This is a genomic window from Flavobacterium sharifuzzamanii (assembly GCF_003254585.1).
GTDB lineage: Bacteria > Bacteroidota > Bacteroidia > Flavobacteriales > Flavobacteriaceae > Flavobacterium > Flavobacterium sharifuzzamanii.
In genome coordinates, this window is the sequence record NZ_QJGZ01000042.1 from 1 (window position 1) to 461,373 (window position 461,373).

The window sequence follows — 461,373 nt, forward strand, 5'->3', positions numbered from 1 at the left end:
TAACATCACTAAAACAAGCGGACAGTTCGTTGCCTCTGAAGGTTGCGGAAATGCAGGAACTTACACCAACACTTGGACAGTTAAAGATGACTGCGGAAATACTTCCGATACTTTCACTCAAGTGATCACAATACAAGACACTACAGCGCCAACTTGGAATACTATTGCTGGCACTTTAAATGTAACTTTAGAATGTAGTGATGCAGAAGGACTTGCAGCTGCTCAGGCTCAGTTCCCTGTTGCTTCTGACCTTTGCGATGCCGACGTTCTAAACATCACTAAAGTAAGCGGACAATTTGTAGCTTCTGAAGGATGCGGAAATGCAGGAACTTATACCAACACCTGGACAGTTAAAGATGACTGCGGAAATACTTCTGACACTTTCACTCAAGTGATCACAATACAAGATACTACAGCGCCTACTTGGACAACTTCTCCAACAGCTTTAAATGTAACCTTAGAATGTAATGACACAGAAGGTCTTGCCACTGCTCAGGCTCAGTTCCCTGTTGCTTCTGACCTTTGCGATGCTGATGTTTTAAACATTACTAAAGTAAGCGGACAGTTTGTAGCTTCTGAGGGATGCGGAAATGCAGGAACTTACACCAACACTTGGACGGTAAAAGATGACTGCGGAAATACTTCCGATACTTTCAGTCAAGTGATTACTATTCAGGATACTACAGCGCCAACTTGGAATACTGTTGCTGGCACTTTAAATGTGACTTTAGAATGTAGTGATGCAGAAGGACTTGCAGCTGCTCAGGCTCAGTTCCCTACAGCTTCTGACCTTTGCGATGCTGATGTTTCTAACATCACTAAAACAAGCGGACAGTTTGTAGCTTCTGAAGGATGCGGAAATGCAGGAACTTACACCAACACTTGGACAGTAAAAGATGACTGCGGAAACACTTCCGATACTTTCACTCAAGTAATCACTATTCAAGACACAACAGCGCCTACATGGAATACTGTTGCTGGTTCTCTAGATGTAACTTTGGAATGCAGTGATGCGGAAGCTCTTGCCACCGCTCAAGCTCAGTTCCCTACAGCTTCTGACTTATGCGATTCTGATGTTCTAAACATCACAAAAGTAAGCGGATCATTTGTTGCCTCTGAAAACTGTGCAAATGCAGGAACTTACACCAACACTTGGACGGTAAAAGATGATTGCGGAAATACTTCTGATACTTTCACTCAGGTGATCACAATTCAGGATACTACAAAACCAACTTTCGTTGGTGAACTTCCTACAGATATTACCGTTTCTTGTGACGCAGTTCCAGAACCATTTAACATGGAAGCCTCTGATAATTGCAATGGAAACTTACCAATTGTTTTCAATGAAACTAAAAGCGATATTAAAAACGAATGCGGTACAGAATATACCTTAACTCGCAATTGGTCAACAAGTGATTGTGGCGGAAATTCAGTTTCTTATACTCAAATTATAACAGTAAGAGATACTACACCTCCAACAGGTACTGCACCTGCAGATGTTGCTAATCTACAAAGCGCAGCTGACATTCCAGCAGGAAATCCAGCTGACATCAAAGATGCGGCAGACAATTGCTCAGGAACTGTAAATATCACTGTAAGCGACACTAACAATGGAGGAACTGGATGTAATGGACAATCTTACATCCTAACAAGAACTTATACTCTAACAGACTGTGCAGGTAATAAAACTGAATTAGTGCAAACCTTTACAGTTGAAAATAAAGTTTCTGTAAGTGGTATTGCTACAAATGTAAGCTGCCAAGGAGAAAGCGACGGTTCAATTGCAGTTACTAGCACTGCTGGAGCTACTGTAGTTATTACCAATCAAAATAATGAGGTGGTTGGAAATACTAATCTACCAGCTGGAACTTACACGCTTACTGCAACATCTTCAGTAAATACTGAAAATGAAACTTGTACAGCAACTGCAACAGTTGTGATTACAGAGCCAAATTATAGAGTTAAAATATCTGGACAAATTATAAATGTAGATACTAATACTCCTCTTGCAAATGTACCTGTAACATTGATTCCACAGGGAACAACCACAGGACCAATACAAATGCGCATTACAGGTGCAGACGGAATGTACAGTTTCACAGGAATGCCAGCCGGAAGTTATTTGGTACAAGTACAAGATGCTAATTTAAATAGTGCATATCAATTATACCCTGTTGATTCTAGCTTATTCTTTACTACTTTAGAAGAATGTGCTTTCCAAGTTCACAACTTCAAATACGGAGCTTCAAAACTTCCTGTTCTTGGAGATTATGTTTGGTACGATACCAATAGCAACGGAATTCAAGATGAATGGTATGATGCTAATAATGATGGAGTAGTTACCAAAAACATTCCAGATTCAAATGGAGCTATTGACTACAGCTTATGGGAATGGATTGATCTTAACGGAGACGGAAGCTATGCTGGCCCTCAAAATGTTGGGGAATTAAATGCCGGTGGTTTTGGAAATGCACTTAGTCCAAATGTAATTGTTGATGGTCCAAATGGATACCACAAAGATGTTATTGTAGGAATTGCAGGATACTGGAGAGATCGCCCAGAAACAGAAAATCCTTACGGACAATATACAGTAAAATTGGTAAGAGATGCTAATTTCGATACTGTGGCTGCAAATTTAGGATTTACCGGTTTAGTAAAAGTGCTTCCTTCTGTATCTGGAAAAAACATAGCTGGAAAAACAAGTAAAGCACAATTGCACACCGTTTGTAAAACAACAACAGAAAGTGGCTATGTCGTGACCATTACACCAGAAGATTTAGTTCATTTAGATCTTGATTTCGGCGTAAGCTGTAAAGAATACAAAGACATTGTAGCTAATGACGACAGCGCAGGTCCGATTGCAGGTGTAAACCATACTACTACTAATGTATTAAATGTATTGCCAAATGATACTTTAGAAGGAAATCCTATAACTGCATCTGATGTAATCATAACAACTGTAACACCAAACGAATTCTTACAATTAAATGCTGATGGCTCAGTTGATGTATTGCCAAATGCTCCAGTAGGAACATTAACAATGGTATATCAAATCTGCGAAGCTGATCAGACAGATAACTGCGATACTGCGACTGTTACAGTTACAATAGAAGCTCCTGTAATGACTGTTACTGCTACATCAATATGCGTAAATGATGTTCCATATCTTGACTATACAGTAACACCAGGAAACTTTACTCCTATAAATGGCGTGACCATTGCATGGGCAGACAGCAATAACAATGTAATAACAACAATGACCGATCTGCCATTAAGCGGACGTGTACTATGGCCAGGAGCTGTAGTAGATGATCAAGGAAAAGGAATTGACTGGCCAGGCTGGATTTTTGAAAACAACAGATGGATTGAAGGAGCTGACGGATTTGAAAAATTACGTCCAACAGCAAATGTGATCCTATCTCTAAATCCTAGTCAAACTATCACAGTTAGCTATCCTCCTGCAGATCCTTTCTGTACTGCTAGACCAACATTTGCTATTGTAGCCAATGACGATACTCCGGCACCAATAATTGGAGACTCAGGACAAACTAATGTGATTAATGTTTTAACAAACGATACATTAAATGGTTCTACAGTAAACATAAATGATGTTACATTAACAACTGCTGTTCCAGACCCAACAGGTTCATTAACATTAAACCCTGACGGATCTGTAAATGTCGCACCAAATACGCAAGGTGGAACTTACACATTAACATACCAAATTTGTGAAAAAGCCGATTTTGGAAACTGTGATACTGCTATTGTGACTGTTACTGTAATTTCTCCAGTAATTGCAAATGACGATACGTATAACAATATAGGATGTAACACTTTTGGATTGGTAGGCAATATATTAAGCAATGATTTAAAAGGAAAAACTCCTGCGACAATAGAGTTAGTAAACTTTACACTTATAGCCGAAGGAAGTAACACCAAAACAGATCCAAACATCACTGTTGACGCTTCTGGAAATGTAAATGTATCAAGCTTAACACCAGCTGGCACTTATATTTACAGCTACACAATCTGTGACAAATTAAGTTCTCAAAATTGTGATTCTGCAACTGTTACTATTACAGTAATTCCAAATGGTGTTGTTGAAATAAGTGGCACAGCATGTACCGATGATTCGACATTAGTTAACTTGAACAGCCTACTTCCTCAAGGAAGTCCATTAACAGGAGTTTGGCAAGATAAAAACAATACTAATGCCCTTCAGGGAAGTGTCCTTAATCCGTTTGGTTTAGCATTAGGCAATTATGCTTTTGAATACATAATAGCTGACGAAAAATGTCCGAGAAGCATTCTATTAAACATGGAAGTCAATGATGACTGTAAAGTTCTAGCTTGTGGTAATGTACTAGTACATAATGCTTTTTCTCCAAATGGCGACAATATAAACGATTTCTTCAAAATTGACAATATCGATGACACAACTTGTTATCCTGGCAATACTGTCGAAATATATAATCGCTGGGGAGTTTTAGTTTTTGAAACTACAAACTACAATAATACAACAAATGCTTTTGATGGAACTTCAAGAGGAAGAACAACTGTTAAGCAATCTGACGGACTACCAACTGGAACTTATTTTTACATTATTAACTATAAATCTCTGGATGGAAACAACAATGTTCAAGAACATAAATTAGACGGATATTTATATCTATCCAAATAGTAATTAAAATACGCTGCAAAATATCTTTTGCAGCGTATTTAAAAACATCCGTAAAAATTGACTACTTTTGAAATAGAACACGTTGATTTTCAAATATTTAAAAGTCAATAGTAATTATTAAACTAATAAAATCTACTATGAGAACAAAATTATTTTTCTTCGTCATTCTGTTAGTTACATGTTCAGGGTATTCACAGCAAGATGCACAGTATACACAGTATATGTATAACACAATAAATATAAATCCTGCCTATGCGGGTTCTCGTGGAGTATTTAGTGTTTTTGGTCTCTACCGTACCCAATGGGTAGGTCTTGACGGAGCACCAGAAACAAGCAGTTTTTCAATTAATACACCAATAAACAATAGCAGACTTGGTGTAGGAGCTTCATTAGTTAATGACAAAATTGGTCCTACCAATGAGAACAATATCTCAGTCGATGTCTCCTATACAGTTCAAACATCTGCCGATTTTAAACTATCATTTGGTATTAAAGGAACTGCAAATATCTTCAATTTAGATGTAAACAAACTAAATCCTGCAGATCAAGGTGATCCTCAATTTCAGGATTTAAATAATAAATTCAGTCCAAATGTAGGAGCTGGTGTTTACTGGCACTCTGATAAAGCTTATATCGGTTTGTCTGTACCTAATTTTATCGAAACAAATCGTTATGACGACAATGATGTAGCAATTTATAAAGATAAGATCAATTATTATTTAATTGGAGGTTATGTATTCAATCTTGATAAATATCAATATGTAAAATTTAAACCCGCCATTTTAGCAAAAATGGTTCAAGGGGCACCACTTCAGGTAGACCTATCTGCCAATTTCATGTTCTATGATAAATTTATGCTTGGTGCAGCCTATAGATGGAGCGCTTCTTTAAGTGCTATGGTAGGATTTCAGATCACAGACGGACTTTATTTAGGGTATGGCTATGATCGAGAAACCACCAATTTAAATAATTACAATTCAGGTTCACATGAGATATTCCTGCGTTATGAATTCTTCTCAAACAAAGGCAAAATGACAACTCCTCGTTTCTTCTAAAAATAAGGTATCATGAAAAACTATACACTACTTTTCGTTACAATTATAGGCGCTTTTTCATTTAGCAGTTATGCACAGCAGGCCAAAATAAATAATGCAGACAAAAAATATGACGGCTATGCATATATTGATGCAATAAAAACCTATGAAAAAGTTGCTGCAAAAGGCTACAAATCTGAAGACATGTTTAAAAAACTGGGAAATGCCTATTATTTTAACTCGGATTTTCAAAATGCTGCAAAATGGTATGGCGAATTGTTTGCAATGAACACAAAGGTTGAACCAGAATACTATTTTAGATATGCGCAATCTTTAAAATCTACTGGTGACATTAATAAAGCCAATAAACTTCTGGATGAGTTTAATGCCATCTCCAAAAATGACAGCAGAGGAAAACTTTACAAAGAAGACGTAAACTACTTGGACCAGATTAAAGCAAATTCTGGGAGGTACCAGATAGAAGACGCGGGTATAAATAGTAAGTACTCAGATTACGGATCATTTATTTACAACAACAAAATATATTTTGCTTCAGCTCGAGATACAGGAAATTTTACCCAACGTAAACACAAATGGACAGGAGAATATTTCACTAACATTTACAATGCTGATCTAGATCCTGCAACAGGAGGCATGTCAAAAGTAAATAAATTTAAATCGGCTATTAATACCAAGTTCCATGAGGCATCTCCGGTATTCACAAAAGATGGGAAAACAGTTTATTTTACCAGGAACAACTACAATGATGGAAAAAAAGGAAAAGACGAAAACAAAGTCACATTAATAAAACTATATAAAGCAGAGCTGGGAAAAGATAATAAATGGACCAATATTACCGAGCTTCCTTTCAATAGCAATAATTATAGCACAGCTCACCCAGCTCTTAGCCCAGACGAAAAAACACTATATTTTGCTTCTGATATGCCAGGATCTATTGGAGAATCAGACATATATAAGGTTAGCATCAATCCAAATGGAGGTTATGGCCCGCCAGAAAATCTCGGAAATAGTATCAATACAGAAGGAAAAGAAACATTTCCGTATCTGACCAGCGAAAACGAGATTTATTTTTCATCCGATGGACGCCCAGGTTTGGGAGGTTTAGATGTTTTTGTGGGTAACATTGACAATAACGGAAAAGTTAGCGATATCCAAAATGTAGGAGCAGATGTCAATTCTCCAAAAGATGATTTTGCTTATATAATTGATCCCGAAACAAGAAGAGGATTTTTCAGCTCCAACAAAGATGGCGGGCAAGGTTCTGATGATATCTATAAATTCCTAGAAACCCGAAGACTCAAATGTGTTCAGGAATTATATGGTGCCATAACAGATGCTGAAACTGGAGCTGTGCTTCCTGGAGCAAAAGTAACTTTGTATGACGATCAGATGAATCTTAAAAATTCTGCTGTTGCAGATGGTTCCGGTCTTTATTCTTTTGATGTAGAATGCGGTAAAACATACTACGTAAGAGCCGAAAAACCAGAATATACAACTAGAGAGTTAAGCGTAACGATTGAAAAAACAAGCGGTAAAACAAACTTGCCAATTGCATTGGAAAAAGCAACCTGCAAAGTTACCGTAGGCGATGACTTAGGAAAATGTTTCGGCATCAAAATGATTTATTTCGATTTAGATAAATCGAATATTAGAACAGAAGCTGCATTGGATCTAGAAAAAATATTGGCTGTTCTGAACGATTATCCTAATATGAAACTAGACATTCGTTCACACACAGACAGTAGAGCATCTCACCAATACAACGAAGCTTTATCTGACCGAAGAGCAAAATCAACTATTCAATGGCTGGTTAAAAATGGAGTTTCTCCTAAACGTTTAACAGGAAGAGGATATGGCGAAACAGAGCTCGTAAACAAATGTGCTGATGGTGTACCTTGTACAGAAGAAGAACATCAGGCAAACAGACGAAGCGAATTTATTATCACAGCTTTATAATCTTATAAATAAATAAACAAAAAAAGCTGCCTAAAATGGCAGCTTTTTTTAATTTAAAAAGTCGTTACATTTCTATGAATTGCAACGACTTCTAAAAAACCAACCTGTTCAATAAATCTTTAAAGCTTAACAAATATGTTAGTATAATATTTTTTTCCTGTAGCTGGATCTGTCGTTACAGACAATCCAAAATGAGTATAATCTCCTACTATATTTTCTTTGTGACCAGGACTATCCAACCAAGCTCTTAAAGCCGCTTCTGGAGTTTTATAATTATAAGCAACATTCTCTCCTACTTTCTTTGCGCCCAATACACTAGTCATATTACTAGATCTTGCCACAAAATCGTTATGATCCACAACATTATTTGCAATCATATATTTATTATGCTCTTCACATTTAAATGATATATGATTAATTCTTTCCAAGGCATTCAAACCAATACTCACACGGTATTCGTTTATTAGTCTCATCGTTTCTATTTCGGTATCGTTGTATGTGTAATTTGCAACAAGCGTTTCTGTTGGAGTAGCAGTATCCAAGCTTGCGTCGGCAGAATCAGCAGAACATGCGTTCATTGCGAACAAAATCGCAATGAACAACATGGTGCGCGTAATCTTTTTCATAATCATCAGCATTTTAGCGGTTTAAAGTAAATGTTGGGGCAAATCCTTTAAATTTATCTTTGAATAAATATCGTTTGCTTTATTGTATTCCAAACGTATTCAATTTACCGTTAAAGTGCAAAAATAATCGATGAAATGCACTTATTTTTTAATTTTAAATATAAAATTCCTACGTAAAAATACTTTTACGAAGATAACCTTTCAATCTTCCAAGAAAAATCTGACTGACTAGTATAACGAATCCTATCATGAAGCCTATTTGGTCTTCCCTGCCAGAATTCAACTTGTAGTGGAGTAACAATATAGCCTCCCCAATTTTCAGGTCTCGGAATTGGTTTTCCTTCAAACTCCGTTTCCAGTTTTTTTAAGTTTTCTTCTAAAAATGTTCTTGAAGGAATCACTTCGCTTTGGTGAGAAACAATCGCTCCAAGTTTGCTTCCATCAGGACGAGAATCAAAATAATTATCTGAAATAATTTCAGATGTTTTCTGAGCAATTCCTTTAATAATCACTTGACGTTCTGCTTCCTGCCAAAAAAAAGACAAACAAACATTTGGATTAGCTTCTATTGCTTTCCCTTTTTCCGAATTATAATTGGTATAAAATATAAAACCTTCCTCGGAAAATTTCTTCAATAAAACCACACGCGATTTAGGAAAACCATCTAATCCAATTGTCGAAACTGTCATAGCATTTACCTCTCCGCTTCCGCCAAAATCTTCCACTTCATGAAACCATCTGTTAAAAAGATTAATTGGATCTTCTGGAATGTTCGTTTCCAGTAATTCACTTTTCTCGTAAGATTTTCTATAATTACTTAAATCATTCATAGTTTTTGATTTTAGTTTATTTTATTTCAAGTTTCAAGTTTCAAGTTTCAAGAAAACTTAGAACCTCAGCATCTTAGAATCTTAGCATCTTTTTTTAAAACTCAAAACTTAAACCGTCATCTGCCAAAAGCACATTTGAAAATACTTCCTCAGCTTCTTTTTTGAAAGACTCCAAACCATCATAACGCGTTGAATAATGACCTAAAATAAGCTGTTTCACATTGGCTTTTAAAGCAATATTTGCTGCTTCTTTTGCTGTCGAATGCAATGTTTTTTCGGCCAATCTTGCTTCCGATTCCAAAAATGTCGATTCGTGATATAAAATATCTGTATTCTGTATAATCGGAATTATCTCTTCATTATAAACTGTATCAGAGCAGAAAGCATAACTTTTTGCTGGTGGCGGATCAAAAGTAAGTTTTTCGTTTTCAATTACTGTTCCGTCGTCAAGTGTAATATCTCCGCCATTTTTTATTTTCTGATAATACGCAACATGAATATTATAGCGTTGAACAGCTTCAACGTCTAATTTTCTTTCATCTGGTTTTTCCTGAAAAAGATAACCATTTGTGTAAACACGATGCTTTAGCGGAATTGTTTTTACAATAACTTTCTTGTCTTCAAAAATGACTTCGCTTTCTTTCGATTCTAATTCGTGAAAAAACAAAGAATAAGTTGTCCAAGATTCTGTCAGTTTTAATTGAATTAAAACAAATTCCTTAATCCCTTTCGGACCATAAATATGTAAATCTGTGGTTCTTCCTAAAAGCGAAAATGTCGAAATAGTTCCAATTAATCCAAACAGGTGATCTCCATGAAGATGCGAGATGAAAATATGATTAATTTTTGAGAATTTAATCTTGTTTTTACGAAGCTGTACTTGAGTTCCTTCTCCACAATCAATTAAGAACAATCTGTTCTTAATTTCTAAAACCTGCGAAGTCGGATTAGTAAGTGTTCTAGGAGTTGCGGCATAACAGCCAAGTATAGTTAACTTCATTTCTCAATTAAAAATTGATAATTGACAATTATTAATTTTTAATTATCAATTGTTAATTATTAGAAACCTAGGTCTCTTTCGATTTCTTCCATTTCGATAATATCGTGAGCTTCTAAAAGAGAAGGCACTACAACCAATTTATCTGAAATAGCATTAAAATCAAGATCGGTTGCTACAATTACAAACGATTTTTTTGCTTTTTTCTGAACTTTAGAAAGCGGTAAAAAAGCTTTTAAATCATTTTCTGAAATATTAGAATCTGATGATAAATCGATTATAATATTTTGTTTTTCAAAGGTTTTAAATTGTTGCGTTACTTTTTCCAAGAAAGCATTTACATCTCCTTGCGTATCTTTAATCGTAACGGTATGTCCTTTTTGATCTACTTTCATTTTATAATTTATTGGGGCTTATAATTTATGATGCTAATTTACTAAGTTTTTTTGTTTCAGGTTTCAAGTTTTGTACACCATTGTGGCAAACTTGAAACATTAAACTTGAAACAAAATTATTGCTGTATCTTAGAAGCCAGCAAATAAATAACCGCCATTCTAATCGCTACACCGTTTTCAACCTGATTCAAGATCACCGAATGATCAGAATCTGCTACTTCAGAAGTAATCTCTACTCCTCTGTTGATTGGTCCCGGGTGCATGATTACAATTTCTTTTCCTAGAGAATCCAAAAGCGGTTTGTCTACTCCGTATTGCTGTGCATACTCACGTGTCGATGGGAAGAAATTCACATCCATACGTTCGTTTTGTACACGAAGCATATTGGCAACATCGCACCATTCTAATGCTTTTCTTAAATTCGGTTCAACTGTAACCCCAAGCGATTCAATATATCTCGGAATTAATGTTTTTGGTCCGCAAACTTTTACTTCAGCGCCTTGCATCTGCAAAGCATATATGTTTGAAAGCGCTACACGCGAGTGCAGAATATCACCTACAATAACTACTTTTTTTCCAGCAACATCACCCAGTTTTTCTCTTATCGAATAACTGTCTAATAAAGCCTGAGTTGGATGTTCGTGCGCTCCATCCCCAGCGTTTACGATGCTAGCTTTTACATTTTTAGATAAAAAATAAGCCGCTCCAGGATTAGAGTGGCGCATTACAACCATATCAACTTTCATCGAAAGGATATTATTTACAGTATCAATCAAAGTCTCTCCTTTTTTAACCGATGACTGAGCTGCAGAAAAACTGATTACATCAGCAGATAAACGTTTCTGCGCTAATTCGAAAGAGAGTTTGGTTCTTGTACTGTTTTCGAAGAAAATATTGGCAATGGTAATATCTCGTAATGAAGGAACTTTTTTAATCGGTCTATTAATGACTTCTTTAAAATGATCTGCCGTTTCAAAAATCAGGTTAATATCATTCTCATTGATATATTTTATTCCTAATAAATGATTTACGCTTAATTCTTTCATTGTGTGTGTTTATATGTTTAATCGTTGAATTGTTTAATCGTTTTTTGTCAAATTTGTTAATCGGAATTACTACCGATTAAACAATTAACCGGTTAACCGATTAAACTTAATTCGTCACTAGGTGAACAACATCTTCACCATCATTTTCTTTCCAGCTTACAATTACTTTTTCACCATTAATAGCATCTACCTGACGGCCTCTGTAATCAGGTTGAATTGGCAAATGACGGCTGAAACGTCTGTCTATTAAAACCAATAATTCAATTTCTGAAGGTCTTCCGAAAGATTGAATAGCGGTTAGCGCAGAACGAATGCTTCGTCCGGTAAACAAAACGTCATCTATAAAAATGACTTTTTTGTCTTCGACTATAAAATTGATTTGGGTTTTATTGGCTTCAAGCGGTTTATCAGTACGACGGAAATCATCTCTAAAAAAAGTGATATCCAAGTATCCTAAAGAAATTTCAGGAACTTTGTATTCGTTTTCTAATATTTGTTTTAAACGTTCAGCTAAAAAAACACCTCTCGGCTGGATTCCAACTAAAATAGTATTAGAGAAATCAAGATGTTTTTCGATTAACTGACAAGCCAAACGATGGAGTATGATAGTAACTTCTTTCGAATTAAGTAATACTTTTTGACTCATAAGTGATTGTAATGTTTGGTTGCGCAAATATACGGAATCTGATTTTATTTGTTGGGGTGTTGGGTTGGGAAATATTTTCTAGTAAACAAACTTAAAAATAATTCATGCGTTGATATAGCGTTGGCAAGCTAATTTATAAAACATAATATTTATCCTACGTTATTTAATCAATAAATAACAGATTAGACACGAAAAAGCAAAATAATTATCCTACAAATAATTAATTTACAATAGTTTAAATAAATTAGCTAAGTTTTTTCTTACCCACAAAATTAAATTAACTGATTTTTTAACCAAAACAAATTATCTATGCAAGTATCTAAAATTTTGGAAATACTAATTGCGTTAGGTTTATTTTACTTTCTCTTTAGTACTCTCGTTTCGTTGCTTTTTGAGTGGTATTCACACAAAACTCAAAAAAGAGGCCGATTTCTTTACGAGACAATTTTTAAATTATTAAATGACCCCGTCAACAAAAGCTATGGTGCCAGTTTATATAGTCACTTTAGCATTGATCAATTGAAAAAAAACAGAGATTCATATCCACAATACATTTCATCCGAAATGTTTGCTAATGCTCTGATCGACATTATTGGAAGCCAATCTGAAATTACACAATTTACAAACGTTTTCCAATCCAATGATTCTAAAAATCTAATCAAAGTTGAAATGGAGGAATTCCGTTTTCAAGATCCGTATGAAAGATTTCAAAAAGGATTAGACGCTATGGAATATAGTCCATTCAAGAGCTACTTGAGAGGATTCTTTGAAAAAACGGAAAATTATTCAGATTTGAAAAATGCCATTTCAAAGTGGTTTGATGATTATATGGAAAGAGTAAGTGGCTGGTATAAAATAAGAACAAAACGAAGTATCTTTATTATAAGCCTATTAGTATGCTTTGCTCTAAATGTTGATTCTATAACTCTTATTAAAAAACTAAATACTGATGACAAGTATCGTAAAGATTTAGTTTTATTAGCAGAAAAAAAAGTACTCGAAAATAAATTTAATGATCAAAAAATTGACTCGGTAGATCTTGCGAAAAACCTAAATAGCATTAAATCAATAATTAATGAAATAGAAGATAATTCTCTGCCAATTGGTTATCAAGATGACTTTAAGGAATTAAATAAAAAGAATCATTATATAATGTGGTTTGTCGGAATCTTAATCTCAGCATTTGCTTTAAGCTTTGGAGCTCCTTTTTGGTTTGAAGTTATGGTAAAAGCAATAAATATTAGAAGAGCCGGAATAAAACCTTCCTAAAACTATAAAATCATGAACGATATATACAACATTCACTCACACATATTTACAGGGAAATGTGCTCCGAAAGATTTTTTACAAGTAGGTGCCAAACTTGGAGACGGAGCTTCTAGTTTTCTTAAATGGCTAATATTAACCAGACCTGTATCTTGGATAATTGTAAAATTAGGGAATTTAATACCTAAAAGAATTTTACAATTCTTAAAAATTGGTGTCATGGCTTCGCAAGAAGAAGTTTTCCTAGACCTGAAAGGAGCTTATGACAACTCTCAATATAGCGGAATAAAAATTGTCGCACTTACTATTGATATGGATTACATGAGTGATCCTGATAAAAAGCCAGAAAAGGATTTTAATTCGCAAATACAAGACGTCTATAAATTAAAAAAAACATATCCGAATATATTATTTCCCTTTTATGGCGTAGATCCAAGGAATCCAGATATTAAAAATCTACAAAATCTTAAAAGAGCACTTGAAAGTAAAACTTTTGCAGGAATTAAATTATATCCTCCAAATGGTTTTTTCCCTTTTGACATACGACTAGACAGTCTTTATAAATATGCTGAAGAAAACAACATACCTATTATGACACATTGCACAAGAGGCGGCAGTTATTACATAGGTAAAAATGTCTGGTCTGTAATTCCTGACAATCCTACATCATTAAACCCTACACACCCTTTAATGCCAATAATTACCGCACGAATTGCAGCTTATAAAAATGCCTCTGACAAATCATTTCGTGAAAACGCAAGAGCATGTAATCTTTTTACGCATCCTGAAAATTACATCCCAGTTTTAGACAAATACCCTAACTTAAAACTTTGTATTGCACATTTGGGTGGAGATATAGAGATATTGGGATTAAAAAACCCAGACGCAAAAAGTGCTAAATTATTTCAAACAGCAAAAGACATTGAAGGTAATACAAAATCATGGTATGACATTATTAAACAAGATATTCTTATTGAAAAATACCCTAATACGTTTACCGACATTTCTTATTCGTTGTGTGATGAAAATTGCATGAAACAATTATCTAGTGATTTGATTAATAATCTTATTGATCAAAAGCGAGTTTTATTTGGAACAGATTATTTTATGGTCGCAAAAGAAAATGCAGAACTTAAAGTTGTTGCTGTAGGTGAAAATAATTTAAAAGTATATTTCCCTGATTTAATGAGCAAAAACAATCAAAGCTACTTATTTTAAAATGCATTTTGCTATTTTTAATATTTGGGACTGTTTTTAAATTCAGTCCCAAAATATTGTTCAAACTAATTGTTTTTTTTCAACTATCTTTTTAAACAAATCTTAAATGAAAAAACTGTAGAATAATGAGGCAAAATTTAAGTCATTTCTCAAGTAAACCTAAAAACATATTTTTATTAGATAGCTTTGGAGCTTTGCTTACTACTCTATTACTCTATTTTATCCTTAGACATTTCAATGCTTTTTTCGGCTTATCTAAAAACATTTTCGAATACCTTTCAATCACTGCATTCACATTTTTCGTTTATTCATTCAGTTGCTTTTTTTTAGTCAGGCAAAATGAGAAGTTATTTTTAAAGATAATATGCACAGCTAACATTCTTTATTGTCTTTTGACATTTGGCATAGTCTTACATAACCACAAAACTATTTCGGTTTACGGCATTGTTTACTTTCTGGCAGAAATAGCTGTAATTATTGGACTTGCGGTTTTAGAAATGAAAATTATAAAATCCAAATCCTAAAACATTTCCAAAAAATTCTATAACACATTTCGCTGATTCGTGAAGTAATTTTAAGTGTCAATTTAAAATATCAGAATCATGCAAAATAAAATACTAAGATTGTTAATGGTATTTGTAATACTATTTTCATTTACAAGCTGTGAAGTTATTGGAGACATTTTTAAAGCCGGAATGGGATTCGGGATATTTATCGTAATTTTTATTATTGCGATTATTATCTGGATTTTCGCTAAAATGTTCGGAAGCAAATAATCATCAATAAACAATAAAAAAATCCCAAATTCCAAATTAAACTTGGAGTTTGGGATTTTTATTTATGTATAATAAAGTCCAATCTTTGTCGAGCTTCTTGCGAAGATTTCTCCTTCGTCGAAATGACAAAAATGCGCAAATCAACTTTATGATTTATCTTTTATCAAAACTCACAAGTTAAAAAATTGGAATTTGGAATTTTCAAATTGAAATTTAAAGATTAAAGATTATACATCTTCTTTCTTTGTTCCTGAATTTTTTCATCATCAAGATATTCGTCAAATGTCATATAACGATCGATAACTCCGTTTGGTGTCAATTCTACGATTCTGTTACCAACAGTTTGCGCAAACTCGTGGTCATGTGTTGTGAAAATTACAGAACCTTTAAAGTTTTTCAATGAGTTATTGAAAGCTGTAATAGACTCCAAATCTAAGTGGTTTGTTGGTTCGTCTAACATTAAAACGTTAGCACGCTCCATCATCATTCTAGACAACATACAACGTACTTTTTCTCCTCCAGATAAAACTCTTGAAGTTTTTAAAGCTTCTTCTCCAGAGAAAATCATTTTACCTAAGAAACCTCTAATAAATACCTCATCACGCTCTTCTTCTGTTTTAGCATACTGACGTAACCAATCTACTAAAGTCAAATCATTTTCAAAATATTTGTGGTTCTCAGCTGGCAAATACGCTTGATTTGTTGTAATTCCCCAGTCAAAACTTCCAGCGTCTGCTTTTTGTTCTCCGTTTAAGATTTCGTAGAAAGCTGTTGTTGCACGTGAATCTTTAGAGAAAAGAACGATTTTATCACCTTTTGCCATATTCAAATCAACATCTTTGAATAAAACTTCTCCATCTACAGAAGCTGCTAAACCTTCTACATTCAAAATCTGATCTCCAGCTTCACGATCCTGATCGAAAATAATCGCAGGATAACGGCGGCTAGATGGTTTGATTTCGGCAATGTTCAATTTCGAAATCATTTTTTTACGAGAAGTTGCTTGTTTCGATTTCGCTACGTTTGCACTAAAACGACGAATAAATTCTTCCAACTCTTGTTTCTTCTCTTCTGCTTTTTTGTTTTGCTGTGCACGCTGTTTTGCCGCTAATTGGCTAGACTCGTACCAGAAAGTATAGTTTCCTGAATAGTGATTGATTTTTCCGAAATCAATATCAGAAATATGTGTACAAACCGCATCTAAAAAGTGACGGTCGTGAGATACAACGATTACAGTGTTTTCGTAGTTTGCTAAGAAGTTTTCTAACCAAGCGATTGTCTCGAAATCCAAATCGTTGGTAGGCTCATCCATAATTAGCAAGTCAGGATTTCCAAAAAGTGCCTGCGCCAAAAGCACACGAACTTTCATTTTTCCTTCCATATCAGCCATTAAAGTATAATGATCTGCTTCTGTGATTCCTAAGTTAGATAACATTGCAGCAGCATCAGAATCGGCATTCCATCCGTTCATTTCTTCAAACTGAACTTGCAACTCCCCTATTCTGTCTGCATTAGCATCATTATAATCTAAATAAAGTTCATCCATTTCTTTTTTAACAGCGTATAGAACTTTATTTCCCATTAAAACGGTTTCCAAAACAGTATGCTCGTCGAACATGTTGTGGTTCTGGTTTAAAACCGACATACGTTTTCCTGGCTCTAAATGAATGTGCCCTGAAGTTGGATCAATATCCCCTGAAATCACTTTTAAGAAAGTAGATTTTCCTGCACCATTTGCTCCAATAACGCCGTAAATATTTCCGTGAGTAAACGTAGTATTTACTTCGTCGAATAAAATTCTTTTACCAAACTGAACTGATAAATTATTGACTGTTAACATGAATGTCTTTTTAATTAATTTGGTGCAAAAGTAGTGAAAAAGGTTCTAAGTTGCAAAGATACTAAGGTGCTAAGGTTTTTTATGCTTGTGTTGGTTTCTCGCAGAGTTGCAAAGGCGCAGAGTTTTGTTTTATGCTGATGGTAGTCACGCAACCTTGTCATTTCGACGAAGGAGAAATCTCCACAAGTAGCTCGACAAAGATTGACAATTATAGGGACGGAGTTTCTTGCGAAGATTTCTCCTTCGTCGAAATGACAAAAATGAGGTTACTTTGCCATAAAACTTTGCAACTTCGCTCCCGATATCTATCGGGATTGCGAGATTAATTAAAACTTTACAACTGACTTTCTTTAGCTAAAGCCACTTCAAGACTCTCAAAATTAGGAAGCACTTTTGCAATCATTCCTTCTTTGTTTAGAATAAAATGTGTTGGGAATGAATTCAATTGCAGTGATTCATTCATATAAACTTTCATGTCTGGAATTACAGAATACGAAAGTGGTTTTCTTGCTAAGAATGTTTTTAATTGTTCTGCTGAATCTTCGGCTAAACTCATAAAAACAATGTCTTTTCTGTCTTTGTATTCTTCAACTAATTTGTTGACTTGCGGAAATTCTCTAATGCATGGCGTGCAGTGAATGTACCAGCATTTTATCACGATAATTTTTCCTTTCATGGATTCGTTGGTTACCAGATTTCCATTTAAATCTTTAAAAGAGAATTGCGGAAAAGCAGTTCCTTCCATTTTATAGTTTTTATAAGCATCAAAACCTATTTGATTGATTGTCGCTTTTATACTTGTATCTGTTTTTGGCTGAATTTTAAATAGCTTATAAACATAAATATTCGCTTCTGATTTCAATCGAACTGGAATAAAATTTCCATTTGCAAGCTGATCTAAAAAAGCTTCTTTTGAGATTTCTTTTGAAGATGAATCAAGTGCAGTGAAATCTCTTGAAAGCATAATTCTTTTATTATAAACCGACCATTGCTCGTAAGTTTTCTGGATTTGAATGGGATCAACTTCTGGATTTCCGAATTTATTTTGGCTGAAAGAAGTAGTGAAACTTAAAAAAGTGATTAAGAGGGCAAATATTTTTTTCATGAAGTTTTATGCGATAATTGAAAATTCAAAAGTAATTAAAATAGTTTTTTAATTTGGGGCAATTGTGAAGAAATAGTAGGCGGATGATACAGATTCGCTATCGCGAAAACGCAGATAAAAACAGATTTTCTATTGATATATCTAAAAAAATTAAGTACAAAAATCCGTTTTTATCCGCGTCTTTACGAAGTAAATCCGCCTCATCCGTGTACTATATTGAGTTATTAGTTCATTTATCGAAAGTCATAAAAAAAACCTGGCAACAAAAATTGCCAGGTTCATAATGCGCTACATGAGGCAAAAACCAAATAACAAATTACCTCACTTCACAGCATTTAAGAAATAAAAATTAGGCTAAAAAATAAATAACCAAACTCAATTTTAACCGTCCCAACTTTTTTATTTCTAAATTTTCAATTCTTTTATTCTAGTTTAAAAAGTTCATTACTTTCAATGACTTTTTATGACCTGATTTATCTGTTACGATCACAACAAAAATCTGTTTACTAGCAAAACTTGGGCTATTAAGCAATACTTCTTTATTGTTTTGAATATTTCTATGGCTTGTAACATTCTGTCCTATCGTATTGAATACGTCAACCTGAGCAATTTCTTCTGTTTCATTAGATACAGATAGTGTATTATTTCTAAAATAAGCCACAGTCGTATTGCTTTCAGCAGTTATATCTTCTGCCGCCAACATTTTTGCTGCTCCTTGCGATGCAAAATAAGCCGCATACGCTTTAGACAATTCAGATGAATTACCGCAAGAAGAGGCATCCCAGTTTACAGACCAAGTCATTAAACCTCTTAAAGAAGGATATGGACCGCCTGGCTGCATAGTATATGTTCTTCCAGTGAAATTGGTTCCGTTTCTTAAATAATCCATAGCATTAATTCCTTCTGTCGGAGTTAAATAACCGCTACCTGCTGCACTCGGACAAGCTGGTAATGCAATAAGAACTTTTGAAGCTGGCAAACCATCAAAATGCATTCCTGTTGAAGCAATGTTATATCCTTTTATAATCATGTCAGTCAAAGCAGTAACCATGTTTGCTTTCTTAGCCGTGCCATAATATTGACCATCTAATCCGTTTTCTCCTCCTGTGTTATACAATTGCACCGCTAATAAATCTAACTCGTTACGCAAGTTTTGAATAATTGGCAAGAATGAACCGAAAGTATCAGTATAAGTAGTATATCCTCCTTGTACATATTGTGTTTCTGGAGCTGCAGTTAACAAGAATCCAGGACCGTAATATGCTTTTAATTCTTTAAACGCATCTACTACGTTTTTCAATCTTGGATAAGCAGAAATACCCGCATAAGAAATATCTCTTAAACCTCCTGCGCTAAAATTCATCGATCCGCCTTCAAAATCAATATCAACTCCATCAAATTGATATTCGTCGATAATTGCTTTTAGACCATTAACAAAAATATTTTTCTGAGTAACATTTTCCAGAACAACATGACCATTTTGACCTCCAATAGAAACAATAACAGGAACACCGCTATCTCTTAAAGTTTTGATATCATTTTTCAATAATTGCTTATCGAAAACTCCATTGGTCAAATATCTAGCGTCGTTTGTAGTTAGTATTGGCGTATAACCATCGCGATTAACGGTTTCTACGAAAGAATAATCAACTACGTTAAATTTACTTCCCTTTATTTGAGAGAAATATAAAAATGGAGCTGAAGTATTTTCCCAAGAATGTGCATACCCTAAAATAATTTTAGACGGAAGTGGTATGAACCTATTACCACTTATTGTAGCAATTTTAATAGTATTGTTTAATGTAGTTACCGCAGCTTTATTATCTGTTGCTTTAATTACAATTGGATAATCCTGATAAGCAGTTGGCGTAAAATTATACGTATAAGTATTATTTGTACCTGCTGTCATGTTGAATGTACCTCCATTTATAGTAATAGTAACGCCTGAAACTGTTCCGTCACTATCAACAGCTGTAACTGAAATTGGCACAGCTTGGAACGAACTTTGGTACACAGTAGTATTCGATGGTGAATTCCAAGTAATTACAGGTAATGTATTTGGACAATTTGCACCTGAACAAGTTAATGTAAAGCTATAAGTTTTTGCATCTGTTTGTCCGTTTGATGCTGTAGCAGTAACGGTTAAGGTATGAGAAACTCCAAACTGATTAGCAACCGGTGTCCAAACCGATGTATAAGTTTCTGATGAATTGGCAGCACTTATAGTTTGTCCGTCTAAACTAAATACAACAGATGAGATTGTAGTGGCGTCAGCTGCACTTAATCCAACACTTGCAACAAAATTAATTGATGATCCTAAATTGATAGCAATCGTCGAAGCTGTTGGTGCTGTAATGGCAACCACTGGCTTAGTCACAACTGTTGTTTGTGTATTAAAATTATAAACTGTTGGCGTTGTTGGAACAGCAAAATTTGCCAAGTTATTTGGGTAATAAGCCACTTCCCCATTTTGCCATGAATTTAATTTCAAGCTTAAAATTTGTGTATATCCTGCTACAACTGCATCATCAAAAGCATAATTTCCTGATGCATCTGTTGTTGCTAGAACGCTTTTCCAGTTGTGGGTGTTATCTGTCCAAGGCAAAACGATTTCCACTTTTGCATTCGCAACAGGCGTAGAACCATTTTTCACAGTTCCGCTGATTAAGTTTGTCGCTGCTGCCAATGCTGCTTTAGCCGTTGAACTTGTATTAAAGTTATAAACTGTTGGAGTTGATGGAACAGGAAAGTTTGCCAAATTATTTGGGTAATAATTTACTTCTCCGTTTGACCAAGTATTTAATTTTAAACTTGTAATGGTTGTATAACCGTCTGTAACAGAATTATCAAAGCTGTATTTACCTTGTGCATCTGTTGTTGCCAGAACACTTTTCCACGGATGTGCATTATCTGTCCATGGCAAAACAATCTCTACTTTTGCACCCGCAACAGGAATAGTTCCGTTTTTAACTGTTCCGCTAATTTTACTTGTAGTTGTTGCAACATCCTGAGTAAAATTCAATGTTTTATTTGCATTCAAATTAGAATATACTGTTGAAGCTGGTGTAAATGTTTGGCCTGTTAAAGCAGCCGTTACTGTATAATTTCCTCCTGAAGCTAAAGTCAATGAATAAGCTCCGTTTGAATTGGTTGTTGCAGTAACATTTCCTGCTGTAGAAGATGCAGTAACTGTTACGCCAGAAACTGGAGTTGTTCCATTAAGAACTGTTCCGCTTACGGTATACGTTACCACCGCTGCTCCTTGAGTGAAATTAAGCGTTTTGTTGGCATCAATTGCATTGTAAACTGTTGAAGCTGGAGTATAAGAGAATCCAGATTTTGCAGCGGTAACTGTAAAGTTTAAACCTGCTGTTAATCCTGCTACGCTGTAAGCTCCGCTTGCATTTGAAACTCCTGTTAATGTTGTCGTTCCAGAAACTGCTGAAACTGTAACACCAGAAACTCCTGCTGTTCCGTCTAAAACTGTTCCGCTTACAGTATATGTTGGCTGAGATCCGTTGATTATAACTCCTGTCTGATTAACAGTAACATTCGTTAAACTTACAGGAACAAAAGTGTAACTAGCTTTTGCAGCTGTTAACGAATAATTTTGCCCAGAAGTTAAATTGTTGAATGTGAAATTTCCTGTTGCAGAAACTACTGTCTGAATTACTGCATTACTTGCATTTCGTAATTCAACTGTAACGTTGGTAACTAATGCTGCTCCATTTTTAACAGAACCAGAAATGCTTACTGTTCCTGGAACAACGCTTCCAAATGAAGTGTCAACTTGGCTTAATAATGAATTCGGAATTGAACCTCTTGTATCTTGAGATAATTCCCAAATCATACCACCAGCTAAATTTCTAGATTTAATGTATTGCACTTTTAAATCCATTGATTGCTTATCTTCATAAGAAATAAATTCTTTTGTAGTAGCATTATATAAGTAAGGAACTTTAGTAGTATTATCAAAATAACGAACCCATCCTGCCGAAGCTGCAGACGGCGTTACCATCATAGTATTTGGATCTAAGTAAGCGTGAGAATTGGTAACTGGATTTCCGACTAAATCGCAAATTTCGATACTTCCTGATTTTTCACAAGCTCCAGAACCATCCCATGTTCCTGTTGGGTTTTGCGGATTTGTACATCCAGGAACTACGTATCTTGGTGCTGAAACAAACAATCCGTTAGTTGAATTTGCAGCAACATTATCGAATTTTTTTCCGTAGAAAGGCAATCCCATGATTAATTTATTAGCAGGAAAACCAATTACATTTAAATATTGATTCGTTAATTCGTCTAATGATTCCGATTGCGTTGCACCATACAACGGATCATTTGGGTTTCCACTTGCGTATAAAGGTGCGTTGTAACAGGTTTTATCGTACCAGTTTCCACCAAAATCGTATCCGAAATACGTGATATAATCACAATAAGTAGAAATGTCTTCTGTCATTCCGTATTGTGCTCTGTTATTTGGTCCTAAATACTGTTTAGAAACATTTCTAACGTTGTTTCCAGCAGCAATAGTAATTAGTTTATTTGGCATTGCCTGACGCATCGCTTTCAATAAAAGCACTAAATTTTTATTATCATCAGGACTATATTTTTGAGGAGGAACAGGCGAACCATTTACTATTTCTGTACCATCAGTTCCGCCAGAAAGAGGATATTCCCAGTCGATGTCGAAACCATCAATAAATGGATATGTAGTAATGAAGTTTGCCATATCTGCTGCTAAAGCTGCTCTTGCTACAGGACTTGCAGCAATTGGAGAAAGATCTTGACCTTTTGTCCAGCCTCCAACAGAGATTAAAACTTTTAAATGAGGATACTTTTCTTTCAATTTCATTAAATCATAAAAGTTCCCTTTTACTGGCGCATCCCACGGAATACCGCCTTCCATATGCTCAAAATCAGCATAAGTGTCTAAACATTTTAATTTTGTATTCTCAGGATGGGCAGGATCATAAGTGGTCCCATAAAAAGAATAATTTAAATGCGTCAATTTACTTCCATCGATTTTCGGAACATTGAAATCCCGGGCATAGATAGACCATTGAGCATAATACCCTACTACTTTTTTTCCGTGGGCTGGTTGCGCCAACGCAAGTAAGGGAAACAGTAACAAAAAGAGCAATCTGTAATAATGTTTCATAATTAATAAATATTAGTTAATAGAAAATAAATAATTGGGCCACAGCAGCATAAAAACTTCTGGGTTTCGCTCAACTGCAGGTTGGAAGGCTGCTGTCGATCGGAAATAAACTCAAATTACATTCTATAGATAAATATTACTATTACTGATTTTTACATAATCATTAGCCAATAGTAGTGATTGATATTTATTTATAATTTTTTAAAAAATTAATGTTAAATACAAATGATAAACTTGGGACGACTCATCAATCTATACTCTTTTTTTGTCATGTTTTATTCTATTCTTTCTATTTGGTTTTTAAAAGGTTAATACTCCGTTATTGGTTATTTTTAGTTTGTTATAATTTATTACTTAATTGTTGTCTCGGTCTAAAAAAACAGAATTCAAAATTTTAATCGTAATTACCTCTGCCATAAGTATGGCAGAGATAATCAACACTCTAAAAAAACATTAGTAACTCAAAAACGTACTAAATACTAATTCAAATCCAACTCTAAATTAATTTCTTTAAACTCTCATAAACAGACAGTTCTACATCTGCATGATCTTTTGTATTGCATTGTTCAATCAATTTTTTCAGATCTGCCGGTGCTAAAGTTGATTTATTATCCAAAACCAATAACAATTCTTGAGAAGCATCATTTAGTTTTTTAGATAGTGGTAATATTGGCTGCACTAATGGTGCATTATTGCTTAATTCTGTTAATCCTTTGTGAACTGCAATCCACTTGGTAAAAAATGCAGCTACTTTGGCTTTGTTATCTGCCGACTTATTTGTTAAATATTGATTTACAGCTGCATCAAATGCAAGAGAATCTTTGGCATCTGGACCACAGGCATCTGCAAATAGGGTAAATGGAGAATACATTTGGTATTCTGTTCCTCCTTTATTACGAGTATATCCTTTCAATGGTTCGCTTACATTCGAAAACTCTTCTAATGATTTGATATCCTGATTATTTGCAATATTTCTTAAAATCACATCTTTGTTACGAATATGCGTAATACCTAATTCTTCTAATCTAAAAGAAATCGTTTCTAAACGTTTGCGCATATTCTCAACATCTACTACATCTTCTGCAGACCATAATCTTTCAGCAATTGCAGCTGTTCTTGGCCAAATTCTAGAATCTATAGTTGTTGGTGTAGCCAATTCTGACCACATTGTAGCTTCTCCGCCTAGAATTCTTGCTTTTTCGTCACTCGTTAAATTAGCTCCTTTTGGCATCGGATCGTTTAAGTAATGGCTCGCAATTGGATACATCAAATCGATATAATATCCATTAGACAAAACCGTTTTATATCCTTTTTTAACTGCATCTACAAGAGATTGTCCAGCTGGCATTCCTTCGTTTGGACCTCTCCATGAATGTACAATAGCTTCTTTTGATAAATCTTTAGTCAAAATTTCTTCCCAACCCATCAATTGTTTTCCGTGTTTCTTTAACATCGGAGCTAACTGCATTGTAAAATACGTCTGAAGTTCGTGGTTGTTTTTTAAATTATGCTTCTTTTTGAACTCTTGAATTTTAGGATTTGCATCCCAATCTTTTCCTTCGTTTTCATCTCCTCCAATGTGGAAATAAGCTCCTGGAAACAACGGACAAACCTCATCAAAAACTTCGCTTAATAATTGATATGTTTTAGGATTTGAAGGATCTAATGTTGGTGAAAAAATACCAGCATTTCTTTCAATTCCATAGGTAGCAATTGCTGTACCTTGAATATTTTTTTCGGATGTTCCTCCTGTCAGCGTAATCACTTTGCTTCCAATTTCTGGATAAGCTGTTAATATTGCAGATCCGTGACCTGGAACATCTATTTCTGGAACAATTAAAATACCGCGCTCATCAGCATATTTTACGATATTTTTAATTTCCTCTTGTGTGTAATACATTCCATCTGAAGCTACTTGCGTAAACCTTGGATGTTTTTTCATTTCAATTCTCCAACCTTGATCGTCAACCAAATGCCAATGGAAAACATTCATTTTCATTGCTGCCAATGCATCAATATTTCTCTTAACTACATCAATAGGCTGAAAATGTCTTGAAACATCCATCATTAAACCTCTCCATGTAAATCTTGGAAAATCTGCAATTTTTGAAACTGGAAAATAAAATGTTTTTGAATTGTTTTGAAGCATTTGAAGCAATGTCTCCAAACCATGTAATGCTCCCAAATCGCTTGAAGCATTTAAAGTGATTTTGTTTGAAGTGATATCTAAATGATAACTTTCGTCTTCATACAAACCAATTTTACCACTTTTGGTACAATTAATTTGTAATTCTGCATTTGGCACTTCGTTTAGCTTTTCAATAAAACCTTGTTCGAAAAATATACCTGTTCTACCATCTAAACGGCGCAAAAAACGAGTTACTCCTCCAAAAATTCTTGGATTTGGATTTCCTGTAATGTTAACTTTAAAGTTTTTACTTAAGTTAAAATTACCTTCATTAATAACAACATTCTGAGGCCAAGGCATAAGATTCAGCTGCTCTTTCTGGACTTGAGCTCCTGCTGATATACCTGCAAATAATAGTACAAATAGATATTTCATTTTTCTTTTTTTTGGTCGGATAGTTTTAAGTATCCTAAATTTATATAAAAAACAAAACTCAGAGTGATTTCAGCTTTACCTCACTTTTGCTATGAGATCATTCTGAATTTTGCTATTTGATTCATTAAAAAACGAATCGGATTCTTTTAGTAATCAAAACGTTTAAAGGCTTCAATCGCTTCGTATTCAGCCAAACCTAGTTCATCATATAATACGGCTGTGTTTTTATTTCGATCTTCTGCCCTAACCCAGAATTCACGAGAATCATTTCCTTGAAACATCACTCTATCTTTTTGAGACTGGTGGTGTAAAATGGCATGACGTTTTAATAAAACTTCAGACGGACTTAATGGAACGGCCATATCGATTTCATGAATATCCCATTCATGCCAAGCACCTCTATAAAGCCATAACCAGCAATCATCCATATACGGTTCTGGTTTAAGCTCTTTTAATGCAGCAAAAATGGCATTTAAACAAACCTCATGTGTTCCGTGCGGATCTGCAAGATCTCCAGCAGCAAAAACTTGATGTGGTTTTATTCTAGCAATAATTTCTTTTACGATAGCAATATCTTCTGGTCCTAACGGATTCTTTTTAACTTGTCCTGTTTCATAAAAAGGAAGATCTAAAAAATGCGTATTTTCATCTTTCAATCCAATATATCTTGTTGCACCGTAAGATTCTCTTCTTCTAATAAGGCCTTTAAGTTTTCTAACTTCCAAAGAATCGATTTGGTTTTCGGATTTGTTATTTAAAAATTCGATAACCGATTTGAAATTGATATCAGCAAGTCCTTCTCCGATAAAATCACTGGCAACTTCTGCAAATTTTAATGCTTCATCGTCTGAAACTGCAATATTTCCTGAAGTTTGGTACACCACATGAACATCGTGTCCTTGCTTGATTAATTTTGAAAATGTTCCTCCCATAGAAATCACGTCATCGTCTGGGTGCGGACTAAAAAGAATAATTCTCTTTTTTGCCGGATTTGCCCTTTCTGGACGAAATGAATCATCTGTGTTTGGTTTTCCTCCTGGCCATCCGGTAATAGTGTGCTGTAAAATATTAAACATATTAATGTTCATATCATAAGCAGAACCTTCTTGAGCCAATAGGTCAGACATTCCGTTATTGTTGTAATCACGGTCTGTCAGTTTTAAAATAGATTGTTTTGTTTTTTGACAAAGCCAAACAATAGCTTTACTTTTTAATTCAGGTGTCCAAAGACATTCACCAACCAACCACGGCGTTTTGAAACGGGTTAATTCTGATGCCGCTGACTGATCTAAAACAAAAGTTGCATTTGGATGATTCTGTAAAAATGTAGCAGGAACTTCTGAACTGATATCTCCTTGAATAGTTCTCTTGATAATATCTGCTTTATTCTGTCCCCAAGCCATCAAAACAATACGCTTTGATCTCATAATAGTCGAAACTCCCATTGTAATAGCGCGTTTCGGCACATTATCAATACCATTAAAAGCAGATGAAGCATCAACTCTTGTGATATGATCTAAGGTAATAATTCTTGTTCCTGAATTGATGTGCGAACCAGGTTCGTTAAATCCAACGTGACCTGTTCTACCAATTCCAAGCAATTGAAAATCAAGACCACCCGCATTTTTAATATTCATTTCATAGTCAATGCAATATTGATTAATTTCATCAATTCCCACTGTACCATCAGGAATATTAATATTTTCAGGTTTGATATCAATATGATTAAAAAGATGCTCATGCATGAAATAATGATAGCTCTGATTGTTCTCCTTAGTCATTGGATAATATTCATCCAGATTAAAGGTGATTACATTGCTAAAACTTAGTCCTTCTTCTCTGTGCATTCTCACTAGTTCCTCATAAACTTTGATAGGAGAAGAACCTGTTGCCAGACCTAAAACACAAGGTTTATTTTTTTCTTGCTTAGATCTAATTAGCTGCGCAATTTCATGCGCCACAATTACAGAAGCTTCAATAGAATTTTTGAAGATTTCGTTATGAATTTTCTCAAAACGAGTTTCTTCAAATTTCCCAGCGCTTTTGTAACTAATATCAGGTTTTATTTCTAAAGCACTTTTCATTTTTTCCTTTTTTGTAGTATTTACCATTTTGGTTTTAAGAATGGTATAGACAGCTTTCACCATCTATACCATACCACTAACCAAACTTAATATTCCATTTTTTTTCTAGAATTTGTTTACTCCAGTATCCCACCAAAGTCTTGTTGCTCCAGTATCAGGACCTCCTAAAAGCTGAACACCTTGCGCGTAACCTGTTGGATTCGAAGTTTTCTCATTTACATAGAAATTCAATCTTCTTACAAAAGTTCCATTAGGAATTTTTCCTCCAGAGAAATTATTTGCTGGCAAGAATAATTTTGGATATCCAGTTCTTCTTGTCTCAGCCCAAGCTTCTTGACCGTCAGGGAAACCAGCGATCCATTTTTGAGTAATAATTTTTTGTAGTTTAACTTCATTAGAAGCCGATTCTGACCATTTTACTGTCACTAAATTTTGCGCTGCAATATTATTCGCTGCATTTAATGGGTCAGTAAAGTTTGCTGGCATTGAAGTATCGTCATTAATGTAAGTAGACGCATCACCTGCTGCTAACTGAGCAAATGAAACTGCAATTCCTGCTTCGTAAAGTGACTGAGCAGATCCACCAACATTCCATCCTTTTAATGCTGCTTCAGCTTTTAAGAAATAAGATTCAGATGCATTAAACCAAGGAATCAAGTTGTTTTCTACGATTGGTCCAACTTTAGAGAATAAATCAGCTTTTGCTGTTCTATAATTAGCATCAACTAAAGTTCCCATTCTAATACCTTGATAGACACCTCCAGTAGCTTTATGGAAGAATACATCTCTTCTTGGATCATTATAACCATTCATAATAGATGTAATTGCTCCACCTGCATTGATATCTGCCCAAGGGCCAGTGTATGTTTTAACAGGATGCTCAGCAATATAAGCCATGTTATCAGCATTAGAAGTAATTACTCCTAAACCTGCCAACGCAGCTTCTCCTTCAGTTTTTGCTTTTACAGGATCAACGTTAGAAATACGCAATGCTAAACGTAATCTTAAAGAGTTAGCAAATTTTACCCATTTCTGAATATTTCCAGCTGCAGTAGTTCCGTCTGTTGCGTCTCCTGCTGCAAAGAAAGTTGCAGAAGCATCTGCCGCTTTTGGAGTTAAAATATCAATCGCAGTTTTTAACTCTGTAAAAAATTGATCATAAACCGCTTTTTGAGAATCATAAGGAGTTGTTCCATCAGGATTTCCGAAACCAGAATAAACGATTGGCCCGTAGTAATCTGTAGTTTTATGCATTGCATAAACTTTCAAGATCAAAGACCAAGCATAAAACTGAGGATACTTCTCTTTTGTTAATTTCTCAAGATTATATGCATTTACCATCTCTTTTTGGTACTTCTGAACCCATTCAGCACCATTCCATCCATCCAAAAGCGCATAAGTTGAGTTGTTTGCGTTTCCTTCAAAATCATGAGGCGTTCCCATATATCCTGAAAAGATGTCTGCATTTAAGTTAAACTGAATATCTCCCTGCCAATCATCTGCAACCAAGATATACATTCCTCTCTGCATTGTTTTAAGAGGCGCTTTAACTTGATTAAAATCTTGTTCCAATTGTTCGTTGCTAAAGCCACTCTCATTGGTGTTTATTTGTTCAAAGTCTCCCGTACAGCTACCTAATGAAAGAGCTAAAACTGAACCTAATATTAATAATTTATTTTTCATCTGTGAATTTTTATCGTTAATTAAAATCATTTTTATTGATTTATAAGCCAACCCATTCAAAGGGTTACTTGTTTGTTATTTTACACTATTTCTACATTCAATCAACAAACAAGAGTCTTACAACAACCAGAAGGTTTTGTCCTTTTATTAATTATTTTAGAAAGTTAAATTCAAATTAACACCTATACTTCTTGTTGAAGGCAATCCGAAAATATCAACACCTTGCAATCCTTCTCCTGAACTTAATGTTACGTTTGGATCAAACGGAGCATCTTTGTAGAAGAAAAATAAGTTTTTACCAACAAGAGAAACATTCACTGCTTTGAAGATTGTAGTTTTACTGAAATCAAAAGTATATCCTAGAGAAAGCTCGCCTAATTTAACATTTGTTGCTTTGTACATATACTCTCCAGTAGCACCCGCTCTATCTCCAACTGAACTATAGTAATTTTGTGCAGACATTGTAGTTACTGCAGCTCCGTTAGCATCTATTGCATCAACTTTAACTCCTCCAGCAGCTCTTGCATCACCACTAGCTTTAGACACACCATAAGAATCAAGCATTGCTTCTGTCATACTCATTACGTTACCACCAAATCTTCCATCAATAAGCACGTTTAAGAATACTTTTTTGTATTTGAAAGAGTTTGAAAAACCTAACATAAAATCAGGGTTTGAGCTTCCCATGTCTACCCAGTCCGTTTTTTGAACTCGAACATCATTTCCAGAACCAGCAAGTAACATCTGACCTTGTGCATTTCTCAAAATATTCTTTCCTTGAATTGTCCCGAATGGCTGTCCTTCTTTCATAACGTATCTATAGCTATTTGGGTCACCATTAGTCAAGATAACTGTATTAAGTTCTCCATTTGCACCTGTACCTAAGTCAAGTACAGTATTTTTATTTGAAGCATAATTCAATCCAAGATCCCAAGAGAAATTATCATTTTGAACTGCTTTAGCAGTTACTGTGATCTCAAAACCTTTATTTTCAATACTTCCTGCATTAAATGCATAGTTAGTATATCCTGTAGTATTTGGAATTGGAGCTGGAGACGTGATTAATTGATTTTTAGTTTCGTTATGGTAGTAAGTAAAATCAAATCCGATTCTGTTGTTTAAGAATCTCCACTCTGTACCAAATTCATAAGAATTTTGCATTTCTGGCTTCAAAGAAGTTCCTGGTTGTGGACCAACTAATGGTGGTGTAAGAATACCACCAACTAAAGTATTTACTGGTGAAGTTAAGAAAGGAGAAATATCATTACCCACTTGAGCAAATGAAGCTCTAACTTTTGCATAACTAATTGCTTCAGGTAAAGATACCATTTGGCTTAAGACAGCTGATAGACCTACTGAAGGATAAAAGAAACTTAAATTATCTGTATTTACCAAAGTTGATGACCAGTCGTTTCTTCCAGTCACATCAAGATAAAGCATGTCTTTGTAACCAATAGTTGCACTTGCAAAAAGTGATTGAACTTCTTTTTTACCTCCAATAGTATGAGCATTTCTTTCTGCAGATACAAAGTTTCCTGTATTAAACCAGTTTGCATATACAAGTCCATTTTTTTGACCTGAATCGCTTAAATAAGCATCATTGATTGTAGATTTTGTGATACTTGTACCAAGGTTAGCGCTGAATGAAAAATCTTCACTAAATTTTGTATTGATAGTAGCGATTAAATCTCCATATAACTGATTACTTTCACTATCTGAATAAATATATCTACCTGTAGATGGTGCCAATGTTTCATTTGTACCAGCATACATTCTCTTATCAAAAATGTTATCAAATTTATTATAACCTCCTCTTGCTTTAATACTCAACCAGTCAGTTGCTTTATAAGTAATAGCTGCAGAAGTAATTAAAGATTGGTTTTTATCAATAGATTGATTTCTATTTAAAATCCAACCTGGGTTCTGAATGATGTCCGATGTTTGAGAAGGCCATCTTTGAGTCATTAAGTTTCTTGTTGGATCGAATACTTCAAAGTTTTTATAGTAATCGTTAAAATCATTTCCTCTTGGGAACAAATAAACTCCTGTCAATGGGTTGAAGTACAATCCGTTTGTTGGTTTATTTATGATTTTTTGCTCCGCATAAGATATCGCACCATCAATAGTTACTTTATCATTAAATAATTTAACGCTTTGACGAAGTGCAATGTTATTTTTCTTAAACTCGTTTGTTGGAATTACACCGTCAACTTTAGTGTTTGCATAAGTAAGACTAGTTGACATTTTATCAGATCCACCATTTACAGATACAGAGTTGATCATAGTAAGACCTGTATTGTAAAAATCTTTTACGTGGTCAGGAGAATTTTTAGGATCTCCCCAAGTTTTATCAGATGATGGCGCTGCTCCATAACTAGTTTGGAATTTAGGTAATGAAACTACATTATCAACAAATACACTCGCGTTGTAAGATGCTGTTACGTTTCCTTCTTTTCCTTTTTTAGTTGTAATTACGATAACACCATTTGCTCCTTGAGAACCATATAAAGCAGCTGCAGAAGCTCCTTTAAGAACTGTCATCGATTCAATATCATCAGGGTTCATCATAGAGATTGCATCTCCACCATCTCTATTTCCTCCAGCTGTATCACCAAAAACCTGATTTGCTTGAGATGAGTTAGAGTTTAACATTGGAATCCCGTCAATAACATATAATGGCTGGTTATTTGTCGCAGATGAGTTACCACGTATAGTCACTTTTGCTGCACCACCAGCTCCAGCTGAACTTTTTCCAACAATAAGACCAGCAACTTTACCAGATAAACTGTTCATTAAGTTGGCATCCTTAACTCTTGTAACCTCTTCCCCTTTAACTTCCTGGGCTGCGTAGGTCAAAGTCTTTTTTGATCTTTTAAGTCCCAATGAAGTTACCACTACTTCATTTAGTGCATTTGATGCAGCCTGTACCATTTTTACATTTATTGTAGCAGCATCGCCTACAACTATGTTCTGTGTTCCAAGACCTACATAACTAAAAACTAATGTCTGTCCTTTTTGAACTTCAATCGTATACAATCCATCAAAATCGGTAGTTGTTCCTTTTTGACTTCCTTGTACCAAAACAGAAGCTCCTGGTAATGGCATACCTTCAGAATCTGTAATCACACCTTTGACACTTTTTACTTGTGCAAGCGAAACTTGCGCCGTAAAAACAATCATAAAGATTAAGAAAATTTTTTTCATGTTTATTTTATTTTGTTAGTTATGAAGTAAAATTATTCTTAAGGCATTGTTAAAAAAAATAAATTAAACCAACGACAACAAAATTTAAACGAACGACATAAATCATTCAATAATACGCTTTACGAAAACGTTCTAATAGAAAAATTAAGCACTAATATCCTTTTTTTGCGAAATTTTATTCAAAAAAATTGGCATATTGCAGTTAATTGTTTAAAGTTGCACAATATTTCAATATTGTTAAGAAAAACTAAATTTATCTAACTAACCCAACCAATTGAAAGAAATACGAAAAGTTAAATTTGACATTAAACTGCAAAACCATATTTGGTTCTGGGGAGTATATTTTACTTTGAACTTTTTAAGATGGGGGGCTTACTTTAATGATTATCCTTATTCTTTCAAATCCAACTTAATCGAATTTTCATTGGTTATTCCTTTAGTGTATCTTAATTTGTTTGTTTTGGTTCCGAAGTATGTATTGAAGCAAAAATATATTATGTATACATTTTTATTGCTTCTAAGTCTATTTGCAATTTATTTGGCCAAAACTGCCCTTACCTATTATATAATATCTGAAAATATCTGGCCAGAAGCCAATAGAGAATATCATCCTTTTGAAATCAACCATATTGTTGCCGTTTGCATTGGTGAGTTGTATGTACTAGCAATGGCATCATCTGTTTATCTCACTTTAACATGGTTAAGAGAAAGAGAAAGAAATCGATCTTTAAGAGAAAACCAGTTCAAAATAAAACTTAAGTATCTTGAAAATCAGATTCAGCCACATTTCTTCTTTAATACATTAAATAATCTATATGCTTTATCACTGGAATCCTCAAAGAAAGTTCCAGATGTAATCATCAAACTTTCCAACTTGATGGAGTATGTTTTGTATGATGTAAAAGGAACCAAATTTGTTCCTCTAATAAAGGAAATCGATTATATCCAGAATTATATAGAAATTGAAAAGCTTCGTTTTGAAAATGTCGAAGTAACGATAAACCTTGAATCAAATATAGATGATGTCGTCGTGCCTCCTCTAATTTTTATCTCATTGGTTGAAAATGCCTTCAAACATGGCGGATTAAACAATAAAAACCTAAAAATTAAGATCAATTGTAGAGTTTTAGACAATAAGACGCTTGATTTTGAAATCTTAAATAATTTTGTAATTTCACAAACTCATAATCCAAAACGAGGAATCGGTTTAGTTAATACAAAAAAGAGGTTAAAATTAATTTATAAGAACAATTTCAGCCTTAAACATGCTACTAAACTAAATTTCTACATAATCCGATTACAAATACCTACCCAGAATGAAGATTAAATGCGTGTTAATTGATGATGAGCCTTTAGCTATCAAAGTCCTGCAAAATTATTTCACCAATTTTACAGATTTTGAAGTTATAGCAACATTCAATAACTCTTTAGAGGCGCTTGATTTTATCAACAGTACCCCTGTTGATGCCGTCTTTTTAGATATTAACATGCCTATGATGACTGGTTTTGAGCTTATCAGTCTAATTGAGAACAAAACTAAAGTTATCATTACTACTGCATTTAGAGAATTTGCTGCAGAAAGTTATGATTTGGATGTATTAGATTATTTGGTAAAACCAATTCCGTTGCCAAGATTTATAAAATGCATCAATAAAATCACCACCGAGTACAATCTCAAAAACAATATTAAAGTAGAAACCACAAAAGGCGATTCTCATATTTTTATCAAAGTCGATAAAAAAATGATGAAAATTAATATTGAAGAAATTCTATTCGTTGAAGGAATGAAAGAATATATAAAAGTTGTCACTCCAGATAAAACCTACATTACTCATAAATCTCTTACATCGCTATCGGAAGAATTACCAGCAGATCGTTTCCTAAGAATTCATAAATCGTATGTAATCGCACTAAATAAGGTGAAATCTATAGAAGGAAACCGCGTTCAAATTCAATCATACAACATTCCAATAGGTCGAAACTACAGTAAAGAAGTTAAAAACAAGATATTAGAATAAAACACAATTACGAATTACATTTTCTAACTAGGTTAAAATTAACACTTTGTTGAAAAAACATAGTCGTTGGTTTAAATTTAACATTATTTATACCTTTTTATTTTTTTTTGATAATCCTAACAAATATATTTACGGTCTTCAAAAAACAATAAAATAAAAAATTAACCTTATTATTATGAGTTCAGAAAATGTGCAAACCAAATGGGGGCAATTTATCTCTTTGATAATCGTCTTCTTCTTTTGGGGTTTTGTTGGGTCAGCCAATGACATCCTGATTCCAGTATTCAAAAAAGTATTTACGTTATCGCAAGTACAATCTCAATTAGTAGCTTGGGCTTTCTACGCTGCTTATTTTGTTGGATCAATTATATTCTTTATCGTTTCTTTAAAAGTAGACGTTTTACAAAAATACGGCTATAAAAGAACCTTATCTGCAGGTCTAATTTTATCTGCTATAGGTTCATTTTTATTCGTTCCAGCTGCTACAATTCAAAGTTTCCCTTTCTTCCTAACAGCTTTATTTACAGTAGGATTAGGATTTTCAATCCAACAAATTGTTGCAAACCCTTTAGCTATTAAAATGGGAAGTCCAGAAACTGGAGCACACCGTTTAACACTTGCAGGAGGAATCAACTCTTTCGGAACAACAATCGGAGCTATTTTATTAGGTATCGCCTTATTCGGAATGGGAGACAACAAAAAAACAGCTCTTTCATTAGACGATATTAAATTGCCATTCATCATTTTAGGTCTTGCATTTATTGCTGTTGCTGTTTTTATGAACTTTTCTAAAATCGAAGATCCGGTAAAAGAAGAAGAAGCAATCATCAAAGACAAACACAGTAAATTCAACATTCTTGACTATCCACAATTATACTTAGGTATGTTAGGAATTTTTATTTATGTTGGAACTGAGGTAACTATCATCAGTAATCTACCTGCCTTATTACACACTCACGAGTTCGGAAATGTACTAGAAGATGCTGTTGCACCATTTATTGCGCTTTATTGGGGAAGTTTAATGATCGGCCGTTGGAATGGTGGAGTAAACGTATTCAATACTTCTAACTTAGTAAATACCGCACTTAAATTTATCGTACCAGCTTTAGCTTTTGGAGTAATTATTGGAGCAAATATCTTTGCTGCACACGATGTTTCTTCATTCTATATCTACCCAATCTGGATTTTACTATTTATTGCAGTAAGTTTTGTTGGTGGTAAAAACGCTGGAAAAACCTTAATGCTTTTCGGAATTTCAGGATTAACAATGATGGTTTTAGGATTGGCTTGGCCAAACCCAGAAATAGCTAAATTCTTCTTTATTTCTGGAGGATTGTTCTTATCTATCATGTGGCCTTCAATTTTCGATTTAGCGATTGCAGGATTAGGAAAAAACACAGGAAAAGCATCTTCTTTCTTGATTATGATGATTTTGGGTGGTGGAGTTATTCCATTAGTTCAAGGAAGTATCTGTGATTTGGATGCAACAAATCCAAACGGAATTTTCGGTATCACTTACACTCACTTCTCTTACATAGTACCGCTTATTGGTTTTGCATATTTAGGATTCTACGGTTTCTACTGTCCTAAAATCCTGAAAAAACAAGGAATCAGCCACGTACAAAGCGAAGGTGGTGGACACTAAAAATTAAAAAATAACAATATAAAAAATCCAAATTCCAATTTACTAATCGGAATTTGGATTTTTTATATTTCCAAAGAAGAAAAACCTTAGAACCTCAGTATCTCAGAACCTTAGCCCCTTACTTCGCATTAATAATATTACTCAAATTCTTCTTAAAAACAGCTTTATTTTGCGCCGATAAAGGATAAACAACATCTTTGTCTGCATGAATAATTACCTTGTCAATATCAGCATTTAAAAGCGCTTGCGGATCTTTTATTTTCAAAGTGCAAGCTCCATCAAAAAAGCCATCATCTTCAATTGTTTTTCTTGCTTCTATTTTTGTGCCATCACTCAAAACTGCCGAGATCGTCATTTCACTATTTAATGTTTTCGAATAAAATCCGTCCATTACCAATAAAAGTCGATACGTATTTTTCAATTCCGGACCTTTAAATTCGTGTCTCGTTATATTATATCGCAGACCTTTGGCAAGAGTTTGAAATTTAACCGAGCAATCCAACTCATAAGTTGCAACGTCTCCAGCCTCATTAACCGAAGTAATAACTTTAGCAGCTTGAGCGTTTATAGAAAAACTCGCTGCAAAAAATGACAACATAAATAAGATAACTTTCATATTTAACTATTTAAGATTCAATATAAAAGTAAAAAAAAATCGCCTTTTCTCGTTAGAAAAAAGACGATTTTAATTTTTTAAATATCTAAGGATTATTTATTTCCTTTTTCGAAATCAGCAACAAACTGAGCTAAACCGATATCTGTCAATGGGTGTTTCAATAAACCGTAAATTGCAGAAAGAGGTCCAGTCATAACATCAGCACCAATTTTTGCACAGTTTACAATATGCATAGTGTGACGTACAGAAGCTGCTAAAATTTGAGTTTCGTAACCATAGTTATCATAAACTTCTCTAATTTCTTGAACCAAGTTCAATCCATCAGTAGAAACATCATCTAAACGACCAACAAACGGAGAAACATAAGTAGCTCCAGCTTTAGCAGCCAAAAGCGCTTGTCCTACAGAAAAAACAAGAGTTACGTTAGTTTTAATTCCTTTATCAGAAAAATATTTAGCTGCCATAACACCTTCCTTAGTCATAGGAAGTTTTACAACGATTTGCTCATGTAATTCAGCAAGCTCCTCACCCTCTTTAACCATACCTTCAAAGTCAAGAGCATTAACTTCAGCACTTACATCACCTTCAACAAGATTGCAAATATCAACATAATGCTTAAGGATATTATTTTTTCCAGTGATTCCTTCTTTTGCCATTAATGACGGATTAGTAGTTACACCATCCAAAACACCTAAAGCTTGTGCTTCTTTAATTTGAGCTAAATTAGCTGTGTCAATAAAAAATTTCATAATTTATATTATTTAAATTGTGTTGATTTATTCAGGGCGTGACCAGATTTGCAAAAGGCGCACCAATCAAACCGCTTACAAGCGCCTTTTCCAAATCCGGTCGGGCTATCCGTACTACTTCGGTAGTTTACTCCTATCCCTCACGCAAACGCAGCTGCAAAATTACGAAATCAATACCAATAACAATTTCAAAAATCAAATCAATTTGTGATTTAAATCTAAAATCAAGTAATTAATTGCGATTTATAACTTATAATGATTCATCAGCATCTTCTCATACATTTTATCTGGAAGTGCACGTTTCAATACAATCGAAAACTTCTGCATAAAAGCACCCAATTTGTAATGTACGTTTTTTGTAATCTAAATGATTTTATAATCGTAAAGAATATCGTAAGTTTATTCTTTAAAATTTTACTTTATTATAAAAAACTCATGAAACTCTTTCTAAATACCAATAATGGCTTACTTCCTGTCAAAATAAAAAAGGAAAAAACATTATCTGGAAAAATTTATTGGCCTTTTTTAGAAGTATGTGCTGGCGAAAATATAGAATCTAACAATTTGCATCAAGCATTTAATTCAGATTTTATTGGCTCTAGCCATTTTTTAAGTGGTGAAGGATTTACATTTAATAAAAATTCGCTGATTCTGACGAATATTTTTTTACATGTCCCTGAAGAAAACATCAAAAACACTTCAATTATTGATAAATGCCTTCAGAGCATTTCAATCACTGGATTACTTTCATTATCACAACAGCAAAAATTTTCATCATATTCACTGGCAAATTATAGATATTTAGATTGTAATAGAAACTTATTAATAGCAATAGATAGTGACGATTTAAAAACAGATGAAATATTAAGAGTTAAAATACATGACCGAATAGATTTACTATTCAAAAACAAAATTCATTGTGGATTTATCTTATATGACCCCATTAGAAGTCTTGTTCGTTTTACAAATGATTTTGAAAAAGGAGATGAAAATTACAATTACATTTTTTTAGCAAATGATCTTTCTGATTATTTAAATTCTATTACTGAATCTAATTGGTACAAACTAGAACAGAAAAATCCCGAGTTAAAAAATAGACTTGAAAAAATATGTGAAAATTTAAAAGATAAAGATCACTCTCTTGAACCTGTATTTGCTTTAGACAATCAATGTAAAAATATTCTAAATGATTATTATTAAAACTAATAATCAAACAATTCTAAAGATATTTTTATTCTAATACAATCTTACTTTTTTATTACTTTATCGATAATTAAACCCAAGATTCTTTGAATTACAAGTCAAAAATAACAAATAAAAATCCTCTCTTTAACTAAAATAGACGGTACAAATTTACTAAACTTTTCAACACATTAAAGCTTATAATGATTCATCAGCATCTTCTCATACATTTTATCCGGAAGTGCACGTTTCAATACAATCGAAAACTTCTGCATAAAAGCACCAACTTTATAATGCACATTCGGTTTTTTGGTCTGAATGATTTTATAAACTGCCTCTGCCATTTCATTCGGATTACTTCCTGCATCAACGTGATCATTCATAGTCGCTAAAACATCACTATACACTTTTTCATAAGCCGAATCTTTAATAACTGGCGCATGATAACGGCCTGCTGCAATATTGGTTGCAAAATCTCCAGGCGCAACATTCGTAATCTCAATTCCAAAAGATTTCACTTCCATTCTTAAGGCCTCAGTAATCAATTCTAAAGCTCCTTTTGAAGCAGAATAAACACTTCTGTATGGCAATCCCATATAACCAGCAATTGAAGTAATATTGATTATAAGTCCCGAATTTTGTTTACGCATCTGCGGAAGAGCCGCTTTCATAACTTCAATTGGACCGAAAAAATTCGTTTCAAAATTATTGCGAATTTCTTCAGTAGGAATTTCTTCTAATGGTCCTGTAATTCCAACTCCAGCATTATTAATTACAATATCTAATCTTCCAGAAGTTGAAATAATTTTATCGACAGCAATTTTAATCGAATCAGAATTTCGAACATCTAAAGCTACCAAAGGAAAAATTGAATTTAAAACTTTCTCAGGATTTCTGCTTGTTCCGTAAACCACAAAACCTTTTTGATGTAAAAATTCACCAATAGATTTTCCAATTCCTGATGATCCTCCGGTAATTAAAACAACTTTACTCATTTTCTTTTTAGTTATAAGTTTTTAATGGTCTAACCAATATTTAAATTCAAGTTTAGATTCCAATTCTTTTATCAATATGGAATCTTTAATCTCTTTAGAAAAATCTACAATAATCTTATTCGGATCGATAGCAGAATAATCTACTAGATAATATTTATTTAAAGCAGATTCGCTATTTTCTGGACATCCACCTGGACTATTTCTATACAATTTACCATCAACACAATACTTCACATATGCTTCAGTAGATCTTGGAAATTGTTTGCAAAAAGTATATTTACAAATTGTCTCGCTTCGATTATCTTTAATTTCTTTTCTATAATTAAAATGCTTTACAAAAAGATATCCAAAACCAATAGCGAGAATTATTAAACATATTTTTGAAATCTTATCGCTCATATTGAATTTACATATGCCCAAAAATAAAAAAATCCTCCTGAAAGGAAGATTACAAACTAATTAAATTCTAAAAAAAATGGCAAGCGACCTACATCGCACCGCTCAACCACGTACCCTTGCTATGTTCCCATCCTGGGGGAGTCTGCAGGAGCTGGTCGTGTAGGACTTGCCGGTGCAAATATACAATCTTTTTATATTTTTGCAAGAGCTTTGCTGCTATAAAAATAACATCGTATATTGGCTTATTGAAATTTTAAACTATGAAAAAATATAACTTCCTAGCTGTCATTTTATTAGGAATCACATTAATCGGATGTGGAGACACAAAAAAAGGTGAAAATTCTTTGTTTACTATCGACGATTCTGCTTTTCCGGCTCATTTTACACAAAAAGAAGTGCTTAATATCGGAATTTTAAACCCAAATTCGAAAGAAATCGACAGCGTTGCTTACTTCATAAACGACCAAAGAGTTGGAGGAACAAAAGGCGCTGAAAATTTTAGATTTGAATTAATCGACCAAAAATTAGGATACCAATACCTAAAAGCTACTGTTTATTTTGGTGGAGATTCTTCTGATGCCACTAAAAGAATTGAGGTGGTTTCAGACGTTGAGCCAAAACTTTTAAATTATAAAATCGTAAATACTTTTGCACATGACTCTTTAGCTTTTACTGAAGGTTTAGAATTTCATGACGGAAAACTTTTTGAAAGTACAGGACAAAAAGAAGATTCATACTTCAGGGAAGTAGATTATAAAACTGGAAAAGTAATCAAGCAAGTTGATCTTCCGAAAGAATATTTTGGAGAAGGAATCACTTTCTTCAATGGAAAACTATATCAGCTTTCATGGCAGGAAAAAACTGGTTTTATTTATGATGCTAAAACTTTTAAACTGGAAAAAACATTCAAATACGATAAAGATATTGAAGGTTGGGGAATGACGCATGATGACAAATACATTTACCATTCTGATGGAACAGAGAAAATTTGGAAAATGGATCCTGCTAATCAAAAGCTAATTGATTACATTAATGTTTATTCTGGCAGTTCAAAAATTAAAGCATTAAATGAATTAGAATTAATCAATGGAAAATTCTATGCTAATGTTTGGCAAAAAGATGCCATTGCGGTTGTAGACCCAAAATCTGGTGCAGTTGAAGGAATTATCAATTTATCTGGACTACGTAAATTTGTAAAAAGCAAAAATGCTGAAGTTTTAAACGGAATAGCTTACAACCCTGCTACTAAAACCATTTTTGTTACAGGTAAATATTGGGATAAAATATTCGAAATAACAATTTCTGAATAATCTTTAAAGAAAAACAATTTTACGAATTTCACAAGTTTTCACATATTTATCCGTGAAAATTTGTGAAATTTGTGTTTTATAACAATTCTTACTAATGATCACTTTAATCACAAACATACAAGAGTTACTACAGGTTCGCGAAACTTCAATTGCTAAAGTTTCAGGTTCTGAAATGGCTAATCTTCCAACAATTAAAAATGCTTTTTTAATACTAAAAGACAATTTAATCGAAGATTTCGGCTCAATGGATAATCTTCCAAAAATCAATGCCGATAAAACTATTGATGCAACAGGAAAAGTCGTTCTTCCATCTTGGTGCGATAGCCACACACATATTGTCTACGCAGGAAATCGCGAGCAAGAATTTGTAGACCGCATCAACGGACTTTCTTATGAAGAAATCGCTAATCGTGGCGGCGGAATCCTTAATTCAGCTAAAAAATTAAACGAGACTTCAGAAGAAGAAATTTACGAGCAATCTAAAATTCGCCTAGAAGAAGTAATGCATTTAGGAACTGGAGCTGTCGAAATTAAATCAGGCTACGGCTTGACAGTTGATGGCGAATTAAAAATGCTTCGTGTAATCAAAAAACTAGCCGAAAACTACCCTATTGCAATTAAAGCAACATTTTTAGGCGCGCATGCATTTCCTTTGCATTACAAAGACGATAAAGCAGGTTATTTGGACGAAATTATCAACAAAATGCTTCCTGAGATTTCTAAAGATAAGCTAGCAGATTACGTAGATGCTTTTTGCGAAAGCGGTTATTTTTCTGTAGAAGAAACTGAAAAAATTATGGAAGCAGGTTTAGCATTTGGCTTAAAACCAAAAATTCACGTAAATCAATTTAATTCTATTGGCGGAATTCAGGCTGGAGTTAAATTTAACGCCCTTTCTGTCGATCATTTAGAAATAATGACCCCAGAAGATATTGAAGCATTAAAAGGGACTGAAACAATGCCTGTTGCATTACCTTCATGTTCTTACTTCCTAAGCATTCCATACACTCCTGCCCGCGAAATGATAAAAGCTGGTTTACCTTTAGCATTAGCAACAGATTTCAACCCTGGCTCTACTCCATCAGGAAATATGAATTTTGTGGTGGCAACAGCTTGCATCAAAATGAAAATGACGCCGGAAGAAGCAATCAATGCAGCAACAATAAACGGAGCATACGCAATGGGACTTTCAGAAACTCACGGAAGTATTACAAAAGGCAAAAAAGCCAATTTAATCTTGACAAAACCAATTTCATCTTATTATCAAATTCCTTACGCTTTCGGAAGCAATCTTATTGAATCTGTTTTTGTAGAAGGAAAAATTGTAGAATAATTATTTCAACGATTTAAATTTAAATATAGCCCGTGGTTTCAACCACGGGAAACATATTGTTTTTCAAACATAACTATACAATTTCAAGCATAAAAAAAGGTCTGTGAAAATCACAGACCTTTAATATCTTAGTGGTATTTTATCCCTTCGGCAAAATTATCTTAAACTGAAACTAGTTTTAGAAACTAACTCATCATTATCAAATACATTGATAAAATAAGTTCCTTTAGCAAAATCTTTTCCTGGAAGATCTTCACTTACTTGTACAGTTTTATTTTCATATTTTACTGTAGTTTTAAAACTGTAAGTTAAAGTGTTATCACCAAAACTTTCTGTTTTCTTTTCTCCTAAAACATTGTTTTTAGAATCGATAACTTGAACATAATACGTTTTGTCTCCAGATTTAGCAATTTGATTTTCAGCAATTGTAAAACTAACTTTCAAAACATCAGCACGGCTTGCTTTATCAGTTTCGATTTGTTTACCTGAGCTTTTCAATTTGTAAGCTGAAGTTTTAGTATTTAAAACAGATAATTTAGAACCTTTTTCTACAGTTTTAGCTAGTTCTTCGTTTTGACCAACTAATACTTCATTATATTTTTTAGATTCTCCTAAAACTACAATAGTACTATCTCTTTGAGTAGTTAAAACACCATTTTGTTTTTTCAACTCATCGTTTTCAGCAACTAAAGTTTTCATTTTACTTTGCATTGCCTGAACTTGCGATCTGTATTTAGAAACATCTCCTTTAGACTTATTCAAATCATCCATTAAAGCTACTACTTTATCTCTTTCTTGGATTAATTCGTCAGACATCGAAGTATTTTCAGCAATTGCAGCATCATAAGTTGCTTTTAACTCCTGTAAATCTTTCATTACAGATTCTTTTTCTGTCAAAGTCGTTGTAAGCTCAGTCTTAACAACCTCTGTATCAGAAGATAATTTAAAAATATACACTAAACTACCGATCAGTAGGACTGCTAAAACTGCGATTACCGCCTTTAGACTTGAATTGTTGTTCTTTGGGTTTTCCATATTTAAATAATTTTCTTTAATAACAAATTTAAGAATTAATATAAGGTAATAACGTAAGTTTCTACAATTATATTATTTTTGGAAAATAAATTTTTTTCATGGAAAAATTAATCCCTTTCACTATAAATGATTTAGCAAAAGTCACAAATCACAGAAGTGGTGAATTAAAGTTCGGAGAAAAAATGATTGTTATTCCATCAGGAGTTGACAAAGTCAATTTTCTCAAAGAAAGTGAAGCAAAGTATGTACTATTAGGAATTCCTGAAGACATTGGCGTGCGTGCCAATTATGGAAGGCCTGGAGCTGCATCAGCATGGCAATGTGCGATAAAAAGCATTGCAAACATTCAGCATAATAGATTTTGTAAAGGAAGCAACATTATTGTTTTAGGACAAATCAACGTTGCAAATGAAATGCGAGAAGTAGAAAACCTTGATTTTAATGATATTGATGATCGTTCAAAATTAAGCCAACTGGTTGAAAAAATAGACAAAGAAGTATCTCATATTATCTTTACCATAATTAAAGCAGGAAAAGTACCAATTATTATTGGCGGAGGCCATAACAACGCCTACGGAAATATTAAAGGTGCCGCTCTTGCAAAAGGAAAACCCGTAAATGCAGTAAATTTTGACGCGCATTCTGATTTTAGGATTTTAGAGGGTCGTCATAGCGGAAATGGCTTTTCGTATGCTTATGAAGAAGGTTTTTTAAAAAAATATTTCATTTTTGGACTTCATGAAAACTACACCTCAAAAAGTGTTTTAGACATTATCAAAAAACTGGAAGATCGTGTTCGCTATAATACTTACGATAGTGTCAATATTAGAAAAGAAAAAGACTTTAATCGTGAAATGATTACAGCTTTGGATTTTATTAAAAATGATGCTTTTGGAATCGAAGTCGACTTAGATGCAATTCCAAACATTGCAAGCAGTGCCATGACAATAAGCGGGTTTTCTGTCGAAGAATTGAGACAGTTTGTTTCTTTCTTTGGTGAACATAAAAATGCAGCGTATTTGCATATCTGCGAAGGCGCGCCAGATTTAGACAATTCACCAAACAATAACTTAATCGGCAAGTTAATTGGCTATTTAGTGACCGATTTTGTTAAAGCAAATATTGAAAAAGACTGATTCAAAAAAGCTTGTTTCTAGTATAAAACAAACTGGTTTTGCCAAATAAAAGCCAATTCAAATAAAGGATTAACCGAATAAACCTATCTTTGCACGGCATTTTAGAATTAAAACTAAAATAGTTAACACCTAAGATATGTTATTCGAAGATTTATCACTTTCAAAAAGTATACAAAAAGCCGTATTTGAAGAAGGCTATTTAAATCCGACTCCTATTCAAGAAAAAGCAATTCCGATTGTTTTAGAAGGTCGTGATTTAATTGGCTGTGCGCAGACAGGAACAGGAAAAACAGCAGCTTTTGCCATTCCGATCATACACCAATTACATCGCATTGTTGGTTCGTCAAAAAAAGCCAAACAAATTCGTGCGCTTGTAGTTACACCTACTCGCGAATTAGCCGTACAAATTGGACAAAGTTTTGACACTTATGCTAAGTATACCAATTTAACACAGCTGACTATTTTTGGAGGAGTTTCACAAAACCCTCAAGTAGACGCTTTAAAAAATGGGGTTGATGTTTTAATTGCCACTCCAGGACGTTTGCTTGACCTTCACAAACAAGGTTTTCTTGATTTAAATCATCTGCACACTTTAGTGCTTGATGAAGCAGATCAGATGCTGGATATGGGTTTTATAAACGATGTAAAAAAAATCGTAAAGCTTACACCTAAAAATAGACAAACTTTACTTTTCTCTGCAACAATGCCAATCGCTATTCGCGAGCTTGCAGAAATGTTTCTTCAAGATCCAGCAAAAGTTGAAGTTTCACCAGTTTCGTCTACTGCAGAAAATGTAGAACAGCGTATTTATTTTGTTGACAAAACAGAAAAAAGAAACTTGCTATATACTTTAATTAAAGAAGAAAATTTATCTAACGTACTTGTTTTTTCTAGAACAAAACACGGTGCAGATAATGTTGTTAAAGCACTTCGTAAAAAAGATATTCCTGCAGAAGCAATTCACGGAGATAAATCACAAAATGCAAGACAAAGAGTTCTAGACGCTTTTAAAAATAAAGAAGTTGGTGTTCTAGTTGCAACTGATATTGCAGCTCGTGGAATTGACATCGAGCAATTACCTTATGTAATCAACTTTGATTTACCGAATATTCCTGAAACTTATGTTCACCGTATTGGCCGTACAGGTCGCGCTGGAAATGGCGGAATTGCAATTTCTTTCTGTGGAAAAGATGAACTTCCTTATTGGAAAGACATTCAGAAATTGATTAAAGTAGATGTAAAAACAATTGCAGATCATCCGTATCAATGGCATTCTGGAAGTCCAGAAGCTGGAGAAAAACCTAAAAATTCAAACAGAAGCGGTGGTGCTCATAAATCGAGAAAATCAACAAACGCAAAGAAAAACAAAAAACGCTGGTACTAAACAGCGTTTTTTTCTTTTATAAGGAAATTGATTATTTTAAATAACTTAACTGGCTCAAAAGGTTTAATAATAATATCATTCATTCCAGACGAAATCGCTTCATCTGTAATTTCATCTTTATCAAAAGCCGTTAAAGCCACAATTGGAGTTTCTATACCTTGAAGACGGATTCGTTTAGTGGTTTCAAATCCATTCATTAAAGGCATATTAATATCCATTAAAATCAAATCGAAAGTTTCCTTTTCCAAAGCCTTAAGTGCAGCAAAACCATCGTCGACTACTTTGCAGGAATAATTATTTTTTTCGATAATCTTTTTCGTCACGAGCTGATTAATCAAATTATCTTCGACTACTAAAATTTTATAAACCTCGCTTGAAGTCAGATCAACTTCAATTTCATCAATAATACTTTTTGTTTTCGCTAAATCATGTTCAAAGGCAATTGTGAATGAAAATGCAGTTCCCTTTCCTAAATCACTGTCAAGCGTAATTGTACTTCCGAAGAGCCCAAGTAATCTTTTTACAATACTAAGCCCCAAACCAGTACCTTGATAATCTTCATCTCGTCTGCCAACTTGGACAAACTTTTCGAAAATTTTATTCTGATCTGCAACTGCAATTCCGATTCCGTTATCTTTAATTAAGAAATCTAAATAATACAGCTTTCCTTCCACTTTATTCAACTTTACGTTAATTTCAACTTGTCCGTCTTTCGTAAATTTTAATGCATTACTTACCAAGTTCATTAAAATCTGTGCAAGACGCAGTTTATCTCCAATTAAGTACTCAGGAATATTTGAGTCAATATTAGTAGAAATTCTATTATTATTTTTCTGCGAAAGAAAAGAAAGCGAATTTTTGATTACTGTAATTTCATCAGAAATATTAAAAGTTAGGTTTTCAAGTACAATCTTGTTCTCTTCGATTTTATTAATCTGAAGAATATCATTTACAAGAGATAGTAAATATCTCGCGGAGAATTTAAGAGAACTTAAATGCTGGCTTCTTGAAATTTCTTTATGTTCTTCAAGAAGCATATTTGTAATGCCCACAACACCATAAAGCGGAGTCCTCAATTCGTGGCTTATAGTCGATATAAACTGAGTTTTAAGCAAAGAGGCTTCCTCTGCAATTTCTTTGGCTTTAAGAAGCTCTAAATTGTGTTTCTTTTTATATCGAATGTTCCTTATTAGTGTAATAATTAAAACTAAAAGAATAAGAGAAATTAAAATGAAAAGAATTACAATAATTTTTGATTTCCTTAAGCTCTGCGATTGCTCTACTTTTTCTCCTTCAACCTTATCGATTTGCCTCTTATACTCATCCAACTCAAGACTTAAACCAGCTTGCGATGCCTTTTTAATCTTCTTAACATCGTATAGATTATCTGAAAGATCATAATGTTTAACAAGTGCATCATACGCTTCTTTATGCCTGTTTGTTTTATTCAAAAAATGCGAATATTCTAAATAAGCATGTGACAGATCTATTTTTTCCTGACATTTTTTACCTGCTTCAATGGCACTCAAAAAATAAGCATTTGCCGCTTTATTATCATTTTTATAGCTAGAGTAAATACCATTCAGCATAGCAACAATAACCTCTGTCGATTCGTCATTGTACTTTATTTTAGTGCTGTTTACATACTTTAAAAAGAGATATCCCTGATTGTAATTTCCAATATCAAAATAAGCCCATGCAATATTTACGTTTGTAAAATAAACCTCTTTTAAATCATTTATTTTCAAAGCATAAGCTACTGCTTTTTTATAACTACGGATTCCTTCATCAAATTGTTCTTTTCCGAAACAATACATGTTTCCTAAATTATTATAAAGGTTACATTTTAAAGAATCGTTATTGGTCTTATTGGCATAATACAAACCTTTTTTATAGAAAAAAATGGCTTTATCATACTCTGTCAATTCGTTATAATTTGCAGCTATAATATTATAAGAGCGAGCAATAAGACAATTGTCTTTTATGGCTGTTGCAGCACTTAAGGCAGCTCTCGAATAGATTAATGATTTCTCGAAATTAGATTCCCTAAAATTTAAAAGTGCTTTCTTTACCGTCTTATCAATTTTAGGATCGAGGTTGCAATTAGATTGCGCGATTGCTGAATTGGCAAAGCAATTCAGAACCAAAAATAAGAGTAAAAAAATCCGTTTGTGGGGCATTAATCGGCTAATTTGATCAAATATACACTTTAAAATAAAAAAAAGCTGTATTTCACAAAAAAATACAGCTTTTCAAATATTATTTCAATAACTAAGATAAAAAAATTAAAATCTCAGTATATTTTTATTCTTTATTCTCTTCCCATTGTCCTACAACAGAAGTTGCTAATGCATTTCCTAATACGTTTGTAGCACTTCTAAACATATCGCAGAAGTGGTCAATTGGAAGAATCAATGCGATACCTTCAATCGGAATATCAAACATACCGCAAGTTGCAGCAACTACAACCAAACTTGCTCTTGGCACACCTGCAATACCTTTACTAGTAAGCATTAAAACTAAAAGCATTGCCATCTGCGTTCCTAAATCTAAATGCACATTGTAGAATTGAGCAATAAAAATACTTGCAAAAGTCATGTACATCATACTTCCGTCAAGGTTAAACGAATATCCAAGCGGCAGCATAAAAGAAACAATTTTATCTTTTACCCCAAAACCTTCTAATTCTTCTGTTAATTTTGGAAATACAGCTTCACTACTTGTTGTTCCAAAAGCAATTGCTAAAGGTCCAGTAATACGTCTTAATAATTCAGTCATTCTTCCTTTAAGGAAAATATACCCGATGGCAATTAAAATAACCCATAAAGTACTAATTCCGATTAAAAACGAACCGAAAAACTTAAAGTAAGTAATCACCAATTCTTCTGCATCTCGTATAGCAAACACACCTGCAATCGCTCCAAAAACTCCAATTGGCGCAAATTTCATTACATAGTTTACCATTTTTAAAACGACATGCGATAATTTATCAAAAGCACCAATAATAGGCTTTACTGTATCTCCTAAAGAAGCTGCCGCCAATCCGAAGAAGATTGAGAAAACTACAATTTGAAGAATCTCATTAGTAGCCATTGCTTCAACTATACTTTTTGGTACGATATGCTCAACAAAATTATCAAAAGACAAATTTTGTGTTTTACCAGTAACTTCAGAAGCTGCTGCCATATCAACGTGATCTAATTTTAGACCAACACCTGGCTGCAAAATATTCACATAAAACAATCCGATTAGAAGCGAAATAAATGACGCTGTAAAAAACCATCCAATAGCTTTTCCTCCAATTCTTCCAACAGTTTTAATATCACCCAATTTCGCAATTCCAACCACCAAAGTCGTAAAAACCAATGGAGAAATAATCATTTGCACCAAACGAATAAAGATGGTTGCCAGCATTTTAATTTTACTGCTAAATGCCTGCGCTGCTTCGGGCGAAATGCTATTGTGCAGAATAATTCCTAAAATGGCTCCTAGAACCATCGCAATAATAATCTGCCCTGTTAATCCCGAAAGAAATGATGTTTTTTTAGTTTCTGTAACTTCTTGCATTAAATTATTTTTTGATTATTAAAATATAAGACCCTCACTGTCTTACCTTTTATTAATATGTTTTGTTGATTAAATAAAAATCTGCCAAAACAATTGCAGCCATCGCTTCTACGATTGGCACTGCGCGAGGCACTACACACGGATCATGACGTCCTTTTCCTGTCATTGGTGTAATGTTTCCTTTATTATCTAACGAATCCTGAGTCTGCATGATAGTTGCAACAGGTTTAAAAGCAACTCTGAAATAAATATCCATTCCGTTACTTATTCCGCCTTGGATTCCGCCAGAAAGATTTGTTTTTGTTGTTCCGTCTGGATTGTATAAATCGTTATGTTCGCTTCCTTTCATTTCAGATCCAGAAAAACCGCTTCCGTATTCAAAACCTTTTACCGCATTAATAGAAAGCATTGCTTTTCCTAATTCTGCATGAAGTTTATCAAATACTGGTTCTCCTAAACCAACTGGAACATTCTGAATTACACAAGTCACAACACCTCCAACAGTGTCTCCCTGTTTGCGGATGTCGCGAATATATTCTTCCATGATCGCTGCAGATTTCTCATCTGGACAACGAACTGGATTGCTTTCAATTTTAGAAAAATCCAATTCCTGATACGGTGTTTCTAAATGAATTGGTCCAACAGAAGAAACATAAGCATTGATCTTAATTTCAGGCAACATTTGCTTTGCAATTGCACCCGCTACTACTCTACTCGCTGTTTCTCTTGCAGAACTTCTCCCGCCACCGCGATAATCACGAAAGCCGTATTTCTGATCGTAAACATAATCGGCATGGCTTGGTCTGTAGTTATCTTTTATATGAGAGTAATCGTCTGATTTTTGATTGGTGTTTGGAATAATGAAACCAATTGGAGTTCCCGTTGTTTTTCCTTCAAATATTCCTGATAGAAATTGAACGCTGTCTGGTTCTTTTCTCTGTGTAACAATTGCCGACTGACCTGGCTTTCTACGAGCCATATCTACTTCAATTGCTTCAAAATCTAATTGTATTCCTGGAGGGCATCCGTCAATAATTCCGCCTAAAGCTTCACCGTGAGATTCTCCAAATGTAGTTACTTTATATAGTGTGCCGAAGCTGTTTCCTGCCATTGTGTTTTGTTTTGAGCAAATGTAAGTTTTATGAATTAAATTAAAAAATTTAAAACTGGTATTATTAACGAAACATTAAATGGAATAAAAATCACAATTTGGTAAAATTATCCTTCTTTTAATAACCTTTTAATAAAGTCAGATTTCACAAACTTTCTTTCATTTGTAAAACTTCAAATCAAGAAAAATTGAAAAAAAGAAATGTCGAATTGGTCATTCTTTCTGATGTCCATTTAGGAACTTACGGAAGTCACGCAAAAGAACTAAACAACTATCTTTCAAGCATTAAACCCAAAACTTTAGTCTTAAATGGCGATATAATTGATGCTTGGCAGTTTCGTAAATCTTATTTTCCAAAAGCCCATTTGCGCGTTATCCAGCGTATTATTGGAATGGCTTCTAAAGGAACAAAAGTGTATTATATCACTGGAAATCACGACGAGATACTTCGCAAATTCAGTGATATGAATATGGGAAATTTTGCACTTGTTGATAAATTGGTTTTAGAATTAGACGATAAAAAAGCCTGGATTTTTCACGGAGACGTTTTTGATGCCTCTGTACAGCACTCAAAATGGATTGCAAAACTAGGTGGCTTAGGTTACGATTATCTGATTTTAATGAACCGTTTTGCTAATTGGTGTCTGGCAAAATTAGGACGCGAACCTTATTCTTTTTCTAAAAAAATAAAAGCAAGCGTTAAAAAAGCGGTAAAATTTATTTCGGATTTTGAAACAACCGCAACTGATTTGGCTATTGAAAAAAATTACGATTATGTTATCTGTGGACATATTCATGAACCCAAAATCATAACCAAAGAAAACAAACACGGCTCTACTTTATATCTAAATTCGGGCGACTGGGTGGAAAACTTAACTGCTTTAGAATATCATAAAAAACGATGGAAATTGTTTTCTTATAAGGCCAGTAATTTTGTCGAAGAAGAAAATCTTTTAGAAATGGAAGACCTTCTCACCTCTCAGCTAATTTCGTCCATAATCCTAAAATAAACACCTCAAAAGCAGGTTTTTAAGAATTTTAACGCTCCAAATTCCTGAAAATGTAAATTATGTAACAATTTTCAAAAATATTATACGTTTTGTATCTAACTGTAATAATACATTTGATTAAAATTAATTTACCATTTTTATGAAAAAGATACTTTTATCTGCCATTATGCTTCTTGGTTTAGCATTTACGGCTCAATCACAAGAAATTTCGAAACATGCTTTAGGATTACGTTTAGGAGACAACAACGGATTTGGAGGAGAAATATCGTACCAATTAGGTTTAAATCAAAAAAATAGACTTGAGTTCGATTTAGGATGGAGAAACAGTAGTGATGTAGACGCAATAAAAGGGGTTGCTCTTTACCAATGGGTTTGGAACATCGACGGAGGTTTTAACTGGTATGCTGGTGTCGGAGGAGGACTAGCAGCTTGGGATCACGATTATTACAACAATAATTACAGATATAGCGATAGCGGAACTTATGTTTTTGCAGCTGGAGATATCGGTATAGAATATAGATTTAAAGAAGTGCCAATTACTTTATCATTGGACGCGAGACCAGAAATTGGTTCAGGATATTATGATGATGATAACTTTGGATTTGACGTTGGTCTAGGTGTCAAATTTAGATTCTAAAATAAATTAAAAAATAATTGTAAAAAGAAGCCTGTCGTTTAAAATAGACAGGCTTTTTTTTACTTCAAAACATTAAGCTCTTAATTAATGATAATCGCTTTTTTAGAATGGATCTTTACAACTGTATAAGGATATGAAATCACCTGCATAGTCATCGCATCTTTTGCAGGACTGTTTTCTTTTACAGTGATAATGATATTTTTATCTGTTTCTTCAACCTTTTCAACATCTATCGTATAGCCGCTTGTGTTTTTTTCGCCCATATTCAGAATCACATAATTATAATCTTGAACATCTGGATCTTTCATCTTATGAGCCAAATTCGGATCGTTTTCAAGCATTTTGATTTCATTTGGTTCAGTCAGAATTTCAAAAAATTTAATATTCCCGCCACCGTCAGATTGTGTTGTCAAAACCTCGTACAGCGCTGCATTTGAACTTCCAGTCTTCTTCACTCCGCAAGAAATCAAAACAAAAACCGCTAAAACAGAAATTACTTTTTTCATTTTTATCCTTTTAAATTAGTGCTTCTCCAATTTGTAATCATCAACCGCTTTTTGGTACAAAGCTTCATATTTAGGTAATATGTTTTTAATATCAAATTTTTTTGCTACCTCTAATGCATTTGCTTTAAACTGACTCAAAACAGCGTCATCTTTTAAAATCTTTAAAGCATTTTGCGCCATTTCTTCAACGTTCCCAACATTGCTTAAGTAACCCGAAAAACCATCGTAATTAACTTCAGGCAAACCTCCAGAATTACTTGAAATTACCGGAACCCCACATGCCATCGCTTCTAATGCCGCCAAACCAAAACTCTCAGTTTCTGAAGGCAGTAAAAACAAATCGGTCATACATAAGATTTTATCAATCTCGTGGCTATTTCCAAAGAAAATCACTTTGTCTAAAATCCCTAATTCCTGACATAAAATTTCTGCTTTTTCTTTTTCAGGTCCATCTCCAACCATCATTAGTTTAGCTGGAATTTCTTTCTGAACATTATAGAAAATCTTAATGATATCTGGAATGCGCTTTACTTTTCTAAAGTTACTAATATGCGTTATAATACGTTCATTCTCATTCGCCATTACATAGCGGTGACAAGGCGCGTTCGGATCTTTTTTGACTTTGTCCAATTCAATAAAATTCGGGATCACCTTAATTTTATTTTTGATTTTGAACAATTTCAAAGTATCATCTTTCAAACTCTGAGAAACCGAAGTCACGTAATCTGATTTATTAATGCTAAAAGTCACCGCAGGTTTGTAAAACGGATGATTTCCAACAAGTGTAATATCAGTTCCGTGAAGTGTGGTAATCATCGGAAGATTAATTCCTTCGTTTTTAAGCATTTGCTTTGCCATATAACCTGCATAAGCATGTGGAATAGCGTAATGAACGTGCAGAAGCTCAATTTTGTACAATTTTACCATATCGACCAACTTGCTAGACAACGCTAATTCGTACGGCTGATAATGAAACAAAGGATATTCCGGAACATTTACTTCATGGTAATGAACATTCGGATTTAAAAGTGCCAATCTAACTGGCTGACTATATGTAATAAAATGTATTTCGTGTCCTCTTCTGGCTAATTCGAGACCTAACTCTGTGGCTACTACACCACTACCTCCAAAAGTAGGATAACAGACTATTGCTATTTTCATGGATTAAATTTAATTCTACGAAAATACTCAAAAATAGCGTTTAATTAACTGTTTAAATTGTTAGATTTTTGTGAATCTTACTTCCATACATTTCATATTTCGGCAATCTAATTTTACCTTTAACTTTTAAATCCACAATATCTTACTAGCATTTACATGGACAATTATAATTTATTGCAAGAAAACATTCGAAAACGTATTGAGGTAACTGAGGATGAAATGTCGTATTTTATTTTTCTTTTACAACAAAAAAAATATAGTCGGAAAGAATTGATACTTAGAGAAAGCGAAATATCTCATAATTTTACTTTTATCGTTTCTGGTTGTGTAAAAAGCTATCTCATCGATAACAAAGGAGAAGAACATATTCTCACAATTGCACCGAGTGACTGGTGGATTACAGATATAAATAGTTTTGTTTCTGGCACACCTGGAAATTTGTTTTTGGAAGCACTTGAACCGACTACTGCATTACTATTAAGTCGCGAAAAGCAAGAATTGCTACTTGCAAAAATCCCTAAATTTGAAAAATATTTCCGTATTCTAACAGAAAAGGCTTTTGCTGTAAGCCAGCAAAGAATTATAGACTATATGAGTTTAACTGCTTTAGAACGTCTTGAAAAATTTGTAGCCAGTTATCCTTCTGTAATTTCATCTTTAACACAACAGCAAATTGCCTCTTATATTGGTGTTACTCCTTCATTTTTCAGCAGGATGATTAAAGGAAAAAAAATATTTTAACATCTCAGTTGACCTAGGTCATTTTTCAAAAACAGGCTTGATTCTACTTTTGCTGTCAATAATAACAATTAAAAATATTTTATATCATGATTAGAATTACATTCTCCTTTTTAATCACATTATTGTCTTTTGCAACTATTTATTGTCAACAAAAAAATCAAGAAAAAATGAAACAAGCACTAATTATCGTAGACGTTCAAAATGATTATTTCCCAGGTGGCCGAATGGAACTTTCAGGATCCGAAGCAGCCGCAGATAACGCCAAAACTATTCTGGAATACTGTAGAAAATCAAAAATAGAGGTAATTCACATTCAGCATATTGCAACAGCTCCTAATTCGACCTTTTTTCTTCCTGAAACAGATGGCGCAAAAATCAATGTAAAAGTAGCCCCAATTTCTAATGAAAAAATTATAACCAAACATTATCCTAATAGCTTTAGAGAAACCAATCTTTTAGCTTATTTACAAGAAAAGAAAATAACAAATCTCATAGTTACCGGTATGATGACTCACGTTTGTATTGATGCTACGGTAAAAGCTGCAAAGGATTATGGATTTGACTGTACAGTCATTTCAGACGCCTGCGCCACAAAAGATCTTGACGTACAAGGCAATAAAGTTGCCGCTAAAGAAGTTCAAAATGCATTATTAGGTGCTATGGCATTTTATTATGCTGAACTTAAAACAACTTCAGACTTTATTGCTCATTAAATTATTCAACTTTGTCAAAGTTTTAAACTTTGACAAAGTTCTTTATACAACGAAACCCGACAGGCTTTCTTTGAAACAAAAAAGGCATGAAATCTACATTTCATGCCTTTAAATATATTTTAAATACTCTTAGAAAAATCTGCTGTGCCAACTGTCAGCAGCAGGAACTTCCCAAGATTCATTAAATTCTTCGATATTGTTTACCAAATTATTGAAAACAATTGTATTCTCAGAAACCGACTTATCTTTTACCATTTTCTTGAAATCAATCAATGGTTTGTGTGCAATATGTTCTCCAAGTTTAAAAGTAACGTTCATTTTATCCAATAAATCAACATTATACTTTTTCTCTAGACTTTGAATAAATTCAACAGAACTATCAATAGAGCATCCTGTCGCAGCTTGCACTTCTTGATTTACTGCCAATATTATAAATCGATTATATTTCAATAAAAACGAAGCTTCAAGACTTGTACCGTGTGCGGCCCACTGTTCTACAAAAGCTTTTAAATCTGTTTCGATTTCAGAAAACTCTTCCTCAGAAAATTTTCTGTTCGATTGGTAAATCCAGACTCTAGATTCACCTGGTAAATTTTCAAAAGGTATATACATTTTTTCTTTTTTTTTGTTTGTTTTTGTTTCAGGTTTCAAAACTTAGTAGCTTAGCATCTTAGAACCTTAGCACCTCTTTTACAAATCCTGTGCATTCGCTATTAATTCAGCGATATCTAAAACTTTAACCTGACCTTCTTTTTCTTTATTTTTAATTCCGTCTGTCAACATGGTGTTACAGAATGGACAACCTGCAGCAATAATATCAGGTTGAGTTTCTAAAGCATCTTCTGTACGAAGAACGTTCACTTCTTTATTTCCAGGTTCAGCATCTTTAAACATCTGTGCTCCTCCTGCACCACAGCATAATCCGTTTGCTTTAGAACGTTTCATTTCAACTAATTCAACATCTAATTTCTGAATTAAATCTCTTGGCGCTTCGTAAACTTTATTTGCTCTTCCTAGATAACAAGGGTCATGGAAAGTAATTTTTTTACCTTTAAACTGTCCACCTTCAACAGTTAATCTTCCTTCATCAATTAATGATTTTAGAAACTCCGTATGATGAATAACTTCGTAATTCCCTCCTAATTCAGGATATTCATTTTTCAAAGTATTAAAACAGTGCGGGCAAGCTGTAACAATTTTTTTAGCTTCATAAGCATTCAAAACCTCGATATTCATCATGGCTTGCATTTGAAACAAAAATTCATTTCCAGCTCTCTTTGCAGGATCACCAGTACAACTCTCTTCTGTACCTAAAACTGCAAAAGAAACATTAGTACGATTTAAAATACGTACAAACGCTTTAGTAATCTTTTTTGCTCTATCATCAAAACTTCCTGCGCAACCTACCCAAAACAAAACCTCTGGCTGTTTTCCTTCGGCAAGCATTTCTGCCATTGTTGGTACTACTAAATTTTCTGACATTTCTCTCACTTTTGTTTAATCGGTTAATGGTGAAATTGTTTAATCGCTAAAAGCAAAATGACAAATTCTGTAAAAACCGAAATATTATTTTAAAATCGATCAAACGGTTAAACAACTAACCGATTAAACAATAAATCTTAATTCTCGTTTTTCCAATTTAAACGGTCTTGCTGGCTATATTGCCAAGGCGCACCGTTATTTTCAATATTAGTCATCATAGCGTTTAATGACATTGGAGCAGCACTTTGTTCCATAACCAAATAACGACGCATATCCATAATGATAGACAATGGACTAATATTTACAGGACATTCTTCAACGCAAGCATTACAAGACGTACAAGCCCATAATTCTTCTGGCGTAATATAATCGTTTAAAAGTGATTTGTTATCTGGAACAAAAACACCTTTATTGGCGTCAATATTTTTACCAACTTCTGTCAAACGGTCTCTTGTATCCATCATAATCTTACGCGGAGACAATTTTTTACCAGTTTGATTTGCAGGACATGAAGAAGTACAACGCCCGCATTCTGTACAAGTATATGCATTTAATAACTGAACCCAGTTTAAATCCTGAACATCACTTGCACCAAATTTAGCTGGATGTGCATTTTCATCAGCTGGAGCAGCTGCAAAAGGATCTGCATTTGGATCCATCATTAATTTCACTTCTTTTGTAACTGAAGCAAGATTATCAAACTGCCCTTCTGGTTTTAAGTTTGCAAAAAAGGTATTCGGGAAAGCCAAAAGAATATGCAAATGTTTTGAAAAGTACAAATAGTTCATAAAAACTAAAATACCAACAATATGCAGCCACCAGAAAACTTCAAATAATAATCCAACAACTTCGTTTGAAGTGCCATTAAAAATTGGCGCTATAAACTGGCTTATTGGGTAACTTCCTGCTTTATGAAAATGAGAATATCCCCCTGGAACATTCTGTAAATGCAAATCAGATGCATTCATCAATAAAAACAGAATCATCAAAACTGTTTCAAAATACAAAATGTAATTAGCATCGCTCTTTGGAAAACCAGTTAGATCTTTGCTTACAAAACGTTTCAAACGGATTACATTTCTTCTGATCCAGAAAGTAACTACAGCAATAATTACAAGTATCGCTAATATTTCAAATGAAGCAATTAGAACATCATAAACTACACCTAAATAAGGCGCAAAAACTCTATGCGTTCCAAAAAGTCCATCAATAATAATTTCTAATAATTCTATATTAATTATTATGAAACCAACATATACAAAAATATGAAGAATTCCTGCAACAGGGCGTCTCACCATTTTTGACTGCCCTAGCGCAATCAATGCCATGTTTTTCCAACGAGCTTTAGGATTATCTTTTCGATCTACATCGACTCCTAGATTAATATTTCGGATGATTTTTTTTACGCTCGCTGTAAAAAAACCGAAACCTACTATAAGAAGTATTGCGAATAAAATATTATCTAAATAACTCATTTATAATTATTTTTTATCGGTTGAGTTTGTTTCTTCTGTTGGTGCTACGTATGGCTTATTTTTCTTTCCAAAAAGAGAAACATTTACGTAACGTGTTGGGTAAAGACGAAGGTCTTGCAATAACAATTCAAGTTCTTTTGAAGTTTTAGTCAAGTTATTATACAAAGCCTCATCGTTAAGTATTTTTCCTGCCGTACCTTTTCCAGAATTCAAGTTGCTCATTAAAACATCAACTTTAGCTAAAGTTTGGTTCAAGTTGCGAACCGTTTTTCCTAAATCTGCTTTATTTAATGAATCTGAAATTTTATTGAAGTTGCCAGACATCTTATTGAAGTTTGTAACCATTCCATTAATCTGTCCTTTATTAGTATCCAAGATATTATTAAGACTTCCAGAAACTTTATGAAATTGTTCCATTGTCTGACTTAACTCAGCAATTGTTTTCTTTAGATTTTCTTGAGTATTTTTATCTAAAGTGTTATTTAATCCTGTAACCAAATTATCTATATTCAAAAGCATTTTATCAAGCTTTTGCTGAATTGGTTCAATTTTTCCTCCTAATGATTCTGTCAATCCTAATTCAACAGAAGAAACTAATTTCTGTCCGTCTTCTGCCAATTCTTTATCAGCAAAATTTGGAATAATTTTAATTTGTTTCCCTCCAATCAAACTTGGAGAATAAATAGAAGCTGTACTTGTTTTAGAAATTGGAAAATCTGTTTTAAGCTGAAGCTCAACTAACAATTTACCTGTAACTTCATCAATTGTAATTTTATTTACTTTACCAATCGCAAGTCCGTTAAGTGTAACTGGTGCAGATGGTGATAAATCTTCAACATTATCATATTCAGCATATAATATTGTATAATTAGTAAAAAGGTCTCTTCCCTTTAAAAAACTATATCCCCAGATAAATAGTAGAATGGATGCGATGACTAAAATAGCCGTTTTAATTTCTCTTGTTAGTTTCAAAATTCTAAGTGTTTGTACAAAATTAATATAAATATTCGAACTTACGCTTATTATTTAATCGCGTCCTGAATACTGATTTTTTCGCCATCTTTAGTTGCCACTAAAAACGCTGCGCCATATCCTTTACTTTTAGCTTCTTGCAGATATTTTTGCGCTGTTTCGTAACTTGGAGTTTCTTCGTAGAAATATTTATAAATATTATTTTCGTACACCATCGTTACATTTTTAAGTCCTTTAAAGTTTTTTGGCTCTAAAGGTGTTTTTTTGATGCTTGCAATAAGCTGTACTTTAAAAAACGTTCCTTTTGGAACATTTTTAACAACAGCAACTGGAGTATTTGTTTTTGGTTTTGCCTTAGTTGAAGTATCTCTTATGGGCCGACTATCGTCTGACTCAGTTCCTGAACCAAAGTATTCTCTTTTATAACTTAAAATGGCTTCTGCAATTGCTCTTGCAATATCATCCTGACCTTCTTCTGAATTCAAGATGTTTCCTTCTGTTGGATTAGAAACAAATCCAGTTTCAACCAAAACTCTAGGCATATATGCTTTATGAAGTACCATAAAAGGCGCTTGTTTCACACCTCCATGACGAAGTTTTTTTCCTAACTTTTCAAAGTTTTCTTCGATTTTAGTCGCGAGAGTAATACTGTTATCTAAATATTCTTCTTGCATGAGAGTCATACCAATCATCGATTCTGGAGAATTTGGATCGTACCCTTCATATTTACGCTTATAGTCTTTCTCTAATGTAATTACCGAGTTCTCTTTTTTCGCAGCTTCAAGGTTTGATGCTACTTTACTTAAACCCATTACATAAGTTTCTGTTCCGTCGGCTGCCGTATTTTTATTGGCGTTACAGTGAATCGAGACGAAAATATTTGAATTTGCTCTGTTTGCAATATTGGCTCTTTCGACCAAATCAACAAAAACATCAGTTTTACGGGTATAAATTACATTAACATTTGGATTAAGTTCCAAAATCTTCCCTACTTTCAAAACAATAGCTAAAGCAATATTTTTTTCAATTCGTCCGCTGTAAACAGCACCAAAGTCATGATCTCCATGTCCAGCATCTAGTGTCACTTTAAATACATTTGACTGACTGTGAGCACAAAAAGACGATATCGTTAGAAATAAAGCAAATATTACTTTAAATTTGTTAATTCCATTCATAAATCTAAAAGTTAATTTTAATAAAACGCAGCTGTTATAATTTTTAGAATTGATTATTTTTGCCAAAAAATTATATGTAAGTTTGACGTGTCAAAAAACAAGCCATAATTTTACAAAAATAGCATTTAAACCTTTGCATACAAACTTATTTAATATCGTTTTAATATCATTTTTCCTAACTATAGGTTGTGGTAATTTATATTCGCAAGAAATAAAAAACAAAAAAAAGCCTTTACCTGCTGTAAAACAAACAGATAAAGAAAATACTGCGATTACAGACACCATAAAACTAGATACTGTTAAACCGAAAAAGACTTTTTTAGACGGAAAAGTTAGATATAAAGCTAAAGATTATGCTAAAATTGACCAGAAAAAAAAGCTGATTACTTTATATAATGAAGCTGAATTATACTATAAAGATGTAGAATTAAAATCAGGTATAATTGTACTTAATTATGAAAAAGATGAAGTTTATGCCGGAAGAATTAAAGATTCTGCTGGCGTATTAACCCAATATCCTAATTTCAAACAGGGATCAAGTGAAGTGCAGCCTGATTCTATCCGTTTTAATTTTAAAACCAAAAAGGCTTTAATTTATAATTCGAGAACAAAACAAGGCGAGCTGAACATTAAGGCCTCTGTTACTAAAAAAGAAAACGACTCTGTATACTTTTTAAAAGGAGCTCGTATTACAACTGCTCAAGATATTGACAATCCTGAATACTACTTTCAAACTAGCAGAATTAAATTTGTGCCAGGCAAAAAAATCGTTGCTGGATTAACACAATTAGTAATTGCTGATGTTCCTACACCACTTGCATTGCCTTATGGATTTTTCCCATTAAGTAAAGAAAAAAGCGTTTCAGGTATAATCATTCCAAGTTATAACGATTCTAACACAAGAGGTTTTTCATTACAAAATGGAGGTTATTATTTTGCTCTCAGCGACAATTACGATTTAACTGTACTTGGAGATTATTACACCAACGGAAGTTACGCCATGCGATTTGAATCGGCGTATGCTAAGCGATATAAATATAGAGGAAATGTCAATATCCGTTTTGAGAATTTAATTAACAGTGAACGTGGTTATCCTGATTACTCAAAACAGAATATTTACAATATTCAGTGGTCACACTCTAAAGACACAAAATCAAATCCAAATTCTACTTTCTCTGCTTCTGTCAACATGGGTAGTAGTAAGTACTTTAAACAGTCTATCAACCAAGCGAATATTGGATCAAACTTAAACAACACTTTAAGTTCTTCTATTTCATACAATAAGACTTTTAATACTATTCCTGGTTCTCGTATTTCGCTATCTGCAACTCATAGCCAGAATACGCAGACAGAAGACATTATTATGACACTTCCATCTTTACAAGGAAGTATTGACCGTGTATATCCGTTTGTTGGAAAGGATGGCGTAAAGAAAGGATTAATCAAGAATATCAACTTACAATATAATGTAAGCGGTAAAAACTATTTTAAAACAAAAGATTCGCTATTTTTCAAACCTCAGATGTTTGACGATGCGCAATTAGGTTTACAACAAACTATTCCGTTGAGCACCAACTTTAAGATTTTTAAATATTTTAGTGCTGGAGCTTCTACAACTTATCAGGAAACATGGGTTAACAAAACCATCCAGAAAGAGTATGATCCAGCTGCTGGACAAACCATTAATAAAACTGTAAATGGTTTTGATGCTTTTAGAACTTACAATTTCAGCACCAATTTAGGTACTACAATTTACGGAACTTTCAATTTTGGAGCTGATAAAAAAATTCAATCTATTCGACACGTCATGCGTCCGAGCATAACGTATGCATATACACCAAGTTTCGAGAAATATTATGATAGTTATGCTGTAGACGCTTCTGGAAGAATTACTTCAGAGTACACCAGATTCGAAAACGGATTATATGGAGCGCCAGGAAAAGAGAATTCTAATATTGTAGGCTTTGCTTTGAGCAATACTTTTGAAGCTAAAGTAAGAGACCGTGACAGCACAAAAACAGAACCTAAAAAGATTATGCTGCTGAACAACTTGAACTTCAGTACAAGCTATAATTTCAATGCTGATGGAAAATCGACATTTGGGTGGCAGCCTGTATTAGTTAGCGGTGGAACGCAGTTTTTTGACAACAAAATGAACATGAACTTTGGTGCCACATTAGATCCGTATGCGATTGATAATGGAGGTAACAAAATTGATAAATTCAACATTGATAATGGCGGAAGTTTGTTTAGAATGACAAGTGCAAACGTAACTGTAAACTATTCATTCACGAACAAAGGAACCGGAAAAGAAAAAGAAAAAAATACCCAGAGTCAGCGAAACGGTGGTCGAAATGACGATTTGTTTGGTACAAATACAGATTTGAATGACAGCCGTAACAGCCAGTTTGCCAATGAACCTGAGAAAGAAGATGCCATTACAGAATTCTTTAATTCTAAAGTCCCGTGGGACATGACACTTGCTTACTCATTAACGTATTCAAACGTAAAGCGAGAAAATACCATTTCTGGAAACTCCATCATGGTTTCCATCAATACCGACCTTACTCCTAAATGGAAAGCGGGGGTTTCAACTGGTTACGATTTTGTACAAAAAGGAGTTACCTTTACACAATTCCGTTTTGAAAGAGACTTATTAAGCTGGAGAATGGCTTTCAACTGGCAGCCATTAGGAACCAATTCTAACTGGAACTTCTTCATCGGAATCAAATCTGGTATGCTTAGCGATATCAAATGGAACAAACGTAGCGTTTCAAACAGATAAACTACTTTCGAATCAAAATAATTTCATTATGAAAAAAATCATTTTTACCGAGAAAGCTCCAGCTCCAATCGGACCTTATAATCAAGCTGTATTATCTGGAAACACACTTTATGCTTCTGGACAGATTGCAATCAATCCAGAGTCAGGAGAATTGGTTACAGACAATATTAATGACGAAACTACTCAAGTTATGAAAAACATTGCCGCGATTCTTGAAGCTGCAGGTATGACTTTTGAGAACGTTGTAAAGTCAACTATTTTCATCATGGACATGAATAACTTTGGAGCAATAAATACCGTTTACGGTTCTTATTTTAACGAAAAAACCGCTCCAGCTCGTGAAACGGTTCAAGTGGCTTGTCTGCCAAAAAATGTTAATGTAGAAATTTCTATAATTGCTGTGCAATAGCATCTAATAATAATTGTGCCGTTGCTTCATTGGTTGCCAGCGGCACATTATGCACATCGCAAACACGAATTAGCATATTAATATCTGCTTCATGCGGATGACTTGACAAAGGGTCTTTAAAAAAGAAAACCATCTGCGTAATTCCTTCCGCTACTCTTCCTGCAATTTGCGCATCGCCTCCAAGCGGACCAGAAAGCATTCTCTGAGTTTTAAATCCAGCAGCTTCTGCTTTTCCTCCTGTAGTACCAGTACCAATCAGTCTTATTTTTTCATTATGCAAAACAGCTTCATTTCTGATTAAGAAATCAATTAAATCCGCTTTTTTTCCATCATGAGCAATAATGGCAATTTCCATAAAACCAGAACTATTGATTAGCGACATGGTAAGCAATTAATCCATCAATAGGTCTTCTTAAAACATTCCCTAATTGAAGTTCATATTTATTAAATGTCTCTTGTAATTCATCTTTCAAATAGAATGCAATAGAACCAACAAAATGTACTGGAACTTCTTTGCAGTTATCAAATTGTTTGATGTAATTCTTAACGAAAGACTTCATTCCTTTGAAGATGATTTTTCTGCAGAACTCAGTGTCTTTGTGCTTAATCAAGAATTTAGCATAAGTAGCTAAATAAGCATTTGGATTTGGTTCTTTATATAATTTGTTTTTAATAAAATCTGGATCAACGTCGTACTCTTTTTCAAGCTCAACAGCCAATTCTTTAGGCATTTTATTAAAATAGTATTTTCTAATTAATTCTTTTCCAAAAACGTTACCACTGCAATCATCCATTACGATATAACCTAATGATTGAACTTTTTGATGCAATACTTTTCCATCAAAATAACTGCAGTTAGAGCCTGTTCCTAAGATAGAAACAATTGCTTCTTCCCCTTTTGGAGTTGTTGCATAAACAGCAGCGTAAGTATCTTCTTGAACGTCTACAATTGCGTTAGAAAAATATTCTTGAAAAATTCTTTTCAACCACTCTTTCATTCTGTCTGTACCACAACCGGCACCATAAAAGAATAAATGTGTAGCATTTTTTTTATTTTGTAAGATATCAAAACGGTCATTTAATCTTTCGATAATTTCTGGCTCGTCTAGAATTTCAGGATTTAATCCTAAAGTTTGTGTTGTGAATAATACTTTTCCATTATCATCTATCGCAATCCAATCGGCTTTAGTAGATCCACTGTCAACTATTAATTTCATTTGTTTAGTTTTTGGAATTAGGTTTCTCTATTTTTAATTTAAAAGTGTAATTTTTACATTAATTATAGAAGTAACAAAATAAGAAAATCCCGTTATTGTAAAGTAACGGGATTTTGCAAAAATATATATTATTATTTTAAACCTGCAATATGTACAGATAAATCAATTAATTTGCTTGAGTATCCGTACTCATTGTCATACCAAGATACTAATTTGAAGAAAGTAGAGTTTAATCCGATTCCTGCACCAGCATCAACGATAGAAGTTCTTTTGTCTGAGATAAAATCTTGAGATACAACAGCATCTTCAGTATATCCTAAGATACCTTTCATTTCGTTTTCTGAAGCTTTTTTCAATACAGCTAAGATTTCTTCGTAAGTAGTTTCTTTAGCTACTTTTACAGTTAAATCTACAACAGAAACGTCAGCAGTAGGTACACGGAAAGACATTCCAGTTAATTTTCCATTCAAAGATGGGATAACTTTTCCAACCGCTTTAGCAGCACCTGTTGAAGAAGGAATGATGTTGATTGCAGCAGCACGTCCACCTCTCCAGTCTTTTCTAGAAGGTCCGTCAGCTGTCATTTGAGTTGAAGTAGTTGCATGAACAGTTGTCATTAAACCTTCAACGATTTCGAAATTATCGTGGATAACTTTAGCTAAAGGAGCTAAACAGTTTGTAGTACAAGAAGCGTTAGAAACAACTAAATCAGAAGCTTTTGCAGTTTCGTGGTTTACTCCCATTACAAACATTGGAGCATCAGCAGAAGGAGCAGAAATGATAACTTTCTTTGCACCACCTTTTAAGTGCTCACTTGCAGTTTCGATAGTTGTGAAGATACCAGTACATTCAGCTACTACATCTACATCAACTTCGTTCCATTTTAAATCAGCTGGATTTCTTTCTGCAGAGATACGGATGTTTCTTCCGTTTACATAAAGTTTTCCTTCTTTAACTTCTACAGTTCCGTTGAAACGACCGTGAACTGAATCATATTTTAATAAATAAGCTAAGTGATCTACATCTAACAAGTCATTGATTGCAACAACTTCTACATTATCTCTATTGAAAGACTCTCTAAAAACGATTCTTCCGATACGTCCAAATCCGTTTATTCCTAATTTTACTTTTGACATTTTACTAAATTTTTTGCTTTTGTTTTTATTACACTATTTCAAAGTCTAATTTCCTCACAATAAACTTCTCTTCTTTTTTAAACTTTTTATATTAGTTATGTCGACATAATGTCTGACACTCTTAACAATTCTTTGTCAATTTCTGATTTCCCTTTGATAGCTTGCTCAAGCGGAGTCAAAATCACTTTATCTTCACGAAGTCCAACCATATAATTTGATTTTCCTTCAATTAAAGATTCTACTGCTTTTACTCCTAAACGGCTTGCTAAAACACGGTCAAAACAAGATGGAGAACCACCACGCTGCATGTGTCCTAAAACAGAAACTCTTACGTCGTACTCAGGAAGGTTGGCTTCAACATAATCTTTTAATTCGAATACATTTTTACCAATCTTATCTCCTTCAGCAATAACAACTATACTTGATGATTTTCCTGACGCTTTACTTTTTTGAAGTGAATCTAAAAGACGATCTAAACCTAAATCTTCTTCAGGAATAAGGATTTCTTCTGCTCCTGCACCAATACCTGCATTTAGAGCAATGTGACCAGCATCTCTACCCATAACCTCTACAAAGAACAAACGGTTATGAGAACTTGCTGTGTCTCTAATTTTATCGATACAGTCTACAACAGTATTTAAAGCAGTGTCATACCCTAAAGTAAAACTTGTACCATAAATATCATTATCAATTGTACCTGGAATTCCCATTACAGGGAAACCAAATTCTGCATTAAAAATTAATCCTCCAGTAAAACTTCCGTCTCCACCAATAACAACCAAAGCATCAACACCAGCCTTAACAAGATTCTCGTGTGCTTTCTTTCTACCTTCAGGGGTTCTAAACTCAACTGAACGAGCCGATTTTAAGATCGTTCCACCTTTGTTTACAATATTATTTACGCTACGTGGTCCCATCTCTTTGAAGTCACCCTCAATCATTCCCTGGTACCCTCTATAAATTCCGATACATTCGATATTGTGATATGCGCAAGTTCGAACAACTGATCGTATTGCAGCATTCATTCCAGGTGAATCTCCTCCTGAGGTAAGAACACCTACTTTTTTTATTGTTTTTGGCATTATTTAAGTATTAAAGTGTAAAATTAGCAAACATTCAGCACTTTTCGGGTTACGATTATCATAAATTAATAAAATCTGTTAAATTCAAACGTTTTCGTTAATAAGTTTTTTCTAGGAAAAAATTTCATTAAAAATAATAAAACGCTATTTTTTTAATTAAATCGTCAAAATTAACAATACCCTAATGAAGTGTTATAAAAATAGAATTTCCCGCTCACATGGAAAATTTTAAAAGAGTGCCTAAATTTAGCACAAAAAAAACCATTATGAGAATAATGGTTTTATAAAAGGTTATTTTTAACAAAGTGTTAATAATCGTTGTCAGGAATTAGTCCTTGATTATTGCTTGGTGTTTGTTCCTGTTCTTTTTTCTTCTTTTTTTCTTCTTCTTTCTTCCTTTTCTCTTCATCTTCTTTTGCTTTCTTCTTATTTTTTTCTGAATCTTTCTTGCTTGAAAAGTTCATATATTCAGGAAGATACGAATCTTGAAGATCGTCATGAGAAGAATTTTTTACAGCTTTTTCAATTTTATGGTCTTTAAACAACTTGTTTACAAGCTCGCTAAAGGTATCAAAATCTACTTCATAAGAAATACCGACACCTTGCGTATATCCAATTCCTTGTCCTATATAATTAATGTCGTTTTCTTTATTAAACAGACGAAGGTTCATTGTTCCGTCTTCATTTACACGATATAATATTTCAATATCTCCAACAATCGCAGATTCATTCACACCTCCAACAGGAACTCCTAATTTTCCATTGATAGTGATTCTTTCATTTATCTGAGAAGATATATTGGCCACAAACTGACCGTCAACCTCCTGCCCAGTTCTTCTATCTGCAGCAATGTAATTTAAGTCAATATTCACTTTATCATTATCCGACTTAATAATGCCTCCCAATAAACTTGAAGCAGTTTCTGTCAATGTTCCAGAGAAATCTCCTTGGCTAAATCCGTCGGTACTCATAAAGGAACCTGTTGACAATAAATAGAGTGCCTGTGTTTGGCGAATATCTTTATCGTCTAATTTATATTGTATCTCCGATTTTAAAACATTACTTACGGATGGAAACTGAATATCAAAATTAGGTTCTGGACTCGCCAAATCTCCCCTTAATCCAATAACAACTTCTACAGGAACTTTTTTATTGAATGAAGAAGTATTATCTAAAAGTACAGCCGGATTGGCTTGTGTTTTATAAACTGCTTCTAAATTCAGCTGGGCACGCATTGGGTTTCCTTCCCAAATAATCGAACCTCCTTTTTTAACCGTAAACTTTTTATCGATAAGTCCGCCGTATTTAAAATTATAAGTTCCTTCGTATGCCTGGAAATCTCCCCACATATTAAATTTACCTAAAGTGTTGATTTTAAACAAAAGCGATCCATATCCCCTACCTTTCATACCATGACCTGAATTTCGATCTAGAATAACTTCTACTTCGGCATCTGGCGTAATATCAAAATCAAATTCTAGTTCAAGTCCGTTATAATCCCTTGTTTTTTCAACAATTCCATTCTCTAGATTATACTTTTCTTTCGGCGTTACAAAATGAATCCAACTACTTTCCCCAACGCTTTGCGCATTATTAATTGGAATCTTAACTTCGGTACCTTTTTCAGATTTCGCATCTACCTTAATAAAGAGACCTTCTACAGGTCCTTTTATACTGGCTGTTCCGTTAATAAATGCAGTTCCAAAATAAGCAGCATCTTCACTATCTTTTGTATCCAATGCCACTAATCGTTTAGAAGTGATATTTAAATCCAGTTTCCAATCGCCAAAATTATTATGCTCGATAGTTCCATTCAGCAAACCTTTTGTACCATATTTCGTGTCTGTCAATTGATTATTTCTAAACAAGAATTTTTCATTGGTTAAATCAATAACCGTTCGATCGCTTAATTCGTAATCGGTATTTAAATACGGAATTGTCATTCCAGCTTTTTCAACGTACAAACGACCATTGATTTCTGGTTTTTTCAAATTTCCGACAACAGCGGCATTTCCAGAAACAGAACCGCGTACATTTGACAAAACATCTCCGCCAATAGTTCCTAGAGTAGCCAAATTAAAGCCTTCCAATTTCAGGCTCATATCCATGATAGTCTCTTTATTCTCTATTGCAAAAGTTCCGTTGGCTCTAAACGATTCGGTAAAACCATTCTGAATCGACGAATTAACAGTGAATTTTCTAAAAGATTCATCTCCCGAAATATCAAAATTAAGCGTACCGAGTTCCGTCTTGTTCATCACCAGATGATCAATTTTTATGGATGCAGTAGGCTGATAAACATTTTTGTTCTGTTTATAATTGACACTTCCATTCAAATTACCATTAAATACAAATTTGGAATTGGCGGGGGTTATTTTATTAATATCAACATCTTCAAAGGTCAACTCAAGATCTTTATAATCTTTTCCTTTTATAACTCCGTTTAAATCAATTTTCTGATTTTCATGAGACAAAACGATGTTATCGAATGTAAAATTTTTAAAATACTGATCAATAATAATCTGATTGTCTTTTTCAGCATCTTCGTTTAAGTACCAGATATAGTCCTTAAACTTCATTTCCGATTTCTTGATTCCGACAATATTATTTTTGCTCTTGTCTATTGTATGAAACAAATCCAGATTAAAGTAATCTTCGCCTTTATCTCCCCCTTTAAACTCAGAACGAACAAAAAGCGTGTCATTTGCTGTAACATTAATCAAATTAAAATCACGTATTTTATAATACGGCGTTTTTATACTGTCTAATTCGACATAAGCATTGTAAAGCGGGTTTTTATTATCAATGTTAATTCGAATGTTATCGAATGTATTTTTGTCGGCTGTAATTTTTTTAGATCTGAAACGAAATTTAAACTCTTGCAAATCTGAATCTATTTTTCCTCTAACGACAGTTGAAGAATCAATATTTATTTCCGGATAAAGCATTTCAACCACTTTATCATAAACACGGAAATTAAAATTCAAGAATTGTCCTTTTCTAACTTTATAAGGCTTATAATTGGTATATAAGCTACCAACAGAATTCATGACCAATTTATCCAACTGATCAAATCTAAATTTACCAACAATTTTTCCGTCTACAACATCATTCGAACTTACTGTAATGGTTCTTAGTCGATCTGCATCAAAACTTGAATTTAAATTTACCTGATCAAAAACATAAGTTGTTTTTGGATTCTGATATTCTGCATCGTTTATAAAAATATCTCCTTGCAGATTTTCAATAGAATTTCCAGACAATTGAACTACAACATCTCCTTTAAAGTGTGAAATAGAATCATTTATAAACTTAAGCTTTCTTAAATCTGAATTTTCAACATTAATATGAAAATCATAACGGTTTTCTCTTTTGCTTAAATCCAGCAAACCATCAAAATTCAAATTTAAGTTCGGGTCGTTTATTGCAATTTGACCTTTATAATACGGTAGTTTAAAATTCCCGTTTACTACTATATTATTATAGGTGTATTTATTGTAATCTAATTTAGAGATATCTCCTTTTATAACGGTATTCAAATACTTCTCAGTAAAACCAACTCCATCTACATCAAGATTCAAAGTTGTTTTACCAATATCTTTTCTATTCAGAACCGCACCGACATCAAAATTATTTAAAATAATATTTCCAGAATAAGAAGCCTTGTCAATAAAATCCATATTATTCAAATGAAGATCGACTTCTCCATTTCCTACATCTGTAGCGATTTTAAAAGCAGTTTCTAATTCTGTTGTTGTTACTTTTGCTTTTCCGACAATATTAAACTTGCCGATTCGCTTCATTTCTACAGGAAGTCTTTTTCCTAAAACCCCTGGAAGCAAAACCACTAAATCGTCATAACTAGAAAGCAGTTTGTTAAACTTTCCATCCATAGAAAATTTCTGCGTTTTACTGCCCAAAAGATTTCTGAAATTGATTGTTCCGTTAATTTTTGATCCATTTGTGTCGCTTAGTCTCAATCCTGTAAGCGTCATATTATTTAACGGACCGTCTAATTTGGTTTTCAGTTTAAAATGCTGATTTTTACCCAAACCATCATAAAAATGACGAATATCGTTTGTTGCAATAGAAGAAGAATCTATTAAAACATCAAATCGAACTTTATCTGTAAAATCAAGAAAATCTGATGGTTTATAATTTAAAATTGCAACACCATAAATAGAAGATCTTTTGGTTTTTATAGCCAGATTTTGAACTATAATCTGTTTTTTGGTATAACTGAATTTCCCTGCAAAATTAGAAACATACAAACCGCGATGATCCATAAATGAGAATCTGTGAATGTTTGTATTGACATCTGGACCATACAATTTAAACTCGCTGATATAAGCGTTTAATTTTGTAAAATCCAGAAATTTAGGAGTAGTTTTATTTTCATCGACAACAGAAAATCTCCCTTTTTCGATGTAAGCGTTTTTAGCTGTTAAAAGGAAATGTTTAGTCGATTTTTTCTTTGGCGTATTCTCTACTTCAAAAGCTTGAATAAACTTATTAATATTGTTTTCATCTTCACCTTTATAAGTTTTCAGATTAAAAATCAAACCTGTCAAACGCAAATCTCCAAAAATTAAATCTCCGTCTAATAACCTACTGAAACTGGCAATATCTGTAGTAATAATATCCGAATAAATCATCGTTTTTTTATGATGATCTAAGATTGTTACATTTTTTAATTTTACTCCGCCAAAAATATTAATTGCTGTTTTTTCAACATTAATATTAACCTTATAATCTTCGTTTAACGAGTTGGTAACATAATTGGCTATCTGTGTTTGAACCACAGGAAGAGATAGTATGATAGCAAGTGCTAACAAAAGTAAAATCAACACAATTAAGGTTCTTGATATTATTTTCTTTACTTTTTTGATAGCTTCTTTAATTTTAGTTTTTCTTTTAATTTATTTGAACAGACAAAGAACGGCTGTTTTTGATAAAAATTCTTTAATTTTGGGGCACTGCTTAAATCAAAGAAATATAATCTATTTGATTTGTCAAATATAATTCAAAATTTGTGCCTTTATATGCAAAATCCAGAGGTTTTTATTCTAGCCATCGAAAGTTCATGCGATGATACTGCTGCCGCGGTTTTACATAACGACAAAGTATTGTCAAATGTTGTAGCCAATCAATTAATTCATAATCAATACGGAGGTGTTGTTCCTGAATTGGCTTCCCGAGCGCATCAGCAGAATATTGTCCCTGTGATAGATGCTGCACTTCGTAAAGCAAATGTACAAAAAGAACAGTTAAGCGCAATCGCATTTACACAAGGTCCAGGATTAATGGGCTCTTTATTGGTGGGGACTTCTTTCAGTAAATCATTATCATTAGCCTTAAATGTGCCGCTAATTGCTGTAAATCACATGCATGCCCATATTTTAGCTCATTTTATTGATGAAGAAGGCTACGATAAACCTGAATTTCCTTTTTTAGCTTTAACCATTAGCGGAGGACATACTCAGATTGTAAAAGTGAATAGTTTTTTTGATATGGAAATTATCGGAGAAACTACAGATGATGCTGTAGGTGAAGCATTTGATAAAAGTGCCAAAATTCTTGGACTTCCTTACCCTGGCGGACCTTTGATTGATAAATATGCGAAAGAAGGAAATCCGAAAGCGTTTCCTTTTACAAAACCGAAAGTTCCTGGTTTAGATTTTAGTTTCTCGGGACTAAAAACAGCCATTTTATATTTCATTCAAAAAAACAAACAGCAGAATCCGAATTTTATCGAAGAAAATCTGAATGATATTTGTGCTTCTATTCAGCATACGATTATCGAAATTTTGATGGATAAAATAAAATTGGCTGTAAAAGAAACTGGAATTACACAAATCGCTATTGGCGGAGGAGTTTCAGCCAATTCAGGAATCAGAAATACACTAAAAGAAACCGAAAGCAAATACGGATGGAAAACTTTTATTCCGAAATTTGAATACACAACCGATAATGCTGCAATGATTGGAATTGTAGGATACCAAAAATACTTATCTAATCGTTTTGAAACTTCTTCAGTGGTTTCTAAAGCAAGAATCGAATTTTAAATCATGCAGTTATTTTTTAATCCGAATATAGACGAGACAACTGAAAGTTTTTCTTTTGATAAAGAAGAAAGCCGTCATATTATAAAAGTCCTTAGAAAAAAAGACGCAGATATCCTGCATGTTACCAATGGTTTTGGATTATTATTTGAAACTCAGATTACTCTGGCTTCAGATAATAAATGTACCGTTGAAGTGCTTTCTATAACAAATGCAGAAAAACCTAAATTCCATTTGCATTTGGCTGTTGCTCCAACCAAAATGAACGATCGTTTTGAATGGTTTCTGGAAAAAGCCACAGAAATTGGAATTCAAGAAATTACGCCAATTTTCTGTGATCGCTCTGAACGAAAAGTAATTAATCGTGATCGCTTTGAAAAAATCATTCTTTCGGCAATGAAACAATGTAACGAAACGTTTCTTCCAAAATTGAATGAAGCCATTTCGTTTAAAGAATTTATTAAACAAAAACAAAATGGTTTACAGTTAATTGCGCATTGCGAAGAAACCGATAAAAAGTCACTGAAAGAGGTCTTAAAACCAAATGAAGACGTTACCATTTTAATTGGTCCAGAGGGCGATTTTTCTGAAAAAGAAATTGCATTGGCATTAGAAAACAATTACAATCCTGTAACTTTAGGAAATACACGTTTAAGAACAGAAACAGCTGCTGTGGTGGCTTGTCATAGTGTTGTTTTTTTTAATGAATGAATTAATCGCAAAGTTTGTCATCCTGAGGAACGAAGGATCTCACTCGATTAGACAAAGATTAGCGACAAACGATGAGGAATTTCTAGTGTGATCCTTCGTTCCTCAGGATGACAAAAAAAAGGCTTTTACACATATCAGAGCACTAAAACTATTATGAAAAAAATATTTTACTTATTGTTACTCTTTTCAAGTATTTCTTTTTCACAAGAAATTGCTTTGCTTAAATACAGTGGTGGCGGCGATTGGTATGCAAATCCGACTTCGTTGCCCAATTTGATCAGTTTTTGCAATGCCAATATTAATACCCGTATAAAAAGCAAACCTTCTACTGTAGAACCAAGCAATCCAGATTTATTTTCGTACCCGTTTGTACATATGACTGGGCACGGAAATGTTGTTTTTAGCGATGCTGATGTAACCAACCTAAGAAATTATCTAACGGCTGGGGGTTTCCTGCATATTGATGATAATTATGGAATGGATCAATATATTCGAAAAGAAATCAAAAAGATATTTCCGAATAACAATTTAATCGAGCTTCCAGCAAATCATCCTATTTTCCAGAAACCTTTTCCTTTCCCAAACGGATTGCCAAAAATTCACGAACATGACGGAACACGTGCACAGGCATTTGGTATTTTTATAGACAATAAACTGGTTTTGCTTTATACTTACGAATGTGATTTGGGCGATGGCTGGGAAGATCCAGAAGTTCATAACGATCCTGCAAACGTAAGAGACAAAGCCTTGAAAATGGGTGCCAACATTATCAATTATATTTTTACTAATTAAATTTTAGAAAGTGCAGCTTACTCACGAAGAAAATCAATTTGAAAGAAAAACATTTCCCATTACTTTAGTATGCGATCATATTTACTTTCAGCAGAATATTGGTTCTTTATTTAGAATTTCTGAAGCTTTCGGAGTTGAAAATATTATCTTTTTCGGAAAAGATATTCCGCTTACACCTCGTAAAATCAATAAAACTTCTAGAAGTACACATCTTCATGTTTCACATTCGGTAATTGAAAATTTCAACGAACTTCATTCCTATTTAACTGGTAATAATTTCGAAATTATTGCTTTAGAAATCACTTCTAATAGCAAACCTTTAAAAGAAGTTATGATCCCTTTCGACAAAAAAATCGCCCTTTTGATTGGAAGTGAAATAAACGGAATTTCAGACGAGCTTCTACAACTTTCTCATCAAATTGTCCATATTAATATGTTTGGAAAAAACAGCAGTATGAATGTAGTTCAGGCTGCAAGTATTGCACTTTATGAGATTACTTCGTTGTAAAAAATTGACCCTTAAAAATCTCTTTTAAAGCAACACTTCAATTTTACTTCAAATTTATTTGTTAAAATCTATCGTTAAACGACAGATAATCACGATGAAATGCATTCAAAAAACAAAAAGAAAGAAAATACTGTATAATATTTTTAAATAAATTTTTGTAGGAATCAATGTTTGTAAGGGGTTGTAAAATTTCTTACAAAATTTTTGATCTAATATTTTGCAAGAAAGGTATTTTGTTATAAAATTGCTACATTATTCAACTAATCAACAATTTTATAACAAAAACCCAAATTATTATGAAAAAAGTTATTATTACCACATTTACAGCATTGATGCTGTTTGCTTGTCAAAATGAACAATCTGATTCTGCTAACGCAGATGCAAGCGTTCCTGCAAGAAGAGGCTGTGCAACGCAAGAAGTTTTAGAAGCTCAATTGAAAGCCGATCCTATGTTGGCAATTAGAATGAACGAAATCGAAACTTTTACTGCACAACACGAAGGTTCAAATTTCACAGGCCGTTTGGTAAATGGAAAAATTGAAATTCCAGTTGTAGTAAACGTTTTATACAAAACTGCTGCACAAAACATTTCAGATGCACAAATTCAATCACAAATCGATGTTTTAAACAAAGATTTCAATGCTTTAAACTCAGATTACAATAATGTACCAGCATTATTCTCAGGAGTTAAAGCTAACATCGGAATTACATTTGTTTTAGATCAGGTTATCAGAAAATCTACTACAAAAACTTCTTGGGGAACAAATGACGCTATGAAGAAAACAGCTCAGGGCGGAATTGCTCCTACTTCTCCAACTACAAAATTAAACCTGTGGTCATGTGTTATTGGTGGCGGAATTTTAGGTTATGCACAATTCCCTGGTGGCGCTTCTGCTACAGACGGAGTAGTAATTGATCCTAATTACTTTGGATTATCTGGTTCTGCAAATGCACCATATAACCTAGGAAGAACAGCTACACATGAAGTAGGTCACTGGATGAATTTACGTCACATCTGGGGAGATGCAACTTGCGGAAGCGATCTTGTTTCTGATACTCCTACTCACAACACAGCAAACTACGGAGTTCCTGCTTACCCTCATTACAGCACTTGTACAGGTACACCTGTAGAAATGACAATGAACTACATGGATTATGTTGACGATGCTGCAATGTACATGTTCTCAACAGGTCAGAAAAACAGAATTTCAGCTATTTTTACAACTGGAGGAGCAAGAGCTGCTTTTGCACAATAAGCTGAAACAAAAAATATCAATAAAGCGAGATGATTCATCTCGCTTTTTTTGTTTATCCATAAATTTTAGAATGCTTTTTCCTATATTTATAGTCTAAATTTTAAGCATGATCACATCAAAAACTATTTCTAACGGAATATTAAGAGCTTTAGCTACAATTTTAATAATTGGCATCGTTTTATATTTTTTATATGAAATTCAGACTGTAATCGTTTATTTGTGTATTTCGCTAATATTGTGTTTGATCGCCAATCCGATGGTGCTGTTTTTAAAGAACAAATTAAAATTCAGCAACTCAATGGCGGCCTCAACTACCATTATCTTTTTCATTTTTCTAATTGTGGGCTTTATTCTATTATTTGTTCCTTTAATTATATCTCAAGCAAATAATCTTGCCCTTCTTGACACGGCACATCTACAAGCTCAATTTATAGAGACAGAAAACAGTCTCGAAAAATACTTTAATATTCCGCATATTGATTTGAATAAAGTTATAAAAGATTCTAAGCTTATTTCTTTCTTAGATTTTAGCTATTTTACAGGATTCATCAATACTATAATCAACTTTATGGCCGATATGGGAATGGGATTGGTGTCTGTATTTTTTATTACTTTCTTTTTCATAAAAGATCAGGATATCTTTAAAGATCAAGCAAGAAGAATATTGCCAGATTCAAATGAAGACAAAATTTTAAATTCCATCACAAAAATAAACCATTTATTGACCCGCTATTTTATTGGTTTGTTATTGCAATTAATTGTGGTGTTTATTCTATATCTGATTGTATTGCTAATTTTTGGAAATAAAAATGCTTTTGTAATTGCCTTTTTATGTGCCATTCTAAATATAATTCCATATTTGGGACCAATTATCGGAACTACTTTAGCAGCGATTCTGACTATGATAAGCATGATTGGAAAAGATTTTCAATCAGAAATTCTTCCAACAACAATTTATGTCGTTATTGGTTTTTTATTGGTTCAAGCAATTGACAACAATATTAGTCAGCCAATAATTTCGTCAAAAAGTGTAAATTCGCACCCGTTAGAAATCTTCTTGGTTATATTAATCAGCGGTATTACGTTTGGAATTGTGGGTATGATAATAGCAATTCCAGCATTTACGATGATTAAAGTAATTTTAAAAGAATTTTTTCCTGACAACAAAATCGTCTCCGTATTAACCGAAAGAATTTAGCTTTGAACAATCCTATTTTGCATCCAGAAATTCAAGAATATATAATTCAAAATACTGGTGCAGATATAACAAAATTGGCGCTCCAAAAAAATCCATTCCCAGAAATGGATTGGATTTTAATCTTGAATCAGATTGAAGCCCGAACAAAAGCAAAAGAAAAACTTCCGACTTGGTTTGATACAGAAAATATAATTTATCCAAGCAAAATCTCTGTAGAACAAACCTCTTCAGAAAAAACAGCTGCTTACAAAGCTTCTTTAATAACTGGTGAATCCCTGATTGATTTAACTGGAGGTTTTGGTGTTGACGACTATTATTTTTCGAAGAAATTTAAATCGATAACGCATTGCGAAATAAATGAAGATTTGTCAAAAATTGTATCGCACAATTTTAAACAGCTGCAAGTTGAAAATTGTACTTTTTATGCTGGTGATTCTATTCATTTATTAGAAGAAACCAAACAAAAATACGATTGGATTTATATTGATCCTTCACGAAGAAACGACAGTAAAGGCAAAGTTTTTATGCTGAAAGATTGTCTGCCAAATGTTCCGGAATTGCTTGATTTTTATTTTGAAAAATCAGATTCTATTTTAATTAAAACCGCTCCTTTATTAGATATTTCAGCAGGATTATCAGAATTAAAAAATGTAAAGAACATTCACGTAATTGCATTAGAAAACGAAGTTAAAGAACTGCTTTTTGAAATTCATAAAGGATATGCGGGCGAAATAACTTTAAAGACTGCTAATATTCTAAAAGAAAAAGTAGAAACTTTTGAATTTATTCTAGGCGAAGAGTCTTTTCCTGTTTATAATTTACCTCAACAATATTTATACGAACCAAATTCGGCAATTATGAAATCTGGAGGTTTTGATGAAATCAGCACCGCTTTTCAGATTAATAAGCTGCACAAACATTCTCATTTATATACTTCAGAAGACTTAATCGATTTTCCGGGAAGGAAATTTGAAGTTCAAAAAGTCATTCCATACCATAAAAATGAGATGAAAAACGAACTAGCCAATAAGCAAGCTAATATTACCACTCGTAATTTTCCTGAGACTGTAGAAAACATCCGAAAGAAGTGGAAAATAAAAAATGGAGGAAATTTGTATTGTTTTTTTACGACAGATGTAAAAGATAACAAAATAGTTTTAATTTGCACCAAAATAATCTAACACAATGAAACAATTAATTACGCTAACTCTATTTTTATTAACCTTTACCGCATTTGCCCAAAAACCTTGTGAATACAGTGTAAATGTAAACGACTCCATCGGATCTTATAAAATAACAAATGAATATTTGATGAGTGAGAAATATTTTGGCGGAAGCTTTAATTATATCTTCTTCTCTTTGGCTCAAACAGATGGTTTACCAACATTGAACCTACAATCTATCCAAAAAAGCAAAGATTTCATCAAAGCAAACTGTTTTGACAAAAACTCAAAAATATTTTTGCAATTAGAAAACGGAAAAATTGTAACCCTAATGCACATCAATCAAGAAAACTGCGGAACACTTGTTCGTGACGAAAAAGGGTTTGATAATCGTATCAATACTGGTATTTTTATGTTTATGAAAGATAATTATGAGGAATTGAAAAAATCTCCAATTTCAATAATGAGAATTAAATATCTTACCAATACAGAAGATTATATTGTAAAACGAGAACTTACTTCTGAATTAACCGGAAAGGTAACTAATCCGAATACTTATTTTATGGATAATATCAGGTGCGTTGAGTAATCAATTGCACTTCCATTTCTGGTTGGACACATTATCTTTTAAACCGGTTTTTAAATTGTAATGCCACCACTCAGAATCAAAAGAGTTAAAACCATTTTTAATCATGGTCTTTTTTAAATAAGCTCTATTAGAAAGTATTTCTTTTGAAAGCTGTTTAAAATTATGACTCGCCATAATACCGAAAAAATCAAAAGAAGTTCCCATATCAACTTCTTTTCCGGTTATATCCACCAAAGAAATATCTACGGCTCCTCCTCTATTATGAATGGAGCCTTTTTTTGGATCTGCAACATAAATAGGATTCGATACAATCTCCCACATTTTTTTCTGAATATCCAAAGGCCTGTAACAATCATATAATTTGATTCTATAACCTTTCTTCAAAAAATCCTTATTGGCGGCAATTAATGCTTTTACAGTCTTTAAGCGAAGCATACATTCCGCACAATCGTAAACTTTAGTTTTTAAAAAATTATCCTCTGTTGCGTATTTCATATCATAGACAAAATCATTGCTGTAATCTCGCAGATTGACAAATGCAGTATCAGAAACCTTTACTTCAGCTGAAGCTGTATAAGTTTCATTTTGCGCATGTAAACAGCTTATTCCAAAAAGAAAAAAGACTAATATTTTGAAAATATAATTCATTGTAATACGATTTTAAAAATTGAAATTAAACAAAAAAACTTAAAAACCGATTGAACATTTTCTCTTTAAGGGTAAAAAGTTTGTTTTTATAAATCTACAATTCGTCATAAATTCCTTTCAAACCAAACATTATTTTTAATATCTTTATGAAAATTAGCTCTTTACGACTTTGTAAATTAAATTATTAATTCTAAAAACCAGTTAAATTATGAATTACAGAGCCAAACACATTTCAGCAGCACTTGTAAGCAGTTTAATCTTATTTTCCTGCAAAAAAGAAATTATAAAAGAAGTTCCTAAAACAGATTCCACATCTATTAAAGCTGAAGCTTTACAGGCAGACAGTACTGTTTTGAATCCAAATGATACTTTGTATGGTTTAGTAGATAAAAGTGTCATTGGAATACAGTTTTTAACCAAAAGCAGTTTAGCTCCGAGATTAAAAAAATTACTGGGAGCAGATTACGATCAAATGATAAAAAACTGGAACACAGAAACTCCTTTTGAAAAACAAGACAATATACTTCATGCGTGGGGCTGCAAACAGCATGACTGCAGTACTTATTCTTATGATTTGTATATTGATGTTAAAAACAATAAAATCAATGTCTACAAATTTTCCGAATCAAAACTGACGGTTTTTAAAGAAGATAATTTTGATATTGAAATAAAAGATAACTTCTTAAAAGATTTAAATATTAAAAAGGAGAATATTCAAAATAAAAAATAATGCAAGCATAAAAAAAGCGGTTCAAAAAACCGCTTTTTTTATTGATATTTTTAGAGTTATATTTCTCCTGTAATCAAAATATTTTCTTTTACACCTTTGTCTCTCAACATTCTAAAATGAGAACGAACAGCGTGGTAAAACGGATACGAGGTGTATGGCAGATTGTATTCTTCTGCGTAACGTTTTATAATTGGCGTAATATACGGATAGTACGTATGTCCAACAGCTGGAAAAAGATGATGCGCTACGTGATGCGTAAATCCGCCGTAAAGAAAATTAGCCAGTTTGCTTTCTGTACTAAAATCTTTAGTCACAATCATTTGATGCATTACCCACGTATCAGAAAGATTTCCATCTTCATCAGTATGTGGAAAGTGAGCGTCTTCATCAACGTGTGTAGAAACTAATGCCACAACACCAATTGCACTACCGCATAAATGCATAGATAGCCACGCAAAAAGCACCATATACCAAGGCTGGCTCAAGAGCATCATTGGGATAAAAAGCAAATAGATGAGATTGATAATCTTAGCCGCAAACAGTCTATAAACTTCTTGTCTCGGAATTTCATCTACTACTTTCTTCACATAGTTATCCTTTGTTCCAAAAAAGTCTTTAAAATCTCTAATATAAAGCCAATTGAGGCTATAAAGAGGATAAATGAACCACATGTAAATGTGCTGATACTTGTGGTAATTAAATAGCGGACTGTTTGGAAATATTCTAATAATATCGCTCTGTTTAATATCTACGTCCCAATCTGGCACGTTTGGATAAGCATGATGCAGACTTATATGACGTCGCATCCAGAGCCAATGATTACTCCCAAAGAGTTCTAAAACATATAAAAACCATTCATTGTGCTTAGGCTTTTTAAACAAAGCTCCATGTGCAGCATCATGAAAAGCATTTATAAATAAAACGATCATTGTAATACCAGACAAAATATAAAAAAGAAACAACAATGGCGTCTGGTTGCCAAAAATTAAAATACAGGCGTAGAACAAAAAAAATACTGCCAGAAGTCCTAAAGACTTCACAACATTTAATACATACAAAGACGAGTTTTTTAAGACCGTTTCATTCACTTCTAAACGCATCTTTTTAAAAAAATCATCTGCTCCAGGTTTAACATAAACCGGTCGTTTTAATTTTTCCATATTGGTTACTGCTAGAAATTGTTAACCAAATTTAGTAAAAAAAAACTTAAAGTGTAAGTGTAGATTTAAATAAAAAAGGAGTATTTTAAACAAAAAAACCACTCTAAAAGAGTGGTTTAAATTAATACTGTGACATTTTAACTGTTAGAAACTTTTTGGAAAAATTTTTACTATTCCTCAAACTTTTTATCTGCCAGACGTAGGCGAATATTATGAATGCGTCCTTCAATTTCTTGCAAGTCATTCAAAATATTCTGCTTCTCATAAACAGGCCCAGCTTCATTAACCTTATTTTGCTCATCGGCAAAAAGATCATTCAAATCCACATCTGGAAAATTTTTACTTAAGCTAAGTATAAATTCAGAACCTATACTAGCCGTTCCATGTAAATATCTTCCAATCATTGCAGGGCTAAATCCTAAAATTGCCCCAACTTCCTTCTGCTTTAATCCTTTATCCCTAAAGAATTTACTTAGTTTCTCGTGATACATCATTATTAAAATTCAAACAAAATATAGCTATAATATATTTTTAACATTAAAAAGAATAAATAATATAATATTATTCCTACATTTACACGTAATAAAATACATACAAATAATTATTAGCAAATATATGTCAAAATTAATCAATAATAGCAATTTTAAAGAAGATAATTCTCACAATAAAAAAGCTTATGAATTTATAGATAAGCATTTACCTGTTACCTATGTTGATCTTACTATTGCCTGCATCATTAAAAAAGGCCATCCTGCTCCAAGCAAATCATTAATTAGAAATGTTAGAAACAAAACCATACTTAGAAACGATATTTTACTTGCATTAGTAGAAGTTGCCAATGAGAATAAACAGGCTATAGAAAAAATAAAACTCTTAACCTCACAATCTTAAAAAGTACATTAAAACCATTTTCAACCAAAACCCAGATTTTATGATAACCCATAATAGCAATAATAAAGAAAACAGCCATTCAGATTCCATTCAAAATCAATTTAAAATCTCTTCTTCAAACGAAACCAATTTAGAAAATACTCCAAATTTATACGGAATGAGCCTTGAACAATACAAAGAAGGTCTTGAAATTCATTCTAGATGTTTTAACCAAATAGAGAAAGCGCAAAGGGTCAGTAACTAAAAAAATCCGAATCATTCGGAAAAATCACATCAAATACACATCATTGATTTTTTAACTATGGCATGAACCCTCATAAACCTTGTTATAGTGCAAATTTTATGTTTTTAGCACAAAACTATTTAGCTTAGAAAAATTTTCTCTTTTTTGTAATTTGCCACTTCTACTAGCTAAAAAAAAACTAAAACCATGCTAAAAATTAGAAAACAATTAAGATGTGTTCTAATAGTTTTGTTTATTTCTATTTCAGCTTACAGCAAAACTATCATCTTTGTAAATCAAGTAGGCTTTGATCCAAAAAGTCCAAAAATTGCTATTATTGAATACCACAGCAATCTTTTGAACTTAACTTTTGATATTGTAGATGCTGATTCTGGAAAAACAGTTTTTACTTCAAAAATTGGAAAAGCTGAAAGTGTTGACGACTGGAAACTTGGTAACTTTTATTATAAAGCCGATTTTTCGTCATTTCAAAAACAAGGAAATTACAAGGTATCATTCAAAATTGCAGATCAAATTTATACCTCTGCCCGCTTCTCAATTGAAGAAGATATATTAGCAAAACGCACCATTTCTTCAATTGTACATTATTACAACAAACAGAGAGCCAACACACCCGAAGAACTCGAAGCCGACAAAAACATGTTATTATTTGGAAGCACCAAAAAAGTAGATGTTCACGGTGGATGGTGCGATGCTTCTGGAGATGTAAGCAAGTATTTTTCGCATTTGGCTTACGCTAATTTTGTTTCTCCCCAACAAACCCCTTTGGTAACTTGGTCTCTTATAAATACATCTGAAACCATTTCAAAAAAACTGACGCAATGGAAAATAAAAGACTCTTTGGATAATGAAGCCATTTGGGGAGCCGATTATATGATGCGTTGCCTATCTGATAAAGATTATTTTTACATGATAGTTTTCAGCTATTTTGACAAAAACCCAGCTGCAAGAAGAATTGTGGGATTAAAAGCCAACAGTGTTACTACTGACGAATATCAATCTGCTTTTCGCGAAGGCGCTGGAATGGCAATAGCCTCACTTGCTAGAATTTCAAAATGGAAAAAAAGCGGAGATTTTACTTCAAAACAATATTTAGACGCGGCTAAACGAGCTTACGCACACCTACTAATCAATAATACAAAATATGATGATGACGGAAAAGAAAACATCATAGATGATTATTGCGCTTTGATGGCCGCGACAGAATTATGGATCGCTACCAATGATAATTTTTATAAAGATGAAGCCAGAAAATGGGCTCATAAACTCGAAAACCGAATGACAGATAAAGGTTGGTTTAGAAGCAATGACGGAAATCGTCCGTTTTGGCATGCTGCCGATGCTGGTTTGCCTGTTGTAGCTCTAACTAGATATTTGAAAAAAGAATCTGATAGCAAAGAAAGAGCTGCTGCAGAAAATGTCATCAAAAAAGCTTTAGAATACAATCTTGCAGTTACAAATAATGTAGCTAATCCGTTTGGTTATGCGAGGCAAAGTTTTTTATTTAATGATAAAATACAAGACGGATTTTTTATTCCGCATGATAATGAAACTGGCTGGTGGTGGCAGGGCGAAAATGCCCGATTGGCTTCATTGGCAACTGCGGCTATTGAAGGCGGAAAAAACATTTCATTTCAAAAAAACAGCGATGCAAAAAAATCGCTTGATTTATATGCGTCACAGCAATTATCTTGGATTTTAGGTTGCAATCCATATTCAATGTGTTTCTTGTACAAATTTGGAGAAAATAATGTGCCTTATATGCATTCTAATTACGGACATGGATCTGAAAAAGGCGGCATTTCTAACGGAATTACAGGTAAAGACGGAAACGGAGACGGTTCTGGAATCGATTTTAAAATGGAAGACAAAGGCAACGAATGGCGCTGGACCGAACAATGGATTCCACATTCAGCATGGTTTTTACAAGCGATAACTGCAATGGTTGAACCATAATTTATTTCATCATCACAAAATCGCTTTCATGAAAAATTCAATAGTATTTATTTTACTCATTTTAAGCTGTTTCTTTCAGCTAAATTGTTTGGCTCAGAAACAAAAAAAATCACGATTTAAAGCTTTAGTTTTATATGAAAATGGCGGACATCATCTTCCATTTACTAAAGTAGCTAAACCTTGGCTAAATAAACTCGCCATTGACAGCAGTTTTACTATTGATTATATTGAAAGTACCAAAACAATCAATGAAGCACTTTTAAAACGATATCAGGTTTTCATTCAATTAGATTATCCGCCTTATACTTGGAGCGAAGAATCGATGCAGGCGTTTCAGAAATATATGAACAGCGGAAAAGGCGGATGGGTTGGTTTGCATCATGCTACTTTGCTTGGCGAGTTTGACGGATATCCTATGTGGAGATGGTTTTCTGATTTTATGGGCGGAATCAGATTTATGAATTATATTCCAGACTTTGCAAGTGGAAAAGTAAATATAGAAGACAAATCTCATCCTGTAACTAAAGGCCTTCCATCTGATTTCATTATCCAAAAAGAAGAATGGTATACTTATGACAAAAGCCCGAGACCAAATGTTCATGTTCTGGCTTCAGTTGATGAGTCTACTTATCAGCCAAATTCAAAAATAAAAATGGGCGATCATCCCGTTGTGTGGACAAATGATCGTTTTACTTCACGAAACGTTTATATTTTTATGGGGCATGCTCCAGAATTATTCGAAAATGAAGCTTACACTACTTTACTTCGAAATTCTATTTTCTGGGCAGCAGGCAAAAGATAGATTCGATATTACACATAATTGCTATTTTTGCCAGTCATCAAAAAAATTAAATATTCAAGATTGTGATTCAAAAAGTAGATAAAACGGAATATCCTGAATTAATTTCAGTTTGGGAATCTTCAGTTAAAGCAACACATGACTTCTTAAAACCTGAAGACTTTATATTTTACAAAGAGCTTATTCCAAACTTTTTTGACAATGTTTCTTTGCACTGTATAAAAAATGAGCAACAAGAGATTATAGGTTTCCTAGGAACTCATGAAGAAAACTTAGAAATGCTATTTGTGAGAGCAGAACAAATTGGAAAAGGAATTGGTAAAAAGTTACTCTTATACGCCATTGAAGAACTTAAGATCTCGAAAGTTGACGTGAATGAAGATAATCAAACAGCAACAGCATTTTATAAGCATTTTGGATTTGAGGTAAAATCTACCTCTGATTTAGACGGTTGCGGAAAACCATATCCGATTTTGCATTTAGAACTAACAAAATAGCCACTTCATTAAAGTGGCTTTTTTTATTTATAACAGACCATTTTTATTTTTTCCAATACTTTAAAAACAGCTTATATAATTCTTCTGCATTAATTTCAATTTCTGAAGCCGAGTACATTATATTCAATTTCGAATTTTGCTCGTCATGAGCCATTTTCCAGAGAAATTTAGAAACACGGCCATCATATTTGTCCACGTTATTAGTTGTAACCGCAACCAAAGTGTCTCCTCCTACTTTATTTAGTTGCAAATCGGTAACATCTTGCCACTCTATTCTTCCGAAAGCCTTCGCTACTGGAGTTGTTCTTCCAGAAAACCCATTTGCATCTATTTGAATTAATGGAGATTTGTCTTTTATACTTGCAAGCATTTTAAATATCAAAACAAGCATTATTAAAAGAATAGCGCCAGAAGCAATCGATAGTTTTATTTTAAATACTCCATCAAAAGTTCCTATTCCGTATAAAAGCATAATCGCTACTAAAACACAGATTCCGCCAGCATATAAAAGTAGGCTTCTTGTTTTTTTGGCATTTCGGTAAAAATTTATTTCTTCATTCATGGGGTGTAGTAAAAATTTTATTTGTTATTAGAATTAAAAATGAAGATGCAATTTACTACAAAATAATTAAGAAAGAGCCAGTCTATTTGGCAGGAAAATGTTGCGATTTAGAAACGGCCACAACCCGTTTTATTGGATTTGTTTTTAAAACTTTAATACTGTATTTTACTTTGAATTTGATCCAGTCTTTCGGATAAACTTCCTTTTACTTCAATCACTTTCAAATCAAAATCAACAATTAATTCGCTAATAATATTATTTACCTCATCTCTAAGCTCAGGCAAATCAGAGTCTGAACATAGAATTTGATCCGGTTTTTCAATGGGAACAAATACAAAAACGTCAATCTCTTTAATCACATTTTGAATTTTATTAAATACCGAGGAAAAGTTTAATGTATTGTCGACTGCTAAAGCATATCCTAAAAGATCAATCGGACAGCGATCAAAAATAGCATTCCTATTACTTCTCACGATTTGTTTTATAGAATGTTCCAACTGCATTATGTAATCGTCAGCAGTAGGCATTTCAGAAAAATTAAAACCCATTTCCTGCAGTTCAAAATACGGTTCTGGATAAAACTCGTAATCAGAAAAAGATTCATACAGTTTTTCTGCCAATGTGGTTTTTCCAACCATATGAGCTCCTAGTATTGCTATTCTCATAACGTTAATGTTTCTAAATCTACACTACTTAAACTTGTATCCGCAAGACGATATTTGGACAAAATAATCAATATCATTTTTCAATTTCATAAACTAAGTGGTTTGAAAGTAACCCAGATGGCGTTTTACTTGTTTTATCCAAAATATCTGTATTTGCAAAAACAATAAAATTGTCTTTAGCTCTTGAAACCGCTACATTTAACATATTTGGTTTATTATCTCTGTCGAAAAACATTGTTCCTGAATCGCCTTTTCCGTAGACCATAGAGAACAAAACAATAGGTCTTTCAGCTCCTTGAAGTGCATGAACAGTTCCCAGTTTTAATCTATCAATATTAAAGCCTGCATTTTTCAAAGCGTATCTCAAGTTGTTTTTTTGTCCAACAAAAGGGGTAATAATGCCGATAGAATCTTCAACCTTTCCATATTTCTCCTCTATTATCGTTTTATTTTTAACTAGCCAATTAACTATTGCTGTTACTTCATTCTCATTATACCTACTGGAATTTTTTACTGTAGAATTTCCTTCAACATGGACACAATACATTGGAGGAAATAATAAATCACCTTTTGCAGGCCCTTTAAGTGGTACTAACTTTCCGTCATATGCTAGTAAATTGCAATAATTAATAATCTCATCAAAGCAACGTCTATGCTCAACTAAAGTAACTCCTTTTTCCTTTGAGTCTAACTCTCTAATATCACTCGCATTTTGAGCCATTTTCATTATACTTCCAGTTGAAGCGAGAAAACCTTTAGGATCAAACTCTTTTTCATAAATAGGATCATCATAACTTTTAATGATATCACATTTTTTTAAATTACCTATATCTATTTTATTCGTTATATTCCAAACAGGTTCAATTTGCTTGACATCCCCCACAATAACTGCCTGCTTAGCAAGTGAAAATGTTGCTGTTCCAACCTCTGGAGAAACCTGGCCTGCCTCATCAACAATCAATAAATCTATAAAACTATAAAGAGGTGGAGTATCAAAAATATTTTTACCATCTTCTCCTCTTTTGAAAAATCTAAAAAAACTAAAGAATTTTGGAGCCATGTAAAATGTACTTACAAAGCAAGGGGTTAACATGGCTTGTCGCTGCCATCTATTTTTGGTTGCATCTAAACCTTTTTTGTCGAAATTTTCATCTCTCAAATCAGATTCTAATTTCAACAACCATCTTCCTTCCCAATAATGTAAAGCAAGCTGAAATGCTTTATGACGAAGCGTAACATCTAACTCGTCATAAAAACAATTTGGTTTAACACCATTTTTAATTTTTAAATACTCTAATTCCCAGTATTCTTCTTCCGTTTTAGGAGGATTTCCAGTAATTGAATTAGAATTTTTCCAATCTTTCCATTTACTAATTGAGTCAATAATATTTTTTGCAACTCTTATTTTATCATCAATCTTTTCAAGTATAGAACTTTTTGTATAAACAAAATCTTTGGATTCACTTATTAATGAGTCTCTCAATAAAATTTTAACTTCGGATGCTCTACTTGCTAAAGCTGATTTCAGCCCAAAAAAGCAAAACAACTTTCTAAAGAATGGTTCATTATTGAAGTATGAAATAATTTTTTCTTCTAATTTATTTAAAATCTCAATGTCAGATTTAAATTCTATTTCATTTAAAATATTTTCAGAATAATATTTCTCAACAATGCTGTCATTACGTAGATAATCTTTTAAAAATAGGTCTTCATTTTTTAAATACTCTTTCCATCTAGCAGATGCTTCATTTAATATTTTCTGGATATTTAAAATTTCCTTCTGAATCTTTTTTATAGCGTCATTAATATTTAAATTTTTATCTTCTAAATATTTTGAACACTTTTCAATGAAATAAGGCTTAGCTACTTTTAAATAAGAATCGTTTTCAACTCTATTGAATAAGCCATCACCATATTGTTTTTTGTAATTTATTCCTTTTAGTTCTGCTTCTGTCTTTCCATTAGCCGGCAAATAAGTTGCATAACCTTCAATTTCCGGCAACCATCTGCCTTCTAAAAAATTACCCGGCTTTGTATTTGATTTCGAAAAACTATCTATAATATTTGTTACAGCTTGATTATTGGTTGAGCAGGCAAGAATTATGGGAGGTTGATTTCCTTTTATCGCACTTTCTACAAATTTATTAGCAACAATACTTTGCAGCAAAGTTGTTTTTCCTGTTCCTGGAGGGCCATTAACAGCAAAAATTTTATCATTAGTCTTTAAAAAGGTGTTTAAACTTTTGCGTTGCGATATTGAAATTGGGAAATCAAATCCCATTTGTCCTGTATGTAAAAAGTTTGAATCAATAAATTCAGATACACTTAATGGATTATTCTCTTTAGGATTATTTAACGTTATAAATGTCTTTAACAATTCAGGAATAGTGTTTTCTTTTAATATCTTTTCATACAAATGAATTATCCCAATAGCCGCGTTTATATCTTCATCTGGTAATAAAACAATTGCACTTGTTAAAGTTTCATATCCCTCTGCTTTATAACTTTCAACATTCTGATTTATTGCTAATAAGAAAACATGTTTTATGTAATCTATATACTCCTGATAATTCAAATATTGTTCTCGGCCTATAGCAGTTGCATTATCAGTATTTTCAACAGTGCCGAATACAAATTCAGTTTTTTCATCAGCTAAGGGTTCTAAATATTTTCGTTGGAAAACTGGAAAATATTCTTCAGGAATCTGCAACCTTCCTTCCCTATTTAATTTTGCAAAATACCAAAAAGGAAATTTAGGCTGTTTATCTTTTAGGAAAACAAGATTTTCTGTTGTGGGTTTTATTTTTATCGGAGAAATCAAAACTTCAATTTCATCTAAAACAACCCAATTTTTACTTTCTTTGCTTAAAGCGCCTTTCTTCTTATTTATTCGCTCTTCTTCAAAGTCTATTAATTTATTTACATTGATCAAATCTTCTATTTGCTGTAAGTCAACATCAAAACTTTCAACTTCAAAATGTTGAAGTTTATCAACATTGATATCTGCTTTCAAAGAATCAGATAAACTTTTTTTCCAATATGTTAACCACTTTTTATACTCCATAATTTCCCAATCTCTCATTAATAACTAATTATAAATAAATCTCACACATAATTAAACATTAAAAGCAAATATTATTCTTTTGAATAAATCTTCTTTACGGAAAACCATACTCATCCTTTCAATATATCTCAGAAAGTGGTATTTTGTGATAATAAATATAGAAATAAAAAAGTAGTAAAAACAAGAAAACCCACCAAATAGTGGGTTTACAAAGTGATCCCAGAAGGATTCGAACCTTCGACCTACGCATTAGAAGTGCGTTGCTCTATCCAGCTGAGCTATGGAACCATTATTTCAAAATTTCTAAAGATAGAAATCAAAACTATTTACATAAGAACAAAAAAGCCATTCAATTTGAATGGCTTCTTGTGAACGCAGAAGGATTCGAACCTTCGACCGCCTGCTTAGAAGGCAGGTGCTCTATCCAGCTGAGCTATGCGTCCATTATTTCAATTGTAGTCGGGGTGGCAGGATTCGAACCTGCGGCCTCCTGCTCCCAAAGCAGGCGCGATAACCGGGCTACGCTACACCCCGAGGCAAAATTTAAGCGGAGAGACAGGGACTCGAACCCTGGCGACGGTTACCCGTCGACAGATTAGCAATCTGCTCCATTACCGCTCTGGCACCTCTCCTTGCTAGTGGAATTGCTTCCGTTTTGCGAGTGCAAATGTATAACAACATTCCTTTTCTCACAAGCTTTTTTTTGAGTTTTTTTAGTTTTTTTTTATCTTTTTTCAAAACCGCTTCACAATCAAACAAATAGAATTAACAAAAATTTCACCTTAAATTTAAAATTCGTCTATTCAATACAAAATTTGAATTTATTCAAATAAACAGTAAATTTGCTTACTAACTATTATTAAACAGAAAATGAACAAAAGAGTTGTTATCGTTTCTGCCGTTAGAACACCTATCGGAAGTTTCATGGGCGGGTTATCTAGTGTACCTGCACCAAAATTAGGAGCTGCTGCCATAAAAGGAGCGCTTTCAAAAATTAATCTTGACCCAAAATTAGTCGATGAAGTTTTCATGGGGAATGTAATTCAGGCGGGAGTTGGACAAGCTCCAGCGCGCCAGGCTGCATTGTTTGCCGGATTATCTGAAGAAGTTGCTGCTACAACAGTAAACAAAGTATGTGCTTCTGGAATGAAAGCTGTAATGTTTGCTGCACAAGCAATCGCATGCGGAGACGCTGAAATTGTGGTAGCGGGCGGAATGGAAAGCATGAGCTTAATTCCTCATTACGTACAAATGCGTGCCGGAAACAAATTTGGTCCTGCAACTATGCTTGACGGAATGCAGAAAGATGGTTTGACAGATGCTTACGACAACAACGCAATGGGAGTTTGTGCTGATTTGTGTGCTTCTGAATATAAAATCAGCCGTGAAGAGCAAGACGCGTTCGCAATTCAATCTTATGAAAGAAGTGCAAAAGCTTGGGATGCTGGAAAATTCGACAATGAAGTTGTTCCTGTTGAAGTGCCACAAAGACGTGGCGAACCAATTATATTCTCTAAAGACGAAGAATATACTAATGTGAAATTAGATAAGATTCCATCTTTAGCACCAGTTTTCACAAAAGACGGAACTGTAACTGCTGCAAACGCTTCTACAATCAATGACGGAGCTGCTGCTTTAGTTTTAATGTCTGAAGAAAAAGCAAATGCATTAGGATTAAAACCTTTAGCTTACATAAAAGGTTATGCAGATGCAGCGCAAGAACCAAAATGGTTTACAACAAGTCCAGCAAAAGCATTACCAAAAGCTTTGAACAAAGCAGGAATCTCAATTTCAGATGTTGATTTCTTCGAATTTAATGAAGCATTCTCTGTAGTTGGATTAGCCAATGCAAAAATATTAAACCTTGATAACGATAAAGTAAACGTAAACGGTGGTGCAGTTTCTTTAGGACATCCTCTTGGAGCTTCTGGAGCACGTATTATCGTAACTTTACTAAATGTTTTAGAACAAAACAATGCTAAAACCGGAGCCGCTGCAATTTGCAACGGTGGTGGTGGCGCATCAGCAATTGTTATCGAAAGAGCTTAAAATAATATCTCAAAAAATCAGGAGTTATAACATGGCTCCTGATTTTCAACTTTATAAATTTCCTTAGATGTTTGGAATTTGCAATTTAGCCATAGTACCTGTTCGAGCTGAAGCCAGCGACAGAAGTGAAATTGTTACACAGCTCTTGTTTGGCGAGCATATCGAAATTTTAGAACGTCATAATCAATGGGCGCGAATCAGAATTCAATATGATGATTACGAAGGCTGGGTCGATTCAAAACAATATCAGGAAATTACCAAAGAGCAATTTGATCTTTTGAGCAAAGAGTCCATTATTTTAAATGCTGACTTAATTGATTATATCACAGCTCCCAACAATCTTCTGCTTCCTATTCCCCTTGGAGCTTCCCTATCTTTTTTAAATAATAGCGAAATCAATACTTCAAACTTTGATTTTGAAGGAACTAAAACCAGCGGTATAAAACCTAAGAGCGCCTTGATAAAAACTGCTTTTATGTATTTGAATGCTCCATATTTATGGGGTGGAAAAACACCTTTTGGAATTGATTGCTCAGGTTTCACCCAAATGGTTTACAAATTAAACGGTTATAAAATTCATCGTGATGCATCTCAACAAGCGCTTGAAGGAGATCCGTTAAGTTTTATTGAAGAATGCGAACCAGGTGATTTGGCTTTCTTTGACAATGATGAAGGAAATATTACTCACGTAGGCATCATCATGGAAAACAACTACATCATTCACGCAAGTGGAAAAGTACGCATTGACCGTTTAGATCATACTGGAATTTACAATCCTGAATTAAATAAACACACTCACAAGCTTCGCGTAATTAAGAAGATTATATAATTAGGACTTTGAGTTAAAGTACACGGATAAAACGGATTCGCTTTGCGAAAACGCGGATTTATACGGATTTTTTTCTTTTTTCTCTCTCAGATTTTGGAGATTTATTCTTTTCTACAATATTTTTTTGCACCATTTTTATCAACAAAGCCTAAAGAGTCTTTGTTGATTGCACCAAATTTTTCGAAATTAAATTTAGCCTGCTCCAAAGTCATATGATTTGGTCCTTCTCCACCGTTTTCCCAAAAACAAACAGGACAAATATCCCACAAACCATCTTCTCCATAATCAATAGAATAATATTCGCAGCAAGGACATAAACCTGCTCTTTCTACTTCTCCAAAAATTTTATCTTTGAAATTTGGATTTATACTTTTTAGCTTTGTCTGCAAATATAAATTGGTTACATATTTTAATCCGTTTACAAGATAATCAACCACCAAACCTTCTGATTCAGCATTAAGAAACGGATCTGGAGTTTTATCAATTATCTCTATTAAATCCTCTGAAATTTCAGGATAAGAACCTTCTTCTATAGCCTCAGTTATTCCTTCTTTGTCTCCAAAAAACCAATAATTACATTCTAAAATTTCAAGTTTTTCATCACTTGACAAGTTCTGCATTTCATAAACTGCAATAACTTTTTTCGCTTCTTCCCTATTCATTAATTCAACTTTATAGAATCCGCCAAAATCGGCGTCATCAGCGTCCATTACTAAGCACTCAATCGAATCGTTTTTCTAAACTCAGACGGACTATACCCTTTTTGCTTTCTAAAAAACTTATTAAAATGGCTTTCATCCGTAAAGCCAAATTCATACGCAATTTCATTAATACGCTTCTCGCTGAATTGTAAACGGTGTTCTATCAACTTCGTTTTATAATTACTGATATACTGTTGCATCGTTTCACTGGCATGTTTCTTAAAATAACGCCCTAAATACGTATTCGAAATTCCGAAATAATCACTAATAGATTCTGCTTTAATTTTTTCAGGATAATAAATATTGTTCTGAATATATTGCAGAATATCCATTGCTTTAGCCTCAGTATTTATGGTCACTTGCTCAGGCAAATATTTCGCAATATTTCTCGCCACAATAATAATCAGCGTATTGACCAATTGCTGAATCAATTCTTGATTGTAAACATCTTTATCCTGATGTTCACGGCAAATCGCTTCAATCATTACTTTCACCAAACATTTATCAGGATCATTTTTTAAAATACAACCGGGTTGGTGATTCGCATTTTGAAGAATATATTCTAATCGCTGAATATTTTCATTCTGCAGACTCGAATTTTTCAAATAAATATCATTAAACCTTAAAAAGAAAAATTTTGTTTTAGTTTCAATGGTAAAATTATGGCAATCCTCAGGCGTTAATAAAAACAAATGTCCTGGATCATATTCAAAAATATTCTTATTAATACACTGTCTTCCTGTTCCTTCTAGAATATAAACCAGTTCGAAAAAATTATGACGATCTCCAACATCTGGATATTCATTCAGCGTTTCAAAAGAAACCGTAAAAGGTTCGTATAAGTTTTCTTTTTTCATAATTCAATTTATTTGAAGATGCAAATATACCTAAAAAAGACAAATATATACCAAATAAGAATCATAAAAACAGTATAATTTTGCCTCATCAATTTTAAACATAAAAAATCACAATCATGGAATATAGAAAACTAGGCAACTCAGAACTTGAATTATCAGCTATTACTTATGGCGCATTCGCTATCGGAGGAACCATGTGGGGCGGAACAGAAAAGAAAGATTCAATAGAATCTGTTCAGGCTTCAATTGACCACGGCGTTACTACAATCGACACTGCTCCTTTTTACGGATTTGGTTTAAGCGAAGAAATGATCGGAGAAGCTATAAAACCTTACGATCGTTCTAAAATTCAATTACTTACTAAATTCGGTTTGGTTTGGGATGGAAGCAATAACGGAAAAGGTGATTTCTTTTTCGACGCTGACAACAACGGTAAAAAAGTTCCGATTTACAAATATTCATCAAAAGCAAACGTCATTAAAGAAGTTGAAGAAAGCTTAAAACGCCTTCAAACCGATTATATCGATTTACTGCAAATTCACTGGCCAGATTCAACAACTCCAATTTCTGAAACCATGGAAGCTGCTGAAGCATTAATCCAACAAGGAAAAATAAGAGCTTTTGGAGTAAGCAATTACAATGTTTCACAAATTCAGGAAGCACAAAAAACAATTCAAGTCGCTTCAAATCAAGTGGCATACAGTATGTTGAACCGCAAAATTGAAGAAGAACTAATTCCTTTTACAGTATCAGAAAACATCGGAATCATTGCTTACAGTCCTATGGAAAGAGGTCTATTGACTGGAAAATATTTTACAGACAGCAAATTAAAAGAAAACGACCATAGAAATGGGTATTTCAATCAGTTTGATCTTCAAAAAGTAAAAACTTTAGTCGAAGAATTAACTTCTTTAGCTCATGCAAAAGAAGCAAGCTTATCACAATTAGTATTACGCTGGACATCTTTACAAAAAGGAATTGCAATTGTTCTAGCAGGATCGAGAAATGCAGAACAAGCTATTTCAAACGCCAAAACAATGAATTTCGACTTATCAGCTTCAGAATTGGAGTTTATTAATCAGGCAATTGCTAAAATAAAATAATTCTCTTTTTATAGACACAAAATCTGCGCAATCTTGTCATTCCGAGGAACGAGGAATCTTCGCGAGAAACTCCACAAAGCTTGGCATACTCTATGCGGAGCTACTTACGGAGATTCCTCGTTCCTCGGAATGACAAACTTTGACAGTCTATGTGTTTAAAAAAAAATCTCAAAAATTAAATAAATAGAATTTGGGCGTGTTCGCCGCGGCGAATCGGGCTTTCGGCTATATTTTTTGCTCCATTTCATTACGCAAAAAGATACCGCCTCTATCCCTCACGCATCCATTTTCAAAAGAAACAACAATAAAAATGAAAAAGATATTTATAATTAACGGCGGACAAAAGTTCGCACATTCAGGAGGACAATTCAATAAAACCGTTCAGGATTGGACAGTTGAATTTCTTTCTAAAAACAATGATTACGAAATAAAAACAACTCACATTGAAGACGAAATTGATCTTCAAAAAGAAGTAGAAAAATTCGTTTGGGCAGATTTAATTATCTATCATACACCAGTTTGGTGGTTTCAAATTCCGAATCTTTTCAAAAAATATATCGATGATGTTTTCACGCAAGGACACAACAACGGAATCTATAAAAACGACGGAAGAAGCCGTGTAAATCCAGACATTAATTATGGAACTGGCGGACTTCTGCACGGACGCAAATACATGCTTACTACAAGCTGGAACGCACCTGCAACCGCTTTTACACTTCCGGGAGAATTCTTCGAAGAAACTTCGGTTGATGACGGCGTAATGTTTGGCTTCCACAAAATGAACAAATTTACAGGAATGGAAAAAATAGATGGATTCCATTTTCATGATGTAGAAAAAGGCGCAACACCAGAAAATATTGCTATCTTTAAAGAGAGTTATACGAAACATTTAGAGCAAACTTTTAAAAACTTATAATTATGATTTCGATTACAGCAATTTTAAAAAGTAAACCAGAGCATTTAATTGAAGTTCAAAACCTGCTGACACATCTAGTAACCGAAACTAGAAAAGAAGCTGCATGTATTCGTTACGATTTACACACTTTCGAAAATGTTTTTATTCTTTGGGAGGAATGGAAAGATCAACCAGGATTAGAACTACATAACAATCAATCCTATTTGCAAGAATTTATCAAAAAAACCGAACACCTAGTTTCAAGCCCAATTCAGGTATACAAAACTGAACAGATTTTATAAATCATCACTCCCTGCAAGGTTTTCAAAACCTTGTAGGTATAATTTCAACATCTTCTCAAAAAAGACCTATAAGGTTTTGAAAACCTTGCAGGAAAAGCTAAATTGCCTAAAATTCAGAAACATATATTTTATGAGCAATTATCACCTTGCCGAAATTAATATTGCCAAGATGAAAGGAGTCGATATTAACGACCCAATCATGAAAGAATTTGTAGATAATTTAGATGCTATAAATACTATAGCTGAAGAAAGTGGAGGCTTTGTCTGGCGCTTAAAAGACGAAACTGATAATGCTACAAGTCTGAATCCGTACAATGATGAACAGATTATCATCAATGTTTCTGTTTGGGAAAACATAGAAACTTTAGAACATTACATGTACAAAACTTTTCACAGTGACTTTTTAAAACGTCGAAAAGAATGGTTTCAAAAATTCGGAAAAGCGCATACCGCTATGTGGTGGATTCCTAAAGGACACATTCCTACTCTTGAAGAAGCTGTAGAAAAATTAGATTATTTACAGCAAAATGGAGCTTCAGAATTAGTTTTTGATTTTAGATCTAAATTTCCTGCTCCAAAAGTAAAAAACACTTCAGAAATAGAATAAATATATTTATTAAGACAAAAAAAGACTGCAATCCATTACGATGCAGTCTTTTTTGTTTCATTTAATTTTAAGCTATTGCTTTATTATTTTCTGGCTAAAAGTCTTTTTAGATGAAGAAGTTAAATTTAAAAAATATACTCCTTTTGCTTGCTCTACCAAGTTAATAGCTTTGTTGTTATTATTTTTAGCTTGGAATTTTTCGTTATAAATAACTTGCCCAGCAACATTAAGAACCGTAACAGTATAATCATCTCCAGATGACGGTGTTATCAAATAAAAGACATCACTTGATGGATTCGGATATATTTGAACACCATCTAAATTAATTGGCTTCTGAGGTTTTGCAGCAGATAAATTTGGTCCATTGTCTATTTTTAAATTATCAAACCAAATCCTTGTTCCATAACCAGAACTGTTCTTTATTTTAAGCAGCACATTCTTTTGATTTTTTACAATACTTAAATCAATTTTCTCTTCTCTCCAATCAGAATTCTTGGTTGGAATCCAATCATTTGTCTCATTTGTTGATGTAGTCGACTTATCATCTTCAATTGGAGGCGAAACAGTTTGCAACTGCAATTGATTTTTTGAATAAACTGAAGTCCATGTTGCTCCACAATCTGAAGATGCGAATATCTCTATTTTATCGGGAGCAGGTGTTGGGTCAAAGGCATTTAAATATTGCGTATAAGCCAAATCAAAATATAAAAATGGAGTTGAAGCCGAAGAAAAATCAAATGGTTTTAAAATCAGTTCATCAATCAAACCTGAAGGATTATCTGCATTATTAATAACCAGACAAGACAAATCTCCTTTTCCAACATCTGAACGTTTCTCCCAAGTTATAGCATCTTTATCTGGGTTAATAATTTCCCAATCCTGAATAGGAAAACTAGATTCAAAATTCTCAAAATACGGAATACTATTTTTTCCTTTTACAACCACCACTCCGGTTTTATGCATCACCGTTCCAGTTCCAAAGGAATTCGTAGCCGTTAAAGTAACGTCATAAGTTCCTGGGTTTTCATAAATAACAGCTGGCGTTTGGCTTGTAGAAGTAGACGGAGAACCACCTGGGAATGACCATAACCACGATGTTGGTTCTCCTGTTGAAATATCCTTAAATGCAATTGGCAAATCACTGCATATTTTATCATTCTCTATAGTAAATTCTGAGAACGGAGTTTCTTTACTATTAAAAGTAAATTTAACATTGTCGATCCATATTCTAGATCCATATCCCGAAGTATTTTTAAATTTAAGCAAAACATTCGAAGAACCTTTAAATTCTGTCAGCAATACTCTTTCTGTTCTCCAATGCGAATCTGCTGTTGGAATCCAGTTATTTGGGTCGCTACTTACAAATGTTTCCAACTCCATGTGCGTTTTCAGATAAACACTTTTCCAAGTAACGCCACAATCTTTAGAAGCAAGAATTTCTAAAACATCAGGACTATCAGCATCAAATTTTGCATAAGCAACATCAAATGAAAAATCGGTTACTCCTACAGACATATCGACTGGTTTTAGAATAATTTCATCAATTGCACCAACCTTATCATTATCAGCATTATTCATTACCATACATGATGAAGAATTATGCCCTGCATCTGCTCTTTTTTCCCAAGTCAATTTATTGTCTGGATTAACAATTTCCCATTCTGCCGGCGGAAAAGAATTTTCAAAATTCTCAGTATAAGAAATCCTATCTGGATCAACTATCTTTACAAAATCCGTTTTAGTCAAAACCGTTCCTGTTCCGTTTGCATTTTTTGTCGAAAGAGTAACAGCATAAGAACCTGGCGAATTATAAGTTACAACAGGATTTCTGTCTGTAGAAGTGGTTGGTGTTCCTCCAGGGAAAGACCATTCCCAAGATGTAGGATTACCTGTTGAAACATCTAGAAACGGAACAGTAAGATTTGTACATCTTGTATCTCTAATATTTGAAGTGAAATCAGAAACTGGTGTCGTTGCTTGTGTTACAGCTACATTCACGTTATCAATCCAGATTCTGGTTCCATATCCTGAAACATTAGCAAATCGAATAGAAACATTTCCATTTCCTTGATAAGCACTCAAGTCTACAACTTCTTTCCTCCAATTGGCATCTGCAGTTGGCACCCAGTTATTTGCTAAAGCAGTTGGCACTTCTGTAGTCTGCAAAAGCGTATGCGTTTTAGAATAAACATCATTCCAAGTCTGTCCGCAATCTGTTGAAACCTGTACTTTTAGAACATCTGGACTCGAATCATCAAATTTTGTATAAGCGACATCAAAAAACATCTGACTATTTTGTCCTGCAGTAAAATCAAAATATGGCAATCTAATATAATCTAATGAACCCAAAACTGCATTATCAGCATTGTTCATGATCATACAAGAACTATCATTATGTCCGATATCATTTCGTTTTTCCCATGCTAAACCATCATCAGGATTAGAAATTTCCCATCCTCGTGGAGGAAAAGTGCCTGAAAAACTCTCCGCTAAATTTACAGCTGATTTTTGATCTACTTCAGTATAATTAGGCATTTCTTTGGTATTTGTTCCTAAAGAATTTGTAACCTCCAATTTTACCTTGTACACTCCAGAAGTATTATAAACAACAGTCGGATTTAATTCTGTAGATGTTGAAGGAGTTCCGCCTTCAAAAGTCCATAGTCTTGAAGCAGGCAAACCTAAAGAACGATCTTTAAAAACAATTGCTTTTCCAGAACAAACTGCTGTAGTACTACTAGTAAAATTTGCTACGGGTACAGATTCTATCACTCCAACAGAACTAAGATTACTTTGCTGCCATAAAAAACCTCTTGGATATCGTGCCACAGAAGTATCATCTAACCAATACGTCATTGCATTGGTCTGATCTCTGGTAAACATATTTTGACAATCTGTATTGTAATCCATATGATTCTCAGCATTGGCATAAACTCCACAGCTATTGAGCACATTTCTAGTACAGCCTTCACCAACTTTAGTGGGCGGAGTGTCAGCCATACCATCATTTATAGGATCGCAATCATCTTGAAAAGTGTGTTTTAATCCAAAATAATGGCCGAACTCATGTGTCATTACTTTTGCAAAAGTAGCACTAGCATCAGATCCACATGTGCTTCCTATATATCTATGATTGTAAGTTACTCGCGGAATAGCGTCTTGAATTGGTAAAAAAGCATGTCCAGAACCAACAGAACCCTGACCTGTATTAGGCTCATCAACAACTAAAACATCCAGATAATATCTGCTATTTTTACCATACCAGATATAATTGTAAATTTTAGGGTCATATCCATCACTTACATGTGCCTCTGGATGCCAGTCTAAACCAGGAATTTCCAATGGATTTCCATCTGGATCAACAGTTGCCAAAACAAACTGAATATTCATCTTACTTTTAACACCATCAAAACGCGGATCAGTATTAGCATATTCTGGAAACAAACCATTAAAATCTTTATTGACTGTGAGTAAAGCATCATCGATCCTGCATTTCATCTGCGCTTTGGTCAAACCACTGCTAACATTGGTCCCATCAGTTAGAATATGAAATACAACTGGAATAATATAGGGGACTGAAGTCATTTTAGAAGTACTGCCTTTTTTCCAAGTCTTAATTTTTGATAATGATTTTACAAAAGCGGCTTCTTCTTTTTGAGATAATTGTGTTCCACATCGGGTTGGATTCTGTCCAAAGGATACAAAAAACTGGAGCAGAAAAACTGCTCCAAAAAAGTAGTGTTTTTTCAAAATGATAGTTATTAGGTTAGTGGTACTAGTTAATTTCCATAAATCAATAAAAAGACTTATCACTTTATCTTTTTATTATTTTACAGATTGTTATTTTTTTTGATAAAAATATTTAAATGAGATACAAGAAATTGATATTATCTTATTGTAAAACAATTGTATCTTAACTAGTTCCGAATAAATTTTAATTACTATCAGAAAACAAAAAAACTGCCTTAAAGGGCAGTTTTCTTAAAACATCTATATTTTTTTTCGATTCTTTTCAATCTTATTTTATACCTCCAAAAGCTCCAAAACACATATTCTTATGTAAAATTTCAACTTTAGAAAAACCTACTTTTTTCATCAAATCCAATTGATAATTCATAGATCTTGGAGAATCTTCTTTCTCGATATAATCTAAAACTTTCCGGCGGTACTCCGCCCCTCCTATTCCTTCCAAATACTCGCCATAACGCTGCCAAGTATACTCATTTAATAATTCCGTGTCTTGCGTTATTAAATCAGAAATCATCAAACAGCCGCCTGGCTTCAATAATTTAAACAATTTTGTAAAAGTAGTTTCCCAATCCTTGTCATCTCTTAAATGATGCAAAACTGCTCCTGCCAAGATAATGTCAAAACTATTTTCATCTAAATCTATTTCTCGAATATCACCTTGTTTGATTTCAACTTTTCCTTTTGTTTCTGCTGAAACTCTTTCAAAAGCACGATTCAACATTGGCAAACTCAAATCGACCAAAGTGCAATTCAAGTTTGGCACTTTAGATAGCATTTTTAAAGTATAATTACCAGCTCCGCAACCCACATCCAAAATAGTTGCAGCATTTGGAACAATGCGTTTTGAAGCTTCAGTTATTAATTCTAAAGAAATAGTAGCGTCAATTGTTGCTACTTGTCCAGTCTCTAAATTTGAAAATCGTTCGACATCATTGTCAAATCGTTCTTTGATTTCAGCAATAGTTGATTTTTTCATGATCTTTTGTTTTTTATCTCTCGCAGATTTCGCGAATCTTTTGCTATTATGGATTGGAAATATTATGGTTAGATGATTTTTTATCTAAATTAATAATCTGCTTTATCTGCGAGAGATTTATTTTTTCTTTTCCAAAACTATCTTTTTCATAAATACTTTAAAAATACTATTTTTATCAATTAATAATACTTTAAAAGTATCATGGAATTACGTCATCTAAAATATTTTTTGGCTGTAGCCGAAGAACTGAATTTTACCAAAGCTTCAGAAAAACTCTTTATTTCTCAACCTCCATTAAGCCGACAAATTGCAGAACTGGAAGAAGAACTTCAAGCAAAGCTTTTTATCAGAAACAATAAAAAAGTAGAATTAACCGAAGCAGGTAAATATTTTAAAGAAGAAGTTACAGCGATTTTTCAGAATCTAGAACGTATTTCTGTGAAAACAAAAAAGATTGCAGAAAATGTTTCTGGGGAATTCAGAATAGCTTATATCAGTTCGATTTATTCGGCAGTAATTTCAGATTTAATCAAACATCTTAAAGCGCAGTTTCCTTATGTGAGTTTCAAACTTTTTGAGGTTTCTACCACCAAACAAATTGATGCTTTAGAACAAGGAAAAATCGAAATGGGAATCATTCGATCGCCCATTCATTCACCCAAAATAAAATCGCTTTTATGGTTTAAAGATGGTTTTTCATTGGTTTACAATAAAAAAATCATTCAGATAAAATCAGAAAATGAAATTGTAAAACTGAAAGACGAAACATTTGTATTCTTCAATAAAGATTATGCCCCGCATTATCATGAAGTTTTATTGGAATTGTGCGCCTTTTATAGTTTTACACCGAAGATTATTCATGAAGCAAATAATATAAACTCCATCGTACAATTGGTCAAAAATGGATTAGGAATTTCGATTGTTCCGTCAAACATTGCCAAAAACAATCAAGATTCTGAAATTGGTTTTATTGAATTGGAAAAAGTGAATCTTTTTACCAATGTTTCGATTATTACTTCAAAAGACGATTATTCTGAAATCACGCAATCTGCTGTTGAGTTTTTATTGACGAAAAATAGTTCTCGCTAAGTTTTGATTTTTTAATCTCGCAAAGACGCAGAGTCACAAAGTTTGTCATTTCGACGAAGGAGAAATCTTCCCAAGTGGCTCTGTTCCTATAAGCCAATCTTTGTCGAGCATCTCGTGGAGATTTCTCCTTCGTCGAAATGACATACTATATGAATAATGTGGCTAAAAAAACTTTGCGTCTTAGCGCCTTCGTGGTCATAACAAAAAATCGTTACAAATTAGTACAGAAATCCGCATTACAAAAAGAGAACTTTTAAATATCTTAGCAAATTCAAATTCTACAATAAAAATTTCAATATAAAATGGCTGAGCAATCTTCAATTCAGTGCCCAAACTGCGGAACTCCTATCGATGTAAATGATGTATTAAAACATCAATTGGAAGATAGCATTCGTAAAGAATTCCAGCAAAAAGCTACTATTCAAAATCGTGAATTAGAGCTTAAAAATGAACAATTGGATAAAGCCAAAGCCGAATTTGAAGCAAAGAAAAAACAAGAAAACGAGCTTTTTGCCGAACGCTTAGAGCGCGAGAAAAAAACAGCCGAAAAAGAAATCTCCGAAAAGCTAAAAGCCAAACTTGAAGAAGAAAATAAAGATCGTTTGCTTTTAATGGAAAAAGAACTCTCTGAAAAATCGGAAAAAATCAGAGAATTAAATAAAATGGAAGGTGAAATCGCCAAATTACAGCGCGAAAAACTGGAAATGAAAGAAGCTATTCAAGCCGAAGCCGAAAAACAATTGAATGCCCAATTGGCTTTGGAACGCGAAAAAATCAGAAAACAGGAAGACGATAAAAACGAGTTAAAATTTAAAGAACTTCAAAAACAGCTCGAAGAACAAAAAAAGCTGACGGAAGAAATGAAACGAAAGCAGGAACAAGGTTCTATGCAATTGCAAGGAGAAGTAATGGAATTAGCGATTGAAGAATGGCTTGCCAGTAACTTCCCTCTTGACACCATTGATGAAGTTAAAAAAGGTGCCAATGGTGCCGACTGTTTGCAGATTGTGAACACTCGTGAGCATCAAAACTGCGGTTCTATTTATTACGAAAGCAAAAGAACCAAAGCATTTCAGCCTTCTTGGATTGAGAAATTCAAAAACGATATTAGAACCAAAAGAGCCAATATTGGGGTTTTGGTTACCGAAGTAATGCCAAACGGAATGGAAAGAATGGGTATGCGCGACGGAATCTGGATATGTACCTATGAAGAATTTAAAGGTTTGAGCGCTGTTTTGCGTCAGTCTTTAATACAGATAAGCCAAGCTGTAGAAGCGCAGGAAAATAAAGGAGATAAAATGTCGATGCTATACGATTTCCTAACCAGCAACGAATTCCGTTTGCAGATTGAAGGAATTGTAGAAGGATTTACCCAAATGCAAAACGATTTGGATTCTGAAAAAAGAGCAATGCAGAGAATCTGGAAACAGCGCGAAAAGCAAATCGAGAAAGTAGTTCACAATACTTTAGGAATGTACGGTTCGATTCGCGGTATTGCAGGAAATGCTGTTCAGAGTGTGAGAGCTCTTGAACTTGATTTTATTGAGGATGAAAGCGAAGAAGATGAATCCAAAGAGTTATTAGAATAAGTTCACCAGAATATTTAAATAAAAAGGCTTCGAAATTATCGAAGCCTTTTCTTTGAATTAACCTTTTTTGAAAGACATTGTAAGCCCAAACTGATTAGAAAGGTACAATTTGTTGTTTTCAATAGAATAGCCTGAAGTTGTTCTTAATAGCTGTAGAAATTCACCTTTTTTTTTGGCTTCACATTTTTTAGTTTCAGCAGTAACAGCAGAAAATTGAAGTTTTCCGTCTCCCTTTGAAAGCAAATTCCCATTAATTGCATTACATCCTATAAATCCAGTAAAGTTTGAAGAATTCATTACTAATTTTGGAAAGCTTGAGAAATCTTTTTCAGTAATTACCTTTCCGTTTAAATTCTCCAAAATCCAGGTTTGCTGTAATTTTTTTTCAGTAGCATTTTCATTAGTTGCAACAGCCGAATTTGCAGTTTTACTTGATTTGCAGCTACAAACAACTGTTACTGCAATGATCAGCATTAAAATCCTTTTCATTTAAAATAAATATTATAAGTTTTATTTTACAAAAATATTTTAAACGAAAAGTATGGATACTTACTATAAGTTATTTTTAGAACACATTAAGACATTTTATAAATCCATCTTTACTAATCAACCTTCTTAAAAACAACCAATTTCCCAGTAGGATTTGACAAAGTCAACTGATTATTTCCAATCTCATAAGTTGTCGTGCTTTGAAGTGCTTTAGTAAATTCATTTTCTTTATTTCCCGAAGGACAAGCCATGAGAGTTGAAAGTACTTTTGAAAATCGAAGCAAATCCTTTTCATAAAAGATAGAACCGCTTATTGCATTACAACCGCCATAGCCAGAAAATCTATTCTCAGATGAATTAATTTCAATTCGAGGCATTTCTTTCTGAAAATCTGTTGCAAAAACTTTATAGCCATTTAATTCTTCTAAGACCCAAATATCGTGAAGTCGATAATCGGTAATGTATTTTCCGCACCCGTTAAGCTTTTTTGTTTCTAATTCTGAGTTATTTCTAATTTCGACTTTTACGCTATAAGGCGAAATCGCTCCAGACATAGAATCCTGGCAATCCAATTGCTGAATCGTAATCGTTGCCGAAGTGGTTTCATTACTTGCCTGATACATTTTCACATTAGCATCCATTGCTCTAATCGCGTCAACGGCTGGAAAAATGATTTTTTCTTTTCCCGGTATTAATGAGGTAAAAACAATTTCCTCATTTCCTATTTTAATTCCCCAAAACGGCTCGTTTCCTGTTCCTTTAAAATAATATTTTAAATCCTCTTCTGTAGAACTTGTCGAAGTACTTCCGGCAGTTTCTTTATTTGCAGCCGTTTTACATCCTATTATTAAAAATGAAAACAACAATATTGAAAGTATTTTTTTCATGAGATTTTAGTTTAAAAAAGTTCTTGCGCATAAAATACCTGTAAAATTCTTATGAATTTACAACATTTTTTTGAAATGCTTATTTAGAATCCTTTCAAATTTAAAAAACTAAGTAAGTAAAAAATCATTCGAAATCCGCACTACGTAAAAGATTAAGCCAAAATACGTAGTACTCAAAACATACTTATTGCTCAAAAAATAATAACATACGTATTTTTATAAGTATAAATACTTATATTTGCATAGTAATACTTAATTAAAGAAATCATGATTAGAGTAATAGTAGTTGGAAACGGCATGGTTGGTTATAAATTTTGCGAAAAGTTTGTTGCAAAATCTGGACAAGAAAAGTATCAAATCACAGTATTTGGAGAAGAACCAAGACGCGCCTATGATCGCGTTCACTTAAGCGAGTACTTTGGAGGAAAGACGGCAGACGATCTATCATTATCTACAACAGATTGGTACGCAGAAAACAATATTATTCTAAATACATCAGAGTTAATTACAGATATTAATCGTGATGTAAAAACTATTCATACACACTTAGGCAAAACACATACGTACGACTACTTAGTTTTAGCAACTGGATCTTCGGCTTTTGTACCTCCAATTGAAGGCGTAGAAAAAGAAGGTGTTTTTGTTTACAGAACCATCGAAGATCTAGACGCTATTATGGCCTACGCTAGAAAAATAAAACAAAAAGGAGCAACAGAAGCGGCGGTTCTAGGTGGCGGTTTATTAGGTCTTGAAGCAGCAAAAGCTGTTAGAGATTTAGGCTTAAATCCGCATGTCGTGGAATTTGCGCCACGTTTGATGCCGAGACAATTGGATCAAGGCGCGAGTGATATGCTTCAATCAAAAATAGAAGAATTAAATATTGGAATTCATCTTAACAAAGCAACGCAATATATTGACGGAAAGGAAAGTATAACAGGAATGATGTTTGCAAACGACGAATTGTTAAAAGTAGACATGTTGGTTATATCTGCTGGAATTAAACCTCGTGACGAACTGGCAAGAGTTTCGGGACTTGAAGTTGGCGTAAGAGGTGGAATTGTGGTAAACAATCAAATGCGAACATCAGATCCTTCTATTTTTGCGATTGGAGAAGCAGCTCTTTATAATCACAATATTTACGGACTTGTCGCTCCAGGTTACGAAATGGCCGATGTAGCTGCCGAACAAATCTTAAATGGTGATAAAACCATGAGAGAAACCATCGATATGTCAACACAATTGAAATTAATTGGTGTTGAAGTTGCGAGTTTTGGTGATCCTTTTATCGAAAACAATGACGTTACTGCTATTGTTTATGAGAATAAATTAAGTGGCGTTTATAAAAGAATCAACGTTACAAAAGATTCTAAAAAACTATTAGGAGGAATTTTAGTTGGAGATTCCAGCGATTACAATTCGCTTTTCCAGATTTACATCAACGAAATGGCGTTGCCTAAAAATCCAGAAGATTTGATTTTAGGTTCTCGCGACGGTTCTGAAGGTTCTTCTTTAGGAAGCGTAATGGATTTGCCAGATACAGCCGTAATTTGCTCTTGCGAAAATGTTACAAAAGGTGCTATCTGTTGTAAAATTCTAGACGAATCTTGTGCTTCTCTTTCAGATGTGGTCAAAACAACAAAAGCAACCTCAGGTTGTGGAGGCTGTAAACCAATGGTTTCTGATTTGGTTAAAGCAACTCAAAAATCTTTAGGAAAAGAAGTAAAAGAAGTTATCTGCGAACATTTCAGTTATACACGTCAGGAATTATTCGATTTGGTAAAAATCAACAAATACGAGAATTTCTACGACGTTTTAGATCATCACGGAAAAGGAGACGGATGCGAGATTTGTAAACCAGTTGTTGCTTCTATTTTCTCAAGTATTTACAATGATACCGCTAATAAACACGTAACTACACAAGATACAAACGATAGATTTTTAGCAAACATTCAACGAAACGGAACCTATTCTGTTGTTCCAAGAGTTGCGGGAGGAGAAATTACTGCCGAAAAACTAATCGTAATTGGCGAAGTGGCAAAACAATTCGATTTGTACACTAAAATTACTGGAGCACAAAGAGTTGATTTATTCGGAGCACATTTAAGCGATTTGCCAAAAATCTGGAAAATCTTAATCGATAATGGTTTTGAAAGCGGTCACGCTTACGGAAAATCACTTCGTGCTGTAAAAAGCTGTGTCGGAAACGCGTGGTGCCGTTACGGAATGGACGACAGCGCCGGATTTGCCATCGAACTTGAAAATAGATATAAAGGAATCCGTTCTCCGCATAAACTAAAAGGTGGCGTTTCTGCCTGCATTCGCGAATGCGCCGAAGCGCGTGGTAAAGATTTCGGATTAATTGCTGTTGAAGGCGGATGGAATTTATACATCTGTGGAAATGGTGGAGCAAATCCAAAACACGCTGTTTTATTGGCTGAAAAAATAGACAAAGAAACTGTAATCAAATATATGGATCGTTTCTTAATGTATTACATCCGCACCGCTGGTCCGCTAATTAGAACTTCAACTTGGCTAGAAAAACTAGATGGAGGTTTAGAATATTTAAAACAAGTAATTATCGAAGATAGTTTAGGAATCTGCGAAACGCTTGAAGCTGAAATGCAGACTTTAGTAAACACTTTCGAATGCGAATGGAAACAAGTGCTAGAAAAACCAAGATTATTGAAACGTTTCAATCATTTTATAAACTCAGACGAAAAAGATGATAATGCTGTTTTCGTACCACTAAGAGATCAAAAAATGCCAAAAGCTTGGTTGTAAACTTAAAACATGAATTTTTAAACACATAGAGACATAGATTTTAAAAACTTAATAAAGGCGTTTCACTTGCATAAACACACATAGCTATGTGTTAGAAACTAGTTTCTTTTAATTTTCTATTTCTCAAACAAAAAACAAAAAAAATCTATGTTTCTATATGTTTAAAATAAAAGCCACAGATTATAAGGATTAAAAATAAAATCGGCTAAATCTGCCAAATCTGCGGGAGAAAATAACAGCTCCAAAAAAAAGAAAAAAAATCATTAAACGTTTGCTGTCCTTCTTACCCTCTTTTTTACTGCGCCATCAAATCTCTCTTGATTGTAAAAAGAGGGCTAAGAAACAGGAACCAAAAATTTAATCAAAATGGAAGAAATCTTAAATCAATACGAAACAGTTCACGCGAGCGATGCAACAATTTGGTTCAAAGCAGGTAAAGTTGAAGATTTCCCAACCAACCGAGGCGGATGCATCAAATACAAAAACAAACAAATAGCTATTTTCAATTTCACACGCAGAAACGAATGGTACGCTTGCCAAAACGCCTGCCCTCATAAAATGGAAATGGTACTTTCAAGAGGAATGACAGGATCTGCAGATGATATTCCGAAAATTGCCTGCCCGATGCATAAAAAAACATTTTCACTTGTAGATGGTTCTAACTTAAACGGCGAAGAATACAGCATTGCAACGTATCCTGTTAAGATTGTTGAAGATGAAGTTTTTGTTGGATTTATAGATTAGTTTACACAAAGCAACACACACAATCTTGTCATTTCGACGAAGGAGAAATCTCTACAAGAAACTCTACAAAGATTGGATTTTCGTGACGGAGCTACTCGTGAAGATTTCTCCTTCGTCGAAATGACAAAACTATCGTAATTATTATGTGAATTAACGCAAGTGAAACGCCTTTAACCACAAACAAATCTATGTTTCTATGTGTTAGAAAAAAGCACACATAAAAACTTAATTCCGTATCTTTGAAATTCTATTATCAAACCAAAAAATGACTACACCTTTTCAAAAAGCAAGCGAATGGATTGATGCTGAAAATGCTCAAGATCCAAACATCGAATTAGACCAAAACAAAGAATATCCGAAAGAATTATTGTATTCAGACAGGATGTATAAAAAACTAATGGAGTTTGAACCTAATGCATCAGAAGAGGTTCAAATTGCTTCAAAAGCACAACACATCTGTCGATGGAAAGTCGCTCGCGAGTCATATCCTATGGATCGCGTAGGCTATTTGAAATGGAGAGAAGAACTGAAAAAATTTCACGCAAAAACTACAGCCGAAATCTTGGTAAGAGCAGGTTACGATCAAACTTTCATCGATCGTGTTTCTTTCTTAATTGAAAAAAAATTACTTAAAAAAGATGCCGAAACCCAATTATTGGAAGATGTGATCTGTCTGGTATTTTTAGAATATTACTTAGAACCTTTCGTACACAAACATGACGAAGAAAAGCTAAAAAATATCATCAAAAAAACTTGGGACAAAATGTCCGACAAAGGACATCAGGAAGCTTTAAAAATCAATTATTCTGAAGAAAACTTAAACTTAATAAAAGCTTCTTTAGGATTGTAAAAAGATATGAAGAAAAGCAATCAGGAAGCAGCAGAAAAAATCACTTTCAAAAATTTACGCCGTCTGTATTTTTTTGCGCTTCTTACTATTGCCTTAACTATAATTGTTAGTCAATTTTTAGTTCAATACAATCTGAATCAGCAGTTAAGCGATTCCAAAATCATTAATTTCTCTGGAAAGCAAAGAATGTTGAGCCAGAAAATTGTCAAAGAAGTTCTGATTTTACATTACGTTTCTGATTCGGCTACAGCCAAAAAAACTTCGCACTTAAAAGAGGTTTTAGAACTTTGGAAAAAGAATCAAAACGCTTTGGAAAACGGCAATGACAGTTTAGTTTTTCCAAAAGAAAAATCAGAAACACTTTCTAAATTATATCTAGAAATTAATCCGATTTTCAATAAAATTACTCAAACTACAGATTCTTTTCTGTTGAATTTACAGCAAAAAAAATCGGTCTCTGAAAATCAAAAACTAGTTCAGATTATTCTAGAGAACGAGGGAATCTTTCTATCGAAAATGAATCAGATTGTAACCCAATACGATCTTGAAGCGCATGAGAAAGTGACTGAACAACGCAAAATCGAATATTGGATTTTTGGCTTTACACTTTTGGTTCTGCTTTTAGAATTCCTTTTTATTTTCAGACCTACAAATAAGAAAATTGAACGATTAATTACAAGACTTTTATCTTCAGAAAAGAAAGCCTTAAAGCTCGCATACGACACCGAAATCCTGAGTGAAATCAAAGAAAACTCAGTAAAAGAATTGAAATCGCTCAATTATGCGATGGAAAATACTTTGCTGTATTGCCGAATTTCGCCAGACGGCTCCATCATTCACATTGGAGAAAAATTCGCAAAACTTTTAAATTACACCAAGTTTTCTTCCAATAAAAAATTCTCTCAAGTACTAACAGAAGACGAAAAAGAACAGGTTAATTTTGACCGTTTAATTTTCGAAAAACAACGCAGCGGCTGGCAAGGCGAAATCAAAATTATAAATAAAGACGAAAAAGAAATCTGGCTCGATTTATCGATGGTTCCCGTAATGATCAAAAAAGACGAATTGGAACTTTTGATCGTTTGTTTTAACATCACCGAACGCAAAAAAGCACAGCGCGAAGTTGAACGTTTGAACCTTGAAAACACTACCGAAAAAATCAACCAGCAAAAGATTATTTCTAGTAAAATTGTTGAAAATCAGGAAAACGAACAAAACCGAATCGCCAAAGAAATTCATGACGGAATTGGCCAAATGCTTACCGGTTTAAAGTTCAGTTTAGAAAGCATCAATCTGGATGACAGAGAAAAATCAGAACAAAAAATTGAATATTTAAAGAAACTTTCTTTAGACATTATAAAAGGTGTCCGTACAGCAACTTTCAACTTAATGCCGCCAGAATTAAGCGATCACGGAATCGTTTCGTCATTATCAAAACTAACGCAAGAACTTTCAAAACTTACGGGAAAAGAAATCCTTTTCTACAACAAAACCGATTTCGACCAGCGCTTAGATTCCTTGATCGAAATCAATATTTACAGACTTACACAAGAAGCAATTAACAATGCCATAAAATATGCAGAATCCTCTCATATAATCGTCCAGCTTTCACACAGCGATACACTTTTAAGTATTATCGTAGATGACAACGGAAAAGGTTTCGACGTCAACTCAGTCGATAAAAAGCGTAACAGTGAATCTGGAATGGGGCTTTTATTTATGAAAGAAAGAATCCAATACATCAACGGCCGCGTTTTCATGAACTCTATTCCAGGTGAAGGAACGAGAATTACGTTCAACATTCCGATCTTAAAATAATGTGACAATGTGCCAATTAGAAAATTAGATAATTATTTAACACATTCATAAGAATTATCTAATTGACACATTAACTCATTATCTAATTATCATGGCGAGCCAGTATTAGAAAAAGTGGGCAAACAAACTTTGTCTATATTCGCCCACTTTTCCTAATACTGTCGGGCTATCCGGGCTACTTCGGTAGCTTCCTCCTATCCCTCTCGCGGGCAGTTGTTTTCAGAAGAAAATCTAAGTTAATACAAGATCTTTTTTCAGCATTTTTTGTCATCCTGAGAAACGAAGGATCGCACTAGAAACTCCACAATCGAAATCCACAATATTTGAAAATCATTTGACAGTTTTAAAATAAAAAAAACTGTTTAAATCTGCGGAATCTGCGTGCAAAAAAATGACAATCTAAATCGTCAATCTTTGTAGAATCCCGCGTGTGATTCTTCGTTCCTCAGAATGACAAACTTTATGATTAGAAAACTTTGAAAAAGTTGACCATCCAATGAAATTTAAAATTTCCAACATTAGAAATTTTAATATTGAATTTTAAAATCTAAAAAATTACGTATATTAGCGTCTTCTTTTTAGATGAATATACGTAAAAATCGAGAATCAAAATTAAGTAAACTATGAGCAATATCATTCGTGTAGTACTGGCAGATGACCATGTTTTTGTTAGAGACGGAATCAAGTCTTTACTTGAAAACGAAGCAAACATCGAGGTTGTAGGCGAAGCAATTGATGGTGAAGATGCACTTGAAGTAGTAGCGGCAACACAGCCAGATTTACTTATAGTAGATATTCGTATGCCAAACTTAACAGGTATCGAGGTAGTAGAAAAACTTAGAAACGAAAAAAACAGCGTAAAAATCATCATGCTTTCGATGCATGAATCAGAAGAATATGTCTTGAAATCAATAAAAGCGGGAGCCGACGGATATTTGCTAAAAGGCTCAAGCAAAGAAGAATTCTTAAAAGCATTGCATACAGTTTCTGCTGGAGGAAAATATTTCAGCGGTGATATTTCTTCTATTTTAATCAGTCAACTGACTAATTCTTCAGCATCTTTAGAACCAAAACAAACTTTAGGTGAAGAAATGATGATTACCAAAAGAGAAAAAGAAATCCTAACCCTTCTTTTATCTGGAAAAGGTAACAAAGAAATCGCCGAAGCGCTTGATATCAGTAAACGAACTGCCGAAGTACACCGTTTTAACTTAATGAAAAAGCTGAAAGTGAAAAACCTTATGGAACTTTCTAATAAAGCGGCTGAGTATTCTTTAATTTAAAAAATACGTATAAATACGTAATTATTTTTCAAAAACTGCGTTTTAGCAGGTTTTAACTAAGTCATAGTACTTATTTTTACATAAAAATATAAGTACTATGAAAAATACAAACTCACTATCACAGTCACACAAAATTTTATTTTTGAACACATTGGCATTTACAGTGTGTTTTGCCTGCTGGACATTAAACGGGGTTTTAGTAACCTTTTTAGTTGATAATGGAATTTTCCATTGGGATGTTATTCAAGTTGGATGGCTTTTGGGAATTCCAATTTTAACAGGATCAATTATGCGTCTTCCAATCGGAATCTTGACCGACAAATTTGGCGGAAAATATGTCTTTTCACTTTTACTGCTTCTAAGTTCAATTCCGCTTTTCCTTCTTCCTTATGCTGACAGCTTTTTTATGTTCGCTTTACTTAGTTTCTTCTTCGGAATGGTCGGAACCAGTTTTGCAGTTGGAATTGGATATACCTCAATTTGGTATCCAAAAGAATGGCAAGGTCGCGCACTAGGAATCTTCGGAATGGGAAATGCTGGCGCAGCAATTACAACTTTTCTGGCTCCTTCGCTATTAAATCATTTCTCAGCAAATGATCCACAAAATGGTTGGAAAGTTCTCCCTGTTATTTACGCTATTTCATTGGTAGTAATTGGTGTTGCTTTTTTAATTTTCGCTCAAAACAAAAAAATAGAAAGTAATGGTAAAACTATTTCGCAAATGCTTACGCCATTAAAATCGCAAAGAGTTTGGCGCTTTGGGGCTTATTATTTCTTAGTTTTCGGATGTTTTGTAGCGTATTCTCAGTGGTTATTGCCAAACTTCATGAACGTTTACCAAACGAGTTTAGTTATGGGCGGTTTATTTGCAACAATGTTCAGTTTACCATCTGGAGTAATTAGAGCTTTCGGAGGCTATTTATCTGATAAATTCGGAGCACGAAAAGTGATGTACTGGGTCTTGGGTTCATCAGTAATTTTAAGTGCTTTATTATCGATTCCTAAAATGGAAATCACTACTTCAGGACCAGGAATTTTAGCCGCTAAAAAAGGTGTGGTAAACGAGATCAATGATAAAACTGTAAAAATTGGCGATAAAGAATATCCGATTGCACAAAAAACTGCCAATACAAATAAAAATGCTATTTTCCCAACTTCTACAAGCTGGCAAGATGTTGTTGTAGCACACAATCAAAGTGTTGCTAAAAAAGAATTGATTGCAAAAGGTGTAACTGTTATTAAGTTTGATGCCAATATGTGGGTATTTCTGGTATTAGTAATTCTAATCGGGATTTCTTGGGGAATCGGAAAAGCGGCTGTATACAAACATATTCCCGAATATTTCCCAACAGAAGTTGGTGTTGTAGGCGGAATGGTTGGAATGATTGGCGGTTTAGGCGGTTTCTTCGGCCCAATTATCTTCGGATATTTGCTGACTGCTACCGGAATCTGGTCAAGCTCATGGATTTTTATTCTAGCCTTTTCAACCATCTGTCTAGTTTGGATGCATTATACTATAACACAACTATCTAAGGAAAAACGAGTAAAAGTAAGCAAGGCAAAATTAGAGCCTGCATATTAGACTTAGATTAAAAAAAGTTATAAATATGATTTCAGTCATAAAAACACATGGCTTTTTCTTATAAATTTACTTTCGATAAAAACCTAATAATTTTATGAAAAAACTTAAACTAATTTTAATACTTATCGTAGGATTAAGTTTTGAAATACAAGCCCAAGAATTAGATGTAAATCTACAAATTAGGCCACGTTTTGAATATCGTAACGGCTACAAAACCCTTCTTCCAGAAGGACAAAAAGGAACTTCTCAAATTTCACAGCGTTCTCGTTTAGGAATCAATTTCAAACAAGACGATTTAATTGTAAAATTAACTTTTCAAAACACCAGAACATGGGGCGATGTTCCTCCTGCAACGGTTGCCGATAAAAATGGTGTAGCAGTTTTTGAGGCTTGGGCACAATATAATTTTACCGAAAAATGGAGCGCCAGAATGGGACGTCAGGTTCTTTCGTACGACAACCAGCGTATTTTGGGTGAAATGGATTGGGCACAACAAGGGCAAAGTCATGATGCGCTTACCGTTACTTATCAAACTGAAAAGCAAAAATTAGATTTTGGAGGCGCCTACAATTCAACTGCTGAAAATGTTTTCCAAACTCCTTATACAGTTGCCAATTATAAAGCAATGCAATACGCTTGGTATCACAACCAATTTAGCACTGATTTAGGTTTAAGCTTCTTATTGCTTAATACTGGTTACGAATATGCAAACGCAGATGCAAAATTATTAGTTGATTACAAACAGACTTTTGGGCCTTATCTAACTTACAAAACAAGCAAAATAGATAGTAACTTTTGGGTATATGGACAAACTGGAAAAAGTACTGATTTACAAGTAAGCGCTTGGAATGCTGCAGCAAATTTTAATTACAACATTACAGAATCATTCAAGGCTGGTTTAGGATACGAATTTTTATCTGGAAAAGCTTCAAATGACGGAAGTACAGTAATTAAATCTTTCAATCCTATTTTTGGAACCAACCACGGTTTTAATGGTTACATGGATTATTTTTATGTTGGAAATCACCTAAATAATGTTGGTTTGCAAGATGCTTTTATAAAATTGAATTACAATATAAACAAATGGCAGTTTGCCTTGATTCCGCATGTCTTTTTATCAGCAGCTGATGTAGTGAATGTTCCTCTTAACGAAAAAATGGATTCGTATTTAGGAACTGAGATTGATGCAACTTTTGGTTATAATTTTAGAAAAGACATCACACTAACAGGCGGTTATTCTCAAATGTTTGGCTCTAAAACGATGGAATTCATCAAAAATGGAGATGCAAACCACACCAACAATTGGGCTTGGTTAATGATTTCTGTTAATCCTAGAATTTTTAGCTGGAAAAAATAATTTTTCTTAAAAATTAACTTGAATATTTTACCCTTTTTCTATTTCTGGAAAAGGGTATTTTTTTTATTTCACAATAGTGCGGATTATACATTTAATTATTTATATTTGAAGTGATTATGAACCCCCAATTCTATCCTAATGAAACCATTTCTAAAATTGTCATTGCTGACTTTTATTGTCACGCAAACAGGTATTGCCCAAAAATACGATGATGCCTTAATTTCTAAAAACTCAGAAATTAATTTTGCTAAAACGCAAAAAAGAGGAATTAAAAAAAACAACATCGTTTATTATGTTGAAAATGATTTGCAAACCATTTCTGCTTACAAAAGAAAAAAACTGAAATGGCAAACCAATGTAATTTCTATCTGTGGAAAACCTAAAAAAGGAGAACCTGAAATTAGATATGTTGGCTACAACTCAAACAAACTGCTTATCGTGATCGGAAAACACAATTTTGCTGAAATTGACGTAAATAGCGGAGAGACAAAATTTGTTGGTTAAGACTAAAGAAATTTAAATATATAAACTGCCCTTTTTCTTTTTTGAGAAAGGGTATTTTTTTTGATCAATCAAAAAAAATTCTCCTCATTAATCGGTATATTTGAGTAAGAAACAATTAAATTTTCAAATGAAACTCATCGCTTGGAATTGCAACATGGCATTCAGGAAAAAAGCAGAATTCCTTCTCGCTCATAATCCTGATATCGCTGTAATTTCTGAGTGTGAAAGTCCTGAAAAATTAAAATTCCCAACCGAAATTCAGACACCAAACGATATTCTTTGGTATGGCGCAAATCCGCATAAAGGAGTTGGCGTTTTCTCTTATAGTGATTATCGGTTTCAGTTGTTAGATTGTCATAATCCCGATTTCAAAAATGTTCTACCAATTGCTGTTAATGGTGGAAAAACAGATTTTATACTATTCGCAATATGGGCAAATAATCCAGCAGATAAAGATGGTGCTTATGTAACGCAAGTTTGGAAGGCTATTAATTATTACGAAAACCTAATCAAAGAAACTAAAACCATTTTAATTGGAGATTTCAACAGCAATGCGATTTGGGACAAACCACGTCGCGAAGGAAATCATACAACCGTTGTAAACAAATTAGCCGAAAAGAATATTTTCAGTACATACCATAAATACTTCAATCAGATACAGGGCAAAGAAGAGCATCCAACTTGGTATTTGTATCGTCATGAAAACAAACCCTATCATCTTGATTATTGTTTTGCTTCAAATGATTTTATAGAAGTTATAGAAAGTGTTGAAGTCGGCGCTTACAAAGATTGGACTTTGTATAGCGATCACAAACCGTTAATAATTAAATTCAATATATAAACCATGAACAACTGGACTCAGCGTTGGGACGACCGTTATAAAAGCGAAGAATTTGCATACGGAGAAGAACCCAACAATTACTTAAAAGAACAACTAGAAAAACTAAACCCTGCCACTATTCTTTTTCCTGCCGAAGGCGAAGGGCGAAATGCCATTTTTGCTGCAAAATTAGGCTGGAACGTTTCGGCTTTTGATATTAGCGAAGAAGGAAGAAATAAAGCATTAAAACTTGCAGAAGCAAATGATGTTTCAATTGATTATCAAGTTGGCGAATTGGAAACTCTTGATTTCGAAGTAGAGCAATTTGATGCAATTGCTTTAATTTATGCACATTTTCCAGCAGGAATTAAATCGGAAATTCATCAACAATTAGATAAATTATTGTGCAAAAACGGCATTATCATTTTTGAAGCTTTCAGCAAAAAGCATTTAGAATATGTAACCAAAAATGAAAAAGTCGGCGGACCAAAAGACATTGAATCTCTTTTTTCAATAGAAGAAATTAAAGCCGATTTTTCTAATTATGAAATTATCGAATTAGAAGAAAAAGAAATCGAACTAAACGAAGGTTTATTTCACAATGGAACTGGTTCTGTAATTCGATTCGTAGGAAGAAAAAAATCATAAATACGAAGTAGAGACGCATGCGGTAAAGACGCACTGCAGTGCGTCTCTACAATAAGAAACCTTAGCATCTTAGAACCTTAAAAATACTTATGCTCCATAATTTCAGATCTCAATTCTGAAACTCCCAAAATCCCAACACGTTTCCCTTCCGTTTTAATCAATGCTTCTTTTTTAAGACTTGACAAAATACGTATTGCCTGTTCTTCTGTAGTTCCTGCAAAGTCGGCAATTTCCTTTCGCGAAAGCTCGATATCAATCAAACCATTTGTCTGTCCGAATTTGCGATGAATATAAAGCAACAAATCAATCACACGCTCGCGAACATTCATGTGTGCAATCTTGCGGATATTGTTTTCGCTCTTGTTCAATTCTTCGGCATAAAACAACATTAATGCGTAGGTAAATTCTGGAATATGCTGTAAAATTTCGACCATAGTTTCGTTGCTGAAATTACACAAAACTGTATCTTCAAGCGCATAAGCTCCAATTAAGTATTTTTTGCTTGTTCCAAATCCGCGGAAACCGATTATATCACCATTTTTGGTTAAGCGAACGATTTGTTCACGACCGTTAATTCCCGTTTTTACTGTTTTGGCTTTTCCTTTGCAAATAAAATAAAGTCCCTGCAAAGGCGCACCTTCCGTTATAAATCGATCAGATTTTTTACAAGCAATACTTCGTTTTTTAGAAACATAACCTGCCATCTGTTCTAAATGCAGATGTTTCTTGATAAAACAATTTTCATTGACGCAGGAATAACAAACGGTTTGCTCTTCTTTCATGAGTTCTAATTTTTAGCAGTTAAAAACTAATTTGTTGTTCCTCATTTATTTCCATCAAAAGTAAAAAAATAAATTTAAAAATTACGTATTAATACGTAAAAATACTTATTTTTGCATAAGTACTTTTGTAAAGTCAGACCATTCATAAGAAGTAGCATCTCTAAATAGAACACTAAATGCAAACTACGAAGATCAAAACTACCTGTTCCTACTGCGGCGTTGGCTGTGGCATAATCGTGACCAACGATGCTAAAAATGGTGTAATGGTCGAAGGCGATAAAGATCATCCTGTAAACAAAGGAATGCTGTGTTCTAAAGGAATGAACCTGCATTACGTAGTCAACGATACTTCCGATAGAATTTTATATCCTGAAATGCGAGGAAGCAAAAATTATCCTTTAGAACGCGTAAGCTGGGATACGGCTCTTGATCGCGCCGCTGCTGTTTTTTCTTCTATCATCAAAAAACATGGACCAGATAGCGTTGGATTTTATATTTCTGGACAATGTCTAACCGAGGAATATTACTTAGTCAATAAATTGGTAAAAGGTTTTCTTAAGACCAACAATATAGACACCAATTCAAGACTTTGCATGAGTTCCGCGGTTGTGGGTTACAAAAAAACTTTCGGAGAAGATTCTGTGCCAATTGCTTATGATGATATTGAATTAGCAGACACTTTTTTAATTACAGGCGCAAATCCGGCTTGGTGCCACCCTATTCTTTTCAGAAGATTAGAAAAACATAAAGAGAAAAACCCGAAGACGAAAATAATTTGTATTGATCCAAGACGAACAGATACTGCAGTTTTCGCCGATTTACATTTGCAGATTATTCCTGGTTCAGATATTATTTTGTATCATGCGATTGCAAGACGTATTATCGAAAAAGGTTACGTTGATCATGATTTCGTTAAAAATCACGCAGAAAATTTCAAACAATATAAAGACCTTGTTTTAGGAACTTCTCTTGAAAAAGCCTCTAAACTTTGCGGAATTTCTGTAAATGATATTAAACTTGCCGCTGATATTATCGGGAAAGCAAAAGGTTTTATTTCGCTTTGGGCAATGGGATTAAATCAAAGTGCTGTTGGCGTTGATAAAAATACAGCATTGCTGAATTTATCTTTACTGACTGGACAAGTTGGAAAACCAGGTTCTGGGCCATTTTCATTAACAGGTCAGCCGAACGCAATGGGCGGACGAGAAGTGGGCGGAATGGCAACACTTTTGGCCGCGCATAAAGATATTGCCAATCCCACACATCGAAAAGAAGTTGCTGATTTTTGGGGAGTCGATGAGATTTCAGATAAACCGGGTTTGACGGCAACAGAAATGTTTGAAGCTCTGGAATCTGGAAAAATGAAAGCCGTTTGGATTATCTGCACCAATCCGTTAGTGAGTTTACCCGATTCTAGAAGAGCTGAAAAAGCACTTCAAAATGCTAAATTCGTGGTTGTTCAAGATATTTCGCATAATGCAGATACAGCCAAATTTGCCGATTTATTATTGCCTGCTGCGGGTTGGTTAGAAAAAGAAGGAACAATGACCAATTCGGAGCGTCGTATTTCGTATCTGCCAAAAGGAATCAATGCGCCCGGAGAAGCACTTCCAGACATTGAAATCTTAATTCGCTTTGCAAAAAAAATGAATTTCAATGGCTTTAATTTTAACAGCGCAGAAGAAATTTATAAAGAACATTGTGCGCTTACCAAAAATACGAATATTGATATTTCATTCTTAAATTATAACCGCTTAAAAAACGAAGGCACTTTTCAGTGGCCGGTTCCTGATTATAATCATCCGGGAACTCCTAGATTATTTACAGATAAAAAATTCTATACGCCTTCTGGAAAAGCAATTTTTAATCTGCCTGTTTCTATCGAAAATACATCTGTTCAGCCAAATGACGAATTCCCTTTTATTTTAACCACAGGAAGAATTCGCGATCAATGGCATACGATGACAAAGACTGGAAAAGTCTCTCGTTTGTTAACACATATTCCAAGTCCAGTTTTAGAAATAAATCCGATTGATGCTTTTAAAAATGATATTAAAAATGGTGACATTGTCGTCGTTTCAAGCAAAAACGGAGAAGTTCGTGTAAAAGCAAAAGTCACCGATTCAATCAAAGAAAAAGTCGTTTTTCTACCAATGCATTGGGGAAAACAACTCGAAAATGACTTAAACCGAACAAATAATTTAACGAACACTGTTGTTGATCCAATTTCTAAAGAGCCCGATTTTAAGTTCACCACTGTTTCGATTAAAAAATACGTAAAACCATTTCAGAAAATTGCGATTGTTGGCGCTGGAGCAGCTTCTTTCCGATTCATTCAAAACTATCGCGAATTCAATTCAACTGATGAAATTATTGTTTTTTCTAATGAAATGAATCCGTTTTACAATCGTGTTTTGCTTCCCGAATATATGACGGGAGAATTTACTTGGGAACAGCTTTTAAAAGTTAAAGATGGAGAAGCTTTCAGTAAGTTGAAAATTACCATGAAAGCTGGAGTGGCAATTGAAAAATTAGATCCAAAACAAAAAACAATTATAGATAGTCAAGGCGAAATTCACACTTTCGATTCGTTGATTATGGCAACCGGAAGCCGTCCTTTCGTTCCTGAAAATGCACAGCTTCATCTTCCCGGCCGTTTTACCGTTAGAAGAAAAGAAGATGCAGACCGTTTGAAAAAACATTTAGACAGCACAAATCTTCCGCCAGAAGAACAACATGTTGTCATTATCGGCGGTGGATTATTAGGATTAGAATTGGCCGCGGCTTTAAAGCATAAAAAAGTAAAAACTACGATTATTCAGCGCGCTTCGCGTTTGATGGAGCGTCAGTTAGACCGAATTTCAAGCAAATTATTAGCCGAAGAAGTTCAGCTTCGTGATATTCAAATTTATTTTGATAATGAAGTCAGTACTGTTTTTGAAACTGATAATCCGAATGAAATTGAAATTGCTTTAAAAAGTGGAAAAATCATAACGGCAAATGCGATTGTATATACAATTGGAACTATTCCAAATATCGAAATTGCTCGCGAAAGCGGTTTAGCCTGCGGACGAGGCGTGAAAGTAAATCAGTATTTGCAGACTTCAAATCCAGATATTTTTGCGATTGGAGAAATAGCAGAATTCGATAATAAGCTATTCGGAATAACGTCTGCAGCTGAAGAACAAGCCGATATTCTAGCTAATTTCCTTGCAGGCGATATTAGCAGTTATTATAAAGGTTCGATTTTAATGAATATTCTAAAATTAGAAGACATCAACCTTTGCAGCATTGGAGATATTACGATTCCAGAAAATGATGACTCGTATGAAGAAATTGTTTTTACCGATTTGAAAAAACGCTATTACAAAAAGTGTATTGTAAAAGATGATCTTTTAGTCGGTGCGATTTTAATGGGAGACAAAAATGAGTTTGCCGAATTCAAAACGATGATCGAAAGCAAAATCGAATTGTCTGACAAACGAAATACGCTTTTGAGAGGAAGCTCAAATGCAAAACCGGTTTTAGGCAAATTAGTTTGTTCGTGCAGTCAGGTTGGAGCTGGAAACATCGAAGAAACCATTAAAAGTGGCGTAAATGATTTCACTGAATTATGCAAAAACACAGGAGCTGGTTTAGGATGTGGAAGTTGTAAAACAGAAGTTAAGGAGATATTAGCGAAATGTAAATAGTTTGGTTTCAGGTTTCAAGTTGCTTTACTTTGAACATAAATTTTAACGCAAAGAGCGCAAAGGTTTTTCGCAAAGTTTCGCAAAGTTTATTTTTTTAAGTAGACAAAGTTCACAAAGCTTTGAACAAAAATTTTAAGTATTGTTTTGTGAACTTTTTTCGATAGAAAATAATTTTGCACAGAATATAAACCTTCAAAACTTTGCGAAAAACCTTTGCGCTCTTTGCGTTTAAATCAACACAATCCAGAAACTTGAAACCTGAAACAAAGAAAACCTGAAACAAAAAGAAAAAATGGAACTAACAAGATTAATAGTAAAAGGAGGCGTTATTTCGCCAGGAGAATTACAGGAAGTTGTAAACATCGCTTTGGAAGAAGGTTTGGATTCGATTTCGTTTGGTTCTAGACAGGATATTATTTTTCCGAAAGGATTTAAATCTTTGGATAAAACCACTTTAGGAAAACATCATTTTGTTTATCCAGATCAAAAAAGCGGTAACAATATCGTTTCTTCTTATGTTTCGACTGATATTTTTAGAAATACCAACTGGCTTACAGGAAACCGTTTTTTATATATTTTGGAAGAGTTTAAAGAACAGCCAAAACTTAAAGTCAACATAACCGATCCGAAGCAGCAATTGGTTCCTTTGTTTACAGGACATTTGAATTTTATTGCTTCAGAACACGAAGATTATTGGTATTTATACATTCGTCTTCCAAAATGGGAAAAAATAGAAGTTTACCCTGTTTTGCTTTACAGCTGGGATTTGGCTAAAATTTATTACGAAATCGAAAAAATATCAGAAGAAGATTCAGTTGATATTGAAACACTTTTCGCTTTGGTAAGTGAAGCTTTAGATACTAATAATCGAACAATCGACAAACCATTAAATATTCCATTTTATCCATTTCCTTATTATGAAGGAATGAACCGAATGGGAATCGATCAATATTGGCTGGGATTGTATTGGAGAAATAATTTATACGATTTGGATTTCCTGAAAGAAATGTGTGATCTGTGTTTTGAATGCAAAATTGGAAAAATCTGTATTACACCTTGGAAATCTTTCATAATCAAAGGAATTCCGAAAGACCGAAAACTGGAATGGGAAAAGTTTTTAGGAAAACGCGGCATCAACGTTCGCCATTCTTTATTAGAATTAAACTGGCATTTACCAGTAGCAATGGAATGGGCACTAAGTCTAAAGACTTTTCTAGTTAGAACTTTAGATCAATTCGATATCAGCACTTACGGATTGAATTTCGGGATTTCAGAATACAATCGCGACGGGCATTATTTTACTTCGATTGTCATCGAAAAAAATGAACTTCCAGCAGCTTTAGAATCGATCAAAATCAGAGATACTTATAATGTATTGTTCGCCAAGAATTTCGACCCAAATACTCGCGAATATATCGTGCATTCACAAGATATTGATAAACTAGAGCTTCCGACAATTTTAATTGAGTTAAGCCGAAAATATTTCGATGAACTCGGAAATTCAACTTCAGAGACAACTGAAAATTCTCAGAAAAAAGAAAAACCGCAGTTAGACATTTATCAATGCCAGGAATGTTTAACGCTTTACAATTCGGAATATGGAGATGAAACCCAAGGAGTTCCAAAAGGCATTTTATTTGAAAATCTACCCGAAAATTATTGCTGTTCTCTTTGCGAAGCACCGAAAAGTAATTTTAGAATTTTGGAAACGGTTGAAAATTAATGAGTTCTAAAAAAGTGTCGTATTTTGTATTCAAAAATTGTGTATATTTAGCTTAACTAAGAATTTATCGTAAAGCTACATACTTCAAAAGCTTTAAAACCACTTGGTTAACATCTATTTATTCAATAAAAAAAATACAGTTATGATAAAAAGAACAACACAATCTTCTGCTGAAAAAGCTACCGATATTCCAGCAGAAACAGCTGTAGAAAGTACTACAGAAATACAACCAGAAACTAAAACAACAGTTAGAAGAACTACCAGAACAGCTGTGAAACCAGCAGCTGCTAAGACTTCAACAACGAAAACGACAGCTACAAAATCACCAGCTGCGAAAACAACAGCCACAAAAGCACCAACCGCTACTGTAAAACCTGCAGCGAAAACACCAGTAAGAGCTGCCTCCAAAGCGACTCCTAGTGCAACTGTAAAAAAAGTAGCGACAGCACCTGCAAAAAAAGAATCGATAGTTTCTGAAATTGTAGAAATTAAAACCAATGATGCTGCAGAAAACAAACCTGTTGTGACTGTTGAAAAAATTGGCAAAGAAAAAAACGATATAAAATCTAAGCTTAAAGCAAAACTTAAAGCCAAAAAAGAAAAAGAAAAGAAAAGAGAAAAAGCAATAAAAGCTGTTATTAAAAAATTAGAAAAAGCTAAAAAGGCAAAACTAAAAGCAGCTGAAAAGAAAAAAGAAAAGGCTAAAAAAGCGAAAGAAAAAGCTAAAGCTAAGAAAGTTGCCGACAAAAAAGCTAAAGCTCAGAAAAAGGCAAAAGCTAAAAAGAAAAAATAGGTTTGAGAAAGGTTTGACTTTAAGAAAAGTTAAACCTTTTTTTATTTTCATTAGCAATGTACATACAGTTTGTCATTCTGAGGAACGAAGAATCGCACTCGTAAATTGACAAAGATTGGAGAATTACTATGGCGAGCTTCTAGTGTGATTCTTCGTTCCTCACAATGACAAAGCTATGCAGTTAAGACGTCGACTTCACTAAGCCAGACAATTCACAATTCACAATTAATTACCCCCCAATCGCAATCATACTACGATTGTCAAAATGTTTTTTAGGATCGTCCATTTCATCCATCGTAACCATTCCTGCACGAACTTTCTTTTTATTTTGAATTGATTCTGAAATCAAATCAGTAATGGATTCTCCATTTCTAAAAGCAGTTAATAGATCAGTTTCTGAATTAGAAAAAAGGCAGTTTTTTATTTTTCCGTCAGCCGTCAAGCGGATTCTGTTGCAGCTATCACAAAACGGATTTGTGATGGAACTAATAATTCCGAAATCGCCTTGAAAGCCTTTTATTTTGTAATTTCTTGAAGTGAAGTTTTTTTCATCTTCCAGTTTTTGAATTGCTTCAGAATGAAATTTCGTTTCCAACAAAGATAAAATTTCTTGTTGAGAAACCATTTTGCTTCTGTCCCACTCGTTTCCTGCGAACGGCATGAATTCGATGAAACGAACAGAAATAGGCAGAAACTGTGTTAGTTTTACAAAATCAACAATTTCGTTATCATTGAAACCTTTCATCAAAACGACATTTACTTTTACCTGAAAATCATTATTCAAAAGCAAATGCAAATTATCAATTACTTTCTCAAACTGATTTCTAAGTGTTATCGTATGAAATTTAGATGAAACTAAGGTATCTAAACTCAAATTGATTTTTTTGACATTAAATTGCTTCAAAACCTCAATATGACGATCAATTAAAATTCCGTTTGTGGTAATGGAAAGTGAAATATCTAGCTGAGATAGTTTAGAAACTATTTCTGGGAAATCTTTTCTTAGCAAAGGTTCGCCGCCAGTTAATCTTATTTTGTCAACACCATTTTGTACGAAAGTCTGAGCGATAGCAAAAATCTCATCGCCCGTCATTAAACTGGCTTTTGGAGAAAGCGCAATTCCGTCAGCCGGCATGCAATACGTACAACGCAGATTGCATTTTTCCAGCAGCGAAATACGCAAATAATTATGTTTGCGCCCAAAGCCATCCGTCAAAATAGTATTAGAGGCTGTCATGATTTTTTCCTTTTAAAATATGAAAAACGTGCATTACGTGCGGAAAAACAGCATCCATCGATTCTCTTACACCGTTTGTTGAACCTGGCAAAGCCAAAACCAAACTTTTTCCTAAAGTTCCCGCTACGCTTCTAGAAAGCATTGCATACGGCATTCTTTGCTGACCGTAATTGCGAATGGCTTCTTCGATTCCAGGAATTCTGCTTTCTAATAATGGTTCTAAAGCTTCTGGTGTAACATCTCTCGGAGACAGTCCCGTTCCGCCTGTAAAAATTACCAGCTGATTATCTTTAGCGAAAGCTTTAGTTTTTTCCTGAATAATATCTAATTCGTCTGGAATGATTTCGTAATGAGAAGTTTCAACTCCGTACGAATCCAACTTTTCTACAATTGTTTTACCGGAGCGATCTTCTTTATCTCCTGCAAAAATGGAATCAGAACAAACGAAAACTGCTGCTTTAATTACATTCGGGAATTTATTTTTGAAAGACGATTTTCCGCCTTCTTTATTAATTAATTTGATTGTTGAAATCTCAATTTCTTTATCAATTGGTTTCAACATATCGTACATTGTTAACGCTACAATAGACGCGCCGTGCATAGCTTCAACCTCAACTCCTGTTTTATAAACTGTTTTTACTTTGAAAATAATATGGATTTCTAATCCTTCAATATTGTATTCAACCGAAGTAAATTCAATTGGAAGCGGATGACAATCTGGAATGGACAAATGCGTATTTTTTACCGCAAATAATCCAGCAGTTTTTGCCATTTCAAACACGTTTCCTTTTGGCACTAAATTATTGACAACAGCATCAATTGTTTCTTGTTTGCTGACTTTGACAATTGCCGTTGCTGTTGCGACTCTTAAAGTGCTTATTTTATGCGTAATATCTACCATTATAATTTCTTAGGTATTTTGTTTCCAAGTGAATGTATCGTTTTCAAACATTTCTTTACCAAAAATCGGAACGTCTGTCTTAATCCAGTTTACAATGGCTTCTGTCGCTTCATAAACCTGCTTGCGGCGTGTTGCGGAAACAAAAACAAACAGACAAATTTCGCCTGCTTTTACAACGCCTAAACTATGGTAAATGTGCATGCAAGTTAAATCGAATTTAGCAAAAGCTTTTTCTCGAATTGCGTACAAAGCTTCATTTGCCATGTCTTTATATGCCGAATAATCAATTGCTACAACGGTGTTGTCATGAATAATATCGGCACGGACTTGTCCTAAAAAAATATTATGCGCCCCAATCGTATGTTTAGATTGATGTTTGGCAATTGATTCTGCAATAAATTCTGGAGAAATCGGTCCTTCTACAAATACATTTTTACTCATTTTTTATTTTTTTTTAGCCACGAATTACACTAATTTTCACAAATTAAAATCTATTTTAAAAAAAGTTAATCTCAATATTGTCATTTCGACGAAGGAGAAATCTTCGCAAGGAACTCCTCTTAGTAATTCGCCAATCTTTGTCGAGCTACTTGTGAAGATTTCTCCTTCGTCGAAATGACAAACTAGACGAACATTTTAAAATCTATGACTATATTTTTATTTCTTGTAACAACTGTTTCATTGCCAAAGCGCCTCCAGCAATACTTTTTATATTTTTAAATCGATGCTTTTGAAGCAGTTCGACTGCAATTTTACTTCTAATTCCAGATTGGCAGAAAATGTAAATGGTTTGTTTTTTATCTAGATTTTCCAACTTACTTTCTAAATGCATTAACGGAATCTGGATTTGATTTTTTAAGCTGATTTTTGGCGATTCATCTGTATTTCGAACATCCAGAAAAAGAACCTCATTATTATCCATTTCATTCAAAACCGATTCAAAACTCACTTCTTCAACTTCACATTTATTGTATTTTTCTTCGAATGCTTCTCTGGTTATGGTTTGAATATTGCTTTTATCGAAATCATATTTTTGCTGTTCATTCTTTAGAATATTATAAACCAATATTTTTCCACTTAAAACCTCTCCAATTTCAAGAATCATTTTTAAAACCTCATTGGCCTGAAACATTCCGATAATTCCAACTGAAATGCCTAAAACTCCCGCTTCTTCACAATTTACTGCATTTAAATTTTCATCGGGATACAGGCATCTATATGTTGGTCCATTTTGATAATTTAAGACTGAAACTTGCCCTTGAAATCTAAAAATAGATCCATAAACCATTGGTTTATTAGTTGCTAAACAGGCATCGTTTATTAAATATTTGATTGCAATATTATCAGTTGCATCAACTATTATGTCATATTTTTCAAATAGCGAAATAGCATTTTTTCCTGATAATTTTTCAGAAATCGCTTTTACTTTCACTAAAGGATTCAATTCAGCAATCATCGCTTTTGCTTCTTTTGCTTTTGATTTTCCGATAGCATCAGTTTTGTAAATTACTTGTCTTTGAAGATTAGAAATTTCAATAACATCATGATCTACAATTCCGATTTCTCCTACTCCAGCTGCAGCAAGATAAGGCAAAATCGCAGTGCCCAAGCCTCCTGCACCAATTACTAAAACCTTTGATTTAGCTAATTTCTGCTGGCCTTCCTCTCCTATATCAGGAAGTATAATTTGTCTATTATATCGGGTCGATGAACTCATAAATTATTTTTTATCCTCCTGCAAACGGCGGTAATAATGCTACAATATCGCTAGTCTGCAAAGTGTAATCTGAAGTTTTTGAAACTATTTTTTGATTTACTGCAACGCTGAAAGTCAACGCTTCGAATTCATATTTTTCGTTTAAATCCTGCAACAGCTTTTGCAATGATAATTCTTCTGAAAAAGATAATTTTTCGAATTCACATTTCGTCTTTTCAGCGACAGCGCCAAAATACTTAACCTCAATCATTTTTATAAATTTAAATTTTGAAAAATAAATTCGTCATCAAAGTACTCTTGAAAATATGAAATCCAACTTGATGTGTTTCTAACGACTTCGCCAATAACGATAATTGCCGGCGATGATATATTTTTTTCAGCTACCAATTTAGTAATTGTATTGATAGTTCCGATTACCTTTTGTTCTGAATTTTTCGTTCCGTTTTGGATAATAGCAATTGGCAGATCATCATTTCTGTTTTCCTGATAGATTGAAATAATTTCATTCAATTTATGCATTCCCATTAAAATCACAACAGTCGCTGCCGATTTTGAAGCCAAATGAACATCTTTTGATAACTCATGAGATGAAGTTGTTCCTGTAATAACCCAGAAACTTTCAGCCACTTTGCGCTGTGTCAAACTGATTCCGACTGAAGCAGGAACTCCTAAAGCAGATGAAATTCCAGGGACAATCGCAGTTTCGATTCCAAAATCTTCTGCAAATTCGATTTCTTCACTTCCTCTTCCAAAAACAAACGGATCACCGCCTTTTAAACGAACCACATGTCCGTGAGTTTTTGCCATAGAAACAATTAAATCGTTAATTTGATCTTGTGTGTAAGCATGGCAGCCTAAACGTTTTCCAACAAAAACAACTTCTGCATTAGGTGCATATTCCAGTAATTCTTCATTTACTAAAGCATCGTACAAAACAACATCGGCACTTTTTAAAGCTTTAATTGCTTTTATAGTAATCAATTCAACGTCGCCTGGACCTGCGCCTACAATCGTCAATTTTGGTGTTTTAAAATTTTGCATAGTCTTTAAGTTAAATTGATATTCAGGTCGTTTAATTCGTCGGCCGAATTGATATTGGTCAAATGATAATTTTCACTTTCTTCTATATAGATAATCTGATGCGGCAGTTTGGCTAGCAGATCCATCATTTTTAATTCATCAGAATCAATTGCTTTTTTTATAACTGGAACAATATTTTTTGAATAAATTCCAATTAATGGATGAGTTTTACTTTCAGATGCAAAAACTGTAATTCCTGCTTCACTTGTATGTTTTGAAATTAATTCTTGTAATAATTCAGTTGAAATTAACGGAATATCACAGCTTAAAATCAGATTGAATTCGGTTTCAGAATTTGATAATGCGGTGTAAATTCCTCCTAGCGGACCTTTGTCTACTACTAAATCCTGTATTTTTTGATAGGGCAAATAATCGTATTCTTTTGATCCTGTAATGAGCTTAATTTGATCTGTTATTGGTAAAATGGCCTGAATGATATGTTCGATAAATGGTTTATCTTGAAACAAAACCAATCCTTTTTCTGACTGCATTCTGGTGCTTTTTCCTCCGCAAAGAATAAATACTGTTAGTGTTTCCATTTTCTTTTTGTTTCAGGTTTCAAGTTTCACGTTTTGCCAATCTTTGTCTCCAGCGGTTGAAACCGCTGGCTATATTTATATAGCTTCTTTTTCGTTTAATTTTCAAATATAGCCCAAGGTTTTAACCTCGCGGACGCAACGATAAGCATATTAGTCCTTTCAAGGAAAAATTAATTTAACGCTTGCCATTAAAATTACTGTTCCTAATACCATTTTTAATGTTTTGTTAGAAAAAGAGCCACTTCCGTAGAATCCTCCCAACATTCCTCCTACTACAGCAATTGGAACGAGATAGAAACTTTCCATCGGAATTGTTTTTCCTCCTAAAAAGAATCCTAGCATTCCGGCAAATGAATTCACAAAAATGAATAAACTCGAAATCGCTGCCGATTCTTTCACCGAAGCCCATCCTAAAAATAACAAGATTGGACTTAATATAATTCCACCACCAATTCCCAGCATTCCAGATAATAATCCGATGGCAAAACCAATTGCTAAAGCAAACGGAAGGTTTATTTTTACTTCTTCTTTTTCTTTAAAATTAAATACTCCAAACAATCTTAAGGCTGCAAAAACCAATACAATTCCTAAAACAATTTTATAAATCGCATTATCTAAAGTGATAAAACCCCCAATAAATGCTGCTGGTATCGATGCAATGGCAAACGGATAAAAGAGCTTTGGTTTGAAATAATTATTCTTATAATAAAACAAAAACGAAATACTCGAAACAAACAAATTCAATAACAGAGCCGATGGTTTCATTACCGAAACTGGAAAAGCAAAAATGCTCATCAAGGCTAAATAACCCGAAGCTCCGCCATGCCCAACGCTTGAATATAAAAATGCAATTACAATTAAGGCGAAACTGAATAATAGTATATTTTCGGAATTTAGGAGACTCATTTTTTGTTTAATCGTTTACTTGGTTAACTGTTTAATCGGTTAGCTATGTGTTTTTATTTATACAGCGCTTTTCGTTCTTTATCTAAAAATCTTTTTCTCTGATCTTTAATCTATCTGTCTAAAAAAAATTAATCAATTGGCAGGATTGTTACTGACGCTCCTTTTTTAATGTTTTCGGTATCATGCTGAACAATTACCAAACCATTTGCAATAGCAAAAGAATTTAGCATTGAAGAAGCCTGTCCTTCTAAAATTGTAACACTTGTTTCATTATATAATGCTTTTAAAAAAAGTGTTTTTCCTGTGTTATTGATAATGTCATTTTCTAATTTTCGAACAATTTTTGGCAAATGTGTATTCGAGAACCCCATTTTATTTTTGACTGCTGGATATACGTAAATATAAAAATTAGTCAGAGACGAAGCTGGGTTTCCAGGTAACGCGAATACCAAAGTGTCTTTTTTAGCACCAAAAAACATTGGCTTTCCAGGTTTCTGATTAATCTTATAAAAAAGCTCCTCTACTCCATTTTTCAATAATGCTTCTTTTACAAAATCATAATCTCCAACAGAAATTCCGCCAGAAATTAACACGATATCATTCTTTTTAAGGATGGATTGCAATGCTTTCTTAGTAGCTTTTAGATTATCCTTTACTGTATGAACTTTTATTTTATTAATTCCAATAGTCTGCAAAGCTGCTTGCAGCATTACAGAATTGCTTTCATAAATTTTTCCTTTTGAAAGTTTTTTACCTGGTTTTACTAATTCGTTTCCTGTAACTAAAATAGCCACCTTCGGCTTTCTATAAACTGTGATTTCCGTGATTCCTAAACAGGCCAAAAATCCAATTGCTGCAGGAGTTATTAATGTATTAGCATCAAAAACCACATCTTCTGCATTAATCTGCTCGCCTTTATTTCTAACATTTGCGAAAGGTTCTGGCATCTTTGCAATCAAAATTGAATCTCCATTTACCATTACATGTTCCTGCATTACTACAGTGTCTGCGTCATTAGGAACATACGCGCCGGTAAATATGCGAACAGCTTGGTTTTCTTTTAGTTTTATATTGGCATGATCTCCTGCCTGAGAAATTCCAACCACATCAAATTGATGTCTTCTTGAATGAGTGAAAGCGTAACCATCCATTGCCGATTGGCGAAAGGGAGGCATTGAAATTGGCGAGTAAATCGTTTCTGCTAAAATATATCCAAGTGCCTTTTGTACAGAAATTTTCTGAGTCGACAAAACTGAACTATTTGCTGCAACAATTTCTAAAGCTTCTTTTACTTCTATCATTTCTGCTAATTATAAAACTAAGTATAAATACTTACTACAAATATAAGTATTTATCATTAGGTTGATTAAAAAATTTTAATTTTCTTTTTATTTTCTATAAAATTACTCTAATTTATTCAAAATCAATTTCAAAATTCTCATTTAGATTTTACAAGTAAGTACAAAAGAGCTTCTTTTGACCCTTTTTAAGCTTTACATTTCATTTATTTTTTTTTAAAGGCTCGTTCTTTCGATTAAAAAACAAGTATAAAATACTACAATTTTACCCCGTCTTTAAAATTTATTTTAACATTTACATGAATATCAAATCCTCTGTAAAGCCTTTTAAAATAAGGGCTATACAGCAACTCTTCTTTTTACAATGCTTCTATATGCAGATATTTTTCAAAAAAAAGTCAGCAAACTTTTGGTTTTTATTATATAAAATTTAACTTTGTCTATAGGATTAGTAGAGTTTAAAATAATATTTCCAACTGTAAAAAACTATTATTGTGAAAACAACAGAAAGCATATCACGTTACATTCTTCCTAAAAAATACACTTATAGCACTATTTGTTATATGTGTTTCTGTTGTTAATAATCTACTTTTATTTTGTTTGCCTTTAGAACCTATATCGAAGCAAAACATAAAAAACATCACCAAAAATATTTACTGAATTTTAACCAAGAAATCTTTCCGATGCATTCAAATGTGTTGGACCAGATTCTTGAAACCATATCTATTATTCAACAAATTAAATAACTAACAACTAAAATGACTAAAATGAAAACAATGCAAAGCTGTTGCTGTAAATAAAAAAAGCCATTTCTGCGGCAACAGAAATGGCAAGGCTTAAAGAACATTTATCACTAAATCAAGAACACCTTTTAGAGTGCTGTATAAACAGTGCTTAGGGCGTCTTGTTAATTACTTAAAACCAACACAAAGAAATGAAAAAAAAGTTAAACATACACATACTGCTGTTTCTACTCTTCATTACAGCAGGAATACAAGCCCAGAATACCACCCCGCTCATTCAATCAAAACTAGACGGAACTGTTGTTGATGATATTACAAATCAGCCCATTATAGGCGCTTCTGTAACCATTAAAGGAACAACTCACGGTGTTGTGACAGATGCAGAAGGAAAATTTTATTTTCAGACTGGACAGAAATTCCCTTATACTTTGATTGTAAACTACATCGGATATAAAAAATTGGAAGTAATTGTTGAGAAGAATCCAGTCATTATTAATCTTAAAGAAGAACGCCAAGAACTAGACGAATTGGTTGTTGTAGGTTACGGAACTCAAAAAAGAAAAGACATTACAGGTTCTGTAGCTTCTGTTCCAAAAGCCAATTTATCTCAGGTAACTTCATCGGCAGATAATCTTTTAAGAGGTGCTGTAGCAGGAGTTGTAGTTACACAAAGTTCTGGACGTCCAGGAGCTTCTTCTAGTGTTCGCATTCGCGGAGGAAACTCTATTACTGCTGGTAACGAACCGCTTTATGTTGTTGACGGAATTTTAATTTACAATGATAATAGCAATAGTGGTGCTGGAGTAACTTACGCTGGAGCAAGTGTAAACGTTCTATCTACTATAAATCCAGCAGATATAGAATCAATAGAGGTGCTAAAAGACGCTTCGGCGACAGCAATTTATGGTTCGCGTGGTGCAAATGGAGTTGTAATTATTACCACTAAAAAAGGAACGAAAGGACAGGATAACATTTCGTACCAAGGCTATTTCGGATTTCAGAATATTTCAAAAAAACTGAGATTAATGAATGCAAGCGAATGGGCAAGTTTAAGAAACGACGTTCAGGCAAGTATTGGCCAAGCTCCTTCTTTTTCTCCTGAGCAGATTGAAAGTTTGAAAACTTCTGGAAATTATGATTGGCAATCGGCAGCCTTTGTAACTGCGGCACCAGTTCAAAACCATAATTTATCTTTTTCGGGCGGAGACGAAAAATCAAGATATGCAGTTTCTGCGGGATATTTTGATCAGGACGGAATTGTTTTGGGATCTGATTTTAAACGTATTTCGCTTCGAGCAAACTATGAACGAAATTATTCGCAGAAATTTAAATTTGGGGTAAATGCCAATTATACCAATTCGATTGCAAATGGTGTCGGTACCAATGGAGGCGCCGGAGCTGGAAGGAATCCAAATCCATTGGTTAGTGTGGTTTTGACAGCTCCTGTTGTTCCTATAAAAAATGCAGACGGGAGTTATAATGTAACCAACAATCCTTATGCAACTTCTATAAATGGCTATGTCCCAAATCCTATTAACGATTTGGATAATACAACCAACGAAACCAAATTAAATAGAATTCTGACCAGTTTATTTGGCGAATATAAATTCAATAAAGAATTAACTGCAAAAGTCGCTGTAAGCGGTGATGTTTTGAATACGAAACAAAATTACTACGCGCCTTCAAACACCACTACTGGCGCAGGAACAAAAGGTTTGGCATCTATTGGAGAAAGATTGGTAAGCTCTGTTCTAAATGAAAATACGCTGAATTACAATACTCATTTTGGCGAAAATCATAAGTTTTCTGCTTTGGGTGGTTACACGCTTCAATATACAAAAGGCGAAGTTGTGAATGCTGGTGCTCAGACTTTCGTTAATGATGCCAATACTTACAATGCGCTTCAAGATGGTGTGGCAGTAAAACCATATAGCGAAGCTTATGAAAGTGTTTTAAAATCTTGGTTGGCAAGGGTTAATTATTCTTATAAAGGAAAATACAACTTTACGCTTTCGGGGCGTGCAGACGGTTCTTCAAGATTTGGTTCAGAATCACGTTGGGGTTATTTCCCTTCAGCTGGATTTTCTTGGAATATTACTGATGAAGAATTTGCCAACAACATTAAAGGTGTGACAGAAGCTAAATTGAGAATTACAGCGGGAACCACAGGAAATCAAGAAATTGGAAACTATCTTCCGTTAGCTTCAATGGGCTCTGTAAATTATTCCTTCGGAGGAACTTTGTACACAGGTCTTGCTCCTACCCGATTGGCAAATCCTGATTTGAAATGGGAAAAAACCAATCAGTATAACGTTGGATTGGATTTATCATTATTAGACCGAAAAATCAATTTTGTTTTTGATGTGTATTATAAGAAAACAAAAGACTTGTTGATTAATGTTCCAGTACCGTTGAGTTCAGGTTATGCAACAGTTCTTCAGAACATTGGAGGAGTTGAAAATAAAGGTTTTGAAGTTGGTTTAACAACTGAAAACATTAAAACAGAAAACTTCGCGTGGAACTCGAACATCGTATTTTCTTTAAATAGAAATAAAGTTACCGAAATCGGAAATGGTGTAAACGAATTTTTTCCTGTAGTTCCAAATGGTTCTTTATTACAGCAGCAGCCAGTTATTGTAAAAGTAGGTTTGCCTTTGGGAACTTTCTGGGGGTACAAAACCAACGGAATTTTCCAGACTCAGGAAGAAGTTAATACACAGCCAAAAATCAACAGTTTGGCAAATACCAAAGTCGGAGATAGAAAATATGTCGACACAAACGGAGATGGTATAATTACAGCTCTTGATAAAGGAAATCTAGGCACTTCTCAGCCAAAATTTGTTGGAAGTTTCAGCAACACCGTTTCGTACAATGATTTTGATTTGAATTTCTCTTTTCAGGGAGCATACGGAGGAAAAATCTTCAATGCTTTAAATCAGCAGTTAGAAATTTCTACCCTTGGAACTAATGCTGCTGCGACTTTAAATGATCGCTGGACACCAACGAACCCAAGTAATGAAATTCCTAGAGCTTCTAGTTCTCCGCTAGGAATTGTTTCTGAACGCTATGTTGAAGATGCTTCTTTCTTACGATTAAAACTAATCACGTTAGGATACACTTTACCTAAAAGCGTTTCTAAAAAACTGGGAACAAAAAGCGTAAAAGTTTATGTCTCAGCAGAAAACTTAATTACATGGACGAAATATACTGGCTATGATCCAGAGGTAAGTTCATACGAACAAAACAATTTATATCCGGGAATTGATTTTGGCTCTTATCCAAACTCCAAAACATTCATCTCGGGCTTGAACGTAACTTTCTAAGTAAAAAGATATTAAAATGAAAAAGATAATTATAACATTCCTTTTAAGTGCCGGTCTATTCATATCGTGTGCTGATCTTGAGGTAACGCCTACCTCGTTTGTAACCGAAGACAATTATTTTATCACTCAAGATGATGCTACAGCAAGTGTAACTGCGGTTTACGCTTCTTTAAGCCTTGATCCAGGTGAGCAGAGCTTGTTTGGAAGAAACCTTTATTTCTTAACCGATATGGCTTCAGATTATGCGGCTGCGGGAGTTTCAGCAACCAATCCGCAAGTTAGAGCATTAAGCAGTTTAACGCATGATGCAACTTCAGATCGTGTTCAAGTGGCGTGGAGACAAATTTATAACGGAATCAATAGAGCCAATGTTTCTATTGATAATATTCCGAAAGTTTCTGGTTCAGAATTAATTAAAACCAGATTGATCAATGAAGCCAAATTTATTAGAGGGCTATTGTATTTTCAGGCAGTTCGCCTTTGGGGCGGAGTTCCGATTGTTTTGCATGAAGCGACTTCTATCAATTTAGGAGATTTAAAAACCAATCGTTCTACCGTTGATGAAGTTTACAATCAAATCATTAAAGATTTAACAGACGCTGAAGCTCTTCCAAAAACGTATACAGCGGCAGATGCTGGGCGCGCTACATCAGGAGCTGCAAAAGCGATTTTAGCAAAAGTGTACCTAACTAGAAAAGACTGGCCAAATGCGATTGCTAAATCTAGAGAAGTAATCGATGGCGGTTACGGATACGCTTTGTTTGAAGATTTCCAAGATATTTTTACTAAAACCAAAAAGAACGGTAAAGAGCATATTTTCTCGGTTCAATTTGAGCCAAATCAAGCAGGAAACGGTTCTAGCGGAAGCACTTTTCAAGCAACCTCTTTCACTGGTTTTACAGCAACAGAACCAGCAGATATTATCTCAGACGTTGCTTTATTCTATGACATTTATGCGCCTGGCGACAAAAGAAGAGATGTAAGTTATGCCAAACAATTGCTTAACCCAGCAACAGGAACGCTATATACTTTCCCGAAACCAATCTTCAAAAAATACTTGGATTTATCCAATTTGGCTACTCCAGGAAACGTAGCGATCAACTTTCCTGTTATTCGTTATGCTGACATTCTTTTGTCTTTAGCGGAAGCGATAAATGAACAAGGCGGACCAACTGCTGAAGCATACGAATTAATCAATCAAGTTCGCAGAAGAGCTTTCGGAAAAGCTATTACTACTCCAGACGCAACCGTTGATTTAGTCGGATTAAATCAGACCACTTTTAGAGCAGCAATTCAAGAAGAGCGTAAAAAGGAATTTGTTCAGGAAGGACAAAGATGGTACGATTTGGTAAGATGGGGAACATTGGTTACCGAAGTGAAAAAAGTAACAGCTAAAAACTCAGTTTCAGAAAGAAATAATCTTTATCCGATTCCGCAAAGCGAAAGAAATATCAATCCTGATGGATTGCCTCAGAATCCTGGATATTAAAAAATTTAAACACATAGAGACATAGATTTCAAATTATAAAGAAAGAATGCAAAAAAGAAACTCGTTTCTCCACACATAGTTGCTATGTGAATTGAAAGAAGTGAAACGCCTTCTATCGGCTCTAAAACTATGATTCTATGTATTGGAAAATAAGAACCATTATTTAAAACCATATAACTAAAAAACTATAAAAAATGAAAAATTTAAAAAATAGCATTTCAATCAAAGGCTCTAAGAAAGGGCTTTTGATTACTGCTGTCCTAATTGCACAATTGGGATTTGCACAGGACAAACAAGAATTTAAGGGTTCAATTGGGAAAACATTGGCTGATTCGAAAGAATATTGGCCAGATCCAGTAACTGCACCAAAAGGTGCTCCAAATATTGTTTGGATTCTTTTGGACGATGTTGGATTTGGAGCTTCAAGCGCTTTTGGAGGTTTAATCAATACGCCAACTTTTGATAATCTAGCAAATAATGGTTTGCGTTATACCAACTTTCACACAACAGCAATTTGTGCTCCTACTCGTGCCGCATTATTGACAGGAAGAAATTCTGGAAGAGTTCACGTAAGCGGATTTTCTCACACAATTCTATCAGCTGGTTTCCCAGGTTGGGATGGAAGAATTCCTTCTGATAAAGGAACCATTGCAGAAATTTTACGTGACAACGGTTACAACACTTTTGCAGTTGGAAAATATGGTGTTACACCAGATGAAGACGCTACAGATGCAGGTCCGTTTGACAGATGGCCGACTGGAAAAGGTTTCGATCATTTCTACGGATTCTTAGGTTCTCAAACCGATCAATACAATCCTGATTTGGTAGAAGATCAAGTTCACATTAAGCCTGACGGACGCCATTTAAACGAACTGATTACAGACAAAGCCATCAGCTACATTCAAAAACAGCAAAAAGCAGCACCGGGAAAACCGTTCTTCTTGTACTATGCGCCAGGAGCGGTTCACGCACCTCATCAGGTTGCCGAAAAATGGGTTGAACCGTACAAAGGAAAATTTGACGAAGGTTGGGATGTTTACCGCGAAAAAGTATTGGCAAACCAAAAGAAATTAGGAATATTTCCTCAAAATGCAGGACTGCCAGATCGTAACGCTTTAATTACAGAATGGAAAAAATTAACTCCAGACCAAAAGAAAGTATACGCCAGATTCATGGAAGTTTACGCTGGATTCTTAACCTATACAGATTATGAAATTGGACGAGTTGTGGATTATTTAAAACAAAGCGGACAATTGGATAACACTTTAATCTTTGTTGCTATTGGTGATAATGGAGCCAGTAAAGAAGGAACACTGCAAGGAACCATCAACCAAAGTTTATTTGCTCAAGGAAAAACAGATGAAGAAAACTTCCAAAGCAATTTGAATAATATTGGAGAAATCGGAACAGCAAAAGGTCTAAATACCAATTATCCTTTGGGATGGGCACAAGCAACGAATGCTCCTTTCAAAAACTGGAAACAAGATGCACATTCAGAAGGTGGAACTCGTAATCCGTTGATTGTTTTTTATCCAAACGGAATTAAAGATAAAGGCGGAATCAGAAATCAATATAGTCACGTAACCGATTTACTTCCTACAACTTTGGCTATTGCAGGAATTAAAGCTCCAGAATATATCAAAGGAATTAAACAAGACATTATTCAAGGTTCTTCATTCCAAGCTTCTTTAGATAATCCGAAAGCAGAATCATTGCACAAAGTTCAGTATTACTACATCTTCGGAAATAGAGCCATTTATAAAGACGGATGGAAAGCTTCGGCTGCGCATTTACCAGATTCTTTTGCAGTAAAAAAATCTTTGGGAAGCAACGAAAAACCTGCTCCGAGTAACTTCGACACAGATGTTTGGGAATTGTATAACCTAAACGAAGATTTCAACGAACGTAATAATCTGGCAAAAAAATATCCTGAAAAACTGGCTGAACTTCAAAAATTATTCGATGAACAAGCCAAAGAAAACAATCTATATCCTTTGATTGACTGGCAGGATGTTTACAACAGAAGAATCCACAACACGGGCGTTGATAAAGGAAAAACAGTTTCTGATTTAATCAAACAAGCCACTAAACCTGGAGGAACCAATAACTAATAAATAACTATATAACCTGCAAGGTTTTCAAATTCTTGCAGGTTTGACTATAAAAAAATTATGAAACGAGTAGATTATGAAATTATAGGAAAAAAGATTGTCGTGGGGATAATCTTGTTTTTAGTTCCACTAGCTATTCTAGCTGGCGGATTAGCAGTAGTAAATCAATTTTTAAAGTAAGAAATCATGGCAATAGTTCAAAAAGAAAAATTAACGAGAGACTTAACAATAAGTTTCTTCATTTATTCATTGCCGGTAGTGGCAATTTACCTTTATTTTAAATTAACAGGCGGAGCTATAAATGAATCGCATATTACACTGCCTTCATTTTTAGAATTTGCACAACCTGTTTTTGCTAACATCAGAACTTGGGGATTAACGGTATTTATGATCGTTTTAGGAATTATAGAATTTGCCGCTGGTTTGTATGATGACGAATGGACTGGCGAAGAACGTAAAATAGATATTGTTTGTTTCTTAGCTCCAAAATTGCTTTTACCTCCTGTAATTGCTTTTTTCAGTTTAACAGCTTTGCCTTATTTATTGCCAAATTTGGCTAATTCATTGTCATGGGTTCCATTTTGGGGAGGCTTTTTCTTAATCGCCATTGCTGATGATTTAACACAGTATTGGTATCATAGATTGCATCATCAAGTTCCGTTTTTATGGCGTTTTCATAGAACACATCACTCTGCTCCATATATGGGAATGGCGATGGCTTCTAGACAGAACTTTATTTATACTGTTTTCTTCTCTCAAATTTACTTGACAGCAACTTTAACGTATTTAGGTTTAGGACTTCCTGCTTTATTTGTTTTAGTAATCAAAAGTTTCATCACTTTGGGAGCGCACTCAAGCATTCCGTGGGATAAACCTTTTTACAAATACAAAGTATTGCATCCAATTGCATGGATTTTAGAAAGACTGATTTCTACTCCTGCAACACATCAAGCGCATCATGCAGACACAAGCGGAGATGGCGTTGGTCACTTTAAAGGAAACTTTGGAAATATGTTTTTTATCTGGGATATCATTTTCGGAACCGGACTAATAACACGTAAATATCCAAAAACATTCGGAACAAAATCGTACAAGCAAGAAGAATGGTACGCTCAGTTTCTTTGGCCAATTTTTAAATCTAAAAAAGAAGGAAGCTCTCTTGCTGAAGGAGTACTATCATTTCCATTAAAACCTAAAACGGTTCCTGTTGAAGAAACTCCTGCTCCAGTATTGGAACAAGTATAATACTTCTAGATATGAAAAATCAAATCTTAAAAAACAGTATAACAGCAATTGCCTTTTTATGGGCAGTTGCTGCTTTTTCGCAAAATGAAATCCATAGCTCATTGTCGCTAGATTCATTTTATTCGAAAATAAAAAGTCAAAAAAATCCGCAGATTGTTGACGCGCGAACTCCTGAAGAATTTGCTTTGAATCATATTGAAGGCGCTGTAAACTTTAATCTTCAATCTGAAAATTATGCGCAAGCTGTTGCTAAACTAGACAAATCTAAACCCGTTTTTATTTATTCTATCGGAGCTGGCCGAAGTGTGGCCTTAGAAAAAGAATTATTAAAAAATGGTTTCTCAGAAGCTTATAGTTTAGAAGGCGGAATTGCAAATTGGATTGGAAACGGAAAACCTTTTTATTCTAATCTAAAAAGTAAATTGTCTTTGGCAGAATTCAATAAAATCATTGCTGATAATAAAACAGTTTTAATTGATATCGGCTCCAAATATTGCGGAGCTTGTAAAAAAGTAAAACCTGTTTTAGAAACCATAAGATCTGAATACGCTTCGAATTTAAAAATCGTAGAAATTGAGTTGGAAGATAGTCCGCAAGTTATTGCCGATTTAAAAACAGTGAAAGTTTTCCCGACTTTGATTTTATATCAAAACGGAAAAATTGTTTTTAAGAAAGAAGGTATCAACGATTTGAAAAGTGAAGTTGATGTTGCGTTGGCTTCTAAGTAATCACAATCTTTTACAGAGTTTCAACGCAAAGTATGTCATCCTGAGGAATGAAGGATCACACTAGTAATTCCCTAATCAGAGTCGACAATCTTTGTAGAGTTACGTGTGTGATCCTTCATTCCTCAGGATGACAAAATACTGGCAAAAGCAATACGAACTAACCAAAAACCATACTATGGCAACCTATAAAAAAATAACCAAAATTGGGATCTCCATTTTAATCGTGCTTCTTATTATAGCAGCATTTTTATTCTGGCCAATTAACACAGACGGAACATTAGTAAAAGAAGACCAAAAACTAGCAGAAGGGAAAAAAGAATTTTTAGCTTCAAAAGCTCCGTCCGATTCAACAGTAAAAAAGCCAAACATCATTATTCTTCTGGCAGATGATTTAGGCAAATACGACATTTCGCTTTACGGCGGAAAATCGACTCCTACTCCACAGATTGATTCTTTGGCGGCTTCTGGAGTTACTTTTACTGATGGTTACGCATCTGCTGCAATTTGTTCCCCTTCACGCGCCGGATTAATCACAGGAAGGTATCAGGAACGTTTCGGACATGAATATCAGCCTGGAGATCGCTATCCGAAGAACAATTTAGAATATTATGGTTTTAAATATTTAATCAATACAAACGGTTGGAGATTAAATGATAAAATCAATTATCCTAACGAAGCTTCGATTAAAACGCAAGGGCTTCCGAAATCTGAAATCACATTTGCCGATCTTGCTAAAAGACAAGGCTACAGCACTGGAATTATAGGAAAATGGCATTTAGGTCATAACAAAGGATTTTTCCCTCTAGATCATGGTTTCGATTATCATTACGGATTTTATCAGGCGTTTTCTCTCTTTGCTCCTGAAGATGATCCTGATATCATCAATCATCATCATAAAGATTTTACAGATAAAACGATTTGGGGAAATGGTCGCGTTGGAATTGGACAAATCCGCAGAGACACTACCATCATTGATGAAAAAGCCTATTTGACCGAAAAATTTGCTGAAGAAGCCGAAGCTTTTATCGATAAAAATAAAAACAAACCTTTCTTGCTTTATATTCCGTTTAATGCGCCTCATACTCCGTTTCAGGTCCGTAAAAAGTATTACGATCGTTTTCCAAATGTTAAAGACGAAAACAAACGTGTTTACTTTGCTATGATTAGCGCTTTGGATGACGCCATTGGCAGAATTCGCGAAAAAGTCAAAAAGGAAGGATTAGAAGACAATACTTTACTCATTTTTGCAAGTGACAATGGCGGTGCCGATTATACTTTTGCCACAACGAATGCTCCGCTAAAAGGCGGTAAATTTTCTCATTTTGAAGGCGGAATCAACGTTCCTTTTGCACTTTCGTGGAAAGGAAAAATTAAACCCCATACAGTTTACAAACAGCCTGTAAGCACTTTAGATTTTTTTACAACCATTGCAGCGGCAATTGGTTCTGATTTACCAAAAGACCGAATTTATGATGGTGTCGATTTAGTTAAAACAGTAAATGAAAATAAAATCGCTCACAAAGATTTATACTGGCGTTCGGGCAATGCAAAAGCGGTTCGAAGCGGCGACTGGAAATTAGTCATTAGCGGAAAAACGCATGAAAAATGGCTTTATAATCTTGCGAAAGATAAATCGGAAACTAAAGACCTCTCACAACTAAATCCTGAAAAAGTAAAAGAATTGCAAACTGCGCTGCAAACTTGGGAAAAAGGTTTAATTAAACCGCTTTGGCCTAATTTAACGTATTATGAATTCAACTTTGGAAAACAAAAGTACTTTGTTGATTTGTAATAAAAGTATTCTACAAACCCGACAGGTTTTAAAAACCTGTCGGGTTTAATCCTAAAGATCAATTACCTCCAGCTAAAGCTGGAGGCAATTCAACTAACATTCTTTAAAAAGAATTAATTTATCACTTAATGTCAACCTCAACAAAATTTACCATTCACGAAGACTGGACCGTCGTTATTCTCGGTTTTCTAATTATCGGAATTTCGCTTTTTATATTTCTTCCAGAAGTGCCCGTTTTCAATTGGTCAAATACTTCTGATTTATTAAAAAACATATTTGATTTCACTAACCTAAAAATCCTTTTTATTCAATTTTTATATCTACTTGGTATCGGGTCTTTTGGTGTTTTTTTAATTGGAAAATCAATCAAAGCTTTTTTGTTTACTTTTCCGATTGTTTATTTTTTAACATTGATTGCACTTATTCTGGCAGGAAATTCGGCAATAAAATCCATCAATTTAGAAGCTGTGATTTTCAGTTTGGCTATCGGATTAATTATTGGAAATTTCTTCCAACTTCCGCAATGGTTTCGTTCAGCCCTATCAACTGAACTTTTTGTTAAGATCGGATTAGTCTTATTAGGAACGAGTGTTATTTTTTCGGATATTTTAAAAGCAGGTTCATTAGGATTGATTCAGGCTTTGGTTGTGGTTTTATCGGTTTGGTATTTTGCTTTTTGGCTTTGCCGAAAACTAAAAGTCGATGACGAATTAACCATGATGATATCAAGTGCCGTTTCCATCTGTGGCGTTTCGGCGGCAATTGCAACTTCTGGCGCGATCAAAGGTGACTCAAAAAAATTATCTTATGTAATCTCGATCGTTTTGGTCACTGCAATTCCAATGATGATTTTCATGCCTATTATTGCTAAATATTTTAATTTTCCTGAAGAAGTAACTGGCGCCTGGCTCGGCGGAAGCATTGATACTTCTGGAGCAGTTGTGGCTTCAGGAACTTTGGTTGGAGAAACCGCTTTAAAAATAAGTACGATTGTAAAATTTTCTCAAAATGTATTATTAGGATTAGCCGCTTTTGCTATTTCAATTTATTGGACTTACACTCACAACAATTCTTCAGAAGCAGTATCTAAACCGACTTTAAAAGTCATTTGGGAACGTTTTCCTAAATTTGTTATCGGTTTTATACTAGCCTCTATCCTATTTTCATTTTTTATAAATCCAGAAGTTCGAGATTCCATCAAAGACAATTTGAAAAATCTACAAGGAGTTTGGTTTGCTCTAGCTTTTACAAGTATAGGTTTAGAAACCAATTTTAAAGATTTATTTCAAAATAATAGCAGGAAACCTTTATTTGCCTTCTTAATTGCACAATTATTCAATATTATTATTACCCTTTTTATTGCTTTTTTACTTTTCAATAAATAAAAAACCAATGAAAGTTAACAACAAAACAACACCATGAATACCAAACTAAAAAACATTTTACTGTCTTTTCTTGTATCTGGAACGGTTGGTTTTTACCAATCGAATGCACAGAATAATTCATCAAAACCAAATATCATTTTGATTATGGTAGACGATATGGGATATTCAGATTTAGGGAATTATGGCTCCGAAATTAGCACGCCAAATCTAGATCGATTGGCAAAAGAAGGAACACGCCTTCGCGAATTTTACAACAACTCAATCTGCGCGCCTACAAGAGCTTCATTATTAACTGGACAATATCAGCATAAAGCTGGCGTTGGCTTTTTTGATGTAAATCTCGGATTACCAGCTTATCAAGGCTATTTAAACAAAGAATCTCTAACTTTAGGTGAAGTCTTTCGCTCAGGCGGATATAGCACGCTTTTATCAGGAAAATGGCATGTTGGCTCTGAAAATCAAGCACAATGGCCTAACCAAAGAGGCTTTGATAAATTTTATGGCATCTTAAAAGGCGCTTCTAACTATTTTGACACCAAACCTTTGCCTTTTGGAAAAACTCCTTATCCAGTAAAATTAATTCGCAATAACGAAGAGCTCCATCCAAAAGATGATTCTTATTATTTTACAGATGAAATCGGCAATAATGCAGTCACTTTCTTAGAGGAACAAAACAAAGAAAACAAACCTTTCTTTTTGTACTTAGCATTCACAGCTCCACATTGGCCATTGCAGGCAAAACCTGTTGATATTGCAAAATATAGAGGTAAGTTTAATGAAGGCTGGGATGTTTTAAGAGAAAAAAGAATTCAAAAATTAAGAGAAAACGGCATTTTGCTTCCTAACCAAACTATTGCTCCTCGCGATCCAGAAGTTCCAGAATGGGATAAATTGACTTACGATGAAAAACAATTTTGGAAAGCCAAAATGGAAGTTTATGCCGCAATGGTAGACAATATGGATCAAAACGTGGGCAAAGTGTTGAACAAGCTAAAAGAACTGAAAAAAGATAAAAACACATTAATTATTTTTATTTCTGACAATGGTGCTCAAGGCGGATTTAATACTTACAATCCGTTAGGAAGAGGTTTGGTTCGAAATGACGGACCTGTGGGTTCTTCTGGCTCTTTTGATTATCAGGAACAAAACTGGGCATATTTATCGAATACGCCTTTGCAGGATTATAAAAACAACATGCACGAAGGCGGTTTTAGTTCGCCATTTATTGCTTGGTATCCTTCAAAAATTAAAGCGGGAAGAATCGATAAAGGAACTGGACATATTATAGATCTTGCTCCTACTTTCTACGAATTGGCTGGAATTGAATATCCTAAAACTTTAAATGGAGTAACTTCTAATCCGCTTTCTGGAAAAAGTTTGTTGCCTGTATTATTCGACAATGCTTCCGAAGTAAACCGTGGTGCGCCGTTATTCTGGGAAAGAGCTGGAAATAGAGCCGTTAGAGAAGGCAAATGGAAATTGGTTTCTATTTATCCGTCTTACCAATGGGAACTTTATGATCTTGAAACAGACCGAGGAGAAACTACAAATGTTGCAGCTCAAAATCCTGGAATTGTAAATGATCTTTCGGCAAAATACTTTGACTGGGCAGATAAAACAGGAGTTGTCGAATATAGCAAATTCAAACAAAAAGGAGAATTGATTCCGGGCGCTGCTCCAAAAAAATAATTACTTTTTTGATATTTTAGTAATTATAGCAAAAAGCGATTGTTGCTAATAGCAGTCGCTTTTTAAAACAAAAATGGTCTACAAAAAAAGCAGCAAGTAATTTGCTGCTTTTTATTTTTAAAATATTAGAAAGAATTATTTAAACTCATTCAAAGATTTCTCGATAATATCAAGACACTCATTAATTTGCTCTTCGGTCATTACCAAAGGCGGTGCCAATCTAATTTTGTTTCCGTGAGTTGGTTTTGCTAATAATCCATTGTCTCTGAATTTCAAGCAGATTTCCCAAGCCAAATCAGACTCTTCATCTGTGTTGATTACAATCGCATTCAAAAGTCCTTTTCCACGAACCAGCGTAATTAAGTTATTTTTTTCAGCGATTTTATTTAATCCATCTCTTAAAATAACTCCTAAACGTTCTGCATTTTCAGCCAGTTTCTCATCTTTAATCACTTCAAGAGCTGCAATCGCAACAGCCGCTGCAACAGGATTTCCTCCAAAAGTAGATCCGTGCTGTCCTGGCTTAATCACATTCATAATTTCGTCATTACATAAAACAGCCGAAACTGGATAAACTCCTCCAGAAATTGCTTTTCCTAAAATCAAAACATCTGGCTGTACATTTTCGTGATGAACTGCTAAAAGTTTTCCTGTACGAGCAATTCCTGTCTGAACCTCATCAGCAATAAAAAGTACATTGTGTTTTTCGCAAAGTGCTTTCGCTTTCGCTAAATATCCTTCAGAAGGAACATAAACTCCTGCTTCACCTTGAATTGGCTCAACCAAGAATCCCGCAATATTTTTAGATGAATTTAACGCGTTTTCAAGCGCTTCTAGATTATCATATTCGATTTTGATAAAACCATCTGTAAAAGGTCCGAAGTTTTTACGAGCCGTCTCATCATTTGAAAATGAAATGATAGTAGTGGTTCTTCCATGAAAATTATTCTCACACACGATGATTTGCGCTTGATTTTCTGGAATTCCCTTTACTTCATATGCCCATTTTCTTGAAATTTTTAAGGCTGTTTCAACTGCTTCAGCTCCTGTATTCATTGGAAGAACTTTATCGAAACCAAAATAGTTCGTTACATATTCTTCGTAGTTTCCTAATTTATCATTGTAAAAAGCACGCGAAGTCAAAGTCAGTTTTTGTGCCTGCTCAACCATTGCATTCACAATTTTAGGATGACAATGACCTTGATTTACTGCAGAATAAGCAGATAAAAAATCATAATATTTCTTTCCGTCAACATCCCATACATACACGCCTTCTCCACGCTCTAAAACTACAGGAAGCGGGTGATAATTATGAGCTCCATATTTGTTTTCTTTTTCAATCAAAACCTCTGATTTTGACGAAAGTGTTTTTTCTGTACTTATCATAATATGCTTTTTATTTATACAAAAATATTAAATTTAAACAAATAACAATCCGAAAAACAATATTTTGACTTAAATATAACAAAATTAAAGTCAAAACTTAAAATTTACCACCTATAAAAAAGCATATTTATTTTTTTGAGAAGTATGATTAGATGACCGTTTATTAAAAAAAAGAATTACTTTTATGAATCGCAAAAGACTCAATTTAAAAAACGATTTTTACTGAATGGAATTATTAGACGAATTTGATATTAGTATTCTTAAAGAATTAGAAAAAGACGGAAGAATGGCTTATTCTGCGATAGCCACTAATCTAAAAATATCAAATACAATGGTGCATCAGCGTATTAACAGAATGATCGAACAAGGTGTAATTGGCGGGATTAAACCAATTATCCAAGAAAAGAAAATTGGCTACGACTGGGCTTCTTTTACTGGACTCACATTAAACAAAGATTCTGATTCTGAAAGAATTATTGAAGCTCTTAAAGAAATCCCTGAGATTACAGAATGTTATTATGTAACAGGTTCTTTTACGCTTTACATCAAAATCATTGCGAAAAATCATGAACACATGCGCCGCATTCTTTACGAAAAAATCGATGGAATTCCAGGTATTGATAAAACAGATTCTATTGTAGAATTGGGTTGCGCTTTTAAACGAAACATATCATTATAAAAAAGAAAAACATTCTTTTAAAGTATTGGTTACAAACCTCACAAGAATTTACTTGTGAGGTTTTTTTGTAACATAATATTTCTGATATTTGTTAAAAATTGAAGAAATCATGAAAAACACCATAATTATTTTATTCAGTGCAATCTTATTCTCAAATCTTATGAATGCGCAATTAAAACCAGTAAAATATACCGAAGGAAGCCAACAGCTAAATGGCTTATTTATAAAATCTGCTAAAAAAAGCAGTAACAATCCAGGAATTTTGCTTTTACCGGCGTGGCTTGGAATCGATAATGCTTCTAAAGGAATCGCAGGAGAATTATCTAAACTAGGCTACCATGTTTTTATCGCTGATATCTATGGTGAAGGAAATTATCCTAAAAATACTGGCGAAGCTGGAAAACAGGCTGGTTTTTACAAAACAAATTTCGAAGCTTACCAAAAACGTATTGATGCTGCTTTGAAAGAATTGGTTAAATCTGGTGCAAATGCAGACAATATTGTGGCAATCGGTTACTGCTTTGGCGGAAGCGGAGTTCTTGAAGCTGCCCGTGGACATTTGAATGTAAAAGGTATTGCTTCCTTTCACGGTGGTTTAGGAAAAGATGCGAGTAGAAAAAACGAACCAATTTCTACAAAAGTCCTTATTTGCCATGGAGCTGATGATCCGTTTGTTTCAAAAGACGAAATTGCTGCTTTCCAACAGGAAATGCGTGATGGCAAAGCAGACTGGGAAATGATTTATTATGCAAATGCCGTACACTCTTTTACAAACCCTGAAGCAGGAAGTGATAATTCTAAAGGTGCTGCATATAATGCTGTTGCCGCAAAAAGATCTTTTGACCATTTGCAGCTTTTCTTAAACGAAGTCCTTAAAAAATAATTTCAAAAAAATAAATAACACCTAAAAACTACCAAAACAAATCAATTAATATAAACCAATGTCACATAATAAAATTAGAGAAGACAAAACTTGTCTAAACTGCAGACATGTTGTAGAACAAAAATTCTGCCCTAACTGCGGACAAGAAAATAGTGATTCTAGAAAGACTTTCCATCATTTATTTGTTCATTTTTTTGAGGATTTAACGCATTATGAAAATGCATTTTGGAAGACCATAAAAAATCTGCTGTTCAAGCCTTCAACGCTTACCAAAGAATATCTTTCGGGAAAACGTTTGTCTTATTTAGCTCCTGTAAGATTGTACATTTTCATCAGTTTTATTACTTTTTTATTGATAGCAATGTTTCCAAGCAAAATCAATGGTGATATTGATAAAAGCGAAAAAGAATTAAATAAGGAAATCGAAAAAGCTACTAAAGACCTAAATATCAAAAAAGAAGACAAAAAATACTTCCATTTTTTGAATATGAGGAAAATTGATTCTATTCAGAAATACGGAAAAGAAAATGAGAAGCTCAATGCTAGCTCCTATTGGTTTATTGAAAAGGCAAGTCACGTCACTGAGAAATACACCAAAAAAGAGATTTATGAAAAATTCGTTGAATCGTTCTTTCATAATCTTCCTAAAATCCTCTTTATAATAATGCCGTTTTTTGCTTTTTTCTTGTGGCTTTTCCATAACAAAAAGAAATGGTATTATTTTGATCACGGGATTTTTACACTCCACTATTTTTCTTTCCTATTATTGATTTTTCTCATCATGTTTATTGTTGACAGAGTAATTGGTCTTTTCGGAGAGGATAGTCCATTATCTTTTATTTCTGGTATTACCACTTTTGCGGGAACTATTTGGATGTGTTACTATTTTTATCCTGCACACCACCGTTTTTATGGCGAGTCAAGAATAGTATCTTTTATAAAAAGCTTCTTCTTGTTTATAATAAATTCTCTTTTTATCCTATTTTTACTCACTTTATACGTTCTTTACACATTTATTAATTTACACTAACTACTAGAATGAAAAAAATACTCATTTTATTCTTAATTGTCTCTGCGTATTCTTGTAAAACTGCACAGTCAACTACAGTCAAAGACAATTCGGATCCAACAAAATACGTAAAAGCTATCAGCGAAAAAGATCTTAAAAAAATGCTTTATACTGTTGCCTCTGACGAAATGGAAGGCCGCGAAACTGGTTCTAAAGGACAGAAAAAAGCTGGTCTTTATATGATTGAGCAATACAAAAAAAGCGGAATTTCTTTTCCAAAAGGAGCTAAAGATTTCTACCAGCCTGTTCCTGCTGCATTTATGAATGCAAGACGTAATCAAAATCTTCCAGATTCTGAAAATATCTGGGCTTACATTGAAGGTTCAGAAAAACCAAATGAAGTTTTGGTAATTTCTGCGCATTACGATCACGTGGGTATTAAAGATGGTGAAGTTTACAACGGTGCCGATGATGATGGTTCTGGAACTGTAGCGGTTATGGAAATGGCTAAAGCTTTTGCTAAAGCTAAAAAACAAGGTCATGGTCCAAAACGTTCTATTTTGTTTCTTCACGTAACTGGTGAAGAACATGGTTTGCATGGATCGCGTTATTATTCTGAAAATCCATTATTTCCAATCGAAAATACAATTGCAGATATCAATATTGACATGATCGGACGCCGTGATGTTGAACATGCAAATACAAACAACTACGTTTATGTAATTGGTGCTGACAGATTATCTTCTGATTTACACAATGCTGTTGTCGCTCAAAACGAGAAATACATTAAAATGGACTTAGATTTTAAATTTAATGATCCTAAAGATCCAAACCATTTCTATGAGCGTTCTGACCATTATAACTTCGCAAAACACGGTATTCCAGCTGTTTTCTTCTTCAACGGAGTTCACGAAGATTATCACGGAAAAGGTGACGAACCTCAAAAAATTGAATACGACGCTTTAACCAAAAGAACAAAACTGGCTTTCGTTGTAGCTTGGGATTTAGCTAATAGAGAGAATAGACCGGTAGTTGATAAAAAATAATTTTTAAAGGCTCAAAGGTTCAAAGTTGCAAAGGTTTCTAAACTTTGACTTTTAAACAAAATAAAAAAGGATAAGCTAAGCTTATCCTTTTTTATTTTTTAAATATTTTTAAGTTTAAAGCCTTCTAATAAAACCTTTGCACCTCCAAACCTTTGTACCTCGCCTAGTCATTCATAGAAATCAAAAACTCTTCGTTATTCTTTGTTTTCTTGAAACGATCGTTTACAAAATCCATAGATTCTACTGGGTTCATATCTGATAGATACTTACGCATAATCCACATTCTTTGTAATGTTTTCTCGTCTAATAATAAGTCATCACGACGAGTACTAGACGATGTAAGATCGATTGCAGGGAAAATACGTTTATTAGCTATCTTACGATCTAATTGTAACTCCATGTTACCAGTTCCTTTAAATTCTTCAAAGATTACCTCGTCCATTTTAGAACCAGTTTCTGTTAATGCGGTTGCGATAATACTTAAAGAACCACCGTTTTCTACATTTCTTGCAGCTCCAAAGAAACGTTTTGGTTTTTGCAATGCATTAGCATCGACACCTCCACTTAATACTTTTCCAGATGCTGGCTGAACTGTGTTGTAAGCTCTTGCTAAACGAGTGATAGAATCTAATAGAATCACAACATCGTGACCACATTCAACTAAACGCTTTGCTTTTTCAAGAACGATATTTGCGATTTTAACGTGTTCTTGTGGCTCTCTGTCGAAAGTTGAAGCGATAACTTCACCACGAACACTTCTTTGCATATCTGTAACCTCCTCAGGACGCTCATCAATAAGAAGAACAATTAAATAAACTTCAGGATGGTTAGCAGCAATTGCATTTGCAATATCTTTAAGAAGCATTGTTTTACCTGTTTTAGGCTGTGCAACGATCATACCACGCTGACCTTTACCTATTGGCGAAAACAAATCTATAATTCTGGTTGAAATAGAACTGCCTTTTTCGGCTAGTTTGAATTTTTCTGAAGGGAAAACTGGTGTCAAGTGTTCAAAAGAAACTCTATCGCGAACAACTTGCGGATCGTGTCCATTAATTTTTAATACACGAACCAATGGGAAAAACTTCTCTCCCTCTTTTGGAGGGCGAACCACTCCTTTTACTGTATCTCCAGTTTTTAAACCAAATAATCTGATTTGTGACGTTGATAAATAAATATCATCTGGAGAAGCTAAATAATTATAATCTGAAGAACGTAAAAATCCGTAACCGTCAGGCATCATTTCAAGAACACCTTCACTCTCGATAATTCCATCAAATTCAAAATCAGAATCTCTGAAATTATTATTATTCTTTTTATTCTTATGATTAGGATTTTGGTTATTGTGGTTTCCGTTTCCATTGCCATTCCCGTTTTGATTCTGATTCGGGTTTTGATTTTGGTTCTGGTTCTGATTTTTATTCTGATTCGGATTAACCTTTTTTGCAGGAGATTGTGTAGTTTTTTCAGCTGTTTCTGCTGTTGGCTCAGAAATAATTGATTCAGATGGTGTTGATTCTACAACTTCTTCAGCAGTTACTTCTTTTACTGCCTCTTTCTCTTTTTTAAGAGCTACTTTTTTCTCGTATGCCTGCTTATTAAATTTTACCGCTTTAGGTTCTTTTTTTCCTGCTGCAGGCTTATTTTCCTGTACTGCTTCTGTTGCCGTTTCTGCAATTGGCTCCACTTTTTCTGCAGTTTCATTATTCTGAACAGTTTCCTCTACTTTATCAAATTCTAAAACAGGTGCATTTTTGGTATTTGCTGCTTTTGCTTTGACTGGTGCAATTCTAGCACGTTTTGGTTTCTCTTCTTTAGTTTCTGCTGCTTCAGTTTTTGGAGTTTCTGTCGACGCAAGAGATGCCTCTTGGTGTGCTAAAATCTGACTAATTAAAGTCTCTTTTTTGACACCAGTAATCTTTATTGTTTTAGCTAACTTAGCTATTTCTTGAAGCTCAGAAAGCTTCATTTCTTTTAATGCAGAAATATCAAACATGAATGTTCTATGAATTTAATTATTTTAAGGAATACTGTAAAAAGAATAGGTAGATAATTAATTTGAATTGACCGCAGTATGAAGTGCTTACGGTATTATGATGCAATAATACGAATAAAATTTTATCATACAATAGCATTTTAAAAAAAGAAAATATATTTTTGTAAAACATTTTTAGACCATGATACAAAGAATTCAGACTGTATATTTATTTTTAGCATTTGCTGCAACTGGCATTTTAATGCTTTTTGTTCCGCTTTGGACAACTAGTGCAGGAAAGCCATTCTTTTTTATGCAGGATCAGCTTTATACTGTTTTATTAGGCTTAACAACTATGCTTAGTATTATCAGTATCATTTCATTCAAAAAGAGACAAAATCAGTTTGTGTTAAACAGACTAAATATAATATTAAATTTAATTTTATTAGGATTATTTGTATATCGATCACTAAATTTATCTGGAGGGACTGAAGTCTCTGAGAAAGGTATTGGGATGTTCATGCCGATTGTCGCTATCGTGTTATTAGTTTTAGCTAATAAGGCCATCAAAAAGGACGAAGATCTTGTAAAATCTGTTGATCGTTTGAGGTAAACCTATAAACTTAGTTTATTTTGTGCGAAGAAGAACCCGAATTTATATTCGGGTTTTTTTTTACCCTATTATATTACAAATCAAACTTAAAGAGTATACTCAAAACGTGATTTACATGATAATTTTGTATTTTCAAATTCAAATAATCATGGCACCAAAAATAAAGGTTCATCTTGCAGACGATCATCAAGTCTTAATTGATGGACTATCCAACTTACTTCAAACCGTTTCAAACTTTGAAGTGGCAGGAACTTCACTAGACGGCACTACTGTCTATGAAGATGTTATGAAAGACAATGCTGATGTTTTAATTTTAGATATCAGTATGCCGAAAAAAGATGGCATTGAAACACTAAAAGAATTTAATGAGAAACAATTGCCTTGTAAAGTCATTATTCTATCTAGTTATGATGATTTAAAAATCATTAAAGAAGTAATGAAACTGGGCGCAAAAGGCTATCTTACAAAAAATTGCGCTGGAGAAAATATTATTGAAGCTGTTAAATCTGTTTATCAAGGTCAGGAATATTTTAGCGACGCGGTAAGAGAAAAGATCTTCAACTCTTTTATGGACAGTCCGAAACTGAACCACAGTGCAATTATAGAAAATCCTATTTTAAGCCCGCGAGAAATCGAAATTATTATTTTGATTGCTTTAGAACATAGCGGGAAAGAAATCAGTGAGAAGCTTTTCATTAGTTCACACACCGTAGAAACGCATCGTAAAAACATCATGAAAAAACTGAATATAAAAAGCACAATCGGTTTAGTAAAATATGCTCTTAAAAACAATCTAATTAATCCTTAACAATTTTATGTCTGTTTTCCGTTTTTTTATCGCTTTACTACTATTTTTAACTGTTAAAGGAACTAGTCTTGCACAGCCCAAAGACACTGTAAACACAAAGACGGTGCAAACTCAAGTTGATAATAAAACTGTTCTTAAATCTATTAGCAAATCAGAACAATTACGAAATAAAAAAATTGTTAGTTTATCTATCATACTAACCATCATTGTTTTTCTTTTGTTTTACTTTTTATATCAAAACAATAAACTAAAGCAAAAAATAAAACGAAAAGACACCAAACAGAAAATCCTTCTCAACATCATCAATTCAGGCATCGATTCTCAAGAGGCAGAACACAAAAAAATTGCTTCTTTTCTTCATGATAATATCAATTCGCTATTATCTTCAGCTGGATTGCATTTAAATACATTTACAGCTCAGAACAATATAAAATCGGAAGAAATACAAAAAGCAAAAACCATTTTATCTGAGGCTCACGAACTCTTAAGAGATATGTCTCATGATCTTGTTCCAGCTCTTTTGGTACGCTTTGGATTAATTTATTCTTTAGAGGATTTATGCGAAAAGAATTCCAATTCTGTGATTGAATTTGAATTTTCAAGTTCAGTCCCGACCAACAGACGATATGCTGAAAAATTCGAAATGAAAATTTATTTTATTGTAAGCGAATTGTTCAGCAATATCACTAAGCATAGCAATGCCCAAAAAGCAAAACTTACATTAAATGAAAAAGAAAACCAATTAATTCTGCGCATTCATGATGATGGTATTGGTTTTAAAACTCAAAAACTAAAAGATGCAGAAGGCTTTGGCTTAAATAGAATCAGAGCGCGAATCAAAAAATACAAAGGTTCTTTATCCATTGTTTCAAAAGAAAATCACGGAACCAAAATAAAAATTCAGATTCCTTTACCACATTAATTACTTCGCTCCTATTTCGACAATTTCTAGATCTTTGATTTTATCATCGTCAATTACAAATCGAAGCATGGTTCTTACTTTATGAAAACCGCTTTTCCCAGCCGCACCTGGATTCATGTGCAGTAAATTGTTCTTTTTATCAAACATGACTTTTAGGATATGTGAATGCCCGCAAATAAACAATTTCGGCGGATTCAAAGCCAATTCTTCTCTAACATTCTGATTATACTTTCCAGGATAACCTCCAATATGCGTAATCCAAACCGACACATTTTCGCATGAAAAACGATTATTTAACGGAAATTCTAATCGTGCCTTTGCATCATCAATGTTTCCATAAACCGCCCTTAACGGTTTTAGTTTTTTAATAGCATCTGTAACGCTCAAATCTCCAATATCTCCAGCATGCCAGACCTCATCTGCTTGAGCAACATATTTTAAAATTGTATCGTCGATATGGCTGTGGGTGTCTGAGAGAAGTAGGATTTTGGTCATTTCTTTTGAGGCGCTAAGGTTCTGAGGTGCTAAGGTACAAAGGTTTTTTTTTAAAGACGCTAAGATTCTGAGGTGCTAAGGTTCTTTCTTTTTTGGGTACTGTGTGTTTTTTTTTATAAAAAAAAATCCGATTTACTTTCGCAAATCGGATTTCTAATATTATAAATTATTAAATGATTATTACTTTTTAGGATTTTTACCTTCCTTCAATTCTTTGGTATCCATCATTTCCATCAATTTCAATCCTAATAGACCACTGATTGAGCCGTCAGAACCTCCGTTTCCTGAAATTAATACATCTGGAATCACTTTGATATTTCCTTTACCAATTTCTTCGGTTACTTTGTAGCGGGTAAAGTTGTCTCCACCCATTGCGCTAACTTGCAATTGATATGCTTCTGCAGTAGATTTACCAATCGCCATAATTTTCTCTGCTTCAGCCAAACCGGTTTTTGAGATTTTTTCAGCTTCTGCACTTGCGTTCAGTCTTGTTGCTTCAGCTTGTGCTCCTGCTCTTGCTTTTGTCGCTTCGGCTTCAGCGCTTGCACGCATTTTTGTAGCTTCAGCTTCAGCATTTACATTCAGTTTTAAACTTGTTGCATCTCCTTCAGCTTTCTTAACAGTTGCATCTGCAGTACGTTGTGCGATTTCAACACTTTGCGAAGCTCGTACAATTTCTTTCTGCATATCTGCAATTGCCGTTTCTTTTTCCATTCCCTGACGCTGTTCTTGCGCCAATTTTTGGGTCTGATATGTTTTCTGCTCTTCTTCGGCCAATTTTCTGTCTGTCAACGTTTTCATTAACGAATCTGGCGGAACAATATCTCCAATTAGGGTATCTACAGCATTTACGTTATATTCATCAAGAACTAATTTAATATGGTTTTTAGCCGATTCTTGACGTTCTTTTCTTGTAGTCAAAAACGAAATCACATCGCTGTCCTGAGCTGAGTTTCTGAAATAGTTACCAATTGTTGGCTCTAAAACCTGAGAAACTAAGTTATTCATACTTCCGAAACGTGCAATTACTTTTGGCGCTTCGGCTGCCGGAACGTGAATGATTTGCGCAACGTCAAGATTGAACGGGAAACCGTCTTTTGAACGAACTGTAATCGTAGATAAGTTTTTATCCAAATCATGCGATTCACTTCTAGCGTTAGCCCAGTTTAAGACTAAATTTGTTGTTGGTACAGGTTCTAACTTGGTTGTATACTTATTCAAAGCATATTTTCCTGGTCCAAAAGGCTCCATCCAAACACCACGCTGTCCTTTTGAAACGATATTTCCGTGTTTAAAAGTGTCACCTGTAACGTCTTGCCCATCTTCTCCAATATAAGAAATCACAACACCAACATAACCAATTGGAACATCTGTCATTGGGTTTTGTTCAATTAAAATTCCCCAAGTATTAATATAGTAAGAACCTGCTAACATAACCTGTGGCTGCAAACCACGGTTTCCGCCATGTTCAAGGAATTTATCAAAATCCTGAAAATTGTTATGACTATCTACAAATTTACCTGCAATCTGTCCTTGCGGAATTGGTTCACCATCTAGAGCTGTAACAATACCAATCATGTTTTCATAAATTTTGATTTGATCTGTAATTACAATCTCAAACAAAAACGTATTGATACGATACGATCCTGTTGTGATAAAAGCAGTCTGACGTCCTTTTTGTCCGCCGTTGTCTAAAAATGCTGTTGCATCTTGAAAGTTGTCACTTTCTACTTTTCTAGCTAAGATTCTTCCTGTCGGAATTTCTTTTCCATCTTTACTTAAAACCAGTCCAATTTTTCCTTCCGGAATTAATGTAAAACTAGTCATATCAATTGAATACTGCCAAATCCACATTCCCCAATATAATCCTGGAGCAAGTGTTTTGGCCTGATAGCCTGCCTCGCCTTTTGTAGCGATAATTCGGCCGTCGGGTAATGATTTGTCTGCGCCAAACAAAACAAACTTTTTGGTTACTAGACCAATTTTATCTTCAGGAACAATCACCATTCCGAAGAAAACGCGCAAAATAAATTTGTAAAAAAGAATGGCAAATACAATTAAAAGTATCCACCAATAAGAGGTAATTTCATTCATAGTTTTTGATATTTAGTGATGCAAACATAGGAGAAATATGATGTGTTAAAATGAAAAATTTTAAAATTTAACATTTAGAAATTTCTGACTAAAAATGTTAAAAAATAGTTTCAATTATATCGTTGGAATTGTCAATTTCTGACACGATTTTTAGCTGAACAAACTATGATTTGCATTTTAGGTTTTAAAGGATTTTAACAAAGTTTCTTAGATTCTGAGATACTAAGAGACTAAGTTTTTGTTTTTAGATTTTATAGAAATGGATGTTTATTAGTTAGAAATTATATCGAAAAATATACCTATATATAAGTACAATTTTTCTAATCTGGCGTTAGACGCACTGCAGTGCGTCTCTACAGATACAAACAATCGAAAAACCTCTGCAACTCTGAACCTTTGCAACTTTGTCACTAAAAAAGTTAGACGCACTGCAGTGCGTCTCTACAGATACAAACAATCAAAAAAAACCTCTATTACTTTGGACCTTTGCAACTTTGTCTCTAAAAAAGTTAGACGCACTGCGGTGCGTTTCTACAGATACAAATAATCAAAAAACCTCTGCCACTCTGAACCTTTGCAACTTTGTCACTAAAAGAAAAACTTAGAACCTTAGCATCTTAGCATCTTAGAACCTTTTTTTCATACCTTTGCCACTCAGAACCTCTGTCCCTTAAAATGAGATATTTTATTCAATTCGCTTACAACGGAACACATTATCATGGCTGGCAAATACAGCCAAATGCTTCTTCAGTTCAGGAAACTTTAAATAAGGCTTTTTCGGTTTTATTAAATGAAACTATCAGCATTATGGGTGCTGGAAGAACAGATACTGGCGTGCACGCAAGTGAAATGTATGGGCATTTTGATACAGAAAAAACTTTGGATATTCCGGTTTTGGTTTATAAATTGAATTCGTATTTGCCAAAAGACATTGCGATTTTTGATATTAAACTAGTTCACGATGATGCGCACTGTCGCTTTGACGCAACAAAACGGACTTACGAATATCATATCAATACCGTTAAAAATCCGTTTTTACAGGAATTGAGCTGGTATGTGACGCAAAAACTAGATGTGGATTTAATGAATGAAGCGGCACAATTATTATTGAAGCATACCGATTTTCAATGCTTTTCAAAAGTTAATACTGATGTAAACACATTTGATTGCACGATTTTTGAGGCGTTCTGGAAACAGGAAAACGGAAAACTGATTTTTACCATTTCGGCAAATCGGTTTTTAAGAAATATGGTTCGTTCAATTGTGGGAACTTTAATTAATATAGGATTACACAAAATCACACTGGCAGATTTTGAAAACATTATTGCCAGCAAAAGCAGAGAAAAAGCTGGATTTTCGGTTCCGGCACATGGTTTATATTTGACCAATATTTATTACGATTATTTATAGCTATAAGCTATAAGCTGTAGGCTTTAAGCACTAAGTGTTAAGCCTAAAGCCTAAAGCCTAAAGCTTAAAGCTTGAAAAAACAAATGAAAGCAAAAGCATTCGACACAGGATTATTCAAACGAATTTTAAAATATACCCGCCCTTATAAATGGCGTTACTATGGCGTAATTATTTTCGCCATTTCGCTGTCTATTTTTGCCGCACTTCGCCCTTATTTACTGAAAGAAACGGTCGACGGCTACATCAAAACTCATGATAAAATGGGATTACTGCTGTACATCATTTTGATGGGAGTGGTTTTACTTATGGAGGTCTTTTCTCAATTTTATTTTGTGTACTGGGCAAACTGGCTCGGTCAGGATATTGTAAAAGATATTAGAACCAAACTTTTTCAGCACATTTTGAGTTTCAGAATGAAGTACTTCGATCTGGTTCCGGTGGGACAATTGGTTACTCGTGCCGTTTCGGATATTGAGTCGATTGCTCGAATTTTCAGCCAAGGTCTGTTTATGATTATAAGCGATTTGATGAAAATGGTGGTGGTGTTGATTTTTATGTTTTACATGAACTGGAAACTAACTTGGATTGTCGTAATTGCTATGCCAATTTTGGTTTATGTTACGAGAATTTTCCAACGCAAAATGCAAGTTGCTTTTGAGGAAGTAAGAACACAAATTGCCAATATGAACTCGTTTGTTCAGGAGCGTGTAACAGGAATGAAAATCGTTCAGCTTTTTAACCGCGAAAAAATCGAAGCCGAAAACTTCAAAGAAATCAATAACAAACATAGAGTCGCTTGGATAAAGACGATTTTGTACAACTCGATCTTCTTCCCGATTGCCGATATTATTTCGTCTATTACTTTAGGTTTGGTTGTAGTTTACGGTGGTTTTAGAATCTTGAACGGAGATCATTTTACGACTTTTGGAGATTTATTTTCGTATACCATGTTTATCGGAATGCTTTTTAATCCGTTAAGGCAAATTGCAGATAAATTTAACGAGATGCAATTGGGAATGATTGCTGCCAATCGTGTTTTTGATATTATCGATACACAAGATCATATTCAAGATACGGGAACAATTGAAGCGCCAGTTTTTAACGGAAGAATTGACTTTAAAGATGTTCGTTTCAGTTATATTCCAGAAGAAGAAGTAATAAAAGGAATTGATTTGTCGGTTTCAGCTGGACAGACTGTTGCTATTGTAGGTTCTACGGGCGCAGGAAAATCGACTATCATTAATTTATTAAATCGTTTTTACGAAATCAATAGCGGAACAATATGTATTGACGGAGAAAATATCGAAAACTACACTTTGGCTTCTTTGAGAAAACAAATTGCTGTTGTTTTACAAGACGTATTTTTATTTGCCGATACGATTTATAACAATATTACTTTGCATAATCCAGCAATTACGAGAGATCAAGTAATTGATGCGGCAAAGAAAATTGGTGTTCATGATTTTATTATGAACCTTCCAGATAATTATGATTTTGATGTAAAAGAGCGAGGCGTTATGCTTTCTTCGGGACAGCGACAGCTTATTGCTTTTTTACGTTCTTATGTGAGTAATCCAAGTATTTTGATTTTGGATGAAGCCACTTCTTCAATTGATACCTATTCGGAAGAAATGATTCAGCGTGCAACAGAAACGATTACAAAAGGAAGAACTTCTATTATAATTGCACATAGATTAGCAACAATTGTAAATGCAGATAAGATTGTGGTGATGGATAAGGGATTGATTGTTGAACAAGGAACGCATCAGGAATTATTACTGAAAACTGATGGTTACTATAAAAATTTATATGACTCGCAATTTGCTGTGGCAAACTAAGTCATAATGTTACTTTTTGAAATTTAGATTAAAAAATATTACTTCTAGGCGTGCTTTTTTAATATACGTTGTTGTCTCGATTCTGATTACGGTTTCGTCGGTTTACATTCTGAGCAATCTGATTACAGATTTGACCGAAAAATCAAATGATGATATAGCAACGCGCAACTTCCTTAAAAAACAAGAATTCATGTCCGAAGAACTTTCGAAGTTCTTGGAACAGGAAAAAAAGATTGAACAAGTTCTAAAAATCAGCACTTCGGGAAACCTTGACAACAATTTAAAGCTTTTGTCTTCTCTTCAGGCAAGTAATAAATTGATTGTGAATAATTGGTTTCAGATTAATGAAAACACTATTCAATACGGAAATCCTTCTATTTCTAACGAAATTAAAAAAGATATAAAAGCATTTCTTCTTCAAAATGAAAATGCCAAACATCTCAGTGTAATTCTTCCGCAAGGAAAGGAACGGGTTTGGCGCATTTATTTTAAATTAGTTTCAGAAAACAAAACTGTGGTAAAATATGGTTATGACATCAATTTAAGACTGCTTCATAGTTACATTTCTAAAATAGACAAAACAAAAACAGCTACTAACTACGCTTTTGTTTTTGATAAAAATGGAACCTGCATTTACCATCCCGAAATTGCTTTTCTTGGAAAAAACATCTTTAAGATTTCGTCTCTTAATCCGTCTGATACGATTTATAGCAAAAAACAAGATTTCGTCAAAAGAACCACTTTATCTGAGTACTTGCAATTGGATGTTATTCGTTTTACCAAAAAACTGGATATCAAAAACTCAAACTGGTTTGTCTGCGTTAACGTTCCTAAAATGGTCGCTGACGAAAATGTAGCTTTGGTTAAAAAATATTCAACTTCGATTTATTCGATCACAACAGTAATGTTGCTTTTGATTTTTTATCTTTTCTCTTATGCCAACAGACGTGCTTACAGAGAAAAGGGAATGGTCATCAAAGAGAAAAATAAACTCTTGGTTGAGAATGAAAAAATCATCAAAGAAAAAGCTTTGATTCAGTTGCAACAATTAAAAGAGCAGATTAATCCGCACTTTTTGTTCAATTCGCTCAATTCGCTTTATATGCTTATTGGAAGTGATATTAAAGTTGCGCAGAAATTTACTTTAAACTTATCCCGTATTTATCGTTATTTAATTGATCCGCCAGAAAAGAACATTGTTCCTCTGAAGGACGAATTATTATTTATCGAAAAATACATCTTTTTGCAGCAAACCCGTTTTAAGGAAGAGTTATTCTTTTCTATCCAAATTGAAAACGAAGCCGCATTAAACAAACACATCCCCTATCTTGCTTTTCAGATTGTGGTCGAAAATGCTATTAAGCATAATAGAGCCACACAGGAAAGTCCACTTACTACAAAAATCCTGATTAAAGAAGATCAGGTAATTATCAGCAATACTCTTCAAAAGAAATTGACTGCAGAACCGAGTACTAAATTTGGGTTAAACTACCTAAAGAGTATTTACAATTATTATTCAAAAACAGAATTTAAGACATCAGAAAAAGATGGCTATTTTGTTTGTATTCTTCCATTAATATCCATTCACTCCTAAAAAAAAGCCACTCACTCCTTTTTGTTTTTTTTCCGAACTAAAATAAAATAGTTTCGGATCGAAAATTAACCTAAACTTAACATCTAATGAAGGAAAAATCATTCCTGCATAATTTGATAATATTTTGCATATCCTTATTACTATTATCGTCACTTACTGTTCATTCTCAAAAGAAAAAGAAAGACAAAAAAGAGGACAAAACTGAAATTAAAAAAGATTCTACCGATTCTAAGAAAGGTAAAAAATACGACGACCTTGTCAAAAAAGGTTCTGTCAAAAAAGGACTGTTCAATGTCATTCAGGTAAAAACCGATGTTTATTTTGAAATTCAAGACAGTTTATTCCAAAGAGAATTTTTAGTAGTAAACAAATTATCTCAAGTTCCTTTTCAAGTAAATGAAGCTGGCTTAAACAAAGGAATGAATTATGAAAACAAAGTCATTAGTTTTTATAAAGATACAATTGCAAAGAAGGTTTGGGTAAAATCGTATGTTCCTAAGGTTTCTTCACCAAAAGAAGATGCGATTACACAATCGGTTCAAAATAATTTTGCCGAATCTATTATTGAAGTTTTTGATATTGAAACCAAAAACAACGATTCGACTTCTGTTGTTATTAAAGTAAACAAGATTTTTGACGGAAAACAAAAAAGCTTCAATGATGTTTTGAGCAACATTGGTTTTGGAGGATCTGTAAAATCTGATCTTTCTTATATTGAAGGAGTAAAATCTTTCCCTAAAAACATTGTTGTAAAATCACAACTGACAACTTCTGTAAGCGAAGGCGGGCCGGCATTGTCGGTAACGCTTGGCGTAACAAGCAATATTATTTTACTGGATAAAACGCCAATGAAACCACGTTTTTCTGATAACCGAATTGGTTTCTTTTCTGAAAAACATTGGTATTTTGCCGATGCACAGCAGGCAATGGTTGAAAAAGAACTTATTACACGTTGGAGATTAGAACCTAAAAAAGAAGACGAAGAAAAATATTTGAAAGGTGAATTAGTAGAGCCGAAAAAACCAATCGTTTATTACATCGATCCATCGACTCCAAAACAATGGAGAAAATACATTATTGATGGAGTACACGATTGGCAGGCAGCTTTTGAAAAAGCGGGTTTCAAAAACGCTATTATAGCAAAAGAACCTACTGATAAAGATTTGGATTTTGATATTGATGACGTACGTTACTCTGTAATTACGTATGCTGCTTCTCCAAAATCAAATGCGATGGGGCCATCTGTGGTTGACCCAAGAAGCGGTGAAATTATCGAGGCTGATATTATCTGGTGGCATAATGTAATGACTTCGCTTCAAAGCTGGATGCGCATCCAAACAGGACCAATTGATCCGAAAGCTAGAGGAAATAAATTTAGCGATGAACATATGGGAGAAGCAATTCGTTTTGTTTCGTCTCACGAAGTGGGCCATACTTTTGGTTTAAAACACAATATGGGTTCTTCTTTTGCTTATGATGTAGAATCGTTACGTTCTAAAGAATTCACAGCAAAAATGGGCGGAACTGCTCCATCAATTATGGATTATGCGCGTTACAATTATGTGGCACAGCCAGAAGACAATGTTACAGTAATTACTCCAAAAATTGGAGAATATGATAAATATGCTATTGAATGGGGTTACAGATGGTACTCGCCTAACGACAACGAAACAACAAAACTAAACGCCTTAATTACCAAACATCAAGATGACCCCATTTATTTTTATGGCGAACAGCAGGGAAATGTAATTGATCCTCGTTCTCAGTCTGAAGATTTAGGGAATGATGCTATGAAAGCAAGCGAATACGGTTTGAAAAACTTAAAGCGTGTTGTAGATAATATTTTAAGCTGGACTTACGAAAAAGATCAGTCTTACTACGAAACAGGCAAACTGTATATTGGAGCTATTGGCCAGTGGCAAACATACAATGAGCACGTATTAGCTAATATTGGTGGTGTTTATTTAAATACGACGGTTCACGGCGATAACAAACAAAGTTATGTTCCGGTTCCTGCTGCAATGCAGAAAAGAGCTGCAGATTATTTAGTTAAAAATGTACTTACAATTCCGCAATGGTTGTTTTTCAATGATATTTTAGAGAAAACAAATCCGCTGAAAGATTCTCCTTTTGGACCTTATGAGTATACACCATACACAATGGCACGAGGATTACAATACGATGCTATGTACAGCTTGTTCAGAGATGACCGTTTACTTCGAATGACAGAGAATGAATTATATCAGCGAAATAAAACTAAAGAACCAGTTTTTACCGTAAATGATTTGTTTAAAAAAATGCATCAAAACGTTTTTGCTGGAACAATTGCGAATAAATCACTATCAATTCTGGAGCGTATGACACAAAAGAATTATGTAGATGTATTAATTATTTCGACAAATAAATTATTTGAAAAAACCGAAGCGAAGAAATCAATCGAAATTCAGGAGACTTTAAGCATGCCGCATTTATGCAATTATTTAAATGATGCACATACAGCAAGAAATATCAATAATGCTTTTTTAAGTAGAGTTGCAGAAGTAACCTCAGATAAAAAAGGCGAATTAATAAAAGTCCTTCAATTATTAAAAACTAAAAAAAGTACAGGAGACCAATCTACCCAAAACCATTACCGCGATTTGATCCAACGAATCGAAAAAACCCTAAATAATACAACCTTTTAATACACAACCCAAAAACATGAAAAAAATTTTACAAGCCTTACTGCTGTTCCTGGCCATCGCAGGATACTCGCAGGAAACCCGAACCATCACGGGGATCATTCAAGATGCAGCAGATTCATCACCAATTCCTGGCGCATCGATCTTCGTTGAGAATAATTCGATATCAAACAAAACTGCTATGGCAGGTATTATCCATAGTGAAGCAATTGGAACTACCTCAGATTTTGACGGTAAATTCAGCTTGAAAATCGCAAAAAACGTTACTACTTTGAGAGTTACATTCATGGGATACAAATCGTATACTCTTGAATTATCTGCTCAAAAAGATTATACTATTGCCTTAAATTCTGAAACAGCAAAACTTCAAGAAGTTCTTATAACAGGTTATCAGAAAATTGAAAAAAGAAAGTTAACATCTGCTATTACAAAAGTAGATATGGCTTCTATTCAACAGACCGGTGTATCTAGCATTGACCAATTATTGATTGGACAAGTTGCCGGAGTTGCTGTTACTACTCCATCAGGAGCGCCAGGAGCTGCAGCAAAAATCAGAATTAGAGGTACTGCTTCTTTAAATGGAACACAAGATCCTTTATGGGTATTAGACGGACTTCCGTTAGAGAACAATGATGTTCCAAAAAATTACGATAAAGAGAATATCGATTTATTAAGCAACTACTCTATTGCTGGTTTAAATCCAGACGATATTAAAGATATCACCATTTTAAAAGATGCCGCGGCAACTGCTATTTATGGTGCTCGTGCTGCAAATGGTGTAATCGTTGTTACGACTAAAAAAGGAAGAAGCGGTAAAATGACTGTTAGCTTCAACACCAATACTTTTATCACGCAAAGACCAGAATTTTCAAAATTAAACTTGATGAACTCTAACCAAAAAGTTGATCTTGAACTTAATATGGCGAGCCGTGCAGATTTGACTTACAGAGACACCGGTGGGGATGTTGCTCGTATCCTAAATGGAGCGAATGAATTAGACGCATACAGAGCCGGTGGATTCTCTTCTTTGAGTCCGCAAACACAACAGTCAATCAATAACCTAAGAGGTATCAATACAAATTGGGGTAATTTATTATACCAAAATGCGATCAACACACAACACGGATTAAGTTTGTCTGGAGGTAGCGAAAGATCTGACTACTATTTCTCTTTAGGATATTATGATGAAAAAGGAACAACTATTGGCACTGGCCTTAAACGTTACAATTTAACTTTAAAAAACAGCTACGACATTACTGATAAATTTAAAGTGGGTGTAGGTATTTTTGGTTCAGATACAAAAACTACTTCATACGTAACAGATACTGATGGTTTTACAAATCCTGCAAACTATTCAAGAAACGTAAACCCGTATCTTACTCCTTATAATGCAGACGGAAGTTATAAATACGATCCAGACATTGCTTCTTATTCTGATATTAAATTGCCTTTTAATTTCTTAGAAGAAAGAAACAATACTTCTTACGATTTAAAAACAAGAGCTATAAAAGCATTGCTTGACGCTGAGTACAAAATCACAAAAGATTTAAAAGTATCAAGTCAATTAGGTTTACAATTGGATAATTCTTCTAGCGAGAAATTTGCTGGCAAGGAAACTTTTTACACTAGAAAACAAAAAGAAAAAACAAGCTATTATTCTGGAGGAGTTCAAAAGTATTTCCTTCCTGAAGGTGGCATTATTCAAAATACAAACACAGACTTTTTTCAGTACAACTTAAAAACAATGGTGAACTATTCTAAAACTTTAGGAGAGAAACACGAAATTGAAGTAATGGTTGGTAATGAATTAAGAAGAAATAAAAACACTTCTATCTTGACAAGAGGTTTTGGTTATGACGAAAAGAATTTGACAACACAGCAAATTATTTTCCCTAACTCGAATTCTGTTAATGACGCTATTTACAAAACATTCATAAAAACAGAAAAAGAAAATGCCTTTGCATCATTCTTTGCAACAGCGGCCTATACTTACAATAGAAAATATAGCTTCTACGGAAGTGTGCGTTATGATGGTTCTGACTTGTTTGGTGTAGATCCAAAATACAAATACTTGCCACTTTGGTCAACATCTGGATCTTGGTTAGTATCTCAAGAAAATTTCTTAAAAGACAGCAAAACGATTTCTAACTTAAGACTTCGTGCTTCTTACGGTTTACAAGGTAATATTGATAAAAACACTTCACCTTATGTAGTTGGAGAAAATAAAACTACTACTATTTTACCAGGACAGACAGAACCTATAATTGAAGTAATGACTCCTCCAAACAGCAAATTGCGTTGGGAAAAAACAGAAAATACCAACTTAGGTTTTGATCTTGGTGTGTTCAACAACCGTATCAGCATTGTAACTGATTTCTACGGAAGAAAAAGTACCGATTTAATTGGTATGAAAGCGCTTCCTTTAGAAAATGGTTTTGAATTTACCAATATGAACTGGGCGCAAGTAAGCAACAAAGGTTATGAAATTGCCTTGGCTACAAAAAACATAGATCGTCCTAATTTTAAATGGAATACCACAATTAATTTTGCTCATAACAAAAGTAACATTGACCGTTTAGAAATAAGAGACAACAGTTACTTGCCAAACCAAGAAGGTCATGCTGTAAACGCTGTTTTCGGATTTAAAACAAACGGAATTGACGAAAACGGTTACCCATTATTTGTAAACAAAAAAGGAGAAACTGTAAATGCACAGACTTTCTTTGGTCTATTTGATCCTTATGCTGAATTCTTGCCTGGAGAAATTACACAGTCAAGTTTAACGCCTGCAGAATTTAGAGATTTATTTGTTTACCTAGGAGACAAAGATCCTAAATTTACTGGAGGTCTTACAAACACGTTTAAGGTTCGTAATTTTGATCTTACGATTGCAGCGTCATTCAATATCAAACAAACAGTTACCAAAACGCCTCCTTACAACGGAACAATAGTAGACAGAGGACAGAATTATACAACTGATATTTTAAACGCTTGGTCACCAACCAATACTTCATCTAATTTACCTGGTATTACAAGTAAAGATTCTGGTACAGGTGATTCATGGATGGCATATAGCTGGTTTTCTGGTGCAAATCAGATCAATACTTATAACTACCTAGATACTTGGGTTAGCGAAATGAGTTATATGAGATTAAGTAGTGTTCGTTTTGGTTATACATTTCCAAAAACATTCACAGATCACATCAATATTCAAAGTATTCGTTTAAATCTTGAAGCAAGAAACTTATTTGTGATAAGCTCAGATTACAAAGGTTATTTTGATCCTGAAACTTACGGAAACATTTATGCACAGCCAGTTCCTAGATCATTTACTTTAGGACTTAATGTTACTTTCTAAAAACTAAAAAAGATGAAAAAATTCTCAAAATATATAACATTATTCGTTGCTGCTATTGCCCTTAGCAGCTGCGATGACTATCTGGACATTACTCCAGTAGGAAAAGTAATTCCAGAATCGCTAGAAGAATTTCGTGCAGTTCTAACCAAAGGATATGCTTCATATCCAGAGCACAAATCATTGTCTACAGTTCGTACAGACGAATTAGTAATGAACGAAGACAACAGTGAAGTTTCTATTTATAAAGATATCTATTTATGGAAAGATGCAAATCCTGATAAAAGCACATTAGAATTTCACTATCAAGATTTATACAATGTCATTTTTTACACGAATGTTGTTATAAATGAAGCTTCAAAAAAAGTAGAAGCATCTGAGGAAAAAGATCAATTATTAGGAGAAGCTTATGCTTTGAGAGCAATGGCAAACTTTGATTTGGTTAACCTTTTCGGAAAACCTTACAATCCTTCAACTGCAGCTACAGACAAAGGAGTTCCGTTAGCCTTAGAAATTGACTTAGAACAAGTTTTTGTCCCACAGAGTGTAGAAGCTGTTTACAATCAAATTATTTCTGACACTAAAGAAGCCGAGAAATTAATCAACATAAGCAAGCAGACAACAGGATTAAACTATCGTTTCTCAAAAGTTGCTTTATTTAGTTTAGAAAGCCGTATCTATTTGTATCAGCAGCAATGGCAAAAATCATTAGATGCTGCCAACAAAGCTTTGGAATTCAACAATACTTTAATTGACTTAAAAGCAACTCCAGTTCTGGCTACAAAATTTGACGGAAAAGAATCAATTTTAGCATTAGAAGATGGATATATAGTCGGTATTCAAAGAGCTTCATTTGCTTCTCCAGATTTAATTGCAGCGTATAACAAAACAACAGATTTACGTTTCTCGCTTTATTTTTCAGCTAGCGGAAGCCGTTTCAAAATTCTAAAAGGAGGAAATGACAATCAAAAGTCATCTTTCAGAACTTCAGAATTGTATTTAACAAAAGCTGAAACCTTGCTGAAACTGGACAATATTAACGATGCTAAAGCAACAGTTTTAAATTTCATTAAAAACAGATACTCAGCTACTGGATATACACAGCTAGAAGGTGAAGTTAATGCAATGAATGCTGCAGATTTGACGAACTTCATTTACGAAGAAAGACATAGAGAATTTGCCGTAGAAGGTCACCGTTGGTTTGATTTAAGAAGAACAACTCAAAAACAAATCGTTCATAAATTCTTGAGCACCGAAAGCACTTTAATACAAAATGATCCGCGTTATACCATTATTTATCCAGCAAACGCGAGATTGAACAATCCCAATCTATAATTTTACCTAATTGTTTTTTTTAAAAGGTCTAGTTTTTACAGCTAGGCCTTTTTTTTATAAAATCGATGCAACAAAATGCACTCTTTATTGCGTATAAAAATTCCTGATTTTATCTTTGCACTACAAATACCTGCAAAATGAAAATTGCTATTGTCGAAGATGAACATCTTGCTTCCAGCTATCTAAAATCTATTTTAGAACAGCAGGACGTTTTGTCGATTGCAGCAATCAGCGTTTTAAAATCTGTAAAAGAAGCTGTCGCATTTTTTAGCGAAAACAAAGTAGACCTCGCTTTTATGGACATTCATTTGGGCGACGGAAAAAGTCTTGAAATCTTCGAAAAAGCAGATATCTCCTGCCCTGTTATTTTTGTAACGGCTTACGATTCTTATGCCATTTCGGTTTTCAAACATTTTACAATAGATTATCTTTTAAAACCGTTTGAAGAAGAAGAATTATTGGAAGCGCTTCAGAAATTCAAAAAAATAAAAGACAGTTTTAACAGCGATTCTACGCTTCAATCTTTAGTTGCAATAGAAAACCCCGAAAGCAATAAAATACAGCGCCATTTCTTAGTAAATCACGGCTATAAAATGATTTCTATTAATGAGAACGAAATCACCTATTTTGCTGCCACTGGAAAGCATCTTTTTATTCATATAAAATCTGGAAACAGCTATTTGTACAATAGCACTTTGACAGAAATTATAAATAGTCTTGATCCATTTCGTTTTTTCAAAATAAACCGGAAATATATTGTTAGCCGAGACAGCATTAAAGAAGTTATAAAACATTCTAATCAGAAAGTTGAATTGATTTTGACGGTTCCTGCAGCTGAATCTGACGCTATTTTCATCAGTAAAAAGGAAATCAACAACTTCAAAAACTGGCTGGATCAATAATTTAATAATTATTTAGCTATAAAATTACATTAATTCAAAAAACAGAAAAACTGCGTTTTTGATAAATTGTGATTTAAAATCCGACTAAAAACTATCAAAAACACTTTAAAACGTTAAATTAGCGTTATAGAAATCATAAAATTGCCCTTTCACAATCAGTAAGATAGCTGAAATTTTTGGTTTATTATTTATCTTTGAGAATATAGAAATCAAATGTAAAAGACAATGCCACAAAATAGATTTTATCCTGATGAAAAATTCAAAGAAATAGAAATAAATGCCTCATTACAATTAAGATACGCCATTTCAAATCGAGGAAGATTAATAAGTTTTACCGACGATATTGAAAACGGACGCATTCTTAAAGGCGGTTTAAGCGACGGATATCCAACTTTCCGTTTTAAGGTTAAAAAAGACGATAAAATCGTAAACAAATATCTCTTCTTATACAAACTAGTTGCCCAATATTTTATTCCGAAAGAATCGGAAGAACAAACTTATGTTCTGCATTTAGATTACAACAGAGCCAACGATGATGAAAAAAATCTTCGCTGGGCAACCAAACAAGAAATGATGGCGCACAGTCGTAAAAGTCCGCGCGTGATTCAAGCAAAGAAGAACTTAATCGAACACAACTTAAAAGCTGACGGCCGAAAATTAACCACTACAAAAGTGATGTTAATCAAGAAAATCCTTGCAAGACCAGAACAAAAAACACGTCTTAAAATGATTGCAAAACAATTCGGCGTAAGCGAAATGCAAATTAGAAGAATTGCCAGCGGAGAAAACTGGGGACACGTTAAGATTTAATGGTGAATGGTGAATTATTAATTCATAACTCATAATTATATAAGCCACAGATTAAAAAGATTAACACAGATTTTTTAAAAATCATTTTAATCTTTTTAATCTGTGGCTTATTTCTTTACCATCAACTATCAACTATCAACTATCAACTATCAACTATCAACCATCAACTATCAACCATCAACCATCAACAATTACTCACCAAATCACAAAAATCAATTCATAATTCACAATTTACAATTCACAATTACTTCGGTTTCTGTGAAAAGACCAAAATCTGTACGTGTAAAACCAAATTTTCAGGCGTTCATTTAAAATAAATCCTTAAATTCGCAAACACAAATAACAAAAGAAGAAATCGAAAGATGAGTTTCGGAAATATAAACTTCATTTTCGATAGTTAATACTAAAAGCAAAAAAAATGAAATACGACGTTATTGTTTTAGGAAGTGGTCCTGGAGGATATGTAACAGCGATTAGAGCTTCACAATTAGGCTTTAAAACAGCTGTAGTAGAAAAAGAAAATCTAGGTGGAGTTTGCCTTAACTGGGGATGTATCCCAACAAAAGCGCTTTTAAAATCTGCTCAGGTTTTTGATTACCTTAAACACGCTTCTGACTACGGATTGAAAGTTTCTGAATTTGATAAAGATTTCCCTGCAGTTATTCAACGCAGCCGTGGTGTTGCTGAAGGAATGAGCAAAGGTGTTCAATTCTTAATGAAGAAAAACAAAATTGACGTTATCGAAGGTTTTGGAAAATTAAAACCAGGAAAAAAACTTGACGTTACTGATAAAGACAATAAAGTTACAGAATATAGCGCTGATCACATTATCATCGCAACTGGTGCCCGTTCTCGCGAGTTGCCAAACTTACCTCAAGATGGTGTAAAAGTAATTGGATACCGTCAGGCAATGACTTTGCCAACTCAACCAAAATCTATGATTATTGTTGGTTCTGGAGCAATTGGAGTTGAGTTCGCTCACTTCTACAACTCAATGGGAACTGATGTTACTATCGTAGAATTTATGCCAAACGTAGTTCCTGTAGAAGACGAAGATATCTCAAAACAATTTGAGCGTTCTTTGAAAAAATCAGGAATTAAAGTAATGACTAACTCTTCTGTTGAGCGTATCGACACAACTGGAGCTGGAGTTAAAGCTTTCGTTAAAACTGCAAAAGGAGAAGAAGTTCTTGAAGCTGATATCGTACTTTCTGCAGTTGGAATTAAAACTAACATTGAAAACATCGGATTAGAAGAAGTTGGTATCGCCATTGACAGAGATAAAATCTTAGTAAACGCTTACAACGAAACTAATATTCCAGGATACTACGCAATTGGAGACGTTACTCCAGGTCAAGCTTTAGCTCACGTAGCTTCTGCTGAAGGAATCAACTGTGTGGAGAAAATTAAAGGTCTTCACGTAGACCCAATCGATTACGGAAACGTTCCTGGTTGTACTTATGCAACTCCAGAAATCGCTTCTGTTGGTTTAACTGAAAAACAAGCAAAAGAAAAAGGTTACGAATTAAAAATTGGTAAATTCCCATTCTCAGCTTCTGGAAAAGCAAAAGCTGCTGGAAATGCTGACGGATTCGTAAAAGTAATTTTCGATGCTAAATACGGAGAATGGTTAGGATGCCACATGATTGGTGCTGGTGTTACAGATATGATTGCTGAGGCAGTTGTAGCTCGTAAACTAGAAACTACTGGTCACGAAATCCTTAAATCTATCCACCCTCACCCAACAATGAGCGAGGCTGTTATGGAAGCTGTTGCTGATGCTTACGGCGAAGTAATTCACTTGTAAAAATATACCGTTTTACGGTTATATATAATTCTCAATTTATAAAATCCGATTTGTGAAAACAAGTCGGATTTTTTTATTTCAATATATTTAAAGTTCGTCTAGTTTGTCATTTCGAGGAACGAGAAATCACACGCGAAAATCTACAAAGAAATACCGCAAAATAAATCTCCAATATTTGTCATTTCGACATATTCAAGTTTCCAAGATAACCGTCTAGTTTTGTCATTTCGACCGAAGGGAGAAATCTCCGTAAGTAGCTCGACAAAGATTAGTAAAAATCATTGCTAATAACTTTACTTTATGGAGTTTCTCGCGAAGATTTCTCCTTACGTCGAAATGACAATACTTTATCTTAAAATCAGATTTGCAAAACAAATTCTATTTTAAACATTGAAAATTGTTAATAAAAATCCTTTCTGTCATATTTTAAGTTGACAACATTCTCAATTATTCATTAGAAATTTGATTCATCCTAAAAACATCTAGTTTTTAGGATGAATAACAATACTGTATCTAAAAAAAAAAATAAACTCTTAAAGTAATGTTTGAAAAAAACTCGAAAATGAAAAATCAAAGAAAGTTAAAAATTCATAGTAAATTTCAAACAAGAACTTTCAACGACATAACAATTCCGTCAATAAAACTGGAAGGAAAATGGCTCGAGAAAATTGGGTTTGAGAAAGGAAAAATGGTGATTGTTGAACAAAAGAAGAACAAAATCACAATTACGTTAGAAAAATCATAAATCCTTCAATATCATTTCTTCCAAAGTAATAAAAAGATTACTTTTATCAATCATTACAAAAATTCACTTTATGGAAGAAACAAAAATATTCTACGCCGACGGAGAAAACCCAAAAATGATTGAAGCTTACAAAAAAGCTCAAGAAACCTTTAAATATTTCTGGAGAGAACTATCTTGGGAATACCGAAGAATAGTTCCAGGATTGGATGTTGCCTGTGTAAAACTAGCTTTTACTCAAGAAATTGACAATGAAACCGTAGTAGAACACATGTGGATTAACGATGTAAATTTCGATGGAGAAAACATTTACGGAATCTTAGTAAACGATCCTGATGAATTAACAAACGTAAATAATGGAGACGAAATTGCAATTCCAATAAATCAAATCAGCGATTGGTTATTTGCCATTAATGGACAGACATACGGAGCATTTACAATTCAAGCCATGCGTTCTGAAATGAGTGAAGGCGAAAGAGAATCTCATGATGAGGCTTGGGGACTAGATTTTGGCGATTTTAACGACATTTTGATCATAAACGAACAAAAAGAAAAACCCGAAAATCTCATTGAACATCCAATGAGCAAAAACATGAGGGAAAGCCTTATTGAATTTGTAACCAATAACCCAGAAGAAGTATCCAATCAAGATGAATTAGGCTATACTTTTCTACATCGCGAAACTATTGCAGGAAATCAGACTTCTGTAGAAGTTTTACTGGAATCTGGCGCAGATAAAAATGCTACAACCGCGACTGGCAAAACTGCTTTAGATTTTGCCAAAGAATTAAAGTGGGATCATTTATTGCCTTTGCTTCAATAGAAAACTTTAAAATCCGATTTGTGAAAGCAGGTCGGATTTTTATTTTAATATGAGTCAATATTTTTCAATATAAAACAAAAACTATTCTACTTTTCATCTGTTTAAAATTAAAGAATGTGCTACTTTTGCTGCACCAAATCTAAACTGCCACAGAATGAAAAAATTATTCTCTACGCTAGTACTGTTAACCTCAGTTCTTTTATCTGCCCAAACAAAAAACGACACCGATTTTGCTGCTCAATTAAAAAGCTCTTTTTCAGGATCTACAGACTGTGTCAATGACTTCGAAAAAATATTAACACCAGTCGAGCTTAAATCTTTGAATACCACATTAAACGGTTTCGAAAAAAAATACCTTTATAAAATTGTTGTCATCACAACTCCTTCTTATTCTCCCTTTAAATCATTGGAAGAATATACATTGGAACTTGATAAATTTCTATCAAAAGACCCGCGATTAGACCCTACTCTTTTAATAATTGTAAGTAAAACATTAAGACAAATTCAGGTTATAAGTGTCGATTTTATAAGATACAAATTAAGCACTGAAGACACGCAAAACATAATTGCCACTTATTCTGTTCCAGAACTTAAAAAAGGAAACTATTATAAAGCACTAGAACTGGCTTCAAATGAGTTCATGAAAAAGTTACAGCCATAAAAAATACCAAAATCCGATTTGCATAAACAAGTCGGATTTTTTATTTAACTTTCATACGCTTAACGAACAATAAATGCAAATTCAAAATGGTAATTGTAGAAGAAGCGAAAAACATCAACTTACCACGTTTAAGAACCATTTTCTTAAACGAAAGACAGCGAACATTTACAGAGCAGGACACATCTGAATTTAAACTAGAAGATTTTGACAAACAAACGCAGGGAGAATATATTCTTACTGCATTTGTAGGTGATATTCCCGTCGGATTTATTTCGATTTGGATGCCTAACCATTTTATCCATCATCTTTATGTTGATAATGCATATCAAGGAAAAAACATTGGCACCCAATTACTAAAAGCCGCAATACAGAAAACAGCATTTCCAATTACCCTAAAATGTCTTGTAAGCAATACCAAAGCAATTGAATTTTACTTAAAAAAAGGGTTCACAGAAAAATCGAGAGGTCAGTCAGGCAACGGAACTTATATTTTATTTGAACTCACAAAAGATATAAATTAACTTAAATGCTAAAGATATGAATCAGATTCAGGATTACAACGATTCTCAGACAGCAGAAAATAAAGAAATCTGCAATCTTCTTTATGACATTATAAATAAAAACTTAACTGAAGCCGAAAACAAAATCTGGCATGCGCATCCTGTTTGGTTTCTAGACGGAAATCCGATTGTAGGTTACAGTAAACTAAAAGGTTCTGTCAGATTACTTTTCTGGAGCGGACAATCTTTTGAAGAAGAAAAACTTCAAAACGAAGGTTCATTTAAAGCTGCTGAAAAGCGTTATACAAACATCGATCAGATAAATGAAGAAGATCTAAAACGCTGGCTCGAGAAAAGCAGAGAAATTCAATGGGATTACAAAAACATTGTCAAACGAAAAGGCCAATTACTTCGGTTAAAATAAACAAAAACATTTTAACCATTTAGTTTCCAAAACTTTATTTTAATTTTATTACTGACATACTGTTGTCATAAAACCATTTTACTTTTATAAAATAAAAATTAGAAAGATGGAAACTAAAGACGGAAAATTAGCTGTTTATGCTCCAACCAGACAAGATTGGCGCAACTGGCTCGAAGCAAATAGTCAGACAGAAAAATCAGTTTGGCTAATCTTGTATCATAAAAAAAGTAAAACACAAAGTGTAAATTTAGTCGAAGCAACCGAAGAAGCACTTTGTTTTGGCTGGATTGACAGTCTCTGCAAAAAAAGAGATGCCGAAAGCTATTACCTCACCTTCTCTCATAGAAATCCCAAAACCAGCAAATGGAGCAAACCCAATATCGAAAGAGCCGAACGCATGATTCAGCAGAATTTAATGACAGAACATGGCCAGAAATTAATCGATATTGCAAAAGAAAAAGGAAAATGGATAACTAATGAACCATTATAAAAGCATATTTCGTCATGCCGAATTAGGATTTTGCAAGAACATTTTGCTTTAAAATAATTTGTATTTTAGTAAGACCAGAAACCTAACCCAAAACCGTCTAAATCATGCTAAAACATCTTTTTGTTGCCTTATTTTTTTGCATCGGAATCCAATTAAACGCTCAAGATCTCGGTTTTACAAAACCTGATTATAAAGCAATCGAAAAAGAAATCAGTGATAAGAATTCTAAATTCTTCTATCCAAAATTGATGGAAAGGCTGATTAAAAATGATACTCTTTTATCACATGATGAATATCGCCACTTATATTTAGGTTACTTTTTTCAACCCAAATACAATGCTTTTTGGACTTCTCCCAACGACGAAAAACTTCGCACTTATTATGCTAAAGAAAAGCTCGAAACTTCAGATTATGACGAAATTATAAAACTAGCCAATAATTCCTTAAACGATTTTCCATTTGACCTAAGACAGCTCAACTATCTAGCTTACATTTATCATTTAAAAGGTGACGAAACTGCAGCAAAAATTGCTTCCTTTAAATTTCACAGTATTATGAATGTAATTCTTTCTTCTGGAGATGGCAAAAAATGCGAAACTGGTTTTCATGTCCTAATGGTAGATCACGAATACATATTGCTCAGCCTTTTTGAAATTGAATCGAAAGGGCAATCATTAGTTGAAAATTGCGATTACCTAAGTTTCGAAAAAGGTGTTTACAATGTAGATGGCATTTATTTTAATATTGAAAAAATGCTCGAAAACGAAAAGAAAGTCCTCCGATAACAAGATTTTGAAACATATAAAAATAGCTTCAGCATTGAAATTGCTGAAGCTTTTTTTTTGATAAAAACTATTTATTTATTGTTTATCGATAAATTTTTATTATTTTAGTAACATAACTTCTAATCTTAAATAGTATGGAAATTAAAATTGGAACACCACAGATTCTAAAAATCCTGAATATTTTATCGTGGATTATTTTTATTGGCTTATGCGTAGAAGCCGGTATGTATCTTTTTAACGGAATTTATACTATGACTATAAATTCCTATAATGCTCGTTTTCTTAACTTACTTGATCTCTACAATTATAGTCCAAGTTTCTATATTCAAGAAATATGTTTTATCAGCATTGTGGCAATATTAAAATCGATTATGTTTTATCTGATTGTAAAAATGCTGCACGAGAAAAAATTAAATATAGAACAGCCTTTTACTCCAGAAACAGGACGCTTTATATCTTACCTCTCCTATTTGGCTTTCGGGATAGGACTGTTTTCTTTTTGGGCTTTCAAATTCAACAATTGGCTAATTGCTAAAGGAGTCAAACTTCCTTCTTTAGAATCACTTAATCTTGAAGGCCACAGCATTTGGATTTTTATGTCCATTGTAATGTTTGTAATTGGACAGATTTTTAAAAGAGGAATCGAAATTCAATCGGAAATTGACCTAACCATTTAAACCAAAATTATGCCCATTATAGTAAATTTAGACGTCATGATGGCAAAAAGAAAAATGTCATTAAATGAACTTTCAGAAAAAGTAGATTTGACATTATCAAATCTCTCTATATTAAAAACAGGAAAAGCAAAGGCCATTCGTTTCAGTACGCTCGAAGCAATCTGCAAAGTTTTGGATTGCCAGCCTGGTGATATTTTAGAATTTTCAGAAGAATAACTAATAGTTTTTACACAATCTTGTCATTTCGACGAAGGAGAAATCTTCGTTAGAAACTCGACAAAGATTGGGAATTACTTTGCGGAGCTACTTGCGGAGATTTCTCCTTCGTCGAAATGACAAACTGTACTTAGCTCTGACAGATTTTAAAATCCAATTCAACATCTTAAAATAAAATATTTTACTTTTAATTTGTATTTTCGTACAGAACTGATTTAAACTTTGAAACGATTACAAATCTAAAAAGTCTAAAAATGAATGTTTTAATTGTTTATGCACATCCAAGCAAAAAATCATACACCTTTCAGGTTTTGGAAAGACTAAAATCTGTTTTAGGCAATGAAAATTGGCATATTGAAGTCTCCGATTTGTATGGATCTAATTTCATCAGCGATATGTCTGAAGCAGAATATGAGCGTGAAGGTTTTGTAAAAACTCAACTTCCGATTCCGCAAGATGTTTTGAACGAACAAGAAAAAATAGAAAAAGCAGACTGCATTATTTTCCTTTATCCAGTTTGGTGGAGCGATTGTCCTGCAAAATTAAAAGGCTGGTTTGATCGTGTTTATTCTGTTGGATATGCTTACGGACAAAATGAAACTTCAAGGAAAATGAAAACCATTCCGTACGGACTTGCAATCTGTACCGCTGGCCATCCGAATGAATTTTTGCTTGAAATTGAAATGGCTCAAAGCATGGAAAAAATTATGCTCGAAGACCGTTTAGGAAAACGTTTTACACATAAAGAAATGATTATTTTGGGCGGAACACTAGAGCTTGAAAATGTAATGGCAAAGCATTTTGAACTGATTAATAAAATTCCAGAAAAAATTAAGGCAACACTATAAATCACAAATCTTACTTTATAAAAAATGATTGAAGACAATAATTCAGAAAAATCAGTTTTTGAAGAAATTCCAACCGAAAAAATATATTCAGAAAAAGCCATAAGAATAGGAACTTTTTTTGCTGGTCCACTAGTTGCAGGTTATTGCATTGCAGAAAATTTTAAAGCATTTAATGACGCTGAAAAAGCAAAAAACACATGGATTATTACAACACTATCAATGATTGCAATTATTGGACTTATTTTTATCATTCCCGATAACTTTCCAAATATTCTCTTCCCAGTGCTTTATTCAGCTGTGGCTTCTTATTTCTTGAAAAAATTTCAAGAGCAGAACATTCAAAAACATATTCAAAATGGTGGTGAAACTTTCGGCGGATGGAGAGTTACTTTGATTGGTTTGTTGAGCATACTTATATTTTTTGGAATTATTATGAGTGTAGTTCTATTAACAGAAAGTTCCATATAACTTTTGAAAAAAATATTATAACAAAACATTTCGAAGTACGTTAAAGACATTCTTAAAAAAATAATACAATAGATTATGCCTTTCAACAAAATAAAAGCTTACCACTTATTTTGGATTGTTTCTATTCTAATTTTAATTATTGGTTTTATAAAAAGTTTTTATCCCCACTCTTTTCTGGATATTAATATTCATGACACTTATTATATAATTTCCAATCTTGAAATTACTGCTAGTCTTTTTTTTCTCTATTTCTTTGTGGGCTCAGGTTATTGGTTAATTCAAAAAGTTTTCAAAAAACAGCTTACAAAACCTTTGACCGTAATTCACTCTATTATTTTGATTGGAAGTCTTATGATTTATTGGTTTCTTTTTCTTTATTATAAACTAATTGCAAATAATGACTTCTCACTTGTTGATGGTTCTTTAGTGCTAAATTTAGTATTAATCTTAGAAATTTTTATTATCCTTTTTATTGCCACTCCTATTTACATTGCAAATTTTATGATGGCTTTCTTACGAAAAGAATAAGAACAGAGTTTGTCCGAAAATCACCTCAAAATTGTCTTTTAAGCACCTTAATCAATTGATTTTAAGATTGTAATTTTACATTACTAATTTAAAAAATCAATTGATTATGAACTCACACGATTTTACCACAACAATACTTGTCAACCAATCGCCAGAAGAAGTTTTTAAAGCTATACAAAACGTTAAAGGCTGGTGGTCCGAAGAAATTGAAGGAAAAACAGCAAACAAAGGTGATGAATTTAAATATCATTACGAAGATGTTCACCGTTGTAAAATAAAATTGACAGAAGTCATTCCGAATCAAAAAATTGTCTGGCTGATTGAAGAAAACTATTTCAGTTTTACCAAAGACGACACCGAATGGACCAACACAACAGCAATTTTTGACATTTTGAAAGAAGGCGATAAAACGAAACTCACTTTCACCCATGTTGGTTTGGTTCCAGAATACGAATGTTTTGATGTTTGCACAAAAGGTTGGAGCAACTATGTCGAAAACAGTTTGAAAAAATTAATAGAAACTGGAAAAGGACAACCTAATGCAACTGGAAAACCTCAAATAGAAACCGAAAGAGCATTATCATCAAAAGAATAAATTTCTTACTTTCGTTATACTAATAAAAACGAAAGCTATGAACCCATTTTTAAGAAATACTTTGGCCGTAATTGCAGGTCTTGTTATCGGAAGCATTGTCAATATGAGCATTATTTTAATAAGCGGTTCCATAATTCCGCCTCCAAATGGTGCTGATGTTACTACAACAGAAGGTTTACAAGCTACTATGCACTTATTCGAGCCAAAGCATTTTCTTTTTCCATTTTTAGCCCACGCAATCGGAACTTTTGCTGGAGCGCTTACAACTGCATTATCTGCTGCCTCTAACAAAACCAAATTAGCTTTTGTTATTGGGGCTTTCTTTTTATTTGGCGGCATCACAATGGTTTTTACACTTCCATCTCCAATTTGGTTCAGCATTGTTGATTTAGTTTTTGCTTATCTTCCAATGGCTTATCTGGCTTCTAAAATTGCTGTAAAAAAGAAAATATAAAGGAAAAATGGAAGCAAAAAAGAAGCTTCAAACAAACATTTTTACGTTACCAAATTAGGCGGAAAAGAATTTACTAAATTGGGCATTGATCTTTCTAAAATTAAATCGGAAGAAGTTTAATTTTATAAATTCCGTAGTATTTTCTGCAAAATTTATAGCGCTTTATTTCATAACTTAGTTTGTTTTTAAATTTTGAATTATGACTAATAAAGAAATCGCTAAAAACTTCCTGAAACTAGCAGCAAAAGGGCATCCTCACGAAGGTTTTCGATTATATGTCGGAAAGAATTTCAAACACCACAATGCCTACTTCAAAGGTGATGCACAGACATTAATGCTTGCTATGGAAGAATCAGCCAGAACAAACCCAAATAAAGTTTTTAAAATACATCATATTTTAGAAGACGGGAACCTTGTTGCTGTACATTCGCATCTCAAACAAACGCGCTCAGACATTGGTTTTGCCGTCGTGCATATTCTCAAATTCAAATCGGATAAAATCGTCGAACTTTGGGATCTTGGTCAACCTGTTCCCAAAGATTCTATTAATGAAAACGGAATGTTTTAATTTAATTATAAATTGTTAATGGTGAATTATTAATTATAAAATACTATGAAAAATCATTAACCATATTCAATTGAACAATCATTAAATATTAACTATTTACAATTCACCATTAACAATTATAAATGAACTTCATCGTCAAAATTTCCTTATTATTTGTTTTAATTTTCGCTTCTTGCAATTCATCGGCTCAAAAAAAAGACGATTATAGAAAAAGTATTGATAGTATACTTCAAAACTCAAATCCTAAATTTAATGGCGTGGTTTTGATTTCTCAAAACGGAAAAACACTGTATTCAAAAGTTGAAGGTTTTTCAAATTTTGAAACTAAAAAACCTTTAAAATTAGATACCCAATTTGAAATCATGTCAAATAGCAAATTAATTGCTGCCGTTTTGCTTTTATTGGAAGTTGAGAAAGGAAAAGTAGATTTGAATGCACCAATCAAAAGATATCTTCATGAATTAACTCAAACTTGGGCAGATTCGGTAACGGTTCATCAGCTTTTAAATCATTCTCACGGAATTGTCGATTTACAAAAACCGTTGGCATTTAAACCTGGAACCGATTTTAAATACGGAAATCTAAGCTTTAATCTGGTTGCAAAAATTGTCGAATTCAGCTCTAAAAAAAGCTATACAGAGGTTGCCGAATCGCTTTTTAAGAAATTAAAAATGAATCACACTTTTTGCTATTCAAAAGATAAAGAACAAAATCTGGCAACAGGTTATTATAATGAAAAAAATCAATTGGAACCTGATACCTCACGACAAATCACAGATGAAACTTTAGGCGCAGACGGCATAATTTCAACCGTTTCTGATTTAGCAATTTGGAACAATAATCTTCATAAAGGAAAGATTCTAAAACCAGAATCGTATCAATTGTTAATTAAAAATACCATTTTATCTCAGCATAATTTCTTCGGAAAAGAAAAACAGCCTTATGGGTACGGAATTCGAATTGTAGAAGAAGAATCTGTTAAGTATCTTGGACATACAGGTTTGGGAGACGGGTTTTCTGGCGTAAATTTGTATTTCCCAGAAAGCGATGTTAGTTTGATTGCATTGGAAAATCAAATGCCTGAAGATGCTAGTTTGTTTTATGCGACTGAATTTAAAATCAAAAACATTCTTTTAAAAAGCAATTTATTAAAGAAAAAGTAAGCTAAAATGGCAAAAAATAAAACTACAGAAACTCAAAACAGTGTTACTGATTTTATTAACGCTGTTGAAAATGACGTTAAAAGAAACGATGCTTTTGAACTTCTAAAAATAATTGAGGAAATAACAGGTTTTGAACCCAAAATGTGGGGCCCAAGCATTATTGGTTTTGGAAGTTATCACTACAAATATGAAAGCGGACATGAAGGAGATGCGCCACTTGCGGGGTTTTCGCCAAGAAAAACAGCAATGACAGTTTACTTCTATTTGCCAGAAGAAAAAAGAGAAGCACTTTTATCTAAACTAGGAAAACATACTTCGTCAAAAGCCTGTATTTACATTAAAAAATTGGCTGATATTGATATCGAAACCCTAAAAAAGATAATTTTACTTTCAATTGAATATACCCAAAATTTATATCCACAAAATAAATGATAACATTCCTAATTCTATTATGCCTGATTGTTTTTGCAATTTATATGTTTCTACAGCATCCAAAATTCGGAAAAGCACCTTCGGGCGCAAGATTAGTCCAGATTCAAAATTCGCCACAGTATAAAAACGGAAAATTCGAAAATCAGAGTTTTACGCCAGATTTAGCTGAAGGAGCAAGTATGGCTGGAGTTTTGTTTGAATTTTTCTTTAAAAAAGTAGATCGAAAAATCCCGACAGATTTGATTCCGTCAGTAAAAACCAATTTATTAGAACTTCCTTTAGATCAAGATGTTTTAGTTTGGTTTGGACATTCGTCTTATTTTATTCAGCTGGAAGGAAAACGTTTTTTGATTGATCCCGTTTTCAGCGGTAACGCCTCTCCTATTCCTGGAACAACAAAATCGTTTAAAGGTTCTGATATTTATACAGTTGAAGATCTTCCAGAAATTGACTATTTATTGATTACACACGATCATTATGATCATTTGGATTACGATACGATTTTAAAATTAAAACCTAAAACCAAAAAGATAATCACAGCTCTTGGAGTAGGTTCTCACTTAGAATTCTGGGGCTTTTCTCCTGAAATTATTATTGAAAAAGATTGGTATTCAAAAATCGAATTAGATCAAAATCTAACCATTCATACTGCTCCTTCCCGTCACTTTTCTGGCAGAGGTTTTAAAAGATGCAACACGCTTTGGACTTCTTTTATTCTGGAAACCAAAGATTTTAAAATGTATTTGGGTGGAGACAGCGGTTACGATTCGCATTTTGCAGCAATTGGTGAGAAATATGGCCCGTTTGATATTGCTTTACTTGACAATGGCCAATACAATGAGAAATGGAAATATATTCACAACATGCCTGAAGATGTAATAAAAGCGATGAAAGACTTGAAAGCTAAAAGGGTATTTCCTGTACATTCTTCGAAATTTGCTTTATCGCTACATTCTTGGGATGAACCTTTAAATAAAGTGACTGAATTAAATAGTTTATCAGAAAACCCGATTCCGCTAGTAACGCCAATGATCGGTGAAGCTGTTGAATTAAAAAATGATAAACAAGAATTTAAACAGTGGTGGCGTAATGTTCGTTAATTGTTAATTGTAATGTCACCTTGAGTAAAACAAAGGATCTAACACAAACAAAAAAATGAATACGTCAAGCTATATTATACGAAATGCTTTTCCTTCAGAATTTGAAGAAATTGGAAAGCTTTTAATTCATGTTTATTCACAATTAGAAGGTTTTCCAAAAGAAAATGAACAACCCAATTATTATAAAATGTTGGCGAATATCGGCGATTTTACTAAACTTCCTGATACTGAACTTCTGGTTGCTACAGATGAATACAGTACAATTCTTGGAGCGGTTGTCTTTTTTAATGATATGCAATATTATGGTTCTGGAGGCATTGCAACGCAAGAAAAAAATGCTGCCGGATTTAGGTTATTAGCTGTTGATGCCAATACTCGCGGAAAAGGAATAGGAAAACTATTAACTCAAGAATGCATTAAAAAAACAACCGAAAACCATCAAAATCAACTTATTATCCATTCGACTTTATCAATGAAAACGGCTTGGAAAATGTATGAAAATCTTGGTTTTAAAAGATCTGAAGATTTAGATTTTATGCAAGGAGAACTGCCCGTTTTCGGATTTAGACTGAAGATCATTTCATAACCAAAACAAATAAAACTTAAACCTTGAAACTAAAACTAACCTACATAACCATAACGTTTCTCCTAACATTTAATATCTTTTCTCAAAGCACTTACGTCTTTTTGGGTTCTTATAATCGTGATAAAACGGCTGAAACAATTCAGGTTTATCAACTGGATACTTTGAGCGGAAAATTGACTAAGTTCACTTCGGTTAAAAATATTGTGAATCCATCATATTTAACGGTTTCTCCAAACGGTAAATATGTTTATGCTTGCACAGATACTAAAACTCCAAATGCAGGAAGCGTGAGCAGTTTTGAATTTAATCCCACAGCAAAAACTTTGACTTTTTTAAACAGCCAGAGAAGCGGTGGCGAAAATCCAGTCTACGTCAGCGTGCATAAAAACGGAAAATGGCTTGCCAATGCCAATTATACAGAAGGAAGCGTTTCGGTTTATCCCATTCTAGAAAACGGTAAAATCGATTCGATTGCGCAGAATTTTCAATATGCAGATGGAAGTGTAAATAAAGACAGACAAACCAAATCTCATGTGCACTCGGCAGTATTTTCTCCAAAGTGCGATTATTTATTTTTACCCGATTTAGGTGCCGATAAAATTCGCAGTTATGCTTTTGATGAAAATCAGAAAAAACCTTTAATAGAAACTCAAAATCCATTTACGAAAACTGATTTAGAAGCTGGGCCAAGACATTTTACTTTTCATCCAAATCAAAAATGGGGATATTGTATTGAAGAAATGGCGGGACAGATAAGCGTTTACAATTATGAAAATGGTGTTTTAAACAAAGTTCAGCGCATTGCCACACATCCTGAAAAAATTAAAGAAGGCTTTGAAAGTTCTGATATTCATATTTCTCCTGATGGGAAATTTCTTTACGCGACAAACCGAGGCAAGGAAAACAATATTGCGATTTTCTCTATTGATGAAAACGGATTATTGAAAAACATTGGTTATCAATCTACGCTAGGAAAACATCCGCGTATTTTTGCTATTGACGAAAGCGGAAAATTTCTAGTGGCTTCGAATGTTCAAACCAATAATGTTGTTGTTTTTAAAAGAGATTCTAAAACCGGATTATTAAAGAAAGTAGGGAAACAGATTAAAATGCAAAATGTTTCTTGTGTTCAGATTAAACAGATATAATTTTTTTATAAATATATTATAGATAATCTTGTTATTTCGAGGAATGAGACCCGAGCGCTAGCGAACTGGCGAAGCAAATCTCCATAAGTAGCTCGACAAAGGTTGAACTCTCGTTATGGAGTTTCTTGCGAAGATTTCTCGTTCCTCGAAATGACAAACTTTGTGTTATTAATTATTAAACAATTAAAAAATATGACAATAAACAACTTCAATTTACAGCCAGATTTCTTAGAAAATGAAATTTCAAAATTAATTCCTTTAGAAGAAAAACATTTTGAAGCATTATTTGAAGCTGCTTCTGATCCTTTAATTTGGGAACAAAATCCTGTAAAAGACCGATATACAAGAGAAGGTTTTAAAACTTATTTTGATATAATAATCACAAAAAGTTCGTTTCTAATTCTCGACAAACAAACCAATGAAGTAATGGGAACAACAAGTTTTTATGACTATAATCCAGAAAAATCGAATGTTGGAATTGGCTACACTTTCATTACAAGAAAATATTGGGGCGGACCATATAATAGTTCAAATAAAAAATTAATGATGGATTATGCTTTCCAGCATGTTAATTCGGTGCTTTTTCATATCGGAGCAGAAAATTTCCGTTCTCAAAAAGCGGTATTAAAACTCGGAGCAGAAAAAATCAACGAACTGACATTTACCATTAACGGCGCTGATTTTCCTTATTTTGAATATGAACTACAAAAAAAATGATGAGTTATAAGTTGATTTTTATCTCATAACTCATCGTTTATAACTTATAATTAAAAACAATGAAAAGAATAACTGTTTTCTGCGCCTCTAGTTTTGGCACTGAAAAAATTTATGAAGAACAAGCCACTGCTTTAGGAAAAACTTTGGCTGAGCAAAATATAGAATTAGTTTACGGTGGCGCCAACGTCGGCTTGATGGGTGCAGTTGCAGACGGAGCTTTAAATGCAGGCGGAAAAGTAATTGGCGTGCTTCCGGACTTTTTAAGATCAAAAGAAATTGCTCATCTAGGCTTAACCGAATTAATTTTGGTAGAAAGCATGCACGAAAGAAAAACCAAAATGAACGATTTATGCGATGGTGTAATTGCGCTTCCTGGAGGTTTTGGAACACTTGAAGAGCTTTTCGAAATGCTAACTTGGGCACAATTAGGATTACATAAAAAACCAATCGCTGTTTTAAACGTAAACGGTTATTATGATTCCCTGATTGAATTATTGCAAACTATGACCAAAAAAGGATTCCTGAAAGAAGTAAACCGAGAAATGCTTTTGGTTAGCGAAAATATTGACGATTTACTCAAACAAATGAAGAATTATGTTGCGCCAACTGTTGGGAAATGGATTGATAAAAAACAATCTTAAATTTCAGAATTAGACCTTGTCAACACTTTTAAACTGCTTTTTATAGTCACTTGGATTTACTCCATTATGTTTTTTAAACAATCGATTCAAGTGACTTGCATCACTAAAACCAAATTCATATACAATCTCATTAATTTGCATATTGGTATATTTCAGTCGTGTTTCAATTAGTTTTATTTTGTACGCGATTGTATACTCCTGTATGCTTTGCCCCGTTTTGGTTTTAAAATACTCACTTATATATTTAGGCGAAATATTAAATGCTGATGCCATATTCGTTGCTTTTAATTGATCTGGACGATAAATATTTTGATGAACATAGTTCAATAAATCTAGACTTGGCACTGCATTAACCTCACTTACAGAGAGAGGAGTCATAAGCGAAATATTTCTCGCTGCTATCGTTATAATTGTATTTATAATTTGCCTTATAACTTCTTGCTGCTGCGGAAACTGACTTTTTTCTTCTCTAATAAGCGCTTCTATCATTGCTCTTATTAAAGGTTTGTCTATTATAGTTTTTAAAATACAGCCCGGCATATGATTGTGGTTATGGAAAATAAATTCCAACTTCTGAATCCAATCACTGTTTTGTGTTTTAAGATAACTGTCATTAAAGCGTATAAAGAAAAATTTGGTTTTCTCAGTGACTTCAAAACTATGTGTATCTTGAGGAAAAATTAGAAAAAACTTATCACTGCTATACGGCAATCGGTGATCGTTGATAATTTGAGTTCCTTTTCCTTCTAAAACAAACACCATTTCAAAGAAGGTGTTTTTACGTTCTTTTGGTTCGTATTCTAAAACTTCTAAAAACTGAAGTTCAAAAGGACGGTGTAAGTTTCTAATTTCCATCTTCCAAAAATACAAATTATTCCAATGATTGTACAAATTTTAAAAAGTCGTTATCAGCAACTTTGTATTATAAAATCACATCAATATGGAAACAACCTCTTTTTTATTATTACGTCTTGCAATCGCTATCAGTATGTTTGGCCACGGATTAGTTCGTCTGCCAAAACTTGTCTCTTTCAGCAATTGGATGGTTGGTAGCTTTGAAAATTCAATGCTGCCTAAAATCATTATAACACCATTCAGCTATATTCTACCAATAGCCGAATTTGCAATCGGCCTTTTCTTATTATTAGGTATCTTTACTAAACCTTCTTTAGTTGCTGGAGCAGTCGTTATGCTCATCTTATTATTTGGCACTTCGATGATTGAGAACTGGGAAGCTATTCCGTCGCAATTAATTCACATCGCTTTTTTTGCTTTGCTTTTGCATTTTGCAGATTATAACAGCTGGGCAATTGATACTTTAATTAAAAAATAAACATCATGAGTTCAAGAAGAAATTTTATTAAACAAACTGGAATAATAGGAATGGTTGGAATGATAAATCCCATTGAAACCTTTTCGGAAGTTTCGAAAAATACACCTCTTTTCTCCCCGCAAAAAACAAAATGGGCAGATGGTTCCAGATTAGTGGTTTCGATCTCAATGCAATTTGAAGCTGGCGGACAGCCTCAAAATGCTGAAAGCCCGTTTCCACAAAATATACAAAAAGGTTTTATAGACCTACCTTCTGCAACTTGGTATGAATACGGATACAAAGAAGGCATTCCGCGTATGCTTGATAATTGGGATAAATTAGGCGTAAAAGTAACTTCGCATATGGTTGGAACCGCTGTGTTAAAAAATCCCGAACTGGCGAAAGAAATTGTCCAAAGAGGCCACGAAGCTGCCGCACACGGAATGAGCTGGAGTACGCAATACACCATGCCGTATGACGAAGAAAAAAAGTTTATAAAAGATGGAGTCGATGCCATAAAAAAAGTCACAGGCTTTACTCCTGTTGGCTACAATGCTAACTGGTTACGCCGAGGGCAAAATACGTTGGATATCTTACAAGAACTTGGTTTTAAATATCACATAGACGATCTTAGCCGCGATGAACCTTTTATTATACAGGTAAAAAATAAAGATTTTACAGTTGTTCCCTATACGCTCAGATGTAATGATATTGTTTTGATTGAAGGGAAAAACTTCTCGGCAGATCAATTCTTCCAACAAGTTAAAATGGAATTTGATCAATTATACGCCGAAAGTGAAACGCAACGCCGACAAATGTCAATTAGTTTTCATGATCGTATTGGAGGAACTCCGCAAATGGTAAAAGCAACAAACGATCTTATCAAATACATGCAGCAACATGCAGGCGTAAGCTTTAAACGAAAAGATGAAATTGCCGAAATAGCATTGCATGATAAAACTACAATAAGAGAATAGATTTTAAATTTAGTATAACAAATCCATACAGGTCAAAATACTTGTATGGATTTTTTTATTCTCTTTTCAAAATTTCTTTCTTAAATTAGAAGTCCGAAAAAAAACTCCTGTTTTACCTTACACATTTTACACATTAAACCATGAAAACAGAAAACAATAAATATGCAAAGGCCGAAATGCTGATTAGAAAACCTGTTTCAGAGGTTTTTCAGGCTTTTATTGATCCTCAGATTACGAGTAAATTTTGGTTTACGAAAGGATCAGGAAAATTAGAAGAAAATCAAAAAACCGAATGGACTTGGGAAATGTATGGTTTTTCGCTTTCAGTAACCACACTTGTTGTGCAAGAAAATAAAAAGATTGTAATCGAATGGGGAAATCCAGACGAAATTACTTTAGTCGAATGGGTTTTTAGTCCATTAAATGAAAATGAAACTTTTGTGAGTATAACCAATTCTGGTTTTCACGGAGATTCGGATAAAATAATCGATCAAGTTCGCAACTCAACTGAAGGTTTTACTTTGGTTCTTGCTGGAGCAAAAGCTTATTTAGAGCATAATTTACGATTAAATTTGGTCTTGGATCGTTTTCCTAAAGGTCTTGCTTAAACATATGATTTAACCGCAAAATCTGTATGCTATTTTTACCGCAAAGATCGCAAAGGGTTACGCAAAGTACACTAAGTTTTTTTGTGGGTCATTTAAAATGAAAAAGTTCACAAAGCTTTGTGCAGATAAAACTTTTTACAGACAACGCTTTGCGAGCTCAATATACAGGATCTAACTTAAGTATCTAGTTAAAAACATCTTAGCAAACTCTGCGTAAAAAATTTTACTGTAAAGAAAGGCAACTTGAAACCTGAAACTTGAAACCTGAAACTTGAAACTCGAAACTTCAAAAAACAAAAGAAAATGGAAGTTAAAAAACCCGAAAACATAGACGAATACATTGGCGGATTTCCGAATGAAGTCCAGGAAATTCTAGAAAAAGTCCGAATGACGATTCAGAAAGCGGCTCCAGATGCTAAAGAAAAAATCAGTTATTCGATGCCAGCTTTTGAGCAGAATGGAATTGTGGTTTATTTTGCGGCTTTCAAAAACCATATCGGACTTTACGCTCTACCTTCTGGACATAAAGCATTTGCAGAAAAACTTTGTAAATATAAATCCGGAAAAGGTTCTGTCCAATTTCCTCTGAAAGATCCAATGCCTTTTGACTTAATAGCAGAAATTGTTAAGTTTAGAGTAAAAGAAAATCTTGAAAAAGTAAAAAAGAAGTAATCTTAAATCCTATTTTCTTATTATTTACAAAATCTTAGTTAATGAAAAAAATAAACCTTCTTTTTTTGCTTTTTACCTTTTTTGTAAACTTTTTGGGTTTCGCTCAAGACGAAGCTGCAGTTGAAAAAGAAATTTTAGAACTTCATAAACCCACAAAAAAAGTTCATGATTCAATCGTAAAACTGCAAAAAGAAGTGTATTCGAAAATTGCGATTGAAAAAGACTCCATACTTAAAAATCAATTAAATCTTCGTTTGGATGAATTGGAAAATGCAAAAGATCAAAATGATATTGAAGAATTAAAACTTGATTTTGTTTTTGCTGAAAATCATCCTAATTCATACCACGCTTTACAACTTATACGACTTCATGTTAGTCGTTTTATTGGAATGAATTTTTATGACACTTTCGTGGAAGTTTTTGAAAATTTCACGCCAGAAATAAGAAACTCTGAAAAAGGACAAGAAATGTCCGAGAAATTAAAATACTTTAAACAAAGCAAAGTTGGGAGTCCAGCGCCCTATTTTAATCTGAAAGATATTGACAATAAAGACATTTCGCTTGCCGATTTTAAAAACAAACAATATGTTCTAATTGATTTCTGGGCTAGCTGGTGTGCTCCTTGCCGCGAGGAATTGCCATATATTAGAGAGTTATACAAAAATTATAAATCGCTTGGTTTTGAAATCATAAGCATTACAAAAGACGAAAAATCAGATGCTTGGAAAAAGGCCATTGAAAAAGATAAAATCGAATCTTGGAAACACATTTCAATTTTAGAAAATAACAGTTCTATAGATAAAGATTATTTCGTAAGCGGAATTCCTCACAAAGTTCTTATTGATAAAAACGGCATTATTATTGGGAAATGGAAAGGTGGCGGAGAAAACAATAAACATGATTTACAAAAGCTTCTAAAATCGATTTTTGAGGCAGAATAATATACAGAAATGAATTTAACCGAACATTACAATCAGCTTTATAAAACATCTTCTGAAATTATTTCGGCAGGAAAATATTCTATTGACTCTGAACTTAAAAATGAATCAGATTCCCGTTTCGGAATTACACTGCTTATTCGCCCAAATGATGAAATCAAAGCTAATATTCAGTCATTTATCAGTGAATTAAAAAAAGCTGAACCCGAGCAGTATTTTTATCCCGATTCAGATATTCATATTACAGTAATGTCGATTATTTCTTGTTCGGATAAATTTACTTTAAATCAGATCTCACCAAACGAATATATCGAAGTAATTTGCAGAAGTCTGGTCGATGTTGAGAAAATAAAAATTCACTACAAAGGTATAACTGCTTCGCCTTCGGCAATTATGATTCAGGGTTTTCCAAGCGATGAAACTCTGAATAATCTCCGAAATAAACTTCGAGAGAATTTCAAAAATTCAGGATTACAGCAATCTATTGATAGTCGATATGAAATTTCTACCGCACATTCTACAGTAATGCGTTTTCAGGAAAAACTTCAAAATCCGAAAAAATTAATTGAAATTGCAGAGAAATTCCGTGATTATGATTTTGGAGAATTTGAAGTCAAAAATTTAGAATTGGTTTATAATGATTGGTATCAGCGAAAAAACACTACTCGTATTTTGGGTGATTTTGGATTGAGATGATTTTTTTTTGCTTGCCACAAATTTCACAAATTTACGCGAATTTGTCAACTCTATAATTTGAATAATAATTGGTGGAAATTCGTGCAATTCGTGGCAAAAAATATTGCCTATTTAAACTTCCCAAAATGCCATAAAACTCCAGCTGGATCATGAAGAAAACACTCGCTTCCCCAATCTAAATATTTTATCGGAGTTAATTTTGCTCCTTCATATTTCTCGGGAAGATTCAAAGCTAAAAGTTCGTTGTAATAACGTTCAACATTATCAACTTCTAGAAAAATCATCGTGTTTTCAATCCAGCTTTTATCGTAATAATCTTGAAGATAAAAAGCGATTTCTCCCGTTTTAAAAACCGAAAAATTAGATTCTAAAACCGTTTCTTCAAATCCTAAATCGCGATAGAAACTTCTTGATATTTCAAAATTTTTAGAACCTATAAATGGACGTATTGACTTAGCATTGTGATTCATATTTATGTTCTTTTGAAATTATTTCAAGCTTTATTGTCCGAAACCAATTTGTTTTCTTAAATCAAGATTTAAATTGTATTGCTCTTGAATTGGGATAACTTTTCGTGTATTTTTATTAATATCACTTCCTTCAGCTGTCCATAAAAATGGATAAAAATTAAAAACTTCATCACCTTTTAACTTTGACACCTCTTCACGCCATCCATTCCATCTATTCCCTTCATAGAATTTATCCAAGTCATTATTAAAACAAAAACCTAAAAACTCCGAGTACGTAATATCAAGCGGTTCATATTCTAAATTATCAGGCGAGAAATAATAGATCTTTCCAAGATCATTTCCTAATCCGCCTCCATTCAATAAATAAAATCCGCCAATTGCGTCATCAGCAATCAGCAGGAAACTTGGTGTTTCGCCAAATTCATTAAATGATTTTCCTTTATTCCAATCTGGCAATGTTCTATTAAATTTTGAACTTCCAGAACCTAAAATTCTAATCCATCCATCATCTATTAAAAGACCACCTGTCATAAAAATTACAGCTCCCATAGTTGACCTTGTTGTAACTTGGGTTTTATACAAGGTCTCATTTGCTCTCGCTTGATCAACTGGTAGAATCTCTACTTTATTTTTTGCAGTTTTAATCCACTCTTCCACAATTGGCCAGCCTGGATCGGCTTTATCTATAAGTTCTTTTGTGCTTTTCATCTTATTCTGTGCACTTACTGTAAAAGTAATTGCGATCAATACAATTAACAGGACTTTTTGTTTCATTTATTCGATTTGCAGCTTTTAAAGATTGCCTAATTTTTCTTCAAAATACTTCCAATGCCTCGTCCAATCTGTTCTATAGCTTCAATTCCTTTTGCTAAAGGCGATGCCGTAAAATCTTCGTAAGCATCCATTGCGCTTTCTTTGCGATCGTCTTGCGGATAGACCAATATTACATTATTGCTGTCAAAATATTTCTCGAATTTCTGTGGCAATTTATCAAAAATAGACTGATACGAAACAGAGCCTTTTCTAGAAAGGTTGAAGACAACTAAATCAGTTGGTTTTATTTCGTCTGAGATACTTTCAAAATCTTCCCAATCCGAAACATTTTTGAATCCTAATTTTGCATTTAGTTTTAAATTATTAGCAAGCTGCTGAATGGTTTCATGCGTTTTGTATTCGGCATGAAGCACAATCGGAATGCTTAATTCCTGTGATAGACGGCATATTTTCTGAAGAAGCAAATGAAAACCAACGCCTCTTTCAGAAAATGGAGGGCAGATAAAAACCAGTCTTTTTTCTTCGATAAAATTTTTCTGAAACCTACAGATAAACAAAGTTTTATCAACATTATTGATTATCGAATCTACATTTTCTCCAAAAATTTTATCAATAAATCCTGTTTTTCTAGGCCATCCCACGATCACAATATCAGACATAATTTCTTTTGAAGTTCTGGCAATTCCACTCGCAGGATTATGATCAATTCTGGCAATGGTATTGATTTTAACTTCTGAAGCGGAACCCTGAATAACAAATTTATCAGCTGCTTTTCTGTACTTCAAAATATTTTTTTCCGCCTGATTATTATTAGGAACAATGGTCAGCAAAGTAACTGGGTTAGATGATTTTTTATCTTTTATCAAAAGCGCAAAATCTAGCAAACTTGCCGCTGCCGAGGTTTTAGCCAATGGAATAAGAATGTGTTCGTCTAAAATTTGATCTCTTCCTGTATCGTCATGTGAAAATTCTTCTTCACAGATTGCAATTTTCTTAGCAGCTTTTTCAGTAGCAAATGACGCCACAATACATGTAATCAGAATCAGGATAATTGTTCCGTTTAAGATATTTTCGTCTAAAATTTTAGCTTTATAACCCACCAGAATTACAGCTAAAGTTGCCGCTGCATGCGCACTGCTCAATCCGAAAATTAGCTGTCTTTCAGTTCTTGTATATTTAAAAACAATCTGAGTAAAAAATGCCGCAATCCATTTACCAAATATGGCTACTACACTTAAAGTTCCTGCTACAATTAAGGCAGTTGGTCCACTTAAAATAACGCTGACATCAACTAACATTCCTACTGAAATCAAGAAGAACGGAATGAATAATGAGTTTCCAATAAACTCAATTCTATTCATTAATGCCGAAGAATGCGGAATAAGCGGATTTAATGCCAAACCTGCTACGAAAGCACCTATGATTGGCTCTACTCCAGCTACTTCAGCCAAAAAAGCGGCAAAGAAAACGACAGAAAGCACAAAAATATAATGGGCATGTTTTTCACTCTCTAATTTCTTGAAAAACCATTTTGCAACACGTGGAATAATTACAAACATTATGGCAGAAAAAATAGCTAAAGAAATTATTAATTTTACCCAAAATGCTTGGTTTAAATTTCCCTGAGCGCTTCCCATAATTACAGCCAGAATAATCAAAACGGCAGTATCGGTCAAAATAGTTCCTCCAACGGTAATGGCAACCGCCTGATTTTTGGCAATTCCCAATTTACTTACAATAGGATACGCAACCAAAGTGTGAGTTGCAAACATACTAGCTGTCAAAAAACTAGCATTAAAATCATATTGAAGCAAATAAAAACAAACTGGAAATCCGATAGAAAGCGGTAGAATAAAGGTAAAAAGACCAAAGAGCAAACTCTTATTTCTGTTGGCTTTAAACTCATTCATATCCAATTCCAATCCTGCAATAAACATGATATACAAAAGTCCGATTGTCGAAAATAAATCGACCGCAGAGTTTTTTGCCAAAATATTTAATCCATGAGGTCCAATAATAACTCCCGAAATAATAAGTCCAATAATTCCTGGAATATTAATCTTTTTAAGTAAAATTGGTGAAAGCAGAATTATAAAAAGTATTAATGAAAAAATTAATACAGGGTTACTTAAAGGTAATTCGAATTCTTGTAATAGATGTCTGAAAAATTCTATCATATGGTAACTTTATCTTCTTGTGGCATTATAATTTGTAAAAAGACATTTTCAGAATTCAAACAAAATCCATGAAGTATTAATATTGACGAATCGAGTATTTCTAATAACTCGTTCTTTTACAAAAATACCTAAAAATAGCTAACTTTTTACGTAAAGCGCATATTAAGGTTTTAAATTTATTTCGTTGCCGAATTATTAAATTTTAATATCTTTTTTAACAAATATGCAAGATTAACATTCAAAAAATAATCATAATTGCATTATTCGATTATCTTTGTCTTAATAAAAATTGAACAATGGAAGAATGTATCTCTGTTTTTGATATGCTTAAAATTGGCGTTGGTCCTTCAAGCTCACATACTTTAGGTCCTTGGCGTGCTGCTGAACGTTTTCTTGAAGAGCTCAAAGACGAAGCAATTTTAGACGATATTACTAGAGTAAAAGTCGACTTATATGGCTCACTTTCTTTAACTGGAAAAGGCCACGCAACAGATCTTGCCGTAATGCTCGGATTGAGTGGACAAGATCCTGAATATATTCCTGTTGAAGATATCGCAGGAATTATTAAAAAAATCGAAACTACAAACGAAATCAATTTGGGTAACCAAAAAATGATTCCGTTCTTTTTTCTTCAAGACATTGTTTTCAATAAAGACTTTCTTCCGTTTCATGCCAACGGATTAAAATTTACAGCTTATAAATCGGATGACTCTGAATATGAATCAACTTTTTATTCTATCGGAGGCGGATTTGTTGTAAAAGAAGAGCGTACCAATGCTAAGGAAAAGAAAGCAATAAAATGTGCGTTTCCTTACCCAATTCAAAACGCAGCTGAATTATTGAATTATACGATTACTGAAAACAAGACAATTTCTGAAATTGTATATCAAAATGAAATTTCAATGCGTCCAGAAGCCGAAGTGCATTCTGAACTAATGCGTATTTGGAATACTATGCTGGAGTGTATGTACATTGGCTGCCACTCAGAGGGTATTCTTCCTGGCGGACTTCACGTGCGCAGAAGAGCTTTTGACATGCACCAAAATTTAATTGGATTATCAAATTATACTGACCCACAAAGCTGGCTGGAAGAAATTAGAAAAACTGAAGTTAAATTTCGCCAGATTTTAAAATGGGTTAGCTGTTTTGCACTTGCCGTGAATGAAGTAAATGCTTCTCTAGGTCGTGTTGTTACAGCTCCAACAAATGGAAGTTCTGGAGTAATTCCGGCCGTTTTAATGTATTATATGGTGATTGAAAACCATAGTGCAGGCGAAAAAGAAATCAAACAATTTTTGATGGTCGCTGGCGAAATCGGAAGTATCTTCAAAAAAGGATCTACTATTTCTGCAGCAATGGGCGGATGCCAGGCTGAGATAGGCGTTTCTTCTGCGATGGCTGCTGGAGCTTTATGCGAATTGATGGGCGGAACTCCTGCTCAGGTTCTTATGGCTGCTGAAATCGCAATGGAACATCATTTGGGTTTAACCTGTGATCCAATTGGAGGTTTGGTTCAGATTCCTTGTATTGAAAGAAATACAATGGGCGCAATTAAAGCGATAAATGCTGCTGAATTAGCTCTAGAAACTGATTCCAAAAATGCTAAAGTACCTTTAGACAAAGTGATTAACACGATGTGGGAAACAGCAAAAGACATGAATTCAAAATACAAAGAAACTTCTGAAGGAGGTCTTGCAGTTGCCGTAAATATGGCTGATTGCTAAAATATTTGTTTGCCACAGATTAAAAGGATTCGCACAGATTTTTTATTTCACGCAGATTTAAAAAGATTTAAGTAGATATTCGCAGATTTTTTATTTCAATCAGCTAGAATCTGCCAAATCTGCGTAAAAAAATCATTTTAATCCTTTTAATCTGTGGCAAAAAACAAAATCAACTTTATGAAAAAACTTTACTTCTTACTCTTTTTCTGCTCCATTCTACTTCATTCTCAAGAACGTTATTTTTTAAATTCAGACACAAGACTTTTCACTTCGCCTAATTCATCTGCAGATTTTTTAGGATATTTTAAGTATGGCGCTGAAGTCCGTTTGTTATCAGAAAATCAAAATGGCTGGTACAAAATACAAGCCGATAATTTGAGCGAAGGATATATCCAAGAAAAATATATCGCTAAAAGTCTTAATGCAAAAGATATAAAAATTAAAGATCCTAAGAACCCAATTCTTGAGGGCGGCGATGCTTACTATGGAGGCAATCATCTTTTTGTTCTCGCTGCAGGACTGAAAGCGAGAGCTTTGCCCGATAAGAGTTCAAAAATCAGAGAAATTTTATTTACCGGAGATCCTGTTCCCGTAAACTATCTTCCCATAAATCCTGATGAATGGGTAAATATAAATGGTAGTTTTAATGAAGAATATTCGAAACATACACTTAGAAAATTTCTTGGTTCAAGACCTAATTTTGATGCTCTTTTAAAAGAATTTGACAATCTTGATGCTAATGCTCTTAACGAACGTAAAACAGTTAGTGAAAGAATTGTAGAATTGGCTTGGAACAGCGAATACGCTAAACTTACACCAGCATATCAAAGATATTATGAAGTTGTAAAACAAATCAACGACCCAAAATTATTAGAAGAAACCGAACTAAATATGGCCTTAGCCAAAGGGCTTGCTAATCATAAATTAAACGAACAGATTATCGCATTTACTCAAAAATCGCATTATTCCTTAAAAGGATTTAAAACAAAATCGGTTACCATTTCTAAAACTGATTTGATTAAAACTATGGGAAATCCCAATAAAAAAGCTCAGATTTCAGACGAATGTGGTATTTACTTAAGTGATTTATTTTATTACTACCCAGATTTGGAAGTTTCTGTTGATGAAAAACAAAATCAAGGAGAAATCATTAAAGTTTTCATTAACGAAAACAATAAATTCATTGTAAATTCTAATGCTATTTTAGACCATACACTGTCTGAAAAAGCTTTCATTGAAAAATATGGAACTTATATTGAAGCTTCTCTAAAATCACCTCACATTTACAGTATTATAATGGAAGAGAGTCAATTTCGCTTAGAATTTAAAGACGGAAAACTATTTTCTGTCGAAATATTCTATTATTGCTGATTCCCCTTTTACAATTATTCAATACTTTTACATTATCAAAAAAACAATAAAATGTCAGTAGCAAAAAAAGATTATAAAAGAATCACAACAAAGTCATTAATTGAAATGAAAAGCAATGGAGAAAAAATCTCTATGCTTACTGCGTATGATTATACAATGGCTAAAATTGTTGATACCGCTGGTATTGATGTAATTTTAGTTGGTGATTCGGCATCAAACGTAATGGCTGGTCACGAAACTACTCTACCTATTACTTTAGATCAGATGATTTACCATGCTTCGTCTGTAGTTCGCGCTGTAGAAAGAGGTTTGGTTGTAGTTGACTTACCTTTCGGAAGTTATCAGTCAGATTCAAAAGAAGCCTTACGTTCTTCTATCAGAATCATGAAAGAAAGCGGTGCACATGCTGTAAAACTTGAAGGCGGAAAAGAAATTAAAGAGTCTATCAAAAAAATATTAAATGCTGGAATCCCTGTTATGGGACATTTAGGTTTAACTCCTCAGTCTATCTATAAATTCGGAACTTATACGGTTCGCGCTAAAGAAGAAGAAGAAGCTGAGAAGCTAATCGAAGATGCTCAAATGCTTGAAAAAGTAGGGTGCTTTGCTGTTGTTTTGGAAAAAATTCCAGCAGCACTTGCTAAAAAAGTAGCTGATAGTATTTCTATTCCTGTTATCGGAATTGGAGCTGGAGGCGGTGTTGATGGTCAAGTTTTAGTTATTCATGATATGTTAGGAATGAATAACGAATTCAGTCCGCGTTTCCTTCGTCGTTACTTGAATCTTTACGAAGAAATGACAAAAGCAATCGGACAATACGCTGCTGATGTGAAGTCTAGTGATTTCCCTAATGCTAATGAACAGTATTAATTTTTTTTTAAGGTACTAAGGTTCTGAGTTGCTAAGGTTCTAAGGTTTTTTTTAGATACAAAGAGGCAAAGTAACAAAGGTTCAAAGGTTTTATAAATTGCCTCCAGCTTTAGCTGGAGGTTTATTTTTAATCCTCCTTAAAGGCTTTAGCCAAATCTACACATATAATTCGAAATTCTCATCATGAAAATTATTTCTACCAAAGACAATTTACAAGTTTTACACGAAGACAATCACATTATTGTGGTTAACAAACGTGTGGGAGATATTGTGCAGGGAGATAAAACTGGCGACAAGCCATTATCTGATGTAGTAAAAGAATACATTAAGACAAAATACAACAAACCTGGAGATGTTTTCTTGGGTGTTATTCATCGTTTGGATCGACCTACAACAGGAATTGTAGTTTTTGCTAGAACCAGTAAAGCTTTATCTCGAATGAACGAATTGTTCAGCAATCGAGAAACTAAAAAGACATATTGGGCTGTTGTAAAGAATAAACCTAATGAAGCTTCAGCCAAATTGGTTCATTATTTAAAACGAAACGAAAAAAACAATACTTCAAAAGCACATTTAAAAGAAGTTCCCGATAGCAAATTAGCAAGTTTAGATTATACCATAATTAAAGAACTTCAAAATTATACTGCGCTCGAAATCAATTTACATACAGGGCGTCATCACCAAATTCGTGCTCAATTATCCGCAATTGGTTCTCCGATTAAAGGTGATCTCAAATACGGTGCAGACCGAAGCAATCCCGATGGCGGAATTCATCTTCACGCCCGAAAACTAACTTTTACACATCCTGTTTCTAAAGAAAACATTACTATTATCGCGCCTACTCCAGACGACCCGATTTGGAATGCTGTATGATTTTTATGATTTAATTGTTAAATTTTTAAATTTTATCGATTAACTTGCATGGAGTAAAAAACAAGCTAATCGGAAAATGGACTTCAAAAACGACATCGGGTATCGAAAGGAAACTCTAAAAAAGTTATTATACAATATTCAGAAAAGTGAAGATTTAATCGTAAAAGCTTTACATGATGACTTTAAAAAACCAGAGTTCGAAGCTGTTTTAACCGAAACCAATTATGTAATTTCGGAGCTTAAAGATGTTATAAAAAACATCAATAAATGGGCAAAACCTGAACGTGTCTTTCCATCTATTCTTAATTTTCCTTCTAGCGATTATATCTACAAAGAGCCTTACGGAGATGTATTGATTATTGCTCCTTGGAATTATCCTTTTCAGCTTGCTTTATGCCCATTGGTTGCTGCAGTTGCTGCAGGAAATCGAGTAGTTTTAAAGCCTTCTGAACTTACACCCCATACCTCTGCCGTAATTGCAAAAATTATAGAAAAAACTTTTCATATTAATCATGTTGAAGTTTTTGAAGGCGGAATCGAAGTTTCTAATAAACTGCTGGCACAACGTTGGGATTATATCTTTTTTACTGGAAGCGTCGCTGTAGGTAAAATTGTTGCAAAAGCAGCAGCTGAAAATTTAACTCCAGTTACACTCGAATTGGGAGGAAAAAATCCATGTGTTATTGATGAAACTGCCAACTTAAAACTTGCAGCCAAACGAATTGTTTGGGGAAAATTCATTAATGCTGGTCAGACTTGCATTGCTCCCGATTATATTCTGATTCAGAAAAATATGAAGGTGAATTTCATTTCGTATTTAATTGAAGAAATCATTAAAGCTTACGGCAAGAAAATTGACAAATCTCCTGATTTTGCTCGAATTATAAATACAAAAAACTGGTACCGACTGACCAATATGATTCAGAACGAGCATATTTTATTTGGAGGAGAAAGCGATGCCAACAAACTTTATATCGCACCAACGCTTCTTGAAGAGCCAGATTTAGATAGTCCCGTTATGAAAGAAGAAATCTTTGGTCCCATTCTGCCGATTTTAGTTTACGAAAATGAAAACGACATCGAAAAGGTTGTCAGCCGTTACGAGAAACCTCTTTCGTTTTATATTTTTAGCGAAAATAATTCATTTACACAGAAACTAATTTCAAAATACTCTTTCGGAGGTGGTTGTATCAATGATTCTGTCATTCATTTTTCTAATAATAGATTGCCTTTTGGCGGTGTCGGCCATAGCGGAATTGGAGCATATCATGGTAAACGAAGCTTTGATACATTTTCGCATCATAAAGCAATTGTAAAAAAAGGAAACTGGCTAGATTTACCAATGCGTTATGCACCATATAAAAACAAACTAGCTTCTATAAAAAGGATTTTAGACTGGCTATAAATCAGTTAAAAACATTTCGGAATGTTTTATAGATTTTTATATAGAATTGATTAAAAATATTATATTTACGTCAAGATACCTTTCAAATATTATAAGTCTATAAAACAATTCTACATACAAATGAAATCTACACGTGATCAAATTGAAGACATTAAAAGAAATGGCTTTTCCCTTGATTTTTCTACAGTTTTTAACCACGCTTTCGAAAACTATAAAAAAATAGCTCTTTATTCGGGACTTATCATTTTGGTCTTAACCATTATCATTGTGATGGCGTATGTAGGGATATTGATCGCTTATTTTGGAATCGAAAGCCTAAAGCAAGATTATCTAAAGGAATTCGCAAATCAAAATTTTACAGCTGTTGAGCTTTTAGTCCAAACTATCGGATTTTCTGTGCTAGCAGCATTAATAGCTCCTTTTGGCGCAGGATTTTTAAAAATGGCAGATTCTGCAGATAAAGATATTGAATTTAATGTCTCTACGATGTTCTGCTATTACAAAGGAAAATATTTTGCACAGATTTTCATCGCTGCTATTATCGCCGCTATTACAGGGAACTTAATTTCTAATTTAATTAGAAGTTTAAATATTCCATTTGGAGAATTAATTGCATTTGCAATTCCCTACATTATATCTTATTTCGTTTATTTATCAACCCCTCTAATTATCTTTGGAAATTTAACAGGAATAGAATCCTTAAAAGCTAGCATTATTATAGTTACTAAAAATCCGCTAAATATATTTGCATTTTTCATCATAGGTTTTTTGGGTGCTTTAGTAGGGCTTGTAGCATGCTGTGTAGGAATAATATTTACTGCAGTTTTTAACAGTTCAATGCAATATGCTACATATTTTGCCATTTTTGGAACACAATCTGAAGAAGAAGAAGATTCAATTGATTCAATCGGAAAATACAATGTAGATTAAAATAGAAAATTCTTAATTATAGAGAATCTAACCACTTCTTTTCAAGAATTTTCAAACGCTATTTACTTAACTAACATACCCCAAATTCTATGGCCGCAAACTATAGTATTTTCAATTCGGTTATCTCAGGAATTTCCGCTAGTGGAAGTGCCTTTGAATCAATTATGACCGGATGGTATGTATTTAATCCTGATATTATTTATTACAACAACCATAAACTTGTTGTTTTAGGGTTATCGCTCTTTGCTTTTCTGTCGCTTTTGGTGTATCAATTTTTCAAAATCAAAGCAAAAATTGGGTATTTCATAGAAAAAAAGAAAGAACAAGATACTGTTAGCAGAGAATATCAGCTTTATATTTTATTTTTTGGCATTGCGGTAATTGTTATCGAAATTATCAATGAAATCTTCAAAATTAGACCCAAAAGCCTATTGGTAGTTAATGTTCTCATTGGCTTTTTTGTTCTTTTTATTTACACTATAACAAATAGAATCAAATGGGTAAGAGATAAAATTCAGCAGATTTTTATTTCTTGCTTCTTTATTTATATCAGTTATGTCGCTTACAACATTGTTACCTTAAGAAATGATGTTGTACCTATAATTGTTTTTCTGATTTCTTTTTTCTTTTCGTACAACATCCTCAAGCCTATAAAAATTTACTGGACTTTTATCGGATTAACCTTTGCTTTTTTAATTGCGACGTTAGCATTTCACCTTATTCCAATAAAATCCTCTATTTTATTGCTTAACTTCTGCATTCTGATTTTCATTATAAATCAGGTAAAATATGCTGTTTTATTAAACAATCGTGACAATTTTAGATTTGCAAATGAAATAGTTCACAAAGGAAATTCACTTACAATAGCCTCCAATCAAAAAAGCGAAATTCTTTTTTGCAGCGAAACCATAACTCCCATTTTAGGCTATCTGCCCGAAGAAGTTATGGGAGTAAAATTCTGGGAATTAACTGAGGATTCAGAAGAAAAATTAGATCCGATCAAAAATCATGAAAACAAGCTGTACATCAGGAAATTAAAAACAAAAAGTGGCGAATACAAATATATCCAATGGAAAGATAAAAAGTTCTCAGAAGATTTAATCATAAGTATCGGACAAGATGTTACAGAGCAGGTTATCGTTCAGGATCAATACAAAAATCTAATTCAGACCGCAACCGATATCATTTTTGAAATTGACGCAGAAGGTTATTTTACTTTCATCAATGAATTTGGCTTTTCTACTCTTGGCTATACTGAAAATGAAATCATTAAAAAACACTATTCTAATTTTATTCACGAAAACTACATCACCAGTGCAGTAGATTTTTATGAAAATTTAGTGCTAAATGAAAATAATTATCCAATTATTGAAATTCCAATTCTGAAGAAAAACGGAGAAGAAATATGGATTTCGCAAAAGATTATTGTACGCAAAAATGATTTAGGATTAACAACTGGCTTTTCTGGAATTGCAAGAGATATTACCGAAAAAAAGAATATCGAAAAGGAGAAAAAAAGACGTCTTAAAAAAATTGAGGCCTATAATAGTTCAACCAAAAAATTATCTACTACAGACTTTAGCAAATATAACGAACTAAACACAATCATTGATTTAATACTAAAAGAAGCTGCTATAATAAGCAATGTCAATCGTGTAAGTTTCTGGAAATATGACAATGACCTCATAACTTGCAAAAATCTTTTTAGCCTTGACAATCAAAGTGTAAGTGACAAAAATATTTTAAACAAGGAATCCTATCCTATTTATTTTGAAACACTAAACAACAAAGCCATTATAAATGCTCCAGATGTATTCAACAAACTGGAAACATCTGAATTTCAAAAACTTTACTTTACAAAAAACGACATAAAATCAATGCTGGATGTGCCTATTTTCTTGACAGGACAATTGACAGGTGTGGTCTGTTTTGAAAGCACGGAACATAAACGCGAATGGGACAATGAAGACATTAACTATGCCAGAACCATTTCAGATGTAATTTCGCTTGCCATTTCTTCACAAATGCGATTAGAGGCAGAAAGAAAATTAGAACTTAAGGGACAGCTTTTGTCTGCACTTTCTTTGTGTACCGAAAAGTTTCTGCTAAGCAAAACTACTCATCAGATGTTTGAAGAAACGTATAACATTATTGGAAAAGCAGCCAAAGTAGATCACATGTACTACTACGAAAAAGATGCTATTTACAATACTGTAAGCCAGAAATACAAATGGTCGCGTGAAGGGGTTACGCATCAGATCACGCCATTGCGATCTATGACCGAAGAAAATCTGCGAGAGATTTACGATGCCGCATCACAAAGAAAAATCCTAAATACGCTAACCCGAAACCTTAATGACGGTTTTTTCAAAAAGCTTCTGATCGATAACGAAATTCAGTCGATTTTAATTTTACCAATTTACATAAATGACATTTTCACTGGTTTTATTGGCTTTGATGATTGCACGACAGAAAGAGAATGGTCTGAGGACGAAATTAATATCTTTCAGGTTTTAGCAAATAACATTTCGTCTGCATTAGAAAGAAACCGAAATGAAACTAAAATTATCCAAAGCGAGGAAAAATTCAAATTGATTGCCAACAATATTCCTGGAACGGTTTATTTATCAAAATTTGACGCTTTCTCGACCAAAATATTCTTAAACGACGAAGTCTCAAACCTTACAGGATATTCAAAATCTGAATTTATTGAAAATAATTTATCTTTTCTATCGTTAATTCATCCTGATGATAAAGAAGATGTAATTAACAATCAAATCGATAATCTCCAAAACGGAATGCCTTTGCATAATGTCTATCGCATTAAGCGCAAAAGCGGAGAGTATATTTGGATAGAAGAATTTGGAGACGTAATTAAGCGAAATGATGAAATTGAATTTGTTGGCGGAATTTATTTTGATATTACAAGCAAAAAAGAAATTGAAGATGCCATAAAAGCCAAACAGCTGGCAGAAGCCGCAAGCAAATCAAAATCTGACTTTTTAGCCAATATGTCTCACGAAATTAGAACTCCTCTAAACGGAATTATTGGTTTTACACATTTATTAATGAAAACAGATTTAGAGGAAATTCAAGAAAAATACATGACCACAATTAACCAATCGGCTCATTCTCTTCTTGAAATTATTAATGACATTTTAGATTTCTCAAAAATTGAGGCTGGAAAATTAGAGCTCTTTATTGACTTATATGATATCAAAAAAATCTTAGGACAAATTTTTGATTTAATTATCTACGAATCCAACAAAAAGAATCTAGAACTTGAGTTGAATATAGATCCTGAAGTTCCAAAATATATCTGGACAGATATTGTCCGCATCAAACAGATTTTGATCAACCTACTTTCTAATGCAGTTAAATTTACAACTGAAGGCTCCATCAAATTAAATGTTTCCGTTTTAGAAAAAAACAAAAACAACAATTGTGTCATTCGCTTTGCGGTTATCGATACTGGAATTGGTATTTTGGAAAAAAATCAGAAAAGAATTTTCAGAGCCTTTTCTCAGGAAGACAGTTCTACAACCAGAAAATTTGGAGGAACTGGATTAGGTTTAACCATATCTAATCAGTTGCTTGCTTTAATGGAAAGCCGTTTACAGCTTGAAAGCAAAATTGACGAAGGAAGCACTTTTTTCTTTGATTTGAATTTAAAGACCAGCAACCAGAGCATTAATGATAAATACAATACCGAACTCAAAAGTTTAAACATCAATCTGGATTCTGATGAAATAGAAACAAACGGTAACAATATTACTTTTTTAATTGTGGAAGACAACAAAGTAAACATGCTTCTTCTTAAGACAATTATAAAAAATCTGTACAATAATGCTTTTATTTTCGAATGTGAAAATGGGTACGAAGCCATTCAGCAATTTGAAAAAATTAATCCGACCATTATTTTTATGGATATTCAGATGCCAATTATGAATGGTTACGAAACAGCCAAAGCAATTAGAAATACTAAAAAAGGACGCGATGTTCCAATAATAGCCGTTACTGCTGGCGCAGAAAAAGAAGAACGAAACAAATGCATTTCTGCAGGAATGGACGATTACATTTCTAAACCAATTATGAAAGGAAGTGTTGAAGAAGCTTTAATTAAATGGCTGGGATAATTTTTTAGTTGTAAGTCGCAGTCGCAGTTTTCAGTTTCAGATTGTTTGCTGGCACTGAAAAGTGTGACCAAAAACTAAACATTAGCGTTTCAATTGTAAAATTTATCATAAAAAATCTATAAATTCGTACAACGTTTCAATCAAAAAATAAAAAAAACAATTCAATATGAAATGGCAAGGCAGAAGACAAAGTGATAATGTCGAAGACAGAAGATCAATTTCCGGCGGGGGTAAAGCAATAATTGGCGGTGGAGTTATCGGAATCATTGTTTTACTGCTTAATGTTTTTGGCGGTGAAACTGGCCAGCAGATAGCACCAATTCTAGAACAAATGCAAGGCGGTCAAGGCCAACAGACAGAAGCCGCAGCGCCTTTAAGCAAAGAAGACGAAGAAATGGGGAATTTTGTGAGAGTTGTTTTAGCAGATAACGAAGATATTTGGAGTAAAGTTTTTGCAGAAAATGGCATGACATACGAAAAGCCAAAATTAGTGCTTTTTAAAGGTAGCGTACAAACTGCCTGCGGAGGCGCATCATCAGCCTCTGGTCCGTTTTATTGCCCAGGAGACAGAAAAGTATATATGGATTTAGGTTTCTTTGAGGAGCTAAAAAGTAAATTTGGCGCAAAAGGTGGCGATTTTGCCATTGCTTATGTTATTGCCCATGAAATTGGTCACCACATACAAACTTTGCTCGGTACGTCTGCAAAAATGCGTCAGGAACAGCAAGGAAAAAGTGAAGCAGAAGCTAATAAATTATCTGTTGCTTTAGAACTACAAGCTGACTTCTACGCTGGTGTTTGGGCACATTACAATCAAGAAAATCTAGATGTTGGCGATATCGAGGAAGCATTAAGTGCAGCAAACGCCGTTGGAGACGACGCAATTCAAAGTAAAATGCAAGGACATGTAGTTCCAGATTCTTTTACCCATGGAACTTCAGAACAAAGAATGTATTGGTTTAAGAAAGGTTATAAAACGGGCGATATTAAACAAGGTACTACATTTGAAGAAATTCGATAATACATAAACCAAATATAATAACCACCAGAAAAGCACAACTTAAGCAGTTGTGCTTTTTTAATTTCCAATATTCTAAAAATTCCAAACTCTTTAAGATTAGATTCAAAATAAAAAATTCCAAATTCCAAACTTTAATTTCAGTGAAGAACTAGTAATCACAAAAATGATTTCATATACTCCTTAAATTACCCATTAGCATATGAAAACATAACAAGCGGCTTCAACCGCTGGAACACAACGATTGCGCGATCCATGCCCTTACATATGCGAACGTTCCCGTGGTTGAAACCACGGGCTATATTTAAACATTTGGAATTAAAAATAGATCAAAATTTTAGATATTAAAAAATTTTGACCCCCTCCTCTTTTTAAACCAAGTAATTTTCAGTCTTACTCTAAAATAATCTTATATAACTTATATGGTTCACAAAATTAAACGCACAAAAAAAGCCTTGAATTTCTTCAAGGCTTTAAATCTGGGTGGCTGACCGGGTTCGAACCGGCGACCCGCGGCACCACAAACCGCTACTCTAACCAGCTGAGCTACAACCACCATTTTTCTGCTTAGCGAGTGCAAATATAGAACAAAGGTTGAGTTCTACAAAGAAAAAAATGAAAAATTTTTATAAAAATTATATCAAATTTTCTAAACTATTGACTGCCAAACACCTTTCAACTGTAAAACCTTCAGCAAAATCTTTACCAACAAGTCTTCCTAAGTCTTTTGCACGATAATTTAAGCTTTCAAAGAAGTTTTTGCTGGTAATTGGTGTTGCAGGTTCATTTGAATTCGGATCATAAAATTGGGTTTTATAAGCCATAATCGCTTCTACTTTCTTTTCTTCGAATCCTGTAATATCAACAACGAAGTCTGGAGTAATATTTTTCCACTGAATATAATGATATACAACTTTAGGTCTCCATGCTTCTTGTTTTTCACCATCAACGATAGTTTCAATTTTCATTAATCCTGAAAGAAAGCAAGCATCAGAAACTAATTTACTTCCTTTTCCATGATCAATGTGGCGATCGTCAATTGCATTGCACAAAACAATTTCTGGTTTATACTTACGAATCATTTTAATGACTTCTAATTGATGTTTTTCATCATTAACGAAAAATCCGTCGCGCATTGCTAAATTTTCACGAACAAGAACTCCTAAAATCGCGGCGGCGTCTTTTGCTTCTTGATCTCTAATTTCTGCAGTTCCACGAGTTCCTAACTCACCACGCGTTAAATCTACAATACCTACTTTTTTACCAAGTGATACTTCTTTTAAAATGGTTCCAGCACAACCTAATTCTACATCGTCTGGATGTGCGCCAAAGGCTAATATGTCTAATTTCATTTACTTTTTGTTTCAAGTTTCAAGTTTCAGGTTTTAAGTTGTCACCAGAACGTGAAACTTGAAACCTGAAACTTGAAACAATTTAATAAGCTATTTTCTCAAAACTCTTTTCATCGTCATCGATTTGTTGACGCTTTCTTCCCATTCTTTTTCGGGAACGCTTTCTTTTGTGATTCCGCAGCCCATATACAGAATGGCTTTATTTTCCTTAATCTGCATGCATCGTAAATTTACAAATAAATCAGAACTTGCATTATTCCCTGCAAAAGTGCTGTTTAATTCACCTAGAAAACCAGTATAGAAAGTTCTATCGTAGTTTTCATTTTCCAAAATGAATGCTTTCGATTTCTTTTTGGGAAGTCCACAAACGGCAGGCGTTGGATGCAAGGTATCTATTACTTCTTCTAAAGTCGAATTATCTTTTAAAACACCAGAAATATCAGTTTTAATATGCCAGATTGATCCTGCTTTTAAACTGTATGGTTCAGAAACTACAACCGAAGCCGTAAACTCTCGAAGTCTTTTTACGATAAAATCAGTTACAAATTGCTGTTCGTCTTTTTCTTTTTGTTGCCAAACAATTTCTGTTTCCTGATTATCTTTCTGCGTTCCTGCCAAAGCCATTGTCTCAAAAACATTTCCGTTTGCTTTTAAGAGTTTTTCAGGCGTTGCTCCCATCCAAAGTCCGATTTTAGGATGAAAGAAACAATAACAGAAAGTCGCGGGATATAATTGAACCAAATACTGAAAAGTTTCGATGAAGTCAAATTCGGCCAAAGGAACTTCTTCACTTCTTGATAAAACTACTTTTTTGAATTCTTCATTTTTAATCGCTTGAATTCCCTTAGCAACTAAATATTCATATTGAGACTTAGCTTCTAGATCAAAACTAAAATCGTCTATTTCAATTGGTTCGAAAGAAGTTTTTTCTTTTTCAGCAGTAATAATTTCCGATTCATTTTCAGGAATCAGCACCAGCTGTTTTTCATCAAAAGAAGCAAAAACAAACCCTTTTTCGCTGTAATCAGAAACGGTATTTAAATTATTGTTCTGTTGTAAAATCCCAACAAAATTTGTTGAGTTAGGTTTTGAATAAAGTACAAAAGGTAAATTTTGTTCTTTATGATTTTTAATTTTTAAGAAAAATGGATTCATAATTTACTCACTTTTCTTTCTATCCAAAACCATATTCGTCAGTTTGCAAAGCGAAACCAAGTTTCCTTCTTCATCGGTAATTTTAATTTCCCAAAGATGAAGGCTTCTTCCTTTGTGAATAATTCTGGCTGTTCCAAAAACATAACCTTCACGAATACTTTTTAGATGATTTGCCGAAATTTCGATACCTCTTACCTCCTGCTCTTTCGGGTTAATAAAAAAGAATGAAGCCGCACTTCCAACGCTTTCTGCTAAAGCTACAGAGGCGCCTCCATGCAACAATCCCATTGGTTGATGAACGCTTGGATTTACAGGCATTTTTGCAGTTAAAAAATCTTCTCCGGCGTCGATATATTCAATTTTCAGCGTTTCCATTAATGTATTTTTAGAAAACTCATTACAGCGCGCTAAAATCTGTTCTTTTGTATAATTCATTAAAATAAACTTTAAAAACGTAAAATTAAAGAAAGATAAGACATAAATCTAAAATTCGGATTCTAAAATTAAAAATCAATTATGAACTTGTCAGTTTTTTGCTATTTTTACAAAAACAATCAAATCTTTGGCTAAGATTTTTTCGCCACAGATTACACAGATTAACACAGATTTATTTTTTATCTCATTACGGAAAATCTTTTTAATCCTTTTAATCTGTGGCAAAAAAAAAAAAAGAAAAACAACAATGCGTCAATACTTTTCAATCTTCGTTCTGGGTTTAATTTTAGCGTTCAGCTCTTGCCGAACTGACTTTGATACTGTTGCCAGTTCCGGAGATTTGAAGTTCTCAAAAGACACCGTTTATTTGGATACTGTTTTTAAAAACATAGGTTCAAGCACTTATCAATTGAAAGTTTATAACCGAAGCAAAAACGATATTTCGATTCCGACTGTTCAATTTAAAAAAGGCTTGAATTCTAAATACAGAATGACGGTTGACGGAATGAGTGGCAACGAAGGAAAGATTTTTAAAGATGTTACGCTTTTAGCAAAAGACAGTTTGTACATTTTTATAGAAACTACAGCAGATATCACAGACGCCAATCCATCAGATTTTTTATATACCGATGAAATTCAGTTTGACAGCGGCGCTAATCTTCAAGAAGTTGCTTTGGTAACCTTAATTCAAGATGCGGTTTTCTTATATCCCAACCAAAATCCTGACGGAACCAAAGAAAAAATTAAAATCGACGGCAAAGATGTTGATGGATTTTATTTAAGCGAAAATGATCCAACAAACGGAAACGAACTTCTTTTTACAAATGACAAGCCTTATGTGATTTACGGATATGCAGGTGTTCCTGAAAACAAAACAGTAGCCTTTGAAGCTGGCGCAAGAGTTCATTTTCACGCCAATTCTGGATTGTATGTTAGCAATAAAGCCTCTCTAGAAATTAATGGAACAACTTCTACAACTGATAAACTCGAAAACGAAGTGATTTTTGAAGGCGATCGTTTAGAATCACTTTATTCCGATATTCCAGGACAATGGAAATCGGTTATTTTTGAGAAAGGAAGTATGAATCATTCTATTAATCATCTGACTTTAAAAAATGCCGTTACTGGTTTAGAATTCAGAAGTCCATTAAATACAATTGAAATTAAAAATTCGCAGATTTATAATTGTGTCGAGTACGGAATCTTAGCTCAAAACGCTCAAATTATTGGAGAAAACATAGCCATTAATTATGCTGGATTAGCTAGTTTATCTTGTGTTTATGGCGGAAACTACAAATTTACGCATTGCACTTTCAACAACAACTGGTCGACACCTTCTCAATTTGCGGTTAACTTAAGTAATTCTTTGGCAGGGGCAACTCCAGAAACCAATCCGCTTACTCAGGCAACTTTTAATAATTGCATTATTTACGGTTCGGCTACAAATGAATTTAATTTAGATAAAAATACAAGCGCGCCATTTGTATATCAATTAAACAATTGTCTACTAAAATTTAGTAGCTCAACTAAAGATCCTAATTATCAATTTAAAACCGATACAGAACATTACACGAATATTATTCTGAATGAAAATCCGAAATTTTATAATGTTTCTGAAAACAAATTAAATATTGATAAAACTTCTGCCGCTTTCGCGAAAGGGAATCAGGCCTATATAATTCCAACAGATATTTTAGGAATTGCAAGAACTTCGCCTCCAGATTTGGGTGCTTATCAGAGTCAGGATTTCCCTAAATGATGATTTTGCCACGAAGGTTTTTTATGTCACAAAGTATATCGTAGAGACGCACTGCAGTGCGTCTACGCAACGAATATCCACAATACCTTAGACGCACTGCGATTCAATATTTGAACCAAAATCTAATCTTTATCAAGCCTCTTGCAAAGATTGGCGACATTCTGTGCAGAGCTACCTGTGGAGATGTGCTTCGCCTGTTCGCTATCGCTCGAGTCTCCTTCGTCGAAATAACAAAAATTGAGCACAACTAATCTGCGTAAGAAAATATATCTAAAATTAAACATCGCTTAACGTTTTGCTTTCATAAAAATAGTAGATTTGTTATAACACATTTTTAAAAACTTAATAATCAAGTTTTTAAAACAATCTTATCAACCAAATCTTAAACCTATTAATTATGAAAAAAAACTACTTTTTACTGTTATTGTTTCTTACTACAATTGGTTTTGCCCAAATTCCATCTGGATATTACAGCACGGCGACAGGAACGGGATACACTTTAAAAACACAATTGTATAACATTATTAAAGGTCATACTGATAATGGATATGCAGGTTTGTACACTACTTACCAAACTTCAGACGTTGACAATTTCTACGAAAATGACGGAACTGTTTTAGATATGTATTCTGAAAATCCTTCTGGAACAGATCCGTACACTTATACAACTGGAACTACTCAAAGATGTGGCAGTTATTCTGTTGAAGGCGATTGCTACAATAGAGAACACATTATTCCGCAATCGGTTTTTAATGAACAATCACCAATGGTTGCCGATGCCCATTTTATAACTCCAACCGACGGAAAAGTAAACGGAATACGTTCGAACTATCCGCACGGAAATGTAAGTTCCGCAACATACACTTCTCAAAACGGAAGCAAATTAGGATCAAGTGCCGTTTCTGGATATTCGGGAACAGTTTTCGAACCAATCAATGATTTTAAAGGCGATATTGCCCGAATGTATTTCTATTTTGCAACGCGATACGAAAACACTGTCGCAGGTTATTCTTATGCTATGTTTAATGGTTCAAGCAACCAAGTTTTTACAACAGCTTTCTTGAATATGCTTTTAGCTTGGCACGCGCAAGACCCCGTTAGCGCAAGAGAAATTGCGAGAAACAACGCAATTTATTCACGCCAAAATAATCGTAATCCGTTTATTGATCATCCAGAATATGTAAATCAAATTTGGGGTGGAGCTCCTTCTGGCGATACTCAAGCACCGACTGTACCAACAAGTTTGGCTTCGACATCAAAAACTGCAACCTCAATTACACTTTCGTGGACGGCCTCTACAGATAATGTAGCCGTTACAGGTTATGATGTTTATGCAAATAGTGTTTTAAAAACAACCGTTTCTAGCACAAGTACAACAATTACAGGTCTAACAGCTTCAACAGCTTATTCTATTTATGTAAAAGCAAAAGATGCAGCAGGAAATGCTTCTGCGTCAAGCAATACAATAAACGTTACAACAGACAGCAACGGAACTGGAACTGCAACCGATCTTCTTTTCTCTGAATACATTGAAGGCTCTGGAAACAACAAAGCTTTAGAAATTGCAAACAATACTGGAGCTTCTATTAATTTATCGGCTTATACAATTAAAAAACAAACAAATGGAGCAGGTTCTTGGAGTACAGGTTTAGCTTTGAGCGGAACTTTAGCTACTGGAAGCAAATTTGTAATTGTAAACAGTTCTATGTCATCTAGCTGTTTTTCTACGAGTGCTGCCAATATTTCGACCACCGCAACTGAACTTACTTTTAATGGAAATGATGCTGTAGGTTTATTTAAAAATGGAGTTTTAATTGACATTATCGGAACTTTCAATGGCGGAACAGCCAATTTTGCCATCGATGTTACTTTAAGAAGAAAATCTACTGTGACTACTCCGAGCACAACATTCAATTTAAGCGCACAATGGGATTCGTATTCTCAAGATACTTGCAACAACTTAGCGAGCAAGATGGTTCAGACTGCTGAAATCGAAGAAGAGGTCATTGCAGGCGAAATTGCGATTTACCCAAATCCGTCTAATGGAAATTTCAATATTCAGCCAGGTATTATAAACAGTCCTTATTCTGTTGAAATTTTCTCATTCTCTGGTCAGAAAGTTTTCGAACAACAAAACACAACTTCTCCAGAGGTTTCTGTACATAATCTTTCAACAGGAATCTATATTATTAAAATTGTAAAAGGAGAAAAAACAGCTTTTAAAAAGGTCATTATTAATTAAAATTTAGATTTTCATCAACCAAAAAAGCGGCAAATTGCCGCTTTTTTCATTATCTGTGAAAGATTTTTCTTTAGAAACGTATTTTTAATCACTTTCTGCGTTTCGTAAATTTTGCAGATTTGCTCATGTATAAATGCCAAAACTGTATCATTTCAGTTCTGACTTTTTCCTTTCTAAAAGTTTAATATTACAGAACATATCAAAAAAGAAAAATTACTAAATCTTTAAATTTTCTCATAGATCGAAACCTCTTGATATTGCGTCTTTTTGGTAGAAAAAATGCAAGAAAAAAGCAATTTCATTTTTTTTGAAAAGAGATGGTTTTCAAATTTGCGCTTACTATTTATTTACATTAAATTTGCAGCTCAATACAACAAACTACACAAATGATCCATTTCTTTGAAAACCAAAGCAAAACTGTTTTTGCCGTACAAACGCAAAACGAAATTTCAGCTCAAGACATTTCAAAATTAAACTGGCTTTTTGCCGACGCAAGTAAGATCGAAAAATCTGCATTACCTGGTTTCTTTGTTGGCCCACGCGCTACCATGATTACACCTTGGAGTACAAATGCTGTAGAAATTACTCAAAATATGGGAATTTCTGGCATTATCAGAATCGAAGAATTTCATCCTGCAACGGAAGATTTTACTGATTTTGACCCAATGCTTTCTCAAAAATTCAACGAATTAGATCAAGAAATCTTCACTATCAACATTCAGCCAGAGCCAATTCTAGAAATTGATGATATTGCTGCATACAACAAAGTAGAAGGTTTAGCTTTAAGCGAAGAAGAAGTTGAGTATTTAAACAATCTTTCAACTAAACTAGGAAGAAAATTAACAGATTCTGAAATTTTTGCTTTCTCTCAAGCAAACTCAGAGCACTGCCGTCACAAAATCTTCAACGGAACATTTGTAATTGATGGCGAAGAAAAAGAAACTTCTCTTTTCAAATTAATCAAAAAAACATCTCAAGAAAATCCTAACGATATTGTTTCTGCTTACAAAGACAACGTGGCTTTTGTAAAAGGACCAAAAGTGCAGCAGTTTGCACCAAAATCGGCTGATAAACCTGATTTTTACGAAATAAAAGAATTTGATTCGGTTATCTCATTAAAAGCCGAAACACACAATTTCCCAACAACAGTTGAGCCTTTCAACGGAGCTGCAACAGGTTCTGGAGGAGAAATTCGTGACCGTTTAGCTGGAGGTCAAGGATCATTGCCATTGGCTGGAACTGCAGTTTACATGACTTCTTACTCTCGTTTGAAAGAAGATAGAAAATGGGAAAATGCTGTTGAAGAAAGAAAATGGTTGTACCAAACACCAATGGATATTTTAATCAAAGCTTCAAACGGAGCTTCAGATTTCGGAAATAAATTTGGTCAGCCACTTATTACAGGTTCTGTTTTAACTTTCGAACACGAAGAAGAAAACAGAAAAATTGGTTACGACAAAGTAATCATGCAAGCGGGTGGAATCGGTTACGGAAAATTAGATCAATCTATCAAACACAAACCAAAAGAAGGCGATAAAATTGTAATTCTTGGAGGTGAAAATTATAGAATCGGAATGGGTGGTGCTGCAGTTTCTTCTGCAGATACAGGAGCTTTCGGTTCAGGAATTGAGTTAAATGCGATTCAGCGTTCGAACCCAGAAATGCAAAAACGTGCTGCAAACGCGATTCGTGGTTTAGTAGAAAGCGACAATAACCCAATTGTTTCTATTCACGATCACGGTGCGGGTGGACACTTAAACTGTCTTTCTGAGTTAGTTGAAGAAACTGGAGGTTTGATTGATTTAGATAAATTGCCTGTTGGAGACCCAACACTTTCTGCAAAAGAAATTATCGGTAACGAATCTCAAGAAAGAATGGGATTAGTTATTGGTCAAAAAGATATTGATACATTACAAAGAATCGCTGACAGAGAGCGTTCTCCAATGTATGAAGTTGGAGATGTTACGGGAGATCACCGTTTTACTTTCCAATCAAAAACTAACGGTTCAAAACCGATGGATTATGCTTTAGAAGATTTCTTCGGAAGTTCTCCAAAAACGGTTATGACAGACAAAACAGTTGATAGAAAATATGCTGATGTTGCTTACAACGCAGGAGATTTCGAAACCTATTTAAAAGACGTTTTACGTTTAGAGGCTGTTGCTTCAAAAGACTGGTTGACGAACAAAGTTGACCGTTGCGTAGGTGGAAAAGTAGCTAAACAACAAAATGCTGGACCGTTACAATTGCCTTTAAATAATGTTGGAGTTATGGCTCTAGATTATTTAGGAAAAGAAGGTATTGCAACTTCTATCGGGCACGCTCCTATCGCTGCTTTGATTGATCCAGTTGCAGGATCTAGAAATGCTATTGCAGAATCATTATCAAACATTATCTGGGCTCCAATTAAAGATCAATTGAAAGGAATTTCATTATCTGCAAACTGGATGTGGGCTTGTAAAAACGAAGGTGAAGATGCTCGTTTATACGACGCTGTACAAGGATGTTCAGATTTTGCAATTGAATTAGGAATCAATATTCCGACAGGAAAAGATTCACTTTCAATGAAACAAAAATATCCAAACGATGAAGTAATTGCGCCAGGAACGGTTATTATTTCAGCTGCCGGAAACTGTACAGATATTAGAAAAGTAGTTGAACCTGTTTTACAGAAAAACGGAGATTCAATCTATTATATCAATTTGTCTCAGGATGATTTCAAATTAGGAGGTTCATCTTTTGCACAAATTAGAAATACAATCGGGAACGAAACTTCTACAATTAAAGATTCGGCTTTCTTCAAAAATGCATTTAATACGATTCAGGAATTAATCGGCGACAACCAAATTTTAGCAGGTCACGATATCGGAAGCGGTGGTTTAATTACTACTTTATTAGAATTGTGTTTTGCAGATGTAAATCTTGGAGCAAAAATTGATTTCAGCGCTTTCGCGGAAAAAGATTTATTAAAAATCCTTTTCGCTGAAAATATCGGAATTGTATTCCAAGCTAAATCTGATGCAGCTGTTGAAGCTAAATTAAATGCTAATAATGTTGAATTCTTCAAAATTGGTTCTGTAACTTCTACAGCAACTTTAGAAGTTGCAAATTGGAAGTTAGATATTCCAACTTACAGAGACGTTTGGTTTGAAACTTCTTATTTATTAGATCAAAAACAATCTAAAAACGGAAGAGCTCAGGCACGTTTTGAAAACTATAAAAATCAGGTTTTAAACTATACTTTCCCAACACATTTTACAGGAAAGAAACCGGAAATCGACAATTCTAAACCAAGACCAAAAGCAGCTATTATTCGTGAAAAAGGAAGTAATTCTGAGCGTGAAATGGCAAATGCTATGTACTTAGCTGGATTTGATGTAAAAGACGTTCACATGACGGATTTAATTTCTGGTCGTGAAACTCTTGAAGACATTCAGTTTATTGGAGCAGTTGGAGGATTCTCTAACTCAGACGTTTTAGGTTCGGCTAAAGGTTGGGCTGGAGCTTTCTTATACAATGAAAAAGCAAAAACAGCTTTAGATAATTTCTTCAAAAGAGAAGATACTCTTTCTGTTGGAATCTGTAACGGTTGCCAATTGTTTATGGAATTAGAAGTTATTAATCCAGAACATGAAGTTCACGGAAAAATGCACCATAACGAAAGCCAGAAACACGAAAGTATCTTTACTTCTGTAACAGTTCAAGAAAATAATTCTGTAATGTTATCAACTTTGGCAGGAAGCACTTTAGGAGTTTGGGTTTCTCACGGAGAAGGTAAATTCAAATTACCTTATGCAGAAGACCAATATAACATCGTTTCTAAATATGCTTACGAAGGTTATCCTGCAAACCCTAACGGTTCTGATTATAACACAGCAATGATGTGTGATAAAACTGGAAGACATTTGGTTATGATGCCTCATATTGAGCGTTCTACTTTCCAATGGAACTGGGCTCATTATCCAAAAGACAGAAATGACGAGGTTACGCCTTGGCATGAAGCTTTTGTTAACGCCAGAAAATGGATTGAGAAAAACTAAAAATATATTTTTACTAAAAGCGCCCGGATTTATCGGGCGTTTTTTGTTTGCCACAGATTACACAGATTAACACAGATTCTTTTTCATCAATTAAAAAATCATTCTAATCCTTTTAATCTGTGGCAAAAAATTACTTTTCCTCAATCTTGTCATTCCAAGGAACAAGGAATGACAAACTTTGTATGAATGGATATTAAACCGAAATACAAAACTATTTAAAACTATTCTAAGATTAATTTAATGGTATCTTAAGACAGCTTAAGGAAGCGTAAACAATCGGATAAATATCTTTGTCACATGAAAAATATGACACAAAAAATATACCTACCGATTCTCTTATTTATTATAAGCCAATTTTCCTTTGCGCAAAAAAGCACAGCTATAAAAGGAAATATTACTGACGGAAAATTTCCTGTGGAATTTGTTGATATCGTTTTAAAAAGCGTCAACGATTCTACTAAAGTTGCCAATTACGCTGTAACGGATGCTCTGGGCAATTTTGCTTTAGAAAATGTTGCTTCAGGAGATTATCATCTTCAATTTAAATTAATTGGCTTTAAAACTATTTCTCAAAAAGTAAAAGTGTCTGAAAGTCCAATTTCCTTAGGAACAATCAAATTGCAAAACGACACTAATTTACTTAATGACGTTGTTGTAAAATCACAGAAAAAACAGATTCAGAAAACAAACGAAGGCTTTATTTTTAATGCTGTTTCGAATATTTCACAAACGGGCGGAACCGCTACAGATATGCTAAAAAGCATTCCAACTGTTGCCGTTGATGCTGAAGGTGGCATTACCTTGAGAGGAAAATCGCCTATGATTTTGATAAACGGGAAAAATTCTGCCATTACCAACATGGATCAGATTGCTGCAAGCAGCATCGAAAGCATCGAAATAATCAGTAATCCAACGGCTAAATATGATGCAAATGCCGAAAGTGGTATTATTAATATAAAGCTTAAAAAGAACAACCAAAGCGGTACAAATGGCGCTGTAGCTTTAGGCGCAGGTTTTGGAGCAAAAGGGAGAATCAATAGTTCTGTTCTTTTTAATCACAAAACAGAAAAATGGAATTTTGGTTTAGGATATGACAATCGTTTTGCCGGAAGAACAAAAAAAATAAATGCTGACCGAACCAATTATTTTATTGATGACGAACATTACATTCATCAAAATAGAAATGATGAAAGAACTGAAGGTCTGCAAAATCTAAAATTGAATATTGATTTTTCTCCAAATGAAAAAAACAGCTTTTCTTTTGAAGCATTGGGAAATATTGAAACTCAAGACAACGACGAAACTTTATACACGCAAGTAAATACAAGCTCCAATGCATTTTTCTCTAGCAACAGAAGACATTCTTTAGAACTGGAACGTTCAAGAGTTGGCGAGCTCGCTTTTACTTATGATCGTAAATTTGATGATGACCGAAGAAGTTTGAATACCTCTATTACTTCTTCTTTCGGAAAACACAGAGAAAACACCGATATTGATACTTACAATTATGATCAATACCAGCAGCAGATTGGCGACGCACAATTACAGCGAACACACAATTACGAAAATCAAAATATTTCTAATGCAATTGTAAATTATACTTTTCCCGTTTCTGAAAAATCGATTATAGAAACTGGCTACAAAGGAACTTTTCGATTTTTTAATTCAGATTTTGAAAGTGCTGATATGATCAATGGCGATTATGTTGTAAATCCGTTAGCGAGTAATAGTTTTGAATTTAACGAACAGATAAATGCCGTTTATGGCCTAATGAATTCTTATATTGGCGATAGCGAAAACCCAAAATGGAAATACAATTTAGGATTGCGTGCAGAAAATGTTTCCAATACAGGCGCAACGCAAAATAACAGTGACCGATTCAGCAATAATTATCTAAAACTCTTTCCGTCAGCTTCTTTACAATTAAATTTAAAATCAGATGAATTTATAAAGCTAGGATATAGTAAACGTATTAATCGTCCTGATCTCGATGATTTAAATCCATTTATTGATATTACAGATGCACTGAATCCGCATGGAGGAAATCCGTACTTAAAACCAGAGATTATTCATATTGCTGAAATAAGCTATAATAAAAACTGGGAACATTATTCCTTTTCGACCAATGCTTTTTACAGAAATGCAACTGATGCAATTAGACAATATGCGCAGCTTTTAGACAATGGAGTAGTTTTGCTCCAACCACAAAACATTGGAAGCACTGTTACTTATGGTTTGGAAACAATTTTCACCCTTAAACCATTTTCTTTTTATGATGCCAATATTAGTTTGACAGCTTTTCAGCAAAACATCAATGCAGACAATCTTCCGCAAGCACAAGATATTGTGAGCAGTGCATTTAGCTGGTACGGAAAAGTGATTAACAACTTTGTTCCGTGGAAAGGCGGAAAGCTTCAGATTATCGGAAATTATAACTCTGCTGTTGCTACTCCGCAAGGAAAAAGAATTCCGATTTATAATGTTGATATGGGATTCCAACAGAAACTCGGAAAAGGAAATGCTCGATTAGGCTTGGTTGTAACCGATATGTTCAACACTTTAGAAAGCGGTTATAAAAACAATACGCTTTTGTTTAGCAATCACCGCACCAACAAATCAGACACGCGTGCTTTAATGGTTACTTTTGCTTACACTTTCAGATCTGATTTTAAAGAAAAATTACTCGAAAATCAGTTTTCTACAGAGTAAAAACTTATCTAAAACAAATAAAACATAAAAATTTCATTCTTGTATTTTTAAGCTTCCATTCTATAAAAAAAATGGATTATATTCGCCCAGCAAAAAATCAGCCACTCGATTTTTTAGGCCCAAAAACACTTAAACCTACATAGAATGAAATTTTTAAAATTACTTTTAGTTTTCAGCTTATTCTTTGCTGTTACACCATCACATTCACAAGTTCACGTAGATCCGATTATTCATAATTCTAAAGAACGTTATATTACTACAACAATCGGATACCCGGTTCCTGGAACTTACGCTCCTTTAAATCAAAAACAACCTATTACGGTATTAAATCCTGATGGAACAGGTTTCATTCAGGCTGAAGATTTGAGCAAGCAAAAAATTAACTGGGGAATAGAATGCACACAAGAAGGCGTTCCTGTATTCAAAGAAGGGTTTAACAGTGCCTCTTATACTTTCTGGTACAGACCAAATGATAGCGAAGAATGGTATTATTCTCAATTTTCTATTCATTTTGCCAAGAAGAAAATGTTCTTAATGGGTGAAAGAGTGAAAGAATATGTAGATTACAACGTTCAATAAACTGTAAAAACAGTCGCCTTATTAAATATTTATTCAATTTTACCCTCATTTTCTACCAAAAAGAAAACGTTTTCGTTGAATTTTAATCGTACCCATAAATTTTCCGATTAAATTTTATAAATTTAAAAATCATACCTGATTTTTATTTAATTTGCAATAATAATTCAATATATTAAACATGGTTTCAATCACACGCCTTTTTGATTTTCCCTATTATCAACAAGAAACTTACAACCTTCCAGTTGCTCTCGCAACCAAAAAAAATGGAGTCTGGGAAAAAACATCTAGCGAGGAATATATTGCAAAAGCAAATGCTATTTCGAGAGCATTATTGCGCATGGGCGTTCAGAAAGATGATAAAATTGCTTTAATAAGCTCAAATAACCGCACTGAATGGAATGTAATGGACATTGGTATCTTACAGACCGGCGCGCAGAACGTTCCAATTTATCCAACTATTGCAGAAGAAGATTACGAATATATTTTAAACCACAGCGGCAGTATTTATTGTTTTGTTTCTGATGAAGAAGTTCTGCAAAAAGTAAATGCTATTAAAGCCAACGTGCCTTCTTTAAAAGAAGTTTATTCTTTTAATGAAATTAATGGCTGTAAACACTGGTCAGATTTATTGATTTTAGGCGAAGATGACAGCAATCAAAGTGAAGTGGAAGCTAGAAAAGACAGCATTCACACAGATGATTTAGCTACTATTATTTATACTTCAGGAACAACAGGAAGACCAAAAGGTGTTATGCTTTCGCACAAAAATATTGTGTCGAATGTTTTAGACAGTTCGCCAAGAATTCCGTTTGATCCAGGAAAAAGCACAGCATTAAGCTTCTTGCCTATCTGCCATATTTTTGAAAGAATGATTTTGTACATCTATCAATATTATGGTGTATCTGTTTATTTTGGAGAATCTATTGATAAAATCAGCGATAACTTAAAAGAAGTGCGTCCAACTGTAATTACAGCTGTGCCAAGACTTTTAGAAAAAGTTTACGATAAAATTTATGCTAAAGGAGCTGAATTGACAGGAATCAAGAAAAAACTGTTTTTCTGGGCTATCGATTTAGGTTTAAAATATGAACCATACGGAGCAAATGGCGCTTGGTATGAATTTCAATTAAAAATTGCCCGCAAACTGATTTTCAGCAAATGGAAAGAAGGTTTGGGCGGAAATTTAGATTTAATGGTTTCTGGAAGTGCGGCTTTACAGCCACGTTTGACAAGAGTTTTTGCTGCTGCAGAAATTCCAGTTATGGAAGGTTATGGTTTGACTGAAACTTCTCCAGTAATTGCCGTAAACGATCAAAGAAACAAAGGTTTTAAAATTGGAACTGTCGGAAAACCAATCCGTAATGTAGAAGTGAAAATTGCCGAAGACGGAGAAATTCTGTTAAAAGGGCCAAACGTAATGTTAGGCTACTACAAAGATCCTGAAAAAACTGCTGAAGCTGTAATTGATGGTTATTTCCATACAGGAGATATCGGAGAAATTGACAGCGAAGGTTTCTTAAAAATTACAGATCGTAAAAAAGAAATGTTCAAAACTTCTGGCGGTAAATATATTGCTCCGCAAATGATCGAAAATGCAATGAAACAATCTCGTTTTATTGAGCAGATTATGGTTATTGGCGAAGGCGAAAAAATGCCTGGAGCTTTTATTCAGCCAAACTTTGAATTTGTAAAAGAATGGGCAAAAATCCATAAAATCACTTTAGGAAGTTCTGATGCAGAAATCAGCGCAAATCCAGATGTGATTAAACGTATCGATGAAGAAGTAGAAAGCATCAACAAAAAATTCGGACACTGGGAACAAGTAAAACGTTTTGAACTTACTCCAGATGTTTGGTCTATTGATGGCGGACAGCTTACTCCGACTCTAAAATTGAAACGTAAAATCATTAAAGAAATTTATAAAGATCTTTACGGAAAAATCTACGGAAACAATTAATAAATCAGAATAATATAAACCAAAAAGAAAAGCTGTCTTAGAAATTAAGACAGCTTTTTTTAGTTTATAAAACAGGTATTTTTACTTTGAATACTAAACCGTAAATCGTTTATTTTAGCTTTTCTCTAAAACTGAAAGCCATGCCTTGGAATGTACTAGAACAAATATGGAAACGTACCGTAAATCAGGAAAACTCCAATTCGAATAATACCAACTGGGATAACGAGGTAAAAACCCTTTATCGATTAGGCATTGGCATGGAAGATACTTTGCAGTTTTTATATTTCGAAAAACCCGATTTTGAAACTTTTAAAATTTGGATTAATAACCGAAAACGCGATACTGCTCTCGAAACCGAAGATTTAGCTGAAAATGTCCTATCTGAACAAGATTTAGAATTCTGGAATCAAAACGGCTATGTTGTAGTCAAAAATGCCATTTCTAAAGAAGATTGCGAAGACACTCAAAAAGCCATTTGGGAATATCTCAAAATGGATCCTAATAAAAAAGAAAGCTGGTACGAAGCGCATGAAGATTTAAAAGGCCTTATGCTTAATTTTTCTGATCATGAAACTTTAAACCGTAACCGTTTTTCTCCAAGAGTAAAAAAAGCGTATGAACAGCTTTATAAAACCTCTAAAATTTACAAAACGATTGATAAGGTAAGTTTTAATCCGCCTGAAACAGAGAATTTTAGTTTTCTAGGAAGTCCGCTCCATTGGGATATGAGTTTAAAAAAGCCTCTGACTTTTGGACTTCAAGGCCTGTTTTATTTAACTGATTGTGGACCAGATGATGGCGCTTTTCATTGCGTTCCAGGTTTTCATAATCAAATCGATCAATGGCTAGACGAAGTAGAACCCCATGAAGATCCAAGAACAAAAGCATTACAGACTCTTAAAGCAAAACCAATTGTAGGTGATGCAGGAGATTTTATTATTTGGCATCAGGCACTTCCGCATTGCGCGACACCAAATAGAGGTGAAAAACCGCGAATGGTTCAATATCTCACTTATCTTCCAGATGATTATAATGCAGCTGGAGAGTGGATTTAAACCATTCTAGTTTTTCAGACACCAATGCAAAATCTTAGCAATGTTTTTAGCATCATCAATTCCGCGGTGATGTGTTCCTTCTAGCGGAATATTCAGCAATGCAAGCGCGCCGTTCATTCCGGTTGATTTAACCAAGCCAAACTTTTCGGCAAAATGCTCTTTTACATTGATATGCTCCTCTCCCATTGGATAGGAAACACCAAACGATTTACATTGTTTTTTCAGCATATTCAAATCGTACTGCCCATAACTTGCCCAAGTGTACAAATCAGGATTATATTCGTCAATTAACAAATCAACAGCTTCTTCAAAACTTACTCCATTTTTATCCAGCAAATCCTGAGTAATAGTGGTCAGTTCAGTACAAAACGGACTGACATTAGAACGCTGTGGTTTGATTAAAATTCCTTTGTTCTTTGAAATTTCTCCAGTTTCGGTATCTAAAACCGCCAATCCGATTTCAATAATTTCATTTTGCTGTCCGCTAGGGACTGCACCTTGCCAACATGTGGCTTCTAAATCGATAATAATAATTTTATCTGTTGTTTTCATTTTTTAAAATTTTATAATTCTCTCAAAAAGAGATTTTATTTCACGAAGATTTCCTTCAATTGACCAATTACGTTTCCGCCGCCAGAAATGGTGATTTCACCAATTTTATCTGCGATTTTTTCAACGTACTCCATCTCTTTCAACTTCCATAACATTTCGTTTTCTTCCATCAGCTTAGCTGTGTTAAGCAAACTTCTTGTTGCAGCCGTTTCTTCTCTTCTCATAATGCTATTGGCCTGCGCTTTTTTCTCAGCAACCAAAACCTGATTCATGATTTCTTTCATATCTCCTGGAAGAATTACATCTCTTATTCCAGCATCAGAAATTTTCAAACCTAAATCTTCGATTTTAGTTTTTGCTTCTTCTAAAATAGCTTCGGCAATAGCATCTTTTTTAGTTAACAATTCATCTAAAGTCAAGCCTCCGATAAAAGCTCTCAAAGCCAATTGCATTGCTACATACAACTGTTTTTCAAAGTCCTTGTTTTCTATCAAAGCTTTCATAATATCAACCACTTGGTATCTCACAAAGAAATTGATTCTCAATCCTGCTTTATCTTTAGTCAACAATTCCTGACCAGAAATTTCTAATTGTTGTTGTCTTACATCAACAGTTTTCACTTCGATTGTAATGGCGTTATTCCAGAAATAATGTGCCCCAGATTTCAATTCTTTCACGAAATTGCCATTCACAAATAACAAAGCTTTGTCATTACTTGCCACAATGAATTTTCTTGTAAAGTATCTCATCTTAACATTTTCCAATAAGTTTACTGGAATATTTTCTGTGATTTCAATCTTAGACAAATCTGCTTTAATGAATTCATTTTTTACAACTCCTTTCCAAAAAGCATATTTCCCTGGCGTTAAAACTTCTTTGAAATTTCCTTTTACGAATTGCAATACAATTTCGTTATCCGCAACCTCAACAACTTCCAAAAGAGATGCTAATACCTCATTTTGCAATAAAATATCCAACTCAAAAGGAGCTTGAAAAGATCCGTTTAGATCGTAAATCATAATGTTTTTGTTTCCAAAAATCCAGTGTAATCCTTCTTCTAATACTTTTTCTAATTTTCTATTTTCAAACACCAAGCCTACTTGGTTAGTTTCGATTTTAATTCTTTTTATCATGGTTTATGTTTGGTTTTATTTGTTTCAAGTTTCATGTTCCAAGTTCTAGTATCTATAAAACTTCTATTTCTTCTTTATTCTATTCTCTTTTTTCTATTTTCTTCTTAATAAAAAAACCTCTTTGCCTTTCTCCTCTAAGAAAAACGGACGAATAGTTTGCTATTTGTCTACCTGAATTGTTTCTGATGCTATTTTATTGAGAGAATCCCCAAATTCTCTTAACAATCAAATCAAAAAGAAAACAAACTTTTCAAAACACATTTCGATTCGCACTGGCTTTATCAGAGTGTGAAACATCAGATTTTAAAATCATAATTTCACTGACAAAGACAAATCAGTTTTTTCTAATGGTCATCTTTTTAAGAGTGATGGTCTCTACTGTTTACAGATTTTCAATCTGTTGACTTACCGGATTCGTCCAACCGAAACGTGTTCGGTGCAGGATTCGAACCTGCATAAACATTCTATTACTCTAACCAACTGAGTTACCGCATTACTACGGATGGGAATCGAACCCACGACAAATAGATTGTGAGATAGTTTTTTGGAAAACCATCAAAAACCTCCAAACCAAGTTGCATAGAAAAACATAATTCGCTTTCGCGGAAAGTTCTCTACAATGGTGCTATACAGAAACACGCAACTGGACTTGTTTGATATTTTTAATCAAAGCCGAAACTTTGATGCATTTCATTTTATAAAAGAACTTGTTTTATTTCTTGAACAAATATTCAAATCAAACTGCGCAATTATTCTGCGTAGAAAATAAAAAATTGAATTCGGATAAATTTATATTACTCGGTGATAGACGCACTGCTGTGCGTCTCTACCGAATATCTCCAGTTTTTAGAAGAACATGCTTTTAAAATCTAGAAAGAAACTTCTTTTCTTAGACTTCTTTTCATGCTTTTCCTTTTTAGCAGATTTCTTTTTTTCGAAAACTGCTTTAGCTTTCTCAATCCGTTTAACTGGTTTTATTTCTTCAGTTTTAGACATTTCATAGAACTTTTTGAAAGGACGTGGCTCAAAATCTACCAAAATAGCTGCCATGTTTATAGCATCAATGTTTGACGGATCTGTTTCTCCCTTGAAGAAAGTTTCGATAGGTCTGAACTTATCTTTTTTCTCTTTAAACTTATTCTTTTTGCTATGATCGAAATCTAAGCCCAATAGGTTGCTGAAAACGTTCAAGTCATCCTTTGTTGGGTTGTTTTCGAAAATTAGCCAGCACAAATCACGAAGTTTTCCACGAGAAGGCTTGTACAAATAATCAAAGTATTTGCCTTCTTTTTCTATTTCGTATTTTTTTCTAATTGCTTTTTTATATTGTTGTAATGTATTGTTTTGCATGGTATTTTGATTTTGTAATTCTTGGGAATCTCAGGAAATCGAAGGCTTTTCTAAGAAATCCAATATCACATAACTTCAAAAGCACCATTGCTTCACCAGAGAAAAATCTCTATATGATATATATAATTTCCTTAAAATTTACCTTTTCCTTCCACAGGTTAATCAGTTCCAAATCTTTCTTTTTAATTGAGGCAAATGACGGTTCACTTGACTCCAGTTTGTCTGTTCGACCACTATGGCCCGACGCAAATCCTATTTCTTGATTCATCCTTAAATTTTTATTGTTAAACTTCTTTTTAAGTTTCTGAGGCACTAAGATGCTAAGCTTCTAAGCTTTTTAAACCTTTGTTCCTCTGCCCTTTTTCCTTTGTCCCTAAGACAAAAAAAAGCACCCGATTAAAGGTGCTTCTATAACAAATAAGATATAACTATCCTATTGCCTATATTGATGCACCGACATGTAAAAGCATTCACGATCCGAAGTCGCGGCTACTAATCCTGGGTTGTGTATGTATAATTTAAAACTCATTTTATTTATTTTTTATAATGGTTGTTGTATTGTTGTTATTGTTTTCTGAAACGCATTGTTTCAAATTTGTTCGGCAAAGATATGATGGAAAAATTCATATTTCCAAATATTTTTTAAGAATAATTTTCTGATTATCAATTAGTTAACCATAAAAATAAAACAAAGAAATTCCTGTCCGCAAACTAGTGCAGATCTCTATTTTGTATCAAATGACTGTTACTCATCGGATTACTTTCCAAGACTATATCTTTCTATTTTTATTAATCATTAAACATTTTGGCTAAATATTTTTTTAGTTTTTTTAGTTAAATCTTCTTTTTAATCATTTTCAATCTCTTTTTTTTGTCATCATCAGCAAATTCAAATTGCTCTAAAAGCAAAAAAAGCGTCCTCAAATGAGGACGCTTTTTTATTTTATGATGAGTTTGACTCTAATTTTTACATTACAATTTCATAAAAATACATATAGCATCCTGTACAATCAGCTGGAATATCTCCGGCCGAACGTTCAAAATTTTTGCTTACTAAAAGTTTCATATGTATTTTCTATTATTAATTACAGATACAAATGTAGTATATTTTGTCTTAATTTAACAAATATTTCCAAAAATCATAAAATTATCACAATTCCACACGCTAAGAAATCGTCATTTTTACTGCCAAAATATGTTTGCAAATTCCTCTCTTTCCTTGATAAGCCGTAAACCAATCACAAGTACATCTTTGCAAACCATTGTCGATAATCACTTTATGAACCACGCCAGAACCTTTTACTTTAGCTTCAATATAATTTGCTTTTCGTTCAACGATTTCAATCTCTTCATTATCGATTAGTTTTTTAGCATTCTTTAATCTCGGATTTAAAGACAAAATGCGTTCTGTTTTAAATGGTAAACGACGGTAAAAATGTGCTTTTTCACTTAAATCGTAACCCAATAATCCCATAGAAGACAAATTGGAAGTCAGATTATCCATTGTTCCAAAATCAATATCGTTTTCTATAGAAAGCATCGTTGGGTCAAACATTTCGTTTGATTTTAATAAACTGTTCAATCCGTAAACCCATTCTATCGGAAGGTTTTCCGTCATGGTTTCCAGTACATTTCCCTCGCCCGAAAATCCGCGATAAGAATCTGGAGAAAAAGCCATTAATAACTGCATTTTACCAAATTCGCATACAATCGCGCAGGTTTGTTTATCATCAGATTCGTAAACAAAAATCTTATCTACAATTGCCAAAATCCCTTCTAATAAACGTAATCTTTGCACACCGCCAATTCTAACACTGTCTGCAGTTGCCAAAGTCGAAAACATAAATTTTCCAGCTCTTTTGGTTATAAAGAAATCGCCTTTTACACTTCCTTTTGGCAGACTTTGAAAAAGCTGAATTGTCTGTATTTTATTCAGTTCAAATTTTAAATCCATATCGGCCAAATACAACTGAACACTAGTTAATCCTTTTATCCAGCGCATTGGTAGAGTCACTTTTTTCTCTACCACTTTTGCTTTACTAGTAATAACCTGAACGTCCTGCTGACCAACGGCAAGAGTTACTTTTTCGTTTTTTTGAATGGCATTTAATGCATTTAGCATTGGATCGTTAAAATCTACATTTGTAGTTCCGTTTGCAATAAATTCTCCGTCAATAGCTTCTGGTTTCATGTCTAGTCTTACATAAACTCCGTTGCAAGAAGAAAATCCTTCAAAACGAAGTCTTTCTGAACCCGCAGAAACAATTGGATCGCGAAGACTTGGCGGAATCGGACCAAAACTCGAACGAACTACTTTTGCAATCGTACTCCAGCATTTTGCCGTAACGTAAGGATCGGTTAAACTTCCCCAGAAAAAGCACGGAATATTATTGACTTCTTCAATTTCGGTTTGATGTGCCAAAACCAAATTGTTGATGCCTTTTGTTTTACTATAAGTTGAAACTCCTTTATAATTATATTCTAAATCTGTCATTTTCTTTATTTTAAAATCTGCTTGATTAATGGTTTAAGAGAAGCATTATCTTTCCATTGTTCGAAGAAAACAATTGCTTTTTCTGATGATTTTTGGTTCGTTTTAATTAAAACATCGACATAATTTTCGACCATCTTCTTGAAATTTGTCGGCAGTTTATCTTTTACATCCAAATTAGCAAAAAAGGCATTAAAAAACTGAAGCAAAGCATTATTATGCAAAGGCGAAATATCTTTTAAGGCAATTATTGCATCTGTCAATCTTGAAAAAGCTCCATATTTTTCTGAAGCCAAAAAGGACGCTTTTTCAGCAAGCTTTTCAATATTAATAGTTTGCTTTTCAATTAAGTTGATTAAAGTTTCAGAAGCCAATAATCGTAGATCTTTTTTCTCTTGGAAAAAACATGTAGCAAATAAAATCAGAGAATTTTCAGAAAATCTAAATTCTGGTGTACTCATTATTTCAATAAAACCCCTCAATTCTGGTTTTGAACCATCTGCAAGTCGACAATTATTTAATAAAGTCAGAGCCAATGCGTCTGAATTTTGAGGCGTTAAACTATGCCAATAATAGGTATTTCCAGCATAATTTAAATTGTAATCCCAGCTGTTTGATCTAGTGTAAATATCTTGGCTATAAATTAAATAATTTGGAATTTTGGTATAATTTGGCATATCAAAACGGAGTTCATACCATGAAGGAGTTCTTTCCAGCTCTTTGGTTTGATAATTTCTCCATTCGTTCCATTGTTCCTTAAATTTAATTTCTGGTGTATAAGGCGAAACCACAAAAGGAACATCTTTCAAATAAGTATTTTCAAATTCTGCAAAGGTTTTGTCTGGATAAAACGTTCTTGCTGCAACCGCCCATAAAGATAAATTTCCTGTTTCTTTTGTCGTTTTGCCCAATGTTGCCAAAAGTTTTGAAACTACCGAAATAGAATCAATTGTCAGTTTGTCTTCTACTCCTAAAGCAAATGATAAAAGCGGTTTTAATTCGCCTTCAATCTGATCTAATAATGGAATCGCTTCTTCTGTATTTTCTCTTGGCATTCTAGCAATCGCAATGGCCAAATCAACATTATCAATTTCTTCGTTTGCTTTTTGATATGCAATCACTCTTTCCAGTAAAACTTTTGGCGCGACCCAATACGGTTTATGACTTGGAAAAGAAAGCATTGGCAATTTAGAGTTTGATTCTATTTTCTGCTGTACTTTTTCTAATAAAGGTTTGATTAATGCAGGAGTATTAATTTTTGAATAATGCTGTTTTCTACTGTCAAACTTGCCATTAATATTGGCTATTTTTTGAGACAAAAACGAACTCATAAAATTTTTATGAATACTTTCAAAATAATGTTTATTCAATTGTTTTTCATAAGGTTGCAATTGTGCATTATAATCGTCAGGAAATAAATCTCGTTGCTGAATATAAGTATTCAGCAGGATTTCGGTATCGAGAACTTCTTCTGAAGCAATAAAATTTCCAAACTGAAACAAAATCTCATTCCAATCCTGAGGCAATTGCACTTCTTCGATCAATAACAATTCTTTTTTAGGCTCAAAATGATATTCTTCAAAACCATTTTCATCAACTGCCAGCGAATCTTCATCCATAAACTGACTTAAACCAGATTTGATATTTCCCTGCATCAAAGTCGCGTACGAAGATAATTTCTCTTTTAGTACTTTATCTTTTGCAGAAGCCATTTTTACAAGAATTTTACTTGCACGTTCCTGTAAAGTTAAATCGGCAATTACATAAACATCGGCAATAATTGAAGCAATCTGATTGTTTAATTTCGGATTTGCTTTACTCATTTTTTCTAAAATTGGCAATACGCTTTTAATACCCGCTTTGCAGTCGCTTCGCATCATCATTGGCTCTAGCCATTCTAAAAATGATTTAGTTTTGAATTTTGGATGATTATAAATTTTCTTCACCAATTCGATTCCGTAACTCGTTATGGGCGGATATGCATTGTGCAAAAGCGAAAATATATTTTCCTGAAAAACAATCAATTCATCTTCTGTCGCGTTAAATTCTTCAATTCTTTTTCTAAAGAAAGATTTCAGATTGTTATTCCATTCTTTAGTCTGAATCTGGATGGCGTTTTCGAAAAAGAAACTGCGATCCATTTTTTTCTGCTCTAATAATTCTTTGTAGATAACTGCCCATGTACTAAACTCATCATGTTTTTGTTTATCATTATCTCTAAAACAAAGATTTTGAAGACCAGTTTCATAATTAAACAACTCAGGAACATCTCTCTGATACGTAATTTTATCTTCTAAAATATTACCAATAGAAACTCTGGTTTTCACTTTAGTACGCCATTCGTTTATATTTGCCAAACTTAAAGCGTACAACTCTGGATTAAACTGCATCAATCCCAATTCTTCAAACTGACGCAAAATATCGTAATTAAAACTCACCCAATCTTGTCGTTTTACTTTATCAAGAATAAAAGTTTCTAGCCAGTTTGGTTTTGCCCAAAGCAAAGTTTCCATTACGTAGGGCTTCTTATCTACTTCCTCTAATAATTGAAGTGCTTCATCCCACGAATTAATATCTGTTTTATCAAACAATGCAATGGCACTCAACGTGATAATATTGTTTTGTTCCATATCTCCACGACGTCCCCAGCCATAATCGTGTTTATCTTTTTTCACATATCCAGGATCTTTTGACAAATCAGTATATGTCATCCAGTAACGTTTACATTTTTTGATGTGCTTTTTTAACGCTTCAATATTACCTTTTGATTTTTCTTTTAGAAACGGCAAAAGATCAGAAATCCTTTTAGATTTTATGATGCTGTCGTATTCTTCAATAACCTCATCGGAGTTTTTGCTTTTAGCCGATTTTGGTTTCGAAGCCAAATCTACTTCTCCAGATTCAGAATATCCTTTTTTTACTTTTTCGGCCAATATTTTCTCTGCCATTTTCAAGCATTCTTCGTCTGAACCAAAGCTTTTGGTCTGCGTGGTTCCCGAAGTTCCGTTTTTACCGTAAGTCACGGTATAATTTGATCCTGTAACTTCGATTTCCCAGAATTTATCCGAAGTTCCGTCGATGTATTTAAGATGTTTTTTCATTATTATTTTATAGTGTAAACAAGTGTAATTTTCTAAATGTATAATGCAGTTTGTAAAAGAAATAAGGAGTTTTAGCTAAGAAAACTGTTAGCTTTCGCATTAAGCGTATATTTTTTAATATTCAAATCTTGGTCTATTGTGCTTCTATTCATCTTTATCGGCTTTTATTTTGAGGTGGTAATGTAAGAATTTTAGAATGATTTTACATTAAATAATTTCTTCTAAATGTTAAAAAATTAGCACTAAAAATCTATCAAGAAAACGCATTGAGGACGCAGATTATACGGATTCGCTAACACGAAGACGCGGATTAAAACAGATTTTTTATTAATTGTTTTTAGATAATCCGTTTTAATCTGCGTTTTTACGAAGTAAATCTGTTTTATCCGCGTCTCATTACACGGATTTTCATAAAGACTGATACTAAAAAAATATCCCGACAAATAGACATTGTCGGGATTTGAGTTTTTATTGAGATAATTTACGATTGCTACTACAAGCCTTATAAATCTGCTTCTCTGAAAATGGCGATAACGTTTCTGCCAGATTTCGGCTGGTTCTTAAACAGCTCAGTATTTTTTGCCTTAAATTGATATCGTCGCCAAATTCTGTATGCATTAATAGCTCGAAGATTTCCTGCAAATACATGGGCTGTTCTTTGTAATCTCCCTCAAACAATTCGTCTGAAAGGAAATTAATTACGGATGGCACTACATCACGATGTGTTGGTTTTTGATTTTCTTTTTGCATAATAGAAAATTTAGATGCGCGAATACCTCGCTTTAGGTGTGCAAAACATTCAAAGGAATGATTTAGGACAGTTTCCTGTTCCTTCACCATGACGAGGTATTCGTTTATGTTAACTTAAAAAAGTTTTAAGGATTTCTCCTTTGATTGTTTTGCATCGCAAAGATATACTTTTATTTCAAAAAAGAAAGAAATAACTTACTTTTTAATGTTTTGGATTTTAATTCTGAGTTTAGGTTGAAAACAAAGATAGAAATTATTATTGGCGCATGATTATCCTTGTTGTAGAGAATCAACTTTATATTTTCTACACAATAACCTTATTCTATTATTTAAAAGTCTTTTAGAGGCTTTCGAAAAAATCTCTTAAGCATATTTTTAAATAAACTAATCAAAATACAAATCAAAACTATGGCGCATTTCTCAGACCAAGTACATATTACAATTGGAGGCTTTACCCAAAATATAATTTATTATGATCTAAAGTTGTCGCAAAAAATGGCAGATCATCATTATTTTTCATTTGTCTGGCAATATACAGGAAAAGCAGTTATAAACCCAGTAGATCAGGCAAAAGCGATAAGAAGTTATAATGGAAATGAAGTTATTTTCACCTTTAAAAGCTTAACAGGCATTAAGCTTATGAGTAAAGGCATCATAACAAAAATAACTTCTATCGATTTAAACGGAAGCGCTGTCAATCTTCATGTAAGCGGTATAAGCCACACTATCGTTTTAGACGACAGACCAAAATCAAGGACATATCTCGAAAGAGGAATGGATGATATTGCCTTAGATATCCTCTCCGAAGGACCTGCTGAGTTTTACCAAAGAGAAGCTATCAGATCAACCTATTTGAAAGAATTCAATTATATGGCTCAGTATAATGAATCTAATTTTAATTTTCTAAAAAGATTAGCTTCTAGATACGGACAATGGTTTTATTTTGATGGTATGCGCATGCAATTCGGACAACTTAAAAACTCCACAATTAAACTTATAAACGGAGCATCATTGCATAGTTTTAAGATTGAAGTTAATATGAGTGCACAAAGCATTTCTCTAAGAGGTTATGATTACAATAATGCCGAAAATATTCAGAAAGCATCTGAGAGAACTTCTAATGGCAGTAAAGATACTTTTGCTGTAAATGTGGGCTATAACCAAGGAACCGTTACTCAACCTGAATTGAGCCTAGGTGCTTACACCAATAATGCGCAGACCAGACAAGAACTAGAAGAAATGGTAGAACTGCAAACCGCAGGAAACGATGCAAACAGTGTTTATTATAGTGGAGTATCTTACTTTCCTTTAGGATTAGGACAGACATTTACAATTGTTAACCAAACCGTAGAACATCAGCTTGTTGTTATCGAAGCTGTTCACTGCTCAGAAGTACACGGAAATTACACCTGCGAGTTCAAAGCCATTCCTTTCGATGTTACTGCACCTCATTATACCGATGTTCATGTTTTTGTAAAAGCAGAAACACAGCCTGCAAAAATAAGAGATAACAATGATCCAGAAGGTTTGGGACGTGTAAGAGTTGATTTCTTTTGGGGAGCAGGCAACAAAAAAAGTCAGTGGATAAGAGTCGTACAAAATTATGCAGGTTCAGGAAGAGGTTCGTATTGGAGACCCGAAATTGATGATGAAGTATTGGTAAGTTTTGAGGGAGGCAATGCTCAGCGCCCTTATGTCATAGGCTCACATTATAACGGACAAGCGAAACCAGAATTCTTTGACCCAAATAACATGATAAAAGCGATAAAAATGCGTTTTGGACAAATGCTGAAATTTATAGAAAAAGTAGGAATCTGGCTTTCTGACCCGAGTGGAAATGAAATTCATTTGGATGAAGAGGGCAAAAATATAAATGTTACTTCTCCCAAAACTGTAACTATACATGCTAAGAACATCATTTTTGAAGCAACTGAGAGTATCACATTTACAGCAGGCACAAATATTTCTGAAAAAGCTGGAATTGATAAATCAACAACAATTGGAATGATGCATAATGTTAGTGTTGGAGGCAATAGTACACTAAATGTAACAGGAGATTTTATGGAGCATATTGAAGGGGATTTTAAGTCAACAACAGAAAAAGACAGACATGATAATAGTAAACAAGGATTAAATCATTACACCGAAGGTGATTTAAATAAAAATGCCCAAAAAGAAATACAAAATAATAGTGGAGAACAAACCAGACAAAATTAATTATGAGCAGAATAAGAATTGTTGAAGGAACAACCACAATATATACAAAAGGAAATCATTACATGTATTCGCAAGGAAATATTACTTTTAATGCAGGTGGTTTTATTAATGAAACAGCAGAGAGTCATTCTTATGGAGATCCCATTGAAGCTCCAACTTTTTTACTTGAAGATCGAATAGTTTATGTAAATGGTCATTTTTATAATAAAGACGGAACTTTTGAGGGAAAAATTAATGAACCTGATTTTGAAGGAAGTGTTGAAGATGTTTATGTTTGTGATGGAAAATCTACTCATAAAAATAAAAATGGAGATGATTTTGTTACTTATAATAACGCCAAGATTTTGAAAGAGAACGACATTAATATTTTACATGACAAATTTATAAACAATTCCTATTTAATTTGGCACGAAGCATCTTTAACAGGAAATAAAGAAACGGCTTTATGGATTGCTCACACAGTAAATAATGCTTTAAATTCTAAATATAAAAGAGGAAAAAATACTTTTAATGAATTATTTAAAACAGGTTATTCTTCTGTAAAAGAATCTGACAAAATCAAAACTATTCCTATAACTTCAAATACAGAAAATCATTGTTTTGCCAGGTCAGCGATGATTAGCGTTTTAAGTGGTCAGAATGATCCAACTAGCGACTCATATTTTTGGGATGGTTTGGATCTTTTTACTCGAAGTGGAGAGTTAGATCATCCTAAATTTAAACAATACAAAAGTGTAACAATCATAAAAAATCATTTAGACCTAGCTATCGATTTTTGGAGTGTAGATTCGAATAAAGCTAAAGTGAACAAGAATGCAATAATTAACTCGATTTTTTCAAAAGAAGAATATACTCTTAAAAATGTAACTGATGGATCAATTTTAAATGAGAATGGAGTTTTTTCAGGAGCAAGAACAAATTCTCAAAATAACAGTGCAGTACATGAAAGTTTAAAATCAACAGGATTCAAATCTGGAACAATGTTTTGGACCACTTTTAAAATTTAATTATTATGAAATATAATTTATATCTCCTTTTATTATCTGTGATTTTTTTTTCGTGCAACAAGAAAACTGAAAAAAATGTGATTTTACATTCACATGATTTATCAAGCGACACTTTATTTAGTCCAAAGAATAATTTGTTAGAAGAAAAATGTTTGGATCAAGTTAAGGGCTACAAAAATAAATATGGAATTATATTCTCAAATTATTACAGAGACCAACCTATTCCTTTTGATTTTGACAATAATAAAACAATAGATACAATTGTGGTTTTAAAACCTTATTATGAAAGTAGTAATGACGATTGTTTTCCTAATAATTCAGCGTTTGATTTTCCAATACTTTTAATCAGTAAAACAACACATGGAAAAAGTAAAGTTTTTAAAACTTATAAAAATGCCTTGAATTGTAATACACCTGCTTATTATGAAGAAATAATCACTACTAAATATGGTTTTGTTATCTCCAAAGATATTACGGGAAACAATAGTTTTCATACCAAAACCTATATTTCATTCAAGGATAATGAATTTTATGTGGATAGTATAAATGTTGAGTCTTGGGGATGGAAACAATACAAAAAAACATTAAAATATACTGACACAAGCTTTCCTCTTTCTAATTTCAAAAGAACAGATATTGACTCTTTAAGAACATTATTAGATAACAATAATCAATAAACAAACACATTTCAGTTTTAAAAATAGCTCAACAGGTAAATTATGAGAATTACAACATTCTTTTTCTGTCTTTTTCTTAATACATTAATTGCACAAAAGAATACACCTGACTTTATTCAAAAGGAAATAAAATCATGTAGAATAGCAATTAATGATTCTTTAAGTGTTTATGAAATTCACGAGAATCTGTTTAACAATGAAATTATTTTTTTTCTAAAAACTGAAAATGTAATTACCCCAGAATGCAATAAAAATTCGCTAACAAAAAAGCTAATTGAAAAACTAAATTTATCACAAAACCCAATAGTAGAGATAAATAATTATGATGTTAAAAATATTGTTATCAAAGATTTTACAAATCTCATTCCGACGAAGATTGTAGGATCAAAAAAACAAAATTATACAAGCATTATTATTGAAATAAATAGTTTTTCATATTCAACAATAGGCAATGGGTATATTTATATTTGCCTTAAAGTTGATAAAAAGGGAAAAGTAATTAAGAAAAAAATATTTGAATCAAAACTATCTTTAAAAACAAATAGTTATAAAAGAATTTTCTAAAACCTGTTAGGAAAACAAACCTAAATCCCAAAAAAGCTTTTAGAATTCCTAGTTGTTTCCTCCGCGACTTTAGCCAAAGTAATTCCTTTAAACTGTGCAATAGTTCCAGCAACATACGGTAGAAAAGCAGGTTCGCAACGGCGTTCGTGGTATTTCTTCAAAAGGCTGTTCGGGACATTTTTAGGAAGCATAAACGGTGCATCGGTTTCAATCATCATTCGGTCGAGCGGTACGTATTGAATGACTTCTTTTAAATGACTAAAACGCTTTGCATCTGAAATCGCTCCCGTAAAACCCAGATAAAATCCGTTATCGAGATAGGTTTTGGCTTCTTGCAATGTTCCCGTAAAACAATGCACAACGGCTTTTGGCAATTGCGGTAAATAGTCTTTGGTAATATTCATAAACGAACTAAAAGCACTTCTTTCGTGCAAAAACAAAGGTTTCTGTACTTCAATCGCCAATTCTAATTGGGCTTTATAACATTCTTCCTGTTTGTTTCGGGGCGAAAAATCACGATCAAAATCAAGTCCGCATTCGCCAACCGAAACGACGTGTTTCAGTTCTAATAATTTCCTGAGTTTCGAAATACTCTGCGCATCAAAACTCTTCGCATCATGCGGGTGTATTCCCGCCGTAGCGTACAACACGCCTGGATACTGTCTCGCAATCTTCGCCGATTCTTCACTATTTCGTACGCTGGTGCCTGTGAGTATCATTTGCGATACATCGGCGTCGAGCGCGTCTTGTACGACATCGTCTATGTCGTTTTGGAATTGTTTGTTGGTTAGGTTGATTCCTATGTCTATATAATTCATTTTTTTTTTAAGTTGCTAAGGTTCTGAGAGGCTAAGGGGCTAAGTTTTTTTCTCTCTGTTGCCTTAAATTATTATTTTTTTTGCCACTAAGGGGCTAGGACGCTAAGTTTTTTGTTTTTAATCTCGCAAAGTCGCGGAGTCGCAAAGTTTTTTTTGCCACAGATTATTAAGATTAAAAGGATTAAAAAAAAATCTGCACAATCTGCGAAATCTGCGTGAAAAAATCTTTAATCACACAGTTTGTCATCCTGAGGAACGAAGGATCACATCCAATATTCCTCAAAGAGAATCGCCAATCTTTGTAGAGTCTCTTGTGTGATCCTTCGTTCCTCAGGATGACAAACTGGGCGTTAGACGCACTGCAGTGCGCCTCTACACTGAAAACTGTGACCGAGACTGAACACTAAAAAACTGACCACTGACCACTAGTCCTCACGGCTCCCATCATCTGCCATTCTAACCAGTTTCGGCGTAAATTTGGCAACAACATCTACTAACTCTTTCTGCGCTTCCATAACCTGATTAATATCTTTATACGCCATTGGGGCTTCGTCAAGACCTGCTCCGATAAGCGTAACACCATGATCTCTCAGGATTGATTTCATTTCGGATTGCGTAATGTTTTTTATAGCTTGAGTTCTACTCATTTGTCTTCCTGCTCCATGCGAAGCCGAATTAATGGCGTTCTCCTCGCCTTTTCCTCTCACCAAAAATCCCGGTGCGGTCATACTTCCCGGAATGATTCCCATAACGCCTTTTCCGGCTGGAGTAGCTCCTTTTCTATGTACGATTACTTCTTCGCCATTCCAGATTTCTTTCCAAGCAAAATTATGATGGTTTTCGACTTTGGCTAAAATTGTCGCACCCAGAGCACGTTCCATTTTGTTATGGATAATCTCGTGACAAGCCGAAGCGTAATCTCCCGCCAAATTCATCGCCAACCAATATTCTTGTCCTAATTGTGAATTCATATCTAAATACGCTAAGTTTTTTGCCACCTCTGGAAGTTTGCACTCGTCTTTGGCAATTTTGGTATAATGTCCAGCAATGGTTGCTCCCATTCCGCGTGAACCGGAATGCGTTAACAAAGCGACGTATTTTCCTTTTGGGATATTCAAAACCGCATCGTCTTGCGCAAATTCCATGATTCCGAATTCAACAAAGTGATTTCCACCACCCGAAGATCCTAATTGCGACCAGGCTTTATCTTTCAGATTCTTCACAAACGGATTCATATTGAAAGTCTCATTCTCCAAAACCGCATGATCTGATTTGTACTGACCGTGAAATCCGTGACCTGCTCCAAAAATAGAATTCGCAATTAATTCTTTTTTGAATTTGGCTTCGTTTTCAAAATAAAAATCCTCTGGAATATCATAAACCGATAATGCCATTCTACACCCAATATCAACTCCAACACCATACGGAATAATGGCATTTTTTGTCGCTAGAACTCCGCCAATCGGTAATCCGTAACCTTGGTGCGCGTCTGGCATTAAAGCTCCGGCAACCGTAACAGGCAGTTTCATGGCAACTTCCATTTGTTTTCTGGCTCCGTCTTCGATATGATCCAATCCGTAAGCCGAATACGCATTCGGATTCTGATTTAAAGCGATGAAATCTTCTGGTTTTTCATTCGATTTTTCGATTAAAGCCACAGCCAGTTTGCTGAAGATTTTATCGTCTATATAATTTTCCGGAGTTTCTAAGACGTTTTTGAAATTTGCAATCATTTCGTCTCTTGTGAATCCGTTTCTTTTGCTGTTTATTTTTAATGCGATTCCGATTATTTTTCCTTCTGGAAATCCTAATTCTAATATATCTGTTCCGTTTATTTGTGTTTTCATTTTTTTTTTAAGGGGCAAAGGTTTTGAGGTTCATAACTGCAAAGGTTTCTTACTGCTTCGCATTTATTCTAATGTAAATCGATCACCTTTTTCTTGTTGCCTTAATAAAATTTCATGAATTCTATTAATTTCCTCTATAATGGGTTCTATTTTATATTCAACATTTAAAATTTTAAAAATAAATTTATCATAAAAAAATGCTCTAAAGAATATTGTTGTATCATCTATATGCGTCGATAACCCTGTATAATTTAACATCACACGTCCAGTATTAAATTCGTTTAAAAAATCATCAAGATTTTCATCAAAATGTTCAATAAGATTTCTCATATCTCGATTTTTCAAAACATTTAAATCATTCACAAGATAAATCTCACGTAATCTTTCGCCTCTAGCTTTGTAAAAACCACTATTCTTTGCGGGCCAAAAAAAACGTGAAATTCCAGCCACATTAATAATAATATTTTGAAATATATTTAAAATTTCTTCATCGTTTTGATCGACATAATCTGCATTCTCCCAAATAAAATTTAATGATTCAACATCATTCAAAATTGAACTTGTTTTGGTTAATAAAGCTTGGATATAAAAAGCTTCATTAAAAGGATGGATTTCAAATTCTGATTTTCTCATAACAATCATTTTTTTAATTAATAATTTTTAAAAGAGGTAACACTTAGGAATGGTCTAATTTTCTTGGAACGAAGGAACCATTTCCTGACGACACTCTTTTTTTAAGAGCAATATTCTATAAGCGACTTTAGGATTCGAACCTAATTTATCAACCAACGAAGTAGCGCTTTATAGACGGCATCTTATTTTTTGAAAAAGTAATAATTTATAAGAGTTAATATTCAACCTAAACGAAGTAGCTCTCATACACGACATTTTTCAGTTTTAAAAAGAAGTAAAAAGCAATAAGAGAAACGGGGCTTGTCTTGCCAGAGTCGAACTGGATAACCTTGCTGATTTTACAACTTCGCTATTCCTCCCCAAATTTGAGACGAAGTAACTCTTATTTACGAATTCTTTTTTATTTTTAAAACAAGGCAACAAACGATAAGTGACATATCCTGCTCTAACCACTGAGCTACATTTCTGTCATTAAACAGAATTGGTGGGATTCGAACCCACGTCCCGGGCGTTATCAATGCGAAGTAACACTTATCTACGACACTTGTTTTTTATTCTATTTTCAATGAACTTATTTCTTTTACAAATATTCAAATCATACTGCGCAGTTATTTTGCGCAGTAGATTGAAAGTTTACAATTCTATTCGATTAATGTAATTCAAAGCGCTGCTTTTATCGTCTAAAGCATTCAAAACATCAAACACTTTATCTGACCAACCGGCTATTAAATATACATCGTTTTTTTCGATGTTTATTGGTGACTGACCGTAACCAGCCAAATCAAATAAATACAATTTTGCATTTGGTGCGATACTTTTGTATCGGTTCCAGGAGTTTGCAAATGAATCTTTTGTGTAAGCATTATTCCACATTTGAACGTCTGTAAACAACATTACTTTGTCTACAATTTCTTTTCGGGCGATTAAATCTTCCAAAACCAAATGACCGTTTGTAGCATAACCTACTTCACCTTCACGTTTGTAATATTCGTTAACATTGGCCAATATGCTTCGTTTTGGCATATTGATTATTTTCCAACGATCACCAAACATACCGCTTACCACATTTTTACAACGGCTTTGCATTAACATACCCAACATCAAACCGATATCATAAAGCAATACTTTACTTTTTGGTGAAATCGGCTGTTGCATCGAACCCGAAACGTCGCAAGCAATTACGACCGATGTGTTTACATCAAAACCTTTTATGTTTTGTGAACTCGCCATAACAGCATCTTCCAAGGCATCTAAAACCATTGAAGTGTATTTAGAATTCAAGTCTTTCACTTCACGATAAGCGGCTAAAAATCGGAATGGCAATTGTTTTGAGTTTGCGACTGCTTTTTCGTTAGAAAGATAATCGCATACTTTTTGCATATGAAAACCAGAAACATTTGCTTCTAAGATGTTTCGTAAGTTACGCAACAAAGCCATGTAACCTATTTTACCGCTATCAATCAATTCTTCCCATTTTTGAGTAAATGCTTTTTGTTTTTCAAATTCGTTATAAAACTTTATCTGACCTAATTGCGACAACTCAGTTTCCCAAGTATATGGCGTTTGCAAAGTGTTATTTACCAATTTATCAAAGATTGCCTGCTGTGCTTCATCTTTTGCTTTTGGGTGAACCAAAAACAAAGCATCTTTTAATTTTACAGCACCATCACGATTGTATTTGGCAAATTGATATTCGTCAAATTCATTGAATGAAACCGCTAAACCTTTTTGGATTTGTTTTGATAAACGGTTTAATTTCTTAACGCCATTACGTTCGTTTGCCATTTGATAATAAGCCAATAATTCTGTGATTTCATCTGCACGCTGAATTACATTGATTATCATTTTACTGATTAACGAATCGCCAGAATAAATTTTAGCCAATTCTACAATCAAAACCAATGGAACAGAACGCATGTGCATTTCGTTACGGGCATAAACTGCCAATTTTGCCACAAATACTGGATTACATTTTTTAATCAAGTTTTTGATTCGTTCTAAACGAGTTGTATCTTTTTCATAAAATGAAGCGCTTAAGCTTGTTGTTACAACTGCTGCGTACAATTCGTATTCTGATGTTAAAGAAAAAGCTGGTGCATTTTCGTGATTAACTATATTGTTTTTCTCTTTTGCTAAAAAATTGAATTTCATAATTTCTGGTTTTTAAAATTAGACAATGGTTATTGTTTTATTTCTTGAGCAAAGATTTCAAAACCACTACGCAATTATTTTGCGCAGTAAAAAAAGAATTTTAAATTTGAGTAAAACATTTATTTACAAAAGTCACATAAGTCCCAACGGGACGGAATATTTATAGCTTTTTGATTATGCCTAAAAAGAGCCCCAGCGGGGCGACATATTTTTTGATAAAGCCAAACTTAAGTGTCGCTCCGCTGGAACTTTATGGTAGGGGCTTATAAATTAGCTATAAATATTTAGCTCCTCTGGAGCTTAATTAAATCCACTTATGATTATGAATTTAGAAAAAATTTATTCTGAATTACTCTCCAATATTGGCTTTTCTGCAAATGAAATTCAGCAGAACTGGTTGAATTTAGAAAAGGCATATTCCAAAAAATCAAGACATTATCATAATCTTACGCATTTAAAAGAAATGATTGCCAGTTTTGAAACCTATCGAGACAAACTTCAAAACCCAAACGAAATATTATTTTCGATTTTCTATCATGATTTTGTGTATTCGGCTTCTAAAAAAGATAATGAACTTAAAAGTGCCGAATTTGCTTTGTCTATTTTTACAGATGTTAAATCCGACAGGTTTTTAAAACCTGTCGGGTTTGCGGAATTTGATCATCACTTGGTTTTTGACGCGATCTGCGCAACACAGCAACATCAACAAAATGCAATTGAAGATATTAATTGGCTAATCGATTTTGATTTGAAAATCCTCGCTAAAGATTGGGGAGATTATAAAATCTATTTTGAACAGATTCGAAAAGAATATCGCATTTATCCTGATTTTCTTTACAAACCTGGACGTGCAAAAGCGTTGAAGCATTTTTTGGAGAATGAATTTATTTTTCAGACTAAGGAATTCAGAGGTTTGTATGAAAAGAAAGCGAGAGTGAATATTGAAAAAGAAATAAAGTTATTAAGCTAAAAATTGAATCTCGCAAAGACGCGAAGTCGCAAAGTTTTTATTTAAAGTATTAATTAAACGCACAGTTTGTCATCCTGAGGAACGAAGGATCACATCCAATATTCTTCAAAAAAAATCGTCAATCTTTGTAGAATTTCTTGTGCGATCCTTCGTTCCTCAGGATGACAAACGTTGGGTATAGTCTTTAAATAAAAACTTTACGCCTTCGCGCCTTTGTGGCAAAACAACACAAGAATGTCACAAAACAAAAACGCCTTAATACGATACAAAACAATCGATAAATGCCTTCAGAATAAATACAGACAATGGACATTAGAAGATTTAATCGAAGAATGTTCTGAAGCTCTATTTGAATACGAAGGACGTCAAAACCCAATTAGCAAGCGAACCATCCAGATGGATATTCAGCTGATGCGAAGTGAAAAACTGGGTTATAATGCGCCAATCGTAGTTTATGATAAAAAGTATTATAAATATGAAGACGAAGATTTTTCGATAACCGATATTCCGCTGACGGAAACCGATATGAATGTTTTGACAGAAACGGTTTCTATGCTAAAACAATTTAAAGATTTCTCATTATTTAATGATGTATCGGATATTTTACAGCGATTGGAAGATAAAATCTACGCCGAAAAATCGCATACTAAACCCGTTATTTATCTGGATAAAAATGAGAAACTAAAAGGACTGCATTATCTGGACGAAATCTATCAGGCGATTATCAAGAAAATGGTTCTCGTTATTACGTATAAATCTTTTAAATCAAGAGAAGAAACAAAATTCCATTTTCATCCTTTTATATTGAAGGAATTCAATAACCGCTGGTTTTTAATTGGAAAGAAAAAAGCCTCACAGCCGATTACAAATTTAGCATTAGACAGAATTATTTCTATTGATTACGATTTTAATCATCCTTATTTAGAAGAAGATTTTGATGCTGATAATTTTTATAAAGATGTAATTGGTGTTACGGTGAATTCAGGATTGAACGCAAGACGAATTGAATTATGGGTTGATGCTTCGAATGCGCCTTATGTACTCACAAAACCTTTACATACCTCCCAGAGATTAATTAAGGAAAATGAAGACGGAAGTATTATTATACATATATATGTAATTCCAAATTACGAAATGGAAAGACTTTTATTAGGTTTTGGAAGCTGTTTGGAAATTTTAAGACCCGAAGGTCTGAGAAATCGTATGAAAAAGATCCTTCAAGACGCTATTTCGCGCTACGATTCTGAAAAACCAACTGAAATAAATGCATAATTTTTTACAGAATACAGAATTAAATGCGTTTTAAAAACTAAAAAAGGATTTTTACAGCATCAAAAATGTTAAAATCTAAAAAAAGAATAGTATATTACACTTAAAATAAACAACCAAAACCCTCTAAATCAGGGATATTTTACAACTAACCAAAAAATTATTAAAAAATTATATGCATGCATAGTATTTTTTAATTATATTTGAAATCGATATAGTTACCTATGAAAGACAAAACGATAGATTATATTTTGAGAGCTACATGGCAGGCTGTTTCAAGAATGTATAACGAAGAAGCTGCTAAATACGATGCAACAATGGCGACAGGGTTTGCTCTCTTAAGTATGGATAAGGAAGAAGGAACTCCATCAACCGCTTTAGGTCCGAGAATGGGCATGGAAGCAACCAGCTTGACAAGAACACTTAAATCTATGGAAGAAAAAGGTCTAATTGTTCGCAAAAAGAACCCAAGCGACGGCAGAGGTGTTTTGATTTACCTGACCGACTTTGGAAAAGAAAAGAGAGATTTATCTAAAAATACCGTTCTAAAGTTTAATGAAACCGTTAGAAAACATGTCTCGGAAGAAAAACTGAATCATTTTATCGAAGTTTCTGAAATCATAAATGAACTGATTCACGATAAAAACATATTTAATCAAACAGAAAACACAGAAAAAGAATAATATTCTTTTCCTCCTATAAACAAATAGTAACAAATTATGAAACGCACAATTAAAAAAGTTGCTGTAATTGGATCCGGAATTATGGGTTCAGGTATAGCTTGTCATTTTGCTAACATTGGTGTCGAAGTTTTACTTCTTGACATTGTACCGCGTGAATTGACCGAAGCTGAAGCTAAAAAAGGGTTAACACTTGAAAGTAAAGCCGTTCGTAACCGTGTGGTAAACGAACATTTGGCGAATTCATTAAAATCGAAACCATCTCCTATTTACAGTCAGAAATTCGCAAATAGAATTACGACTGGAAATACGACAGATGATATGGCAAAAATTGCTAATGTTGACTGGATTATCGAAGTTGTTGTTGAGCGTTTAGATATCAAAAAATTGGTTTTTGAACAAATCGAGAAATTCCGTAAACCAGGAACTTTAGTTACTTCAAACACTTCTGGTATTCCAATTCACTTTATGAGTGAAGGAAGAAGCGAAGATTTCCAACAGCACTTCTGCGGAACTCACTTTTTTAACCCTGCGCGTTACTTAAAATTATTTGAAATTATTCCTGGTCCAAAAACTTCTACTGAAGTATTGGATTTCTTAAACGAATATGGATCTAAATTCTTAGGAAAAACTTCGGTTGTTGCTAAAGATACTCCGGCGTTTATTGGAAACAGAATTGGGATTTACGGAATCCAAAGTTTATTCCACTTGGTAAAAGAAATGGGATTAACGATTGAAGAAGTTGATAAATTGACTGGACCAGTAATTGGTCGCCCAAAATCGGCTACTTTCCGAACGGTTGACGTTGTTGGTTTGGATACTTTGGTACACGTTGCCAATGGTATTTACGAAAACTGCCCGAATGACGAACAACACGAATTGTTCAAACTTCCTGATTTCATCAACAAAATGATGGAAAATAATTGGTTAGGAAGTAAAACTGGACAAGGTTTCTACAAAAAAGTAGATAAAGATATTCTTTCTTTAGACTTAGATACATTAGAATACCGCGCTGCAAAAAAAGCAAATTTTGCAACTTTAGAATTAACTAAAACTATCGATAAACCAATCAATCGTTTTAAAGTTTTAGTAAAAGGAACAGACAAAGCAGGAGAATTCTACCGTAAGAGTTTCGCCGGAATGTTTGCTTACGTGTCAAACAGAGTTCCTGAAATTTCAGACGAATTATATAAAATTGACGATGCCATGAAAGCTGGTTTTGGATGGGAAAATGGTCCATTCGAAATCTGGGATGCTATTGGTGTTGCCAAAGGAATTGAAATCATGAAAGCTGAAGGTTTAGAGCCTGCTGCATGGGTTACTGAAATGTTGGCTTCTGGAAGCGATAGTTTCTATACTGTAAAAGAGGGAGCGACTTATTTCTATAACATTCCAACAAAATCGCAAGTAAAAGTTCCTGGACAAGATTCATTTATTATTCTGAACAACATTCGCGAAAGCAAAAAAGTTTGGAGCAACAGTGGCGCAATCATTCAGGATTTAGGAGATGGAATTTTGAACTTAGAATTCCAATCTAAAATGAATACAATTGGTGGCGACGTACTTCAGGCTATCAATAAAGCAATTGACTTATCTGAAAAAGAATATCAAGGTTTAGTTATTGGTAACCAAGCAGCGAATTTCTCTGTTGGAGCTAATATCGGAATGATTTTCATGATGGCGGTTGAGCAGGAATACGACGAATTGAACATGGCAATTAAATTGTTCCAAGATACAATGATGCGTGTTCGTTACTCTTCTATTCCAGTTGTGGTTGCCCCTCACGGAATGACTTTTGGCGGTGGATGCGAAATGAGCTTACACGCTGATAAAGTGGTTGCTGCTGCAGAAACTTACATGGGATTAGTTGAATTTGGTGTTGGAGTTATCCCTGGTGGTGGTGGTTCTAAAGAAATGACTTTAAGAGCTTCAGATTTATTCCGCAAAAACGATGTGGAATTGAATGTTCTTCAAGAGTATTTCTTGACAATCGCAATGGCTAAAGTTTCGACTTCTGGTTATGAAGCTTTTGATACTGGACTTCTTCAACATGGAAAAGACATTATCGTAGTAAACAAAGATCGTCAGATTGCTGAAGCTAAAAAACATGCTTTGTTAATGGCTGAAGCTGGTTATACGCAACCAATCAGAAGAAACGATATTAAAGTTTTAGGAAAACAAGCTCTTGGAATGTTCTTAGTCGGAACTGACCAAATGCAGGCTGGAAAATACATTTCTGAGCACGACAAGAAAATCGCTAACAAACTGGCTTATGTAATGGCTGGTGGTGATTTATCTGAAGCAACTTTAGTATCTGAACAATATTTATTAGATATCGAACGTGAAGCTTTCTTATCTCTTTGCACGGAGAGAAAAACATTAGAAAGAATTCAATACATGTTGACTAAAGGAAAACCGCTAAGAAATTAGTATTTTGAGTATTAAGATCTGAGTATTAAGTATTAAGATTAAAAAGAATTATGCATCAATTTGAAAAGTTGAAAATCTGGCAGAAAGCTATGGATATAACTGAAAATGTATATAAAGTTTGTTCAGAATTACCCTCAGATGAGAAATTCAACTTAATAAGTCAAATAAAAAGATGTGCAGTATCTATTCCTTCAAATATTGCGGAAGGCTCTGGTAGAAATTCCAATAATGAGTTTGCTCATTTTTTAGGAATTGCAAATGGTTCGACTTATGAATTAATCACTCAATTAATGATTTCAAAACGTTTGAAATTAATAGCTGAAGAAAAAATATCAACTATAATAAATGAATTAGTAGAAGTCAGCAACATGAATTTTGCGCTTCAAAGATCTCTAAAAAAATAATAACTATATCGATTGGCAGTCTTAATACTTAATACACCAATCTTAATACATTTTATAAATGAAAACAGCATATATAGTAAAAGCTTATAGAACAGCAGTTGGAAAAGCTCCAAAAGGTGTTTTTAGATTTAAAAGACCTGATGAATTAGCTGCAGAAACGATCCAGTTTATGATGGACGAACTGCCTAATTTCGACAAAAAACGAATCGACGATGTTATGGTAGGAAATGCCATGCCAGAAGCAGAACAAGGTCTTAACGTTGGACGTTTGATCTCTTTAATGGGATTAAAAGTGGAAGATGTTCCTGGTGTAACTGTAAACCGTTACTGCGCATCTGGATTAGAAACTATCGGAATGGCAACTGCTAAAATCCAATCAGGAATGGCAGATTGTATCATCGCTGGTGGTGCAGAAAGTATGAGTTATATTCCGATGGGAGGTTACAAACCAACTCCAGATTATAAAGTTGCTGCAGCAGGTCACGAAGATTATTACTGGGGAATGGGTTTAACTGCTGAAGCGGTGGCTAACCAATACAAAATCTCAAGAGAAGATCAGGATGAGTTTGCGTACAACTCTCATATGAAAGCTTTGAAAGCGCAGGCAGAAGGAAAATTTGACAAACAAATCGTTCCAATTACTATTGAGCAGACTTTCATCAACGAAAATGGTAAAAAAGAAACAAAATCATACGTTGTAAACAAAGACGAAGGACCAAGAGCAGGAACTTCTAAAGAAGCTTTAGCAGGTTTAAGACCAGTTTTCGCTGCTGACGGAAGCGTAACTGCTGGTAACTCTTCTCAAATGAGCGACGGTGCAGCATTCGTTTTAATTATGAGCGAAGAAATGGTAAAAGAATTAAACCTTGAGCCAATTGCACGTTTGGTAAACTTTGCTTCTTCTGGTGTTGAGCCAAGAATTATGGGTATCGGTCCTGTAAAAGCAATTCCAAAAGCTTTGAAGCAAGCGGGATTAACATTAAACGATATCGAGTTAATTGAGTTAAACGAAGCTTTTGCTTCACAAGCTTTAGCAGTAACCCGCGAATTAAACATAAACCCAGAAATCGTAAACGTAAACGGTGGAGCAATCGCTTTAGGTCACCCTCTAGGATGTACAGGCGCTAAACTTTCTGTTCAGTTATTTGATGAAATGAAACGTAGAGGTAACAAATACGGAATCGTTTCAATGTGTGTGGGAACTGGGCAAGGTTCTGCGGGGGTTTACGAAGTATTATAAGTATTATCAAGTAAAGTATACATATAGTTTGTCATTTCGACGAAGGAGAAATCTTCACGAGAAACTCGACAAAGATTGGAATCTCGATGTAGAGCTACTTGCGGAGATTTCTCCTTCGTCGAAATGACAAGATTGTGTACAAAAACCATAAATAAAAAACATACAAAAAAACATTAGCAATGGCAGATACAATCCAAAAAAACGTGACTCGTGGCGGTCAGTTTTTAGTTAAAGAAACAAAATGCGAAGATATCTTCACACCAGAAGATTTCTCGGAAGAGCAGTTAATGATGCGTGACTCTGTAAAAGAGTTCGTTGACAAAGAATTATGGGCGCATAAAGATCGTTTTGAGAAAAAAGATTACGCTTATACAGAATCATCTATGCGTAAAGCTGGAGAACTTGGACTTCTTGGAGTTGCGGTTCCAGAAGAATACGGCGGATTAGGAATGGGATTTGTTTCTACAATGTTGGTTTGTGACTACATTTCTGGAGCAACAGGTTCATTCTCAACTGCTTTTGGTGCTCATACAGGAATTGGAACTATGCCAATTACACTTTACGGTACTGAAGAACAAAAGAAAAAATACGTTCCGAAATTGGCTTCTGGAGAATGGTTTGGTGCTTATTGCTTAACTGAGCCAGGCGCAGGATCTGATGCTAACTCAGGAAAAACTAAAGCTGTTTTATCTGAAGACGGAAAATACTACTCTATCACAGGTCAAAAAATGTGGATTTCGAATGCAGGTTTCTGCAGTGTTTTCATCGTTTTTGCTCGTATTGGAGATGATAAAAATATTACAGGTTTCATCGTAGAAAACGATCCTTCAAACGGAATTTCTATGAATGAAGAAGAGCATAAATTAGGAATTCGTGCTTCTTCTACTCGTCAGGTTTTCTTTAACGAAACAAAAGTTCCGGTTGAAAACATGTTGTCTGAAAGAGGAAACGGTTTCAAAATTGCAATGAATGCCTTGAATGTTGGTCGTATTAAATTAGCTGCGGCTTGTTTAGATGCTCAAAGAAGAGTTACTTCTGGAGCTGTAAAATATGCTAACGAAAGAATTCAGTTCAATACTTCTATTTCATCATTTGGAGCTATCCGTTCTAAATTAGCTGAAATGGCGACTAATGCTTACGCTGGGGAAAGCGCTTCTTATCGTGCAGCAAAAGACATCGAAGATAGAATTGCTGCTCGTGAAGCGGAAGGAACTTCTCACCAAGAAGCAGAATTAAAAGGTGTTGAAGAATATGCTATCGAGTGTTCTATCTTGAAAGTAGCGGTTTCTGAAGACGTTCAATCTTGTTCTGATGAAGGAATTCAGATTTTTGGTGGAATGGGATTCTCTGAAGATACTCCAATGGAAAGTGCTTGGAGAGATGCTCGTATCGCTCGTATCTACGAAGGAACAAACGAAATCAATAGAATGCTTTCTGTAGGTATGTTGATCAAAAAAGCAATGAAAGGACACGTTGATTTACTTGGACCAGCAATGAAAGTTCAAGAAGAATTAATGGGAATTCCATCTTTTGATACACCAGATTTTTCTGAATTATTCTCTGAAGAAAAAGGAATCATCGCTAACCTTAAGAAAGTTTTCTTAATGGTTGCAGGAAGCGCTGTTCAAAAATACGGTCCAGAATTAGATGCTCACCAACAATTATTGATGGCAGCTTCAGATATCTTAATCGAAATCTACATGGCTGAAAGTACAATTTTGAGAACTGAAAAATTAGCAAAAGCTCAAGGCGAAGACAAAGTTCAGGAGCAAATTGCAATGGCAAAATTATACTTATACAAAGCGGTTGATATTGTAAACTTAAGAGGAAAAGAAGGAATCGCTTCTTTCGCTGAAGGTGACGAGCAACGTATGATGTTAATGGGACTTAAACGTTTCACTAAATACACTAACCTGCCAAATGTTGTGGCACTTAGAGAAAAAATTGCAGCAAAATTAGTAGCAGAAAACACTTACTGCTACTAATTTCAAAATAGTTTTTAGCTTTTAATTTGTTATAAACCCGCGCAAGTCCGAAACTGCGCGGGTTTATTTTTTCTGATATTTTAGGTGAAAGATATTTCTTATTTGTCGCAATATTTTTGCAGTTATTTGCAAAATATTTGTTAAAATTAGCTTTCAGATTCATGCAGAATAGTTAAACATCAAATGGATTACAGTATATTTAACATTCTAAAACTATAAAAAACAAAATAATGAAACAAATTAACCTAATTGCATCATTTTTATTGTGCTTTTGCTTTGCTACTACCTTCGCTCAAAAGAACAAAAAAATGGACATTATTGCTTATTACACTGGCGATTCTCAACTTATTGATAAATATGAAGTTGAAAAATTAAACCAGATTATTTTTAGCTTTTGCCATTTAAAAGATGGTAAATTAAGTGTCGATTCTGCAAAAGATTCTATCACAATAAAGCATTTAGTTTCGCTTAAAGCAAAAAATCCGCAACTTAAAATCGTTCTATCACTTGGTGGCTGGGGAGGCTGCGAACCTTGTTCTCAGGCATTCTCAACTGCTGAAGGTCGCTTAAAATTTGCAAAATCAGTAAAAGAAGTAAGCGATTATTTTAAAGCTGACGGTTTAGATTTAGATTGGGAATACCCATCAATTGAAGGTCTTCCTGGGCATTTGTACCAACCTGCTGATAAACCTAATTTTACTGAATTGATTAAAATATTACGTTCTACTTTAGGTAAAAAATATGAATTAAGTTTTGCTGCAGGAGGTTTCCAAAAATGTTTAGATGAATCTATAGATTGGAAAGCTGTTGCTCCTTACGTAAACCGCATTAATATTATGAGTTACGATTTAGTAAACGGATATTCAAAAGTTACTGGGCACCATACTCCATTATACAGCACAAATCCGAAAGAAGAATCTACAGATAGAGCTGTTGAGTTTTTATTAAAAGCAGGCGTTCCTGCTGAAAAATTAGTAATTGGTGGTGCATTCTATACTAGACAATGGAAAAATGTAGAGAATATCAACAACGGATTGTATCAGGCAGGAGAACATTTTCAAGGTGTTGACTTTAAAAACTACGCTACAACATACACAGAAGCAAACGGCTGGAAATATTTTTATGATGAAAAAGCTCAAGCACCATATTGGTACAATGCTTCGACTAAAACTTTTGCAACATCAGATGATTTAAAATCTATAAAAGCAAAAGCTGAATACGCAAAAGCTAAAAAATTAGGAGGAATTATGTTTTGGGAACTTACTCTAGATAGTTTCCGTGACGGAATGGTAAATGAAATTTACAAAGTTAAAACTGAAAAATAAAAAAAAGAGGGAATCAAATTGATTCCCTCTTTTTTTATAGATGAATATTTTACATCATTTTAGTCTTATTTTTATCCATTTCACCAATAAAAGGAATAGCTTCCAAGATTTCGCTTCTAATTATAGTTTGAAGATAAACCTCAAGTTGAATAAACTTCGCTGCATTTATTGACCCAATTGCTTTTTTCGCCTGATTATAAGTTTTAGAGTAAAGCTTCTCATAGTCAACATGATTTTTTAAAGTAGCTTTTGCCAATTCATCCGCTTTTGCATCAGTTAAAGTTTCATAATTAGCTGCATAATCATTTAGCAATTGAAACTTTGTCTGCCCTAAAGCTTTTCGGGAGGTTTCATAATCGTCGTACACTTTAGTAAAAGCTGCCGCTTGAGCATCAGATAAATTCATATACTGTTTTACCAGGTCAGCTTTAGATTTTCCATAAACACTTTGTACTACTTCTAAATCTTCTTTATAAGAAGACTGCGCATAAGATGAAAACGAGGCTGCCGCCATGATAAGAATAAGTCCTAATTTTTTCATAGTTTTAATTTTAAATTTGTTTTTAAAAATATATGCATACTCAAATATACTGATTTTAAACACATTAAATCATAATCATGTTTTAAAAGAAAGAATATTGGTAAACTGCTGATAAGGCATAGTAATTTAGTCCGTTGTTGGTATATGCTCCAATATGATATTGAAATCTAATAGACTGCCCCTTTGCAATTGGAGTAGAAAAAGTTCCTCCTACTCGCCAGTTATCAATCTGGCTATCATCTGAAACTCCATCAGTAATAGTTCGTCCTCCAAAAAACCAAGTCGTATTGAAACCAACCCACATTTGGTTTTTAAAATAATAGCTTGCATGCGCTTGAAGGCTATAGGTTGGTTTTTGCTCCAATTTTTTTCCTAGATAGTCGTTATTATCCGTATAAAACCACATTCCGCCATAGGCCTCGGCATAAACATGGGCAAACCTTTTCGATACCCCTATTTCAGGCTTAAAAGCCCAGCGGTTTGTTCCAATATTTACTTGTTTATCGCCATAATACCTTCCTGTTGGGATTGAAGTAACCAAACTAACTCCAAGAATTGTTTTTTGCTCAAAACTTCTGAATTCAGATTTATCAAGTGCAGGAGAACCTAATAAATTAATTCCAAAACGCACTTTCATATCTGCAAAACCAGTTCTTGAGCCAGTAACCAGCTGATCACTAACTACAGCAGATCCATCCATAAACGTAAAAGGTAGCGCTACCTGTACACGAGCCAGTTTATCTGCCATCCCAAAAGTTCTAATATAATTTACAGCCATGTTGTGGCTTTGAAGTGTAAAATCTTTTATGGGTAGAGAAGGATCTGTCAGCACATTCCCATTCATAAAAACATAACCTGCAGCAATTACATTTAAACCTTTAGGAACATTTGCATAGACTCTGGGTTCCAAATCCTGACCAAATACGCTGCACACACCAAAAAAGAAAAACAAAACCGAAAACTGCCACTTTAATAACAAAAAAAAGATTCTTACCATATAATACTCAGACGAATTTGTGACAAGTTTAGTATTGAATTATATCATTGTTTCTCTGCTGTTTTTGGAGCATATACTACTCCATCATAACTAATTGGACCTCTATTATTACTACTCACAGAAAGTGTTGTGCTTCCGTTATAAAAGATAGAAAACGTTAAATCGTACACATCACTGGCTCCTCTTACTGTTGCTTTTAGAATGGTATTATTCTTTTTGCTTTCGACTCTAACATTTTCAGGTTTTCCTTCAAATTTTATTCCGCCATCAGTACTGTATCCAACATTATAACCACGTCCAAAAAAAGGAAGATCACAAGTTGTGTTATCAATTTTAAACTTTAAAAAATAAGTATTATAGTCCAACTGAATCAATCTACCGCCTTGAGGCGTTGCCTTTTGTGCTTCAAAAACAAAATTTTGACTATTTATAATCGCTTTGATTTCATTTTGTTTCTTGAGTTCTCTTTCTTGTTTAAGTTCTTTTTTTGTTTTTTCCTGTCCAGAAACCGAAAAACTAACAATACTTAGTAAGAACAGTAAAACAGACATCGTAGTTTTCATAACATCATTTTTTAGTGAAGCGCATCATGGCAATATCCCCAGAAATAAAGTTTAAAGTCTTACCATCATCTGTTATATCGTAAGAAGTTATTTTTTGAAGTGTACTCAAATAAGTTTGTTCACCTTGCAATCCATCCAAACACATCATTTTGGTTACTGCCATTGGCTGAGTAAAATCGATTTTGTTGCCATCAATAACCAATTTTCCTGAGTATGTATTACAGCTCGCATTACCAGAAACCTGAGTTGCTTTGGTATCAAAGTTTATTGTTGGTTTTTTATTTGGGTATAATCCATCAAAAGTAATTCGTGGTCCAGAAATGTAATTCAGCTCCCAAGTTCCATCAAGTTTAGAAACTGAATCTGTTTTTGCGCATTTGCAGGAAATTAAAAACGAACTAAAAAAAACGAGGGTAAAAATCTTTTTCATCATAACATTAAGGATTAAATGTGAGCGAATTAGACAAATGGCTTTCAGAAATTATTCGTTAAAAACCTATACGAATTTAAACAATATTTTCGGTTTTTAACTCAATCAATATCAAATTATAACGTATAGTTTGACTTTTTTTTAACTTTTAGAGTTAATCAAATCCGTTATTTTATGTTAAATTTACTTAATCTTTAACTAAAAATGCCCGTAGATATGAAAAAACTAATTGTTTCTTTCGCTATAATTACAGCCTTAATCATTGGCTGTAAAACAAATAATAAATCAAATGATGCTAAAACTCTGACTGTTGCATTAGAGCCAAAAAGCAACAGTAAAGTAGCTGGAACTGCTACTTTTGTTGAAAAAAATGGCAAAGTAACTTTTACAGCAAAAATCACAGGATTAGAGCCAGGAGTTCACGCAATTCACATTCATGAAAAAGCAGATTGCAGTTCTGCAGACGGAAGTTCTGCTGGAGGACACTGGAATCCGACCTTCAAAAAACATGGAAAATGGGGAGTTGGAGAATATCATAAAGGCGATATTGGAAACTTTACCGCTGATGCAAAAGGTAACGGATCTATCACTTTAACTACCGACGAATGGTGCGTTGGATGTGGAGATTCTAACAAAGATGTTCTTGGCAAAGGTTTAATTGTACATGCTGGAACAGATGATTTTACCACTCAGCCAACAGGAAATGCAGGAGGAAGAGTTGCTTGCGCAGGAATCATTAAATAAGAAAAATTTGAATAACCGCTATTTTTAACAAAATCTAGCGGTTATTTCATTTTAAAATGAATCCTAAAACAAGAAAAAGACATAGCTTTGCATCAGCAAAATAAAGTCAATGATTAACCCATCAGCACCAGGCTGGATCGATAAGTTTTTTAGTGAACAGAAGTTTTCAGAAGCAATTCCTTTTGAAACAGTGGATTCGTTTTACTATAAAGTGAGAGAAACGGGTTTTATTTACGGCCATATTATTGCTATTGATTCTCAAATTCCGATTCCAATTAAGGGGTGGTTTAAAACCGAAATTTCAAAAGTAGCTTTACTTAATACACTCTATCATGTTTTTTGTTTAGAGAAAAGAAATTCGGAACCTAAAAATTTTATTTCTGAAGTTTTAAAGTTTTACAAACAGATGAATCCAGAAGGATTTAATTTGTTTAAAATTTTATTGCCAAAAGACACTCCTTCTCTATCTCTAGAAAATATTATTGATCAGAGAGTTCAAACCAATGACAGTATCATCAGTAAAAACTTTTCACATTTGGTAACGAATGCTCTTTTGTTTATTGATGTTTTAGCTTTCAGACAATATTTGGAACATGGAGAAATTCCTGAAAAATATTTAAAGAGAATAGAAGAAACAGTTCTAGGAATTGTTGGTTTGGCTTTAAAAACCAAAACTGTAAAATCGCAGCACGACGATCTTTTAATCAAACTTTTTGAAGCTTCTATACGTTATTCAAAATTTTCAAAAGTCACTGTAGAAACTTTAGAAACTTTGAATCTTGATTACTTTAAAAACAGACTTGAACAATATTATCTGATTGACATGGCCGGAATGGCCTTGTGGAGCGATGGTGTAGTAGAAAACGAAGAATCGTATTTTCTATATGCATTAGGATCAACAATGGGAGTTCCTGATGATTTTGTGACCAAAAGTATGGACACAACCAACACTTTTATCACCACACATAAAAAGAAGATTCCATACTTTAATTATTCAAATCCTGTCAAACATTTTTATGATCAAATGACACACAGTGTGGTCAAATTAATCATACGAAATAAAAACAGACTGATTAAAGAAATCGTTCAAAGCAAAGAATTAATGGTACTTCTCGCCTATTCTACAACGAGAGATTTGGATGCGAAGGAAAAGAAAAAGGTAAAAAAACAGCTTTTAGACATTTGTAAAACCATTCCATCTCTGACCATATTTTTACTTCCTGGAGGAAGTTTATTACTGCCGATATTGATTAAGTTTATTCCAACAATGCTTCCATCGGCATTTAATGAGAATTTAGACGAAAACGAATAAAAAAAAATCGCCCTTTTTCAAGGGCGATTTCTATTTCTATCTATTAAAGATCTAATTGGTAAACTTCATCAAGTTCATCATTCGAAGCGATGTTTACATCTAAATCGGTTACAAAACCTGAATTTAATCCGTAAACCCATCCGTGAAGCATTAAATCTTGACCATTTTTCCAAGCATTTTGTACAATAGATGTTTTTGCTAAGTTGTAAACCTGTTCTTTAGTATTGATTTCAACAAAAGCATTAAAACGCTCTTCTTCATTCTCAATAGAATTCAAGTATTTATCATGCAGACGGTATTCATCTTTAATATGACGTAACCAGTTATCGATAATTCCAACAGACTGATGTCCCATTGCAGCTTTAACACCACCGCATCCGTAGTGTCCGCACACAATAATATGCTTTATTTTTAAAACATTTACAGCATAATCCAAAACACTAAGCATGTTCATATCAGAATGCACAACCATATTGGCAATGTTACGATGAACAAATACTTCTCCTGGTTTTGCACCAACAATTTCGTTAGCAGGAACACGGCTGTCAGAACATCCAATCCACAATAATGGTGGTGATTGTCCTTTTGCTAAATCAGCAAAATAGTTAGGATCTTTTGCCAATGACGTTTCTACCCACTTTTTATTGTTCTCTAATAACTGCTCATAAAATTTTCTCATTTTTTTATTTTTTTGTGTGGTAATTTCTAAGTTATAATAGTCTCAAAAAATGAACTTGATGTAAAGTTACCTAAATTTTGACATTTCTTCGGTCTTAAAAACACCTTATTTTAATTATTCGCTCTTAACAACTTCTCTTTTAACAACTTCTCTTTTTGCCACATCATAATAATGTTCTATTGTAACGTGATTACTATTTTCGGGCGTATTTTCCAATTCGTAAGCTTCTTTGAAACCTTTAAGCTTCACTTTGATGTTTTCATCTATAGCGCGAGTTTCTTTAAATTCTCTAATTAAATCTAAAACATCATGTGCAATATACTCAGTATCATGAGCATTGATAATTACTTTTGAATTTTCTGGAATTTCTGCCAACGTTTGTTTGATCGCCGCTTTATTTAAAAATGAAACTTCCTGAGCTAAATCGATGTGAATGATATCACCATCTTCGTATTCTTCTTTCTTAAAGACATAAGCTCTTTTTAAGTTTCCTCTCAAAACAAAAATAATACTGATGATAATTCCCAACGCAACCCCTTTTAGCAAATCTGTCGCAACAACAAAGACCAAAGTTGCAATGAAAGGAACAAACTGGTATTTCCCCTTTTCCCAGAAATGCATAAAGGTTGCTGGTTTTGCTAATTTATATCCTACCAAAATCAAAACAGTAGCCAATGTTGCCAATGGAATTTTGTTTAAAATTGCTGGTATAGACAATACACTTATTAATAAAAGCACACCATGAATGATGGCAGACATTTTAGATTTTGCTCCTGCATTGTTATTTGCTGAAGATCTTACTACTACAGAAGTCATTGGTAAACCTCCTAAAAGAGAGCTCACAATATTACCAACACCTTGTGCTTTTAGCTCAACATTGGTATTGGTATAACGCTTTTGCACATCCATTCTATCAGAAGCCTCAATACATAAAAGAGTTTCAATAGAAGCGACAATGGCAATTGTAATAGCAACTACCCAAACTTGCGGATTTGTAACAGCAGTGAAGTCTGGCGTAATTATAATTGATTTAAAGTCTTCAAAAGATTTTGGAACTGGCAAAGAAACCAAATGTTCTTTTGCAATTGCCAAAGTGCTTCCTGTAGATACAAATATTTCGTTTAAAACTACTCCAGCAATAACAGCAACCAAAGCTCCAGGAACTAGTTTTATTCTTTTTAAGAAAGGAACTTTATCCCAAGCTAACAAAATCACTAATGAAACGGCAGAAATTACCACAGCCCCTAAGTGAATATGATTTAGAACATCAAATAGAAATGAAAACGAATTACTTCCATCATTTTGAATAAAAGCCTGATCTCCTTCGAAATCTGCATCATAACCAAATGCGTGCGGTATTTGTTTTAAGATGATAATAATTCCGATTCCCGCCAACATTCCCTCAATTACGTTTGTTGGAAAATAGTTTGATATACTTCCCGCTTTTAAAAATCCTAATGCCAATTGAATTAATCCAGCAATAAAAACAGACATTAAAAATACATCGAAAGCTCCTAAATCGGTAATTGCGGTTAAAATGATAGCTGTTAACCCAGCAGCTGGACCTGATACACTAATATGTGACTGGCTCAAATATCCTACAACGATACCACCCACAACACCAGCTATAATTCCAGAAAATAATGGTGCTCCAGAAGCCATTGCAATACCTAAACACAACGGAAGAGCCACCAAGAAAACCACTAAACCTGAAGCAAAATCAGATTTAAGGTTGGCAAAAAGATTGATTTTTTTTGTCATAATATAATACTAAAAAAATTATTCATTAAAGATTTACCCCATCTCGGTAGAAATGCGGCTAAAGATCAAAATAATCGGAAAGTATTATGCTACGTTAGGTGGTGGAGCAAAAATGCTCGGAGAGATGTTGTCTAGTTTGACAATGTTTTCAGAAATGATTGTTTTTTTCTCGATGTAAACCGGAATCAAAACTTCATGCTCAAGAATAGTAGGATGAACAACATTTTTAAGTTCTTTATGCACTTCTTCTTCAGCAATACTAAAAGATATAGTCGTACTATTTCCTTTCTTAATCGCCTGAACAATTGTCGGGGTCGATAAGAAGGCAATAAATATGAATAATAATATGCGAGCTATAAATTTCATCGAAACAAAAATAGCGTTAAACAAATAAAATCAAAGAGATTTTTATAGAAATTTAACATAAACAAAAAAGCAGAATGGAATTTTCATTCCATTCTGCTTCTATTTTATTAAAAACCAATATTTTATAATGATTCTTCTAACCAAGCATTCATCATCCAAATTGTTTTTTCCTGCTCAGCAATGAAGTCGCTCATCATAGAATTGGTTCCTTCATCATTAATCTCATCAGATTTGTTCAATATTTCTCTTTCAATTTTTAATAAATCTGACAAAGAGTGAACAATCAATTGAACTGCTTTTTCATCATTAGAAATATTTTTTCCAACGGTTAATTTATTGTTTTTAATATAATCTTCAAAAGTATGCAAAGGCGTTCCTCCAATTGTCAATACTCTTTCTGCAATCATATCTATTTTTAATTGTGCGTCTGTATATAACTCTTCAAATTTTACATGTAAATCAAAGAAACGTTTTCCACGAATATTCCAGTGAATTCCTCTCAAGTTTTGATAATACACTTGAAAGTTTGACAATAAAACATTCAGTTCTTTTACTAACAATTCTGATTCTTTTACAGGTAATCCTAAAATATTTGTCTTCATAATTTAATTTTTTACACTAATTTACTACAAAATTAAAGTAACTTTACTAAAATAAACATAAATAAAAATTATATTTTCTTATTTTTGCATCACAAATTACTATCAACATGACTATAACTCAATTGCAATATGTGTTAGCGGTTGCTGAGCATAAAAACTTCACTCTTGCTGCTGAAAAATGCTTCGTAACACAGCCAACTTTAAGTATGCAAATACAAAAAATTGAAGAAGAACTTAATATTTTAATTTTCGACAGAAGCAAAAAGCCGATTCAGCTTACTGATATAGGACAGAAAATTGTAAGTCAGGCCAAAAATATCGTAAACGAAGCTGATCGTATAAAAGATATTGTAGAACAGCAGAAAGGTTTTATTGGCGGAGAATTTCGTTTAGGAATAATTCCAACGATTATGCCTACGCTTCTACCCATGTTTTTGAGTAATTTCATTAAAAAATATCCAAAAGTAAAACTCTTAATTGAGGAGTTGAATACCGAGGAAATTATTCTGAAACTAAAAAACGGTCATTTGGATGCTGCAATTGCTGCAACGCCGCTTGAAGACGAAAAAATTAAAGAAATTGTATTGTACTTTGAGCCATTTGTAGCTTACATTCCTGAGCATCACGCTAGTTTCCAGAAAGAAGAAATTGAAGTAGCCGACTTAAATCTGAACGAAATTCTGCTTTTACAAGACGGTCACTGTTTTAGAGACGGAATTTTGAATTTGTGCAAAAGTGTCTCAGACGTCGACCAGACTAATTTCCAAATTCAAAGCGGTAGTTTTGAAACCTTAATTAAATTGGCAGACGAAGGCCTTGGTACAACGTTACTTCCGTACTTGCACACCTTAGACTTAAAAGAATCCGATAAACTGAAACTCCGTAACTTTAAGGAACCAAAACCGGCTCGAGAGGTAAGTTTGATTTACCCAAAGAGCGAATTAAAGATGCAAATCATTGACGCATTAAGATCTACAATTGCAGGCGTTGTAAAAGGCGCAATTGTTTTTCAGAATGTTCAAATCATTAGTCCGTTACAAAAGAAAGCGTAATAAAAAAGGAGCCAATTTGGCTCCTTTCTTTTTATACTTTAATTAGTTGTAGACTTTGTTTTAATTCTGGTTTTCCGACAACGAAATTCAGTAACCACTCTTGCAATTGTTCCATTTCGTAAGGTAACAGTGTTTTGATAGCTTTTTCTAACTCTTTGCAGAAAAGTACCGGATCGAAACTAACTCTTTCAAGTATTGATTTCGTGTAATCAAACATCATTTTTGACATAATAAAATAAGATTTTCGGGGGTTATCTATTTTTTTAAACTCGAACCAAATTTAAACAAATAACTAACATAAATATTACTTTTAACTTATTTTTTTAAAAACTTTAGCAGCGAATACGTTTTCTTAAAACAAATAAATCAATGTAGAATTATTCTAAATTACTCATTTAAACCTTTTTAAAAGCTCTAAACATTTCTCTTTTTCCTGGAGGCCCTGTTAATTTTTCTACGGTAAATCCAACTTCGATCATACTTCTTTTAACAACTCCTCGAGCTGCGTATGTAACTAAAACGCCGTTTGGTTTTAAACTATTGTACATTTTTTGAAAAATTTCAGTACTCCAAAGCTCCGGTTGCACTCTATATCCGAAGGCGTCAAAGTAAATCAAATCAAAAATTTCAAAATCGTTTATATCGTGAAAAAATTGTTTCCTTTTGGTTAACGAGAACAAGTCGCAAATTTCTGTTTTTTCATTCCAATCCGATTTATGCATTTTTTCAAAAATGTTATAAAATTCCGATGCCTCCAATTCTTCAGCATAATTCATTTCCAAAATCTCATCTGCATCAACAGGGTATGCTTCCACTCCAACATAATCTATTTTCTGATTTTTTCTAATGGCTTCCAAATACGTGATAAAAGCATTCAAACCAGTCCCAAAACCTATTTCTAATATACTTATAGGATTATCAAATAATGAAAGTCCGTTTTTAATAAAAACATGCTTTGCTTCCTGAATTGCACCATGTTTAGAATGATAGCATTCGTCCCATTCTGGCAAACGAATTGTAGTTGAGCCATCTAGCGTTTTAATTATTTCCCTTTTCACCTTTTTAAGATTTTAGTAATGGCTTTTTATTGATTTTCAAGCCATTTTAATATTCAAAATTAGTCAAAACAAATGCGTAAAGCCTTAAAAAACGATACTTTTTTCATAAAATCTTTATAAAAATCAATTAAATATTTGAGTTTATTATAGGATAAATAAATCTCAGTCAAAACGAGTAAATAATGAATTTTCGCCAAGCTTTTTACAGATTTTTACGTAATTTTGCATTCAATAAATTCCATTTTACACGATATCATCACTTTAGATTTTCTGATAGTGAAAAATATCTCACAAAAAACTTACATAACTATGAGTACAACTCAAACGAGCAAAATTGAAATCATTAAAGCTACTTCTACAAAAATAAATGAAGTAGATTTTGACAACTTAAGTTTTGGTGCTGTATTTACAGACCATTTATTCGAATGCGATTTTAAAAACGGGCAATGGCAAAATCCTGTCATTAAGCCTTATGCTCCTATTTTGATGGATCCATCTTCAAAAGTCTTCCACTACGGACAAGCTATTTTTGAAGGAATGAAAGCTTATAAAGACGAAAATAATGACATTTGGTTGTTTAGACCAGATGAAAATTATAAACGTTTCAATAATTCTGCTGTTCGTATGGCAATGCCAGAAATTCCAGAATCTATTTTTATGGATGGTTTAAATGAATTATTGAAAATTGATCAAGAATGGATTCAGAGAGGAAACGGAGCTAGTATGTACATTCGTCCTTTTATGATTGCTACAGGTCCTGGAGTTATCGCAAATCCTTCTGACGAATATAAATTTATGATTTTACTTTCTCCTGCAAAAGCATATTATGGAGGCGAAGTAAAAGTTATCATTGCTGAGCATTTCAGTAGAGCTGCAAATGGAGGAATCGGTGCTGCAAAAGCTGCCGGAAACTACGCTGCTCAATTTTACCCAACTAACTTGGCAAACAAAGATGGTTTCCAACAAGTTATCTGGACTGATGATGCAACGCACACAAAATTAGAAGAAGCTGGAACAATGAACGTTTTCTTCAGAATCAATGATACTTTATTAACTGCTCCAACAAGCGAAAGAATTTTAGATGGTGTTACTAGAAAAAGTTTGATCGCAATGGCAGAAAAAGAAGGATTAAAAGTTGAAGTTCGTCCAGTAATTGTTTCAGAATTAGTTGAAGCTGCTAAAAACGGATCTTTGAAAGAAATCTTTGGAGCAGGAACAGCTGCTGTAATTAGCGTTATCAAAGGATTCTCATATAAAGATGAATATTTTGAAATGGCTCCAATCGAAAATTCTTATGCTTCTTTCTTAAAAGAAAAACTAACAAGTCTTCAAAACAAACTTTCTGAAGATACTTACGGATGGACAGTTAAAGTTCAATAATCCAAAACCATATTAAAAAGAAAACCCGATAAATTTAGTTTTATCGGGTTTTTTATTTTTCACTATTAAACATTTAACGTGGAGATAAGATAAAACTCAATCTTGTCATTTCGACGAAGGAGACCCGAGCGATAGCGAACAGGCGGAGCAAATCTTCGCAAGTTGCTCGACAAAGATTAGCTTCTCGTTGCGGAGTTACTTGTGGAGATTTCTCCTTCGTCGAAATGACAAAAATAACGTAAAGCTTTGCGAACTTTGCCTTTTTATAAGAACTGCAGAAAAAAAACTTAGCGTTCTTTGCGTTAAAAAAACTTCTTTACAACAATTTCGAAAAATCAGGTTTAAAATAATTTGGCCCTTTCATTACTTTTCCGTCTTCGCGATAAATTGGTTTTCCATCTTCACCCAATTTACTCATATTACTACGTTGAATTTCGTCAAAAACAGCTTCAATTTTATCTTGAAGTCCGTGCTCGATAATGGTTCCGCACAGAATATACATCATATCACCAAGTGCATCTGCAATTTCAACCAAATCATTATTTTGAACTGCCTCGTAATACTCTTCATTTTCTTCCTTCATTAAATTATAACGAAGTAATTTTTTCTCTGCTCCTACATCGGCAATTGGAGTTTTACTATGTCCAATTTTAAAAGCAGTGTGAAATTCGGTTACGGCGTCAAGTTGTTTTTTCATATAGTAGTTTTCTTTTTTTGCTAATTTAAGTCACTTTCTAATAAATATGAAAATTTATTGAATGAAATGAAAAGGCAATTTAGCAGCAAATCGTTTACAAATCTCTAAATTTGCTAAAAATTTTTATAACTATGTTTAGTCAAGGACAAATACTATTTGGAGTATGTTTTTTTATTGCATTTGTAATCATTATGATATTTGCTTATCGAAAAGATTTGAAATTACACAAAGTTTTCTACAAAGGAAACTACAAAGTACTCCTTGCCTTTCTGCTTTTCATTGTCCTTTTGTTCGTAATTAAAATCTTTTTAAAAAGATAAATTATTCTGGTCCCAATAAAATAAAACCTAATAATTATGGGTTATTAGTAAGACTCATAATAAAATTTATAACTTTACCGAAACCAATTAATCTGCCATGAAAATTCTAAAGTATTTATTTCTTTTTGCACTTTTAAGCTTTGTTGCTCTTACTGTTTTTGTTGCTACTCAGAAAGGAGATTTTTCTGTAGAAAGAAGTAAAGTTATCAATTCGCCTCGTGCAACGGTTTATAACTACTTGAACGACTTTAGAAATTACGAAGATTTTGAATCATGGTCTATTGAAGATCCTTCAATCAAAATGACTTATGCTAATAAAACTAGTGGAAATGGCGCTACATTTTATTGGGATGGTGCTGACGGAAAAGGAAATTCTATTATCCTTAAAACAAAAGATGGCGAAAGCATTGACCAAAAAATGCAATTTGACGGTACTGAAGCCGATGTAAACTGGACTTTAAAAGATACTTTGAACGGAAAAACAAAAGTTACCTGGAAAGGAAAAGGAACTATGAGTTTTCTATTTAAAATATACACTGCTCTTCATGGAGGTTCAGATAGGGTTATTGGAACTATCTACGAAAAAAGCTTAGCCAATATTGATAAAAACTTAGATTACGAAACCAAAACTTTTGCTGTAACAGTAGACGGAGTGGTAAAGAAAACAGAAACTCCTTATATCAAACAGACTTTTACTAGCGAAATTGCCAAAATAAGCAAAAATATTAGAATTGTAATTCCGAAACTTATTCACTTTAGCGAAACAAATGGTTTGTCTGCAGTAGGAAAACCGTTTATCATTTATCATACTTACGACACTAAAACCGGTTTAGCAAAGATTTCAATCTGTCTGCCTATCAATAAAGAAATTTCAACAAGCTCTGGAAGTGATATCTTAGCAGGAAAATTGAATGGTTTTGATGCTGTAAAAACAACGCTTAACGGAGATTACTCTCATAGAAATGAAGCAATTGCAAAAACAACGGCTTATATCAACAATCAGAAGATCATTCCAGATTTAAGCTGGTCTCATCTTGAAATCTTGAATCTAAGCAAATTGGATGTAAAAGCTTCATCTAAATTGGTAACTGAGATTTATTTCCCAATAAAACCAAAAGTAGTTCCTGCTGCTACTGTTGTGACTGATCCTGTTTATGCTCCAGAAAGCACTAGTGGAGAAACTACAAGTGAGCCACGCACTGAACAGCCGCGTACAGAACCTGTAAAACGCAAACCAGCTGCGCCAGCTCCTGCTCCAACGCAAACACCTGCACAAGAAGAAGATTCAGAATTTTAAATAATTTCAAAAGTCTATTAAACCTTTTGCTTTAAATTCTGTCTTACTTCTATAAAAAAAGTTTACAAAACAAAAAGTTTGATAGACGAGAAAGAATTTATAAAACAATTATTAACCCCTGAAACGCAAAATGTTGCGTTTCAAAAACTCTTGTCTGATTATCAGCGGCCTTTGTATTCTCATATACGAAACATTGTTTTGAATCATGATGATGCAGATGATGTTTTACAGAACACTTTTGTAAAAGTCTTTCAAAATCTTAAAAACTTTAAAGGAGAAAGTAAACTTTTTTCCTGGATGTACCGTATTGCGACAAACGAAGCTTTGACTTTTTTATCGCAAAAAGCAAAATTGAGCGGAATTTCATCTGAAGATCTGCAAAACAAAACTATTGATGGCTTAAAAGCCGATCTTTATTTTGATGGAGATGAAATTCAAATCAAGCTTCAAAAGGCAATTGTAACACTTCCAGAAAAACAGCAATTGGTTTTCAAAATGAAATATTTTGAAGAATTAAAATATGAAGAAATTGCAGATATTTTAGGAACATCTGTTGGAGCTCTTAAAGCTTCTTATCATCATGCAGTAAAAAAAATCGAATTATATGTTACATCAAATTAAACCTTTTGTAACCAAAACTGTCTTATAAGTATTATGAAAACATTTAAATTAGAAAACGAACCCAAAATAAAATCTGGTTTTAAAACTCCGGAAAATTATTTTGATGATTTTTCAGAAAAGGTTTTACAGCAATTAAACGAAAAAGAAGTTAAAGTAATTCCTTTTTTCAAACGCAAAAAAACACTCTGGACGGCCGCAGCCGCTGTAGTTGGCTTTGCATTATTGATTCCTGTCATAAATAATTACAGAGCAAATTCAAACGATCTTGATGAAGCTACTTTAGAAAATTATTTATCCTATCATTCTAATATTAGCCAATACGACTTGATTCAAAAATTAGATGATAGTGATATTGAAAAATTAGGCAACGATGTTACTTTGGAAGATGAAACTCTTGAAGATATTTTAGCGACAAGCCCAAACATCGAACACTTAATATCAGAACAAAATTAAATCAAACTTAACTCAACAACTTAGCTTAACAATGAAAATAAAAAACATTTTACCGCTATTGCTATTTCTGACAAGTTTTTCATTTTTTGCCCAAAATGGAAAAATTGATGAAAAGCGAGAAAAGATTAAAGCTTTTAAAGTGTCATTTTTAACGACAGAATTAGAATTAACTTCAACAGAAGCCGAAAAATTCTGGCCGATTTATAATGCTTATGATGACAAGCAGTATGAATTAAAATATTTGAAAATGAAAACTTATCTGAGACAGTTAAAAGACGACAATCTTAAAAATCTTTCAGATAAAGAAGCAGCAACGTTATTATCTCAAATTGAAAGTACAGATAAAGAAATATACCAGCTTCGTGAAAAATACATGAGCAGTTTAAAAAAAGTGCTTCCTGCAAAGAAAATATTATTGCTTAAAAAATCTGAAGACGACTTTAATCGAAAATTATTGCAGCAATATCGAGACAAAGGAAATAAAGATTAAACTTAACAATACAACAGCGATAAGAACCCTATATAATAATACTTACTTTATTATTTAGGGTTCTTATTTTTTTATTTAAAATTAAGTCGAACTACTTTATTATGTCCGGCTGCGATTGCCGTATTTCTGTTCACAAATCGAATCGTGAAAAACCTATTATCTGTAGAAAGCTGCATCCAGTTTTCTCCTCCATTTTGAGAATACTGTATTCCTTCAGAACCTACGCAAACAATTTCTCGTCCATTTCCACCAGGAACATATTGTACACAAGATGCATAACCAAATCCCATATTCTGACCAATTAATTGCCAGGTGTTGCCCCCATCTTTTGTAAAAGCTTTATTATTGGCTTTAATATTAGGAAGATCGTAATCTCCTCCTGCAATAAAACCTTGTTTAGAATCGTAAAAATCGGCAGTAAAAATTCCTGTCATTTGTTTTCCCTGCACAATTGGAGTTTCGACAACTTTCCATGTCTTTGCTTTATCTGGAGAATAAAAAACACGTGCTTTTTTTCCGCCCGAAACTAGCCATGTATCGTTTCCTTTTATAACAATATTGGTATTACTTGCTGCAAAAGCTGCCTCTCCTGTGCTATTTGTTGGTAATTTATCTGAAAGCAATTTTGTCCAAGTTTCTCCGCCGTCTCGTGTAACAATAATTGAAAAAGTATCCTCAGTCGGGTCTCCAATTGCAATTCCTTCTTTATCGTTCCAGAACTGCATGCTGTCGTAAAAAACTTTTGGGTTAATTTCTTTATAAACCAATTTAACTTTTCGGTCTTTTTTTGAAACCGAATATAGAAGTGCTGGATTTGCTACACTCAGCAAAAAAATATCTTTTGAAGTTTGCGCAATACTTCTAAATTCTAATTTAAGTGTATCACGATAAATATGTTCTTCAAATTTTTCTTTTTTATCCAAATCATAGTATCCAAAACGAGAATTATCTGCCCCGTACCAAACTTTATTTTTATCAATTAGAATTGCTCTAATACTAATTCTGTCTTTAAATAATGTATCTACTGTCATTGATGTAAAGCCATTATTATAAACAATGTCAGTTTTATAATTAAATGTCTTAAAAGACATCAGCAAAATAAAAATAACACAAAATAAAGCGATTTTTTTCATAGGAAATTTAAAATTTGGTTAACGCTAAAATACGATTATTTATAAAATATCAAAATCATTCTGTATTCTTTTCTGGCATGATAGTTGTTTTCTTACAAAATAATTTTAACAAGTAAAATATGAAAAATATATTGTTTATAGCGTTTTTTATACTATTAGTAAATTACATTAATGCCCAAAAAGTAAATGTTTACGCCAAAAACTCTTATGTAGAAGACAATTTAGACTTAAATGCTGTGGCTTCAATTTTTGAAGAATCTAAAGATCTTGTCGATTTTGAACAGAAATTAAATTATCCTCAAGATCGAATTTCAAACCTTGATTTAAACAACGATGGTAAAGTTGATTATTTAAAAGTTTCTGATAAAATCGTAAACAACATTCAAATAATAAAAATTCAATCTGAAGTAAGTCCAAATATATATGAAGATGTTGCTTCTATTAATATAATATTAAATAACAAAAATAGAAGTTCAAATTTTGCTTTAAATACAACTCATTGCAATGAGATTCCAAACAAGAATAAAGAAAAAAATAAAAGCTCCTATTATAATCAATCTGGACTTCGAGCAACAGACATTGTAATTCCATTTATATATACAGCACTAAATGTCTATTTATCTATAAGAAGATAGATCAACAAACAAACAAACAAACAAACAAACAAACAAACAACTGTTTATCAGCAATATACAACCAAATAAACAATAGAAATATTTTGTGGCACAGTAATTGGATATCTCATAACACAAAATAATTTAATACAAATTAGCCATGAAAGCGAATTTACTTTTAATAGCAATATCAGCCTTAGTTCTTGCTTCTTGCTCTGCACAAAGTCAAACTACTGTTTATGCAAAAAACTCAGATATAAGCGATAACTTAGATTTAAGAGCTGTTGCTTCGATGTTTGGAGAATCAGCTAACCTTCAAGATTTTGAAAGACGTTTAAATGATCCAAAATATCAAATATCAAATCTTGACCTTAACGGTGATGACGAAGTGGATTATCTTCGTGTAATCGAAAGTGTTGAAAACAGAACTCACGTTGTTATTATCCAAGCAGTTCTAGATCGCGATGTTTACCAAGACGTTGCTACTATTGATGTAGAAAGAGATAATTACAACAAAGTAAGTGTTCAAATTGTTGGAAACTCTTATTTATATGGAGCAAATTACATTTATGAACCTGTTTATAGTGTTGTTCCTGTAATTTATACTTCATTTTGGGTGACAAATTACAGACCTTATTATTCAACTTGGTATTGGGGTTACTATCCAACATATTACAGCGCTTGGAGACCTTACCCAGTTTATAGATACAGAAATAATATCAATGTTTGCATCAATGTACACAACACATACAATTATGTCAATACGAGAAGAAGCTATAGAGCTCCTGCAATTTATGAAACTAGACGTACTTACGGTTACGAAAGAATGCGTCCAAACTACAGCTTTGCTGAAAGACATGCAAACACATCTAATAGATATGAACTAGACCAAAGACGTGTAGCAAACAGAGAAACTAGCCGAAATACTTACAACACAAACAGAAATTATACAGGAAGAACAACATCTGACAACGGAATTTCTAACAGAACATATGCAGAAAACAGAAATGCGACAAATAGATCAACTGTTGACAGAAGCAGCAATAGCGGCAACAATAGCAATAGAAGCTATAACCCTACAGGCAGAAGTTCTGAAAATGTAAGCACAGAAAGAAGCACAAATCGTGGTGGCTATTCAAATAATGGCTATAATTCTCAAAGAACTGAAAATAGCGCAAGAGTACAAAATACTCAGAGAACAGATTATGGAAACGGAAATACTTCTAGCACTTCAAGAGATTATTCTAATCGTGAAGTGTCTGCTCCAAGAGCTGAAAGAAGTACAAGAAGTTATTCTGAAAACCAGTCTAGCAATTCAAACAGAGATTACTCTGCTAGACCACAGCAAAGCCAACGTTCAGAATCTCCACGTATGAGCCAAGAATCTTCTAGAGGAAACCAAGAGTCTAGAGGCGGACAGAGCCAAAGAGACAATGGCTCAAGCTCTAGAGGAAATGGCAGAAGAGGCTAATTTTCAAAATAAATAATACTCAAAAAAGAAAGCACAATTTTACGATTGTGCTTTTTTTTATCTTTTTAATTATAATTGCCGCTAATTTGTTTTAAAACAGTAAATTTGCAACCGTCTTTTTATAAAACTATACATGAGCGCATCGCATAAAAACTTACATAGTAAGTTGTCTATTGGGGGTTTATTGATTACTTTAGGGATTATTTATGGAGATATAGGAACTTCTCCATTGTACGTAATGAAGGCTATTTTGGGCGATCACACGATAAATGCCGATATTGTTTTAGGTGGTATTTCTTGTGTTTTTTGGACCTTAACATTACAAACTACAATTAAATATGTACTTATCACATTAAGTGCAGACAACCACGGCGAAGGAGGAATTTTTGCATTATATGCATTAGTCAAGAAAACAAAAATTCAATGGCTCATAGTACCCGCGATTATTGGAGGTAGCGCCCTGCTCGCCGACGGAATTATAACCCCGCCAATTTCGATTTCTTCTGCTGTAGAAGGAATTAGAGCATTCTATCCAACGATGCAGACACAAACTATTGTGTATATTGTAATTACAATTCTATTCGTTCTATTCACTATTCAGCAGTTCGGAACTAAATTGGTTGGTAAATTCTTTGCCCCAATGATGTTAATCTGGTTTGCTATGTTGGGAACTTTAGGAACAATTCAGGTATTGAATTATCCGGAAGTAATTAAAGCAATCAATCCGTACTACGCTTATCATTTATTATCGATACATCCTGATGGTTTCTTTGTTCTTGGTTTTGTATTCTTATGTACAACTGGAGCTGAGGCTTTGTATTCTGACATGGGACACTGTGGTAGAAAAAACATCAGAATTAGCTGGATGTTTGTAAAAACGACTTTAGTTCTAAATTATTTCGGACAAGCAGCTTATTTAATTCACCATGAAGGAAGCACATTACAGCAATTAGGAGGCGAAAACGGAAATCCGTTTTACTTAATTATGCCACATTGGTTTTTACCATTCGGAATTGTAGTTGCAACTCTTGCTGCAGTAATTGCGTCTCAGGCACTTATTTCTGGCTCGTTCACTTTAATTAATGAAGCGATGCGTTTGAACTTCTGGCCAAAAGTAAAAATCAAATATCCTACTGAAGTAAAAGGTCAATTATACATTCCGTCAATCAACTGGTTATTGTTTTTTGGTTGTGTTGGAATCGTTTTACATTTCGAAAAATCAGGAAACATGGAACACGCATATGGTCTTGCTATCATTTTGTGTATGATCATGACTACCATATTATTGAATTATTACTTAATCATGAAACGTGTAAAACTGTACTTCATGGTACCGTTGATTACCATTTATTTATTGATTGAGTTCAGTTTCCTTTTCGCTAATATTACCAAATTTGCAGAAGGTGGTTATGTAACTTTAATCATTGCTAGTTTATTGATTTCTGTAATGACAATCTGGTATTTGGCTAAGAAAATCAACAAAAACTACACTAAAGTCGTTAAGGTTGACGATTACAAACAAGTTCTTGTAGAGTTGAGCCAAGATTTATCTATTCCGAAATATGCTACGCATTTGGTTTATATGACTAATGCAAATCGCGTGGATGAACTGGAGGAAAAAATCATTTATTCTATTCTTCAAAAACGCCCAAAAAGAGCAGATATTTATTGGTTTGTTCACGTTAATATTTTGACAGAACCTTATAAAACGCAATATAAAGTAACCGAAATTGCTAAAGACGATATTTATAGAATTGATTTCAACTTAGGTTTTAGAGAACCAACCAAAATCAATTTGATGTTTAGAGAAGTTATCAAAGACATGGTAAAACGTGGCGAAGTAGATATTACGAGCCGTTACGAATCTTTAAACAAAAATAATATTATTGGAGACTTCAAATTTGTATTGTCTGAGAAATTCTTATCAAATGACAACGATTTAAGATGGCATGAAAACATTATCATGAATTCTTATTTCTTCATCAAAAAACTGAGTTTGTCTGAAGAAAGAGCTTTTGGCTTGGACAGCAGCTCTGTTAAGATAGAAAAATTCCCGATGGTGCTTCATGCTCCAGAAAATATTGGATTAACGCGAATTATTTCAAAAGAATAAAAAGCTTAACAATAATTTCAAAAAACACTCTAAATTAGAGTGTTTTTTTCATTTAGTGAAAGTCTAAAGTAAGATTCAGTATTAAAAATTTAACTTTCAATCAATTAATAGTACCTTTGCAACTCAAAATATAGAAATGAGATTACACAGAAATTTAGTTTATACTACCATTGACTCTTTAAATGCAATTTTCAACGAAGGAGAATATGCTGATAAAGTGGTAGCAAGAGCATTAAAAAAAGACAAACGTTGGGGAAGTTCTGACAGGAAGTTTGTTGCTGAAACGATATACGAAATTGTTCGCTGGAAACGATTATACGCAGAAATTGCCGAAGTAAAAGAACCTTATGACAGAGACAATCTATGGAGAATGTTTGCGGTTTGGGCTGTTTTACGCGGTTATCCAATTCCAGATTGGAGACAATTGGAAGGAACTCCGGAAAGAAAAATAAAAGGGCGTTTTGACGAATTATCTAAAACTAGAGCCATTAAAGAATCTATTCCAGATTGGATGGATGAATTGGGCGTAAAAGAACTTGGAGAAAAAGTTTGGGCAAAAGAAATTGCGGCACAAAATCAACCTGCAAAAGTTATCTTGAGAACCAATACTTTAAAAGGTACTAAAGAAAGTCTTCGCAATACTTTAATGGATTTAAATATTGAAACTGAATATTTAAAAGACCAGCCAGAAGCTCTTGTTTTAAAAGAAAGAGCAAATGTATTCTTGACAGAAGCTTTCAAACAAGGTTTATTTGAAGTTCAAGATGCCAACTCGCAATTAGTTGCTGGATTTTTGGATGTAAAACCTGGAATGCGTGTTGTAGATACGTGCGCTGGTGCAGGTGGAAAAACATTGCATATGGCTTCTTTAATGGAAAATAAAGGGCAATTGATTGCAATGGACTTGTACGAAAGTAAATTGAAGCAATTGAAATTAAGAGCCAAAAGAAATGGCGCTTTTAATATTGAATACCGCATTATCGACAGCACAAAAGTGATCAAAAAATTACACGAAAAAGCAGACCGTGTTTTAATTGATGCACCTTGTAGCGGATTAGGAGTTTTGAAAAGAAACCCTGATTCTAAATGGAAATTACAGCCTGAGTTTATTGATAACATCCGTAAAGTTCAGAGTGAAGTTTTGGAAAGCTATTCTAAAATTGTAAAACCAGGCGGAAAATTAGTTTATGCAACTTGTTCAGTTCTTCCATCAGAAAACCAAGAACAAGTAGAAAAGTTTTTAAAAACAGAAATCGGACAACAATTTACTTTTATTGAAGATCGTAAAATGTTAGCTTCAGAATCTGGTTTTGATGGATTTTATATGGCTTTACTGGAACGCAAAAAATAAATTCCAAATTCCGATTTATTTCGGAATACTCAATATTAAAATTCCAAATTCCAATCTTAAAACTTGGAATTTGGAATTTTTTATTTTTTCTAATGCCATAGCTTTGTCATTTCGACGTAAGGAGAAATCTTCGCAAGTAGCTCCGCTCCAATAGGCAAATCTTTGTGGAGTTTCTAACGAAGATTTCTCCTTACTTCGAAATGACAAAATTGCGAAAACTTGGAATCTAATCTTGCAAAGTAGGTTTTCGCAACAGCTTTCCATTTTCGTTTTCTTTGAATTTTGAAACGAAAACTATTTCTTTTGGTTTTTCATACTTCCCTAAAACGTCAAAGAAATCAGGAGCAAATTCTTGTTTTTCCCCTTCTACAACCAAAACTAATTTTTCTCCTAAAGTAGTATCTGGAAGTCCTGTAACAAAAAATCTGTTAGCTATCTTTCCAATAAGTTTAGCCTCAATCTGTTCTGGAATCAGCTTCACTCCTCCACTATTGATTACGTTGTCAATTCGACCTAAAAACTTAAATTGCTGCTCATTGACTAATTCTACCAAATCATTGGTTACAATTGGCTCATCAGAAATAGAAGCTACTTTAATAACCAAACACTGACGATCGTCTTGAGATATTTTTACGTTTGGAAGAATTGAGAAAACAGAATCTCCCAAACGCTTTGCCGCGATATGCGTAATCGTTTCTGTCATTCCGTATGTTTCGTAAATTTCTGTTTTAAGCGGCAAAAGCTTTTCTTCTAAAGCAGAATCTAATTTAGCTCCTCCTATAATTAACTTACGTACTTTTGAAAGTCCAGCAATAGAATTTTGAACTTGTAGCGGCACCATTGCCACAAAATCGTATGTCGTTGTATTGAATTGCAATGGATGCAAACTTGGTGAAACCACATCTAATTCTAATCCTAAAATTAAACTTCTCACCAACATCATTTTCCCTGCAATAAATTGCGTCGGCAGACACAATAAAGCTTTATCTCCTGGTTCCAGATCAAAAAAATCGCCTGTTGCTAAAGCTGACTGAATCATGGCTTGCTTCTTTAACTTAACTAGTTTTGGAAGTCCTGTTGTTCCAGAAGTCGTCATTTCGATATAGTCTTTTTTATCAAACCAATCCAAAAAGAATTCTCCAATTGACTGTTCGTAAGCATCACCTTCTTTTATGTAACTATAAGCAACACGGCACAAGTCTTTTGCATTTAAATGGTATCCATTTAATTTGAAATAATTGTGAACGTTATTTTGAGTTAAGTTTTGCATATTCTTAAGCATTTAATTCGATTTTACTAATTTTTCCTGTTAGTTTTTCTTTCCAATTTGTCCAACCATATTTTTTACTAAAAATAAAAAGCAGAATTGGATAAATAACAACAACTGGCAGAATTACATCAATTCCTGCCGAAGGTTCTGAAAGATCTTTAAATATAGAATTCGTCTGAAAAACGGTCCAATCTGAAGTAACTAATAATGCTCCAACAAGATTGTTTGCGGCATGAAATCCGAGTGCCAATTCCATTCCTTCATCCATCAAAGTGATAACTCCTAAAAACAATCCAGTTCCTATATAATAAATCATGATAATACTTCCCATTTTTTCAACCTCTGGATTGGCCCAGTGCATAGAGCCGAATATAAGAGAAGTCATTAAAAGCGGAAACCATCTATTCTGAGCTAAATTGGCAAACCCTTGCATTAGATATCCTCTAAAAACATATTCTTCAGTAGAAGTTTGAATCGGAATTAAAACACATCCTAAAACTGCCAATATCAAAAAAGGGACTAATTTAAACTGAAATACAAATTGCTCAGGAGATCTTAAATATACAAACAAAAAACTGAGCACTGAGAAAAATGACCATAAAAAGAAAGAAAACCAGATTCTTTTCCAATCTACTTTAGATCTTGATGTTGTCACCGACAAAAGAGTTTGATGGTGAATATATTTGACCACAAAATAAATTCCTGCAAAAGCAAAAACAAATGAAATCATTATTAGAAAAAGAGTGGTATTAGACTCAAACATTTTCATAACGCCATCGTTTGTAGTTGGAAAAGCTGTATGATCTATAAATGTTTTACAAAATACGGCTGCAGTAATTGGAATTTGCCCTATAAAAGATGCTGAAATAATAAAGACTGACCCTAAAAGATATTTCCAAAATTTGTTTTCGGGTTTAATCCCTTGTTCTAAAAACATAAAATTAAAATTTTAAAAAATGAGAATTCAAATTCGATAAGTTAGTCTTACTTTTGATATTGCTAAAATACCTCCTTTTTTATTGTACGAATATTAAACGTTTAAATATAACAAAATGATACAAATTTACCACAATCCGAGATGCGGAAAATCAAGAAATTGCCTTGCTTTTATTGAAAAATCAAATCAGGATTTTGAAATCATACCTTACTTAACTGAAACTCCATCTTTTGACCAGTTAAAAACATTATTGGGTCAACTAAATCTTGAACCAATCCAGCTAATTAGGACAAAAGAAAAAATCTGGATCGAAAATTTCAAAGGCAAAACTTTAAGTGACGATGAGATTATCAATGCTATGGTAGAAAATCCTATTTTAATCGAGCGTCCAATTGTTGTAAAAGATGGAAAAGCTATTATTGGTCGAGATCCAGAACTTGTTGCTTCTTTTTTAGATTGATTCTAAAATACCCTATTAACATTTTTTTGTGATTTTTCTCTTTAAACCAAAAACTACATTTGGCGTCTAAAGAGAAAAAGAAAACCAGAAAATGAAAAAAATCAAATTTGCTGTATTACTTGTATTCTTGTTTACAAGTTTTTACAATTACTCTCAACAAGGTCCGGGAGGCAGACCCAAAGTAAAAGTCACCGGAAAAGTTTTCGAGAAAGTAAGCAAGCAACCATTAGAATACGCTACAATTTCGCTTACCAAACCAAATGACACAAAAGTTGTTGCCGGTGGTATCACAAACCCGAAAGGAGAATTTGAAGTTGCGGTTGCACCCGGAACTTACGATATAAAAGTGGAGTTTATTTCATTTAAATCTACTGAAATCAAACAAAAAAGCATTCAGGATGACACCAATTTAGGTGTTGTAAACCTATCTGAAGATGCTGCACAATTGAACGAAGTTGTAGTTCGCGCTGAAAAATCGACTGTAGAAATTAAACTTGACAAAAAAGTTTACAATGTTGGTCAAGACATGATTGTAAAAGGCGGAAGTGTTAGCGATGTTTTAGACAACGTTCCTTCTGTTTCTGTTGATACTGAAGGAAACGTAAGCTTAAGAGGAAGCGATAACATTCGTATTTTAATTGACGGAAGACCTTCACAGGCGATTAATGTTGCAGAAGCTTTGAGACAGCTTCCAGCTGATGCTATTGATAAAGTAGAAGTAATCACTAATCCATCAGCACGTTATGATGCAGAAGGTGGATCTGGAATTATCAACATCATTCTTAAAAAAGGTAAAAATCAAGGTTTTAACGGAACTTTTATTGCCTCGACTGGTTTACCAGAAACGTATGGCGCAAGTGCCAACTTAAACTATAAAACTGAAAAGTTAAACTATTTCACAACTGCTGGTTACAACTATAGAACTACTGAAGGAGCTGGTAAAACAAACTCAGAATATTTTGATCAAAACGAAGTAACAAAAAGCTATTTAGACGAAAACCGTGATACAAAACGTGTCAGAAACGGATTTAACGGACGAGCTGGTGTTGAATGGACACTGACTCCTTCTACATTTTGGACAAATGCCATCAATTACCAAAAAAACACTGGTGATGACAGAGATTTGATCAATTATTACAACTACGATGCTGCACATAATTACACTGGAACATCTTATCGTTTAAATGACGCAGATACTGGAAGTGAAAACTTTGAGTATACTTCGAACTTGATTAAAAATTTCAACGATAAAGGACATAAACTTACTGCAGATCTTTCTATTTCAAGAAATACAGATGACAGCTATAGTACCATTACAGCTTCACCAAATTTCAATAATACGCTAAATGATCAGGTACAAAAGCAAGTATTATTTCAAGCAGATTACGTTCTTCCACTAGGCAAAGGCGGGCAGTTTGAAGCTGGTTACAAAGGAAGTTTTGGAGATTTGAATAACGAATATTATGTAAGCACTATCGAAAATAATGTTCCCGTAAAGGATCCTAATTTATCAAACACATTAGAATACAAAGAAAATATCAACGCACTTTACACTCAATATGGCTTCAAAGCAAATAAATTCTCTTATTTATTTGGCCTAAGATGGGAAGACACAGATATTCATGTAAACTTACTAGACAACAGTAATTTCAATACTAAAAAATACAACAACTTGTTTCCAAGTGCTTTTATTAGTTACGAAATCTCAGATCAAAGCAACTTCTCAGCAAGTTATAGCAAACGTTTATCTAGACCAAGAGGACGTTTCATGAACCCTGCTGTAAATTATGCGAGTAATATTAATATTTTTCAAGGAAATCCAGATTTAGATCCTTCTTTAACAGATAAATATGATATTGGCTACATCAAAAAATGGGATAAAGTAACCTTCAATACATCTGCTTATTTTGAAGACACAAAAGACGTTTTCAGCTTTGTAAGATCTCCTACCGGCGATTATGTAACTGCTGATGGTGAAGTGGTAACGCCTGCACCAGGTGAGGTAGTTGACGGTACTCCAGTAATCAAAAGTCAGCCTATTAACTTAGGAAAAGAACAAAAATTTGGTTTCGAATTTACATTTAATTACACTCCATACAAATGGTGGAAATTAAACAGTAACTTCAATTTCTTTAATGTAAAAACTACCGGAGAGCACAGTTACGTAGATACGCAAGGAAATACTATAGTTCAAAATTTAGACAATCAGGCTACATCTTGGTTTGCAAGAGTAAACTCTAAAGTCACTTTACCATATAAAATTGACTGGCAATTGACAGCAATGTACAACGGAGAGCAAAAAACGGCTCAAGGTAAAAATTTAGGTCAATTCGGAATGAATACTGCTTTAAGCAAAGATGTCATGAAAGATAAAGCGACAATTGCTTTCAACATTAGCGACGTTTTCAATTCAAGAAAAATGAGATCTTATACTTATTTAGATGGAGTGACTTCGTATAGCGAATTCCAATTCCGTAAACGTCAGTTCAATTTATCATTCACTTACCGTTTCAACAAACCAAAAAGCGAAAGAGATAAAAACGCACAGCCAAGAAATGATGGCGGTGGAGACGGCGGTGGAGATTTTCCTGGATAATTTTTTAAATTCTAATATTGAAACTCCAAATTCCAATCTAATTGGATAACTTCTAAAATTTAAAATCCAAATTCCAATTTAAAGTTGGAATTTGGATTTTTTTATTTATAACGAAACCCGACAGGTTTTAAAAACCTGTCGGGTTTAAATAAGCTCATCAAATTGGAATTTGGAATTTTTTATATTGGGATTTCCTTTTTTTTTGGAACAAAAAAAAAGAACCCTTTTGGGTTCTTTTCTTATGACATCAATCTAAAATTAAATAGATTGTTCTTCTTGTCTTTTTCTGGCTCTTTTCTCTTTGATCATTTCCCAGCTAGCACCCGTAACCCAGTAAGATACGAAACCAACTAAGAAAAACATTAACCAAAACCCTATAGTAAGTATGGTTAAGAAAAGTAAAAAGCCTAAGTACTGTGAAAATTCAAACATGTTTTCCGGAATTTTTGAATGTTACGACAAATGTAGGGTATATATTTTTTCTCAGCAATAAAATCTAAATCAATTTTCGTTAAATAACATTTATCCGTATATTTATACTCATTTTAAATAAGGACTTTTTTCCGAATATTATTCAACTGTCTAAATTCGAAGAATATGAGTATTTTAAGGAGCTATTTCCCGCTATCCGCTACAATCTTTTATGTTTTTAAAGAAAAAACATAAAAGGATTTCCACTCCTATCGGGGCTAGAATTCATATTCAAAAGAAATTTGAAAAAACACCAATATAAAAAATCCGTTCTAATCCGCGTTTTTACGAAGTAAATCAGCATTATCCGTGTTCCTTTTAATCTCAAAGATTGCAACCTAAATTCAACAACTCACATTTTACAGATAACATTTTACAAATAACATAATGAAATATAGAATAGAAAAAGACACCATGGGCGAAGTTCAAGTCCCAGCAGATAAATATTGGGGTGCACAAACAGAACGTTCCAGAAACAATTTCAAAATCGGACCTGCGGCATCTATGCCAAAAGAAATCATTGAAGGTTTTGCTTACTTAAAAAAAGCAGCTGCTTATGCCAATTTTGATTTAGGCGTTTTACCAATCGAAAAAAGAGACGCAATTGCAACAGTTTGCGACGAAATCCTTGAAGGAAAGCTAGACGATCAGTTTCCATTAGTAATATGGCAAACAGGCTCTGGAACACAAAGCAATATGAATGTAAACGAAGTAATTGCCAACCGTGCTCAAGTTCTTAAAGGTTTTGAAATTGGCGAAGGCGAACAATTCATAAAAGCCAATGATGATGTAAACAAATCACAATCATCAAATGATACTTTCCCAACTGGAATGCACATTGCTGCTTACAAAATGGTAGTAGAAACTACTATTCCTGGAGTAGAAAAACTTCATGCGACTTTAGCCAAAAAAGCAGCAGAATATAAAGATGTTGTAAAAATCGGTCGTACACACTTAATGGATGCAACACCCTTAACGCTTGGACAAGAAATTTCTGGTTACGCCGCTCAATTAGCCTTCGGATTAAAAGCTTTAAAAAACACTTTAGCTCATTTATCTGAAATTGCTCTTGGAGGAACCGCTGTCGGAACTGGATTAAACACGCCAAAAGGTTACGATGTAAAAGTCGCAGAATATATTGCCAAATTCACAAACCATCCTTTTATAACAGCAGAAAACAAATTTGAAGCGCTTGCAGCACACGATGCAATTGTTGAAACACACGGAGCTTTAAAACAATTAGCCGTTTCTTTAAACAAAATTGCCAATGATGTTAGAATGCTTGCATCAGGACCACGATCTGGAATTGGTGAAATTCATATTCCTGAAAACGAGCCTGGTTCTTCTATTATGCCTGGAAAAGTAAACCCAACACAATGTGAAGCTTTAACCATGGTTTGTGCTCAAGTTATCGGAAACGATATGGCAATTGCCGTTGGTGGTATGCAAGGACATTATGAATTGAATGTTTTCAAACCTGTAATGGCAGCTAACTTTTTACAATCGGCACAATTACTTGGTGATGCTTGTGTTTCTTTTGATGAACATTGCGCGCAAGGAATCGAACCAAATCATAAACGCATCAAAGAATTAGTAGACAATTCGTTAATGCTTGTTACAGCTTTAAATACTAAAATTGGGTATTATAAAGCAGCAGAAATCGCCCAAACCGCTCATAAAAATGGAACTACTTTAAAAGAAGAAGCTGTTCGTTTAGGTTATGTAACTCCAGAAGATTTTGATGCTTGGGTAAAACCTGAGGATATGGTTTAATTTTAAATTATGAGTTAGGAGTTAGGAGTTATGAGTTATGAATTAAAAGTTAGCCAACTTTGTCTATGAAATAAAAAGGAGAAATATTTACATTTCTCCTTTTTATTATTTACGATAGAGTAAAAATTCATAACTCATAATTCATAACTCATTTACCGTCTACATAATCCTGCAAATAACTAAATCTTTCCGTCAGTTTTCCATTTTCTGTGATTTTGGCGCGTTTTAGAATTCCGTCTTTATCTCCGTTGAAGAAAGCTGGAATTACATGCTCCATAAACTGTTCACCAAAACCTTCGCTGGCATCTTTTGGAATTTCACAAGGTAAATTATCTACTGCCATTACAGCAACAGCAGCAGGATGGAAGAAATCGACTTCACGATCTTCTAAAGGAAAATACCCATATAAAGGCTCTTCGATTGTCGACGAACGTATTGTACAAGCAATCGGTCCATTAACATCACAAGAAATATCTGCCACCACTTTCAATTTACAGTCACTAGCGTTCAGCATTTCTTTGGTTAAAATCATTGGAGCATTATTGGCATGAAAATGCCCTGCGAAATAAATATCCGAAACCTTTGTGAACCTTTCAAAATCAGATTCATACTCTTCTGGATGATTCACAAAATCTATAAAATCTAAAACCTGACCGTCTTTTCTTTTGTTATATTCTAAAACATCCAACTGAACGTAAACCGCTTGCGCATATTTTTTAGTCAAATAATTATCAATCGTAATTTCTTTCACTTTTATAGCATCCAAAATTTCTTTTGCTCCACTCCCAACCTTTCCTGTTCCAGTAACCACAAATTTTAAAGCAGGCATTGTAATGCGTTTTAAGTGCTTTATCAAATCTTCTTTTCCTGAAAGTGATTCTGCTTTTGGAAGTTTAAACAATTCGAATTTAATTCCGAATGCACGAATTCCGTTATAAACACCAACCATTCCCGCATATTTTCCGAAACCAATCAAACGGTGATCATGTTCGTTTACAATTGTTTCATGATCGTACAAATCGATATTTTTTTCTAAGATCGCCTGAAGCAGTTTTCTGTTATGAGGCTGTTTTTTAATTGTATGAGAGAAAAAGAAATAAGCTTTATTTGGAATTAAATCGTCTACAGGAACTTCTTTTACACCAAATAAAACATCACAGTCAGATACATCATTAGCGACGGTAATTCCCATATTTTTATAATCATCGTCAGAAAATATTCTAATATCAGAACTTTCAACTTTTACAGAAGCATCGTGATAAAGTTGCTTTAATCTTGTCAATTCATTTGGAGAAAAAACTACTCTTCTATCAGGTGGGTTTTTTCTCTCTTTTATAATTCCAAATTTCATTTAATGTGGTTTTTTAGCATTTAATAATATAACTTTTTAAAACATATTTGTTTCAAATATAACAAATTTAGTTAAAATTTTGTTTTAAAAATTCTATTTGGAATGCTTAAAAACCGTTAAAAGCTGAAAAACAATTGACTAAAATTTACTTTTCTTAAAAATATGTTAAAAAACACAAATTAGAGCCACAGAACCAAGAATACAACAAAATTGAATTCGATATATTTGTTTTTAAAGAACGATGCAAATGATTTTCCTTAAAAAGACAAAGATACCACAATTACTTTTTTCAATACTTGTTTTAAGTTCTTGTGGTCAAAACAAAACAACAGCAACAGATACAACTCAGACAGTCGAAGATACTTTACCGAAAATGAAGCCGTTAGGAGCTGAACCGAAAGTTTCACAGGCTTATAAAAACTCGGTTGTTGGCAGAATAAATCACTTTTACAACAAAAACTGGCCAAACAATACCATGAATGGAAGCTTTTTAGTAGCCAAAAATGGACAGATTTTATTTGAAAGATATAACGGTTTTGCCAATAAAAATGAAGGAACAAAAATAACTTCTGACACGCCTGTACAAATTGCTTCTGTGAGCAAAGTGCTAACTGCTACAGCGGTTTTAAAATTGGTAAATGCAGGAAAAATTGACCTAGATCAGAAAGTAAATACTATTTTAAAAACTTTCCCATACGAAGAATGTACCATCAGAATGTTATTGGATCATCGTACAGGAATGCGCAATTACGCTTATTTTACAGATCGCGATAAATCGATCTGGGACAGACATAATCAATTGACTAATAAAGATATTTTAGATATTCTGGCAACAAAAGATATTGGATTAGAATCTAGAACTGGAACTCGTTTTAGTTATTGCAATACCAATTATGCAATGTTGGCTCTGATTATTGAAAAAATAACAGGTTTAAGCTATAAAGAGGCAATGTCTCAAATGATTTTCAAACCACTTGGAATGACCAATACGTATGTTTTTGATGATGATAAAGACAGAAAGAAAATTGTTCCTTCTTATAAAGGTAACGGTGTAGAAATCGGTTTTGATTATTTGGACAATGTCTATGGCGATAAAAACGTATTTTCTACAGCAAGAGATCTTTTAAAATTTGATCGTGCAAGACAGTCACCAGATTTCCTAAAACCTGAATTATTGAAACAAGTTTATACAGGTTACAGTAACGAACGCAAAGGAACTAAAAATTATGGTCTTGGAATTAGAATGATTAATTGGGAAACAGGACAGAATTTCTATTTCCATAACGGTTGGTGGCACGGAAATACCTCATCTTACATTACTTTAATGAAAGAAGGAGTTACGATTATTGCACTATCTAATAAGATGACGAGAAATACTTATGCGGTTCGTAAACTAGCTCCTATTTTTGGAGATTACCCTTTTAATTTTAAAGATGAAGAGTAAAAATATTGTCGTAAAGCCGAAAGTCAAAAGTCGTAAAGTCTTAAAAACATTTGCCAATGCTGACTTTGGACTTTCTACTTTGGACTTTATGACTTTTTTTTAAATTTTTAGCTGAAAGTAATTTCAAATACTCTAAATTTGCAGACTTATTTTTTGGGGTCGACTGGTTTTGACAGCAAGTCGAATTGAACAGTAAGCACGTCGAGCATTGAGACCTTGCTCGTAAATATAAGATCTCAAACTTTTACACGGCGAAAATAATTACGCTTTAGCTGCATAATCCGAATCATAGTACGATTGCGCCACGTCTCTACAAGGTAGAGAAGCTGGATTCTCCTGGAAAGCCTTGGTTTGTGGCGTTCCGTTCAGGGGAACCGTAAAAATAAACCTAGATTTCCATGAGCTTCGGGTGGATTTCGAAAATTAAGAAGATAAGTGTTGGGTGGTTGTTTCTGGCCTAGCTCAACATCGAAAATCTAATCAGGAAATAAGCGTGTAGAAAGCTCTTTAGTTGCTTGTTTGGACCCGGGTTCGATTCCCGGCGACTCCACTAAAAGGAAGGTGTCGAACACCTTCCTTTTTTATTAATATCTCAAAAAACATACCTAAATCACCTAACAAAACATAACTATTCTCAATATTTTAGTAAATATTAACTTTAAATTAAGTAAAATATTTTGAATTGAAATAAAAAGTCGACGGGAATCGAACACCCTAAATGATTAAACAACAACAACTTACAAAAGTGTTCGATTATACATACTTTTTTATGCAAAACATGTTTGATTAGTTTGAATCAAATTTTGTCATTTATATTTTCCTTATTATTTTCATTGATTTCCTTCATTGTCTTACCCATAATAACCCTGACACACCAATCAACGAATGCAGCTTCTTGTTTCTCTTTCTTCCTTATTTTTTCTTCTGTCTCTTTTGAAGATTTTGTGGATTTCGATTTCATAACCGTCTTATTAAAAAATTATTTCCTTAAATATCAAAATTCATTTTAAATTGAAGATTATGAAATGATGATTAAAAAAATAATTTGTATTTAGTTTCTATATTCAAACAGTTATTTTCACTTAATTCTTTATAAAACTTAATTCATATTTTTGATAACACCTATGAAAGCCTAGAATTACGTTTTTCCGTAAAAATGGATAAAATTAAATTTCAATATTTGTAATATATTTAACGTAATTGATTAAACAGTAAAGCAACTCGTAATTAGAGCTAAAATAATACAAATTTAAATCGTGAGAATAATTAGAATTAATACAAATTTTATAGTAATATTTATTACATCAATAGCACTTTCCCTTTTTTTTATTGAACCTATTAGCAACCTAATTATTAAAATTGGAGAAGTTGTTGATAGCAATTCACTATCATTTCAGCTGGGGTATTTCTTGAGTATAGGATTGTTAATGACAGGTTATACTTATTCTCTAAATAATAGATTTATTCAAAATAAACAAATAACTTTTTTTTTATTCTATATAACTTCATTGTACCTCCTATTTCGCTTCTTATTCTGTAATTTGATTTTTTTTTCTAAAATTTATGAATCACTTAGATATGCAGATATAATCATAATTATTTGTCTATTCCATATTTTAAATCTAATCATAGTTGAGTTAAAATATAATTTCATATTACAAAAAACTAAAAATAAATCATACTTTATAGAAGATGGAATTTATATAGATGGGGAAATTGATAATGAAAAGATACTACAGAAACTAATCGATGTTGTCACTAATTTCAAACCAGATTCAGCCTTTAGCATTGGAATCAATGCAGTTTGGGGTTACGGAAAGAGTAGCTTTTTACACAGATTTAAAAATGAATACCAGAGAAAAAACATTAATGCCATTATTTTTTGGAACAGGATATGGAAAAACAAGGGATCAGTTGCGATAATTGAAAATTTCTTTGAGGAGCTTAAAAATAATCTTAAACCTTTCTCTTCTGAAATATCTGGAGATATTAATAATTATGTTGATTCTATATTAAAGCTATCAGACACGGATTTACATAAAATTATTAGTTCAGGAAGAACAGTTCTTAATGAAAATTCGACATTGGAAAAATTTTACACTGGAATAAATGATAATATAAAAAAAATAGATAGACAGGTAATTATTCTTTTAGATGACTTAGATCGATTAGAAAAACCTGAAATAATGGATACATTAAAATTAATTAGGACATTATCAGATTTTAACAATGTGATATTCATTGCTGGTTATGATAGAAAATATATTGTAGAAACTATTGAAAGTCCAAAAAATAATTATTTGGATAAGATTTTCAATGTCGAAATCAATTTATTACCTTTTGATGAACAGTTAATAATAGATGAATTAATTAGATTAGTTGAAATTTCATTTCCTCACAGCCAAAAAGAATCTGATGAAGTAGGCTTTAACAAATCTTTTAAAGAGCTTTTTAGCTTTGAAAGTATTTCTTTAAGCGATATAAATCTCGGTAATTTATTACAGACACAATCTATCTGTACGGTTCGAGATTTAAGATATCAAGATTTTTTAAAGACATATCGTGATGTTAAAAGATTTTTTAATGAATTTAAATTCAATTCGGATTTTTTAGATAGTGAATTTGATGTAGTTGGAAAAGAATATATACTACTAAAACTTTTGAATTATCGTTTTCGAGATTTAAATAATGTCCTCTTTCCTCATATAAATAGATTATTAACCAAGAGTACTTTAGATGAAGTTAATAATAATTTGCATTTTGAAAATTCATCTACTAATAATGTCTACGTTTATGACGCTGAAGCACAAAAAAGAATAAGTGCAATATTAACAAATTATAATACAGACGATATTGAGATAATAAATTCTGTCTTATGCCGATTATTTGGAACTAAACCTGTGTCTTTTTATCAGAACAATCAAAACTCAATTTCTAAAATATACTACACTGAAGTTTATATAAGAAATAATATTGCTGGTGGAAAAATTTCATTATCTGATTTACAACATAAATTTTCAACTTCATCATTAATAAAAATAGCGAAAGACATCAATAGATCAACAGATTCAAAATTTCAAATTTCAAACGAATTGAAACAATTTATTTTTAATAATGAGCCACAATCTAAAGATCAATATTTAGACTCATTAAGAACTTTGAATATCTTAGTACAATATGGAACCTCAATTGATGATCAAAAAATAATTGATATTTTGCGTTTAGGATTTCATAGGTTCTATTTAAAAGATAAAAACACATTTTTATTTGAACTTTTAAAAATATTAAAAAATGAACCTATTGGGTATTTAGATAAGCTTTTGAGTGAAATTAATATGAATTTCAAACGCAAGGAAAGTAATTCCGATTATGACGAAAAAATTAAGCAATTTGAAAACAATGAATTTTTAACATCTGATATAAAACATATATTTTATGAAAAGATAAAAGACCTGATTGAAAAAAAGCAGAGCCCTGATATTATAACAACAATTTATAATTTATTTGTAGAAAAAATTGTCGCGGATAAAAAAATAATTAGAGATAAGGATCTTAATAAATTATTAAAGCTAGATATTACCCATCGTTTCAAAGATTACTTTACTTCGGTACTTTTTGAATCTGTTAGAGAAAAAATGGATGAAACGATTGGTGAATTTATTGGTTATGAACCAAATTTTACACTTTCACAAATTTTTTCTAATCCAAAAACTCAAGAATTAGTTATTAAAAATCCGAATGATATATCTATACTTGAAAAATTTTATCATGAAGGATGGGATAATTTCAATTCGTTTATTAATAACTTAAATGTAACTGAGCAGAATTTCGGAGCAGACATTCAACAAAAAATAGAGTTTATGAAAAAATTTGTACATGCATACATTAAAAATAATTATAAACCACTGAATAACAAACAATATGAGGGGATTATTAATGAATTGCCCTTTTAAATAAAACGTCGGAAAATATTTTACGAGAATTAATTAAAAAAATGAGTTTTAAATAATAGCTCATCTTAGAGCTATAAAAAAGAGGATAAATGTTTATATGTTTTTTGTAAAGCTCTTAATAATTTAAATATGAACAAAATCACAAAAGAACATATACTATCTGCAATTAAGGAAATTGATCAAAATGGCATCCCTACAAGCAGGCAATCAAGCACATATGATTTAATCTACGAGAATAAGTTTTATCCTCCAAAACTAATAATTAGTATAGCCAATCGTTTTGCAACCGGAACAGAACTCGACCCGAATACTTTTGCAGGAGGCCTCGATACGCCAGCTTTTCAATTATTAGAAAACGAAGGATTCAAGATAATAACTAAGTCAAAAAATAAATTAGCTTCTATCACGAATTTTATTAGCCTTATAATTCCATTAAAGAATCATCTAAAAAATAGTACTTCAATAACTCGAGATTTTACAATCAGTGAACATAAACCTAAAGCTAAATGGGTATGGATTTCTGATGCTGTAAATGTAATTGGTGACTATAATTGTCATTATGAAATAATAGAAAGAGGGGATAATGTTAAAAACGAAATAAAAAAAGTATCAGTCGAAATTCATTTTGAAGATAAATTCAAAAAAAACTATTTTGATAAGCTAAAAGATATTTTACCAAATAATACTTATCGAAATGACAAACATCGGCCAGGTATCAGTATTAGCTATAAAGACAGCTTTTCTTATGATGATCCTGATCTTTTAAATAAAATTGAGGATGCACTTCTTTATTTTGAAGAAAATTTGGGAGATACAATTCGTAAAATAAAAACTGAAATGAACAAAATAAATGTAAAGGAAAAGTTTATTAAATGGTTTGTAGAAAACGATGGTAAAGCAACTAACTATTTCTCTCAACAATTCAGTTCAAATTTAGATCGCTTAAAAACAGAAATAAATCAATATGAAGAAGTTTATAAAAATGATTTCAATGCTGAGCTATTTGTTATAGAAATTAAAAATTATAAAAGGCAAATAGAGGTAATTAAATCTAATATCTACAATAAGTCTTTAAGTTTCGCAAAATATAGTAAAGAGAAAAGTAATGATCGACCAAGGGCAATTTTAGGCAACAAAAACTATATTAAGTTCTTGAATCAATATTTTGAAAACAATCAAAATTCAGAAGATAATGCAACCAAAAATAACAATGTGAAAATGTATTTAAATCAAATTTTATATGGTCCACCTGGAACAGGAAAGACTTATAGTACAATCAATGAAGCATTATTTATTCTTGATCCTTCAAACCATGAAAACTTAGATTCTAGGAGAAGAAAAGAATTAAAAGAAAGATTTGAAAGTTATATTAAAAATGAACAAATCGTTTTTACTACTTTTCACCAAAGTATGTCCTATGAAGATTTTATAGAAGGAATAAAGCCACATACAAAAAATGAAAAAGTTACTTACGCTGTAGAAGATGGTGTCTTTAAATCTTTGGTAAAAAAAGCATTGGTTGAATACATTAGAAAAGACGATGTAAGTGTAGAAACAAACAGTTTTGATACCCTTTATAATGATTTTGTAGAAAGTATAAAGCCTTTAGAAGGAAAAAAAGAAGGAACGTTTACAACAAAAACCGGTGTTGAAATTATGCTTGTGGAGGCAAGTAAAACTTCAATTCAAGTTAAATATGTTTGGAGTAACAACAAAAAAGAAGCTGAAGGGGTTAATGTTTTTACAGTTAGCAAAGAGAAGCTAAAAAAGGTATTATTAGAAGAAATTGACCCTTCCAAAATTAAAAATCTAAAAACAGAACTGCATCCGCTGATAGGTCATATTCATTGCGAGCTTTTTGCCGTTTATAAAAAATTCTATGAGTTTGTTACAGCAAACAAAGGAGTAATTGAAACACTACATTATGATTATGACGATTTATCTTACGAAGAGATTAAAGAACAATTTGATTTACTGAGTAAAGAAGAAATTAGACAAAAAAATGTAAAACCCCACATAATAATCATTGATGAAATTAATCGTGGTAATGTTTCTCAAATCTTTGGAGAACTAATTACCTTGATTGAAGATGACAAACGTTTAGGAAAAGAGGAAGCCATAGAGGTAACTTTGCCATACAGTAAAGAAAAATTTGGAGTTCCGTCCAATGTTTATATAATTGGAACGATGAATACCGCAGACAGAAGCATAGAAGCGTTAGATACCGCATTACGACGACGTTTTTCATTTACAGAAATAATGCCTGAACCTGAACTATTGGAGGAAATCTTATTTAGTGATTTCACTTTAGCTGAAGTTTTAGAGACTATTAATCAGAGGATTGAAATATTACTTGATCGAGATCATACTATTGGTCACTCTTATTTTTTAAAAGTCAATAGTAATGATACGGAAGAATTAACATCAGTTTTTCAAAATTGTATCATTCCATTACTACAAGAGTATTTTTATCATGATTACGAAAAAATAGCATTGATTTTAGGAGAAGGATTTGTGAAGATAAAAGAAAATAAAAATATTCGATTTGCTTTTATTGATGGCTTAGGGCAACCAGAAATAACAAAACAGTTTGAATTAATCAACTATATTGAAAATATTGAAGAAGCCATAGTATTACTTTTGAATAAAAATGATTAATAAAACTTTAAGAATACAAGTTTTTGAACACAGTACTCTCCATTACGGAAGGGCATATAAAAATGTACCTTTTAAGGAAAAACATTTTAATTCATTAGTAAAACTAAATGAATTACATGATAGCAAATACTTTACTGTAATTCACAAAGGATTAAAATTCAAGCATTTTGTTGGAGTTGTTCAGGTTGATGGTCTTACAATTGAAATTTTACCCAAAATTGACAATAACAGCGAAGATGAAAATGTTTGGCAAAATGTTTTAATTGAAATGCTTCGAGTTACTAAGAAGCTTAAGGTACAAAAAGTAGGCGAAGCAAACGTAAGCAAACAAAACATTCATCTGCTCGATATTTATTTCGAGTGGTTTTTAAATGAAGTACAATTATTAATTCATCAAGGTTTAATTAAACAATATTACAAGGAAATCAATAATGTAAAAGCCTTAAAAGGGAAACTGGAATTTTCGGGACATATAAGTAAAAACCTTGTTCATAAAGAACGATTTTACACCACACATCAAGTATATGGCAAGGATCATTTGGTTCATCAAATACTTTCACAAGCATTGTGCATTGTGGAAGAATGTTCTAAAGGAAATTATTTATACAGTAAATGTAAAACAGTGCAATTGGATTTTCCAGAAGTAAAAACCATTAAAGCCAATGAATCTACTTTTACTAAGATTCCTAAATCAAGAAAAACAGCTCCGTATGAAACTGCTTTAGCAATAGCAAGGTTAATTATTTTGAATTATGCCCCAAGTGTTTCCCGTGGATCTGAACGTATGCTCGCCTTATTATTTGATATGAATACTCTTTGGGAGGAATATATTCTAACTAGACTCAAACACGCCTCTAAGGATCTAACCATTCTTGGCCAGGATTCAAAAGTACTTTGGAATGGGATTACAATTCGTCCAGATATTGTAATTAAAAAAGACAATGAAAAATTTATAATTGATACAAAGTGGAAAAACTTAGATTATAGCAAACCATCTACACATGATTTACGTCAAATGTATGTCTATAATGATTATTGGGAATCTACAAAAGCAATGTTACTTTATCCCTCAAATAAGACGGAATTTAAAGGATTTAAAAAATTTGAGGGAGACGATTCAAAACATAAATGTGGTTTATGCAAAATTTCTATCTTCAGAACAGGTGAAAATAATTTAAACGATAAAATTGGAGAGGAAATTATTAATTGGTTTATTGAAAAAATTCACTGAAAATACATAATCTATTTCTTGTAAAAATAAATTAGACTTAAAACTTCTTTATAAGAAATTTTCAATATTTGCTAAAAAATAAAGTTATTATTATTCTTATCGTTTATTTATCAATATATTATTGGATAAAAAAAGTGAGGAGTCGATGGCATTTACATTTATTGTAAGTTTAAAATATTCAACTTTTTCAAGGTGTTCAACTGTCGAACACCTTGAACCATTTTTTTGGGTGTTTTTAATTCTAAAAAAGCTATTTTATAACAAAAAAATCAAAGAGAAAAAAAGATTGAAAATTTAAACTAAGTATCAAAAACCAAAAACTCTCTAAATATAAGGCTTCACGGCTTTTTCTCAAGCTTATCTATGAACATTAATATAGGTATTAGGTGTTCGATTGTAATCTCGTCAAGTCCACAAAAAAGCCTGTAAACTCTTTGTTTACAGGCTTTTTTTTATGCTAAAAAACATACTTTTCATTATCAAAGATCAAGGCAAGTATAATTCGCTTATATCTTTAATGGAATAATAACCTAATTTACGATAACTCTCAAACTGTGCTTCGTCAAAAAATTGATCTCCTGTTGATTGTTGTGGAAAATCTGGATTCGCCAAAGCATATTCCCTAATATCAGCTGGTTCCTCACCTGTCACAACAGTTTTGATATATATGAGCGTTCCAATATCTTTTTTATCGCCTGGATACTTAATAGCTCCTTTGGCTATATGACTCTTTCCTTTAATAATATCATCAATTGAAATATCAATATCAACTCCAAAATCTATTCGGCATCGTCTTATCGCATTTGCAAGCCCTTCGCATGTTCCTTTATTATCCTGCTCTGCATCACCCAATAAAATATAGTGACAACGTCTTCTTATAAGTTCATATAAACCTGTATTGTCAAAATGACCGCCATCGGAAAGACAAACATACTTCATATTAATATCTGACTTACCAATAAGATCTCGCATTAAATACAATAAGCCAAATACTGGATCAGGATTCTTCCATTTAGCTAGTCTCGGATTACCAATCCACCAGCCTAGACGCAGATTAAAAAGCGTAAGTAAAAATGCCATAGTAGAAGAAGAATGATATCCCCAATTTGGGTTAACTGCGGCGCCCGATATTGCCATTGCAGTTCCCATGGTTGGTCCACCATTCTTATTCGAGAACTTATTTGTTGGTCTGTATCCATATTCATATATTCGATCTACATTATAAGTCGAAGAACGTGTCGGACTAAAATCATAGCCGCAATATAATGGAGAAAAAACAAATGATTCCCCCTTACGATCCTGTCTGTCTAAAGCAGAAACTACAGTAGCATTGAGTGTGGCATTTATAAGCGGAAGAGGTCCAAAATAACCATCCTTAACAGTCATTGAGGACAGTAAAATATCATCATAAGCATCAAATCCAGTAAATGCATTAGCAGTCTTTATTCTTTCTTCTCTGCTACGAGTTGCCCCCATAAAAGCTCTAATTAGCCTATTTCTATAAAAATGATGTAATGAAAATTCATTGACTCCCACTCGCCAACTTACTAGAGCTGTAACAATTAATAAACTTATGGTAATCCAAAAAAATTTGACATAGTTTTCTTTTATATTCGGAAAAAAATTAAATCCTTCTATTTTTTCTAAAATCCAAGAACCTATTAACAGAACTCCTATCATAAAAACAAACGGCACGACTTTAAGCAAAATATCAACATAGCTTTTCTTTTTGCTTTCAGTTTCATCCGCAGCTTCAAAAGCTTTTTTCATACCCCATCCAATAAATCCAACCCATCCAGTCCAACCCCAACTTGGTGGGATTTCCCAATCCATTTTGGAGTATTTCTCCCATAGATCAGGCATAATCAAAGAAGCAAAACTTATGATAATCCAAAAAAGTATGAAACGATGAACCAAACCACCTATTCTACCCCACCATTCTCTTCGATAATCAGGAAACAGATTCCCCATTAGTGCCATTCTGATAATCACAGCTATAGAGAATATTTCAAGAATACAAGGAATACCGATAACAAAAAATACTTTACAAGAATTTGAATAATGCTCTATAAACAAATTGTAAATAATATTTGTATTGGACCAAAAAACTATCAAAAGAAATACTAGCACAGCCGATGCTATAAGAGAAGATAAGGCAATTGCCCAACCAACTTTTTTCTCAAATATTTTTTTAGATTCTTGAATTTCATCTTTAGTGTAATCATTTTTTTCTTCTTTTGGCGTAACATTTCCTACTCCTCTTTTCATGAGATCCCATCTTTTATGGTAATTACCCCAAACAGCTACCCAGATAAAACCTGAAAATGCCGCACAAAAAACTAAACCTATAAACCAAAATTTATCATTTCCAATAAAATTTGGATTATATGCCGCAAAATAAGTACTAATAATTAATGCACTAAATCCGCCCCAAATCAGAATTATATTAGGAATAAAAGTTCCTAACTTAAATTTTCTCGTAAAATTTATTATTGATTTCCTCAAATTTATTAACCATAGTTTATGTGATTCTTTTTCTTCATCACTATAAAAAGTACGCATTGGAATCGCAACAATTAGAGAACCTATTATCAATATGATACTGCTCCAAATAGAAACACATAAAATGCTTTGTTGCGTTATACTTTCTCTAACCCAATCCCAAAAAGAATAAATAGTATAGATGCAAGACAGAATAGTCAATAATGTCAGTAACAATACGGTTTGATTAATCATTGTATTACGCACCCAGGTCATACCAGAAGTCCATGCATCTGGAGACATTATTCCAACATTTGGAGATAAATAATTACTGAACATTCTAAGCCATCGTATTGGACGGACTTCATCTGCTAATGGATCACCAGATTTATCAGGAGAAAGACGATCATTAATTTTGCTAAAAGAACCCGATCTCTTTACCCATGAATTAAACCAAGTTCCAATATAACCGCCACCAGATACAGTTGAGATATAATCAAATCTGTGGAGTGCATTTAGTGCTGCTAATCGTTGTAGAATACCCAGATTAAAAGTGGCAGACCTGATTCCTCCTCCTGAAAAAGCAAGTCCCATAAGTTTCATCTCACTTGCTTCTCCCACAGCATCAAAAACTTGCTCTGCTTTAATAGAATGGGATGCTAAGGTTTCGCTTTTATAATCATTGTTTACCGAAACTTGATTTAATTCTTTATCCCTTGCTTTTCGTGCCCTAGAGATTTCTATTAACTCATCTCTAAAGAGTGTTTCAAAGGGAAGTGAACATCCATTTTTTATTAATTTTTTGAGCAATTCTTGATCATTTTTGAGGTAAGATTGGGCAAACTCTGCCTCTTCACTTTTCCAAAACTCAGCATGTTTATCCTTATCTTCCCTAGTCAGTAAATCATGATCACTAAAAGTTACCACTGTTTCTGATTCTTTTTCGAATATTCTCTTTAGATAAAATTGATAAAGTCTTATCGTATAATCTTTCTCTTTTTTTAATGTTATAGCCAAAATTACCTGTACTGGCATATATTCTAATAATTCTACCAATTCAAGACGTTTGTCTGACTCCTTATATAAAATGTGCCTGATTTTCTCCCTCCAAAAAAATGGCGGTTTAAACAAATTTAATTTTGATGTTTCCTTATCAGATAATAGATCGATCTTTTTTTCATCTATCAATATATTTTCAGAAAGCCAATCTAAAAGTGAAACAGTCCTCTTAAAATATATCCTGGCAAGATCCTTAGTGTTTGCTTTTGTAGGACTATGCCAAACCAAATCTCTAATTTTCTCTTTTTGATTAGGAGTTAAATTATCAATAAGCAAATTACATACAACAAACGATTTCCGCTCTGTAATATTTTTCAAATTGTCCTGCACATTTACTTTGGGCTGGCTTTTTAAAATATCTTGAAATAAGGTGATATATGAAACCGCTTCTGCTGTAAGATCTGTTACTATATCCATGGTTATTTGTTTTTAGAATCTATTAAATTTGATATCAAGGAATATCTCAGGAATTTTCAATTCTTCTTTCTAACCCTATAATCGATATAAGAATATGCTAATCGTATATAGTGAAAATGCTTGACAATGACATTTTATAACTTAAAAATATCATTTTGAATATTAGCATAAAACATTGGATTTGTTCTGCTCTTTTTTCTAAAATTGCAAGGAGTAGGCTTGTAAGGAACTATTAATTTGTAGGAACAAATTTAATAATAATATCCGAAAAAGAAATAAGTACAATTACCTGTTTTTCAAATAATTAAACACAACAAATCTTCCCAAATAAATTAAAAAAAGAAGATTTCAATAAATATAAATCAGGATATTTTTATATTCCATAACAGTTTAATTATACTGCTCCAAACAATAACACAAAAATTCTCTTAAATCCTTTTTAAACAAAAAATTATAAAATCCATTTTTTATAACTAAATTTTCGTCTCAAATGAAAATTTGATAAAACTGTAAGGAAATTATATAAAATCGTTAGCCCTCTTACAATGTAATTTTAGAATAATCTAATTAAAGAATTAGCCACAATTATTCATTCATTAAAACTGATTAATATGAAATCTGAAAATTACACATCTGAAGAATTTGGATTTGAAATGAATTCTTACGAAGAACAGCCTCTGCTAAATTATGATGATTATCTCGCGGGAGATTATACTGATAGACTAACAGCTTCAAATCACTACAATCTAGAATTGGGAGAATTGGAAGATAATCTTGAATATGATTTTCATTCAGAGTATGATGAAAATGACTGGGAGGAAGAAGAAAATTCAAATGAAAATCTTGCAGGAGAATACGATAAGAATGAAGAAAAGCCGGGAAGTTTCGAAATGTTGAGCTAAAAATACTGTTATGAAAAATTTGTGTATACTTCTAATTTCCATTTTCTTTTTTTCATGTCAGCAGAAGGAAAACAAAGAAGCTTCTGCTGAATCACCAATACCTGTTGTTCAAAAAGAAAAAAAACAGGAGAACAAACAAATAGGCGACACTATTTTTATGAATTTTAAAAATGAAGAAAATGCGTTTGTAGCTGAAGGCCATTTAGATTCTCTAAATTCAAAAGTTTACGTTCAATTTAAAAATGAAGAACTGGGCGAATTAAACGCTCAAATAATTCCAGATGGAGGAAAAGGAAACATCCGTTTTAATCAAATTATTTTTCCTGATAAAAGCTCAGACGGACCTTTTGGAATGGACTTGAAAATTCCGCTCAAACAAAAAGGAACTCACGTTTTAATAATCGGACATTCTTTAATGGCCGATAATCCTTATTATGGTAAATTTAAAGTACAGTTAGATATTAAAAAAGAATAAAGCGCTAGAAAATTACGCTTTAATTCTCTTTTTATTTCTTGCCCAATAAGTCAGATATATAATTCCTAAAATTAACACCAATATATCAAATCTAATGATTTGCGGAATACGATTGATTTGATCGTTATAGTAAGTTCCTCCTAAAAGAGCTCCCAAACCAATTCCGAGTTCCATAGAAATATACATAGTTGCAACCGCTTTTCCTCTATGTTCAGGATTGCTCATATCTATGGTCCATGCGCTAATTGCTGGTGACAAAATACCGGTACCAATTCCGTAAATTCCGGCTCCAATCAATAACATATTAATATCTCTTCCTGAACTTATTATAAAAAGTGCAATCGAAGTTATGATTAATCCAGCCATTATCACTTTTGGTCGGCCATGTTTATCTGAAACTTTTCCTGCTGCAAAACGAACCATAACTGAAGCTACCGTAAAAGCGGTAAAAAATATTCCTTTATTTGTTGCTCCCAAATGCTCACTCCAATCTGGTATTAAAGTTAAAATAAGTCCGAAAGCTGTGTACGAAAGAAAAGTAATAATTCCTGCTGGAAACACATTTTTATCTACAATATCATTTCTTCCGATAATGAACATTGATCTGTTCAATTTTTCTTTCGTCGCAAGAGTTTCTTTCATATTCATTACAATAATAATAGAAAAGAACGCTAGAAAAGATGAACAGTAAAACATCACATTGATTCCATAATTATTTACAATCATACTTCCCAGCGCAGGCCCCAATGCCCCACCAATGCTAAAACATAATCCGTGCATTCCGAGTGCTTCTCCCCATCTATGCTGCGGAATAATATCTGCCACATAAGCCGATGTTGATGTTGGTTTAAATCCCGTAGAAAAACCATGAACCAAACGCAACAATAAAAATCCTGAAACAGAACTCAAAATTGGATACAGAAATCCACATACCACACAAACCGAAGATCCTATCGCCATAACAGGAACACGCCCCCATTTATCGGTAAGCTTACCGCTGAAAGGTCGAGAAATTGCAGCCGTTAATGTAAACAATGAGATAATAAGTCCTTTATATTCTGCTCCTCCCAAACTGCTTAAATAATTAGGAAGTTCTGGAATCATCATGTTAAAACTTGATGAAAATAGTAAGGAACTCAAACAAAGTAAAATGAATTGTAAGGTATAGATTGATTTTTCGTTTTGTGACATTATTGGATTTTTATATAACTAAAGGCTGATAGAAGTTTATAATTCTTTAAAATAATTCCAGCTGATTGTTGGGGTTTATAGGTTTCTTTTTAGGAGGTTTTTCATCGCCAAAAACAGTTCTTCCTCCATATTTATGAGATTCCTCTCTTTCTCTTTGAATTAAAGCATCAAAATTAGAATTTGGCGTAAAACTTTCTTCTGCTTTTCTTGAAATCTCAGATAGTTTTTGAATAGCACTTAGTTTATCGCTATTTCCAATTTTAGCACGATTAATAGCTCTTTGTAGCGTATCAATAGTTTCATCGTAGATTTTAACGGGAACAGGAAACGGATGTCCATCTTTTCCGCCATGAGCGAAAGAAAAACGAGCCGGATCTTCAAATCGTGTTGGAGTTCCATAAATGATTTCGCTTACAAGAGCCAAAGACTGTAAAGCTCTTGGTCCCATTCCTTTTAAAAGTAATAATTCTTCAAAGTCTTCAGGCTTGTTTTCGTGAGTAGCCCAAAGCATGGCACCGAGTCTTTTCATATTCACATCTTCCATTCTCACATCGTGATGCGCTGGCATAGAAAGATGCTGCATTTCTTTTATGATTTTAACTGGCGATTCTTTTACCAATTCTAAAATGCCTTCTCTAGATTTTGTAGCTTCATTTGCCGTAAGATTTAAAATCGATCCTTGATTTTCGCCATAAATAAAAGTATGCGGTTCATTTATAAAAGACTTTAAATCTTGCGAGTGCCAATGATATCTTCTGGCAGTTCGCGAATTCGGATTCATTCCCTGCTGAATAACAGCCCACTGCCCTTTGTTATCCACAATAAAATTATGCTGATACAATTGAAATCCGTCCTGAATAGCGGTATTGTCCACTTTTGCAGTAAGTCTGCTGCAGCTCGCAAGATTAATTCCGTCAAGGCCAGTTTTTTCACCGACAAATAAAAGTTCCTGCGGCGTTGCCATAGAATGTTTTCCCTTACCTCCGCAGATATAAATTCCAAGTTCTTTTGAATGTGGATTAACCGATTTTTTTAGTGCTCCAAGCACCGAAGTCGTAATTCCAGACGAATGCCAGTCCATTCCCATAACAGCTCCGAAACTCTGAAACCAAAATGGATTACTTAACTTACTTATAACCTCAGCAGTCGAAAATTCCATTGCAATCGTTTCTACAATTGCAAGACCAAGTTTAGACATTCGCTCAGCAAGCCATAATGGAACATGCCCATAATGTAAAGGAAGATCTGCTGTACCGGAACGTTTCATTTGCTGGAATTAGAATCCTGCAAAAATACTTTATTTAATTGTGAATTATAAATTGTGAATTGTTAATTATGGGCCTTTGGTTATTGGTTGTTGGTTGTTGGTTGTTGGTGTTGAGATCTAAAATGTTAATGTAACTTGCGAGTTATTGTCTATGAGCGTAATTAATCTATGAAATTGCTCCCCAGCATTTCACCATCAACAATCAACCACCAAAAATCAACAATTACACAATCTCAATATCATCCGCAGGTTCTTCAACAGGCTCTGCATTGTCATCTAGCCATGCCACAAACAGTTTGTAGCCTATTGAAAACACAATTGGTCCAACAAATAATCCGATGAAACCTGACATGATAAAACCACCAATCACACCTAAAAAAATCACAAGCATAGGTACAAGAGCTCCTTTTCCTAATAATAAAGGTTTTAAGACATTGTCAGACAATCCGCTGATGATAAAAAATATAGTCCAAAAAACGGCGTGACCAGAATCTCCAGTTGAGAAAAGATAAATGATAACTCCGATATTAATTATAATTGGTCCAATCTGTAAAATAGAAAATATCAAACAAATTAAAGTCAATATTCCCGCATACGGAATATCAGCCCAAAACAAGCCGATAGCTTGAATAATGGTCTGAATAACAGCAACTCCCAAAATCCCTTTAACCACTTGGTAAATAGTTGAAACCGAAATCGTCATAATTCCTTCAGCTTCATTTCCTGCAATTTTTTTCAAGAATTTCATAAAGAAAGCTTTTCCTCCTGGCGATACCAATAAAACTCCTGCAATAATAACTGAAAGTATAAATTGCAAAAATGCTGCACCAGAGCTTAAAATACTTGCCATTATTTTAGAAGACAATTCTCTTATCTGATCTTGATATTTAACAACACCTTGTTCTAAATCTGTTGACATTGAAAGCAAAAACTCATAAAGAGGCTTCCCAATTATAGGCCATTCTTTTATAGAAGCTCCCGGCGGACTAATTTTAAGCGTTCCTGCCTCAAAACTATTTTTCAGTTCTAAAAAATTTCCCGTTGCCGCTTTCAGAAAATAAATGAGAGGCAGCACCATAATGGCAATAATCAAAATAGTAATGACAACCGATGCCAATGCTTTTCGTCCTTTTAATATTCTCTGCAACGAATTAAATATCGGATAAAACACAACAGATAATATTACAGCCCACAGAATAGGCATAAAAAAAGGCAACAGCAGTTTAAGACAAAACCCAACAAGGAGAAATATGAAAAATAACTGTAAAATAGTATCAAATAGTTCTTTCTTTTTATTCGAATTGATTGTTTTCATGGTTATTGTTTTTAATGGTGAATGGTAATTGTAAGTTGTGAATTGTTAATGGTAAATGATTTCTTTAAATCCTTACTCTTGCTTCTCTAATCTTGCTTCTTCTCAGTCTTATTAATAGAAAAATTGGCATCTGAAACTAGTCTTCCAATTAAGATTATGGGATATAGAACTCCTGTAAGCACCTCAATCTGAACCAGGGAGCGCGCCAAAGGATGAAGAGGCGCTATTTCGCCAAAACCTGTTGATGTGATACATATATAACTGAAATACATAAAACTAGCCAGATCGCTATTGCTTGTAAATTTTGATTCTGTTATTTGAAAAGAACCATCAATATGCTGAAAAAGAAACAAATAAAGTGTAGACCAAAAATGAACCAGAAGCATATACACAACAATCGACCCCACAATACGATAAGTAGTTACAGGACCAGGCTCCAAAACTTTTATTAAAACCAAAGTAATGAGAAGCAGCATAATGGCAACCGAGAGAATTAGATCGGCAAAGAGGATAAAAATATTATGCTTAAAATAATTAATCCATTGTGTTATAATAAACAAAAAGGGAATTATAGAAATAAGAAAAGCTTGTTTTTTATGTTTTGATAAAGCTATAATTCCAGCAAAAAGAAATAGTATCCAAAATATATTAACTGCTGTCATAAAACGCATATAACTGCCAAAAAACGGAATGACAATAAAATGCATGATAAACAAGAGTATCAGCATACCACTGAGTCCTTTCTCTTGAGTCCAAATACGATATAAAAAACGGTCTTTTTGCACTATCATAATATAAATCAATGGTTAATATTTCTTTCTTCTTGCTACTTTACTCTTTACTCCTCACCCTCAAATCGGTATCGGCTCTACTTCTACTCTCCCTATTGGTCTACGCCAAAGTTTGAAAAGCAGGATTATAAAAATGGGCAGAAAACAAACCGCCGACATAACGAGATAAACATCTTTATAAGCCAATAATATAGAAGCCTGAGAGGTCTCATTAGAAAGGCTTTTTTCTGCTTTTTTCTGGGCTTCGGCATCTGATAATCCCATATATAAAAATTGCCTTTTCGAATTTTCTAACTGATTTTCCGCTTGTTTATTTATCGGACTCAACTGCTGGCTTAAACCTGTTTTATGCTGCACATTCATATTTGAAATAAAAGTTCCTAAAACAGCTCCTCCAAGTAAAGAAGCAAATACTGCCTGTGCTATAATTCCCGTCATCATGCGGGATGTACTCAAATTCGGAGGAATTCCTTCTGAAATATATAAGAGTGAAACAGGAAAAAGAAAACCCATTCCTAATCCTTTAAAAATTAATGGCAAATAAAAATCAGATGCGTCAATTCCTGGATAAAATCTGAAAAAAAGTATAATATGATACATTCCGTAGCAGGCAAAACCAATCACCCAAATCGTAGCCAGATAAATACGTTTGTATAAAAGGTAAGTCGAAAGCGGAATCGAAATGCATAATCCAATCAAAAGCGAAAGATGTGTAACCGCTCCCAAAACAGGATCAAAACCTAAAATATTGGTCATATAACCTGTTACGACACTTCCAGTTCCATTCATTATTCCGATATAAAACATCAAAAATGCGCCTGGAATCACATTCTTGAATTTATAAACATCAGGATTAATTAAAGGTTCTTCTGTAAAACGAACATGAAGCAGATAGATTCCTGCCACAATAAATAAAACTGCTGAAGCCAGCGTTATTTTAGGATCACTGAACCAATTTCTGGTCTGTCCCTCAGCACATAAAAAGAGAATAATGGTAAAAAATAAAATCAAGATGATCCAGCCTCTCCAATCAAATTGAAATTTGGTTTTCATAGGCGCCACATCGGCTTTATAAAAATACCAAGCCAAAATAATACAAATTAAAAAATTGACATTCAGGAAATAGATCCCAAACGTCCAGTTATGAAAACTCACAAAATGTGCTCCTAAATATTGATACAAATGCTGACTTCCTTTTTGTATAAACTGAAAAATTCCGTACATCAAAGCCATATTAAGAGCTGGATTATATTTCAATAAAATGGGCACCATTGAAGCAAATATTCCTATAATGGAAACAATCGCCAAAAGTGAACGGCACAAAACAAACCAAGCAATGGTCGGTGCAAATAAGGAAGCTGTATTGAAAAGCAGAGACAAAAACGAAACCGATAAAATCATGGTGCGAACCTTAATTTGTTTCCCTAGTTTTAATCCTAAAGGCACAAAAGCCAGCATAACAAAAATCGGAATGTAAACCGCATAACTAAAAGCAGTTGTTGAAGGTCCAAAGTGCCCTAATATCTGCGAATTGTCATAAGTCGTAACATTGAGTCCGTTAAAAAAAGGAATCGTCAGGATATACAATCCTGTCAGTGTAAAAACGCTTCCTTTTTTTCCTGCAAACATCTCTTATTTTTTTACATCAACTGTTACATTCATTCCGGGTCTTACTTCCTGAAGCTCTTTTGTGGGAGTTTCAAATTCAATTTTAACTGGGATTCTCTGGGTGATTTTAACAAAATTTCCTGTTGAATTATCGGGTTCTACCATTGAAAATTTGGCTCCAGTCGCAGGAGAAAAACCAGCCACTTTTCCTTTAAATTCTTTTCCGTCCAAGGCATCAATCGTAATGGTCACTTCTTGTCCTTGTTTTATTTTTTCTATCTGGGTTTCCTTAAAATTGGCTGAAATCCATAATTTTTCCGTCAGAACCATAGTAGCAATGGTTTGATTAGCATTGATTAACTCGCCAATAGACAAATTTCGTTCGCCTACAAAACCGTCAGCTGGAGCCAAAACAACCGTATAAGACAACTGCAATTTTGCTGCGTCAAGATCTGCTTTCTTTCTGGCAACCGTTGCTGTGGCAGCTTCTAGATTAATAGAACTTTGTTTGGTAATCGAACTGCTGGCATCCAAACCTTTTCTGCCTGCCTTAACATAAGCTTCTTCTGATTTTAATTTAGAAATAACTTGATCATACTGATTTCGCGTCACAGCCGAATCGGCATACATGTTTTTGAAACGCTGATAATCTTTTTGAGCTTTTTCTAAACTTGCCAAATCTCCAGCCAGCTTCTCTTTTCCCGAAGCCTGATTTGAAATCGAAGTCGTAATATTTTGTTGTAGCGAATGCAGATTCCCTTCGGCTATTGCCAAATCTGCTTCGGCCTGTTTGACTTTAATAATGTATTCTTCGTCATCTAAAACAACCAATGTATCTCCCTTTTTCACCTGCTGATTGGATTCAAATTTTATTTCTTTAATATGCCCCGTTGCACGTGCCGCAACATTGTTAATGTAAGCTTCAACTTGTGCATTATTGGTGGTTTCATAGGAACTGAAATCAAAGAACAAACTTAAAATCCACAATCCTCCTGCAATTAAAAAAACAAAAGACAGTACCGTGAGAATTGTGTTTCTCTTTTTTTCACTTTTCTGAACTGCTCCGTTTTGTGTATCTGCTTCGCTCATAACAAGAAGTTTTAAAGTTTGCCCATTGCATATTGAAGTGAGTAATATTGAATGATTAAATCTAAATTGGCGTTTACAAGTGAAATTCTAGAATTGTTTAATTGCAATTCAGCATCTACAATCTCGCTGATTAAAGCAAAATCGTTATCATATCGGCTTTTTACAATTTTATAATTGCTCATTGACAGCTCTACATCTTTTTTATAGGTTTTAATATTTTCTTTGCTTTCCACATATCTCACGTACGCATTTTTAACTTCGGTAGTAATCTGGTCTTTGGTAACTTCTAAAGCTATATTACTTTTATCGATTTCCAATTTATCGCTGCCTATACGGTGTTTCAGGTTATAGAAACTCGAAATATCCCAATTCAAAGAAAGTCCCGCTGCCCAGTAATTGAGGATATTAACATAATTGGGCCACTGCGCCGGATATTCGGTATTCAAAATTAAGTTTGCATTTAAGCTCGGTTTAAATCCGCTTTTGGTGAGACTTAATGAGGATTCTGATAATTTGATTCTTATATCTGCCCGTTTCATCTCTTCCCTATTCAGAAATGCTTCTTCTAAACTTTCCTGCAAATTCATATTTTCTGTCGGAATCATACTTTCTGCCACTTCAGGTTTCAGAATTGTGTTGGTCGGAAAACCGATTAATATATCCAGATAATTGCTGATAAGCTGAATGGTATTGGTGCTTCTAAAAACTGAAACCTTAAAATTAGATTGCTGCAGTTCGGTTCTCAAAAGATCACTCGTAAGATTCTGACCATTTTTCACACGCGATTTCAGCTGATTTATTCGGATGTCAGTATTGATAATATTCTGTTTCGTAACCTCAATCTGTCGGTATAATTTCTCAAGTGTAAAATATTGTTCTGTAATGGCATTTTTGACGTCGGCTTCAGTCATTTTTACAGCAGATACCTGCATTTCACTAATTAATTCCTGCTGATTAATTCTGGTATTAATGGCATTTCCAGCATAAATTGGGAGTGAAGAAATAATATTGGCAAAGGCCTGATGGTCGTAATAATCTACGGTTACATTTCTAGCATAAAATCCTTCATAAAGTTTAGGATCTCCGATATAATTGTATCCTCCGTTTAAACTGATTCTTGGCGCTTTTGCAATTTTTGCTTGACTGACATTTTCGTTAGCAATAGCCAAATCAGCATTTGCAAGTTTTAATTGCCGGTTATTTTTAATGCCTAATAAAATGGCTTCATCTAGTCTTATTTTTTTTGCAGATGCAAGACTGCTGGTATCCTGCTGCGCAAAACTTATATTGAGACAGCAGCTCAATATGAAAAGAGCCAAATGCTTTAAACGAAAAACTTTAAACCGCCAATAGCTCATAAGATTATATTGATTTAATTTTGCACTTTTGGGAAATTTGCAATCAACATTATTTAATATTTAGCAGAAATTTCGAGAGAATTAAATTTTAGCTAGGCGGAAAAAACAACGATTATTTGGATTCTGCTATCCCATCATTATGATTTTTGCATAAATTTAAACAATTATTAATCAACACCTTACAGTACAAACCCTCAAAATTGTTTCATTTTATAAATTGGAACAATTTTTAATGATTTAGAACTCCTTTTAAGCAAAAAAAATGCAACAATCAGATGGATCATTGCAATTTTAGAAAGAAATCAAAATGTAATTATCGGCGTATAAATATTATTTTTTTTTCTACCGATGAGATATTCCTACGGAATATTACCTCATTGGGAACCTGACAGGTTTTAAAAACCTGTCAGGTTAGAACTTAACTAACTATACTCAAACTAACTTAAACCATTCATTTACTTCTCTTGCAATGGTATCTTTAATCTCGGGATTCTCAAATTCATTTGAAACTGGATTATATTCATAATCTTTTTTCCATTTTTTATAATTTGAAGCGACTTTTTCAATCGCATCACAGATATAAAAAAGCTCTTCATTACTCATAATCGGATGAAGTGACAAACGCACCCAACCTGGTTTATTGGTCTGATTTCGCTGCAATAATTCATTTGTAATTTCCGCCGATTTCTTTTCGTTGATATTAAACAGATAATGCGCATAAGTACTTGCACACGACCAACCTCCACGAACCTGAATTCCGAAACGGTCATTTAAAAGCCTAACGATCAGATTATAATGGATATCTTCAATCACAAACGAGACACAGCCAATTCGCTCTGTGGTTAAATCGCCTAAAATGGATAAACCTTGTATTTTTTGAAGTCTCGAAAAACAAAGATCAAGCAGTTCTTTTTCTCTTTCTTTGATTTTCTCCACATTCATCTGCTCTTTCAATTCTAAAGCCAATGCGGTTCTAATAACTTGCAAAAATGCTGGAGTTCCGCCATCTTCCCTAACCTCTATAACATCACTATAACAATATTTTCCTAACGGATTAGTCCATCTTACATTTCCTCCGCCTGGATTATCAGGAAAATCAGATTGATATAATTTTTCATTAAAAACCAAAATACCGCAAGTTCCGGGTCCACCTAAAAATTTATGTGGCGAAAAGAAAATCGCATCCAATTGTTCTTCTGGATCTTTTGGATGCATATCGATTTTGACATACGGCGCTGAGGCTGCGAAATCTACAAAACAGAGTCCGCCGTTTTGATGCATGATTTTGGCTAATTCGTGATAAGGCGTAATAATTCCTGTAACATTCGAACAAGCGGTAAAAGAACCAATTTTTAAGCTTCTGTCTGCGTATTTTTTGATTGCTAATGAAAGAGCTTTTGGATCAACTAAATTATTTTCATCAGGTGGCAGAATAACTACTTCGGCATTTGTTTCATACCAAGAAACCTGATTGGAATGATGCTCCATGTGTGTGATAAATACCACAGGTCTATCTTCTTCCGATTTGGTTCGAAGCGCCATAATACGCTGCAATTTCGATAAAGCTGCTGTCATACCGCTTCCTGTAGTTACCAAAACATCCGATTCGTTGGCATTAACCGATTTTTTAATAATATCTCTCGCATGCTGATAGGCATAAGTAGAGGTTTTTCCAGTCTGACTTGAAAGTGAATGCGTATTGGCAATCATTGGACCAATTTTATTGAGCATTATATCTTCAATCGGCGCGTATAATCTTCCGCTGGCAACCCAGTCTGCGTAAACTAGATTTTGTTCTCCATAAACCGATTCAAAAGTATGGTCAATTCCTACTGTATTTTCTCTAAACTTAGAGAAGTAACACTCAGGTTCTGTTGGTTTTGTTGTTGGCTCAATAGCATTCATATCCTTGTCATTTTAATTAAATTTATTATTGATTAAATCTTTTTAAACACATAGGAACATAGATTATATTCTAAATAATAGATATTTGAAAAAATCTAGATTTTAACACATAGCTATGTTTGTTAAAACAAATGAAATGCCTTTTTAGATACAGAAAAACTATGTTTCTATGTGTTTAAATAAATTAGTTTGCCTGCCCTAAAAGTCTTTTTAATGTAGATTGCAACTCTTCTCCGTGCAGGTTTTTGGCAACGATTATTCCTTTAGAATCCACTAAATAATTTCCTGGAATAGCTCTCACACCATATAATTTGGCAACAGCACTGTTCCAGAAAAGCAAATCAGAAACATGTGTCCACGTTAAATTATCATCCTTGATTCCCTTAATCCAGTTTTCTTTCTTTTTATCTAAAGAAATTCCAACGATGTTGAATCCTTTATCATGAAATTCTTTGTACGCCGCTACGATATTCGGATTCTCTTTTCGGCAAGGACCGCACCATGAAGCCCAAAAATCTACCAAGGTGTAGCCTTTTAAATTATCATAAAGTCTAACTAGTTTTCCGTCAGGATCATTGGCTGTAAAATCTGGAGCTTTTTTACCTACTGCTAATCCGTCTAAAACAACAGCCAGTTCTTTTAATTCTTTCACGTAAGTGGTGTTTTGAAGACTTTTATCCAGCAAAGCAATATTTTGTGTAATCTGCTCTGGCGTTAATCTGTACGACCAGTTTCTGTATAATACATAAGCAGAAACAATAGATTTTGGATTTTCTGTTATGAATTTGCTGATTTCAACATCTTTGCTCTTTTTATAGCTTTCAAACAAATCTTGTGAAGCTGAACCTTCAACCACAGAGGCTGTATAATATTTCTTCGGACTCAATTTTACTGTAATCGGATTTTTTTCGAGGAAAATATACAATGGCGAACTTTCTGTATTGACGCTTAATCCGTATAAATCTGGTATTTTAACTTTTGTTTTAAAACTAAAGTTTCCGTCTTTTACTTTTGCCGAATCAATCGTGGTAAACATTTTATTGTGAAACTTCTGTAAGTAAACGTATTGCGCCACAGTATCTGCGACAGTACCTTTTAATTGTAAATTACTTTCCTGTGCCTGAGTTTGAACAACTCCAAGAAACAAAGCAAAACCTAATAGTATTTTTTTCATTTTATTTTTAGTTTTTAAGATTAGACAAAAGGGTTTCTGGCCGATGAAAAAACCATCAGCAGATTGTATTTTAAAAAGAGAATCTAAGGGAGAATTACTGTTTTTTACATTCGAAAAACGGCCAGACTATTTTCTTCGAAAATTATATTCAAAAGCTCATAACCAGCATATAAAATTGATTCAGTTTTCATTTTAATAAATTTTAATTGGATGATCTTAAACAGATTTACGGATGAAATCTTTCTTATCTGCCCGCATACAGCGGAAGGATTTAGCACCTTATTCGGCAACAGGTTGCTAAGACTTCAATGGGCCTATTCCCTCAGTCTTTCTGGATAAGTATCATTTTATAATTTTTCTGATACAAATATATATTAATTCTACCGAATTAATATAGTTTAAATTAGTTTTTTTTTACAAATTAATTTAAACCACTTTTCAACACGGAATCAAAACTCTTATAATCAAAACTTTAAAACAGAAATGATCTTATTTTGAAATTCTTATTTATAAAAGAAATTCATACGTTTTTAGATTTGGAATCGAAATGTATTTATAAATTCTAAAGAAAAAGATGCAGATATTTATTCTTTTCCAGATTTAAAAGAGGTTCTTTTAATCCGTTTTCGAGATTTGAAGTAATTAATCCGAGGACTTTTTTTAGATCGTTAAAATTATTTGGCTTTACAAAATAACAGAATGCTCCAAGGTTTCCAGCTGCTTCCATATCATTTTTATGCGAAGAAGTAGAAATCATAATCACTGGAATATCTTTAAAATTCTCTTCCGATTTTAATTGTTTCAAACATTCCCACCCATTCATAATAGGCATATTTAAATCTAAAAAAACGACACTTGGAATCTTATCTTGATTTTTCAGCATTTTCAGTGCTTTATCACCATTTTCTGCACAATGACAAATAATATTTTGATCTATATCAGCCAAGGCTTCGCAAAACATTTCTGCGTCATCTTGATCATCGTCGGCTAATAATATTATTTTCTTACTCATGATTAAATATCTTTTTCTCTTTGTTCAAATGGCAATGTAATGCTAAAAACAGCTCCTTTATCAGCAATGCCAGTTGCGGTGATGTTTCCTCCGTGACGTTCTGCTATTTTTTTACAAAGAGATAATCCTAAGCCCGTTCCTTCATAACGGTCTTTAGAGTTTAGACGGGTAAAGGTTTCAAAAATACGTCCAGTCTGATCGAGATCAAACCCAATTCCGTTGTCTTCTACAGTAATTACAGCTATCCTTCTACCGCCTTCAATTTGTTCTTTTGCATTAATGGTAATCTGTGGCGGAACATTTTCTTTAGCAAATTTAATAGAATTGTTTATCAGATTATAAAATAGCTGATAGAGCAGTACGGAAGCTCCTTCAATAACAGGAAGTCCTTGATAATAAATATTTCCGCCTGTTCTTTGAAGCGAAATTTCCAGATCGGTTTCTATGCTTTTTATAACTTCATTAAGATCAACGATTGTTGCTTTTTGCGAGTCGGCATTGATTTTAGAATAGGCAAGCACCCCGTCAATCATAGTAAACATTCGGTCTGCCGCTACATGAATTCTTTCAACATATCTCGTTGTCGATTCATCCAACTGATTTTCAAGATGGTCTTCTAAACGGCTTACAAACGTTTTTATTTTTCTAACGGGTTCTTTTAAATCGTGCGACGCAACATGGGCAAATTGCTGCAAATCGTCGTTTGAACGTTGGAGTTCTTTGGTGCGGTCTGCCACCAAAATTTCCAGTTTTTCGGTAATTGATTTTTGTTCATGAATATCGGTGCAAGTACCAAACCAATTGGTAATGATTCCTTCTTTATCTCTAATAGGGAGTGCTTTACTCAAAAACCAATGGTATTCTTTCGAGATTCCATTTTTTAAACGAAATTCCATTTGATAAGAAGAACCCGCATTAACGCTTTGGTACCAAGTTCTTAAAACATCATAAACATCGTCAGGATGGAGTGCTGGAACCCAACTTGAATCGCCAAATTCATTCTCGTTAAAACCAGTGTACTCATACCATCTGCTGTTGAAATAATCTACAAATCCGTCGGGTTGTGCGGTCCAGATAATTTGCGGCACCAAATCTGCAAGCTGTCTAAATTTCTCTTCGCTTTCTGCTATAACATTTTGAAGTTCTTTTTGTGAAGTGATATCACTAGCCGCACCAAACCATTCTACGATTTTTTCTTTTTCATCTAATATCGGAACCACTCTGGAGAAAACCCATCGTACAGAATCATCTTCTTTAATAATTCTGTGTTCCATTTCAAAAATGCTTTTCTCTACGATAGATTTAGAAATCAAATGAACTGCTTGTTCCAAATCGCTAGGATGAACAAATTTATCTAGCCAATTGACGCTATGGCCACCAGTGCCAGAAAGCCTTCCTCCTCCTTCAAGACTTTGCATCACCATCCAATCGGCATCCATACGGTAAACCAAATCAGACGATGCATTGACTAAAGCTCGAAAACGGTTTTCGCTTTTTTCCATTTTCTGGCGGGCTTCAACTTGTTCTGTAACCTCAACCGCTACTTGTATCATTCCTGTTATCTGTCCTTCTTCAATTAAAGGTCGATACGTTAAATTATAATAATAGTTTTTTAATTCTCCCGTTCGATTGTGCGGCACAAGAACCTCGCTCTGATCAAAAGGGATTCCTTCGTTATAAACCTTTAAAACCTGTTCCCATACATATTGGCCTTCAAGTTCTGGCAGCACATCAATCAATCGCATGCCAATAATTTCTTCTCCACGGCCAATCATTTGCAGCATCTGTTTATTTATCTGCTCAATAATTAGATCGTCACCTTTTAACACCAAAGTTGGAGCTGGCGTCTGATGGATCATTTTCCGAAAACGGCTTTCACTTTGCTGCAGTTTTTCTTCTGCTTGTTTACTTTCAGTAATATCCCTTGTAGTTCCAACCACAAGTTCAACTTCTCCTTTTTCATTAAAAACTGGAACAAAAATATAATCGTAAATTCTTCTTCCGAGTTCTGCATGCGGAAAAGAAACAGTTCCTCTAATAGCTTTTTTTTCAGCGACTACGGTGTCTATTTCCCTTTCGTGCATTTCGGCATGCCAATCTTCATATCCGTTTTCTATTAATCCGCGTCCTATAGCATCCTCAGCCGATTTACCCCACATTGTCAATAGGGCTTTATTGGCATAAGTAAACTTATAATCCAGATCAAATACATAAACCAAATCGGGAGTTCCGTTTATTATAGAATTGTAAAGTCTTTTTTGTTTTTCAGCTTCAATTAATGCATTATTGAGTTCATTTTCAGCATGCTTCTTTTCGGTAATGTCTTCCATTGTCACCACCAATAGTTCGTCTTGCATAACCGTTGTAAATTTCAACCAGTGGTTTCCTCTTTCATCCTCATAACATTGCTCAAAACAGGATGCAATTCCTGTTTCTGCGGTTTCAATACATTTTTCGAGAATTGTGTTTCCTCCTATTTTAGAAAAAACTGTGCTGAATCTTTTTTCTTTGTAGTCTTCGTTATTGATCCAGTTTATAAAATAATCATTAAACAGCAACACCGAAAAATCTTCAATCTTATTTTTAGTAGTATACAAAGATTTTAAAACTGCAATACCATTTGGCGCAGCATTAAAAGCGGTTTTTAGAAGATCTAAATTATTTATTAACTCCATCATCTACTGAGTGAAAATAATTTTTAATGCTGTTTAATTTTATAAAATACACTCAAATTTGTTAAATTCCTTCTCAAATATAAATAAAAAGGCATTTACTATAAACATTATTCAATGCGATTTCATAAAAATTAAATATCAATATAAATCCTCCTACAAATTCTTCGATTTAAAAAATCAGAATCATTTAAAATTCAGTTTTTATTAGAATTAAAGATTCACGCTGCAGGTGTATAATATGCAAAAGAGCGGAAAATTTCCGCTCTTTTACCATCAATCTGTTTTTGTATCTTCATTTCCAAAAGTACTAATATTCATATCAGAACTCTTTTTATGCCTTAGTTCTTCATAATCACTATCATCTCCCCAATCTCCAGTGTTAGGTTTATGAACAGCGTCTTTTCTTTCCTTTAAATCTTCATCTATACTTTCTTCATGCGGAAAATACATATGATATCCTAAAATTGGATCCCAATTTGATTCCTGAGTACGATCTACACTTTCTTGGGATAAATCGTTTTGATTATTTCTTCTGTCCATTTTTTTTCTGGTTTACACTTTCCTAAAATTGAAAGTTGATTATCATTTCATTCGTAATTCAGTAAAATTCAACAAATTAAACCATAAAATTATTATATCATTTTTAAAAAAGTTTATATGATTTCTTAATTTAAAAAAAAATTAACATTTTAGAAAAGAACCGTTTTTTTTATTCATTCAAAAACAAAACAGCCTGTAAACATAAAGCTTACAGGCTGTTTCTAACAATCTAAAGTTCTGAAAAAAATTCTCTTTAAAAAGTAACCAGTTTTACCCCCAAAGTAAACCAGCGTGATGGCAACGGAACTGCTCCTACCTCATAATAAGTTGCATTAAAAATATTCTGCCCATCTAAGAAAATAGTGAATTTATTAATTGCTTGACTTATTCTAAAATCATTTACCCAATAAGAAGGACCTGTAATTCTTTCGTTAAAACGAGTTGCAAACATTACAGATAAGTTTTTAAACTGATAATCTATTGTATTGGTAATTTGGTGTTTTAATGACGAAATTGCATATTTTGAATAGGTTTCTGTACGCGTGCTATTGAATTCTGAATCTAAATACGTGTAAGCTAAAAGAATACTTAATTTAGAATCTTTAGAGAAATCAAATCTGTAATTTCCGCGTAAATTGATTCCGTTTGTGTTTAAATCTCCTTTGTTCTGACTCTGCCAAGGCACATTTGTAGCATTACGCATCCAGTCGATGTAATTGTCGATTTTTCTGTAGAAATAATTCGCATTCAAACTCAAAGCTCTTTTGTTGTATTTGAATCCAATTTCACTTTGAAAAGCATTTTCTGAATCTAAATCAGGGTTTCCAATATTTCCGGTTTGTTTCAAATATAAATCTGTAAAAGACGGAATTCTTTGGCTTGTTCCCACATTACCAATAATCTTAAATGCATCTGTAATAGCATAACTAGCATCGATTCCAGGATAAATCTGCCATTTATAATCTGAATTGTAATTTAAATATGTTCCGATATTTACATCCAGTTTTTCAGTAAAACTTCTTCTGTATTCTGCATAAAGTCCCACATTTTCGCGATCGTGATCTCCAATGTTTGAAGAGTGGATGTTTTCATTTCTAAATTCAGCTCCAAAACCAATTTCTCCTTTAGATAATTTAACTGTAGAGTTTAATTCTCCTGCAATAGAATTGGTATAATGCTGACTTCTTCCAACTGCCAGATTTGAATTTCCTAAATAACGGTAATCATCATAATTATAACGATATGTTATTCTCGGCATGATTTTCCAGCTATCTGTAATTTGATGATTGGACTGAAGATTGGCAAACGTAGTCTGAACAATTTCTGTTGAGTTTTTATCTCCTGGCGCAGCGTAAAATCCGTTTGCTCCAAATCCGTTTTTGATATAACCTGCAGAACCTAAAATTTCATTTTTATCATTGATCTGAACATTTCCTTGGTAGAAAATTTTGTTGTTCTCGAATGCTGTATTGTAACGGTAACCATTGCTTTTATCATGCGAAGCAAAAAGGATATGCTGTTGTTTTTCTTTTCCTAAAACAGCTCCAGCCTGAACTCCTGCTCCGTAAAAAGTATCACCAGTATCTTGAGTATCTTTTTCGAAATTTGATCCTGCATAAGTGCTCACCATAAATCCAGAATCGGTTGGTTTTTTGGTAATAATATTAATTGCTCCTGTTAAACTGTTAATTCCGTAGATTCTTGCTGCCGGTCCGCGAACGACTTCGATTCTTTCAATTGCTTCAACCGGAAGAGGCAGATTCAACATATTATGAGCTGTTTGCGAGTCGATTACTTTTGCTCCGTTTAATAAAACAACAGTCTGCTCAAAACTTCCTCCGTCAACACTGATGTCGGCTTGAGTTCCGAATGGTCCTCTTTGTCTGATATCTACTCCGTTGGCATATTGCAATACTTCTTGCAATGTTCTTCCTGGCAGTTTTTTAATGGTTTCGCTCGAAATAACATATACATTTCTGTTTTGTTTAGAAATTGGTGTATTAAAACGGCCTTCATTAATAATGACTTCATCCATTTGGTTGATGGAATCTTTTTTTGTCTGTGCGTAAAAATTGGTACAAATTACTGCAAAGGCAGCAAAATAGATCTTTTTCATTTTGGTTTTTATTTTTTTGGCAAAAGTAATTGCTTACCGTACCAATAAAGCATACCAGTTTTGTAATTATAACTAGTCCGGATGAATTAATGATCTATTTTGCTAAAAATTAAGCAAAACTGAGAGATATTACTTATAAATCAAACATTTAGCGCACATTTTTTTAATGTAACGAAACTTTCTTTCCTGTTATTTCTGATTTCTTCTTCTGAAATTCCAGCCTCAATCTGATTATGATTAGTTTTTTTTATCACGCTTATTTTTTTGCCACAGATTAAAAGGATTCTCACAGATTTCTTTTTTATTTTGCCACTAATTACACGAATTTTCACTAATTCTTTTTTTACATATTTTATGTAAAAAAAATCATTTTAATCCTCTTAATCTGTGGCTAAATTTTTCTCACAGATTGAAAAAATTAATTCGTGGAAATTCGTGCAATTCGTGGCAAACTTTTATTTATTAATTTGCCTCCAGATTTTAGCACTAAAATCGTCTTTGTACATTAATCTGTTTGTTCTAGTTGGATTAACACGATTCGTCAAAATGATTAAAAATCGGTTTGTATTTCTATTCATAAAGAAAAAAGTTCCCGTAAAACCTGTATGTCCAAAATCGTCTTTTGTAAAAAACTCGTCTGGTTTTCTTTTATCGAAACCTAAACCGCGATAAATTCCTTCTTTGGCAAGTGGAGAATCTGTAAACTCTTTTACGATATTGGCTTTTAGAATCTGTTTTCCTTTGTAATTTCCGTTGTTCATTAACATTTTACAGATTACGGCAATCGATTCTGCGTTGGCAAACAAACCTGCATTTCCAGAAACGCCTCCAAAAATGGCTGCCGCTTCATCGTGCACATAACCTTTTACAGTATCTTTTCTAAAGAAATTATCTACTTCAGTTGGCATTACATTATCTATTGAAGTCCATTTTAACGGATTATATCCAATTTTTGAAATGCCTAACTCAGTATAAATTTCATTTGTGAACTCATCGAGTTTTTTGCCCATTTTGGTTTCAATCATCTGCTTCACCAAAAGCAAATTTAAATCGCTATACAAATATTTCCCTCTCGGATTTGTATTTGCTTTCGCAATCCTTTCATAAACTGACGGATAAAATTCTGGATTGAGCCACATATTTTTATAAATCTGAACCCAGTTTTCCTTTGGCTCAAAAACCAAATATTTTGAATCGTAAATAATGTTTTTATTTACATACATATTATCAAAAGGCTCAACATATTGCTCTGATTTTTGATTGCTCAAAAAAGGTGAATTATCTGGTGTAGAAAGTAATGCTTGATAAAAAGTGATACTTGGCGTTAATCCAGAAGTATGCGTTAGCAATTCAAAAAGCGTTAAATCGGATATAGCTGTGTTTTTGTACATCGGAACAATTTCGCCTACTTGATCTGTCAATTTAATTTTCCCATCTCCAACCAAACGCATTGTTACAAGCGTTGCTCCTAAAACTTTAGACATCGAAGCCAGATCAAAAACATCATCTGATTTTACTAACTGTTTTTTGGTGTAATCATGATAACCATAATTTTTAGATATCAGATTAGAATCTCCTGTTCCTACAATAATTTGTGCTCCTGGAAAAAAACCTTTTTCAAGAGCATTTGTCATCATCGAATCAATGTAAACTTTATTTCGTTCTAAACCATCTGGTTGTTTTAAGTTTTCCTGAGAATAGCCATTTATTCCCAAGAAAATCAAGGAAACCAATATAATTTTAATACCAATATTTTTCATAGTACTATGGATTAATTTTTAAGTCCTGTCCTGCCATCAAAGGCTCATTATTGGTTCCTGTAATTTGTATTCTAACTGCTTTTACAGGCTGTTTCGGATAAATTGAAGCATTTCCGTAATCAAAATCAGCGCCTTTTATGAAATCCGTTCCATTGTATGAAAACTCCACAAAACCATTGTTAACGATAAATCTTGGGTGATGCGGAATTCCAGTTAAAACATCTATTTTAGAAGTGGTTACAGGATTATTAAAGGTATACAAAATCCAGTCGCCGTCTTTACAAGCAACATCGGTACGCAAATATGATTCTTCATTATAATCCTGCAGATTCGAAATTGGAAACTTCGGATTTTCTGCCATCGATGAAGTCACTTTCACTTCTGGTTCCTGATAAGGCGTACAGATGAATTTTACATTTGCCTCAGATTTTTTTTCTTCTTTATTTTCGACTGTAAAATCTAATCTATAGGTATTTTTTTCGTTGTAATTATCAATTAAAAATCTCAATCGAGGTTTTGATTTTAGTGCTCTTTCGTCTGCATAAGTCTGCACTAATTTATCGTTTTCAAAAAGCGACACATTTTTGATTGTTCCATTTGCTCCATCATCTGTCGGATTAAAACTTAGATACCAAATGCCTTTTTTATCTATATGATCTGAGATATTTTCAGACATAGTCAAAACTTCTGCTTTTGAAATATTCCAATTGGCAACAGGCAATTTTTCAGCTTTCACTGCTGGACTTGCTACATATTCATTAAAAAATACTCTAAACATATATTGCTCGTAATTTTTAGTTTGAATTGGTTCTGTATACAAAGGCGATTGTCTTGTTGGTTCATTTCCATCTTTATCAAATCTTACAACGGCACCTTCATAAGGTGGCGTCACAGTAATGGTTCCATTTTTATAAATGGCTGTTGGTGGAAAATCCCTGAAAGCAATTCCCATATCAGCCAATCTTTTTAAATGGCTATTGGTTAATCTTCCATAAAAATCATCCCAGTTTTTATCTTCTTTTTTAGACCATCCAATTTCAGATAACGCGCTGATTCTCGGATAACTTTGGTATTCCATAATTCTTGCAGGACGATCTAAATATTCACTCCACAAAGCACCTTGAACTCCAATTATATTTTTCTGCTCTTCGGGAGTTAAATCGGCATCAGGAATTGGTTCAAACGAATACGCTCTTTTGGTATCGGTAATCGCTGCCCAACGATGGCCGCGTTCTGTTTCAGATTGCGCCATATCATAATAGGTAAACTGTCCTGGCATCATAATGGTTTTGTACCCTTTTTTTGCCGATTCAATTCCGTAACTAATTCCCTGCCAAGCAGAAATCAATGTGTTCGGATCAATTTCTCCACCTTTCAGGATTTCATTCCAGCCATCTGTTTTTTTGTGGTATTTGTCAACAATTTTCTGAACTCTTTTAAAGAAATAATTCTGAAGCTGGAAACTGTCTGTAAATCCTTCTTTTGCCATTAAAGCTTGACATTTTGGACAATGTTCCCAATTGGCACGATTGACTTCATCTCCCGCAACATGAATATATTCAAAAGGAAATAATCCAGATACTTCTCTGATAATCGAATCCAGAAGATCATAATTTTCTTCACGTCCTACACACCAAACATTTTTTACTTCGCCCTGAACACTTTTCAGTTCCTGCGTTATCGCGCAACCCACTTCTGGATACGAAGCTGTTACCGCACGTGAATGCCCCGGAATTTCGATTTCTGGCATAACCGAAATACCGCGACTTGCAGCATAAGCCACCACTTCTTTAATATCTTCTTGCGTATAAAAACCTCCATAACGTTTGTCTCCAGAACCATAAGATGGCAACAAAACTTCGCCTGGACCTCTCCAAGCGCCTTTTAAAGTTAAATCTGGCAACGATTTGATCTCGATTCTCCAGCCGTTATCATCTGTTAAATGCCAATGAAAAACATTCATTTTATGAGCAGCCAACCAATCAATATAATTTTTTACGGTTTGTTTGTCGAAGAATTGTCTTGAACAATCCAACATCATTCCGCGCCAATCAAAACGAGGATAATCTTCTATTTTTACAAACGGAAGAGTTCCTTTTTTAACTTCTTTCGCAGAGCAAATTTGCAGTAAAGTTTGGAATCCGTTTAAAACGCCTTTATCTGTTTTTCCTTTTACGAAAATCCCTTTTTCATTTATTTCCAATTGATATCCTTCGTTCGGAAGATCTAATTTCTTGTCTACCAGAAATGAAATAGTATTTTTTCCATGTTTTTTTCCAATCGAAACAAGTGGGGTAATTCCGGTATTTTTTGAAAAATCTGAAGTAATATAATCCGCGCTGTTTTTCAGTTTTTTGTCTACAACAATTTTTAATGATGAAGGCAAAACAAACTGTCCCGCACTTTGCTGAACGGATACAGGTTTTGGAATTATGTCTAATTTTTGGGCTTGTACAAAACTAAGCGAACTTAGAAATAGGGCTAATAGAAGAATACTTTTTCTCATTTCTTTTTATATTTTATTTTATTGAAAATTCAATCAGACTGCTTTCTGTCTGGGTCTGACTTAAGGCCGTAAGCGCATAAACGTAGTTTTCCAAATCGGCGTTTGGCACTTCTAGTTTTAGAGCTGTTGTCACATAATAAATATTCTGAGGATTTGAGAAATCGGTTATTCTTCCTTTTGGGAATTTGTAGATTACATATTTTTTGTCATTCAATGCCGCTTTCCAAGTTAAAACTGCATTATTGCCTTTTTTAGCAATTACTGCATTTGTTGGCGGTTCTGGTTTTAATCTGGTAATTCTGTTTGCTTCGGGAGTTAGAGCGATGTATTTGTATTCTTTTTGAAGAAGAGGTTTTCTCAGCGTATCTCCTTTTTTTAGAAAATTCGAAGCAGTAAAATGCATTGAACCATCAATTTGAGGCATTTTACGAATCATTTCAATTTGTTTGACAATCTGGTCTGGACTTCTCCATTCTGGTTCTTTAGCCGAAGTTGAAATTTTATAATCGCCATGGCCAACGTAAACATTTGCTCCATATTTGTGTTCTGCCCACCATTTTGCCAGAACTTCAAAATTGGCTCTGTCAAAACCAATGTGCCAATAGATTTGAGGCGTTACATAATCGATCCAGTTTTCTTTTTGCCATTTTAAAATATTCGCATACAAATCATCATAATTGGTTGCTCCTGCTCTTGTATTAGAACCTTGCGAATCTTTGGCAATATTTCTCCAAACTCCAAAAGGCGAAATTCCGAATTCGACTTCTGGTTTATTGGCAATAATCGTATCTCTGATTTGCTTGATGATTAAATCGACATTGTCTCTTCTCCAATCGTCTTTGTCCTTAAACTGACGCGGTTCTTTAGCGAAAGCTTTATCATCAGGAAACTCCTGCCCTTCAATTTTATACGGATAAAAATAATCATCCATATGCACGGCTTGAATATCGTATTTACGAACAATCTCGCCTACAACAGAAGCAACGAAATTTCTGGTTTCTTGCAAACCTGGATTAAAATATCTCGTTTTTCCGTACGTCAAGAAAAGGTCTGGTCTTTTAAAATATAAATGATTTTTTGAAAGCACATCTCTAACGGTGTCTTTCTGAACACGATATGGATTAAGCCAAACGTGTACATTCATTCCGCGTTTTCCAGCTTCATCAATCATCATCTGCAACGGATCAAAACCTGGGGCAACGCCTTGAGTTCCTGTTATCCAATGCGATGCTGGTTCTTTTGTTGATTTATAAAATGCATCGGCAGTTGGGCGAATCTGAAAAATTACAGTATTCATATTATAAGAACGGAGATTATCCAAAATGGCAATCATTTCGTTCTTCATTTCTTTGTCTGATAATCCAGGTTTAGAAGGCCAGTCGATATTTTCTACGGTAGAAATCCAAGCGGCTCGCATTTCTCTTTTTGGAGATTGCTGACTAAAAGTTTTGGTCTGAATCAGCAATATTAGGATTAATAATTTTAGACTTTTCATAAGGTTGTATTTTTGGTTCGTCTGTGATAATCATCCTAACAGGTTTTCAAAACCTGTTAGGTTTCAAATTGATTTCTACAAAGTTATAATTAGATTTGAATGTGATTTCCCTATAATACCTAACAGGTTTTTAAAACCTGTTAGGATAACTTATTCCAACAAATAAATTCCGCCTTCGATTAAAGATGCCCAAACTTGTCCTTTATCATCAACAGTAAAACCATTTATGCTCGAACTTCCCAAATTGATTTGTTTAATGATTTCAAATTTTGTAGCATCAACAATTACGACTTCGCCTTTTCGGCTTCCTAAATATATTTTATTATTTTTTTCTAATATCGCCGCAGGATTGTGTTCATAGCCCCATTTTAAATCCAAAACTTTGCTTTGACTTACAACATTTTCTTCAGTCAATTCAATAGTGTCATTAAGTGGGACTCTTACCAATTCTCCTTCCATTGTTTTGCCATAAAACCATTTTCCGTCTTGGCTTTTCCCCATTGATTCTCTAATTTTCCATTTTTGAGTTCTTAAAAGCGTTTTACCCGTTTCAATATCTAAAATGGTCAAGAAACGTTGAGGCGTAACAAAATAAAGTCTGTTTTTTGATGCAACCATATTGACATTTCCAGCAGAATATAAAATTTGTTTATCGTTGCCATTATTCCATTTCCAGATCAGTTTCCCAGTATTTTTATCCAAACAGTACACATACGAATCCCACACTCCAAAAATTATTTTATCATCTTGTATTAACGGAGTTCCCTGTGAATAGGAAGCTGGTAAATTGCTCTGCCAAATCACTTTACCTGTCACAGCATCTGCACAAACAAACGCTGTAGAACTTGCTGTATAAACTTTATTGTTTTCTGCAATTGGTGAACCTACTAAAACACCACCAACAGGAATTGCCCATTTTTGTTTTCCTGATTGAGTATCGAATCCCAATAGATTTCCTTCTATTGTACCAATAACCAAATTATTTTTTACAATTATTGGCGAAAAATAAATTGAATTTCCTGTTTCTGTTTTCCAGTTTACATTTTTATTTTTCAGATTAACCGATTTTATTTCGCCAATTGAGTTAGTAAAATAAAGGTTCTTTTTATCAAATGCAGGAAGGCTGTAAATAGAAGCAATATCTTTTATAAAAGGAGTTTGCATCGTTACACTATCTTTCGGAATCTCAATTTTGGAAGGTTTTGATGGCACCGAAAATTTAAAAACTCCAGGTTTATCAATTTCTTTCTGATAAATACTGATACTGTCTTTACTGATAATTACTTGATTATAACTTTTTGTTTTTCCGTCAAGCGAAGTTATCGAAGTTCCCATTATACCGCTCAAACCAGAGAAATTATATTTTCTTAAAGTGTGTCCGTGACCGCAAAAAGTAGCAACCGTTGGATATTTTTCTAAAACAGAAAGCACTTCTTTATAGTTGCTCACACTATTATCTAACGGATAATGAGCAAAATTCAGTACTTTTTTATTATTATTTTTAAGATTTTCTTTTAAAGTTTTATCCAGCCAAAGTACATCTTCGTGTTTCACAAAGCCATCTCCCATTTTCATGTAAGGTCCGCACGGAAAGCCTATAAAGACATAGTCACCTTTTGAAAATACAAATCTATCCTCGCCAAATATTTTTTTATAGGTCAAACCAGCGCTTTCGCTCCAGTTCGTTTCATGATTTCCAGAAATTACATAATATGGAATTTTCAATTGAGAAAGTATCGAATGTACTTGTTTCAATTCATCATCAGCACCGCGATTGGTTAAATCTCCAGTTATAACCGCAAATTCAAAATCTGAATTGTTGATTTCTTTTACAATATTCTGCAATAAAAAGTCATTGTCATTTCCTACTGAAACGTGCAAATCTGTAAGTTGTACAAATTTGATGTTTTCTGATTTTCCTGAATTTTGAGAGAACCCAGAAACTATTACAAAAAGCAATAATATTCTTAAAAATAGATTTTTCATTGGTGTTTTTTTTATTTATTGTGCCTTTACTTAAATTATATCAAGATTGTATTATATCAGATGAGTTACAACGCCTCTCTATCTTATATCTATGTTTTTTCTCATGTAGATTTAGCAAATACTACAGATTCATTCGCGGAAATTTGTGCAAGTCGTGGCAAAAAAATCTTTTTAATCCTTTAATCTGTGGCTATTTTTATTCTCGCAGATTTAGCAGATGCAGCAGATTTATTCATGGAAATTTGTGTCATTCGTGGCCAAAAATCTTTTTAATCCTTTAATCTGTGGCTATTTTTACTCTCGCAGATTTAGCAGATTTTATTCGTGGGAATTTGTGCAATTGCTTCGCCTATTCGCTATCGCTCGGGTCGTGGCAAAAAGATCTCTTTCAATCCTTTAATCTGCGGCGAAAAAAATACCTAACAGGCTTTGAAAACCTGTTAGGATAACCAACCAAAATTTATGTCTTGCCATAAATCAACAAAATGACAATACACTTAACCTTTACTGTGTTTTTTCAGCGTCATTAAAATAATTATAAAAAAACAGCAGCTGATATTTTAAGGAATTCTCCCAGTATTTTAAATTATGTTCGCCTGGACGTTCTATATAATCGTGATTTATCTTTAGGTCTAACATTTTTGCGTGCAGTTCTCTGTTTACTTTCATAAAGAAATCATCAACCCCACAGTCAATAATCAGTTTTAATTTATTGTCTTTTACCAAGTCTAACATATTGGTAACGGTGTTCTTATTCCAATTTTCTGGAAATTCTGTAATTGAACCTAATCGTTTTTTGATATCCCAATTTTCAGGAAACGGACGAAAATCTACGCCTCCGCTCATGCTTCCTGCCGCACCAAATACGTCTTGATGTTTGAATGATAAGTATAAAGCCCCATGTCCGCCCATGCTCAAGCCTGAAATGGCTCTTGCTTTACGATCCGCAATTGTTCTGTATTGTTTGTCAATAAACGGAACTAGTTCTTTTACCACATAAGTTTCATATTTAAAACTCGGATCTATCGGACTATCAAAATACCAGCTTGAATAATTCCCGTCTACACCAACCACTATAAAACCGTATTGATCAACTTGTTTTCCTAATTCTTTAAAATCTTTTGCCCAAGATCTATAATTTCCGCTATAGCCATGAAGCAGATAAACAACAGGAAATGCTTTCTTGCTTTTTTTATAATTGTCAGGAACTACCACGCAAGTTTTAATATTCTTCTGCATAGAAGGACTAAAAACCTGCAAAGTATCAACCTTAGCAGCTTTGGCTGTAAAAACGAAAAGCAATAATAAGATTGAGTAAATTATTTTTTTCATAATTGATATTTTATAAAATAATACTTTTGAAAAGCATGGTTAAAACACAAAAAATTATTTCAAACAATCTTTTAAAATAGTCACAGGATGCAAGGCCTTTCTGCTGGTTCCGTCAAAAATCTGATGGCGACAGCTGGTTCCTGCTGCTGCAATTTCGGTTGATTGCTCTGTTGCCCTGATTTTCGGGAACAAAGTATCTTCTCCCATTTTCATACTGATTTCGTAATGTTCTTTTTCATAACCAAATGAACCTGCCATTCCGCAACAACCAGAATTATAAATTGTAACCGTATTGTTTTTTGGAACATTCAGCATCGCAAAAGAAGCTTCAACTGAGCTCAATGATTTTTGATGACAATGCCCATGAATTTTGATGTTTTTTTCTTTTTCAGAAAATTGATCTGCGTGAATTTTTCCGTTTGAAATTTCTCTTTTGAAAAATTCTTCGACTGTAAAGGTATTTTTAGCTAATTTTTCAGCACTTTCCTTATCAGCAGCCAATCGGATATATTCATCTCTGAAAGTCAATATTGCCGAAGGTTCAAGACCTATTAAAGGTGTGTTTTCAGAAATTATATTTTTAAAAGTATTGACATTTTTATTGGCAATTTCCTGTGCTTCTTCCAAAAAGCCTTTTGAGATAAAAGCTCTTCCGCTTTCTTCGTGATCGATTACAATTACTCTATAACCTAATTCTGTCAAGAGTTCGTACGCATCGATTCCGACTGAAACATCATAATAATTAGTAAATTCATCACAAAAAAGATAAACACTACCATTTTCAAAAGAGCTGTTTGTGTTACGTTTTTTGTTCTTTTCATACCACTTTCTAAATGTTTTTGGAGCCAATAAAGGCACTTGCCTTTCAGGCGCAATTCCCATACGTTTTTTAACGAATGAAAGATTAGAAGCCCAATTGGTAATAGATGGCGCAATGCTTCCCAATTCATTCAATTTTGAATTGAAAGCAAATATTTTATTTCGGAAAGAAAACCCGTTAGCTTTTTGATATTGGTATAAAAACTCAGCTTTTAAAGTTGCTACATCAACATTACTCGGACATTCGCTAGCGCAGGCTTTACAGCTTACACATAATTCAAAAACCTTATATAATTCTTCGTGATCGAATTTATTTTCTTTTTCCGAATTCGTTAGATATTCGCGTAAAGCATTGGCGCGTGCACGTGTAGTATCTTTTTCATTTCTCGTCGCACGATAACTCGGACATAAAGTTCCGCCCGCTGACGGCATTTTACGACAATCGCCCGAACCGTTGCATTTTTCTGCAGCACGTAAAACCCCTAAACTATCCGAGAAATCCTGAATCGTTTTTATTTTTGGTTCTACTCGTCCAGCTTCAAAACGAAGATTTTCATCCATTTTCGAAGCGTTTACGATTTTTCCAACATTCAAAATCGTATTCGGATCAAACGCTTTTTTTACTCGTTTTAGCAGTTCGTAATTTTTATCGCCAATCATAAAAGGTAAAAACTCTCCACGCAGAATTCCGTCGCCATGTTCACCGCTTAACGAACCTCTGTATTTTTTTACCAAATGAGCTACTTCAGTAGATAAATTTCTAAACTGATGCAATCCTTCTTTTGTCTTCAAATTTATCTTCGGACGCAAATGCAGCTCTCCCGCTCCAGCATGCGCGTAATAAATGGCACTTTGTCCGTGTCTTTCCATCATCGCTGCAAAATCGGCAATATAATTGGGAAGATCACTCAATTCAACCGCTGTATCTTCAATAGAATCGGCTGCTTTATCGTCTCCCACAATACTTCCTAAAAGTCCAAGACCAGCTTTTCTTACCTCATTTACTTTGTCAATATCGGTTCCGTAAATTTTTGGCAAAGCATATCCGAAACCATTATTTTCAAGATCTTTAATTAATGCATCAGCTTGCAGTTCGGCATCTTCCATACTAATATGCGATCCAACTTCAAGCATAATAACTGCTTTTGGTTCGCCTACAATAAAAAATCGGTTTTTAGCCTGTTCTCTATTGGTTTTGGTACAGTCTAAAATAGTGTCATCCATCATTTCGCAAGTATACAAATGATGTTTCATTGCAGTCACAACGGCTTCTAAACTTTCTTGAATGGTATGAAAATGCGCCACTACCATAATATTGTTTACTGGTGGCAAGTCGTCTACTTTCAAAGTAATTTCTGTGGTAAAAGCCAAAGTTCCTTCACTTCCGCAAAGGAGTTTTCCTAAATTGATGGTATCTTCTGTTCCCGAAAAAAGTTTTGATTTTAGCAGAACATCAATCGCATAACCAGTATTTCGTCTGTGAATTTCTGGTTTTGGAAATTCTCTTAAGATTTCTTCCTGATTTTCTTTGTTTGAAAGTTCTTCGTAAATCGTTCTGTAAATTTTATTTTCTAAAGAATCGCCTTTTGTTTTCTCAATAAACTCTTCAGAAGTTAAATCTTTAAATACTGCGGTAGTTCCGTCGCTCAAAACGGCTTTTATTTCTACAATTTTATCTCGGGTAACACCGTAGCGAATCGAAGTTGTCCCAGACGAATTATTTCCGACCATTCCGCCAATCATACATCTATTGGTTGTTGATGTAGTTGGAGCAAAAAATAATCCGTGTGGTTTTAAATACAAATTCAGCTCATCGCGAATTACTCCAGGCTGAACCGTTATGGTTTTCTTTTTAGGATCAAAAGAAACAATTTTATTAAAATGTTTAGAAACATCGACAATGATTCCGCTTCCGATAGTTTGACCTGCAAGCGAAGTTCCTGCCGTTCTTGGCGTTATAGAAATTTTATTTTTTGAAGCAAACCGAATAATATTTATAATATCATTTTCTGATTTTGGAATCGCCACGGCAAGAGGCATAATTCTATAAGCAGAAGCATCTGTGGCATATATTTTTTTATGAAGGTCATCATAAAAAAGAGTTCCTTCTAGTGAAGTTTCTAATTCTTGTAGTTGGAGAGAATCGGACATTTAATTTGGTTCTGTTGCTTTTGGTTCTTTAATACATGTTTTATTTCTGCATTTCGCTAAAAAGCTGTTTGGCAAAAACAATACATTCTAAATTTTATTAAAATTCAATATTTATTAAAGTTCCTTTTAAAAGCTTTGAACTTCTTTTAAAGCACCAAAGAAATGGCAAATAAACCAAGAAATGATTTTCATAAATATATCTGACTAATAAAATTAGTTTTAACAAATATAGATACAAAAAGCATACAAATACATTATTTTGCGTTTTTTAACATAATAAAATTAAAATAACGCAACAAAACGCAAAAACTATATTATATAAGTTTAAAGTTATAAGATAAACACTCCAGATTTCCTATATTCATCTAGTTTTTCATCTTCTGGATCTAACTCTGTCACAATCGTGTCCAATTGCGTAAGATCGCATACACCGTGTGGCATTTTGGTATTTAATTTATTTGAAGCAAACATGGAAACTACTCTATCAGAAGCCTCTATCATTGCTTTTTTGACAATTGAGATTTCGTAACCTACTTCTGTAAGTCCTTGTTTGATATTAATGCTGCTGGCGCCAATGAAACAAATGTCTGCTTTAATTTTAGAAACCACCTGAATTACATCCATACCTATTGTTACCATTGCGTTTTTTTGCATTTTTCCACCAATAAAAATCAAATCGATATTAGGGTGCTGAGACAATTGCATAGCTATTGGTAAACTATACGTATATATTGTAGCTTTTAAATCGGCCGGAATTAACTTTGCAAAAACCAGATTAGTGCTCCCTCCACTCATTATAATAACCTGATCGTCATGAAGTAGAGACAATGCTTTTGTCACGATTTGCTTCTTCTGTTCTTCTGCAGCTATTGCAATATCAAAGACATTTGCAGACTTTTCTTTAACCTGAACTGCGCCACCGTATACTTTCTCTAACAGCTTTTTGCTGTCCAATTCATTCAAATCTCTTCTTATAGTATCTTCTGACAAATCGAGAGCCAAAGCTAAATCTGTTGTAACAACTTTTTGGTCTTCAATAAGTTTAGTCATTATATATTTCTGTCTTTCAGCCTTCAGCATTTTTTTATAAAAGTTAAAATTCATCACAAATATATCAAATATTTCATTCCATCTCAGAAAAGACCCAAAAAACTGCAAAATCATGCAACAGCAAGATTTTCAAAACAAATTCGATTCTTATTTTTTATTAAAATTTGCGTTATTTTGCGGTTTTTAAATTATTTTTCGAAAAAAAACAGCAAAAAATGCATTTATATGCAATAATTAAATATATTTGCTCAACAACAACCATAAAAAACCAGATTAATCATGAAAAAATTACTCTTTATTACAGTGTTGTTTTTGTGCATTCAAACAGCATTTGGACAAGCAAAAACAGTTACTGGAACAGTAAAAAGCAAAGCAGACGGAATTCCAATTCCTGGAGTCAGCGTCGTTATTCAGGGAACGAATAACGGTACGACAACTGACTTTGATGGACACTACAGCATTTCTGTAGCATCAGGACGAACTCTAAACTTTAGTTACATGGGGTATGAAACCCAATCAATTAAAGTGGAAAGCCAACAGAAAATAGATGTTGGTCTTTCAGAAAGCACTTCGAAACTAGACGAAGTTGTTGTTGTAGGTTTTGCTTCTCAGAAAAAAGCTAATCTTACTGGAGCGGTTGCGAAAGTAGATGTTAAAAAAGCTCTAGGAAGTGTCCCTATTACTGATATCACAAGAGGTTTACAAGGAACTACTCCTGGACTTAATATCACTTTTAATTCAGGTAATATAAGTAAGGGATCAAATGTTAACATTCGTGGAGCCGGAACTATTATAAATGGAGAAGCTAAAGGATCACCACTTATTTTAGTTGATGGTGTTCCAGGCGAGTTGTCGATGCTAAATGCTGAAGATGTAGAGTCGATGTCTGTGCTTAAAGATGCTGCTTCTGCGTCTATTTATGGTGCTCGTGCGGCATTTGGAGTTATTTTAATTACTACGAAAAGCGGTAAAAACTCAAAAGGAAAAGTAAGATTCGCTTATAGCAATAATACAGGTTGGAGCAATCCAATTTCTTTAGTTCAATTTAATGATCCAACTGTAGAGCTTCCTGCAATGATTGACGCACAGGCTAGAGCTGGAAATGCGAATCCAGAATCTTTCGGTATGAACTACAAAACATTATTACCTGGTATCATTAACTGGAAGGAAAAATATGCTGCAACTAGAAATCCAAATGACAAAAACATGATCTTAGGAGAAGATTTTGATGTTATTGGAGGAAAAGAATATTTCTACAGAATTTGGAATCCGCATGATGAAATGTTAAAAAAGAATGCGGTACAAACACTTCATAATTTATCTGCTCAAGGTTCTTTGAGTGACAAAAGTTCATTTATTGTTTCGTTAGGACTTTCTAATCAAGATGGTGTAATGAAAATCAATAATGAAACCAACCAAAGATTCAATCTTAACCTTGGTATGACAACGGAGTTGGCAAGCTGGCTTACTGGAGATTTTAAAGTATTGGGAACTTTCCAAGAATACGACTCTCCTTTTAACTACTACAACAATGGTATTGATACTGCTGGTAACGGATATTTTGGGTACTATATGCGTTGGGGTTCTTATTTCCCTTATGGAACTTATAATGGCACTTACTTTAGACATGCGCCTGGTTATATGGCAAATGCATCTCAAAACGAAAGTAAATCAAATGATATGAGGATAAGCGGAAGACTTACTGCTCAAATTACAAAAGACTTTAACATCGTTGGAGAATACAGTTATAATACCAATTTTTCAAGTCTAAAAATGAATGGTGGTCAAGTACCGCTTTGGGACTGGTGGACAAGTGCTGCTGACTTAGTTGCCGGAAAACCAACATCAATGGAAACTGCCAATGATTTTGTTGCTCAAGCGAAAACATCTTACACTAGAAATGTAGTCAATATCTTTGGAAATTACACTAAGACATTAGGAGAAAACCACAACTTTAAAGTATTAGGTGGTTTGAATACAGAATGGTACGATCAAGAAAGAACCTACGCTCGTAGAAACACACTTTTGGACAAAACCAAACCAGAATTTAACTTAGCTATTGGCGATCAATTTACTTCGCCTCTAGTTTCTAATGACATTTTAAATCCTGGTTTATCAAGATATGCAATTGCAGGATTTTTTGCACGTGTGAATTACGATTACAAAGGTAAATATCTATTGGAGGTAAACGGACGTTATGATGGTTCGTCAAAATTCCCTACTAATGAACAATGGGGATTCTTCCCTTCTGCTTCTGTTGGATATAGAATTTCAGAAGAAAGTTTCATGGAAGGAACAAAAAGCTGGTTAAATGATTTGAAAATCCGTGGATCTATTGGTTCAATCGGAAATCAAAATATTGCTAACAATGCCTTTTTACCAGTTATGACTAACGTTACTACTAATCCTAACCCTTATTGGATTGGTAGCGGTACAACCATTCCTCCTACTGTTAATCAGCCAACAAACGTTGACCCGAATTTAACTTGGGAAAAGGTAACTACACAAGATATTGGAATTGATATTAGAATATTTAGCATGTTAGGTTTAACTTTTGATTACTACCAACGTGACACCAAAGGAATGTTAGCTCCAGGGAAAACGCTTCCAGGTTCATTTGGTCAGACTGCTGCCAATACAAACTCAGGAAACTTAAGAACAAGAGGTTGGGAACTAGCACTTAACTTTAATAAACAAATCAACAAAGATATCAGTGTTTACGCAGATCTTACACTTTCTGATAATACTACAGAAGTAACAGAATGGAACAACTCTTCTAAACTTTTAGGATCATTTTATGCTGGCCAAAAACTTGGTGAAATCTGGGGATTGCAAACAGACCGATTAATTCAAACAACAGATCAAGTTGATGCTACTGGATTAATAGTAAATGGTGTTGATTATAAAAATATAAGAAGTGGAGCGTTTAAATTTGGCGCAGGAGATGTAATGTATAAAGATTTGGATGGAGACGGAGTAATCTCAAGAGGAGATGGAACTGCTCTTAAACCTGGAGATTTAAAAGTTATTGGTAACACTACGCCTCGCTACCAATATGGAGTTCGTTTAGGTGGTGCTTTATACGGATTTGATATAGATGCTTTCTTTCAAGGAGTTGGAAAACGTGACTACTGGACAACTTCAGACTTAGTATTACCATTCTATAACAGAACTGATGCTATGTATGAAAACCAAAATGATTACTGGACACCAGAAAATACAGATGCCTATTTCCCTAACCCATACCCTGGACATGCAACTAATGCTTTTGGAACTTATGCTCCTGGATCAAACAATTTCGTGGCACAATCTCGTTATTTATTAGATATGTCTTATTTACGTTTAAAATCGATGACTCTTGGATATACTTTCCCAAAAAGTATTTCACAAAAAGCTGGATTTGATAAAATTAGACCATACGTTTCAGGTTTCAACTTAGCTACATGGAAAAGCAGTAAATTACCAGTAGACCCTGAAATTAATGAAAGTGAATCAATGTGGGGAAGAACTTTCCCTTACTCTAAAACATGGTCAGTTGGTATACAACTTGCGTTTTAATAAAGGTATTTAAAAATCAAAAATTAATTAAGATGAGAAAATTAATCATAAACTCTAAGATAAAACTTTCAGTTGCCTTGCTTACCATAGCAAGTCTAACTGCTAGCTGTTCAGATTTTTTAGATACACCTCCAGAAGATGTATTTACAGACAACAATTTTTGGACTTCAGAAAATAACGTAAAAACATTTTCTTGGTTAAACTATAATACCTTTAATGGATACGGAAATAATGCTGGTGTTACAGCAGATTTTTATTTCCATGCTTCGGCAACAGGTTTAATAGATGACAACTTGGCGATGAACGTTTTCACTAACTTTCTAACAGCTCCAAATGCAACTAACTCAAACTGGAATGAATATTACACTTTGATTCGTCGTTGCAATCTTATGCTAGAAAGAGTTCCAAATGTTCCTATGGATCAGACAAAGAAAAATCACTACATAGGTGTTGCTAAGTTCTTTAGAGCTCATACTTATTTTCGTTTAGCGCAACAGTTTGGTAATGTCCCTTATACAGACCAATATTTAGCTCAAAGCGATGCAAATGTTTACAAACCAGCCTTATCGAGAGCAGAGGTAATAGACAATGTAATTAAAGACTTAGAAGAAGCGATTCCGTTGTTATTAAACGTAGATGATAGCAATGTAACGGTAAACAAATATACTGCCTATGCATTATTAAGCAGAGTATGTTTGGGTGAAGGTACTTACAGAAAATACAATTTGGCTCAGAATGGAAATGCGTATCTTCAGAAAGCTAAAGATGCTTCTTTAGCGGTAATGAATAACAACGCTTATAAATTAAACACAGATTGGAAATCTCTTTACAATTCTGTTGAATTATTAGGAAATACTGAAGTAATCTTAACAAAAAGATACATAAAAGGTGTTTTAGGAAATGGAATCCAAGCCTACACTAATACATCTACTGTTCAAAACGGATTAACAAAATTTGCTGCGGAAAGCTATGTAACTACTAACGGATTGCCTATTAAACAAACTGGCAATGCTCAATACTTAGGAGATAACACTATCGCAAATACTTTTGCTAACAGAGATCCAAGATTTGCTAAAGCCTTCAGTACAGCAGATTACGCTTACTCTGACAAACCTTATAACGGTTTAACATCTATAACAGGTTATGTATTCCAATTGTATAATAATCCTGCTACAACAGGTACAGAGGTTACCACAATTGGACAAAATCAAATTGACGCTCCAGTTTTCACACTAAGCGAAGTTTATTTAAATTATGCTGAGGCATGTGCAGAATTAGGTACAATCACTACGGCTGATTTAAATTTATCACTTAACAAAGTTCGTACACGTGCTGGAATTGCAACTTTGACTACAGATGGTGCAACTGCATCTGCAAACGGTGTTCTGATAGATGACCCGCAAAGAACAACTGCATTAGAACAAATTTCAGGAATTGTGAATCCAATTATATGGGAGATTCGTCGTGAGCGCAGAATCGAGTTTATGGCTTGGACAACAATGAGAAAAGAAGATCTTATGCGTTGGAAAAAAGGAGATTATCTAGATACTAATTCTAATCCAGATGTTATTTTAGGAGCTAGAATAATGGCTTTAATAGGAACTAACTCTAAAACAAAAGTAAACGCACAAGGATATGTAATTCCTTATGCAGCTGGTGTTTCAAGATTATTTATATCACCAAAAAATTACTTGAGTGCTATTCCAACAAATGATATCAATTTATACGCTGCAGAAGGTGTAGAATTAAAACAAAACCCAGGCTGGTAATTCGGTAAAAACTAAAATACCACATCTAATACAACTGCCTCCGACGTGAGACTTTTCGGAGGCAGTATTTTAAAATACTCTTTTTAGACGCATTGTGACCAATAAAAAGACCAAATAGAAAAATTAATCCTGATTCATGCAGGTTATATCTTGTTAGTTTTTAGATTCCCCAAATCTGCCTAAAACATTCATATACTCCGATAAAATAGTAATTTTATTAGTCCAATTCGTCTTTAACTAATAACTGTATTTAAAATGATAAAATTTATAGCAAAAAGTGCTTTTGTTACAGCATTTCTGTTTCATGCTACGTCATATTCGGCAAACATTCAGCCCAATACAATAGTTATTTCTGCAGAAATCAATAACACTGTTATAAAAACGGGAGCTGACAATTACGAAAAATATCTTCCGCTATTAAAAGATAAAAAAGTCGGAATTGTAACCAACCAAACTGGAATTTTATCCAACAAAACCCATGTCGTTGATTTTCTATTGGAGAAAAAAATTGCTGTTCAGACTATTTTTGCTCCCGAGCACGGATTTAGAGGAACAGCCGATGCCGGCGAACATATCGTTGACGGAAAAGATCCGAAAACAGGCTTGCCGATTATCTCGCTTTATGGCGACAACAAAAAGCCAAAACAAGCCCAGTTGTCTGGAATTGATGTCATGATTTTTGACCTGCAAGATGTAGGAGCACGATTCTATACCTACATTTCTTCTTTACATTATGTAATGGAAGCTTGTGCAGAAAATAACGTTCCGCTTATTGTTTTGGATCGTCCAAATCCAAATGGTTCTATCGTAGACGGTCCGCTTTTAGAAAAAGAATTTACCAGTTTTGTTGGCATGCACCCTATTCCACTCCTTCACGGAATGACAATAGGCGAATATGCTCAAATGATAAATGGAGAAAAATGGCTAAAAGATGGCGTTCAGTGTAAACTAACTGTTATTCCTTGTGTAGATTACAGCAGAACAATGCCTTACAGTTTATTGGTAAAACCGTCTCCGAATTTACCAAATGACCAGTCTATAAATTTATACGCAAGTTTATGTCTTTTTGAAGGAACAAATGTGAGTATGGGACGCGGAACTGAAAAACAATTTCAAATTTACGGCTCTCCCTATTTAACCAAAACCAATTTCAGTTTTACTCCGAAACCCAATTTTGGCGCAAAAGATCCTTTATACAACGGAAAAGAATGTTTTGGCGAAGATTTAACTACATATCCAAAATTGAAACAACTAGAACTGAAATGGCTTATTAAAGCGTATCAGAATACGAGCGATAAAACAAAATTCTTCAATGCATTTTTTACCAAACTGGCAGGAACAAAAAAATTACAGCAGCAAATTGAAAGCGGTGTTTCTGAAGCTCAGATAAGAAAGACTTGGCAGAAAGACCTTGAAGCTTTCAAAAAAATGCGAACAAAATACCTGATTTATAAATAACATTTCTAATTCAGTTCCCTTAGACTTAATTTTTTAAACACTAGAAACATAGAATTTGATAGACCTACAAAAAAGCGTTCCATTAGCATAAACACACACATATATATTGCTAGCAGAAATGTAGTTCTCTTTGGTTTGTTTTTTTAAAGATTGGTTACCTTTTTAAACAAAAATCAAAACCTGTGTTTCTATGTTTTAAAATTAGATTCCATTCTAAATAAAAATATCAAACTATTAATGTAAAATAGAGATTCTGAAATTGAAAAATTTTAGTTTCAAAAATCAAAAAAAAGAAAAATGAAAAATAAAAATCCTGAAACTGAACAAGAATCTTTGTACAAAGACTTGGATCAAATGAGCGTGAAAGAACTTCTTACAAACATTAATACAGAAGACAAAAAAGTTCCGCATATTATTGAAGAACAGATTCCTAAAATAGAAAAACTGGTTAAGGCCATTGTAAAAAAAATGCAGTTGGGCGGAAGATTATTTTATATCGGAGCTGGAACTTCTGGGAGAATTGGAATTTTAGATGCATCGGAATGTCCTCCTACTTTTGGTGTTTCTCATGATATGATTATCGGAATCATTGCCGGTGGAGACACTGCTATTAGAAAAGCTGTAGAAAATGCAGAAGATGATACAGAACAAGCGTGGAAAGATTTAGCTAAGTACGAAATTTCAAGTTTAGATATGATTATCGGAATTGCAGCTTCTGGAAACACGCCTTACGTTTTAGGAGCCCTTAAAAAAGCTAAAGAACACAATATTAAAACGGGAAGTATTTCGTGCATCAGCAACGGACTTATTGCCCAAGAAGCTGATTATCCGATTGAACTAATCGTAGGCCCTGAATTCTTAACAGGAAGCACAAGAATGAAAGCAGGAACAGCTCAAAAACTTACTTTGAATATGATTTCTACTTCGGTAATGATCAAACTAGGAAAAGTAAAAGGCAACAAAATGGTTGACATGCAGCTTTCTAACGAAAAACTGGTAAAACGCGCTATCAAAATGATCATGGAAGAACTTGATTTAGAATATGAGGCAGCCGACGAATTATTGCAAAAACATAAAAGTGTACGAGCTGTTTTATTAGCGCACACCAAAAATCAGGAAAACTAAAAATATACTATCAAATCTTTTTATAGATTTATACAAATTCAAAAGCTGAATAAAATCATTTTTTGGAGTTTTTAACACCGACCTGACAGACTAAAATCCGTCAGGTCAATTAAAAAATCTCCTTGATTTGAATTATTTTAAAAAACCAAAAATCACCAAAACTATAAAATGACACCAAGTACCATTCTTCTCCTTATTATCATTTATTTCGGAACATTATTCTATATATCGCACAGAGTCAGCAAGAAAGACAGCGGAAACGAAGCTTTTTTTACTGCCAATAAAAATTCAAAATGGTATTTAGTGGCTTTCGGAATGATCGGAACTGCTCTTTCTGGAGTAACCTTTATCTCTGTTCCAGGAGAAGTTGGCGCACCAAGCGGCGAACAATTTAAATATTTTCAGTTTGTTTTAGGAAATGCACTTGGATTTATTGTCATTACAAAGCTTTTACTGCCTTTATACTATAGAATGAATCTGACTTCGATTTATGGATATATTGAGCAAAGAATGGGCTTTTTCAGTTATAAAACAGCGGCTTCTATCTTTTTGATCAGTCGCACGATAAGTTCTGCTTTCAGATTGTATTTGGTGGTAATCGTTTTACAGCGTTTTGTGTTCGATTTTTATCATATTCCTTTTGCGTTTACTGTTTTAATTTCGTTGCTGTTAATCTTCTCTTACACTTATAGAGGCGGACTAAAAACAATTATTATTACAGATACTTTACAAACATTTTTTCTTGTAACCTCTGTTTTCCTTACTATTTATTTTATTTGTGATAGAATGGATTTGAGTGCCATCAGCGCATTTGAAGAAGTAAAAAACAGCAATTATTCTAAGATCTTTTTCTTTGATGATTTTATGGGAAGTAAATTCCATTTTGTAAAACAAATTTTGGGCGGAATGTTCGTAACTATCGCTATGACTGGTCTAGATCAAGATTTAATGCAAAAAAACTTGAGCTGTAAAAACATTGGCGAAGCACAAAAAAACATGTTCACTTTTACAGGAATCTTTGTTATCATTAATATTTTCTTTTTGAGTGTTGGAGCGTTGCTATACATCTACGCAAACAAAAACGGAATCGCTGTTCCAACCGATTTAATTACAGGAAAACCAAGAACTGATTTACTTTTCCCTGAAATTGCATTAAATCATTTAGCGCTTGTTCCCGCAATTGTATTCTTATTGGGAATTATTGCTGCCACTTTTGCCACTACCGATTCTGCCCTAACAGCCTTAACAACTTCTTTCTGCGTTGACTTTTTAGGCATGGACAAAGCAGAAAATAGCCATAAAAAAAACACAGTAAGAATTAGACATTTAGTACATATCAGTTTTTCTATTTTGGTATTTTTTATCATTCTAATTTTCAACTCAATAAATGACAGTTCTGTAGTCGGAATGATTTTTAAAGTTGCCTCTTACACTTACGGTCCATTATTAGGATTATACGCTTTTGGTTTATTCCAAAAATCAAGACATGTAAACGACAAACTGGTTCCGTTTATCTGTTTGCTTTCTCCATTATTCACCTATTTCATCAATGAATATTCTAAAGTTTTATTTGCAGGATATGTTTTTGATAATGAATTAATTATACTAAACGGATTAATTACTTATTTAGGATTATTTATAACCAGTTCACGCAGTGAGAAAGAAATAAGTTTCTAATTCAGCTTAATACTATTGATGAATTAATTTGGGGTTAATACACTTAAAATCAAATTGATTATTTAAAAAAAATATATGAAAAATTCATTCATAAAAATTAGTTTATACGCCGCTTTTATATTTTTAATTACCAATTGCGCATCCAAAAAAAATAATGGTACAACAGATGATAAAAAGGATATTCCTTTAAAAGACACTGTTGTTTATATACAAAAAAACACTTCAGACAAAAAAACTTTCTTTAAAGATTCTGATAAAGAAACGGCTTGGGTTGACAGCATTTATAACAAAATGACTGTGCAGGAAAAAATCGGACAATTGTTTATGGTTTCTGCCTATTCAAACAAAGATTCTGTACACGTAAATCAGATCAGTAAATTGATTGAAGATTATAAAATAGGAAACGTAATTTTCTTTCAGGGCGGACCCATTCGTCAAGCGAAATTAACCAACTTATATCAGTCAAAAGCTAAAGTGCCTTTGATGATCGGAATCGATGCCGAATGGGGATTAGCCATGCGATTAGATTCAACGTATCGTTATCCGTGGAATATGACTTTGGGCGCGATTCAGGATTTAGGTTTAATTGAAAATGTGGGAAAAAATATGGCAGCCGAAAACAAACGAATCGGCGTTCATTTCAATTTTGCACCAGTTTTAGATATTAATACCAATCCGAAAAATCCAATTATCGGAAACCGTTCTTTTGGTGAAGATAAAGTCAATGTAACCGAAAAAGCGCTTGCTTTAATGAAAGGAATACAAGGAAACGGCGTTTTCTGTACCGGAAAACACTTTCCTGGACATGGCGATACTTCAACCGATTCGCATCACGCCTTGCCAACCGTTAATTTTTCTAAAGAACGTATGGAATTAGTTGAACTATATCCGTACAAAAAATTATTCGACGAAGGTTTAGCTTCTGTAATGGTAGCGCATCTTAATATTCCAAGCTTAGAATCACAGCCAAATTGTCCTTCTTCTGCTTCTTATAATGTGGTGACCAATCTGCTTCAAAAAGAATTAGGTTTCAACGGATTGATTTTTACTGATGGTTTAGCGATGAAAGGCGCTGCCAATTTTAAAGGGCCTGGAGATTTAGAAATCGCTGTTATTTTAGCTGGAAATGATATTTTGCTTTGTCCAGAAAATGTACCCGTTGCTTTTCAGAAATTGGAAGAGGCTTACAATACGCAAATAATTACGGAAGAACGATTGGCACATTCTGTTAAAAAAATTCTTCATTTTAAATACAAAGCAGGACTGAACAAATACAAACCGATTGATTTAAACAATTTATACAATGATTTGAATCCGTCGCAAAATGATGCTTTGCATTATAAATTGTATGAAAATGCTATTACAGTTTTAAAAAACGAAAAAGAAATTCTTCCGATAAAAGATTTAAGCGAAAAAATCGCCTATATAAAATTGGGTGAAGACACCAATAGCGCTTTCGTTTCGACCTTAAAAAAATATACCAATATTACAGAAGTCAAAGACACCAATCTGGACAGTCTAAACAAAGAATTGAGAAAATTTGACAAGGTAATTATCAGCTATCATAAAGTAAATAAGGCTTGGGAAAAACAAGAATTCACCTTACAAGAAATGCTTTGGCTAAAAGAAATTGCAAAACACAACAAAGTAATTCTAGACATTTTTGCAAAACCTTATTCATTATTGTCTATTAATAATTTTGATGATATTGAAGGTTTAGTAGTTTCGTACCAAAACTCAGATATTAGTCAGGTTGTTTCGGCAGGATTGCTTTTTGGTGCCATCGAAGCCAAAGGAAAATTGCCTGTTTCTATCAATGATGCTTTCCATGTAAATGATGGTTTGACTACCGAAAAACTAAATCGTCTGGCTTTTACAGCTCCAGAAAATGTAAATATGAATCCAGCAATTCTATCCAAAATTGACGCTGTAGCGCAAAAAGCAATTGACGGAAAAATGGCTCCAGGAATGCAGGTTTTGGTTGCGAGAAAAGGAAATGTTATTTTTCAAAAATCGTATGGAGCGCAAACTTATGATAACGGAAAAAAAGTAACCGATTCTGATTTATACGATGTAGCTTCGATTTCAAAAATGATTTCGACATTGCCAAATGTGATGCAATTGTATGATAAAAATAAAGTAGAGCTAGATACTAAACTGAAAGACATGCTGCCTTTCTTTGCTAAAACAAACAAAGAAAATATCACTTTCAAAGATCTATTAAATCATTACGCAGGGCTTCAAGCTTGGATTCCGTTTTACAAAGCAACTTTAGATAGCAACAATCAGCCTTCTGAAAAATATTATCGAAAAATAGCTGAAAATGGTTTTACAACAAAAGTAGCCGACAATCTTTATATTCGAAATGATTATCATGATACGATTATGAAAATCATTGCTGAAAGTCCTGTAGCTCTAAAAAAAGAATACAAATACAGCGATTTTACTTTTATCATTTTAAAAGAATATTTAGAAAGAAAAACGCATAAAAAACTAGAAGACCTGAGTAAAGAAAATTTCTACAGCACGCTAGGAATGACCAATACGCTTTATAATCCATTAGATAAATTTGAGAAGAAAAATATCGCTCCAACCGAAATTGATAACTATTTCAGACATCAGGTTATTCAGGGTTATGTACACGATATGGCAGCCGCAATGGAAGGTGGAGTTGCTGGTCACGCAGGAATATTTTCTAATGCGATGGATGTAGCTAAAATGATGCAACTTTATCTACAAAAAGGAAATTACGGCGGTATTCAATACTTTTCTCCACAAACTTTTGATGCTTTTAATACATGCTATTACAAAAATCAAGGCGTTTTAAGAGGTTTAGGATTTGATAAAAGAGTACACAAAGGCGGACCAACTTGCGACTGTGTTTCTGAAGCAAGTTTTGGCCATACAGGTTTTACAGGCAACATGGCTTGGGCAGATCCAGAAACTGAAATTGTATATATATTTCTATCCAACAGAACGTATCCAGAAGTAGTAAATGACGAAAATAAATTAGCCAAAGGAAAAATCAGAGAAGAAATTCAGCAGATAATCCAAGACGCAATTATCAAATAAATTCCAAATTTTAAATTCCAAATCCCAAACTATAAACTCAAAACCATCAACCATCAACCATAAACTATCAACCATAAAATATAAAACCCAATGACAAAAGAACGTTTAACCTCACTCGATGTCTTCAGAGGATTTACTATTCTCTTAATGACGATTGTCAATAATCCGGGAAGCTGGTCATCTATTTATCCGCCCCTAGAACACGCCGAATGGCATGGTTGCACGCCTACTGATCTAGTTTTCCCGTTTTTTGTTTTTATTATGGGAACTGCAATTCCGTTTGCAATGCCTGTAAAACATTTTGACGGAAGCGTTTTCAATAAAATTTTAGTTCGTTCTCTACGAATCTTCTGTTTAGGATTATTTTTAAGCGTTTTCAGCAGAATTCATTTATTTGGTTTGGAAGGAATTCCGTTATTAGGATTAAGATTAGTAATTGCTTTTGCCGTTGCTTATGCCCTTTTAGGAAACTTTTCAATGAAAGTCAAAACTATTCTTGCCGTTGGAGTATTTCTAATTCTTATCTCATTATCATTTAGTGGACTTGAACATTTTGAAGACACCAGAATTCCAGGTGTGTTACAGCGAATTGCGATTGTGTATTTCTTTACTTCTATTTTGTATTTAAAGACTAATTTAAAAACGCAACTTTTAGTTTTAGCCACACTTTTAATTGGATATTGGCTTGTAATGGCTTTTGTTCCCGTTCCTGGATTTGGTCCTGCCAATTTCGACAAAGGAACCAATCTTGCCGCTTGGATTGACGATACACTTCTAAACGGACATTTATGGGCTTCATCAAAAACTTGGGATCCAGAAGGAATCTTAAGCACTTTGCCTGCCATTGGAACCGGAATTCTAGGAATGTACATTGGCCAACTATTAAACTTATCGGTTGATAAAATGGAAATCGTAAAAAAGACCGCCATTGCAGGAACTGCTTTAGTAATTGGAGGTTTGATTTGGAACATCTTCTTTCCTATCAATAAATCACTTTGGACAAGTTCTTATGTTTTATACACAGCTGGAATTGCAACATTATGTTTAACGCTTTTGTATTATATAATTGATATTAAAGGGCATAAAAAATGGACTAAACTATTCCTGATCTGGGGTGTAAATCCGATGATTGTATTTTTCTTTTCTGGAATAATTCCGAGAGTTTTAAGCGGTATAAAAGTAGCCGACCCTGAAAAAGCTGGCGAAGAAATTGGACTCCAAGCGTATATATATAACCACGGAATTGTTCCTTGTTTTGAGAATCCTTTAAATGCATCACTCGCTTATGCTTTATCTTATGCTGTTTTTTGGTCGTTTATCTTATGGATTTTCTACAAAAAGAAATTGATTTTTAAAGTCTAACTATTTTTTTTAACACATAGAAACATAGTCTTGCAAACTTAAAAAGGCGTTTCACTAATTTAAATAAACATAGCTTGCTATGTGTGGAAACTTGTTTCTTTTGCCATCTTTTTTTCTAAAAAAACTATGTCTCTATGTGTTAAAATTTAAATATATACTATTTCAGCCGGACTTAATAGTTTGATTTGGTCATCGTTCTAGCACTTATGTAAAGATCATTTTTCTTTTTTTCTAAAAATTTTAAGAAAAGCAGTATCTTGCCGTACCAACAAAAGTGTCAGTTTATAAATTATGGATAGTCCGGTTGAAATTCCTTTTAAAAGCTTTATTCAGCTTAAACCAGAAGAAAGCACTGCTATTTATCTGCAGCTTGTTTTTGAATTTATCAAAGCCATACAAACGGGTTTTCTTCCCGAAGGCACCAAACTTCCTGGCACTAGAATTTTATGTAAGGTGCTTTCTGTTAACCGAAACACTTTAATCAAAGCCTTTCAGGATTTAGAATCACAAGGCTGGATTGAAACACTTCCAAATAAGGGAACTTTTATTTTATCGCAGCAAAAACAAAAAAACAAAGCTGAATTTAGTATATCGAAAGAACAAAATACCACTCCAGACAATATTGGTTTCAGTTTTCAGCGTTCTACTATTCTAGAAAGTCCGATTGAAATCAGTAACCTGCCGCATCAATTTAATGACGGAATGCCCGATTTACGATTGGTTCAAACCGATGTTTTGGCCAGATTATATGTTTCGAAATTAAAAAGACGAAAAACATCTAAAACCTACGAGCAGATAGAATTGCGTTCACATTCGAATTTTAAAACTCATTTTTCTAATTATCTGAATCTTACCCGAGGAATTCGTATTTCAACTTCAAATCTTCTTACGGCAAGCAGTCACGAAATCGCTTTGTATCTGGTTACAAAAGTACTTATTACTCCAGGCGATAAAGTCATCGTAGCTTCGCCGGGTTATTATATGTCAAATATGACGCTGACCAATACGGGAGCGCAGATCATTTCTATTCCGGTAAATGAAGACGGAATTGATACGAAACGTTTAAAAGAAATTTGTGAAACGACCAAAATCAGGGTTTTATATTTAACATCCAATTATCATTATCCGACCACCATTTCGCTTAGCGCTAAAAAAAGAATAGAAGTTTTAGATTTGGCCAATCAATACGGATTTGTGATTTTGGAAGATGATTACGATTTTGAGTTTCATTACGATAATAATCCTGTTCTGCCATTAGCCGCTTTTGATTCCAATCAGAAAGTGGTTTATATTGGATCTTTTGGGAGATCATTGCCATCTGGTTTTAGCTACGGTTTTGTTGCGGCTCCTGCGGAGTTTATTAAAGAACTCGAAAAGCATCAAAACATCTTAGAACCCAGAATTGACGTCATAAAGGAACAAGTTCTTACTGAATGGATTACCGAAGGCGAAGTGCATCGTCTTTCTAAGAAAAATAAAAAAATCTATAAAGAACGACGCGATCATTTTGTTTCAATTCTAAATGAAAAACTCAAAGGCAAAATCAAGTTTAAAGTGCCACCAAGAGGATTGGCAATTTGGGTCGAATGGCTAGATCATTTTAATCTGATTCAGTTTCAAAAAGAATGTTCTAAAAATGGTTTATTTCTGCCAAAAACCATTTTATATCAAACCAAAAACCTTACTGCAACACGTTTAGGATTTGGGCATTTAGAGAAAGAAGAAATGGAAAAAGCCGTTTCTATTTTAGACGAATGTCTTGCAATTGTCACGCAATAATGAGCATTTTAGAGTACTGACAATTATATAAATTGTAAAGTTAATCCTATAACGCAAAAAAGCCCTGTTGGAAGTAACTTTGAAATAGAATTTTAATTCAAAAAAAACTTATTGAATTTTTACGTTATAATTGATCTTCTAATGTTATGGAATATCAAAATAGTATGGGTAAAGAAGCTATCAATTTCGCCACTCAATACACTTATTTCAGGGGTTATCAGTGGTGTAATTGGCATATTCAGCTGGATTAACATAATTAAAGCAACCAATTATCAACCCCCAATTGACTCTAGCGGTTGCGATATTCAGCTGTTCTTTGCCCATATTTTTTTACAAAAAAAAGACCTCAATAAATGAGATCTTTTAATCGTAAATAGTATTTTCTTACCAGCCTTTTACTGCTCCGCCTTTAAATTCTTGCTCGGCTGCTTTTTCAACTTCTGGAGATTGGAAAGCTTGTAAAAACTGCTTTACTTTTTCTTCGTTTTTATTGTCTTCACGACTTACCACCAAATTTACATAAGGCGATTCTTTATCCTCAACAAATAAAGCGTCACGAGAAGGAACCAATCCTGCTGCAGAAGCAAATGTATTGTTGATGATCGCAATAGAAACATTTTCGTCGTCTAATGCACGAGGCAATTGAGGCGCTTCTAATTCTAATATTTTTAAGTTTTTAGGATTGCTCACAATGTCAGTTACCTTTGGCAATAAACCAACACCATCTTTCAGCTTCAATAATCCGTTTTTTTGTAAAAGCAATAAAGAACGTCCTCCGTTTGTTGGATCGTTTGGAATAATAATCGTGCTTTCGTTTTTCAATTCAGAAAGGCTCTTTATTTTTTTAGAATAAGCTGCAATCGGATACACAAACGTTTTTCCGATAATAGCCAATTTGTAACCACGCTGTTTTGATTGTTCGTCTAAATACGGTTTGTGTTGAAAAGCATTTGCATCAATATCTCCCTGGCTCAAAGCTTCGTTTGGAATCACATAATCGTTGAAAGAAACTAATTCTACTTCCAATCCGTATTTTTCTTTTGCCACTTTTTTAGCCGCTTCTGCCACTTTCAATTCTGGACCTGAAGCCACACCCACTTTTATAAAATGAGGATCATTATTTTTACTTTTTCCGCAATTGGATAAAACAAGCGCCAAAGCCAAAACTCCAGCTATTTTTAAAATATTTCTTTTCATAATAATTGTATATTTCTTAAATTTTAAACTTCTAACATTTCACTTTCGACTTTTGACTTTCGCCTTTCGACTAAATCTTATCTATGATCGAATCGTTTTGATAATCTATCTCCCGCAAACTGAATCACGAATACTAAAATAACCAGTAAAGCCAAAACCGAGTTCATTGTTACGGCATCATAACCAATATAACCGTACTGGTATCCAACTTGTCCTAAACCTCCTGCTCCAACAGCTCCGCCCATTGCAGAATATCCGACAAGGGTAATTAAAGTAATTGAAGCTGCATTAATTAAAGAAGGCAAAGCTTCTGGCAATAATACTTTGTACACAATTTGCAAAGGAGTTGCTCCCAAAGCTCTTGCCGCTTCAATTAATCCTGACGGTAAACCTAGCAAGCTGTTTTCTACTAAACGAGCAATAAATGGCGCCGCGCCAATGCTCAATGGAACCAAAGCCGCACTCACACCAATTGAAGTACCGACAATGGCACGTGTAAACGGAATCATCCAAACGATTAAAATAATGAATGGAATAGAACGAAAAACGTTCACCAATACCGATAATGTTCTGTTTAAAACTGGCTGTTCTAGAATTTGATTTTTACGAGTTAAGAACAATAAAATTCCTGTTGGAAGTCCTAACAAAAAACCGAAAAAGCCCGATACAAAAGTCATAACAATGGTTTCCCATGTTCCTTTTAACAATAAATCTATAAGAGAATCAGACATAACCTATAATTTCTGTTTTAATATGTTTTGAATTAAAATATTGAATGGCAGCATCGTAATTTTCGCGTTTTCCTGAAAGTTCAATCAGCATTACGCCAAAATTCACTTCGCCCGCCTGATCCATTTGTGCACTAACGATTTTAAAATCGGTATCAAAAAGTCTTGAAACTTCTGAGATAACAGGCTCATTAACCGATTTTCCTGTCATTTCCAGTTTCAATAACGGATTCAGATTTCCATTGTCTTCTTTTTGCAATTTTTCCTGATAAACAGATGGAACTTCGATATGAAGCGAAGAAGAAATAAATTCTCTTGTCAATTCATGTTTTGGGTCGGCGAAAATTTCTCCAACACTTCCCTGTTCGATTAATTTTCCGTGACTAATAACTGCAACTTCATCACAAATAGATTTTACAACTTCCATTTGGTGTGTAATTAGTAAAACGGTAATATTAAGACGTTTGTTAATGTCTTTCAGTAAATTTAAAATCGATCTAGTTGTTGCAGGATCTAGCGCACTTGTTGCTTCATCACACAATAAAACTTTCGGATTATTGGCTAAAGTTCTTGCAATCGCTACTCTTTGCTTCTGACCTCCCGAAAGACTTGCTGGATAATCGTTGGCTTTTTCTGCCAATCCGACTAACTGCAATAATTCTAAAACACGAGTTTTGATTTCACTTTTTGAAGTTCCAGCCAATTCAAGGGGAAAAGCCACATTTTCGAAAACCGTTCTTGAAGAAAGCAGATTAAAATGCTGAAAAATCATTCCGATTTGTCTTCTTTCAATCGCCAGTTCTGCGTTTGATAACTGCATTAAAGCTTTTCCGTCAACGATAATTTCGCCAGAAGTTGGTCTTTCCAACAAATTCACGCAGCGAATCAGCGTACTTTTTCCTGCTCCGGAAGTTCCAATTACACCAAAAATTTTCCCTTCAGGAACCTTTAAAGAGACATCAGACAAAGCAGCAACAATTCTGTCTTTCTGATGAAAAGTTTTGGTTACATTTTTTAATTCAATCATTCTTTACAGTTTAAAAACAAAAAAGCCTTCCATTAATTAGTTGAAAGGCTTTCTTGAAATAAATTTTATCATTTTATATATTAAGCCAGATCAATAAATACCATTACAATAGCACAGCACATCATGCTGTAACGATAATAATTATTCATTTTCTGGTTATCTTTCTTCATAGCGAGTGCAAATTTAAACAGTTATTTTTAATTTTTAGCTATAAATTATCAAAACTTTTAATACCCTATCAATTTAATAGGTTACTTTGAAATTCCAATCTTGAAAAATCCAAATTCCAAATTTCATTTCAATTAAAAAAAAATCCAAATTCCAATTTGTTCCGAGACTTCGGGATTGGAATTTGGAATTTTTAAAATTGGAATTTAAAACTAGTTGTTTTGTTCTGCAATTGCCGATTTGTTGAGTTTTACCACTCTAATTTTCTTATTGGTATTATCTGACAAGAAAATACGATCATCAAGCTGTGCAGTTCCCACAATAGTTCCGAACTTATTCTCGCCAAAAATATCTGAAGCATTTAAAACCGCTTTGTAGTTCTTTCTGATAAATTCTTCTTTTGGATACAATCTTAAATAAGATGTGCTTCCTTCATTTTCTGTAGTTACCGCCCAATCTTTACTAAAAGAAACTGCAATTGGTTTTATGTCGACAAATTGTAATTTATCTGGTTCAATTGGAGTTGTTAGCGAATTCTTAGCATTTGCTTTAATGTTTGCGATATCATAGTACAGATAGCTTTTTGCATCTCTTCCTGCAACCACAAGATTTCCGCCATACACATCCATAGAATATACTTCTGTGTAGCCATTTAAGGTATTTAATTTAGCAATTGGCTCTAAATTCCAATTGCTTGTTTCCGTAATCTGAGAAGTTTCAAATACTTTAATGCTTTTCTCTTTTTCCTTTACGAATATCAATCCGTCTTTTACTACAACACCAAAAACGTGCACAAAAGTCTGCCACCATTGTCCGTTTCCAACCGTACTGATTCCTGCATTTGTAGTTTCATCAAAAACAAATAATCTAGATTCTGTACTTCCTACATAAATACGTCCATTGTCAACCGCAACCGAAGTCAAACTTGTCAACGGAATTGTTGTTGTTCCTTTTGTATATTCTTTAATTGTTTTAATGTGAGCTAATGTCAGAGCATTAAATACTTCTAAAACATTTCCATTGATAACGTATAGTTTCTCGTTTGCAACTGCAATTCCTTTTGGATCAAAAGCCTCGGTACTTCCAGGAATATTTTCCGCTGTTATCGAAGCTTCGTCTGTAGGGTAATAATAGCTATAATCTTTGGTTTCATTGTCGTCTTTGCTGCAATTGGTAAAAAAGCAAAGAGTAAATATTAGGGGCAAAATATTCTTCATCATTGTTTTATATTTTAATTCCATTTTCCTTCACCTTTATATTTTAGTAAAAATGGATTTTTCGGGTCAATTTTAAACACTGGCTTTTTATAAGTTCCTTTTACATAAGCTGTTTTTGCATACGTTTTTAAAACATCTGGATCTGTAAAAGGAAGATCATTCAGATGAATTAGATACTTATAGAAATGAGTCAGCATTTCTTGCTGTCCACCGCCTTCTCCGCTATTTGCTAAATTACTGCTATGACTAAAACCAATATGATGTGAATATTCATGCGACCAAACAGACATTTCTCCAACCCAATGTCCAGTTACGTAACCCGATTCCCATTGCGATGCCAGATTTCCTCCGCCCCAAGCAGAATCTCCTCCAACCATTGCCATCCAAACGGTTCTTTTATCTAGATAATTCCAGTATATTTTTTCGATTTCTTCTTTAGAATAATAATCATAAACACCATCTACATCCTCTGCATTTCCATGCCAGTTTAGCGCACCGTTTATACCTGTTCCAGCTGCAGCGGCCTGTTCTTGTTTGTATTTGTCAAAATTGGTAAATGTGCTGTAATACAATGGATGGCTCAAGGCATAAGAATAATTAATAATCATGGTAATCGCTTCTTTTGCCAAAGCTGGATTCATAGGGAGAAATTTACCCATTTCATTAATGTGGTATCCATCATGAAACTGAACCAAATGATTTGATTTTATTTTTTTGAATTTTTGAAATAATGGATCATCCGATTCTACAGAAAATTGAATTGCTCCAGAAGAAAATCCTTCTATTTTCTCGATTGTTACCGTATTTCCTGTTTCTAGTAAATAATCGTTTGCCTTTTCTGTTAAAGGAAGTTTATGAAATGAACGATGAAAAGCTGGTATTTTAGAAAAAGTATAAATCACAAACTTTTTATCATAGTTTGGCAATTTCGCATAGATTTTCACATTTGTAAGTCCAACTGGAGAATACAACGAAATCTGTACAGAATCTTTTCCTTTTTGGATAACTTGAAGCGGTTCGTTTACTCTAAACCATCGGTCTGTTTTGTCGTACATTTTTGAAGGACTTTCGTCATCTTCAAACATCGTCATAGGTTTATTTTCTGCAGGTAAAGTTGTGGCATCTATAGTTGGCAGATAATTTGGCTTGTACGAATCTGCATCGTCACTACAGCCAAAAAAGATACTTGCCAATACGGCAAATACAAAAAAGTGGGTGCTTTTTCTCATCAGTATGTTAGTAGGTTTGGGGTTAAATATCCGTGCAAAACTATAAACATACTTTGTATATACAAGGAAATTGACAGAAAAATACGAACCAAAAGTTTACTAAAAATATTCTTTTAGTAAACTTCCACTATACTTAACGGTCAGGTTTTAAAGTTTCTATTGCCTAAAATCTAAAGTTTTGATTGTAGCTAAATCAGAATCAAATTGTACAAAACTTGCAGGAAAACCTGTCTTGATTTTTCCTACTTTTTCTTCCACACCAATTGCTGTTGCTACTCTTGTGGTTGCCATTTTTATTGCTTCATCTACCGAAACATGTAGATGATTATAAGCATTTTGCACTGCTTCTGTCATTGAAATTGAAGCGCCTGCGAGATTTCCGTCTTCGTTTCTGTAAAAGCCGTCTACTAAATGAGCATCAAAATTATCCCATTTGAAATTGGCAACTTTGCGTCCTAAAAATGTAGCATCACTTATTAAGAAGAATTTTTCTTGTTTTAACTTATATGCAATTTTAGCAGCAGCGTAATCGCAATGCACGCCGTCTAAAATTACTGGAGCATACACTTCTTCGTTTTCAAAAACTGCGCCTACTAGTCCTGGCTCACGATGTCCAAACTGTGTCATGGCATTAAACAAATGTGTTACAAGATTAATTCCTTTTGCGAAATACGGTTGTGCTTCTTTATGCGTAATAGTCGAATGTCCGATTGAAATTGTAATACCGCTTTCAATCAGCATATTTAATTGTTTTTCTGTAAAACATTCAGGAGCAATAGTGATAACTTTAATAACGTCTTTTCCTTTACTGATGATTTCTTCGAGTTCTTCATCAGTCGGTTTTCGAACCTGATCGATACTGTGCGCACCGCGTCGTAACGGATTTAAAAATGGTCCTTCTAAATGCATTCCGATTACGCCATTCTTATGTTTTTTCATATAATTGCGAACCGCTTCGATACCTTCTAAAATGGTTTCTTTTGAAGAGGATATTAGACAAGGTAAAACATGCGTTGTACCGTATTTTAAACTGGCATCATAAATATCCTGAATAGTTTCTTCATTTGGAGTCTGGCTGAAATAATACTTTTCTCCGCCATTAATCTGAATATCTATAAATCCTGCCGATAGGTGATTTCCTTTTAAATCGATTGTCTCGACATTGTTTGGAATTTCTTTTTGAACCGAAATAATAGTTCCGTTTTCTACAACTACAACTCCATTTTCTATTATTTCTTCTCCTGTGTGTACGACAGCATTTATAATCGCTTGTTTCATTTTGTTTATTTCTTATAACGCTCCAAAGTTAAATATTATAAGTTTTTAGCAAAATAAACTCTTTTAAAATCACTAGAAATAATTTGGTTAATCTGCACCGCCATCGACGCTATCAAATGTTTCGCGTTCTTTTGGTTTTACGCTATATTTTAATGAAACCATTGGCCCGTAGTAAACATCAAATTGAGTTCCGTTTGTGCGTAACTGCATCTGACCGATTACTCCCGCTAAAAAATGAATGTTTGGCGTAATTCCGGCAGTATAATAAACCGATAATCTGAAAATATCGAAATGTTCGTCGGCATAATCTTTAGAAGCAAATTTCAACATCAATTCGGTATAATACCCAATATTAGGCGCTAGAAAAATTGGTTTTTCTTTGCTTTGTCTCAAATAATGATTGACTCCAAAACGTGCTCTTATTCTAGGTATTGTCTGGTGATTGCCGTTTCTGTCATCAAAAAACTTGGTTTCAAATCGCACTTGTTCAAAAAGAGATCCTTTGGGCATTTCCTGAGTATAGGTTCCCATAACGATAAGTCTGTTTTCTAAAGTTTTGTAATTCCCAGCTTCTTCTATTGCATATTTCTGATTGTGTGCATATCCCAACCAAAGCTTCATATTTTTTAAACCAGAATAAACAATCCAAGGTCTTATTACTTTACGCTGTGTATATTCAAAAGGATTTCCGTTTGTGTAAGCGCCTTGAGTAACGAGCTGCATATCTGCCTGACCGCTCAAATGCCATTTTTCTATTAACGGAAACGCAACATCAACTTCGCTTATAGATGCTGGAATAAATCCCATTGTGTAAGGAGCATCTTGGGCTTTTAAAACTTGAGAAAGGATGATGCAACAGAATAAAAGAAAACTCTTTTTTAATAAACTCATAATTCGTCAATATTAAATTACACGGCTTCGAAATAAGAAAGTCTATCAAATTTAAATAAAGATGTTTTTTACTTTAAAAAAAAGCGGTTTCATGTTATAATATGAAACCGCTTTTTGAACATTCTTTCAAAACAAAAAAGCTTTAGAAAAATATCTAAAGCTTTTTTAATTCAAATTCTGAAAATTAATAAAATGCAGACAGGTACAAAGCTGACTGTTATTTTTGTGTACACATAATATTTCGCCCCTCTGGGGCTATTTTATAGATCAACCATACATTTCTATAAATATTTAGTCCCGCTGGGACTACCGCTATATAATCCCGCCGTGACTTTTTAAAGCTCTGGAAGAGCGAAATATTTATAGCTAAAAATCTATGCTTCCCAATTCAGAAGCTCCAGAGGAGCGACATATTAGATTCCTATAAATTTCAACTATCCAATTATCCATCGAAATTTGTTAATCTGGATTTGCCAATATTTTGTACAATTCGGCATTTGACAGATAAAACTGATTCTCTAAACTGATTTGCGACAATTTTGCGCTAACCAAATTGTTTTCTCTAGAATTAATCAAGAAAATGGAACTTTCGCCAAACGAGAATAATTTTTCTTCTGAATTCAGCATCGTCATATAATCTTTTACAAGATTGTCAATTACAACTTTCTGTTTTCTTAATGATGCAATTTCGGTCTGCTGTGCTTTAATTTTATTCTTAAGTTCCAAGCGCTGTTGTCCAATATCAAACTGCATATCCTGAATCTTCAGTTTTGCCATTTTTAAGCTTCCGCGTTCTTTTCTTAAGAAAATAGGAAAGCTGAAATCGACGTTGAACTTATAATCATCGGCATTAAAATTATTCCAGTAATTGGGTTCTGAAATGTAGTTATATCCCACATTGATTTTCGGAAGCAACGAATTGGCTTTTAGCTGGCGGTTGACCTCTAAAATATCCATTTTAGTTTCTAAAGACTGAATTTTTGGATGTGAATCTAACGATTCAACATCGACCATCATAGCATCTGTCTTTAAAGTTTCTTCTATCGTTTGAATTAGATTCTGCTCTGGTTTTACCAAATCTCCCAATTCAACAGGAACATTTTCAATCCATAAAAAATTCGCCAGTTTCAATTTTGCTTTTGCTAATTTTAAATTTCCGTTTTCAACATTCAGTTCTCTGTTTCTAACTGTAATTTTAGCTTCAACACTGTCAATTGCTGGCGCATCACCTGCTGCAATTAGCTTTTTAACTCCTTCAAAACGAGTACTGGCAAAACCTAAATAATTTTTATACAGTTCAGCTTCGTTGTAGCTTTTTCTCCATTCAAAATAAGCTTCACTTGCCTGATATAAAATTTCGATTGCTCTTAGTTTTCTTTGAGCATCACTTAATTTTACATTAAGCTTTCCTTCTCTAACATCGGCCATTCTTTGGTTGATGAACATTCCCTGCCCAAGAGCCACACTAACTCCCAAAGAAGTTAAACCTGCTTCTGGGGTTTTGTTTTGCGGGTTAAGATATTGTCCTTCTGTATCGTCAAAACCAGCTTTTACTTCAATTCCATACCAAGTCGGAATTTTAAAACTGCTGTTTAATATCGAATAGTATTCTGTGCCTTTAAATTCTTTCTTATTGTAATCTACTTCAATTTTTGGATCAAATCCGCCTCGAGCCAGCATCAATTTTGCTTGAGCGTTTGTCACTTCAAGATTGGCTTGTTTTACCAGCGGATGATATTTTTTTACATATCCCAAATACTCGATAAAAGTAAGTTCCTCTTGATTAAAATTCTGGCTCTGCAGTGTAGAAAAACTCAATAGAAATAAGAAAGAAAACAATTTTACAAGATTTCTCATTTTACTTTTTCTCCTTTCCTTTTTCTTCTTTTTCTCCTGAATTATAATAGTTTGGTGGGAAACCATTTAAATTTCGCCAAATCTCATACCAAACCGAAACGGTTTCTAACAATGCAATACTTTGTGCTCCTGCTCCAATACTCAATTCTTTTGGCCAATGGCGATCTTCTCCATCTGGCGAAACCAGAATTCTGTATTTTCCGTTTGGACTAATAAAATTCTCTATAGCTACAACTTTACCCCCGTAAGTTCCATAAGACAATCCAGGCCATCCAGAAAATACGATTCTAGGCCAACCATCAAACCAAACGCGAACTTTTGCTCCTTTATGAACCAAAGGCAAATCGATTGGATCTACATACGTTTCTACAGCAATATCATATTTAGACGGCATGATGCTTACAACAGGAGTTCCTTCTTTAATTGTTTCTCCAAGACCAGCCAATAAAGCACGGTTTACATAACCGCTCTGTGGCGCTGTAATGTAATACAAACCATTTCTTAATCTGTAATTGGTATATTGATTTTCTAGTTTATTTACCTGAGCTTCTGTATCGTATTGTGTGCTTAGAGCGGTAAATTTATCGCTTCTTGATTTTGATATTTTTTCAGCATATTCAGCAGTGATTCTACTGATTTCTACTTTTGCATTTATCAATTCGTTTTTACTGCTCAATAATTTATTCTCCTGCGTAATTACATACGCTTCCGATTCTTGCAATTTTAATCTTTTCTGCTCGACATCGGTCATTGGTTTTAAACCTTCTTTATTCAAAGCCGTCGAACGATCAAACTGTGTTTTTGCAATTCGAAGCTGTGTTTTTACCGCAACCAAATCCATACTGTCACTTTTTATTTTAAGCTGTGACTGACGAATTTTGTTTTGTGCCTGCTGTAATTTCAACTGCCTTTCGGTAGTCAGCGATTGCGCTTGTACATCAAGAGAATTTACTTTATCTCCATACGATTCTGCTGCCATTTTTTTGGCATCTACCTGCTGTTTGGTATTGTCAACCAAATTAGGATCCAAGTAATCTTCTTTAATCTCCGAAATGTAAAGTATCGTGTCTCCTTTTTTTACATAATCACCTTCTTTTACAAACCATTTTTCAATTCGTCCTGCAATAGCATTATGCACTGTTTGCGGTCTTTGATCTGGTTTTAAAGTGGTAACAGAACCTGTTCCCGAAATATTCTGCGTCCAAGGCAGAAAAAGACAGGCAACACCAAAAATCAAAAATCCAATTATGACTTTATTTAAAATCTCGTAATGAGGTCTTCGGGCAACGCTTGTAATCGATTTGTATTTGCCCGGCGTTATAAGTACGTTGTTATCTTTAGATAGGTTGAGCATGATTAAAGCTTTATGTCGTTAATAATTTTTCCGTCATCAATCGTAATCATACGACTGCATTTGCTTTTCCAAACATCATTTTTAGAAGTTACAATAACAGTCCAGTCGTTTTCTTCAGAAAGTAAAAAATCAACAATTTTACTCGAAGTAATTTCGTCCATTTTATCAACTGGATCTTCTAAGAATAAGATATTTGGTTTCCCTACAATACTTCTTGCCAAAAGAATCTTTTGAACATCAGAAGCAGAAAGTTCACGACCACCGGGATGGATTTGATTCTCCAGTCCGTTTTCGAAAGTTTTAATGTATGGTGTCAGTCCAACATTATCTAAAGCCCATTTTAAATCATCACTATTCAATTCTTCATTTCCAAAAACAATATTCTCGCGAATTGTTCCTGCAAAAAGTGTATCGCCCTGCAAAAAAGTTCCTGCCTGAGCTCTGTATGTATCTTCATTAAGACGATTCATATAATTATCAGTCACATACATGGCCCCGCTTTCTGGTTCTAACACACCAGAAAGAAGTCTCAACAAGGTACTTTTTCCTGCGCCGTTTGTTCCTGTAAGAATAATTTTTTCTCCTTGAGAAATTTTCAAATTAATATTCTTAAGCGATTTTTTATTGTGTTTTGGATAATTGTAACTGATGCTTTCGGTTTCGATATTGATTCCTTTTTCTGTTTTTCCAGAAGTTTGAGGAATACATGAAGTTTCCATATCGGTCACTTGACCAATTTTTTCGACAGAAGTCAATACATCATAGAAAGATTCCAGCCCGAAGATGATTTTTTCTACCGAATTGATCAATAATACAATTACAATTTCAGCTGCTACGAACTGCCCTATGTTCATTTGGTGGTGAATTACCAGAAAACCACCGATCGATAATAAGGCAGCAGTAACAATTACTTTAAAAATAGTAAGCTGAATATATTGTTTTTTCATTACCTGAAAGTGTTTTTCGCGGTAATTTACATAGCTGGTTACGTAGCCATCATTTCTTTCCAAGGCATATTCAAAAGCTCCTTTTCTACGGAAGCTTTCTCTGTTGCGAGCAATTTCTTGAAGCCATGCTGCAACTTTATATTTAAACTTTGATTCGTTTAAACTGGTTTCTAAACCGTCTTTGTACGAAAATTTAAAAATGACATATAAAATGACAATAAAAAGAAGTCCGATTACCATAAAGAAAGAATGGTAAAGAACTAATAGAATAATTCCCAAACCTACTTGTAGGAATGCGGTACAGAAATCCAGCAGCAGTTTTGCTGTTCCTTTCTGGACCATCAAAGTATCAAAAAATCGATTTGCTTTTTCTGGAGCATACTCTGAGTACATTTCTTTAAATTTAATTAAGGGCATTCTGTAGGCAAATTCAAATGAAGAACGAACAAAAATTCGCTGCTGCAGATTCTCTACAATGCGCAGCTGTAAAATGTTCAGCACTCCTCCAAAACCAACACCAACTGTAACAAGAATCACGAGAACGATCCACGAAACGCTTAGCTGTCCGCTTTGAATAAAATTAATAATTGCCTGAATTCCCAAAGGCAGAGAAAGATTTACTATCCCTGCAAACGCAGCATAGAAGATAATTTGATAAACGTCGCGCTTATCTAGCTGCAATAAGTTGTAAAATCGTTTGAGTGGTGTCATGAATTTAAGTATAAATACAAGATTATTACATAGAATAAATATACGGCAAAAACCGCATTAATAGATTAAGATTTTTATCCTAATCCTTAAAAAGCAAGTATTTATGAATTCAATCGAGGAGGCGGTATATCTATTTTACCATGAAAACCAAATGAGAATATTGTATTATCGATATATTTTTTCCCTTCAGATTCTATTAAAAAATAAAAATTAGGCATCAGCGATTCTGATGAAACCAGATATTCCATTAAAGGAATTCCTTTTGCTAATTTGGCTGTTTTAGTATCTTTTGTTTTGTAATCGTCCAATTCTTCTGGAATTCCGTCGCATTTGAAGATCTTTTTCAAGAAATTGCAAGTAATCCCTTTTACAGTATACGTTTCAGCGTTATCGCTTAAAATTCTTCCGACGCTATTAGAAATGTTTAAACTGCTAATTAGAAAATAGCCAACAAGCAACGCCTGAAGGCATTTACATAAAAAGCTATTTTTAATTTTGTTCAACATACTCTAAAAAGGCTAAAAATTTAATTAAATCACATCGTTTTGAATCAAAATCTCCAATGATTTAAGGCGTTTACTGTAATTTTTATGAGCGCGCAAGTTATATCCAATTTTTTTCTAGAACATTAAAATAACATTAGAATTTAGAATCATTCAAAACTTTAAAATTATATTAACAAGGCATTCTTACACTTGTCAGAATTATGTAAAGACCAATGGCAATTCTATTTTTTACAGATGAAATATTCCTAGCAGAACAAGGAAATATGTAAAAAAACTTGAGGAAGTCAAATATGCCGCTCTTCCAGAGCTTCTTATATTTTGGTATTTGTTGTCTATAAATATTAAGCTCCTCCAGAGCTACAAAATTTAAATAAAAAAAGAGGCTGACTCGAGAATGAATCAACCTCTTCTTTTAAAACTGCTCCATCAAAGCTTAATATGTAACAATAGCTCCTAAGAAACAATCAATCTAAAACTGCTCCAGCGGAGCAGAATATTTATAGCAAAGATTATCTCTCAGAATTATGAGCTCCAGCGGAGCGACATATAAATCTTTGTGAAACAGCTTCTTTTAATCAACAACAATTATAAATAAAAATGCAAACCGTAAATATTAGCTTTTCTCAAAATTAGAAACGCCTTTTTTAAGCCAGTTCAAATATTCTTCGATATCTGGATTATAAGCTGAAGTTTCGTTGAGTGTTTCTCCGTTATGATCAACTAGAACATAAAATGGTTGTGCATTGGTTTTATAAGTCAGCGTTTGGAATTCGCTCCATTTCTGACCAATATATTTTAATTTTTTTCCCGTCAGTTTTGAAGTAATCTGCTCATGCGGATTCAGTTCTCTTTTGTCATCTACATAAAGTGAAATTAAAACCAAATCGCCTTTTAAGATTTTTTGAACCTTTTCGTCAGACCAAACATTGTCTTCCATTTTTCGGCAGTTTACACAGGCATGACCTGTAAAATCTATCATAACCGGTTTTCCTATTTTTTTGGCATATTTCATACCTAAATCATAGTCGGTAAAAGCCATAATATTATGCGGTCCAAGCTCTGCTCCTTCTGGCAGATTTTGCGTTATTTCGCCTGAAGAAGCATTATTCAAACCATTCGGAATTTCGCTGTAATGCATTGGCGGCGGAAAACCACTGATCATTTTAAGAGGTGCACCCCAAATACCTGGAATCAAATAAATCGTAAAAGCTAAAACCAAAACTCCCAATCCAAGTCTTCCAACGCTTATATTTGAAACTGGACTATCATGCGGCAACTGAATTTTTCCGAACAAATAAAAAGCCAGCGTTCCAAAAATGGCAATCCAAATTGCTAGAAAAGTTTCTCTTTCCAGCCAATGCAATTGCAAAACCAAATCGGCATTAGAAAGAAATTTGAAGGCAAGAGCCATTTCTAAAAACCCCAAAAACACTTTTACAGAATTTAGCCATCCACCCGATTTTGGAAGCGAATTCAGCCAGCCAGGAAAAGCGGCAAATAAAGTAAATGGCAAAGCCAAAGCTAGAGAAAAACCAAACATTCCGACAAAAGGTGCGATTCCTCCGCGTGACGCAGCTTCAACCAGTAAAGTGCCTACAATCGGTCCCGTACAAGAAAAAGACACAATAGCCAGAGCCAAAGCCATAAATAATATTCCGACAATTCCACCTCTATCGGCTTGCGAGTCGACTTTGTTTGCCCATGCATTTGGAAGCATTATTTCGAATGCACCTAAAAATGAAAACGCAAAAATCATTAAAAGCACAAAAAAGATCAGATTAAACCAAACGTTTGTAGAAAGTGCATTAAGCGAATCTGCTCCAAAAACCCAAGTTACAACGGCTCCCAAAAAGATATAAATGGCAATAATGGCGATTCCGTAAAAAATGGCTTTTCTTATTCCCTGCGATTTGGTTTTACTTTGTTTGGTAAAAAAACTCACCGTCATCGGAATCATCGGGAAAACACAAGGCGTGAGCAATGCTGCAAATCCAGAGAAAAATGACAATAGAAAAATCGTCCATAAACTTCTAGATTCGGTCTTTGGTTCGCTTTTTTGAATTTCCTTTTGAGGTGTTTTTACAATTTCTTCAGGAACAATTTCTTCTGTTTTTTCTTTTATTTCGGTAACCGAAGAATCTATTACTTCTGTTTTTGTTTCTTCTTTTACAGCAGCTTCTATTAAAGTTTTCGCTTTCGCGGAAGGGCTAACGGCAAACTCCAATTCGTCTGAACTTGGCGGAAGACAATTTTCATCATTGCAAACCATAAATTCAACTTCTGCCTTGATTTTGAAAGGTTTGGACGAAAGTATCTTAACACGCTGTCTAAAAGTCGTTTCTTTTTCAAAAAACTTAATCTGCATTTTAAAGACAGGATCGTTAACCGTTTTTCCTTTTTCTTCTTTTACAGCATCCGTTATCTGAAAATCTGCGCTTTTTATAAAATTAAAATGAGTTGGAATCGGTCCTCCGTCTGCAACTTCCTGACTGTACAAATGCCAGCCCGATTCTATAATGGCTTTTGCCTGCAATTCGTATTCAGTATCAGAAATTTTCTCGACACTGGTTTTCCATTTTATTGGATTGTATATCTGAGCCTTTACGAATATGGAAAACAGCAGGAAAAAGCCCAGTAAAAAAATATTTTTTTTCATGGGTAAAAAATCTTTAAAAAGAGGGTTGAATAGCAAAAAACAACCCTCTAAGTAATCCGCTATACAAACTAAATTGCTTACTAATCCAAAATAACTATTTGATAGGGAAATACAAATTAAACTCTAGTAAATAAAGGGGTCAGATTATTTTAATGGTTTGAAAACAACTTCCATAGAATCAGCTTTATCTAAAAATGAATTAGCAAATTCTTGAATATCTTTTGCTGTGATGCTTTTTACAATATCAACATAATTTTTAGGGTCATTCATATCGTAAGCATTCTCAAAATAATTATAAATCAAGTTCATGCTATAACTATTGAAGTTTTTGCTGTCTTCTCTCGATTTTAAATAGTTTGTTCTTGTTTTCTCAATGTCTTCAGCCGCGATTTCTCCCTTCTTGATTTTATCAATTTCTTGATACACAATTGGCAGTAAATGTTCTACTTTATCGGCATCGCAATCAAAATTAATTTGAAGGTTTGCTTTTGAAATTGGAAGTTTATCGATGCTTCCTTTTACTTGCGCACCATAAGTTCCGCCTTCTTTTTCGCGAAGACTTTCAGTATAACGTAAAGTCAGTACATCGCTTAAATACGAAACCAAGATTCTGTTTCTTTGAGAAAAAGCAAGATCCTTTAAAAAGGCAATTCGAACAGAACTTTTTGGAGTTTCCATTTTAATGAAAACATCTCTATCAATTTTATTTGATGTCCATTTCGGAATGTCTGTTTTAAATTTTTCTTTACGTTTAATTCCGTTTATACTCGCAATATATTTTTCTAATAAAGGTTTTAAAACTTCTGGCGTAACATCTCCAACAATATAAAATTCAAAGTTTGAAACATCTGCAAAACGATCCAAATAGAAAGCTTTCATTTTATCAAAAGATAAACCATCGATATATTTTTGATTGAATGGCTGTACTCTTGGGTTGTTTTTTCCATAAATCACAACAGATAAACTATCATCCATTTTTGCATTGATATCATTTGCTCTGTTTTTAAGCGAATTTTCCAATCTTTGCTTTAACAGCGCATACATCTGATTATCAAATCTTGGCTGCACAAAACGCAAATGAACCAATTGCATCATCGTTTCGATATCTTTTACGTTTGCAGATCCCGAAACGGTTTCTTTAAGCGAGCTGATGCTTACAGAAGAATTGGCAATTTTTCCTTTCAAGACTTTATCCAAATCAACATTAGAAAGTTCGCCAACACCAGACATCATGGCCAAAGTTGTCGTACGTCCAATTGATGGAAGATCTTGCGGTTCGTACAATGAAGTTCCGCCAAAACTTTCGGCTTTAAGCTCTACTTCTTTTTTGTTTTTATCGGCAAATTTGTAATGCACTTTTACGCCATTGCTCAATACAAAAGTGGTCGCATCGATTGCCGTTTCTTTTTTCTCTGAAACAATTTTTCCTGAATTAATTTTCAGATTTCCTAAAAGTGTTTTTCCTTCAAAAGTGTCAACATAAGGTTGTAACGATGCATCGTTTTCAGCTTTCTGAATAATATCGAAAGCTTTTTCCTGAGTTAAGTTATTCTCGTTTTCTACACCTGTAACCGCTACAACACGATTTTGTGCCGTATATAATTTACTGATTTGCTCTTGAAGAATTTTGGTGTCAACATTTTTCAAAATGTTTTTTACCATTTCAAATTCTACTTTTGGATCGGCAATAACTTCGTGATTTAGATAATCATCTTTTACCATTCCGATAACATCCTTATGCGAAATCTCATTTAGCTTTTCTAAATAATTTTCGTAACCTGAAATATTCTCTGCAACAGCTCTTTCAATTTCTCCTTTAGAAAAACCAAATTTATAAGCTCTAACCCATTCATTCATGACCATTGCAAAAGCTTCGGCTTGTTTTTCTGGTTTTGGAGAAACGTTCAAAATCCAGATGTCATTCAAACGGGAAAAATTTTGGTATCCAATTGAGGCACTTTTAAATGGGCATTCTTGTTTCTGCGCCATTTCTGCCAAACGATTATTTAAGATAGAAAAAGCAAGGCTTCTTTGAGTAGATTTTTCTAATTCGGCATAAGTATTTGTTGATTTTTCAGCCGTATGACGAATCATATAACTAATGTTTGAAGCCGAAACTTCTTTGTCTAAAGCCAGTTTAAAAGTTGGTTCTGTTCTTTCTGGAATTGCAATTTCAAAACGTTTTTTAGGATTTACTGGAGTTGGAATATCTGCAAAAAGCTTCTTGATTTTTACTTCAATTTCATCTGCATTAATATCTCCTACAATTGCGATTGCCTGCAAATCTGGACGATACCAATCTTTATAAAAATCTTTTAAAACTTGATATTTAAAGTTCTTTACAATATCCATATCGCCAATCGGCATACGATCTGCATAAAGCGAATTGTTGTAATAATATGGTGCCAACTGATTGTAAATTCTCGCTCTTGCATTTTGTCTTGTACGCCATTCTTCGGTAATTACACCGCGTTCGGCATCAATTTCTTCATTTGTAAGAGATAAGAAATTAGACCAATCGTGCAAAACCAGCAAGCAAGTATCGACTACTCCGCCATCTTTTGACGGAATATTGTCTAGGTTGTAAACGGTTTCGTCTGTGCTTGTATATGCATTGATATTTCTGCCGAAAACAGCACCTTGTTTTTGAAGCGTATTCAGGATTCCTTTTCCTTCAAAATTTTTCGTTCCATTAAACGCCATGTGCTCCAAGAAATGCGCCAGACCCTTCTGCTGGTCGTTTTCTAAAATCGAACCAACGTTTTGAATGATATAATAACTCGCTGTATTTTTATTGACATCTGTCGGATAAATATAATACGTCATTCCGTTTGGCAGCAATCCCTTTTTTATTTTTTGGTTGACCGCAATTGGATCTGTTGCTTTAAAGTTTTGCGCTTGCGCGAAAGTTAAACTTCCGATAAAAAGCAGTAAAACTGATATTTTTTTGCTGTATTTCATAAAGCTATTAATTAACCTTTCAATAATTTATCCAGTTGCTCTCTCAACTCTGGATTTGACGGACGAAGTGCATCTGCATTGATAATATTTCCTTTTGGATCAAACAATAAAAATCTCGGAATTGCATTTACATCATAATTCTTAGCCACATCAGAACTAAAATCTTTATCAGCCATTAACTGAATTCCTTTTAATTGTTCTTTCGTAACATAATCTTTCCATTTTTGTGCGTCTTTTGGTTTATCTAACGAAAGGCTTACAAAAACAATATTTTTTCCGTGATAATCTTCTTCGATTTTTTTCATGTGAGGAATCTCAGCTTTGCAAGGTCCGCACCAAGTTGCCCATAAATCGATGTACACAAATTTACCTTTAAAATCTGAAAACGATACTGGTTTATTGTTAATGTCGTTGTATGTAAAATCTAAACCTTTCTGTCCTACACTTTTATGCAGTACTTTTTCATATTCTATTAAAAATGCTTTACTCGCATCAGAAATCATGAAAGGTTTAATGCTTGGCGCAATTTTTTCGTATTCTTCAATTTTCATTCTTGAAGTGGCAACTTCTTCACGAAGGTAAACATCTTTCAAAGCTGGATCTGTAATATGCGTAATTGATTCTGTTAAATCTAAACGTTTTGGTTTCTCACCACCATTAATGGTTACGTAGAAAAAATAATTTGTCATTAAAGAAACTCCATTCGCTAATTTCAACAAATCTGGATCTGTAAATTTCTTGTCTGTCATCCAGGTTTTGATTACCGCTGGACGATCGTCTTTGTCTGGAAATGCAGTTCTTGGCATTCTGAAAAAAGTATAAGTCAATTCTTCAACATCTGTTGCAACAGCTAATTTTAATAATTTATTGAAATTGGCATCTTTCGTTTTAATAGATTTTGAAAATTCATCTGCTTTAGCAAGGCCTTTATCAATAAAAGGATAAAATTCTACATAGGTTACATTTCCTCCTAATCTAGCGAAAGGCGCAAAATCGTTGTAAATTTCGTTTGCTTTTTGCACCAAAGCATTTTGCCCAATGTTCTTTCCGCTTAAAGCGTAATTTTCTTTACTAATAACCAGATTAATGTCCAATTTAGGTTCTAGATACAAACGAATTAATTGGTTTCTGCTTTTAAACTGTCCATAATCAACATAATAAAAGCCAGCAGCTGAAACTGGTGTCATAAAGCCAAATTCCCCCAGCGAATTAACTTTTGCGGTAGCAGCAACGGCTGGCTTTCCATCTTCAACATTGTAAAGTGTAATTTCTTTTGCTTTGAAATCTGGAATTGAAATTGTTCCTCTAATTACTGCATATTCTGAAAGGTTTGCAGCAAAACTCATTTGAACCATGATGAAGGTAAAAATGAAATAAAAAATGTGTTTTTTCATTGTTTCTTTGTTTTTTGGTTGATAGTTTTAAATTGAAATTCTCATGGATTGATCGCCTTGTTCGATAATAAAATCTTTGCTTTCTTTAGTTTCTTTCAGCTTTTTAAGATTTTCAGGATTCAATAAATCTTTGGCTTCAAAATCATTAATTTGTGTGACTTTTGCACCAATTTTGACTTTCTTCAAATCTTCATTTTCCTGATCGATAATTCTTTTTACTAGAAGATTCTGGCTTTCGTCAAAATCTAAAATAAGTCCGCCTAAATAGATAGAAGGTGCTTTTTTGAAACTTTTATTCGGTTCGAGATAAACGGTTTTATCCAATAAATTGATTGTGAAATTGAAACGTCTTATTAAGTCAATTCCAAGAGATCCATCGGCGAAAGCCCAGTTTTTATTGGCTTCGTCATATTCCTGCAAGGCAATTGTTACGTTCGGAAAATTGTTTCCGTTTATGGCAATATTTGGAATGGCTCCTCCTACAATTTTGGTTTGTTTTCCTAAACTATAATTAACTGACGAATATTCGGTTTTTAAATTTGCTTCGAGATTATTTTTATGATTGAAAGGTCCATAAGCAATTAAATCGTAATCTGCTCCAGTATCAAAAGTGAAACTGCCTTCGACTGTTTTTTTATCTTCAAAAGTCAAATTCATTTTTACTACCGGAAGTCCCGATTTATAATCAAAAACTAATGGTTTTGCTTTTCCCCAATACTTAAAATTTCCGAAATTGTACAAGTCAATCGTCATGGTGTCAAAATTGACAGAAGTGATAAAATTGCGAAGCAGATTTGCGCCAAATAATCCGTCGTAAACCCCATGTTTCGGAAAAATAACCAAACCTTGATTCTTCAGAACTTGATCGCCAATATAAATGGTATTGTCTGCAGAATACTGCACTTGCTGGCTTCCACCAACTACAGAAGCCGATTTGCTTTTGGTAACGACAACTCCAGCTTTGTAAGCGCTATCTGGATTGAGAGCCATTCCGTCGGCGCCCGTATCAAAGAGCATTAAAAACTCGCGATCGGCTTTGTTTAGTTTTATTTTAATGGCGATTCCGTTTTCAATAATTTCAAACGGAATGCTCGCTACTTCTTTTACTTCCGCATGTCGGTCAACTTTGTATAAAGAATCGAAGAAAGTCACGTACAGCATTTTATTTTCTGAATTGAAAACAATTTGAGACGGCTTTTTTTCTTTTCCATTAAAACAAAAATCTACCAAGACAAAAGTTTCATTTTTAATCGCCACAGATTTTCCAACCTGAATGGAATCTAAAGCTGGAAATGCTTTAAAAATGCCATTTAGGTAAAATTCGTTTGAAGAAGAATCTCCAACGCCAACAGTAAACTGCGGCGCTAGAAGATCTTTCATTTCAGTATAACTTTTGTTCTGAAAAGCTTTTTCGAAAATTTTAATAGATTTCTGAATGCTATTTTGAGCATAAATTGTACAGCCAAAAATCAATATTAAAAAGAATAGTATCTTTTTCATTTCGAATTACTTTTGCGCTGTATTTGGTTTCACTACAACTTTTTCTACTCCAAAATCTTTCAATAAAATACCTTCGTATTTTGTGTATTCTTCTGCCGAATAAAAAGGTTTCATTTCTTCTATAAGTTTTTTGAAAGAAGCTAAATCATTCGTTTTTTCAAACTCTTTTTTCTTGCGCTGTAGAATTGTAAATACGTGATTTGAAACACTTGCAGAACCATAATCTTTAAAAAGCTGTTTTGCATTTTTTAAATAAAAATCATCGTATTGGCGTCCAATTCTTAAACCGCTTATAATCACAAAAGGAACTTCTGCAGTTAATGAAGGCTGTGCTTTTAGATAGGCATCGGCAGTTTCAAAAGAAACATTTCTTTTTCCGTTCAAATAAGCTTCTTTGTAAAAATCAGGATAATCTTTCTCTTCAATTTTTGTACTGTATTTTTTGAAAATTCCTTTTTTAGCTGAGTCTTTAGCGTTTTGAAGCAAAGCGCTAAACTCTTCTACATTTTTAAATCCTGATTCAATGTCAATTATTTTTCCATCAGAATTCATCAATAAAAAAGTTGGAAAACCAGTAACGCCATATTTCATGCATAGCTTTTTACCGATTTCTTCTTTCAAAATATCTGATTTGAAAGTGACAAAATCAGCATTTAAAACCGAAGCAACTTTTGGATCTGGAAATACTTCTTTATCCATTTGTGCACATGGCATACAGCCTGTAAAATACAAATCGACAAAGATTAATTTCTTCTCTGTTTGTGCTTGTTTTTTAGCTTGTTCCCAACTTTCTTGAGTGGATTGCGCTTGTGCTTTTAAGGCAATAGATGGACAGGCAAGCAGCAAAACTGCGCTTGCGATTCTAATAAATCGTTTCATAAAATGTGGTTATTTAGCCGAATGAATTTTAATAATCCATTCGGCTTTGATTTAACAATTTTTAATTATCTCGCTCGGTAAGCAACGTCGACAATTTTACACAAACCAGAGTAACTATAATCAAGTACCAAATTTCCGTTTACAGGAGGAACTGTAAAAAGTTCTAATTTGCCCGTTGTACCGTAACTTCCAACAATTAATTTTTTATTGTATAATTTATTGGCTCTTAAATTACAATCGAGATAAGTGATTTCTTCACTGCCTTTATCCAGCATTAATTTTGCAGACTGGGTTCCGTTATCATATTCGTATAGTTTTCCTCCAACTGCATAAAATAAGTAACCTGAATCTGGGCTCACAGCAAATTTTGTGGCTTTATCAAAATCGGGTGCATTCAAAATTTCTTTGTAATAAACTTGTGCCAAAGCTCTATTGAAACGAAGCAGATGGTATTTTCCGCTAATTGTACTCTTCAAAACTGCAAAATTCTCATTTTGATTGAACCCCGAAGTAGTCATGTAAACCAAGTCGGCGTGAGTATCATTCCAATCTAAAGAGTTATCTGAGGCTGCGATAGGAGGCATTGGCGCGCAGCTTCCTTTTGAAGTTGAGTATCTCACAAAACGTCTGGCTGTCTGATCATAAAAAACAGGTGTCCCCAATGAACCTCCATTCTCTGCTATAAATGGCGCTGCATAAAAAATTTTGGTTTCAGATTCTAATTTATTTTGAGGCAAGCCATATTTTACCTGTAATACTCTGTAGAAATAGTAAATATCTCCTTTACTGTAAATGAAGTTTTCTCCACTTCCAGTCGATTTCATAAAATCGACTCCAAAATTTGTAGGCAGCGATCCTCCTACGGTCTCATATGCCAAATTTTGGCTTAGCGTCCATCCGAAAGAATCTGGATCTAATCTTGCAGTTCCATTTTCTGTTGTGGTTACATAAACTCCATAAATTAATGATCCAGATAAGGGCTGATTAAAACATTCTACATCTACAGCTTTTCCGGTCAATTTAAGATTTGAACCTGCTACGTCTAGTACATCTGTAATGATACGCGGGGTTTCTACACCTGGAAGCATAGATATCATATCCAAACGCGACTTTCCATTTACATCTCCAATAACTAACCAACCCTCATAAATGGCAGAAACCACATTTAAAGTAAAAGGCTCATGTTGCCAAGTTACTCCTGTAACTTTATCTTTTACAAAATAATAAACTAAATATTTTGCAGGAGGCAGCTTTACTTCTGTATCAAAATTTTTGTCTGTTCCAATAACTGTTTTAGACTCCATCACTAATTTTGCGGTATTAACGGCGGCCCATTCGTAGGTGTAACGGTCAGGATCGGTATTATCATCATGAGTCACATTTAAATCTGGCTTAATAGTCAGTTTCTCACCTGTATAAGCAGTGTATGATTCTAATATTCCGGTTGCGTGAACTTCGTTGATTTCACTATATTCGTAATTTCCTTCATCATCGGCACAGCTGTAAACCAAAACAAGCAATGCCGAAAGCGCTAAGTGAATTTTTATATATTTTAACATCGTGTTATATTTTTTAGTTTAAATAAATGCGTTTTAAGGAAAAAACATTTCTTTTCCATCATCTTCATAAATAATATTCCCTTGTGCTTTTTGATCTGCCAAATAGCGTTTCATGAAGTTTTGATAATATTGAATATCTGGAATTGATAATCCTGTCGAACCCAATTTCTGATTAAACATACTCGGATCCAAATGCATTAAATCGCACATTAAGAAAAATTTCTTTTCTGTAAAAACTCCCAAAAAGCTTGCAAACCATCCTGGAGGTTGCGATAATTTATCATCAAAAGTTAATTTATATGAAATATGGCTCATGGTTTTGCCTGTAAGCGAATTGATCACTTTACTTTTCATATTAGTGGTAAACGATTCATTTTCTTCCAAATTTAAAATCAGTAAAAAAGAATTTGTTTTCATGTCAGCAGTTCTAAATACTTTTACATCAATTGTATCCACTTCTTTGCCGGCATGCATGACAATATTATCTGGAAGCTTAAAATGAGTACCTTCTATGGCAGTACTTTTTGAGTCGATTACAACTTTTACTTTTCTGTCAGCATCACTTACTTTTCCTTGCACTCTAATCGGAATTTTGTAAATGCGATCTACAATTGCAGGTTTGTCTAATGCAAAACTAAATCCTGTACTATCTGTCGTTATCAATGCACCATTTACTGGAATTGTAAAAACAGATGGCGAAAAGTAAATATTATCTGTATCATGATAGGTATCAATTTCATCTTGATTGCATGAAGTAAATCCTAAAAAGAATAAAAATGCAACGCTTAAAATCACTATTTTTTTCATGTTCCTCTTTTTAAATTATTGAAAATTGATTTCAGAATCTGGCAATGGCACAACATATTGAAGCGGTCCCATTGTAATATTTCCAGAGGTGGTTGAACCATTAGGAATTGCCGTGGTATTATTTCTTTTGTAATAAAAGAATAACTGTCCTTCGCCCATAAATTCTTTCCTGTATTCTTTTGTTATTTCTGTTGCCAAAACTGCTGTAGCCCCTAGATTTGTCAAACCTCTGTTATAACGTAGTGTATTCAATAAAGCAATACCGTCTGCAGGAACATTTGCTGTTTCAGCTGCGATTAAATACATTTCTGAAAGTTTGAACATTGGAATCTGCATACGGAAAACCATTTTGGTCTCTGGCACGTCTGCATATTTAAAAAATGTCTTCTGGGTTTTTCCTCCAATTACAGGGATTTTCCAACTCGGCAAGCTTCTGTAATCATTATCATTCGACTCAAAAACAGCAGTCAATCTGTTCAATAAAGGAGCATAAATCATAGGTTCTGCCAACTTAGAATCAAACAGATCCTCTTGTGTTTTATACAAAGTATAATCGCTTAAAGCAAAGAAGTTCTCTGAAGAAAAAATTCTGTCCGGATTTGCAGCATTGGTGGCATCTAAAAATGGAGTCCAAGGGAAAAATGGAGTCGATTTTGTAAAAGCTATCACTTCATTTGCTACGGTTGCAGCTCCTGCTTTATCTCCCGCATATAAAAGTACACGCGCTTTTAAGCATTTTACAGCAAGATAATTCATTCTCATTCCTCTGTTTTGAGAATAATAAGGGTTTGAATCATAATCTGTAGTTGCTTTATACTTTCCTGTCGTCAGGATGGGGTCTTTTTCTAAAAGTGCCAATGCAGCATCAATGTCTGCCAATATCTTGCTCATGGCATCTTTTGCTGACAAAATTGGATTATTTGCAGTTACAGGTGCATCATAATACGGTATTGCAGGCATTGAAGGATCTACTTTGTAAATTGGTCCAAATAATCTTAGCATATCAAAATGCAGCATAGCTCGTATTGCAATTGTTTCGCCTTTTAAAAGATTAGCCTTTTCTTGAGAGACAATTGCACTATGCTCGTCCAAACTTTCTAAAAATTTATTGGCTGATAAAACTGTGGTAAAAGCTTTCTGCCAAATATCTGTAAAAACTTTTTTTGGATTGGCTTCTGCATAAGCGTATGTAGCCATTTTAGTTTTAATGTGCGAAGCCGGCATATTGTATTGCTGTCCTAAAATATCTACAGCATCCATTGTAAGCTGTCTACCGTAAAGCTCATCAGATGCAAGCATTACGTAAAGTCCGTTATGCACATTCTGCATTCCGGCTTCATTCTCAAATATTTGAGATTCTAAAATTTTATCTTTTGGCACCACATCCAAGAAATTGCTGCAGCTTACCGCCGAAAATGCTATCAGGATGGATAATGCAATTTTATTTAAATACTGATTCATATTAAGTGGTATTAAAATGTTACGTTTAGACTTAAAGAGAAAATTCTTGAAAAAGGATAGCTAATTCCTCGTTCGGCTTTTATAGTCGAAACTTTGAAAAAATCATTGGCATAAGCATTAATTCCTAATCCAGCCATACCAGATTTATTAAGCCATTCTCTGTTGGTAACTCGGTATCCTACACGAAGAGCTTCTCCAGCTAAATAGTCGTCTTTTTGAATGAAACGGGAAGAAATCGGAGTTACACTTGTCATACTAATAGCCTTGAATTGAGCCATTTGCCCTGGTGTTGTCCATCGATCAGAAAATGCTCTTGCATCCTGATTGTCAAAAACATTGTCTGAAGTAATATTTTCAACTTTGTTATATAATGCAGTATTAAATCGATCTGCCCCAAAACTATAACGAATGAAAACTCCAAGATTAAAGTTCTTATAATTAAAAGTTGTTGAAACAACACCTGTCGCAATTTCTCGAGAATTCCCCATTACAACCTCGTCTTTTTTGTCTAATATAAAAGTGCGTTCTCCATTTTTCTTTAAGAAGACTTCTCTTCCTGTTGCAGGATCAATTCCTAATGAAGGCACAGCCCAAAGATCATTTGTGCTTGCTCCATCGTAAAATCTAGATAAACTAGTTGTTTTTTTAGCAGCTTCATTTAAAGAAGCCAATGCATTATTAAAACCTCCTAATTGATTTTCATTTGTGGTCGCTGTTAAACCAATTCCCCAAATGATGTTTTGTTTAAAATTATTAATGATATTATAATTTGCTTTTAGCTCTAAACCACGTGTCGTGATATAACCCACATTTAACGGATAAGCAGTTACTCCAGTAGAAGCCGCAAGATCTATGGCAACAATTTGTGGCGAAGTCTGACGCTTATAAGCTCCCAAAGTCATCGTAAGTCTATTTCTAAACATTGCTAAATCTAATCCTAAAGATAAATCTTCTGTTTTTTGAGGCTCCAAATCGGCATTTGATAATTGCACAATGTTTAATCCTGCGCCAAAAATATTTGTATTAGGATCGTATGCATAAACATCATGCGATGCATATCCAACTAAATTTTGATTTCCTGTTTGTCCAAAATTGGCACGAATTTTAAAAATGTTGACAATATCTTGGTCCATTTTAAACTCATTATTGATGTTCCATCCAAAACCTATACCCCAGTATGGAGAATATTTTTTGTTAGTTCCAAAATTGGTTGCTCCAGAAATTGTCTGAGTAAAATCAAATAAATATTTTCTGTCGTAAGCGTAGTTAACCTGATTAGTCAAATCAACACTTCTAACTAATTCATTATCGACAAACGGCTGTGAATTTTTTTCAAATCCAAAAGCAAAAGACGGATCACCTGGAACCCCTAAAGGAAATCCTCTTAAGGTTGAACCATAAGCATTATAATTTGTCTCGTAAGCCGAAGCTCGCATAGTATAATTTACAGAGTGGACATTATTAAATACATTTGAATATGTACCTCCAATATTTGCATTCCATTTATTGGTTAAATAATCCCTTCTTCTATATCGCCCTTTTTCAGATGGAATGTCATTGATATATTGTGTATCATCTGGCGAAATAAATGCTGTTCTCTGTTTATCATTTCTTGTAACAGAAATGGCGGCAGTCGTTTTTATATGCGGATTTAAATCATAATTAATTGCGAAGTTGTTTGTAAAATTAAATTCGCCAGTTTTATCATAACTATTCAATTTAACATTATACAAAGGATTTGCTGGTTGATTAATAACCAATTCGCTTGGTGACAGTGGCAGTGAAGAACCGTCTAAATAGCGTGTTGCTACTCCATTTTCATTATACTTTTCGTAGTAAGGACTCACTCTTGCCCAAGTAGCAAAATCACCATATGGAGATTCCTGATTGTCAGCTCCTGCAACAAATAAATTATTATTGATACTTAATTTTTTTCGTTTGTAGGTTACATTCACATTATACCCCCACGTATTATGCTCAGAACCTTTCATTGTACCTGAAACAGCTTTGTAATTTCCAGCCAAATTAAATCGAAGTTCTTCAGATCCTCCTCCAATTGTTAAACTGTGTCCAGATGTTAAACCCATCTGAATTGGTTCGTTAAGCCAATATGTATTTACACCACGACGTACCGCAGCCAAACGCTGGTTATAAACCTCGTCCCATTTATAAACAGTTGGCAAAGGAGTTCCTACATTTGGGGTATAAGCTCCTGAAATTCTTTCGAATTCCAGTTTTTGTTCTGCGTTCATTAGATTATAAACACTCAAATCTGCTAACTCATAAGAAGAATTATAAACATAAGAAAGCTGCAATTTTCCTGGAATTGGTTTTATTGTCTCCACAACTACAACTCCATTTGCTGAACGCGAACCATATAATGCTGTAGAAGCAGCATCTTTAAGCAAAGTAACGCTTGCAATTCTATTGATATCTAAATCCACAATCTGTTGTAATGTAGTCGGAAATCCGTCTAAAATAAACAGTGGCTGATTTGGGTCTTCTTTAAATTGATCATCTACCTGATTAACAGATAAACTCGTTTGTCCTCTCACCTCAATTACCGGAAGCACATTCGGATTAGAACCTGCAATATTATTACTCAAAACAATAAAAGAAGGATCTAAAGTCTTTAAAGCCTGAACGACATTTTGTGTCGAGATCTGTCTTAATTCTTCGCCTCTAAAAGTTGAAACTGCTCCAGTAATCAATTCCTTTTTACGAACAGTAACTCCGGTATTAACCACAACACCCTCCAGTTCATTTCTCTGTTCAACTAGTTTAACGTTAATTACTTTTCTTTTATTAACCTCCACAATTTGTGCTTTGTGCCCGATATAAGTAAACAAAATCTGTCCGTCTTCTGGAGCTGTAATAGTATACTTTCCGTCAAAATCAGTTTGAGTAGCAGCACCTGTACCTTTTACTTTAATATTTACACCAGGAATAGGATCTCCTTTATCATTTGTAACAGTACCTTTAATTTCAATTAATTTTGACTGAAAAACCACTACATCTTTTGGCAGTTTTCTAACCAAAATTGTGTTTCCGTTCGACAAACTAAAATCAAAATCTTTATCAGGAAAACTAGCTTCCAATAAATCATTCACTTTAATTTTTCCTTTTTTTAAATGTACTTTAGGTAAATTTTTAAATAAATCTTCCTGATAAATAAAGGTATAGTTGGTTTGTTTTTTAATGATGTCAAAAACTTCGTCAACAGATACTGTTTTATCAGCTGTAATTACAACTTTCGTGTTTTGTGAAAATAGATTTACGGGAGAAAAACCAAAAATTGTAGTACAAAACAAGAAGATAAAAGTTCTCATAATGTTAATAATTAGCCGCTTTCTAAAATAGAAATAGGCACTGGTTAATTTAAATTTCATAAATTTACATGTTAATTGGTTGGTTGGTTAATAAAACTGACTTACTGGTTGATACACAGAAAGGGATAAAGCGCAGTACGGTGAGAGGTCTAAACTTTAATCCCTTTTCTTTTTTATCTGATTATAATCTTATTGTCTTTTTTCTCATAGGCATTAATAAAATTAATATTCTTGATCGTGGTTAATATGTCTTCTAATTTCTGATTCTTATTTAAAACCCCATTAAACTTAACGTTGCCAAGCGCTGGATCTGCAAATACAATATCAACATCGTACCATCTTGACAATACTCTCGCGATATCTTTTAGAGGCATTCCTTTAAAGACAAACAGTCCTTTTCTCCAAGAAATTTCATTGTAAACATCGACTTCAGAAACACTGATATTTCCGTTGTACTCCGTTATTTTAGACTGTTGGCTCGGAGTCAGAATTTGCTTTTTGGCTGCATTACTCACAGCAACAACTCCTTCTACTAAAGTGGTATAAATAGCAGGTTCGTCTCTGTAAGCCTTAATATTAAATTCGGTTCCAATAACTTCAACATTCTGTTCTTGGGTTTTCACTTTAAATCTTGAACCTTTATGTTTGGTGCTTGGCGATACTTCAAAATAAGCTTCTCCATAAACCAATTCTACTTGTCTGGTTTGGCCATCAACAAAAGCAACTGGATATCTTAATTGTGATTCCGAATTCAGCCAGACTTTGGTGCTATCGGCAAGCTGGACAAAAAACTGTCCACCTCTCGGAATCGTTAAAAGGTTATTAGCAATTGCCGCAGATTTTCCGTTCGAATTGTAAACCAATTTTTCTCCGTTACTAGAAGCATTTCCTTTGGTATATGATTTTCCTTTTTCTAATGCAATTACAGAGCCGTCTTCCAGAGTCAGAGTCGCTTTATCGCTTCCGATTAAGATTTCTTTGTGTGCCACTTGCGGAGTTTCAATTTTAAGCGGATTTGTTTTGCTTATTATTAATGAAATTGAAATCAGCAATAACAATGACGCCGCCATTGCAGTCAGTTTAAAAGCTGTTTTGGTGTAGAATGGTTGAATTGGTATTACTTGAGATTCTTCAGATTGAATGGCGTTTTGAAGACGGGTTCTCATTCTAAACTCAAGCTCTTCTTTAGATCCTAAAGTTTCATCCCAATCTTTATCAGTTTGGAAACTTTCGTAATAATTCAATAATTTATTATTCTCCTCGAGATTGGTATCACCGGAAAGATATCTATTTAGTAACAGTAAGAAATCCTCTTTTTTCATTTTTTATTGTATTATTTCGGGAGTATATGAGATAAGTAACCAAAAAGGAATATACCCCCTAGTCCAAATTGTATTTTTTTTTGATTTTTTTTGAAAAAGAATTAAAAAAGAAGAAAAACCACACACCATCAACCAACCACCGCATTTTTATTTTCACTAAAAGATATTTTTTGAGAGCCATAAAATCATTGCCATGCTCATGCTCTCGCCCATAGAAGATCGAATGGTATTCAATGCTTTTGTAATATGGTTTTCGACTGTTTTTGTAGAAATATTAAGTCGTTCGGCAATTTCTTTATGACTCAGCTGCTCTTCACGACTCAGCTTATAAACGGCCTGGCATTTTTCTGGAAGTGATTCGATAATTAAATTCAGCTGTTGCACCAATTCGTTGTGCATTAACTGTGTTTCTGGAGTTGTAGATAAGAAACGTTTTTCTAAATCCTCAAAAAGTTCGACGTGAACTTTGTTTTTATTTTTTCTCAAATGATTAAAAACCTGATATCTCGCGCAGGCATACATGTAGCCTTTTAATGAAATATGAATTTCGATTTTTTCTCGGTTGTGCCAGATATTCATGAAAATATCCTGAATGATATCTTCGCACAATTCTTTGTCTTTAATAACATTGTAAGCCGACATAAAAAGTGCCTGCCAAAATTTATTATACAATTCTGTCAATGCCGATTCATCGCCGTCGCGAAGACGATCGATTAAAATCTGATCCTGGTTTAAGATGGAATTTGGCAATGATGGCAGTTTATGAAGATTGAATAATTCGCAACAAACTTAATAAATTTCGTTAATAATCCTAATTTGTTCTCGACAACACCTTTTTATCTTTGCAATAAACCTTAATTCCATAGAAGACATAACTTTGTGTATTTTTCAATTCTAACTACCAAACTGCTTTATTTTTTAAGCTTAATCAAGATTCGTGATTAAAATAAAATGAATTTTTTAAAATATCAGATTTAAATCGCTGTTACGTTAAAATTGTATTTTTATTAAATTTCAAAAAAATGACGTAGCCAATTTCTTTAAATCTAAAATTGAGTTTTTTACGTTTTATTTTTTAACTCAAAATTTCTTAAATAAAATACTCTCTTTCCCTTTTTAATAAAAATAAAGAAACCCTCTTTTAGATTACATCCCTAATAAAGTATATTTTTAATAATAAATGTTCATAATTATATTCGACTTCGAGCTATCAATTATTTTTTCAAGTCTTTTAAAAAATGTTTCGCTAACCATAGGACAGCCTTGGCTAAGAGAGATATAATGATCTTGTTCTCCTTCTGGAACTGCAGAATACGAATGTAGTACAATCATTCTCTTAATTGCATTATTATTGGTTTCATCCAATCCTTTTAAAACATAAGTTTTACCAAACATTCCTCTGTACGATTTTCCAATGGCATAACGTCCTAATGATGTACACTTCGAATTGGGTTCGTTGCTAAATTTCAATTCTCCTTTAACAGCAGTTTCAGACCCTGCCCCGTTTGCAACTAAACCGGAATCAAGTATAGTGTTGTTTTCCAGATCATAAACAAAGAATCTATTTTTACCCGATTTAATTTTCATATCGATAAAAAATGCAATTTTAGAATTATAAGCACCAGAAGCGCTCATTTTTTTGACATTTTCAATCTGCTGATTAAAACGTTCTTCTTCGGAATCGTATATTGTATTTTTTTCTTTTGGTTTGGCATTTCCCCAAAAACAGATGGTAAGCAAGAATAATAAGTTTACTAGTTTCATAAATCTACCTTTTCAATTTCAAAGCATTAATAATCATTCATTTAACGTTGCAAAACTAAAGCTCAAAATTTCATAAAAGTATTCGTAAAAGACTAAAAAACAACAAAATAAGATTTATTTTCAGCTCAAACAATGTCGTGTATTCATCAGAAAAAATTATCTTTGGACTATCTATTAAAATCATTATACCAATAATAAATAGTCCAGATGCTTCGTCCTTGGCCATTAGAAATTCAGCTCAACAAAAAATCAGATAAAGCCATTTACCTTCAAATTGCCGATGCTATAATTGAGGCCATAAAAACTGGAAAACTCGTAAGTGGAAATGCGCTACCTGGAAGCAGACAGCTTGCCGAATTATTGAAAGTAAACCGAAATACAGTTGTAGAAGCTTTGGATGTTTTGATTGCCGAAGGATGGCTCGTAACGATTGATCGAAAAGGAACATTTGTAACAGATTCTCTTCCTTCAATCCATCATTCATCAGAAAATAAAAAAGATTCCGAAATTATAATTGAAGAACTTAAAAGCTACCTAGTTTTTGATGACGGACTTCCCGACAGCCGTCTTGCGCCAATGAACGATTTGGCAAGAGCTTATCGCGAATTGTTTAGTCGAAAATCGCGCTGGCAGATTATGGGTTACAGCAGTGAACTGGGAAATTTAGAGTTTAGAAAATCAATTGCTCAAATGCTAAATTTCAAACGCGGTATGAGTATTTCGCAAGATCAAATCTGCATTACACGCGGAAGCCAAATGGCTATGTATCTTGCTTCACATTGTATTTTAAAATCGGGAGATTTTGTTTTGGTCGAAAATCCAGGTTATAAGCCTGCGTGGGAAACTTTTGAAAATGCTGGCGCAACTTTACTTCCCGTAAATGTAGATTCGGATGGATTGGATATCTATCAAGTCGAAAAATATCTGCAGCATAAAAATATAAAAGCCATTTATGTTACACCTCATCATCAATTTCCAACCACGGTAACTTTGTCTTTAAAAAAGAGATTAAAACTGATTGAACTTTCTAATCAATATAATTTTACGATTATTGAAGATGATTATGATAATGAATTTCATTTTGGCCAGCGTCCGATACTTCCAATTTCCAGTTATGCAGCTTTGAAAAACTATATTTATATTGGCACTTTCAGTAAAATTGTTGCTCCCGCACTTCGTATTGGATATCTGGCGAGTTCTCATGAAAATATCCAGAAGATTGGAAATCACAGAAAGATAATCGATGTTCAAGGCGATAATATTATGGAAGAAGCGATTTTAAACCTTATCAATGAAGGCAAAATAAAACGTCATCTTAAAAAAGCCAATTTGGTTTATAAAAGCAAAAGGGATTATTTTGAAAGTTTGCTAAATCAATATCTTCAAGATAAAATCACTTTTACAAAACCCGAAGGCGGACTTGCATTTTGGATTGTTCCAAAAGAAGAGATTAACGTTCTTGAGATTTTTGAAAAGCTGAAATCGCAAGGAATCCAAATTATGAGCCCAGATCGATTTAGTTTTGATGAAACCATTAAAGGTTTCCGCTTGGGTTATGCTTCTCTTTCAGAAAAACAAATGGAAGAAGGAATCAAAGCGATTGCTAAATTACTATAAGTAACCAAAATTAGACGCAGATTTTACGGATTTGCTATCGCAAAGACGCGGAAAAAAACTGATTTTAAAAATCTGCGTGAATCTGCGTTTTCGCGATAGCGAATCTGTTTTATCCGCGTTCAATTAATTTAATTGCAAAAATTAGCTATACAAAAACAAACCAAAATTAGACGCAGATTTTACAGATTTGCTATCGCAAAGACGCGGAAAAAAACTGATTTTAAAAATCTGCGTGAATCTGCGTTTTCGCGATAGCGAATCTGTTTTATCCGTGTTCAATTAACTTAATAACAAGCTAATTACAGTTTTCCATTTCAATAATAGAAAATCCATTTTCCCGAATCTGATTTTCAACTTCAAATGGTGCTTTATCAATGTGGCAGAAACGGCATTCTTTAGAAGATAAAGTCTGTCCTTCTTGCGCTACACTTTTTAGGTATATTTTACCATATTCGTATACTTGTTCTGCATCGTTAATATTTTCATCAACCAAAATATCAAAATGCATAATTTTTCCGTCTTTGCGGGTTACGTAGGTATCCCAAACTGCTATTTTCATTTCTTTTTAGTTTCTAAGTTACTAAGCCGCTAAGGGACTAAGTTTTATTGTTTAATGATGCAAATTTATATTGGATTTAAAAGTTGAAAATCATCCAGTTTTTTCATTTTTTGAGATGTACTGGTCCAGTACGATTTTATGTTTTAGACATAGCTTTGCAATATGAAAAACGATATTATTTTTAATTTGATTAAAGTACATCAGCGCATCGAAAACGCTTGTAGAATTGCCGGAAGAAATCCTGCTGATGTTCAGCTTTTATTGGCTACCAAAACGGTTCCAGCAGAAAAAATACGCATTGCCATTGAAGCTGGAGAGACTTTAATGGGAGAAAATAAAATGCAGGAGTTGCGGGATAAAAATGATATTTTGCAAAATCTTCCGATCGAACGTCATTTTATTGGACATCTTCAGACCAATAAAGTGAAAGATGTACTGAAATATGTTACTTGTATTCAATCGTTGGATCGAATAAATCTTGCTGACGAATTGCATAAACAGCTTCAAAATCAAAACAGAAAATTAGATGTTTTTGTGCAAGTCAATACTTCTTATGAAGAAAGTAAATTTGGTTTACCGCCAGAAGACGTTTTATCTTTCATTAAAAAAATAAAAACTTACGAAACCTTGAATATTAAAGGCTTAATGACCATTGGTTTATTGGATGTGGAAAAAGAAAAAATGATTCCGTCTCTAAGACTTTTAAGAACGATTCGCGATGAAATTTATTCGGAAGGAATTGAAGGTTTAACCGATTTAAAACTTTCTATGGGAATGTCTCAGGATCTAGAACTTGCCATTGCTGAAGGTTCGAATATGGTTCGAATTGGCACTTCGATATTCGGAAATCGCTTTTTAGGAAAAGAAATCTGGAACGAAAACATTGCAGAATAAAACTTAATTTTGCAGCAAATAATAAGCAGATGAATCTGAATGATCTTACCGTAATTGATACTGAAAAAATTGCTTTAGACGATTTATTTTTTAGTAATGAAAATAAAGCCGCTTTGCTTCAGATTATCAAAGAACATCAATATATCGAAGAATTAAAAAAATATAATCTTAAAGTTGATAATAAAATTTTATTGCATGGAAGTTCTGGCTGCGGTAAAACGACAACGGCAAAAGCAATTGCCAATACTTTAGATAAAAAAATTATTATCGTAAACCTAAGCACCGTTATCGATTCTAGAATTGGCGAAACTTCTAAGAATCTGAAAGCAATTTTTGATAAAGCAATTAGAGAAAGAGCGGTATTATTTTTAGACGAATTTGACCAGATCGGAAAAAGTCGTGACAGCGACGATAAAGATGTGGGCGAAATGAGGCGTTTGGTAAACACTATAATTCAGCTTTTTGATTATTTCCCTTCTGACAGCTTATTGATTTGTGCCACCAACCATTACGAAATAATTGATAGCGCGTTATTAAGAAGATTTCAGCTTCGCTTGAAATATGAAATGCCTTCAGAAAAACAGCTTAATATTTATTATGACAAAATCTTAGGCAGTTTTCCAGAGCATTTTCAGAATATAGAAAGACGCTATACCATTTCTTATGCTGAGGCTTTAGATTATATCAACACTGCAATGAAAAAGCAGATTATTGCTGCTTTGGATTTAAATAAAAACGCATAAAAATCCTTCGATTTTAATTGCTTCGTAGGACCATAATTATATTGGTCTCAATTTTTTTACCAACGAAACGTTCCTACGGAACGCAATTGGATTGGACACTATTTATTTTCTACCGATGAAACGCTCCTACGGAACGAACGTATATCGCAATATAAATTTTAATTCTACTACTACCTACCAGACATTCCTACGGAATGAATGGCATTTAATTAAAAAACCCGCTGCAAAAGTTTGCAACGGGAATCTTCTTGGGTGGAGTTTTATATATAGAATGAAAGTGTACTTGTTTATAAACCTCTTGTCAACCAGCCTTTTTTGTTGGCTGTTGCAATAGCATAAGGCGCAATCCAGAATAAACTGAAAGTGTAAAAAACACTGTATGAATAAGCCCAGAATGATTCTGAAAGCGTGTATCTTTTTGCGTAAAACGCCATTGAAAAACTTGAAAAAATTAAGATTGCCAATAAGGTAGAACTTAAAAATAATACTGGGTGAACTGCAATAAAGTAAAACATAAATAATAAAAACGGATATGTCATTGCAATTTTGAAAAACTGGTTTAAGAATAACATTCTCGCACCAAATTTTGATCCTTTTCTAAAATCTGTAAAAACATATTTTGCCATCATAAGGTTTTCACGAACGTTACTTCTCGCCCATCTTATGAACATTTTGTACAGACCTTTATATTCTTCAGGAACATTTGTCAATACAACTGCATTTCTTTGAAATTTAACTTCAAAACCTTGTTTCAAAATCATATTAGTCAAAGCACGGTCTTCTCCAATATCTGATGGTTCGCCCATAAAAGTCTGATTAATCCATTCTGGAAGACAGTTAAATACAGCATCTCTTCTGTACGCTGCTAAGGCACCAGGAGTACATAATACAGAACCTAACTCGCTTTCTACAGAACGCTGGAATTCGAAACTCATTACGAAACTCACATTCAACATTTTTGGCAAAATCGCTTTTTTATTGTTCAAAACCTGAACGTTTCCTGCAACGGCACCACATTTTTTGTTTGCCACAAACGGACTAACCAAGTTTCTTAAAGTATCTTTTTTCACAATAGAATCACTGTCTACTGTTACAAAAATTTCTCCTGTTCCTAATTTAAATCCTCTGTATAATGCCTGACGTTTTCCTTGGTTTTTTGGCTGCTGAAAAATCGTTACGCGATCTCCTAATTTTGCTTTTGCTTCTTGCATCCAATACCAAGTATCATCTTTACTTCCATCATCAATTGCCAAAAGCTGTAGTTTTTCTGCTGGATAATCACTATCTGCAAGGCTTAATAATGTATCCCAAACTAATTTTCCTTCATTATAAGCTGGAACGATAATCGTACAAGTTGGCAATAAATCGTCTGAAACAGATGGAATTGCTTTATATCTTAAATACAGGTAAGAGCTATACAAGAAAACACCTGCTTGATAAAAGAATAAAATTGTAGTTATGATTAAAAATGGTAATCCCCAAGTAGAAGCAATTCTTTCAAAATGAAATTTTTCAAAATCATCTTGCAATAGAAATACTACTCCAACACCTGCTAGTAGTAATAAAAAAGTCCCTATAAGAACCGCTAATCCAAACGGACTTGTTGGTCTTTCTACATGTACTTTTTGTGATTTTTGTTTAGTTCCGAAAAAAGAACCGTTTATTGTTTTTTCGCTGATCGCCGAACTGCTGTTCGCGTAAAATTGTTCTGAGATAATTGTTTCGCTTTCCATGCTTATACTCCTTTTTTAATTTGCTTAATGTGGCTTTTAGTAAAAATCTTTTCTTTTCTAATTATTTGCGACTCTTATTCGAGAAACAATAAAAAAACAAACACATCAAAGATTTTGACATTAACACATTTTGCAAGCGACGTGCCAATACGATTCTAAACTGGTACAGAGCTATTTAGAAAAAACAGCATAAAAAAGAGTGTGTAATTATTTCACACTTTCTGGATACGGTATACACTAAAATTATAGAATTTGGAATTGAAAAAGCGAGATTCCAAAAGGGTTTAGAGCACTTTAGCTTCTCTTAATTTTAAAAAAGCAGAAATCCCAAAAAGCAAATTTTCTGACGAAAAAATGGTAAGAATTAATAAAACGCAATTGTTAAAATAAAATTGTTTTGAAGAAAGAAAATAGATGTAAAAACCGCTTTCTTATAGCTTTTAAAAAACATTCTTCATAAAAAATCAGGAAATCTTATCGAAAAAAGTTAAATTTATCGAAACAAACTTAACTCTAAAATTTAGGAGATTACAAAATGAGTAAAGAGCATTACTATCTTTTGCTGGCTGATGACGACGAAGACGACTGCCTTTTCTTTAAAGAAGCCCTCGATGAAATAACGATCAGCGCTGATTTTTCTACCGTTCATGACGGTGTACAATTAATGGATTATCTGCAAACCAACATCTTAAATCTTCCAGATGTCCTTTTCTTGGATTTAAATATGCCTAGAAAAAATGGTTTGGAATGTCTGGACGAAATTAAGAGAGATGATAAATTAAAAAATCTGCCCATAATCATTTTTTCTACTTCACTAGATAGCGAAATAGTTAACAATTTATACTTAAAAGGCGCTTCCTATTATATTCGGAAACCAGGCGAATTTTCAAAACTTAAAAGCGTAATTGAAAAGGCATTAACAATTGCATCTGAAAATAATTTCAAGCAGCCCGAAAGAGCTAATTTCATACTGCAACCTTAATCTTCTTTGGAAATGAGCCATAAAAAAAAGGAACATTATTTTCTTTCCGAAGGTGGAGAAATGGGAGAATTAATTCGTTCTGCAGATTGGAGCAAAACCTCTTTGGGTAATCCCGAAAAATGGCCTCAAAGTCTAAAAACAATGACCGCAATGATGCTCGGCAATCCGTTTGGAATGTACATTGCATGGGGAAAAAATTATACTCAATTATACAACGACGCTTTTCGTCCGATTCTTGGTACTTCAAAACATCCTGATGCTTTGGGCGGAAGTTCTAAAGATACATTTGCTGAAATCTGGGATACCATCGGGCCAATGTTTGCAAACGTGATGAAAGGACATGCGGTGAGTTTTCCTGATTTTAAAGTCCCTCTTAATCGAAATGGTTATACAGAAGATTGCTTTTTTGATTTTTCGTATAGCCCAATAAAAGTAGAAGACGGTTCTATTGGTGGAATTCTCGTTACCGTTATCGAGACCACCGAAAAGAAAATTGTTGCAGATGCTTTACAAGAAAGTAATGCCCGATTTGTCAATAATATTATGCAGGCTCCTGTAGCAATGTGCATTTTTAGAGGTGAAAATCATGTTGTTGAAATTGCCAACGAACAAATGCTTCGATTTTGGAACGCAAAAGCAGAAAACATCATCAACAAACCTATTTTTGAGGTTCTGCCTAAGTTAAAAAAACAAGGACTTGATGAAATTCTCCAAAGCGTTTTTATCTCTGGAAAAAAAGTGGTTACAGAAGAACTTTTTGTTCCTTTAAATAGAAATGGCCAAACCGAAAACACGTATATTAATTTTGTTTACGAAGCTTTAAGAGAAACAGATGGCACTATTTCTGGAGTTGTAGCAATTGCCACAGAAGTTACCTCTCAAGTTTTGGCTCGTACAAAAGTAGAAGAAAGCGAACAAAAAATAAGACAGCTAGTTGAAAATGCTCCTTTTCCGATTGCGGTTTACGTAGGAAAAGAAATGCGTATTGAACTGGCCAATGAATCGATAATAAAAATCTGGGGAAAAGGTCCAGACGTAATTGGAAAAACGTATAAAGAAATTCTTCCCGAATTACATAATCAGTCTGTTTTTGAACAAGTTGAATCAGTATTCAATACCGGACAATCTTTTCACTCCAGAAACTCCCGAATTGATATTGTAATCGACAATGTATTGCAATCATTCTATTTCAATTATAGTTTTACACCTTTGTATGATCTGACTGGAAAAATTTATGGTGTAATGAATACCGCTGTAGAAATTACAGATTTATATTTGGCCAAACAGAAAATTGAAGAAAGCGACAAGAGATTCCGTGATACGGTTAGACAAGCACCCGTTGGAATTACAATTTTGCGTGGACCTGAATATGTGGTCGAAATGGCCAATGAAGCTTATCTTAAATTGGTAGATCGAGAAGAAAAAACTTTTGTTGGTAAACCTCTGTATGATTCATTGCCAGAAGTAAAAGAAAGCGTTAGTGCTTTATTAGATAGTGTTTTAGATACAGGAATCCCTTTTCATGGAATTGAAGTTCCTATTCCTTTAAACCGATATGGAAAAATAGAAACTTCTTATTTTGATTTTCTCTATCATCCATTAAAAGAAGAAAACGGAACTATATCTGGAATATTAGTAACAGTCACAGAAGTTAGCGAAAAAGTAGAAGCCCGAAAAAAAATCGAGCTGAATGAAGATCGTCTTAAAATTGTTGTTGAAGCCAGTGAATTAGGAACTTGGGAATTGAATGTCAAAACCAGAATTCCATCTTACTCTCAGAGGTATCTTGAAATTATTGGCGGTTATACCGAAGAAGTGTCATTAACTCACGAAGAATTATTAGCGCATCTTCATCCTGATGATTTACACATTAGAAATAAAGGTTTTAAAGAAGCTTTAAATACTGGTTTTTTAAATTATGAAGTTCGTGTAATTTGGAAAGACCAATCTATACATTGGATTGAAGGTAAAGGAAAAGTCTTTTATGATGAAAACCACGAGCCCGAAAAACTCATAGGAACGATTCGAGATATTACCGAAGAGAAAAAATACCAGCAGAAAATTGAAGAAAGCGAAAAGAAACTGCGTAATCTTATTATGCAGTCGCCTGTTCCGAAAGCTATTTTGCGAGGCAATGATTTTGTAATTGAAATGGCCAATTTTGCTATTTTGAATAATATCTGGAAAAAAGAAGAATCTGAAGTTCAAGGAAATAAAATATTAGAAACATTTCCTGAACTTAAAAAACAGAAATATGCTGCTTTACTAAAGAAAGTTTACGAATCTGGAAATGTATATTCTGAATCAGAATCTTTGCTTTTTATTGATAATAAGAAAGACGGCAATCAATTTTATCTAGATTTTGAATTTGCACCGCTCCGCGAAAGCGATAATTCGATTTCTGGAATTAGAATGACTCTTATTGATGTTACGGAAAAAGTTGAAGCGAGAAAGAAAATCGAAGAAAGTGAGAAGAGATTCAGACTACTTACTGAGAGTATTCCGCAATTAATCTGGGAAACCGATGCTGATGGAAATGCTCTTTTCACTTCAGGAAGATGGTTGGAATATACTGGAATTGAACCTGGAATAGAAGGTTCATGGCAGAAAATGATTCATCCTGATGATTTCGAAGAAAATGTCAAAATCTGGCAGCACGCACTCGCAACGGGAGAAATGTACCGCTGTGACGTGAGAATGCGTAGAAAAGATGGCTCATACAGATGGCATACAGTTATTGGAGAGCCCGTATTTGGACCCGACAATAAAATTGTGAAATGGGTAGGTGCCTTTACCGATATTCATACCGAAAAAGCTTTTACACATGAACTTGAACAACAGGTTACAGCCAGAACAAGAGAATTAATACAGATTAACGAATCGCTTCAAAAAAGCGAAGAACGCTATCATTTGATGGTAGAAGAGGTTCAGGAATATGCTATTTTATATTTGAATAGTAATGGTATTATTGAAAATTGGAATGCTGGTGCTGAAAAAATAAAAGGCTATAAAGCAGAAGAAATCATCGGAAAGTATTTTGCTGTGTTTTATACCGAAAAAGATCAGAAAAATAATCTTCCTCAAAAACTGCTGCAAATTGCGAGAGAAAAAGGAAAAGTTATACATGAAGGCTGGCGCACACGTAAAGACGGAAGTCTATTTTGGGCAAGTGTCGTAATAACAGCCGTTCATAATAAACAAAAAGAAGTTATTGGTTTCTCTAAAGTAACACATGATTTAACCGAAAAAAAGAAAGACGAAGACAAACTGAGAATGAATGCATTAGAACTGGCACAGAAGAACAATGAGCTAGAAGAAATGAACAAAGAACTTCAGTCATTTGCCTATATTTCAAGCCATGATTTGCAGGAACCGCTCAGAAAAATACAGACTTTTGCTTCTCAGATTATTGAGAAAGAAGCTGAACATTTATCAGAAAACGGAAAAGATAAATTTAAAAGAATGCAGAACGCCGCACAACGCATGCAGACTTTAATTAATGATTTATTAGCTTATTCTAGAACAAACGTTCAAGAACGTATTTTTATAAAAACAGATCTTGCCCAAATTATAAATGAAGTAAAAGAAGATTTAACCGAAGAGCTAGATCAGAAAAATGCGGTAATTGAAATTGAACAAAGTGTTGAAGTTGATATTATTCCGTTTCAATTCAAACAATTATTGTATAACCTCATCAGTAATTCGTTAAAATTTTCAAATCCTGATATTCCGATTGTAATTAAAATTAGAAGTAAAATTGCTTTAGGGAAAGATTTAGAAAATGAAAAACTGATTCCTGCTAAAAAATATTGCCACATAGAAGTTTCAGATAACGGAATAGGTTTCGAAGCGCAATACAACAAAAAAATATTCGAAGTTTTCCAGCGCCTCCACGGACGTGACCGTTACAACGGAACCGGAATCGGATTAGCGATTGTGAAAAAAATTATCGAAAACCATAACGGAATCATCACCGCTTCGGGTATTCAGAATCAAGGAGCTTCTTTTGATATTTATATTCCTGTAAAATAAGTTTTTTTTAAATTCCAATTTCTAAATTCTAAATTCCAATTCATAAAAAACGGAAACTGCAAATAAGCGGTTTCCGTTTTTTCATTTCAAAGGAAATTGAAATTATCTCAAAACAAATTTTATCTGGTATAAACAGTAATTACACCTGTTGTTTTGTCTTTAATTTTTAGTTCTTTGTTAGTAAGATTCATGATATCGCTAGTAGAACTAATATTACCTACAGTAATAGTCAAATCGTTATGAGATCTTACATAAGTACCTGTAGTTTCTGTTAAGGCGCAATCACTTCCGTTGTAATCACCAATAACCGCTGCATTACTTAATCTTAAGTCTAAATAATCTCTGTTGCATCCTGCTTGATTCTGCGGAGCATCAACTAACACTTCCTGTCCATTAACAATTGTTCCTGTCTGGCTTAGATTATATTTCCCTTGAATTGGAACTATTGTTTCTCCTTCATTATCGTCGTTACTACAAGAGGTTACGAACATTCCCGCGCTTAAGGCTAATACGAATAAAAAGTTTCTATTTTTCATGATTTCTTTGTTTTTTATTAATTTAATTCAATAATGCTAAATTAAAAGTATATACTTACAAAAAATTTCATGATTTAATGAATATCTTACATAAATCGCATTTTAGGAAAATTCTAAAATTAATTACATTTTGGTCTATTTGATAAATACTTATCGATCATATGCTGCGTAATTGGTTTTAAGAATCTTTGCGTATTTTCTGGATAAGGGGCAGATTGATTATAGCATTCTATAGAGTTTCCAATCTTAATATAAAAAACTTTCGCTCTACCATTATCATCAAAAAATTTTGTTGAATCACATACCTCTATCTTTTTTAAATCGAAATATCTAGCATCATAATAAGTATCACAATAGCCCTCATCGGATCTTTCTATTCTTTCATAATGATTGCCAGTCCATTGCATACAATCTTTTGGCAACATACTTAAGTAAATGATTATACCAAATACAGCGAGAAACGCTGCAATTACAAAATATCTTTTCAATCTAAATTTTGCCCAATCTTCTCCTCTTATCTTAACAGGAGTTGATATACCCGCTGGAATTGTTTCCAAGTCCTGATTTTCATCTTGTTCTATCACTTCAGCTTCATCTTGCTTTACATCTTCTGTTAAATCTTCTTTTACCTCTTCATTTTTTAAATCAGGAAAATTTTTGATTTCTATCTCATCAATAAAACCAACAGAAGAAAATTCAGGTTTATAATGTTTGGTGTTTCTTAACTCTTCTATCAATTTCAAATTCTCTGGATCAATTTCTTTTCTAAACTTATTAAAAGGTCTTGGATTAAAATCTACCAAAATTGCTGCCATATCAACAACATCTATTTTATCTGGATCTGTTTCTCCCTTAAAAAATTTTTCTACTGGTCTAAATAGATCTGTCTCTTGCTTAAACTTTTTTTTTGCACTAATATCAAAAGAAAGTCCAAGTAAAGAATTGAACACATTCAAATCATTTGAATGCATATCATTATTCGCAAATTTTTCCCAACATAACTTATTTAGTTTTCCTCTTGTTGGAGCATTCAAGAAATAAAAGTCATCACCATTTTTTACTTCTTCATATTTTTCTTTAATGGCTTTTTTATATAAATCTTCCAAAGTATTGTTATTCATAGGCCTCATTTTTTTGGGTTTTTAAGGATTTATAAGGATCAATAGGGATTTTATAAAACTTAATCGGAAATCCCGGAAATCCGTATCAACGCAGGCTCAAAACCATTGTTACTTTGCCTCAACAAAATTAGTTAGCGCTTTGATCTGCAGGTCAAAAACAAATGTACAAAACTAGTTTAGTCAACGAGTATGGAAAACCGTAAGACAGATTCTATCTGGGAAGTATAGATGAAAATCTTACGGCCCTACATACTCCTCACTTCCCATCAAATGGCATAATTCAGAAAAGTTCTGAACAGCAATGCCTATAACCAATCTAAAAAATTCAATTATGAAAAAGATTTTTTTATGGGGAGCATTTACCCTGTTGACAACGACATTATTTTCTTGCACTGCTGATGAATTCGAAACAGCTAAAGACAAAACAGAAGTAAAAAAGGATACAGCTCCGGCGAAAGATATGCAGGCCACTGGACCAGACGACGATCCAGTTGTGGTGCCTCCACCGCCAAAAAAATAATTTAAAATTTTGGAAAAAAAACTGTAATTTATAATAAATTACTATTTTCGGGGAAAGTAAGATTTATGTTACGATCCCCGTTTTTTTATCTGCTAATCATTTTCTTTTTCTTTTCTTGCAAAGAAAAAACAATTGCACCTGCTAAGGTAGACCTCAACCGTGAAGAAGCTTTTAAATTAAGAGATTTAGGTATTACTAATCTGCAAAACAAAAATTACAACAGTGCTTTTTTCAATTTTAATAAATCAAAGTTAGGTTTTGAAATTTTAAAAGACAGCACCAATATTGTTTACAATTTAATTCAGATGGCTTCTATCCAACAGATAAATGGGGATTACTATGGAAGCAAAGAAACACTTACAGAAGCCCTTCCATAAGTTAAAAAGAAAGATATTTATACGGTTTCTATAAATAATTTCTTCGGGATTGCAGACAAAGAACTCGCACTTTATGACGATGCTATTTATTATTACAACGAGGCAATAAAAGATGCCGAAAATAATGTTTCTAAATTTTCTCCTCTAAATAATATTGCTGTCATTTACATTGAACAGAAAAAGTATGAAAAAGCAATTCAGATTTTAGAATCGATTTTAAATGAAAACCAAATTTCAAAAGAAAGTAAAGCACGTGTTTTAGATAATTTGGGTTTTGCCTATTCTAAAATTGGAAATACTGATAAAGGTCTCACTTTAATGCAGGAAGGCCTTAAAATTAGAAATGGAGCTCAGGATTTATACGGCATTATTGGAAGCAATCTTCACCTTGCTCAGTATTACTCAAAATCAAATATTCAGAAATCAAATGAATATGCCACAAAAGCATATGAAATTGCTACAAAACTTCGCAGTATCGACGAGCGCTTAAAAGCATTGTCTTTTCTCATTTCAAACGATTCTGAAGCTCAAAACGCTTATGCTCAAAAATTTATATTTTTAAACGACAGTATAATAAAAGTTCGAAACAATTTTAAAAACAAATTTGCCCGAATTAAATACGATTCAAAAAAAGAAAAGGAAGAAAACCAAAAACTTCGTTTAGAGAATGTAGAGAATGAAGTTGCTCTACAAAAAGCTGAAAATCAAAAAATATTATTTCTTTCTGGATTCATTATTCTCTGTATTGTTCTATTTTTTGTAAAGAAAAATCATCAAAACAAAACTAGAGCTATAAAACTAAAAACAGCTTATGATACTGAAACCCGAATTGCCAAAGACATTCACGATGAACTAGCCAATGATGTTTTTAACACCATTACTTTTACCCAGACACAACCATTAGAAATTGAAAATACAAAAGAAACTTTAATTCAAAAGCTGGATCATATTTATGCACGAGTACGTGGTATTTCGAGAGAGAATAATACTATCGATACCAAAACCAATTTTGCATCTAACTTAAAAGAAATGCTTTCGACTTACAATAGTGACCATACCAACGTTATTATTAACAATATCGAAAAAGTAAATTGGCATTTAGTTGATGAGTTTAAAAAAGTTACCATTCATAGAATTCTACAGGAATTGATGGTTAATATGAAAAAACACAGTCAAGCATCACTGGTTGTAGTAAAATTTGAAAGCAACGGAAAAACAGTATTTATAGATTATACCGATAACGGTAAAGGAGCCGATAAAAATAAAATTATAAAAAATGGCATGCAAAATATGGAAAACCGTATTTTGGCCATAAAAGGAACTATTACTTTTGACACTAAACCCGATAAAGGTTTTAAAGTAAAAATAACAATGTCTAAATAAAAGCCTATGTTTAAAAAAGTAATAATAGCCGAGGATTTTGAAGAATTCAATTTAGCTGTGCAGCAAACTTTGAATAATTTCAACATTGTCAATTTTCAGCATGCAAAATATTGTGACGATGCCTTTCTCAAAATAAGAAAAGCGATTCAGGATAACGAACCATACGATTTATTGATTAGTGATCTTTCGTTTAAAAAAGATCATCGCGAAGTAAAAATCGGCAGCGGTGATGAACTGATTCAGAAAGTTCGAGAACTGCAGCCTGAGATTAAAATCATCGCCTACTCTATTGAAGATAAAAGTGCTCGTATAAAATCACTTTTTGAAGATTCTGAAATTAATGCTTTTGTTCTAAAAGGCCGAAATAGCATTGAGGATCTCAAAAAAGCGCTCACTATAATTTCTGCCTCTGATCAAAAATTTATTTCGCAAGAAGTTGCTTCTGCGCTTCAAGAAAAAGGGAATTACGAAATAGACGATGTAGATATTAAAATCTTAAAATATCTGTCTGATGGAACATCTCAGGACGAGATTATAGAAATATTTAAAAGCAGCGATATAAAACCAAATAGTAAAAGCGCTATGGAAAAAAGATTAGCAAAACTAAAAGACTTTTTCAAAGCCAATAATACTATTCATCTAGTTTCGATCACAAAAGATATGGGGATAATTTAAAGTTCCTTTTTAACTTATTATTAAAGCTCCTTTGGGAGCTTTTTTTATTTCCAAAAATTAAAATATCGGATTATGGATTTCCGTAAAATACTGGTTTTGATTGGTTTTACTTTTGGGTTATTAAATAATTTAAAAATTAAAAACATGAAAAAATTAGCTGTTTTATTTAGTTTATTCTTCTTAGTTCTTGGCGGAAGCATTGAAGCTCAAAGTGGACATTACAAGGGAGGAAAAGGAAGTTCTCACAAAGGAGGAAAATACAAAAATGCAAGTACTAATAATCACTACAAAAAAAGAAAATAAAACCTAAAACTTCGATTGACATTAAATCAAGGTTAAGTCAAAAGAAGTTTCTCAATCACAAAAACTTTAATTAACTAACTCTTAAAAAGATGGGCTTTCGATTTCAAAAAAGAATAAAATTTGGAGGCGGACTCGGTTTGAATATTAGCAAATCTGGAATCTCTCCAAGTTTTAGAACAAAAATGGGAACTTTCAGTAAGAACGGTTACTCTACAAAAACTGGCATCCCTGACGTGAGATATCAAAACAGTGGATGTCTTCTTTTATTTGTCTTTACAGGATTTTTTGCATTTTTAATTTATCACTTTAAATAATCTAATCATGAAACATAACAAAATCTTATCAATTTCTATTTCCTTATTAGTACTAACAGGCATTATAATTTCTTGTTCAGATTCGGGAGATTCAGAAAAAATAACTTCAGGTTCTAACTCAGGATCCAGTTCAGATTCAAATTGTCCAACAAAAACCTGTGGCGATTTTGCAACAAGAGCACAAGCCCAGGCTGCCTATAATAGTAACAAAAACTGTTACAAAAATCTGGACGCAGATGGAGATGGAATTGCTTGTGAAAATCTAAAATAAACAACCAAAAAACATGATAACACTAGAACTAAAAAGCCATTTTTTAAGATTATATCAAATGGCATTATCTGATGATCAATTTGATGTATTAGAACTTCAAATGCTGTATCATTTTGCAGACGAAAGAGGAATTCCAAAAGAAGAACTCGATAAACTTTTTCTGAATCCAATTAATGCTGAATTTATTGTTCCGGAAGCTTTACATACAAAAATTGAATATCTATACGATCTTACGAGAATTATTTGGGCTGACGGAAAAATAACCGATGATGAATTAAATATGCTTAGAAAGTATTGCAGAAAATTTGATTTTGTCGAAGAAAACATCAATGATTTATCTGATTATCTGATTGATTGTGTTCAAAAAAACATTGGTAAAGAAGAAATTATTAGTCAACTAAACGCTTAAGTTATGAAACCACTTGCACAATTATTTAGTTTAAAAAAATCTGAAGATTCTTCTTTTAAAATTCTTGAAGAAAATGAAGAAGACAGAGAACAGATTAGAATTACCTATTATCAAAGCGGTTTTGCCGCATCGGTTAAAGCAACCGGCAAACCAATTGTTCTCAAAGCATGTCTTCAAAATTTATATATGAGCTTTGAAGATCAGTGCCGAAAACAAAAAATGGAACAAGATAAGCTAAAACAACCTTATCGTGAAGAACAGGAAAAAAACAGAACTGAACTTAAAAAATCTGAAGCCGCTATTGGTATTTACGAGAAAAAAGAGCAGGATATCAATGATAATATCGATCAGATAAAAAATGAAATTATAGAAGTAAAACGAAATCCTGACAAATACGGAATAGAAGAAGGAAAAGGTCTTAAAGCCCAATTTTATATCGGTTTGATTCTTTTACTGCCAATTACACTTTATGTCTTGGTATTTTATATTTCAGCTTCTTATTCTGCCTTTTTCAAAGAATTTTCTAATGATAGTTTAACTGCTGCCATTTTTGATGCTGATGCTTTTACAAATGCTTTTAAAGCTAGCTGGCTCGAAGGTGTTTTGGTTACTACTATTCCGTTTGTTTTTATGGGATTAGGTTATGTTATCCATATGGTTCAAAAAGGAAAAGGAATCAAAAACATCTTCAGACTTGCTGCACTCTTTGCCATTACATTTTTATTCGATTCTCTTTTGGCTTACATCATTGAGAAAAAAATATATGAGTTTAATAAAACAACAGAATCTTCTCCATACAATTTAAATATCGCTTTAGGCGAGCCAGAATTCTGGATGATCATATTCGCTGGTTTTGTGGTGTATATTATTTGGGGACTTGTATTTGATTTTGTAATGAAAGAATTTGAAAATATTGATAAAATTCGAGCTTTTATAAGAGGAAGAAAAGAAAATCTATTAAACCTGGAAAAATTAAAAGCTGATTATATTAATAAAATCAACGGTTTTAAAGAACAAATTGCCACAATAAATGGTAAAATATCAGAACTTCAATTGAAAATAGATGGTTTTGTTTTTCCTGTAAAGGAGTATTTACATTATCATCATCAATATAAAGAAGGCTGGTTTCAAGCTATCAATACAGAAATTGCTTTGCCACATAAAGAAAAAGTAGAATTACTGGAAAGCTGCGAAAATTTATCTGAAGAGCATCTGGGAAGATTAAATTTAATCGATCCTGATTTTCAACATTTAGTGTATTTTAAAAATTAAGATTATGAAAAACACTTTACTTAAAATTTCAATGTCATTGTTATTGGTTTTATTCTTTTCTTGCAAAGAAGAAACCAAAACAGAAAGCAAAGAAACCCCTACTAAAAGTTCTGTTTCGGAAAATTACAACATTAGTCTTTTGGTAGATTTATCAGACCGAATTAGTCTCAAAAAAAATCCAAATCCAACAATGGAAATTTATCAAAGGGACTTAGGATATATCAAATCAGTTTCTGAAGCTTTTACAGATCATCTGAAATCAAAAAGAATGAGACAGATTAATGATAAAATGCAGTTATTCTTTAATCCTGAACCCGAAAATCCTGAAATCAATTCTATTTCTAAACAATTAAGAATTACGGTAAATAAAGACAATGCGTCCAAGAAATTCCTTAATTCTATTAATGATACTTACTCTTCAAAAACATCAAAAATATATGAATCAGCGATTAAAGATGATAAATATATTGGCTCAGACATTTGGAACTTTTTCGACAGCAAAGTTCAAGATCAATGCATTGACAAAGAGTTTAGAAATATCTTAATTATCTTGACAGACGGATATATGTTTTATGAAGGAACGCAAATTAAAGACGGAAATTTATCTAGTTATTTAACACCTCAGCTAATTAAACAAAATGGTTTGAATAAAAATGATTGGCAGAAAAAATTTGATTCAGAAAATTTTGGTTTCATAAAAGTTGATGCTGATTTGTCTAATCTTGAAGTTTTAATTTTAGGAATTAATCCAAGTAAAAATAATCCGTTTGAAGAAAAAGTTATAAAGGCATATTGGACAAAATGGCTTTCTGAAATGAAAATAAAACATTTCGAAATTAAAAATGCTGACTTGCCTTCAAACATGGATAAAATCATAAAAGATTTTATTTTAGTAAAAGAATAAAAAACTAAACTTATGTTTTTTAAAGAGGAACTTCATTGTCCTCTTTTTTCCGTTTAAATCCATTCCAAAAAACTTCATTTAAAATTTTACTCATTATGGATTTCCGTAAAACACTGGTTTTGATTGGTTTTACTTTTGAGGTTATCAATTTAAAACTACAAACCAATGGAAATGAACATTCAACTAAAATCATTAGCAGATAAAATAAATCAGCTGAAAAGTAAAATTGAAACCGAAGAATCTACAAAACATGCTTTTGTATTGCCTTTTATTAATATTTTGGGTTATGACGCCTTTAATCCGTTAGAAGTAGTTCCAGAATTTACAGCCGATCTTGGCTTAAAAAAAGGAGAAAAAGTAGATTATGCTATTTTTCAAGATGGAGAACCAATTATCATTGTAGAATGCAAAAGCTGGAAAGAAAAACTTACCGTTCATAATTCTCAGTTATTCCGCTATTTTCACGTAACCAAAACTCGATTTGCACTTTTAACAAATGGAATCCAATATCAGTTTTTTACCGATTTGGACGATCAGAATAAAATGGACGAAAAGCCTTTTTTAGAATTTGATATTTGCAATTTAAAAGAAAACACAATAAGTGAAATTGCAAAATTTCATAAAGCCAATTTTGATGTTAATAATATCGTAAGCAATGCAAGTTCGTTAAAATACATTAAGGAGATTAAAAAGCTTATCAACGCTGAATTAGAAAGCCCTTCGAATGATTTTACAAAACTCTTCGCGAGCAAAATATATGCAGGACGACTGACGGAAAAAGTTGTTGATGAATTTAAAGATTTAGTTCAAAAATCAGTTAGCCAATTTATTAATGACAAAATTAATGATCGTTTAAATGCGGCTTTAAGCAAAGAAACTATTAAACAGCAAGATGAAGAAATTATCTCGGTTGAAGATGACAACAAAGTTATTACTACCGAAGAAGAACTTGACGCTTATCGCATAGTAGTTGCCATTTTACGCCGAAAACTGCCAATTAATAGAATTGTTTCTCGCGATACACAATCCTATTTTGGAATACTGCTCGATGATAATAATAGAAAACCTCTTTGCAGACTTCACCTAAACGGCGGTAAAAAATACATAAGCCTTTTCAACAATAATAAAACGGAAGCTAAAATTGCAATTTCATCCATTGATGATATTTATCAATACGAAAAAGAATTACTAGAAACGGTGGCTCTTTACGAAACAGAATTAAATCCCGTATAAGTACTCATTTTAAAAAACTTAATTCTAATTAGATTTATCACATCACAAAAATTACTAACCCAAAATCAAAACACTATGAAACCTAAACATTACATAATTGCCGGACTTTGCTTGATTTTATTGGTCGCTGCACTTACTAATCCTGGAACTGAAAAACATAAAGAAGAAGTAAAACTGAAAATGAACGCATTTTTAGAAAAAGAAATGGATAAAGAAAATACAACTCAGGACGATGAAATGTCAAAAGCTGGAGGAATGTTAGGAAATGCTCTAGCACAATCGATGGTAAACATGCTCGTGGACAATATAGTTTCTTCATCAAATTATATTCTTTTTTCTACAACTGATGTAACTGTCGACGGAAAAACCAAAACTATTGGCTTTGGTATTTTGGGAAATGTCTTTTTATCTAACAAAATAGATGAAGCAATAAAACAATAAAAAACAGAATTTTCCAGCTCACTAAATACCACATTGCCTATGCAAAAAAACTACCTCATCTTACTTTTATTATTTGCATTTTATTCGTGCAAGAAGGCAGCTTCTCCACCTCCATTACCTCAAGTAAATTCATTTTATAAACCGGTAATTAGTGCGGATGACCGAAAGACCATCACTCCGGAAGAAGCCAGAACATATCACGTAAATAAAACCTATCAGTATGAATATAGAACAGGAAACCCTGGGAATTATGAGTACAATTATGACGTAAAAGGAATAAATAGTGCAGGCGATTCTGTCTCTGGCAATATAAACGTTTCGGGAAAATACGGCGCTGGAATTTTAACAACTGATACTATTCCAGAAATCGAAATCAATACAGAGTGGATTTCATACGGGAAATTAAAAGCTTTTGATAAAAAAGGAAACGAATATCAATTAATAGTCAAATAGAAATATCCAATGAAATATACGCTACTGTTACTTTTTATTTTTGCAACATCATTTACACCACCAGAAACCAACGTCTATATTTGCGGTCCTACTGGTGCAAAAAAATACCATTATACTGAAAACTGCCGTGGCTTAAGTGCTTGCAGTCATGGAACAGTAAAAACATCTCTTAAACAAGCACAAGGTTTAGGCCTAACACTATGCGGATGGGAAGATTGATTATCTTCCCATTTTCATATTTAATCATTTGATAATAATCACTTTACAATAATTTCACATTAGTTTTCTTAATTTGATATAAAACTAATCGTTATGAAATTCTTTAATCTAAAATTCCTAGTATCATTCAAAGAATGGCTTTTTTTAAGAGCAATGCAGTCTTCTTTCCTACATTAATAAACCATTATAAATAAAGGAAAGTACTATTGAATGAATAAAATTGAAAGCTCATTTTTGAACAAAAACCAATTTGGTAACGACTTCTTGTGGGGTGTTTCTACCGCCGCTTTCCAAATTGAAGGAGCACACGATGCCGACGGAAAAGGTTCTTCTATCTGGGACGTTTTTACTTCTCAAAAAGGAAAAATCAAAAACGGACATCATGCTATAACTGCTTGTGATTTCTACAATTGTTATCAGGACGACATTAATTTAATTAAGGAATTAAATATTCCGAATTTTAGATTTTCTATCAGTTGGCCTAGAATTATGCCGACTGGTGTTCATCCTGTAAATCAAGCAGGAATCGATTATTATAATAAAATTATAGATTCGTTGCTGGATTCGGGAATCGAACCTTGGATAACACTTTATCATTGGGATTTACCGCATGAACTGGAAATAAAAGGAGGTTGGACAAACCGCGAATCGGTTTCTTGGTTCAAAGAATATGTAGAAGTTTGCGTACAGTATTTTGGCGATCGTGTCAAAAACTGGATGGTGATTAACGAACCTTCTGTTTTTACTGGTGCAGGTTATTTTTTAGGCATTCATGCGCCTGGAAAAAAAGGCATTACCAATTATCTTAAAGCCATACATCATGTAACTCTAGCCACTTCTGCTGGAGCTAAAATAATTCGAGAAAGAGTTCCCAATGCCCATATCGGAACGACATTCTCCTGCACGCATATTGAACCTGCAACTGAAAACGTAAAAGATGTTGAAGCCGCAAAACGTGTAGATACTTTATTAAATAGAACTTTTATTGAACCCATTTTAGGATTAGGTTATCCGCAGAAAGATCTTCCTGTACTTAAAAAATTGAATAATTATATTCTTGAAGACGATTTAAACAATCTCGCTTTCGATTTTGATTTTATCGGATTACAGTGTTACACTCGAGAAGTGGTAAAATCTTCTATTTTAATTCCATACATTGGCGCCGAACTCATAAGCGCTGAAAAAAGAAATGTAATCTCAACCGAAATGGGCTGGGAAGTTTATCCGCCTGCTATGTATCATATTCTTAAAAAGTTTAACGAGTATGACGGAATCAAAAAAATCATAATTACCGAAAACGGAGCTGCTTTTCCAGATACTGTCCAAAACGGAAAAGTCCATGATATAAAACGAACTCATTTTATTCAAGACAATCTAGAACAGATATTAAAAGCAAAACAAGAAGGCTTAAATGTCGAAGGCTATTTTGTATGGAGCCTTACCGATAATTTTGAGTGGGCCGAAGGTTATAATGCCCGATTCGGATTAATTCACGTTGATTTTGAAACGCAAAAAAGAACCATAAAAAACTCTGGATTGTGGTTTAAGGATTTTCTATCCTAGCTGTTTGATTTTACGACAAAGCACACTAAGTATTTTTAAGATTACTTTCAGTTAAAACAAAGTTCGCAAAGCGATATAAATTGCTTTGCGAACTTTGCGTTTATCTTTGTCCCTTTTCGGCTAAAAAACCAACCCAGATATCATTAAGACTTATATTTATAATTCTGTTTTAAGATTCCAACATTTACTTTTCCGTTACTTTTTAAGTGCGCCAATATTCTAATGTATTTTTCTTCAGGATATTTTACGTTAAAACTAAAGGTTGTATCTTTTGTTTTTACTTCAAGCAAGTGCATTCCTTCATCAGATATTGATAATCCGACTGTTTCATAAGTAGGCAACGCTTCTGTTGCTTTTAAGGTAATTTCTTGAACTTTTTCTTTATCCAGAAATACTTCTAGTTTTAAATTGTCCAATTTCATATCTGTTGGCTGTTCAAACGAAACAACATATTTTTTACAGCTGACAGTGCATAAAACAATTAAGAGTATTAGGAGTTTTTTCATAAGGGGTATTTTAGACTAATTTTTATTAAAAATCAAAACCGTTTTTAATGTTTTATAAATATAAATAATTTTATTTCAATCTGGCTAAAAAACCAAATTTTACAATTTTTCAGAATACATATTTATTCAAAAAAAGACAGGAAAAAACTCTTCAAAAAAAAGTAAAAAAAGAACAAAAAAATCTGTTATTTCATTGAATTTCATTAGGTTTATCGGGATTTTTTTCTTATCTTTATAGTGTAAATAACAGTAAATATATGCCGAAAAACACACTTTTTAAACGCCAAAATTACACTTCAAAAAATTATTCTTTTTATCTCTTCAAGCATTTTATTTTTCAAAATGCATCCAGATTTCATTTCGAAATTATGTCGCTTAATCTTTTTTCTGCACCAAGTATAAACATGCAGAAGACACCAGAGCAATTGTTCCAACCGCAATCGTAATTATTTTGCGAGGATATATTTTCTGAACCATTTTTTTAGAAAATAGATCTGTAAAATTCAGTATAGGATTTTCCTTTTCAGGAACTTCTTTAGACTCTTCATTTTCATTTTTCAACAAAACATTTTCTTCTATGCCATTACTATCAATTTCAACCGTTACATCCTTCGCGACATTTTTAATTTGTTTTGCTTCTTCAATTCTACATTTTTCATTGAACTTTTTAAAGGGACGCGGCTGAAAATCGACTAGCACTGCAGCAAGATTTATGGCGTCAATATTTGTTGGGTCTGTTTCTCCCTTAAAGAAAGTTTCAATAGGCCTAAACTTATCTTTTTGATTTTTAAACTTATTCTTTTGAGTATAGTCAAAATCTACGCACAGTAAATTTCTAAAAACCTTTAAATCATCTTGAGTCGGGTTGTCTTCAAAGATAAGCCAGCATAAATCGCGGAGTTTTCCGCGGGAAGGGTGGTACAGAAAATCAAAGTACTCACCGTCTTTTTCAATCTCATATTTAATTTTAATCGCCTTTTTATATTCTTCTAATGTATTGTTCATCTTGCTTTTTTAGAAAATTCTTTTGACTCCTTTTTTTTCCATTTTTAACCAAAACTTTTTTATATGCCTTTATTTTCAACCTCTAAATTTTATCATTACGAGCAATTCAATTTCTATTCCAAATCTATACTATTTCAATATTTTTTTTATTGGTTCACACCCAACTTTTGACAGACTTATTGCATCTATTATAATAAGAGATTTGTTTAAAATTAAATAATTCAAACTAGACTTTTACGCTTTTTTCTGGGAATTTCTGGGAATCTCAGGAAAACGCGGGAATTCCGGGAATCCCTTACCAGTTAAGGCCTGAAAGCTCCTTTACTTTGCATCAAGAAATTAGTTCAGGTTTTGTCTGCAGACTAAAACAATAATGAAAACCAGTTCTAATTAAGAGTGTAAAAAAACTGTAAGACCGAGTTTATTCGGGAAGTATAAATAACGTCTTACTGTTCTACACACTTCACTTCCCAAAATCAATATTGGTATTGTCCCAAAGCCTCTGGATCATTCCGGACAGCAATACCTATGTCTAATTTCTTAAAAATAAACAAAATGAAAAAACTAATACTATTTATCGCTTTTGCGCTATTGTTCACGATATTTTCTTGCACTCCTGATGAGTATGAGACACAAACAGTTAAAAAAACTGAAAAAACTACCCAGCCTTCATACGCTGGAGATGCTAATCCTGATGGTCCTGGTGATGGGAAGACCCCACCTCCACTAAAACCATAAGTTAAAATATACCTTTAGTATCTAATTAATTACTATTTTCGGGGAAAGTAAATTTTATATGTTACGGTCCCCGTTTTTTTATTTTTTCGTACTACTTTTTCTCTTTTCCTGTAATAAAAAAAAGATTAATAATCTTGGAACAGAATCAATACGAAAAGAAGCTTTAAATCTAAGAGACAAAGCAGATGACAATTTTGCAAAGCAAAATTTAAGTACTGCTTTTTACCAATTCAATAAATCAAAAATACTTTTTGAAACCTTAAAAGACAGCATCAATATTTCGTATACACTTATACAAATGTCATCTATTCAACAGATCAATGGAGATTATTATGGCAGTAAAGAGACAGTAACCGATGCATTATCTTATGTAGAAAAAAGCAAACCCCATTTAGCATGCATAAATAATATATTAGGTATTGCGGACAAGGAACTTTCTCTATATGATGATGCAATAATTTATTACAAAAAATCCGTAAACAATTATAAAAGCCCTATTGAAAAACAAATTCCTTTAAATAACATTGCCGCTGTATATATTCAGCAAAAAAAATATAATGATGCCATTCTCCTTTTAGATTCTCTTCTAAATAATAGCATATTAAAGGAAAAAAATGAAGCATATAATGAATCCCTAATAAAAGATAACTTAGGATATGCTTACTTTAAAAAAGGATTAGATAAAAAAGGATTACAGTTAATGACTGAAGGTCTAAAAATTAGAATCAATACTAAAGATACCTATGGAAGCATTGAAAGCTATCTACATCTTGCCGATTATTATGCTAACAAAGATCTTCAAAAATCAGATGAGAATGCTTTTTTAGCTTACAAAGTTGCTACAGCACTAAACAGCATTGATGAAAGACTGGAGGCTTTACAAATAATAATTTCAAATGACAATAGTCTCAATACTGCCAAATACACCCAAAAGTATTTCACACTAAACGATAGTATTATTAAAGTTCGAAATAATTTCAAAAACAAGTCTGCCAAAATTAAATACGACGCCAAAAAAGAAAAAGATGAGAATGAAAAACTTCGTTTAGAAAAAGCTAAAAATCAATTATCGCTTCAAAGAGCCAAATACCTAAAAATCGTATCGGCAATTGTTTTTGCTTTTTTAGTCATTCTCATATTCATTTTGATCCGCTATTATAAAAATAAAAATAAAGCCATCGAATTTAAAACTTCATACAATACAGAAACCCGAATTGCTAAAAAAATCCACGATGAATTGGCAAATGACGTTTTTCAAGTAATTGCTTTTGCCGAATCTCAGCCATTATCTGTAGAAAACACAAAAGAGAATCTGCTGCAAAAACTGGATGATATTTACAGCCGTGTACGGGGGATTTCTAGAGAAAACAATAGTATCGATACTGGCGAAAATTTTACCCACAGCATAAAAGAAATGCTTTCTACCTATAATACGCGAGAGAGAAATATCATGATTACCAATTTAGAAAATATAAATTGGGAAGACATTGACGATATCAAAAAGATCACCATCAGCCGAATTTTACAGGAATTAATGGTGAATATGAAAAAACACAGCGAAGCAAGTATTGTAGTAATACGATTTGATAGTGACCAAAAATCAATTTCGATAAATTATAGGGATAATGGTAAAGGCTGCGAAAAAAGCGTGATTGTAAAAAATGGTCTTCAAAACATGTCAAACCGTGTTCTAGCCGTTAACGGTACATTTGATATTGAAACAGAACCAGACAAAGGATTTAAAATAAAAATATCTATGCCAGAACAAACGCAGATTAAGGTGAAAGAAAAATTCGCATATTAAAAAAAACCTTTCAGAATTAATCTGAAAGGCTTTTCTCTTCAAAAACAATACTATTATAACCTTTTCTAGTTTATAATGTTTCGTTTAAAACAGCCACCGCTTCTTTCCAGTTATTTACTCGTAAATGGTGTGTTTTGTTTATATTATGAAAGGCCGTAAACATAATAGGTTTGCCCATGCAATGATCTAGATTTTTACAGTGATCGTCAATCAGATAATCGGTATTGATAATTCTTTTGCTGCCGCATAAAACTATATTTTCCCATTTTATAAAAGGAAAATGCTCTGCAAGCCACGCTACTTTTTCGGCAAGAGAGATTGGAAATTCTGTTGCTGCCGAGACAATAAAAATTTCAAAATTCTTTTGGAGTTCTTGCAAACTCTCGACCGCATCTGGCATTACAGGCAGATTTCTAAAAAAATTCCCTTTGTTTAAAATTCCGTGCAAAAGTGCTCTTTCTTTAAAAGCTTCTTCTTCACTTAATCCTTGAATGCTTTCTTTCGAAAGGTTCATTCCATACTCTTTATTATACTCTTCAATCAATTGGGTTTCTATGTCCGCTAGCACCCCGTCCATATCGACTGCAATGGTTTTCTTTCTCATGACAATTTTATTTTGCGGTAAAATTATGCAAAAATTGCAATATATTGCAATTTTTAATTTATTTTTGCAATATAAAACCGTAAGTAAAATGAAAAAGGAAGAACGTCAAAAGGCAATTTTAGAATATTTATCTAAAGAACACCGTGTTAGCTCTATCGAATTAAGCGAATATCTGAGCGTTTCAGAAGATACAATCCGACGCGATTTAAAAGAGCTTTCAGATCAAGGATTATTAAAAGCTGTTCGTGGCGGTGCGGTAGCTCCTTCTCCGATTCCGCTTCATTATAGAAAAAGAGAAAAACACGATATCGAAAACAAAAAAATTATTGCGCAGAAAGCAATTTCGTATTTGAAAGACGGGCAAGTTGTTTTTATTGATGGCGGAACCACTTCTCTAGCTTTAGTTGCAAGCTTTCCTTACAATTTAAAATTGACGGTTATTACCAATAGTTTTCCCATAGCTTCATTGGTTGAGGATTTACCTAATATTGATTTAATTTTTGCTGGCGGAAAAATGTGCAAGACCTCTTTTGCCACTTCGAGTATTGAAACCATTGATTTCTTTAGAAATTTTAGAGCAGATATCTTCATTTTAGGAATTTGCAGTATTCACCATGAACGTGGTATTACGGGAATTCTATACGACGATTCTGTGCTGAAAAAGAATATGATTAAAAACTCCAACTTTGTTATTGCTTTAAGTTCTATCGAAAAAGTCGAAACTGCCGAATCTTATTTTGTCTGCCCAATAAAAGATATTGATGTTTTGGTAACGAATGTTTCTCCAGATGAGGAAATTTTAAAAGCGTATAAAAATACTGGTTTGACTATTCTATAATTTCATAACTTTGATCTAGACAATGATTTAACATTAATCTAGTGCAATGGAATTCCAATATTTTCTACCATCAGAAATTCTGAAACCTTATATAAAACACTATTATATTTTTGAATCAGATTCTGATATAGAATTTCAAGATACTGTTTTTCCTAGTGGCGAAATGGAAATGATTTTTAATCTCGGCGATGGCATTTGGGAATCATTGATTAATGAAAAATTTCATAAAACACCCAAAATTGAATTGTGGGGACAAATAACAAAACCGCTTGCTATAAAATCAAAAGGCAGACACACTATGTTGGGCATTCGGTTTTATACCCATTCTGCAGCTTATTTTTTTAATGATGAAGTCGGAATCTTTAATGATCAGATTTTAGATTTAGAAGATGTAATTGGCAAACCTATAACAACACTTCATTTACAGCTTTTGGAAACTCCAGAAATTCAAAAGCGAATTGAACTTATCGAATCATTTTTAATCAAAAAATTGATAACGAATGATAGTAAGTCGCAGAAAATTCAAAAAGTGGCTCATATTCTGTCTAGTTTAGTCCAAAATCCATCAGGAAGCGACATTAATACTATTGCTGCCAAATACGGAATGACGCCTCGTTATCTTCATAAACTGGTTTTTCAACATACGGGTCTGGCTCCAAAATCCTTTAATAAGATTATCCGTTTTCAGCGCAGTTTAAAACTAATTTCCAACAACGATTCTCTTTTAACTTCAATTGCTTACGATTCTGGTTACTTCGATCAATCGCATTTTATAAGAGATTTTAAAGCTTTTACAGGAACTACGCCTACTTCTTATCTAGAAAACCTATCTCCAATAAATAATTTAATTATCTAACATCAATATTCAGCCCTACTTCTTAGCAACTTAAAACCTAAAAAAGAACTGTTCCGATTTGTACAATTTAAACGTTTTTAGTTGCAATACCTTTGATTAAAATAATATCAATTTATTCTTTTAATTAAAAACTAAAAATTTCAATTATGAAAAATTATGCTCTTGGTACAATCTTAAAATTAATTGTATTTACCATATTATTAAGCAGCTGTGATTCGACATCAAAAAAAGAAACAGCCAATTTAGACGAAGCAAAAAAAGCAATTCAAGCAAGTAACGCTATTTATTTTAATTCATTTAAAAATAATGATCCGTCAATTTTTATAGATCGTTATGCGGATGATGCTTCAATATTGCTTCCGAATGCACCACAAATTTATGGGAAAGAAGGCGCTGCCAAATTCTTCAGAAAAGCCTATGACGAATATGGCTTAAGAGGCGGTAAATTTATTACGACAGCAGTTTATGGCGATGGCGTAGAATATGTGACAGAAGAAGGCTTATGGCAGTCTTTAAACTCAAAAGGCGAACTTATGGATGATGGCAAATTTCTTGTTCTTTGGAAAAAAACGCCTAAAGGCTGGAAAATGTTTAGAGATTCTTTTAGCAGTAATCGCGAAGCAAAATAAGAATGCTTGTTTAGGGCGCAATTCAATCACAAATAATAATTTCTATCTTTGTTTTAAACCTAAATTCAGAGTTAAAATCCAAGAAAAATAAAAAAGTAGGTTTTTTCTTTCTTTTTTAAATAAATGCATATCTTTGTAAAGTCAAAATACTATACAAGGAGAAATCCGAAACTTAAATTTTTAAGTTAACATAACGAGCCCTCATCCACGTTGAAGGAGCTAGTGATAGCCCTAATTCCACTCCTTGTAGTGTTTTGACACAACCGAAGATGAGGGCTTCGTGCGTTTAAATATTTTCGAAAATGTCAAAAGAAAATCAAAAACCAACACATCGTGATGTAATGCCATCCGTAATTAATTTCCTTTCAGACGAATTGTTTGAGGGAGACTACAAAGAACAGCCAATGTATTTGCAGGAAATCTTCGAGCTCCTCATGCATACAGAGTTTGGCGACGATATCAATTTAAGGCAAAAAATACTGAGCTGTTTAAGAACCAGCCGAAATCTCGCCGAAGCCTTATCGTCATTTTCAGAGAAACAGATCTATAAGGCTTGCGCTAGTAATAGATAAATTATTTCAATAAAATTAAAAACCCTGCAAATTGATATTTGCAGGGTTTTGTTTTAAAAAAGATGTTCAAATTCTTATTTACATTGAAAATGAAATAATGTTTTCTTTACTATAGTCTTTTTTTCGTTAGAAATTTGCAAATTTTGAAGTTGACTATACCGATAAAGAACATTTAAATCATGATATGAATTATTTACTACTTGTTTTGTTTTCAGCAAATATGCATTTTTAGATTTATTAAAATTGTATTTATCAAGTTTAATTTCATTTGCAGAAATATCTTTGTATGAAGGATTGTAATATACAATATCTGTATTCATCTTAGAAGTCTTATTTATTTCTTTTATCATTTCTAAATCTCCATTACTTAAACTTTCAATTCTACTTAATTCCTCGTTATAACGATTTTTAAGACTTTTTCCATTTATTTTAAATATAATTGGTTCACGAAAATTTGACTGCGAAATATAGTGCGCAACAAAATCATTATAATTATTGTCATTTTTAAATATGTACATTTTTCTACCTTTGGTTTCCGTATTTTCCGATCCATAAGAAAAAGATATTTTTGTTGCAGATTCAGTAAATAGATGAACATTTAGAAAACCCAAGCAATTCGCGTCTTCGTTAAAAACCCTTTGAATAGCCTTATTTTCATTTAGCGCTATAAAAGTATCGCCATCGTTAAAGCCAGAAAACATTATTTTTGTACCTTTTACATTGGGATTATTATATCCATATAATACAAAAGGGAAGTCGGGATTTTTTGGAATTAACTTCAATAAATTATTTTCAATGTGCCATTTACCAGTTATTAAAGTTGCATATGCCACAATAATAAATGTATTGTCACTTTGTATAAAATAACTTGCCCCATTTTGGCTATAATTTCCAACAAAGTTTGGTTTATGTTGAGCAATTGAAGCACTAAGAACCAGCAATAATATTGCGGTGAAATAGAATTTTATTTTTTTCATTTTAAATGTAGTAAGGTTTGATTTTGTTGAATATTAATTTTTTATTCATATTTAAATTCTCAGGCTGGCGCGAGCGTCCTGCTCGTGCGCTTGAGGATTAATTCGGTTAAATAAACTTTGTGTTCACGAACGAGACGCTCGCGCTAGCAAGGGTTACTAATGCTAGGCATAACCATAGCTCCAAGAAAATCCAAAGGAGCAAAACCGGTTGGAATTATTTTTGGGTTTTCATCCATGGCAAAACTTATTACATCTGAGGCAAAATTGAATATTTCTAGTATTTCTTTGGAAGCTTTGACTACTGCATTCAGCATACCTACTTCTTTAAAATTTACCAATTAATCTTTTTCTTTACAAGAATCATTTTGCCTCCATTAAGTATTGCTCTAAATACTAGGGAATCATTTACTTTATTGAATTCATTAATCATAGCCTCATTTTCCTTCCTAAATTTATTAGAGCTTATTAATTTAAGGGTGTCTCCAAATTTCAAATTATCCAAAGATTGATTAATTTTATATTTTTTTAATAATTCATTAGCTTTCTTTTTTGAAATTAAATGATTTCTTTCTTTTATAATAATATTTATTTTTTTAGACGATAAATCTAATGTGTGAATTGGTTTGGATTTGTTTTGTTTATCATAAACCTGATAATCCAAAAAAACATCTAGTAGTCGTTTGCCATCAATAAGACAAAACAAATCAAGTGCTTTAAGATTTGAAGTATTTATCGTTATCTCAAATTCGATTGGAACAGATAAAGGAATACTATCTCTAATCGAAGGATTTTTTACATTTGGTAAAATAGTTACCACTTCATTAGAAATAATTTCTTTTACAGAAACAGGCTCTTTAGGTTCACAAGATGCTAAAAAAAATATAAGTAATATATTTATGTATTTCATATGTCTTAATTTAATAGTTCATAAAAATAGAATCAATTAGTACCCCATCTTCATTTTTTTCATCTAACCATTTAATGTGGTGAAAGACAGTATAAATAAATAATGATCGATTATAATTACTTTTTATCATTTCTTCATTTTTTAAATCTTGTAATTTTTTAAAAGTTTTTATTTCGCCTCTTAGTAATCTATTTAAAATTTCTTGATTTATCTCTAAAATCCCATACCTATATCTATCTTCCCCACTTCCAGAGCTTTGTAAAAACTCATCAACACCTTTAAGCCCTTTATCTTTTGCTTTTTCGGCTAATTCACGAACAGGAGCATCCCAAGATTCTAGTATAGATTCGGTAATACTTGGCATAACCACTGCTACAAGAAAATCTAGCGGCGCAAAACCAGTCGGAATTATTTTTGGTTTTTCATGCATTGCGAAACTTATTACATCTGAGGCAAAATTGAATATCCCTATTAATTCTTTAGAAATTACCAATTTATTTTTTGACTTATATGAGCTCTTTCTCCTCCCTTTAGTGATACACTAAACACCACAGAACCGTTTACTTTTCGAAAACCTTCAATAAGGTCCGGGTTATCTTTTCTAAATTGCTTATAAGTTGTTAATTGAATATTACCTTTTTTATTGATGTCTTCCAATAATCTATTTGGGTTATATTTTTGGATAAATTCAACCGCTTTTGCTCTTGACACCATTTGGGTGGAAATTCTCACGATAATATTATTCTTTTTTTGAAATCCCAAGTCATTTTCTTTTAGTGAAAAATAACTGAATTTTGTTGGATTTTCTTTATCGTAAGTCTGAAAATCTACCCCATAATCAAGTAAGCGTTTACCATTAATTGAGACAAAATACAAGTCAAGTTGTCTTAGATTTGATGTTGTTTGTTTTATTTCAAATTCTACAGGAATAGTAATTGGAACACTATCTTTTGTAATATGATTTTTAATACCTGGGTCTATTAACACCATTTGGTCTGAAATATTTTCTTTAATAGCAATAGGCTCTTTTATATTGCAAGAAAGAAATAGTGGACCGAACGCTAAATAAGCTAATCTGTTCATTATTTTTCTAATTTTTCTCATTTATAAAAATAGTATCGATTATAATTAAATCTTTTTTTACGTCTTCGTCTTTCTTTATATAATGAAAAAGCGTATAAATTAGTGAGCTTTCATATTCATAATTATTCATCTTTATTCTCAAATTATTTTGAGTATCACTTAATTCTTTTAAAGTTTTAAACTCTCCTTTCAAAAACTTGTTAAGCGTATCTTGGCTTATATTGGTTTTAGCGAAATCATATCTTTTCTCTTTCCCTCCAGGACTTTCTAAAAACTCATCAATTCCCTTAATACCTTTATCTTTTGCTTTTTCAGCTAATTCAAATACAACATTATCCCATAATTCTATAATGGGGTTACTAATGCTTGGCATAACCATGGCTACAAGAAAATCCAAAGGAGCAAAACCAGTCGGAGGCAAAATTGAATATCCCTAGTAATTCTTTGGAGGCTTTGGTTATTTACCAATTAATTTTATTTTTTTTTGGAATATAAATTTTCTCGTTTTTTTTTCTAGTAGTAATAATTAAAGTATCACCGATCTTTCTGAGTTCGTTTAAAAAAATGGGATTATTTTTTCTGAATTGGCTATATGGCTCTATTTTTATTGTATCACCAAATTTTAAATTATATAATAATTTATTATCTTTTTTATATTTAGATAGAATTTTCATAGCATCTTTTACAGATATTAAATGTTTTTTTTCTTTGATAATAATATTAAATGATTTATCAGATGACAAATAGGCATCCAAATCATTTATCGGCTTATTCTTATTTTTTTTATCATAAATCTCATATTCAGTTATCTGCATTAAAATCTTTTGATTAATCACTACATAAAAATCAATCGATTTTAACGATGAATTGTTTGTTTTAATTTCAAACTCCATGGGTATCACAATTGCAACACTATCCTTAGAAGATCCTTTTTTTAAAATAGGTGTAATTGTCACCATTTCATCTGAAATTATTTCTTTTATAAAAATTGAGTCTTTTCTATTACATGAATAAATACAAAACACCATGAAAACTAAAATTATTTTTTTTTTCATTATTAATAATTAAAATTGATAAAAATTGAGTCAATTAATATTTTATCATCACTTTCATCTTCTTGATTTTGTTTAGAATAAAAAAGGATGTAAGTTATTGGAGATTGAATATCATTTTTTTCTCTTTGTAAATTTTTTAAATCTTCCAATTTTTTTATATGTCCTTTTAACAATTCATTTAATACAATTTGATTTATTTCAAAAATATTATATCCATATCTTTTTTCGTTAGCACCAGGCATTAACAAAAAATCATTAATTCCTTTAAGCCCTTTATCTTTTGCTTTTTCTGCTAAGTCGAAAACTACATTATCCCATACTTCTATAATGGGGTTACTAATACTCGGCATAACCATAGCTACAAGAAAATCCAAAGGAGCAAACCCAGTCGGAATTATTTTTGGGTTTTCATCCATGGCAAAACTTATTACATCTGAGGCAAAATTAAATATCCCTAATAGTTCTTTGGAAGCTTTGGCAACGGCATTTAACGCGCCTATCTCCCTAAAATAATCAAGCTGGCTTATTCCCTTTGTAGTTACCGTTTTGCCTTCTTTTCTATAACCAAAATTTGCTGCTTTTGTTATTTCATAAAGTTTACCGCTATTATCGTAAACCGGTTTGGTATAAATCCTGCGGCTAAACTCTATTTTCCCAAGGCTGTTTGCCAAATAGCCCTTTTTCAGCTGTCGCACAGCAATGGTATGGCGTATATTGTCGCTATACTTCATCATGGCTTCACGCACACCTCCATAAAATTCACTTTTTATCTTGTCTGCAATTGCATCTAGCTGTCCTTCCAGTTCATTAGATGGTTCGTGTTCTAGTCCTATCCCTGCCGAAAAAACAACAATATCTCCTTCGGCAGTACGAATTTCGGGAAAGTTATAACCCTCATAGGCAGGTTTTATAAAGAGGCTCTGGTTCGAAATTGTCACTTTCAAATAGTCCCCCAAACTCGCAGGAAGCCAAATGCCTCTATCCTCGCCGTAAGAGCATTCGAAATAAAATTCTAACAGTCCCATTTCTGCAAAACCGCCAAAGAAGGTTTCATTAAACATTTCGTGCATTCCCCAAGTCAAATTTATGGTAATGGCTGTTTTTCCGTTTTCGTCCAATGTCAATTCTGTTATCTCATTTTTGCCTGACATAATTCTTACATGGTCGTCAAAAGGGCGAGTTTCAACCGCACCTGAGCCGTATGTACCCAATGACAAATGAACAGAAGTGTCGTATTCTAACAGTTTTATTTCTATTTTTTTCCCTTTTGGGTCATCTATGCCTTGGGTTTGAATATGAAATTTTACCGTGTCCAAAATACGGGCTTCCTTAATTGGCTTGTTATCCTTATCAGTCCACCAGCCTTTTACAAAATATTTTGCTACAGGTGGAGGATCTTTGGGATTGTCTCCCAAATTTATTCCTCCATCTGCCGTAAAATAACTTCCTTGTCCTGCATGTGCCGTAAATTTGTTGGTATAAACCGTCCAAGTATCACACTCGATGCTGTTAAGACCGCCTACTATTCTTGTAATTTTTCCTCCTGCCATGATTAATGAAAATTTGAGCTTTCTCCACTGTTGCTGTCAAAAGTGCCTTTAGTATGGATTTCATTTTTATTTCCTGAAATAATCTTTTTGTCCGAAGACTGATCGGTTACCTCTTTCGCCTTAGATTTTCTTTCTCCTAATGCAACTTCAGAAATATTCGCAGCAGTCACAAAATAGTCTCCCGTAACACTTTGCGCCATATCCATCCCTGCTTTCGATTTATGGTCTCCGCCGGCATCTTCTATGATATTCTGCCCTGCTTTCGTGGTAATATCTCTTCCTGCTCTCATAACAATATCTTCCCCTGCTTCCAATTCAATATTTTTAGGAGCTTTAAATCTTATATAGCCATCACCATACAGAACTGCAATAGTTTCTCCTTTTTGGCTTTCAATTGTAATATCTCCCGTAGCATCATCATTAATAATTCTGTTTCCGCTTCGGCTATGCATTACTGCTTTTATATCATTATTCGGCGTACTGTAACCGCTTTTTTCTTTTCTGCTGGTCATAGTTCCCATTACAATAGGCAGTTCGGCATTATTACCCTGAAAGTCTACAAAAACGGTGTCGCCAATTTCAGGTATGATATGAGAACCTCGGGCATCGCCACCGTAATTCTGCACTAAAGGAATATAAGGCGTCGTTTCGCCTTTTGCTGCCTGCCAAGGCATCTGCACCTGTATGCCGCTGAGTCCGTCAGGATCTGCATTGGCGGTTACAATGGCGGTCTGGCTTTTGCAGTAGGGCACTAAATCTGGATCCGTTTCGGGAGAAAATACAGAACCGTTAAAATTTACGGCTGTAAAGTGGTTTTCGTAACCGCCGCCGTCATCGCAAATATGTGTAATCTGTGTTACGCGGTAAGAGCTCTCCAACTGCATGTCGACCCCAAAAACGCGCACTTCGTTTCCTACAGTAATTCCCGGAACTTCACTCGATGCTTTCATTTCTACCAAACGGCTTAAAACAGCTCGCATCTTGTTTTTGGCATATTCCTCAGAAGATTGTCTTCCAGATCCGCCAACAGGAGTCTGATTAAGCTGTATTACTGTTTCTTTGTTAAAAACTTCATTAGACCTGTTTAAAAAGTTTTGATGAAATCCGTCGGCTTCTTTTCTGTATCTTAAAGTTTCGTCGGTTCTATATTGGCCGTCATTATTGTCATTTTCGATTATTTTAAACTGGGTAGGCAGAAGTTTAATGGTATAATCAAAGTCCTGCATGTTTATTCCGTAGATTAATTTTGGCTGTCCGCCAACACCTCCAGGGCTTCCAAAAATGGTCGTTCGCCCGTTGTAATATAGCCAGTGTCCATTTCTTTTCGCCAAACGGTTTAGAAAAGAGAAATTGCTTTCGTTATATTGTACCGTATAAGGCAGATTTTCCAAATAAAATGGTCTGACATCCATATCAATATCACAGCCCGATTTTACTTTGCTTACAATATCGCTCAAAGACATGTTGGTAAAAGAATTGCATTCAGGTCCATTTTCTAGAACTATCGTAGAACTCTTTCCTTTTATCACAATGGTTTCTTCTATGTCTTTGATACGGGATTTCTGCAATTTGACCTCAGTCACAATGCCATAAAACTGCATAATATAATCTTTAGGATCAGCGCCAATAATAAGATCTTCCAGTCCGTCTATAGGTTTTATCTCTATGCTTATTTTTTCTCCATATAATTTCTGAGAAAAAGGCATAACACTTTTAAACTCTTCTACCAGTAAATCCTGTCTTACTTCAAATGAAAAAGTGTGGTGGTCGTGAATGGTTTGAAAAACTTCTAATTTGTTGAAATTAGTAATTCGAATTTCTCCAATTTTAATATTTGTGATTGTTTGTAACGCCATACTATTTGCTTATTTAGAAGTTCTATGAGTTTTTCCAATTATTTTCAAAAAGCGTATTTCCGATTTTTACTTCATTTGATGAAATTAAAATCTCGGTAACCATAGGAACTGATCCTTCACTTCTAAAACTTTTATGAAACGATATGCAATAGCCTTTTTTGAAGGTTACATTTTTCATGGTGCTCATGGCATCTCTGCGATAAAAAATGACTTTTCCGTCTTTTACGCTGGTTTGGGATACCATCCAATCTGAAAACAAATCAGTCTGCGTGCTTTCTATTACAAGCTTTATCTGTCCGCCTTTTGTTTTGTTGGCAGGTTTTCCGTTGTTATCAACATTCTGGGTAAAATGAACATCAAATTCTAAAACATTAAACACTTCATTGTCTAATTCTAATTTTGCTAAAAAACTCATATTTAAAGGGTATTGATTATTTTATAGGCTTTTGTAGATTTTATAACCTTAATCAATAAATGAGAAGTGGTATTTAAGTAAATAAAATATTACATAATTATATTGTAAATATAATAAACAATTTAAAACAAGTAAGAAAAATATTAATTAATAGTAAAAAGAAATTTAAAAAGCATAAAAAACCCCGAAAACTAAATAATAGCTTCCGAGGTTTAACGTCACCTTTTTTTCTGAACAGTGAAATGCAAATATACGATAATTTTCTTACAAAAAAGCCTTTCAGAATTTTACTTCCGAAAGGCTTTCCTTCTACAAATTAATTGGCAATATTATTTCCATCCGCCGCCCAAGTCTCTGTAAACATGAACTGCAGCATTTAATTGTTCTTTTTTAGTATCAATTAATTCTAGTTTTGCTTCTAATGCATCTCTTTGAGTCATTAAAACTTCGAAATAATCTACTCTAGCTGATTTAAACAAATCGTTTGAAACATCAATGGAAGTATTTAAAGCATCTACTTGTTTCGATTTAAGATCGTAACCTTTTTGAAGATTCTCAATCTTAGACATTTGGTTTGAAACTTCTAAATAAGCATTTAAAACCGTACGATCGTAATTGTACAACGCTTGAATCTGTCTTGCATTGGCACTTGCAAACTCTGCCTTAATTGCATTTCTGTTAATCAAAGGCGCTACAAGATCTCCAGCCAATGAATATAAAAGCGATTCTGGCATGGTGAACAGATAAGAAGGTTTAAAAGCATTTACTCCAATTGCTGCCGTAATATCCAAAGAAGGGTAAAACTCAGCACGGGCAACTTTTACATCTAGTTTTGCAGCAACCAATTCCAATTCTGCTTGTTTAACATCTGGACGATTCTGTAACAATTGAGATGGAATTCCAGAACTTACTTGTGCTGGCAATAAGCTTAAGAAGTTCGTACTGCTAGTTCTTTTAATTTCCTGAGGATATCTTCCTAACAAAAAGTTGATTTTGTTTTCGTTTTCTTTTATCTGCTGTAAAATATCAAACTCTAAACTTTGTGAAGTTAAAACCTCTGCTTCAAATTTCTTAACTCCCAATTCAGTTGCTCTTGCCGCTTGTTTTTGAACTTTTACAATTTCTAAAGCGTTAGTCTGCAATTTGATAGTCTGTTTTACAATATCCAACTGGTTGTCTAAAGCCAATAATTCATAATAAGAATCGGCAACTTCAGCGATGAGGTTGGTAATCACAAAGTTTTTACCTTCTACTGTAGCTAAATATCTGTTTAAAGCTGCTTTTTTAGAATTGCGCAATTTTTTCCAGATATCAACTTCCCAATTCGCATAAGCGGCGATAGTAAAATCTCCTAGCGGATCTGGCATTTCTTTACCAGGCTTAATCTCTGTTGTAGCATCACCTGCTCCTTGGCTGGTATATCTACCCACTTTTTCTACTCCCGCTCCCGCACGTAAACCTGCTGTTGGCAATAAAAGTCCTTTTTTTACACGAATATCATTCTTTGCAATTTCGATTTCTTGTAAAGTGATATTTAATTCTTGATTGTTTTTAAGAGCAGCATCAATTAAATCAACTAGATTTTGATCTTTAAAATAATCTTTCCAGTTTAAAGTTGCTGTATTATTGTTTGCATCTTGCGTTTGAGCTGTTGAGCCAAACGATTCTGGAACTGGAGTACTTGTAGTAACTGCTGCCTCAGGTGCAGGGGTTTTACACCCTGCAACTGCTAGACAAACAGCTAATGCAATACTATATTGATATGATTTAACTTTATACATGATTGTTATCAATTTCTTCTGTTAATGGGTTTTCTAATTCATGTTTTACCAATTTGTATTTTTCAGCAATTTTGGCAAAAATGAAATACAAGCCCGGAATTACAAATACACCGCAAATGGTTCCGATAAGCATACCTCCAGCGGCTGCAGTACCAATTGTTCGGTTACCAATTTTACCTGGACCAGTTGCAAAAGCAAGCGGTAATAAACCTGCAATAAAGGCAAATGAAGTCATCAAAATTGGACGGAACCTTGCTTTTGCCCCTTCCATTGCTGATTGTAAAACTGATAATCCTGCAGCATGCCTTTGTATGGCAAACTCTACAATCAGTACGGCATTTTTACCTAATAAACCAATCAACATTACCATGGCAACCTGTGCATAAATGTTGTTTTCTAATCCTGTTAATTTCAATAAAAGGAAAGCTCCAAAAATACCCGCTGGTAATGAAAGAATAACTGATAATGGCAGAATGAAACTTTCATATTGCGCAGCTAATACTAAGTAAACGAATCCTAAACAGATTAAGAATACCCAAATCGCCTGATTACCTTGAGCAACCTCATCGGCAGAAATACCTGCCCAGTCAATGTCATATCCTCTTGGCAATTTTTCGGCAGCAATTCTCTGAATCACTTTAATTGCAGTACCAGAACTATAACCCGCAGCTGGAGAACCACTAATTTGCGTTGAGGTATACATGTTGTGACGTGTAATTTCTGAAAGTCCGTATACTTTTTCTAATTTCATAAAAGCAGAATAAGGCACCATTTCGTCACGATCATTTTTTACATACAATTTCAAGATATCATCTGGCTGTGCACGATATTCTGGCGAAGCCTGAACAATAACTTTATAGTTGATACCAAATTTGATAAAACTGATTTCGTAGTTACTTCCCACAAGAGTCGAAAGTGTATTCATAGCATTCTCGATAGAAACCCCTTTTTGCTGTGCCAAGTCATTATCAACTTTCATCATGTATTGAGGGAAACTAGAGCTATAGAAACTAAATACGTTTGATAATTCTGGCTGTTTGTTCAACTCGGCAACAAAGTCATTGTTTACCTGCTCCATTCTCTTATAATCTACAGAACCAGTTTTATCTAGCAAACGAAGCTCAAATCCACCAGCAGCTCCATATCCTGGTACAGCAGGCGGTTGGAAAAATTCGATATTTGCCCCCGCAATATCTTTACATTTTTCCTCCATCTCATGCATAATCTCTAGAACAGATTCTTTTCTGTCGCTCCAGTCTTTCAAGTTCACCAAACATGTTCCTGAGTTGGCACCTGTACCTTCAGATAGAATCTCATAACCTGCTAATGAAGAAACCGATTTTACTCCGTCAATCTCTTCCGCAATTTTTTGAACTCTCTCTGCAATATTATTTGTTCTCTCTAATGATGAACCTGGAGGTGTCTGAATTACGGCATAAAACATTCCCTGATCCTCATTCGGAATAAATCCTGAAGGAACCGAACTACTTATTAAAAATGTCCCAATACAGAAACCTACAAGCGCCAAAATAGTAACCACTCTTCTGTCAACGATTTTACCTAATAGATTCTGATATTTACCTTGAGCTAAATTGAATTTTTCGTTGAAGGCATCAATAAATCTATTTGCAGGCGTTGGTTTTTTAGGTTGTCCGTGATTGTTTTTTAACATCATAGCACAAAGTGCAGGCGTCAATGTCAAAGCCACAATACCAGAAAGAATAATCGCCGTTGCCATAGTTACAGAGAACTGTCTGTAGAAAACCCCAACTGGACCAGACATAAACGCAACCGGAATAAATACCGCAGCCATTAAGAATGTAATAGCGATAATTGCCCCTGCGATTTCATGCATTGCTTGTTTAGTTGCTTTAAATGGCGAGAGATGTTCCTCTTCCATCTTGGCGTGAACGGCCTCGATAACCACAATCGCATCATCGACGACGACTCCAATTGCTAGTACTAGAGCAAATAATGTAATTAAGTTCAATGAAATATCGAAGAATGTCATGAACACAAAAGTTCCTACCAACGATACAGGCACCGCAATTGCAGGAATAACCGTAGAACGCCAGTCTCCTAAGAAAAGAAAAACTACTAAACCTACCAGAATAAATGCTTCTACAAGTGTATGGATTACTTTTTCGATAGAAGCATCAAGGAATTTAGAAACGTCATACGAAATTTCATAATCCATTCCTTTTGGAAATCTTTGTTTGATTTTTTCAAGCTTAGCTTTAACTTCTTCAATAACCTGATTCGCGTTACTTCCAAAAGATTGTTTCAATACGATCGCTGCTGAAGGTTTTCCATTCAAATTAGAATAGATATCATACATCGAGCTTCCAAATTCAACTTTAGCAACATCTTTCAATCTCAAAAGCTCTCCGTTTGGATTTGCTTTTACTACAATATTCTCATATTGTTCTTTTGTTGTAAAACGTCCAGAATATTTCAATACATACTCAAATGCTTGAGAACGTTTACCAGAACTTTCTCCCGTTTTACCAGGAGAAGCCTCCAAACTCTGACTAGATAATGCTTCCATTATTTCATCAGCAGAAATTTTATAGGCTAACATACGATCTGGTTTCAACCAGATACGCATTGCATATTCACGTGTTCCTAAGATATCCCCAGAACCAATACCGTTTACCCTTTTCAATTCAGAAAGTACGTTGATATCAGCATAGTTATACAAGAACTTCATATCGGTATTTTTGTCTGTACTGTAAAGGTTCACGTACATCAGCATACTTGGTACTTCTCGAGTAATCTTGATACCTTCACGAATTACCAAAGGAGGAAGTTTATTGGTAACAGAAGCCACACGGTTCTGTACGTTAATTGCTGCTTGGTTAGGATCTGTACCTAAGTTAAATACCACTTTAATTGTAGCTTCACCATCGTTTCCAGCATCAGAAGCCATATATTTCATCCCTGGAACACCATTTAAAGCTCTTTCCAAAGGAATAACAACTGCCTTAACCATCAATTCACCGTTAGATCCAGGATAATCTGCGGTAACGTTCACCATTGGAGGTGAAATTGTAGGGAATTGTGTAATTGGTAAGTTTAGAACCGACAACACCCCTAAAAAGACAATAATCAACGATATTACTATCGAAAGAACAGGTCTTTGAATAAATTTATTAAACATTTTAATATTTTTTAAATGATTAAATTAAATGGAAATCAATACGCAGTTAGAATTATTTTCTTTGTTCGCCACTAATGTGACTGAACACTAAAAACTGATTAACTGAATACTTCATTTATTCTGCTTTTAAGCGTAAATGATTGATTACTTCTTTAGGAGATTCGTAATCGAATTTAATTTTGTCGTTTTCTTTTACTTTCTGAACACCTTCAAGTAGGATTCTATCGTTTTCTGTAATACCGCTTTTGATTACATACAAATCAGGGATTTCACCTGTAATTGTGATTTCTCTAGAACTAACTTTACTGTCTTTACCAACTACAAAAACATATTTTTTATCTTGAATTTCGTAAGTCGCTTTTTGTGGAATTACAATAGCATTTTTAAGAGGAACATTCATTTGAACTTGTCCTGTTTCTCCATTTCTTAGCAATTTTCCAGAATTAGGGAATCTTGCTCTGAAAGCGATATTTCCTGTTTCGTTATTGAATTCACTTTCAATTACCTCAACATTACCTTTTTCTTTAAAAATATCTCCGTTAGCCAAAACTAAATTTACTTTGTTATCAGCACGGTCCTTAATATTCGTTTCATAACTAATGTACTCTGGCTCAGAAACATTGAAATAAGCGAACATCTGACTGTTGTCTGAAAGGCTTGTCAATAATTCTCCTTCATCAATTAAACTTCCTAGTTTTAAAGGAATACGGTCGATTGTTCCATCAAATGGAGCTCTGATTTCTGTGAATGATAAGTGAAGTTTTGCTAATGATACTTCAGCTTTTGCAGATTGCAGTTTTGCCTGAGCAACACTCAATTCGTTTTTAGAAACGATATTTTTATCTGCCAATAATTTAGAATTTTGCAATTCGATTTCTGCCGATTTTTGTTCAGACTGCGCTTTTAATAATTCAGCCTGATACATGTTTGGCATAATTTTAAACAACAGTTGTCCTTTTTTTACAAACTGTCCTTCGTCAACATATATATTTTGTAAAAACCCTTTTTCTTGGGCGCGAAGTTCGATATTGCGAACCGATCTAATTTGTGAAACGTATTCTTTGGTAAATGAAGTATCAATTCTAACTGGATTAGTTACCGTAAATTTTTCAACTTCTTCTTTTTCTTCTTTTTTAGATGTGCAGCTCGTTAAGCACACCAAGGCCATTAAGCCTGTGAACACAATGATTTTTTTCATGATTTAGTTTGGAAATTAAGCGATTGAATGCTTTAGGAATAAAAAATTCCTTTTGGATGTTAAAATGCATCAGTCAGCCTTAGTCCAGACCTTAACCTTCATATAAGCAGAAGTAGAAAAATATACAACAGCAAGATACGCAGAGATCAAAACTCAGGTAACCGATGTATACTGTAAAATCAAATTCTTAATACTCGCTGAGTAATATAGATAGGATTTGAATGCCCAAATATAGGCGTAGAAAATTTTAAACGATTAGAATCATTCGCTGCAGACTGATCTGAAAGTGCCAGATACAAAGCGTCTACCAAACTGTACGAAGCAGTAAAATATTTGTTCGTAAGTAAATCAACATCTTCGCCTCCAACAAGATCTTCTTCTAAATCAATATCTGTAGCTTCTTCAATTGTTGAAGTTCCGCGATCTTGATTAGTAAATTTAACCCTGTGTTTTTGTAGATGATGGTGATTATGAGGACCAAAAGTATTTGCATTCAAATATTGGCCTCCGCCAAACAGAAGCATATTCATGAATACTAAAAATACTATTAACTTTCTCATTTCGGTGCGAAAGTAATAAAAGAATTAAAACAAAAAAAGATTTTTTAACAAGCTTTAACAGTTACATAAAATGAAAACGTTTTCGGTAACTTTTTATATGAAGATTAGATGAAGAAAAGCATTATCCAATTCAAAAAATGCAATATAAATAACTACAAAACAAATATTTACCCAAGACAAATAAATTATTATTATTAAAGTTTAATTTGCATTACTGTAAATTCTTGACCAGCTTTTGCAAATGTTTTATGAGTATCTATAAGCCCTATTTTTTCATAAAAAGACTTTTTATTGCTTCTGGCATTGCACCAAACTTTTTCTATTTTTTTACTTTTTGCAAATTTCAGAATGTATTTTAAAAGATAAGAAGCAATTCCCTTTCCCTGATATTCTTCTAAAGTGGCTAATTTTCTAAACTGCATTTCTTTCCCTTCGATAAAACAAGAAACTATAGAGACCAATTTATCTTCTTCAAAAACTCCAAAATGAAATCCTGAATCGTCTTCTTCTAATTGCACAAATTCAAAAGGTTGCTCAGGCCACATTACTTCGTGACGAATCTGCCAGGTATCAGATGCTTTTATTGTTTTAATTTCCATTTCACTCTATTATCTGCTCAAAAATAATTCATTTTGATTTGATTATAAAAAACAAATGCAGAATACAGACATAACTAGCTTTCAAAACTTTACATAAAAATAAATCAGACAAATCATTCAATTTAAATCTATTATACTTATTTTTATGGAACCAAAATCAAACAGATTCCGTTATGAAAAAATTCTTTTTAGTAGCATTTTTATGTATTTGTGTAAATGGATTTGCGCAATTAATACAAGTTGGACCGCAGTTTTCAACCAATATTACTTCTGTTGATGCAAAAAACTTTAGTTCCGACCATACCAATACAGGAATTGGTTTTGCAGCTTTTGCTCGAGTAAACCTTACCGTTTTTTATGCACAGGGTGAATTTGGTTATGCCCAAACTAATTTTAGCGTTTTCCAAGATGGTCGAGGAGAAACCGAATTTAAATTGTCTGGCACTGATGCCACTTTAATAGCTGGTTTTAAAATTCTCCCACTTGGAAAAATAGGAAATGTAAGAGTTTTTGCGGGATATAATTGGAAAAATTATTCAGATATCAGCAGTAGCAACAATCTTAATTCAATAGGATTTGAAAGAAACAATCACAGTGTGCTCGGAGGTGTCGGAGTCGATGTGTGGAGGCTTACTTTTGATGTAAGATATCTTGTGGGGCTTACAGATATCGATGCTTCTTCTAATAGCGAAATTAAAACTGGAGTAACAAATCTATCACTTGGTTTTAAATTTCTATAAACATAAAACAAAAAAAAGGGAATCGATTGATTCCCTTTTTTTTATAATTTAACGTAATAACTCTCTTCATTATCACTCATTATCTTTTGTATTCCTTCTTCTGTTTTAACAGCTACATTTACAACATGGAGTATGTTTGACTTATCATTCAGACTGCAGTTCCAAATTGTCCCATCGGAAAGAATAATCTCTGAGAATGCAGATACATTACAGTTATTATTATTGTACACTAGATTTTCTGTTTTGACAAGTTTCTTTACCTGTGTTTTTTTGTCAACTTCGTAAAATAAAATCTCGTTTTCTTTAATTTCTACTAATTCATCAAAAGCAGATTGATTCACACTTGCTGTAGCTGAAGACCAGACTGGTTGATTTCCTGTTCTTTTCCAAGTTCCAACAACTTGATTTAAAATTTCTTTTCTCAAAACGCCACGCAAAGTATCTACTTTACTTACGGCATCTTTTCCAATTTCAGTATCTGGTTTGATCTTAGCGACTAAAGAAAATAAGTCAATAGCTTTTACAAAGTCAGATTTTTTGTAATATGCAACAGCTAATTCATATTTGTTTTTTTGAAATACTGTCTTCTGGTCATTCTGTCCAAAGAACTGAAATGTACTTAATAATACAATCAGCACACATGTTTTTTTCATTAAGGTTGTAGGTTTTTTTGTATTTTGCAAACCTACTTTATTTTAAAGAAATACCTTTACGGCTTTCCGTATTTTAGAATATTTTTAATCATTCAAAACAATAACCATTAATTATTTAAAACAAAACAACTTTATTAACTTTTTTTATAAGAATAACCCAATCTACTTAACAAGTAAAATATTATTTTCCGGTGTTGCATCCATAAAAATGCCTCCATCGAGCTGAATTTGGACTATTTTTTTTGCACTTTTCAGAATTATTTTGGCTGTTTTTTGATTTTTCTCCCAAATTGCAGGCGTCTGATGCAATGTTACTTTCGTTTTATCAGCATAAGTAATTATTACGTCAAACGGAATAGCAAAACCGCCAATATTTTCTACTGTTATTATTTTCTTATCAGCAGAAATCCCTTTTACAGCAATATCCAAATAATTGTTAGTAAAGAACCAATTATTGAAAAACCAATTTAAATTCTTACCTGTCTCTGCATTAAACGAATTAAAATAATCCCACGGAATTGGGTGTTTCCCATTCCAAGTATCCATATAGCCGTGCAAAGCTTTTTTAAACAAATCATCTCCTAACATATCTTTCAAAGCCAGGTAAGAAAGAGAAGCTTTTCCGTATGAGTTATTTCCATAACCTGCTCCAGATACCTGTGTAGACATTGTTATAATTGGCTGATCTTGTTCTGAAGAACGATCTTTAATATAATTTTTCACTCTAAACTCTTTATAAAATTTATCTGCAGCCTCTTTACCATGTTCAGCAATTCCGATTAAATATTCAAAAGTGGTCGCCCAACCTTCATCCATAAATGCATAACGCGTTTCGTTAATTCCCATATAAAAAGGGAAATAAGTATGGGCAACTTCGTGATCTTGTACTAATTGGGCAAATACGGAATCTCCCACTTGAGAATCATTGCACATCATCGGATACTCCATGTCAGCAAAACCTTGAAATGCTGTCATTTTTGAAAATGGATAAGGAACTCCTGGCCAGTTATTAGAAAACCAATCTAAGGCATATTGATTATTTTTTACAGAATTTACGAAATCTAATCCTTTTACATCATAAGCGGCCTGAACACTTGCTCGACGGTTTGTTTTCTTATCGACCACGACACTGCTGGCATCCCATAAATAATGATCGCTTAAACCAAAACAAACATCTGTGATATTTTTAGCTTCAAATTTCCATACATTCCAATCGTATTGTTTGGTTACGATTCCGCTTTTCATTTCTTGTTCGTTAGCAATATGCAGAATTTCATCTGTTGTGTATGATTTTTTTAATCGCGACGCAAATTCAGGTTGTAAAACCTCATCAGGATTTAATAAATCTCCTGTTGCATACACCACATAATTTTTTGGAGCTTTTACTGAAAACACATAATCATTAAAATCATTATAGAATTCTTGGCGATCTGTATGCGGTAATCTATCCCAGCCATTATAGTCATCATACACTGAAACTCTAGGATAACTGTATGCAACAAAGAAAGTAGTTTCATCAATCTGTCCTTCTCGCCCACTTTCTTTAGACAAAGGATAATTCCACTGAATATTTATAGTCGTTTTTGAATTCGGTAAGATCGGTTTTTGCAATTTTACATTTCCAACCGTTCCCCAATTTCTGGCGTCTTCTTTGTACACTTCACTTTCTATTTTTAATGAAGTAATTGTTAATCCGTTACTTAAAAAATCATTATTCACATCACTCCCGCGAGACGAAGTAGGTTTATGAAGATTATTTACAAAACGGATAGCTAAATTTTTTAATGTGTCTTTACTATTGTTCTCATAGATAATAGTTTCTGTACCTGAAACCATTCTAGTTTTAGGATCAACAGAAATTTCCATATTATATTTTCCACGATTCTGCCAATAGTTTACACCTGGTTTTCCATCTTTAGAACGTGTTCCGTTCTCGAAGGCCTTTTTAATATTTCTAGGCATGTAAAGCTCTTGGGCAATAGTATCTTGAGCAAAAAGAACGAATGCTATTAATGCAAATTGTAAAAATCTCTTTTTCATAAATGATTTTTAGGTCTTTAAATTGTTTGGTATAAAATAAGACTGCTTTTTTAAAACAATGTTACAAATTTAATTATTAATTGTTAATAGTTGATGGTTTGTAGTTGATGGTTGATGGTGCTTTTTAATTTTTAATTAAAAAAACTAAGCATCTTAGCACCTCAGAACCTTAGCATCTTTAAAAGAAAAACCGTCTATCACCAAAAGCAACAGACGGCATCTACAATTAATATATAACCTTGATTACTACAAAATATAATCAGTATTGATAAAATTCGATTCTTTGCTGTTAAGCAATTCCTGCAGAATCTCATTATTATAATCGATATCTTTTGAAGCTACAAACGTACGAATTGAGAAAGAACGCAAAGCATCCGGAATACTTAATGTTCCTACTGCAGAATCTTTTCTTCCTGCAAAAGGAAAAGCATCTGGCCCTCTTTGGCAAGAACTATTTAAGTTTACTCTACAAACTAAGTTTACTAATGCATCAATTAGGGGTGCCAATGTTTTTATGTCCTTACCAAACAAACTTACTTGCTGTCCGTAATTTGATTCTGCCATATCTTTCAAAGGTTCTTTGATATCTTTAAAAGAAAGTACTGGAACAACTGGTCCAAACTGCTCTTCGTGATACACACGCATTTCTTTGTTTACTGGATACAAAACTGCAGGGAAAATATAATTATCAGTATGCTTTCCTCCTTTTTCATTGATCACTTTTGCTCCTTTATGAACAGCGTCATCAATTAAACCTTGAATATATTTTGGTTTATCTGTTTCTGGAAGTGGTGTTAAAGAAACTCCTTTTTCCCACGGATTTCCAAAAACTAAACCATCTACTTTCTCAGCAAAACGTTTATTGAATTCTTCTCTAATAGACTCATGAACGTAAAGAACTTTTAACGCCGTACATCTTTGTCCATTAAAAGACAAGCTTCCTGTTATACATTCCTGAATAGCCAAATCTAAATCGGCATCTGGAAGAATAATGGCTGGATTTTTTGCCTCTAAACCTAAAATCAAACGTAATCTATTTTTATTTGGATGTTGATCTTGTAAAGCAATCGCAGATTTACTGTTCCCTATTAATGCCAAAACATCAATTTTTCCAGATTTCATAATCGGAGAAGCCACTTCGCGACCTCTTCCGTAAACGATATTGATTACACCTTTTGGAAAACTGCTTCTGAAAGCTTCTAACAATGGCGAAATACATAAAACACCATGTTTAGCTGGTTTGAAGATTACCGTATTACCCATAATCAAGGCAGGAATCAGCAATGAGAAAGTTTCATTTAAAGGATAATTGTAAGGTCCAAGACATAAAACAACACCAAGAGGTCCACGACGAATCATGGCGTTTACTCCTTGTACTTTTTCGAAGTGCGAACTGCGTCCGTTTAATTCTTTGTAACTTGCAATAGTATCATAAATATACTCTACAGTTCTGTCGAATTCTTTTTGCGAATCTCCTAATGATTTCCCGATTTCCCACATTAAGTATTTCACTACTTCTTCGCGGGTTTCTTTCATTTGTTTCACAAATTTTTCCATGCATTTAATACGATCTACTACTTTCATAGTCGGCCATAAGCCTTGTCCCATATCATATGCATTGGTAGCAGCTTCGACAACTTCTGCTGCTTCTTTTTCTCCCATAAAAGGAATAGATCCTAATAAAGTCGGCGAATATTTTTCTGTTGAAGAAATAGTAGAAAACACAGGTGTGGTTTGCCCTGTCCATTGTTTCAATTCTCCATTTACAAGATAAGTATCTTGATTTATCAGACTATTGATCTGATATTCTTCTGGTATAAAACTCATAATTTGGTTATTTAATGGTCTGGTAATTCTATTTTCAAAAGAAAAAAGAGGCTTTTTTATTGCCTCTTCTTCTTTTATGGTTGTACTGTTTCACCTTCCCAATCTAGGATTCCTCCAAGCAGATTGTAGGCGTTTTCTATACCTAACTCGTTCATAATCTGGCATGCTTTTGCACTTCTAGCACCAGAACGGCAGTATACATAATAATTTTTATTTTTATCCAATTCTTCTATTTCATAGATAAATGCCTGCCCTTTATTGATATCAATATTAAGAGCATTCTCAATGTAGCCATCATTAAATTCGTCTTCAGTTCTTACATCAAGTATAACTGCATTTTCGTCAGCCTCTAACTGAGCAACCCAATCTTCTTGTGATAAATTCATAATAAAATGTGTTTTTGTAAAATTACGACGTTTCTACATATAAAAAACGTACCAAATGCGATTTCGATTATTATTCTCAGAAAACGTTTTAGAGAAAGTATTATAATCAGTGAATTACAAATTTAGTTACTATTTTTAAAAATTCAGCCTACAAAATCGATAGAAAATAGGATTTCTTCATTTACACAGAAATACTCATAAATCTAGTTTTCTGATAATTATTCCCATCCCAAACCCTTATCTTTGCAAATAATCATATATTTTAATTCTATTTTGATAAAAATATTCACCACGAACTAGACTAACTCTTAAAAGTAAATTGGTGTGAATTAGTGTAATTCGTGGCAAAAAAAACTATAAAATGCAGCATTCATTAAAAACCATATTCCCTAATTTCTCAAACGAGCTTATCACTACAATAGAAGAAAACGGGAGTCTTCAGGATTTTGAAGCCGGAACAATTTTAATGCGTACCGGACAGTACATTAAAAATACCGTTTTGATTATTAAAGGTAAAATCAAAATCTATCGCGAAGGTGAAGATGGCGGAGAGTTTTTAATGTATTATTTACAACCTGGTCAAGCCTGTGCCATCTCTATGATCTGCACTGCTAAAAGCGAAAAAAGCCAAATAATGGCAAAAGTAGTTGAAGATGCTACTGTGATGATGATTCCTCTGCAATTGATGGACAAATGGATGATGGAGCACCGTTCTTGGTACGAATTTGTAATTGAAACCTACCGAAGCCGTTTTGAAGAAGTTCTCGAAGTAGTTGACAATATCGCTTTCCGTTCTATGGACGAAAGATTAGAGTTTTACTTAAAACGTCATTCTGATGCCTGTGGCTGTTCTGAAGTGAATCTTTCGCACCAAGAAATCGCAACCGAATTAAATACTTCTCGAGAAGTAGTTTCCAGATTACTCAAAAAAATGGAACAGCGCGGTTTGGTAAAACTCAACCGAAACCAGATTGAATTGCTTAATTTTAACCATTAAGATATTAAGTTAATTAAGTTTGATCGCTTAATATTACTTAACCTTTAAAAGCATCATTAAGAAAGCATAGCTTAATTTCCTTAATATCTTAATGGTAAAATTATTTTAGGTCTGTGATAAATGTTACTGTAGGATTCTAATTTCCGAAGCAACTTTGCATTAAAATAAATGCAATGGAATATTTAGGTTTTTTCGCTTCAATCGTAATTGGAATCACACTTGGCTTAATTGGCGGAGGTGGTTCTATTCTGACAATTCCAATTTTAGTTTATTTGTTTAAAGTCAATCCCGATCAAGCTACTTCTTATTCCCTATTTATTGTTGGATTAACAGCATTATTTGGAAGTTATAGCCATTATAAAATGGGAAATTTAAAACTGAAATCGGCTTTGTACTTTGCAGTTCCTTCTGTTATTTCGATTTTGATAATACGTGAAGTAATTTTTCCTCAAATTGCATCGACTTTGTTTTCTGTTGCTTCCTATACCGTTTCAAAAGATTTTCTGATTATGATCATCTTTTCCGTTTTGATGATTACGGCAGCAATTTCGATGATAAAAAAAAATCAGCCTGAAATAAAATCAACGGAAACCAATTATTTGCAACTAAGCCTGATTGGATTTTTGGTCGGAATCGTAACTGGTTTTCTAGGCGCTGGCGGCGGATTCTTAATTATTCCTGCTCTGCTTTTTTTCGCCAATCTTCCAATGAAACAAGCTGTTGGAACTTCATTATTGATTATTACCATTAATTCATCAATAGGTTTTGCGGGCGATTTATATATCGGAACCCCAATAAATTACACTTTTTTATTAAGCGTTTCTGCAATGGCCTTAATCGGAATGCTTGTTGGAAGCCAGCTTTCAAAAAAAATAGACGGTACAAAATTAAAACCTCTTTTTGGATGGTTTGTCCTCGTAATGGGATTTTACATCATTACCAAAGAAGTTTTATTTTAATAGAACTCATAAATTTTATTTAGTTTCACTTGTAGAGTAATCTTTGTCAAAGCCTAACACTTTGACAAAGATGAAACTAAAACCTTCAAATTGTTCCAAACTTATCTTTATAACGTTCCAGCTCAATTTCGGTTCTCGAAAGCAGTTTTTCTAATAATTGAATTTTGTCTTCATAAAGCTCTTTTAGAATCGAAGAATTATCGGCATTAATCAAAATACTGCCATTATTATTTCCTGTGATTTTATTAAAACTATTAAAGTACTTATCGTATTCAAAACTAATTATATCCTCAACGCTGACATCTAAAATCCTTCCTATTTCAACCAATTTTTCGTAACTCAAAGAAGTCTTTCCTTTTTCAATTTTACTGTAACCCGCCTGAGTTACACCTAATCTTTCTGCCATATATTCTTGAGTGTAATTTTTTAACTCTCTAATGTTTCTAATCTTGTTTTTAATTGTTGTGGCCATAATTTTATTCTGATTTGAGGTCATGTATAGCTAAAACAGCCAGCCGCTAATTTCTAACGACTTAGCTATACTTCTTTTGGGTATTTTAACGCTTCATAAATAAAAAAATATGATACAGCGTTTCGTTAATATTTTCTTTTAGTAATGAAATAATCGTACATCAAAGCTGCCATTATGAAACAAAGTCATAATGGGAAATAGCAAACTCAAACATCTTTGATTTTTTTGTTAGACAGTTCTTTTTACACTTCTTTCAAACTGAAGATCCAAATAGTAATCTATCTGCTTTCCAACCAATGCACGATCTTTTGGTGCGATTTTAGTTTTTATTTCTTTACGATAAATATCTTTAACAAAAAGAAAATATACAAATTCTGCTTTATCGCTAAACCACAATGCCACAATCAATGCATAACTTAAAACCGCAGAAATAACGTAATGCAGGTCGGTTAGATTAGAAAATAGCATACAGTAATATGCAGTGGCAGTTACGGCAATAAAACAGCCATTTTCAAGAAAATACTTTCTCTTTTTTTTGAGCAGTCCAAGTTCTTTAATTTCGTCAAATTGATACTGCCAATTCTTAGATTTGTAACGAAATCTAACCTCATCGGAAAAAATTGTTAAAGGCATAATTTAAGTAGGTAAATATAGCTTTACGCTTTTTAGTAAAAATAAATTGCTAAAAATTCTTTAGGGGAAAAAATTCTTAGATACGCAATATTAAGCATTAACTGCTTTTTTTTCTTACAATACAGCTTATAGAATATAACTATCGGTTGTAATTCAATCTTTTGTAAAAATTATCATACACTTTTAACTACTAAAATATATTTATTTTTAGAAGATAATAATTTGGGCGTTTCCTTCGGCCGGGCTATCCGCTATATCTTTTTGTTTTTAAAGAAAAAACAAAAAGGATACCGCTTCTATCCCTAACGCAAACTCAGGTAAAATGACGTCTTGTCTTTAATATTTTCAATCAATTGCCTCCAGCTTTAGCTGGAGGTAAACAAATGTATATATAAAAAGGGCTTTAGCCAAAACTGGAAAGTTTGGCTAAAGCCCAATTCAAATTAAAACAAAAAACCTCCAGTTAAAACTGGAGGCAATTGATTTTTATCTTTTTGTTTTCTATTATTTTTTTAGCAGTTTTTCTAAATATTCTACTTTTTCTTTTTCTGCTTGAACTAAAGCTTTTTCAGCCTGAACCAAACGTTCATAAAGTTCAACCATTTTATCTAGAGGATTAAAAGTAAAGATTGGTCCAGATGCACCTTGACCATTACTTGCACTATTATCGTAAAAATTATTAAAGAAGTTAAAAACAGATTCTTCTGAAAAATTTTCAATTGCTTCAACTGTTACACCAAGTGCTTTTGCAATTTCTGTCAGCTTTTCACTATCAACTTTTTCGCTCGATTCAATATTAGAAACAGTTTGCTGGCTTAGACCAATTGCAATTGCCAAAGCTTCTTGTTTCATTCCTTTAAGCTCTCTAATTCGGCTTATGTTTCTTCCTATATGTTTTGGTTTTGCTGTTGTGCTCATAATTCAAAGATATTTAAAATTCTCGAGAAATTATTTGATTCGTAAAAATACAAGTTTTTCGTACTAATGCAAAAAGCCATAATCTAACTTTATGATTTTGTCTAAAGCCAAATTGACATTAAAATAAAAACTTCACCTCAATTCATAAGTCCACTTTGACGTCTTCTCATCAAAATCTACAGAAATATAAGCCATGTAATCAACAGCAATTTGTGTTACTTTACTTCTTTTTAGTTCCCAACTCTTTGCTTTTTTGAGCAATTCTGTAGCATAAATTTCAAATTCTGTTATAGGTCTTTTACTTTTTACATTAAATTCTGTCATTAAACCAAAATTCGGATCAATTTTAAAATCCTCAGAAGATTTATGCCAATCAAAAAAATTAAAAACAGAAACTAATTCTCCTTTTTTATTGATGTACAATGCAAAAAGTCCTAATGGTTTATCAGATTTTATAGCTTTCGCATCTTTAAAAATGGAGTCGAGATTGGTAATTGGTTTCGTAGCATTAAATTCATTGTTCACAGTATAATCAAGATCATAGATGTAGTTATCTAATTTAAATTCATTTCCATGATCCAACACCTTTTGCAGACGAGGATCAATTCCTCTTTCCCGAATAACTTGCGAATTGGAACAGATTATACCAAAATATAATTTTCTGCCTTTTCCATGTGCAAAAACAAGCCATTCTTGATTTAAATATGCTTCTTTATAGCAAGAATCCCACATACCCTTTTTTTGATAATCAAATGTAAATGACATTTCTTTCGGAATCTTATCTTTTTTATAGTTTGCAAGCACTTTAAATTTAACGGTATAAGTTGCTGAATCTTTACTAATGGTTTTATTTGTAATTATTCCCTTAAATACATGTTTTGATGCATAAAATTCTAATATTGGTTTAGGTATATCACAACTGCAAGCAATTGCTTTTATACATACAAATAAGAAAATAAGTAACGTTAATATTTGTTTTTTCATAGCTGTTTTCTGAATTGTCTCCAGCTTTAGCTGGAGATAAACAAATGTATACAAAAAAGGCTTTAGCCAAAAAACACAAAGTTTGGCTAAAGCCCAATTCAAATTAAAACAAAAACCTCCAGCTAAAGCTGGAGCCAATTGATTATACTTTCAAATATTAATTCGTGAAAATTAGTGTAATTAGTGGCAAACAAAAAAATCAATGTTCTCCATATCCAATATCATCCATTTTCCCGCTAAAAACACGATATTGAATAATAAAATAAATAATCACCAGAAACAAAGCGATAAAAAACCAGCTCAAACCTGCATTTAATCCGTATTCGTGAGCTGCGGTGTTGTAAATCGTTAACGATGGATTTACTTTATTGGTTGAAGGCAGAACATTCGGAAAAATCGAAACCGCTGTCGAGGCAAATCCGCCAACTAAGAATAAAGTCGAAAAAATAAATCCGTGACCGTCTTTTTTAAAGGAACGAACTTTAAATAATCCCGCAATTCCAACAAAAGTCAAAAGCGGAAAGAACCAAAGAATCGGATTTTCAACGAAATTATGAAATGGTTTCGGCTCGATAAAGTGCCAAATTCCCAAAGAAATAAAGACTAAAATCAAGAGAACAAAGTTCAGTCTAAAGATTACATTTTTCAATTTCGGATTCAGCGCTGAATTTGTTTTATAAATAATCCAGTTTGCACCGTGAATTGTCAATGCCACAACACTCACAATTCCTAAGAAAAGCGTAAACCAATCGATAATTCCCAATTCATCTGCTTGCGGACTAAAAGTAGGATTCCATAAAGGCAAAAAGAAAAAATGCGCTTCCTGCGTCGAAACGCCATTTTGAACCATTCCGAGATTCACGCCTCGAACGATATTTCCTAAAGCAATTCCGAAAAATAGAGCCAAAAGCAAACTCGCGATTCCGAAAGCTTTATCCCAAATGCTTTCCCACATGTGATTGTGAATTTGTCCACGCATTTCAAGTCCGATCGCACGGAAAATCAAAAGCCATAAAATCATAATTAAAGGCAGATAAAATCCGCTAAAAGAAGAAGCGTATAAAGTCGGAAAAGCAAAAAATAAAACTCCTCCCGCTGCAATTAGCCAAACTTCATTGGCATCCCAAAACGGACCAATTGCATTGGTGATTGCTTTTTTATCTTTTTCTGTATCTGCAAAAAATAAGTGAATAATTCCTGCACCAAAATCATAACCGTCTAAAACCAAATAAACAGCCAAAATTCCCATTAAAACTACGTACCAAAAAAATTCCATACTTATATTTTTTCTGTTGAAAGTTCCACTTTATGTGGCCCTTTATTGATAATTTTTCCAATCAAAAGTAAAAACAGCATTCCCAGCAAAAGGTATAAACCAATAAAACCAAGCAATGTAAACAAGGTATTTCCTGATGAAACCGTTGGTGAAGCTCCCGCTGCAGTACGTAATAAATTATAAACCAGCCAAGGCTGTCTTCCTAATTCTGCCGTGTACCAGCCTGTTGTATTGGCAATGTACGGAAATGGCATCATGAACATCAGAGACCATAAAATCCATTTGGTTTCAAATAATTTTCCTCTGATTAATTGAAAAAGGGAAAGCACCATTAACCCAATAAACACAGTTCCAAGTCCAACCATAATATGATACGCATAATACAATCCTGAAATATTCGTTGGATGCAAGTCTTCTTCAAACTGATCTAAACCTTTTATCTCCTGATCCCAGTTTCCATAAGTCAGGAAACTCAAAATATTTGGAACAGCGATTTTATTATCCAATTTTTTGTCTTTAACGTCTGGCTGCCCGATTAAGACGATTTCAGAACCTTTCTTTTCAGTATGAAAAATCCCTTCCATCGCTGCAAAAGTTACAGGCTGATATTTGACCACATTTTTAGCTGCTAAATCTCCTGTTGGAACCGCTACGATAACACTCGAAATCAATCCGAAGATTACTCCCGTTTTTAAGAACAATTTCCCGAAAGAAACGTTTTTATTACTTAAAATATAGAAAGCTCCAATTCCAGCCACAACAAAAGAACTCGTTACTAAAGAAGCTGCTTGATTGTGCAAATAAGAAGGCCAAAGCCAAGGATTTAAGAATAAAGCTTGGAAGTTATTCAACACAAATTTTCCGTTTTCTAAAATTTCATAACCAACCGGATTCTGCATCCAAGAATGTGTGGCGATAATTAAAAATCCGCTGGCCCAAGAACCAATCATGATTAACAATCCAGTTACAAAATGCCATTTATGTCCGAGAAGTTTTTCTCCGAATAAAAATAATCCGAGGAAAGAAGATTCGAGAAAGAAAGAAAACATTCCTTCCATTGCCAGTGTCTGACCAATGATTCCTCCCGTAAGTTCGGAGAATTTAGCCCAGTTGGTTCCAAACTGAAACTCCATCGGGATTCCTGTTACAACGCCCATTGCAAAATTGAGGGCGAAGATTTTCATCCAGAAATGGGTGGCGTGATTGTATTGTTCGTCTTTAGTCTTGAGATATTTCCACTTGAAGTACACAATGATCAACGAAAGACCCATTGTAAGTTGTGGAAAAAGATAATGAAAAGTGATCGTGAAGGCAAATTGCATTCGATCATAAAAGAGCATTTCTTCCATAATGGTAATTTGTTTATGAAGTTCCACAAATTTAACCATTAGAACCCGAATTAATGCCCTTTAAAAAAAGTTTATCGTCTGATATTTGTTAAACTTTTCAACAATTTAAAGGTATTGATTACACTTCTACCCTTTTTGGTTTGGTTATAGTTTGTCATTTCGACGAAGGAGAAATCACACACAGAATTGCACAAAGATTGGAGATAATACGTTATGGAATTCTGTGTGTGATTTCTCCCTTTGGTGGAAATGACAAGATTGCGTATGAATTTTTGTGAGTAAAACATAACCCGTGGTTTCAACCACGGGAACACAATGCATATCCGATACGTTTCCTGCGGTTGAAACCGCAGGCTATATTTGATTTTGATTACGTGAGTTTCCTCTGGTTGAAACCGTAGACTATGTTTGGTTTTGATTACGTAAGTTCAGTTTTATTATTTTTCTAAAATACCTTTTTGAACACTTTCATTAATCAAACCTTCGGCATAATTCCATAAAGATTCTGAACCATTTTTGATGACGCTTTTCTTTTCGTAAACTTTATCATATTTCACTCCAAACTCTTTCCAAGTTCCACCATTGTTTGATGTGTTTTGCAATAATGGTTCAAGTCTGTCCATAGATTTTGCAAATTTGGCTTCGTTGGTTTCACCAGCTTCAAATTCTTCCCAAATAGCAATTAGTTCTTCTGCTTGTTTTTTTGGAAGCAAACCAAAAATTCTATTTGCCGCTAAACGCTCTTCATCTGTATTGTCATGGCTTTTTACCGTATCATAAATAAAGACATCACCTGCGTCAATTTCAACTATATCGTGAATCAAAACCATTTTTACTACTTTCAAAACATCAATCGGTTCATTGGAGTGTTCTGCCAAAACAATTGCCATCAAAGCCAAATGCCAACTGTGTTCTGCATCATTTTCGCATCTATCGCTATTGAATAATTTGGTCTTACGTTGAATGTATTTTACCTTATCAATTTCTTTTATAAAAGCAATTTGATCTATTAAGTCCTTTGTGTTCATTTTCTTTTTTGTTTTGAAATGACATTCGTCATACGCAAAATTAAAGCTTAAAGCGTAATTGCTCAACTTAAAATTAATTTATCTCAGATCGTATGACAAAATCCATATTATTTTACACAAAAACCTAATTTCTGTAACATTAGTCACCTATTTTTTTAAAAAACAAGACTACCTTTGTCTTCCATTATTTTTATTACTGAATCATGAAAATAGAACAAATTTACACCGGATGCCTCGCTCAAGGTGCATATTATATCACTTCAAATGGCGAAGCGGCCATTATTGATCCGCTTAGAGAAATTCAGCCTTATCTGGATCGTTTAGAGCGTGACGGAGTTAAGCTGAAATATATTTTTGAAACACATTTCCACGCCGATTTCGTTTCTGGACACGTTGATTTGAGCAAAGAAACTGGAGCGCCAATTGTTTACGGGCCAAATGCTTCTTGCGAATTTGACTGCATTTCTGCAAAAGACGGACAAGAATTTAAAATCGGAGAAGTAACAATTAAAGTTTTGCACACTCCTGGCCACACTATGGAAAGTACAACTTTTTTACTTATCGATGAAAACGGAAAAGATCACGCGATTTTCTCTGGAGATACCTTATTTATTGGAGATGTCGGACGTCCTGATTTAGCTCAAAAAGCAGCTGGAATGACACAAGATCAATTGGCAGGAATTTTATATCATTCGCTAAGAGATAAAATCATGACGCTGAATGATGATGTAATTGTATATCCTGCTCACGGTGCTGGAAGTGCCTGCGGAAAAAATATGAGCAAAGAAACTGTTTCTACTATCGGGAATCAAAAAGCTACAAATTATGCTTTGCGTGCTGATATGACCGAAGAAGAGTTTATCAAAGAAGTTACTGATGGTTTATTGCCTCCTCCTGCCTATTTCAGCATGAACGTTGCGATGAATAAAGGCGGCTATGAAAGCTTTGAAACCGTTCTAAACAATGGAATGAAAGCTATAAACGTAAAAGATTTTGAAGCCGTAGCTGAAGAAACTGGTGCTTTAATTCTAGATACAAGAAGTGCTGCCGATTTCAGCAAAGGTTTTATTCCGCAATCTATTAATATTGGAATCAACGGTGATTTTGCTCCGTGGGTTGGAACTTTAATTGCCGATGTAAAACAGCCAATTATATTGGTTACCGCTGCTGGCATGGAAGAAGAAACTGTAACTCGTTTAAGCCGTGTAGGTTTTGATACGATTATCGGACATTTAGAAGGTGGTTTTGAAGCTTGGCAAAATGCAGGTTTCGAGATTGATACTGTTAACAGAATCACTGCCGAACAGTTTACTAATGAATTTAAATTTGGCAAAGATAAAATTGTAGATATCCGTAAAGAAACAGAATACGCAGCAGAACATATAGATGATGCTTACAGCAAACCTTTGGCTTATATCAATGACTGGGTAAAAGACATTAATCCAAATGAACATTTTTATCTGCATTGTGCAGGAGGTTACAGAAGCATGATTGCTGCTTCTATCCTTCAAGCAAGAGGTTTCAGAAATTTCTCGGAAGTTGAAGGCGGTTTTGGAGCAATTTCTAAAACCAATGTTCCAAAATCAGATTTTGTTTGTCAGAGCAAGGTTTTGAAAGCATAAATATAATTTTTTACCATTAAGATATTAAGGAAATTAAGTTGGAATGCTTAACTTTCTTAAACTTCTTTAAAAAAGTTTCATTAAGTTAGATTAGCTTAATTTCCTTAATATCTTAATGGTAAAAAATAAAAAAAACTAAATTTTAAAAGTAAATGAGTATACTTGAAATCATTAAAGAACCATGGCCTTGGTACGTTGCAGGCCCTTTGATTGGATTAACAGTTCCAATTTTATTAATTATCGGAAATAAATCTTTCGGGATTAGTTCTTCTCTTCGTCATATTTGTGCGGCTTGTATTCCTGCAAATATTTCGTTTTTTAAATACGACTGGAAAAAAGAAAGCTGGAATTTATTCTTTGTTTTAGGAATATTTCTAGGCGGTTTTATCACTGCTCATTTTTTATCGAATCCAAATCCTGTAGAAATTGCTCCTGAATTAACAGAGAAATTAGCGACTTACGGAATCACAGATCATAGTGGTTTGGTTCCTGCACAATTATTTTCTTGGGAAAGTTTATTAACGCTTCGCGGATTTATCATGATTGTGGTTGGCGGATTCTTAGTTGGTTTCGGAACTCGTTACGCTGGCGGATGCACAAGCGGACATGCGATCATGGGATTATCAAACTTACAATGGCCATCATTGGTAGCTACAATCTGTTTTATGATTGGTGGTTTTGTAATGGCACTTTTGATTTTACCTTATATTCTTTCACTTTAAAATTTCAAAAATGAGTTTAGAAAATAAAAATATAGACGGCGAAGGAATCAACGCAAGCCAGAAAAAAGAAACTGCATTAGGAAACTTAAAATATTTAATCGTTGGAATCTTTTTCGGAATTGTATTCGTAAAAGCAGAAATCATCAGCTGGTTCAGAATTCAGGAAATGTTCAATCTAGAGTCATTCCACATGTATGGCGTAATTGGATGCGCTGTCGTTGTTGGACTAATATCGGTACAATTGATTAAAAAATTCAACATCAAAACTCTTGATGGAGAAAAAATTGAAATTCAACCAAAGACTTTTAATAAAGGACAAATCTACGGTGGCTTATTATTCGGTTTCGGATGGGCAATTACTGGAGCTTGTCCAGGTCCGCTTTTTGCTCAAATTGGTACAGGAGCGACTGTAATTGTGATTACTTTGGTTAGTGCCATTGCTGGAACTTGGGTTTATGGTTTGATTAAAGATAAATTGCCTCATTAATTTTTTTATAAAGTAAATCCAAAAATGAATTCTACTGAACAGTTAGTATTACGAAAAGCAGTTCTTTCTGAAATACCGGCAATTTGGGAAATATTGCAAGATGCCATCGAACAAAGGAGATTAGATGGAAGCTCACAATGGCAGGATGGTTATCCGAACGAGCTTTCTATTAAAAATGATATCGAAAATGGTTATGGATATGTTTTTACAGAAAACGAATCGATTCTGGCTTATGCGGCTATTATTTTTGATAAAGAACCTGCTTACGAAAATATCGAAGGAAAATGGCTTACTGATGGCAATTATACTGTTATGCATCGTGTAGCCGTGTCGAAATTAGCAAAAGGAAAAGGGATTGCAACCAAACTATTTGAGAGCATCGAAGGTTTGTCTGTCGAAAATAAAATTTACAGTATAAAAGTAGACACAAACTTCGATAATACTCCGATGTTGAAAATTTTAGACAGATTAAAATATACGTATTGCGGAGAAGTCTATTTTAGAGGCTCTGCAAGAAAAGCATTTGAAAAACGATTGATCTAAATAAACAATATATAAAATTAATAACCCGACTGGTTCTATGAATCTGTCGGGTTTGTTTTTGTTTCAAGTTTCACGTTTAACGTTGCCTACCGAAAACCTGAAACCTGAAACTTGAAACCTGAAACTTTTTTCTTCATCAATTTTTAATTTCATTTCGTTAAGTTTGCTTTAAACAAAAAGTCCCATACCTATATGAACCGCTCCGAGCAATTAAACAAACTACAAAACACAGAAAATTGGGACGTAATAATAATCGGCGGAGGCGCAAGCGGTCTTGGAACGGCAGTTGATGCAGCGAGTCGCGGTTACAAAACCATTTTATTTGAAGCTGTAGATTTTGCAAAGGGAACCTCTAGCCGAAGCACTAAACTGGTTCATGGCGGAGTACGCTATTTGGCGCAAGGAGATGTGCATTTGGTTCGAGAAGCATTAAAAGAACGAGGTTTACTGGCGCAAAACGCAGCTCATTTAGTCAAAAACCAATCGTTTATAATTCCAAACTATCATTTACTAAGTGGTTATTTTTATACGATCGGATTAAAAATTTACGATTTATTATCAGGTTTTTTAAGTTTAGGAAGTTCTAAATATCTTTCAAAAAAGAAAACTATCGAAATGCTCCCGAACGTTCAGGAAAAAGGTTTGGTAAATGGCGTTATTTATCATGACGGTCAATTTGATGATTCTCGTCTAGCCATTAATCTTGCTCAAACGGCTGTTGAAAACGGAGCTTGTCTTTTAAATTATATAAAGGTTACCAATTTATTGAAAGACGACAAAAATCAAATTATTGGTGTTCAAGCGGAAGATCAGGAAAGTGGAATTAAATATGATATAAAAGGTTCTGCGGTAATAAATGCAACTGGAGTTTTTACAAACGCTATCATGAAATTAAATGATAAAGTTTATAAAAAATATATTGTTCCAAGTCAGGGAATTCATTTGGTTCTTGACAAATCTTTTCTTCCAGGCGAAAATGCTCTAATGATTCCAAAAACAAAAGATGGAAGAGTTTTATTTGCTGTTCCGTGGCATAACCGAATTGTAGTTGGAACAACTGATACTTTAATTAAAAAGCAAAGTTTAGAACCTATCGCTTTAGAAAGCGAAATTCAATTTGTTTTGGAAACTGCACAACGATTCTTGGCAAAAAAGCCAGAAAGAAAAGATGTATTATCGGTTTTTGCAGGATTGCGTCCGTTGGCAGCGCCGAAAGAAGAAGGCAAAAGCACCAAAGAAGTTTCTAGAAGCCACAAAATCATAGTTTCAGAAACGGGCCTTATTACCATTACTGGAGGAAAATGGACAACATACAGAAAAATTGCTGAGGATATTATTGACAAAGCAATTAAAACAGGTAAATTAGAAAAGAAAGTTTGTACAACAGAGCATCTTTCTATTCATGGAAACCAGCCTACTACTTCTGTCGACAGAGAAAATCACCTATATATATATGGTACTGATATTCCGAAAATAATCGAATTACAAGAAAGCGAACCCGAGCTGAAAGAAAAACTACATCCTGATCATGAATTTACCATGGCAGAAGTTGTTTGGGCAATTCGTTACGAAATGGCACGAACTGTAGACGATATTTTAGCCAGAAGAGTTCGTTTATTATTCTTAGATGCAAGAGCTGCAATTGAAGTTTCGGAGAAAACAGCAAGAGTAATTGCGAAAGAATTGGGACATGATGAAGTTTGGATAAACTCAGAAATTGCCAATTTTAAGCAAATTGCAAAAGGTTTTCTGCTGTCTGAATTCCGATAAATCATAAAAATAGCTGATTATGAGAATCTTTTAGTTTAAAGTTACCTTACAAAAAATCAATTGCTAAATATTTTAAAATTAGAAATCGTTTTGATATTAAAAAATTATTAATTAACAACATATCAATTCGTTACATTAAAAATTATTCTAATTTTATTCTCTAAAAAACCATACTTTTAGTTCTTTTAGAATACGCACTCATACATATTAACAAAAAATTAACACAACACTTGTATATACAACTATTAAAAGTTATACATTTGTATATACAAATTATACACTTACGACTATGACAATTGAAGAGGTTATTAAGAGTACGGTTAAGATGGATAATGCGAAAAAAGTTATTCTGAATATCATGTACACGCAAAATGTGATTCAGGATCATTTCAACGAGTTGATCAAACCGTATGATTTATCTGGAGAACAGTACAATGTGTTGCGTATATTAAGAGGACAAAAAGGACAGCCTGCTAATATGTGCGTGATACAAGAACGAATGCTTGCTAAAACAAGCAACACAACACGTTTGGTAGACAAATTATTATTGAAGGATTTTGTAACTCGAAATGTCTGTCCAGATAATCGAAGAAAAATTGAAGTTTCGATTACACAAAAAGGATTGGATGTTTTAAAAGAATTAGATCCGAAAGTAGATGAACACGAACAAACGTTTGCAAACAATTTAAAACCAGAAGAATTAGTTTTCTTAAACCAACTATTAGAAAAATATAGAACCAACAAATAAAATAATAAAAACTATGAGCAATTTCTTAGCAAATCAAAATTGGAGATACGCAACCAAACAATTTGATGCTTCAAAAAAGATATCAAATGACGATTTAAATACACTAAAAGAGGCGGTTAGATTAAGCGCTTCTTCATACGGATTACAACCTTATAGAGTAGTTATTGTTGAAAATCCAGAATTAAGAGAAAAATTAAAGGGTGCAGCTTGGGGGCAAACTCAAATTACAGACGCTTCTCACCTATTCATTTTTGCAAACGACTTAAGCCTTGATGCAGGTTCTGTTGACAAATATATCAGCAACATCAGCGAAGTGAGAGGTGTTCCTGTTGACGCTTTAGGCGGATTCAGCGATATGATGAAAAATGTAATCGCAAATTTATCTGAAGATGCAAAACACATCTGGACTGCAAAACAGACTTACTTAGCTTTAGGCAACTTATTAAATGCTGCAGCTGAATTAAAAATTGACGCAACTCCTATGGAAGGTTTCAATGCTGCTCAATTTAATGAAATCTTAGGTTTCGATAAATTAGGTTTAAACGCTTCAGTTATCGCAACTGTTGGTTACAGACACGATGACGACAAATCTCAACACCAGAAAAAAGTTAGAAAATCACACGAGGAATTATTTATCACTATATAATTATTTATTAATCAAATTCAAATTTAATTTTAAAAACATGAAAAATTTAAAAACTATTGCAATAGCACTATTCGTAGCAGCAGCTGGAATCTCAGTAAACGCTCAAACTAAAAAAATCGACGTAAAAGCATCTACTATTAAGTGGGTAGGAAAAAAAGTAACTGGAGAGCACTCAGGAACTGTAAACTTCAAAGAAGGTTCTGTTATTTTCAAAGGAAAAAAATTAGCTGGTGGTAACTTTACAGTTGATATGACTTCATTAACTTCTACAGATTTAACTGGAGAATACCAAGGAAAATTAAACGGTCACTTAAAAGCTGACGATTTCTTCGGAACTGACAAATTCCCAACTTCAAAATTAGTTTTCAAAACTATTGGTGCAAAATCTGCTGACGTTTACACTGTAACTGCAGACTTAACTATCAAAGGAATTACTAAACCAGTAACTTTTGATATCACTGTAAAAGGAAACACTGCTACAACTGCTTTCAAAGTTGACAGAACTAAATACGATATTAAATACGGTTCAGGTAGCTTCTTCGACGGTTTAGGAGATAAAACTATCAATGACGAATTCGAATTAGCTGTAGCTTTAAAATTCTAATATTTCAGTCTTACTAATTCAGAAATACAATAACCCCCAACAGTTTAAAACTGTTGGGGGTTATTTTTTTACTTTTCAAAAACTTAACGTTCTTAATAATATAGTAACTCTTTCGTAATAAGTATCAGGACTTTGATTAACATACGGCTTCTATTTTTGGAACAATTAAAAAAATCAAAAACTAGAAATTAAAATCATAGTTATGAAAACAAAACTACGTATTGCATGTATAACCTTCATTATCAGCTTTTTCGTACAGGCTCAACAACAGCCAAAAGGAATCATTGGTTCTTCAAACTGGATGACTAACTGGACAAACTTTAAGCCTGCTGCAAATGACTACGGTGAAGCTACTAATATAATTGCAGGAACAATTGACAAAGACACTCGATTAGTAAAACGTAATATTTATCATTTAGTTGGTGTTGTGTATGTTACAAATAATGCAACTCTAACGATCGAGCCTGGAACGGTTATAAGAGGTGATGATAAAACCTGTGGAACTCTTGTCATTACAAACGGATCAAAAATTGTAGCTGAAGGACTAGAAACTGATCCAATTGTTTTCACTTCTGAAAATGAAATAAACAACAGAAAACCAGGTGACTGGGGCGGAATTATTATTTTAGGAAAAGCTCCTATAAATTCTTTAGGAGGAATTCACACTTTACCTTTTGATTTAGATCCGACTTTGAATCATTATGGAGGCCAAGATCCAGAAGATAATTCAGGAATCATGAAATATGTGAGGATTGAATATGCTGGAAGAAAATTAAGTGCATCGAAAGAATTAAACGGCCTTTCTCTTGCTGGCGTTGGAAGAAAAACAACTATTAGCAATGTTCAAATCAGCTATTCAAATGACGATTCTTTTGAATGTTACGGAGGAGATTTAAATCTGAGCAATTTAGTTTCTTATAGAACAACCGATGACGATTTTGATTTTACACAAGGAGCCCAAATTAATATCTCAAACAGTATTGCAATTCGCCACCCGTTTTCTTCAGATATTTCAGGTTCAAGATGTTTTGAGGTAGATTCTTATGAAAAAATCGCTTCTACGGACATGACCAAAAAGATGACTAAAATAAATGCAAGCAACATTACATTGGTTAATTTAGAAGAAAATAATCAAGGTTTGGTTAGAGAATCTGCTTACATTAAAGAAAATACTTTCTTCAATTTAACGAATAGTGTAGTTTCTGGGTTTGCTCCTTTTATTTTACTGGAAGGAAATATCGGAAACGGTGAAGCTAATCTCTCAAAAATTACTCTTAAAAACGTTGTGGCAAACAATTGCCAAGGCGAGATTGAAAGCGAATCTGGAAGTAATATCCCTGGCATAAAAAGCTATTATGGTAACCCAGCTTACGGAATAGAATATACAAAAATGAAACTTAACGAGTTATTTGCACTTCCAAACATCAAGGGAAATCCAGATTTTAGATTAAATGTAAACAACACCATAGCAATTGGAAACTAAAGAGTTATAGATACGTTCAAAATCAAAATTTAACAAATTTCACAAATTCGAAAAGATTTTTTTCAAATTTTATATACTTTAATTAAAATTACATTTATATCTTTGTCACATCAAAATAAAGAAATGAGAACAATTTTAAACAATACTTGGTGGTGGAGCAATTTACGTCAGACGTCGTGAACGAAGCTTCCTATGGTATTGTAAGAAATATAAAAATATAAAGGGCTTGTCATCACGACAAGCCCTTTTTTTTTGATCAAAACCGAAACATAAATTAACAACACATAAAAAACTATATATTTTGAAACCTTTTATTCTTAATACACATTACAAACAAATTCTGGCAGATACGGTTACGCCAGTAAGCATTTATTTCAAAATAAGAGATAAATTCCCAAACAGCTTATTATTGGAAAGTAGTGATTATCATGGAAATGATAATAGTTTCTCTTACATCTGCTGCAATCCGATTGCTACTATAAAAATCGAAAATGAAGTTATTTCTAAAACTTTTCCTGACGGAACTTCAGAAAGAATCGCTATTGATGGTTCGACTAATATTCCTCAGGTAATTCAGGAATTTTCAAGTCAGTTTCAATCAGAGAAAAACGATTTCAAATTCATTAATAACGGTTTGTTTGGTTACATTTCTTACGATGCAGTTCGTTATTTTGAGAAAGTTTCAATTGCAAAAAAAGACAATGCCACTTCAATTCCAGATGTTTTTTATGCAGTATACCAGAACATTATCGCAATTAACCATTTCAAAAATGAAGCTTACATTTTCTGCCATAGCGTGGATAATAAAAATAATATTGCTGAAATCGAGCAATTACTTCAATCTAGAAATATTGCCTCTTATAAATTTTCTAAAGAAGGTGAAGGTTTCTCTAATTTAACTGATGAAGAATTTAAAGCAAATGTAGCTTTGGCTAAAAAACACTGCTACCGCGGAGATGTTTTTCAATTGGTTCTTTCTCGCCGATTTACTCAAGGTTTCAAAGGTGACGAATTTAATGTATACAGAGCTTTAAGAAGCATTAACCCTTCTCCTTATTTATTCTTTTTTGATTATGGAGATTTCAAAATATTCGGTTCTTCGCCAGAAGCACAAATTATTGTGAAAAACAGAAAAGCTGAAATTCACCCAATTGCTGGAACTTTCAAAAGAACTGGAAACGATGAGCGTGATGCACTTTTAGCAAAAGAACTTTCTGAAGACAAAAAAGAAAACAGCGAACATGTTATGTTGGTTGATTTAGCAAGAAATGATTTGAGCAGAAACGGGCACGATGTAAATGTAGAAAAATACAGAGAAGTTCAGTTTTTCTCTCATGTAATTCACCTAGTTTCTAAAGTTACAGGACATTTACATGATAAAGCAACAACAATGCAAGTTGTAGCAGACACTTTTCCAGCAGGAACTTTAAGCGGTGCTCCAAAACATAGAGCCATGCAATTAATTGAAGAATGCGAAAAAACAAACCGTAATTTCTACGGAGGCGCAATTGGTGTTATGGACTTTGACGGGAACTTTAATCACGCCATTATGATTCGAACTTTCCTTTCTAAAAACCATCAGTTGCACTGTCAAGCAGGAGCTGGAATCGTAGCAAGTTCTGACGAAGAAAGCGAAATGCAGGAAGTTTACAATAAATTAAGAGCATTGAATACAGCCTTAGAAATGGCGGAACAGATTTAGTTTCAAGTTTTTTTAGTTTCATGTTTCAAGTTATTGGAACGTGAAACCTGAAACGTTAAACCTTAAACAATTAAAAACAAACCATAAAAACCACAAACTATGAAAAAAGCAATATCAATTTTAGTTTTAATCATTACCCTTAGTTCTTGCAATTCAGAAAAAAAGCAAAATCCGATTGAAGGAACCTGGCGTCTTATATCGGCTGAAACGACAGAGAAAGATTCAACGTTCTCGACTTTCAATTCAAAAACAAAAATGATTAAAATTATTAACGATACACACTTTGCCTTTTTTAATCATGATTTAAAACACGGAAAAGATACAACAGCAGCATTATTCTTTGGCGGAGGCGGAAAATATACCTTAAAAGACAGTGTTTATACAGAACATTTAGAGTTCTTCAACAACCGCGATTGGGAAGACAACAAATTTGAATTTGTGGTGAAAGTTCAAAACGACACCTTAATTCAAAAAGGAATAGAAAAAGTAGAAAAATTAGGCGTAGATCGTATTATCGTAGAAAAATACGTTCGAGAGAAATAAAATTTAGTTTCAAGTTTTCTTTGTTTCAAGTTTCAAGTTAGGAAACTTAGAACCTCAGAACCTTAGTAACTTAGAACCTTAAAAAAAAATGAAAAAAATTTTAGTTATAGACAATTACGATAGTTTCACTTACAACTTAGTGCACTATTTAGAAGATTTAAACTGCGAAGTTACCGTTTACAGAAACGACGAATTTGATATTGATGAAATTGCTGGTTTTGAAAAGATATTGCTTTCGCCAGGACCTGGAATTCCAGATGAAGCAGGTTTACTAAAAGCAGTAATCGAAAAATACAGTCCAACAAAAAGTATCCTTGGAGTTTGTTTAGGACAACAGGCAATCGGAGAAGTTTTTGGCGGAACGCTTTCCAACCTTGACAAAGTATATCACGGCGTTGCAACAAATGTAAAAACTTTAGTAGACGACGAAATTTTATTTGAAGGTTTAGGAAACGAGTTCGAAGTTGGAAGATATCATTCGTGGGTAGTTGACAATAATTTACCTGAAGATTTAGAAGCAACTTCGGTAGACGAAAACGGACAAATCATGTCTTTACGTCACAAAAATTATGATGTAAGAGGCGTTCAATTTCACCCAGAAAGCGTTTTAACACCAAACGGAAAAAGGATTTTAGAGAATTGGATTAAGAGTTAGTGATCAGTTTTCAGAGTTTTAGTGTTCAGTCGCAGAAAACCTGAAACATTAAACTTGAAACAAAAAACATAATATCTCAGAACCTTAGCAACTTGAAGCCATAAAAAATGGAAATAACAATTTTAGAAACAAGAGATATCAACATTGATGATATTTTAGTTTTGTACAAAGCAAATGGATGGAGTTCAGCTAGTAAACCAAACGAATTGTACAACGGATTATTAAATTCAGAAACATTAGTAACGGCTTGGGAAGGCAAAAAACTTGTTGGACTTGGGAATGCAATTTCTGATGGATTCTTAACAGTTTATTATCCGCATTTACTAGTACTTCCTGAATATCAAGGAAAAGGAATTGGAAAATTGATTTTGGATAAAATGCAAGAAAAATACAGCCACTTTCACATGCAAATGTTAACGGCAGATGGGAAATCGGTTGATTTTTATAAAAAAAATGGTTTCGAAAGAGCTGGAAAAACAGAACCCATGTGGATTTATCAAGGGAATGAACATTAATAAAAGTATTCAGTCTCAGTCACAGTAAAAAACTTAGAATCTCAGCATCTTAGAACCTTAGCAACTTTAAAAAAAATGAAAACTATATTAAATAAATTAATCAACCACGAAGTACTTTCTAAAGAAGAAGCAAAACAGGTATTGATTAATATTTCAAGCGGTCAATACAATCCAAGTCAGATTTCGGCATTTTTGACTGTTTTTATGATGCGTAGCATTACAATTGACGAACTTTCGGGCTTTCGCGAAGCTTTATTAGATTTATGTATTCGTGTCGATTTATCAGCCTATAACACCATCGATTTATGCGGAACGGGCGGTGACGGAAAAGACACTTTCAATATTTCAACTTTAGCTTCTTTTGTATCTGCTGGAGCAGGAATAAAAGTAGCAAAACATGGGAATTACGGAGTTTCATCTATTTCTGGTTCGAGCAACGTAATGGAAAAAATGGGAATTAAATTCAGTAACGATCCTTCATTTTTAGAAAAATGTATTGATCAAGCTGGAATCTGTGTCTTGCACGCTCCCCTATTTCACCCAGCGATGAAAAATGTTGGTCCAATTAGAAAAGAATTGGCGGTAAAAACATTCTTCAATATGTTAGGCCCAATGGTAAATCCGTCATTTCCACAAAATCAATTAGTTGGGGTTTTCAACTTAGAATTGGCAAGAATGTACGCTTATTTATATCAAAATACCGATGTGAATTTTACCATCCTACATTCGCTTGACGGATATGATGAAATTTCATTAACTGGCCCAACCAAAACAATTTCTAACCACATGGAAGGAATGTTGAATCCAGAAGATTTTGGTGTTCATCTTTTATCTCAAACTGAAATCGAAGGCGGAAAAACCATCGAAGAATCTGCTGAAATTTTTACGAATATCATTTCTGGAAAAGGAAACGAAGCTCAAAATAATGTGGTTTGTGCGAATGCAGCAATGGCAATTTCAACCGTTACCAAATGTTCTCCAAAGGAAGGATTTGAATTAGCAAAAGAAAGCCTATTGTCTGAAAAAGGATTAAAAGCTTTAAAGAAATTACAAGAATTAAGTAAATAAAATTTTGTTTCAAGTTTCAGGTTTCAAGTTATTTTGAACGTTCTACATCTTGAAACATGAAACATGAAACGTGAAACAACACAACAATGAACATTTTAGATAAAATAATAATAGACAAAAAACGAGAAGTTGTTCTAAAGAAATCTATCATTCCGGTTTCTCAATTGGAAGCTTCCGTCTTCTTTGGAAAACAAACTATTTCTCTCAGTCAGAAATTAAAAGAAAGCAATTCTGGAATTATTGCTGAACATAAACGCCGTTCTCCTTCAAAATCAATTATCAACAATAATTTCACGGTTGAAGAAGTAGTAAAAGGTTATGAAAATGCAGGCGCTTGCGGAATCTCAGTTTTAACCGACGGAAAATATTTCGGCGGTTCTTTAGATGATTTGCTTTTGGCTCGAGCTTCAGTCAATATTCCGCTTTTGCGAAAAGAATTTATCGTAGACGAATATCAAATCCTTGAAGCAAAAGCACACGGAGCCGATTTAATTTTATTAATCGCAGCCGTTTTAACGCGCGAGGAAATCGAATCTTTATCTGAATTTGCAAAAAGTTTAGGTTTAGAAGTTTTATTGGAAGTTCACAATCAAGAAGAACTGGAAAAATCAATTATGCCGACTTTAGATATGATTGGCGTAAACAACAGAAACTTAAAAACATTCGAAGTAAGTCTTGATTTCAGTAAAGAATTAGCATCACAAATTCCGAATGATTTTGTAAAAGTATCAGAAAGCGGTATTTCATCAATTGAAGCAATTCATGAACTAAAACCATACGGCTACAAAGGTTTTTTAATTGGAGAAAACTTCATGAAAACCGATAATGCAGGTGAGGCTGCAACAGAGTTTATCAGCAAGCTATAATTTAAGTTTGCCACAAATTACACGAATTTCCACTAATTAAATTCGTGCTAATCCGTGAAATTCGTGGCAACAATATAAGCGCAAAGCTTTGCGAACTTTTTCGCATTTTAAACACAATACAAAAGAAAAAAACTTAGCGCACTTTGCGTTAAAAAAACACAACGAAATGAAACTCAAAATATGCGGTATGAAATATCCTGAAAACATTCTCGAAGTAGGCGCTCTTTTGCCTGACTATATGGGCTTTATTTTCTGGGAAAAATCCGCACGATATTTTAACGGAACTATTCCTGAACTTATTGAAACAATCAAAAAAGTAGGTGTTTTTGTCAATCAAACTCAGGAAGAAATTCTGGAAAAAGTAACAAAATACAATTTACAAGCTGTTCAACTTCACGGAAATGAATCGGTTGAATTTTTAACGGAATTAAAAAAACAACTGACAAAGAAAATCGAAATCATAAAAGTATTTTCTGCGGATGAAAATTTTGATTTCGAAACAATTATACCTTTTGAAAATGTCTGCGATTATTTTCTATTTGACACCAAAGGAAAACTTCCAGGAGGAAACGGAACAACTTTCGACTGGACCATATTAAAAAAATACAATTCCAAGAAACCATTTTTTTTGAGTGGTGGAATCGGAATGAATGAATTAAAAGCCATAGAAGAAATTTCAAAAACCAAATTACCAATTTACGCTGTCGATGTAAATAGTAAATTTGAAATCGAACCAGGGCTAAAAAACAGAAATTTATTTAGCAATTTCAAACGCAAATTTGATGTTGCCAACTTTTAAAATTTAAAAAAATGAGTTTTAACGTTAACGAAAAAGGATATTACGGAGAATTTGGAGGAGCTTATATTCCAGAAATGCTGTATCCGAATGTAGAAGAATTACGCCAGAAGTATTTAAGCATAATGGATGAACCTGATTTTAAAGCAGAGTTCAATCAATTGTTGAAAGATTATGTTGGGCGCCCTAGTCCACTGTATTTTGCAAAACGTTTGTCTGAAAAATACAACACCAAAGTTTATCTAAAAAGAGAAGACTTAAACCATACTGGAGCACACAAAGTAAACAATACTATTGGGCAAATTTTGCTTGCAAAACGTCTAGGCAAAAAAAGAATTATTGCAGAAACTGGCGCTGGTCAGCATGGAGTTGCAACTGCAACGGTTTGTGCTTTAATGGGAATTGAATGTATAGTTTACATGGGAGAAATCGACATTGCACGTCAGGCACCAAACGTTGCTCGTATGAAAATGTTGGGGGCAGAAGTTCGTCCAGCGCTTTCAGGTTCTAGAACTTTAAAAGATGCTACAAACGAAGCAATCCGCGATTGGATCAATAATCCTGTTGATACACATTATATTATTGGATCAGCAATTGGACCACACCCTTATCCAGATATGGTAACGCGTTTTCAAAGTATCATTTCGGAAGAAATTAAATGGCAGTTAAAAGAAAAAGAAGGTCGTGAAAACCCTGATTATGTAGTAGCTTGTATTGGTGGCGGAAGTAATGCTGCAGGAACTTATTACCACTTTTTACACGAACCGGAAGTTGGAATCATTGCAGTTGAAGCAGCTGGAAAAGGAGTTGATAGCGGTCATAGCGCAGCAACAAGCAAATTAGGAAAAGTGGGTGTTATTCACGGCTGTAAAACGCTTTTAATGCAAACTCCTGATGGACAAATTACAGAACCATACTCTATTTCAGCCGGATTAGATTATCCTGGAGTTGGACCATTGCACGCACATTTAGCACAAACAGGAAGGGGAGAATTTTTCTCCGTTACCGATGACGATGCTATGAATGCAGGCTTACAACTTACAAAATTAGAGGGAATTATTCCAGCCATAGAAAGTGCACACGCATTTGCAGTTCTAGATCAGAAGAAATTCAAGCCTGAAGATATTGTCGTAATCAGTCTCTCTGGACGTGGCGATAAAGATTTAGATAATTACATTGATTACTTTAAATTGTAATAAAAGTATTAATTTGCAACTCTCTAATCGCAACTATTAACGAGAAAAATATAATTATGGAAAAGTTATTCTCATACGGAACATTAAGATCGAAACAAGTTCAAATGCAGATTTTTAAAAAAGTATTAGTTGGAACTCCAGATCAGCTTTTGGGTTATAAACTAAAAAGTTTACAGATCGAAGAAGAATTTGGAATGGCAGATTATGTGGTAGCAATTGCAAGTGAAAACGCCGAAGAAAATATACATGGCGTAGTTTTTAATGTTTCTAATGCAGATTTAGCAAAAGTCGATTTATTCGAATCTAATTCGTACCGAAGAGTTCAGGTTAAACTGAAATCTGGAACAGTTGCTTGGGTTTATACCGAAAACAAATAATTTACAAAAATGATTTTAGCAGCGGCGCAGACAAAACCAAAACGCGGAAATATTGCTTCAAATTTATTAAATCATTATCAGCTTATTGAATTGGCTGCACAAAACGGTGCTCAATTAATCGTTTTCCCAGAAATGTCTATTACAGGATATGAAAGAGAAAATGCTTTAGAATTGGCTTTTGCAGAAGATGATTATAGAATAGATCATTTGAAAGATTTGGCAACCGATAATAATATTGTCATTATTGCTGGTGCTCCAATTTTAATTGAAAATCAGTTGTTTATTGGTCAATACATTATTGCTCCCAACGATTCGGTTTCTATTTACACAAAGCAGTTTTTGCATGAAGGCGAAGATGAATTTTTCCAATCTTCTTTTGACAATAATCCGATGATTACGATTGAAGATCAAAATATTGCATTTGCAATTTGTGCTGATATTGACAATCCAAAGCATCCTGAAAATGCTGCAAAAAATAACGCAGACATTTATATTGCTAGCATTTTCTTTTCGCCAAACGGAATTCCAAATGCGTACAGAGACTTACAAAATTATGCTCAAAAACATCAAATGAATGTTTTGATGTCCAATTTCAGTGGAGAATCTTGGGGATCTCCTTCGGCTGGACAAAGCGCTTTTTGGAATAATAAAGGCGAATTAGTTGCCCAAATGAATGACTCTGACTCTGGATTATTGTTGGTTGAAAAACAAAATGATAATTGGACTAGCACTATTTTAAAATTTTAAAAAATGATAGCAGAATTAGATAGATTACAAAGGTTTTTTCACGCAGATTTAGCAGATTAAAGCAGATTTTATTAGATCTTCATTAAAAAAATCTGCGCGAATCAGCTTAAATCAATTTAAATCTGCGTGAAATATTTTTCAAATAAACTTAATAAACTTACAAGGTTTTGAAAGCCTTGCAGTAGAAAAACATATCAAAATGAATAGAATAACTCAAAAATTACAAGAAGATAAAAAAA

382 protein-coding genes, 5 tRNA genes, 2 other RNA genes, 1 pseudogene and 1 riboswitch (1 of these 391 only partly in view) are annotated in these 461,373 nt (G+C 33.5%); of the genes and pseudogenes, 213 read left to right on the forward strand and 177 right to left on the reverse strand.

What is annotated here, in order from left to right; genetic code table 11:
- From DMA14_RS19750 to DMA14_RS19760, 3 genes are all read left to right on the forward strand, one after another.
- A partial coding sequence (locus DMA14_RS19750) for an HYR-like domain-containing protein (RefSeq protein ID WP_157957741.1) occupies positions 1–4,681 on the forward strand: 4,681 nt, incomplete at its 5' end.
- A 137-nt stretch (positions 4,682–4,818) separates the two neighbouring features.
- On the forward strand, positions 4,819–5,736 hold the full coding sequence (locus DMA14_RS19755; protein WP_111426254.1) for a PorP/SprF family type IX secretion system membrane protein: 918 nt from the start codon (positions 4,819–4,821) through the stop codon (positions 5,734–5,736).
- 12 nt (positions 5,737–5,748) lie between these two features.
- Complete coding sequence (locus DMA14_RS19760) at positions 5,749–7,692, forward strand: OmpA family protein (RefSeq protein ID WP_111426255.1); 1,944 nt, start codon at positions 5,749–5,751, stop codon at positions 7,690–7,692.
- A gap of 119 nt (positions 7,693–7,811) precedes the next feature.
- Here the strand turns inward: DMA14_RS19760 and DMA14_RS19765 are convergent, their stop codons facing one another.
- The 6 genes from DMA14_RS19765 to pyrR all read right to left on the reverse strand — a co-directional run bounded on the left by DMA14_RS19765 (position 7,812) and on the right by pyrR (position 12,232).
- Positions 7,812–8,318 (reverse strand): CAP domain-containing protein, encoded by a 507-nt coding sequence (locus tag DMA14_RS19765; RefSeq protein ID WP_203418344.1) that lies wholly within the window; start codon positions 8,316–8,318, stop codon positions 7,812–7,814.
- Between the two features lie 185 nt (positions 8,319–8,503).
- Entirely contained in the window at positions 8,504–9,148 is a 645-nt protein-coding gene (gene pdxH, locus DMA14_RS19770; RefSeq protein WP_111379212.1) for a pyridoxamine 5'-phosphate oxidase, read from the reverse strand.
- Positions 9,149–9,242: 94 nt separating this feature from the next.
- A complete protein-coding gene (locus tag DMA14_RS19775) occupies positions 9,243–10,148 on the reverse strand; it encodes a ribonuclease Z (protein WP_111426256.1) in 906 nt (301 codons plus the stop codon).
- 59 nt (positions 10,149–10,207) lie between these two features.
- On the reverse strand, positions 10,208–10,540 hold the full coding sequence (locus DMA14_RS19780; RefSeq protein WP_066034102.1) for a ribonuclease Z: 333 nt from the start codon (positions 10,538–10,540) through the stop codon (positions 10,208–10,210).
- A gap of 116 nt (positions 10,541–10,656) precedes the next feature.
- Positions 10,657–11,586, reverse strand: coding sequence for an aspartate carbamoyltransferase catalytic subunit (locus tag DMA14_RS19785; protein ID WP_109194141.1), 930 nt, complete (start codon positions 11,584–11,586; stop codon positions 10,657–10,659).
- 106 nt (positions 11,587–11,692) lie between these two features.
- Positions 11,693–12,232 carry a bifunctional pyr operon transcriptional regulator/uracil phosphoribosyltransferase PyrR gene (pyrR, locus tag DMA14_RS19790; protein WP_012026512.1) on the reverse strand — a complete coding sequence of 180 codons (540 nt, stop codon included), beginning with the start codon at positions 12,230–12,232 and terminating at the stop codon, positions 11,693–11,695.
- A gap of 519 nt (positions 12,233–12,751) precedes the next feature.
- On the opposite strand from pyrR, the gene DMA14_RS19795 reads away from it, so the two are divergent.
- The 3 genes from DMA14_RS19795 (at position 12,752) to DMA14_RS22935 (ending at position 15,492) form a co-directional block, all read left to right on the forward strand.
- Entirely contained in the window at positions 12,752–13,501 is a 750-nt protein-coding gene (locus tag DMA14_RS19795) for a hypothetical protein (RefSeq protein WP_162536296.1), read from the forward strand.
- A 12-nt stretch (positions 13,502–13,513) separates the two neighbouring features.
- The gene (locus DMA14_RS19800) at positions 13,514–14,716 is read left to right on the forward strand and encodes an amidohydrolase family protein (RefSeq protein WP_111426258.1); all 1,203 of its coding nucleotides are present in this window, start codon (positions 13,514–13,516) and stop codon (positions 14,714–14,716) included.
- 602 nt (positions 14,717–15,318) lie between these two features.
- Positions 15,319–15,492, forward strand: coding sequence for a hypothetical protein (locus DMA14_RS22935; protein WP_008468862.1), 174 nt, complete (start codon positions 15,319–15,321; stop codon positions 15,490–15,492).
- A 220-nt stretch (positions 15,493–15,712) separates the two neighbouring features.
- Here DMA14_RS22935 and DMA14_RS19805 read toward each other — a convergent pair whose 3' ends face one another.
- The 7 genes from DMA14_RS19805 to DMA14_RS19835 form a co-directional block, all read right to left on the reverse strand.
- A complete protein-coding gene (locus DMA14_RS19805) occupies positions 15,713–17,332 on the reverse strand; it encodes an ABC-F family ATP-binding cassette domain-containing protein (RefSeq protein ID WP_111426259.1) in 1,620 nt (539 codons plus the stop codon).
- A gap of 334 nt (positions 17,333–17,666) precedes the next feature.
- Positions 17,667–18,437: a TlpA family protein disulfide reductase gene (locus DMA14_RS19810; RefSeq protein WP_111426260.1), complete on the reverse strand. Its 771-nt coding sequence runs from the start codon at positions 18,435–18,437 to the stop codon at positions 17,667–17,669.
- Positions 18,438–18,864: 427 nt separating this feature from the next.
- Positions 18,865–23,601, reverse strand: coding sequence for a T9SS-translocated chitinase ChiA (gene chiA / locus DMA14_RS19815; protein ID WP_111426261.1), 4,737 nt, complete (start codon positions 23,599–23,601; stop codon positions 18,865–18,867).
- Positions 23,602–24,097: 496 nt separating this feature from the next.
- On the reverse strand, positions 24,098–26,164 hold the full coding sequence (locus DMA14_RS19820) for a beta-N-acetylhexosaminidase (RefSeq protein WP_111426262.1): 2,067 nt from the start codon (positions 26,162–26,164) through the stop codon (positions 24,098–24,100).
- 146 nt (positions 26,165–26,310) lie between these two features.
- Positions 26,311–28,248, reverse strand: a complete 1,938-nt coding sequence (gene nagB / locus DMA14_RS19825; protein ID WP_111426740.1) for a glucosamine-6-phosphate deaminase — start codon at positions 28,246–28,248, stop codon at positions 26,311–26,313.
- Between the two features lie 105 nt (positions 28,249–28,353).
- Entirely contained in the window at positions 28,354–29,931 is a 1,578-nt protein-coding gene (locus DMA14_RS19830) for a RagB/SusD family nutrient uptake outer membrane protein (RefSeq protein WP_111426741.1), read from the reverse strand.
- Between the two features lie 156 nt (positions 29,932–30,087).
- Entirely contained in the window at positions 30,088–33,135 is a 3,048-nt protein-coding gene (locus DMA14_RS19835) for a SusC/RagA family TonB-linked outer membrane protein (RefSeq protein ID WP_111426263.1), read from the reverse strand.
- Positions 33,136–33,409: 274 nt separating this feature from the next.
- Between DMA14_RS19835 and DMA14_RS19840 the strand changes: the two genes are divergently transcribed.
- The 3 genes from DMA14_RS19840 (at position 33,410) to DMA14_RS19850 (ending at position 36,798) form a co-directional block, all read left to right on the forward strand.
- Entirely contained in the window at positions 33,410–34,462 is a 1,053-nt protein-coding gene (locus DMA14_RS19840; protein ID WP_111426264.1) for a sensor histidine kinase, read from the forward strand.
- On the forward strand, positions 34,452–35,153 hold the full coding sequence (locus DMA14_RS19845; protein WP_111426265.1) for a LytR/AlgR family response regulator transcription factor: 702 nt from the start codon (positions 34,452–34,454) through the stop codon (positions 35,151–35,153). Before DMA14_RS19840 ends, DMA14_RS19845 begins: the two co-directional genes overlap by 11 nt.
- A gap of 175 nt (positions 35,154–35,328) precedes the next feature.
- Positions 35,329–36,798: an MFS transporter gene (locus DMA14_RS19850; protein ID WP_111426266.1), complete on the forward strand. Its 1,470-nt coding sequence runs from the start codon at positions 35,329–35,331 to the stop codon at positions 36,796–36,798.
- Between the two features lie 118 nt (positions 36,799–36,916).
- On the opposite strand, the gene DMA14_RS19855 is transcribed toward DMA14_RS19850, so the two are convergent.
- The 3 genes and pseudogenes from DMA14_RS19855 to DMA14_RS23030 all read right to left on the reverse strand — a co-directional run.
- Entirely contained in the window at positions 36,917–37,414 is a 498-nt protein-coding gene (locus tag DMA14_RS19855) for a hypothetical protein (protein WP_111426267.1), read from the reverse strand.
- Positions 37,415–37,506: 92 nt separating this feature from the next.
- Positions 37,507–38,163, reverse strand: coding sequence for a fructose-6-phosphate aldolase (gene fsa / locus DMA14_RS19860; RefSeq protein WP_111426268.1), 657 nt, complete (start codon positions 38,161–38,163; stop codon positions 37,507–37,509).
- 243 nt (positions 38,164–38,406) lie between these two features.
- Positions 38,407–38,514: pseudogene (locus tag DMA14_RS23030) on the reverse strand (short-chain dehydrogenase/reductase); the annotation flags it as partial.
- Between the two features lie 84 nt (positions 38,515–38,598).
- On the opposite strand from DMA14_RS23030, the gene DMA14_RS19870 reads away from it, so the two are divergent.
- Positions 38,599–39,363 carry a hypothetical protein gene (locus tag DMA14_RS19870; protein WP_111426269.1) on the forward strand — a complete coding sequence of 255 codons (765 nt, stop codon included), beginning with the start codon at positions 38,599–38,601 and terminating at the stop codon, positions 39,361–39,363.
- A gap of 173 nt (positions 39,364–39,536) precedes the next feature.
- On the opposite strand, the gene DMA14_RS19875 is transcribed toward DMA14_RS19870, so the two are convergent.
- The 3 genes from DMA14_RS19875 to ffs form a co-directional block, all read right to left on the reverse strand.
- Positions 39,537–40,340: an SDR family oxidoreductase gene (locus DMA14_RS19875; RefSeq protein ID WP_111426270.1), complete on the reverse strand. Its 804-nt coding sequence runs from the start codon at positions 40,338–40,340 to the stop codon at positions 39,537–39,539.
- A gap of 21 nt (positions 40,341–40,361) precedes the next feature.
- Positions 40,362–40,739, reverse strand: a complete 378-nt coding sequence (locus DMA14_RS19880; protein ID WP_111426271.1) for a hypothetical protein — start codon at positions 40,737–40,739, stop codon at positions 40,362–40,364.
- Between the two features lie 74 nt (positions 40,740–40,813).
- Positions 40,814–40,911, reverse strand: an RNA gene (ffs, locus tag DMA14_RS19885) — signal recognition particle sRNA small type.
- 88 nt (positions 40,912–40,999) lie between these two features.
- Between ffs and DMA14_RS19890 the strand changes: the two genes are divergently transcribed.
- Together DMA14_RS19890 and hutI are read left to right on the forward strand one after the other, a co-directional pair.
- The gene (locus DMA14_RS19890) at positions 41,000–42,049 is read left to right on the forward strand and encodes a glutaminyl-peptide cyclotransferase (RefSeq protein WP_111426272.1); all 1,050 of its coding nucleotides are present in this window, start codon (positions 41,000–41,002) and stop codon (positions 42,047–42,049) included.
- A gap of 94 nt (positions 42,050–42,143) precedes the next feature.
- Entirely contained in the window at positions 42,144–43,382 is a 1,239-nt protein-coding gene (hutI, locus tag DMA14_RS19895) for an imidazolonepropionase (protein ID WP_111426273.1), read from the forward strand.
- 156 nt (positions 43,383–43,538) lie between these two features.
- Here the strand turns inward: hutI and DMA14_RS19900 are convergent, their stop codons facing one another.
- On the reverse strand, positions 43,539–44,417 hold the full coding sequence (locus DMA14_RS19900) for a hypothetical protein (RefSeq protein WP_111379192.1): 879 nt from the start codon (positions 44,415–44,417) through the stop codon (positions 43,539–43,541).
- A gap of 98 nt (positions 44,418–44,515) precedes the next feature.
- On the opposite strand from DMA14_RS19900, the gene DMA14_RS19905 reads away from it, so the two are divergent.
- Together DMA14_RS19905 and DMA14_RS19910 are read left to right on the forward strand one after the other, a co-directional pair.
- Positions 44,516–45,553, forward strand: coding sequence for a formimidoylglutamase (locus DMA14_RS19905; RefSeq protein WP_111426274.1), 1,038 nt, complete (start codon positions 44,516–44,518; stop codon positions 45,551–45,553).
- A 136-nt stretch (positions 45,554–45,689) separates the two neighbouring features.
- Positions 45,690–46,937 carry a DEAD/DEAH box helicase gene (locus tag DMA14_RS19910; RefSeq protein WP_111379190.1) on the forward strand — a complete coding sequence of 416 codons (1,248 nt, stop codon included), beginning with the start codon at positions 45,690–45,692 and terminating at the stop codon, positions 46,935–46,937.
- Here DMA14_RS19910 and DMA14_RS19915 read toward each other — a convergent pair.
- The 3 genes from DMA14_RS19915 to aroC form a co-directional block, all read right to left on the reverse strand.
- A complete protein-coding gene (locus DMA14_RS19915; RefSeq protein ID WP_111426275.1) occupies positions 46,934–49,117 on the reverse strand; it encodes a response regulator in 2,184 nt (727 codons plus the stop codon). The two genes, DMA14_RS19910 and DMA14_RS19915, sit on opposite strands and share 4 nt — an antisense overlap.
- Positions 49,118–49,241: 124 nt before the next feature.
- Positions 49,242–50,504, reverse strand: a complete 1,263-nt coding sequence (locus tag DMA14_RS19920) for a dicarboxylate/amino acid:cation symporter (protein WP_111426276.1) — start codon at positions 50,502–50,504, stop codon at positions 49,242–49,244.
- A 52-nt stretch (positions 50,505–50,556) separates the two neighbouring features.
- Entirely contained in the window at positions 50,557–51,615 is a 1,059-nt protein-coding gene (aroC, locus tag DMA14_RS19925; protein ID WP_111426277.1) for a chorismate synthase, read from the reverse strand.
- A 188-nt stretch (positions 51,616–51,803) separates the two neighbouring features.
- Between aroC and DMA14_RS19930 the strand changes: the two genes are divergently transcribed.
- Both DMA14_RS19930 and DMA14_RS19935 read left to right on the forward strand, forming a co-directional pair.
- Positions 51,804–52,625: a UDP-2,3-diacylglucosamine diphosphatase gene (locus DMA14_RS19930; protein ID WP_111426278.1), complete on the forward strand. Its 822-nt coding sequence runs from the start codon at positions 51,804–51,806 to the stop codon at positions 52,623–52,625.
- 139 nt (positions 52,626–52,764) lie between these two features.
- Entirely contained in the window at positions 52,765–53,262 is a 498-nt protein-coding gene (locus DMA14_RS19935; RefSeq protein WP_111426279.1) for a hypothetical protein, read from the forward strand.
- Positions 53,263–53,342: 80 nt separating this feature from the next.
- On the opposite strand, the gene DMA14_RS19940 is transcribed toward DMA14_RS19935, so the two are convergent.
- Positions 53,343–53,768, reverse strand: coding sequence for a protease complex subunit PrcB family protein (locus tag DMA14_RS19940; RefSeq protein ID WP_111426280.1), 426 nt, complete (start codon positions 53,766–53,768; stop codon positions 53,343–53,345).
- A 15-nt stretch (positions 53,769–53,783) separates the two neighbouring features.
- Positions 53,784–54,929 carry an N-acetyl-alpha-D-glucosaminyl L-malate synthase BshA gene (gene bshA / locus DMA14_RS19945; RefSeq protein ID WP_111426281.1) on the reverse strand — a complete coding sequence of 382 codons (1,146 nt, stop codon included), beginning with the start codon at positions 54,927–54,929 and terminating at the stop codon, positions 53,784–53,786.
- Positions 54,930–55,103: 174 nt separating this feature from the next.
- Between bshA and DMA14_RS19950 the strand changes: the two genes are divergently transcribed.
- Both DMA14_RS19950 and DMA14_RS19955 read left to right on the forward strand, forming a co-directional pair.
- Positions 55,104–55,670, forward strand: coding sequence for a Crp/Fnr family transcriptional regulator (locus tag DMA14_RS19950; RefSeq protein WP_157957742.1), 567 nt, complete (start codon positions 55,104–55,106; stop codon positions 55,668–55,670).
- A 167-nt stretch (positions 55,671–55,837) separates the two neighbouring features.
- Positions 55,838–56,383, forward strand: a complete 546-nt coding sequence (locus DMA14_RS19955; RefSeq protein WP_111426742.1) for a cysteine hydrolase family protein — start codon at positions 55,838–55,840, stop codon at positions 56,381–56,383.
- 129 nt (positions 56,384–56,512) lie between these two features.
- Here the strand turns inward: DMA14_RS19955 and DMA14_RS19960 are convergent, their stop codons facing one another.
- From DMA14_RS19960 to DMA14_RS19980, 5 genes are all read right to left on the reverse strand, one after another.
- Complete coding sequence (locus DMA14_RS19960; RefSeq protein WP_026730146.1) at positions 56,513–56,995, reverse strand: hypothetical protein; 483 nt, start codon at positions 56,993–56,995, stop codon at positions 56,513–56,515.
- Positions 56,996–57,073: 78 nt separating this feature from the next.
- Positions 57,074–57,865, reverse strand: a complete 792-nt coding sequence (locus DMA14_RS19965; protein ID WP_111379181.1) for a (Fe-S)-binding protein — start codon at positions 57,863–57,865, stop codon at positions 57,074–57,076.
- A 137-nt stretch (positions 57,866–58,002) separates the two neighbouring features.
- Complete coding sequence (locus DMA14_RS19970; protein WP_111426283.1) at positions 58,003–59,340, reverse strand: (Fe-S)-binding protein; 1,338 nt, start codon at positions 59,338–59,340, stop codon at positions 58,003–58,005.
- A 6-nt stretch (positions 59,341–59,346) separates the two neighbouring features.
- Positions 59,347–60,312, reverse strand: coding sequence for an MlaD family protein (locus DMA14_RS19975; protein WP_111426284.1), 966 nt, complete (start codon positions 60,310–60,312; stop codon positions 59,347–59,349).
- 50 nt (positions 60,313–60,362) lie between these two features.
- Positions 60,363–61,487 (reverse strand): N-acetylmuramoyl-L-alanine amidase family protein, encoded by a 1,125-nt coding sequence (locus tag DMA14_RS19980; protein WP_111426743.1) that lies wholly within the window; start codon positions 61,485–61,487, stop codon positions 60,363–60,365.
- 82 nt (positions 61,488–61,569) lie between these two features.
- Here DMA14_RS19980 and DMA14_RS19985 point away from each other — a divergent pair, with 82 nt between their 5' ends.
- A complete protein-coding gene (locus DMA14_RS19985) occupies positions 61,570–64,272 on the forward strand; it encodes a putative LPS assembly protein LptD (RefSeq protein WP_203418346.1) in 2,703 nt (900 codons plus the stop codon).
- Positions 64,273–64,300: 28 nt separating this feature from the next.
- On the forward strand, positions 64,301–64,681 hold the full coding sequence (locus DMA14_RS19990) for a RidA family protein (protein WP_111426286.1): 381 nt from the start codon (positions 64,301–64,303) through the stop codon (positions 64,679–64,681).
- On the opposite strand, the gene DMA14_RS19995 is transcribed toward DMA14_RS19990, so the two are convergent.
- The 5 genes from DMA14_RS19995 to DMA14_RS20015 all read right to left on the reverse strand — a co-directional run bounded on the left by DMA14_RS19995 (position 64,662) and on the right by DMA14_RS20015 (position 72,963).
- A complete protein-coding gene (locus tag DMA14_RS19995) occupies positions 64,662–65,036 on the reverse strand; it encodes a methylglyoxal synthase (RefSeq protein WP_111426744.1) in 375 nt (124 codons plus the stop codon). The genes DMA14_RS19990 and DMA14_RS19995 overlap by 20 nt on opposite strands.
- A gap of 10 nt (positions 65,037–65,046) precedes the next feature.
- Positions 65,047–65,898 carry an N-acetylglucosamine kinase gene (locus DMA14_RS20000; RefSeq protein WP_095930500.1) on the reverse strand — a complete coding sequence of 284 codons (852 nt, stop codon included), beginning with the start codon at positions 65,896–65,898 and terminating at the stop codon, positions 65,047–65,049.
- A 131-nt stretch (positions 65,899–66,029) separates the two neighbouring features.
- Positions 66,030–67,034, reverse strand: coding sequence for a type I glyceraldehyde-3-phosphate dehydrogenase (gene gap, locus DMA14_RS20005; RefSeq protein WP_008468814.1), 1,005 nt, complete (start codon positions 67,032–67,034; stop codon positions 66,030–66,032).
- A gap of 95 nt (positions 67,035–67,129) precedes the next feature.
- Positions 67,130–68,116, reverse strand: a complete 987-nt coding sequence (gene pfkA / locus DMA14_RS20010) for a 6-phosphofructokinase (RefSeq protein ID WP_111366010.1) — start codon at positions 68,114–68,116, stop codon at positions 67,130–67,132.
- Positions 68,117–68,424: 308 nt separating this feature from the next.
- Complete coding sequence (locus DMA14_RS20015) at positions 68,425–72,963, reverse strand: translocation/assembly module TamB domain-containing protein (protein WP_111426287.1); 4,539 nt, start codon at positions 72,961–72,963, stop codon at positions 68,425–68,427.
- Between the two features lie 195 nt (positions 72,964–73,158).
- Between DMA14_RS20015 and tsaD the strand changes: the two genes are divergently transcribed.
- The 8 genes from tsaD (at position 73,159) to DMA14_RS20060 (ending at position 80,395) form a co-directional block, all read left to right on the forward strand.
- Positions 73,159–74,181 (forward strand): tRNA (adenosine(37)-N6)-threonylcarbamoyltransferase complex transferase subunit TsaD, encoded by a 1,023-nt coding sequence (gene tsaD / locus DMA14_RS20025; protein ID WP_066034076.1) that lies wholly within the window; start codon positions 73,159–73,161, stop codon positions 74,179–74,181.
- A gap of 3 nt (positions 74,182–74,184) precedes the next feature.
- Positions 74,185–74,889: a 16S rRNA (uracil(1498)-N(3))-methyltransferase gene (locus DMA14_RS20030; protein WP_111426289.1), complete on the forward strand. Its 705-nt coding sequence runs from the start codon at positions 74,185–74,187 to the stop codon at positions 74,887–74,889.
- A 153-nt stretch (positions 74,890–75,042) separates the two neighbouring features.
- Positions 75,043–75,681: a DUF4159 domain-containing protein gene (locus tag DMA14_RS20035; RefSeq protein WP_111426290.1), complete on the forward strand. Its 639-nt coding sequence runs from the start codon at positions 75,043–75,045 to the stop codon at positions 75,679–75,681.
- Positions 75,682–75,691: 10 nt separating this feature from the next.
- A complete protein-coding gene (locus DMA14_RS20040) occupies positions 75,692–76,189 on the forward strand; it encodes a TrmH family RNA methyltransferase (protein WP_111426291.1) in 498 nt (165 codons plus the stop codon).
- 296 nt (positions 76,190–76,485) lie between these two features.
- Positions 76,486–77,445, forward strand: coding sequence for a zinc metalloprotease (locus DMA14_RS20045; protein WP_111426292.1), 960 nt, complete (start codon positions 76,486–76,488; stop codon positions 77,443–77,445).
- A 106-nt stretch (positions 77,446–77,551) separates the two neighbouring features.
- Positions 77,552–78,643 (forward strand): AI-2E family transporter, encoded by a 1,092-nt coding sequence (locus tag DMA14_RS20050; RefSeq protein WP_111426293.1) that lies wholly within the window; start codon positions 77,552–77,554, stop codon positions 78,641–78,643.
- Between the two features lie 2 nt (positions 78,644–78,645).
- Positions 78,646–79,824, forward strand: a complete 1,179-nt coding sequence (locus tag DMA14_RS20055; protein WP_111426294.1) for a THUMP-like domain-containing protein — start codon at positions 78,646–78,648, stop codon at positions 79,822–79,824.
- Between the two features lie 4 nt (positions 79,825–79,828).
- Positions 79,829–80,395: a hypothetical protein gene (locus DMA14_RS20060; RefSeq protein ID WP_111426295.1), complete on the forward strand. Its 567-nt coding sequence runs from the start codon at positions 79,829–79,831 to the stop codon at positions 80,393–80,395.
- Here the strand turns inward: DMA14_RS20060 and DMA14_RS20065 are convergent, their stop codons facing one another.
- Entirely contained in the window at positions 80,396–81,043 is a 648-nt protein-coding gene (locus tag DMA14_RS20065) for a M15 family metallopeptidase (RefSeq protein ID WP_111426296.1), read from the reverse strand.
- A gap of 208 nt (positions 81,044–81,251) precedes the next feature.
- On the opposite strand from DMA14_RS20065, the gene DMA14_RS20070 reads away from it, so the two are divergent.
- Positions 81,252–81,773 carry a hypothetical protein gene (locus DMA14_RS20070; protein ID WP_111426297.1) on the forward strand — a complete coding sequence of 174 codons (522 nt, stop codon included), beginning with the start codon at positions 81,252–81,254 and terminating at the stop codon, positions 81,771–81,773.
- A gap of 56 nt (positions 81,774–81,829) precedes the next feature.
- Here DMA14_RS20070 and DMA14_RS20075 read toward each other — a convergent pair whose 3' ends face one another.
- Positions 81,830–82,933, reverse strand: coding sequence for a fatty acid desaturase family protein (locus DMA14_RS20075; RefSeq protein WP_111426298.1), 1,104 nt, complete (start codon positions 82,931–82,933; stop codon positions 81,830–81,832).
- Between the two features lie 170 nt (positions 82,934–83,103).
- The gene (locus DMA14_RS20080) at positions 83,104–83,427 is read right to left on the reverse strand and encodes a helix-turn-helix domain-containing protein (RefSeq protein WP_111426299.1); all 324 of its coding nucleotides are present in this window, start codon (positions 83,425–83,427) and stop codon (positions 83,104–83,106) included.
- A 121-nt stretch (positions 83,428–83,548) separates the two neighbouring features.
- Between DMA14_RS20080 and DMA14_RS20085 the strand changes: the two genes are divergently transcribed.
- From DMA14_RS20085 to DMA14_RS20105, 5 genes are all read left to right on the forward strand, one after another.
- Positions 83,549–83,824, forward strand: coding sequence for a hypothetical protein (locus DMA14_RS20085; protein WP_111426300.1), 276 nt, complete (start codon positions 83,549–83,551; stop codon positions 83,822–83,824).
- 40 nt (positions 83,825–83,864) lie between these two features.
- Complete coding sequence (locus tag DMA14_RS20090) at positions 83,865–84,068, forward strand: hypothetical protein (RefSeq protein WP_111426301.1); 204 nt, start codon at positions 83,865–83,867, stop codon at positions 84,066–84,068.
- A gap of 186 nt (positions 84,069–84,254) precedes the next feature.
- Positions 84,255–86,024, forward strand: coding sequence for a glycoside hydrolase family 9 protein (locus DMA14_RS20095; protein ID WP_111426302.1), 1,770 nt, complete (start codon positions 84,255–84,257; stop codon positions 86,022–86,024).
- A 28-nt stretch (positions 86,025–86,052) separates the two neighbouring features.
- Entirely contained in the window at positions 86,053–86,826 is a 774-nt protein-coding gene (locus tag DMA14_RS20100; RefSeq protein WP_111426303.1) for a ThuA domain-containing protein, read from the forward strand.
- 62 nt (positions 86,827–86,888) lie between these two features.
- On the forward strand, positions 86,889–87,320 hold the full coding sequence (locus DMA14_RS20105; RefSeq protein ID WP_111426304.1) for a GNAT family N-acetyltransferase: 432 nt from the start codon (positions 86,889–86,891) through the stop codon (positions 87,318–87,320).
- Positions 87,321–87,363: 43 nt separating this feature from the next.
- Here DMA14_RS20105 and DMA14_RS20110 read toward each other — a convergent pair whose 3' ends face one another.
- The 7 genes from DMA14_RS20110 to DMA14_RS20140 form a co-directional block, all read right to left on the reverse strand.
- Positions 87,364–87,882: an STM3941 family protein gene (locus DMA14_RS20110; protein ID WP_111426305.1), complete on the reverse strand. Its 519-nt coding sequence runs from the start codon at positions 87,880–87,882 to the stop codon at positions 87,364–87,366.
- Between the two features lie 152 nt (positions 87,883–88,034).
- Entirely contained in the window at positions 88,035–88,547 is a 513-nt protein-coding gene (locus DMA14_RS20115) for an ATP/GTP-binding protein (RefSeq protein WP_111426306.1), read from the reverse strand.
- Between the two features lie 73 nt (positions 88,548–88,620).
- Positions 88,621–91,629: a DEAD/DEAH box helicase gene (locus DMA14_RS20120; protein ID WP_111426307.1), complete on the reverse strand. Its 3,009-nt coding sequence runs from the start codon at positions 91,627–91,629 to the stop codon at positions 88,621–88,623.
- A gap of 196 nt (positions 91,630–91,825) precedes the next feature.
- Positions 91,826–91,899 (reverse strand) — tRNA-Arg (locus DMA14_RS20125).
- An 81-nt stretch (positions 91,900–91,980) separates the two neighbouring features.
- Positions 91,981–92,054: transfer RNA gene (locus tag DMA14_RS20130), tRNA-Arg, on the reverse strand.
- 16 nt (positions 92,055–92,070) lie between these two features.
- Positions 92,071–92,145 (reverse strand) — tRNA-Pro (locus tag DMA14_RS20135).
- 14 nt (positions 92,146–92,159) lie between these two features.
- A tRNA-Ser gene (locus DMA14_RS20140) sits at positions 92,160–92,243 on the reverse strand.
- A 238-nt stretch (positions 92,244–92,481) separates the two neighbouring features.
- Between DMA14_RS20140 and DMA14_RS20145 the strand changes: the two genes are divergently transcribed.
- Positions 92,482–93,660, forward strand: coding sequence for an acetyl-CoA C-acyltransferase (locus DMA14_RS20145; protein WP_111426308.1), 1,179 nt, complete (start codon positions 92,482–92,484; stop codon positions 93,658–93,660).
- A 67-nt stretch (positions 93,661–93,727) separates the two neighbouring features.
- Positions 93,728–94,489: a C40 family peptidase gene (locus DMA14_RS20150; protein WP_091491580.1), complete on the forward strand. Its 762-nt coding sequence runs from the start codon at positions 93,728–93,730 to the stop codon at positions 94,487–94,489.
- Positions 94,490–94,590: 101 nt separating this feature from the next.
- Here DMA14_RS20150 and DMA14_RS20155 read toward each other — a convergent pair whose 3' ends face one another.
- Positions 94,591–95,199: a CPCC family cysteine-rich protein gene (locus DMA14_RS20155; RefSeq protein ID WP_111426309.1), complete on the reverse strand. Its 609-nt coding sequence runs from the start codon at positions 95,197–95,199 to the stop codon at positions 94,591–94,593.
- Between the two features lie 2 nt (positions 95,200–95,201).
- On the reverse strand, positions 95,202–96,047 hold the full coding sequence (locus DMA14_RS20160; RefSeq protein ID WP_111285332.1) for an AraC family transcriptional regulator: 846 nt from the start codon (positions 96,045–96,047) through the stop codon (positions 95,202–95,204).
- A gap of 116 nt (positions 96,048–96,163) precedes the next feature.
- On the opposite strand from DMA14_RS20160, the gene DMA14_RS20165 reads away from it, so the two are divergent.
- The 4 genes from DMA14_RS20165 (at position 96,164) to DMA14_RS20180 (ending at position 98,954) form a co-directional block, all read left to right on the forward strand.
- Positions 96,164–97,150 (forward strand): aldo/keto reductase, encoded by a 987-nt coding sequence (locus DMA14_RS20165; protein WP_111426310.1) that lies wholly within the window; start codon positions 96,164–96,166, stop codon positions 97,148–97,150.
- A 310-nt stretch (positions 97,151–97,460) separates the two neighbouring features.
- Positions 97,461–98,066, forward strand: a complete 606-nt coding sequence (locus DMA14_RS20170; protein ID WP_111426311.1) for an NAD(P)H-dependent oxidoreductase — start codon at positions 97,461–97,463, stop codon at positions 98,064–98,066.
- A 2-nt stretch (positions 98,067–98,068) separates the two neighbouring features.
- Complete coding sequence (locus DMA14_RS20175; protein WP_111426312.1) at positions 98,069–98,347, forward strand: putative quinol monooxygenase; 279 nt, start codon at positions 98,069–98,071, stop codon at positions 98,345–98,347.
- A 130-nt stretch (positions 98,348–98,477) separates the two neighbouring features.
- A complete protein-coding gene (locus DMA14_RS20180) occupies positions 98,478–98,954 on the forward strand; it encodes a DUF3291 domain-containing protein (protein WP_111426313.1) in 477 nt (158 codons plus the stop codon).
- Between the two features lie 72 nt (positions 98,955–99,026).
- On the opposite strand, the gene DMA14_RS20185 is transcribed toward DMA14_RS20180, so the two are convergent.
- Positions 99,027–102,704, reverse strand: a complete 3,678-nt coding sequence (locus tag DMA14_RS20185; RefSeq protein ID WP_157957743.1) for a PKD domain-containing protein — start codon at positions 102,702–102,704, stop codon at positions 99,027–99,029.
- 268 nt (positions 102,705–102,972) lie between these two features.
- A complete protein-coding gene (locus tag DMA14_RS20190) occupies positions 102,973–103,680 on the reverse strand; it encodes a class I SAM-dependent methyltransferase (RefSeq protein ID WP_111426315.1) in 708 nt (235 codons plus the stop codon).
- 201 nt (positions 103,681–103,881) lie between these two features.
- Between DMA14_RS20190 and DMA14_RS20195 the strand changes: the two genes are divergently transcribed.
- Together DMA14_RS20195 and DMA14_RS20200 are read left to right on the forward strand one after the other, a co-directional pair.
- On the forward strand, positions 103,882–104,769 hold the full coding sequence (locus DMA14_RS20195; protein ID WP_111426316.1) for a LysR family transcriptional regulator: 888 nt from the start codon (positions 103,882–103,884) through the stop codon (positions 104,767–104,769).
- Between the two features lie 302 nt (positions 104,770–105,071).
- Positions 105,072–106,358, forward strand: coding sequence for a DUF2130 domain-containing protein (locus DMA14_RS20200; RefSeq protein WP_111426317.1), 1,287 nt, complete (start codon positions 105,072–105,074; stop codon positions 106,356–106,358).
- Between the two features lie 57 nt (positions 106,359–106,415).
- On the opposite strand, the gene DMA14_RS20205 is transcribed toward DMA14_RS20200, so the two are convergent.
- Positions 106,416–106,847 (reverse strand): META domain-containing protein, encoded by a 432-nt coding sequence (locus tag DMA14_RS20205; RefSeq protein WP_111426318.1) that lies wholly within the window; start codon positions 106,845–106,847, stop codon positions 106,416–106,418.
- A gap of 113 nt (positions 106,848–106,960) precedes the next feature.
- Positions 106,961–107,734, reverse strand: coding sequence for an META domain-containing protein (locus DMA14_RS20210; protein ID WP_111426319.1), 774 nt, complete (start codon positions 107,732–107,734; stop codon positions 106,961–106,963).
- Between the two features lie 267 nt (positions 107,735–108,001).
- On the opposite strand from DMA14_RS20210, the gene nirB reads away from it, so the two are divergent.
- The 10 genes from nirB (at position 108,002) to DMA14_RS20260 (ending at position 120,121) form a co-directional block, all read left to right on the forward strand.
- On the forward strand, positions 108,002–110,515 hold the full coding sequence (nirB, locus tag DMA14_RS20215) for a nitrite reductase large subunit NirB (protein WP_111426320.1): 2,514 nt from the start codon (positions 108,002–108,004) through the stop codon (positions 110,513–110,515).
- A 366-nt stretch (positions 110,516–110,881) separates the two neighbouring features.
- A complete protein-coding gene (gene nirD / locus DMA14_RS20220; RefSeq protein ID WP_111426321.1) occupies positions 110,882–111,259 on the forward strand; it encodes a nitrite reductase small subunit NirD in 378 nt (125 codons plus the stop codon).
- A gap of 265 nt (positions 111,260–111,524) precedes the next feature.
- Entirely contained in the window at positions 111,525–112,109 is a 585-nt protein-coding gene (locus DMA14_RS20225) for a DUF4202 domain-containing protein (protein WP_111426322.1), read from the forward strand.
- 6 nt (positions 112,110–112,115) lie between these two features.
- The gene (locus DMA14_RS20230; protein ID WP_111426323.1) at positions 112,116–113,927 is read left to right on the forward strand and encodes a PAS domain-containing sensor histidine kinase; all 1,812 of its coding nucleotides are present in this window, start codon (positions 112,116–112,118) and stop codon (positions 113,925–113,927) included.
- A 623-nt stretch (positions 113,928–114,550) separates the two neighbouring features.
- Positions 114,551–115,210, forward strand: a complete 660-nt coding sequence (locus DMA14_RS20235; protein WP_111426324.1) for a response regulator transcription factor — start codon at positions 114,551–114,553, stop codon at positions 115,208–115,210.
- A 97-nt stretch (positions 115,211–115,307) separates the two neighbouring features.
- The gene (locus DMA14_RS20240) at positions 115,308–116,792 is read left to right on the forward strand and encodes an MFS transporter (protein ID WP_111426325.1); all 1,485 of its coding nucleotides are present in this window, start codon (positions 115,308–115,310) and stop codon (positions 116,790–116,792) included.
- 94 nt (positions 116,793–116,886) lie between these two features.
- Positions 116,887–118,149, forward strand: coding sequence for an alginate export family protein (locus DMA14_RS20245; protein WP_111426326.1), 1,263 nt, complete (start codon positions 116,887–116,889; stop codon positions 118,147–118,149).
- A 138-nt stretch (positions 118,150–118,287) separates the two neighbouring features.
- Positions 118,288–118,653 carry a hypothetical protein gene (locus tag DMA14_RS20250; RefSeq protein WP_111426327.1) on the forward strand — a complete coding sequence of 122 codons (366 nt, stop codon included), beginning with the start codon at positions 118,288–118,290 and terminating at the stop codon, positions 118,651–118,653.
- A gap of 127 nt (positions 118,654–118,780) precedes the next feature.
- Positions 118,781–119,494, forward strand: a complete 714-nt coding sequence (locus DMA14_RS20255; protein WP_111426328.1) for an exonuclease/endonuclease/phosphatase family protein — start codon at positions 118,781–118,783, stop codon at positions 119,492–119,494.
- 3 nt (positions 119,495–119,497) lie between these two features.
- The gene (locus tag DMA14_RS20260; RefSeq protein WP_111426329.1) at positions 119,498–120,121 is read left to right on the forward strand and encodes a class I SAM-dependent methyltransferase; all 624 of its coding nucleotides are present in this window, start codon (positions 119,498–119,500) and stop codon (positions 120,119–120,121) included.
- Between the two features lie 77 nt (positions 120,122–120,198).
- On the opposite strand, the gene DMA14_RS20265 is transcribed toward DMA14_RS20260, so the two are convergent.
- Positions 120,199–120,903 carry a Crp/Fnr family transcriptional regulator gene (locus DMA14_RS20265; RefSeq protein WP_111426330.1) on the reverse strand — a complete coding sequence of 235 codons (705 nt, stop codon included), beginning with the start codon at positions 120,901–120,903 and terminating at the stop codon, positions 120,199–120,201.
- Between the two features lie 176 nt (positions 120,904–121,079).
- On the opposite strand from DMA14_RS20265, the gene DMA14_RS20270 reads away from it, so the two are divergent.
- The 3 genes from DMA14_RS20270 to DMA14_RS20280 all read left to right on the forward strand — a co-directional run bounded on the left by DMA14_RS20270 (position 121,080) and on the right by DMA14_RS20280 (position 127,111).
- A complete protein-coding gene (locus DMA14_RS20270) occupies positions 121,080–124,595 on the forward strand; it encodes a nitrate reductase (protein WP_111426331.1) in 3,516 nt (1,171 codons plus the stop codon).
- 292 nt (positions 124,596–124,887) lie between these two features.
- Complete coding sequence (locus DMA14_RS20275; RefSeq protein ID WP_111426332.1) at positions 124,888–126,318, forward strand: rubredoxin; 1,431 nt, start codon at positions 124,888–124,890, stop codon at positions 126,316–126,318.
- 142 nt (positions 126,319–126,460) lie between these two features.
- Positions 126,461–127,111 (forward strand): hypothetical protein, encoded by a 651-nt coding sequence (locus DMA14_RS20280; protein WP_111426333.1) that lies wholly within the window; start codon positions 126,461–126,463, stop codon positions 127,109–127,111.
- Between the two features lie 229 nt (positions 127,112–127,340).
- On the opposite strand, the gene moaA is transcribed toward DMA14_RS20280, so the two are convergent.
- The 9 genes from moaA to DMA14_RS20325 all read right to left on the reverse strand — a co-directional run bounded on the left by moaA (position 127,341) and on the right by DMA14_RS20325 (position 134,792).
- Positions 127,341–128,348, reverse strand: a complete 1,008-nt coding sequence (moaA, locus tag DMA14_RS20285; RefSeq protein ID WP_111426334.1) for a GTP 3',8-cyclase MoaA — start codon at positions 128,346–128,348, stop codon at positions 127,341–127,343.
- Positions 128,335–129,249, reverse strand: coding sequence for a bifunctional molybdenum cofactor biosynthesis protein MoaC/MoaB (gene moaCB, locus DMA14_RS20290; protein ID WP_111426335.1), 915 nt, complete (start codon positions 129,247–129,249; stop codon positions 128,335–128,337). Before moaCB ends, moaA begins: the two co-directional genes overlap by 14 nt.
- Positions 129,250–129,258: 9 nt before the next feature.
- Positions 129,259–129,690 carry a molybdenum cofactor biosynthesis protein MoaE gene (locus tag DMA14_RS20295; RefSeq protein WP_111426336.1) on the reverse strand — a complete coding sequence of 144 codons (432 nt, stop codon included), beginning with the start codon at positions 129,688–129,690 and terminating at the stop codon, positions 129,259–129,261.
- A 208-nt stretch (positions 129,691–129,898) separates the two neighbouring features.
- On the reverse strand, positions 129,899–130,966 hold the full coding sequence (moeB, locus tag DMA14_RS20300; RefSeq protein WP_111426337.1) for a HesA/MoeB/ThiF family protein: 1,068 nt from the start codon (positions 130,964–130,966) through the stop codon (positions 129,899–129,901).
- A gap of 10 nt (positions 130,967–130,976) precedes the next feature.
- The gene (locus tag DMA14_RS20305; protein ID WP_111426338.1) at positions 130,977–131,216 is read right to left on the reverse strand and encodes a MoaD/ThiS family protein; all 240 of its coding nucleotides are present in this window, start codon (positions 131,214–131,216) and stop codon (positions 130,977–130,979) included.
- Positions 131,217–131,218: 2 nt separating this feature from the next.
- Positions 131,219–132,007 carry a uroporphyrinogen-III C-methyltransferase gene (gene cobA / locus DMA14_RS20310; protein WP_111426339.1) on the reverse strand — a complete coding sequence of 263 codons (789 nt, stop codon included), beginning with the start codon at positions 132,005–132,007 and terminating at the stop codon, positions 131,219–131,221.
- Positions 132,008–132,012: 5 nt separating this feature from the next.
- Positions 132,013–132,585, reverse strand: coding sequence for a molybdenum cofactor guanylyltransferase (locus DMA14_RS20315; protein ID WP_111426340.1), 573 nt, complete (start codon positions 132,583–132,585; stop codon positions 132,013–132,015).
- Positions 132,586–132,744: 159 nt separating this feature from the next.
- Positions 132,745–133,491, reverse strand: coding sequence for a sulfite exporter TauE/SafE family protein (locus DMA14_RS20320; protein ID WP_111426341.1), 747 nt, complete (start codon positions 133,489–133,491; stop codon positions 132,745–132,747).
- A 128-nt stretch (positions 133,492–133,619) separates the two neighbouring features.
- Positions 133,620–134,792: a molybdopterin molybdotransferase MoeA gene (locus tag DMA14_RS20325; protein WP_111426342.1), complete on the reverse strand. Its 1,173-nt coding sequence runs from the start codon at positions 134,790–134,792 to the stop codon at positions 133,620–133,622.
- Positions 134,793–135,723: 931 nt separating this feature from the next.
- Here DMA14_RS20325 and DMA14_RS20330 point away from each other — a divergent pair.
- The 8 genes from DMA14_RS20330 to DMA14_RS20365 all read left to right on the forward strand — a co-directional run bounded on the left by DMA14_RS20330 (position 135,724) and on the right by DMA14_RS20365 (position 149,294).
- On the forward strand, positions 135,724–138,855 hold the full coding sequence (locus DMA14_RS20330; protein ID WP_111426343.1) for a SusC/RagA family TonB-linked outer membrane protein: 3,132 nt from the start codon (positions 135,724–135,726) through the stop codon (positions 138,853–138,855).
- 16 nt (positions 138,856–138,871) lie between these two features.
- Complete coding sequence (locus tag DMA14_RS20335; protein WP_111426344.1) at positions 138,872–140,344, forward strand: RagB/SusD family nutrient uptake outer membrane protein; 1,473 nt, start codon at positions 138,872–138,874, stop codon at positions 140,342–140,344.
- Positions 140,345–140,538: 194 nt separating this feature from the next.
- Positions 140,539–142,455: an arylsulfatase gene (locus DMA14_RS20340; RefSeq protein ID WP_111426345.1), complete on the forward strand. Its 1,917-nt coding sequence runs from the start codon at positions 140,539–140,541 to the stop codon at positions 142,453–142,455.
- Between the two features lie 186 nt (positions 142,456–142,641).
- Positions 142,642–143,700, forward strand: a complete 1,059-nt coding sequence (locus tag DMA14_RS20345; RefSeq protein WP_111426346.1) for a sterol desaturase family protein — start codon at positions 142,642–142,644, stop codon at positions 143,698–143,700.
- Positions 143,701–143,711: 11 nt separating this feature from the next.
- Complete coding sequence (locus DMA14_RS20350) at positions 143,712–144,428, forward strand: thioredoxin domain-containing protein (RefSeq protein ID WP_111426347.1); 717 nt, start codon at positions 143,712–143,714, stop codon at positions 144,426–144,428.
- A 175-nt stretch (positions 144,429–144,603) separates the two neighbouring features.
- Complete coding sequence (locus DMA14_RS20355; RefSeq protein ID WP_111426745.1) at positions 144,604–146,220, forward strand: sulfatase-like hydrolase/transferase; 1,617 nt, start codon at positions 144,604–144,606, stop codon at positions 146,218–146,220.
- Positions 146,221–146,348: 128 nt separating this feature from the next.
- Positions 146,349–147,605, forward strand: a complete 1,257-nt coding sequence (locus DMA14_RS20360) for a YeiH family protein (RefSeq protein WP_111426348.1) — start codon at positions 146,349–146,351, stop codon at positions 147,603–147,605.
- A 33-nt stretch (positions 147,606–147,638) separates the two neighbouring features.
- The gene (locus DMA14_RS20365; RefSeq protein ID WP_111426349.1) at positions 147,639–149,294 is read left to right on the forward strand and encodes an arylsulfatase; all 1,656 of its coding nucleotides are present in this window, start codon (positions 147,639–147,641) and stop codon (positions 149,292–149,294) included.
- 135 nt (positions 149,295–149,429) lie between these two features.
- Here DMA14_RS20365 and rocD read toward each other — a convergent pair whose 3' ends face one another.
- Positions 149,430–150,680 carry an ornithine--oxo-acid transaminase gene (rocD, locus tag DMA14_RS20370; RefSeq protein WP_111379107.1) on the reverse strand — a complete coding sequence of 417 codons (1,251 nt, stop codon included), beginning with the start codon at positions 150,678–150,680 and terminating at the stop codon, positions 149,430–149,432.
- A gap of 226 nt (positions 150,681–150,906) precedes the next feature.
- Here rocD and DMA14_RS20375 point away from each other — a divergent pair, with 226 nt between their 5' ends.
- The 4 genes from DMA14_RS20375 to DMA14_RS20390 all read left to right on the forward strand — a co-directional run bounded on the left by DMA14_RS20375 (position 150,907) and on the right by DMA14_RS20390 (position 154,297).
- Positions 150,907–151,359, forward strand: coding sequence for an Lrp/AsnC family transcriptional regulator (locus DMA14_RS20375; RefSeq protein WP_008468693.1), 453 nt, complete (start codon positions 150,907–150,909; stop codon positions 151,357–151,359).
- A 109-nt stretch (positions 151,360–151,468) separates the two neighbouring features.
- Entirely contained in the window at positions 151,469–152,242 is a 774-nt protein-coding gene (locus DMA14_RS20380) for a dienelactone hydrolase family protein (protein ID WP_111426746.1), read from the forward strand.
- 58 nt (positions 152,243–152,300) lie between these two features.
- On the forward strand, positions 152,301–153,272 hold the full coding sequence (locus tag DMA14_RS20385) for a DUF3667 domain-containing protein (protein ID WP_111426350.1): 972 nt from the start codon (positions 152,301–152,303) through the stop codon (positions 153,270–153,272).
- An 8-nt stretch (positions 153,273–153,280) separates the two neighbouring features.
- Positions 153,281–154,297, forward strand: a complete 1,017-nt coding sequence (locus tag DMA14_RS20390; RefSeq protein ID WP_111426351.1) for a M28 family peptidase — start codon at positions 153,281–153,283, stop codon at positions 154,295–154,297.
- Positions 154,298–154,460: 163 nt separating this feature from the next.
- On the opposite strand, the gene rho is transcribed toward DMA14_RS20390, so the two are convergent.
- Positions 154,461–156,293 carry a transcription termination factor Rho gene (gene rho / locus DMA14_RS20395; RefSeq protein ID WP_111426352.1) on the reverse strand — a complete coding sequence of 611 codons (1,833 nt, stop codon included), beginning with the start codon at positions 156,291–156,293 and terminating at the stop codon, positions 154,461–154,463.
- A 181-nt stretch (positions 156,294–156,474) separates the two neighbouring features.
- On the opposite strand from rho, the gene DMA14_RS20400 reads away from it, so the two are divergent.
- The 3 genes from DMA14_RS20400 to DMA14_RS20410 all read left to right on the forward strand — a co-directional run bounded on the left by DMA14_RS20400 (position 156,475) and on the right by DMA14_RS20410 (position 158,615).
- A complete protein-coding gene (locus DMA14_RS20400) occupies positions 156,475–156,885 on the forward strand; it encodes a DUF4293 domain-containing protein (protein WP_008468670.1) in 411 nt (136 codons plus the stop codon).
- 148 nt (positions 156,886–157,033) lie between these two features.
- Complete coding sequence (locus DMA14_RS20405) at positions 157,034–157,693, forward strand: response regulator transcription factor (protein ID WP_111426353.1); 660 nt, start codon at positions 157,034–157,036, stop codon at positions 157,691–157,693.
- A 7-nt stretch (positions 157,694–157,700) separates the two neighbouring features.
- Complete coding sequence (locus DMA14_RS20410) at positions 157,701–158,615, forward strand: sensor histidine kinase (RefSeq protein ID WP_111426354.1); 915 nt, start codon at positions 157,701–157,703, stop codon at positions 158,613–158,615.
- On the opposite strand, the gene DMA14_RS20415 is transcribed toward DMA14_RS20410, so the two are convergent.
- Both DMA14_RS20415 and DMA14_RS20420 read right to left on the reverse strand, forming a co-directional pair.
- The gene (locus tag DMA14_RS20415; RefSeq protein WP_111379099.1) at positions 158,616–159,110 is read right to left on the reverse strand and encodes a metallophosphoesterase family protein; all 495 of its coding nucleotides are present in this window, start codon (positions 159,108–159,110) and stop codon (positions 158,616–158,618) included.
- 180 nt (positions 159,111–159,290) lie between these two features.
- Positions 159,291–161,204, reverse strand: coding sequence for an SPFH domain-containing protein (locus DMA14_RS20420; RefSeq protein WP_111426355.1), 1,914 nt, complete (start codon positions 161,202–161,204; stop codon positions 159,291–159,293).
- Positions 161,205–161,879: 675 nt separating this feature from the next.
- Between DMA14_RS20420 and truA the strand changes: the two genes are divergently transcribed.
- The 31 genes from truA to DMA14_RS20585 all read left to right on the forward strand — a co-directional run bounded on the left by truA (position 161,880) and on the right by DMA14_RS20585 (position 191,502).
- Positions 161,880–162,614 carry a tRNA pseudouridine(38-40) synthase TruA gene (gene truA / locus DMA14_RS20425; protein ID WP_111426356.1) on the forward strand — a complete coding sequence of 245 codons (735 nt, stop codon included), beginning with the start codon at positions 161,880–161,882 and terminating at the stop codon, positions 162,612–162,614.
- Between the two features lie 83 nt (positions 162,615–162,697).
- Positions 162,698–164,452, forward strand: a complete 1,755-nt coding sequence (locus tag DMA14_RS20430; RefSeq protein WP_111426357.1) for an ABC transporter ATP-binding protein — start codon at positions 162,698–162,700, stop codon at positions 164,450–164,452.
- A gap of 16 nt (positions 164,453–164,468) precedes the next feature.
- Entirely contained in the window at positions 164,469–166,046 is a 1,578-nt protein-coding gene (locus DMA14_RS20435; RefSeq protein WP_111426358.1) for a sensor histidine kinase, read from the forward strand.
- 86 nt (positions 166,047–166,132) lie between these two features.
- Positions 166,133–168,730, forward strand: coding sequence for a zinc-dependent metalloprotease (locus tag DMA14_RS20440; RefSeq protein WP_111426359.1), 2,598 nt, complete (start codon positions 166,133–166,135; stop codon positions 168,728–168,730).
- A gap of 16 nt (positions 168,731–168,746) precedes the next feature.
- Complete coding sequence (locus DMA14_RS20445) at positions 168,747–172,085, forward strand: SusC/RagA family TonB-linked outer membrane protein (RefSeq protein WP_111426360.1); 3,339 nt, start codon at positions 168,747–168,749, stop codon at positions 172,083–172,085.
- Positions 172,086–172,097: 12 nt separating this feature from the next.
- A complete protein-coding gene (locus tag DMA14_RS20450) occupies positions 172,098–173,417 on the forward strand; it encodes a RagB/SusD family nutrient uptake outer membrane protein (protein WP_111426361.1) in 1,320 nt (439 codons plus the stop codon).
- A 137-nt stretch (positions 173,418–173,554) separates the two neighbouring features.
- Entirely contained in the window at positions 173,555–174,319 is a 765-nt protein-coding gene (locus DMA14_RS20455) for a LytR/AlgR family response regulator transcription factor (protein ID WP_111426362.1), read from the forward strand.
- A gap of 225 nt (positions 174,320–174,544) precedes the next feature.
- Positions 174,545–175,129, forward strand: a complete 585-nt coding sequence (locus DMA14_RS20460; protein ID WP_111426363.1) for an NUMOD4 domain-containing protein — start codon at positions 174,545–174,547, stop codon at positions 175,127–175,129.
- 418 nt (positions 175,130–175,547) lie between these two features.
- Positions 175,548–176,936, forward strand: coding sequence for a dihydrolipoyl dehydrogenase (gene lpdA, locus DMA14_RS20470; RefSeq protein ID WP_111426364.1), 1,389 nt, complete (start codon positions 175,548–175,550; stop codon positions 176,934–176,936).
- Between the two features lie 562 nt (positions 176,937–177,498).
- Positions 177,499–177,681, forward strand: coding sequence for a SymE family type I addiction module toxin (locus tag DMA14_RS20475; RefSeq protein ID WP_111426365.1), 183 nt, complete (start codon positions 177,499–177,501; stop codon positions 177,679–177,681).
- Between the two features lie 70 nt (positions 177,682–177,751).
- Positions 177,752–178,501 carry a DUF2314 domain-containing protein gene (locus DMA14_RS20480; protein WP_111426366.1) on the forward strand — a complete coding sequence of 250 codons (750 nt, stop codon included), beginning with the start codon at positions 177,752–177,754 and terminating at the stop codon, positions 178,499–178,501.
- Between the two features lie 154 nt (positions 178,502–178,655).
- On the forward strand, positions 178,656–179,162 hold the full coding sequence (locus DMA14_RS20485; protein WP_111426367.1) for a TPM domain-containing protein: 507 nt from the start codon (positions 178,656–178,658) through the stop codon (positions 179,160–179,162).
- 86 nt (positions 179,163–179,248) lie between these two features.
- Positions 179,249–179,683, forward strand: a complete 435-nt coding sequence (locus DMA14_RS20490) for a GNAT family N-acetyltransferase (protein WP_111426368.1) — start codon at positions 179,249–179,251, stop codon at positions 179,681–179,683.
- Positions 179,684–179,699: 16 nt separating this feature from the next.
- Positions 179,700–180,086 (forward strand): DUF1801 domain-containing protein, encoded by a 387-nt coding sequence (locus DMA14_RS20495; RefSeq protein WP_111426369.1) that lies wholly within the window; start codon positions 179,700–179,702, stop codon positions 180,084–180,086.
- Between the two features lie 106 nt (positions 180,087–180,192).
- Positions 180,193–180,576 (forward strand): YdeI/OmpD-associated family protein, encoded by a 384-nt coding sequence (locus tag DMA14_RS20500; protein ID WP_111426370.1) that lies wholly within the window; start codon positions 180,193–180,195, stop codon positions 180,574–180,576.
- 104 nt (positions 180,577–180,680) lie between these two features.
- Positions 180,681–181,361, forward strand: coding sequence for a DUF4919 domain-containing protein (locus DMA14_RS20505; protein ID WP_111426371.1), 681 nt, complete (start codon positions 180,681–180,683; stop codon positions 181,359–181,361).
- Positions 181,362–181,495: 134 nt separating this feature from the next.
- On the forward strand, positions 181,496–182,038 hold the full coding sequence (locus DMA14_RS20510; protein ID WP_111426372.1) for a DUF2975 domain-containing protein: 543 nt from the start codon (positions 181,496–181,498) through the stop codon (positions 182,036–182,038).
- Between the two features lie 9 nt (positions 182,039–182,047).
- A complete protein-coding gene (locus tag DMA14_RS20515) occupies positions 182,048–182,254 on the forward strand; it encodes a helix-turn-helix domain-containing protein (protein WP_057116634.1) in 207 nt (68 codons plus the stop codon).
- A gap of 254 nt (positions 182,255–182,508) precedes the next feature.
- On the forward strand, positions 182,509–183,102 hold the full coding sequence (locus DMA14_RS20520) for an NAD(P)H-dependent oxidoreductase (protein ID WP_111426373.1): 594 nt from the start codon (positions 182,509–182,511) through the stop codon (positions 183,100–183,102).
- 24 nt (positions 183,103–183,126) lie between these two features.
- Positions 183,127–183,570: a hypothetical protein gene (locus DMA14_RS20525; RefSeq protein WP_111426374.1), complete on the forward strand. Its 444-nt coding sequence runs from the start codon at positions 183,127–183,129 to the stop codon at positions 183,568–183,570.
- Positions 183,571–183,645: 75 nt separating this feature from the next.
- Positions 183,646–184,098: a hypothetical protein gene (locus DMA14_RS20530; RefSeq protein ID WP_111426375.1), complete on the forward strand. Its 453-nt coding sequence runs from the start codon at positions 183,646–183,648 to the stop codon at positions 184,096–184,098.
- A 106-nt stretch (positions 184,099–184,204) separates the two neighbouring features.
- On the forward strand, positions 184,205–184,693 hold the full coding sequence (locus DMA14_RS20535; protein WP_111426376.1) for an SRPBCC family protein: 489 nt from the start codon (positions 184,205–184,207) through the stop codon (positions 184,691–184,693).
- 37 nt (positions 184,694–184,730) lie between these two features.
- Positions 184,731–185,147: a hypothetical protein gene (locus tag DMA14_RS20540; protein ID WP_111426377.1), complete on the forward strand. Its 417-nt coding sequence runs from the start codon at positions 184,731–184,733 to the stop codon at positions 185,145–185,147.
- Between the two features lie 199 nt (positions 185,148–185,346).
- Positions 185,347–185,715, forward strand: a complete 369-nt coding sequence (locus tag DMA14_RS20550) for a nuclear transport factor 2 family protein (RefSeq protein WP_111426378.1) — start codon at positions 185,347–185,349, stop codon at positions 185,713–185,715.
- A 122-nt stretch (positions 185,716–185,837) separates the two neighbouring features.
- Complete coding sequence (locus DMA14_RS20555) at positions 185,838–186,878, forward strand: serine hydrolase domain-containing protein (protein ID WP_111426379.1); 1,041 nt, start codon at positions 185,838–185,840, stop codon at positions 186,876–186,878.
- Between the two features lie 6 nt (positions 186,879–186,884).
- A complete protein-coding gene (locus DMA14_RS20560) occupies positions 186,885–187,310 on the forward strand; it encodes a DUF1801 domain-containing protein (protein ID WP_111426380.1) in 426 nt (141 codons plus the stop codon).
- Positions 187,307–188,410 carry an MBL fold metallo-hydrolase gene (locus tag DMA14_RS20565; RefSeq protein WP_111426381.1) on the forward strand — a complete coding sequence of 368 codons (1,104 nt, stop codon included), beginning with the start codon at positions 187,307–187,309 and terminating at the stop codon, positions 188,408–188,410. Before DMA14_RS20560 ends, DMA14_RS20565 begins: the two co-directional genes overlap by 4 nt.
- 55 nt (positions 188,411–188,465) lie before the next feature.
- Entirely contained in the window at positions 188,466–188,996 is a 531-nt protein-coding gene (locus tag DMA14_RS20570; protein ID WP_111426382.1) for a GNAT family N-acetyltransferase, read from the forward strand.
- Between the two features lie 23 nt (positions 188,997–189,019).
- Positions 189,020–190,144, forward strand: coding sequence for a lactonase family protein (locus DMA14_RS20575; RefSeq protein WP_111426383.1), 1,125 nt, complete (start codon positions 189,020–189,022; stop codon positions 190,142–190,144).
- 192 nt (positions 190,145–190,336) lie between these two features.
- A complete protein-coding gene (locus DMA14_RS20580) occupies positions 190,337–190,861 on the forward strand; it encodes a GNAT family N-acetyltransferase (protein WP_111426747.1) in 525 nt (174 codons plus the stop codon).
- Between the two features lie 59 nt (positions 190,862–190,920).
- On the forward strand, positions 190,921–191,502 hold the full coding sequence (locus DMA14_RS20585; protein WP_111426384.1) for an LOG family protein: 582 nt from the start codon (positions 190,921–190,923) through the stop codon (positions 191,500–191,502).
- Positions 191,503–191,511: 9 nt separating this feature from the next.
- On the opposite strand, the gene DMA14_RS20590 is transcribed toward DMA14_RS20585, so the two are convergent.
- Positions 191,512–192,357: a helix-turn-helix domain-containing protein gene (locus tag DMA14_RS20590; protein ID WP_111426385.1), complete on the reverse strand. Its 846-nt coding sequence runs from the start codon at positions 192,355–192,357 to the stop codon at positions 191,512–191,514.
- A gap of 85 nt (positions 192,358–192,442) precedes the next feature.
- Between DMA14_RS20590 and DMA14_RS20595 the strand changes: the two genes are divergently transcribed.
- From DMA14_RS20595 to DMA14_RS20620, 6 genes are all read left to right on the forward strand, one after another.
- On the forward strand, positions 192,443–192,835 hold the full coding sequence (locus DMA14_RS20595) for a DoxX family protein (protein WP_111426386.1): 393 nt from the start codon (positions 192,443–192,445) through the stop codon (positions 192,833–192,835).
- A 5-nt stretch (positions 192,836–192,840) separates the two neighbouring features.
- Positions 192,841–193,791: a polysaccharide deacetylase family protein gene (locus tag DMA14_RS20600; RefSeq protein ID WP_111426387.1), complete on the forward strand. Its 951-nt coding sequence runs from the start codon at positions 192,841–192,843 to the stop codon at positions 193,789–193,791.
- 140 nt (positions 193,792–193,931) lie between these two features.
- A complete protein-coding gene (locus tag DMA14_RS20605) occupies positions 193,932–194,399 on the forward strand; it encodes an SRPBCC family protein (RefSeq protein WP_111426388.1) in 468 nt (155 codons plus the stop codon).
- A gap of 303 nt (positions 194,400–194,702) precedes the next feature.
- On the forward strand, positions 194,703–195,071 hold the full coding sequence (locus tag DMA14_RS20610) for an iron chaperone (protein WP_111426389.1): 369 nt from the start codon (positions 194,703–194,705) through the stop codon (positions 195,069–195,071).
- A gap of 41 nt (positions 195,072–195,112) precedes the next feature.
- On the forward strand, positions 195,113–196,012 hold the full coding sequence (locus DMA14_RS20615; protein WP_111426390.1) for a TlpA family protein disulfide reductase: 900 nt from the start codon (positions 195,113–195,115) through the stop codon (positions 196,010–196,012).
- A gap of 9 nt (positions 196,013–196,021) precedes the next feature.
- The gene (locus DMA14_RS20620; protein ID WP_111426391.1) at positions 196,022–196,705 is read left to right on the forward strand and encodes a 2'-5' RNA ligase family protein; all 684 of its coding nucleotides are present in this window, start codon (positions 196,022–196,024) and stop codon (positions 196,703–196,705) included.
- Between the two features lie 107 nt (positions 196,706–196,812).
- Here the strand turns inward: DMA14_RS20620 and DMA14_RS20625 are convergent, their stop codons facing one another.
- Genes DMA14_RS20625 through DMA14_RS20635 form a run of 3 tightly spaced genes read right to left on the reverse strand, consistent with a single transcriptional unit; the run spans position 196,813 to position 200,126 of the window.
- On the reverse strand, positions 196,813–197,175 hold the full coding sequence (locus tag DMA14_RS20625) for a VOC family protein (protein ID WP_111426392.1): 363 nt from the start codon (positions 197,173–197,175) through the stop codon (positions 196,813–196,815).
- 30 nt (positions 197,176–197,205) lie between these two features.
- Complete coding sequence (locus DMA14_RS20630) at positions 197,206–197,949, reverse strand: DUF2625 domain-containing protein (RefSeq protein WP_203418348.1); 744 nt, start codon at positions 197,947–197,949, stop codon at positions 197,206–197,208.
- A gap of 29 nt (positions 197,950–197,978) precedes the next feature.
- Positions 197,979–200,126, reverse strand: coding sequence for a cation:proton antiporter (locus DMA14_RS20635; RefSeq protein WP_111426393.1), 2,148 nt, complete (start codon positions 200,124–200,126; stop codon positions 197,979–197,981).
- A gap of 296 nt (positions 200,127–200,422) precedes the next feature.
- Between DMA14_RS20635 and DMA14_RS20640 the strand changes: the two genes are divergently transcribed.
- The 8 genes from DMA14_RS20640 to ypfJ all read left to right on the forward strand — a co-directional run bounded on the left by DMA14_RS20640 (position 200,423) and on the right by ypfJ (position 212,456).
- Positions 200,423–201,850 (forward strand): L-serine ammonia-lyase, encoded by a 1,428-nt coding sequence (locus DMA14_RS20640; RefSeq protein ID WP_111426394.1) that lies wholly within the window; start codon positions 200,423–200,425, stop codon positions 201,848–201,850.
- A 177-nt stretch (positions 201,851–202,027) separates the two neighbouring features.
- Positions 202,028–203,221: an SH3 domain-containing protein gene (locus DMA14_RS20645; RefSeq protein WP_111426395.1), complete on the forward strand. Its 1,194-nt coding sequence runs from the start codon at positions 202,028–202,030 to the stop codon at positions 203,219–203,221.
- Between the two features lie 51 nt (positions 203,222–203,272).
- Positions 203,273–204,091, forward strand: coding sequence for a 3-methyl-2-oxobutanoate hydroxymethyltransferase (gene panB / locus DMA14_RS20650; protein WP_111366180.1), 819 nt, complete (start codon positions 203,273–203,275; stop codon positions 204,089–204,091).
- 183 nt (positions 204,092–204,274) lie between these two features.
- On the forward strand, positions 204,275–204,964 hold the full coding sequence (locus DMA14_RS20655; RefSeq protein WP_111426396.1) for an RluA family pseudouridine synthase: 690 nt from the start codon (positions 204,275–204,277) through the stop codon (positions 204,962–204,964).
- 76 nt (positions 204,965–205,040) lie between these two features.
- Entirely contained in the window at positions 205,041–206,369 is a 1,329-nt protein-coding gene (locus tag DMA14_RS20660) for an aldehyde dehydrogenase (protein WP_111426397.1), read from the forward strand.
- Positions 206,370–206,489: 120 nt separating this feature from the next.
- The gene (locus tag DMA14_RS20665) at positions 206,490–207,299 is read left to right on the forward strand and encodes a hypothetical protein (RefSeq protein WP_111426398.1); all 810 of its coding nucleotides are present in this window, start codon (positions 206,490–206,492) and stop codon (positions 207,297–207,299) included.
- Between the two features lie 89 nt (positions 207,300–207,388).
- On the forward strand, positions 207,389–211,435 hold the full coding sequence (locus DMA14_RS20670) for a PAS domain S-box protein (protein ID WP_111426399.1): 4,047 nt from the start codon (positions 207,389–207,391) through the stop codon (positions 211,433–211,435).
- A gap of 166 nt (positions 211,436–211,601) precedes the next feature.
- Positions 211,602–212,456, forward strand: coding sequence for a KPN_02809 family neutral zinc metallopeptidase (gene ypfJ / locus DMA14_RS20675; RefSeq protein ID WP_111426400.1), 855 nt, complete (start codon positions 211,602–211,604; stop codon positions 212,454–212,456).
- Positions 212,457–212,935: 479 nt separating this feature from the next.
- Here ypfJ and DMA14_RS20680 read toward each other — a convergent pair.
- The 4 genes from DMA14_RS20680 to DMA14_RS20695 form a co-directional block, all read right to left on the reverse strand.
- A tRNA-His gene (locus tag DMA14_RS20680) sits at positions 212,936–213,009 on the reverse strand.
- A gap of 79 nt (positions 213,010–213,088) precedes the next feature.
- A complete protein-coding gene (gene bshB1 / locus DMA14_RS20685; protein ID WP_111426401.1) occupies positions 213,089–213,805 on the reverse strand; it encodes a bacillithiol biosynthesis deacetylase BshB1 in 717 nt (238 codons plus the stop codon).
- A 90-nt stretch (positions 213,806–213,895) separates the two neighbouring features.
- Positions 213,896–214,960, reverse strand: a complete 1,065-nt coding sequence (locus tag DMA14_RS20690; RefSeq protein WP_111426402.1) for a chorismate-binding protein — start codon at positions 214,958–214,960, stop codon at positions 213,896–213,898.
- Between the two features lie 3 nt (positions 214,961–214,963).
- The gene (locus DMA14_RS20695) at positions 214,964–215,395 is read right to left on the reverse strand and encodes a PaaI family thioesterase (RefSeq protein ID WP_012026684.1); all 432 of its coding nucleotides are present in this window, start codon (positions 215,393–215,395) and stop codon (positions 214,964–214,966) included.
- Between the two features lie 247 nt (positions 215,396–215,642).
- Here DMA14_RS20695 and DMA14_RS20700 point away from each other — a divergent pair, with 247 nt between their 5' ends.
- The 7 genes from DMA14_RS20700 (at position 215,643) to DMA14_RS20730 (ending at position 229,736) form a co-directional block, all read left to right on the forward strand.
- The gene (locus DMA14_RS20700) at positions 215,643–217,154 is read left to right on the forward strand and encodes a hypothetical protein (RefSeq protein ID WP_111426749.1); all 1,512 of its coding nucleotides are present in this window, start codon (positions 215,643–215,645) and stop codon (positions 217,152–217,154) included.
- A gap of 397 nt (positions 217,155–217,551) precedes the next feature.
- Positions 217,552–219,396, forward strand: coding sequence for an endonuclease (locus DMA14_RS20705; RefSeq protein ID WP_111426403.1), 1,845 nt, complete (start codon positions 217,552–217,554; stop codon positions 219,394–219,396).
- Positions 219,397–219,782: 386 nt separating this feature from the next.
- Positions 219,783–223,436 carry a phosphoribosylformylglycinamidine synthase gene (purL, locus tag DMA14_RS20710; protein WP_111426404.1) on the forward strand — a complete coding sequence of 1,218 codons (3,654 nt, stop codon included), beginning with the start codon at positions 219,783–219,785 and terminating at the stop codon, positions 223,434–223,436.
- A gap of 306 nt (positions 223,437–223,742) precedes the next feature.
- The gene (locus DMA14_RS20715) at positions 223,743–226,145 is read left to right on the forward strand and encodes a TonB-dependent receptor domain-containing protein (protein ID WP_238990012.1); all 2,403 of its coding nucleotides are present in this window, start codon (positions 223,743–223,745) and stop codon (positions 226,143–226,145) included.
- 144 nt (positions 226,146–226,289) lie between these two features.
- A complete protein-coding gene (locus DMA14_RS20720; protein ID WP_111426406.1) occupies positions 226,290–226,724 on the forward strand; it encodes a hypothetical protein in 435 nt (144 codons plus the stop codon).
- A 178-nt stretch (positions 226,725–226,902) separates the two neighbouring features.
- Positions 226,903–228,681 (forward strand): AMP-dependent synthetase/ligase, encoded by a 1,779-nt coding sequence (locus DMA14_RS20725; protein WP_111426407.1) that lies wholly within the window; start codon positions 226,903–226,905, stop codon positions 228,679–228,681.
- 140 nt (positions 228,682–228,821) lie between these two features.
- Positions 228,822–229,736 carry a phytanoyl-CoA dioxygenase family protein gene (locus tag DMA14_RS20730; RefSeq protein ID WP_111426408.1) on the forward strand — a complete coding sequence of 305 codons (915 nt, stop codon included), beginning with the start codon at positions 228,822–228,824 and terminating at the stop codon, positions 229,734–229,736.
- Positions 229,737–229,742: 6 nt separating this feature from the next.
- On the opposite strand, the gene DMA14_RS20735 is transcribed toward DMA14_RS20730, so the two are convergent.
- From DMA14_RS20735 to DMA14_RS20765, 6 genes are all read right to left on the reverse strand, one after another.
- Positions 229,743–230,288, reverse strand: coding sequence for a 3'-5' exonuclease (locus DMA14_RS20735; RefSeq protein WP_111426409.1), 546 nt, complete (start codon positions 230,286–230,288; stop codon positions 229,743–229,745).
- Positions 230,289–230,323: 35 nt separating this feature from the next.
- Positions 230,324–231,421, reverse strand: coding sequence for a slipin family protein (locus DMA14_RS20740; protein WP_111426410.1), 1,098 nt, complete (start codon positions 231,419–231,421; stop codon positions 230,324–230,326).
- A gap of 846 nt (positions 231,422–232,267) precedes the next feature.
- Positions 232,268–232,771, reverse strand: coding sequence for a hypothetical protein (locus DMA14_RS20745; protein ID WP_111426411.1), 504 nt, complete (start codon positions 232,769–232,771; stop codon positions 232,268–232,270).
- A gap of 1,165 nt (positions 232,772–233,936) precedes the next feature.
- Positions 233,937–235,265, reverse strand: a complete 1,329-nt coding sequence (locus DMA14_RS20755) for an SWIM zinc finger family protein (RefSeq protein WP_111426413.1) — start codon at positions 235,263–235,265, stop codon at positions 233,937–233,939.
- A 5-nt stretch (positions 235,266–235,270) separates the two neighbouring features.
- Positions 235,271–238,363 (reverse strand): DUF6493 family protein, encoded by a 3,093-nt coding sequence (locus DMA14_RS20760; RefSeq protein WP_111426414.1) that lies wholly within the window; start codon positions 238,361–238,363, stop codon positions 235,271–235,273.
- Between the two features lie 468 nt (positions 238,364–238,831).
- A complete protein-coding gene (locus tag DMA14_RS20765; RefSeq protein WP_111426750.1) occupies positions 238,832–239,113 on the reverse strand; it encodes a hypothetical protein in 282 nt (93 codons plus the stop codon).
- Positions 239,114–239,521: 408 nt separating this feature from the next.
- Between DMA14_RS20765 and DMA14_RS20770 the strand changes: the two genes are divergently transcribed.
- From DMA14_RS20770 to DMA14_RS20785, 4 genes are read left to right on the forward strand one after another with little or no spacing between them, the layout of a single operon-like run.
- A complete protein-coding gene (locus DMA14_RS20770; RefSeq protein ID WP_111426415.1) occupies positions 239,522–241,330 on the forward strand; it encodes a type VI secretion system Vgr family protein in 1,809 nt (602 codons plus the stop codon).
- Between the two features lie 2 nt (positions 241,331–241,332).
- The gene (locus DMA14_RS20775; protein WP_111426416.1) at positions 241,333–242,337 is read left to right on the forward strand and encodes a hypothetical protein; all 1,005 of its coding nucleotides are present in this window, start codon (positions 241,333–241,335) and stop codon (positions 242,335–242,337) included.
- A gap of 5 nt (positions 242,338–242,342) precedes the next feature.
- The gene (locus DMA14_RS20780; RefSeq protein ID WP_111426417.1) at positions 242,343–243,014 is read left to right on the forward strand and encodes a hypothetical protein; all 672 of its coding nucleotides are present in this window, start codon (positions 242,343–242,345) and stop codon (positions 243,012–243,014) included.
- A gap of 42 nt (positions 243,015–243,056) precedes the next feature.
- On the forward strand, positions 243,057–243,578 hold the full coding sequence (locus DMA14_RS20785) for a hypothetical protein (RefSeq protein ID WP_111426418.1): 522 nt from the start codon (positions 243,057–243,059) through the stop codon (positions 243,576–243,578).
- A gap of 20 nt (positions 243,579–243,598) precedes the next feature.
- On the opposite strand, the gene DMA14_RS20790 is transcribed toward DMA14_RS20785, so the two are convergent.
- The 4 genes from DMA14_RS20790 to DMA14_RS20805 all read right to left on the reverse strand — a co-directional run bounded on the left by DMA14_RS20790 (position 243,599) and on the right by DMA14_RS20805 (position 249,027).
- On the reverse strand, positions 243,599–244,396 hold the full coding sequence (locus tag DMA14_RS20790) for a TatD family hydrolase (protein ID WP_111426419.1): 798 nt from the start codon (positions 244,394–244,396) through the stop codon (positions 243,599–243,601).
- A 425-nt stretch (positions 244,397–244,821) separates the two neighbouring features.
- Positions 244,822–246,243 (reverse strand): RtcB family protein, encoded by a 1,422-nt coding sequence (locus DMA14_RS20795; protein WP_111426420.1) that lies wholly within the window; start codon positions 246,241–246,243, stop codon positions 244,822–244,824.
- 63 nt (positions 246,244–246,306) lie between these two features.
- Entirely contained in the window at positions 246,307–246,876 is a 570-nt protein-coding gene (locus DMA14_RS20800; protein ID WP_157957744.1) for a hypothetical protein, read from the reverse strand.
- 633 nt (positions 246,877–247,509) lie between these two features.
- A complete protein-coding gene (locus DMA14_RS20805; protein ID WP_111426422.1) occupies positions 247,510–249,027 on the reverse strand; it encodes a TROVE domain-containing protein in 1,518 nt (505 codons plus the stop codon).
- 322 nt (positions 249,028–249,349) lie between these two features.
- Here DMA14_RS20805 and DMA14_RS20810 point away from each other — a divergent pair, with 322 nt between their 5' ends.
- The 8 genes from DMA14_RS20810 to DMA14_RS20845 all read left to right on the forward strand — a co-directional run bounded on the left by DMA14_RS20810 (position 249,350) and on the right by DMA14_RS20845 (position 259,330).
- A complete protein-coding gene (locus tag DMA14_RS20810; RefSeq protein ID WP_111426423.1) occupies positions 249,350–249,997 on the forward strand; it encodes an HD domain-containing protein in 648 nt (215 codons plus the stop codon).
- Between the two features lie 234 nt (positions 249,998–250,231).
- On the forward strand, positions 250,232–251,269 hold the full coding sequence (locus DMA14_RS20815) for a helix-turn-helix transcriptional regulator (RefSeq protein WP_111426424.1): 1,038 nt from the start codon (positions 250,232–250,234) through the stop codon (positions 251,267–251,269).
- A 221-nt stretch (positions 251,270–251,490) separates the two neighbouring features.
- Positions 251,491–251,949, forward strand: coding sequence for a MarR family winged helix-turn-helix transcriptional regulator (locus tag DMA14_RS20820; protein WP_111288579.1), 459 nt, complete (start codon positions 251,491–251,493; stop codon positions 251,947–251,949).
- Positions 251,950–251,985: 36 nt separating this feature from the next.
- Positions 251,986–254,376, forward strand: coding sequence for a 3-hydroxyacyl-CoA dehydrogenase/enoyl-CoA hydratase family protein (locus DMA14_RS20825; RefSeq protein WP_111426425.1), 2,391 nt, complete (start codon positions 251,986–251,988; stop codon positions 254,374–254,376).
- Positions 254,377–254,426: 50 nt separating this feature from the next.
- Positions 254,427–254,780, forward strand: coding sequence for a four helix bundle protein (locus tag DMA14_RS20830; protein WP_012026719.1), 354 nt, complete (start codon positions 254,427–254,429; stop codon positions 254,778–254,780).
- Between the two features lie 58 nt (positions 254,781–254,838).
- Positions 254,839–256,020 carry a thiolase family protein gene (locus DMA14_RS20835; protein WP_111426426.1) on the forward strand — a complete coding sequence of 394 codons (1,182 nt, stop codon included), beginning with the start codon at positions 254,839–254,841 and terminating at the stop codon, positions 256,018–256,020.
- A gap of 179 nt (positions 256,021–256,199) precedes the next feature.
- Positions 256,200–258,005, forward strand: coding sequence for an acyl-CoA dehydrogenase family protein (locus DMA14_RS20840; protein ID WP_111426427.1), 1,806 nt, complete (start codon positions 256,200–256,202; stop codon positions 258,003–258,005).
- A gap of 308 nt (positions 258,006–258,313) precedes the next feature.
- On the forward strand, positions 258,314–259,330 hold the full coding sequence (locus tag DMA14_RS20845; protein WP_238990013.1) for a glycoside hydrolase family 18 protein: 1,017 nt from the start codon (positions 258,314–258,316) through the stop codon (positions 259,328–259,330).
- A 49-nt stretch (positions 259,331–259,379) separates the two neighbouring features.
- On the opposite strand, the gene DMA14_RS20850 is transcribed toward DMA14_RS20845, so the two are convergent.
- From DMA14_RS20850 to DMA14_RS20865, 4 genes are all read right to left on the reverse strand, one after another.
- Positions 259,380–259,871, reverse strand: coding sequence for a hypothetical protein (locus DMA14_RS20850; RefSeq protein WP_111426429.1), 492 nt, complete (start codon positions 259,869–259,871; stop codon positions 259,380–259,382).
- A gap of 82 nt (positions 259,872–259,953) precedes the next feature.
- A complete protein-coding gene (locus DMA14_RS20855) occupies positions 259,954–260,850 on the reverse strand; it encodes a transporter (protein ID WP_238990014.1) in 897 nt (298 codons plus the stop codon).
- A gap of 62 nt (positions 260,851–260,912) precedes the next feature.
- A complete protein-coding gene (locus DMA14_RS20860; RefSeq protein ID WP_111426431.1) occupies positions 260,913–261,431 on the reverse strand; it encodes a DUF4251 domain-containing protein in 519 nt (172 codons plus the stop codon).
- A 4-nt stretch (positions 261,432–261,435) separates the two neighbouring features.
- Entirely contained in the window at positions 261,436–261,864 is a 429-nt protein-coding gene (locus tag DMA14_RS20865; RefSeq protein ID WP_111426432.1) for an META domain-containing protein, read from the reverse strand.
- 213 nt (positions 261,865–262,077) lie between these two features.
- Here DMA14_RS20865 and DMA14_RS20870 point away from each other — a divergent pair, with 213 nt between their 5' ends.
- Together DMA14_RS20870 and DMA14_RS20875 are read left to right on the forward strand one after the other, a co-directional pair.
- Entirely contained in the window at positions 262,078–262,605 is a 528-nt protein-coding gene (locus DMA14_RS20870) for a superoxide dismutase family protein (protein WP_008468500.1), read from the forward strand.
- 109 nt (positions 262,606–262,714) lie between these two features.
- Entirely contained in the window at positions 262,715–263,917 is a 1,203-nt protein-coding gene (locus DMA14_RS20875) for an LETM1-related biofilm-associated protein (protein ID WP_111426433.1), read from the forward strand.
- Between the two features lie 43 nt (positions 263,918–263,960).
- On the opposite strand, the gene can is transcribed toward DMA14_RS20875, so the two are convergent.
- The 4 genes from can to DMA14_RS20895 form a co-directional block, all read right to left on the reverse strand.
- Positions 263,961–264,596: a carbonate dehydratase gene (gene can / locus DMA14_RS20880; protein WP_111288601.1), complete on the reverse strand. Its 636-nt coding sequence runs from the start codon at positions 264,594–264,596 to the stop codon at positions 263,961–263,963.
- A 114-nt stretch (positions 264,597–264,710) separates the two neighbouring features.
- A complete protein-coding gene (locus DMA14_RS20885; protein ID WP_111426434.1) occupies positions 264,711–266,357 on the reverse strand; it encodes a SulP family inorganic anion transporter in 1,647 nt (548 codons plus the stop codon).
- Positions 266,358–266,441: 84 nt separating this feature from the next.
- On the reverse strand, positions 266,442–266,723 hold the full coding sequence (locus DMA14_RS20890; protein ID WP_238990015.1) for a hypothetical protein: 282 nt from the start codon (positions 266,721–266,723) through the stop codon (positions 266,442–266,444).
- A 122-nt stretch (positions 266,724–266,845) separates the two neighbouring features.
- Positions 266,846–267,325: a Dps family protein gene (locus tag DMA14_RS20895; RefSeq protein WP_111379024.1), complete on the reverse strand. Its 480-nt coding sequence runs from the start codon at positions 267,323–267,325 to the stop codon at positions 266,846–266,848.
- A 107-nt stretch (positions 267,326–267,432) separates the two neighbouring features.
- On the opposite strand from DMA14_RS20895, the gene DMA14_RS20900 reads away from it, so the two are divergent.
- Positions 267,433–268,377, forward strand: coding sequence for a LysR substrate-binding domain-containing protein (locus DMA14_RS20900; protein WP_111426436.1), 945 nt, complete (start codon positions 267,433–267,435; stop codon positions 268,375–268,377).
- Positions 268,378–268,408: 31 nt separating this feature from the next.
- On the opposite strand, the gene DMA14_RS20905 is transcribed toward DMA14_RS20900, so the two are convergent.
- Positions 268,409–268,606 (reverse strand): hypothetical protein, encoded by a 198-nt coding sequence (locus tag DMA14_RS20905; protein WP_008468486.1) that lies wholly within the window; start codon positions 268,604–268,606, stop codon positions 268,409–268,411.
- A 166-nt stretch (positions 268,607–268,772) separates the two neighbouring features.
- Positions 268,773–269,435 carry a tRNA (5-methylaminomethyl-2-thiouridine)(34)-methyltransferase MnmD gene (gene mnmD, locus DMA14_RS20910; RefSeq protein WP_111426437.1) on the reverse strand — a complete coding sequence of 221 codons (663 nt, stop codon included), beginning with the start codon at positions 269,433–269,435 and terminating at the stop codon, positions 268,773–268,775.
- A gap of 309 nt (positions 269,436–269,744) precedes the next feature.
- On the opposite strand from mnmD, the gene DMA14_RS20915 reads away from it, so the two are divergent.
- The gene (locus tag DMA14_RS20915) at positions 269,745–270,815 is read left to right on the forward strand and encodes a branched-chain amino acid aminotransferase (RefSeq protein ID WP_111426438.1); all 1,071 of its coding nucleotides are present in this window, start codon (positions 269,745–269,747) and stop codon (positions 270,813–270,815) included.
- A gap of 316 nt (positions 270,816–271,131) precedes the next feature.
- Here DMA14_RS20915 and DMA14_RS20920 read toward each other — a convergent pair whose 3' ends face one another.
- Positions 271,132–271,512: a pyrophosphohydrolase domain-containing protein gene (locus DMA14_RS20920; RefSeq protein ID WP_111426439.1), complete on the reverse strand. Its 381-nt coding sequence runs from the start codon at positions 271,510–271,512 to the stop codon at positions 271,132–271,134.
- 417 nt (positions 271,513–271,929) lie between these two features.
- Here DMA14_RS20920 and DMA14_RS20930 point away from each other — a divergent pair, with 417 nt between their 5' ends.
- From DMA14_RS20930 to DMA14_RS20945, 4 genes are all read left to right on the forward strand, one after another.
- Entirely contained in the window at positions 271,930–273,129 is a 1,200-nt protein-coding gene (locus tag DMA14_RS20930; RefSeq protein WP_111426440.1) for an SRPBCC family protein, read from the forward strand.
- Between the two features lie 78 nt (positions 273,130–273,207).
- Positions 273,208–273,750, forward strand: a complete 543-nt coding sequence (locus DMA14_RS20935; protein ID WP_111379018.1) for an RNA polymerase sigma factor — start codon at positions 273,208–273,210, stop codon at positions 273,748–273,750.
- A gap of 33 nt (positions 273,751–273,783) precedes the next feature.
- The gene (locus DMA14_RS20940; RefSeq protein ID WP_111426441.1) at positions 273,784–274,203 is read left to right on the forward strand and encodes a hypothetical protein; all 420 of its coding nucleotides are present in this window, start codon (positions 273,784–273,786) and stop codon (positions 274,201–274,203) included.
- 31 nt (positions 274,204–274,234) lie between these two features.
- The gene (locus DMA14_RS20945) at positions 274,235–274,693 is read left to right on the forward strand and encodes a sensor of ECF-type sigma factor (RefSeq protein WP_111426442.1); all 459 of its coding nucleotides are present in this window, start codon (positions 274,235–274,237) and stop codon (positions 274,691–274,693) included.
- A 71-nt stretch (positions 274,694–274,764) separates the two neighbouring features.
- Here the strand turns inward: DMA14_RS20945 and DMA14_RS20950 are convergent, their stop codons facing one another.
- Complete coding sequence (locus DMA14_RS20950; RefSeq protein ID WP_111426443.1) at positions 274,765–275,826, reverse strand: beta propeller repeat protein; 1,062 nt, start codon at positions 275,824–275,826, stop codon at positions 274,765–274,767.
- Between the two features lie 119 nt (positions 275,827–275,945).
- On the opposite strand from DMA14_RS20950, the gene DMA14_RS20955 reads away from it, so the two are divergent.
- The 4 genes from DMA14_RS20955 (at position 275,946) to DMA14_RS20970 (ending at position 281,375) form a co-directional block, all read left to right on the forward strand.
- Positions 275,946–276,461 carry a hypothetical protein gene (locus tag DMA14_RS20955; RefSeq protein WP_111426444.1) on the forward strand — a complete coding sequence of 172 codons (516 nt, stop codon included), beginning with the start codon at positions 275,946–275,948 and terminating at the stop codon, positions 276,459–276,461.
- Positions 276,462–276,600: 139 nt separating this feature from the next.
- Positions 276,601–277,911 (forward strand): hypothetical protein, encoded by a 1,311-nt coding sequence (locus tag DMA14_RS20960; RefSeq protein ID WP_111426445.1) that lies wholly within the window; start codon positions 276,601–276,603, stop codon positions 277,909–277,911.
- A 133-nt stretch (positions 277,912–278,044) separates the two neighbouring features.
- Entirely contained in the window at positions 278,045–280,024 is a 1,980-nt protein-coding gene (locus tag DMA14_RS20965; protein WP_111379013.1) for a KUP/HAK/KT family potassium transporter, read from the forward strand.
- A gap of 136 nt (positions 280,025–280,160) precedes the next feature.
- On the forward strand, positions 280,161–281,375 hold the full coding sequence (locus DMA14_RS20970; RefSeq protein WP_111426446.1) for an RsmB/NOP family class I SAM-dependent RNA methyltransferase: 1,215 nt from the start codon (positions 280,161–280,163) through the stop codon (positions 281,373–281,375).
- Positions 281,376–281,601: 226 nt separating this feature from the next.
- Here the strand turns inward: DMA14_RS20970 and DMA14_RS20980 are convergent, their stop codons facing one another.
- Positions 281,602–282,645, reverse strand: a complete 1,044-nt coding sequence (locus tag DMA14_RS20980; RefSeq protein WP_111426751.1) for an AMP-binding protein — start codon at positions 282,643–282,645, stop codon at positions 281,602–281,604.
- 4 nt (positions 282,646–282,649) lie between these two features.
- A complete protein-coding gene (locus DMA14_RS20985) occupies positions 282,650–283,582 on the reverse strand; it encodes a CPBP family intramembrane glutamic endopeptidase (protein ID WP_111426448.1) in 933 nt (310 codons plus the stop codon).
- Between the two features lie 115 nt (positions 283,583–283,697).
- Between DMA14_RS20985 and arsC the strand changes: the two genes are divergently transcribed.
- The gene (gene arsC / locus DMA14_RS20990; protein ID WP_111426449.1) at positions 283,698–284,042 is read left to right on the forward strand and encodes an arsenate reductase (glutaredoxin); all 345 of its coding nucleotides are present in this window, start codon (positions 283,698–283,700) and stop codon (positions 284,040–284,042) included.
- A 91-nt stretch (positions 284,043–284,133) separates the two neighbouring features.
- Entirely contained in the window at positions 284,134–286,638 is a 2,505-nt protein-coding gene (locus DMA14_RS20995; protein ID WP_111426450.1) for an outer membrane beta-barrel family protein, read from the forward strand.
- Between the two features lie 258 nt (positions 286,639–286,896).
- Here DMA14_RS20995 and DMA14_RS22940 read toward each other — a convergent pair whose 3' ends face one another.
- Complete coding sequence (locus DMA14_RS22940) at positions 286,897–287,070, reverse strand: hypothetical protein (protein WP_111288649.1); 174 nt, start codon at positions 287,068–287,070, stop codon at positions 286,897–286,899.
- A gap of 426 nt (positions 287,071–287,496) precedes the next feature.
- Here DMA14_RS22940 and fumC point away from each other — a divergent pair, with 426 nt between their 5' ends.
- On the forward strand, positions 287,497–288,882 hold the full coding sequence (fumC, locus tag DMA14_RS21005) for a class II fumarate hydratase (protein ID WP_111426451.1): 1,386 nt from the start codon (positions 287,497–287,499) through the stop codon (positions 288,880–288,882).
- A 148-nt stretch (positions 288,883–289,030) separates the two neighbouring features.
- Here fumC and DMA14_RS21010 read toward each other — a convergent pair whose 3' ends face one another.
- Positions 289,031–290,233: an NAD(P)-dependent oxidoreductase gene (locus tag DMA14_RS21010; protein WP_111426452.1), complete on the reverse strand. Its 1,203-nt coding sequence runs from the start codon at positions 290,231–290,233 to the stop codon at positions 289,031–289,033.
- A gap of 241 nt (positions 290,234–290,474) precedes the next feature.
- On the opposite strand from DMA14_RS21010, the gene DMA14_RS21015 reads away from it, so the two are divergent.
- Both DMA14_RS21015 and ssrA read left to right on the forward strand, forming a co-directional pair.
- Positions 290,475–291,677: a serine hydrolase domain-containing protein gene (locus DMA14_RS21015; RefSeq protein ID WP_111426453.1), complete on the forward strand. Its 1,203-nt coding sequence runs from the start codon at positions 290,475–290,477 to the stop codon at positions 291,675–291,677.
- Between the two features lie 155 nt (positions 291,678–291,832).
- Positions 291,833–292,230: a transfer-messenger RNA gene (gene ssrA, locus DMA14_RS21020) on the forward strand.
- A gap of 243 nt (positions 292,231–292,473) precedes the next feature.
- Here ssrA and DMA14_RS22800 read toward each other — a convergent pair.
- On the reverse strand, positions 292,474–292,638 hold the full coding sequence (locus tag DMA14_RS22800; RefSeq protein WP_157957745.1) for a hypothetical protein: 165 nt from the start codon (positions 292,636–292,638) through the stop codon (positions 292,474–292,476).
- A 295-nt stretch (positions 292,639–292,933) separates the two neighbouring features.
- Between DMA14_RS22800 and DMA14_RS21025 the strand changes: the two genes are divergently transcribed.
- The 3 genes from DMA14_RS21025 (at position 292,934) to DMA14_RS21035 (ending at position 299,519) form a co-directional block, all read left to right on the forward strand.
- Positions 292,934–295,630, forward strand: coding sequence for a KAP family P-loop NTPase fold protein (locus tag DMA14_RS21025; RefSeq protein WP_157957746.1), 2,697 nt, complete (start codon positions 292,934–292,936; stop codon positions 295,628–295,630).
- Between the two features lie 129 nt (positions 295,631–295,759).
- The gene (locus DMA14_RS22945) at positions 295,760–298,288 is read left to right on the forward strand and encodes an McrB family protein (RefSeq protein ID WP_203418350.1); all 2,529 of its coding nucleotides are present in this window, start codon (positions 295,760–295,762) and stop codon (positions 298,286–298,288) included.
- Positions 298,281–299,519 carry an McrC family protein gene (locus DMA14_RS21035; protein ID WP_111426455.1) on the forward strand — a complete coding sequence of 413 codons (1,239 nt, stop codon included), beginning with the start codon at positions 298,281–298,283 and terminating at the stop codon, positions 299,517–299,519. The genes DMA14_RS22945 and DMA14_RS21035 overlap by 8 nt, the downstream gene beginning before the upstream one ends.
- A 486-nt stretch (positions 299,520–300,005) precedes the next feature.
- Here the strand turns inward: DMA14_RS21035 and DMA14_RS21040 are convergent, their stop codons facing one another.
- Positions 300,006–303,476: a patatin-like phospholipase family protein gene (locus DMA14_RS21040; protein ID WP_157957747.1), complete on the reverse strand. Its 3,471-nt coding sequence runs from the start codon at positions 303,474–303,476 to the stop codon at positions 300,006–300,008.
- Positions 303,477–304,087: 611 nt separating this feature from the next.
- Between DMA14_RS21040 and DMA14_RS21045 the strand changes: the two genes are divergently transcribed.
- Both DMA14_RS21045 and DMA14_RS21050 read left to right on the forward strand, forming a co-directional pair.
- Positions 304,088–304,378: a hypothetical protein gene (locus DMA14_RS21045; protein WP_111426456.1), complete on the forward strand. Its 291-nt coding sequence runs from the start codon at positions 304,088–304,090 to the stop codon at positions 304,376–304,378.
- A 10-nt stretch (positions 304,379–304,388) separates the two neighbouring features.
- Entirely contained in the window at positions 304,389–304,853 is a 465-nt protein-coding gene (locus tag DMA14_RS21050; protein ID WP_111426457.1) for a hypothetical protein, read from the forward strand.
- Between the two features lie 12 nt (positions 304,854–304,865).
- Here DMA14_RS21050 and DMA14_RS21055 read toward each other — a convergent pair whose 3' ends face one another.
- The 20 genes from DMA14_RS21055 to DMA14_RS21155 all read right to left on the reverse strand — a co-directional run bounded on the left by DMA14_RS21055 (position 304,866) and on the right by DMA14_RS21155 (position 336,047).
- Complete coding sequence (locus DMA14_RS21055; protein ID WP_111426458.1) at positions 304,866–306,044, reverse strand: MFS transporter; 1,179 nt, start codon at positions 306,042–306,044, stop codon at positions 304,866–304,868.
- A 46-nt stretch (positions 306,045–306,090) separates the two neighbouring features.
- Positions 306,091–307,311 carry a DUF763 domain-containing protein gene (locus tag DMA14_RS21060; protein WP_111426459.1) on the reverse strand — a complete coding sequence of 407 codons (1,221 nt, stop codon included), beginning with the start codon at positions 307,309–307,311 and terminating at the stop codon, positions 306,091–306,093.
- Between the two features lie 223 nt (positions 307,312–307,534).
- Positions 307,535–308,626 (reverse strand): AI-2E family transporter, encoded by a 1,092-nt coding sequence (locus DMA14_RS21065; RefSeq protein ID WP_111426460.1) that lies wholly within the window; start codon positions 308,624–308,626, stop codon positions 307,535–307,537.
- 86 nt (positions 308,627–308,712) lie between these two features.
- Entirely contained in the window at positions 308,713–309,417 is a 705-nt protein-coding gene (locus DMA14_RS21070) for an ion channel (protein WP_111426461.1), read from the reverse strand.
- Positions 309,418–309,477: 60 nt separating this feature from the next.
- Positions 309,478–311,046 carry an MFS transporter gene (locus DMA14_RS21075; protein WP_111426462.1) on the reverse strand — a complete coding sequence of 523 codons (1,569 nt, stop codon included), beginning with the start codon at positions 311,044–311,046 and terminating at the stop codon, positions 309,478–309,480.
- 3 nt (positions 311,047–311,049) lie between these two features.
- Positions 311,050–312,114: an HlyD family secretion protein gene (locus DMA14_RS21080; RefSeq protein WP_111426463.1), complete on the reverse strand. Its 1,065-nt coding sequence runs from the start codon at positions 312,112–312,114 to the stop codon at positions 311,050–311,052.
- An 11-nt stretch (positions 312,115–312,125) separates the two neighbouring features.
- Positions 312,126–313,472 carry a TolC family protein gene (locus tag DMA14_RS21085; protein ID WP_111426464.1) on the reverse strand — a complete coding sequence of 449 codons (1,347 nt, stop codon included), beginning with the start codon at positions 313,470–313,472 and terminating at the stop codon, positions 312,126–312,128.
- A 432-nt stretch (positions 313,473–313,904) separates the two neighbouring features.
- Positions 313,905–315,377, reverse strand: coding sequence for an aminotransferase class V-fold PLP-dependent enzyme (locus tag DMA14_RS21090; RefSeq protein ID WP_111426465.1), 1,473 nt, complete (start codon positions 315,375–315,377; stop codon positions 313,905–313,907).
- Positions 315,378–315,561: 184 nt separating this feature from the next.
- Positions 315,562–316,551, reverse strand: a complete 990-nt coding sequence (locus DMA14_RS21095) for a TlpA disulfide reductase family protein (protein ID WP_111426466.1) — start codon at positions 316,549–316,551, stop codon at positions 315,562–315,564.
- A 241-nt stretch (positions 316,552–316,792) separates the two neighbouring features.
- A riboswitch (SAM riboswitch) is annotated at positions 316,793–316,893 on the reverse strand.
- Between the two features lie 220 nt (positions 316,894–317,113).
- A complete protein-coding gene (locus DMA14_RS21100) occupies positions 317,114–317,563 on the reverse strand; it encodes a response regulator (RefSeq protein ID WP_111426467.1) in 450 nt (149 codons plus the stop codon).
- Between the two features lie 2 nt (positions 317,564–317,565).
- Complete coding sequence (locus DMA14_RS21105; RefSeq protein ID WP_238990017.1) at positions 317,566–320,241, reverse strand: PAS domain-containing sensor histidine kinase; 2,676 nt, start codon at positions 320,239–320,241, stop codon at positions 317,566–317,568.
- Positions 320,242–320,511: 270 nt separating this feature from the next.
- Positions 320,512–320,778: a hypothetical protein gene (locus DMA14_RS21110; protein ID WP_111426469.1), complete on the reverse strand. Its 267-nt coding sequence runs from the start codon at positions 320,776–320,778 to the stop codon at positions 320,512–320,514.
- A gap of 253 nt (positions 320,779–321,031) precedes the next feature.
- Positions 321,032–322,894, reverse strand: coding sequence for a TonB-dependent receptor plug domain-containing protein (locus DMA14_RS21115; protein ID WP_111426470.1), 1,863 nt, complete (start codon positions 322,892–322,894; stop codon positions 321,032–321,034).
- Between the two features lie 455 nt (positions 322,895–323,349).
- Positions 323,350–324,654: a serine hydrolase domain-containing protein gene (locus DMA14_RS21125; protein ID WP_111426472.1), complete on the reverse strand. Its 1,305-nt coding sequence runs from the start codon at positions 324,652–324,654 to the stop codon at positions 323,350–323,352.
- A gap of 4 nt (positions 324,655–324,658) precedes the next feature.
- A complete protein-coding gene (locus DMA14_RS21130; protein WP_111426473.1) occupies positions 324,659–327,160 on the reverse strand; it encodes a beta-N-acetylhexosaminidase in 2,502 nt (833 codons plus the stop codon).
- Positions 327,161–327,173: 13 nt separating this feature from the next.
- Positions 327,174–328,655, reverse strand: a complete 1,482-nt coding sequence (locus tag DMA14_RS21135; RefSeq protein WP_111426474.1) for a glycoside hydrolase family 10 protein — start codon at positions 328,653–328,655, stop codon at positions 327,174–327,176.
- A gap of 150 nt (positions 328,656–328,805) precedes the next feature.
- Positions 328,806–330,641, reverse strand: a complete 1,836-nt coding sequence (locus DMA14_RS21140) for an outer membrane protein assembly factor BamB family protein (RefSeq protein ID WP_111426475.1) — start codon at positions 330,639–330,641, stop codon at positions 328,806–328,808.
- Positions 330,642–331,145: 504 nt separating this feature from the next.
- Positions 331,146–331,973: an alpha/beta hydrolase gene (locus DMA14_RS21145; protein WP_111426476.1), complete on the reverse strand. Its 828-nt coding sequence runs from the start codon at positions 331,971–331,973 to the stop codon at positions 331,146–331,148.
- Positions 331,974–332,027: 54 nt separating this feature from the next.
- Entirely contained in the window at positions 332,028–334,943 is a 2,916-nt protein-coding gene (locus DMA14_RS21150; RefSeq protein ID WP_111426477.1) for an FAD-binding and (Fe-S)-binding domain-containing protein, read from the reverse strand.
- 330 nt (positions 334,944–335,273) lie between these two features.
- The gene (locus DMA14_RS21155; RefSeq protein WP_308069074.1) at positions 335,274–336,047 is read right to left on the reverse strand and encodes a DeoR/GlpR family DNA-binding transcription regulator; all 774 of its coding nucleotides are present in this window, start codon (positions 336,045–336,047) and stop codon (positions 335,274–335,276) included.
- Between the two features lie 225 nt (positions 336,048–336,272).
- Between DMA14_RS21155 and DMA14_RS21160 the strand changes: the two genes are divergently transcribed.
- From DMA14_RS21160 to DMA14_RS21195, 8 genes are all read left to right on the forward strand, one after another.
- The gene (locus DMA14_RS21160) at positions 336,273–339,551 is read left to right on the forward strand and encodes a SusC/RagA family TonB-linked outer membrane protein (protein ID WP_111426478.1); all 3,279 of its coding nucleotides are present in this window, start codon (positions 336,273–336,275) and stop codon (positions 339,549–339,551) included.
- A 32-nt stretch (positions 339,552–339,583) separates the two neighbouring features.
- A complete protein-coding gene (locus DMA14_RS21165) occupies positions 339,584–341,320 on the forward strand; it encodes a RagB/SusD family nutrient uptake outer membrane protein (protein WP_111426479.1) in 1,737 nt (578 codons plus the stop codon).
- Between the two features lie 255 nt (positions 341,321–341,575).
- Positions 341,576–342,778 (forward strand): exo-beta-N-acetylmuramidase NamZ family protein, encoded by a 1,203-nt coding sequence (locus DMA14_RS21170; RefSeq protein ID WP_111426480.1) that lies wholly within the window; start codon positions 341,576–341,578, stop codon positions 342,776–342,778.
- 297 nt (positions 342,779–343,075) lie between these two features.
- Positions 343,076–343,903 (forward strand): N-acetylmuramic acid 6-phosphate etherase, encoded by an 828-nt coding sequence (murQ, locus tag DMA14_RS21175; RefSeq protein ID WP_111426481.1) that lies wholly within the window; start codon positions 343,076–343,078, stop codon positions 343,901–343,903.
- A 168-nt stretch (positions 343,904–344,071) separates the two neighbouring features.
- Positions 344,072–345,580 (forward strand): sodium:solute symporter, encoded by a 1,509-nt coding sequence (locus DMA14_RS21180; protein WP_111426482.1) that lies wholly within the window; start codon positions 344,072–344,074, stop codon positions 345,578–345,580.
- 75 nt (positions 345,581–345,655) lie between these two features.
- The gene (locus DMA14_RS21185; protein WP_111426483.1) at positions 345,656–348,652 is read left to right on the forward strand and encodes a glycoside hydrolase family 3 N-terminal domain-containing protein; all 2,997 of its coding nucleotides are present in this window, start codon (positions 345,656–345,658) and stop codon (positions 348,650–348,652) included.
- Positions 348,653–348,742: 90 nt separating this feature from the next.
- Positions 348,743–350,014, forward strand: a complete 1,272-nt coding sequence (locus DMA14_RS21190) for an acyltransferase family protein (protein WP_111426484.1) — start codon at positions 348,743–348,745, stop codon at positions 350,012–350,014.
- A 291-nt stretch (positions 350,015–350,305) separates the two neighbouring features.
- A complete protein-coding gene (locus tag DMA14_RS21195; protein WP_111426485.1) occupies positions 350,306–351,793 on the forward strand; it encodes an aminotransferase-like domain-containing protein in 1,488 nt (495 codons plus the stop codon).
- A 384-nt stretch (positions 351,794–352,177) separates the two neighbouring features.
- Here DMA14_RS21195 and metQ read toward each other — a convergent pair whose 3' ends face one another.
- The 23 genes from metQ to DMA14_RS21315 form a co-directional block, all read right to left on the reverse strand.
- The gene (gene metQ / locus DMA14_RS21205) at positions 352,178–352,990 is read right to left on the reverse strand and encodes a methionine ABC transporter substrate-binding lipoprotein MetQ (protein WP_111426486.1); all 813 of its coding nucleotides are present in this window, start codon (positions 352,988–352,990) and stop codon (positions 352,178–352,180) included.
- Positions 352,991–353,067: 77 nt separating this feature from the next.
- Complete coding sequence (locus DMA14_RS21210) at positions 353,068–353,721, reverse strand: methionine ABC transporter permease MetI (protein ID WP_111426487.1); 654 nt, start codon at positions 353,719–353,721, stop codon at positions 353,068–353,070.
- Complete coding sequence (metN, locus tag DMA14_RS21215; RefSeq protein ID WP_111426488.1) at positions 353,714–354,745, reverse strand: methionine ABC transporter ATP-binding protein MetN; 1,032 nt, start codon at positions 354,743–354,745, stop codon at positions 353,714–353,716. The genes DMA14_RS21210 and metN overlap by 8 nt, the downstream gene beginning before the upstream one ends.
- Positions 354,746–355,125: 380 nt before the next feature.
- A complete protein-coding gene (locus DMA14_RS21220) occupies positions 355,126–356,133 on the reverse strand; it encodes an NHL repeat-containing protein (RefSeq protein WP_238990018.1) in 1,008 nt (335 codons plus the stop codon).
- An 11-nt stretch (positions 356,134–356,144) separates the two neighbouring features.
- Positions 356,145–357,359, reverse strand: a complete 1,215-nt coding sequence (locus DMA14_RS21225; RefSeq protein WP_111426490.1) for a hypothetical protein — start codon at positions 357,357–357,359, stop codon at positions 356,145–356,147.
- Between the two features lie 156 nt (positions 357,360–357,515).
- Positions 357,516–358,637 (reverse strand): N-acetylglucosamine-6-phosphate deacetylase, encoded by a 1,122-nt coding sequence (nagA, locus tag DMA14_RS21230; RefSeq protein ID WP_111426491.1) that lies wholly within the window; start codon positions 358,635–358,637, stop codon positions 357,516–357,518.
- A gap of 87 nt (positions 358,638–358,724) precedes the next feature.
- On the reverse strand, positions 358,725–359,528 hold the full coding sequence (locus tag DMA14_RS21235; RefSeq protein WP_111426492.1) for a DUF2490 domain-containing protein: 804 nt from the start codon (positions 359,526–359,528) through the stop codon (positions 358,725–358,727).
- A 459-nt stretch (positions 359,529–359,987) separates the two neighbouring features.
- Positions 359,988–361,385 (reverse strand): TolC family protein, encoded by a 1,398-nt coding sequence (locus DMA14_RS21240; protein WP_111426493.1) that lies wholly within the window; start codon positions 361,383–361,385, stop codon positions 359,988–359,990.
- 1 nt (position 361,386) lies between these two features.
- On the reverse strand, positions 361,387–362,739 hold the full coding sequence (locus DMA14_RS21245; RefSeq protein WP_111426494.1) for an HlyD family secretion protein: 1,353 nt from the start codon (positions 362,737–362,739) through the stop codon (positions 361,387–361,389).
- A gap of 2 nt (positions 362,740–362,741) precedes the next feature.
- The gene (locus tag DMA14_RS21250) at positions 362,742–364,397 is read right to left on the reverse strand and encodes a peptidase domain-containing ABC transporter (RefSeq protein WP_111426495.1); all 1,656 of its coding nucleotides are present in this window, start codon (positions 364,395–364,397) and stop codon (positions 362,742–362,744) included.
- A 101-nt stretch (positions 364,398–364,498) separates the two neighbouring features.
- The gene (locus tag DMA14_RS21255; protein WP_111426496.1) at positions 364,499–364,903 is read right to left on the reverse strand and encodes a hypothetical protein; all 405 of its coding nucleotides are present in this window, start codon (positions 364,901–364,903) and stop codon (positions 364,499–364,501) included.
- A 613-nt stretch (positions 364,904–365,516) separates the two neighbouring features.
- Entirely contained in the window at positions 365,517–367,559 is a 2,043-nt protein-coding gene (locus DMA14_RS21260; RefSeq protein ID WP_111426497.1) for a protein-disulfide reductase DsbD family protein, read from the reverse strand.
- Between the two features lie 144 nt (positions 367,560–367,703).
- Positions 367,704–370,520: a M16 family metallopeptidase gene (locus DMA14_RS21265; protein WP_111426498.1), complete on the reverse strand. Its 2,817-nt coding sequence runs from the start codon at positions 370,518–370,520 to the stop codon at positions 367,704–367,706.
- 11 nt (positions 370,521–370,531) lie between these two features.
- Entirely contained in the window at positions 370,532–371,914 is a 1,383-nt protein-coding gene (locus DMA14_RS23040) for a TlpA family protein disulfide reductase (RefSeq protein WP_238990019.1), read from the reverse strand.
- Between the two features lie 27 nt (positions 371,915–371,941).
- Positions 371,942–373,414 carry an aspartyl protease family protein gene (locus tag DMA14_RS21275; RefSeq protein ID WP_111426499.1) on the reverse strand — a complete coding sequence of 491 codons (1,473 nt, stop codon included), beginning with the start codon at positions 373,412–373,414 and terminating at the stop codon, positions 371,942–371,944.
- 6 nt (positions 373,415–373,420) lie between these two features.
- Positions 373,421–374,293: a thioredoxin family protein gene (locus DMA14_RS21280; protein WP_111426500.1), complete on the reverse strand. Its 873-nt coding sequence runs from the start codon at positions 374,291–374,293 to the stop codon at positions 373,421–373,423.
- Between the two features lie 65 nt (positions 374,294–374,358).
- Positions 374,359–375,852, reverse strand: coding sequence for a PKD-like family lipoprotein (locus DMA14_RS21285; protein ID WP_111426501.1), 1,494 nt, complete (start codon positions 375,850–375,852; stop codon positions 374,359–374,361).
- Between the two features lie 33 nt (positions 375,853–375,885).
- A complete protein-coding gene (locus DMA14_RS21290) occupies positions 375,886–376,659 on the reverse strand; it encodes a DUF4843 domain-containing protein (RefSeq protein ID WP_111426502.1) in 774 nt (257 codons plus the stop codon).
- Between the two features lie 15 nt (positions 376,660–376,674).
- Entirely contained in the window at positions 376,675–378,120 is a 1,446-nt protein-coding gene (locus DMA14_RS21295) for a RagB/SusD family nutrient uptake outer membrane protein (RefSeq protein ID WP_111426503.1), read from the reverse strand.
- A gap of 11 nt (positions 378,121–378,131) precedes the next feature.
- A complete protein-coding gene (locus DMA14_RS21300; RefSeq protein WP_157957748.1) occupies positions 378,132–381,449 on the reverse strand; it encodes a SusC/RagA family TonB-linked outer membrane protein in 3,318 nt (1,105 codons plus the stop codon).
- Positions 381,450–381,622: 173 nt separating this feature from the next.
- Entirely contained in the window at positions 381,623–382,771 is a 1,149-nt protein-coding gene (locus DMA14_RS21305; protein WP_111426505.1) for a FecR family protein, read from the reverse strand.
- 156 nt (positions 382,772–382,927) lie between these two features.
- Entirely contained in the window at positions 382,928–383,521 is a 594-nt protein-coding gene (locus DMA14_RS21310) for an RNA polymerase sigma factor (protein WP_157957749.1), read from the reverse strand.
- A 420-nt stretch (positions 383,522–383,941) separates the two neighbouring features.
- Entirely contained in the window at positions 383,942–384,535 is a 594-nt protein-coding gene (locus tag DMA14_RS21315; protein ID WP_111426507.1) for a murein L,D-transpeptidase catalytic domain-containing protein, read from the reverse strand.
- Between the two features lie 207 nt (positions 384,536–384,742).
- Between DMA14_RS21315 and pdxR the strand changes: the two genes are divergently transcribed.
- Complete coding sequence (pdxR, locus tag DMA14_RS21320) at positions 384,743–386,152, forward strand: MocR-like pyridoxine biosynthesis transcription factor PdxR (protein WP_111426508.1); 1,410 nt, start codon at positions 384,743–384,745, stop codon at positions 386,150–386,152.
- A 295-nt stretch (positions 386,153–386,447) separates the two neighbouring features.
- On the opposite strand, the gene DMA14_RS21325 is transcribed toward pdxR, so the two are convergent.
- Positions 386,448–386,711, reverse strand: coding sequence for a DUF2024 family protein (locus DMA14_RS21325; protein WP_111426509.1), 264 nt, complete (start codon positions 386,709–386,711; stop codon positions 386,448–386,450).
- A 162-nt stretch (positions 386,712–386,873) separates the two neighbouring features.
- On the opposite strand from DMA14_RS21325, the gene DMA14_RS21330 reads away from it, so the two are divergent.
- Complete coding sequence (locus tag DMA14_RS21330; protein WP_111426510.1) at positions 386,874–387,605, forward strand: YggS family pyridoxal phosphate-dependent enzyme; 732 nt, start codon at positions 386,874–386,876, stop codon at positions 387,603–387,605.
- 29 nt (positions 387,606–387,634) lie between these two features.
- The gene (locus DMA14_RS21335; RefSeq protein ID WP_111426511.1) at positions 387,635–388,348 is read left to right on the forward strand and encodes an AAA family ATPase; all 714 of its coding nucleotides are present in this window, start codon (positions 387,635–387,637) and stop codon (positions 388,346–388,348) included.
- A 287-nt stretch (positions 388,349–388,635) separates the two neighbouring features.
- Here DMA14_RS21335 and DMA14_RS21340 read toward each other — a convergent pair whose 3' ends face one another.
- The gene (locus DMA14_RS21340; RefSeq protein ID WP_111426512.1) at positions 388,636–390,081 is read right to left on the reverse strand and encodes a glycosyltransferase; all 1,446 of its coding nucleotides are present in this window, start codon (positions 390,079–390,081) and stop codon (positions 388,636–388,638) included.
- A 535-nt stretch (positions 390,082–390,616) separates the two neighbouring features.
- Between DMA14_RS21340 and DMA14_RS21345 the strand changes: the two genes are divergently transcribed.
- Together DMA14_RS21345 and DMA14_RS21350 are read left to right on the forward strand one after the other, a co-directional pair.
- Complete coding sequence (locus DMA14_RS21345) at positions 390,617–391,063, forward strand: response regulator (RefSeq protein ID WP_111426513.1); 447 nt, start codon at positions 390,617–390,619, stop codon at positions 391,061–391,063.
- 12 nt (positions 391,064–391,075) lie between these two features.
- Positions 391,076–395,095: a PAS domain S-box protein gene (locus DMA14_RS21350; protein ID WP_111426514.1), complete on the forward strand. Its 4,020-nt coding sequence runs from the start codon at positions 391,076–391,078 to the stop codon at positions 395,093–395,095.
- A 119-nt stretch (positions 395,096–395,214) separates the two neighbouring features.
- Here the strand turns inward: DMA14_RS21350 and DMA14_RS21355 are convergent, their stop codons facing one another.
- Entirely contained in the window at positions 395,215–395,631 is a 417-nt protein-coding gene (locus DMA14_RS21355; RefSeq protein ID WP_111426515.1) for a lipocalin family protein, read from the reverse strand.
- A 119-nt stretch (positions 395,632–395,750) separates the two neighbouring features.
- Positions 395,751–396,752, reverse strand: a complete 1,002-nt coding sequence (locus DMA14_RS21360; protein WP_111426516.1) for a hypothetical protein — start codon at positions 396,750–396,752, stop codon at positions 395,751–395,753.
- A gap of 331 nt (positions 396,753–397,083) precedes the next feature.
- Here DMA14_RS21360 and DMA14_RS21365 point away from each other — a divergent pair, with 331 nt between their 5' ends.
- From DMA14_RS21365 to DMA14_RS21430, 15 genes are all read left to right on the forward strand, one after another.
- A complete protein-coding gene (locus tag DMA14_RS21365) occupies positions 397,084–397,272 on the forward strand; it encodes a hypothetical protein (protein ID WP_111426756.1) in 189 nt (62 codons plus the stop codon).
- 65 nt (positions 397,273–397,337) lie between these two features.
- The gene (locus DMA14_RS23110; protein WP_317047266.1) at positions 397,338–397,649 is read left to right on the forward strand and encodes a hypothetical protein; all 312 of its coding nucleotides are present in this window, start codon (positions 397,338–397,340) and stop codon (positions 397,647–397,649) included.
- Positions 397,650–397,916: 267 nt separating this feature from the next.
- The gene (locus DMA14_RS21370; protein WP_317047267.1) at positions 397,917–399,032 is read left to right on the forward strand and encodes a sensor histidine kinase; all 1,116 of its coding nucleotides are present in this window, start codon (positions 397,917–397,919) and stop codon (positions 399,030–399,032) included.
- A gap of 6 nt (positions 399,033–399,038) precedes the next feature.
- A complete protein-coding gene (locus DMA14_RS21375) occupies positions 399,039–399,707 on the forward strand; it encodes a response regulator transcription factor (RefSeq protein ID WP_111426517.1) in 669 nt (222 codons plus the stop codon).
- 144 nt (positions 399,708–399,851) lie between these two features.
- Positions 399,852–400,010 (forward strand): hypothetical protein, encoded by a 159-nt coding sequence (locus tag DMA14_RS21380; RefSeq protein WP_157957750.1) that lies wholly within the window; start codon positions 399,852–399,854, stop codon positions 400,008–400,010.
- Between the two features lie 89 nt (positions 400,011–400,099).
- A complete protein-coding gene (locus DMA14_RS23155) occupies positions 400,100–400,324 on the forward strand; it encodes a DUF4236 domain-containing protein (RefSeq protein ID WP_111426519.1) in 225 nt (74 codons plus the stop codon).
- A 7-nt stretch (positions 400,325–400,331) separates the two neighbouring features.
- Entirely contained in the window at positions 400,332–400,595 is a 264-nt protein-coding gene (locus tag DMA14_RS21390) for an excalibur calcium-binding domain-containing protein (protein ID WP_111426520.1), read from the forward strand.
- A 13-nt stretch (positions 400,596–400,608) separates the two neighbouring features.
- Positions 400,609–401,004 carry a TerB family tellurite resistance protein gene (locus DMA14_RS21395; protein ID WP_111426521.1) on the forward strand — a complete coding sequence of 132 codons (396 nt, stop codon included), beginning with the start codon at positions 400,609–400,611 and terminating at the stop codon, positions 401,002–401,004.
- Between the two features lie 3 nt (positions 401,005–401,007).
- Complete coding sequence (locus tag DMA14_RS21400; protein WP_111426522.1) at positions 401,008–402,276, forward strand: ABC transporter permease; 1,269 nt, start codon at positions 401,008–401,010, stop codon at positions 402,274–402,276.
- A gap of 4 nt (positions 402,277–402,280) precedes the next feature.
- Positions 402,281–403,180: a hypothetical protein gene (locus tag DMA14_RS21405; RefSeq protein ID WP_111426523.1), complete on the forward strand. Its 900-nt coding sequence runs from the start codon at positions 402,281–402,283 to the stop codon at positions 403,178–403,180.
- A gap of 171 nt (positions 403,181–403,351) precedes the next feature.
- On the forward strand, positions 403,352–404,413 hold the full coding sequence (locus DMA14_RS21410; protein ID WP_394336028.1) for a type I restriction endonuclease: 1,062 nt from the start codon (positions 403,352–403,354) through the stop codon (positions 404,411–404,413).
- 75 nt (positions 404,414–404,488) lie between these two features.
- On the forward strand, positions 404,489–404,854 hold the full coding sequence (locus tag DMA14_RS21415) for a DUF4359 domain-containing protein (protein WP_111426525.1): 366 nt from the start codon (positions 404,489–404,491) through the stop codon (positions 404,852–404,854).
- Between the two features lie 39 nt (positions 404,855–404,893).
- Positions 404,894–405,307, forward strand: coding sequence for a hypothetical protein (locus DMA14_RS21420; RefSeq protein ID WP_111426526.1), 414 nt, complete (start codon positions 404,894–404,896; stop codon positions 405,305–405,307).
- Positions 405,308–405,316: 9 nt separating this feature from the next.
- Positions 405,317–405,526: a hypothetical protein gene (locus tag DMA14_RS21425; RefSeq protein ID WP_111426527.1), complete on the forward strand. Its 210-nt coding sequence runs from the start codon at positions 405,317–405,319 to the stop codon at positions 405,524–405,526.
- A 210-nt stretch (positions 405,527–405,736) separates the two neighbouring features.
- On the forward strand, positions 405,737–407,089 hold the full coding sequence (locus tag DMA14_RS21430) for a GH1 family beta-glucosidase (RefSeq protein ID WP_111426528.1): 1,353 nt from the start codon (positions 405,737–405,739) through the stop codon (positions 407,087–407,089).
- 143 nt (positions 407,090–407,232) lie between these two features.
- Here DMA14_RS21430 and DMA14_RS21435 read toward each other — a convergent pair whose 3' ends face one another.
- Both DMA14_RS21435 and DMA14_RS21440 read right to left on the reverse strand, forming a co-directional pair.
- Positions 407,233–407,595 carry a hypothetical protein gene (locus tag DMA14_RS21435; protein ID WP_111426529.1) on the reverse strand — a complete coding sequence of 121 codons (363 nt, stop codon included), beginning with the start codon at positions 407,593–407,595 and terminating at the stop codon, positions 407,233–407,235.
- A 375-nt stretch (positions 407,596–407,970) separates the two neighbouring features.
- Positions 407,971–408,600, reverse strand: coding sequence for a hypothetical protein (locus tag DMA14_RS21440; RefSeq protein ID WP_111426530.1), 630 nt, complete (start codon positions 408,598–408,600; stop codon positions 407,971–407,973).
- Positions 408,601–409,155: 555 nt separating this feature from the next.
- Between DMA14_RS21440 and DMA14_RS21445 the strand changes: the two genes are divergently transcribed.
- On the forward strand, positions 409,156–409,338 hold the full coding sequence (locus DMA14_RS21445) for a hypothetical protein (RefSeq protein ID WP_111426757.1): 183 nt from the start codon (positions 409,156–409,158) through the stop codon (positions 409,336–409,338).
- Positions 409,339–409,636: 298 nt separating this feature from the next.
- Positions 409,637–411,142 (forward strand): tetratricopeptide repeat-containing sensor histidine kinase, encoded by a 1,506-nt coding sequence (locus DMA14_RS21450; RefSeq protein ID WP_317047268.1) that lies wholly within the window; start codon positions 409,637–409,639, stop codon positions 411,140–411,142.
- A gap of 70 nt (positions 411,143–411,212) precedes the next feature.
- On the opposite strand, the gene DMA14_RS21455 is transcribed toward DMA14_RS21450, so the two are convergent.
- Complete coding sequence (locus tag DMA14_RS21455; RefSeq protein WP_111426532.1) at positions 411,213–411,746, reverse strand: 5' nucleotidase, NT5C type; 534 nt, start codon at positions 411,744–411,746, stop codon at positions 411,213–411,215.
- 88 nt (positions 411,747–411,834) lie between these two features.
- Between DMA14_RS21455 and DMA14_RS21460 the strand changes: the two genes are divergently transcribed.
- The 4 genes from DMA14_RS21460 to DMA14_RS21475 all read left to right on the forward strand — a co-directional run bounded on the left by DMA14_RS21460 (position 411,835) and on the right by DMA14_RS21475 (position 414,641).
- Positions 411,835–412,584 (forward strand): DeoR/GlpR family DNA-binding transcription regulator, encoded by a 750-nt coding sequence (locus DMA14_RS21460; RefSeq protein WP_238990020.1) that lies wholly within the window; start codon positions 411,835–411,837, stop codon positions 412,582–412,584.
- Positions 412,585–412,630: 46 nt separating this feature from the next.
- Positions 412,631–413,440, forward strand: a complete 810-nt coding sequence (locus DMA14_RS21465) for a helix-turn-helix domain-containing protein (protein WP_111426533.1) — start codon at positions 412,631–412,633, stop codon at positions 413,438–413,440.
- A gap of 146 nt (positions 413,441–413,586) precedes the next feature.
- Entirely contained in the window at positions 413,587–414,069 is a 483-nt protein-coding gene (locus tag DMA14_RS21470; protein ID WP_111426534.1) for a YybH family protein, read from the forward strand.
- A 302-nt stretch (positions 414,070–414,371) separates the two neighbouring features.
- Positions 414,372–414,641: a hypothetical protein gene (locus DMA14_RS21475; RefSeq protein ID WP_111426535.1), complete on the forward strand. Its 270-nt coding sequence runs from the start codon at positions 414,372–414,374 to the stop codon at positions 414,639–414,641.
- Between the two features lie 74 nt (positions 414,642–414,715).
- On the opposite strand, the gene DMA14_RS21480 is transcribed toward DMA14_RS21475, so the two are convergent.
- The 15 genes from DMA14_RS21480 to DMA14_RS21545 all read right to left on the reverse strand — a co-directional run bounded on the left by DMA14_RS21480 (position 414,716) and on the right by DMA14_RS21545 (position 429,782).
- On the reverse strand, positions 414,716–415,618 hold the full coding sequence (locus DMA14_RS21480; RefSeq protein WP_111426536.1) for a hypothetical protein: 903 nt from the start codon (positions 415,616–415,618) through the stop codon (positions 414,716–414,718).
- A gap of 143 nt (positions 415,619–415,761) precedes the next feature.
- Positions 415,762–415,932 carry a hypothetical protein gene (locus DMA14_RS22805; RefSeq protein WP_157957751.1) on the reverse strand — a complete coding sequence of 57 codons (171 nt, stop codon included), beginning with the start codon at positions 415,930–415,932 and terminating at the stop codon, positions 415,762–415,764.
- 17 nt (positions 415,933–415,949) lie between these two features.
- Complete coding sequence (locus tag DMA14_RS21485) at positions 415,950–416,525, reverse strand: hypothetical protein (protein ID WP_111426537.1); 576 nt, start codon at positions 416,523–416,525, stop codon at positions 415,950–415,952.
- A gap of 10 nt (positions 416,526–416,535) precedes the next feature.
- Positions 416,536–416,955 (reverse strand): hypothetical protein, encoded by a 420-nt coding sequence (locus DMA14_RS21490; protein ID WP_111426538.1) that lies wholly within the window; start codon positions 416,953–416,955, stop codon positions 416,536–416,538.
- Positions 416,956–417,011: 56 nt separating this feature from the next.
- Positions 417,012–417,608: a hypothetical protein gene (locus DMA14_RS21495; protein WP_203418352.1), complete on the reverse strand. Its 597-nt coding sequence runs from the start codon at positions 417,606–417,608 to the stop codon at positions 417,012–417,014.
- Between the two features lie 7 nt (positions 417,609–417,615).
- Positions 417,616–418,005, reverse strand: a complete 390-nt coding sequence (locus DMA14_RS21500) for a P-loop NTPase family protein (protein ID WP_157957752.1) — start codon at positions 418,003–418,005, stop codon at positions 417,616–417,618.
- A 64-nt stretch (positions 418,006–418,069) separates the two neighbouring features.
- On the reverse strand, positions 418,070–418,663 hold the full coding sequence (locus DMA14_RS21505; RefSeq protein ID WP_111426541.1) for a hypothetical protein: 594 nt from the start codon (positions 418,661–418,663) through the stop codon (positions 418,070–418,072).
- Positions 418,664–418,665: 2 nt separating this feature from the next.
- Complete coding sequence (locus tag DMA14_RS21510; RefSeq protein WP_111426542.1) at positions 418,666–420,213, reverse strand: hypothetical protein; 1,548 nt, start codon at positions 420,211–420,213, stop codon at positions 418,666–418,668.
- Between the two features lie 2 nt (positions 420,214–420,215).
- Positions 420,216–422,069 (reverse strand): phage baseplate assembly protein V, encoded by a 1,854-nt coding sequence (locus DMA14_RS21515; protein ID WP_238990021.1) that lies wholly within the window; start codon positions 422,067–422,069, stop codon positions 420,216–420,218.
- A gap of 22 nt (positions 422,070–422,091) precedes the next feature.
- Positions 422,092–422,484: a type VI secretion system tube protein TssD gene (tssD, locus tag DMA14_RS21520; RefSeq protein WP_091130700.1), complete on the reverse strand. Its 393-nt coding sequence runs from the start codon at positions 422,482–422,484 to the stop codon at positions 422,092–422,094.
- A 329-nt stretch (positions 422,485–422,813) separates the two neighbouring features.
- Positions 422,814–424,265: a TolC family protein gene (locus tag DMA14_RS21525; RefSeq protein WP_111426543.1), complete on the reverse strand. Its 1,452-nt coding sequence runs from the start codon at positions 424,263–424,265 to the stop codon at positions 422,814–422,816.
- Positions 424,258–427,425: an efflux RND transporter permease subunit gene (locus DMA14_RS21530; protein ID WP_111426544.1), complete on the reverse strand. Its 3,168-nt coding sequence runs from the start codon at positions 427,423–427,425 to the stop codon at positions 424,258–424,260. Before DMA14_RS21530 ends, DMA14_RS21525 begins: the two co-directional genes overlap by 8 nt.
- A 115-nt stretch (positions 427,426–427,540) precedes the next feature.
- Complete coding sequence (locus tag DMA14_RS21535) at positions 427,541–428,623, reverse strand: efflux RND transporter periplasmic adaptor subunit (RefSeq protein ID WP_111426545.1); 1,083 nt, start codon at positions 428,621–428,623, stop codon at positions 427,541–427,543.
- A gap of 179 nt (positions 428,624–428,802) precedes the next feature.
- Positions 428,803–429,183, reverse strand: coding sequence for a hypothetical protein (locus tag DMA14_RS21540; protein WP_111426546.1), 381 nt, complete (start codon positions 429,181–429,183; stop codon positions 428,803–428,805).
- Between the two features lie 194 nt (positions 429,184–429,377).
- A complete protein-coding gene (locus DMA14_RS21545; RefSeq protein ID WP_111426547.1) occupies positions 429,378–429,782 on the reverse strand; it encodes a GNAT family N-acetyltransferase in 405 nt (134 codons plus the stop codon).
- Between the two features lie 173 nt (positions 429,783–429,955).
- On the opposite strand from DMA14_RS21545, the gene DMA14_RS21550 reads away from it, so the two are divergent.
- Positions 429,956–430,522: an outer membrane beta-barrel protein gene (locus tag DMA14_RS21550; protein ID WP_111426548.1), complete on the forward strand. Its 567-nt coding sequence runs from the start codon at positions 429,956–429,958 to the stop codon at positions 430,520–430,522.
- Positions 430,523–430,563: 41 nt separating this feature from the next.
- Here the strand turns inward: DMA14_RS21550 and DMA14_RS21555 are convergent, their stop codons facing one another.
- The 4 genes from DMA14_RS21555 to DMA14_RS21570 form a co-directional block, all read right to left on the reverse strand.
- Positions 430,564–431,175 (reverse strand): outer membrane protein assembly factor BamD, encoded by a 612-nt coding sequence (locus DMA14_RS21555; RefSeq protein ID WP_111426549.1) that lies wholly within the window; start codon positions 431,173–431,175, stop codon positions 430,564–430,566.
- Positions 431,176–431,337: 162 nt separating this feature from the next.
- Complete coding sequence (locus DMA14_RS21560) at positions 431,338–433,215, reverse strand: M1 family metallopeptidase (RefSeq protein ID WP_111426550.1); 1,878 nt, start codon at positions 433,213–433,215, stop codon at positions 431,338–431,340.
- Positions 433,216–433,461: 246 nt separating this feature from the next.
- On the reverse strand, positions 433,462–435,042 hold the full coding sequence (locus tag DMA14_RS21565; protein ID WP_111426551.1) for an NADP-dependent glyceraldehyde-3-phosphate dehydrogenase: 1,581 nt from the start codon (positions 435,040–435,042) through the stop codon (positions 433,462–433,464).
- Positions 435,043–435,116: 74 nt separating this feature from the next.
- A complete protein-coding gene (locus tag DMA14_RS21570) occupies positions 435,117–435,428 on the reverse strand; it encodes a rhodanese-like domain-containing protein (RefSeq protein ID WP_095929060.1) in 312 nt (103 codons plus the stop codon).
- A gap of 361 nt (positions 435,429–435,789) precedes the next feature.
- Between DMA14_RS21570 and DMA14_RS21575 the strand changes: the two genes are divergently transcribed.
- Both DMA14_RS21575 and DMA14_RS21580 read left to right on the forward strand, forming a co-directional pair.
- Entirely contained in the window at positions 435,790–436,425 is a 636-nt protein-coding gene (locus DMA14_RS21575; RefSeq protein WP_111426552.1) for a Crp/Fnr family transcriptional regulator, read from the forward strand.
- Between the two features lie 173 nt (positions 436,426–436,598).
- Complete coding sequence (locus DMA14_RS21580; RefSeq protein ID WP_111426553.1) at positions 436,599–437,384, forward strand: sulfite exporter TauE/SafE family protein; 786 nt, start codon at positions 436,599–436,601, stop codon at positions 437,382–437,384.
- 85 nt (positions 437,385–437,469) lie between these two features.
- On the opposite strand, the gene DMA14_RS21585 is transcribed toward DMA14_RS21580, so the two are convergent.
- From DMA14_RS21585 to DMA14_RS21615, 7 genes are all read right to left on the reverse strand, one after another.
- Positions 437,470–437,856, reverse strand: coding sequence for a helix-turn-helix transcriptional regulator (locus DMA14_RS21585; RefSeq protein WP_111426759.1), 387 nt, complete (start codon positions 437,854–437,856; stop codon positions 437,470–437,472).
- Positions 437,857–438,084: 228 nt separating this feature from the next.
- Positions 438,085–438,489, reverse strand: a complete 405-nt coding sequence (locus DMA14_RS21590) for a hypothetical protein (protein WP_111426554.1) — start codon at positions 438,487–438,489, stop codon at positions 438,085–438,087.
- A gap of 504 nt (positions 438,490–438,993) precedes the next feature.
- Positions 438,994–439,407 (reverse strand): helix-turn-helix domain-containing protein, encoded by a 414-nt coding sequence (locus DMA14_RS21595; RefSeq protein ID WP_111426555.1) that lies wholly within the window; start codon positions 439,405–439,407, stop codon positions 438,994–438,996.
- Between the two features lie 132 nt (positions 439,408–439,539).
- Entirely contained in the window at positions 439,540–440,391 is an 852-nt protein-coding gene (locus DMA14_RS21600) for a hypothetical protein (protein WP_157957753.1), read from the reverse strand.
- Between the two features lie 199 nt (positions 440,392–440,590).
- Positions 440,591–441,667, reverse strand: coding sequence for a cytochrome d ubiquinol oxidase subunit II (gene cydB, locus DMA14_RS21605; protein ID WP_111426557.1), 1,077 nt, complete (start codon positions 441,665–441,667; stop codon positions 440,591–440,593).
- Positions 441,668–441,669: 2 nt separating this feature from the next.
- Positions 441,670–443,016, reverse strand: a complete 1,347-nt coding sequence (locus tag DMA14_RS21610; protein WP_111426760.1) for a cytochrome ubiquinol oxidase subunit I — start codon at positions 443,014–443,016, stop codon at positions 441,670–441,672.
- Between the two features lie 437 nt (positions 443,017–443,453).
- A complete protein-coding gene (locus DMA14_RS21615) occupies positions 443,454–444,044 on the reverse strand; it encodes an HD domain-containing protein (protein ID WP_111426558.1) in 591 nt (196 codons plus the stop codon).
- Between the two features lie 203 nt (positions 444,045–444,247).
- On the opposite strand from DMA14_RS21615, the gene DMA14_RS21620 reads away from it, so the two are divergent.
- The 20 genes from DMA14_RS21620 to trpA all read left to right on the forward strand — a co-directional run.
- Complete coding sequence (locus tag DMA14_RS21620; protein ID WP_111426559.1) at positions 444,248–445,666, forward strand: MBL fold metallo-hydrolase; 1,419 nt, start codon at positions 444,248–444,250, stop codon at positions 445,664–445,666.
- Between the two features lie 158 nt (positions 445,667–445,824).
- Complete coding sequence (locus DMA14_RS21625) at positions 445,825–446,388, forward strand: YeeE/YedE family protein (RefSeq protein WP_111426761.1); 564 nt, start codon at positions 445,825–445,827, stop codon at positions 446,386–446,388.
- A 10-nt stretch (positions 446,389–446,398) separates the two neighbouring features.
- Positions 446,399–446,875, forward strand: coding sequence for a DUF6691 family protein (locus DMA14_RS21630; RefSeq protein WP_111426560.1), 477 nt, complete (start codon positions 446,399–446,401; stop codon positions 446,873–446,875).
- A gap of 24 nt (positions 446,876–446,899) precedes the next feature.
- A complete protein-coding gene (locus tag DMA14_RS21635; protein ID WP_111426561.1) occupies positions 446,900–447,418 on the forward strand; it encodes a GNAT family N-acetyltransferase in 519 nt (172 codons plus the stop codon).
- Positions 447,419–447,610: 192 nt separating this feature from the next.
- Positions 447,611–449,188 carry a glycerol-3-phosphate dehydrogenase/oxidase gene (locus DMA14_RS21640; RefSeq protein ID WP_111426562.1) on the forward strand — a complete coding sequence of 526 codons (1,578 nt, stop codon included), beginning with the start codon at positions 447,611–447,613 and terminating at the stop codon, positions 449,186–449,188.
- Between the two features lie 289 nt (positions 449,189–449,477).
- Positions 449,478–449,936 (forward strand): MarR family winged helix-turn-helix transcriptional regulator, encoded by a 459-nt coding sequence (locus DMA14_RS21645; RefSeq protein ID WP_111426563.1) that lies wholly within the window; start codon positions 449,478–449,480, stop codon positions 449,934–449,936.
- Between the two features lie 13 nt (positions 449,937–449,949).
- Entirely contained in the window at positions 449,950–450,582 is a 633-nt protein-coding gene (locus tag DMA14_RS21650) for an NAD(P)H-dependent oxidoreductase (RefSeq protein WP_111426564.1), read from the forward strand.
- Positions 450,583–450,619: 37 nt separating this feature from the next.
- On the forward strand, positions 450,620–451,186 hold the full coding sequence (locus tag DMA14_RS21655) for a YceI family protein (protein ID WP_111426565.1): 567 nt from the start codon (positions 450,620–450,622) through the stop codon (positions 451,184–451,186).
- 202 nt (positions 451,187–451,388) lie between these two features.
- Entirely contained in the window at positions 451,389–452,669 is a 1,281-nt protein-coding gene (locus DMA14_RS21660; protein ID WP_111426566.1) for a hypothetical protein, read from the forward strand.
- Positions 452,670–452,970: 301 nt separating this feature from the next.
- On the forward strand, positions 452,971–454,371 hold the full coding sequence (locus tag DMA14_RS21665; RefSeq protein WP_111426567.1) for an anthranilate synthase component I family protein: 1,401 nt from the start codon (positions 452,971–452,973) through the stop codon (positions 454,369–454,371).
- Positions 454,372–454,470: 99 nt separating this feature from the next.
- Positions 454,471–454,914 (forward strand): hypothetical protein, encoded by a 444-nt coding sequence (locus DMA14_RS21670; RefSeq protein ID WP_111426568.1) that lies wholly within the window; start codon positions 454,471–454,473, stop codon positions 454,912–454,914.
- Positions 454,915–455,002: 88 nt separating this feature from the next.
- A complete protein-coding gene (locus DMA14_RS21675) occupies positions 455,003–455,569 on the forward strand; it encodes an anthranilate synthase component II (protein ID WP_111426569.1) in 567 nt (188 codons plus the stop codon).
- A gap of 107 nt (positions 455,570–455,676) precedes the next feature.
- On the forward strand, positions 455,677–456,084 hold the full coding sequence (locus tag DMA14_RS21680) for a GNAT family N-acetyltransferase (RefSeq protein WP_111426570.1): 408 nt from the start codon (positions 455,677–455,679) through the stop codon (positions 456,082–456,084).
- 75 nt (positions 456,085–456,159) lie between these two features.
- Positions 456,160–457,152, forward strand: coding sequence for an anthranilate phosphoribosyltransferase (trpD, locus tag DMA14_RS21685; protein WP_111426571.1), 993 nt, complete (start codon positions 456,160–456,162; stop codon positions 457,150–457,152).
- An 86-nt stretch (positions 457,153–457,238) separates the two neighbouring features.
- Positions 457,239–458,018, forward strand: coding sequence for an indole-3-glycerol phosphate synthase TrpC (gene trpC, locus DMA14_RS21690; protein ID WP_111426572.1), 780 nt, complete (start codon positions 457,239–457,241; stop codon positions 458,016–458,018).
- Positions 458,019–458,184: 166 nt separating this feature from the next.
- Positions 458,185–458,817 (forward strand): phosphoribosylanthranilate isomerase, encoded by a 633-nt coding sequence (locus DMA14_RS21695; protein WP_111426762.1) that lies wholly within the window; start codon positions 458,185–458,187, stop codon positions 458,815–458,817.
- A gap of 11 nt (positions 458,818–458,828) precedes the next feature.
- Positions 458,829–460,010 carry a tryptophan synthase subunit beta gene (trpB, locus tag DMA14_RS21700; protein WP_111363367.1) on the forward strand — a complete coding sequence of 394 codons (1,182 nt, stop codon included), beginning with the start codon at positions 458,829–458,831 and terminating at the stop codon, positions 460,008–460,010.
- A gap of 56 nt (positions 460,011–460,066) precedes the next feature.
- The gene (locus DMA14_RS21705; protein ID WP_111426573.1) at positions 460,067–460,387 is read left to right on the forward strand and encodes a gamma-glutamylcyclotransferase family protein; all 321 of its coding nucleotides are present in this window, start codon (positions 460,067–460,069) and stop codon (positions 460,385–460,387) included.
- 9 nt (positions 460,388–460,396) lie between these two features.
- Positions 460,397–461,134 carry a carbon-nitrogen hydrolase family protein gene (locus tag DMA14_RS21710; RefSeq protein ID WP_111426574.1) on the forward strand — a complete coding sequence of 246 codons (738 nt, stop codon included), beginning with the start codon at positions 460,397–460,399 and terminating at the stop codon, positions 461,132–461,134.
- A 199-nt stretch (positions 461,135–461,333) separates the two neighbouring features.
- Positions 461,334–461,373 carry the beginning of a tryptophan synthase subunit alpha gene (gene trpA / locus DMA14_RS21715; RefSeq protein WP_111426575.1) on the forward strand. 722 nt of this gene lie beyond the right edge of the window, so the window shows 40 of its 762 coding nt (coding positions 1–40); the start codon lies at positions 461,334–461,336; its stop codon lies off the right edge, out of view.

Excerpts from the sequence above, each read along its gene's own strand:
- DMA14_RS21470 (WP_111426534.1), top strand. The coding sequence starts at position 413,587 with ATGAAAAATTATGCTCTTGGTACAATCTTAAAATTAATTGTATTTACC.
- DMA14_RS20050 (WP_111426293.1), top strand. The coding sequence starts at position 77,552 with ATGATCACATCAAAAACTATTTCTAACGGAATATTAAGAGCTTTAGCT.
- DMA14_RS20790 (WP_111426419.1), bottom strand. The coding sequence starts at position 244,396 with ATGAATTATATAGACATAGGAATCAACCTAACCAACAAACAATTCCAA.
- DMA14_RS20885 (WP_111426434.1), bottom strand. The coding sequence starts at position 266,357 with ATGACAAAAAAAATCAATCTTTTTGCCAACCTTAAATCTGATTTTGCT.
- DMA14_RS20150 (WP_091491580.1), top strand. The coding sequence starts at position 93,728 with ATGTTTGGAATTTGCAATTTAGCCATAGTACCTGTTCGAGCTGAAGCC.
- DMA14_RS21010 (WP_111426452.1), bottom strand. The coding sequence starts at position 290,233 with ATGAAATTTGGAATTATAAAAGAGAGAAAAAACCCACCTGATAGAAGA.
- DMA14_RS20190 (WP_111426315.1), bottom strand. The coding sequence starts at position 103,680 with ATGAAAAAATCAACTATTGCTGAAATCAAAGAACGATTTGACAATGAT.
- DMA14_RS20380 (WP_111426746.1), top strand. The coding sequence starts at position 151,469 with ATGAAAAACACCATAATTATTTTATTCAGTGCAATCTTATTCTCAAAT.
- DMA14_RS21570 (WP_095929060.1), bottom strand. The coding sequence starts at position 435,428 with ATGAATTTATCACAAGAAGATTGGGTTGCTCAGTTAGAGGCTGACGAA.
- DMA14_RS21155 (WP_308069074.1), bottom strand. The coding sequence starts at position 336,047 with ATGAATTTTAACTTTTATAAAAAAATGCTGAAGGCTGAAAGACAGAAA.
- DMA14_RS20235 (WP_111426324.1), top strand. The coding sequence starts at position 114,551 with ATGAGCAATATCATTCGTGTAGTACTGGCAGATGACCATGTTTTTGTT.
- DMA14_RS20625 (WP_111426392.1), bottom strand. The coding sequence starts at position 197,175 with ATGAATCACAATGCTAAGTCAATACGTCCATTTATAGGTTCTAAAAAT.
- DMA14_RS21395 (WP_111426521.1), top strand. The coding sequence starts at position 400,609 with ATGATAACACTAGAACTAAAAAGCCATTTTTTAAGATTATATCAAATG.
- DMA14_RS20495 (WP_111426369.1), top strand. The coding sequence starts at position 179,700 with ATGAATCAGATTCAGGATTACAACGATTCTCAGACAGCAGAAAATAAA.
- pdxH (WP_111379212.1), bottom strand. The coding sequence starts at position 9,148 with ATGAATGATTTAAGTAATTATAGAAAATCTTACGAGAAAAGTGAATTA.
- DMA14_RS21075 (WP_111426462.1), bottom strand. The coding sequence starts at position 311,046 with ATGTTTGCAGGAAAAAAAGGAAGCGTTTTTACACTGACAGGATTGTAT.
- DMA14_RS21185 (WP_111426483.1), top strand. The coding sequence starts at position 345,656 with ATGAAAAATTCATTCATAAAAATTAGTTTATACGCCGCTTTTATATTT.
- DMA14_RS20550 (WP_111426378.1), top strand. The coding sequence starts at position 185,347 with ATGACTAATAAAGAAATCGCTAAAAACTTCCTGAAACTAGCAGCAAAA.
- DMA14_RS21550 (WP_111426548.1), top strand. The coding sequence starts at position 429,956 with ATGAAAAAATTCTTTTTAGTAGCATTTTTATGTATTTGTGTAAATGGA.
- DMA14_RS20875 (WP_111426433.1), top strand. The coding sequence starts at position 262,715 with ATGATTAACCCATCAGCACCAGGCTGGATCGATAAGTTTTTTAGTGAA.
- tsaD (WP_066034076.1), top strand. The coding sequence starts at position 73,159 with ATGCAAAATCCAGAGGTTTTTATTCTAGCCATCGAAAGTTCATGCGAT.
- moaA (WP_111426334.1), bottom strand. The coding sequence starts at position 128,348 with ATGACAGCCTCTAATACTATTTTGACGGATGGCTTTGGGCGCAAACAT.
- murQ (WP_111426481.1), top strand. The coding sequence starts at position 343,076 with ATGAAAAATAAAAATCCTGAAACTGAACAAGAATCTTTGTACAAAGAC.
- DMA14_RS20665 (WP_111426398.1), top strand. The coding sequence starts at position 206,490 with ATGAAATCTACACGTGATCAAATTGAAGACATTAAAAGAAATGGCTTT.
- DMA14_RS21540 (WP_111426546.1), bottom strand. The coding sequence starts at position 429,183 with ATGAGAAAGTTAATAGTATTTTTAGTATTCATGAATATGCTTCTGTTT.
- DMA14_RS20580 (WP_111426747.1), top strand. The coding sequence starts at position 190,337 with ATGACAATAAACAACTTCAATTTACAGCCAGATTTCTTAGAAAATGAA.
- DMA14_RS20860 (WP_111426431.1), bottom strand. The coding sequence starts at position 261,431 with ATGAAAACTACGATGTCTGTTTTACTGTTCTTACTAAGTATTGTTAGT.
- DMA14_RS21250 (WP_111426495.1), bottom strand. The coding sequence starts at position 364,397 with ATGACACCACTCAAACGATTTTACAACTTATTGCAGCTAGATAAGCGC.
- DMA14_RS21135 (WP_111426474.1), bottom strand. The coding sequence starts at position 328,655 with ATGAAAAGTCTAAAATTATTAATCCTAATATTGCTGATTCAGACCAAA.
- DMA14_RS20980 (WP_111426751.1), bottom strand. The coding sequence starts at position 282,645 with ATGCAAAACTTAACTCAAAATAACGTTCACAATTATTTCAAATTAAAT.
- DMA14_RS21400 (WP_111426522.1), top strand. The coding sequence starts at position 401,008 with ATGAAACCACTTGCACAATTATTTAGTTTAAAAAAATCTGAAGATTCT.
- DMA14_RS21350 (WP_111426514.1), top strand. The coding sequence starts at position 391,076 with ATGAGCCATAAAAAAAAGGAACATTATTTTCTTTCCGAAGGTGGAGAA.
- DMA14_RS21595 (WP_111426555.1), bottom strand. The coding sequence starts at position 439,407 with ATGAGCACAACAGCAAAACCAAAACATATAGGAAGAAACATAAGCCGA.
- DMA14_RS21335 (WP_111426511.1), top strand. The coding sequence starts at position 387,635 with ATGAATCTGAATGATCTTACCGTAATTGATACTGAAAAAATTGCTTTA.
- DMA14_RS20940 (WP_111426441.1), top strand. The coding sequence starts at position 273,784 with ATGAAAACATTTAAATTAGAAAACGAACCCAAAATAAAATCTGGTTTT.
- DMA14_RS20115 (WP_111426306.1), bottom strand. The coding sequence starts at position 88,547 with ATGAGAATAGCAATACTAGGAGCTCATATGGTTGGAAAAACCACATTG.
- DMA14_RS19955 (WP_111426742.1), top strand. The coding sequence starts at position 55,838 with ATGAAACAAGCACTAATTATCGTAGACGTTCAAAATGATTATTTCCCA.
- DMA14_RS21065 (WP_111426460.1), bottom strand. The coding sequence starts at position 308,626 with ATGAAAACAATCAATTCGAATAAAAAGAAAGAACTATTTGATACTATT.
- ypfJ (WP_111426400.1), top strand. The coding sequence starts at position 211,602 with ATGAAATGGCAAGGCAGAAGACAAAGTGATAATGTCGAAGACAGAAGA.
- DMA14_RS20770 (WP_111426415.1), top strand. The coding sequence starts at position 239,522 with ATGGCGCATTTCTCAGACCAAGTACATATTACAATTGGAGGCTTTACC.
- DMA14_RS20260 (WP_111426329.1), top strand. The coding sequence starts at position 119,498 with ATGAACAACTGGACTCAGCGTTGGGACGACCGTTATAAAAGCGAAGAA.
- DMA14_RS21300 (WP_157957748.1), bottom strand. The coding sequence starts at position 381,449 with ATGAGAACTTTTATCTTCTTGTTTTGTACTACAATTTTTGGTTTTTCT.
- DMA14_RS21615 (WP_111426558.1), bottom strand. The coding sequence starts at position 444,044 with ATGAACACAAAGGACTTAATAGATCAAATTGCTTTTATAAAAGAAATT.
- DMA14_RS22935 (WP_008468862.1), top strand. The coding sequence starts at position 15,319 with ATGCAAAATAAAATACTAAGATTGTTAATGGTATTTGTAATACTATTT.
- DMA14_RS21530 (WP_111426544.1), bottom strand. The coding sequence starts at position 427,425 with ATGTTTAATAAATTTATTCAAAGACCTGTTCTTTCGATAGTAATATCG.
- DMA14_RS20165 (WP_111426310.1), top strand. The coding sequence starts at position 96,164 with ATGGAATATAGAAAACTAGGCAACTCAGAACTTGAATTATCAGCTATT.
- DMA14_RS21060 (WP_111426459.1), bottom strand. The coding sequence starts at position 307,311 with ATGAAACGTTCCGGTACAGCAGATCTTCCTTTACATTATGGGCATGTT.
- DMA14_RS20400 (WP_008468670.1), top strand. The coding sequence starts at position 156,475 with ATGATACAAAGAATTCAGACTGTATATTTATTTTTAGCATTTGCTGCA.
- DMA14_RS20255 (WP_111426328.1), top strand. The coding sequence starts at position 118,781 with ATGAAACTCATCGCTTGGAATTGCAACATGGCATTCAGGAAAAAAGCA.
- DMA14_RS21100 (WP_111426467.1), bottom strand. The coding sequence starts at position 317,563 with ATGAGTAAGAAAATAATATTATTAGCCGACGATGATCAAGATGACGCA.
- DMA14_RS21130 (WP_111426473.1), bottom strand. The coding sequence starts at position 327,160 with ATGAGAAAAAGTATTCTTCTATTAGCCCTATTTCTAAGTTCGCTTAGT.
- trpB (WP_111363367.1), top strand. The coding sequence starts at position 458,829 with ATGAGTTTTAACGTTAACGAAAAAGGATATTACGGAGAATTTGGAGGA.
- DMA14_RS21105 (WP_238990017.1), bottom strand. The coding sequence starts at position 320,241 with ATGATGGAGTTAATAAATAATTTAGATCTTCTAAAAACCGCTTTTAAT.
- DMA14_RS20500 (WP_111426370.1), top strand. The coding sequence starts at position 180,193 with ATGGAAACTAAAGACGGAAAATTAGCTGTTTATGCTCCAACCAGACAA.
- DMA14_RS19845 (WP_111426265.1), top strand. The coding sequence starts at position 34,452 with ATGAAGATTAAATGCGTGTTAATTGATGATGAGCCTTTAGCTATCAAA.
- trpD (WP_111426571.1), top strand. The coding sequence starts at position 456,160 with ATGAAAACTATATTAAATAAATTAATCAACCACGAAGTACTTTCTAAA.
- fsa (WP_111426268.1), bottom strand. The coding sequence starts at position 38,163 with ATGAAATTTTTTATTGACACAGCTAATTTAGCTCAAATTAAAGAAGCA.
- metN (WP_111426488.1), bottom strand. The coding sequence starts at position 354,745 with ATGATTGAATTAAAAAATGTAACCAAAACTTTTCATCAGAAAGACAGA.
- DMA14_RS21515 (WP_238990021.1), bottom strand. The coding sequence starts at position 422,069 with ATGGCGTTACAAACAATCACAAATATTAAAATTGGAGAAATTCGAATT.
- DMA14_RS20225 (WP_111426322.1), top strand. The coding sequence starts at position 111,525 with ATGACTACACCTTTTCAAAAAGCAAGCGAATGGATTGATGCTGAAAAT.
- DMA14_RS19875 (WP_111426270.1), bottom strand. The coding sequence starts at position 40,340 with ATGAGTAAAGTTGTTTTAATTACCGGAGGATCATCAGGAATTGGAAAA.
- DMA14_RS20070 (WP_111426297.1), top strand. The coding sequence starts at position 81,252 with ATGAATTACAGAGCCAAACACATTTCAGCAGCACTTGTAAGCAGTTTA.
- DMA14_RS20845 (WP_238990013.1), top strand. The coding sequence starts at position 258,314 with ATGGACATTATTGCTTATTACACTGGCGATTCTCAACTTATTGATAAA.
- arsC (WP_111426449.1), top strand. The coding sequence starts at position 283,698 with ATGATACAAATTTACCACAATCCGAGATGCGGAAAATCAAGAAATTGC.
- DMA14_RS21630 (WP_111426560.1), top strand. The coding sequence starts at position 446,399 with ATGAGTTTAGAAAATAAAAATATAGACGGCGAAGGAATCAACGCAAGC.
- DMA14_RS21070 (WP_111426461.1), bottom strand. The coding sequence starts at position 309,417 with ATGATAGTGCAAAAAGACCGTTTTTTATATCGTATTTGGACTCAAGAG.
- DMA14_RS20785 (WP_111426418.1), top strand. The coding sequence starts at position 243,057 with ATGAGAATTACAACATTCTTTTTCTGTCTTTTTCTTAATACATTAATT.
- DMA14_RS20505 (WP_111426371.1), top strand. The coding sequence starts at position 180,681 with ATGCTAAAACATCTTTTTGTTGCCTTATTTTTTTGCATCGGAATCCAA.
- DMA14_RS20065 (WP_111426296.1), bottom strand. The coding sequence starts at position 81,043 with ATGAATTATATTTTCAAAATATTAGTCTTTTTTCTTTTTGGAATAAGC.
- DMA14_RS19775 (WP_111426256.1), bottom strand. The coding sequence starts at position 10,148 with ATGAAGTTAACTATACTTGGCTGTTATGCCGCAACTCCTAGAACACTT.
- DMA14_RS20960 (WP_111426445.1), top strand. The coding sequence starts at position 276,601 with ATGAAAGCGAATTTACTTTTAATAGCAATATCAGCCTTAGTTCTTGCT.
- DMA14_RS20315 (WP_111426340.1), bottom strand. The coding sequence starts at position 132,585 with ATGGAAACACTAACAGTATTTATTCTTTGCGGAGGAAAAAGCACCAGA.
- DMA14_RS21035 (WP_111426455.1), top strand. The coding sequence starts at position 298,281 with ATGATTAATAAAACTTTAAGAATACAAGTTTTTGAACACAGTACTCTC.
- pyrR (WP_012026512.1), bottom strand. The coding sequence starts at position 12,232 with ATGAGTCAAAAAGTATTACTTAATTCGAAAGAAGTTACTATCATACTC.
- nagB (WP_111426740.1), bottom strand. The coding sequence starts at position 28,248 with ATGAAAAGTGCTTTAGAAATAAAACCTGATATTAGTTACAAAAGCGCT.
- DMA14_RS20210 (WP_111426319.1), bottom strand. The coding sequence starts at position 107,734 with ATGAAAAAAATACTTTCAATATTGTTGTTTTCATTTTTAATAATAGGA.
- DMA14_RS20615 (WP_111426390.1), top strand. The coding sequence starts at position 195,113 with ATGAAAAAAATAAACCTTCTTTTTTTGCTTTTTACCTTTTTTGTAAAC.
- DMA14_RS20570 (WP_111426382.1), top strand. The coding sequence starts at position 188,466 with ATGAATACGTCAAGCTATATTATACGAAATGCTTTTCCTTCAGAATTT.
- DMA14_RS19995 (WP_111426744.1), bottom strand. The coding sequence starts at position 65,036 with ATGGAAATTGCCATTATTGCTCATGATGGAAAAAAAGCGGATTTAATT.
- DMA14_RS20835 (WP_111426426.1), top strand. The coding sequence starts at position 254,839 with ATGAAAACAGCATATATAGTAAAAGCTTATAGAACAGCAGTTGGAAAA.
- DMA14_RS21295 (WP_111426503.1), bottom strand. The coding sequence starts at position 378,120 with ATGAATCAGTATTTAAATAAAATTGCATTATCCATCCTGATAGCATTT.
- DMA14_RS21345 (WP_111426513.1), top strand. The coding sequence starts at position 390,617 with ATGAGTAAAGAGCATTACTATCTTTTGCTGGCTGATGACGACGAAGAC.
- DMA14_RS20920 (WP_111426439.1), bottom strand. The coding sequence starts at position 271,512 with ATGAAAAAACAACTTGACGCCGTAACCGAATTTCACACTGCTTTTAAA.
- DMA14_RS21315 (WP_111426507.1), bottom strand. The coding sequence starts at position 384,535 with ATGAAACTAGTAAACTTATTATTCTTGCTTACCATCTGTTTTTGGGGA.
- DMA14_RS21450 (WP_317047268.1), top strand. The coding sequence starts at position 409,637 with ATGTCATCTATTCAACAGATCAATGGAGATTATTATGGCAGTAAAGAG.
- DMA14_RS20700 (WP_111426749.1), top strand. The coding sequence starts at position 215,643 with ATGCGTCAATACTTTTCAATCTTCGTTCTGGGTTTAATTTTAGCGTTC.
- DMA14_RS21090 (WP_111426465.1), bottom strand. The coding sequence starts at position 315,377 with ATGAATGCTATTGAGCCAACAACAAAACCAACAGAACCTGAGTGTTAC.
- DMA14_RS19965 (WP_111379181.1), bottom strand. The coding sequence starts at position 57,865 with ATGTCAGAAAATTTAGTAGTACCAACAATGGCAGAAATGCTTGCCGAA.
- DMA14_RS20175 (WP_111426312.1), top strand. The coding sequence starts at position 98,069 with ATGATTTCGATTACAGCAATTTTAAAAAGTAAACCAGAGCATTTAATT.
- DMA14_RS20460 (WP_111426363.1), top strand. The coding sequence starts at position 174,545 with ATGCCACAAAATAGATTTTATCCTGATGAAAAATTCAAAGAAATAGAA.
- DMA14_RS21510 (WP_111426542.1), bottom strand. The coding sequence starts at position 420,213 with ATGGCAGGAGGAAAAATTACAAGAATAGTAGGCGGTCTTAACAGCATC.
- DMA14_RS20075 (WP_111426298.1), bottom strand. The coding sequence starts at position 82,933 with ATGGAAAAATTAAAACGACCGGTTTATGTTAAACCTGGAGCAGATGAT.
- DMA14_RS20735 (WP_111426409.1), bottom strand. The coding sequence starts at position 230,288 with ATGAAAACAACAGATAAAATTATTATTATCGATTTAGAAGCCACATGT.
- DMA14_RS21190 (WP_111426484.1), top strand. The coding sequence starts at position 348,743 with ATGACAAAAGAACGTTTAACCTCACTCGATGTCTTCAGAGGATTTACT.
- DMA14_RS20605 (WP_111426388.1), top strand. The coding sequence starts at position 193,932 with ATGAAAACAGAAAACAATAAATATGCAAAGGCCGAAATGCTGATTAGA.
- DMA14_RS21655 (WP_111426565.1), top strand. The coding sequence starts at position 450,620 with ATGAAAAATTTAAAAACTATTGCAATAGCACTATTCGTAGCAGCAGCT.
- DMA14_RS21180 (WP_111426482.1), top strand. The coding sequence starts at position 344,072 with ATGACACCAAGTACCATTCTTCTCCTTATTATCATTTATTTCGGAACA.
- DMA14_RS20950 (WP_111426443.1), bottom strand. The coding sequence starts at position 275,826 with ATGAAAAAAATCGCTTTATTTTGTGTTATTTTTATTTTGCTGATGTCT.
- lpdA (WP_111426364.1), top strand. The coding sequence starts at position 175,548 with ATGAAATACGACGTTATTGTTTTAGGAAGTGGTCCTGGAGGATATGTA.
- DMA14_RS21670 (WP_111426568.1), top strand. The coding sequence starts at position 454,471 with ATGAAAAAAGCAATATCAATTTTAGTTTTAATCATTACCCTTAGTTCT.
- DMA14_RS21150 (WP_111426477.1), bottom strand. The coding sequence starts at position 334,943 with ATGTCCGATTCTCTCCAACTACAAGAATTAGAAACTTCACTAGAAGGA.
- DMA14_RS22945 (WP_203418350.1), top strand. The coding sequence starts at position 295,760 with ATGAACAAAATCACAAAAGAACATATACTATCTGCAATTAAGGAAATT.
- DMA14_RS20945 (WP_111426442.1), top strand. The coding sequence starts at position 274,235 with ATGAAAATAAAAAACATTTTACCGCTATTGCTATTTCTGACAAGTTTT.
- DMA14_RS20330 (WP_111426343.1), top strand. The coding sequence starts at position 135,724 with ATGAAAAAAAAGTTAAACATACACATACTGCTGTTTCTACTCTTCATT.
- DMA14_RS21380 (WP_157957750.1), top strand. The coding sequence starts at position 399,852 with ATGAAAAAATTAGCTGTTTTATTTAGTTTATTCTTCTTAGTTCTTGGC.
- DMA14_RS21710 (WP_111426574.1), top strand. The coding sequence starts at position 460,397 with ATGATTTTAGCAGCGGCGCAGACAAAACCAAAACGCGGAAATATTGCT.
- DMA14_RS20815 (WP_111426424.1), top strand. The coding sequence starts at position 250,232 with ATGTCACAAAACAAAAACGCCTTAATACGATACAAAACAATCGATAAA.
- fumC (WP_111426451.1), top strand. The coding sequence starts at position 287,497 with ATGAAATATAGAATAGAAAAAGACACCATGGGCGAAGTTCAAGTCCCA.
- DMA14_RS21575 (WP_111426552.1), top strand. The coding sequence starts at position 435,790 with ATGCAGCATTCATTAAAAACCATATTCCCTAATTTCTCAAACGAGCTT.
- DMA14_RS21085 (WP_111426464.1), bottom strand. The coding sequence starts at position 313,472 with ATGAGCTATTGGCGGTTTAAAGTTTTTCGTTTAAAGCATTTGGCTCTT.
- DMA14_RS20365 (WP_111426349.1), top strand. The coding sequence starts at position 147,639 with ATGAATACCAAACTAAAAAACATTTTACTGTCTTTTCTTGTATCTGGA.
- rho (WP_111426352.1), bottom strand. The coding sequence starts at position 156,293 with ATGTTTGATATTTCTGCATTAAAAGAAATGAAGCTTTCTGAGCTTCAA.
- DMA14_RS20305 (WP_111426338.1), bottom strand. The coding sequence starts at position 131,216 with ATGATTGAGGTTAAGTATTTTGGCGCTGTCGCTGAAAAGACGAAATGT.
- DMA14_RS21125 (WP_111426472.1), bottom strand. The coding sequence starts at position 324,654 with ATGAAAAATATTGGTATTAAAATTATATTGGTTTCCTTGATTTTCTTG.
- DMA14_RS20780 (WP_111426417.1), top strand. The coding sequence starts at position 242,343 with ATGAAATATAATTTATATCTCCTTTTATTATCTGTGATTTTTTTTTCG.
- moeB (WP_111426337.1), bottom strand. The coding sequence starts at position 130,966 with ATGAGTTCATCGACCCGATATAATAGACAAATTATACTTCCTGATATA.
- DMA14_RS21505 (WP_111426541.1), bottom strand. The coding sequence starts at position 418,663 with ATGAAAAAAAAAATAATTTTAGTTTTCATGGTGTTTTGTATTTATTCA.
- DMA14_RS20915 (WP_111426438.1), top strand. The coding sequence starts at position 269,745 with ATGAGTACAACTCAAACGAGCAAAATTGAAATCATTAAAGCTACTTCT.
- DMA14_RS20085 (WP_111426300.1), top strand. The coding sequence starts at position 83,549 with ATGTCAAAATTAATCAATAATAGCAATTTTAAAGAAGATAATTCTCAC.
- DMA14_RS20730 (WP_111426408.1), top strand. The coding sequence starts at position 228,822 with ATGCCTTGGAATGTACTAGAACAAATATGGAAACGTACCGTAAATCAG.
- DMA14_RS21525 (WP_111426543.1), bottom strand. The coding sequence starts at position 424,265 with ATGTATAAAGTTAAATCATATCAATATAGTATTGCATTAGCTGTTTGT.
- DMA14_RS23155 (WP_111426519.1), top strand. The coding sequence starts at position 400,100 with ATGGGCTTTCGATTTCAAAAAAGAATAAAATTTGGAGGCGGACTCGGT.
- DMA14_RS20630 (WP_203418348.1), bottom strand. The coding sequence starts at position 197,949 with ATGAAACAAAAAGTCCTGTTAATTGTATTGATCGCAATTACTTTTACA.
- DMA14_RS20660 (WP_111426397.1), top strand. The coding sequence starts at position 205,041 with ATGGACTTCAAAAACGACATCGGGTATCGAAAGGAAACTCTAAAAAAG.
- trpC (WP_111426572.1), top strand. The coding sequence starts at position 457,239 with ATGAACATTTTAGATAAAATAATAATAGACAAAAAACGAGAAGTTGTT.
- truA (WP_111426356.1), top strand. The coding sequence starts at position 161,880 with ATGAGATATTTTATTCAATTCGCTTACAACGGAACACATTATCATGGC.
- DMA14_RS23040 (WP_238990019.1), bottom strand. The coding sequence starts at position 371,914 with ATGAAAAAACACATTTTTTATTTCATTTTTACCTTCATCATGGTTCAA.
- DMA14_RS21465 (WP_111426533.1), top strand. The coding sequence starts at position 412,631 with ATGGAATTCCAATATTTTCTACCATCAGAAATTCTGAAACCTTATATA.
- DMA14_RS21280 (WP_111426500.1), bottom strand. The coding sequence starts at position 374,293 with ATGAAACGATTTATTAGAATCGCAAGCGCAGTTTTGCTGCTTGCCTGT.
- DMA14_RS19870 (WP_111426269.1), top strand. The coding sequence starts at position 38,599 with ATGAAACTCTTTCTAAATACCAATAATGGCTTACTTCCTGTCAAAATA.
- DMA14_RS21620 (WP_111426559.1), top strand. The coding sequence starts at position 444,248 with ATGAAAATAGAACAAATTTACACCGGATGCCTCGCTCAAGGTGCATAT.
- DMA14_RS20865 (WP_111426432.1), bottom strand. The coding sequence starts at position 261,864 with ATGATGAAAAAGATTTTTACCCTCGTTTTTTTTAGTTCGTTTTTAATT.
- DMA14_RS20810 (WP_111426423.1), top strand. The coding sequence starts at position 249,350 with ATGAATTTAGAAAAAATTTATTCTGAATTACTCTCCAATATTGGCTTT.
- DMA14_RS20800 (WP_157957744.1), bottom strand. The coding sequence starts at position 246,876 with ATGAGAAAATCAGAATTTGAAATCCATCCTTTTAATGAAGCTTTTTAT.
- DMA14_RS20890 (WP_238990015.1), bottom strand. The coding sequence starts at position 266,723 with ATGAAATTTATAGCTCGCATATTATTATTCATATTTATTGCCTTCTTA.
- DMA14_RS22940 (WP_111288649.1), bottom strand. The coding sequence starts at position 287,070 with ATGTTTGAATTTTCACAGTACTTAGGCTTTTTACTTTTCTTAACCATA.
- DMA14_RS20360 (WP_111426348.1), top strand. The coding sequence starts at position 146,349 with ATGTCAACCTCAACAAAATTTACCATTCACGAAGACTGGACCGTCGTT.
- DMA14_RS21610 (WP_111426760.1), bottom strand. The coding sequence starts at position 443,016 with ATGGAAGAAATGCTCTTTTATGATCGAATGCAATTTGCCTTCACGATC.
- DMA14_RS21115 (WP_111426470.1), bottom strand. The coding sequence starts at position 322,894 with ATGAAAAAGATCTATTTTGCTGCCTTTGCAGTAATTTGTACCAATTTT.
- DMA14_RS19980 (WP_111426743.1), bottom strand. The coding sequence starts at position 61,487 with ATGAATGGAATTAACAAATTTAAAGTAATATTTGCTTTATTTCTAACG.
- DMA14_RS21660 (WP_111426566.1), top strand. The coding sequence starts at position 451,389 with ATGAAAACAAAACTACGTATTGCATGTATAACCTTCATTATCAGCTTT.
- DMA14_RS20230 (WP_111426323.1), top strand. The coding sequence starts at position 112,116 with ATGAAGAAAAGCAATCAGGAAGCAGCAGAAAAAATCACTTTCAAAAAT.
- DMA14_RS20325 (WP_111426342.1), bottom strand. The coding sequence starts at position 134,792 with ATGATAGAAGTAAAAGAAGCTTTAGAAATTGTTGCAGCAAATAGTTCA.
- DMA14_RS21425 (WP_111426527.1), top strand. The coding sequence starts at position 405,317 with ATGAAATATACGCTACTGTTACTTTTTATTTTTGCAACATCATTTACA.
- DMA14_RS20805 (WP_111426422.1), bottom strand. The coding sequence starts at position 249,027 with ATGAAATTCAATTTTTTAGCAAAAGAGAAAAACAATATAGTTAATCAC.
- DMA14_RS20335 (WP_111426344.1), top strand. The coding sequence starts at position 138,872 with ATGAAAAAGATAATTATAACATTCCTTTTAAGTGCCGGTCTATTCATA.
- DMA14_RS21560 (WP_111426550.1), bottom strand. The coding sequence starts at position 433,215 with ATGAAAAAGAGATTTTTACAATTTGCATTAATAGCATTCGTTCTTTTT.
- DMA14_RS20995 (WP_111426450.1), top strand. The coding sequence starts at position 284,134 with ATGAAAAAAATCAAATTTGCTGTATTACTTGTATTCTTGTTTACAAGT.
- DMA14_RS19960 (WP_026730146.1), bottom strand. The coding sequence starts at position 56,995 with ATGTATATACCTTTTGAAAATTTACCAGGTGAATCTAGAGTCTGGATT.
- DMA14_RS20405 (WP_111426353.1), top strand. The coding sequence starts at position 157,034 with ATGGCACCAAAAATAAAGGTTCATCTTGCAGACGATCATCAAGTCTTA.
- DMA14_RS20385 (WP_111426350.1), top strand. The coding sequence starts at position 152,301 with ATGTCACATAATAAAATTAGAGAAGACAAAACTTGTCTAAACTGCAGA.
- DMA14_RS20985 (WP_111426448.1), bottom strand. The coding sequence starts at position 283,582 with ATGTTTTTAGAACAAGGGATTAAACCCGAAAACAAATTTTGGAAATAT.
- pfkA (WP_111366010.1), bottom strand. The coding sequence starts at position 68,116 with ATGCCAAAAACAATAAAAAAAGTAGGTGTTCTTACCTCAGGAGGAGAT.
- DMA14_RS20390 (WP_111426351.1), top strand. The coding sequence starts at position 153,281 with ATGAAAAAAATACTCATTTTATTCTTAATTGTCTCTGCGTATTCTTGT.
- DMA14_RS21330 (WP_111426510.1), top strand. The coding sequence starts at position 386,874 with ATGAAAAACGATATTATTTTTAATTTGATTAAAGTACATCAGCGCATC.
- DMA14_RS20485 (WP_111426367.1), top strand. The coding sequence starts at position 178,656 with ATGAAAAAATTATTCTCTACGCTAGTACTGTTAACCTCAGTTCTTTTA.
- DMA14_RS21435 (WP_111426529.1), bottom strand. The coding sequence starts at position 407,595 with ATGAAAAAACTCCTAATACTCTTAATTGTTTTATGCACTGTCAGCTGT.
- DMA14_RS20120 (WP_111426307.1), bottom strand. The coding sequence starts at position 91,629 with ATGAGAGATTGGGAAATTATGGAGTATAAAAAGTGGTTAACATATTGG.
- DMA14_RS20155 (WP_111426309.1), bottom strand. The coding sequence starts at position 95,199 with ATGGACGCTGATGACGCCGATTTTGGCGGATTCTATAAAGTTGAATTA.
- DMA14_RS19805 (WP_111426259.1), bottom strand. The coding sequence starts at position 17,332 with ATGTTAACAGTCAATAATTTATCAGTTCAGTTTGGTAAAAGAATTTTA.
- DMA14_RS20795 (WP_111426420.1), bottom strand. The coding sequence starts at position 246,243 with ATGAAAACACAAATAAACGGAACAGATATATTAGAATTAGGATTTCCA.
- DMA14_RS21485 (WP_111426537.1), bottom strand. The coding sequence starts at position 416,525 with ATGAAATACATAAATATATTACTTATATTTTTTTTAGCATCTTGTGAA.
- DMA14_RS21210 (WP_111426487.1), bottom strand. The coding sequence starts at position 353,721 with ATGTCTGATTCTCTTATAGATTTATTGTTAAAAGGAACATGGGAAACC.
- DMA14_RS21140 (WP_111426475.1), bottom strand. The coding sequence starts at position 330,641 with ATGAAAAATCTATTTTTAAGAATATTATTGCTTTTTGTAATAGTTTCT.
- DMA14_RS21545 (WP_111426547.1), bottom strand. The coding sequence starts at position 429,782 with ATGGAAATTAAAACAATAAAAGCATCTGATACCTGGCAGATTCGTCAC.
- DMA14_RS20840 (WP_111426427.1), top strand. The coding sequence starts at position 256,200 with ATGGCAGATACAATCCAAAAAAACGTGACTCGTGGCGGTCAGTTTTTA.
- DMA14_RS20520 (WP_111426373.1), top strand. The coding sequence starts at position 182,509 with ATGAATGTTTTAATTGTTTATGCACATCCAAGCAAAAAATCATACACC.
- DMA14_RS20620 (WP_111426391.1), top strand. The coding sequence starts at position 196,022 with ATGAATTTAACCGAACATTACAATCAGCTTTATAAAACATCTTCTGAA.
- DMA14_RS20765 (WP_111426750.1), bottom strand. The coding sequence starts at position 239,113 with ATGCAAAAAGAAAATCAAAAACCAACACATCGTGATGTAGTGCCATCC.
- DMA14_RS21495 (WP_203418352.1), bottom strand. The coding sequence starts at position 417,608 with ATGAACAGATTAGCTTATTTAGCGTTCGGTCCACTATTTCTTTCTTGC.
- DMA14_RS20905 (WP_008468486.1), bottom strand. The coding sequence starts at position 268,606 with ATGTCAAAAATGATGTTTGATTACACGAAATCAATACTTGAAAGAGTT.
- DMA14_RS19990 (WP_111426286.1), top strand. The coding sequence starts at position 64,301 with ATGAAAAAAATCATTTTTACCGAGAAAGCTCCAGCTCCAATCGGACCT.
- pdxR (WP_111426508.1), top strand. The coding sequence starts at position 384,743 with ATGCTTCGTCCTTGGCCATTAGAAATTCAGCTCAACAAAAAATCAGAT.
- DMA14_RS20640 (WP_111426394.1), top strand. The coding sequence starts at position 200,423 with ATGGAAGAATGTATCTCTGTTTTTGATATGCTTAAAATTGGCGTTGGT.
- DMA14_RS21650 (WP_111426564.1), top strand. The coding sequence starts at position 449,950 with ATGAGCAATTTCTTAGCAAATCAAAATTGGAGATACGCAACCAAACAA.
- hutI (WP_111426273.1), top strand. The coding sequence starts at position 42,144 with ATGATCACTTTAATCACAAACATACAAGAGTTACTACAGGTTCGCGAA.
- gap (WP_008468814.1), bottom strand. The coding sequence starts at position 67,034 with ATGTCAAAAGTAAAATTAGGAATAAACGGATTTGGACGTATCGGAAGA.
- DMA14_RS19900 (WP_111379192.1), bottom strand. The coding sequence starts at position 44,417 with ATGGAAAACCCAAAGAACAACAATTCAAGTCTAAAGGCGGTAATCGCA.
- DMA14_RS19800 (WP_111426258.1), top strand. The coding sequence starts at position 13,514 with ATGAACGATATATACAACATTCACTCACACATATTTACAGGGAAATGT.
- DMA14_RS20510 (WP_111426372.1), top strand. The coding sequence starts at position 181,496 with ATGGAAATTAAAATTGGAACACCACAGATTCTAAAAATCCTGAATATT.
- DMA14_RS20180 (WP_111426313.1), top strand. The coding sequence starts at position 98,478 with ATGAGCAATTATCACCTTGCCGAAATTAATATTGCCAAGATGAAAGGA.
- DMA14_RS22805 (WP_157957751.1), bottom strand. The coding sequence starts at position 415,932 with ATGCTGAATGCAGTAGTCAAAGCTTCCAAAGAAATACTAGAAATATTC.
- DMA14_RS20350 (WP_111426347.1), top strand. The coding sequence starts at position 143,712 with ATGAAAAATCAAATCTTAAAAAACAGTATAACAGCAATTGCCTTTTTA.
- DMA14_RS19780 (WP_066034102.1), bottom strand. The coding sequence starts at position 10,540 with ATGAAAGTAGATCAAAAAGGACATACCGTTACGATTAAAGATACGCAA.
- DMA14_RS21170 (WP_111426480.1), top strand. The coding sequence starts at position 341,576 with ATGATAAAATTTATAGCAAAAAGTGCTTTTGTTACAGCATTTCTGTTT.
- DMA14_RS21220 (WP_238990018.1), bottom strand. The coding sequence starts at position 356,133 with ATGATGAAGAATATTTTGCCCCTAATATTTACTCTTTGCTTTTTTACC.
- DMA14_RS21555 (WP_111426549.1), bottom strand. The coding sequence starts at position 431,175 with ATGAAAAAAACATGTGTGCTGATTGTATTATTAAGTACATTTCAGTTC.
- DMA14_RS20045 (WP_111426292.1), top strand. The coding sequence starts at position 76,486 with ATGAAAAAAGTTATTATTACCACATTTACAGCATTGATGCTGTTTGCT.
- DMA14_RS20275 (WP_111426332.1), top strand. The coding sequence starts at position 124,888 with ATGGAACTAACAAGATTAATAGTAAAAGGAGGCGTTATTTCGCCAGGA.
- DMA14_RS21050 (WP_111426457.1), top strand. The coding sequence starts at position 304,389 with ATGAAAAATTTGTGTATACTTCTAATTTCCATTTTCTTTTTTTCATGT.
- DMA14_RS20415 (WP_111379099.1), bottom strand. The coding sequence starts at position 159,110 with ATGACCAAAATCCTACTTCTCTCAGACACCCACAGCCATATCGACGAT.
- DMA14_RS21375 (WP_111426517.1), top strand. The coding sequence starts at position 399,039 with ATGTTTAAAAAAGTAATAATAGCCGAGGATTTTGAAGAATTCAATTTA.
- DMA14_RS20080 (WP_111426299.1), bottom strand. The coding sequence starts at position 83,427 with ATGATGTATCACGAGAAACTAAGTAAATTCTTTAGGGATAAAGGATTA.
- DMA14_RS21110 (WP_111426469.1), bottom strand. The coding sequence starts at position 320,778 with ATGGACAGAAGAAATAATCAAAACGATTTATCCCAAGAAAGTGTAGAT.
- DMA14_RS19755 (WP_111426254.1), top strand. The coding sequence starts at position 4,819 with ATGAGAACAAAATTATTTTTCTTCGTCATTCTGTTAGTTACATGTTCA.
- DMA14_RS20410 (WP_111426354.1), top strand. The coding sequence starts at position 157,701 with ATGTCTGTTTTCCGTTTTTTTATCGCTTTACTACTATTTTTAACTGTT.
- DMA14_RS20555 (WP_111426379.1), top strand. The coding sequence starts at position 185,838 with ATGAACTTCATCGTCAAAATTTCCTTATTATTTGTTTTAATTTTCGCT.
- DMA14_RS20740 (WP_111426410.1), bottom strand. The coding sequence starts at position 231,421 with ATGATAAAAAGAATTAAAATCGAAACTAACCAAGTAGGCTTGGTGTTT.
- DMA14_RS20870 (WP_008468500.1), top strand. The coding sequence starts at position 262,078 with ATGAAAAAACTAATTGTTTCTTTCGCTATAATTACAGCCTTAATCATT.
- DMA14_RS21445 (WP_111426757.1), top strand. The coding sequence starts at position 409,156 with ATGAAAAAACTAATACTATTTATCGCTTTTGCGCTATTGTTCACGATA.
- DMA14_RS21695 (WP_111426762.1), top strand. The coding sequence starts at position 458,185 with ATGAAACTCAAAATATGCGGTATGAAATATCCTGAAAACATTCTCGAA.
- DMA14_RS21245 (WP_111426494.1), bottom strand. The coding sequence starts at position 362,739 with ATGCTCAACCTATCTAAAGATAACAACGTACTTATAACGCCGGGCAAA.
- tssD (WP_091130700.1), bottom strand. The coding sequence starts at position 422,484 with ATGAGTTTTTTAGCAAAATTAGAATTAGACAATGAAGTGTTTAATGTT.
- DMA14_RS21460 (WP_238990020.1), top strand. The coding sequence starts at position 411,835 with ATGAAAAAGGAAGAACGTCAAAAGGCAATTTTAGAATATTTATCTAAA.
- nagA (WP_111426491.1), bottom strand. The coding sequence starts at position 358,637 with ATGAAACAAGCGATTATAAATGCTGTCGTACACACAGGAGAAGAAATA.
- DMA14_RS21290 (WP_111426502.1), bottom strand. The coding sequence starts at position 376,659 with ATGAAAAAAATAGTGATTTTAAGCGTTGCATTTTTATTCTTTTTAGGA.
- DMA14_RS21430 (WP_111426528.1), top strand. The coding sequence starts at position 405,737 with ATGAATAAAATTGAAAGCTCATTTTTGAACAAAAACCAATTTGGTAAC.
- DMA14_RS19920 (WP_111426276.1), bottom strand. The coding sequence starts at position 50,504 with ATGCAAGAAGTTACAGAAACTAAAAAAACATCATTTCTTTCGGGATTA.
- DMA14_RS20645 (WP_111426395.1), top strand. The coding sequence starts at position 202,028 with ATGAAAAAACTTTACTTCTTACTCTTTTTCTGCTCCATTCTACTTCAT.
- DMA14_RS20265 (WP_111426330.1), bottom strand. The coding sequence starts at position 120,903 with ATGAAAGAAGAGCAAACCGTTTGTTATTCCTGCGTCAATGAAAATTGT.
- DMA14_RS21705 (WP_111426573.1), top strand. The coding sequence starts at position 460,067 with ATGGAAAAGTTATTCTCATACGGAACATTAAGATCGAAACAAGTTCAA.
- DMA14_RS21340 (WP_111426512.1), bottom strand. The coding sequence starts at position 390,081 with ATGGAAAGCGAAACAATTATCTCAGAACAATTTTACGCGAACAGCAGT.
- DMA14_RS20595 (WP_111426386.1), top strand. The coding sequence starts at position 192,443 with ATGGAAACAACCTCTTTTTTATTATTACGTCTTGCAATCGCTATCAGT.
- DMA14_RS20170 (WP_111426311.1), top strand. The coding sequence starts at position 97,461 with ATGAAAAAGATATTTATAATTAACGGCGGACAAAAGTTCGCACATTCA.
- DMA14_RS19935 (WP_111426279.1), top strand. The coding sequence starts at position 52,765 with ATGAAAAAGATACTTTTATCTGCCATTATGCTTCTTGGTTTAGCATTT.
- DMA14_RS21055 (WP_111426458.1), bottom strand. The coding sequence starts at position 306,044 with ATGTCACAAAACGAAAAATCAATCTATACCTTACAATTCATTTTACTT.
- DMA14_RS20200 (WP_111426317.1), top strand. The coding sequence starts at position 105,072 with ATGGCTGAGCAATCTTCAATTCAGTGCCCAAACTGCGGAACTCCTATC.
- metQ (WP_111426486.1), bottom strand. The coding sequence starts at position 352,990 with ATGAAAAGAAATATTTTAAAAATAGCTGGAGTTTTGGCTTTGGCGCTT.
- DMA14_RS19855 (WP_111426267.1), bottom strand. The coding sequence starts at position 37,414 with ATGAAAGTTATCTTATTTATGTTGTCATTTTTTGCAGCGAGTTTTTCT.
- DMA14_RS21600 (WP_157957753.1), bottom strand. The coding sequence starts at position 440,391 with ATGAAAAAACAAATATTAACGTTACTTATTTTCTTATTTGTATGTATA.
- DMA14_RS19890 (WP_111426272.1), top strand. The coding sequence starts at position 41,000 with ATGAAAAAATATAACTTCCTAGCTGTCATTTTATTAGGAATCACATTA.
- DMA14_RS21405 (WP_111426523.1), top strand. The coding sequence starts at position 402,281 with ATGAAAAACACTTTACTTAAAATTTCAATGTCATTGTTATTGGTTTTA.
- DMA14_RS20825 (WP_111426425.1), top strand. The coding sequence starts at position 251,986 with ATGAAACGCACAATTAAAAAAGTTGCTGTAATTGGATCCGGAATTATG.
- DMA14_RS21440 (WP_111426530.1), bottom strand. The coding sequence starts at position 408,600 with ATGAACAATACATTAGAAGAATATAAAAAGGCGATTAAAATTAAATAT.
- cydB (WP_111426557.1), bottom strand. The coding sequence starts at position 441,667 with ATGGAATTTTTTTGGTACGTAGTTTTAATGGGAATTTTGGCTGTTTAT.
- DMA14_RS19910 (WP_111379190.1), top strand. The coding sequence starts at position 45,690 with ATGTTATTCGAAGATTTATCACTTTCAAAAAGTATACAAAAAGCCGTA.
- DMA14_RS20895 (WP_111379024.1), bottom strand. The coding sequence starts at position 267,325 with ATGAAGACAAATATTTTAGGATTACCTGTAAAAGAATCAGAATTGTTA.
- DMA14_RS20705 (WP_111426403.1), top strand. The coding sequence starts at position 217,552 with ATGAAAAAAAACTACTTTTTACTGTTATTGTTTCTTACTACAATTGGT.
- DMA14_RS21410 (WP_394336028.1), top strand. The coding sequence starts at position 403,352 with ATGAACATTCAACTAAAATCATTAGCAGATAAAATAAATCAGCTGAAA.
- DMA14_RS21490 (WP_111426538.1), bottom strand. The coding sequence starts at position 416,955 with ATGCATGAAAAACCAAAAATAATTCCGACTGGTTTTGCGCCGCTAGAT.
- DMA14_RS21680 (WP_111426570.1), top strand. The coding sequence starts at position 455,677 with ATGGAAATAACAATTTTAGAAACAAGAGATATCAACATTGATGATATT.
- DMA14_RS20560 (WP_111426380.1), top strand. The coding sequence starts at position 186,885 with ATGGCAAAAAATAAAACTACAGAAACTCAAAACAGTGTTACTGATTTT.
- DMA14_RS21475 (WP_111426535.1), top strand. The coding sequence starts at position 414,372 with ATGTCAAAAGAAAATCAAAAACCAACACATCGTGATGTAATGCCATCC.
- DMA14_RS21165 (WP_111426479.1), top strand. The coding sequence starts at position 339,584 with ATGAGAAAATTAATCATAAACTCTAAGATAAAACTTTCAGTTGCCTTG.
- panB (WP_111366180.1), top strand. The coding sequence starts at position 203,273 with ATGTCAGTAGCAAAAAAAGATTATAAAAGAATCACAACAAAGTCATTA.
- DMA14_RS20445 (WP_111426360.1), top strand. The coding sequence starts at position 168,747 with ATGAAAAAAATTTTACAAGCCTTACTGCTGTTCCTGGCCATCGCAGGA.
- DMA14_RS21480 (WP_111426536.1), bottom strand. The coding sequence starts at position 415,618 with ATGAAAAAAATAAAATTCTATTTCACCGCAATATTATTGCTGGTTCTT.
- DMA14_RS21260 (WP_111426497.1), bottom strand. The coding sequence starts at position 367,559 with ATGAAAAAAAATATTTTTTTACTGGGCTTTTTCCTGCTGTTTTCCATA.
- DMA14_RS20540 (WP_111426377.1), top strand. The coding sequence starts at position 184,731 with ATGAACCCATTTTTAAGAAATACTTTGGCCGTAATTGCAGGTCTTGTT.
- can (WP_111288601.1), bottom strand. The coding sequence starts at position 264,596 with ATGAGAAAATTTTATGAGCAGTTATTAGAGAACAATAAAAAGTGGGTA.
- DMA14_RS20695 (WP_012026684.1), bottom strand. The coding sequence starts at position 215,395 with ATGAATTATACAAAAGAACAGATTTTAGCGCGCTGTAATGAGTTTTCT.
- DMA14_RS20480 (WP_111426366.1), top strand. The coding sequence starts at position 177,752 with ATGGAAGAAACAAAAATATTCTACGCCGACGGAGAAAACCCAAAAATG.
- DMA14_RS21635 (WP_111426561.1), top strand. The coding sequence starts at position 446,900 with ATGAATTCTACTGAACAGTTAGTATTACGAAAAGCAGTTCTTTCTGAA.
- DMA14_RS20475 (WP_111426365.1), top strand. The coding sequence starts at position 177,499 with ATGAAAAATCAAAGAAAGTTAAAAATTCATAGTAAATTTCAAACAAGA.
- DMA14_RS20430 (WP_111426357.1), top strand. The coding sequence starts at position 162,698 with ATGAAAGCAAAAGCATTCGACACAGGATTATTCAAACGAATTTTAAAA.
- DMA14_RS20280 (WP_111426333.1), top strand. The coding sequence starts at position 126,461 with ATGATAAAAAGAACAACACAATCTTCTGCTGAAAAAGCTACCGATATT.
- DMA14_RS21415 (WP_111426525.1), top strand. The coding sequence starts at position 404,489 with ATGAAACCTAAACATTACATAATTGCCGGACTTTGCTTGATTTTATTG.
- DMA14_RS21195 (WP_111426485.1), top strand. The coding sequence starts at position 350,306 with ATGGATAGTCCGGTTGAAATTCCTTTTAAAAGCTTTATTCAGCTTAAA.
- DMA14_RS21240 (WP_111426493.1), bottom strand. The coding sequence starts at position 361,385 with ATGAGAAATCTTGTAAAATTGTTTTCTTTCTTATTTCTATTGAGTTTT.
- DMA14_RS20725 (WP_111426407.1), top strand. The coding sequence starts at position 226,903 with ATGGTTTCAATCACACGCCTTTTTGATTTTCCCTATTATCAACAAGAA.
- DMA14_RS20035 (WP_111426290.1), top strand. The coding sequence starts at position 75,043 with ATGAAAAAAATATTTTACTTATTGTTACTCTTTTCAAGTATTTCTTTT.
- DMA14_RS19830 (WP_111426741.1), bottom strand. The coding sequence starts at position 29,931 with ATGAAAAATAAATTATTAATATTAGGTTCAGTTTTAGCTCTTTCATTA.
- DMA14_RS21455 (WP_111426532.1), bottom strand. The coding sequence starts at position 411,746 with ATGAGAAAGAAAACCATTGCAGTCGATATGGACGGGGTGCTAGCGGAC.
- DMA14_RS21045 (WP_111426456.1), top strand. The coding sequence starts at position 304,088 with ATGAAATCTGAAAATTACACATCTGAAGAATTTGGATTTGAAATGAAT.
- DMA14_RS21145 (WP_111426476.1), bottom strand. The coding sequence starts at position 331,973 with ATGAAAAAAATAATTTACTCAATCTTATTATTGCTTTTCGTTTTTACA.
- DMA14_RS20110 (WP_111426305.1), bottom strand. The coding sequence starts at position 87,882 with ATGAATGAAGAAATAAATTTTTACCGAAATGCCAAAAAAACAAGAAGC.
- DMA14_RS20690 (WP_111426402.1), bottom strand. The coding sequence starts at position 214,960 with ATGAATCCATTTTTCTTAAAAATTAAAAATCATAAAGAACAAAATTTA.
- chiA (WP_111426261.1), bottom strand. The coding sequence starts at position 23,601 with ATGAAACATTATTACAGATTGCTCTTTTTGTTACTGTTTCCCTTACTT.
- DMA14_RS21325 (WP_111426509.1), bottom strand. The coding sequence starts at position 386,711 with ATGAAAATAGCAGTTTGGGATACCTACGTAACCCGCAAAGACGGAAAA.
- DMA14_RS20295 (WP_111426336.1), bottom strand. The coding sequence starts at position 129,690 with ATGAGTAAAAATGTATTTGTAGAAGGACCGATTTCTCCAGAATTTATT.
- DMA14_RS20530 (WP_111426375.1), top strand. The coding sequence starts at position 183,646 with ATGCCTTTCAACAAAATAAAAGCTTACCACTTATTTTGGATTGTTTCT.
- DMA14_RS20455 (WP_111426362.1), top strand. The coding sequence starts at position 173,555 with ATGAAAATTGCTATTGTCGAAGATGAACATCTTGCTTCCAGCTATCTA.
- DMA14_RS21265 (WP_111426498.1), bottom strand. The coding sequence starts at position 370,520 with ATGAAATACAGCAAAAAAATATCAGTTTTACTGCTTTTTATCGGAAGT.
- nirB (WP_111426320.1), top strand. The coding sequence starts at position 108,002 with ATGATTAGAGTAATAGTAGTTGGAAACGGCATGGTTGGTTATAAATTT.
- DMA14_RS20320 (WP_111426341.1), bottom strand. The coding sequence starts at position 133,491 with ATGAGTCTCCTAAATTCCGAAAATATACTATTATTCAGTTTCGCCTTA.
- DMA14_RS19850 (WP_111426266.1), top strand. The coding sequence starts at position 35,329 with ATGAGTTCAGAAAATGTGCAAACCAAATGGGGGCAATTTATCTCTTTG.
- DMA14_RS20245 (WP_111426326.1), top strand. The coding sequence starts at position 116,887 with ATGAAAAAACTTAAACTAATTTTAATACTTATCGTAGGATTAAGTTTT.
- DMA14_RS20600 (WP_111426387.1), top strand. The coding sequence starts at position 192,841 with ATGAGTTCAAGAAGAAATTTTATTAAACAAACTGGAATAATAGGAATG.
- DMA14_RS21640 (WP_111426562.1), top strand. The coding sequence starts at position 447,611 with ATGAACCGCTCCGAGCAATTAAACAAACTACAAAACACAGAAAATTGG.
- moaCB (WP_111426335.1), bottom strand. The coding sequence starts at position 129,249 with ATGGTAGATATTACGCATAAAATAAGCACTTTAAGAGTCGCAACAGCA.
- DMA14_RS20490 (WP_111426368.1), top strand. The coding sequence starts at position 179,249 with ATGGTAATTGTAGAAGAAGCGAAAAACATCAACTTACCACGTTTAAGA.
- DMA14_RS20145 (WP_111426308.1), top strand. The coding sequence starts at position 92,482 with ATGAACAAAAGAGTTGTTATCGTTTCTGCCGTTAGAACACCTATCGGA.
- DMA14_RS20250 (WP_111426327.1), top strand. The coding sequence starts at position 118,288 with ATGAAACCATTTCTAAAATTGTCATTGCTGACTTTTATTGTCACGCAA.
- DMA14_RS21285 (WP_111426501.1), bottom strand. The coding sequence starts at position 375,852 with ATGTTAAAATATATAAAAATTCACTTAGCGCTTTCGGCATTGCTTGTT.
- DMA14_RS20525 (WP_111426374.1), top strand. The coding sequence starts at position 183,127 with ATGATTGAAGACAATAATTCAGAAAAATCAGTTTTTGAAGAAATTCCA.
- DMA14_RS19765 (WP_203418344.1), bottom strand. The coding sequence starts at position 8,318 with ATGAAAAAGATTACGCGCACCATGTTGTTCATTGCGATTTTGTTCGCA.
- DMA14_RS20355 (WP_111426745.1), top strand. The coding sequence starts at position 144,604 with ATGGCAACCTATAAAAAAATAACCAAAATTGGGATCTCCATTTTAATC.
- DMA14_RS20195 (WP_111426316.1), top strand. The coding sequence starts at position 103,882 with ATGGAATTACGTCATCTAAAATATTTTTTGGCTGTAGCCGAAGAACTG.
- DMA14_RS21040 (WP_157957747.1), bottom strand. The coding sequence starts at position 303,476 with ATGGATATAGTAACAGATCTTACAGCAGAAGCGGTTTCATATATCACC.
- DMA14_RS20745 (WP_111426411.1), bottom strand. The coding sequence starts at position 232,771 with ATGCAAAACAATACATTACAACAATATAAAAAAGCAATTAGAAAAAAA.
- DMA14_RS20535 (WP_111426376.1), top strand. The coding sequence starts at position 184,205 with ATGAACTCACACGATTTTACCACAACAATACTTGTCAACCAATCGCCA.
- DMA14_RS20420 (WP_111426355.1), bottom strand. The coding sequence starts at position 161,204 with ATGAATGAAATTACCTCTTATTGGTGGATACTTTTAATTGTATTTGCC.
- DMA14_RS23110 (WP_317047266.1), top strand. The coding sequence starts at position 397,338 with ATGTTACGATCCCCGTTTTTTTATCTGCTAATCATTTTCTTTTTCTTT.
- purL (WP_111426404.1), top strand. The coding sequence starts at position 219,783 with ATGATCCATTTCTTTGAAAACCAAAGCAAAACTGTTTTTGCCGTACAA.
- aroC (WP_111426277.1), bottom strand. The coding sequence starts at position 51,615 with ATGGCAGGAAACAGCTTCGGCACACTATATAAAGTAACTACATTTGGA.
- DMA14_RS20090 (WP_111426301.1), top strand. The coding sequence starts at position 83,865 with ATGATAACCCATAATAGCAATAATAAAGAAAACAGCCATTCAGATTCC.
- DMA14_RS19970 (WP_111426283.1), bottom strand. The coding sequence starts at position 59,340 with ATGAGTTATTTAGATAATATTTTATTCGCAATACTTCTTATAGTAGGT.
- DMA14_RS20670 (WP_111426399.1), top strand. The coding sequence starts at position 207,389 with ATGGCCGCAAACTATAGTATTTTCAATTCGGTTATCTCAGGAATTTCC.
- DMA14_RS20585 (WP_111426384.1), top strand. The coding sequence starts at position 190,921 with ATGAAAAGAATAACTGTTTTCTGCGCCTCTAGTTTTGGCACTGAAAAA.
- DMA14_RS21565 (WP_111426551.1), bottom strand. The coding sequence starts at position 435,042 with ATGAGTTTTATACCAGAAGAATATCAGATCAATAGTCTGATAAATCAA.
- DMA14_RS19785 (WP_109194141.1), bottom strand. The coding sequence starts at position 11,586 with ATGAAAGAATTAAGCGTAAATCATTTATTAGGAATAAAATATATCAAT.
- DMA14_RS20375 (WP_008468693.1), top strand. The coding sequence starts at position 150,907 with ATGGAATTATTAGACGAATTTGATATTAGTATTCTTAAAGAATTAGAA.
- DMA14_RS21590 (WP_111426554.1), bottom strand. The coding sequence starts at position 438,489 with ATGCCTTTAACAATTTTTTCCGATGAGGTTAGATTTCGTTACAAATCT.
- DMA14_RS20820 (WP_111288579.1), top strand. The coding sequence starts at position 251,491 with ATGAAAGACAAAACGATAGATTATATTTTGAGAGCTACATGGCAGGCT.
- DMA14_RS21390 (WP_111426520.1), top strand. The coding sequence starts at position 400,332 with ATGAAACATAACAAAATCTTATCAATTTCTATTTCCTTATTAGTACTA.
- DMA14_RS20450 (WP_111426361.1), top strand. The coding sequence starts at position 172,098 with ATGAAAAAATTCTCAAAATATATAACATTATTCGTTGCTGCTATTGCC.
- DMA14_RS20970 (WP_111426446.1), top strand. The coding sequence starts at position 280,161 with ATGAGATTACACAGAAATTTAGTTTATACTACCATTGACTCTTTAAAT.
- DMA14_RS20610 (WP_111426389.1), top strand. The coding sequence starts at position 194,703 with ATGGAAGTTAAAAAACCCGAAAACATAGACGAATACATTGGCGGATTT.
- DMA14_RS21675 (WP_111426569.1), top strand. The coding sequence starts at position 455,003 with ATGAAAAAAATTTTAGTTATAGACAATTACGATAGTTTCACTTACAAC.
- DMA14_RS21235 (WP_111426492.1), bottom strand. The coding sequence starts at position 359,528 with ATGAGTTTATTAAAAAAGAGTTTTCTTTTATTCTGTTGCATCATCCTT.
- DMA14_RS21305 (WP_111426505.1), bottom strand. The coding sequence starts at position 382,771 with ATGAAAAAAGAGGATTTCTTACTGTTACTAAATAGATATCTTTCCGGT.
- DMA14_RS21580 (WP_111426553.1), top strand. The coding sequence starts at position 436,599 with ATGGAATATTTAGGTTTTTTCGCTTCAATCGTAATTGGAATCACACTT.
- DMA14_RS20955 (WP_111426444.1), top strand. The coding sequence starts at position 275,946 with ATGAAAAATATATTGTTTATAGCGTTTTTTATACTATTAGTAAATTAC.
- DMA14_RS19760 (WP_111426255.1), top strand. The coding sequence starts at position 5,749 with ATGAAAAACTATACACTACTTTTCGTTACAATTATAGGCGCTTTTTCA.
- DMA14_RS19880 (WP_111426271.1), bottom strand. The coding sequence starts at position 40,739 with ATGAGCGATAAGATTTCAAAAATATGTTTAATAATTCTCGCTATTGGT.
- DMA14_RS20965 (WP_111379013.1), top strand. The coding sequence starts at position 278,045 with ATGAGCGCATCGCATAAAAACTTACATAGTAAGTTGTCTATTGGGGGT.
- DMA14_RS21355 (WP_111426515.1), bottom strand. The coding sequence starts at position 395,631 with ATGAAAAATAGAAACTTTTTATTCGTATTAGCCTTAAGCGCGGGAATG.
- DMA14_RS20240 (WP_111426325.1), top strand. The coding sequence starts at position 115,308 with ATGAAAAATACAAACTCACTATCACAGTCACACAAAATTTTATTTTTG.
- DMA14_RS20440 (WP_111426359.1), top strand. The coding sequence starts at position 166,133 with ATGAAGGAAAAATCATTCCTGCATAATTTGATAATATTTTGCATATCC.
- cobA (WP_111426339.1), bottom strand. The coding sequence starts at position 132,007 with ATGCAAAATTTTAAAACACCAAAATTGACGATTGTAGGCGCAGGTCCA.
- DMA14_RS20565 (WP_111426381.1), top strand. The coding sequence starts at position 187,307 with ATGATAACATTCCTAATTCTATTATGCCTGATTGTTTTTGCAATTTAT.
- DMA14_RS20590 (WP_111426385.1), bottom strand. The coding sequence starts at position 192,357 with ATGGAAATTAGAAACTTACACCGTCCTTTTGAACTTCAGTTTTTAGAA.
- DMA14_RS21275 (WP_111426499.1), bottom strand. The coding sequence starts at position 373,414 with ATGAAAAAGATACTATTCTTTTTAATATTGATTTTTGGCTGTACAATT.
- DMA14_RS20100 (WP_111426303.1), top strand. The coding sequence starts at position 86,053 with ATGAAAAATTCAATAGTATTTATTTTACTCATTTTAAGCTGTTTCTTT.
- DMA14_RS20270 (WP_111426331.1), top strand. The coding sequence starts at position 121,080 with ATGCAAACTACGAAGATCAAAACTACCTGTTCCTACTGCGGCGTTGGC.
- DMA14_RS20755 (WP_111426413.1), bottom strand. The coding sequence starts at position 235,265 with ATGACAGATTTAGAATATAATTATAAAGGAGTTTCAACTTATAGTAAA.
- DMA14_RS21645 (WP_111426563.1), top strand. The coding sequence starts at position 449,478 with ATGACAATTGAAGAGGTTATTAAGAGTACGGTTAAGATGGATAATGCG.
- DMA14_RS21420 (WP_111426526.1), top strand. The coding sequence starts at position 404,894 with ATGCAAAAAAACTACCTCATCTTACTTTTATTATTTGCATTTTATTCG.
- DMA14_RS20000 (WP_095930500.1), bottom strand. The coding sequence starts at position 65,898 with ATGAAATTAATAGTTGACAGTGGATCTACTAAAGCCGATTGGATTGCG.
- DMA14_RS22800 (WP_157957745.1), bottom strand. The coding sequence starts at position 292,638 with ATGAAATCGAAATCCACAAAATCTTCAAAAGAGACAGAAGAAAAAATA.
- DMA14_RS21360 (WP_111426516.1), bottom strand. The coding sequence starts at position 396,752 with ATGAATAACAATACTTTGGAAGATTTATATAAAAAAGCCATTAAAGAA.
- DMA14_RS20030 (WP_111426289.1), top strand. The coding sequence starts at position 74,185 with ATGCAGTTATTTTTTAATCCGAATATAGACGAGACAACTGAAAGTTTT.
- DMA14_RS21080 (WP_111426463.1), bottom strand. The coding sequence starts at position 312,114 with ATGAGCGAAGCAGATACACAAAACGGAGCAGTTCAGAAAAGTGAAAAA.
- DMA14_RS19915 (WP_111426275.1), bottom strand. The coding sequence starts at position 49,117 with ATGCCCCACAAACGGATTTTTTTACTCTTATTTTTGGTTCTGAATTGC.
- DMA14_RS20900 (WP_111426436.1), top strand. The coding sequence starts at position 267,433 with ATGACTATAACTCAATTGCAATATGTGTTAGCGGTTGCTGAGCATAAA.
- DMA14_RS20515 (WP_057116634.1), top strand. The coding sequence starts at position 182,048 with ATGCCCATTATAGTAAATTTAGACGTCATGATGGCAAAAAGAAAAATG.
- rocD (WP_111379107.1), bottom strand. The coding sequence starts at position 150,680 with ATGATAAGTACAGAAAAAACACTTTCGTCAAAATCAGAGGTTTTGATT.
- DMA14_RS20205 (WP_111426318.1), bottom strand. The coding sequence starts at position 106,847 with ATGAAAAGGATTTTAATGCTGATCATTGCAGTAACAGTTGTTTGTAGC.
- DMA14_RS19835 (WP_111426263.1), bottom strand. The coding sequence starts at position 33,135 with ATGAAAAAAATTTTCTTAATCTTTATGATTGTTTTTACGGCGCAAGTT.
- DMA14_RS20345 (WP_111426346.1), top strand. The coding sequence starts at position 142,642 with ATGGCAATAGTTCAAAAAGAAAAATTAACGAGAGACTTAACAATAAGT.
- DMA14_RS21095 (WP_111426466.1), bottom strand. The coding sequence starts at position 316,551 with ATGAAAAAAATACTATTAGGTTTTGCTTTGTTTCTTGGAGTTGTTCAA.
- DMA14_RS21255 (WP_111426496.1), bottom strand. The coding sequence starts at position 364,903 with ATGTTGAACAAAATTAAAAATAGCTTTTTATGTAAATGCCTTCAGGCG.
- DMA14_RS20850 (WP_111426429.1), bottom strand. The coding sequence starts at position 259,871 with ATGAAAAAATTAGGACTTATTCTTATCATGGCGGCAGCCTCGTTTTCA.
- DMA14_RS20760 (WP_111426414.1), bottom strand. The coding sequence starts at position 238,363 with ATGAAAAAACATCTTAAATACATCGACGGAACTTCGGATAAATTCTGG.
- DMA14_RS21535 (WP_111426545.1), bottom strand. The coding sequence starts at position 428,623 with ATGAAAAAAATCATTGTGTTCACAGGCTTAATGGCCTTGGTGTGCTTA.
- bshB1 (WP_111426401.1), bottom strand. The coding sequence starts at position 213,805 with ATGAAATTAGACATATTAGCCTTTGGCGCACATCCAGACGATGTAGAA.
- DMA14_RS20775 (WP_111426416.1), top strand. The coding sequence starts at position 241,333 with ATGAGCAGAATAAGAATTGTTGAAGGAACAACCACAATATATACAAAA.
- DMA14_RS20655 (WP_111426396.1), top strand. The coding sequence starts at position 204,275 with ATGAAAATTATTTCTACCAAAGACAATTTACAAGTTTTACACGAAGAC.
- DMA14_RS20160 (WP_111285332.1), bottom strand. The coding sequence starts at position 96,047 with ATGAAAAAAGAAAACTTATACGAACCTTTTACGGTTTCTTTTGAAACG.
- DMA14_RS21585 (WP_111426759.1), bottom strand. The coding sequence starts at position 437,856 with ATGGCCACAACAATTAAAAACAAGATTAGAAACATTAGAGAGTTAAAA.
- DMA14_RS19905 (WP_111426274.1), top strand. The coding sequence starts at position 44,516 with ATGGAAAAATTAATCCCTTTCACTATAAATGATTTAGCAAAAGTCACA.
- DMA14_RS20340 (WP_111426345.1), top strand. The coding sequence starts at position 140,539 with ATGAAAAATTTAAAAAATAGCATTTCAATCAAAGGCTCTAAGAAAGGG.
- DMA14_RS20635 (WP_111426393.1), bottom strand. The coding sequence starts at position 200,126 with ATGATAGAATTTTTCAGACATCTATTACAAGAATTCGAATTACCTTTA.
- DMA14_RS20930 (WP_111426440.1), top strand. The coding sequence starts at position 271,930 with ATGAAAATTCTAAAGTATTTATTTCTTTTTGCACTTTTAAGCTTTGTT.
- DMA14_RS20720 (WP_111426406.1), top strand. The coding sequence starts at position 226,290 with ATGAAATTTTTAAAATTACTTTTAGTTTTCAGCTTATTCTTTGCTGTT.
- DMA14_RS21225 (WP_111426490.1), bottom strand. The coding sequence starts at position 357,359 with ATGAGAAAAAGCACCCACTTTTTTGTATTTGCCGTATTGGCAAGTATC.
- DMA14_RS19810 (WP_111426260.1), bottom strand. The coding sequence starts at position 18,437 with ATGAAAAAAATATTTGCCCTCTTAATCACTTTTTTAAGTTTCACTACT.
- bshA (WP_111426281.1), bottom strand. The coding sequence starts at position 54,929 with ATGAAAATAGCAATAGTCTGTTATCCTACTTTTGGAGGTAGTGGTGTA.
- DMA14_RS19820 (WP_111426262.1), bottom strand. The coding sequence starts at position 26,164 with ATGAAATATCTATTTGTACTATTATTTGCAGGTATATCAGCAGGAGCT.
- DMA14_RS21365 (WP_111426756.1), top strand. The coding sequence starts at position 397,084 with ATGAAAAAGATTTTTTTATGGGGAGCATTTACCCTGTTGACAACGACA.
- DMA14_RS20095 (WP_111426302.1), top strand. The coding sequence starts at position 84,255 with ATGCTAAAAATTAGAAAACAATTAAGATGTGTTCTAATAGTTTTGTTT.
- DMA14_RS19940 (WP_111426280.1), bottom strand. The coding sequence starts at position 53,768 with ATGAAAAAAGTAATTTCTGTTTTAGCGGTTTTTGTTTTGATTTCTTGC.
- DMA14_RS20830 (WP_012026719.1), top strand. The coding sequence starts at position 254,427 with ATGCATCAATTTGAAAAGTTGAAAATCTGGCAGAAAGCTATGGATATA.
- DMA14_RS21015 (WP_111426453.1), top strand. The coding sequence starts at position 290,475 with ATGCAAATGATTTTCCTTAAAAAGACAAAGATACCACAATTACTTTTT.
- DMA14_RS21160 (WP_111426478.1), top strand. The coding sequence starts at position 336,273 with ATGAAAAAATTACTCTTTATTACAGTGTTGTTTTTGTGCATTCAAACA.
- DMA14_RS20060 (WP_111426295.1), top strand. The coding sequence starts at position 79,829 with ATGAAACAATTAATTACGCTAACTCTATTTTTATTAACCTTTACCGCA.
- DMA14_RS20715 (WP_238990012.1), top strand. The coding sequence starts at position 223,743 with ATGACACAAAAAATATACCTACCGATTCTCTTATTTATTATAAGCCAA.
- nirD (WP_111426321.1), top strand. The coding sequence starts at position 110,882 with ATGGAAGAAATCTTAAATCAATACGAAACAGTTCACGCGAGCGATGCA.